The following is a 461,373-nucleotide window of genomic DNA, read 5'->3' as shown; positions in this document are numbered from 1 at the left end:
TGGTACGCTGACCAAGGAGACGGTGGAGGCCATGATTCTGGCTGGACAATCTGCAAATAAAAAGGGGATACCTGTTCTATTAGACCCTGTCGGTGTCGGTGCGACTGCGTTCCGAATGAAAGCGGCAAAACAGCTGTTAGAGCAAGTAAACATGACCGTTGTCAGAGGGAATGCTGCAGAAATTGCTCATTTACTTGAAGTAGATGGCTGGGAGTCAAAAGGCGTGGATGCGAAAGCAGCGAACGGAGATGTATCGGCACTAGTCAAACAAGCAGCAAGGACACTTCAAACCGTTGTGGTGATCACTGGGAAAGTCGATGTGGTGTCAGATGGAGAGGACGTGTTGTCTATTTATAATGGACATGAATGGCTCACCAAGGTGACGGGAACAGGCTGTTTACTGACGTCTGTCATCGGGGCATTTTGTGCAGCAGGTGAAAGGCCGCTTCACGCGTCGGCAGCTGCTCTATTGTTTTATGGTGTCGCAGCTGAAAAGGCAGCTCAGTATACCCAAAATAAAGGGCCAGGTACGTTTCAAATGGAATTGCTCAATGCACTCACACACACAACTGGCGATGATGTGTTAACGCTGGGGAAAATAGGGGGAATGTCACATGACAAAGGCTGATCAACAGCAAATCAAACAGCAATTATCGGTTTATTTTATTATGGGAACAGCGAATACAAGCCGGCAGCCGCTTGATGTGTTGAAAGAGGCGATTCAAGGCGGAATCACGATGTTTCAATTTCGAGAAAAGGGCGAGGGAGCCTTGCAAGGAGAAGAGAAGAAACAATTGGCTCGCCAGCTTCAAGTACTTTGCCAAGAAGCGAATGTTCCTTTTATTGTGAATGATGATGTGCAGCTAGCGATAGATCTTGATGCAGATGGCGTACATGTTGGCCAGGAGGATACAAATGCAGAAGACGTCAGACAAAAAATCGGGAATAAAATATTAGGTGTGTCTACGCATAACCTAGATGAAGTGAAACAAGCCATGAAGGACGGTGCAGATTATGTCGGCATGGGTCCAGTTTATCCAACAGAAACGAAAAAGGATACACGCAGTGTCCAAGGAGTATCATTGATCACTGAAGTACGTCATCATGGTCTTCATATTCCGATTGTTGGCATTGGGGGTATCACATATGGCAATGCAGCACCAGTCATACAAGCAGGGGCAGATGGTATCAGCATCATCAGCGCCATTAGCCAGAGCGCTGATCCTAAAAAAGCAGCAGAAGAATTGGAAGCACTTGTTGCATCAGAAAAAGCATCTTTTTAATTTGTAAGAGACATGGATTGATTCAATTCATGTCTTTTCTGATTTCGGTGAAAATAGACAGGTGAGAAACAATTGTGTACAATCAAATTGTTCGATTTTTATCGAAATGATAGGTAAATAAAGGAGAATGAACAATGGAAGTGCTCGATACGTATTTTCGCCGCTACGATGAAGCTGGAAAAGGGCAGGAGCAAATGGATGAATTGCTCGCATTGTTTTCTGACGATGTCATGATTGTCTTAAATGGTGCAGAGAAGCCTGGTATCCAAGCGTTTAAACAGTTTTTAAACACATTTTTCCACGTGCATGAAGACATCAAGCATATGTGGGATGGATGGAAAAAAAGAGAAGATGGCAAGTATGAAACCAACTGGGCCGTTTGTGGAAAACTTTCGAATGGTCGTGTGTATACAGCAGAAGGAATTGATATTGCAGAACTAGACGACAAAGGAAAGATCGTATATTTAGAAAACGTTCCGAAAAATCCAGAGTTATTTCAGCGCTATTAAAAAGCCGGCTCATCAGCCGGCTTCTTTTATTTGTCTAAAGAATAAGCCTCGATGGCTTCTTTCGCCGAAGTTTCTTTATCAAAAATAAGGTGGCGGCTGTACACCTCACTTAAATGCAGCGATTCTTGTTCTAAGTGATCTACAAGCTCAAAGACATCTAATATGGCTGCTAATTTTATGGTCGTTTGTCCACCTTCAGCATTATCAAAGGTTTCTTCTGGAAAGCTTTTTTGGACGATATCTTTTACTTTACGATGGTTTTTGGCTCGCACCAAAATGATTCGTTCTTCAAATATTTTATCGGGCATATTGCTTGGTGATGAGATGGATTCAAATAATAACTTGGCAGAATATATCTGAAGCATAAGTAATGTCACTTCTTTCTTGCAGCTTATCATTGTACAAATATGAGTGTCTCAACGTGTAAAATGATTTCCAGTATGTGTATAAAATGATAACATATGAATGACGTAGTGTAGGAGAAATAGATCAATAATGGGGGGATAGGCATGAAGAAAGTGATTGATAATAGAGGAGAAACGCATGAAATTTTGTTGATCATCGTCACCTTATGCTCTCTTATTACGTGTAGAAAATTTGCCAGGTTAGAAAAGTATAAAAATAAATTGAAGGGTCAATTTATACCTTACTAAGGAAAAGAAGAACACAAAAAAGCCGGCTCCAGCGTGTAGACAAACCCTCGCATTCGGTGTCAGTCCTGCGTGCTGGTGCTCACGAATGTCAAATTCGCTCCGCGCCAGTACTCGTCCTTCCTAGGGCTGCAAAGGTTTTCTTCACGCTGAAAAGAAGACAAAGGGCTAAAATCAAGATCATTTTTAGCCCTTTGTCAACAATCTGAGGCCGGCATTTCCTTATGAATCAGTGTCCATATGCATTCCTGTATGTGCCTTTACTTGAATTTCCGTAAAGGTGTCTTCATCAGCTTTTTCAGAGGAGAAGATCGTGCCTAAGTAAGCGGCAAGGAATCCGAGCGGGATCGAGATAATTCCAGGGTTCGACAGCGGGATGAGCGGGTCTCCTGTAAAGATGGCTGCTCCCGATGGGTCCCAGACGCTTGGGCTGAGCGAGACGATAATCAGTGCGCTCAAAAGTCCAACTAAGCTCCCAGCAATGGCACCCGTAGAATTAAATCGTTTCCAAAAGACAGTGAAGATAATCAATGGCAAATTTGCACTCGCTGCCACTGCGAAGGCAAGTGACACAAGGAAAGCAACGTTTAACGATTGGGCAAATAATGCGAGAATGATAGAAAGAATGGCCACGCCGATGGAAGCAAAGCGTGCCGCTTTCACCTGTTCCCGTTCGCTCGCTTTCCCTTTGCGGATGATCTGACTATAAAAGTCATGCGCAAAGGCAGACGCAGCGGATAGGACGAGACCAGTTACCACCGCCAAAATGGTCGCAAAGGCAATAGCGGAAACAAAGGCAAATAACAAATCTCCTCCAAGGGCTTGAGCGAGCAGGGGAGCGGCCATATTTCCTGCTGCATCTGCTGCGGTGATCGCGTCTGTTCCAACAAAGGCAGCAGCACCGAAGCCAAGGAATACCGTCATTAAATAGAAAATACCGATGATCCACGTAGCGGATAGAACCGATTTACGCGCAGAAATGGCATCCTTCACCGTATAAAACCGGATCAAAATGTGCGGCAAACCTGCTGTCCCAAGCACTAGAGCAAGGTTCAAAGACAAGGTCTCTAAAGGCACATCATATTTATTTCCCGGGTGAAGAAATGCCCCACCGAGCGGGGTCGCTGTTTTCATCTCTTCAAACATCTTCAGCAGACTAAAATCAAACTTCGCAAACACAAGCAGTGAAATAATCAGAGTCCCAAGCATGAGAAGCACAGCCTTTGTGATCTGTACCCAGCTGGTTGCAATCATGCCACCAAACACGACATAAATCGTCATCAAGACACCTACGATCAGCACCGCAATCCAGTAATCAATGCCAAGAAGCAGCTTGATTAATGCACCTGCCCCAACAAGCTGTGCAATCATATAAAAAGTAGAGACTGTGATTGTGTTAAACGCGGCTACCCCTCGAATGGCAGGACGCTTAAATCGTGCAGCAATCATATCGGCCATCGTATATTTTCCTAGATTTCGAAGCGGTTCGGCCACAACGTAAAGAACGACAAGATACGCCACTAGAAAGCCAATGCTATAGAAAAAGCCGTCAAATCCATTTAAAGCGATCATTCCAGCGATCCCTAAAAATGAAGCGGCAGACATATAGTCCCCAGCGATGGCAAGGCCGTTCTGAAACCCAGTCAGACCTCCGCCTGCTGTGTAAAAATCGCTCGCATTGCTCGTTTTTTTCGCAGCAAAATATGTGATGACCAATGTGAGCCCTACGATCGCTATGAATAAAATAAAAGCGGTCATGCTCATTCGTCATCACCTCTTGATTCAATTTTTAAAGCGCTTACATATTTGTCGAACTGAGCAGCTTTCCGCGCATAAAGTCCACATAATACCCAAGTCATCACAAATTGTGTGAGGGCGAATAACCACGCCCATGAAATCGCGCCAATTGCCGGCGTGTTCAAAAAGGTGAAGTAGGATGTAGCAACCGGAAGTGAAAAGTAAAAGAGAAAAAAGAAAATCGTCATCGGTACGATAAATCTGCGTTTTTCCTCAAGAAGTTTTCGAAAATCCTCTGAAGCGGCAACCTTCTTATAATGAACTTTTTTGTCTGCCATTGTTTCCTCCTTTGTACGAATTAGGGACAAGGTACTCCAATGCATATGAGACGATCTGGTTGTTTATGACAGTATATCATAAAAAAGGCACCCGAAAAGGGTGCTTTCTATCGATAATTTGCAAGAAATGTTTGTCTCGCTTTTTCATACGCTTCCGCATCAAAGTGATCTCCGCATTTGTGGATGCACCAAGGCTCTTCTTGCCTCACAATGCCAACCTCATAGCCCTGTTGTATGAATTCAAAGGATTGCGAAACATCATAAAAATGAAAGCCATCAAAGAGATCCTCACGCCACTTCACATCATACTGCGTCGCCATGAAAAGACCATCAATCGCCGAAGCGTTCATGTAATCTTGCGCGTCTGCCTGTTGACGGCCACTTTCAAATGAAAGCAGCTGATAGGTGTCGTGACGATATTCAATGACTTTCCCCCTGCAATCAGAACTTTCCCACCAGATCCCATTGTCAGGCACGCTTTCTGCACCTATGACCCCAATCATCCCAAGTGATGGATGCTGTAAAAAAAGCGGGATCAACTCAAGAAGCATATGCTGTTTGACAATCAATGTATCTTGATGAAGATAAATTTTAAACTGAGCTGGATGAGTGATGGCTTCATTATAAGCAGAGGTCATACTGGATGCATGTCTAATCGGCAAAACCTCCACATGATATCCATGGGGAGCGGGAAGTGAAGCGAGCTGCCGAAAGCAAGCCTGAAACATAGACTCATCATTTACACATAAAACAAACAGGATGGTGGGGTTACTCATGAAGCTGAACCGCCTCAACCACATATTGATAGGCGGTAGCGGCCTCATGAAAATCTGAACGAATGCCATGCTTCATGAGTAATTCATGTAAATCATTCATCACGCTCTCGTAGGAAGGGTGCTGTACGCGAATGGTTTCGAGTTCGCGAATACGAAAGCCTGCTGAATGAAAGAGTGCATGAATTTCATGAAGAGTGAAGAAACGTAAATGAGTTTGATCCATTAATCCTGCATCTGTATAAGTGAATCTGCCGGCTAATAATTCTAAAACGGTTGAAATGTGACCGATATTCGGAATGGATGACAAGATGGCTCCTTCTTTTTTAAGAAAGGGTTTGACCTTCTTTAAAACGGCCCACGGGTCCAATAAATGTTCAAGGACATCTCCGAATATGATGCAGTCAAATTGTTCCTGTTCGTAAGGGAGCGTCATCTGTTCAATATTTCCGCATAGCACATGATCTAGCTCCTGCTCAGCCTCTTTTGCTGCATCCTCAAACGATTCAATTCCATAAATGGTCCGGCCCTTTTGTTTCAGGACTTTTCCAAGCTTGCCTGTGCCGCATCCGATATCCAATAAAGACGTCCATTCCGCGCGGATACGGCTGACAATGACCGGGTTCACGCCATGATAATACTGATCCTTTTTTTGGTGATAATAGGAAAGGGAATCTGAACTCACGCTCTACCCACCTCTCTGCTTTCTCAATGCTTTCATGCTTAATATATGGGTGGGGAGCTTGGTTTTATAACGAGAGAAGGACAATTTTCATGAATAGTGGCTAAAAAGGGATCATATAAAGAACGGGAAACGGACTGTCCTCCTAATATAGAAAGACAGAACCCCATGAGTGGAAGGGATTGGTATGAAGGGGTGTTCTACTGTAGCGTATCGTCATGAAAGGATTTTCAAAAGGTCAATTGACAAGTCAGAACTTTTAGCCAAAGCAGTCTGAAAGACAAAGGATAACGGCGTTGATTTACGGTTTGTTTATCATCTTCTGATCACCGTTGGATGTTAAAAAAGCTTGTATTTCTTCGATGGCTAGTCCCATTTTTTTCGCTTCCTGAATCAAATAAACCCACTCTTCGTCAACTCTTCTTTTCACTTGCGTATCCATAATATCCTCCAGTTCAATAAGACATATTCATCTGCAACCAATGACTTGAACAAACCGTCTAGTAACTGTACGTGTGGATGAAAACAGCGCAAAATAGATTTTGTCGAAAAATGATGACATTTAACCTATTTTGTAAAATCTATCACCTACCACGTTCCTAAAAAAATGACTAAAAAACCCATAAATATTGATTTCTTACTTCTAATAATAAACAATTGTAAAGTCAGTTAAAAGATTATAAATTAAAATAATGAAAAAGACCTAAAACATTTGGCTTATATAAACCAATTAGGTTGACATTTGCCATCGAGTAGAACAAATTTCATCTGTGCAGGACGTACATATTGTTCGTTTGGGAAGTTCTTCTCAAGATGGTATTCTAAAAGAAACAGAAACCACCAAGAAGGAATGAAGAAAGACATGTATAGCCTTTTTCAAAAGTATCAAGAAGTTGTCATGTATCTTGTGATGGGTGTGTGTACAACCATCGTCAATATAGTCAGCTTCTACTTATTCGTTGAGATGTTTTCCATGGATTATAAAACAGCTACAGTTGTTTCATGGGTCTTTGCTGTTCTCTTTGCTTATATCACCAATAAGAAGTATGTCTTCAAGCAAAAGGCTCGTGATACGAAAAGCCTTATGCGTGAGCTTTCTTCATTTTTTAGTGTTCGTCTCATGTCTCTCGGTGTAGATCTAGGGCTGATGATTTTATTTGTGAGCCAAATGGCGCTCAATGAAACTGTCGCAAAAATTCTTGTCAACTTTGTGATTGTGGTCGTGAATTATGTCGCCAGTAAATGGTTCGTCTTCAAGAAAACAAAAGAAGATGCGATTTAACACATGAAAAAAGATAGGTGATGTGAAATGAGCAGCAGGCCAGACGAATTATATGATGTCATATATCAGCAAACAGAAAAGCAGCATGAACAAGTGCTGAGGCTAGTCAAAGAAATGACCGCACATCCAGAAGCGTTTTCGGAACAAGAAAAGGAAAAGATCAACCGAATGGACATTGCGCTTCAAACAGCAACGGACATTTTGGAAAACTTAATGACACCTGACACGCAAATGACCATTGTTTTAAGACAAGGGAGAATTCATGTTGATCTGACGAAAGCGTAAAAGAAGCAGCCAATTGTGAAAGCGGCTGCTTTTTATTATGCATCGCTTGTTTCCCGCAGTTGCTTTGGAGACATGCCGATTTTCTTTCGAAAGACTTTATTCAAGTAATTCGCATTTCTGTAGCCGCACTGTATGGCGATTTCTTCAATCGAGTATTTTGTTGTTTTCAATAACGTTTCCGCCTTTTCTAACCGAATATTGGTTAGATAGTGAATAGGTGTGAAGCCAGTGGCCTTTTTGAATTCCCTTGTAAAATGACTTTTGGATAAACGTGCCGCAGCTGCCATATCGTCTGGGCCAATTTCCTCGTGAAAATGATGGCTGGCAAACAAGGCAGCTTGAACGATGGGCTCGGGCCATTTCTCCATTTGTCCCTCAAGCTTTGGCAAATATGAATACAGTTCCATGACAAATTGATAAGCAAGGCTAGACCCCTCAAATGGATTGGTAATCCGTCTTTCACTGGCTTCATCATAAATGGTCTTGAGCAGGCGGATCGGTCTGGAATTCGGATGAAAACGCATGACCTGCTTTCCTTGGTCAATAAATTGGTCAAAGCAAAGATCGCAGGCTTCCCCGTAAAGCGTTAAATAGAGAAATTCCCAATGCTCACTGTCTTCTGGAAAATAATATTGGTAGGCACTTGGGCTTTTCACGAGAAAGGCCTGACCCGGCAATACTTTGAAACGTTTCTCTCCGATTTCAATCATGCCATGTCCAGACAGTGTGAGCTGAAAGATGCACTTGCCTTGATCCTTCCGCTCCACTCCATTCCAGCTATATAACGAAGAAGATTGAACTTCCCAGCCAACAGACCAGATTTGTGCCGGCAATGTCACATCAGAATGGTGAAAACGAAATGCAAATGCTTCTTTCTTCAAATTGGAAACCCTCCTTCACAGCAAAAAACAACCTTTTTCTATTTAGAATCATGTTACACCTCATATCACATCGTACCATTCACAGCAAAAAAAGGGTATTTTTTAACGATTTTTTTACCATTGAACTGATGCTCCTGGGACAACTAAAATAAAAGTATCAGAAGAGAAAAGGGGAATGGATATGATCGATACGTTACGCGCGGCATTTCACCAGCAATTTGGAGAAAGGGAAGAACTTCGCTATTTTTTTGCCCCAGGAAGAGTGAACTTGATTGGTGAACATACAGATTACAATGGAGGACATGTGTTTCCGTGCGCGCTTACTCTCGGAACGTATGCTGCCTGTGCAAAGCGTTCAGATGGCCGCGTGAGAATGTATTCCTTGAACTTTGATCGCGATGGTGTGAAAGAATTCAATCTTTTTGAAATCGCTTACGTAGAGTCGGACGGCTGGGCAAATTATCCGAAGGGTGTGTTCAAGCAGTTTATAGAAGCAGGAATGAAGATAGAAGATGGCTTTGACATTGTGTATAGCGGCAATATTCCAAATGGCGCAGGTCTGTCTTCCTCTGCCTCTATAGAGCTTGTCACCGCTGTTCTCATCAATGAATGGCATTCATTCAGCGTTTCAAATGTCGATCTTGCTCTTCTTTCACAGCGTGCAGAGAATGAATTTATTGGTGTCAATTGCGGGATCATGGATCAGTTTTCGATTGCCCTTGGAAAAGAAGATCACGCCATTTTGCTCAATTGTGACACCCTTGCCTTTGAATATAGTCCGTTTCGGCAAGAGGGACTGTCGCTTGTCATCGCCAACACAAACAAAAAACGGACACTGGCTGATTCCAAATACAATGAGCGCCGGGCAGAATGTCAATCCGCTTTACATGATCTTCAGAAAGAAATCGCCATTGCCCACTTATGTGAGCTCACTGCGAATGAATTTGCAGAGCTTGCCCACTTGATTGAAGATGACAACTGCCGCAAACGAGCAGGACATGTCGTGACGGAAAATGAGCGGACGATGAAAGCAGTAAATTTTTTGAAAGATGATAAAATGGAAGAACTAGGTGGGCTCATGAAGGCTTCTCATCTTTCTTTAAAGAATGATTATGAAGTAACAGGATTTGAACTAGATGCCCTAGCTGAAGCAGCTTGGCGGCACCCGGGGACGATTGGCTCTCGTATGACAGGTGCAGGCTTTGGCGGATGTACGATCAGCATAGTGAAAGAAGAGCTGCTAGATTCATTTATAGAAGAAACTGGTGCGATATATCAAGAGAAAACAGGTATTCAAGCCTCTTTTTACACAGCTGGAATTGGAGGCGGCGCAAGAGAGCTCACAAAGGGGGAAGTGTGATGACAATTTTAGTTTGTGGAGGAGCAGGTTACATAGGCAGTCATGCGGTAGCGGCTCTTTTAGCGAAAGGCGAACGAGTAGTGGTAGTGGATAATTTTCAGACAGGCCACAAAGAAGCTGTTTTGGAAGGAGCGGTCTTAGAGGAGGGAGATTTACGAGATCACGCCTTTTTAAGACAGGTGTTCAAAAGGCATCAAATAGAAGCGGTCATGCACTTTGCTGCAGATTCACTTGTTGGGGAGAGTGTAACAGACCCGCTTAAGTACTATGACAACAACGTCGGCGGAGCAACTGCTTTACTACAAGTCATGAATGAATTTGATGTGAAACACATCGTCTTTTCTTCAACTGCTGCTGCATACGGTGAACCGAAGCGGGTGCCGATCGTTGAAACGGATGAAACGAACCCAACGAATCCTTATGGAGAAACGAAACTAGCGATTGAAAAAATGCTGAAGTGGTCTGAAGAAGCGTATGGAATAGAATACGTGGTTCTTCGCTACTTTAATGTAGCTGGTGCCCATACAGAAGGACTTGTCGGAGAGGATCATCAGCCTGAGACGCATCTCATTCCAATTATTCTGCAAGTTGCTTTAGGAAAAAGAGATCAAATCATGATTTACGGTGATGATTATGAGACAGAGGATGGCACGTGTATTAGAGATTACATTCATGTGATGGACTTAGTAGAGGCACACATCTTAGCCGTTGACCGGCTGCGTGCTGGAAAAGGCAGTGCGACCTACAATTTAGGGAATGGAACAGGGTTCTCCGTGAAGCAGGTCGTAGAAGCTGTTAGAAAAGTCACGGGGCATGCTATCCCGGCACAAATGGCAAAAAGGCGTGCGGGAGATCCAGCAAAGCTGATTGCTTCTTCTGAAAAAGCGCTGCAAGAATTGGGATGGACACCTCAATATGCTGACCTTCACACGATCATTCAAAGTGCGTGGGATTGGTTTCAGAAGCATCCAGATGGCTATCAAAGTGAATAAAACGTAAAGGCAGGCAAGAGAGGGGACTGAGGGAATGGCGATTGATATTTTTGAAAAGCTGGAACAGCTGATTCAATACGGGATTAATAAAGAGCTGATAACATCACTAGATATCGAATATACGAGAAATCGACTGCTTGAGGTGCTCAGGCTCGATGAAGCGGAAGCAAGAACAGTTTCAGTCTCAGTAGAAGAAGACCTTGAAGACATCTTAATGCCGATGCTCGATTGGGCAGTAGAAACAGGACTTATCCCTGAGGGGACGGATACGTATCGTGATTTACTAGATGCGAAAATCATGGGCTGTTTGGTGGCACCTCCAAGTGTCATCTATGCGAAGTTTGAGGAAAAACGTCAGCAGGGAGGACCGAAGGCAGCTACGAGCTGGTTCTATGAAATGCAGCAGCATGCCCACTACATTCATACAGGCAGGATTGCCAAAAATGTACAGTGGTTTACACCAACAGACGATGGCGTGCTGGAGATCACCATTAATCTATCAAAGCCAGAAAAAGACCCTAAAGCCATCGCTCAAGCGAAGAAGCTCAGTCAAAAGCAATATCCTCTTTGTCTCCTTTGTAAAGAAAACGTAGGATTCGAGGGGCGGATTAACCATCCAGCGAGACAGAATCACCGGATTATTCCTGTGACACTCTCAGGTGAATCGTGGTTTCTGCAATTTTCACCTTATGTGTATTACAACGAGCACTGCATAGTGTTCAAAGGCAAACATGAGCCAATGAGCATCACCAAAGAGACCTTTGAACGACTGCTTTCCTTCATATCTATATACCCGCACTATTTCATCGGGTCGAACGCCGACCTTCCGATTGTCGGAGGCAGTATATTAAGTCATGACCATTTTCAGGGTGGTGCACATGAATTTCCGATGGCAAAAGCAGAGATGGAAGAGGTCTTTTCTCTCAACGCCTTCCCAGATGTGCAAGCTGGTATTGTGAAATGGCCGATGTCTGTGATCCGCCTTCGAAGCAGTGAGCGGCAGTCGCTCGCAGATGCAGCAGACTTTATCTTACATGAGTGGAAACTGTATTCAGATGAAGAGGTGGGGGTCATCGCTCATACAGGAGAGACTCCTCACAATACCGTTACACCTATTGCGCGGCGCCACGGGGATGCCTATGAATTAGATTTAGTGCTGCGTAATAACCGTACAGACAAGCAGCACCCGGACGGCATTTTCCATCCGCACGAAGAAGTCCACCATATTAAAAAAGAGAATATCGGATTAATTGAAGTCATGGGCCTTGCTGTGCTTCCCGGTAGATTAGCAGAGGAATTAAGCCAATTAAAAGAGGCTTTGCTATCTGAAAGCCCACTTGAAGAAATCAAAGCCCGGCCTGCGATCATGAAGCACGAGACTTGGGCAAAGCGGCTGCTTGAAGAGAACGCCTTTACAGAGGAGAATACCGAAACCATTTTACAAAAAGAAATCGGCATTATTTTTTCTCGAATTCTCTCCCAAGCAGGTGTGTTTAAAAGAACTGAGCAAGGGAAAACAGCTTTTAACCGTTTCATTCAAACACTTCAAACAGGCAGGTGATTAGATGATTGAACAAGTAAGAGAGCTAATGGAAGAAAAGCAGCTCGATGGTGTTTTGATTCAAAAGCGAAATAACTTCTCCTGGCTCACAGGCGGAAGAAGGAATCACATTGTGTTAAATACGCCAGAGGGCGTGTGTCAGCTGCTCGTCTTAAAAGACGACCTCGTTCTCATTGTGAATCAAATGGAAGAAAAGCGGATCATTGAAGAAGAAATGGCGCACGTCGATCATCCGTATCAAGTGGTCACAATGGATTGGTATGAGGATGAGGCCCCATACATTCAAGAACTCGCAAAAGGTAAACGAATTGGGACGGATATTCAAATGGATGGATTCGAATGGATTGAACCGAATTTGTCGCATGTCCGCTCGATCCTTACTGCCTCACAGCTCAGACAATATGAAACGCTTTGTCATGAAACAGCGGTCATTGTAGAAAGTGTCTGTCAAGAAATCGTTCCAGGGCAGACCGAGAACGAAATTGCTTCACTTGTTGCCCAAAGAGCTATTGCGCAAGGGATGACGATAGAGGTTCTGCTTGTGGCAACGGATGACCGGATCCATCAATACCGTCACCCGATTCCAACAGATAAATCTCTTCAAAAGCACGCGCTTGTTGTTCTCTGCGCGGAGCGGCACGGGCTCGTTGCAAATGTCACAAGGTCTGTTTACTTTGGTCAGCTTCCGAAGGAGCTTGAAGAGAACAAAGAGCGGCTAGCACGAATTGACACGGTCATGAATGCCGCCACACGTCCTGGGAAAACATTAGGTGATGTTCTGAAAGCAGGTATTGCTCAGTACGAAAAAGAGGGCTTCCCTGATAGCTGGAAAAAGCTTCATCAAGGGGGCAAGACGGGATTTGTATCTAGGGAAATCATTGCCGTTCCCTCATCGAAGGAAGAAATTCAGCTGCATCAAGTGTTTACATGGAACCCTTCGTTGCCTGGACTGAAATCAGAGGATACGATTGTTGTAGAAAAAGAGGGCAATCGCTTTTTAACGTATACAGGCAAGTGGACGTACATGGACATTGAACATGAAGGGAAGATCTATAGACGACCTGACATCTTAGTGAGAGATGAATAAATGCAGAGTGCCGGCGCTGAGCCGGTTTTTTGCTGGAAGTCTTTAGCGAGATTCCACTAATTCAGCATCATTACCAATTCTTACAGCGTATATACAGAGGATCGATACTTTCTTTTCTTGTGAACTTGCGTTAAAATGAGTAAGGTTTTTGTTAAATGTGGGGATGCCTATTTCAAAATTGTTTACCTAGATAAAATTTCATTAAGTTAAATTGAAATTTGACCAAACTTTTTTATTGTGGTAAACCTAAATTTGACAAAGTTCTTGATTGTTTGTCCTTTGCCTTCAACTCTCAATTTTTCAAAATCCTAGAAATTTATTGTGTGTGCAATAATATAAATTTATGTCGAATTTATGACATTTTAATAGAAATCTGTTGAAAAATAAATGAACTTTTGAAAAAAGGGAAGCTAACTCTAACAGATTTTGATAGCATTACAAAGGGAAGAAAAGTTTTCGAAGGCAGATGGCTTTTCACAATTATTCAGCAATTTATACATTATCTAAGGAAGGATGGTGATCTTCTTGTTCAGAGCCATTAAACCTATGCTTTTATTAGCGATGCTCGTGAGTGTTTTTTTATTAGGAGGTTGCAGCAATATCGCTGTTTTAGATCCTAAAGGACCTGTCGCAGCACAACAAAAAGACTTAATCCTTTTATCCATCGGATTCATGCTCTTTATCGTTGGTGCGGTATTTGTACTGTTTACCATCATTTTGGTTAAATACCGTGAGCGTAAGGACGTTGGAAACGCCTCTTATAACCCAGAACTACACGGGAATACGCTTCTAGAAGTTGTCTGGACAGTGATCCCAATATTAATCGTTGCTGCCCTTTCAGTTCCAACTGTAAAAACAATTTACTCTTTGGAAGAGGCACCTCAAGCAACAAGCCATAAAGATCCTCTTGTCGTTTATGCTACAGCTGTTGATTGGAAATGGATCTTCAGCTATCCAGAGGAAAATATTGAGACAGTGAACTACTTAAACATTCCAAAAGATCAGCCGGTTTTATTCAAAATCACTTCTGCTGATACAATGGCATCACTATGGATTCCTCAGCTAGGCGGGGAGAAGTATGCGATGGCTGGAATGGAGATGGAACAATATCTTCAAGCTGATCAAGTTGGCACATATGAAGGAAGAAACGCTAACTTCACAGGCGAAGGCTTTGCTCAGCAAAAATTCAAAGTCAATGCGATGACGCAGTCTGACTATGATAAATGGGTAAGCAAATCGAAAAAAGAAGCACCGAAGTTAACGAAGAAAACGTATGACTACTTGATGCTTCCTGATGCTGCAGATGTGCAGACATTCTCATCAACACATTTATCCTTTGCGAAGCATGGAGAGGATTCTGAATACGCACTCCAAGCACGCAAACGTTTAGGTTACCAATCAGTTTCTCCGCATTCCAAAACAGATCCTTTCGAGAATGTGAAGAACTATAAAAGAAAACTAGATAATGAATAAACTGACTAAGGAAAGGAGGAGGCCGTTATGCATTTGAAATGGGATGAGTTTTTTGTAACTGGAGACCCATTAATTCTTGGTGCGCAAATTTCTATCGCTCTTACTTCCATTGCTATCGTGTTTGTTTTAACCTACTTTAAAAAGTGGAAATGGCTCTGGAAAGAATGGCTAACATCAGTTGATCATAAAAAGCTTGGGATCATGTATATCCTTGCTGCTGTGATTATGTTCTTCCGCGGTGGGGTAGACGGACTGATGATGCGCGCACAGCTGGCGCTTCCTAATAATACGTTTTTAGATTCCAACCACTATAATGAAATATTCACAACGCATGGTACGATCATGATTCTATTCATGGCGATGCCATTTTTAATTGGTTTAATCAACGTCGTTGTTCCTCTTCAAATTGGTGCACGTGACGTTGCATTCCCTTATTTGAACAACCTGAGCTTCTGGACATTTATGGTCGGAGCGATGCTGTTCAACATTTCCTTCGTAATTGGAGGATCACCAAGTGCAGGCTGGACGAGTTACATGCCGCTCGCCGGAAATGATTTCTCACCAGGACCTGGACAGAACTATTACTTGCTCGGGCTCCAAATTGCAGGTATTGGTACACTTATGACTGGTATTAACTTCATGGTGACCATTTTAAAAATGCGTACAAAAGGTATGACGCTTATGCGTATGCCAATGTTTACATGGACAACATTGATCACGTCTGTCATCATCGTATTCGCATTCCCTGTACTAACAGTTGCTTTAGCACTTATGACATTTGATCGTTTATTCGGTTCTGCATTCTTTACACTCGAAGCAGGCGGTATGCCAATGCTTTGGGCGAACCTTTTCTGGATTTGGGGACATCCTGAGGTATATATCGTTATCCTGCCGGCTTTCGGTATTTTCTCAGAAATCTTTGCGACGTTCTCAAGAAAACAGTTGTTTGGTTACAAAGCGATGGTTGTATCGATTGTGGCAATCTCTGTTCTTAGTTTCCTTGTGTGGGTTCACCACTTCTTTACAATGGGGAACAGTGCAGCGGTTAACTCATTCTTCTCGATTACAACAATGGCGATTTCTGTACCAACAGGTGTGAAAATCTTTAACTGGCTCTTTACAATGTATCGAGGCCGTATCAGCTTTACTTCACCAATGCTTTGGGCACTTGGTTTCATCCCGAACTTCGTTATCGGTGGTGTCACTGGGGTTATGCTTGCGATGGCAGCTGCGGATTACCAGTACCATAATACGTACTTCCTTGTATCCCACTTCCACTATGTATTAATCGCAGGTACTGTCTTTGCTTGTTTTGCTGGTCTTGTTTTCTGGTATCCAAAAATGTTTGGTTACAAGTTAAACGAAAGAATCGGCAAATGGTTCTTCTGGGTATTCATGATCGGATTTAACATCTGTTTCTTCCCGCAGTACTTCTTAGGACTGCAAGGAATGCCAAGACGTATTTATACGTATGGACCAGAAGATGGCTGGACTGCACTAAACTTTATTTCAACAATTGGTGCATTTATGATGGGTGTCGGATTCATCATCCTTTGCTACAACATTTACTACAGCTGGAGACACGCGAAGCGTGAAGTGTCTGGAGACAGCTGGGGAGAAGGACGTACTCTTGACTGGGCAACATCTTCTGCAATTCCGCCGCATTATAACTTTGCAGCACTTCCAGAAGTGACAACACCAGATGCATTCCATCATTGGAAGCAAAACAATGTAGACGTTCATCCTGAAAAAGAATTCAAGAAAATTCACATGCCGCACAATTCAGGCAGACCGCTTATCATGTCTGCATTCTTCGGACTTGGTGCATTCGGTCTTGTATTTGAATGGTACTGGATTGGCGTTATTGGCTTAATCGGTGTATTCGCAACAATGATTTTACGTTCATTTGAATATGACGATGGCTACTATATTCCTGTTGAAGAAGTGATTGAAACAGAGAAAAAGAATAAGGAGGCGCAGAAGTAATGGGACATAATGATAGCAGCTATGCAAATGCACCGCTTGAATATCAGTCTGAAACGGGACGTTTAAACATCCTTGGTTTCTGGATATTCCTTGGCGCGGAAATCGTGTTATTCTCAACACTTTTTGCGACCTACTTTGTTCTTCATGGCAGAACAGCTGGCGGCGTTTTACCAGCTGAGCTGTTTGATATGAAGCTTGTATTGATCATGACATTCCTGCTATTGGTTAGTTCATTTACATGCGGGATTGCTGTTCATGAAATGCGCCGTGGAAGTACAAAAGGGGTTGTCATTTGGACGATTCTCACACTGCTTCTAGGTGCAGGCTTTGTTGGCTTTGAGATTTTCGAGTTCTTCCATTATGTACATGAGGGTGCGAGCATCCATACAAGTGCGTATTGGTCTGCATTCTTTGTACTCTTAGGAACTCACGGACTACACGTATCCATCGGTATATTCTGGATTACCGGGGTCTTGTTCCAAATTAAAAAACGTGGATTAACTCCACAAACAGCAGCGAAGATTTTTATCTCAAGTCTATACTGGCATTTCCTTGATGTTGTCTGGATTTTCATCTTCACAGCTGTTTACTTGATCGGATTAGGGGGGCTTTTGTGATATGGCTGGAAAAACACATTCCTCAGCAGAGCACGAACACTTCCCTTGGAAACACGTAGTTGGCTTCATTCTTTCTATCGTGCTAACTATTTTAGCATTCTGGATTGCCATTGGAGCTGAAATTGGCAGTTCTGCAAAACTATGGATTATCTTTGGTTTTGCTTTCATTCAAGCGTTCTTGCAGCTATTCATGTTTATGCATATGACAGAAAGCGAGAACGGAACTGTTCAAGTCGGAAATACATTGTTTGGTCTGTTTTGTGCGATTATTTTCGTTATCGGATCTGTTTGGATCTTTGCGGCTCACTACAGCCACGGAGAGAACAGCAAAGACGGTTATTCACCTTCTGCGCCAAAGCAATCTGAGCATTCAGAGAAATAATAAAAAAACCACTCATCTCTTAAAGGTGAGTGGTTTTTATCATGATGTTGATAACGCCTCCAATAAGTGGTGCGTTGTTTATCTGGTGCTGCTGAATCTTTTGCGAATGAATGGAAGTCCATAAATGAGGAACGCTGCAACGTGTGCCAAAATGACGTTAATGGCAAAGAATGCGATCATGAAGGTATGTCCTGCTGGAGATAAACTGCTTGTCATGTAAAGACCGAAGAAAATCCACATAATCATAATAGGTGGAATAGAAGCTAGTGCAATTTTTCTGTTTTCAAGCCATAAAAACAGGGGTGTAGCCGTTGCAATACATAGGTACGCAAAGAACATATCCATCGTATCCAACTCCTTTGTAAGTTGATGTTCAATTCAAATGAGAGGTCAGGATGCAATTGTGTCTGTTTTTAGGAGATATTGTGAACATTTTGTTACAAGTATTATACCACAATTGACTTTGAAGTAAACGCAATAATTGGAAAATGGGCCTTATTCCGTAGAAAGCGGCTTTTTCCTTTTCTCTCCGTACAGCTTATGCTGGCAAGATCATAGCTTGTTATATCATCACATAGGTCATTGAATTTTCCCCTTAATATCTGTAAAATAATCTTTTTAAAGGACTCATGATCGGTTGAATGGAAAGAGTATAGAGGAATTTTTTCCTATTGTTAGGATGAAAAGTATTTCATTTTTTGAAAAATGATTGGAACCTTTCGGATGTATCTTCCGTCATATTTAAGGTGAGTTGCTTTTGTGAAAATTTCAATCTAATATAAATAAGGGCTTTTATGTTTTGTAATAAGGGTGGTTAGTTCATGAACAAGCAGAATACATCTCCGTACTATCAAGGGGATTTAATTTTTATATTTTTAGCCTTCTTTGCCATTAGTGTCATTGCAATTTATGCTGCGGGTCAATTTGGGCAGTATGGATCTAATGCATGGACGAGGCAGATCATTTACTACATGGTCGGCGTTATATGTATTGTAGCCATAAATTACTTTGATTTGGAGCAATTAGAGAAGCTAAGTCTTTATATTTTTATAGGCGGCATCCTGTTGTTACTTTTTCTGAAAGTCGCTCCTGCACAAATCGGAGGTCATGATTTTGCTCCAATTAAAAACGGTGCAAAAAGCTGGTTTGTGATACCGGGGATTGGGACACTTCAGCCCTCAGAGTTCATGAAAATTGGTTTGATTATGATGCTTGCATCTGTCATCGGCAAATCAAGCCCTAGAGGAAAACGGACATTAGAAGACGATATCTTCCTACTATTAAAAATTGCCGGTGTAGCGGCTGTTCCAGTTGGACTGATTTTCTTACAGGATGCAGGTACGGCAGCTGTCTGTATGTTTATTGTCGTTGTGATGGTGTTTTTATCAGGGGTCAATTGGAAGCTGATTTCTCTCATCGGTTCTGTGGTTGTGCTTTTAGTTGCCGCTGTGTTAGCCGTGATCATCCTTTTCCCTGATGTTGCAAAAACAATCGGCATTCAGCAGTATCAGATCAACCGGATTACCGCTTGGCTGCCTGATAGCTCTACGTCAGCCAACCAAGCGCAGACTCAGGATGCGTCTGGGTCTGATAAATATCAAGTAGACCAGGCCATTATGGCTATTGGTGCTGGACAGATTTTTGGGAATGGAGTTAAAAACTTAAAAGTCTATGTCCCAGAAGCACAAACAGATATGATTTTCTCCATTATAGGAGAAGCGTTTGGCTTTATTGGCTGTGCGTTTGTTGTGATCATGTTCTTCTTCTTGATCTACCGGCTTGTCGTACTGATTGACCGTATCCATCCTTATAGCCGATTTGCGTCATTCTTCTGTGTAGGATATACAGCACTTATTGTGATCCATACGTTCCAGAACATTGGGATGAACATTGGTGTGATGCCTGTAACAGGAATTCCGCTTCTATTTATCAGCTTCGGAGGAAGCTCTGTCTTATCTGTTCTCATTGGATTTGGGATTGCTTATAATGCAAGTGTTCAATTAACGAAATACCAAAGTTATTTATTTAAATAAAACGGGTAAGGGCAGTCTAAGCATAGACTGTCTTTTTTCATTCGAGTTTTAATTTTTGAAAAGCCATATGTCTTTGTCTTATGATAGTAGAAGTGAAGGAGGTCTTCGAATTGAACAAAACGATAGAAACGATATTAAATCATCGGTCCATCCGTTCGTTTACAGACGAGCGTTTGTCCGAAGAAGAGGTGCTGACACTCATTAAAAGTGCACAGGCTGCTTCGACATCAAGCTATGTACAGGCGTACAGTATTATTGGTGTGACAAATCAAGAGAAGAAGGCCAAGCTTGCTGAACTGGCTGGGAATCAGCCATACGTTGAGAAGAATGGGCATTTCTTTGTCTTCTGTGCAGACTTGAAACGCCATGATGATATTGCAAAAAAAGCAGGGAAGAATCATCAGGAGGCGCTTGAGAATACAGAAGCCTTTCTCATTAGCGTCATTGATACGGCGCTCGCTGCGCAAAATATGAGTATAGCCGCAGAATCAATGGGACTTGGGATCTGCTATATTGGCGGTCTGCGCAATCAACTGAGAGAAGTCTCTGATTTGCTTGAAACACCATCATATGTGCTGCCGTTATTTGGTCTGGTTGTCGGACATCCAGCGAGTCAATCGTCACAAAAGGAACGGCTGCCAGTTGAACTCATTTATCATGAAAATTCATATCAGCAAGATGAAACGCATGTGGATCGTTATTTAAAAGAATACGATGACCGTATTTCATCATATTATGAAGAACGGACAAACGGAGAGAGAACCGATACTTGGTCTAAGCAGATGCTTCGCGGCTTTAGTCAGCCAAAGCGTGCCTTCCTTGGAGAATTTGTGAAAGAGAAGGGCTTTAATCGAAAATAAATAAGACATCCCCCTTTCGATGGAGAGAGGGGGATTTCTGTAAGAGGAGCAGTAAGATGAAATTAAGTATACTGGATCAATCTCCTTTGATTGGAGATGCAACACCTGCTGAAGCCTTGAAGCAAACGGTTGAATTGGCAAAGCAGGCAGAAAAGTGGGGCTATCACCGTTTTTGGGTATCAGAGCATCATTTTTCAAACCGGCTTGCAGGATCGAGCCCAGAGGTGCTCCTCGGTCATTTATCAGCCGTTACGTCACATATACGTATTGGGTCAGGCGGTGTGATGCTGCCTCACTATAGCGCCTATAAAGTAGCAGAGAACTTCAGGGTTCTCGAAGCCCTCGCTCCTGGCAGAATCGATCTTGGGATTGGACGTGCTCCTGGTGGTATGCCCATTTCCTCCATAGCTCTTCATCATGGTGAACGAAAACGTCTAGGTGATCAATATCCTGAGCAGGTAGAAGAGTTGAAGGTCTATTTACACGACCTAGCGGATGAATTTTATCCGCTCCCCCATTTAACCGCTTCTCCGAAAGTAGAGACTGCACCAGAGGTATGGATGCTTGGTTCCTCTGGAGGAAGTGCAAGACTTGCGGCAAAAGCAGGTGCAGGCTATACGTTTGCACTATTTATCAATGGTGAAGGCGGAGAAGATTCTGTGGAGCAATATATCAACCGGTTCGAACCTTCAGCATTCGGTGATGAGCCGCGCGTCAGTCTCGCGGTCTTCGTTTTATGTGCTGAAACAGAGGAGCAGGCAGAAAAACTGGCAGTCAGCTTAGATTTATCTTTACTCGCCAATGAACAGGGGCAAAACCTCGGAGGCTTTCCTTCATATGAAAGTGCACAAGCTTATTCCTATAGTCCATATGAACAAAAACGAGTGGCTGCCAATCGTCAAAGGATGGTGGTGGGGACGCCATCTTCTGTGAAAAAGCAGCTGACAGCACTAACGAAGGCTTATCGTACAAATGAAGTAATTGCCGTGACCATCACTCACCGCATGCAAGACCGGCTCACATCTTATCGTTTATTAAAAGAAGCCTTTGATGCATAACGTATGTATGTCTGTTTAACGTCCACGCAGCCAGTAGAGAGGGAAGAGGAGCATCATGATGAAAATAAACGAGGCTGTCACAAGCAAACTAAGCGGGTAAATGAAGGACACATAGACCGTCAGCTCGCATGCTTGATGAAAAGGACGAGGATGTTTCGCATATAAAAGGGTGAAAAAATACACCAAGGTGATCGTTAGAAAAAAAGCAGTAAAACAAGAAACGATCCATAGCAATATCAACATCAGTCTCTCTTTCCTCCATATATGATCGAAAAGCCTTGATGAGCTGATCCGCTCATACAAGGCTTTTCTTGTGATTCACATTTATTCAGGGTAAATATCGAAAGGTTCCTTCGTTTGAACAGTGTCGGATTTTCCTTTCAGACTTGCATACGCAAGCATTGTATACTCACCAGGTTCGAGCTTTTGACCTTGATTGATTGTGCCATTCCATTTTACGCGGTGTTCTCCTTTATCAACGTGTTGATAAACACCTGCTTCACCTAAATACTCTCCATCTGTCGAGTAGACGAGGAATGCAAGGTTTTCAGCTCCGCCAGGCAGATAGCTGCTAATGACATAGCTTCCAGCACGGTTATCCGGCTCTACAGAAACCGAAGTGACACGCGGATAATCAGGTTCTTTTACTATCAATAAAGTCGGAATCTCTGTGACCTTTCTGCCATTTTCGCGAAGGGTAATGCTGCCTTGGTACGTTCCTTTTTTGGTTTTACCGTAGTTCACTTGTACCGCGGAAGTAAAGGCCCCCGTGGAATTCCCTTTGACAGTGATTTTCTTCGTTCCGTTTGTGCTGATGCCGCTGCCATCAAATTTGTAATCAATGGTATACGTTTTCGGTGCTTTTGATAGGTTTTCTACCTTGAATTTCTTTGTTTTGATTTGAACGCCTTTTTCTTTCAAGAAAGTGCCGTAAGAATAACTCGCATCAGAAACGATAGATGACGCTTGGAGTGATTCGATGATTCGAACACTGCCTGTCCCTTGTGTGTTGTGAGGGAATGGGCTGCCGTTTACGTCGAATAGTTTTTCTGCTGTATTCATCAGCAATGCTTTAATTTGTTCTGTTGAGTAAGATGGTTTTGCTTGCTTCATGATCGCTGCAACTCCTGCCACATGCGGTGAAGCCATGCTTGTTCCTTGCTTTGAGCCATATCCGTAAGGCTGAGAAGGATCATGCGTTGGGATGGTACTTACAATGCTGACGCCTGGCGCTGATAAATCAGGCTTAATCATCCACGTATCCACAACTGGTCCGCGAGAGGAGAAGTCAGCGACTTGCTCACTAAGCTCTTTGACAAATTGAATGGAGAAAGTCGTTGTATTGTTTCCAGCCTCAATGGCTTTGACAAGCGCCGTTCCTTCAGCTTTTGATAGCTTAATCGTTGGAAGAGCGAGACCTGGTACATCGACTGGAATTTCTCCATCGGTGTTGTTATACATCACAACGCCGATTGCACCAGCAGCTTTTGCATTGTCGACTTTATCAACAAAGGCAATGGCTCCTCGTTCGATCACGGCAACCTTTCCTTTCACATCGATGTCTTCAAATGCTTTTTCGTCACCGATACCTGCATGGACGAGTGTGACTTGTTTTTGGTCAAGTGCTTTTAAATCACTCTCTTGGTAGTAGCCCATCACTTTTGCAGTAGAATAGTTCGGGAATTTCACATTGTAAAGGCTATACGGAAGCTGAGTTGCTCCGACTGAAATGGCATCTCTTGACGTGCCGGGAGATCCGACTGTCCAGCTGTTTGGACCGCTGTTTCCATTCGATGTGACAGCGACAACGCCTTCAGACATAGCCCAATCGAGTGCGATACTTGTGGCATAATCAGGGTTATTCACACTGTTTCCGAGAGAGAGGTTCATGACATCTGCTCCATCAGTAACAGCACGGTCGATGCCTGCAAGGACGTTTTCAGTTGTCCCAGAACCGCCTGGTCCAAGTACACGGTACGCAAGAAGTGTGGCATCCTTTGCGACACCTTTAATTTGTCCATTGGCAGCGATTGTTCCTGCGACGTGCGTGCCGTGATCTGTCGATTCACCTCTAGGGTCTCCTTTAGGTGTCTCTTGCGGAGAATAATCGTTATCAACAAAATCATAGCCTTTGTATAAACCGAAGTTTCCTTTTAAATCAGGGTGGGTATAGTCTACTCCAGTATCAATGACTGCAACTTTGACCCCTTTTCCAGAATAGCCGGCATCCCAAGCTTTTGGTGCACCGATAAATGGAGCGCTTTTATCCATAAGAGGTGAAACATCTTCATTTGGAAGCTGAATGCTTTCCTTTTTCACTTCATCTGTTTGATATGTAACATCCGGATAAACGGCTTTTACTCCGTCAACTGCGAGTAGCTTCGGAATTTCGTTTGCAGGAAGTTTCATAGAGAAACCAGAGAAGACTTTTTCATATTCTTGACGAACACTAGCTTTATCAACTTCTTTGAGTGCTGCATTTTTTATTTTTGTTCGAGATTTTTTGAGGGAGGCCTTTGTTTGAGCTTTGCCTTCTTGCTTTGCTTCAACTAAGGATTTTTCCTTTAATTCAACAATAACAGTGGTATGTTTTCTAGATTTGACATTGATTTCACCGAAGATTTCTGCTTTTTCCAGTTCCACCTGTTTGTTCGATGGAGCGGCACTAGCCTGTTGACCTGTAAAGAATGTGGATAAAATAAAAATAGTGGAGAACAATAGAATAGAAGAACGAGAGATAACCTTTTTCATTAATTTTCCCCTTTCTAGCTGTGTTTTTAGGGAGATAGCCTTTCTTTTTGTGGATAAATAGGAAAGATTCACTGCCCGTTATTAAGTATTCAATACGATGAAAACAATTCCTTTACTAAAATGGTCTTATTTTACATAGTCATAAAGAACTATTTTGTTTATAAAGTCTCACTTATGCACAAACTTCTGTTGATAACTCAATTATTTAGATATATATATGGAAAATAAAAAAATCCCATACACAAAATCTAGTAGTAGGGTGTTGATATGTGGATAAACCCTGTTGATAAGGTGTGCTTATCTTTTGGATATAGTGTGTATAAAATTTTTATTCAAACACCCTCATACATGATCATCTTCTCCACTTTTCAACAAAACTTCTGAAAACTAGTTTGTTTTTTCACCCAGATTGTGACAAACCTCTCTTTTTTCTCGGGATATGATAGGAGCAGTTGTTTTGCTAGAACTGCTAGATTCTAAGAAAAGCGGAGGGATGTTCAGTGAAGAAATTCAAAAACTGGTTGAGTGTATGGTTTGGTTTCGTGATGAATGTGCTTGTGAATCCTGGTGTGATGATGAAGCAGCAACGTTTTCAGGCGGCTGCTGCGGTGGATGATCGTTTCTTTCAAGTTGTGAACGAGGGAGAGCTAGAGAAGCTGGCAGAAGAAAAGAACAAGAAGCGCAGGTCAGAGAAACCGTTTAAGCAAAGTCTGATGATGCTTGATGAGAAGACGACGAGAGAGGCGCGTGCTGGTCCGCTCTTACCTTTACATGGGAGATGAAACAGGGTAAAATCCCACATAAGAAACGTTATCTGGTGGGAGAGGATACCCCTTGAAGATATATAAAATATTGAATAACAATGCAGTGGTTGTAAAGGAAGGTGATCAGGAGAAAATTGTGATGGGGCCCGGAATTGCTTTTCAGAAGGGGAAAAATGACGTCGTTCCCGTTCAAAAAATAGAGAAAATCTTTGTTGTGCGTGAAGAAAATGAGAAATTCAAACAAATTCTTGCGACATTGCCCGAAGCGCATATTGAGGTGGCAGAGCATATCATCAGTTATGCAGAGGGTGAACTGATGATGCCGCTTAGTGATCATATCCATATATCACTGACTGACCATTTATCCTTTGCTATAGAGCGTATTCAAAAGGGCATTGTGCTATATAATAAATTGCTTGGTGAGATCAAAGTCTTATATAAGCAGGAATATGATATTGGAAAGTATGCCATTCGTTATGTAAAGGATCGGCTTGGGGTTGAACTGCCGGACGATGAGGCAGGGTATGTGGCACTCCATATTCATACGGCCAAAATGAATACGGAGTCTATGAAAAAGACCGTGAAATATACAACGATGATCAAAGAAATGATCGAGCATATAGAAAGCTATTTTCAGCATTCAATTGATGAGGATAGTATTTCCTATCAGCGGCTTGTGACACATTTGAGGTATGCATTAAGCAGGTTGGAATCAAATGAGGCATTTCAAATCATGGACGATGACATGCTGAGTTTTATCCAAACAAAGTATGATTTGGCTTACCAGTGTGCACGTGGACTCGCTGATTTGTTGAAAAATGAATATGAACTTCATCTCCCTGAATCGGAGATCGGCTACATCACGCTGCATGTCCAGCGTCTGCAGGATGCCGAATTGGTTTAGTGGTTGTGCCTGCATGCAGGCTTTTTTTTGTGCACACTACTTTAAATAGTGTATATGGGTCAATAGATTCGAAAAAAGAGGTTGACGCATATCACGCTCTTATACTATGATGAAAGCGTAATCAAAATTTGATATCGCGGGATTGTGACTGTCAGGCAGGCAAGACCTAAAATTTGCGTAACGAGGGGACGTGTATGTCCTTTTATCGTTGGTGAATTTTAGGTCTTTTTTGCTTTAAAAAAGGAGGAGACAACATGGATTATCAAAAAACAGCTAAAGAATTAACAGAACGATTAGGCGGCAAGGAAAATGTCATCAGTGCCACGCATTGTGCAACAAGACTCAGATTGGTGATGAAAGATGAGGAACTGATTGACAAAGATGCCATTGAGGAACTTGAAGGGGTAAAGGGGGCTTTCTCAAGCTCGGGGCAATTCCAAATCATTTTTGGAACGGGTGCAGTCAACAAAGTATATGAACCATTTGCTCGTGAGACCGGCCTTGAGACAGACGACGAGAAACAAAAACCTGTCAGCCATGATGAAGCAGTGAAACAAAAAATGAATCCACTCGCACGTTTTGCAAAGACGTTATCAAATATTTTTGTGCCGATCATTCCAGCCATTGTTGCAAGCGGTTTATTAATGGGGCTTTTAGGCATGATGAAAGCCTTCAAATGGGCTGACCCAAGCTCCGCGATTTTTCAAATGCTTGATATGTTCTCAAGTGCAGCCTTTATCATTTTGCCGATTTTAATTGGGGTCAGTGCAGCGAAAGAGTTTGGTGGAAATCCGTATTTAGGAGCCGTTATTGGGGGGATTATGATTCACCCGAATCTTCTCAACCCGTGGGGACTGACGGATGCGAAACCAGAGTATATGCATTTATTCAATTTTGATATTGCTCTTCTTGGTTACCAAGGAACAGTCATTCCAGTGTTATTGACTGTGTACATCATGTGCCTTGTTGAAAAGAATTTAAGAAAAGTGGTTCCGAACAGTATTGATTTACTTGTGACTCCATTTGTGACGGTGATTGTGACGGGATTTGTGACGTTTATTGCTGTTGGACCACTTGGAAGAATGCTCGGTACAGGAATTTCGAATGCACTGACATTTATTTATGATCATGCAGGGTTCTTAGCAGGACTCATTTTCGGAGGAGCCTACTCTCTCATTGTGCTCACAGGGGTTCATCATAGCTTCCATGCGATTGAAGCAGGACTGCTGAATGATATTGGGCGTAACTATTTGCTGCCAATTTGGGCGATGTCCAACGTAGCGCAAGGCGGGGCAGGCTTGGCGGTCTTTTTCTTAGCGAAACGCGCGAAAACAAAAGAAATCGCACTTCCTGCAGCCTTCTCAGCTTTCCTAGGGATTACCGAGCCCGTCATATTCGGTGTCAATCTCCGCTATCGTAAGCCGTTTATCGCTGCGATGATTGGAGGCGCATTAGGCGGGGCATTTGTTGTCTTTACAAAGGTAGCAGCCAACGCATATGGTTTAACAGGTATTCCGATGATTGCGATTGCAGCGCCATTCGGTGTGCAAAATGTGGTAAATTATGTGATTGGTATGTTAATCGCTGTTGCAGTCTCATTTACTCTCACTATCATGTTTAAAGTAAAAGAAGTAGAAAAATAAGCAAGGAGTGGTCACAGTCATGACAACAACTGACGCAGCACTTCGTCAAAAGGTAGCAGAACGTATTCGAAACTATGAGCATTTGGTGAAAAAAGATGTGTATCGCCAGCATTTTCATTTAATGCCGCCAGTTGGTCTTTTAAATGACCCGAATGGGTTGATTCATTGGAAAGGGGTTTACCACGTTTTTTATCAGTGGCAGCCATTCAAAACGGGACACGGCGCAAAATTTTGGGGCCATTACACATCGACGGATTTAGTGAATTGGCAGCACGAGGAAGCCGCCCTTGCGCCAAGTGATTGGTTTGATCAAAACGGCTGTTATTCTGGCAGTGCAGTCATTGACGATGGACAGATGTATGTGATGTACACTGGCAACGTTCGAGATGAACAAGGAAACCGCGAGACGTATCAATGTTTAGCTGTTTCAGAGGATGGCATTCATTTTCAGAAAAAAGGTGTCGTGGCGACGCTGCCAGAAGGATTCACCGCCCATTTTCGTGATCCGAAAGTATGGAAGCGAAATGGTCAGTGGTACATGGTTCTAGGTGCACAAAGCCTGAATCTGAAAGGGAATCTCGTCCTGTTTACCTCTGATACTTTAGACAATTGGACGTTTCAAGGCATCATTGCAGGCAGTGGGAAAAATGGATTAGAGGATTTCGGCTACATGTGGGAATGTCCAGATCTATTTGAATTAGATGGCCGGGATGTCTTGATTGTGTCGCCGCAGGGATTAAAGCCAGATGGCTTAAAATATCATAATACACATCAATCAGGTTATTTTGTTGGAAAATTGGATGACCATACTTTTCAATATACGCACGGAGCGTTTGAGGAGCTGGACCGAGGCTTTGACTTCTATGCGCAGCAAACCTTTTTAGACGAATCAGGCAGACGACTTTTAATTGGATGGATGGGAGTGCCTGATCAAGGAGAAGAGCATCATCCAACAATTTCGTATCAATGGATACACTGCCTCACCATTCCGAGAGAGCTGCGTTTAGATGAAGATGGACATCTGATTCAAAGGCCAGTTACTGAGCTCCAGGCGATGAGAACCAACGAACAGGAGCATGTTTTCCATATTAAACGTTCCGTCCAATCGATTCCTGTAGATGATATTACGAGCGCAGAGTTATTCATTGATCAAATTGATACACAAAAAGGGTTTGAATGCTGTATTCGAGCGGCAGCCCGTATCATTTATGATAAAGATGAGGGCAAACTGACATTAGAGCGAGATCGATTTGAAGATCGAACAAAAGAAGTTCGAGAAGTGGCAATAGAGGAATTACACGACCTTCACATCTTCATCGATGCATCGTCAATTGAGATTTTTGTAAACGGAGGCAGAGAAGTATTGACTGCTCGTTATTTTCCTTCCCCGGGAAATAAATCAATCTCAATCAGTGGCAGAAATGAAACAAAGCTTAAACTAAAGACATGGCATTTACAAAGAAAAGCAGATCAATGATCTGCTTCAGCGTGTAGACAAACCCTCGCATTCGGTGTCAGTCCTGCGTGCTGGTGCTCACGAATGTCAAATTCGCTCCGCGCCAGTACTCGTCCTTCCTAGACTGCAAAGGTTTTCTATCACGCTGAAAAGACAAAGGGCTAAAATCAAGATCATTTTAGCCCTTTGTCAACAATCTGAAGCAGATCAATGATCTGCTTTTTTCTAGTGAATTCAACCTGTATCTTAGGGGCTATATCATGTATATACAAGGGTGGTCAGAAGCGGTTTGATGACGTTTTACATATATGATAACAGGTGGAATTATGGTATCATTTTAAAATATATACAGCTGAGGCTGACGTTTATCCAAATGCGGTAGGACAAAAAGGGGTTGTTTACTTGAATTCAAAACAGCAGCCGACGACTAGAAAACGCTTGGAGACAATGGCAGATCATGTTGAAGATAAACGTGAAGAATATAAAGAATTGCTCATTCAAGTCCAATCTATTCTCGGTGAACCTTCTCTAGAGCAGGAAGAATTAAAAGAGAAGCTGTCAGGTACGTATAAACAAATGAAAGAATATGCCTTATTTGTTGAATCTATTGAAGCCTTTATTCGAAAAATGGCCAAAGAATCTGATCAGCAAAAGTAGGTATTCTTTGTGGATAAAAGAGTGTACCCAGACGCGGGTATGCTTTTTTTCATGAAATGAAAGGTGACGTCAATTGAAGATAGAAACGTATATTTATTTGGAGAACAAGAAGAAGTTTGTACCCATTGATGATATTGAAAAGATCAAAATATTCGTTGTGGTTGACGTGATGAATTTGAGAGAATAGAGAAGGTATACAAGAGCTTGTAAGTACAAACAAAAACCGATTCGCCCATTAACAAGGCGAATCGGTTTTTTCTATTCTACTTATCAAAACGATGAGCAGAATGCTTTGTTGGTCCGATGTATTCATTTAGCTGGAAAGAGCCTTTGATGGCAGCTGTGATGAATTCTTTTGCTGCATAAATGGCTTCTTTCACGTCTGAGCCGTTTGCTAGTTCAGCTGTGACTGCTGCTGAGAATGTGCAGCCTGCGCCGTGTGTGTAATCTGTATCGATCTTATCTGTTTCAAGTCGTTCGAAGGTTTGTCCATCATAAAGCAAATCGATCGCTTTATCTGGGCTTAGCTTACCGCCTCCAGTGATGACCACATACTTGGCACCAAGTTCGTGAATGCGTTTTGCTGCTTCTTCCATTTGTTCGATCGTTTTGATCTCACCGATTCCGCTTAATTGACCTGCTTCGAAAAGGTTAGGCGTGATGACGGTTGCCAGTGGCGTAAGCTTTTCGCGCAGTGCTTCAGCGTGCTCCGGATATAGCACTTCGTTCGCACCCTTACAAACCATAACAGGATCAATGACGACATTTTTTAGGTCATATGTTTTGATGGTGTCCGCTGCCAGTTCGATCACGTCGACTGTTGGGAGCATACCCGTTTTCAGCGCATCTACCCCAATGCCTTCTACAATGGTAGAGAGCTGTGCACGAATTGTCGCCGTATCAATTGGAAACACCTGATGATCCCAATGGTTATGTGGGTCCATTGCAACGACAACGGTTAAAGCTGTCATCCCGTAGACGTTTTTTTCTTGAAACGTTTTTAAATCTGCTTGGATACCTGCACCGCCGCTTGAATCCGAGCCTGCGATGGTGAGTGCTTTATTCATAGACATAGTTGCTGAACCTCCAATGTGATGTGTAACAGTTACTGTTCTATCCCTTATTATAATCAGCTTTTCCATTTATCACAATGAAACGACATAAAAAAGCGTTCCACCCTAGGAAGAACGCCTTTCCCCTTACCTTTTACAAATCACCAATTTCCCCTTTTTCAGTTCGTCTAAAAGTGATAAAGCTAATTCCTGATCGGCGCCAACCGACATCAATTTGGCCATGAGCTCGTCATCCCGGGTGCGGATGACATTGGCAATTTGATCTAAAATCCCTTGATCGACCGCTGTCATGCTTTTGGCATTCGTATGCTCTGTGACGGTATCAGAGCGTTCTGGATCGTACGCAAAAACAAAAATATCATCCTTTGCTGAACGTATTTGTTCAATGGTCTGGTTGGCTTCTTTGCTATTTTCTACTGTGAAATATTCCATCATGATCACTCCTTTTCATCAAAAATTCCCATTTTCCCGTCATATCAAACCGCCTTTTATATCATGAGAAGAACGCCATTTTATGTTTTAATGGAAAAAGACGAATCTATTAAAGGAGTAAGCTGAATATGAAGATTTCCTTATTAATTGTGACACATAACCGGCTCAGCGCACTGTGTGAGCTGCTTGAATCTATTAAGAGACAAACCGTACAGCCTTTTGAAATTGTGGTTGTGAATGATGCAGGAGAGCGCGTCGAGATCATTCAGGAACTCTACCCCGAACTTCCGATCCGCTTGATCCATTTAGATGAGAATGTCCAGCATGTGAATGCTAGAAACGTGGGAGTGCGGGAGCTGACAGGCGATGTGATCATGCTGAGTGATGACGATGATTATTTTACACCTTGTCATATTGAACGTATGAGTAAGGCGCTGGAGGAGGCCGATTTTGTCTTTTCTGATGCAGAAATTGTATCATTTGAAGAAAAAGGTGCGACCCGCTTCCCTGTGTCAAGACGTCTGTTTGCGTATACAGCTGCTATTGAGGATATGCGTGTCTTTTCTACATACGTTCCTTCCGGCAGTATGTACAAACGCTGTATACACGATGAGATTGGCTATTTTGATCCAGCGATGCATCATTACTGGGATTGGGACTTTTTCTTACGTGTCACGCAGCATGCCCGGGTCAAACGAGTACCAGCTGCCAGTGTGATCTATGCGTTTTTTGACGGCGGCGGGAATCAGTCTAGTGATCTTGGTGAGACAAGGAAGAACTACTTAGATGATCTCAGTGAAAAGCACGGGCTGGGCGATTTGCCAACAGCGAACTTTGCTGTCTTATTAGAAGAACCAGCGATGAAAAAACGAGAATCAGAGAGTGAGATTGTGTGGGACGGAAAACCGATGATCTCAAGGCTTGCACAGCAGACACAAGGAGGAGAACCTCAATGAAGCCATTTTTAAATGATAGCTGGTGGGCTGTGATGAAAAGTGAATTTGAACAGCCATATTATCAAGAATTACGTGAATGGATGAAGGAGGAATACCGCACGCAGACCGTTTTTCCGAAACCGGATGACGTTTATCGTGCGCTTCATTTGACGTCTTATGAAGAAGTCAAAGTTGTGATTTTGGGACAAGACCCTTATCATGGCCTAGGTCAGGCACATGGATTAAGCTTTTCAGTTCAGCCTGGCGTGAAGCATCCGCCATCGTTGAGAAATATTTTTCAGGAGCTAAAGGATGATCTTGGCTGTCCTGTTCCAAATCACGGCTCACTTGTGAGCTGGGCAGAGCAAGGTGTGCTGCTCTTAAACACTGTGCTGACCGTGAGAAAGGGCGAGGCGAACTCTCATAAAGGCAAGGGCTGGGAACGTGTGACAGACCGCGTGATTGATGTGCTGAATGAACGTGATCAGCCCGTCGTTTTTGTGCTGTGGGGAAGACATGCTCAAAATAAGAAAGAACGCATTGATCAAAACAAGCATTACATCATTGAGTCACCTCATCCAAGTCCTTTTTCTGCAAGAAACGGCTTTTTTGGCAGTCGTCCGTTCTCAAAGGTAAACGCGTATTTAAATCAAATGGGGATTGAAGAAATCAATTGGTGTATCCAAGATATTGAATAAAAAGAGGACGAGGGGAGAGACCCTTCGTCCTGTTTATTTTAAAAATTTACGAACCAAGTCGAGTCCGTTTTTCGCATTTGGATAACGGAAGGAAAAATCGAAGCGATTGGTTTGGCGCAGGATGCTTTTTTCATGCGTAAACGTAAAGAAGCTTTCTTTCCCGTGATATCGTCCTATGCCGCTTTCACCCACGCCTCCGAATGGCAGGTAAGGAGTAGCGACATGCATGAGCGTGTCATTGATACATCCTCCGCCAAATGAGAGATGGTCTAGGATATAGGATTCTGTTTCCTTGCTTGTTGTAAATAAGTAAAGTGCAAGCGGCTTCGGTCTTGCTTTGATCATATGTGCTGCCTCTTGCAGAGATTCGAAGGTCATGACAGGCAGAATCGGTCCGAAAATTTCCTCCTGCATGACGGGATCTTCCCATGTGATGTGGTCTAAAATGGTCGGAGCGATTTTGAGCTCGTCTTCGTTGCGCTGTCCCCCCGTGACGATCGTTCCATTTGAGAGGAATTGTGAGAGCCTGTCAAAATGACGCTGGCTGACATTTTTCCCAAAGTGTGGATGTGTTTCCGGTTGTTCGCCGTAAAAGTCACGGATACAGGCTGTCATTTCCCGCAAAAGATCCTCTTTAATGGATTCATGAACAAGCAGATAGTCTGGTGCAATACACGTTTGACCAGCATTGGTAAATTTGCCGAACGTGATTCGCTTTGCCGCTAATTTGATATCTGCATCAGGCATGACGATGCAAGGGCTTTTTCCGCCAAGCTCAAGTGTGACTGGGGTCAAATGCTTTGCGGCGGCTTCCATGACGACTTTGCCGACTGCCACACTTCCTGTAAAGAAGATATAATCAAAGGGCAGTTTCAACAGCTCTGTACTCACATCTACTCCGCCTTCTACGACAGCTGCATGGTCTTCTTGAAATACACGTTCCACGATTGTACTGATTACTTCTGAAACTTGCGGCGTTAGCTCAGACGGTTTTAAAATAACGGCATTACCCGCAGCAATGGCACCAACTAATGGAGAAAGGGCCAATTGGAAAGGATAGTTCCAAGGAGCAATGATGAGCACACGGCCATAAGGTTCCTTCATAATCATGCTTTTCGACCCGATATGAGTGAGGGGCGTTTTCACGCGTGTTGGTTTTGCCCATTTGTGGAGGTGCTTGATGGTATGATTGATTTCTTCATACACCATCCCGATCTCAGTTGTGTAGGCTTCCTGTTCGGATTTATGTAAATCATGGGCCAAGGCTTGTAAAATATCCTTCTCATGCTGTTTGATGGATGCTTTTAAGTCTTTAAGAAGACGGATGCGTTCTTCAACCGGCGGCTTTTGAAAGACTTTTTGTTTCTGAAAAAGAGCAGTGAGTTTGTCCATTATTCAATCCTTTCATAAACGATGTTGTTTCTTTTATTATGTGTGAAGGGCTATGTCGGGTCAAATAAGAGAGGCGGGAGCAGACTGCTTTGAAAAAATGAACCCATTTCGTTTGTTCATTTGGTAAAATAATGTTGAAAAGAGACTTTTTTAGATTGGAGGGTCTACCCTTGAATATTCATATATCAAGCCTGCTTCAAAAAATGGAGGAAGCGGTTCAAAAGGCGAAACAAAGTGGAAATGATGAAGAGGTGAAACGTCAAGTGGCGGCGATTTCTTCACTATGTGATGTCATTCTCGATGCACCATCACAGGTGCAAATGCCGCAAACGCCGGTTATCTCGCCGCCTTCTTCGATACAGACACCGTCCGCGCCGCCCGTCTCCTCAGATCAAGCCATGCTTGAGAAACTGATGGGTGCGAGTGGTGCGAAGAAATTTCAGCATCAAGAAGAGGGGCAAAAAGAGAAGGACGGGAACGGCGACTCTATCTTTGATTTTTAATGGTCTTGTCACGACAAAGGGAAGGTGATCGGTTTGAAACTATTTTTGGGCGCCATTCAGTGGATGGCATTTTTTATCGCAGCTTCTATTGCTGTACCAATTGCGATTGCACAAGCATTTGAGTTGAACCAAGTGCAGTCAGCGGAGCTGATTCAAAGTACATTCTTTTCACTTGGTCTTGTGGCGATGGTGCAATGTTTATGCGGCCATATGCTGCCGATCAATGAAAGTCCAGCAGGGCTTTGGTGGGGTGTGTATACCCTTTATGCAGGTATGACAGGAACCATCTTTGCAACGTATCCTGAAACTCTGCAAGCACTACAAGGAGCTTTAATTTTTAGTGCCGCTTTCTTTTTTATTTTTAGTCTTTTTAAAATCATTAATTGGCTCGCGTCTTTATTTACGCCAGTCGTCACAGGTATTTACTTGCTATTATTAGTTGTGCAGTTAAGTCAGCCGATCATGAAAGGGCTGATGGGCATCGGCTATCGGGGAAATCAGGTGGACGGGCTTGTCTTTTGCCTATCGATCTTGATTATTGTTCTGACCTTCATGATCAGCCGCTCAAAATGGCATTACTTAAGACAGTTTTCTGTGTTGTTTGCCCTTGCAGGAGGCTGGTTGTTATTTGCTCTACTCGGGCTGGCAAAGCCGGTTCGAATTCCAGAAAAAATCATCGAGTTTCCGAAGCTGTTCCCATTTGGCATGCCGGTATTTGACAGCGGATTGCTTGTCACGTCCTTTTTCATTACGATATTACTCATTGTGAACATGCTGGCAAGTATTCGAATTGTGGAAAATTCAGTGAGGGCATTTGGTGAACTGCGTGAACGGAAGAGAGCTCGTCCGGCTGGTTTTGTCGCAGCATTTGGCCACTTACTGAGCGGATTGATCGGAGCGATTGCGCCTGTACCTATTTCCGGGGCAGCAGGATTTATCCAGACAACGAAAATTCCATCAAGAAAGCCATTTTTCATAGGAAGTCTGCTCATTGTACTCATTAGTTTATTCCCGCTGCTCATGAGCTTTTTCTCCGCATTGCCATCACCTGTGGGGCTTGCTGTAAACTTTGTGGTATTCTCCTCAATGATTGGAATTGCGATGTCTGAGTTCGATCAGTATGAGAAAGAAGAAATTCCGCGGATTCGCTTTGTCCTAGGAATTGCCGTTTTAGCAGGTGTAGGGGCGATGTTTGTACCGCAGGGAGCCTTGAAAGGCATGCATCCTGTGCTTATATCATTATTAAGCAATGGACTTGTACTAGGTACACTCATTGCGATCGCGGTTGATCAAGTTCTGTTACGAAAGAAAAAGAAATCCGACAATCTCGTGTCAACGTAAACGGAAAGTTGAATATCGTCTGTCACCCGCGCTATGATAAACATAATTGACGAGATAAGGAGAATGACGAATGAAACTATTTTTCATTTTAGGTGCGATTAATGCGATGCTAGCTGTTGGACTCGGAGCCTTCGGTGCGCACGGTCTTGAAGGGAAAATTCCTGAAAAGTATATAGAGATTTGGAACAAAGGGGTTCAATATCAAATGTTCCATGCGATAGGACTATTTATTGTCGCTTTTCTTGCTGATAAGCTGTCAGGTGTTTCTCTAGTTCCAACCGCTGGCTGGGTAATGCTTGCAGGCATCCTTTTCTTCTCAGGTAGCCTTTATGTTCTGGCATTAACTCAGGTGAAGATTCTAGGTGCCATTACCCCAATTGGCGGAGTAGCATTTATCGCTTCTTGGATCATGCTTGTCATTGCAGCAGCAAAAAATTTATAAGCCAAAAAAACCGATGCTCTGAGAGGGGCATCGGTTTTTTTCTTAATTCCAGTAAGGGGCGTAGTTTGGCGGTGCTTGATAATAAGGAATGTAGTGAGACGGAGGGACAGGGTTCGTTTGTGCTTCCTCTTCTCTGTGGCAAAATGGCGCGATAAACACACTTGGCTTCACAGGTTGAATCGCCTGTTTCCACTGTGTTTCGTTCATGCAATACGTATGTGCCATGATGTGAGCAGGGGTGAGGGTGAGAAGGTCTGAGCCCAGGATCACTTCTGGCGTAGATGCGTTAAAAATGGCTAACAAATGAGTCCTGTCTTGAAGGGCAACTTCGTAGTGCCACCAGCCTTGAGGTACGTTTGCTACCTGTCCAGGGGTGATGGTATAGGTGTGCAGTTTTTTTGTAAATGGATTCAGCATTGAGACGGCAGCAGAACCGGCTATACAATAAACAAGCTCTGCGGCATTTTGATGATAATGAGGCTCTACGACTTTGCTTTTACTCAAATATATATCCAGCAGGGATACTTGATCCAACGAGTTTAATTGCTTTTTTCCTAAAACGTTAATCAGGTTATGCTGATCGTATTTCACAAGTGGGCTTTGATTTAGATCGTATGAATATTTAACATTTGGTGATGTATAATCCAGCTCAACAGTCATGAATGTCACCTCTAGGTGTTTGATAAAAACTACTAGGCATCTTATGAGCAGCGCCTGAGAGGTGTGACAAAAACCTAGTCAAAAGAAAAAAGCAAGGGCGCCTGCTCCTTGCTTTTGCGATATGTGACATTGTCTACCTCGGAGAATACGTGGACATGGAGTATGGATAGTCGTATTGAATTTCCCCATCAAACGTAATGTAATCAAGATAGATCGTTAATAGTAAGTATCGTGTTCCTGTCTTGTTATCACTAATGATAATGTGGTCACGTCCTGCAGCTTCAATGACACCTCTGAAAATCTTCGAGTTCCATTCCTTACTTGCTTCAAACGTCATATAAATCGTGGCTACCTTGCCACGGTTCAAACGTAAAATATTTTCAATATAGGACTGCTCGATTGGCAGCTGACCAGTGACATTCTGCTGATAAATCGGTCCAGAAGGAATTTGATAAGGCTGCCCGCTGCTCTGCATGCCCTGCCCCCCTTGTGAAGAACCAGTAGACGGCATTGGTGAAAATCCCTGCTGCATTTGTCCTTGCATTTGACCCTGCGTTTGGGGAGGGACTGAATAACCCATCTGCTGCGCAGGATACGGATTTGCTCCATATTGTTGCTGGCGAAAATCTTGACCTTCGAAACCCGAACCTTGCCCAAATTGATTTTTCAATTTCATAACGTTCCTCCTCTTTCCTCATGGTGTTCTAAACAGAAGGCACTTAAGCACCTGTTGTTTCCATAGCATTCTTTCTCTCTTTCACACTATGAGACAGGAGGGCAGAATATGTACATTGAACGAAAAAAAGGAACTGCGGTGCAGTTCCTTAGGCGCGGGCTAACCCCGCATTCTTTGCCAGTTCTGCGCTTCGCTGCTTACGAATATGATGTGCAACCTTCCTTACATCATCCAATTTACAGCGCGCTGGACATCAAATGAAAGTGTCACGATGAGAAAACATGCCGCAAGCGGTGTGATCACAATGAGAAAGGCTTGCCATAATCTGAGCTTCATCACAGCGACAATACCTAAAACAGTCATTCCAAATATCCACGTCTTTGCATAAGCCTCAATCAGTGTCAAAAGATCAAGATAATACCAAACCTCATAATGCTGATCTAAATAGGGTGAGATTTTGACAAACGTATACGGACCAAGCATTCCAATCGTGAAAATCCAACTGAGTGCAAATAAAGCGGAAGGGAAAAAGGTCGACAGCGTGAAGGCTTTGAGTACATCTCGATATGCCGTTTGACTGCCGAAAAAAAGACGCCCTAACCACTTTAGGATGAGTACACCGAAAAATAGACCGAGATTGCCTGCTAGAATACCATATCCCGCACCTTGTAACAGAATAAAAGGGAATGGAATATGATTGCCCATATAATCGCTAAAATACCCTTCGTAGACCCAGCCTGTACCAGCGATACTTGCAAGGAGCATCATCAGCCAAATGGGAATAGAGGAATGTTGATATGAGCGAATAATTGTTTTTGTTGCGACGAAAATTTTGAAAAAACGAAAAAAACCTTTTGCTTCCTCTTCTTGGGAGTGATCATTCTTCATAGCTTCCAATGTTCTTTACTCCTTTAATACACACAAATGATTACTTATATTACCAAAAAGTTCACGTTTTTCAAAGATAAAACAATAAAAAAATACAATTTTATAAAAAATAGGTCACTCTACAGTCTCTTTAAGAGGAGACACATATGATAAACATAGTTTGAAAGAGACCGAGGTGAAAACTTTGACAAAAGTAACTGTCATTATGACGAGCTACAACAAGGCGGCTTACGTCGGCAGATCGATTGAAGCGGTTTTGCAGCAGACGCTGTCAGACTTTGAACTATTTATTATGGACGATGGTTCAAACGAAAAAACCCTTGCCGCGATTGAGCCCTTTCGCAAAGATCCCCGTGTTCATTTTATCCAAAGCGGTGTCAAATCGCTGGAGGAGAGAACAGCGAAAACCAGATACGCCGTCCTCATTAATCAAGCATTAGAACTAGCAAAGGGAGAGTATATTTCCTATGCCACAGATGACAATGTCTATGCCCCGGACCGTTTAGAGAAGCTCACACATTATCTAGATGCTCGACCAGGTGAAGATATTGTCTATTCTGCTTCAAAAGTAATCTATTTAAATAGTAAAAAAGAGCCAGTAAAGGAAACGATTCGACCTGCGCAAACGGTGCAATGGAATGCACCTTGTGCAATAGATCATTGTTCGGTCATTCATCGTGCTTCGATTTTAACAAAAATTCATGCTGAATTTGGGTCTTACTGGGACGAGAGTCCGCATTTTTATCGAATAGGGGATGCCCGTTTCTTTTTTCGATTAAATCATTTTTATCCGTTCTATCCCTATGATGAAGTGTTAGATACAAATTACATCACAGAACAGTCCATTCACTATCAGTTGGCGGAAGAAGAGAAAAATGCCTTTATTCAAGCACTTCCTGAGCAGTCTACCTGCTGGGAGCTCCGCCGCATATTAAAACAAAAACATGGGAGGTGACCTTAAGTGTCGCACTATCTTCATCATTATTGGCAGGTGTACTTTGAGTTTGTAAATCTCATGAAGGATTTGTCCTATCAACAAATTCCTCTTGGGTTGATCAGCAATTTCTATCAATATATCAGTCCTGAGGTAAGGGGACGTATGGAGGATGAAGCATTCGGTCAAGAATTGACAACCGATTGTCCGCTGCCGGAAGAGATTCAGCCATTTTTTGATCAACATAAGCAACAGATCAAGCGTATTGCGTATCGTCCGGCGAATGGAAAGGTCTTGCTTCACTTTGAACATCTGCGTTTTACTGAACAAAATTACACGCGGTTCCATCCGAGTCAAACCGTGGTGCTTGCTCGCTGGAAGAAGGCAGACTATTTCGGTTTACCTGTCATCAGCAAGCCTGAATTAGCTGGAGAGGTTAATAAAGAAGCCCATGCTGAATATATTGAGAAAGCAAATGCTCTCCTTAAACCTTACGCAAAGCACCCGGTCTTTGGCAATGTCTTTTTTAGAGAAAAGCTTCGGAAGGACATTGTGCAATTTATTGATGTGATAGACCAGACAGAAGTGCTTTTTCAGATGGAGCCAATTGCAGCTATCATTGTGGGGACAACGGAGGATGCATACAGCCGGGTACTTGCACTGCAAACTGTGAAACGCCAGCTCACGAGTATCTGTCTTCAGCACGGCGCACTGATGGGAGACGAAGCCTTTTTACCAATTTTCACGACGTGCCACGGGGTGTTTGGAAAGTATGAAAAAGACTGGTATGTAGACAAAGGCTGTCAGCCGGAACAGGTGGAGATCACGGGTCATCCGAGGTTTGATTTGGTGAAGGATCGAACGCCGCTTCAGCAGGAACTCATCTTTCGTAAATTGAACTTCAATCCTGCCAAAAAGACCGTACTTGTGGCGACGCAGCCGTTTTCAGAAGCTTTCTATGGTGATGTGCTTCAAACGATTGCAAAACGGAAAGACATTCAGTTGATCATGAAGCCGCATCCGTGGGAAATTGCCCGCAATCGATTAAATGAGTATATGTCCATTGAACGAGCAGGAAATCATGTGAGATTGATTAAAAAAGAAATCGACTTGTATGACCTATTGCCATATATGGATATGGTCATTACGCTCACATCAACCGTCGGTCTTGAAGCGATGCTCTTTGAAAAGAGTGTGCTGATCGGGAAAATGACAGAAGGCAGAAGATACCCTTATTACGAGTCGCTTGGCAGCTATCAGATGGAAAACCCTGTTGAACTGGCTGAGAAAGCCATTCGTATTTTGTCGGATGATCAAGAGATGGAGCTGGCAAAGCAGCAAGGAGCTAAGTTCATTAAAGAGCATTATCCGCATGCGCGATCGACCGATGTTCTGCTTTCTCTGCTTAAAACAAAAACAGGTGTAGATTTTCAGAGATGAAGATAGGGGTGTGCAAGCGATATGGAAAAAAAGAGAGAACAATTTCTTCCTTATGCCCTGCCGTTGATTGAGCAGGAAGAAATTGACGAAGTCATTGGAACATTAAAATCAGGCTGGCTGTCAACCGGGCCAAAAGTCAGACAGTTTGAAGAAGAGTTTCGACAGCTGACCGGTGCAAAACATGCGATCGCTGTCAATTCATGTACGGCTGCTTTATTTTTAGCCTTAAAAGCTAGAGGGATTGGGAATGGGGATGAGGTGATTACAACGCCTCTGACATTTTGCGCAACAGCCAATACGATCATTCATGCAGGGGCAGCTCCTGTATTTGTCGATATTGACCCAGCGACACTCAACCTCGATGCAGAGAGACTAGAAGCGGCGATTACACCACACACAAAAGCGATTGTCCCTGTTCATTTTGCTGGTCAATCGTGCGATATGGACCGGATTTTAGCCATTGCCAAAAAGTACGATCTATTTGTGCTCGAGGATGCCGCTCATGCTCTGCATACGACGTATCACGGGCAGCCGATTGGAGCGATTGGTGATGCGACTGCCTTTAGTTTTTATGCGACGAAAAATATAGCGACCGGGGAAGGTGGCATGCTGACGACAAATGATGATGCACTTGCCGCTCGGATCAGAAGACTAGCACTCCATGGGATGAGCAAAGGAGCATGGAATCGTTATGGAGAAAAAGGAACGTGGTACTACGAGGTCGAGGAACCTGGCTATAAAATGAACATGTTTGATGTGCAGGCATCGTTAGGGCTTGTCCAGCTAAGCCGTCTAGATGATATGCAGGCACGGAGAGAACACATTGCGAAAGCATACAATCAGGCATTTCAAAAGGAAGCAGGGCTAATTCTGCCGCCAGTGCATCATGAGGGAAGACATGCATGGCATTTATATGTACTGCAAGTGGACCCGAAAGAAGCATTCATCACACGCGATGAGCTAATTGATCAGCTGCAAAAAGACTATAAGATCGGCACGAGTGTTCACTTTATCCCTGTTCATATGCATCCATACTATCAACAAACCTACCACTATTCACCAGAGGATTTTCCTGAGTCACTTGCGTACTACAAGCGGACCCTCTCACTCCCCCTTTACCCCAGTATGACAGATGAAGATGTGCAGGATGTCATTACTGCGGTGCTGTCTATTTTAAAAGAACAGAAGGCATCTTCATGAAGGCTGTTCATGCAATAGACGATCAGGTGCTGTCCGCTTGGCTTGAGAATTACGGTCAACAAATTGAACAAATGAAAGGCTTTAAACAGTTTGGTCTTGTCAGTGGCGCCCAGCTCAAAGCGGTGCTGTTATACGACTGGTCAAAATGGGAAAGCGGCATATTTGATCAGCATATTTTTCATGTGAAGTTTGCAGAAGCTGAGTCAGCATCTGCTTTTCAGGAATTAATGGAGCGCTTTATCAATTGGATGAGATCAGAAAAATGCGATTTTTTCTTTTTGCGTCTTGAAGCGGCGGATGTTGAAAAAAACCGCATCGTCCAAAGGCTGTCACATGTGTACTATGTAGGCGGTCTTACTCGTCTTGAAGCGCCGCCTGTTCACATGGAAATGCCATCAACAGGTGAAGATGTGGTCATCAGTCTGCCGAATGAAAAGGAATACGATGAGGCGGTGTCACTCGCTTATCAGGCTTTTGTGAAAAGCAGGTATGCGCTTGATCCTTTTTTAGACCAGAGTGCCGTCCAGCATTTCTTTCAAGAATGGATGAAAAATAATTTGCTCGGACGTGCAGATATCAATATCGCGGCAAAGGTGAATGATGAAGTCGTTGGTTTGATCCAAGGGGTGATCAAGGACGATGAACTGGTGCTTGATTTACTCGCCATTAGACCGGATGCACAAGGAAAAGGGCTCGGAAAAAAGCTGGTGATTGCGATGGTGAAAGCCTCTTATGAGAGAGGGCATCGGTTTATGTCTGCAGGAACTCAGATGCATAACACAACCGCCATTCAGCTGTACGAAAAGCTGGGCTTTAGAACAAAAAATGCCTTTTTGTATTACCATGTATGGCCGAAAAAAGGAGAGAGGTAAGATGGCGCATTTCTACATTGGAGATCGCAAAGTGGGGGATGGTGCGCCTGTCTTTATCATTGCAGAGGCGGGCATTAACCATGATGGAAAGCTGGATCAGGCGCTTGCTTTAATTGATGTGGCAAAAGAAGCAGGTGCCGATGCAGTGAAGTTTCAAATGTTTCAAGCTGATCGGATGTATCAAAAGGAACCAGGTTTATACGAAACAGCCAAGGGAGAAAAGGTGTCCATTTTTTCCTTAGTCGAACAAATGGAGCTGCCGCCAGAATGGCTGCCGGTGTTATTAACCCGCTGTAAGGAAAAAGGGCTGATATTTTTAAGCACGGTGTGTGACGAGGAATCTGCGGATTTATTAAATCAAACCGATCCGCCAGCTTTCAAACTAGCATCCTATGAAATCAATCATTTGCCCCTTTTGCGACATACAGCTTCTTTTCAAAAGCCCATCATTTTCTCAACTGCCGGGGCCACTATTGCAGATGTTCATGAAGCATATGAGGCGATTACAAGCGAGCAAAACGACCAGGTCGCCATCATGCATTGCGTCGCAAAGTATCCGGCGCCCAGAGCTTACACGAATCTTCGTGTGATCCAAACCTTAGCCTCCGCTTTTCCTGAGGCAGTCATCGGCTTTTCCGATCATAGTGAGCATCCTACTGAAGCCCCTGTTGCCGCTGTGAAACTTGGGGCAGCCATGATTGAAAAGCATTTTACGATTGATAAGACGCTGCCTGGCGCCGATCATTCCTTTGCGCTCGATCCCGAAGAATTAAAGGAAATGGTTCAGTATATTCGAGCGGCGGAAAAGGACCGAAATCAATCAGAAACAGACGCTCATTCTGTGTCAGAGGAGCTCCTTGGCAGTTCTTTTAAAACGACAACTGCCATTGAAGGGCAGATTCGTGAATTTGCGTATCGAGGGATTTTTACGATAAAAGGGATTGCAAAGGGCGAGACTTTGACCGAAGAAAATCTAGCCGTATTACGTCCAGGACAAAAAAGCCAAGGTCTCCATCCGCGGTACATGGAGATTTTAATTGGTGCCAAGGCTGTCAGAGACATTCCAGCCCATACAGGGGTTTCGTGGAAAGATGTGCTCATGCAGGAGTCTACAAATGATCAATGATGTGCTCTTTGTCATACAGGCTAGAATGGGCTCAACAAGACTGCCAAAAAAGGTGATGAAGCCGATCGGTGGTATGGCATTGATCGATTTCATTGTTGAACGTGTAAAGCAATCAAATCATTACAATCACAAGACGCAGAACCTCATGATCGCCACAACAGTCGAAGCAGAAGATGATCTATTGGCTCATTATTGTTTATCAAAGGGCTATAAGGTATTTCGTGGCAGTGAGATGGATGTATTGCAGCGATTCGCAAAGATAGCTCAACATTTTGAACCACAAACCATTGTACGTTTAACGGGAGATAATCCATTTATAGATCCAGCGCTTTTGTCGAAAATGCTTGAAGAACATAGAAAGAAGAAGGCTGATTACACATATACGACTGGAACACCACTCGGTATTTCCGGGGAAATGATCAACGCAACTATTTTATGTGAAATCGACAATTTTCCCCTTACGCAGTCGGAGCGTGAGCATGTCACGCTGTATATCCGAAAGCACCCTGAGCAATTTCAACTGCAATTATTCACACCGCCCAAAGAACTCGCATATCCTGCTTATCGATTCACGGTTGATACAGAAGAAGATTACGTATTTGCCACCCGTTTACTTGAAAAAGCCGGCGGGTCTATTGCAGTGCCTACAGCTGAACTCATCACCATTTGTGAACAAGATCCTAATATGGTTCGGTTGAATCAATTTGTGAGACAGAAGGATGCTGAATGAACAAAAAAATCATGATTGTTGTGTACGGTGGTTTTTTGAGAGGCATGGGGCATGTCGCTAGAATGAAACGTCTGGCAAAGGAACTGGTTCAAGAAGGAAACGACTTATATTTCTATACAAATGAACAGATTTGTGTAGAAATGCTCTCGCATCCAGCATGGCACGTTCATTTGGTGCCGGAATCAAACGTATTTCTTCAAATGGAGCAGGACATAAAAGAGCTAAATCCTGATCTTCTGCTGATCGATGTCCTTGATTGTGACCTTCAGTTCCTTCAATCGATCAAAGCGTCCTTCAGAAATGCAAAACTGGTCTTATTTGAAGAAGAAAGAGCAGAAGCTTGCCAGCTTGCTGATGCTGTCATAAACGGCATTTATGGTGGACTGGATGAAAAGCACCTGCAAGTAAATGGAACGGACTACTTTTATGGAACACCTTATTTATTGTTAGATCACGAGATCAGCAAATTAAAAGACACATATGAGGTTCGCAAAGAATGTAAGAAGGTGGTGATCAGCCTTGGGGGAAGTGATCCAGGCGGATTATTAACAAAAGCTGTATCAGCACTTCTCGAAGCCGGCCATTTACACATTCTAGCGGTTACAGGAAAAGCCTCTCGCATCGAAGAAAAAATCGAGGCTGCACATATTCAATTCATTCGCTATACGGATCAATTACCTGCCCATCTTGCCGAAGCCGATCTAGCGATTGTTGCTGGCGGGATGACGTTATATGAGGCCGTTTGTATCGGGGTGCCCAGCATTGTCCTTTCACAAGTAGACCACCAAGCAGTAACAGCCACTCGTTTTGCACAAAAGGGAGCCTGTCATCATCTTGGATTGGGTAGCCTTGTGAATGAAAAGGATATATGGCGTGCTGTGCGAAGACTGTCCGGCAGCTACTTTCTTCGCAGGAGCATTCATCTCAATGGACGGTCACTCATTGATGGAAAAGGAACCGAACGAGTGAAAAACATTCTTATATACCTCATGAATCATCACCAAAAAGAACATAAGGATGTGTAGATGTGAAGGGAGTTATTTTAGCAGGAGGAAAGGGGTCACGACTGGCACCTTTAACGAAGATTTTCAATAAACATTTATTGCCGGTTGGTCCATATCCGATGATTTATTGGTCATTGTTCAAATTGAAAGAAGCGGGGATTTTAGAAGTAATGGTCATATCACAAGCAGAACAAATCCCGCTGTTTCAAAAGCTGCTTGAAGGCGATCAGGAACTGGGCATGAACATCGTGTATCAGGTACAGCCAGAAGCTTCTGGAATTTCAGACGGCTTATCCTACGCAAAGCCCTTTGTAGAAGGGGAAAAGTTTGTGCTAATGCTTGGTGATAATGTATTTGAGGATTCGCTAACTCCTTTTGTTGAAGCCTTTCAGCAGCAAGAAAGCGGTGCGAAGGTTCTATTGAAAGAAGTGACAGATCCAAAGAGGTTTGGCATTGCAGAAATTGATGCCGCCCACCAACGAATATTATCAATTGAGGAAAAACCGAAGCATCCGCGTTCATCCTACTGCGTCACGGGTATCTATTTTTATGATCAAGAAGTCTTTCAATATATTGAGAAAATCTCGCCATCAGATCGAGGCGAATTAGAGATTACAGATGTAAACAATCTCTATATCTCAAATAGCCAGCTGACCTATGATATGTTAAAAGGGTGGTGGATTGATGCAGGAACACATGAATCTCTCCACCAAGCATCGACGAAAATGTTTGAAACGATGAAGAAAAAAGAGGGATACGAATGACGAAGTCTTATTTAATTACAGGCGGAGCGGGATTTATTGGACTGAATTTTGTGAAACTGCTGCTTCAGGAAACAGATGTCCGGCTCACTGTTTTTGACAAGTTAACATATGCCAGTCATCCAGAGGAGATGGATGAATTATTAAAGCTGTCTCATTTTCGTTTTATTCAAGGGGATATCACCCTTCAACATGAGCTGGATCAAGCGTTTGATGAAGTCTATGATGCGATCATTCATTTTGCAGCAGAATCCCATGTTGATCGCAGTATTGAATCGGCAGAGCCCTTTATTCAAACAAATGTCCTCGGTACCTATCGTATGCTGGAGGCAGTTTTAAAGGGCAAGGCGAAAAAACTGATTCATATTTCAACAGACGAAGTATATGGAGATTTGGAACTGAATGATCCAGCTTTCACAGAACAAACACCGCTTTCACCGAATAATCCTTATTCAGCAAGCAAGGCAAGCTCAGACCTGCTTGTAAAATCTTATATCCACACTCACCAATTACCCGCAATGATCACACGATGCAGCAACAACTACGGACCGCATCAGCACGAAGAGAAATTAATACCGACGATTATTAGAAAAGCAATCAATGGAGAAAAAATCCCGATTTATGGAGATGGCCAGCAGATTCGCGATTGGCTGTATGTAGAGGATCATGCAAGAGCTGTAAAGCAGGTCCTTGAAAACGGAACAGCTGGGCAGGTGTACAATATCGGCGGTGGCAACGAGAAAACGAATCTCGATTTGACCAAAACCATTCTGACGCAGCTCGGGATGAGCCATGACCGTATTGCGTTTGTTGAAGACCGTAAAGGACATGACCGGCGGTATGCGATTGACGCCAGTAAGCTAAAACGGGAGCTTGGCTGGACGCAGGAGACGTCATTTGAAGCAGGTATTGAAAAAACGATCAATTGGTATCGTGCCAAATATGATCAGAGCGAAGAAGGGTGACGGATGAAAGTTTTAATCACCGGTGCAGGCGGGCAACTAGGGAAGGAATTGAGCAGACAGCTTAAGGAGAAAGACATCACCGTCATTGCCTTAACGAGGAGCATGCTCAATATCGCAGACCAGCAAGCAGTCAAACATGCGATGAGACACTTTCGTCCTAATATTGTTGTCAGTGCAGCAGCATATACCTCAGTAGATCAGTGTGAAACAGAAACGGAAAAGGCGTATCTTATTAATGGCATTGGCGCCTACTATACAGCGCTGGAGGCAAAGAACGTAGGGGCTGATGTGTTACATGTCAGTACAGATTATGTGTTTGACGGGCAAGCAGACACGCCTTACCAAGTGGATGCACAAGCAGATCCTCAAACCATTTATGGAAAAAGTAAAAAGCTTGGTGAGGAATTGATCCATCTTGTATCAGACGAAGTGAAAATCATCCGTACATCGTGGCTATACGGTCATGAGGGACATAATTTTGTGAATACCATCCTTCGGCTCGCAGAAACAAAGGATCATTTGCGCATCGTGAATGACCAAGTAGGCTCACCGACTTATACAAAGGATGTCGCAGAGGCCATCATTCATTTGTTTGATCAGCATGCAGGAATTTATCATGTCAGTAACCGAGAAAGCTGTTCCTGGTTTGACTTTGCGTCAGAAATTGTGGCAAAAAGCGGCCTGTCTACGACCATTGAGCCAATTTCCACGGAAGAGTACGGCTTCCAAACGCCTCGTCCAGCCTATTCTGTGTTAGACCTTCAAGCCATTGAAGCCACAGGCTGGCAGCCGAGACATTGGAAGGATGCGCTTCACGAATATTTGCAGAAAGAAGGGAGATGGCATCAGCATGATTGATGGTGTACAAACGAAAAAACTCATGAAACATTGTGATGATCGCGGCTTTTTTGCAGAGCTCATTCGAGATGATGAGCCGATGCTGCAACGTTTTGGGCAGGCATCGTGGTCGAAAAGCTTTCCAGGAGTAATCAAAGCCTTTCATTATCATGAAAAGCAAGATGACGTTTGGTTTTTCCCAGCAGGTCATGCTCAGGTCGTTTTATACGATTTGCGTGAGGGTTCTCCTACAAAGGGTCAAACTGATGTGTATTATATGGGGGAAGACAATCCAATGCTCCTCCTCATCCCAAAGGGTGTCGCACATGGCTACCGGGTACTAGGCGAGACACCTCTGCAAATTGTCTATTTCACGACAGAATCCTATGACCCGAAAAACCCAGATGAAAAGAGAATTGCATGGAATGACGAGACAATCGGATTTGATTGGGAAACGACTTTTAAATAAAGAACAGAGGCCTTTCGCAGGAGAAAGGTCTTTTTTTGTTGAAATACATTCTAAGTGTCATTTTATGTATTTTTTTAAGTTAAGCAGAAAAGGGATGTGGATGAGTTTGTCTAAAAGAATTGCATTTGTAACAGGGGCAAGTACAGGGATTGGAAAGGCAATCGCCATAAAGCTTGCCGCCCAGGATCATATAAAGGTCATCATCAATTCTAGAAATCAATCCTCACTAGAAGATGCGCGGCAGCACATTGAACGTATGGCAGAAACAAAGGAACCGGTGTCTCTTTTCTGTGGCGATATGTCGCATGAAGGAGTGCGGGCTGAGGCCTTTGCGGCAATAGATAAAGAGTTCGGCAGACTGGATGTGTTAATTAACAACATTCCAGGAGGGAAGCCAGATACTTTTGATTCATGTGAAAGCGAGCAGATGCTGGCAGCATTTTCACAGAAAGCTCTTGCGTATATTGATATGATGAAACGCGCGGCAGCAATGATGAAAAGGCATGAATATGGCCGAATCATTCAAATTGTCGGGAACCTTTGGAAGGAACCTGGTCATCAAATGTTTACGAACAGTATGATGAATGCAGCGATCATCAATGCTAGTAAAAATGCAGCCACACAGCTTGCGCCTTCTGGGATCACAGTGAATTGTTTAAACCCAGGATTTATTGCTACAGATCGGTATGAACAATTTATCGAAAACATGATGCGTGAGCAGTCATTATCACGCGAAGAAGCTGTACAGGCTGTTGCGTCAGGAATCCCGATGCAAAGAGTAGGTTCAGCGAGTGAAATGGCTTCATTGGCGGCATTTATCACATCAGAGGAAGCCTCCTATGTCACTGGACAGCAAATATCTGTCGATGGTGGTTCGATGAAAAGTATATAGATATGAAAAACCCGCTATATGCGGGTTTTTTGATGAAACCGAATCGGCAGTATGTGCAGCCGATCGATAAAAAGGGCAAGCTGTTCAATTGGCGTCACCATTGAGATACGGACATGACGTCTTCCGTGTGTTCCAAACACACCCCCAGGCGTCACGACGACATCTGCATGCTCGAGTAAATAGTCGGCAAATGCATGAGAATCCTCGAAATCATCAGGGATCGGTGCCCACAAATAAAAGGCGCCGGCTGGACGTTCAATGGTCCAGCCAAGCTGCTTCTCCGCTTGACGGATGAAGAAATTTATTCGTTCAAGGTAGACCTCTTTCAAAGATTGAATATGACAGTCATCACTTTGTAAAGCGACGGTGGCGGCATGCTGAAATCCACCATACATACTGACAAACACATGATCTTGGAAAGCGTTAATGGCATGAATGATGTCCTCATTGCCTACAGCAAAAGCGACTCTCCATCCTGCCATATTGAATGTTTTGGATAAAGAATATAATTCCACGCCTACGTTTTTTCCAAGAGGAGCCTTTAGAAAGCTCACTGGTTTTTGCTCATAATGAAATGAACCATAAGCAAAATCATGAATCACATGAAGTCCGTGAGTAGAGGCAAATGCCGCAGCCTCTTCAAAAAAAGCCTCATTTGCCACAGCACCTGTTGGGTTATTCGGATAATTTAAGAAAAGGACCTTTGCCTTTTTTAACACGTCTGGATCAATTGATGAGAAATTCGGCAAATAGCCATTTTCCTCTTCTAGCCGGATGCAGTATGGCTTTGCATCTGCCATCAAGATACCTGAATGATATTCTGGGTATCCAGGATCGGGGACGAGGGCAATGTCCCCTGGATCAAGCAGGCACTGACTCATCACATAAAGGCCTGTTTTTCCTCCATTGAAAAGGGCAATTTCCTTCTTCGGGTCAACCTCAATGGCGAATTCCTTTCTGTAGAAATCCGCAATGGCTTGCTTGAAAAAGTCAAAGCCTCTAAAAGGTGCATATTGCTGAAATTGCAAAGTGCCTGCTGCTTCTTGAAGGGCACGCACAATATGCGCAGGAGTAGGAAGATCGGGATTTCCCTGGCCAAGGTTAATGATGTTCGCTCCGTGCTTTGTTTTATGCGCAATTTTCTCAAATACGGTTCCGAATTTTTGTTCTGGCAGCCGTTCAATCATGTTAGAAGGTAAGATTTTCACCACGACATCCTCTCTTTCTTATCCCTTCACTAATTCATCCATTAACTGAATGGATGCCTGCTTTTGAATGTTACGGATGGAGGCGGCAACATCTTGAGAAGACGACCCTTTTAATTCAAGAGACACGATGCCATTAAATGCTTCAAATAAAGATAGATTTACAAAGGTTCCTTTAGGTGGGACGGATTCGCTGATGATGACAGTATCCCCAACTAAAGTGTCCTGCGGAATATGCACATGATCAATGGTGATGTGTGCGGCCTCAGGCGGAATGTGTCCGCTCTCTTTGAAATGCTGAGGGTATAAATGACAGTCTGCTACATAATGCGTATGTCCAGAAAGCAGTTTTTTTGGCAAATCAGCTTTTTTTCCATCGACCAATACATCAATCAGCAGCTTGGCCATATCTACCCCAAAGACCTTTTTGATATTCGGAATCATATTCCAGCCAGCAAATCTAGCTGCTGATTCGATCAGTCCAGTTTCCCGATGTTTCATCAGCTTGATCTCTGTATGAGTGGCACAGTTTTCGAGTCCTAACCCCTCATTTGCCTTTTTTGCTGCCTCAATGATGATGTGCTGAGCTTCATTGTCTAGGATCGACGGAGTGATATGAGCCGTTTCTGTAAAGCCGATTTGAGGGGTCTTATCATGAATGACAAAAGGGATATATTCACCCTCAACAACTAATCCTTCTACACTGACATAATCAGAATAGCCGTCGTCTTGATACCAATCCTCATAAGTGCCCTCCAAGTATGTCTCAGCGACAAAGGGTGATTCATACGTCACAGCGTTTGGAACGGGAATGGTTTGCAAATAGGATTGTACGTGTAAAAAGAGATCATCACTGCCGGCTCGGTCATGAAAAAGGGTCACGCCAATGGAGCTTGCTAAATATGTAGGCTTTAAAATAAGCGGTGTCCCGATATGCTCAATGGCTTGTTGAAAATCAGCTAAAGTCGTGACAGGCTGAGTTTTTACTGCTTTGACCCCAGCCGCGTTGAATGCAGCCCTCATTTGGCCTTTATCACGCGCTAATTCAGCTGCCTTTACCCCAGCGCCGCGCAGCCCAAGTCGCTCAGCGGCTTTTGCCATTGGTGCAATGAATAATTCATTATTGGTGGTGATCGCATCCGCTTTGAAAAAGGAAGCGACGCGGACGAGGTCATCCACCACCTCTTCCTCTGATTTCAGATAATCATCATGTGCCCAGTAAATCGAATCTGGGTGTTCAAAAGAAGGGTTTGTATCAAAATAATCTCGATCTTTGATGACCGAAATAGAGTATTTTTCGATTAGCTCAGCGTGTCCCTTTGTAATCGCAAAGGGTCTCGGGATATAAGAAACGATATGATACGATGCAGCCACGCTTTCATAAAACATATGGGGCGGGCATCCTCCCAGATCAGCAATGACAAGAACGGTTTTTTTACTCAATGAAAGCACTCCTTTTTATCTAGCGGTGTAACCGCCATCTGCTGTGACAACACTTCCAGTCATATAGCTGGATAGATCAGAGGCGAGAAACAGCATGACGCCTGCAATTTCTTCGGGTTTTCCGAGACGAAGTAATGGATTCACCTTTGCTTTTTCCTTTTTAACAACCTCAAGACTTTCTGAATGATTGTCTAAAAAGGATTTTTCATTTAATGGCGTATCAATAATGCCTGGGGCGATACAGTTTACCCTGATTTGATGGGCGGCATAGTCGACCGCCATCGATTTGGTCAGTTGGATGACACCGCCCTTTGTTGCATTATAGGCAGGGATGTCAGGCCAGCCGACAAGCCCTCCGACAGATCCGGTATTAATAATACTTCCGCTTTTCTTCTCAAGCATATGCGGCAAAGCATGCTTACTCATGAGAAATACACCCGTCAGGTTGACCTGCACAATGTGATTCCAATCCTCCAGTGTCATCTCGTGAACGGGAGAGACAATTTCAATGCCTGCATTGTTAATCAGCACATCGATTGTCCCAAACTGGTTCAGCACAGACTGAACGGTTATTTGACAGTCCGACTCATTCGTAATATCTGTTTTGAAAAACGCAAGATGCTCGTGCGCCAATGATTCGACGAGTTGTTTTCCGCTTTTTTCATTGATGTCAGCCACTGCGACTTTTGCTCCGTGCTCAAGGAAAAGCTTGACTGCGGCAAGCCCAATCCCCGATGCACCTCCTGTAATCAAGACGACTTTCCCGGTAAGGTTCATTTCTTCACCTTAGACGCTTTTGGCTTCAACCGATTATAGCGGGGAGGGAAGAAGAGATTAATAGACTTTGAGGCTTCCGGCTTTGGATTTATCGCCCCGTGGTCTTCCTTAGGTTCACAGAAGTAGGTAGTACCAAATTCCATTTTCTCTGTAAAGCCTTCAATGGTCATATCATAACCTCCGCTGATGCAAATGCCGATTTGTTCATTGCGGTGTTTATGAAAAGGCATTTCTCCGCCATTTCCAGGAATGTTGGCAATCATGAGCTCCATCCAGTCCTCAACAAAAAAGGTCACTTCCATGCCAGGGAGTAAATCCCGTGTTTTGAAAATGTCTAAGAAATAAGTAGGAGGCGCCGTATATTCCTCGCCATCTTTTAATCTCTTAATATCAATAGCAATCACTTCTTCATCTGTCAGGTTAGAAGCGCCGTGAGGGACAAAAGGTGGTGCGATATAGGCTGATTCTAAAGGGGTGAGTAATTGGATTGATGGACCGACTGTCATTTGAAGCTCACCTTTTAATACGATGCCGATTTGTGCTTCGGGATGCTCGTGAGGTTCAATGATCGTGTGAGGAGGGACGTATGAGATTAACACTTCCGTATCACCTCTGACCGTGGAATATTGTGTGACACCATTCTCCCATTCTATTTTTTTGGCTTGTGGAAAATATCGTTCTTGCGTCTTTTGTTCAGTTTGCATATTATATCTCTCCTTTTCCGAATATGGACCAGCTCATAGGGATGCTTTTAAACGTTCGAACGAAGGTGAGGCCATATGTGGCTCTGGCTACCTCATTGGTTAAAGCGAAATCAAATTCGCCGTCTCTTACTTTTTGTGCGGCAGTACTTGTTGAATTGACCAGCTCAAATTCAGCATTTTGGTGAATGAAATATTGAATCAAATTGACAGGTGCAGGATGAGAGACAATTTTTAAATGGTGGAGCATTTGTTCATGAAATGGAAAATCTGGTCTGACAGCCAAACCATACATGGGTGTGTCACATCTGAAAATTTGTAAGAGCTGCAGGTCAGGTCTCATGTAGAAGTGTTTGATTCCTTCGTATGCGTGTGGAACGAGAGTGTATTGGAGTGCGTGAGAGAGAGTATGTTCAATGCAAGTTTCGAACGTGTCGTAAAGGGATAGTTTCGTATGAGTGCCGAGTGTAGTGGTGGAATGAGAGATGAAATGTTTTGCTGCGTATTCACTGCTTGTCCCCTTAGGGCCTAGTGTATTGACTGTAAACATCTTAGGTGAAACGATGGGCTCTTCTTTGAAATGAAAAACATCATTCTTTAAGATCATGTTTACCATCCAATCTTTTTCAAATTTTTACTAGATTATAAAAAATATGTTTGTAAATTGTCAACAAAATTTATAAAAAATGTATTTTATGATGATATTAAAAATTGATCTAAAAAACTGCACATACCTAGATGTGCAGTGAATGGAGCTTACGTTTCAAATGTGTTTTTATGATTCTGCTGTAAGGTTCGTTCACGTTTATAGCTGGCGAAACTAACAAGAAAACCAACGAGCGTAATGAGAGCACATAGAAGCCCTACCGTATGATAGCCGAAATGGACATAGACAGGTCCCATAAGAGCGGAACCAAGCATAACGGCAAGGTTGGACGCAAGACTGTAAAAAGCCATCACTTTGCCTCGGTGGGTTTGGGAGCAGTCACTTAGAACAGTGCTCAAAAGCGTGACGGATAAACTTTGCATGGCACCCCAAATAAATAGGGCAAAAATCAGCAATGTCCATGAGAAAGGAGCATAAGGAAGTAAGGCCAGAACGAGTGTAATGCCGCCCAGCACAAAGAAAAGAGAACGAGTTTTGCCAAACCAGTCTGCTAATTTCCCTGTAAATACACTCATGGAAAAGCCGACGCCGTAAGCCATGATCAGTAGTCCTGCCGTCGATTGCCCTCCAGAAAATAAACTTTGCAGATACGCTCCTAAAAACGAGTACATGCCATAAAATCCTAGCATATTACAAAAAGTCACGGTCAAATAGGCGGGGACACGATCAATTTTCAAAGCTCCCCATAAAGAGTCAGCTTTCTCCCTAGCTTGAGGTGTTCCTGTATTCGCTGTGGCGGTTTGTTTACGAGATTCAATAATGACGAGCAGCAGGACAATGAGACTCATGATGGCGAAAATCCAAAAGGTCCATCGCCAGTTTAAACTCTGACCGATGAAGGCGCCAATTGGTACACCGAGGACAAGAGAAAGAGACCAGCTCGACACAATGAGCCCCATCACTTTGCCTCGATATTCATAAGGAACACGGTCGCCTACAAGCGCATAGGCTGTTGGCACAAATACACCGGTCGCCAGCCCAGAAAGAGCACGACCGGCAAAAAACACGGCCAAATTCGGGGCAGCCGCACACATCACGGTCCCAATCAAAAAGAAAGAAAGCCCGATGATCAGACATAGCTCCCTTGAATACCGGTCCCCTAAAGGAACAAGCAGCGGGGCTCCGATAAGCACTGCTAACCCATAAATGCTGATGGAAAGGGCGAGAATATCAAGAGAGTGCTGAAAGGAGTTTGATAAATCAGGCAGCAGTGGTGAAATCACCAGTTCTTCCGATCCCGCCGCAAAGACGCCAAGTGTCAGCGCGATGGCAAGTGTGATGGGAAATGTTTTAGAAGCCTGGCTGTCTAAAGATTCTTTCATCAAGTGATCCCTCCATACTTGCTTTTTCATTCAATTCCGTTAAAATAAATTCTACCATTATTTAGTTTTATTTTACATTTCGCATCATAAGTATTATCATAAAATACTTTTCAAATGGAACGATTTTTGGATAGGAGAGGTACGAATGAAAATCACCGATGTTGATGTGCATATTTTAAATGAATTGAAAAAAGATGCTCGCTTATCTATGAGGGAGTTGTCCAAACGAGTCAATTTATCCGCCCCTGCGGTAGCAGAAAGAGTGCGTAAATTAGAGGATGCAGGGGTTATCGAAGGGTATTCGGTTCAGGTCAACTATAAAAAATTAGGGCTTATGATTGACTGCTTACTGGAAGTCACAGTGCTAAACGGGGAGTATCAGCGTTTTGTGGCTTTTATGAATCAGCACCCACGCGCTTTTTTTGCGTATCGAGTGGCAGGACAGTCATGCTTTTTCATTAAGTTGTCAGTCGCTTCCCTTGAAGAAATTGAAGCCTTTATTCAGGCAGTGTCTGGGTTTACAAAAACCGTATCTCATATCGTCTTATCCGAGCACTCCTTTTCCCACCCAATTCAGGAACGTGTGAAACAAATAGAAGAGCCAGAAATGACCGTGATGAAATAAAAAAGGACCTGACTCAGGTCCTTTTTGTTCGTCTGTCTGACTGATAGCTCATGATCGTAATGATGAGTCCAATGAAAGTTAAAGCTGCAGCAAATAACGGTACAAGCTGTAAATGTGTAAGCTGGATGGCAAGACCGCCAAGCGCTGCACCGCCGGCATTCCCGATATTAAAGGCAGAATGGCTGAGCGTTGATGCGAGTGTCGGTGCTTCATGTGCCATGTTCATCGTGCGGTATTGCAAGGTAGGAACAAGAATAAATGAAATGATTCCCCACACAAAAATGGTCAGCACAGCAGGCACTTTGAATTCGGAAGTGATAGTAAACAATAACAGGACAGCCATCAGCAGGATCAAGGACACGATAATACTCGGCATCAGCTTCCAGTCGGCAAGCTTTCCGCCAACTAAATTCCCGATGGTGACCCCAAGTCCGAAGAGAACAAGGATGAGCGTCACCCCATTCTCTTGAAAACCAGTCACTTGCAGCAGGATCGGGCTGATATACGTAAAGGCGGTAAACACACCTGCAAAACCAAAGATCGTCATTGCAAAGGAGACGAGTACTTGTGGCTTTTTCAAAACAGACACTTCATTTCGAATATCCAGTACTTCTTCCTTCGATTGATTGGGTACTAAGCTGATGATACCGATTAAGGAAATGAGCCCAATGACAGCAATGACGAGAAACGACATACGCCAGCCGAATTGATTTCCAATGAAGGTACCGAACGGCACACCCAGTACGTTGGCGACCGTCAGTCCTGTAAACATGAAGCTGATCGCACTTGCACTTTTCTCCTTAGGCACAAGCCGTGCCGCCATGATCGCTCCGACGCCAAAGAAGGTCCCGTGAGCAAATGATGTCAAAATACGTGCAACCATTAATAGGCCATAAGAGGTTGATACAGCAGCAACAGCATTTCCCGCCACGAACAGGATCATTAATAAAATGAGAAGATGTTTCCTCGACATTTTTCCAGTCGATAACGTTAAAATAGGTCCGCCAACTGCCACACCAAGTGCATATCCAGTAATCAGCTGCCCTGAAGCAGAGATAGATACATGAAGGTCGTTAGCAACGTTTGGCAAAAGTCCCATAATGACAAATTCAGTCATACCAATCGAAAACGCACCGAGCGTTAAAGCAAAAATAGCGATGGGGAAGTTTTTCATGATGTGATCACCTTTCTAAAAAAATACATAAAAAGGCTTCGGAAAGATCCGAAGCCTTAAGAGTTTATCATACATGAAAATAAGACGCCAGCTGCTCGTTTGCTAAGCGGTTTCCGACAAAGAAGGAACCAAATTCGCCGTAGCGTGCACTGACTTCATCAAAGCGCATTTCATAAACCAATTTTTTGAATTGAAGCACATCGTCAGAGAAAAGAGTGACGCCCCACTCATAATCATCAAAACCGACGGAGCCTGTAATGATCTGCTTTACTTTTCCGGCATAACTGCGGCCAATTAAGCCGTGGCTTCTCATAAGAGATTTACGCTCATCCATAGAGAGCATATACCAGTTGTCGTTGCCGGAACGTCTTTTATCCATTGGATAGAAGCATACGTATTGAGAAGCAGGGAGCTCTGGGTATAGACGTGCACGTACATGCGGGTTCTCGTAAGGATCTCCGCCATCTCCGCCTCCTGCTAAGTAGTTGCTGAGTTCAACAACTGAAACGTACGAATAAGCTGGGATCGTAAACTCTGCTAGTCGTGTCTTGTTGAATTCAAGTTCAATTTCACCCAGTTCTTCCATGGTTGGACGCAAAATCATGAGCATAATATCTGCTTTTTGGCCGACAATACTATAGATTGTTTGGCTTCCAGCCTTATCGTGCTCAGCTGTTTTCCATTTTTCTAATAGACCTGTGAATTCATGAAGAATCGCTTGGCGCTCATCACTTGTCAGCAGCTTCCAAGCTGTCCAGTCAAAGGTTCTAAAATCATGCAGTGCATACCAGCCGTCTAGTGTTTGAGCTGCTTCATTGGTTGTATGTTGTTCGCTCATTTCTTTCACTCCTATTAACAGTTTTCCATCTGTTCCAACTATAACATAGTTTGTCCAAATGAAGATGTGATCAAAACTTGAACGACGAAGTCAGCTTTATGGAAATTGATTTAATTAGTTTGAAAAATAAGAATTTAATATGTAAGCGCTATAATGTAAGTTGGTAGTTTGAATTTATGTAGAAGAAGAGTATGCTTAAAAGAGAACGCTTTTTTTGTAAAATCAAGGAGGGTATATAAGTGGCAGATATTTTTTCAACAGTTCAGGAAAAGGTTGCAGGTAAAGGAGTAAAGATCGTTTTTCCTGAGGGAATGGACGAACGCATTCTAACAGCCGTTCAAAAACTAGCAGATGGCAAAGTCTTGCAGCCAATTGTTGTAGGTAAAACACAAGAAGTTGAAGCAAAAGCAAAAGAATTAGGTCTTACACTTGATGGTGTTGACGTGTATGATCCTCATACATATGAAGGTTTTGAAGAGCTTGTACAAGCTTTCGTAGAAAGACGTAAAGGCAAAGCAACCGAAGAGCAAGCAAGAAAAGCATTACTAGATGAAAACTACTTCGGTACGATGCTTGTGTACAAAGGTCTTGCAGACGGACTTGTGAGCGGTGCAGCACATTCAACTGCTGACACAGTACGCCCAGCACTTCAAATCATTAAAACAAAAGAAGGCGTAAAGAAAACATCTGGCGTCTTCATCATGGCTCGCGGCGAAGAGCAATATGTGTTTGCTGATTGTGCAATCAACATTGCACCAGACAGCCAAGATCTAGCTGAAATTGCAATTGAAAGTGCTAACACAGCCAAAATGTTCGACATCGAACCACGTGTGGCAATGCTTAGCTTCTCTACAAAAGGCTCAGCAAAATCAGACGAAACAGAAAAAGTATCTGAGGCAGTTCGTATTGCAAAAGAAAAGGCACCTGAGCTTGTACTTGATGGAGAATTCCAATTCGATGCAGCTTTCGTTCCTTCAGTAGCAGCGAAAAAAGCACCAGATTCCGTCATTAAAGGCGATGCTAGCGTATTTGTTTTCCCTAGCCTAGAAGCAGGAAACATCGGCTACAAAATTGCACAGCGCTTAGGTAACTTTGAAGCTGTAGGTCCAATCTTGCAAGGCTTAAATCAACCAGTAAACGACCTTTCAAGAGGCTGTAATGCCGAAGACGTTTACAACCTTGCGCTTATCACAGCAGCTCAAGCACTATAAACTAGCATCTCGGCTAAAGCAGTCAGCGCGATATTCGTGCTGGCTGTTTTTTTATTTTGGACAAATGTGTACAATATAGAGAGAACAAATCTGATCGTAGATAAAGCCGATAGGATGGGCGGGTGCTATAATGGAGGATTTAATACATAAGCTTCAGCATAAGGTCGCTTTTTTAACCGATGCACAGAGGAGAATTGCAGATTATATCGTACAACATCCAATGGAGGTCGCTTTTTTAACTGTTGATAAATTAGCGTCAAAAGTCGGGACGAGTACAGCAACCATCATGCGATTCTCTGCTGCTGTGGGGTATTCCGGTTTTTCGGAGTTTCAAAAAGAGCTCCAATCAGCTATGAAGCATAAAGCCGACCCTCAAACGAGACTTGAAGCGAATCTCAAGCATTCAAATAAGAGTAAGCTCCTGCATAACCATGTAGAACTGCAATTTCAAAATATCCAGTACGCATTGGACAATATCACGGAAGAAACCTTTCAGCAAATTGTTGGGAAAATAGCTAGCGCACGCCACGTTTTGTGTACAAGTGTCCGAAGTGGAAGACCTGTTGGCGAATACATGTCGTTAGGAATCAATCGGCTATTGGGGAATTGCCAGTATATTGATGCAGATCAAAGTGACTGGGTGGATGATTTGGTTCATTTCAACTCGGGTGATTTCATTATAGCTGTCAGCTATCCGCGCTATGCAAAGCGTATGAAGGATTTGATGGAAGCAGCGAAGTCTTATGGGGTGGAAGTCCTTTTAATTACAGACAGTTACAGCTCTCCACTAACCAAATATGCACAATATGTATTACCATGTTCCTCAGCAAGTGTAGGCTCTCATAACTCTGTCGTATCGGCTATCTTTATCGTCGATTTCATCTTAAGTGCATTAGCGATGGATGATCCTGAAAGAACCAAACCACGTTTAGATCAAATCAATCATATGTTAACGAAAATGAGTTATCACACAACACATTAGTCGTGTGGAACTCATTTTTTTATTTTTTTGAAAGCGCTTTACTATTTAAAAATGAGGTGGTATGATCATATCACGAAAGTAATATATATTACTTTAAATTAATTAAATGTAATGAATATAACTCAAAGGGGATGATGGAAACAATGAGTACTGTTCATTTCGTGTCAAATGATCTCATAGCTAGGGCAAAAAAGCTTAACTCGACCTTGCTGTCAGACGTGATGGGATGCACCGGCGCGATGGATCATCAAATCAAACCAGTTGTGAGAGGCATGAATGTAGTCGGCACAGCTTTTACCGTGAGCTTACGGCCAGGAGATAATCTGTTTCTTCACCAAGCGATTTATTCTGCGCAAGTAGGCGATGTACTCATCGTTGATGGGAAAGATCATAGGGGTCACGCATATTTAGGAGAATTGATGGCAGGTGCAGCAAAGGCTGTTGGAATAGAAGGAATCGTGATCGACGGTCTTGTCCGCGATAAAGTCGCTTTGGAGGAATTAGCTTTTCCAATCTATAGTAAGGGATTCACGCCGAATGGACCTTTTAAGGATGGTCCTGGTGAATTGAATGAAATCATCTCGTGTGGAGGGGTCAAAGTATCACCAGGTGACTTGGTCGTTGCAGATGATGATGGAGTAGTGATTGTCCCGAAGGAGAAAGCAGAAGAGATGCTGTCGCTGGCTGAGGAGAAACAAGCATATGAAAATCAAAGATTAAAAACCATTCAACATTATATGAGTGAAGAAAAGCAGGATATTAGTCTCCTAGCACCTGCATGGCTAGAGGGCAAAATGAAAAAATTTCAGGGATAGGGGAATCTGTGATGAAGATAGGCTTTATCGGTTATGGAGAAGCGGCATATGAGCTGTCAACGGGGTTGAAAACAGAAGGATTAGATCATTTTTATGCGTATGATGTACTATTACAAAATGAGAAACTGGCTGGAACAATGAAAGAAAAAGCAGCTCGTACAGGCGTCGAATTAATAAGTAATGTGAGTGAGGTCATTGAGAAATCTGACATTGTCATTGCGGCTGTGCCAGCGAATAAAACCTTAGAAGTGGCTCAATCTGTATTAGGAAGTTTGAAAAAAAATCAAGTATATGTGGATGTGTCGGCATCAACTCCAGACATCAAAAAACAAGTGGCAGACGAAATTAAAAAGCAAGAAGCTCTATTTGTAGATGCCGCCATGCTAGGATCTCTCCCTGTTAACAAACATAAGGTTCCAATCACGGCAAGCGGAAGTGGAACAGATCGATTCATTGAATTAACGAAAGAATACGGTATGAATATTACAAAAATCAGTGATCAGCCAGGAGATGCTTCAGCCTTAAAGCTAATAAGAAGCATTTATATGAAAGGAATCGTCGGTTTACTTATTGAATTTTTGGAAATTTCCAAAAAGTATAATGTAGAAGATCAAGTGATTTCTTCACTAAGCGAAACGATGGACAGCAAAAGTTTTGTAGAGACAATGAATCGTCTTGTGACAGGAAGTGCATTACATGCAAAAAGACGAGCGGTCGAACTACTTGGCTCTATTGAAATGCTGGATTCAGCTCATATTGATGCGAGCATGTCCCGGGCAGCACAACAGAAGCTAGAGAGATTAGCAGATTTTCAATTCGTTGAACGGTTTAATGGGGAAAAACCAGCCAGCTGGGAAGAAGTCATTGATGTGATGCAGCAAGGGTGATTTTTGTAAGCGCTTTATTAATTGAAAGGGAGGCGAAGAAACGACATGGGTTTTATTGCATTGATTGTATTCATAGCCGTCATCATTATATGGAATGTCATCGTGAAACGAAATATGGGAGAAGCCATGCTGTTAGGCTTTATTGCAACCACTTTGTTTGGCGGAATGGATGCGCTTAGACTGTTCTGGGATGGTTTAATATTTGCATCCACATATGAGGTGCTTTATGCAGCCGTTGCGTTTGTATTCATGGCTTATTTAATCGAGAAGCTGGAATTAATTCACGCACTCCTGCGCATCTTGAATTCGGTTGTCGGCAAGCTTCCTGGGGGAGCGGCTTATATGAGTACGTTAGGTTCAGCAGTCCTAGGCGCTCTATCAGGTTCGAATTCTGCAAACACAGCTGCCACTGGCTCTATTACGGCTTCTTGGATGATTAAATCAGGATGGAGCCGAACCCATACGGCCACGATTCTAGCCGGGAATGGCGGACTTGGAGCCGCGCTACCTCCGAACTCTTCCATGTTTATCATGCTCGGCTTTGCACCAGTTGCAGCCCTTGTCTCTGAAGGTGATTTATATATTGCTCTTTTAATAGGTGGACTGTATCAAGTCGTATACCGATTTATTCTTGTGTATATTCTGGTGAGAAAAAATAAAATTCAAGCGATGCCGCCAGATGATATTGTCCCCTTTAGAGAAGCTGTGAAACAAGGGTGGAAATCGATTTTTATTTTTTTCGGTGCCTTGATCCCTATCATGATCACAATTGGTCCGCTGGCAAACTACTTAAAAAGTAATCCAAACATTGGACCAGAGGCAATGGATCAAATTTCTTTAATTACGTGGATTCCGATTCTCATGATGCTGATTAGCTTAACAATTGGAAGAAAAAAGGCGTCTGCTTTAGATTGGTCTCAGTTTTTCAAGTCGGCCATTCCTAAGTTTACAACGATCGGTGCCTTGATGCTGTTTGCTGTTGCTGCTAGTCAGGTGCTTGCTGAATTAGGACTCGCAGAAGATTTGACACACATCACATCAATACTTGCCATTCCGAAGTGGCTCATGGTGCTCATTGTTGGTGTTCTTGTCACGCTGGTGGCCGGACCATTATCTTCAACTGCTACATTAACAGCTGTTGGGCTTGTCTCATTTTCAGCTTTAATCTCAGTCGGAGTAGATCCAGTTGCCGCTGTTGTCGCCATTCTTGCCTTTTCATCAACAGAAGGCGCTTCCCCGCCTGCATCAGGGTCAATTTTCATCGCTTCTGGTCTTGCAGGAGCCCGGCCGGAGAAAACATTTATACCGCTCATTCTTTACTATATGCTGCCGATTGTAGGAATTGGCTGGCTCATTGGAATGGGCATACTTCCAGTATAGAAAGGAGAAACACATGAGAGCATTGATGGAATTTTTATTTAAAGTGCTGCTTGTCCTTTTCTTAACGTCAGGTACCATGCTGGTATTCGGTCAAATTCTAGGGATTCTCTTACAAAATGGAGATTTGATCATAGCAAGTACGAACCTATTCAAAAATCCCACACTTGTGTTAAGCGCTTTTTTTAGTCTTATCGGTTTCTCTCTTCATTATATTCCTGACAAGAAAGACACGTCATTTAGCGATCAACCATCAGCATCAGCTGGTGATTCGGTCAAATAAGCGTCAAAAGCTGGATTCAGTTGGTGAATTCAGCTTTTTTTGTGCATGTGAAATAGGTATAAAAACCCAATACCTACGATTCATTTTTCGGTGAATTTGTTTTCAATCATATGCCTCTTGTGCTAGGAAATGGTAACATAACGGAGGACTATTTGAGGAATAGAGGTGTTTGACGATGTCTGGAGCTATCATCGGTTATACAACAGCCTTGTACTCGTTAAAGGCAGACATATCCATAAAAAAAGAACAAATCATAGAACTCAAGATGTGTCGAAAAGAAATAAAAGAAGCAAAATCGGCTCTGGCAGATGCTAACAAGAAAATGACTTATCCAGATCTGACATCACATACATGGTTTGGCCATCTTGCAGATACGTTTGATGACATTCGAGACGAGATGGCATCCGCCAGTCAAGAGATTAAAGGTGTACAGCTGACCAATCTAGTGAATCGAATTGATGAGAAAATCAGTGACTTAAAATCAGAAATTCATTCGTTAGAACATGAAATCCATTCTGTTGAAAGAAAAATAGAGAAAGAAAAGCAGAAACAACTGGAAGAAAAAAGAGGGAAGTCACATGAGTAGAGAAATCAAAATAGATGCCAGTGAAATCAAACAAGTGTTACAACATACTAAACAATCAGGCGCTCAAATGAATGCAAAACTTCCAACATCCATCAAAGGGAGAAACCAGCTCCTAGTAGCAGACACATTAGAAAAAATCAATCAACAATTGAACGAATTAAGTACATCCTATATAGGCATTCTTCAGAAACAGCTTGTACAAACAGAACAAGCGGTGAACACCATGATCGAAACGGACAAGGCGCTTGCCTCCAGCAGTAAAAGAAAATAAAGGAGAACGCAATGAAAACCCTTGACGCCTTTGCGCTAATAAACGGAATTGACCAAACGCTGAATACATTAAAGCAGCAATCACAACAAATCAGCTCCATAGAAAAACAAATTCATCACATCATCTCACTTGATGGCGCACTAAAGGGAGAGGCGGGACAAGCCATTCGCTCCTTTTATACAGAATGTCATATTCCCTTCCTGCAATTCTTTCAGGTCGTCATTGAGGAATACAGCACTGCGCTGAAAAACACAAAGCAGGCGCTTCATGCACTAGAATCAAACGGGCATGGCTTTATATCACAAGCATTTATTGAACACGAAGTTGATCAAGGTTTAAAAAAAGCTGAACGAATGATATCCGAGATTGTAACGGATGTAAGCCACGCCATTGGCAGAGTTGGTCATATTGTTCATTTACCAAATGTAGACGAATCAGTGTTTCAGCAGAACTATCAAAAGGCATGGCTTGAGACATCAAGAACCATTGGTCTGCTTCATGCATTTGACAGAGAGCAGACAAGCGCTTTACATGAAACCACAAGCTCTCTTCAAACAATGAAGCAATACATACATACCTTAAGTACCATGTTCACCGGCCCAAAAATCGACATCACCACCTATCAAAAAGGATCTATTTTCAAAAATGGAAAAGAAGAAAAAATAAGCAGCACCATCGGTGGATTGAATGACAAAATAGACGACCCGAAAGACAACCCGATGATGATCATGCTGAAGAGACTGAGAGAGAAAGAACGGACGAATGTGGAGACGGTTGTTCGGGATGAATCTCATAAAAACATCAGCCAACAAGTCACAGCAAACGATCCATCACTTACGACATTGCAAAGGGAAGCATTGAACGGGAAAAACAAGATTCATAGAGACATCAGGGTTATAAATGGTAAACTATACAACGTCAAAGGCATTAAAAAGTTAAAAGAATTCGATATCGCAGATGAAGTCGTCACCGACTCATCCGATATTGATTTTATTGGCGGCCGATACACCGTTTACGCCAATAAACAAATCATCCGAACGTATATTGCAAACGATGAAGTAAGAATAGAAGAAGTAGACAAAATTCCAGAAAGCCGTAGCCGAGGCAACGCGAAGCGCATATTAGACGGTGAAGTTGTCTCAACAACCGAAAACATCATCCTAGAATACAGCGGAATCTATGACGGTTATCGAGCCGTCACCGGCAAAGACCCTGAAACCAGCCAAAACATCAGCAACACAGAACAAGCTCTGTCCGCAGCTTCAATTATCCCATTTATGAAAATCATTAAGGGTGGGAAATATGTTTTTAAAATTGATCAAGGGGAGAAAGTGGTTAAAAGGGTTGAGAAGCCGAATAAGGTTACAGGTCAAGTTGGTTGGAGTTTGTCAAAGGGCGGAGGAATAATAAATCAAAGAAAATATTCTCAGCATGCTCTAGAAAGAATGGCACCAAATATTCCTGAAGTAAGGGCAACCTTAACAAAAAGAGCTTTAAAAAAAGCTGATGAATTAGGTTATCAGCCGCAAACAAAGGACTTCAATGATTTTATAAAAAAATATGTAGATCCAAGAGATATTCCGCCTTCTGTTATTGAGGACGCTATAAAGAATACCAATAAGATACCTGGCCATAGAAAAGGAACTTTTGTTCACGATACACTGGATGTAAGAGTTGTTATAAATGAATTTGGTGATGTTATTACAGTTATCCCTAAATAATGAGTAAAAGGGTGAATGAAAATGTTTATAAAATATGATGAATATGATTTGTTAGAGCTTTTTCAAAGTGAGCCAGTTAGTATTACGGGCAATTTAGATGATGGAGAATACATTTATTCTTATGAAGACGATCTGAATTTCAAATTAATTTTATCCCTTGATGTATATAAACAAACAATTAGTATAAGTATTACTTTTAATGATTTTGTAGTTTTTTCAGGTGAGTTCTCTCACGTAACTAGCATAAAAAGAAATGACAGGACTCTGATTGTGTATGTGAATGAGGAAGAAACTCTAAAAGTTAAATTTTACAATCAAGTGGGTGTCGAGTTAATTTAATTGATATTTAAATGTTTTTTAGATTTATCTACATCGCAGATTGTATAAAAACATGAACGAACTTGTTTACTCATTAAAGCCTTAAGACTAATCATGAGGTGCGGTTCTTTAATTGGAACATTTATTTTAATAGATGGTTAGAAAGTATTGAAAATTGATCTCATCATTTTCTATTAAAGGTGCTGCTGTGGATGTATAAAAGGATCATGACAAAATTAGCTGATTAAAAGCTTTTAGGAGGCTTTCCAAAATGATCAACTTCTCTCAAAATCCCAACAATCCTGAACCAGCAAGCGACAAACACATCAAAGAGGCAGAATCCCAACTAAACATGTTGTTACCTCATACTCTTAAGACCTTACTCAAACAGACAAATGGATGTTCCATTGGTGGCGATGTCCTACTATACGGCACTGAGGACATTGCGGAACGCAATGCAACGTGGGAGGTTCAGCGGTATGCAGGCGGCTATGTAGCGATTGGCGACGATGGTGGAGGGCAAGTATTTCTCATGCGTCAGACCGAAGAAGAGAAACGCGTGTGGGTTGTAGATGCTGGTGTAATGGACCCTCAGCATGCAGAGTTGGTCACTGAAGACTTGCTGGAGTGGGTGAGGGGGGGATGTATCATTGAATGATCACAGCATTGAAATGCATGAATCATTGAAAAGCAAAACTGAATCATCCAACTGAACGCTCTGTGACGTTAAATGTCATGGAGCTTTTTTGATGCTCTCTCCGATTCTCCCTCCATTCATCCCATGTTATAATAAACACAGTTTATGAACGAGAGGATATGCAGGACATGAAAAATGAACCTATTGAGTTACTGACACAGCCGAAATGGCGAATCATAGATCAATCGAGCCTCGGCCTTTATGTGGACCCAAAGCAATCCTTTGCGATGGATGATACGCTTTGTGCGTCGGTCGGGAAGGGACTCTCACCAGCGACAGCGCGTTCTTGGGTGCATCACAATACAATTGTGCTTGGGATTCAGGATACAAGACTTCCATTTCTCCAAGATGGCGTGAAACTGCTTGAGGAAGAGGGGTATCGCGTCATTGTACGTAACTCAGGCGGTCTTGCTGTGGTGCTGGATGAAGGTGTCTTAAATGTGTCTTTAATCTTTGCGGAACAAAAGAAGGGCATTGATATTGATCGCGGGTATGATGCGATGGTGGAATTGGTCCGCCGGATGCTGTCGATGTATGATGTGGACATTGAAGCCTATGAAATTGTCGGCTCTTATTGTCCGGGCAGTTATGATCTAAGCATCAATGGAAAGAAATTTGCAGGCATTTCTCAGCGTAGATTACGCGGTGGAGTCGCTGTGCAAATTTATTTGTGTGCAGATGGAAGCGGGCGTGAACGTGCCGACTTGATCCGCCGTTTTTATGATGCCGCCTTAAAGGATAAACGGCAAGAAGTGAAGGCAGTATTTCCTGATATACAGCCGGATACGATGGCATCCTTATCAGAATTAATTGGTGAACCGATTATTGATTGTACATTTCTCATGCGCCTATTACTAGAGGAGCTTCAAAAGCTCAGTGATCAGCTGACAGCATCAGGACTGAACGCAGAAGAACAGCTGGAATTTGAGAAAAACATGACGCGGATGATTGAGCGCAATGAAAAGGTGTTTTCGTAAACATCAGCCTTTTCATCTTGAAAAGAGTAGAGGTGGAGTGATGGAAACAAAGCTTGAAAAAGCCATTGAACTTCGAAAAAGTGGACATCTTCAAGAATCAAGAGAATTGCTGTCTCATCTTGTAGAGGAGTATCCAGACGATGCCTCTATTCATTATCAATGTGCCTGGAGTTATGACCTGTTAGGTGAGGAAAGGCAAGCTGTCTTTTTTTATGAGAGGGCCATTGAGTTAGGATTGTCTTCAGAAGAACTAGAAGATGCTTTACTAGGGTTAGGAAGTACATACAGAACTTTGGGAGAATATGAAAAGTCAAAACAAATATTCCTAAAAGGGATGGAAACTTATCCAGACAACAAAGCCATTCAAACGTTCTATGCCATGACTTTGTATAATTTAAAGGAACATAGCAAAGCGATGGAAATATTACTGAACTGTTTAACTGAAACGACAAAAGATCCTGCTATTTTAAGTTATCGAAAGGCGATTGATTTTTATTCAAATCAGTTAGATAGGTTATGGAAATAATAGTTGATTTGGCTACTTGAATAGAATTGGAGGGGCAATGTTATGAAAAAATCCCCTCCTTTGTTATGAAATTTTATATGTAATAGTCATTTATGGTATAAGAAAGAAGGTAAATTTGTTGTCATTATTCACCACGTATTACCCGCTGTTTATGCTTTGCGTTTTGTCTGTGTTGTATGTGATGTATCGTATTCAACCGGTGGCCTCTACTGTTAAAAAAATCATCATTGTGCTCTGTGTGTTAACAAATGCCGCCTATATTTGCTGGCGTCTTTTCTTTACACTGCCGCATGAAGGTACTTTTAATATTGTGATGGGTATTTTGCTTGTTGCTTGTGAATGCATTGGATTTTTACAGCTGCTTGTGTTTTATACACTTGTTTGGAAGCCTTCCAATCGGAAGCAAGTCACGATCAGTGATCTTGACAGGCTGCCAACAGTTGATATTTTCATAGCTACATATAATGAACCAATTGAAGTGCTGAAACGCACTGTTGCAGGTTGTGTGAATCTCTCTTATCCAAAGGACAAAGTCCACATCTATTTATGTGATGATGGCAAGCGGGAGTCTGTACAGCAGCTTGCTTCTGAGTTTGGTGTTCATTATCTGACAAGAACAGATAACAAGTTTGCGAAGGCGGGTAACTTAAACCATGCGATGTCTCAAACAAGTGGGGAGCTGATTCTCACACTTGATGCGGATATGGTCCCCCTTCCTTTATTTTTAGAAAAAACAGTGCCTTACTTTCATGATGGAGCGACGGCGTTTGTTCAAGTTCCACAGGCGTTTTATAACGAAGATCCTTTCCAATATAATATGTTCTCGAAGGATCGAATTCCAAATGAGCAGGACTTCTTCATGCAAACCCTCCAAGCTGGGAAGGATCGGTTTAATGCTGTGATGTATGTCGGTAGTAATACTGTCTTTAGAAGAATAGCTTTAGATGAAATTGGCGGATTTGCTACTGGGGTGATTACAGAAGACATGGCGACAGGCATGCTTCTCCAAGGAAAGTTCAAATCTGTGTCTGTCGGAGAAGTATTAGCCGTCGGGCTGGCACCTGAAAGCTGGCTTGATCTATTAAAGCAGAGAGATCGGTGGTCGAGAGGGAACATTCAGTGTGCCCGTAAGTTTAATCCTTTGAAGGTTCGCGGCTTAACGCTGATGCAGCGAGTTCTTTATTTAGATGGTATTGTGTATTGGTTTAACGGTTTGTTTAAAATGATTTACATTCTCACACCGATTTTGTTTTTATTGTTTGGTATTCAAAGTTTCTGGGCAGATTTCCAGTCTATTTTCATGTTCTGGCTGCCGGCGTTCTTTAGTTCCTATTTAGCATTTAAACTTGTGTCGAATCAAAAGAGAAGCATGTTCTGGAGTCATATTTATGAAAGCTCTATGGCGTTCCACCTAGCTGGTGTGGCTTTAAGTGAGCTGTTTTTCAAAAAGAGAGTTGAATTTCTTGTCACACCAAAGGGCATTCAAACGGACAAAAGACATTTTCATTTGAAAACGATGATTCCCCATTTGATCTTTTTGCTGCTCTCATTGCTTGTCCTAGTGAAAATAGGATACGATGTGAAGGTAAATGGGACGATGAATGCTGATCTCACGTTGATTAATATATTTTGGGTGATGTATAACGGTGCAGGCCTATTCATGGCACTACTTGTGGCGTTTGACCGTCCGCGTTATCGGAAATCAGAGCGATTTATCATTGAAAAAGAGGGGCATCTTCGTTCTGATCATCAAGATCAGTCGATTGCTTGTTTCCTGCAAGATATGAGTGATTCAGGTGCGCGTCTCTCCATTCCATTGGATCAAGCATCTTCTCTTTATCAAGGACAAACGCAATTATTCTTTACAGAGGATGAACGTGTGGCGTGTGACGTGGTCTGGAGCTATCCGGAGGAAGACAAGCTGATGGTAGGTGTTGCTTTTACTGACACACAAAAATCAGAGTATCTATCACTAATCCGCTTCCTATTCACACGAGAGCATGTAGCCATTACGGATTATGAGAAAAAATCCTATGCTGTTCGGACGTTTCTCCGCTTTGTAAGAGAGACAGAGAAAGTGCCAAAGGCTATACGGCGCAAATGGATGAGAAAACCTTTAAAAGGTGTGACAGGCACGTTGTCATATGAGGGCAGATTAGAAGAGAAGGTGCCGTTAGTCATACATGATATTAGTGTATCTGGGTGTAAAATCGAGTCTGAAGCTGGTATTGAATTACATGAGAAAGTGCGGATCACCATTGACGCAGAATCTCTGACAGATCAGCCGGCGATTGCCGTTTGGACTTCAAAAAGACGCGGACGTACAATGGTCGGACTCAAATTTGTTCAACCTGAAATCAAGCAGATAGAAGAAAGAGAGGGAGTGGTTTCTTGAAATCAAAAAACGGCGGTTACCTCTATTTACTATGGCTTCCTGTTATCATGGGAGCCGGCTATGGCATTTCGCTTTTGGTGCCGTTTCTTCAGCCTGTCCTGACACTTGGCATCGCAGGTCTTTATATTTTTATATTTGGTGATTTTCAGGTGAGACAAGTCAGGTATATTTTTATGTTTGTCTTTTTGATGAATGTCCTTTTTAGTGTGATGCTATTTTTGGGCATTTAAAAAAGTGCTTCCCGCAGATGGGGAGCACTTTTTGTTATTCTGCCATTTTTTCGAGGTTGCCGTTTCGGTCCATTTTAAAGGTTGGAGCGGCAGTGTCATCCTCTTCAAACAAAACTAGTTTTCTTGCACGGTTCATGATTTTGACAAGTGTTTCATAATCTTCTTGAATCGTGAGCTGATCCTTCTCAAGCTTTTTCACTTCTGCTTCTAGCTGCGTGACTTTATGTGAAAGTTCGTTATTTTCTTGTTTTAACCGGCTGTTTTCCATGCGTAATGCAGAGGATTGCTGTCCATCGCCTTCATAGCGGCGCAAGAAACGAATGACATCTTCAATGGTTAACTCCTGTTGCTGCCTAAAAGGATTGGCTTCTGGCTTTTTCTCTACGACATGTGAAGCCTGTGACAATAAATGTGATAAACTAGCTAACTCTTCATTGTAGCTTTGGTCTACAAACTGGAGCTGCTCGGCTGTTTCAGATGCTGGTGCAAACGTTTCTTCCTGCGCTGGTTCCAGCTCCTGTGAGAATTCCTCTTGCGTGACTGTTTCTTCTACTTGCGGCTGATAGAGTAATCGTTTCTTTGCAGGCTGGCCATTGCCAAGAGCACGCATCCGTTGTTTTCTTTGTTTTTTGGCAAGGGCTAGCGCTTTTTCATATTGATGCCTTACAACAGCATTCCATCTAAAACCGCATGCCGCTGAGGTGCGATTTAGCTTGTCTCCTACTTCTTCAAACGCATTCAGCTGTGTGCTGCCCTCTCTCACGTGACGTAAGACGGTTTCTGCCAAAAGAAGATCATCTTCCTCTGACCAAGCATCTTGTCTTTGTTTTGACATGTTTAAACCCCCATATGATTTGATGGTATTAGATTAGCCAAATTCAAGAAGGTTTATACAAGTTTGCTAAAAGGATAGTGGAAAATACTAGCTTTTATATGAGCGCGTCTCAGCGATTATCATGCGTCTTGCAAGTCCAGCCGCTTCGATGTACAATGTTGGGTGGTATATTATGACTCTTGGTTGTCCAACTGTTTTATATAAAATGAAGTTCATCATTGAAAGGAAGCGTAAGACCATGGCTAATGAGTTTCGCGTATGTGACGATTGCGATGCGACGAACCTAAAGACGTTGTTGCCTCGACTCAAATCGGTTGACCCTGATGCAAAAATTGAAATCGGCTGTCAATCCTATTGTGGTCCAGGACGAAAAAAGGCTTTTGCGTTTGTGAACAATCGCCCATTATCCGCACCAACAGAAGATGAGTTACTCGAAAAGGTTCAAAAAAAAGTCAAATAAATGTCACTGAATGTGTTCAGTCGACCTAAAAAGAGGTCCGTCCCTGTCAGGTCGGGCTTTTTACGTCCGTGCAATCTTTGAGAACACATTCACGAGCAAATTCAAGGATGCTTTCGGGAAAAGTTACCCGATATAATAGAAACACGTCTTAAAAAAAGAGGGACGAAACGATGGCGTATCCAAAAGGGAAATTATCTGAGGAAAAGGTATTTAAAGATCCTGTGCACCGTTATGTTCACGTACGGGACGCATTAATATGGGATTTAATAGGAACAAGAGAATTTCAGCGCCTGCGCCGAATTAAACAGCTAGGAACCACTTACTTAACGTTTCATGGTGCAGAACACAGCCGTTTCAATCATTCACTCGGTGTATACGAGATTGTGAGACGGATTGTAGATGATGTTTTCAAAGGACGGCCGGAATGGGATGAGGGAGAACGCGAGCTTGTCCTGAGTGCGGCCTTGCTTCATGACCTCGGACATGGACCATTTTCTCATTCCTTTGAAAAGGTCTTCCACTTAGATCATGAATCGTTTACAAGAGATATTATTTTAGGGCAAACCGAAGTCAATGAAGTGCTTCGCCGGGTGAGTGATGATTTCCCGAAGCATGTGGCAGAAGTTATTGCCAAAACGTATCAAAACAAACAGGTGGTCAGTTTGATCTCAAGTCAAATTGATGCCGACCGTATGGACTATTTGCAGCGTGATGCCTACTATACAGGCGTCAGCTATGGCCATTTTGATATGGAGCGTATTTTGCGCGTAATGCGTCCTAGAGAAGATCAGATTGTGATGAAGCAGAGCGGGATGCATGCGGTCGAGGATTATATTATGAGCCGCTATCAAATGTACTGGCAAGTCTATTTCCACCCAGTGACACGCAGTGCGGAAGTCATTTTAACGAAAATTCTCCATCGTGCAAAAGAGCTGCATGAAACGGGCTATATTTTCACACATGCCCCTGTTCATTTTTATTCGATTTTTGAGGGGAATGTCACCACAGAGGACTATATTAAACTGGATGAATCCATTGTCTTATTTTATTTTCAGGCGTGGGAAGATGAAGAAGATCACGTGCTGGCTGATTTGTGCCGCCGTTTTATGAACCGCCGATTGTTCCAATATACAGAGTTTAATCCGAATGAAGAAATGACGAAATATTTCAAGCTGACCGCCTTGTTCAAGGAGGCAGGCATTGATCCTGACTATTATTTAGTCGTCGACTCTTCTTCTGACTTGCCCTACGACTTCTACAGACCAGGGGAGGAAGAAGAGAGACTGCCGATCCATCTTTTGACGCAAAGTGGTCATATTAAAGAGCTGTCGAGACAGTCAGATATTGTTGATGCCATTTCCGGTAAACGAAGAACCGATCATAAACTTTATTTCCCGATGGACTTAATTGTAGATATGTCGGAAAAAGCTGAAGAAAAGAAGGCGATCATGAAGCTGCTTGGATTGGGATAAGGAAGTACTGAAAAAGGAGATGTCGGGAATTTGTTGAAAGAGCATGCAAAGTTGATGAAGGTATTCTCTGAATCTGGGGAAATCGTTGGACGGAAGAAGCTGCAAAAGATGATTTACATAGCAAAAAAGCTAGATTTGCCTTTTTACGAGAAATACGATTTTCACTTTTATGGCCCCTATTCAGAGGAGTTGACGCTCAGAATTGAAGAGCTGTGCAACCTTGGATTCTTGGACGAAATGAAGGAAAAAAAAGGCGGATACTATCAATATCGCTATTCGCTGACGGACAATGGGAAAGAGTTTCTCGATCAGTGTGAAGTGGACATGCCTGACCTCAAAGTGCTGACGCAGCAGATGAACGAGCAGTCGTCACGTTTTCTAGAGCTCGTCTCTACGATTTTATACTTTGATGATCTGCCAGAAGATGAGGTAAAGGAAAAGGTCTTCACCATTAAAAGCAAGCAGCGCTATACGGACGAAGAATTTGAGGATGCTCTTGCTTATATTGATCAATTGAAGAAATTGAACTAGTTTCACAAAAGCCCAGTATTTAGGGCTTTTTTTATTTTGTAAGACCTGGAACAAAAGCGCTAATTTTCAATGAAATGTGTACTGAACGATTCAGAAAATTAGTGAATATGACATATTCCGACTTTCTTCTCGTGCATCTAATTTCCTGTTTTTGACTGAATAGAAGGAAAATGGTGAATTTTCAGTGAATATATAACTTTGTGAAAATCAAAGGAGGGATAGGAATGAAAAAGCGTTCAGTCTTTTTGTCATTTTTATTGGTAGGTAGTTTGTTACCGGGAGTAAGTTCAGCTTCAGCACCAGTCGCGAGTGCTGGTCATGGGCATGATCATGGTCATGCGCCATTCGAAACACATATTAGTGAGGGGTTGCCAAAGGCAAACGATTTTAAAGATTTGACGAAAGCACCTCCAATTGAACGAGATGTGACAACAAAGGTATTAGATGAGTCTGGTAAGCAGGTGGGCTCTAGAACCTTTAAGGCGAATACAGGGGATTCTATTTCAACAAAGGCAAGTACAGGCAGTCAAAAAGTAACGGTCTATGCTGTAGCAGATGCACAGTATCGTGCGAAATATAGTGACTGGCAGACGCGAATTGTCAGCATCATCGAGCAAGCGGACGTGACCTTTAACCGTGATCATGATGTGGACTTTGTCGTACAAGCAGTAGGATCTTGGACATCTTCTGGATCAAATTCATCGCAAATTCTGTCCAACCTTCAGCGCAGCTTTGATGGCAGAGGATACGATTTTGTCACTGGATTTACAGCAAATCCAAACTTTGATGCAGGCGGAATCGCTTATGTATACAATAGTGCACCGAGCGGAAGTGCATTCGCCGTTAACCTTGATCAAGGAACAGCGAACACCGCAAAAGCGGCTACGCATGAATATGGTCATAACTTTGGCTTACCGCATGACCCTCAAGGCAGCGGCATTGTCTGCCTAATGAACTATGATTATTCCTACACAGTCGATTTCTTTGATGCGGCTCATAAAAATCAAGTGAACCGTAACAAAGCGTGGTACAGATAAAATAAGAGACAAAAGGACAAACACCTATGTGCTTGTCCTTTTTTTATGCTTACAGGTCGCTCATTCGTTTTCCTGCTACGGCATAGTGTTCTTTTTTCATTTCTTCAATAATGACAGAGACTTTTTCTGCACCTGCGCCTGTTGTTTCAACAACAGCATCAGTGACTTTCTCCACAAGAGCTCGTTTCTGCTCGTCTGTTCTTCCTTCAAGCATTTGTACGGTAACAATCGGCAATGCAAAAACCTCCTTTTTCCTTTAATGCTACGCTTCCCTTTAGTTTAAGGGACTTCTTATAGTATACTGAATGAAGTAAATCATTGTATAGAAAGAAAGAGGGATTCATGCCTTTGAACCAATTTCTTGTGTATCCATTAGAACTGATTCCATATGTCGCCATTACGCTTGTTGTTGCATTTACGATGCACGAGCTGGCGCATGCATATGTTGCGTATCGTTTCGGAGACCCGACAGCTAAGAACCAAGGGAGACTCACATTAAATCCACTGAAGCATCTTGATGTATTTGGGACGATTTTGATCTTTGTCGCTGGGTTTGGCTGGGCGAGACCTGTGCCGGTGAATCGATACCATTTTAAAAACCCGCGCTTAGCAGGAATCTGCGTCTCGATTGCTGGTCCTTTAAGTAACTTGGTGTTGGCGTTTCTAGGCTGTTTCGTGTACGTGCTTCTTCAGAAATTTGGCGGGGAGTCGCTCATGCGCTTTGAGCCTGGAATGGATTATTTCTTCCGAATCTTTATAAACTTGAACGTCATTTTGTTCCTATTTAATCTATTGCCACTTCCGCCACTGGATGGGTATCGTATTATTGAGGACGTCGTCAGTCCCCGTATCCGTGCGAAAATGACGCAATTCGAACAATATGGGATCATTATTTTTCTCATATTCGTGATTACGCCGCTAGGACAGTTTGTTTTTGGTCCATTGATCGGAATGCGGGATCAAATCATATACTGGTTTAATCTTATTTTGAAGCCGCTGCTTTAGGAGGTTTAATGAATGGAAGGTAAAAAGAAGAAACCAATTGGTTTTAATATCATTAAAAAAACAGACGCAACTGACGGACACGGAGGCTTTGGTGCGGGTGCACTCAGCCTAGATAACATTTCGCCAGTGATCATTGATGTAGAGGAAAAGGAAGCTGTCATTGATATTGGTGCAATGCATGCAAGAAGTGCCGTGGAAAAAGGGATTAAATTCTTGAAAAGTAAAGAAGAGGTACCGAACGGAAAGCCGTATTGGCTCGTATGGGTAACCATTGACCGCAGAGAAGTAGGTCCTTATTATGCTGGTGTGACGGCTTGCGAAATGACCGTCGACCGTTCAATCCGCCGCGGGTATAAGTCGCTTCCAGAGCATGTGAATTTAATGGATAAATCAATGAAGCGAAAAATCGTCGTCAGTCATATGGATGATGTATCGAAAAAGGTACTGGCTGATTTCTTGAAGAGTCATAATGAAGCACTATGGGAAGCATCTACAGAAGAATTAAAAGAAGGATTGGCTGTCCCTGAATAATTGTGAAATTTTTGTGAAGAATGGTGAATTGCTACCAATTCCAGCTGATTTTTGAGTAAACTGGTGTTAAAGCTAGGACATGGAGAATCCCGAGATGCAAATCTCGGGGTTTTTCATGTCTTTTTTTAACGTTTCAGCCACTTTTCCCACCATTTCTTTGGCCTTTGATCTTGAACCGGATCTTCATCAGAAGATTTATCCTCAGCACCGTAGCACATACCTGTCGGCTCCGTTCCTTCTATAAAATAGGTGAATACCTTTGATTCACATCCTGGACCCGCGAGATCGCCGGTTTTTGGATTGATATACACACCTTTTACACCGTCTGGCGGCATGAAGGAGGACGCTGGCTGTTTGGAGAGGGCTGATTCCATAAAGGATGCCCATATCTTTTTTGCATAGGCTGTTTCTTCGACCGAGTCAATGGTACGCCCTTTATCATAGCCCGTCCACACACCTGTGACGAGCTGGGGAGAGAAGCCGATCATCCAGCTATCGGCTCCTGTCGTTCCCGATTTCCCTCCGTATGTTCTTGTGAGATCCTTCATAATGGTGCGGCCAGTGACACTTGTATAGCCGTTTAACTGATCATTGAACATTCCTGACATCATGTCGGTGGTGACAAAGGCTGCCTTTTCATCTAAGACTTGCTCTCGTTTTTGTTTTTCTTCAAAAAGCACGTTACCTTTTGCATCCGTTACTTTTGTAATAAAGGTGGGTTTGACTCGTTTTCCGCCATTGACAAGCATTGCGTAAGCATTGGTCATTTCAATTGGTTTGACAGGGGACGTGCCTAGGGCAAGTGACGGCACTTGATCTAGTCTTTCGTTGATGCCGAATGTTTTGCCGGCACGTACGAGCTGCTCCATTCCTAAAAAAAGATGGGTTTTCACAGCATAAATATTATCAGACAGCGCCAAGGCTTGAAGCATGGTAATGCCGTCATTGGCGTAATAGCCATGATAATTGCTTGGTGAATAAGCAGCACCGCTTCCTTGATCATCGAGCTCAAAAACCGTTTCTTCACTTCGCATGACGGTTGCTGGTGTAAACCCATTTTGCAAGGCAATGTAATAGAGAAGAGGCTTCATTGTTGAACCGGGCTGTCTTTTCGCTTGTGTGACCCGGTTGAATGGACTTTTCTCATAATCTCTTCCTCCGATGAGGGCGAGTACATGACCTGTTTGGGGATGGATAGCAGTAAAGCCGATTTGGATGTCTGATTTCGAATAGATTGTGTTTTGTAACGTTTTCTCAGCCATTTTCTGTAACTCTGGATTTAAAGTCGTTTGGATATGAAGACCATAAGTTTCGATCTGTTCCTCAGTTAACCCCAAGCTTTGTTTCAACTCACGAATCACATCATCATAAAAATATGGTGCTTGCTTTGCTTGCAGCTGCTTCTTCTGCAAAGGGCGATAGGACAGTTTTTCTTTCGCGGCTTCAGCGGCTGCCTTTTTCGTAATCATGCCATCCTCTTGCATGTGCCTCAAAATCATATTCTTTCTTGCGCCGGCTTTCTCTTCATTCACATAAGGGGAGTAGAGAGAAGGGCCCTTTGGGATACCGGCAAGTAAGGCAGATTCAGCGAGTGTCAAATTCTTCGCTTTTTTTCCGAAATACAGACGGGACGCCGCTTCCACGCCGTAAGCTCCGTGACCATAATAAATGGTGTTCAAGTATCCTTCTAAAATCTCGTCTTTTGTATAGTTTTGCTCTAAGCGGATCGTGTAAAAGGCTTCATTCCACTTCCGCTTCCACGTTTTATCATGATCTAAATACAGATTTCGTGCATATTGCTGGGTGATCGTGCTGGCGCCTTGTACCTTAGCCATAGCACGAATATCCGCCACTGCAGCACCCGCCATCCGTTTCACATCAAAGCCATGATGCTCATAAAAGGTTTTATCCTCAACAGCTACAGCTGCCTGTCTGATATGAGGGGACATGTCCTTTAAGGGCACCCAATATCTCTTTTCTCCAAAGCTGGATTCTCCAAGCTTTGAACCATCGGCTGCATAAATCGTCGTAGATTGGGGAACTTGAACAGAGGGGGCACCTTGCCATTTGGCTATTAAAAGAATCGTCAAAAAGACAGTGCCTGCAAATAGAAAAGCGAGCAAGCCAATAAAAAAACAGGCTCGAATCGTTTTCACGGTCATGCGGATTTTTTTATTACTCATGATTGTGTCCATGCAAAGCCCCCATTTTGACGGTTTTTTATCAGTATGGAACAAAGAAAACCGTTTTAAACAAATGATTGCAAGAGTATGCATGAAAATTGAAGAGAACTCATGCGGTTCTTTACAATTTGATATGAATCCACTATACTTTTTTCTTGGACAATCGATATAGTCATAGCCGATAAAGGCGCTAACAATAGATGTTTGTTTATTATTGGATGAGAGGAAGATGGACAATGAGCGAACTTTGGTATACAGAGAAGCAAACGAAGAATTTTGGTATTACATTGAAGGTGAACAAAACCCTTCATACAGAACAAACAGATTTTCAGCATTTAGAAATGGTGGAAACAGAAGAGTTTGGCAATATGCTGTTTTTAGACGGTATGGTGATGACATCAGAGAAAGATGAGTTTGTATACCACGAAATGGTGGCACATGTTCCTCTTTTCACTCATCCAAACCCGGAAAATGTTCTTGTCGTAGGCGGAGGAGACGGCGGTGTCATTCGTGAAATCCTGAAGCATCCAAGTGTGAAAAAAGCGACACTTGTTGATATTGATGGCAAAGTCATCGAATACTCGAAGAAATTCCTTCCTTCGATTGCTGGAAAACTAGACGATCCTCGTGTAGATGTCAAAGTCGGAGATGGCTTTATGCACATTGCTGAAGCTGACGATGAGTATGATGTCATCATGGTGGATTCAACAGAACCAGTTGGGCCAGCTGTGAACCTGTTCTCTAAAGGTTTTTACGCAGGGATTTCAAAAGCACTCAAAGAAGACGGTATTTTCGTGGCACAAACGGACAACCCTTGGTTCACACCTGAGCTGATTACAAATGTACAGCGTGATGTGAAAGAGATTTTCCCAATCACGAAGCTTTACACAGCAAATATTCCAACGTATCCAAGTGGTCTTTGGACATTTACCATCGGTTCAAAAAAATATGACCCACTTGCTGTAGAAGACAGCCGTTTCTTTGATATTGACACGAAATATTACACAAAAGAATTGCACAAAGCGGCATTCGTTCTGCCGAAATTTGTAAGCGACTTAATCAAATAAATCAAGCGAAGTGGAAATGCGCAAATGACAGTTTGCGCATTTTTTGAAGCGTAAAAGGAGGAATCTTGCATGAGATTCGACGAGGCTTATTCAGGAAAAGTGTTTATTGGAAGTCATCCGACATGGGAAGATGCAAAAGTCATTTTATACGGGATGCCGATGGATTGGACCGTCAGTTATAGACCAGGCTCACGTTTTGGCCCAAACCGTATTCGTGAAGTGTCGATTGGATTAGAGGAATACAGCCCTTATTTAGATCGTGAGCTGCACGAGGTACCATTCTTTGATGCCGGTGACATACCGCTTCCTTTTGGAAATGCACAGAAAAGCTTAGACTTAATTGAAGAGTATGTCGACAGTATTTTAGAAAAAGGGAAGTTTCCATTAGGAATGGGAGGCGAGCATCTTGTGTCTTGGCCTGTTTTCCGCGCGATGCATAAGAAATATCCTGATTTGGCGATTATCCATATGGACGCACATACGGATCTTCGTGAGGAATACGAGGGTGAGCCGCTGTCTCATTCAACACCGATTCGTAAAGTAGCAGGACTCATTGGACCTGAAAATGTGTTCTCTTTTGGGATTCGTTCTGGTATGAAGGAAGAATTTGAATGGGCAAAAGAAGCGGGCATGCACATTTCTAAATTTGAAGTGCTGGAGCCGTTGAAGCAAGTATTGCCAAAGCTGAAGGGGCGTCCAGTTTATGTGACGATCGACATTGATGTACTCGACCCAGCTCATGCACCTGGTACAGGCACGGTGGATGCTGGCGGTATTACATCAAAAGAGCTGCTTGCTTCCATTCATGCCATTGCAGGATCTGAGGTTCAAGTAGTCGGTGCAGACCTTGTAGAGGTAGCACCTGTATACGATCATTCCGACCAAACAGCGAATACAGCGAGCAAGCTTTTACGCGAAATGCTGCTTGGATTTGTGAAATAATAACTTGATAGAGGAGCTTGTCATCTCATGTGGACAAGCTCTTTTTTTTACATTGGTCAAAAAATAAAGGAGGCAGCTCATGTTTTCGTCATTATTGATGGTGCTTCTCGCTTTATGTGTGTTAGGGGCAGGCTTTCTCACACTGAAACGAGAGCTCGCAGCTGAGCCGCCTGTTTTTGCTTCGAAAAAGGAAGCAAAGGAAGAGATGTTGGGGCTGTTTCAGGATCGAGGCTTTTTCTATCTGACAGCCATTGCGTTATTCATGCAGGTGGTATTTAAGCAGTCGCAGATCGTGCCATTTGATTTTTTTCAGGCATACAAGCTCTTTTTTATTTCATCAAAAGAAAAGACAGGGGCGTAAAGGCTGGATTGGTGGTATTAGTGAGTTTCCTGTTTCTTTTTTTCTAAAGGGATGGCGTAAGATCAAAAACGAAGTTTAATCACCGTGAAGAAGAGAAATGATGGGATGATAGGCGATCATGAATATGGTATACTATTTTAGTTAAACGGGTCTTAGCAAAGGAAGTGCAAAATGACACAAAACCAAATTTCAATTCATGTAAAGTCAGTGATGAAACCAGAGACGGAGCCGGCTGAAACGATCGAATTCCGCACGACTGGAACGTATCAAGAAAAGAATGACAAAACGTATCTCACTTACCATGAAGAACATGAAATGGGTCAAGTAAAAACCGTTGTGAAAATGAGTGAAAAAGAAATTTTTGTCATGAGATCAGGGGCCATTCAAATGAAGCAGCGCTTTCTCATCGGAGAAACGACCATTACACATTACACGATGCCATTCGGTACACTACAGCTTGATGTACACACACATGGCATTGATCTCGATGTGGACAAGGGACTGCTGCACATTACGTACGATATGCTGACAGGGGAAGATCAAAAGCATTTACATACATTATCGATTTCATATAAGGAGGATTTACGTTCATGAATATCGCAGAACAGGTCAAAGATGCGTTAAAAGAAGAAATTATCGCGGCAGTCGTCAAAGCAGGACTTGCTGATGAAAGCCAGGTACCAGATGTCCTTTTAGAAGTGCCGAAAGACAAAACTCACGGTGATTACTCCACCAACATGGCGATGCAGCTTGCCCGCATTGCAAAAAAAGCACCTCGTCAAATCGCAGAGGACATTGTCAAAGCGTTTGATAAAGGGAAAGCATCTATTGAAAAACTGGATATCGCAGGTCCAGGATTCATTAACTTTTATATGAACAATCAGTATTTAACAAAGCTAATCCCAGCTGTCCTTGAAGCAAAAGAGGCATATGGTGAAACGAATACAGGCGGCGGTCAAAAGGTGCAAGTTGAATTCGTCTCAGCCAACCCGACAGGTGACCTTCACCTTGGACATGCCCGCGGAGCAGCTGTAGGTGATTCTCTTTGCAACATCCTGGATAAAGCAGGGTTCGAGGTGAGCCGTGAATACTATATCAACGATGCTGGGAATCAGATCAATAACCTCGCTTTATCTGTAGAGGTACGTTACTTTGAGGCGCTCGGTCTTGAAAAAGAGATGCCTGAAGACGGCTATAGAGGAGAAGACATCAAAGGCATCGGGCAAAAGCTGGCAGATGAATTTGGTGACCGTTTCGTGCATGAGCCAGAAGAAGAGCGTATGAAGTTCTTCCGTGAATACGGCTTAAAATACGAATTAGAGAAATTACGCGTAGACCTTGAGAATTTCCGTGTCCCATTTGATGTATGGTATTCAGAAACCTCTTTATACGAAAACGGAAAAATCGAACCAGCGCTGGAAACCCTTCGCGCTAAAGGCTATGTCTTTGAAGAAGATGGAGCAACGTGGCTACGTTCAACTGATTTTGGTGATGACAAGGACCGCGTGCTCATTAAAAAAGACGGCAGCTTCACTTACTTGCTTCCAGATATCGCATATCATAAAGACAAATTAGACAGAGGCTTTGATCAGCTCATTAACATATGGGGAGCGGACCATCATGGCTATATCCCTCGAATGAAAGCGGCGATTCAAGCACTTGGATATCCTGCTGGCAAGCTTGAAGTAGAAATCATTCAGCTCGTTCACCTATACAAAAACGGTGAAAAGATGAAGATGAGTAAGCGTACAGGTAAAGCCGTCACGATGCGTGACTTGATTGAAGAAGTGGGCCTAGATGCCACTCGTTATTTCTTCGCGATGAGAAGTGCGGCGACACATATGGACTTTGACTTAGATTTAGCGATTTCTACGTCTAACGAAAACCCTGTGTACTACGCACAATATGCCCATGCGAGAATTTGCAGCATGCTGCGTCAAGGTGAAGAAAAAGGCTACGAGCCAAACCTTGAAAAAGCAGATTTCTCTCACATTCAATCGGAAAAAGAATACGATCTTCTCAAAATCATTGGCAGCTTCCCAGAAGTTGTAGCAGAAGCAGCTGAAAAGCGTATTCCGCACCGTGTGACGAACTATATCTATGACCTTGCATCAGCCCTTCACAGCTTCTACAATGCCGAAAAGGTCATTGATGTAGAAAACGAAACAAAAACAACAGCACGTCTTTCACTCATGAAAGCAACACAAATTACGCTGGCGAATGCATTGAAACTAATTGGTGTATCGGCTCCGGAAAAGATGTAATACAAAAAAGCCCCGCTCTACTATAGGAGTGGGGCTTTTTGATATAAAAAAACCCGCTATCTTTTAAGGACAGCGGATGTTGAACATTACCCAAGCGTATTAATCATGTTAGAAATAGAATCAAATAATTGGCTAAGTACATCAGAAAACATAGTTTGTATCCTCCCTTCGGCAAGCATGTAGTATGTGTGCGTTAATGGGATTATCCAAGTGTATTAATCATGTTAGAGATAGAATCGAATAATTGGCTTAGTACATCAGAGAACATGTTTTTGCCTCCTCTCTTTTCTTTTTACATCTACTTAACGAAGGGGATGGAGGATTGGATCACTTTTTCTAAAAAATTTTAAAAAAGATGGTGGCATTTAAAAAAGCACCACAATTCGGGTGCTTTTTTGCCTTTTTTAGTTATGAATGAATGCGCAGCTTCACGTCTCCATTTTCACACGCTAACTGAACGCTTCCGCCAATCGGTAAGGTGAAGACGGGCTGCGTATGTCCGATATCGACATCGTAGATCACGGGAATGTGTTTGAGCATTGGGTGTTTATCTAAAATGAACTTTAAATGTTCCTCTGTCATCTTGGATTTCTTCTGAAAGCGTCCGATGATCAACCCTTTAATGGATTCGGCATGCTGCAAAAGCGAGGCAAGGTCTCTGGCGAACATTTCAGGAAAGACCAAGTCATCATCCTCCACAAATAAAATGGCATCCTTGATGCGAGGCATAAACGTTGTCCCTTGCAGTAAGTTCAGTGTACAAAGGTTCCCTCCATACAAGGTGCCTTCGGCTGTTCCTTCCTGATATATTCCCCATTTCGTCGGATGAAACTGTCTGTTCGCTTGATCAAGATACCACGCATCATCACTCCACTTTGTCGAAGGGGTCACATCAAAACACTCACTGCCATTCATCAAGCAGGCTTGAAACATAGCGGTCTGCTCCTCTTGTCCCTGGTCCATTTGAAAGCTGGAGAAATGGGGTCCAGAGTATGTCACCATCTCACATTTGGCAGTAATAGCACTTGCGAGTGCGGTAATATCACTGTAGCCGCAAAGAACTTTAGGATGCTGACGAATCAAGTCGTAATCAATGTAAGGCAAAAGTTCATTGCAATTGAAGCCTCCAATGGCAGTCAAAATACCGTCGACTTCTTCATCTGTGAACGCCTTATGCAAATCAGACAAGCGGTGTTCAATAGATGAAGAGGAATGAAGATCACATTCAAATGCGTGCTGTCCAAAGGAAACAGTGAAACCTAACATCTCTAAACGCTTTTTTGCTTGAGCGATTCCTTCTTTTGATAAAATGCTGGCACTTCGGCTTGGAGCAATGACACGAAGATGGCTGCCTTTTTTTAAAGGAGAGGGTGTATGCATAAACAAATCTTCCTTTCCATCACATATTTCTCCATTATATCGGATCAAATAGCGCAAGTCTGTAAAGGCTAGGAAAAAGGAATGGATCGTGCGTTTCATACAAGCTGTGCAAAGGGTATGGAAGAGAAAAGACAGAAACGAATGAGGGCGGAGAATGTGAAAAAGAGGAGACTGGAATTTTTATTTTTATATTTTATGATATTCGGGGCATATGTGGTGTATTGGTGGCCGGTGCCAGCGTGGAGTGTTCAGCTGTACGCAGCAGTTTATATCGCCATTATTTTATTTAGTATCATCTCACTCATGCTAGAGAACCGTACATCACAGCACACACTTTTATGGATGTATGTGCTGATCTTTTTCCCGATCATTGGCTATATGTTTTATTTGTTCTCGGGACAGCTCTATGTGAAAGGTCATTTATTCAAATCAAAGAGAATGTACAACCGTGAAAAACTACGCAGAATATCAGAGCTTGAGAGCAAGCCGGATGAATCAAGTCTAACCGAAAATCAGCGGACTTTTTTTCATTACACAGAAAAAGCAACAGGCATGCATGTGAACACAAATAGTGACATGGACATTTTAAAAAATGGGGAGGAGACGTTTCCTCGTATTTTTGAAGAATTAAAAAAGGCAAAATCGTTCATCCATATAGAATACTACATGTTCAAATCAGATTTCCTCGGGCACCGGATGATGGAGATTCTGATAGAAAAAGTGAAAGAAGGGGTAGAGGTTCGCTTCATCTATGATGCGGCTGGCAGCATTCGCTTTTCTCGGAAAGATATTAAACGCTTGAAGCAGGCGGGTGTCAAGGTTGCTCCTTTTCTGCCTTTAAAATATGGTTTCTTTAATCAAAAATTCAATTTCCGTAATCACCGAAAAATTGTGATCATTGATGGGCAAACTGGATTTGTCGGAGGGTTAAATGTCGGAAAAGAATATGTCGGACGTGATGAAAATATCGGGTTTTGGCGTGATACGCATACGATGTTAAAGGGTGAGGCTGTCCAAACCCTTCACTCTGTTTTTATGCTTGACTGGGAGTATGTATCAGATGAAGTATTAATTGATGATCCGAAATATCATATGCCGCATCCTGTGACGGGAGAGGATGTCATTCAGGTTGTACCAACTGGACCCGATATGAAAGAAAGTATGAGTGATTTATATGATGCACTCATCTCAAATGCGAAACAATTTGTCTGGATTGCGACACCTTATTTTGTCCCAAATGAATCCATACGTACGGCGTTGAAAATTGCTGCGACAAGAGGGGTGGATGTCCGGGTGATGGTTCCGGAGATCAATGATGGCTTTCTCACACAATACGCCACACGATCGTATTTTTCTGAGCTCCTAAAAGAGGGCATCAAAGTGTATCACTATCAAAAAGGCTTCATGCATCAAAAAGTGATGATCGCAGATGGAGAACTTGCCTCTGTCGGTACCGCAAATGTGGATATGAGAAGCTTTCAGCTCAATTTTGAGGTCAATGTCTTTACGGCCGCGAAAAAGCCCATTGAGCAGCTAATGACCCATTATGAAGAGGATATGAAAGAATGTGAGCAAATGGGGCCTGTTCATTTTTATAAAAGAGGCTTAAAAGAGCGCTTAAAGGAATCATTTGCTCGGTTATTTTCTGGCGTGCTATGAGGATTTCCAGTCTAAGAAATCATTTCCTCATCTAGTATTTTGAAGAGGTTTCCTCTATAATTGAAAATGATTATCAATTATAGAGGAAATGAGGTTCTTTTACATATGCTAAAACGCTTTTTCGCCTATTACAGGCCTTATCGAGGTCTGTTCTTTTTAGATTTCTTTTGTGCTGTCGCCGTTGGATTGATGGAATTGGGTTTCCCGCTTATCGTGAACTACTTTATTGATACACTGCTGCCAACAGGGAACTGGACAGTCATTGTCTGGACAGCACTTGCGCTGTTTGTCATTTATGCCCTCAGCTCGGTGATGCAATTTATTGTGTCATATTGGGGGCACATGCTTGGCATCAATATTGAAACAGATATGAGGAAAAAGCTGTTTGATCACTTTCAGCGCCTATCCTTTAAATTTTTTGACAACAACAAAACGGGTAAGCTCATGTCACGGATGACAAACGACCTCATGTACATTGGAGAGGTGGCGCATCATGGTCCTGAAGATTTGTTTATAGCGATTATGACGATTCTTGGTGCCTTTGCAGTCATGCTGATGATTAACTGGCAGCTGGCTATTTTAACCTTCCTCATCATGCCTGTCATCATTTGGCTCGCCCTTCATTTTAATAAAAAGATGACGAAGGCGATTACACAGCTCAACAATGACATTGGAGACTTTCATGCAAGGGTTGAAAACAATATCGGCGGCATACGTCTTGTTCAAGCCTTTGCCAATGAACATTTTGAGAAAAAGCGTTTTGCTGAAAACAATAACCGTTTTCGGAAAGCGAAGCTTCTTTCCTATAAAATTATGTCGGTCAATGGATCGATCAGCTATATTCTGACACGTCTTGTGACACTGTTTGTCCTTCTCGCAGGTACATGGTTTGTCCTGCAAGGCCAATTAACGGCAGGTGGCTTTATCGCATTTGTTCTGATTACGAATGTTTTATTTAGACCAATTGATAAAATCAACACGGTCATTGAAATGTATCCAAAAGGCATTGCAGGCTTTAAAAGCTATGTGGATTTGCTAGAAACAGAGCCGGATGTGAAGGATACAGAGGAAGCACGTGATGTTTACGGATTGAAAGGTGAGATTGAATATCGAAACGTAACATTTGGCTACGATGAACACAGTCATGTGTTAAAGAATATCGATTTGAAGATCAAACAAGGAGAAACGGTTGCGTTTGTCGGGCCTTCAGGAGCGGGGAAATCGACGATTTGCAGTCTGCTGCCTCGTTTTTATGATGTGGATGAAGGGGAGATCACGATAGACGGTGTAAGCACAAAGTCTATGACATTGTCTTCTTTAAGGCAGCAGATCGGTATTGTGCAGCAGGATGTCTTTTTATTCTCAGGCACCATTCGTGAAAACATTGCGTACGGCAACCTAGAAGCCAGCGATGCAGAGGTTTGGGAGGCTGTCAGGCGTGCGCATTTAGAGGAACTTGTCCAGCGTTTCCCAGAAGGATTGAATACGGTGATAGGTGAGCGCGGCGTCAAACTGTCAGGCGGTCAAAAGCAGCGCTTGTCAATTGCACGAATGTTCCTGAAAAACCCTTCTATACTCATCCTAGATGAAGCCACATCAGCACTGGATACAGAAACAGAAAAAGCCATACAGGATGCGCTGAGTGAACTGGCAGTCGGCAGGACAACACTCGTCATCGCCCACCGCCTTGCAACAATTAAACACGCCGACCGTATCATTGTCGTGACAGAGGAAGGCATTGAAGAACAAGGCCGCCACCAAGATTTAATTCACATGGGCGGCGTATACAGCAGACTGCATGAAGCGCAGTTTGGTCATTAAAGAGAAAGCCCTTTTGATCAAGGGCTTTTTTTGTTAGGATAGAAAAAACTCGTGTAGGAAGGATCTGATGGAATGAAGGGGCTTCGGCGATTACAAAAGGGAGATAAGATCGGTATTTTTTCACCTTCAAGTCCTGCATCAGCGACCTCGCCACTTAGGTATGAGCGGGCGAAGAAGTGGCTTGAGCAAAAAGGATTCATTGTGGTACCAGGATCATTAACAGGGAAAGAGGATCACTACCGTTCAGGTACAATTCAAGAACGAGCCAATGAGTTGAATGAGCTAATGGCACGAGAAGACTTGGCGTGCGTCATGTCAATGATTGGCGGGACAAATTCAAATAGTTTGCTGCCTTATCTCGATTTTGAGCTGCTGAATCAACATCCGAAAATCATGATCGGTTATTCAGATGCAACAGCAATTCTTTTAGCCGCTTACGAAAAAACAGGACTGCCTGTATTCTACGGACCGGCGCTTGTCCCGTCCTTTGGCGAGTTTGAACCGTTCGTTGCTTATTCATATCAGTCGTTCGAAGACATCCTGATGCAGCCTCAACCCATTCCTTATCAGATTAAAAAACCACCTTTTTGGACGGATGAACGAATCAATTGGGAAGAAAAGACGCGTGATAAAAAGCAGCGTCCGAATGATTGGCTGTGCGTCCTAGAAGGACAGGCAGAAGGCAGGTTAATCGGCGGGAACCTGAATGCAATGTACGGCATATGGGGCAGTGAATTCATGCCTGCAATCCAAACAGGAGACATTCTCCTCATTGAAGATTGCATGAAAACTGCTTCAGTTGTAGAAAAAAACTTCTCTTTATTGAAAGTAAATGGAGTGTTTGAGCGGGTATCAGGAATTCTATTGGGGAAACATGAGCTGTTTGATGATGAGGGAACGGGCAAAGAACCTTACGAGATTTTACTTGAGGTGCTTGGAGAGACAAAGAGACCGCTTATCGCAGATTTTGACTGTGCTCATACACACCCGATGCTCACGATGCCGATCGGTGCACAAGTGAAAATGGATGCAGTTTCAAAACAAGTGTGGTTGACGAAAGAGTGGATCTAACAAAAAGAGCAGCCAGCAGCTGCTCTTTTTTAAGAAACCTTCTCTTTTTCAAATGGCTGCAAGAGGTCTTGTGCTTTTTTTCCCTCTACGACAATTAAGTAGTCAGATTCTAAATGAATGAGCCTGAAGGTTTCAAGCTCTACGATGTTCTTGATGTTACACATTGTTTTTTTAGAATACACATATAGACGATGTTGAGCTTGGTGGCATTTTTCATAAAGAGAAATAAGCTTATGTAAATTCAATGCTTTCGCAGCGATTTGGATTGAATAGATCTGAGACATCTTCATATCCTCCTGTTGATTACTTTCTCACAATAGCTTTGTTACCCCTGTTTGCACAGAGATAAACCTTTCTCTATGATTTCCACTCAATGGTTCCTCCGCCTGTTCGTTTGTTGCCTCTTATCGCAGACAGTTCTTCGACGAGTTTGAGCAGGGCCTGATCCTTTAACTTCGCCTCAATCATAAAATCTACATTACGCCCATACGGTTTTAATGCATGAAAAAGCGGTAAGACAAAGGACATATCTACACCATCTGCATGACTGCGTATGGCTTTTTCTGATTTCGGTGAGGATAAATGAATTTTAGGCGGAATGCCAGTGCTCGTCCAAGTGTCGAATACTCTTGGCAGGATGTCTTCAAGGGCGGCATCGTCATCTTTATTGGCTACGTGATGATGGTAATCAAAAACAAAGGGAATACCGTGCTTTTCACATACACCAAGCGTTTCTAACGACGTATACGTTTTGTCATCATTCTCAAGCGTCATCCTCGCCTTGATATGCGCCGGAAGCTGTTTGATATTTTCATCAAAACGGAGAAGTGCTGATTCTTTATCACCATATGCGCCGCCCACATGAATGTTCATATAGCCTTCCTTTTCGAGCTTCATCGCCTCAAGCATTTGATAATGGTACGTCATATCGATCACGGCATTTTCTGTGATTGAAGGCTTAAGGCTAGTAAACAAGGTGAATTGATTTGGGTGAAAGCTCACACGAAGCCCATGCCGTTTTACCAACTCGCCAATTTCAAGAAACTCCTTTTGAAATGGTGTCACAAAGTCCCAGCGTACCTCGGGGTGGGTCGCAAGCGGGACGATCGAACTCGAAAAACGGTAAAGCGGGATATCATGAGCAATGGCGAAATAAAGCGTTCTTAATGTATTCACGAGATTGGCCTTTGTTGTTCGTAATAACGCCTCTTTTCCTTCTTCCTTTGAGAGCTTGCTGTATCTTGCAAAGGACAGCGACTTGGCAGGAGAAGTCTCCCACAAGGTGACGGCATTGGATACATAACCAAATCGATAACGCATAGGTGATCTCCTTTATAAAAAATAAGAAAACATGGCGGCAGCCCATTCCAGCGGACGAGACAAAAGAGGACGCTGTGCCAATTTCTCTTCTGTCATAAGCTCAGACACTTCTATGTGCTCGCGGATTTTTTCCTCTACGTGTGCAGTAAAGTCGACATCGTCAATGGCGACATCAACTTCCTCGTTTAGAAACAAGCTGCGTTTATCAAAATTTGCCGTACTGATCATACAGCGTCTCTGGTCAATTAGAATGGCTTTCGCATGATAAAATCCTTTATAAAAACGATAAACAAGGCAGCCAGAGGCAATGAGGTCCTTCAAATAATGAAATCCAGCCTCTTTGACAAGTGGATGATCTGCTTTCATTGGGATGATGATTTCAACCGTGACGCCTCGCTTTCGTGCATCAAGCAATGCACTCAGAAGAGGAGCAGATGGAATAAAGTAAGGTGTACAGATGATGATCTGTTTCCTCGCCTGCTGAATATCTTTGAGGAACAAAGCTTCTAAAGAAAAACCAGCAGTCGCACGTGTTGTGCATTGTAGTGTACCGGGTTCCAAAGCAGGAAAAACTTCATATTGCAGCTGATGAATGCCAGATGTCCGGTATAAATCATTCAAAAACACATGCTGAAGATCTGCGACAACTTGCCCCGTCATGCGCAAATGATAATCCTTCCAAATGCCAAACCGACCCTTTTTCCCAACATATTCATCACCGACATTAAACCCGCCAATATAGCCAATCTTTCCATCAATCACTGTGATTTTACGATGATTTCTCATGTTTAACCGATAAATCAAAAAAGGGAAACGAGGCTTATTTAAAAAGTAAAATTGGATGCCGCTTTTTTCCAGCATATCAATGGAATTTTGATCAAACGGATAGGACCCTAGTCGATCGGTCAGCAAAAAGACTGAAACCCCTTGTTCCGCTTTGGCTTTCAGTGCTTGTAAGACCCTTTGACCAATCTTGTCGTTCTTTACAATAAAGAACATCATATGAATAGAAGAAGAGGCCTGTTGAATATCCGCGAGCAGCTGATCAAAAAATGGTTCGCCATCATGATAAAAGACGGCATCACCGCTTGTTTGGTCAAAAGATCGTTCAAAAGCGCGGGTAGAAAAATATTTATTTCCCATATAAAGGTCTAACAATATGAGACAAACGATGACAATGAGTACGAGTAGGATGATCAATGCGATCATGAATCTTCCTCCTTTTTTGCATATTTCAATAGTGTACCCAAACGTGTAAAAAATATTGACTGAACACTCATTCATTATTTATGATAGAGGTACAACATGGAAACGGAACAAAGTAGGTTTTGGGGAATGAAAGGGGGAGCAAGATGAATAGCCTTTTAATCATGAACATGATTGCATTTGCGGCGGTGACCGCTTACGCTGTGTATTTGTTTATTTATCTCATTCGAACACGAGCAGCTTATATTCGTCTTGGTAAAAAAGAAGAGTTTCAACAAGACATGAAAAAACGCTTAGAGCGTGTTTGGGTCAATGTATTTGGCCAAAAGAAGCTGTTAAAGGACAAGAAGAGCGGCATCATTCATGTGCTGTTTTTCTACGGATTTATCCTTGTACAGTTCGGAGCCCTTGATTTTATTATGAAGGGACTCGTTCCAGATAGCGGACTCCCTTTAGGTCCGCTTTATGGTGTCTTTACCTTTTTCCAAGAGGTGGTCACACTTCTCATTTTAGTAGCCGTTGTTTGGGCGTTCCATAGAAGGTATGTGGAGAAGCTTGTCCGTTTAAAGCGTGGCTTTAAATCAGGTCTAGTGCTTTTATTTATTGGCGGCTTGATGCTGACCGTTTTACTTGGGAACGGGATGAATATCATCTGGCATGGACACTCTTTATCACCAACTGAGCCAATCGCATCCAGTATTGCTTTCTTGCTGGGCGGTATTTCACCTCTTGCGGCAACAGTCGTTTTTTATGTCGCATGGTGGGTGCATCTTCTGATTTTGCTGACATTCTTAGTGTATGTCCCGCAGTCAAAGCATGCTCACCTCATTGCAGGACCAGTGAACGTATTTGCCAGCAGATTAGACCCGCCAGGCAAGCTGCAAAAAATTGATTTTGAAGATGAGACACAAGAGACCTTCGGTGTGGGGAAAATTGAAGACTTTCGTCAGTCACAGCTGATCGACCTTTACGCTTGTGTGGAATGCGGGCGCTGCACAAATATGTGCCCAGCCACAGGTACAGGGAAAATGCTGTCTCCTATGGATTTGATTTTAAGGCTAAGAGATCATTTAACCAATAAAGGGGCCGCCATTACATCGAAGACGCCTTGGGTTCCGCAGCTTGCCTTCAGGCAGACAACAGGAAATCAGCTGGCGCTTCAGGCGAGAGGAGCAGGTGCAGAGGAATCGGCTGCCAGCTCGATGTATCATCCTTCTCTTATTGGTGAAGTCATTACAGAGGAAGAAATTTGGGCATGTACGACGTGCCGAAACTGTGAAGACCAATGCCCTGTCATGAATGAACACGTCGACAAAATTATTGATATGCGCAGATATCTTGTGCTGACTGAAGGGAAAATGGATGCAGATGCACAGCGTGCCATGACAAGTATAGAGCGCCAAGGGAACCCGTGGGGATTGAACCGGAAAGAAAGAGAAAATTGGCGTGAACTGAGAGAAGATGTGCACGTGCCGACAGTAAAAGAGCTGAAAAAAGCAGACCAAACCTTCGAATATTTATTCTGGGTTGGTTCAATGGGGGCATATGACAATCGAAGTCAAAAAATTGCGCTTGCCTTTGCAAAGCTTCTCAACGAAGCAGGAGTCTCCTTTGCCATCCTAGGCAATAAGGAGAAAAACTCTGGTGATACACCAAGAAGGCTTGGAAACGAATTTTTATTCCAAGAGCTTGCTGCAAAAAACATTGAAGAATTCCAGAAAAACGATGTCACAAAGATCGTCACGATTGATCCGCACGCCTACAATTTGTTTAAAAATGAGTATCCAGACTTCGGACTTGAGGCAGAAGTGTATCATCATACAGAATTACTGGCAGAGCTAGTGAAAGAAGGGAAACTAACGCCTGTACATGAAGTGAACGAGATCATCACCTTCCACGACTCTTGCTACCTAGGCAGATATAACGAAGTATATGATCCGCCGAGAGACATTTTAAAAGCCATCCCTGGTGTGACGCTGAAAGAAATGGAACGTCATCGTGAAACCGGCATGTGCTGCGGTGCAGGCGGGGGCTTAATGTGGATGGAAGAAGAGACAGGTACCAGAATTAACACTGCCCGAACGGAGCAGGCGTTACAGGTGCAGCCGTCCATCATCAGCTCAGGATGTCCTTATTGCTTAACGATGCTGGGAGATGGGACGAAGGCGAAGGAAGTAGAGGAGCAGGTAGGTACATTTGATGTCGCAGAGCTTCTTGAAAAATCAGTGTTTGGCGAGGCTGGAAAGCAGGTTTCGTAAACAAAACAGGCCGATGAATAGAATGTTCATCGGCTTATACATGGCGCTGTACATCAGTTGATTAGATAATATGTAAGCGGTAACAAACAGGAGGGGACATACATGAGTAAGACGGTCATTGTATCTGGAGCAAGAACACCATTTGGAAAACTAGGCGGTGCTTTCAGTGGGCTGACTGCCGCAGAACTAGGCGGAGTGGCAATCAAGGCTGCGCTTGAAAGAGTGCCGGGTTCACATCATGTGGATGAGGTCATCATGGGAAGTGTTTTGCAGGGAGGACAAGGTCAGATTCCTTCAAGACAAGCAGCAAGACATGCTGATCTTCCGTGGTCCGTTCCGACGCAAACCATCAATAAAGTCTGTGCATCAGGAATGCGCAGTGTGAGCACAGCAGATCAAATCATCCGAGCTGGAGATGCTGAGGTCATCGTAGCGGGCGGTATGGAATCCATGTCACACGCCCCTTATTTGCTAAAAAAAGCGCGATGGGGCTACAAAATGGGAGATGGTGCGGTACAAGATGCGATGATTTTAGATGGATTAACCTGTTCATTTACAGGCGTTCATATGGGTGAGTATGGGAGCATGGCTGCGAAGGAGCTCGGTATCACGCGGGAAGAGCAAGACCTTTGGGCATTAAGAAGTCATGAACGGGCGATCGAAGCGCAGAAAAACGGCTTTTTCCAGCATGAAATCACCCCCGTTACCGTCAAGACGAAAACGGGAGAGCGGCTGATGACAGAAGATGAATCTCCGCGGCGTGATACGTCATATGAACGGCTGTCAAAACTCATACCTGTGTTTGATCAAACGGGTACCATTACTGCTGGGAATGCACCAGGTGTCAATGATGGAGCAAGTGCGCTTCTTTTAATGAAAGACACATATGCGGAGCAGCATGACGTCAAGCCATTGGCAGTCGTGCTTGGTCATACGCAGGTAGCTGTAGAGGCAAAGGATTTTCCGAAAACACCAGCCTTTGCTATCGAGAAAATTTTACAAAAAACAGGCAAGCGTCTAGAGGATATCGATCTATTTGAAATCAATGAAGCCTTCTCAGCAGTGGCGCTGGCATGTGAAAAAATAATTGGACTGGACCGGCGCAAAATGAATATCAACGGTGGGGCAGTGGCGCTTGGTCATCCCATTGGGGCAAGCGGAACACGTATCATATTGACCTTGATTCATGCATTGAAACAAAGAGGCGGCGGTATTGGCATTGCGGCGATTTGCAGTGGAGGCGGTCAAGGAGATGCCATCATGATAAAGGTAGATTAAAAGGGAGGCGTTCATCGTCATGAGTACAGAAGAAACCGTCATGGTCGTTGGAGCTGGTCAAATGGGATCAGGCATTGCCCAAGTTTTTGCTCAGTCTGGCTACACAGTCCTGCTGCATGATGCATCTGAAAAGCAGATTCATCGGGCCATTTCCTCCATGACCAAACAACTGACGAAACGGGCAGAAAAAGGAAAGCTAGCCCATCAGGCAGTCCGAGATATTACGCAGCGGCTTGCTGTATCTACAGATTTAAAGGACGTGCAGCAGGCTCACTTAGTGATTGAAGCTGCATCTGAACAAATGAGTGTAAAAAAACAAATCTTTGAAACACTTGATCAATTTGCAGAGGCGAAAACGATATTTGCAACAAACACATCTTCCTTGTCAATCACAGAATTAGCAGCAGTTACGGGGAGACCGGAGCAAGTGATTGGCATGCACTTTATGAATCCTGTCCCTGTTATGAAACTCGTTGAGGTCATTCGAGCGCTGCAAACGAGTGACGACACGTATCAAATCGTTTGTGAAACAGCAAAGAATTTAAACAAAACCCCAATTGAAGTGGAAGACTTCCCAGGGTTTGTATCAAACCGCATATTGATGCCAATGATCAATGAAGCCATTTACACCCTTTATGAAGGTGTGGCAGATGCAGAAAGCATTGATGGTGTTATGACGCTTGGAATGAATCACCCAATGGGGCCGCTTCGTCTCGCTGATTTCATCGGACTAGATACATGTTTATTTATTATGAATACCCTTCATGAGGGACTTGGGGATAGCAAATATCGGCCTTGTCCTCTTTTGAAAAAATACGTGAATGCAGGCTGGCTGGGCAAAAAGACAAAGAGAGGTTTTTACACATACCACGACCACTCATAGGGGGAGTCAAGATGGATGTTTTGCTTACGGATCAACAGCGTCTCTGGAGAGAACAGGCAGCAGAATTTGCAAGACAGCGTGTATTCCCTGAAGTGGAAGCCATGGAACAAGGTCAGTTCCCAAGAGCACTTTTAACTGAAATGGGACGACAAGGCTTTCTGGGGATTCCAATACCAGCTGCGTATCAAGGCTTAGGAGCAGATTTTACAACGTATATCATCACTATCCATGAGTTATCCAAAGTGAGTGCGACCATCGGTGTCATTGTGTCCGTTCATACATCTGTTGTGACGATGCCTATTTTGGCTTTTGGAACGAAAGAGCAAAAAGAGTCCTATGTTCCGCTGCTTGCATCCGGGCAGAAACTGGGAGCATTTTGCCTGACTGAACCGAAGGCAGGCTCAGATGCCTCCAGTATTCAGTTAAGGGCAAAGCGGGCAGACGACCATTATGTGTTAAATGGTACAAAAATGTTTATCACAAGCGGCGGGGAAGCAGAACTGTATCTTGTCTTTGCCGTGACAGATCCTGCTTCTGCGAAAAAAAATATATCGGCATTCATTGTTGAGAAAGGTACACCAGGATTTACGATCGGAAAAGATGAGAAAAAGATGGGACTGCACGGGTCAAAAACTGTCACGCTTCATTTTGATGCTGTACGGATTCCAAAACAGCAGCTGCTCGGTGCAGAAGGAGAGGGCTTTCACATAGCCATGTCTAGTTTAAATGCGGGGAGAATCGGTATCGCGGCTCAAAGTCTCGGTATAGCTGAAGCTGCTTTAACGGAGGCAGTGACGTATTTAAAGCAGCACCCGGCAGGTCTAGAAACGACCATTCGGCTGGGTGATTTGGCGGCGAAGCTTGAAGCTGCCAAGCTATTAGTCTATCAAGCGGCTTGTTATAAAGAGGCGAATCGTCCGGTGACAAAGGAAGCATCCATGGCAAAGCTATTTGCGTCAAAAACGGCGGTTGAGATCAGTACAGAAGCGATCCATTTACTCGGCATGGACGGTTATACGAATCGCTATCAAGCAGAACGTTACTTTCGTGATGCGAAAGTTTGTGAAATCTATGAAGGAACTAGTGAAATTCAAAGGCTGGTCATTTGTAAACAGCTAATATGAAACGAGGTGGCTCATGATGCAGTTTCAATTAAGTGATGAACATGAAATGATTCAAAAAATGGTGAGAGATTTTGCGAAAAATGAAGTAGAGCCAACAGCAGCAGAGCGGGACGAGACAGAAACGTATGATCCAGCTATTTTTCGCCAAATGGCGGAGCTCGGTTTAACGGGCATTCCTTGGCCGGAAGAGGTAGGCGGAATCGGTAGTGATTATTTAGCCTACGTCATCGCAGTGGAGGAGCTTTCAAGAGTGTGCGCCTCTACAGGCGTCACCCTCTCCGCCCACACCTCTCTCGCCTCGTGGCCCATCTATACCTTCGGAACAGATGAACAAAAGGAAACCTATTTAAAGCCACTTGCAGAAGGACAGAAGGTAGGGGCATATGCACTCACTGAGAGCGGTTCGGGTTCAGATGCCGGCGGAATGAAGACAACGGCAGTAAAGGCTGGCAGTGAATACGTCCTGAACGGTGCGAAAATCTTTATTACAAATGGAGGTATTGCGGATTATTATATTGTGTTTGCTGTGACAGACCAAGAAGCTGCATCTCGAAATACGACCGCCTTTATTGTAGAAAAAGAGACACCGGGATTCTTTGTTGGCAAAAAGGAAAGCAAACTGGGCATTCGCTCATCGCCAACGACTGAAATTCGATTTGAAGATTGCCGGATACATGAAAGGAACCGGCTCGGACAAGAAGGAGAAGGTTTTAAAATAGCGATGATGACCCTCGATGGCGGCAGAAACGGTATTGCTGCACAGGCTGTTGGGATTGCACAAGGCGCTCTTGATGCGGCAGTCGATTATGCGAAGGAGCGCAAGCAATTCGGCAAACCAATCATTCAGCAGCAAGGAATTGCTTTTAAGCTCGCAGATATGGCAACCGCAATTGAAGCATCCAGGCTGCTCACTTATCAGGCAGCATGGCTCGAAACGAAAGGGCTCCCGTATGGAAAGGAATCAGCTATGTCCAAGCTCTTTGCTGGAGATACAGCCATGAAAGTAACAACAGAAGCCGTCCAAATCTTCGGCGGCTACGGGTATACAAAGGATTACCCAGTCGAACGATACATGCGTGATGCGAAAATCACCCAAATTTATGAAGGCACACAGGAAATCCAGCGCCTAGTCATCTCGCGCAAACTGATAGATATGTAGAAACAAAGCAAAGACCACCTGATGTGAGGTGGTCTGTTTTGGTTTGGTTCTTGAAGCATTAATCATTAGCATCATCCAAAGTTTTTTTTATTTTAGGATTGTAAAAGGATAGTGTCGGCAACAGGAAACCGTTTTAACGTATGAGCGATTTGTAACTGGTGAAGTAGTGAGTATTGGTACATGTGAATTGGCAATATACCTACTAAAGAATTAGACCTCAAGAATGATATAGCGATAACCCACATACAAGGTAATAGTCAGGTTTTCCTGAATTTAAGATGATTTCCAGTATCGATCCATATTATATTAGCATTATGTTAAAATTAAGAAAATAAAAATATGGGAGGTTATTATGACCACAACTACTACTATCTTAGCGATTGTAACTTTGGTGATATGGATCATGGTTTCCGCAGAACTTTCGAAGTCTTCAAAGAAAGATCACAACGAAAAAGAAAATAGCCGTAGAAAATTAATTGTTTTAATGCTTGCAGGCATCATATTGACGTTAGCAGTAGTCATCTCATTACTTCAGAATCTCTAGCTTTAAAATAAACTGTAAAAGTGTATCGTTATGAGAGCATATTTCAATGCTTGAGAACTATATAACAAGTTCATCTCATTCACCAATGTGTTTAAACTTTGCAGAAATGTCAGGGCTCATCTTCATTTCTAACGTGATGGTTATGATTCTGCCTACATAAATATCTGGATCTAAAGAAAATAAAGAAATGACTATACAGACGATTCATGCAAAAAGCAGCCATTATTTTTCATCATACGTTCAAAGATTTGAATAATGGGTATCTATTTTGATATCAAATCGAAGTCGAGACAACTCAAATCTGAGTGTCTCGATTTTTTTGGATTTGAGGAAATTGATTCAATTTAACTAGGTAATTTAATCCATTCCCCCCTTTTTTGACTCCGATTTGCAGGGACTTATGTTGTGTTTTAGAGAATAGTATGTTTATCACATTTTCTAAATGTTACAATTTTTCAAAAGCTATGATAGGAACTGAAATGTATAAAGATACCTGAAATATTTCCAAAAATGAATCGCTTCCTAATACAGGATACGGTTCTTCTCTCCTTAGGGTCAATGTGTATAACTGTACTTCCCATTCCATCCATCATTTCTCTTGAATTCAAAATAAAATCCATTCTTTTTTCACATCCATAACATGATCATTCAGAGAATTTTTGATCTAGGGCTCTGTTTTTAACGAGATGATATCCGATTGTTGATGAATACCTCAGTAATAATTGAAGTACTACAAGCAGGAAACGAGCATCTCTTAAAAAATTCATCATAAAAGCTTGCCTGCTTTTTTGATAGTGTTTATCAGAAATTCTGACTAGATTTTAATGAATCAGAGCATTTTATGCTATTACATAAGTTCCCTGTAAAAATGGAAAATGAACGTAAATCCTGATAAAAACTGATTACAAATACCGTTAATTAAATAAATATTACAAATTTTCCAAAAAAATATTGAAATGTCATTTACTTCTTGCTAGACTAAAGAAGTAGTAAATAATCGAAGGAGGTCATATTATGACGAAAGCAACAGATTCTAAGTTTTATGCTTTATTATCGCTGTCACTTCTTGCGGTAACATTAGTAGCTTTAGTGATTGGTAATGGTTCTTTGATTGCAGCAAATCTGGGTGTTAGTACTGCAACTGCGGCAACAGTAGTGAATTTCTTAGATACTTGGTCCTCAGTAGCGACTGTCATTACAATTGTTGGTGTTTTCACTGGCGTAGGCACAATTAGTTCAGGTGTAGCTGCTGCTATCTTGGCTATTCTTAAAAAAGAAGGAAAAGCGAAAGCTGCTGCTTTTTAATCTAAAAAAAAATCATCTCAATCTTTATTGAGATGATTTTTTTTCAAAAAGTGTATTGATATCAGATGAAACAACTTTCTATAGACAGTGTCTTAAAAACTAATTTAACGTTTTATGCCCATGCGGCTTGTAATAAAACATTAATTAGGAGGAAATTTTATGTTAAAAGCAAAAAATATTGGATTATTCTCACTATTGTTATTTGCTATTACAATGGCATCTTTAATCGTTGGAAATGGTTCTTTGGCAGTAGCCAATCTATGTGTTAGTACTGGAGTTGCTGCTATTTTGTTTGTAATTAAAAAACAAGGAAAAGCCAAAGCAGCTGCTTTTTAAAATGACTTATGCATAAAACTAATAAACTATTTAAAATATATGATCAAAGTATAATGGGGTACCTCAATTATATTGGGATGATTCTTTTTTCTTTCATTGTAATGGTAGCGTTGATTTTCTATCGGGGTGAGATTCCCGGCACGTACCTAAACAGCTTTGTTTTTATTTCAATATACATTGTAGCTACAGCCAATATTAATCGTTGTGTATTACCGTATAGAAGACAGCAGCCAGGCGTGGTCTTTGTCTCCAAACAATTGTTGTTGAAACATTTATTCTTTACGATTAAAAAAGGATATTCAGTTCAATTACTTTTGGCTTGTTTCATTGCTTTAACCTTTTTGTTAGTAGAAAATCAATATGTCATTATGATACTAGCATTTATTGTCGTGATGCTTTCTTTTGCATCTCAATTATTGTCAGGTCTATTCAATATCATCAACAGAATACTCCTTTTGTTGCAATTTTGGTATATCATAACGTCTGTTTTTGAAGCAGTGATGATACTGCAAATAGTACAGTTTCTTCTTATTTACATTTACATAAGTAATTCTCATAGGATACCTTTGACAACTGGACTTTCCTTCCTAAAAAGTGCGAATAAGCAATATAGGTCTGGAAATATTCTGTATTTATTTTTATCTTATATCACTAGTAATAAAATATTAATCATTTTAATAGGCGCCTTAGTATCAGTACTTACTTATTTCGCCCAATCCTTTTTAACGAAAATAGAAAATCTGCCTGCGCTCATTTTAGTCTATATCAACTTTATTACGATCTTAGAAATCTTAATAGGGTCGAAGAAGGAAGAGATTGTGCTTGATAGGGCAAGAATCGAGACGTTGCAAGCCTCTTTGATTGTGAGTCCATACGAGAGGTTTAAATCCAGTACGATTTATTTACTATGTCTCGTACTGATTTTTGTCAGTGTGTGTGGAATAGTCGGAGTAATGATAAACACGTCCGATATCTCAATTATTCTTAAAAATACGTTATCGCTGCCTTTAATCATCTTTATTGGGGTCGTATATTTCAGAAAAACAGAACTATTAATCAACGATTATGAACATAAGTTACTGAAGCTGTCCTTGCCAATTTTATTACTCATATGCATTACAATTTTCACGATTACTTCATGAAAAGAGGAGGAAAATGATACATAAAAGATTGAAATATTTTCTGTGGTATTACGCTATCTACTGTATATTGCTGATAGGTACAGGGATTTATCTAGGGAATATCGTCAACAAAGATTTATTTGAAGCAGCACCACCAACATCGGGCCAGGAATTTATGTCTGTAGTCCTAACACATAACTTAACGAACTTTGCAATGTATTTACTAGGGTTCTTGTTGTCGCCTTTATTTCAAATAATGGATTTTGGAGGTTCGTCCTTCGTCATTACGATGGGTTTTAGAACGCTAGGAGCACAAGAAGCTTTAGGTAAACTAATTCCTCATGGGCTATTAGAATTTCCAAATATGTTGTTTTATCAAGGAATAAGCCAGTATGTGCTTTTTACACTAATTTATACGAAATCAATTAAAGCCGCTTTAGGTGTCATGAAAAAAATGATTCCTTATTATCTACTATCGTTAGTCATCCTAATAATCGCTGCTTTTATTGAAGGGTATGATTCTTTATTATTTTCTATCATGATCAATCATAGATGGTTTTATTGAAGACTCTATAAGACAGAGAAGGGGATTCAAGTGGGATTAGAATTTGTAGAATGTACGAAGAAGTTCAAAAACAATACCATACTAGATAAAGTGAATTTTTCAATTCCAACAGGTCTCTTTCATTTAGTGGGGAGAAATGGTGCAGGTAAAAGCACTCTCCTTAAAATGATAGCTGGTTTAGATAAGAGATACTCTGGAGATATTGAGGCAAACAAAGAATCGACTCTTTATTTAAATGTGGATCCTATTGGTATTCACCCATTTACAATTAGAGAAAATCTAGAGATTCTGTGGAATACGTTTAAAATTGTGCCGACTGAAGAACAAATGGGGAAAGTGAATGAATTTTTCGATGGTAACCTAGATGGTTCGTATAGCAGAGCATCTACGGGTATGAAAGCGAAGGTAGGATTATCTTTATTATTCGTAAAGGATTGGGAAACCATACTAATTGATGAAACCATGTCATCTCTAGATTCAGAGAGTATAGAGATGCTATCTGAGAGGCTAGTGAATCTCTCTATTAAAAAAATTTCAACCATCATATATGTATCCCATAGCATGGTGAATAAACGCTTAAACGATCATTCAAGCATTGTGAGTATAGGGGATGGGAGGCTATTATGGAACAACGTCCAAGAATAACATCATTGATATCATTGGTCATTTTTATTATGGCCAATTATTATTTCGTTACTTTTGCTATTGAGTTGAATGGCTACATTTCGCAACTAGATGATTTAAGAGCTTTGTTAGAGGATATGTCCTATGAAACGATGCTGAATCTAATTGTTGTCATTACAACAATTCTAACCACCATCAGCCTATTAGTTCAGTATCTTATCGCAAAATTCCTATTAATCATCTTTGCTCCAGAGGTTAAGGGTCATTTGTTTTATGCTCTAATTCCTAAGATTGTCATTATGTTTATTAATGTCATATGTATGGGGATCTTGCAAATACAAAGCTTGTGGCTGTATCTTTTCACGGCACTCATAGGAGCAGTGTTGATCTTGTTCTTTTTTCAATACAAAAAAGCGAACTGGAAAGCATCGATTCTCTTTGCGGCACCATTTATTATAGATGCTTTCATTTCCTTAGGAAAAGAAATAGTCGCTGTACTGTAATGAATAATAATAGAGCATGAACTCTTGCGAAAAGAAGTAACGGTATTCACATAAAAGTGAATTCAAGGTTACTTGAGAAAAAAGGTGTTATACAATTTATTTCATTATAAGTACACGTAAACCGAACCCGTTGACGTGTACCTTTTTATACGCTTTATAAAAAATGGACAATCACTTCGTTCGAATGATAGCCAAAATTTATTCATTCACCATTGCTGCCTCTGATTGTTCCCATTTTTCCGTTTGGAATAAATAAAACGGTTTACAAAATGCATGCCGGACACAAAAGCTAGACCTATTTCACCTAAATGATGAACCATTAGTTGCTCCCCTTGAGAAAAAATCAAAAATTAACATGATTAAAGGTGGCATAAACTCCCCTAATTTGTTTATAATGAGAGGTATGGTTTGTCGTAAAAATAAGGGATAAACACTTATTATTTCACTGATAAATGGATACATACATGTAATAGAAAGGGAGTGTCTGACCTTGAGTTTGAAAGAATACTCACAGGAGCAGCTCAAGCACATGTCTTTAGTTGAACTTGCTTATGAAATTTTCAGAGACAGCAAAACACCAATTACGTTTTCCGAGTTAATAGATGAAATGGTCCGTTTACAAGGAATACAAAAATCTGATCTTGATGATCGCCTTGCTCAATTTTATACAGACTTAAATATAGATGGCCGCTTTATTTCGTTAGGTGATCAGAGATGGGGACTTCGCAGCTGGTATCCAGTTGATCAAATCGAAGAAGAAGTTCAGCCAGCTGTGAAAACAAAAGCGAAAAAGAAAAAAACAAAAGCAGCTGTCGTTGAAGAAGACTTCGATGAAATTGAAGAGGAAGAGGAAATCGAAGAGCTTGAAGAAGAACTTGATCTTGTTGAAGACGACGATGATCTCGACCTAGACGATGATGAGGAAATCGAGGAAGATATAGAAGACTTCGACGAAGATGATGACGAAGATGATGACGGCTTAACAGAAATTGCCGAAGACGATTTAGACGATAATGAGGAAGAGAAATAACCCTCACAAACCGGTCCTCAAAACAGGACAAAACCGTCTTGACTTTCGAGAGCGAACTATGTAGTATGTATTTTGGGCTCTCTAAAAAGAGTACGTAAAGATACGTTCATTTACGCTCCCTTTCATTTATTTGAAAGGGAGCTTTCTTATTTTTCAAGAGATTTAGGGATACACTCTAAAAAGGATGAAGCTGTGCATGGCTAGACATGCAAGGGTAAAAAAGAGAGGAGCATACGAAATGACAAAGTATATTTTTGTAACAGGAGGAGTTGTTTCCTCACTTGGAAAAGGGATCACGGCTGCCTCGTTAGGCCGCCTTCTGAAAAATAGAGGGATGGATGTCACCATTCAAAAATTCGATCCATATATCAACGTAGACCCAGGGACGATGAGTCCATATCAGCACGGTGAGGTTTTCGTCACAGATGACGGTGCTGAAACAGACCTTGATTTAGGTCACTATGAGCGCTTCATTGATATTAACTTAAATAAGTACAGCAACGTTACAACAGGTAAAATCTACTCTACTGTTCTGAAGAAAGAGCGCCGCGGCGACTATTTAGGCGGAACTGTACAGGTTATTCCCCATATTACAAATGAAATTAAAGACCGCGTGTACCGTGCCGGAAAAGAAACAGGTGCAGATGTGGTCATCACAGAAATCGGCGGAACAGTAGGAGACATCGAATCCCTTCCATTCCTAGAAGCGATTCGTCAAATGAAGAGTGACATTGGCCGTGAAAACGTCATGTACATTCATTGTACCCTTGTTCCTTACATCCGAGCAGCAGGTGAACTGAAAACAAAACCAACACAGCATAGTGTAAAAGAACTTCGCAGCCTTGGTATTCAGCCAAACGTTATTGTGGTCAGAACTGAAATGCCAATGACCCAGGACATGAAGGACAAAATTGCGTTATTCTGTGATATTGATACAAAAGCTGTTATCGAATGTCAGGATGCAGACACGCTGTACTCTATTCCGCTTGATTTACAAAAACAAGGACTGGACAAGCTTGTATGTGAACATATGAAACTTGATTGCCAAGATGCAGACATGACAGAGTGGACAGCGCTAGTCGATAAAGTGCAAAACCTCTCAAAACAAGTCACAATTGGTCTAGTAGGAAAATATGTTGAATTGCAAGATGCATACATTTCTGTCGTTGAATCACTTCGCCATGCTGGTTATGCATTTGATGCAGACGTTCAAATCAAATGGATCAATGCAGAAGAAGTGACAGCAGAAAATATGGCTGATTTCGCGCAAGATGTCGATGGCATCATCGTTCCTGGAGGCTTCGGAGACCGCGGAGTGGAAGGGAAAATCATTGCTACACAATATGCCCGTGAAAACAAAGTGCCATTCTTCGGAATTTGCTTAGGAATGCAAGTTGCGTCAATCGAATATGCACGAAGCGTCCTAGGCCTTGAAGGAGCTCATTCAGCGGAAATTGATCCTGAAACAGCATTCCCAATTATTGACCTTCTTCCAGAACAGAAGGATGTAGATGATCTTGGCGGAACACTTCGTCTTGGTCTTTATCCATGTAAATTAAATGAAGACTCCAAAGCATTTGCTGCATACAACGATGAAGTGGTCTACGAACGCCACCGCCATCGCTATGAGTTTAATAATGAATTCAGACAGCAAATGGAAGCTGCAGGATTTGTCTTCTCTGGTACAAGCCCAGACGGACGTCTTGTTGAAATTATCGAGCTGAAGGATCATCCTTGGTTCCTTGCTTCTCAATTCCACCCAGAATTCGTCTCAAGACCGACAAGACCTCAGCCATTATTTAGAGATTTCGTTGGTGCTTCACTGCAAGCATCTGAATCAAAATAAAACAAAAAACTGCCGAGAATATCATCTTCTCGGCAGTTTTTTTATTCATATTCCTCAACGATTTCTTTCACCGTAAACGATAGAGCGTGGTAGACGTATAAGCATGTCATTAAAGCAGGATAACCGAACCTTGTTCCGTCATCAGCAGGCACAAGCGGTTTTTTGAGCTGAAAATCAATATGGACATCACAATGCTCTTCAATCATAGACGGCTCCTTTTGTGCCGGCCCGACACCTACAACGGGCGTCCCTTGCGCGTGCAGCTCTTTTACAAGAGATTGAATCTCCTCGTCTTCTGGGTCTGAATAAAATAGCAGCACTCTATCGCTTGGATGAAGCAAGCTGCGCTCCGTTTGATCAAGCGGCAGTACTTTCGAACCTGGAAATGGCTCCTTGCTTTCAGTTGCCTCTAAGGCTACAGCAGCCAGTTCATTCTTTCCGTGAAAATAAACACCATGTCCACTGACAACGGCTTGTGCAAGAAGGCGTGCACCATCTTCGATTGCTTCAGCCTGCTTTTCTCCAATACGTGAAAAAATACCTGATAACTGGGTCGTGAAAATTTTTAACAAGACGGATTTCCTCCTTCGGTCAGATCATTTTATAATAGAATATAAAGAGAATATTAGGAAAAATGCTCAGAAAATGTCGTAAAGTAAACTATTATAAATAAAGGAAATGTGAAAATCAAACAGAATTATTTAACAACAGCTCTTTTTATGGCGAAAAATGAAAGCAATGGGGTGTAACAGATGAATGAGAAAATATTAATTGTCGATGATCAATATGGTATTAGAATATTATTGAATGAAGTGTTTCATAAAGAAGGCTATCAAACCTTCCAAGCAGCCAATGGACTACAGGCGTTAGATATTGTGAAAAATCATAGACCAAACCTTGTGTTGCTTGATATGAAGATTCCCGGAATGGATGGAATTGAAATTTTAAAACGCATGAAATTAATTGATGAAGACATCCGTGTCATCATTATGACAGCCTATGGCGAATTAGACATGATTCAAGAATCCAAAGAACTCGGTGCTTTGACACACTTTGCAAAACCTTTTGATATTGATGAGATCCGAGATGCTGTCAAAGAATACTTACCGCTCGAAACAAACGGTTAGATGGAAATGATTGAATCGAGTCATTCTGTTGCCGATTTGTCGAATAATTGGTATCCTAGATAAGAAGAAGAAAGCGATCTGACTTTGAAAGTTTACATATGGCGAGAAATTCTGGTCATGCTAGGGTGGAGAGCTTTTTTTAGTAAGCAAATTAGCTACATAGGGAGGATTTTTCATCATGCCTTTAGTTTCAATGACAGAAATGTTGAAAGACGCAAAGGAAAAAGGTTACGCTGTTGGACAGTTTAACTTAAATAATTTAGAATTCACGCAAGCGATTTTACAAGCTGCTGAAGAAGAGAAATCTCCAGTTATCTTGGGAGTATCTGAAGGAGCAGGACGCTACATGGGCGGCTTCAAAACAGTTGTCGCAATGGTTAAAGCGTTAATCGAAGAATATAATGTAACAGTTCCTGTTGCGATTCATTTAGATCACGGTTCAAGCTTTGAATCTTGTGCAAAAGCAATCCATGCAGGATTTACTTCTGTCATGATCGACGCTTCTCACCATCCATTCGAAGAGAACGTAGCAACAACTGCGAAAGTAGTTGAGCTTGCACATTTCCACGGTGTATCTGTTGAAGCTGAGCTTGGAACTGTTGGCGGACAAGAAGATGACGTCATCGCTGAGGGCGTTATTTATGCTGATCCAAAAGAGTGCCAAGAGCTTGTAGAACGCACTGGTATTGACTGCCTTGCACCTGCATTAGGTTCAGTTCATGGTCCATACAAAGGTGAACCAAATCTTGGTTTCGCTGAAATGGAAGAAATTGGTAAAATGACAGGTCTTCCACTTGTTCTTCATGGCGGAACAGGTATCCCAACTGCTGACATCAAGCGCTCAATTTCACTTGGTACAGCAAAAATCAATGTAAACACTGAAAACCAAATTGCTTCTGCGAAAGCAGTACGCGAAACACTTGCTGCAAAAACAGAAGAGTATGATCCACGTAAATATCTTGGACCAGCTCGTGACGCAATTAAAGCGACTGTTATCGGCAAAATGCGTGAATTTGGTTCTTCTAACCAAGCATAATTTGATGAGAACCGAAAGCCGCCTGAGTCACAGGCGGTTTTCTCCATATCTTGAGAAAGCGCAATCAAATTTACATTTCAGACAATTTATTGATAGGAGAGTGGCACGATTATGTTATTTTTCGTAGATACAGCGAATATCGCAGACATCAAAGAGGCGCACGAGCTTGGCATTTTAGCAGGCGTCACAACAAACCCTAGTTTAGTAGCGAAAGAAAAGGACGTATCATTCCACGACCGTCTTCGCGAAATCACTGACGTGGTATCAGGTTCTGTCAGTGCAGAGGTCATTTCCCTCAAAGCTGAAGAAATGATTGAAGAAGGAAAAGAGCTTGCTGCTATTGCACCAAATATCACGGTTAAAATTCCAATGACAACAGATGGTCTTAAAGCTGTCAAAGCGTTAACAGACCTTGGAATTAAAACAAACGTTACTTTGATTTTTAGTGCAAACCAGGCATTGCTTGCAGCTAGAGCCGGTGCAACGTATGTTTCTCCATTCCTCGGCCGCTTAGATGACATTGGCCAAAATGGTCTCGATCTCATCAGCGAAGTCAAAACTATTTTTGATGTTCATGGCTTAGACACACAAATCATTGCTGCATCTATTCGCCATCCGCAGCACGTGACAGAAGCTGCGCTTAGAGGTGCTCATATCGGCACAATGCCGCTGAAAGTCATCAAGCAGCTGACGAAACACCCATTAACGGATGCGGGCATTGAGCAATTTTTAGCAGACTGGAATAAATAAGTGATTGTGGCAGGCGGGATTGTCTCCTGTTTGCCGCAGTTTTCCTTTAAAACGCTAAGAAATGTTTTGTGCAAAGAAGAGAACATCACAGCCTCGCAAAGCTTCGATTATTTTTCTTCCGACAAATTTCGTTTAACCTGTATTCTTTCTCTTGATATTGGCTAAATTTTGGACAAGACCTTTTAAAGCGCGACATCCACAAACAGTATAACTCCAACAGTGATCTTCTTTAAGAAGGGAGACAAATATGGAAAAGTTAAACATTGCCGGCGGTGACCCCTTACGCGGGACCGTACATATTAGTGGTGCGAAAAATAGTGCAGTGGCACTGATTCCTGCCACGATTCTCGCTGATTCTCCAGTAACGATTGAGGGCCTTCCGCATATTTCAGATATTGACACATTACGAGATCTGTTAGAAGAGATTGGCGGAAAGGTCACGTTTGAAAAAGGTGAAATGGTCGTCAATCCTGCTTCCATGATCAGTATGCCGCTTCCTAATGGAAAAGTGAAGAAACTGCGTGCGTCTTATTATTTAATGGGCGCTATGCTAGGAAGATTCAAGCAGGCTGTCATTGGGCTGCCAGGAGGATGCCACTTAGGACCTAGGCCGATCGATCAGCATATCAAAGGCTTTGAAGCACTCGGAGCCGAGGTGACAAACGAGCAGGGTGCCATTTATTTGCGCGCTGAAAAATTAGTCGGAGCCCGTATTTACCTTGACGTGGTCAGTGTAGGTGCGACCATCAATATCATGCTGGCAGCCGTACTGGCTGAAGGAAAAACGGTCATTGAAAATGCCGCAAAAGAACCCGAAATTATTGATGTAGCGACACTGCTTGCAAGCATGGGAGCCAAAATCAAAGGTGCGGGTACTGATGTGATTCGAATCGAAGGTGTAGAATCTCTTCATGGCTGTAAGCATTCCATCATCCCAGACCGTATAGAAGCAGGCACATTTTTAATTGCTGGTGCTGCGATGGGAGATGAAGTTGTACTTGATAATGTGATCCCAACTCATTTAGAATCAATTACGGCGAAACTTAGAGAGATGGGGTTCACCATTGAAACGAGCAACGATCAAATGCTGATCGTTGGCAGAAACGAAGGACTCAAGCCTGTCGATATCAAAACCCTTGTGTATCCGGGCTTTCCAACGGACCTTCAGCAGCCGATGACGGCGCTGTTAACAAAGGCGAAAGGCACGAGTGTGGTCACAGATACGATCTACTCTGCCCGCTTTAAGCACATTGACGAATTGCGTCGAATGGGTGCAAACATGAAGGTCGAAGGAAGATCTGCCATTATCACTGGACAAACGCGGCTTCAAGGAGCAAAGGTGAAAGCGAGTGACCTGCGTGCAGGTGCTTGTCTCGTTGTTGCAGGGCTAATGGCAGACGGTGTGACCGAAATCACAGGGCTTGAACATATAGACAGAGGATATAGTTTGCTTGAGAAGAAGCTTGAAGGCTTGGGTGCAACCATCTGGCGTGAAAAGCTGAGTGACCAAGAAATAGAAGAACTTCAAAATTCATAAGGCTTTGACTGTGAGAGGAGATTTGGACAAAAATGGAAAGAAGTTTATCGATGGAACTAGTACGGGTGACAGAAGCAGCCGCATTAAAATCTGCTCGTTGGATGGGAAGAGGACTAAAAGACGAAGCGGATGATGCTGCAACAAGTGCAATGCGTGATGTATTTGATACCATTCCGATGAAAGGAACAGTGGTCATTGGCGAGGGGGAAATGGACGAAGCACCAATGCTTTATATTGGGGAAAAGCTTGGGAATGGATACGGACCTCGCGTGGATGTAGCTGTTGATCCATTAGAAGGAACAAATATTGTGGCAAGCGGCGGCTGGAATGCCTTAGCTGTTATTGCGGTTGCAGATCATGGCAACTTGCTGAATGCACCTGATATGTACATGGATAAGATCGCAGTAGGTCCAGAAGCGGTAGGTTGCATCGACATTGAAGCGCCTGTCATTGACAATCTTCGCGCTGTAGCAAAAGCAAAAAACAAAGATATTGAAGATGTGGTTGCAACGATTTTAAACAGAGATCGACATGAGAAAATCATTGCTGAACTGAGAGCAGCAGGAGCAAGAATCAAACTGATCGATGATGGTGACGTTGCAGGAGCCATTAATACAGCATTTGATCATACAGGTGTTGATATTCTATTTGGTTCAGGCGGCGCGCCAGAAGGTGTCCTTTCTGCTGTTGCGTTAAAGGCACTTGGTGGTGAAATCCACGGAAAGCTTCTTCCTCAAAGTGAAGAAGAACTGAGACGCTGTGAGAAAATGGGGCTGGATGTTGGCAAAGTCTTAAGAATGGAAGACCTCGTGAAAGGCGACGACGCCATTTTTGCAGCGACTGGTGTAACAGACGGTGAACTATTAAAAGGTGTTCAATTCAAAGGCTCTGTTGGAACAACACATAGTGTTGTTATGCGTGCGAAATCAGGTACAGTTCGTTTCGTAGACGGCAGACACAGCTTAAAGAAAAAACCGAATCTTGTCATTCGTCCGTAATCTGAAAGCGGGTATTCATTACCCGCTTTTCATATAGGTGTCAAATGTATATCATTTTCTTTTTAAAGTTGAATATTCTCTGCAAATGAGGTAAAACTAAAGAGTGCTGCGAAATTTTCTGCGAATTTACTTCTTTTAAGCTTCAACAAGTTTAAATACTGCCGCATCATGACGATATACTCATTATCCTTCTCTATGTTGACAAAGCTCAATTTCACATTGTTCCTATCTTTACGATAAAACGAGTGGGAGCGTTACCATGAGAGCGAGGTCATTCCAACAAAAACGGAATTAAAAGCTAATCAAATACAATGGTCATGCATTTGTAATGAAAATACATTGACTAGAAAAGTGTGGTGTCCATATTGAAAGATGTTTCGATTTCATCTTTGGAAAATATGAAATTAAAAGAGCTGTATGAGTTAGCAAAAAAGTACAAAATCTCTTATTACAGCAAACTAACAAAAAAAGAATTAATTTTTGCCATCTTAAAGGCGAATGCTGAGCAAGAGGATCTCTTATTTATGGAAGGGGTTCTTGAAATAATTCAGTCTGAGGGATTTGGTTTCTTAAGACCAATTAACTACTCCCCAAGTTCTGAAGACATTTATATTTCAGCTTCACAAATCAGACGCTTTGATTTGCGAAACGGAGATAAGGTGTCTGGAAAGGTACGACCTCCAAAAGAGAATGAACGCTACTATGGCCTCCTTCATGTCGAAGCGGTAAATGGGGACGACCCAGAATCAGCTAAGGAACGTGTTCACTTTCCTGCACTCACGCCGCTATTCCCTGATCGTCAAATGATTCTTGAAACACAGCCTAATCACCTGTCTACTAGAATTATGGATATGATGGCGCCAGTTGGGTTTGGGCAGCGTGGTTTAATTGTTGCACCGCCTAAGGCTGGGAAAACCATTTTGCTCAAAGAAATTGCCAACAGCATCTCTGAAAATCACCCGGAGTCAGAGCTGATTGTCCTTTTAATTGACGAACGTCCAGAGGAAGTAACAGATATCGAACGTTCTGTTGCAGGGGATGTTGTTAGTTCAACCTTTGACGAAGTACCGGAAAACCACATTAAAGTAGCAGAGCTTGTATTAGAGCGTGCCATGCGTCTTGTTGAACATAAGAAAGATGTCATCATCTTAATGGACAGCATCACAAGGCTTGCTCGTGCATACAACCTTGTCATCCCGCCAAGCGGCCGAACGCTTTCTGGCGGTATTGATCCAGCGGCTTTCCACCGTCCAAAACGCTTCTTTGGTGCTGCGCGTAACATTGAAGAAGGCGGAAGCTTGACGATTTTGGCCACTGCGCTTGTTGATACGGGATCACGTATGGATGATGTGATTTATGAAGAATTTAAGGGAACGGGGAACATGGAGCTTCATTTGGACCGCTCTCTTGCAGAAAGAAGAATTTTCCCAGCAATCGACATTCGTCGTTCTGGTACGAGAAAAGAAGAATTGCTTGTACCAAAAGAGCATCTTGATCGTTTATGGGCGATGAGAAAATCGATGTCAGATACACCTGATTTTGCTGAGAAGTTCATGCGCAAAATGAGAAAAACAAAGACAAACCAAGAATTTTTCGATATTTTAACGCAAGAATGGAAACAAGCGAACATGTCTGCATCAAGAAGATAGCTTGTTGAAAAAATACATTTGCAATCATAGACTCACACTGTTATAATTTCATCATGTGCGTTTCAGAATTTATTCTGAGATATTAACTCTGTTTCCGAATTGGATTCAGGGCGGAAGGAGATGACAGTAGATGAAAACAGGAATTCATCCTAACTACAAAAAAGCTACAGTCAAATGCGCTTGTGGAAATGAGTTTGAAACTGGATCAGTAAAAGAAGAGGTACGCATCGAGATTTGCTCTGAGTGCCATCCTTTCTATACAGGCCGTCAAAAATTCGCTTCTGCTGATGGACGTGTTGACCGCTTTAACAAAAAATACGGTCTTAAGTAATAATAGATACAATAAACAGGCAGGAATCCGTTCTTGCCTGTTTTTTTACGTGGATTGATGGAACTTTAAAACGGGGGAGAAGACCTTATGTATGTGATGAAACAAAGCGGTTGGCTTGAAGTCATCTGCGGAAGTATGTTTTCTGGAAAGTCGGAAGAATTGATTCGGAGAGCCAAAAGGGCCACCTTTGCCAAACAAGAAGTAAAAATATTCAAACCAGCGATTGATAACCGATATCATACAAACTCAGTTGTTTCACATAACGGTTCATCGGTCGATGGGATTGCAGTAGCCTCACCAAAAGACATAATAACGCACATATCAGAAAGAACCGATGTCATTGGCATTGATGAGGTGCAATTTTTTGATGAGACAATCATTGACATTGTCACTCAATTGGCTGATAAAGGTTACCGAGTCATTGTTGCAGGCCTTGATCAAGACTTCAGAGGAGAGCCATTTGGTGTTGTTCCGCATTTAATGGCATGTGCAGAGCTTGTAACAAAACTTCAAGCAGTTTGTTCGGTATGCGGCTCCCCAGCGAGTAGAACACAACGCTTGATCGACGGTAAACCCGCCTCCTATGATGATCCCATTATTTTAGTAGGTGCGCAGGAATCATACGAAGCACGATGCAGACATCACCATGAAGTACCAAGACTTGACGTTGGTACAACACTTGACAATTAAAAAAATAGCAAATGCCGCTGTGTTTCGTTTTTCGAGATTTTGGCTGAACACCCATCATTTGTACTTAAATAAATTAAATAACGATACGAAAAAATTATCTAATTTTCAACGCTTGCGTTTTAGCATAAGCAGGCATAAAATGACTAACTGTAGTGTAAAGCATTTTTACGAAAAGTTCGATTTCTTGTCATAATTTTTTTGATTAAGGATTATTCTCCTTAATCGTTCTTTAAATTAATAGTTCACTTTATTTATATTTTAGAAAGAGGGTAGTTTTTGATGAACAACGTGAAGAAAACAAAAGAAGGGTACCTCGAAACCACTTTGACAGGTAAAGATGTATTATCGATTCCAACGTTGAACAAAGGCGTTGCTTTCTCTGAAGAAGAAAGACAAGAGCTTGGACTAGAAGGCTTACTTCCTCCAACTGTTCTCACTTTAGAACAACAAGCGGAGAGAGCGTACAAGCAGTTCCTAGCACAGCCAGATCGTCTTCGTCAAAACGTATACTTAAGTGATTTGCAAAACCGTAACGAAGTATTGTTCTATAAGCTTATATCAGACAAGCTTCGCGAAATGCTTCCTGTTGTGTACACACCAACTGTTGGTGAAGCGATTCAGGAATACAGCCATGAATACAGAAGACCTCATGGTGTCTATCTTTCAATCGACAACATTGACGGCATTGAGAAAGCATTTGAAAACTTACATGCAACAGCAGGAGATATTGATCTTATCGTAGCAACTGACTCTGAGAGCATTCTTGGAATTGGTGACTGGGGTGTCGGTGGTATCAACATCGCAATCGGTAAATTAGCTGTTTACACGGCTGCTGCAGGTATTGATCCAAGCCGCGTGATTCCAGTCGTATTAGATGTTGGAACAAACAATGAAAAATTATTGAATGATCCATTATACATCGGAAACCATCACAAACGTGTACAAGGTGAAAAATACGAGGAATTCATTGATGCTTATGTAAAAGCAGCGCTTAAATTCTTCCCTAAAGCATTGCTTCACTGGGAAGACCTTGGAAACAAAAACGCGCGTAACATCATGAAAAAATACAATGATAACATCTTAACATTCAATGATGATATCCAAGGTACTGGTGCCATTACTTTAGCGGGTGTTCTTGCAGCTGTCAAGAAAACGGGTACTCAATTGAAAGATCACCGTGTGATGATCTTCGGAGCTGGATCAGCTGGAATCGGAATCGCAGATCAAATGCGTGACACAATGGTTCTTGAAGGTCTAAGTGAAGAAGAAGCAAACAATGCTTTCTGGACATTAGACTACAGAGGCCTACTGACAGATCAATTTGAAGATGAAGTATTTGATTTCCAAAAACCATACCTTCGTTCTTCTGATGAAGTAGAAGGCTGGGCACGTGATGACAAAGGACAAATCTCATTTGCTGAAGCTGTTCGCAGGGTGAAGCCAACGATTCTGATTGGTACATCAGGTCAAGGCGGCGCATTCACTGAAGAAATCATTAAAGAAATCGCAGCTCATACAGAGCGTCCAGTGATCATGCCAATGTCTAACCCAACACCACTTGCGGAAGCAGTTCCAGAAGATCTATTCAAATGGACAGACGGCCGTGCACTTGTTGCAACAGGAAGCCCGTTCGAAAATGTTGAGTATAACGGAATTGAACATGAAATTGGACAATCAAACAATGCGTTCGTTTTCCCTGGACTTGGTCTTGGCTCAATCGTAACGGAATCAAAAATCATCACAAAAGGCATGTTCGTTGCTTCTGCAGATGCGATTGCTGAAATGGTTGATCATGATAAACCAGGTGCTGGTCTACTTCCAAGCATTGATAAGTTACAAGAAGTTTCTATCAAAGTGGCTATTGAAGTGGCTAAAGCAGCAATTAAAGATGGTGTCGCAAGAAAAACACCTGACGACATCGAACAAGCTGTGAAAGATGCAATGTGGATTCCTGAATATAAAAAAATTGTAAGAGCATAATAAAATGTGTAACGCGGCATTGTTTCGGGTAATCTAAGCAATGCCGCAATAAAATAAAGAAACATGTAAAGGATTCAAGGAGGAATAGTAAGATGGACTTTTTAAATATTTTGATCCTCCTAGCACCGATTTTTTTCGTTATCGCGCTGGGTTGGTTCGCAGGGAACTTCGGCAGCTATGACGCTAAATCTGCAAAAGGTGTAAGTACACTTGTTACAAAGTATGCTTTGCCAGCGCACTTTATCGCCAGCATTCTGTCAACACCAAAAGATAAATTCTATAGTCAAATTCCATTTTTCGTTGCATTGATTTTCGGAATCGTTGGTTTTTATATCATTATCCTTTTAGTTACGAAATTTGCTTTTAAATATGATTTAACAGATTCATCTGTTTTTTCATTAAACTCAGCACAACCGACCTTTGCATTTATGGGGATTCCGGTCTTGGGCAGTTTATTTGGGGCTCAAGAAGTTGCAATTCCGATTGCTATTACCGGAATAGTTGTAAATGCATTGCTTGATCCAATTGCTATAATTGTGTCAACTGTCGGTGAAAAAACAAAAGGAAAAGCCAAAGACGGCGAAAGTTTCCTAAAAATGACGACAAAAGCAATTTTGCACGGTTTATCAGAGCCGCTTGCACTTGCACCGCTAGCAAGTATCATTCTTGTTCTTTTAGGATTTAAACTTCCTGCAATTGGACATGAAATGCTAGAGGAAATCGGAAGTGTGACGTCAGGGGTTGCATTATTCGCAGTCGGTGTCACTGTAGGTATTCGAAAAATTAAACTGAGCTTACCAGCTTTCAGTATTGCACTATTAAAAGTAGCTGTTCAACCGTTGCTTATGTATCTTATCGCCATTCTTATGGGTCTTTCGGCGGATGAAATTACAAAAGCTGTATTACTTGTTGCCTTCCCAGGTTCAGCTGTTGCAGCGATGATCGCCACACGATTTGAGAAACAAGAGGCAGAAACTGCATCAGCATTTGTGATCAGTGCCATCATGTCACTCATTACATTACCGATCATTATTGCGCTTACCGTATAATATAGTAGAAGGCTGCCTCATGAGGCAGCCTTTCTTAACGAAATGAATGAAATAGAGGAAAGAGCGCACGCTTTTTTTTGATGTCAGTGTGCGTGATTTCCTTTTTTTCTTCTATTTGAGAGGGTTGTTTTAATCTTTCGGTAAGACGCTCAAGTTTAGTGTTGAGATCTTCAATTTCTCTGCGGTGCTGGAGCAGCTGGTATGATACACCTTCATCTGCTTTTTTAGCCAGTTTCCGTTCGAGTTCTTGCAGTCGTTTTTCTACATCAGTGCTGTGCAATTGCTGCTGAATGAGCTGATTCACTTGCTCTTCTAATGCTTCAATCCGCTTTGTGGAGGCATCAGTTTCTGCAGCAGGCGATAACTGTTGAACGGTTTCTGCGTGGATTGGCAGTCGAATGTCTTGAAGGATCACACCCTCACTCATTTGGTGTTTGACTTCTTTGAGCAGCTGTACAATATCTTCATGAAATTCATAATGTCCAAGTTCATTCCGGGCGACAGGGATGTTGAGCTGTTTGACCCAACGCTGAATCGTTTTTGAAGAAACGCCAATTTCTTTTGCAACCTCATTTGTATTCAAATCAAATGCCCTCCCTTTTTTCAATTATAAGTACCATTCTCTTCAAGGAGGAACTGTTCCTTCACGTTAGACAAAACAAGTAATCAATCGCCAAAGATCGTGTTTTCTAGCGAAAAATTGCAGAAAATCAATTGTTTTGGAAATTTTTTTGACTGTCATACCACGCTATACTATAATTAGACTGTTACGCACAAAACAGAGGTGAAGACCATGTTAGACCGTTTAAAATCAATTGAAGAACGCTATGAAAAGCTAAATGAATATTTAAGTGACCCTGAAGTGGTGAACGACCCTACGAAGCTTCGTGAATATTCGAAGGAACAATCTGATATTCAAGAAACTGTTGAGGTATATAGACAATATCGTGCGGCATACGACCAGTTAAGCGAAGCGAAAGCAATGCTGGAAGATAAGCTGGATGCCGAGATGCGCGACATGGTCAAAGAAGAAATTTCAGAGCTCACAGAGGAAACAGAACGTTTAGAAGACGAGCTGAAAATCTTGCTGATCCCGAAAGATCCGAATGACAACAAAAACGTTATTGTGGAGGTTCGTGGTGCAGCAGGAGGAGAAGAGGCCGCGCTTTTTGCTGGAAACCTTTACCGTATGTACAGCCGTTATGCTGAAATGCAGGGCTGGAAAACAGAAGTAATGGAAGCGAGTGTGACTGGAACTGGCGGTTATAAAGAGATTATCTTTATGATCAGCGGGAAAGGCGCATATTCCAAACTAAAGTTTGAAAACGGTGCACACCGCGTGCAGCGTGTTCCAGAAACGGAATCAGGCGGACGGATTCATACATCAACAGCGACAGTTGCTGTCTTGCCTGAGGCTGAAGAAGTTGAAATTGATATCCACGAAAAAGATATTCGTGTAGATACTTTCACATCGAGCGGACCTGGTGGACAAAGTGTTAACACAACCATGTCTGCTGTTCGATTAACTCACCTTCCAACAGGGGTGGTTGTTTCCTGTCAGGATGAGAAATCACAAATCAAAAACAAAGAAAAAGCCATGAAAGTATTACGTGCGAGAATTTATGATAAATTCCAGCGTGAAGCACAGGCTGAGTATGATCAAACGCGTAAATCTGCTGTTGGAACAGGGGATCGTTCAGAGCGTATCCGTACGTACAACTTCCCACAAAACCGTGTAACAGACCACCGCATCGGATTAACGATTCAAAAGCTTGATCAAATTTTAGAAGGAAAACTTGACGAGGTCATTGATGCATTAATTATGGAAGACCAAGCAAGAAAGCTTCAAAATGCAAAATAATCAGCGAACCATCTTTGAAGCCCTTAAATGGGCTTCTTCTTTGTTAACAGAAGCCGGTAGAGACCAAAACGCAGCAGAGCTCCTTTTGATGCATGTACTGGACCTAAGCAGAAGTGAACTTCTTGCACGTTTTCATGATCAGCTGCCAGAGGAGAAAGATCGGTTATTCAGCGAGTTTGTCACGCAGCACAAGAAAGGCGTGCCTGTTCAACATCTAACAGGTATTGAATTCTTTTACGGCCGTCCCTTCGAGGTGAACAAACATGTTCTCATCCCTCGCCCTGAAACGGAAGAAGTCGTTTTGGCGGCGCTGAATTTGATGAGTGACATCTTCCCGCACGATCCGCCGCTCAAAGCAGTGGACGTTGGCACCGGAAGCGGGGCAATTGCGATTACGCTCGCTCTTGAAAAAGAAACACTATCTGTCACAGCAACGGATATTTCACATGAAGCACTTGAGGTAGCAAAGCGGAATCAACAAGCGCTAGGTGCAGATGTCCATTTTTTACAAGGGGACTTACTCGAACCTATCAAGGATCAAGGCATCAAAGTGGATCTGTTTATTTCCAATCCGCCTTATATTGCGGCAGAAGAAATGGACAGTTTGTCAGAGGTGGTTACGAAGCATGAGCCAGTCAATGCACTGACAGATGGACGTGATGGCCTGTGGTTTTATAAGCGCCTCATTCGTGATCTTCACCATGTACTTCATGAGCAGGCGGTCGTTGTCTTTGAAATTGGACATACGCAAGGGCAAGATGTAAAAGCACTTCTCTTGCAGTCATTTCCCGCGGCAGATGTCCGCATCGTCAAGGATATTAACGGGAAAGACCGAGCTGTTTGCGCACACATTCAAAACGGAAAGTCCGGCTGAATAAAGTCGGACTATTTTATTATGTAAAGATGAAACTTATGGTAAAAGAGAAACGTATATATAGAAGAATGAACATTCTGATCATGATTTTTTTACATAAATTTGTTTTGAAGGAGCGAATGGTGTGAACAGAAGGTATGCGATGGTGTTGGTCATCGTCAGTGTACTATTGATTGTGAGTGCTTGTGGCAAACCGAGCTTTAAAAAAGAAGCAGCAGCATTTGGAGAAAGCTATAAAAAAGCACAATACACAGTGAATCGAACAGATGACCTAACTGATATGAAGGAGAAGCTGAAGTCTTATTTAACCGAGCATGAATATCAAGAATATACACAAGACAGCATGTTCCCGAGCGTGTTAGAAGCAGCAAAGGACCAAGATTGTCAAATTAAGCTGAAGAAAATTACATTTACGCCTTCAGATGAAAGCGATGACAGAATTGAATTTAATTATGAAATGGTGATTCAATTTATTAATCAAAAAGGAAAAGTCAAAAAAGAAATCGAGAAAAAAGGAGCAATGACTGTCATCAAAACAGATGCAGGGTTAAAAATCAGCCGAGATTGGGATGGAAGACTGTACCCTTCCGATTACCAATCCTCACTCCAAAGCCGTTCTTAATAGAACGGCTTTTTTTATTTGACTCATAATCTATTAAAAAAATCATTTTTCCTGTTTATGAGATGGGTTTTCTGGACACAATGTTTGTAGCGAAGAGAAAAAGTGGGGGGAACACATCATGTTTAAAAGTAAAATGATGATTTGTCTTTATATGTTTCTATTATTATGCGGTGCTTTTGCAAACCTTGGCAAGGAGGAGACAGCGGCTGCTTCTGCAAATCAGCCTGTTGTGATACCCGATGAAGCCATTCGATTACGCATTTTAGCAAATAGTGATCGTTCAGCAGATCAGGATGTGAAAAGAAGCATCCGTGACGAAGTCAATGCTAATATGACGGAATGGGTCAAAGACCTTACATCCATTGAAGAAGCAAGACGTGTGATTCGTTCCAAGTTACCAGAAATCAATCGTATTGCCAAAGCGAAATTGAAAGAGCAGCACATTGATCAATCCGTATCAGTCAGCTTCCAAAAAGCTTCATTTCCAACAAAGCTCTATGGAAATTTCGTTTATCCTGCTGGGAAATATGAAGCCATTTTAATTACGCTTGGAGAAGGGGATGGAGCCAATTGGTGGTGTGTGTTATTCCCGCCGCTCTGCTTTATCGATTTTTCAAATGGAGAAGCCATTGCATCGCCAGAGGGTGATGAAGATAACGAAGTGACAGCCCAGCAAACAGATGAGTCTGTGAATGAAGTGGTCAAAGAAGAGAAAGAAGAGACGGGGGAAGTGAAATTCTTTTTATTCGAATGGGTCTCTAGTCTTTTCTCCTAAAAAAGGTATAAATCTGTTTTTGCCTCATAGAGTTGAAGTAAGAGATCAAAAAGAGGTGAAAGCATGTATTATCAGTTAAGAATAGCCACAGAAGAAGATGCTCCAGCGATCAATGCTTTTCTTGAAAAAGGACAAGCGAAAGGCGGCGTCACACTTGCAGAGCATACGACATTTGTTGTCATGGAAGATGCGGACGGTCAGCTGGCAGGGTGTTTAGGTCTTGAACAGCTTAGTGAACAAGAGGGCCTGCTGCGGTCTCTTGTCATATCAGATAAATTAGGTCAGGGACATATCGTGTCTTTGTTCCAAAGTGTTCAAACGCTCGGAGGGAAAATAGGTGTGGATACGTTTTATGTCGTTGCCAACCACTCCTCCTCGTATGATTTTTTGACATTGATGGGCTTCACGGCCTTAGAGGATATTCCAGAAAGCATGTGGGGATCTGCACATGCAAAAGAGTTCTTGGCGAAAGAACAGGCTGTGGTTCTTCAAAAAAAAGCCAGTTAATCACAATATATTGAACTTATACACATACTTATCCACCGTTAAACAAGCGTTATCCACAAATTGTGGACAACGCTTGTTTTATTGACCAGCATCTTTTATACTTTCAAAAGGATAATTGAGATATATCAACAGTTTTATCTTTTTTAAAAGGAGTTTGTATGATGTTAAATACAAAAAGATGGTCTGTGGATTTAGAAAAGGATTTGTCCACATTCTATCCACAAATTGAACAGGCAGCGTTGTTATTGCAGCAAAACGAAGTGGTCGCTTTTCCGACAGAAACGGTGTATGGACTAGGGGCTAATGCGAAAGAGACAGAAGCTGTCATGAAAATTTATGAAGCGAAAGGGCGTCCAAGTGATAATCCATTGATTGTCCACATTGCGGAGGTTGAGCAGCTTCATGAATTTGCACAAATAGAAAGCGAAAAAGCAAAGGCATTGATGGAAGCCTTTTGGCCGGGTGCTTTAACCATTGTTCTTTCGTGTAAGCCTGGCACTTTATCAAAGCAGGTCACGGCAGGTTTATCCACGGTCGGTGTGAGAATGCCTGACCATCCGATTGCGCTTGAGCTTATCCGAACGGCTGGTCTGCCAATTGCTGCACCAAGTGCCAACCGTTCAGGCAAACCATCTCCGACACAAGCTGACCATGTAGCGAGTGATCTCGATGGAAGAATCGCTGGGATTATCGATGGTGGTTCAACGGGTATTGGCGTTGAGTCAACGGTTGTCTCCTGTGTCGATGAGATTCCAGTCATCCTAAGGCCTGGCGGAATTACAAAAGAAGCATTAGAAGAGGTAGTAGGAACGGTCAGTATTGACCCAGGGCTGACAAAAAAGGACGAAGCGCCTGTATCGCCAGGGATGAAATACACACACTATGCCCCTGAAGCTAAGATGTATCTCTTTTTTGGAAGTGATGAAGAGATGCAGCGTCATATTCAAACATACCAGGCAGAAGGTTTAAAAGTTGGTGTGCTGACAACAGAAGAAAAGAAATCGTTGTTTGCAGCAGATGTTGTCTTCAGCTGTGGATGGAGAGAAAAACCTGAAACGATAGCGGCAAACTTATATCGTGTATTGAGACAATTTGATGAGACAGATGTAGATGTCATTATTTCAGAAGCCTTTTCAGAGCAGGGGGTTGGTTCAGCAATTATGAACCGTCTGCAAAAAGCGGCAGGAGGGCGCACTCTCTCTTCATTCAAATAGTTCTAACCCTTCTTGGACAAACATAGGTTAAAGGAGAATGCGTGTCCAAGGGGGATTTACATGTACGAACTAGCTGGCGAATTGCTGACGCTCAGCATCATGGCTTTTGCACTGGGGATGGATGCTTTTTCGGTTGGACTTGGCATGGGAATGATTCAGCTGAGGTTCCGCCAGATCATTTATATTGGACTTGTCATTGGTATCTTTCATATGTTTATGCCGCTTTTTGGTATGCTAACAGGTCAGCTCCTATCAGGCTGGCTCGGTCTCCTTGCTACCTATATAGGCGGGGCGCTGCTTTTGGTGCTCGGGCTGCAAATGATCATTGCGTCTATTCGAAAAGAAGATAAACCATTTATCGCACCTGTTGGCGCTGGTCTTGTTCTTTTCGCAACAAGTGTCAGCTTAGATAGTTTTTCCGTTGGCTTAAGCCTCGGAATTTACGGTTCTCACGTATGGATGACCATTTTATTGTTTGGTTTTTTTAGTATGATCCTCACATGGCTTGGGTTATTACTCGGTAAACAGGTTCGATCATGGGTGGGATCATATAGCGGGGCGCTTGGCGGAATCATTTTACTAGCCTTTGGTATCAAATTATTATTTCCGCTCTAGTCAGTCTCCTTACATAACATGTAGAATGAAATGCTATATAATAGAAGAAAAGGAGGGCGAAAGATGAAAATCTTATTTGTTTGTACGGGAAATACATGCAGAAGTCCGATGGCTCAAGCCCTTTTTGCTTCAATTGCACAAGATAAAGGTTTAGAGGTCACTGTTAAATCAGCGGGCATTTTTGCCTCAGATGCTGGGAAGGCTTCTCCTCAAGCGGTCGAAGCATTATTTGAGAAAAGTATTCCACTGAATCACTCTTCAGCAAAACTAACAGAGGATCTTCTGCGAGAAGCTGATTACGTCTTCACCATGACCATGCAGCATAAACAGTTGATTGTGGAGCAATATGCACATGCAAAAGACAAGATCTTCACTCTAAAGGAATTTGCGACAGGGGCAGAAGGCGATGTATCCGATCCATTTGGAGGAAGCCTGTCTGTTTATCAGGAAACACGTGATGAACTTGGTGCATTGCTTCAGCAGCTGGCTGAGAAATTGAAAAAGGATCAGACATCCTCATAATGGACAACCTGTAAAACCGTTGCATCAACGGTTTTTCTGCTTTTGTTTGCAAATGACTAAGCAGAGGTTAAAATATAACTGTAAATAAAGAATAAATGTAAGGCATAACAGATCAACTCACCCTTAGGAGGAATTGCCCGATGAAAGTAGCTATTGCATCCGATCACGGCGGAACGAATATTCGTGAAGAAATCAAACAACTGATGGATGAATTGAAGATTGAATACATTGATATGGGTTGTGAATGTGGATCAGGTTCTGTAGACTACCCAGATTATGCTTTTCCTGTAGCTAACATGGTGGCTAACGGAGAAGTGGACCGCGGCATTTTAATTTGCGGGACAGGCATTGGTATGAGTATCTCAGCAAACAAAGTAAAAGGAATTCGCTGTGCGCTGGCGCATGATACATTTAGTGCGAAAGCAACTAGAGAACATAATGATACAAACGTCCTTGCAATGGGAGAACGAGTTATTGGACCTGGATTAGCACGTGAAATTGCGCATATTTGGCTGACAACAGAATTTACGGCAGGACGACATGCTGTACGGATTGGTAAGATTGCTGATTACGAAGAAAAGCACCTATAAGGAGCGCTTAACATGAACATTGGTCAAGATTGGCTTGAAATGTTAAAAGAGTTTCATCAAATGGTTGAACTGCGTGCTGGGCAGATTTTAGTGATCGGCTGCAGTACATCAGAAGTGGCTGGTGAGCATATTGGGACAGCAGGAAGTGAGCAAATAGCTGCGTCCATTTATCAAGAATTGGATCAGTTAAGACGAGAGACCGGCATTGAGCTGGCTTTCCAGTGCTGTGAGCATTTGAATCGTGCTCTTGTTGTGGAAGAAGAAGTGGCTTTCCGGCTTAACCTAGAGATTGTGGCGGCAGTACCTGTCCGAAAGGCGGGTGGTTCGATGGCAGCTCATGCGTATCAGCATATGGAACATCCTGTGTTAGTTGAATCCATCGAGGCGCATGCTGGAATTGATATCGGTGATACATTGATTGGGATGCATCTAAAGAGAGTCGCTGTACCTGTTCGCCTCAGTCGCCATCAATTAGGGCATGCACATGTGACGTTTGCGAAAACGCGTCCGAAGCTGATTGGCGGAGAACGAGCGGTTTATACAAGATCATAGCTTAGATATATTTCTAATATAATGTTGAATGATGAAGGCGCTTTACCACTTGAATATTCGGTTTTTCGTAAAAAAAGAAGTCGATTTCCCAAAAAAACTTTTACATTTCACTTAAAAACCGTGTACAATGAGATGGTGAAAACATCGAATGGAAATAGATTGGAGAGGATTTCGCTGATGAAACATTTACCTGAGCAAGACGCACAAGTATTCAAGGCAATTCAACTAGAGCGGAAACGCCAGCAGGACAAAATTGAATTAATTGCATCAGAAAACTTTGTAAGCGAAGCAGTCATGGAAGCACAAGGCTCTGTATTAACAAACAAATATGCAGAAGGTTACCCTGGTAAACGCTACTATGGCGGCTGTGAACATGTAGACGTTGTAGAAGATATCGCACGTGACCGCGCAAAAGAAATTTTTGGTGCTGAGTATGTGAACGTACAGCCTCACTCAGGTGCTCAAGCGAATATGGCCGTATACTTTACCATTCTTGAGCATGGCGATACAGTGCTAGGTATGAACTTGTCACATGGCGGGCATTTAACACACGGAAGCCCTGTTAACTTTAGTGGTGTACAGTACAACTTTGTAGAATATGGTGTTGATAAAGAAACGCAGCATATCGACTATCAAGATGTACTTGAAAAAGCACGTGAACATAAGCCGAAGCTAATTGTTGCGGGTGCAAGTGCATACCCACGTCAAATTGATTTCAAAAAGTTCCGTGAGATTGCGGATGAAGTCGGTGCTTACTTTATGGTCGACATGGCTCACATTGCAGGTCTTGTTGCAGTAGGTCTTCATCCAAATCCAGTTCCTTATGCAGATTTTGTGACAACGACGACTCATAAAACATTGCGTGGACCTCGCGGCGGAATGATTCTATGCCGTGAAGAGTTTGGGAAAAAGATCGACAAATCGATCTTCCCTGGTATTCAAGGTGGACCGCTGATGCATGTCATCTCTGCAAAAGCTGTTTCTTTCGGTGAAGTATTGAACGGAGATTTTAAAACATATGCACAAAACGTCATTGACAATGCAAAGCAGCTAGCTGAAACCCTTTTATCTGAAGATATTCAGCTTGTGTCTGGTGGAACGGATAACCATCTTGTTCTTATCGACTTACGTTCTCTTGGCATCACAGGGAAAATTGCAGAAAATGTTCTTGATGAAATTGGTATTACAGTGAACAAAAATGCGATTCCTTATGATCCAGAAAAACCTTTTGTCACAAGTGGTGTACGTGTTGGTACAGCAGCAGTGACAAGCCGCGGTTTCGATCAAGAAGCAATGAAAGAAGTCGGTTCCATTATTGCGCTTGCTCTCAAACATCATGAAGATGAAGCGAAATTAGAAGAAGCGAAAAAGCGTGTATCTGATCTAACTGCCCGCTTCCCTCTATATAACGAATTAGATTATTAAAAAGCAGACCCATTTGCCTATTTTTGGCATGTGGGTTTTTTTTGTAGGATTTGCGAATCATATTGAAAGATGATGTCTTTTTATGTAGAATTGTAGGAAGTGTGCAAAGTTCACCGGAAGATGACAGAAAAGGAGTTGTAGCAAGCTATGGCAAAGGTTTATGTATTTGATCACCCGCTTATTCAACACAAACTTACATATATTCGTGACGTTCATACAGGAACAAAAGAATTTAGAGAGCTAGTGGATGAAGTCGCAACATTAATGGCATTTGAAATCACAAGAGACTTACCGCTTGAAGAGGTAGATGTAGAAACACCTGTACAAGTAGCGAAATCAAACGTGATCTCAGGGAAGAAACTCGGTGTTGTGCCAATTTTAAGAGCTGGTCTTGGAATGGTGGACGGGATTTTAAAACTCATTCCAGCTGCTAAAGTGGGACATGTCGGTTTATACCGTGATCCGAAAACATTAAAGCCTGTTGAATATTATGTGAAGCTTCCATCTGATGTGGAAGAGCGTGAATTTATCGTAGTAGATCCAATGCTTGCAACTGGAGGTTCAGCAGTCGAAGCATTGAACAGCTTGAAAAAACGCGGGGCGAAAAACATTCGCTTCATGTGTCTGATTGCTGCTCCTGAAGGTGTAGAAGAAATGCAAAAGCATCATCCTGACGTTGATATCTACATTGCAGCATTAGATGAGAAATTAAACGAAAAAGGTTACATTATTCCAGGTCTTGGTGATGCCGGTGACCGTATGTATGGAACGAAATAACATGTTTTAATAAAAGCCCACATGCAAACGTGCATGTGGGCTTTTTGAAATATATGACAAACGGTTGATATCGTTCTTAGAAAAATCAATGTATACTGAACATTAGCTGTTTTTTTCAATGAATGTCACGTGTCTCCTAAAGTTTGATGAAATTGTGAACATTTTGTGTGCTCTATCATTATAGAAAAGTTTTTTAACTTTCAACGGATTGACACATCATAGACGCTATTGTATGCTAAACGAGGGTATTATGGTAAGGTTTTCATAGCCTATAGCACTCTACTAATCCTCATTGTGAACCCTTTAATTATCAGGGTTTGTATCAGCGAATGAAGCAACATCCCATAGATCTTTAGATTTCAAGTCTGATTGTGCAATTAGACCGATGGGTGATTGATTTTTTTCGAACAGGACTGCTTATCATAAGCGTCTTCTACGCAGTTTTCATCACCATTTATCACCTTTTTTACAATATTTTTCATCGGGAGTCAGATGAATGAACGATCCAAACGCGATTTTCCGCAGACAGAGTAAATACATGTTCTATCTATTGGCAATTTTTGTGTTTGGCTATGCCATGCCTGGTTTTAAACCACTGTTTCTTGGTTTGATTATCGGCACAATTTTTGCTTTCTTTAATTTATTCCTTCTTATACGGAGAATGCATGCTTTTGATCGAGCGGTTAAAAAAGGAAAATCCATTCGTTCAATGGGAAGTACAGCCAGGTGGGCCAACGCAATTCTCGCAGTAGCGATTGCTTGGCGTTACCCTAATGAAGTTCATCTGGCAGGTGTTGTTATAGGATTAATGACAATATATCCTGTCATTATGATAGATTCCTTCATTCAACTTAAACGTTCTACTATGGAAGAGAGGTGAATACTCTTTGGGTCACAGTTCAAAAACGACAGAATTTTTAGGGTTAACGTTCAACTTATCCAATGTTCTCATGATTACGATTGCTAGTATCATCGTTCTTCTCATAGCGGTGCTGACTACTCGTGTTCTGTCTATACGTCCGACAAAGGCGCAGAACTTCATGGAATGGATTGTTGATTTTGTTCGAAATATCATAGGTAGTTCGATGGACATGAAAACAGGAGCCCCATTTCTAGCGCTAGGCGTTACATTACTCATGTACATATTTGTTTCAAACATGCTTGGACTGCCATTTTCGATTACGGTCGATCACAACTTGTGGTGGAAATCACCAACAGCAGACCCTGCAATCACAATGACACTAGCGATTATGGTCATGGGCTTGACACATTATTACGGTGTCAAGGCAAAAGGAGTCAAGGAATATACGAAAGACTACTTTAGACCAATTCCGCTTTTAGTACCATTGAAACTAATTGAAGAATTTGCAAACACGCTAACACTTGGTTTGCGTCTTTATGGAAACATTTTTGCTGGAGAGATTCTTCTTGGTTTGCTTGCAGGACTAGCGACCAATTTCTACACGCAAAACATTGCGCTTGGTATCGTTGGTACATTAGGTGCCATCGTGCCAATGATTGTATGGCAGGCATTCAGTTTGTTTGTCGGAACAATCCAAGCATTTATCTTCACCATGCTGACAATGGTGTACATTTCTCATAAAGTCAGCGACGAACACTAAAAAATTGAGAGTCCAAAAAGGACGTTATTTTAAAGGAGGAGCTTTTTAATGAATTTAATAGCAGCAGCAATTGCAATCGGTTTGGGAGCACTAGGAGCAGGTATTGGTAACGGTCTAATCGTATCTAAAACAGTTGAAGGAATCGCTCGTCAGCCAGAAGCTGGTAGAGAACTAAGAACTCTTATGTTCATCGGGGTAGCTTTAGTTGAGGCACTTCCAATTATCGCTGTCGTTATCGCATTCTTGGCATTCTTTGGTTAATATGTGAGAAGCGTTCTAATATGAATTTTAATGGCGAAGATCAGATTAGTTCGAAACTTCGCCATTCCTTTATGTTTTGTTTCTTAACATATTATTTAAAGAAGGGAGTTGCCGTACTAAATGTCTCAGTTACCAGTGGTTTTAGGAGCAGGTGGCTTAAGTTTCAATGCCGGGGATATGATATTCCAGCTGATCGCTATGCTCATCTTGCTTGCACTTTTAAAGAAATTTGCGCTTAAGCCTTTATTAGGGATTATGAAACAGCGTGAAGATTATATAGGAAATGAAATTTCAAGTGCTGAACAAAAGCACGTTCAAGCTGAAAAGCTTCTTGAAGAACAACGTGTCTTATTGAAAGAAGCACGCGAAGAATCACATACACTCATCGAAAATGCGAAAAAGATTGGTGAGAAACAAAAAGAAGAGATCATTCAAGCAGCACGTCAAGAGTCAGAACGCTTGAAAGAGTCTGCTAGAACTGAAATCGTGAAAGAAAAAGAACAAGCTGTGGCAGCACTGCGCGAGCAGGTTGCATCACTATCTGTACTTATTGCATCTAAAGTGATTGAAAGAGAACTTGATGAGCAAGCACAAGAGAAATTGATTCAAGAGTATCTTAAAGAGGCAGGCGAAAGCCGATGAGCGTGACTATTGTCTCTAAGCGTTACGCTTCTGCTCTTTTTGACATCGTTCTTGCTTCTTCGGCAGTAGACGAAACTGAAAAAGAGCTGAATGAGATCAAAAAAGTTCTAAAGGCTGACCAAGAGTTGAATGACTTTCTTGTTCATCCAAAGATTACGGCAGACAAAAAGAAACATTTGATTGCAGAAGCTTTCAAAGGTGTTTCCACACATGTATTGCACACAATGTATTTATTGATTGACCGCGGACGCACGAATATTTTCTCTGAAATGACGTCTGAGTTTGTGAAACTGGCAAACCGCACGAAACAAATAGACGATGCGATCGTGTATTCAGTGAAACCGCTGAGCGGTGCTGAAATTCAATCTTTATCTGAAGTATTTGCCAAAAAAGCCGGAGTCACATCACTGCGTGTTGAAAATGTGATTGACAAGGATCTAATAGGCGGAGTGAAAATCCGTATCGGAAACCGCATTTATGACGGCAGTGTCAGCGGAAAGCTTTCCCGCATTGAACGTCAGCTTGCAGGCGAAAATCGTTAGAAGGGGTGAAACCTTAGTGAGTATCAAAGCTGAAGAGATTAGCGCGCTGATAAAGCAGCAAATCCAAAACTATCAATCTGAAATTGAAGTAAAAGATGTCGGTACAGTCATCCAAGTAGGGGACGGTATCGCGCGTGTACATGGCCTTGACAACATTATGGCAGGAGAGCTGGTTGAGTTCTCTAACGGTGTAATGGGTATGGCTCAAAACCTTGAGGAGTCTAACGTAGGTATCGTTATTTTAGGACCTTACAAAGATATCCGCGAAGGTGACGATGTAAAACGTACAGGTCGTATCATGGAGGTTCCAGTAGGTGAAGAGTTAATCGGACGTATTGTGAACCCACTTGGTCAGCCTGTTGATGGACTAGGTCCAATTTTAACAAGCAAAACTCGTCCAATCGAAAGTGAAGCGCCAGGCGTTATGGATCGTAAATCTGTACATGAGCCGCTTCAAACAGGGATTAAAGCAATTGATGCCTTGATTCCAATCGGACGCGGACAGCGTGAATTGATCATTGGTGACCGTCAAACAGGTAAAACATCTGTTGCAATTGATACGATCCTTAACCAAAAAGATCAAGACATGATCTGTATTTATGTAGCGATCGGACAAAAGGAATCAACGGTTCGTGGTGTTGTTGAAACACTTCGTAAGCATGGTGCGCTTGATTACACAATTGTAGTCACAGCTTCTGCATCACAGCCAGCTCCACTTCTTTACCTTGCTCCTTATGCAGGTGTAACGATGGGTGAGGAATTCATGTATAACGGCAAGCACGTTCTTGTTGTATATGATGACCTTTCTAAACAAGCGGCAGCTTACCGTGAGCTTTCATTATTGCTTCGTCGTCCTCCAGGTCGTGAGGCATTCCCTGGTGATGTTTTCTATCTTCACTCTCGTTTATTAGAGCGTGCAGCGAAGCTTAGTGACGCAAAGGGTGGCGGTTCTATCACAGCATTGCCTTTCGTAGAAACGCAAGCTGGCGATATCTCTGCATATATCCCAACAAACGTTATTTCAATCACAGATGGACAGATCTTCTTACAATCTGACCTCTTCTTCTCAGGCGTACGTCCAGCAGTAAACGCAGGATTGTCTGTATCCCGTGTAGGTGGTTCTGCACAAATCAAAGCGATGAAAAAGGTAGCAGGTACACTTCGTCTGGATCTTGCTTCTTATCGTGAGCTTGAAGCATTCGCTCAATTTGGATCTGATCTAGACCAAGCGACTCAAGCAAAATTAAACCGTGGTGCTAGAACTGTTGAAGTCTTAAAACAAGACTTGAACAAACCGCTTAAAGTTGAAAAACAAGTAGCGATTCTTTATGCACTCACAAGAGGATACTTAGACGATGTGGCGGTTGCTGATGTCAAACGTTTCGAAGCTGAGTTATTCATGTACATTGAAGAAAACCATAAAGGCTTGTTTGACACGATCTCTCAAACAGGAAACATGCCTGCTGATGAAGAGTGGAATACAGCCATCGAAGGCTTTAAACGTACGTTTGCACCAAGCAACTAATTAGTAATCTTTCCGAGAGAAAAAGATTCTCTTTTTCTCTCTTTTCACGTAAATGAACACGGATTCCTGAAAAAAGGTGGTGAAATCTTTGGCCTCATTACGCGATATAAAGTCAAGGATCACGTCAACGAAAAAATCGAGTCAGATCACAAAAGCGATGCAAATGGTATCAGCTGCGAAACTGAATCGTGCTGAAAACAATGCGAAGTCTTTTGTTCCTTACATGGAGAAAATCCAGGAAGTGGTTGCTGCAATCGCAACTGGAACAAGTGCTAAGCACCCAATGCTTCTTTCAAGACCTGTCAAGAAAACAGGATATCTCGTCATTACATCTGATCGAGGACTTGCAGGACCTTTTAACAGCTCGATTTTGCGTGCCGCTTACCAAACCATTCAATCTCGTCATCAGTCAGCTGATGAATATGCGGTAATTGTGATTGGTAAAATCGGACGCGACTTCTTCAAAAAGCGCGGTATTCCAGTTATTTCTGAAGTAACAGGGCTTGGAGACGAAGTAGCGTTTGCTGATATTAAAGAATTAGCAAGCAGTACAGTTCAAATGTTCTCTGATGAAGCGTTTGACGAACTTTACATGTTCTATAACCACTTTGTCAGTGCCATTTCACAAGAAGTAACAGAGAAGAAATTATTGCCGCTAACGGACATTTCGGCCGCAGCGACACCTAATAAACGTTCCGCATCTTATGAGTTTGAGCCTTCTGAAGAAGAAATTCTTGAAGTTCTCCTTCCTCAATATGCAGAGAGTTTGATTTTCGGTGCGCTTCTTGACAGTAAAGCAAGTGAACATGCTGCAAGGATGACAGCAATGAAGAGTGCAACAGACAACGCAAAGGAATTGATCGACAGCCTGACACTCTCTTACAACCGTGCTCGTCAAGCAGCAATTACACAAGAGATTACAGAAATTGTCGGCGGAGCAGCTGCCTTAGAATAGAAATAATTGTCAGGAGGGAATGCAATGAAAACAGGACGCATCAGTCAGATCATGGGACCAGTCGTAGACGTTCGTTTTGAAGATGGTCACTTGCCTGAGATTTATAATGCGATCAGAGTTTCGCATAAAGCGGAAAGTGAAAGTGAAGTTGATATCGACTTAACTTTAGAAGTAGCACTACATTTAGGTGACGATACAGTGAGAACCATCGCAATGGCTTCAACAGATGGTGTGAAGCGTGGTATGGAAGCTGTAGACCTTGGAAAACCAATTTCAGTACCAGTTGGTAACGTAACACTTGGACGTGTATTCAACGTACTGGGAGATAACATTGACTTAGATGAGCCACTTGGTGTGGAAGCTCAAAGAGATCCAATCCACAGACAAGCGCCTTCTTTTGATCAACTTTCTACAGAAGTTGAAATTCTTGAAACGGGTATTAAAGTTGTTGATCTTCTTGCTCCTTACATCAAGGGCGGAAAGATCGGTCTATTCGGTGGAGCCGGTGTAGGTAAAACCGTTCTGATTCAAGAATTGATCAACAACATCGCACAAGAACACGGCGGTATTTCTGTATTCGCTGGTGTTGGAGAGCGTACACGTGAAGGAAACGACCTTTACTACGAAATGAAAGATTCTGGTGTTATTGAAAAAACAGCCATGGTCTTCGGACAAATGAACGAGCCACCAGGTGCACGTATGCGTGTTGCCCTAACTGGTTTGACAATGGCAGAGCATTTCCGTGATGAACTAGGTCAAGACGTATTGTTCTTCATCGATAACATCTATCGTTTTACACAAGCAGGTTCTGAAGTATCAGCCCTTCTTGGACGTATGCCTTCAGCGGTAGGTTATCAGCCGACACTTGCAACAGAAATGGGTCAGCTGCAAGAGCGTATCACGTCTACAAACGTAGGATCGGTTACATCGATTCAAGCGATCTATGTACCTGCGGATGACTACACGGATCCAGCTCCAGCAACAACGTTCGCTCACCTTGATGCAACGACAAACCTTGAGCGTAAGCTGACTGAAATGGGTATTTACCCAGCGGTTGATCCTCTTGCTTCAACATCTCGTGCACTTGCACCTGAGATCGTTGGCGAAGAGCACTATGCCATTGCGCGTGAAGTGCAGCAAACATTGCAGCGTTATAAAGAACTACAAGATATCATTGCCATTTTAGGTATGGATGAATTATCAGAGGACGATAAGCTTGTTGTACATAGAGCGCGTCGTGTTCAATTCTTCCTATCTCAAAACTTCCACGTAGCAGAGCAGTTCACTGGCCAAAAAGGTTCTTACGTGCCATTGAAAGAAACTGTTAAAGGCTTCAAGGAAATCTTATCTGGTAAATACGATCACCTTCCAGAAGATGCATTCCGCTTAGTTGGACGCATTGAAGAAGTGGTTGAAAAAGCCAAAGAGATGGGTGTAGAGGCCTAATCTGGTCCTTAGGAGGGTAAAAGCATGAAGACCGTTCAAGTCAATATCGTTACTCCCGACGGCCCAGTGTATCAAGCGGATGTGGAAATGGTCAGTGTGAGAGCAGAAAGCGGTGAGCTTGGTATTTTAGCTGGCCACGTTCCAATGGTTGCTCCGCTAAAAATCGGTGCAGTTCGCTTAAAACATAGTGGATCAACTGAATTGGTTGCAGTAAGTGGCGGATTTGTTGAAGTTCGCCCTGAACAAGTAACCATTCTTGCTCAGGCCGCTGAAACATCAGATAAAGTTGATGTCGATCGTGCGAAATCAGCGAAACAGCGTGCTGAAGAGCATTTGAACCACCCGAATGAAAGTGATGTACGCCGGGCGGAACTCGCATTAAAACGGGCGTTAAACCGTTTAAATGTAGCAGGGAAATAAAACAGAAAATCCTTCTTATCACAATGATAAGAAGGATTTTTTTTAGAATGACATGAGGGATTGGTACATTGACACATACGGGTGAGAATCCTGTTTTTCAAGATATAAGTGCTCGCAAAACTGCGTACTATGCCACGTTTTATTGTGCCGGCGCAAACCCAGCGTATATTGATGCGGAGAGTCCATATAAGGACGTACCACCCAGTCAGCATCTGAATGATGACGGAGGACAACCTCTCCCATATATACACTCATCATCGCTTCTAATGCATCTATTGGCATTTTCCACTCAGCAAACAACTGCTTGGTAAATGCATCAAAGTAAAGTGTTTCTAACTGATACAGGCTCTCCTCAGAATAATCCAAAGAAATGTTATGAAAATGACACAATTGCGCTAATTCTTCTAGCTGTGTCTGTCTATAATCAAAGTAGAAAGCAATGGCCTCCCATTCATGATCAAATGAGGGAACCAGTTCTCCGTACAAATCAACAAAGTCAGGAAAAGAATCTTTCAATGTGTACAGCTCCTTCCACACGCAGTATATCATCTCCTTGGCACCAGGATAAGAGGGGATTTACTCTAAATGTAGCTCTTTTTTCCAAATGATTCATCTTTCCGATTTTCGCGGATATAATGAAAGGGAGTTTTCCTTTACAGAAATAAATAAAAGGAGGATTCAACTGTATGGAAGACGTAGGACAACACGCAATCGTGAGTATTGTGATCCACCTGTTTTTTATTGCGATTACATGGTGGGCATTGCTTGCCGTAAATATTGACCCACTAATTAAAAAAGGGAAAATCATTCAGGCAAGATTGCTGATGATGCTCATTACCATTGCTATTGCATCTGCAGTCAGCAATTTCTTCCTTGATTACTTAAATTTCTCCAGACAAATCCCTTATATGTTCTAACATAAAAGGTTTGGTCACTGCCTTATGCGGGAACGTAAAAAGAAGTGTCAAAAGTATGGCCTTTGATGACTTTTCCACGTATGCATAGACCTCCTTGCGGCAACACTTGTAGCAAGGGGGAATGAGAAGTGAGAAAGTATATAAAAGGTTGGCCATTATTTGCGTTTATTCTTTTTTTTGTTCTGATGATTCAAGGTGTTCGTGCGGAAGAATCTTCTCCGCTCGCCCAAATAGCAGAAGGTCTGAACAACCAGCAAATTGAAGTAGATGCATGGACTCTTCACGCCAAAACAAATGTAAACATTTCATCCGAACAATTTTCAAAAAAAGTGAAACGTTTCAAAGACGAACTACGACAGTATGAGTGGACCGAAAAAGAAGAACAACATGTCACCAAAGTCACAGGAATTTACAAAGATGAAAAAAATGATACATTATCGAAAATTTTACTCGTGAAGACCGACACAAAATCCAATCAAAAGTCGTATTTATTATATGAGCAAAAAGGTGCTCGCCCACTGAATACCTGGAAGCATACATATGATCAGTTCGTACGTCATGCAAAAAGCATATTACAAGAGAAATTTGTAATTTTTACTTGTCTCGATGGTCATGTAAATGGTATGATGGATGTTGTTTTGCAAAAAAAAGCTGAAATGTTAGGAAATGAATTTCAAGCAAAACCAGTTGAGTATCTCGTTGAGTCTAATTTTGTGTCGCTTTCCGCTTACACAGATAAGTGGGAACAGTTCATTATGACTTCAAATGATAAAATGAATGTTCAAATTGCCATCAGAAGTTCGGAAATGAACGAAAATCATACGATTACGGTTGGCACACCAATCGTAACGACTGAATATTAATATAGAGAATTTGGGACGCGGAGGGGAAGACCTTGGAAAAAATCATCGTCCGCGGCGGTCAAAAGTTAAACGGCACAGTTAAAGTAGAAGGAGCAAAAAATGCCGTTTTACCAGTTATCGCTGCATCTTTGTTAGCAAGTACAGAAAAAAGCGTAATTTGTGATGTACCTACGCTCTCCGATGTATATACAATCAATGAAGTGTTACGTCATTTAGGAGCAGAAGTACATTTTGAAAATAACGAAGTATCAGTGGATGCATCTCATGCACTAGAAACTGAGGCTCCGTTTGAGTATGTCCGTAAAATGCGAGCGTCTGTGCTCGTCATGGGACCACTTTTAGCAAGAACAGGTCATGCAAGAGTTGCATTACCTGGAGGCTGTGCGATTGGTTCAAGACCAATTGACCAGCATTTAAAAGGCTTTGAAGCAATGGGAGCTAAAATTCAAGTAGGAAATGGTTTCATCGAGGCTGAAGTCAAAGGCCGTTTAAAAGGTGCGAAAATCTATTTGGATTTCCCAAGTGTTGGCGCAACTGAAAACATCATTATGGCAGCAGCATTAGCTGAAGGAACAACGATTTTAGAAAACGTAGCAAAAGAACCTGAAATTGTTGATTTGGCAAACTACATCAATGCCATGGGCGGTAAAGTTCGCGGAGCTGGTACTGGTACAATCAAAATCGAAGGTGTGGAAACACTTCACGGTGCAAAACACAACATCATCCCTGACAGAATTGAAGCAGGTACTTTCATGGTGGCAGCAGCCATTACAGAAGGAAATGTTCTTGTGAAAGGCGCAGTGCCAGAGCACATGACATCACTTGTAGCAAAAATGGAAGAAATGGGTATTCAGATCATTGAAGAAGAAGAAGGTTTAAGAGTCATTGGACCATCTGAGCTCAAGCCAATTGATCTAAAAACAATGCCACATCCTGGTTTCCCAACGGATATGCAATCTCAGATGATGGCGCTATTGCTTCGTGCGAACGGAACAAGCATGATTACAGAAACGGTATTTGAAAACCGCTTTATGCATGCAGAAGAATTCCGCCGTATGAATGGTGATATTAAAATTGAGGGTCGCTCTGTCATTATCAATGGGCCGGTTCAACTTCAAGGTGCTGAAGTGTCAGCGACTGATTTAAGAGCTGGAGCAGCACTTGTACTTGCTGGATTAGTAGCAGAAGGTCATACACGTGTCACTGAGTTGAAGCATATCGATCGTGGATATGTGAACTTCCACCAGAAGCTTGCAGCAATCGGTGCAGATATTGAAAGAGTAAACGATGAAACAGCAGATGTGACACAAGAACAAGTTGTATCAGATCTGAACGCGTAATCATAAAGAAATCAGTGTGTCCATGGGGCATGCTGATTTTTTTTAGAATCATAGATTGCTTTATTTTTAAAGCTTATCATTAGTGTATCCAATCATCTTAAATTTTATTCATACAGACGAACAGTAAAATCAGTTGATAAACAGCCTCTTATCTTCATCAAAAGACTTGTCCACTGAATGAAAGAAGCTGTCATATTAGCTTGTCCCTCCCCATAGGATAAAAGAGATTCAATGAAAATGGGGGCAGCCAAATATGAAACCAATGATATGGACAATCGCAGGAATATGCATCATTATTTTAATGATTCCAACTTTACTTGTGTTGCCGACGTTTCAAGGGAAACCGGAGGCAAACCAGCATGTATCAGCGGAGCCATCAGTTAAAAAAGAAGTGAAGGGTACAGTCAAATTGAAGCAATCACCCGTCGCTATCCCCGTTTATCGTTCTGCTCATCAGCAGGTAGAAAACATCCCCTTAGAAGAGTATGTGATCGGTGTCGTAGCGTCTGAAATGCCAGCTGATTTTGAGATGGAAGCACTCAAGGCACAGGCACTCGCCGCAAGAACGTATATCGTCAGACAAATGATTATCGATAAGACCGTCAAATCACCAAAAGGCTCTCTTGTAGATGATACCCAAATGTTCCAGGTGTATAAAAACAAGCAGGAACTCAAGAAAATTTGGGGGAAGGCGTACAATTGGAAGTTGAAAAAAGTTACAGAAGCTGTTGCCAGCACACAAGGAAAAGTGCTGACTTATGACGAGAAGCCAATTGATGCTTCATTCTTTTCAACAAGTAACGGGAAAACGGAAAATGCCGAAGCTTATTGGAAAAATGAAATCCCATATTTGAAAAGTGTCTCAAGTAAATGGGACGAAAAATCGCCAAAATTTCAAAACAAGAAAACCATCCCAGTTAGTGAATTTCAGCAAAAATTAGGTGTGACGCTCACTCAGCAGGCTCAGGTAGGGCAGATAGTAGAACGGACACCAGGAAATCAAGTAGCAAAAGCCGTAATAAACGGTAAAACACTGACAGGCAGAGACATTCGAGAGTCATTAGGACTTCATTCAGCGGACTTTACTTGGGAACGCCAAGGCCAGCAAATCATCATCACGACAAAAGGGTATGGCCATGGTGTTGGAATGAGTCAGTACGGTGCGCATTATATGGCACAGTCAGGCAAAAAAGTGGATGCTATCGTGAAACATTATTATAAAGGGATTCAAATTGAACCAGCTGATCGTTTTCTTAACACGTATATGGCTAAAAAATAAAGCAAAGGTGCCTCAGAATGGGGCATCTTTTTTGTGTGTTTCAAGAGTTTTGAACAGAATGTGTCAATTTGCGACTTAAGACGCACCTCAGGAAATCTTAAACATTTACGTCCCGACAAGCACCGATGGCCGATACAAAGCCCCTCGAAAGAAGGAGAAAACAAGAGAAAAAATGATGTGTTGGGTGAATGTATCTAGACAACTGACAGATTTTTAGTGATTTTGATGAAAGAGAAAAAGGGACCGAGTCCTATACCATTCCAAGACAGAATCTTTTACGATTAAGATGTTTCAATTTAATACATAGGGAGGAAGGAAAAATGATGTTGAAAAAAGTATTTACACTCGTAACCTTAGCTGTATTGACATTATCTATGTCAATCTCTTCACCAGTATTTGCAAAAGCATCTACAGTCAAAAAACATAACAAAGATGTAAGAGTCACCATTTTACTTGATGCAAGTGGAAGCATGGCAAGAAAAGTAGAGGGAGAACGCAAATTTGACCTCGCTAAACAAGAGGTATTTAAATTTGCTCAGTCACTTCCAAAAGACGCTAAAATTCGTATGAGTTTGTTTGGCTCTGAAGGAAACAACAAAAATTCAGGTAAAGCTCAATCATGTGAAGTCATTAGAGGCGTTTATGGCGTACAGCCTTACGAAAAAGACAGCTTCGAAAACTCATTAAACGGACTTGGACCAAATGGCTGGACACCGATTGCTCGTGCTCTTGAAGATGCAAAGCAAACGGATGAACAGCTTAATAATGGTACAAAACATATTGTGTACCTCATCACTGATGGCGAAGAAACTTGTGGCGGAGATCCAGTAAAAGTAGCAAAAGAATTGCATAACTCTAAAGGGTCGACTGTTGTTAATGTCATTGGATTAGACTTTAACGATGGCTATGAAGGTCAATTAAAGCAAGTAGCCAAAGCTGGTAAGGGCCATTACTACCAAGCAAGCACTGGTAAAGAAATGGGTTCTATCCTGTCAGCAGAATCATTAAAATTACACGAATAACTTGCTGAACAAAAGGGAAACGATTGATGTATGCTTTCGTTTCTCTTTTTCTGTACAAATGTAAAAAGGGAGGTTTTTATAAATGAAACGCAATATTGTATTAACTATTTTGGCTAGCCTTGTCCTGCTTCTTTCTTCACCAGCTCATGCTGTGACAAAAAAACAGGAGCCAGCTCATGTGGTGATATTACTTGATTTAAGCGGCAGCATGGCACAATCAGTTGAAGGCGAAAAGAAAATCGATATCGCCAAACGTTCTATTCAAAGCTTCGCAAGTATTTTATCAGATGATACACAAGTCCTTCTTCGTGTGTTTGGTCATGAAGGAACCAATAAAAATGCTGGAAAAGAACTTTCTTGTGGAAGCTCTGAAGCCGTTTATGGATTTGGATCATATGAATCATCAACATTTCAGCAAGCTCTGAATGTGTATAAACCAACTGGCTGGACACCACTTGCAAAAGCATTAACAGATACGAAGCAAGATTTTGAAGATCACCAGGCTGATGGGAAAAATATTGTCTATGTCGTCAGCGATGGTAAAGAAACTTGTGGAGGAAGCCCTTCACAAGCAGCAAAGGAACTACATGAAGGCGGAATTGACACCATTGTTAATATCATCGGCTTTGACGTGAATGAAAAAGAAGCAAAAAGTCTAAAGTCTGTTGCAAAAGCGGGCGGTGGACAATATCAACCGGCTGCAAATGCCGAAGAATTGAATCACATTCTACAAAGTGAAGCGAGTACTTTTGGTCAGTAGGATATGAATGGGGGCTGGGGATTTGTTTTCCCCAGCTGTTTTTTTAGGTGAAGATCAATTCAAAGTGGTTTCTAATTCATCAATTCGTTTCTCCACGTAGTGCTGGTCTTTTCTTGCATGAAAGGTTTCAGCTTTTTCTAATATGGCCGCCGTATTATATTCGGGAATCTGTGAGTAGCTCTCATACACACCCTTTGGAATTAAAACGTTCCCTTCAGGCCAGTAAACAGCGATATTGCCACGTTTCAACTCCCCAAATTGAGCGACTCCTTGGTAGGATCCATATTGATTAAACAAAACAACTGGATCACCTTCTTTGACATAAAGTTCTTTAGCATCATCTTCATTCATCAAGATAGAATGACGCTTCCCACCATTAAAGGCATCCTTTTCACTATAGATCATGGAGTTGAATTGCTTTCCTCTTCTTGTCGTAATATGAAAATGACCCTCGGTTTTTCGGTATTGAGGCAGTTGGGCAGGAAGAAGATGTCCTTTGCCGTCCGGTGTTGGACACTCTCCGTCTTCACATAGCCAGGCACCTCCCCATTGAAAAACGTCTCCTTTATGACGTAAATGCTGGATGCCATCATAGTTTCGATTTGCGATCGCAATCTCACGGCGAATGTCTTCAGCCGTTTCGAAATGAATCAGTTCAGCATCTTCTGGCCGTACTCTTTTTGCAAGATCAATATAAATATCCCATTCTGCTCTGGCTTCCTCAATCCGAGGACCTTCAATTTCTGGACTGAAATATACCATGCGTTCCGTACTAGTGGATGTACCGCCGCCTGGCTGTTCATATCTTGTCATAGCAGGCAGAACAATTACTGTCTCCTCTGCCTCTACAAGTGTAGAGGTATTCAAAATGATATCTTGATGGACACGAAGTTCAAGCTCAGATAAAGCTTTTTCTATCGCATCTGGATTTGGCATCGTTTCTAAAAAGTTCCCGCCGCTCGTAAACAGCATTTTGAGTTTTTGCGGATGTTCTTTTGGGAGAGCCATTTTCTCAAATGATTGCCCAATAGTGTCACCATGCCACTTCGGAATGTCAAAACCCCAAATTTTTCCGATTCTTTCAATATTCTCCTCATCAAAATCACTGCCCGGCAAAACAAATGGGTCAGCACCCATTTCACCAGAACCTTGAACACCGCTATGCCCGCGAATTGGCATGACACCACAATGTTTCCTGCCAATAAATCCACGTAACATAGCAAGGTTGGCAACCTGTGATATATTATCAGTTGCAAAGCGGTGCTGAGTAAGACCCATGCTCCAAATGAAAACGCCTGAATTGGCATTGGCAAGAAGGATGGCAAATTCCTTCATTCTTTCTTTTGATAAGCCTGATGATGTCTCTAGGTCTTCCCATTTTAATTGTGCGACATGCTGCTGTAAATCCTGTATGCCGGTAGTATGAGCTTGAATAAATTCATGATCAAGAGCGGAATGGGGTGCGTGCTGCTCCATGTCAAACCAATGTTTGATGACACCGTTCATAAACGCAATATCGCCGCCTATATTGACTTGATAGAAATCATCCGCGATTTTTGTGCCGAATAAAGCACTTTCTGGAATAGAGGGAACCCAGTACTTTTCCATGGCAGGCTCTTTGTACGGATTGATGACAATAATTTTGGTTCCTTTCTTTTTCGCCGCATACATATATTTAGTTGAAACGGGCTGATTGTTTGCTGCGACAGATCCCCAAAAAATTAAGACATCTGTTCCGATCCAATCGTTGTAATTACAGCTGGAAGCTCCTATCCCAAGGGACCGCTTAAGAGCGGTTTTGCTCGGTGAATGACAAATGCGAGACGCATTATCAATATGATTTGTCCCGATAAAGCGAGCTGCCTTCGCCGCAGTATAATAGACTTCATTTGTAATTCCTCTAGCTGTTAAATAGAAAGCGAGCTGCCGTTTATCAATTGATTTGATTTTAGCTGCGATTTGATCTAATGCATCATCCCAAGAAATACGCGTAAAGGCATTGTCACCTTTTTTTCGAATGAGTGGATAAGGGATACGGCCAAGTTTGCGAAGAGTGGTGCTGTCCATGTGTTTGAGCTGTTGAATGTCTTCAAACCATTTTGGATCAATAGCTGGCATTGTATTAAGACGAAGTACATTTAGTCTTGTGGTGCATATATGAGGTCCTGCGAGCGTTTGGTCATATAACCCTGAAACACCAAGGGCGCAGCCGTCACACACGCCTTGCGTTAAAATACGATATGCATAGGGGAGATTATCCTTGTTCTCCCAAGCCACTTTCATCGTATCTCGAATGTGTTTCGGCTTTACTTTTCCAAGTCCCATAGGCGCAAAAGAAGCCCATAGCTTTGGTGAGGGTTTTTTATTAAGCTTAATAGGCCCCTTATGTTTTGTTTTCCCCATGATATCATCACCCTCCTATTACTTTATAAAGCGTTTCCATATCTAAAAATTACCTTTAGATTGTGATTCTGTCAAATTCAAATTAAGGTCGGGATGAGATAGAAGAAGTAGCAGTAAGGTTTGTTTCTCTAAGCTGCTGAATATCCTTCCGGATGAGAAGAGATATGATAAAAGCGATGAAAAATAAGCCAGAGAACACCATCAGACTCTGCGTGTAGTTACCTGTTATATCCCGGATAAAGGATGAAAATAAAGGTCCTGCTAAACCAGCAGCTGCCCAAGCTGTCAGAATATAACCGTGTATGGCACCAAGTTGTTTCGTGCCAAATAAATCCCCAATATAGGCTGGAATTGAGGCAAACCCTCCTCCATAGCACGTATAAATGATCGCCATCACGATTGAAAAGACGAGTGGTTCTTTTAAGTAGGGAAGTAAAGGAAAGGCAATGAGCTGGATACTAAAGAAGATTGTATACGTATTCGGCCTTCCGATATAATCTGAGAAGGAAGCCCAGCCAATCCGTCCTAAACCATTAAAAGCACCTAAAATGCCAACAAGGGTAGCTGCAGCACCTGCAGTGAATCCAACACTTTCTTGAGCAAGAGGCGATGCTACTGAAATAATGGCAATTCCGCATGTGATATTAATAAAGAGCATGAGCCACAAATAATAAAAACGTCGTGTTTTGATCGCTTCATTTGCTGTAAGCTGTGATAAATCCTGAGGGATTTTTCTTTGATTTGTTTTTAACACGTCAAATTGTTTGACGTCATCAGGTGTTGGTGGTGATAAATAAAGAGATGAAATCACCATGATCATAAAATAGGAAATTCCAAGAATGTAAAAGGTATTTGCGATATCTACTTTTTCAATGAGATATTGGATAATTGGGCTGCAAATAAGAGACGCAAATCCAAAACCCATAATAGCTAAGCCAGTTGCAAGTCCTCTTCGGTCCGGAAACCATTTCACTAAAGTTGATACAGGTGCAATATAACCTACCCCTAATCCTATCCCAGCGAGTACACCATAAAATAAATAGAGGAGAGGGAGTGAGGACATGTGCACAGCGAATCCTGACCCTGTCATTCCGATGCCGAAGAAAATGGCTGAGAAGAGCCCTGATGCCCTTGGACCATACCTTTCAACGAAATGTCCCATGAAAGCAGCAGATAATCCTAAAAATAAAATAGCAATACTGAAGGTCAGGCTTATTTCTGTCAATGACCACTGAAAGGCTTGATGTAAAGGATTCGTAAAAACACTCCAAGCATAAACAGACCCAATAGATAAATGAATCCCCACAGCACTTGTTGCGATGAGCCAGCGATTTTTCGATTTGTTCATTTTGTTCCCCCTCATATAAAGCAATCAAAAAGTTTGATAAGATAGAAATATGTTACATTTTTATGACTTTTTAAAATAATATCACAATTTGATTGGTTCATATAACTAAATTTGTGCTGAAAGGAAGATCATACAATGAATCCTTCTGTTAAAAAGAAACGAGTCATACACCAATACCGTGAAGGTCAATTTACTTGCAAAACAGATGAAGTTGTAGAAGAATTTCCTTTAACTGTGATCGTGAATGGAGAGGAATTTGTAACACTTGTTTGTTCACCAGATCATTTGAAAGAGTTGGTGATCGGTTTTTTAGCTTCAGAAGGAGTCATTCGATTTGAAAATGAGATTAAAAGGTTTACAATAGATGAAAGTATGGGCTTTGCCTATGTTGAATTAGTTCACTCAAGCGGATTTCAATCATCAGATTTTACAAAGCGGGTGATTGGTTCTTGCTGTGGGAAAGGAAGACACTTTTATTTTCTCCAAGATGTGAAAACAGCAAAAACAGCCATTGATCGAATCAGCATTTCTGCTGAAACCTGTATGCGTCTAATGAAATGTTTACAAGAAGAAAGTCAATTGTTTCAACATACTGGTGGTGTGCATAATGCTGGACTGTGTGATACAGAAAAGCTATTCATCACTAGAACTGATATAGGAAGACATAATGCATTAGATAAAATCTATGGATACTGTTTACTTCATCAGATTCCGCTTAGAGATAAAATTCTTGTGTTTAGCGGCCGGATATCGTCTGAAGTTCTATTGAAGGCAGCAAAACTAGGAGTGTCAATCGTCATCTCAAAATCAGCACCTACTGAACTGGCGCTTAATATGGCAGAAGAATTAAATATCACGACAGTTGGATTTGTCAGAGGAGAATCTTTTAATATATACACTCACCATCAGCGTATAACAGAATAGGAGGCAAAGTATGGACAGTATATTGGATAAGAGACATCGACCATTGCGCGATTTAAGAATATCAGTAACAGATCGCTGTAACTTTAGATGTACGTACTGTATGCCTGCTGAAATTTTTGGACCAGATTATCCTTTTTTGAATAAAGAAGAACTGCTTAGTTTCGAAGAAATTGAACAGCTTGCTACTCTTTTTGCAAAGGACCTAGGTGTGGTGAAAATACGCATCACGGGTGGCGAACCCTTAATGCGAAAAGATTTGCCTCTCTTAATAGAAAAGCTCTCAAAAACTCCAGGAATCGAAGACATTGCTATGACAACCAATGGAACGCTTTTACCTGTATATGCCGAAAAGTTAAAGAAAGCAGGTCTTCAAAGAGTCACCATTAGTTTGGATTCATTAAATCCTGACCGTTTTAAGCAAATGAACGGAAGGAATATTTCTATCCAAAAAGTGTTTGATGGGATTGAGGCTGCAAAAAAAGCTGGACTTGCTATTAAGATCAATATGGTTGTTCAAAAAGGTGTGAATGATCAGGATGTTTTGCCAATGGCAGCTTACTTTAAAAAAGAAGGACATATTCTCAGATTTATCGAGTTTATGGATGTCGGAAATACGAACAAATGGAATCTAGAGCATGTCATGACAAAGAAAGAGATCATTGGTCTAATTGATTCAACATTTCCCATCAAACCAGAACCTCCCCAATATCCAGGTGAAGTAGCCAACCGATTCTTTTACCAAGATGGATCAGGAGAGATAGGCATTATTTCTTCTGTTTCAGATGCTTTTTGTGGAACATGTAATAGAGCGAGACTTTCTGCTCGCGGTGAATTGTTTACATGTCTTTTTGCATCATCGGGTTTTGATCTGAAACGGGTGATTCGCTCGACAAAAGATAATGAAGATATAAAGAACATATTGAAGGAAATATGGTCGAATAGACATGATCAATATTCAGCCGAGAGAGAGAATAAGAAAGATCAGAAAAAAGTTGAAATGTCATACATCGGTGGGTAGTGACAACAAAGTATCATGATCATGATTTTTTGAAAAGTAGAGAAAATATCCTAATCATTGTTGAAAATCTGTTTTTGGAAATAGGTCTATTCATCTGAAGAATCCTGTCATGATCAAAAACCAGCAGATTTTCTGCTGGTTTTTAAAATGTTATTTTGTGTCTCAAAAAAGTGGAGATAAGCTTAGAAAATAGATTTTTCAACATTTTTTACTGCTTTACTTTTATTGAAGCTGTGATAAGATCAACTCAATCTTTACCAGCTTGATTTTTTCACTCCTGGAATGTGGCCCTTATAGGCAAGCTCACGAAAAGCAATTCTAGACATTTTAAATTTTCGTAAGTAACCTCTAGGGCGACCGGTTAATTCACAGCGGTTTTTTAAGCGGGTAGGGGAAGAGTCTCTAGGTAATTTCCGCAAAGCTTCATAGTCACCTTGTTCTTTTAACTCTTTTCTTAATTCTGCATATTTCAATACAAGCTGCTGCCGCTTTTTTTCTTTAGCAATTTTAGATTTCTTTGCCACTTAAAACCCTCCTGGCTTAATGTTGGATGTTCCATTGAAAGGAGTCTTCAAACGTTTTCCAATCTTGATCAAATTCCTCAGGTGTGAGTAAGCATTGATCAAGTGTGCGAATGATATCTGCTTTAGGTAAATCTACGCCAATAAACACAAGTTTTGTATGCCTGTCACCAAATTCTGCGTCCCACTCATCAAGAAGCTCTGGTTCTTGCTTTAATATCTGTGCTTTTTCTTGCTCAGGCAAGGCAGCAATCCAGTAGGCAATTGGTTCAATCTGAACAGATTTTCCAGCCTGTGAAATTAATATGGTTAAATCATGATGTGTGGCAAGCCATGTAAATCCTTTAGCGCGAACTATTTGCTCTGGCATCTGATCTAACCAATTATTTAACCTGCCAGTATGGAAGGGGAGTCTTCTTTCATAAACAAAGGATGAGATTTGGTATTCTTCAGTTTCCGGCGTATGCTGAGAATGCCCTGCGTTGATTTCTTTAATCCAGCCAGCAGAAGCACTGGACTTTTCAAAGTCGAATAAACCAGTATTTAAAATGTCACTGGGCTTTACTTGCCCTTTTGAGGTTCTGATGATAGATGCTTCTGGTTGAAGTGTTGTCAGCACGTGCTCAAGTCGGTCTAATTCTGAGTTTGATACTAGATCACACTTATTGATAATCAGGACGTCACAAAATTCAATTTGATCAATCAGTAAATCGGAAATTTCTCGTTCGTCATCATCGGAAACGGCTTGTTTACGGTCTAATAGACTTTCTCCTGACTGGAAGTCGGTCCAGAAACGATTCGCATCTACAACAGTGACCATCGTGTCTAACCGGCAAAAGCGTGTCAAATCTATCCCCATTTCTTCATCAATATAAGAGAAAGTTTGCGCGACTGGAATTGGTTCACTAATACCTGTTGACTCAATGACAATATAATCAATATGACCAGTCTTACATAGGCGCTCTACTTCAATTAACAAATCTTCTCTTAATGTGCAGCAAATACAACCATTAGATAATTCAACTAGCTTCTCATCTGATCGGGAGAGCTCACCGCCTTGTTTGACTAGTTCTGCATCAATATTAATTTCGCTCATGTCATTAACAATCACAGCTACTTTTAACCCTTTACGATTTTGTAGTACATGATTTAATATTGTTGTTTTTCCAGCTCCTAAAAAACCGCTTAATACTGTAACGGGTATTCGCTTATTCATTTCCTTCTGTCCCTTTGCCAACGATCATGTTCATTTCCGCCTCTCTTAAAAAGTAATGATTACGATTTAAAACCTAAAAAATTATTTTGTTTCTCTATGAAGGGTATATTTCTTTAACCGAGGAGAATATTTTTTTAACTCAAGTCGGTCCGGATTCGTTCTTTTATTCTTTGTTATGATATAGTTTCTGTCACCTGTTTCAGTACAGGCTAAGGTAATTTTTACGCGCATCAGTAATAGGCCCCTCCTTTAATTCGTAATAGTTACGATTTGTATTTTAAAATGATCAAGAGGGAATGTCAAGCTTAGTAGGGTGACCAATGCAAAATGATCAAACAAAAGGGGGTATCGAATATTCATTGATACCCCCCTCCATTAATAAAAGTCACCAAGCTCTTCTTCGTATTCACCTTCGTATTGCTGAATGTCACTAGGAATTTCTTGAAGAAATGCTAGACCGCCTAATATCAGCATCAGGATAATGGCGATGAATGAGAGAATGGCTGTGACAATACTTGATATGGCAAATAGCGTCTGCATTTTCATCATCTTAGCATATTGTTCTAATAACTCTTCATAAGAAGTATCAGGAGTTTGAATTAATTTTTCAGCTGCGTTTACAGATTTTTGTACATGGATTCCCATCATAATGAGGAAGACGCCAAGGGCAGCAGGAAGAACAAGCCAAAAACCAATAAGAATAGCTAAGCCCCCTGAAATATAGAGAAATATACTACCAACTTTTCCCCACTTTGTGATCGAATGAAGAGATTGAATGATTTTCTCAGTTTGTTGCAATGGTGTTCACTCCTTTATGTATTCACTCTTTATCATACTTGAGCAGGTAGTACTTTAGGAAGAGTGAATGTAGAACAAATAAAAAATATTTCTATCTTCACTTTACTATTTATAGATAAATAAATTATCTTCGAATAAGAAAAAAGTAACATTTACTAATTAATTTTAACGACAATTTATGTCATAAATAAGATTAGTAGTTAAAATTAATTAGTAAAATTATCAAAATATGTTGTTAGTTGTCTTGTAATTGGTTATTATTGTGTTGTATTACCATAAAATTTGGAAGGTGGAATTCATATGTTAGATCGTTTCTTAAACAAAATGACCAATGTTCAACCTGCAGCTTCAAGATGTATTTTGCAAAAATTAGTCACTTCATGCAAATCAGCGCCAACTTGTTTCCTTCAAGGTGTTGGAACTTTCCGTTACTACGTGGATCGTGATACAGGTGAGATTTGTACTAGCCAAGAACGCATTAGATGTGGCTGCTAAATTCAAGGATTTTATTTAATAGGATGTGAACGCATGAGCATATCTTCAATTTCATTCTTAACAAATGCTATGCAGACGTCAAACAGTCGTCAAGCGGGTCAAACATCCAATTCTTTTTTAAACCAGGCAGCGAAAATTGTTCAAGGCGACCATTCTCCAGAAGAGAGAAAGGCATTATTTCAACAATTGACTCTGGTTCAGCGAGGAAAAGATTTAGAGCTACATGTGTCTAAATTAAAGGAACTAGAGAAAGAGGTTGAAAAAGAATTGTCTTCTTCGTCCGTTACTGTGAATCAGCATGGTGACCAAGTAGATATTTCAAATGAGGCTCGCAGTGAGTTTGAACAAGCTGAGGAACAAGCCGCAGCTTCAAGTGAAGCGAGTGAGATCGCCGCAAGGGAAAAGGATCAGGATGTTCAGACAGATCCAAACCAATAAAAAAAGAGGCGTGTGTTTTTTATCTTCACATGCCTCATTTATGTTTATTTTGCAGAGAACCTTGAATAAAGACCATCGGGAAAAGGGGCTGCATATGAGATTGTTTCATCTTCTTCTACCATGATGTAATATGGAAACTCTTCAATATGAAAGGCGCCTATCATTTGTTCGTCTACTGAGATAATTCGCATGCTGGTTTGGTTATCACGATATAATTCTTGATCCTCTTCTTTCCCATTCTTTAACAAAATACTAAAAGAAATGTCTAATTGACGCTGCTTTTTCGTTTCTAGGAATTGTTCCAGTGATGGAATGCAGTGCGGACATGCTCTGTCAGTGAATATAAGCAGCTGTTGCTTGTGATTGTTTTGCAGTAAATCATTTATTTGAATAGGTGATGGTTTTTCGAGTAGCGGATGAACAAGTTTTTGTCCAACATGCTGGATTGGTAAGATGATTAATGCCATCTGGTGTTTTAAATAGATCATGATTCCGATCGTCAATAAAAGGCTGCAAAGAATAAGAGTTAGCTGTAAAAGTAAGATTGAAGTCATTTTATATCGTCCTCTCAGAATGAAGTTACGCAGAGCTATCATAATATAAATATCAAAATTATGTCAATTATACTAAATGGTGTAAGGTGGAGCGTTTGATGAGTACAGTGAACCATTGTTTATATGCAATCTCTTATACTTGGAAAAGAAGTCGATCATATCTTCTGTTAACTCTATTCATCCAAGTGATCGTTGGATTTATGCCTTTGGCTAGTGTCTGGATTATTCAAACATTGATTAATGAAATTATTTTATTTATGACTTCTTCAGGTGATATTCAAAAGGTTTTAAGGTTATTTGGGTTGCAAATGGTCATTGTGGTTTTAGGGTATGGGCTTCAATTGATTCTTCAGCTTAGTCAACAGAAAGCGACAAATTTGATTGGTTTGCATTTGAAGGGTGAATTGCTTCAAAAGGCGATCAGGCTTCCATATATTACATTTGAACACCCGTCTTTTTATAATGAAAGTCAACGTGTGATGAACAGTCATCAGCATGTTCTGAGTATGGTTAGAAGTATTTTTACAATCATGAGCGCATTGATTACTGTTGTATCACTTCTCATTTATATGATTGGTATCCATTGGGGCTTGGCGGTCATTCTGATCTTATGTACACTGCCTGTCTTGTGGATTGAGCTTTTCTTTGGAGGCGCACGGTATCAATTAAACCGGATGTTAACGGCCAATGATCGAAGAGAAATGTATGTGTCCGACCTTGTTGCACAGCGAGATTCATTGAAGGAAATCCGTTTATATGGAATTGGAGATTACCTTCTGCAAAAATGGCAAGGTCATTATGTAAAAAGTGCAGATGAAAAATATAAATTACTAAAACGTCAGGTTCGCTGGGAGATGGCAGGCGGATTGCTTATGACATTTGCCTATGTGTGCTGTGGTCTTTTTATTGTCTTTCTTATCTTTCAAAAGAAATTAGCTGCGGGTACGTTTGTCGCTGTGCTCCAAGCTGTGCAAAATATTCAAAGTGGTTTTCAGGATTTGACGAGGGAATGTTCTAGTTTATATGAAACGAGTCTCTATATTGATGAAATGAGAACTTTTCAAAAGAGAGAAGAAGAAATTGATGAGCAGACAGAGGAAGGGGCATCGCTTCTGAGGATTGAATGTATTCAGTCCATTACGCTAGAAAATCTCTCTTTTACCTATCCGAATATGAAAACACCTGCTATTGAACATATACATTTTCATATCAATAAAGGTGAACGCATTGCATTGGTGGGGGATAATGGATCAGGTAAGACGACCTTAATTAAATGTTTGACCGGTTTATATGATCCAGACAAGCCGAATATGCAAAAGGTCAATGGTGAGTCTATTTCAACCATTTATAAAAAATCCTATCATGCGAGAATGGCTGTTCTTTTTCAAGATTTTATGAAGTACGAATTCACTGTGAAAGAAAATATTGGATTTGGCCGTATCGACGAAATAGATAAGGAAGAGCGCATGATCTCAGCTGCACGGCAAGCAGGCATAGAGAAAAGAATTCATCAAATGGAAGAAACATACGATGCGCAGCTTGGCCGTTTTTTTGAAGAAGGTCATGAACTGTCTGGCGGACAATGGCAAAAGCTTGCGATGGCGAGAACCTTTTTTAGAGAAAGTGATTTTATCATTTTAGATGAACCGACTTCTGCTCTCGATCCACTATCGGAGATTTCACTCATTCGAAAGCTATTCGATCATACGCAGGATCAAGGGGTCTTGTTTATCACACATCGTATGGGAGCAGCCCGCTTAGCAGATCGGATTATCGTGATGAAGGATGGTGCTTTCGTTGAAGAGGGGAACCATGAAGAGCTAATGGCGCTAGATGGAGAGTACAAAAGGCTTTACGAGGCACAATCCCAACTATTTCAACAAAAGGAGATGGCGTAAGGTGAGTGTCTTTTATTTTATAGGTGTCTATTTGTTAGGAATGATCTTTGCAGGTGCATGGCTTGATAAAGTGAGAAAACAAACGGCGCATATTCAGCAGATGAATGCTTATCGACTGCTGCCTCCTGCGCTCACGGCGCCAATGTTTTATTTGTTTTTGACTGTTGAATTGGTTTGTACGGGTTTATTGTTCGTGTGGAACATGTCTCTTGTACCTGCGATTGGCCTTACAGCACTTTTATGTATCTATACTGGAGCGGTCACCTTCAATTTATTGAGAGGACATCGTAACATTTCATGCGGCTGTGGAGGTTTGCTTGAAAATGATCATCTTCACTGGGGAATTGTGATTCGTAATGTGTCGATGCTGGCTCTTGTGATTGGGTTGTTTTATGCACATTCCTATGTAGAAACAATTCCATGGCCGTTTCATATGATCTGTTTTCTGATTGCAGTGGCTGTCTATTTGATTATAGCGGTGGGGAAAACCATTATGATGTTCAAAAGAAAATGGATGAATCAATTTGAATCGTATATAGAAGGAGACCAAGTGAAATGACTGATATTCTACTAATTATTGTGTTATTCATTGTCATTGCTCAGCTGGCTGTCGTGTTTTTGCTTGCCCGCTTTATCGGAAAATTTATGAGTAAAATTAAATCCCTTGATGGGATTGAATTAAAGGAAGCGGATGTTGGTGATGCTGCGCCGTTATTTCGAAGCTATACACATTTAGGAGATAAGGTCATTTTAAAGGAGTATTTACAGAGTGGAAGAGCTGTGATGCTGTTATTTGTAAATACCACTTGTATGACATGCAAAAGCATTTTATCTGATATGCGTCAGCACATTTCTAGTGATGATACTCAATTTATTTTCATCAATGGAGATGAACAAGGAGATGATGCATTGCTCCTTCAATTGCTGCCTGATCAAGCTGTGTATATGCGCTCTTCGCAAATCATGGAGCTGTATGGGGTAACTGTCGTTCCGCAAGCGATTCTGATAGATGAACATGGCATCATCCTCCAAAGAAAAGCTGTTCAAAATGCGAAACAGTTTGAACAGTTGTTACACGCATCATAAAAAAGCGTCTCTTTGTTTGAGAGACGCTCGTTTTATAATTCTTTTCCTAGAATGTCTAAATCGTACCTGCTGCCGTCCATTTCTGCGATGCGTGGCAGGTGACCCCATGTCTCAAAGCCGTGCTTTTTAAATAATCGAATGCTGGCTTCGTTGTGCCCGAAAATAAAGGCAAGTAACGTTCGAATGCCTAGTGGAGGTGCCAGCTCAATGGCTTCTTGTAAAAAAAGTGACCCTAAGCCTTTCCCTCGATAGTCTAGGTTTAAGTAAATACTCATTTCAACGGTTCCGTTGTATGCAGGTCTTCCATAAAAGGTTTCAAAGCTGAGCCAGCCGTAAATATGTCCATCCTTATCTGTTTTCACATAGAGAGGTCTTTTCTCTGAATGATTTAAAAACCATTGTCGGCGGTCTTCAACTGAAACTGGTTCTGTATCGGCGGTTACTTCTCTTGAAGCAATGGTCGAATTGTAAATATCAACGATTGCTTTGAGGTCATCTTCTGTTGCTATTCGGTTGAAAGTTTTCACAATAAAGTCCCCCATCTTTTTTCATTCATCATACATATTATTGATGCGATTGCGCAAAATAAAAAGAAAAATGATTTCGTGTGTATATATTTTTTGAAAAGTGTTCAGAATGTTGCTGAGGTGATGAAAAATGAGAGAGGAAGAAAAGAAACGTACTTCCAAAATCACAAAAGTTCAGCAATTTTTCCGTAAGCGCTGGGTATTCCCTGCAATTTACTTGGTCAGCGCAGCGGTCGTGTTAACAGCCGTTCTTTGGTATCAAGCTGTATCAAAAGATGTGAAAGACCAACTATCTGATGGAAATCAAACAGGGCAAGAACAGCGTGATGATGCCGTTGAAGTTGGAAAGCCAATTGAAAATGTTGCCATGCCAGTCCAGAATTCTGATAATGTTTCTGTCGTGAAAAAGTTCTATGAAGCAGATGCTGATCAAAAAGAAAAAGAAGCAGCACTTGTAAACTATAATAACACCTATACCTTGAGCAAAGGTATTGATCTTGCAGATAAAGATGGCAAAGTGTTTGACGTCACAGCTGCTCTTAGTGGAACAGTGGTTCAAGCGAAAAAAGATCCAGTTCTCGGTCACGTCGTTGAAATTGAACATGAAGATGGATTATCGACTGTTTATCAATCGTTGTCACAAGTGAGTGTTAAAGAAGGCGATGAAGTGAAGCAGAATGATGTCATCGGTGCTTCTGGTAAAAATCTTTATGGTGCTGAAAGCGGCAACCATGTGCATTTTGAAATTCGTATGGAAGGTTTAGCGCTTAATCCACTTAGCTTTATTGACAAGCCTGTTTCAACTATTGAAAAGGCCGCGCAAGAAGTGACGGAAGAAGCAAAAGAACCTGCTCAGCCAAAAGCTGATGAAAAAACGAAGGAACCTGCTGCTGAAGATAAGGCCAAAGAGCCTGCTGGAGAAAAATCTGAAGAAAAGTCTGATGAGAAGGGGAAATCCTCTGATCAAGAAAAGTCTTCTGATTCCTCTAAAGACAGCAGTCAAACTGAAGAAACAAAACAATCTTAAGTCTTGAAACCTCTGTATATGAATCATGCAGAGGTTTTTTTCTGTCTTTAAAAAATCCCCCGCACTCAGCGGAGGATGGTTTAAAGGGCGGCAGGTCCTTCTTCACCTGTCCGAATGTTGATTGTATTTTCTATCTCATATATAAAAATTTTCCCATCCCCTGGTTCGCCTGTACGAAGTACCTTTTGAGCTGTTTCAACAACCTGTTCGACCGGTACTTTGCTTAGGACGATTTCAATCTTTAATCGTTCGTACACATTGCTTTCCTTTTTGACGCCGCGGTATAACTCTGTATGTCCCTTTTGTAAACCGCAGCCGTGTACATTCGAAAAGGTAATGGAAGTGACACCAATCTTTCCGAGCTCCACCTTTAATGTTTCAAAATTGGCTGGACGTGTGACAATCTCCACTTTATACATTTTGCTCATAGAGACACCCCTTTTTCTTTAATCTTGATAAGCTTTTTCCCCATGCATGGTTAAATCAAGACCCACTGATTCTTCTTCTACGGTTGCGCGAATCTTAAAGAAGAGATTGACCACTTTGATGATCACGTATGTCACAACAGCTACAAAGGCATAGGTGGCTACAATAGCGACGACTTGCTTCCAAAGTAAGCTGGGATCTCCGTAAAATAAGCCATTGGCTCCACCGTCATTGACAGAGGTTGTTGCGAAAAGCCCTGTTGCAATTCCTCCCCAAGTCCCGCCAATTCCGTGAAGACCGAATGCATCTAGTGCATCGTCATAGCCAAATTTGGCTTTGAGTGAGAAGACTCCCCAGAAGCACACGGTGCCGCCGATGAATCCGATGATAATAGAAGCAAAAGGTGTGACAAAACCTGCGGCAGGTGTAATCGCGACAAGACCTGCGATGGCTCCAGAAATCGCGCCGAGCATGGTCGGCTTTTTGTTGATCATCCACTCGACTAACAGCCAGCCGATGATTCCCGCAGCAGCTGCTGTATTGGTGTTAATGAAGGCATACATTGCGACACTGTCTAAGGTAAGGGCACTTCCAACGTTAAAGCCAAACCATCCAAACCAAATGACAGCTCCGCCAAGAAGAGTATAAATCAAATTGTGAGGAGAAGAGCTTGCTGCTTCTTTACGCTTCCCGAGCACAATCGCTACGACTAGACCTGCCACACCTGATGAAATGTGAACAACGTTTCCTCCAGCGAAGTCGAGCGCACCCATTTCGCCAATCCAACCGCCGCCCCATACCCAGTGTGCGACTGGCGCGTATACAAATGTGACCCAAAGGAGTGTAAACACGACGACCGCTGAGTAACGAATTCGTTCAGCAAAGGCACCTGAGATGATGGCTGTTGTTAAGACGGCAAAGGTCATTTGGAACATCATGAACAATGAATGTGGAATGGTCTCACTGTAGGAACCAGGCTCAAAGCCAACGTCTTTTAGTCCAATCCAGTCTAAGCCTCCAATCCATGCATTTCCTGGCGCAAAAGCCAAGGAATAGCCAAACATGATCCATACGATAGAGACGATCGCTAGTGAAGTTAAGCTGTGCATGGTTGTACTTAAGACGTTTTTACTTCTCACGAGTCCTCCATAGAATAAGGCTAAACCCGGTGTCATTAACCACACGAGTAGTGCGCAGAAGAACATAAATACTGTATCACCCATTTGCATGCTGCATTCCCCCTGAATCATTCAGAATTAATTGATTTCTTAATTCTTCATTATAGAGAGAAAAGTCATATATAACATATTCATGTAAGTTAATCTTACATGGTTTTTGGTTATATTCAATATAAATGGATGAAAAGTTCGTGAAAAATGAGAAAAAACGTGCATTAAGCACGAAAAATAAAGGGCGTTTGACCTATAAAATGGAGCTGAGAAAGACTTTGGTTCGTTCCTCTTGAGGTGAATCGAACAATTTTGATGGTGTGCCTTCTTCGACGATACGACCTTCGTGCATATAGACGACGCGATCGGCGACTTCTTTCGCAAAGCCCATTTCATGTGTGACGATGACCATCGTCATGCCTTCTTTTGCGAGACTTTTCATTGTTTGCAGCACCTCGCCTACAAGCTCTGGATCGAGGGCAGACGTAGGTTCGTCAAATAACATGACATCTGGTTTCATGGCGAGAGCTCTTGCAATAGCCACACGCTGCTTTTGACCGCCTGATAGTTTAGAAGGATATACGTTGGCTTTATCCGCAAGTCCGACCTTTTCTAACAGGACGTTGGCTTCTGATACAGCTTGAGTCTTTTTTGTTTTTTTCACCATAACAGGCGCCTCGATGATGTTTTCAAGCACAGTTTTATGCGGAAAGAGGTTAAAATGCTGAAACACCATGCCTATTTTTTGCCGCATCTCGTTTAATTGATCGCGTTTTGGGTGAACAGGGCTGCCATCAATGATGATTTCTCCATCATTTTTGATTTCTAAAAAGTTCATACAGCGGAGCAAGGTGCTTTTTCCAGAGCCGCTGGCTCCAATTAAGACGACTACATCATTTTCATAAACAGTGAGGTCGATATCCTTTAAAACATGCAGTTCTCCGAAGTGTTTGTTTAGTTTTTCAACACGAATGAGTTCCTTTGATTCTGTCATGTTTCTCCTCCTAATGGTCACTGACTGATAGTTTCTTCTCAAAGGTTTGGACAGCGAACGTTAACAGCAGGACAAGAATTAAGTAATAGACGGCTACAACAAGTAAATAGGTCATATTGTCAAAGCTGTTTGAACCTTGGGTCGTGGCGACGTTAAATAGTTCATTGACGCTAATAAAAGCGGCGAGTGATGAATCTTTTAAGCCAATAATGAACTGGTTGCCAAGAGGGGGGAGGGCACGCCGCATCGCTTGCGGGAGAATAATGCGCCTCATTGTTAGGAAACGTCCCATACCAAGAGAGCGTCCTGCCTCTTTTTGCCCCTGATCAATTGATTGGATGGCGCCTCTGAATATTTCTGCTATATACGCTCCATTATGAAAGGCGAGCGCAATGGAAGCGGCCCAGAAGTCGGGGATATTTAATTCTGTCAGTCCAAAATATAGGATGAAAATTTGAACAATCAGTGGTGTGCCGCGTACAAGGAAGATATAGGCATTGGCGATATAACCGAAGACAGCCACGCGTGATATTTTCAATAAAGCAAAGAAGAGCCCGATGAACATGCCGATGAAGATGCTGATCACAGTGAGCTGTAAGGTGAGCAGCATACCTTCTAAAAAAATACCTCTTGAATCAATCAGCGTCTGAAAAAAATGTGATAGGGTAGGCAAAACAATCATCTCCATTTGAAGAAAGTGCGCCTAAAAAAGGCGCACAATCGTGGTTTTAATTTTGTTTGACCGTGATGTCTTCATTAAAATATTTCTCGCTAATTTGTTTTAATGTTCCGTCTTTTTTTAGTGCGTCAATCGCATCGTTGATCTCTTTAATGAGCTGTTCATTTTCTTTTGAAACAGCGATTGCCTGCTCACTTTGTCCGAGTCTTTCCTGAGCCTCGATCTTTAATTTTTTCTTCATGGCTTCTGCGCCTGTCGCGAAATCCGTCACGACTGCATCGTGTTTTCCGTTGGCTAGTGCTTCTAAAGCGACGACATCACTGTCGTAATATTTTGGTTCCTGTCCGCTATGTTCCTTTGCGATATCAGCGTAGGACGAGCCTTTAGATACAGCGATTTCTTTGTCTTTTAAATCATCAGCATGTTGAATGTCTGCTCCAGGTCTTGTGAAAATTTGTGGGCCAGAGTAATAGTAGGGCTTAGAAAGAAGGACGTGTTTTTTTCGTTCCTCATTGATGGTATGACTTGCAACTGCCGCATCGAATTTTCCTGATTTCACACCTTCAACAATGCCTGCGAATTTATATTTCTTCTGTATAGGCTCGAGGCCTAGTTTGTCACTAATCGCATTGCCTACATCGATATCAAAGCCTGACATCTGATTTCCATCCATGTAACTGAACGGGTGAAATTCACCTGATGCTGCAAATATAAATTTTCCATCCTCCAAAATTGGCGACCCTTTCGCTGTAGAATTACGTTTATCTCCGTTCCCATTTGTTTCATTTGAACCACACGAAGACAGAAGTAATACTGCAACCGAGAAAAGGGCTGGGACCCAAAACCGTCTTTTCTTAATAATAAGCTTCTCCTCCTTTTCAGCCGTTCTCCATATAAGGAGAAAGTAGGCTTTTCAATATGTGTAGCATCTTACCATTTGTACCTCATATTCTCAATTTTATATGTGTTTTTCCAACACTCGCCCTTTTTAAAATGTATGTCTTGCTTTTCCAAGAGAGAACTTGAATTGATCAGGGTAAAAAAGGGAAATGAATCTCATAATAACGGAAGGGTTAGCAAGCCAGAACACAAAGAGGGGGGCTGTAAATGAAGAAGTGGAGGGACAACCGAAAAGTCTTTTTAACTGCGATTGCCTTTGGGACGATGTTAAATCCGTTGAATTCCTCAATGATTTCTTTGGCCCTGCATCAAATTCAGCATGAATTCGGTTTGTCATTTACGACTGTATCTTGGCTTATTTCGTCTTTTTATTTAGCTAGTGCGGTGACGCAGCCGGTGAGCGGCCGGATTGGGGATCATGTGATGAGCCGGAGAACATTATTTTTATTCGGACTGGGCCTGGTAGCAGTCTCAGCCATCTGTGCACCGTTTGCCCCGACGTTTGCGGTGCTGATTGTGATTCGGTTGTTGCAAGCAATTGGGAGCAGTGCCATTTATCCTTCTGGTGTCGGACTCATTCGGGATCATATTCAGGAAAAGCAGGCATCGGCATTAGCGGTATTGTCCATTTTTGCTTCTGCGATGACGGCGCTTGGACCTACACTTGGCGGCTTTTTGATGACAATCGGCGGTTGGCCGGCTATCTTTTTAGTGAATCTGCCTTTTATTTTGATCAGCTTCTTTCTTGGACTATCTTTGTTTCCAAAGGAGCAGAAAAAGAGAAAGCTACGTATAGGTGAAACGGTACGGAGGCTCGATTTGCCAGGAATGCTTCTTTTTACAGTTTGTATTGTCCTTCTGCTTTCGTTTTTATTATCACTAGGTCATGGCATTCAATATGTACAGGGAATTCTTTGTCTCTTGAGTGCAGGCGCTTTTATTTGGTGGGAGTATCAGGTGGATGAACCATTTATTCAAATTCGGATGTTCAGACAGGAGCAGCGGCTTTCACTTGTGTATGTGCAATTTATCATTTTAAATATCTTTTTCTATTGTCTTTTCTTTGGTTTGCCGAGCTATTTCCAAGATGAATTAGGCTGGCGTGTGGAAATGACGGGTCTTTTTATGCTTTGCATGTCTGGGGTGAGCATCATTGTGTCTCCGCTGACGGGAAAGTGGGTGGACCGCGGGGATGAACGCCATCCGGTATTAGCCAGTGCGGTATTGATGCTGGCTGGAGCGTCTGCGATGACCTTCTTTTTTATTCCGGCACCATTATGGGGGAAAGGGCTGGTTCTAGCGCTGCTTGGACTTAGTTACGGGATTGGCAATGTTGCGCTGCAAGCTGCGATGCTCAAGGCAAGCCCTCAGCATATGATTGGCACGTCCTCTGGGCTTTTTCAAACATGCCGCTACCTTGGTTCCATTCTATCGTCTGCCGTTCTCGGTATGTTGTTTGGGGATGAAATTGCTGGTCCTCATTTTGAGCAGTTAGGGTGGACGTTGATCATGATTTCTCTTATTGGTATTGGTGTCAGTCTTTATTTTTCGAACAAGGTCAGAGGAGGACAGTCAATAAAAAAAGCGGCGCGATAAGTGGAAGAAGATTCTTCATCACATTATCGCAAGCCGCTTAAGAGTTAGACAGGTCAGAACCCTGATCCTTTTGCTTCCTTCTGAATATTTTCCCTACAATTGTCTCATAGAAAGTGACGATGCGATCAATTGGAGAGTCAAAGAATTTCCATAATTTATTCATGATAAAGACGACCACAATTGATACGACCAGGCTGCCTAAGACATCTAATGGATAATGGTGACCAACCCAGATGCGGGAGAATCCTGTGAGTAATCCAAAGACGAGCAAGATGTTGCCAAGCTTTTTATTGCGAGATCGAATGGCAAGTGAAAGAGCCAGTGCACCTGTTGTATGGTCACTTGGGAAGGAAGCGTCTGCTGAGTGCGGAATGAGTGTGTCGACTTTATGCGCCACAAACGGCCGCTCTTCATAATGAAACAGTGTAATGGCAAAATTGACGATAAGTGCCGCGATGCCTGTTACACCGGAAAAGAAGACATGCTTCTTAAATTTGTGATTACCTAAAAACCAGCAAATCAATAAGACAAGGGCATACACAAGAATGGCCTTTTTCGTAATGAAAATCATGGCCTGATCTAAAAACTCAGAATGATGAGCCATCCCGTGTATCACTTTAAACAGTTCGTAATTCAAAACATCACCTATACCTTCGCTTAATGCCAACTATTTTTCAAATAATCGTCTATTTGAAACATCCTATATTTTAGCATGTTTCCGTTGAAGTTTAAAATAGAATCCTATTCTGATAGGGAGACCTTCTGTGCTTTTGCTTCTTGGGGCTTTCGTTCGCTCCAATAAAAAACAATCATACTGAGCAAGACAACAATACCTGCAATGAGATATACATTTGAAAAGTCTGTGAAGCTGACAAGGAGACCAAATACAAAAGAGCCAGCAGCAATACCCATATCATATAAAGTGAAGAAAGTAGCCGTCGCATAGCCTGTACGGTGGGCTGGTGAGTGCTGAATGGCAAGTGTTTGTAAACATGGCACTAGCGATCCGTAGCCAAGTCCAATGACACCACCTGATAGCAGAAGCATTGTAGCTGAATGTGTAGCTGTCAGCATCCATAAACCAATCGCAAAAAGAGCAATCGAAGGATAGATCACAATGTGAGGTCCTACTCGGTCAAAAAGTCTGCCTGTAAATGGACGTGATCCAAGCATCGCTGCCGCAAACACAATAAAGAAATAACTGCTTGCCCCCATCAAGTCAAGGGAATTGGCATAGACTGAAATAAATGAAATGATCGGCGAATAACAGAAGGAAATAATGATGCCGACTGCCGCTGTTTTTAAGGCACCTTTTTCAAACAAGTGAGAAAAAGTAAATCGGAAGACAACACTTCCTCCATCTTCAAGCTCTGGTTGTCTGATGAGCATCGTAAAAGCGGCACCAATGGTAACGATAATGGAAAAAAGAAGGAATAAGGAATGGAATCCTACTTTTCCTACTTGATTTAGTGCAATAAATGGACCGATGACAACAGCAAGGTTCATGGACATGACAAAGTAGCCAAGTCCCTCCCCGCGTTTATGTTTTGGAATCATATCTGCTGCAATGGCACTGGTTACTGTCGTCAAAATGCTAAAAAAGATGCCCTGCACGAAACGCAGTAAGAGAAGCGTTTGGAATTGATCAATTGGGATGTATAAATAAGTGAGTAAGGCAAATGCCGTTGATGAGAAAATCGCCATCCGTTTTTTACCGAATTTCTCAATAATCGCTCCAGAAAATGGTCTTGTCACAATGGCGGACAATAAGAAGACCGTCACAAGAAGACCGCCCTGTGATTCTGTTCCATTTAGTTCATCCATTGTGTAAATAGGCAGCAAGGTTAAAAGGGCATAAAAAGAGGTGAACGTAAATAAATTCACCAGGACAATCATGATAAAGTCTCTTGTCCAAATGCGTTCGTTCATGATGTATGTCACTTCCTATTCAGTTGATAATTTGTGTAAAAGTGTATGCAGGAGTTGTTTTTCTTCGTGGGTGAAATCTGAAAGACATTCTTCTTCAAATTGTTCCATCGTACGTTTGATTTCTTCAAATCGGGCCTTAGCATCATCTGTCATGACGATCAGGTTTTCACGTTTATCTTTTCCTTGTACACGTTGCACCCAGCCATTTGCTTCTAGACGGGTTACGGTTCGGGTAATGGTTGGGGCTTCGACGTTCAAATATGTCCAAATGTCTTTTTGGGTTTTCGGGCCGAATGTGTCCAAACAAAAAAGTACAGTCCATTGGGACATGTACAAGTCATAAGCAGCAAGCGCTTCGTTCGCCTTTTTAGACAGCAACCTGGCGCTTTGGTGTATTTGATGTAAACACTCTCTATTTAACGTATCCATATGCTCACCTTTATTAAATATTTAGCTAGGTAAATAAAATCACCTTTTCTATTTTACGTGCTCGACCCATTCTTGTAAAGTGAAAATTTTCGCCACTCGAAATGATTGCATTTTCTGATAAATCCCTTGTCCCATCTTCATTTTTAGCATATTCCCTATGCAATGCTAATACACTGTTACAAACCTGACAAAGAGAGTGTTTGAGGTGAGGGATCGTTTTTGGCATTTACTACCTAATGGATGAGAAATTAAGACGAACAAGCGCCGCTAAAAATGGACACTATTGATACGGATCTCATTTCACACTTCTCACATCCATTTTAGGGAGGTCGAGTGGTGTGCACGATTACATCAAAGAGCGAACAATCAAGATAGGAAAGTATATCGTGGAGACAAAGAAAACCGTTCGTGTAATTGCGAAAGAATTTGGAGTCTCTAAAAGTACTGTACACAAGGATCTAACAGAAAGACTGCCAGAAATTAATCCAGATCTGGCTAATGAAGTGAAGGAGATACTGGATTATCATAAATCAATCCGCCACTTGCGAGGGGGAGAAGCCACTAAATTAAAGTATAAAAAAGAAGAAATTTTAGAAGGCGAGCCTGTGAAACAGTAAGCTTAGTTCTTTGTTCATAAACATGATATATATATCTTCCTCATATCGGTAGTTTCTAACCACAAATTTTGTAAAGACTTTTGTAAAGAAATATCTTTTTTTCTGCAAATTATGATAGAATATATAATTAGGGCAGAATGTGGTATTTGCTATGGAAACAGATTTTCAAGGAGGATATATATAGATGTTTGCTAGGGATATTGGAATTGATCTTGGTACTGCCAATGTACTGATTCATGTCAAAGGAAAAGGAATTGTGTTAAATGAACCATCTGTGGTAGCTCTTGACAAAAACAGCGGAAAAGTTTTGGCTGTTGGAGAAGAGGCGAGACGTATGGTTGGACGTACGCCTGGGAATATTGTTGCGATTCGTCCATTAAAAGATGGCGTAATTGCTGATTTTGAAGTAACTGAAGCGATGCTCAAGCATTTTATTAACTCATTAAATGTGAAAGGGCTATTCTCTAAGCCGCGTATGCTCATCTGCTGCCCGACAAACATTACATCTGTTGAGCAGAAGGCGATCAAAGAAGCTGCTGAAAAAAGCGGCGGTAAGCATGTATTTCTTGAAGAAGAGCCAAAAGTAGCAGCTATTGGTGCTGGTATGGATATTTTTCAGCCAAGTGGAAACATGGTCGTAGATATTGGAGGCGGAACGACAGATATCGCTGTCATCTCAATGGGTGACATTGTAACCGCCTCTTCTATTAAAATGGCTGGAGACAAATTTGATCTGGAAATTCTCAACTACATTAAAAAAGAGTACAAGCTGTTGATCGGTGAACGCACGGCTGAGGATATTAAGATCCAAGTTGCAACGGTATTCCCAGACGCACGTCACGAAGAGATTTCAATTCGTGGACGAGACATGGTGACAGGATTACCAAGAACGATTACCGTCACAAGCAAAGAAGTAGAAGAAGCATTGCGTGAATCTGTATCTGCGATTGTTCAGGCTGCAAAGCAAGTTCTTGAGAGAACACCGCCTGAATTATCAGCTGATATTATTGATCGCGGCGTCATCATTACAGGTGGCGGAGCTCTTCTAAACGGGCTTGATCAATTGCTTGCAGAAGAGCTGAAAGTACCAGTTTTCGTTGCTGAGAATCCGATGGATTGTGTAGCTGTTGGTACTGGCGTCATGCTTGATAATATGGACAAGCTGCCAAAGCGTAAACTCAGCTAATGATGTCCCTCATTCTTTTTCGAAAGAATGGGGGATTTTTATTAAAGAACCCTGCAAATATGCCGATATATTTCATAGAAGATTGTGTTTAGGTCATGTGAAAGAATTTTAATGAGGTGAGCACGTGTTAAAAGGACTATACACCGCAACATCTGCCATGATCGCTCAAGAGCGGCGGACAGAAATGCTTTCAAATAATATCGCAAATGCGAATACGCCAGGATATAAAGCGGATGAGGGGGCCATGCGGGCATTTCCAGAAATGCTGCTTAGCCGAATGGAGTCAGGACGTTTCCAAACTTCTTCAGGCAAAGGGTTTAGTGTTCCTCAGCAAACACCGATTGGCGGCATTAATACGGGGACATATATGCAGGAACTGATTCCTCAATTTACCCAAGGAACTTTAAAAACAACAGATCAAACAACGGATATCGCACTAGTCGAAAATAATGTGCCGATCAACCCTGAGACCAATCAGAAATCAGCGCTCTTTTATGCGGTCAATACCCCAGAAGGCGTTCGTTATACGAAAAGTAGCTCGATTACATTGAACGCACAAAATCAGTTGACGATCAATGGGCGTGCTCTTCTTTCTGTGACAGGTCAGCCAATCACGGTTCAGAGTGAGAATTTCAAAGTGAATGCAGATGGAACTGTGAGTGAAAATGGACAAAATCTTGGACAAATTGATGTACGTGTTGCGATGGATACAAGAAACTTAGCGAGAGAAGGAAATGATTTATACCGTACAGCTGATAACCAGCCCCTGCCAAGTGCAGTCAATAACGGTCAAATGTCCTATACGTTAAGTCAAGGTGTATCGGAGCTGTCGAACGTGGATGTGACGAAATCATATACAGAAATGACAACCGCTTATCGAGCATTTGAAACAAACCAAAAAGTGGTTCAAGCGTATGATAAAAGCTTAGAAAAAGCAGTGAATGAAATTGGCAGAGTGTATTAATCAAGAAATGAAAAAGAAAGGAGGATTCTCATGCTTAGAACGATGATCAATGCAGCTGTATCAATGAACGAAGTACAAAAGCAGCTTGATATTATCAGTAATAACATCGCGAACAGTGAAACAACAGGATACCGTGCGAAAAATACCCGTTTCTCAGAGCTGATCAGGCAACAGTTCAACCAAGTGGATGAAAAAAATGCGCAGGTGGCAAACAGTCGTCTGACACCTGATGGGTTAAGGCTTGGTACGGGTACGATGGTCAATGCGTCCATTAACTCACTGCAAGGCTCTATTAAAGAAACAGGCCGTGATCTAGATGTTGCATTTGGAGCGCCTTCTCAGTATATGCAGGTCAATGCCGGCGGTAATATTCGTTATACAAGAGACGGTTCTCTCTACTTACAGCCAGGCAATAATCGTAATCAAGTGCAGCTTGTCACTAGCGAAGGCCATCCGATTCTTGATGAAAACGGAAATGAAATCGTCTTAAATGCGAATTTTCGTGATATTTCAATTGATAAAAATGGACGTCTGACAGCCATTTCAAGAGATAATCAACCGAATCAGCAAGTGAATCTAGGTGTTGTGCAAGTCAATAACTCTTCAGCACTTGTCTCTGAAGGAGATAATTTATTCTCAGTTGACGGTACTTATCAAGGTGCATTAACAGCACTAAATGGAGCAAACCGCCAAGCGATTCAGCTTCAGCAAGGTGCACTTGAAACGTCGAATGTGGACATGTCTAAAGAATTAACAGATCTCATGACAACACAGCGCTCCTATCAGATGAACTCAAGAACGATTACGATGGGTGATCAGATGCTTGGATTAGTGAATACAATTCGATAATGAGCAGGCTGACATCAGCCTCTCATGATAAAAAAGGCGGCTCGCTCAAAGTCGCCCTTTTTTTTATAAAAATCTGAGACATCGGCAAGCAAATCCTCAAGATCAATCCAAGCTTCTTTTCGTTCAAGGCATGTGACGAGCCTTGCAATCTGCTCATCTGCCTTTGGCGTTTGGCTGTAGAGAAGAAATAAAATTTGGAACTTGATTCTTAATATATCAAATTGTGAAGCAACGGCTTCTTTTAATCCTTTTTGAATATACTTCATACCTTCATCGGTTAAATTTTCTTTATAACAGGAACGCACTGTTTCGTAGAGGCACGATACATAAGAGTGTGCGGACTTTCGGTATGCTGGCAGACGAAGTGCTTTTTTAAAGTATTCCAGCGCTTTCTTGTGACGGTTTTGTCTCGACTGAATAAAGCCAGCGTCATAATAAACGATACCGAGCAGTTCTTGATCATCAATGATTTTCACGTATTCGATGATCTCAATAAAAAGAGCTTCTGCTTCTTCATACTTTTTTTGATCACTAAAGTTAAGTGCGAGGACAATTTTGCACCGATAAATGCTATGGATATCCCCGTGCTTTGCAAAGATATCCATGGCTTTTTCAACATGACGAATCGATAACAACGAATAGCGCTTGTTATAATAAACACCACTTGTACGAAAATGGAACTCGGCTTCTTCTAGCTCATCGTCTAGCAGCGGCAGTTTTTCTTCTGCTTTTTCAAGATAATGAATGGCATCATTTTGATCACTTTTTAAAGATTCGTATAAACCGAGAAAGAAGTTAAAATAATAATGCAGTTGATCGTTCATTTGGTCTTTGTACTGCATCAGTTCATGTTTCATTTTTTCTAAGTCCTCTGTCTGATTCATCCAGAGCTGATGCCGAAAAAGCATCAGCTGATAATGTAAATAGAGTTCCTGTTTTTTTGATATTTTACGTTGATGTTTTAATAGAGTTGTTTTGATTTCTTCAGCCTTCGAAAAATGTCGATGCTTTAGCATTGTATACCACGAATGGAGAAGTTTTTTAATGGATTTATCACTCATAAAATTCATTTTTACCCTCTTATTCAATCAATGATGTAATATATATTACCATATTTGTGAAAAAACAATGAGTGTAGTGTGGATTATATTTGATGACAATAGGCAATAGTAGATTCTATTTTTTGCCATATGTGTGGAGCGGACGTTGAAAAATACGAGCATTCATAATATACTTCTATAGGAATCAAATGAAGATCAGCGATATAGAAAAGAAGGAGAGATCAAGACATGCTTGATGCTCAGCAAATTCAAGACATTATTCCACACCGTTATCCATTTTTATTGGTTGACCGTATTTTAGAAGTCGATGGTGACAAAAGAGCGGTTGGAATCAAAAATGTAACAGTAAATGAAGAATTTTTTAACGGTCATTTCCCAGGATACCCAGTCATGCCGGGTGTGCTTATTGTAGAAGCGCTTGCTCAGGTTTTTGGGGTCATCATTTTAGGTAAAGAAGAGAACCAAGGGAGAATCGGTTTGTTTGCTGGAATTGACAGTTGCCGATTCAAAAGACAGGTCAAGCCTGGCGATCAGCTTCGTTTAGAGGTTGAAGTGACACGTCTTCGCGGTCCAGTTGCCAAAGGGAAAGCAGTAGCCACAGTAGATGGCGAAGTGGCATGTGAAGCAGAACTCACATTTTCTATCGGTCCTAAAGTATCATGATTTGCCTGGCGGTTCATCAAGAATGAATCGCTTTTTATATGGAAACAACTAGTCTGAACGGATCAGGACTTGCATTTTTGACAAAAAAACGTCATATTAGACAAAAAAAGATGAAGGTGATAAAAGATGCTGAAAGAATTTAGAGAATTTGCAGTCAAGGGAAATGTCATTGACTTGGCTGTAGGTGTCATCATTGGGGGAGCATTTGGCAAAATTGTCACTTCTCTTGTAAATGATTTGATCATGCCGCTTGTCGGCATTATTATTGGCGGACATGATTTTAGCGGTCTATCTATTAAGATCGGATCTGCGCAAATTTTATATGGAAGCTTCATTCAAACAGTGATTGATTTCTTGATTATCTCGTTTTCCATTTTTATCTTTATTCGTTATTTGAATAAATTAAAACGGAAAAAGGTAGAGGAAGAAGAGGTTGTAGAAACGCCGGATCAAACGGAAGTTTTACTAACTGAAATTAGAGATCTCTTGAAAAATCAAAGCCAATCGAAAGATGTGCAATAAAAAAAAGAGCGGCTAACTCCGCTCTTTTTTATGTGTTTTGTTTAAATGCATCCAGTAGTTTTTCTCCGGAAAGCCCCTCTTTGACGAGGTCTTTTAGTACTTCTTCTGTTTCTGTTCTATAACGATTTGTAATCATCTTACCATCGAGCAGCACAGAAATGTTTTCTTCTAAAGCAACAATGTTTTTGACTTGGACAGATAGATGAACAGGGCGGTTGTTTTCTTTTGTGATCGTCACAAGAATCTTCACTTCAGTGTGCTGCTGAAAGAGCACCTCAAACACCTGTCTATGTTTTTTTGGAATGAGTGCCTCGATCATCCAGTGATTTTCACCATCTTCTTTATTAATGATTAAACCGTCACGAAGGGGAATGCTGGACATTTTATCTTGCTTTGGATCAAGTTCGATTTTTAAATCAATCAGCCTAAAGGTTTTCATATTTTTCACCTCACAAGCGTTCATTATTCGTAAGTAATATTATAGCATACAACATCTGTATAAATGAAACCGCTGCCTGCTTAAAGCGAGCTGCATATGAGTGAAAGGAGATGTTTTATGGAGTCTTATCAATTACGAAACATACATATTGGCGAAGAGAAGGCAAAGAGCACAATGCGCGTTTATTCGTGGGGAGACATTCTTTCATTTTGTGATGTGTACATGGAAGAAGGCGAGTCACTCACGTTTCAATACGTCACCGAGGATCAAATGGACTACTTTGAATTTCAATTGTCGATTCATGACGGGCAGCTTTGTTTTTATTGGTTTGCGTGGGATGGATCTGATTATATTCACATGCCTTCTAGTAATTGGATTCATTCAGACGTTTTTTATCAATTTATGAAAAATAAGTTTTTCGTCAAACAAAACAAGATGATGTTTTATACTCAAGCGGTAAAAAGCAGAAATTAAAGAGGAAAGAGAGAATTTGAGGGGGCATTCTTTCATTTTCATGTTTTGTCACATACAACCTTTCTCGGTAGACTAAGGGCAGCTAGAAGGAAAGGAGGTACGGTCTGAATCAAAAGGTAACGTCTAGCATCTGACAGCCCCCCTCTAGCTAAAGCTGATAGACGCTGCCTTGAGCATAAGAACACTGCGTAATAGAACCATCGTTTCTTTGTATAGGTCATGTGTCCCCTTAAATCCCCTTGTGTGTATCCGGTCATGTAGCGTGGCCGGGTACTCTTTTATTCAATGATAAACCGATCACCTCTTGATGAAGGATTTTATCAGCGGTATGATAGCCAAAATGGAGACAAAAGGAGAGAACGATGACAAACATTCAATTGATCGCAACGGATTTAGACGGAACGTTATTGAATAGTGAACACAAAGTGAGTCAGGAAAATGAGCAGGCGTTAAAGGAAGCAGCGGCGAATGGATTGGAAGTTGTCGTGTCAACAGGAAGAGCATATTTTGATGTGAGGTCTATTTTTGATGAGCTTGGGATGAATACATGGGTGATTAGTGCCAATGGAGCTGTGATTCATGATCCGGCTGGACAAGTATATCATTCAGCTGCTTTACAAGAAGAAAAGGCCAAACGCATATTGAAATGGCTTGAAGAACGTGAGTATTATTATGAAGTTTTTACAAACGAAGCCATTTTCACACCGAATCGTGGCAGAGAGCTTCTCGCGATTGAAATGGATCGTTTAAAAAGTGCAAATCCAGAAACGGACCTGAGTGTTTTAAAACAAGCGGCAGAAGTGCAATACAGTCAGTCAGGTTTTTCTTATATTGATACATATAAAGAGTTGTTTCGTGAGGATCGAAAGCTTTCATTCTACAACATTTTAGGTTTCTCTTTCTTTGAAGACAGATTGAAGAAAGGATGGAATATGTTTGGTGATGATTCAGATGTCACAATGGTCAGTTCAGCCGATCATAACTTTGAAATTGGTTCAAAGGATGCATCTAAAGGCCAGGCATTAACAAGACTAGCAGAACGACTTGGTATTCCTTTAGACCAGACAGCGGCTGTAGGAGACAGTTTAAATGACGAATCGATGCTTCTAGCAGCTGGTGTTGGGGTTGCGATGGGCAATGCGAGACAGGATATGAAAGAAATCGCTGATCATGTCACGTTAACAAATGATGAACATGGTGTGGCGTATATGATTCGACACCTTTTGAAGTAGATGCATCAGATGTCGTTGTATAAATCACATAGGATAAAGCGCATTCTACAAAAGAGGAAGTCAGAACTACTTCTATTTACACATGATGTGGAACATCATATAATTTAATTATGAACATAACCCGCTTGTAAGGAAATTAAGGAGAGTAAACGAATGGCGCTGGAATCTTATAAGTCCGAAAATCTGCATTTAATCAAGGAAGCCTTAGACTATACTCAGGTTGGCCTGACGGTGACGGACCCGTCTTTACCTGATAATCCTTTAATATATGTGAACAAGGGCTTTTTAGATATGACAGGCTATCAAGAACCCGAAGTATTGGGGAAGAATTGTCGTTTCCTTCAAGGGAATGAAACAGAGCAAAACGCTCTCCAACAAATTAGAACAGCAATTGAGAACAAAGAGGCTGTCACTGTTCAGCTAAAAAATTATAAAAAATCTGGACAGATGTTTTGGAATGAGTTAAGTGTAGCTCCTCTTTGGATTGACGAAAATGAAGGGAAACGTCTTTATTTCGTTGGTCTGCAAAAGGATGTCACGAAAGAGAAGGAACAGCAGGAGCTTCTTGAGCAATCAATTGATGAAGTGCTGAACATTTCTGTTCCCATTGTTCCTGTGAAAGATGGTATTTCTGTGTTACCGATCATTGGTACGTTAACAGCGCCAAGATTTGATAAGATTATCTCCACAGTCTCCACCTATATCTCTCAATCCAAGGACGATTATTTTATTGTCGATCTGTCTGGTTTATTAGAAGTCGATTCATTTGTGGCAGATGCGATCTTTAAGCTGAACGATTTGATTTTAATGACTGGTACGGAACTCATCGTGACAGGAATTAAACCGAACCTTGCGATGAAAATGGGAGAAATGAGAGAAGACTTCCGTGAATTGAATACGTATATGAACGTGAAATCTGCATTGAAAAAACTGCACATTTAACCTATGTTCATATGAAATGAAAAAAGAGGACTTTTCATCATGTTTGAGAAAAGTCCTCTTTTTGCTTGGATTAAGATGATTGAGCGGCGGCGCTTAATGTGAATAAATCTTCTAGTTCGTTTGTCGATAGCTCTGTAATCCAGCTTTCACTTTGGATAATTTGATCATTTAACGTTTGTTTTGTTTCGAGCATTTGATCGATTTTTTCCTCGATCGTGCCCGTTGTGATCATCTTATGGACGTGAACAAATCGTTTTTGTCCGATCCGATAAGCACGGTCGGTCGCTTGGTTTTCCACAGCAGGATTCCACCATCTGTCGTAGTGAATGACATGGTTTGCGGCGGTTAGGTTAAGTCCTGTTCCTCCTGCTTTTAAAGAGAGAATTAAGATGTTGAAATCTTTCTTCTGGAAGCGGTCCACCATTTTATCCCGCTCCTGTTTGGACAGACTGCCATTTAAAAATTGAACGGGTTCTCCAAACATCTTTTCCGCCAGCTGCTTGATCATGTTCCCCATTCCAATATACTGCGTAAAGATGAGGCAGCTTTCTCCTTGTTCATGTATTGCTTTTAACAGCTCTGCGAGTTTATCCATTTTTAATGAACGTTTCAGCAGTTTCACATCGGTTCCACTCTCTTTTAAATAGAGAGCCGGGTGATCGCAAATCTGTTTGAGTCTGCCGAGCATACTTAAAATAATGGCTTTCCGCTGCATTCCTGTTAACGAAGCCATGTGTTCGAAAGTATCTTTCACGAGCTGTTCATATAAAGAAGCCTGCTCAGCGGATAGCGGAATGTATTCTTTTTCTTCGAGTTTCTCAGGCAGGTTCAGGGCGACCTCTTCATCTTGCTTTGTTCGTCTTAAAAGGAAAGGCTTAATCAGCTGCTGCAGCTGTTCAATTCTTTTTTCATCACGGTCTTTTTCAATCGGCAGAACGAATTTCTTATGAAAGCTCGTCAAGCTGCCGAGATATCCTTTGTTGACGAAGTCAAAAATGGACCAAAGCTCTGTTAAACGGTTTTCCATAGGTGTCCCGCTAAGGGCAATATGATGCTGCCCTTTGAGCTGTCTGATCGCTCTCGATTGTTTTGTATGGGCATTCTTAATGTTTTGGGCTTCGTCTAAACAAATCGTATCCCACTTTGCTGACGTTAATTCATCACGATCAGAATGTGAGAGTCCATAAGATGTCAGGACAATATCTGTTGACTCGTATGCCTTTGTAAAGTGTTCCCCTTGAGGACGCGATGGCCCATAATGCAAGGCAACATTCAAATGTGGCGCGAAGGTTTCAAGCTCTCGCTGCCAGTTTCCTAAGACAGAGGTCGGAGCAATGATGAGAGATGGAGCGGCATTTTGCTCCTGCTCTTTCAAATATGTGAAATATGCAATCATTTGAATTGTTTTTCCGAGACCCATATCATCTGCTAAACAAGCCCCAAATCCATGAGATCTTAAGAATAACAGCCAGTTGACACCATGCTGCTGATACGGTCTGAGTGTGCCTTTGAAGGACTCACTCATTTCGTATGAAGGCAGCTCCTGCGTATCATTTAACTGATGGACAAGCCCTCTTAATTGCGACGAGAGTTCAAATTGAATATGTGCAAATGCTGAGCTGTCTAGCAGCTCTGGAACCGATTCAGAGGATGCTTCTTGATCTGCCAGTTCACGTGACAAAATATCAGACATGTGCAGCCCTTCATTTTCGGCGCGCTCCATCCATTTTTTCATTTGCTGGATGAAGATTGGATCGATTTTGATCCATTGTCCACGAATATTGACAAGGCGCCGTTTACTTTGGACAAGCTCGTTGAACTCATCTTCTGTGAGCTCGATGCCGTTTGTAGCAAAGCGCCAATTAAAGTCCATCAAGGCATCCATTCCGACATGCGACTCGCCTCTTGGAGTAGAGGAAATCCTTGCTTTTAGCATCATGGTGCTTTCTTTGACAATTTGCCACCACGATGGGAGCAGGATCTCAATGCCCATATTCACAAGTGTTTCACTTGCTTCAGATAGGAAGAGCCATGCTTCGTCTTCTGACATGAGCGTGGTGCCAGATGTGAAAGAGAGCCAAGGGACAATTTGACCGAATCGCTCCAGCTCTCTGGAGATTTTATCTTGATACGGATGCCAAGATCTTTTCAATGAACGGATGCCTTCAAAAAAGTGAAGATCGCTGTTTTTCTTATCACGCAAAAATAATTCGATTTTCCAATCGTCTCCGTCGAAATCCGGTTCATTTAGACGCAAGCCGACAGTGAAAGGTGTGTCGTCATCAATCCAGCCAATCGTTTCCAAAAAATCCTGCTCATCTAAAAAATGTCCTTGGAAGGATGAGAGCGCAGGCGATTGTTCTGTCATGCGGTTCCATTTCTGCTGTAAGGCATCATCATATTGAATGTAATCCTGTACGGCAAAGGAGAACCACTCAGCCGTATAGCCATCTAATAGTCCTTCTTTGTCTTTAAAACGAAGGACACCTTTTGTCCAAGCCTCGTAATCGGGAATAAAATCTTCATCCTCAATGAATTCATAAATGGTGGAGGCTGTCTTCATCAGTGGTTCCGTTTCATCGGTTAGTGTCACATGACTAAAGGTATTAAATGAATTTTTCCCTAGCAGTTCAACGGCCATCCAAGGGCTTAGCAGGAAGGCAGGTGTGCCAATAAAGCTCACATCTTCTAAAAATGTTCCGTAAAAAGACGATTCGTGCCATTGGAAAAGCTGCCTCTTCATTTCATTAAGCGGAACAGGGTGTCCGTCCTCTGCTTGCGCTGAAATGGTGAAAGAGAAATCTTCTGTTTGTTCTGCATGAATGACAATTTGTTTATGGCGTGTCATCAATTAATTTTCCTTTCTTCATTTCCTCTTGGAACGCACGCAGCCGTTTCGTTGAATCCTGTAGCTGCTTTACATATCTTTCCCAAATCGCAGTTTGTTTCGTTTTATGATAAAGCGTGCGCAGTTTTTTTAGCATTTTCACAGATTCCCGGTAAGCACTTCGATTCTTTTGATCGAGAAGCTGTGAGATTTCACGGTGATACGACGGAATGAGCGCTTCAGGCTCCTCTTTTGCAATTTGTTTGATCAGGTCCTTCTCCAGTTCACTGATGGAGAAACCAACAAGGCTGTGAATTTCAATCCATTCTGCATAACGCTCTTGTGCATATAAGAGCTGACTATATTCAGTAAACGCATAGGGCATGCAGATCTGGAGGTAGCGTTCATATAGATGATGATCATTCGTCTGCTTAAAGTATGCATCTAAATAGAAGAAGAAATCACTGACAGCTCCTCGCAGTTCTCTGTAGGAAAGGTCGAGCTGGCAATATTCCTCTAAAATATAGGTGATCTCATGATACCAGAGCTTGAGCCGCTTCCAGTCCTTGCGGTTTGTCAGATCCTTCAGCCAGTTGAGCACATTTGGCAGCATATCTGCATTGAGCAGCTTTAATTGCTGAAAAAGGCTATCGTCTTCTTTCAGTAAATAATCCATGTGCATCAATCCGATGGTACGCTCAACCGTTTGTTTTTGCTGCTGAGCGTTCTTTAGTAATTCTGTTTCTTTTTTAACCCATTTCCCTCTATTTAATATGGTGCCCCAAATCTCCATAAAGACCGCTACTCGTTCATGTTGAAAAGGTCCGTTTATTTGAAGAAGTGTCCGAACGGCAGTTGGTGTGTTTTCAAGAAACGGATCGAGGGAAAAGGAAAGGGCGTATGTTTTTAAGTGATCCACTGAATCAAAAATGGTGTTCATGAGCTGTTCTACATATGGATTCATGGAATAAAAGTCCTTCTCGGCATCAAGCTGGCCAAGGTCGATTAATTCATAAATCCTTAACCACACATCGATTGACGTATGAATCGCATACAAACTCTTGAATTCAGGTGAATGAGGTGCGTGTTTTTTTAAGATCGATAAATAGCCGTAATACAAATGCTGCGGTGTTTGCTGGTGCTTTGGTGTCCGTTTCAGCCAGAGGTTAAATTCCTCTTGGAAAAAATTCAACCAGCTTTGGAGTGATTGTTCGTCTGGGCGCTTCACTTGGAAGTGCTGGCGAATTAATTCTTTGCTGCGTTGTAATTCATCCTTTTCTGACCAATTTTCTGTAAATCCGGTCACACTCTCCACTTGAGCGTATAGCGAAAAGAAGACAGCGAGAATGTGTTTACAAAGTCCATCTGCCGGACATGAGCAGCTGCTTCTCACAGGAAACAGCACATGAAGGTGGACTCTTGCTGCCACGACATCATGTACATAAGCTGACCATTCCGTATCAGATTCTTGCTTGAGACGATATACACTGTCCTGTCTATAAGTAATCAATGCTTTTTTGATGAGTTGTTTGTTTTCATCTGTTGCAGGAAGAAGTTCTTTGATTTGTTCGGCTGTTTGCTTGAGTTCTTCTTCATTGATGTTGTGCTGAAGCATTTGATCCGCTCCTAACCAAGTAAAAGATTCCAATTCTTTTATTATAGCTCAATGGTGATTTATAAAAAAGTTTTTCATGAAAATGGTCATAAATTTCAAAAGCTGTCGAATGATGTATTAGAGTATTGCATAAACCAACCTTACAGCATATAATAATGAAATTAGTGGAATCGAAAGGATACAGACATGGATAATAAGGGTTTGAATCAAGAAGAGTTTTTAAAAATTTTGATGTACGCTCATGATATTGGTGAGAATTCAAATGATGTCACAACAAAAGAAATGCTTGAAAATCTGATTGCTCATATTCGAAATGGTCTTGTTTCATAAAAGTGACCCCCTGCTAGTGATGGCAGGGGGTTTTTGTATGCTTTTATGAATGGAAAGAAAGCTCCCAGCATACGATGTCTTTACAAGCATAAGGCGTATGGGGAGCTGATGGTGTCATGAATATTGCAATTGCAGGCTGTGGATATGTGGGACTGGTCACAGGTGTGTGTTTAGCGGAGGCAGGGCACAATGTGGCATGTATTGATATAGACCGGAGAAAGGTCATGCAGCTGAAACAGGGGCATCCACCAATGTATGAGCCAGGATTAAAAGAACTGCTGAAACGCAATCTTGAGCAAGGACGAATTCAATTTCACATAAATGGGGAGGTAGCCTACCCGCGGGCTGATGTGTTAATGATTGCGGTTGGCACCCCGCAGCAGGCAGATGGTCAAGCTGATTTACAATATGTGTTTCAAGCCGCAAAGGAGATCGGTACAAAAGCGAAATCAGGTGCGGTTCTTGTGGTGAAAAGTACGGTGCCTGTTGGAACGGGTGATCAAATCGAACAGATGATACATCAAGAATTAGGACGGAATGAGCCATTATCGATTGCATCTAACCCAGAGTTTTTACGAGAAGGCTCTGCCATTTCAGATACATTGAGGGCAGATCGGCTTGTCATTGGGGCTGAAACAAAAGCTGTATTAGACCGGCTCGAGGAGGTGTATGCTGATTTCCACCTGCCAGTGGTTAAGACAGACCGAAAAAGTGCAGAAATGATCAAGTATGCATCTAATGCTTTTCTTGCGACCAAAATCAGCTTTATGAATGAGATTGCCTCCATTTGTGAAAAAACAGGTGCTGATGTTGAATGGGTGGCGCAGGGAATGGGGCTCGATGAGCGGATCGGTTCTTCATTTCTCAAGGCGGGGATTGGCTACGGAGGTTCTTGTTTTCCAAAGGATACAAATGCACTTGTCCAAATCGCAGGGCATGTGTCGCATGATTTTGAGCTGTTAAAGGCTGTTATCAAAGTAAACAATGAGCAGAGAGCGGGTTTTATCCGAAGTATTCAGGAGAGACTGGGATCAAATCTTGAAGGAAAGCGAATTGCACTTCTTGGCCTTGCTTTTAAACCGAATACAGACGATATGAGGGAGGCGCCATCGGTACCCATCGCTCATGAACTCCATCAATTAGGCGCGGAGCTTGTGGCGTATGATCCTGTTGCCTCACGCCATGCCGCTCGTGAACTGCCAGATCAAGTCAAGTTTGCTCATACGATGGAAGAAGCGATAAAGGATGTCCATGCAGTTTGTATATTAACAGAGTGGACAGAAATTCAGACGTTTCCGCTCACATCCTACAAGGAATGGATGAGACAGCCGCTTATTTTCGATGGACGAAACTGCCATACGCTTGAAGCAGCAGAACAAGCAGGAGTCGAATATCATTCGATTGGGCGCAGACCGATTTCTCCAATCTATATGTAAAAGAAAACCGATAACACAGGCCATGTTATCGGTTTTCTTAATGCGGCAGAATCAATCCGCCATATAAAAAGGCAGCCACAATGAGAAAGGCGGGGTGCATTTTGAATTTAGTCATAAAGAAAAAGGAGATCGCGGCAATAGCGAGCGATTGCGTCCAGCCAATGGCTTTTACTGCATCTCCGCCAATTTCCCATGTTAATAAAAGCATCATCATTGCAATGACAGGCTGGACGGACAAGGTCATGCCTTTGACGACAGGAGATTGGCGAAAGCGGTCAATCAGCTTGAGCAGTAAAATCAATCCAATGGCTGATGGCAGAACAGTTGCAAGCAGTGCCACAATAAAGCCTGGCCAGCCCATGACGTCATAGCCAACATATGCTGCGATTTTCGTCGCAATTGGTCCTGGCAGTGCATTGGCTAAAGCAAGCATATTGGAGAACCCTTCGTTCGTCATCCAATGAAAATGGTTGACGATTTCTTCATAATTCAGCGGAATGGATGCAGGTCCTCCGCCATATCCTAATAGATTGGACAAGAAGAATGCCCAGAATAAAAAGAGAATCAGCATCATGAAGACACCCCTTTCTCTTTTTTTGATCGATTCCAGCGTTGTTTCAGTTTGAAATGAAAAGCGCCATAGCATAAAAAGATGATGACAATGATTCCTGGATGAATGGCCAGCACCTGCAGCCCGATAAAGGCAAGAAGGAACAGAGCAATCCCGAAGATCATTCCGAACCCTTTCAGCGTTTTTTGTCCAAACTCGTATGCCATAATCCCAAGCAGGACGGCAATGACTGGTGTCACGGCGCCAATCATATTTTGAATGATTTGTGAGGAGCTTAAGACGCTGACAAGTGTAACGAGTGCCACCATGGCGAGACATGTCGGTAAAATATGGGCAGCTGTTGCGATAATCGCGCCGGATACGCCCTTCAATCGATAGCCGAGATATGCTGACATTTTGGTCGCGATCGGACCTGGTAATGCGTTGGCGATGGCGAGTGTTTCCCCAAATTCGTCATCGTTGACCCATTGATATTTCACTACCGCTTCATGGCGAATGAGTGGTATGACGGAAGGACCTCCGCCAAAACCGAGAATGCCGGTTCGCACCATAGCGATGATGAGTTCGATATATGATTGCAAGTGCTCCAACTCCTGTCTACAATTTCATGCCCATTCGGCTTTTGTACCGTTTAATGAGCATTTGGCAGTCCACACTCACAACGCCTTCCAGCGGGTACAGTTTTTTTGTTAGGAATGTCTCCATTTCCTGTTCGTTCTGAAAAATGCCATGCATATGCAGCTTGCTTGGCCCTGTCATGTGATAAAGGCTTGTGACAGCTGTTTCCTGTTCGAGCTGAAGGGCGACTGCTTCTAAAAATTTCGGCTCAACCTCTACATTAAAGAAGACAGAAACATGAATGCCGATCTTAGCAGGGTTGATGACAGCTGTGAATCGTTCAATGACACCTGCTTCAATTAGCTGCTGAATACGGGCTTGTACAGCAACACGTGAAAGACCGACTTGTTTTCCAAGATCTGTATAGGACATACGCCCGTCCTCATGTAATAGGGATAAAATTTGTTTATCTCGTTCGTCTAATGTTAAGTTCGGGATGCTAAAGTCGTTTGCCACCATATAACCACCTTTCTTCTGTTGATATTTTAACATGTTTCATTACGAATGGAATGGGTGAATTTCAATTTACTAACGAAATGAAATGTAATGAAGTGATAAAAATTCCTTTTGCATAAAAAACACCCCGGAATCACCGGGGTGTCTTTATTTTATTGATCTGGGCTGCTTTCTGCACTCGCAATTTGCTGTGCGAGGTCAGCTCGATCAATGTCTGCTTGGAAGAATTCCTGCGTATTTGGCAAGTGTAAGTTCATATGGCGTTTTTGAGAAATTCGGATGGTCACTTGATCAACAGTGTAATCAAAAACGTGTCCGCCGACACTTCGATCGTCGTCAATGAAATGAAGATGATATCCACTTACCGCAATACCATGTGCGTACTGCGGTGTACGGAAACCAGCGATCGTTCCATGAATATCCTCGAAATCGAAGATGGGCTGTGACTTGACTGCTTCCACCATCGGAACGTAAGGTTTTTCCTGTTTTTCGACCGTACGTGTTTGCACCTTTTTGAATGATCCATCAATGCGGATCGCATAAAACACATTCTTACTCGGTAAAATGCGGTCGATTTCTTCTTCTAGCTCTTTGCTTGTCATGGCTGCATCAATTCGATGAACGATATCAGTTTCAAAGAATGCTAGAGAGCAGAAGGGTGAATAGTCTTGATCGGTAACCGGTGTCGCTGTTCCATCCGAGCGCAGCCGGTAGAATGCGCCGTCAAAGCCGATCAGCTCTCCATCTAATTGATTGAATGTACCAATGCCGAAATCACCGTGCTCGGGAATTTGTGAAAGGGAGAAATCTCCATCATATACGGCTTCCAGCAAAGAGGTCATCGTCGATACTTGATAGACCTCTTGCTGTTTGTCATGTTGTCTTGTGTCGTTCTGTTGATTCATTGGGTGCATCATACCCATATCCGCTCACTCCTTTGGTGTAATGTATGGACATCTTATCTGACGTTCAATGTGTGTGTTTCACGAAAGACTTCTGGCCATTTTTGACTGGCGAGGTCTGGGTTGTCTTGATAGTCAATCGGAATATCAATAATAACGGGTCCTTCTATGTTTATACCCTTTTGTAGGACAGTTGAAAGCTCTTCAGGTGAGTTAACCCGTAATCCAGTCGCTCCAAAGCTTTCCGCATATTTCACTAAGTCGATCTGTCCGAATTCAACGCAGGATGTGCGGTCATATTTCATTTCCTGCTGAAACGCCACCATGTCGTATGTGCTGTCATTCCAAACAAGGTGAACGAGATTTGTTTTCATGCGGACGGCTGTTTCTAGCTCCATAGCAGAGAAGAGAAAACCGCCATCACCAGAGACCGAAATGATCTTTTCATCTGGGTTCAGTATGGAGGCCGCAATGGCCCATGGTAAGGCGACGCCTAATGTTTGCATGCCGTTGCTCACAAGGAATGTGTTCGGCTCATAGACGCGGAAGTGACGCGACATCCAAATCGCGTGAGACCCGATATCACACGTGACCTTCGTGTCATCAGGAATCAGGCGTCTTAATGTATGAATGACATCCAGCGGGTGAGATAGATGACTTTCTCTTTCTGGTGCTTTTTCAATGTCGCTTAACAGCTCCTGCAATTCAGTGACGAATTCAATTTGTTCTTTGCATAGAGAAAGTGGAACACTGTCATGGGCTAGATGTTTAACGGTTTCAGCTATATTGCCGACAAGCTCAAGCGCCGGCTCATAAAAATGATCAATATCTGCCTGCATGTCATCGACATGGATGATCTGTCGCTGCTTCGGCTGAATATTCCAATGCTTCGGATCATATTCAATTGGATCAAAGCCGATGGTCAAAAGGACATCTGCTTGTTCAATGAGAAGATCGCCCGGCTGATTTCGGAATAAACCGATTCTGCCTACATATTGAGACTCAAGCTCTCTTGAGAGAACGCCAGCTCCTTGGTACGTTTCGACAAATGGAATTCCAAGTGTTTTCAATAATGTTCTAGTAGCCTTTGCAGCAGCTGGACGACTTGCTTTCATTCCCACAATGGCAACAGGTAAGTGTGCATTTTGAATTTTGGCGATAGCCGAGCTGATGAGAGCATCCGGTGCAGGACCTAGTTCTGGAGAAGGGTGAGCAGACACTGGTGTTTGTGTAGTGTGTTCTGTCACGACATCTTGTGGAAAGCTGATAAATGCTGCTCCAGCCTGCCCCTTTTGTGCCGCGCGAAAAGCATTTGTTAAGGCTTCAGGTATATTATGAACGTCTTGTACTTCAACACTGTATTTTGTGACTGGTTTGAATAATGCCGCATTGTCGAGTGATTGATGTGTTCGTTTCAGCCGATCTGCACGAATGACGTTTCCAGCGATTGCGACAACAGGGTCACCTTCTGTATTGGCTGTTAATAGACCTGTTGCTAAATTAGATGCGCCGGGACCTGATGTCACGAGACAAACACCTGGTTTGCCGGTTAAGCGGCCGACAGCAGCTGCCATAAAGGCGGCATTTTGTTCGTGTCTGCATAGGACAAGCTCTGGACCTCTGTCTTTTAATACATCAAATACGGCGTCAATTTTGGCACCTGGAATTGCAAAAACATGGGTCACACCTTGAGCAATCAGCGTATCAACAATCAATTCTGCTCCTCGTCTTGTTAGGGGTTGTGCTTGAGAATTCATTTACCCCGCACTCCTTTCGGCAAGTAAAATTTTTTATGAAAATATATTTTCATGATATGATTTACTATACATTTCAAAATGGAAAATTTCCAATATATGTTTAACGTGGTTTTAATATGTTTCACGAATAAGTGTGCGAGGGGTGAAAGGATGGAACTGAGACATTTGCAATACTTTGTCACAGTAGCGGAGGAGCTGCATTTTGGCAGAGCAGCCGCACGGTTGAATATGACACAGCCTCCACTTAGTCAGCAAATTAAACAGTTTGAAGAAGAATTGGGGTTTCCTTTGTTTCACCGGTCAAAGCGAGTGGTGGAGCTAACAGCTGCTGGAAAGGTCTTTTTACATGAGGTGCGAGGTGTGCTGCATCAGCTTAATAAAGCCGTTGATCATGCCCGGCATACAGCAAGAGGAGAGCTGGGGAAAATCATCATAGGGTTTGTTGGAACAGCGACGTATGATATTCTGCCGCCAGTTGTACGCGAATTCAGAGAGCTGTATCCCTCTGTCAGTATTGAGCTGAAACAGCTTTCTGTTCCACAGCAGCTAGGAGCGCTTTTAAATGGGGAGATTGATATCGGTTTTTTACATCCTACATCGCCTCATGAAGAACTGGTCAGCCGTTTGATGAAGCAAAGTGAATGTATTTTTGCGATTCCGAAAAATCATCCGCTGGCGAAAAAAGAGGCAGTCACGATCGAAGATATTCGTCATGAACCGATTATTTCTTTATCACAGGAATCATGGCCGTCCCTTTATCAACACTTTGTCCTGCTATGTGAAAAGTACGGTTTTTCTCCGAATATTGTGCAGGAAGCGGCGGAATATCAAATGGTGATTGGTCTTGTCACAGCTGGTATCGGCATTGCGGTCATTCCGAAATCAGCCCGGCGTTTATTTAATCTAGATGTTGTGTATCGGTCCATTGAGGGTGAACAGCTTTTGGCAGAATGGACGATTTCTTATAGACGAGAAAATCATAATCCTGCTTTATTTCATCTTGTCCACCATATCCTGCATCGCACCGAGCCTGAATCAGAGGCATAGAAAAAGGGGTATGGTATGATGTCGATACACCAAAAGGAGGCGTGCTGAATTGATTACGTTGCAAATGGATCAGCTTTCACGAAAAGAAGCATATAAATTATTATCGGGCTCTATTGTTCCACGACCGATTGCGTTTATTACAAGTCTGTCTAAAGACGATGTGGTCAATGCCGCACCATTTAGTTTCTTTAATGTCATTAGCGGACACCCGCCGCTCCTCGCAGTTTCTATCGGACGACGTGAAGGTCAGATGAAGGACACAGCGCAGCATATGATTGACAGGGGAGAATTTGTGGTCCATGTGAGTGATGAAACGATAATAGAAGATATTAACGAAACAGCTGCTACGCTGCCACAGGAAGAGAGTGAGCTGGATCGAACCGGTCTTCATCAAGTAAAGAGCCATGTCGTGTCAGTGCCGGGCATTCAGGAAGCACGTATTCGCTTTGAATGTCAACTTGAAAAGCATCTTACCTTTCAAAATGATGAAGGGGAGATCACGGTCGATCATATCATTGGCCGGGTTGTGTGTGCGCATTTAGATGAGGCTGTGTATGATGCGGAAAAAGGTTATGTTTCGACTCATGAACTAAAGCCAGTCGCACGTTTAGCGGGAAATGATTACGCCCATTTAGGGACGTCATTTGTGCTAAAAAGACCGGAATAATAGGAAAACCCCCGAGAGAAATCGGGGGTTTTGTGTTTATTTTTTCTGTTCTAGTTTCAGTGGAGCTGCGATGTTCTTTTCTACTTTTTTCCCTTTTAAGACGTCGCTTGCAGCGCCGACTGCCAGTTTCCCGATCAGCTCTGGCTGCTGGGCGACTGTGGCAGATAGTTTTCCTGCTTTGATCGAGTTGAGTGCATCTTCGTTTCCGTCAAAGCCAACGACGAGAATGTCTTTTCCAGAGCTTTGAATCGCTTCTAAAGCGCCAAGTGCCATTTCATCATTGTGGGCAAAAACGGCTTTGATGTCAGGGTTTCCTTGAAGGAGGTTTTCCATGACGTTCAATCCTTTTGTTCGGTCGAAGTCAGCCGCTTGTTTTGCTGTCACTTTTAGATCTTTATCTGCTATTTGATGGAATCCTTTTCCGCGCTCACGTGTAGCAGAGGCGCCTGGTACACCTTCTAATTCAGCGACTTTTGCTCCTTTACCGACCTTGTCGATGATAAAGTTGGCTGCCATTTCGCCGCCTTTGACGTTATCTGAGGCAACAAGTGCTTCTACTTTTCCGCTTTCAGCTGAACGGTCTAATGTGATGACAGGGATATCTGAAGCATTCGCTGATTCAACAGCAGTTGAGATAGCAGATGAATCAGCTGGGTTGATGAGTAATGCGTCGACCCCTTGTTGAATTAAATCTTCTACGTCACTTGTTTGTTTCGCTGAATCATTTTGTGCATCTGCAATGACGACTTCGATGCCAAGCTTTTTCGCTTCTTTCGTCACCCCGTTTTTGAGAGAAACGAAGAATGGGTTATTTAAGGTCGAGATCGAGAGACCGATTTTAATGTCTTTTTTCTTCCCATCTTTTGTTGATTTGGCCCACTCTGGCGGTTCTAGCGAGCAGGCAGAAAGCATGAACAATGAGAGAGTCAGAATGAGAATGAGATATTTTTTCATAGCAGCTGCCTCCTTAAGCAGATTTCTTTCTGTCTAGTAGGACTGCAATCAAGATGACAATCCCTTTCACAACAGATTGATAGAATGATGATACACCAAGTAAGTTCATACCGTTGTTCAGGACACCGATGATAAGCACCCCGATCAGTGTGCCGACAATTCGTCCTCTTCCGCCAGACAGGCTTGTCCCGCCAAGTACAACAGCAGCAATTGCATCAAGCTCATAGGATGTACCAGCTGTTGGCTGAGCTGAATTTAGCCTGGATGTTAAAATGGCACCTGCTAGAGCAGACATGAACCCAGCTAATGAATAAATCATGATTTTGACGCGTGGTACTTTAATGCCTGAGATGAGGGCTGCTTTTTCATTTCCACCGATGGCATATGTTCTTCTGCCGAAAGGTGTTTTATGAAGCAGCACCCAAAGTACGATAAAGGTGAGAAGCATCGTGATCGCTGGAACAGGAATGCCTAAGAAATACCCGCGTCCGAATAACTGAAATGCATAGTTAGAACCGAGTCCTGTAATCGGGTTTCCGTCTGTATAAACAAGTGTTAACCCTCTGAAAATCGTCATCGTGGCAAGTGTTGCGATAAAAGGAGCCATTTTTCCTTTTGTGATTAAAAGACCGTTGACCATTCCAAGAATAGCGCCGATGATACAGCCAACGATAATAGCCAAAATCGGGTCCATACCAGACACGATAAATCCGGCAGTCAGCGCACTAGAAAGTGCTAAAATGGCACCGACCGACAAATCAATTCCTCCGGTTAAAATAACAAATGTCATACCAAAGGCAATGAGGGCATTAATGGAAATTTGTCTCAGTAAGTTTAAGATGTTTAATGGCTCTAAAAAGGCCGGGTTTAATATAGAAACAATGGCGACAAGGATGATGAGTCCTAAGAATGGCCCAAGCTTTTGCATGATGTGATCAAATCGTCCATTTGAAGTAAGTGGTTTCATGTTACTTCCCTCCTGTAGCTAGTGTCATAATTCGTTCTTGTGTTGCGTCTGCTTTATTTAACTCTCCGCTGATGGTTCCTTCATGAATGACAAGCACTCGATCGCTCATCCCTAGAATTTCTGGGAGCTCAGAGGAGACCATTAAAATGGCAACACCTCGATCAGTCAGTTCATTCATTAACTGGTAGATTTCTCGTTTCGCTCCGACATCGACACCTCTTGTCGGTTCATCTAAAATCAAGACTTTCGGCTGGATACCGATCCATTTGGCGATGACGACTTTTTGCTGATTTCCACCAGAGAGACTTCGAGCAGAGATTTCAGAGGAAGCCGTTTTAATCGTCAATCTTTTGATGAGCAGGTCAACAAAATCCTGTTCGTTTTTCTTATCGATCAGTCCCTTTGGAGAGAAGCTTTCTAAGTTTGGCAGACCAATGTTTTCTCGAATGGATGCATCCAGCATGAGTCCTTCATCTTTGCGATCCTCTGTAATAAAACCGATGCCAAGCTTAACGGCATCACTTGGTTTTTTAATGACAGCTTTTTTTCCATGAACCCAGATTTCCCCTTGATCAAGAGGATCAAGACCAAACAGCGACCGCATCATTTCAGTCCTGCCAGCGCCCATTAAGCCTGCAACACCGACGATTTCTCCAGCTTTAACGGAGAAGCTGATATCTTGAAATTGTCCTTTTCTTGTCGCTTGCTTCACCTCAAGGATCGTATCTCCTAGAGAAGGCGTTCTCTCAGGGTATCGATCTGTTAATTCGCGGCCGACCATTTTTTTGACGACCTCATGGAAATTCGTTTCAGGTATGGCTTTCGTATCGACCGTTTTCCCATCGCGCATGATTGTAATCCGATCACAGATCGCAAAGATTTCCTCCATACGGTGAGAAATATACACGATGGATACGCCTTCTTTTTTGAGAGATTCAATGACCTGAAAGAGCTTTTCAATCTCACGGTCTGTAAGAGCTGCCGTTGGTTCATCCATGATGATGACCTTCGCATCCGTCATTAATGCCTTTGCAATCTCAATCATTTGCTTTTGTCCAACAGAACAGCTGCCAGCCTCTTGATCAAGCGAGAGGTTCACAGACAATCGATCCAGCTGCCTTTGGGCAAGAACCTTCATTTTCTTTGTGTCTAGCAATCCAAACTTCGTATAGATTTCTTTCCCGATGAATAGGTTTTCCAAGACGGTCATATCCGGCCATATGTTGAGCTCTTGATGAATAAAGGCGATACCGTGTTGTTCCGCTTCCTTCGGATTTTTGAAAGCGGTTTCTTTCCCGTCGATAAGAATCGTTCCCTGGTCTAATGAATAAAGACCTGTGAGCAGGTTCATTAAAGTTGATTTTCCTGCGCCATTTTCACCCATGAGCGCGTGAACCTCACCTGTGACGAGGTCAAAGGAGACCCCGGAAAGAACGGTGTTTTTTCCAAAGGCCTTATGGATGTTATGCATCTCAATGTTCATATCTGGCTCCTCCTTTTAAAAGATGACACCGGCATGAAGAATGCAGTTTGCGTATGGGGTGGCTTCACCCGTGCGAATGACTGCTTTTGCCTGTTTGGTCATGTCTTTGAACGTCTCGTGGTCTACATCATGTAATGATTTTGAGAACGCTTTCTTTAGAAATAGATGATCTCGCTCATTGGCTTCTTTGATTTCACTAGCCACAGTAATATGTTCAACCTCCATTTCTTGAAGAAGGAGGGAGGTGACCTCCTGAAAGGACGGTGTGCCGATCGATAATGCCAGGTCGATTTTGACTGGACCTTCTGGAATAGGCAGGCCGCAGTCTGCGATGACGATTGTATCTGTATGACCAAGGTCAGCAAGTACCTTGGCGATATGACTGTTTAAGATGCCGTTTTTTTTCATTTCTTTCTCTCCAGTTCTTCTCTTGTTGGCATGCCGCCTTGTGCGCCAAACTTTGTAACAGAGATAGATGCGGCTAAGTTGGCAAAGGCAAGTGCGTCGTATAGGGATTTTCCCTCTGTTAGTGCTACAGCTAGAGCACCGTTAAAAGTATCACCAGCGCCTGTAGTGTCGACGGCTTTCACAGGGTAGCCCGGCACCAACACTTCTTTTATTCCGTCAAAGTAACGAACACCATTTTTTCCTTCTGTAATGAGTAATTTGTTTGGATATTGGCGCAAAGCTTCTGCTATGGTGAGTCCATCAAACATAAGAGCTGCTTCGTGTTCGTTTGGAGTAATATAGGCAGCTTGATCTAATATTTGCTGAGAAACTTGACGAGCTGGTGCGGGATTTAAGATGACCGGAATCCCTTTCTCGCTGCAAATGGTGCAGACGGCTTCGACTGTTTCTTCAGGAATTTCTTGCTGAATGAGGACCATTCCAATATCTTCAATAGAAGAAAGAGCATCTGTTACATAGTGAGGTGTCACCTCATTGTTTGCCCCTTTGACCACAACAATGCTGTTATCACCTTCTGCTAAAATGATATGAGCCGTTCCGCTTTCCATTTCGGTAACCGGTTTCATATATGAGGTGCGAACCCCTTGACCTTGCAGATTGCTGAGAATATCTTGACCATAAGCGTCATCACCGACCCGGCCGACCATGTATACATCAGCACCGAGTCTGGCACTGGCGACTGCTTGATTGGCGCCTTTTCCGCCTGGTACGGTTTTAAATGATTCGCCTAATACTGTTTCACCGGCATTTGGTCGTTTGTTCGAAGTGACGACTAAATCCATAGAACAGCTTCCTACTACAACAATATGACTCATTGTGAATCCACCTTTCTTGTGGTCTCTCGTTCAATAAAAGAGACGGGCATTTGGATAACTGGTTGATCTATAGGCTGTTTCTGAATCGCTTTGATTAACAGCTGTGCCGCTTCTTTTCCCATCTCATAGGCTGGCTGCCTAATTGTCGATAGGGAAGGGAAGAGCAGCTCGCTTTGCGGAATATCGTCAAACCCAATGATTTGAACATCCTCTGGAACGGCTTTTCCAATCCGAAGTGCTTCGTGTATGACCGCTGTTGCGACAATGTCATTACTCGCAATGATGCCATCTGTTTCAGGGTACAGCTGGAATAGAGCCTTGGCACTTTTACGGGCTTCTTGAAAAGAAAACGAAGCGTTAGACATCACATGGAAGTCGACGCCTTTTTCGGTTAGTACATCGAGTGCACCCTTGAATCGCTGCCGCGCTGTTTGAAGGTGGGCAGGTCCTTTCAGCAGTGTGATCTGCCGGCTGCCGCGCCTGATTAATTCCATTGCGGCCATTTTCCCGCCAGTTGCAGCATCTGCAGATACAGAAGGTGCATGTGGAACGGTTCGATCTAAGAACACAACCGGCAATTCATCATCATTGTATATATCTGATTCGGGTTCGTTTGTGACAGCGATGACACCGACCACTTGATTTTGTTTAAAGGTTTGTAAATAAGCCAATTCCTTTTCTCGATCTTCATCACTGTTTCCGAATAACAACCGAAAACCTTGCGCATGAATCTCATCCTCTACGCCTCTAGCAAGCTGAGGAAAGAAGGGATTTGTGATATCAGGCAAGATCAAACCGATTAAGCGGGATTCTCTTTTGAAAAGGGATCTAGCCACTTCATTGGGAAAGTAGTTCAGCTCCTGCATCGCTTGTGTCACGCGGGTTTTCGTATCTGAATGGACATATCCAGTATCGTTCAGTACGCGCGAAACAGTGGCAACAGATACTTGTGCAGCTTTTGCAACATCTTTAATTGTAGCCAATGGAGTGCCTCCCTTCGTGAATGTGTAACCGTTTACACAAATAGATTATCACGAAAGCTTTTAAATGACAATCTTAAAAAAATAAAAAAAGAAAAGAAAGGTGCACTCTTCCTTTTCTTAACTAATAATCCCAGTTTGGGTAATATTGACTTTGACTTTTGGGATGATTTTTACATTTGGATAATCAGTGACCCAATTCATTTTCATATATTCATCATAGTGTTTTACCCGATATTTTCTCCCTAGGCTGAGTACATCAGAGTTAGCTTCTTGCAGAACAGATAACACTTTTTCTGCTTCTTTTGTAAAAATTTCAGAAAGCCTTTTGTTGAGCATTTCAATTTTTTTATCTGTGTCTAGATTATCTTTCGGGTATTCAAGGACAGAGGTCGTAAATTCATACTCAAGAGAAAAGGTTAAGTTTCGATGGTCAGGATTGACAATGTTGATGTCTCTATTTGAATCTGTCACTTGAATGGTGATGTAATTGTTCTCCTTTGATTTCATATCACTTCTTACTTTTTTAGTGAAGTTTGCATAATTGCCCATTTTCTCGTCCATGACAGTGAGAAGAGTGGCATCTTGTCCGTACAGCTCACCTTTCTTTTTCTCATTATTGAATAGGGCGACGCCTTTTACACTCGTTAGTTTTTTCTCTTGATCATAGTGAAGTAACGGCAGTGTGAAATCCTCTCCAGTTTGCAGCATTTTGGAACGAATGCTTTGAATGTTTTTCGGTGCTACTTGGGAGGACCGAGATGCAGTGGTGATGAGGTTGTTTAAATAATCGCTCACAATGAGCTTCTCCTTGAGGAGCTGATTGATTAATTCCACACAGCTTCCCCCTTGTACCACTGCAAGATTTGCGAGCAAAGGACTTTTTGGATCTCGATAAAACATATCTAAGTAAGGAAGAATCTGATTTTGAGCAAATTCATCACCAATGAGCATGACCCGCATTTTTGACATATCAATTTTTTGATCGACAATTCGGCTGAAGTTGGTTCTTGCTTTTCTTAATGTAGGAGCTTCCGTTGTGAGAACAGTGGTTAAATAGCTGCCTGAATTTCCTTGCTCCATGCTTTGAGACTGCTGGACTTTACGATAGGTGATGGAGAATTTCGCATTGTCGTCCTCACCTTGATCAACCGCAGACGTTAGCACAAGTGAAATGTTTTTTAATAAGTTTTGATCCCAGCAGCCAGGCATGAAGATCAGAGACATACACATGAGGAGCGTCAGCAAAAACTTATGACGCATGTGATTTCACCTTCCCTTTGCGATGTTTGATAAAGATGATGATGGCCATAATGATCGGAAGTGTGTAAATTACTGAGATCTGAGCAATGGTCGTAAAGTCGTTAAAGCGCTGTATTCTAAAGTTATCGTTTGCGAGGAAACAGCAAGCCGCGTAAATAAAAATAGCAAAATAATAGACATATTTTTTATGCTCTTTTTTCTTAAGAAGGCTCGCTAGGCCATTGGCACAGAAGTAAAGGTAATTGCTGAGTGTGGCAAGAATAACAAACACCCAGAAACTAAGAAAAATTAAATCTGTTCGTTCAATTATTCCGAATGTAACGGTCTTTAATAGATAAAGCACAGGATTTGGAATAATATCAAGCTCAATCGGGCTGAAGAACATAAAACAAATCAATGTAATAAATAGGTAGAAAAGTGTCGTGCATATATTTGAAATGGTCATGACTTTATACCGTTCTTTGATGGTGCCTTTCATGAAAGGAGAGATGATGAGAATCATCTCAAAGCCATTCATTGAGAGTACCACATCTTTCAATCCAAGCTGAAACTGAGACAGGTCCGTCTGGAAGAAAGGCATGAGGTAGTCAATATTGGTTCCTTTTAATGAATAGAACATGAGTAAAGACAGCATGAGCAAAAAGGGAGTCAAGATAAAGTTAAATCTGACGATCGCTGTGATTTTTTCTTTTGCAATATAGATAATAGAGATCATCAGCAATAAATTAATGACCCAGTTTGGCGTAAGTGGCAGTACCCATATTCCAAGTATTCTGGTGAAAATCGACAGAACCACAATACAGACCGAGGCAAAATATATAGTATACAGCCCGATCAAAATTCGTCCTATCCATTTCCCATAGACTTTGGTTAATGCTTGGAAGAACGATATGTCAGGATATTTCTGAATGATGTAAATGAATATGGTGTTGATGATTTGAATAAATACGCCGGCTAAGATGATGGCCATCCACCCATCGTGCCCCATATCCTTCATCAGCAGATGAGGAAGCCCTAAAATCCCTACACCAATTTGAGATTGAATGAGAAAAAAGACCGCTTGAGATGGAGATATTTTATTTTTCATTTTTCTTTTCCCATCCTCTCAATTGTTCAATTTGTTTTTTCTTTTGCGGATTTAAATAAACAGGGCGCTGTTTGTACATCCACATAGGTAGTCGAATGACGGTGTCCTTTAAATCCTGCCAGTTAAAAGGTGTAACAGGTGATAAGTACGGTACACCTAATGATTCTAGGCGGCATAAATTCATAAGGACGATGGCAAGGCCAAATGAAATGCCGATAAATCCAAACATTGAAGCCATGAACATGAGCGGAAAACGCAGCATCCTGATGGTAGATGTCATTTCAAATGAAGGGAGGACAAAGGAAGCAACGGCAGTCACGGCAACGACAACGATAAGAACATTCGAAATGAGCCCAGCTTTTACTACCGCATCTCCAATGACCAAACCGCCTACGATCCCAATGGTCTGTCCAATTGGTTTTGGCAGACGCACCCCAGCTTCCCGTATGAGTTCAATGGTAATTTCCATCAGCATGGCTTCTATTAAAGGAGGGAAGGGAATCCCAATAATAGAGTTCTTCATCGTAATAGCGAGTTCATCAGGAACCACCTCATAATGAAACCCAATCACGGCGATATAAAAAGATGGCAGTATGACTGCGATGATACAGGCGAGATAACGCAAAACACGGATAAATGTAGCTGGAATCCAGCGGCTATTATAATCATCTGGCGACTGGAAAAAACTAAAGAATGTGATAGGAAGAATAATGGCCATCGGACTGCCATCCATCAATACAACAATTCTGCCTTCAAGGATGGCAGATCTGACTTTGTCAGGACGTTCTGTATCAATCAGCTGCGGAAAAATAGAAAATGAATCATCCTCAATTGCTTCAACGACAGACCCAGGACTGAGCAGTGTGTCTACTTTAATAGAAGATATCCGTCTATTCACTTCATCTACCTTCTCTGGATTGGCAATATCAGAAATATAAATTGTAGCAAGCTTAGTTTCTGATTTTGTACCGACCTTATGGTACTGGATGGCGAGCTTCCGATCATTTAAGTGAGAACGCAGCAAATATAAATTCATATCTAAGCTTTCCACAAATCCATCATGAGCACCCGCGATGATGCTTTCTGAAGAAGGCTCAGAAATAGAGCGCAGCGGAGGCTGCCCAACGGTAAATAATTTGATCTGTGAGGCATTTTCTTCAAGAAAGGCAATGCTTCCTGCAATGATACTGTCTGTAATCAGCGTCAAGTCACCAGTTTCGAGTGTGCTAAGAGACTTTGTATAATCCTGCTTTCCAGGAGGGCCTAACAAGTTCCCGATAATGAAATTATTTAATTTACCTTCATCTACCCTTGTTTTAACAAAAAACAAGACAGATTTCGTTTCATTCACCATTAACTCTCGGTATTCAAAATCCCCGCTTTGCTGAAATGTCTTTTTCAGAATCCGGATTTTTTCCTCGAAGCTACCTGATAAAAAATGCAAGCGTGTTTGCTCATTGGCGTTTGGCATCTTTAGCCTCCTCTCACAGTTTTTTAACCATAGTGTGAGCGGACAGGCTTATTTTATTCGTCACCTTAGTTGAAAGCATGACATAAGATGACAACTTTCAACTAAAATCATATTAAAAATGTTAAGAAATGATGAATCTTGATAAAAACAAATGAATAATGTTTCATTGTTTAGGTCATAAGGAGCGAATATCGTAATGAGAAGGCATTTCGAAATGATCAATAGTTTACATCTTATCCCAATTTTTTGTGACCTGAAAATAAGCATATGACTTGATTTTTTTAGAGATGACCTTTGTCATAGGTCAACACGTAGCATTCTGAGCGATGAGGATGACTTTCTAACCTGTTCCTTCAAAAATCGAAAACATTCCAAAACACGCACTATTCATTTAAAGCGCTGATATGACTGATGTTATAGAGTTTGAAAGGCTTTAAAACATTGATTCAAAATACATCTTAATAATTGTCAAAAAATTTAGGGAGAAAAGGACAAAAGATTTTTCGATGCTTGATGGTAACGCTTACTCTTGATTGAAGGCGAAATTCAGGCTGATTTTTGTCCGCCTTTAGGCCTTTTCATTTAAAGAGGAGCTAGGTCAATACACCTTCTGATTAGAGGAATTTGGCATACGAGGAAGTGAAAGATTATGTTACATAATACCGATTGTGATTTTATGCTGAACCTATATACTGATGATTGAATTTACATATCACACTCATAAAAAAAGGAGATGTAGATAAGCGATGTGGTTAATCGTTATAGCCTGTGTCATCATGTTAGGGATTGGCTTTATTGAAAAGAAGCGTCACCAGAAAAATATCGATGCCCTACCGGTGCGCGTCAATATTAATGGTATTCGCGGAAAGTCTACCGTTACAAGATTGACAACCGGTATCTTAATGGAGGCAGGTTATAAAACTGTCGGCAAAACAACGGGAACAGATGCAAGAATGATTTATTGGGATACGCCAGAGGAGAAACCGATTAAAAGGAAACCGCAAGGACCGAATATCGGTGAGCAGAAGGAAGTTATGAGAGAAACCGTTGAAAGAGGAGCAAATGCCATCGTCAGTGAATGTATGGCGGTAAATCCAGATTACCAAATAATCTTTCAAGAAGAGCTGCTTCAAGCGAATATTGGCGTGATCGTAAACGTTCTTGAAGATCATATGGACGTCATGGGGCCGACACTTGATGAAATAGCAGAAGCCTTTACAGCGACAATTCCTTACAATGGACACTTGGTTATTACGGATAGTGAATATACGGATTTCTTTAAAGAGATTGCGAAAAAACGCAATACAGAAGTCATTGTTGCAGATAATTCCAAGATTTCTGATGAGTATTTACGGAAATTTGAGTACATGGTCTTCCCAGATAATGCCTCACTTGCACTTGGTGTTGCACAGGCATTGGGAATTGATGAAGATACGGCATTCCGAGGAATGTTAAATGCGCCGCCTGATCCAGGAGCGATGAGAATTCTTCCATTAATGGATGCGAAAACGCCTGGACACTTTGTAAATGGTTTTGCGGCAAATGACGCATCATCTACATTGAACATTTGGAAGCGTGTGAAAGAAATTGGATATCCAACAGATGAACCGATTATTATCATGAACTGCCGTGCGGATCGTGTAGATCGAACGATCCAGTTTGCGGAGGATGTACTTCCTTATATTGAAGCAAGTGATCTCGTCTTAATTGGTGAAACAACAGATCCAATTGTAAAAGCATATGAGGATGGAAAAATTCCGGCTGACCACTTACACAACCTTGAATATCAATCTACAGAAGAAATTATGAACATGCTTGAGAAAAAGCTTCATAATCGAGTGGTTTATGGAGTCGGCAATATTCATGGTGCCGCTGAACCGTTAATCGAAAAAATTCAAGAATACAAAATTAAGCAGCTTGTCAGCTAGGAGGAAATATAGAAAATGTTCGGATCAGATCTTTATATCTCGTTAATTTTAGGTGTTCTACTTAGTTTAATCTTTGCAGAAAAAACAGGAATCGTACCAGCTGGACTTGTTGTACCAGGTTATCTAGCGCTTGTATTTAACCAGCCAGTTTTCATTTTAGTTGTCTTATCTGTCAGTTTGCTTACGTATGTCATCGTTCGCTTTGGTCTTTCGAAATTTATGATTTTATACGGACGCAGAAAGTTTGCTGCGATGCTGATTACAGGGATTGCCTTAAAGCTGGTCTTTGATTTCTTCTATCCAGTGGTTCCATTTGAAATAGCAGAATTCCGCGGAATTGGTATTATCGTTCCTGGATTGATTGCAAATACGATTCAAAAGCAAGGTCTTACAATTACCCTTGGAAGCACGTTACTTCTAAGTGGTGCAACATTTGCCATCATGTATGTTTACTATCTATTTTAAGATAAGGTGTGTCCAATGATGAATAAAAAATTGAGCTTTCAGGAAAAGCTGCTGAAAATCACAAAGAGCCAAAAGAAAAAAACGAATAAACACGTGCTGATTGCTTTACCGATCGTCATTGCTTGTACATTTCTATTTACGTTTATCGGGCAAGCAAAAGTGCCAACTGTACAAAAGAACCCAGAAAACATCCTGACCGCTTCGTTTGTCGGTGACATTATGTTTGGAAGAAACGTAGAGAAAGTAACAGACCGTTATGGAAAACAGCATCTCTTCCGCTATGCCAAACCATACTTTGATGTGTCAGATTATGTGACTGGTAACTTTGAGCATCCAGTCGCATCAGATCAAGAACAAGCGGCGCAAAAGAATATTCATTTAAAAACAGATGAGGATTCTGTCAAAGCGTTGAAAGATTTGAATTTCTCTGTATTAAACTTTGCGAATAACCATGCGGCTGACTATGGTGAAAAAGGGCTAAACAAAACGATTGATGCCTTTGATCAAGCTGGCATGGATTATACAGGCGCAGGCCGTAACCTTCAGGATGCGAAGCAGAACATTTCGTATAAAGAAGTAAATGGTGTCAAAATCGCTACACTTGGTTTTACTGATGTGTATGGGAAAGATTTTAAAGCAACGAATCGCCAGGCAGGTATCTTGCCAGCCGATCCATCTATCTTTATTCCGATGATTTCGCAGGCTGCTGAAAAGGCAGATATCGTCGTTGTTCATGCTCACTGGGGACAGGAGTACAACAATGAGGTAAACGATAGACAAAGAGAATTGGCAAGAGCGATGTCAAAGGCTGGTGCTGATGTCATTATCGGTGCTCATCCGCACGTTCTTGAGCCAATGGAAGTCTATAACGGCACGGCGATCTTCTATAGCTTAGGAAACTTTATTTTTGACCAAGGCTGGTCAAGAACACGTGATTCTGCACTTGTTCAGTATCATCTGAATGAAGATGGAAAAGCGACATTTGAAGTTGTCCCAATGTACATCAAAGAAGCAACACCTGCTCCGGTTAAAGCAGGATCATTTGAATCAAAATCCATTATCCGTATGCTGACAAATGGTACGAATGCGGATTGGAAAGAAAAAGACGGACACATTTTCTTTGAAGTAGATCACGCTGATAAAGTTAAACACTTAAAAGAAAACGGAGGGAAAGAGAAGAAATGAAAATTCTAAAAGCAAGCTGGCCGTTTGTTGCGTTAATTTTAGTCTTTGTCTTTATGTCTGCTTTTAAATTTAGTGACAGCCTCACAGATCATGAAAAACAAAAGATCTCGGTTGAAATGCAGAAAATTGAACAACAAAAACAGTCAAAAACGGAAGCAAGTAAATAACTCTAACGAGCATAGAGGGCACGCATTGCGTGCTCTTTTTTGTCGAAAAAAGGTGTAAAATGTTAGGTGTCATGCCGAAACTATAGAAGAAAGGAGGGGAAAGATCATGAAATGGAAAGAAATATTGATTGGTGGATGCGCGCTCGCAGGGCTGATGTTCATGGCTCAATCAGAAGTATCTGCTCAAACAGTGTCTTCTTTGCAGCAAGCGGAAAAGTTGATTGGAACACCTTATCATAAAGGAGGAACCGATCCAAAAACGGGCTTTGACGCATCAGGGTTTACGCAATATGTGTACAAGACATCAGGCGCATTTGATTTGCCGCGGAAGGTGATTGACCAGTATCAGATTGGAAAAAAGGTATCATGGGATAAAGCCCAGCCTGGTGACCTTGTATATTTTCGCAGCCTTGAAGAAACAAAGGATATCCCGACACATGTAGCGTTGTACGCTGGTAACGATCAGGTCATCCACATCACGCTTAGTCAAGGTGTAGTGAAAACAGACGTCAGCAAAAGCAAGTACTGGACGAACCGATTTTATGCAGTCAAACGACTGCCCGGCACACCGGAAATCTCGGATGATCGTCTTGTGCAAGATGCGATGAAATATTTAGGTATTCCTTATGTATTTGGTGCAGCAGACCCTAAGATTGGCTTTGATTGTTCAGGCTTTTTACAATATATATTTGAAAAATCAATAGGGATTTATTTGCCTCGAAGTGCTGAACAGCAGTGGATGGTTGGAGAAAAAGTGGCATTAGATGATATACGTCCTGGGGATTTTGTCTTTTTTAGCAACACATATAAGCCAGGTATTTCTCATGTAGGGATGTATATTGGGGGCGACCGTTTTATTCATGCGAGCCGTTCGGAAAGTGTGACGATTTCTTATTTGTCTGAGTCGTATTGGCGCGAAAAATGGACAGGTGCGAAACGATTAACGGAGCTGAAGTTAGCAAAAGAAGACCCGATTGTCTCAAAAGCCGCTACGTATATTGGTGAAGTTCCTTATGTTAAAGGTGGGATGAATCCAAAGCAAGGCTTTGACACAGCAGGGTTCACACAGTATGTGTATCGTGAAGTGCTTGGTATGGAGCTGCCTCGCTATGCGTCAGGTCAAGTCAAGGCAGGTACCCCTGTGAAGCGGTCGGAGCTGAAGCCGGGAGATCTCGTTTTCTTTAGTGGAACGTCATTGATGCCGGCGATTTATGCAGGGTCAAATCAAGTCATTCATGTGACCGTCTCAAATGGTGTCGTGCTTACGAATATGAAAACAAGTACGTACTGGAAGGATAAGTATGAGACGGCAGTTCGAATTAAAAAATAAAGAAAAAGCCCGATTAATGCTCGTATCGGACTTTTAGACTTCTCTCTAGGCGCTGATCAGACAAGCGTCTTTTTTTCGTGGAATTGATTTTGTAAAAGCAAATCAATAAAGTAAGCAACACCGTCTTCATGATTGCCTTTTGTCATATAAGTGCTCTTTTCTTTAATGACATCGACTGCATTCCCCATAGCAATGCGGTGGCCTGCTTCCTCAAACATGGATAGATCGTTGGGGCTGTCACCGATCGCATAAATATGTGAGCGGTCTACGCCATAATGAGCTGCGAGTTTTTTGAGAGCATGTCCTTTCCCAGACTCTTTTGGAAGTACCTCAATGATATGTTTTCCAGAAGAGGTCAATGAAAGCTCAGGCATTTCCGCGAGGAGATTTCGTGCTTCCTGTAGTTTGTTCATATCAAATGAGAAGCAGAGTAATTTATAGGTTGCTTCATTCGACTCAAAAATCTGGCGGATATCATCCACTGGTTTGATGCCAAATTGTTTGAATTGAGTCATTGCCCCTTCCCATAAATCAGCTATATCCTCATTTGGATTCGCACTTTTGATCACATCAAATTCTGCTTTCAGCTTCTCTTTTCCATCAAAAGGAGAGAGGAGCGCATCGTCCGTGTAGACCTCAAAATAAATGTTTCGTTCTACTAATGCCCTAGCCGCTTGTTTTCCTGCTTCTTGGTCGAGTGTGATGCGGCTGAAAAGTTTGTAGCCTTCTGTATGAACGGTTCCGCCGTTTGCTGCAATAATAGGAATGTCCAAATCGCCAAGCAGTTCCTTCACATCAAAAGTCGCCCGCCCTGTACAGATGGTGACAATATATCCCGCTTCCTTCGCACGAATCAATGCTTCCCGGTTTTGAGCAGATATTTCACTTTTTGTATTTAAAAGTGTACCGTCTAAATCAATCGCAATCATTTTTTTCATCGCTGTCAAATCCTCCTTCATGCATGCATTCGCCTCTTCAAAGTATGTACGATTTCCTTCATTCTCATGAGCAATACGATGCTTGATCCTCTCTACAAGGCTAAACAAAAATGAACGAATGATCAAGGAAATAAGCCAAAGGGGGAAAATCTGCATCATTGTCAATAAGAAAAAGCGCCCCCTAGGGACGCTTTCTGTTTATGATAATTCAAGCTGCTTTTTCAATTCAGTCTTCACTTCGTTTAGCTGGTTTTGATCTAATTGGTAATAATAAACTCCGTTTGGCTGGTAATCAGAGCCTTTCAGCTGGATGGTATCTACCGATTTCAATGACGTCAGAAGCGGGAAAAGCCCGACTAGCTCTTTCATTGAAAGGTTGGTCGCGACATTATCACCAAGTGTATCAATGATATTGTCATATGACGGAATAGATGTTAACGATTTTGATTTATCAAAAATGGCTTTTAATACTTCCATTTGACGCTGTCCGCGCATTAAATCACTATCTGCTTTTCTTGTTCTCACATATGCGAGTGCTTGATCACCGTCTAGCGTATGAGTACCTGTTTGAAGCTGTACCTTGCCCTTTGTATCTTTTAGAACCTGTTTAACCACATATTCATCCTTGACGTTAATAGAGACCCCGTTTAGTTCATTGACGATCTCTTTAAATGCTTTGAAATTACTTTGGATCACAAAATCAACCGGAATATCTAGTAAATCTTCGACTGTACTTAAGGTTAAATCTGCACCGCCAAATGCGTGTGCATGTGTAATTTTGTCATAGCCATGCCCTGGAATATTCACGTATGAGTCCCTTGGAATGCTTAATAATTTCACGGTTTTATTTGTACGATTGACGGTTGCTAAGACCATCGCATCGCTTCGTGCTTGTTTCACTGTTTCACCCGGTCTGCTGTCAATGCCAAGCAGCAAGACAGAAAAGCTGTCTTTCCCAGGATCAAAAGCTTCAATCCGTTTGACAGATTGTGCGCCGCGATCTAAAGATACTTGTGCTTTTTTTGCAGCGCTTGTCACTTTATAGTAGGCATAGCCTGTGACAGAAGCGGTTGTCAGTAAAAGAATACCGACTATAAATAGAGTGACTTTCACCCATGGTTTTAAACGCTTTTTTCCTTTGCGTTTGCTTCTTGATTGATCCATATATTTTAAACCCTCGCTATGATTTTTATAGTAAAGATGTCCTTCTTTTTGCTTACAAACTAAAACAAATATACCTTAAAACGGGATATAGTGCGACATTTTTTTCACTAACGCTTAATTGACGTTTTCTTATCGTAAAAAGTTTCAATGATACGCAAATGAAATATATTTGTCATAAAACATCGAAATGTTTGAAGTGACAGAAAGTGAGGAAAATGATTTTCCATAGAGAAACATCCAGTACATACAGAACAAAAGAGGGGTTATGAACATGAAAAATCGGAATGGCTGGCTTTATTTCTTCGGCGCACTTGGCGGCGCCTTATATGGCTATGATACAGGTGTCATTTCTGGCGCCATCTTATTTATGAAAGAGGATTTAGGGTTAAACGCATTTACAGAGGGACTTGTTGTCAGCTCGATTCTAATCGGAGCGATGCTCGGTTCCTCTTTATCTGGAAAGCTGACAGATCAATTTGGGCGGAAAAAAGCCATCATCGCCGCAGCGATTTTGTTTATTATCGGCGGATTTGGTACAGCTCTTGCCCCGAATACGGAAGTGATGGTCTTATTCCGAATTGTGCTAGGGCTTGCTGTCGGGTGCTCGACAACGATTGTTCCATTATATCTATCTGAACTTGCTCCAAAGGAATCGCGAGGAGCACTGTCCTCATTAAACCAACTCATGATCACATTTGGTATTCTACTCGCCTATATTGTGAATTACGCTTTAGCAGATGCAGAAGCATGGCGCCTCATGCTTGGAATTGCGGTTGTTCCTTCTGTGCTTTTATTATGTGGGATTCTATTTATGCCGGAAAGCCCCCGCTGGCTGTTTGTCCATGGACAGGCAGACCGTGCAAAAGAGATATTATCTAAACTGAGAAAGAGTAAGCAAGAAGTGGAAGAAGAAATTTCTGATATTCAGCAGGCGGAAAGTGAAGAAAAAGGCGGTTTTAAGGAATTATTTGAGCCATGGGTACGCCCAGCATTAATCGCTGGGGTCGGTCTTGCCTTTTTGCAGCAGTTTATCGGTACCAATACGATTATTTACTATGCACCAAAAACATTCACAAGCGTTGGCTTTGGTAATTCAGCGGCCATTTTAGGAACCGTTGGAATTGGGGCAGTGAATGTCGTCATGACGTTTGTGGCGATTAAAATCATTGACCGTGTAGGGCGCAAAGCGCTGCTCTTATTTGGGAATGCTGGCATGGTCTTAAGCTTAATTGTCCTGTCAGTGGTCAATCGATTTTTCGAGGGGTCAACAGCTGCAGGATGGACGACTATTATTTGTTTAGGGCTCTTTATCGTCATCTTTGCTGTCAGCTGGGGTCCTGTCGTTTGGGTCATGCTTCCTGAGCTGTTTCCGGTACATGTCCGAGGAATTGGTACAGGTGTCTCTACCTTCCTCCTTCATACAGGAAATTTAATCATCTCGCTTACATTCCCAACTTTACTAAGCGCGATGGGTATCAGTAATCTTTTCCTTATTTACGCGGTCATCGGCGTAGGCGCCTTCTTGTTTGTGAAATATATGGTGACTGAAACGAAAGGGAAAAGTCTTGAAGAAATTGAAGAAGATTTAAAAAAGAGAAACCGTGCCGTCGCAGGTGACGAAGGAAAAACGGTGTGAACAATGACCAGCTGCCCGTATGCAGCTGGTTTTTCTTTGTTAAACAAACGTTTAATCAAGAAAGGACAATCTCTCATCTTCTGAACGTGCTGCATACGACATACATATGGAACAGGCGGGCGAAAGGTGGAAATGAGATGAAAGGGAAAACGAGCATTGTCATCCTGACATACAATGAACTGCATTTAACGAAAAAATGTATCGACAGCATCAAGCAGCACACCCGAAGTGACCAATATGAACTCATCATCGTTGATAATGCGTCAACCGACGGGACAAAGGAATATGTGAGAGAGCTGAACGATGTGATTTTCATAGAAAATGAAGAAAATCGAGGCTTTGCAAAAGGCTGTAATCAAGGAGCAAAAATAGCGGCAGGAGATAGCATTCTTTTTTTAAATAACGACACGATCGTCACGGAAAATTGGCTTTCTCCATTAAGAGAGGCGTTATTTGCATCAGAACGCATTGGGATGGTAGGACCAGTCTCCAACTATGTGAGCGGTCCTCAAATGGTCGAGCCAGCGTATACAGATGTGAAGGAACTGCCAGCCTTTGCGAAGAATTATACGGCTGTGAAAAAAGGTCAGAGAACTTATGTACATCGGCTTGTGGGGTTTTGTCTGCTTGTGAAAAAAGAGCTCATTGAAAAGGTGGGTTTATTTGATGAGCGGTTCGTGTATGGATCATTTGAGGATGACGACCTTTGTTTGAGATCCTTACTGAAGGGATATCAGCTTCAAATCGTTCACGATTCATTTGTGCATCATCACGGTCATGCAACCTTTCGAGCGAATCAAGAAACGAACATCTCTACATTGTTTGCAGAGAACAGGCTGCGGTTTTTAGATAAATGGGGCATTGACCTCAATCTGATGACCCCTCATCCATACTTTGCGGCTCTGCTGCCTGAAGATGCTGCCTGTGTACTGGATGTGGGATGCGGCGCAGGGGCAACAGGGCTTGAACTAATGAATCGGCAGACTGTTGACATGTACGGCGTAGACGCTGATCCATTAAGAGCAGCTATCGCAAAGGCATATTACAAAGAAGTCATTGAGGCAAAAGCAGATGAGTACCCGTGGTTAGAGAAAGAGGCTTTTTTTGATGCGGTCATTTTTTCGGATGTTTTAGAGCATGTGTCAGATCCTTGGCACATGATTGAACAAGCGCACGCATCTTTAAAGCCAGGCGGCGTGATCATTTGCTGTCTGCCAAATATGATGCATGCGGAGGTGCTTCTCCCGTTAATGACCGGTGATTTTACGTATCAAGATGTAGGAATTTTAGACCGAGGTCACCTGAGGTTCTTCACACCAAACACCATGCGTGCGCTTTTCCCAGATCATTTGTTTGAACGGGTGATCGAGAAGAGGATCAATGTTCCGATTGATCAAAACGTCGAATTGTTTTTTGATGAGGTGGCAAGAGTAGGAGCGTCACTTGGCTTTCAAACAAAAGCGTTGACTGATCAAGTGACCTTGTATCAGCTTCTCATCGTCGTGCGCAAAAAAGGCGGCTCCCCTTCGGGATAACCGCCTTTTTGCTTTACCATTTAAAGCTTTTTGTTGCACCTTCTGCCCCAAAGTTCAAAATACTGACTTTGACTTCATATTCGATATCCGCTTCTTGAAAGAGCGCATCCCATTCGTCTCGATGCTTTTCCCAATAGTCAGGATATTTAATACGAAACTGCCGGCTTAAAAATATGGGATCAACGCCCACCTCTTTTTGTACATGATGAACCGCTTTTTGAATTCTTTGTTTAATTTTATTTGCAAAAAGACGCTCAAATCTTTGGATGTACTGTTCATCGTATGAATTTTCTGGAGGATACTGATCTTCAGAAAGCTTTCCGTTTGTGTTGACAATGATTTTAAAGGAAATATGCCCATCTTTCAGAGAAGGTTCAATCTTAGTTTTGGATTTCTTAATTTCGTATGTGATCGGAAAGCCTTTGTAGGTGGCAGGTACAACGCCGCCTGAAATTCGGTCCATCACCCAATTTAAAGATTGAACATCCTTTGCAGGGATGAAACCGATCAGCTTTCGGTTTTTTCCGTGAATGATTCCTGCCCCATCATAGATAAGTTCGCCGTCTATCGCATCTACACTTTGGACAAGGAAGCTAACGCCCATCTGGAAGTAATCAGATGCCCGGCCAATACGGGTTGGCAGCAAAATCTTTCCGTTAAAGTTTCGGTTTTTGGATGTTTCAAAGATATGTTCAACTGGAACCTTTTGCTGTGATTTCAATTTTTGATTGATCACTTTTGATGCATCATCACGTGATACGAGGAGGTAGCTGCTTCGCCGAACTTCATCATCTCGAATAAAATGATTGAGCGTTCCTTGAATATCGTGATGCTCCGCCTGATTTTTGCCGAAGAGGAAGATTTTTAGATGATCACTATAGATTGGCGGATCCTTTAAGGCGACATTACTGACAGCCTCCAGTACATTTTTCCCCTTCGAGACGACGTTTACATAGCCAGGAGAATCAGCCTCTTGTGTCCCGCCCATCTTCGGTACTAGGTTTTGGTAAGTGAGCTTGACTCCTTGCTGATCTTCTTCATCAATTCCAACGCCGCGCACAAATGATAATTTTTCAATATCCTTTAAGTCCCAGCATCCTGCTGATAGAAGGAAAAGACAGCAGGACAAAAAGATATACAGTACACGTCTTCCTCTCATGCAGAACGACCTCCCCATTTTTTGCGTATCATCAACAGAATGGCTGTAATAAAAGGAATGGCTAAAACCGCGAACAATGCGTAGCCGAGTAAAGTAGAGTAGTAAAAGACTTCATTGATATTTCTCGGAAATAAAGAGAGCGCAGAGGTAATCAAAAACAGCAGCCATAGCAGTCTCGTTACATTGGTCGTCTTAAAGACTGTGTGGCATCCTTTAATGGCAAATTGGAAAAAGCCAAGCATGCAAATAAACTGCTGGCACGTCCAGATCGTCAGTAAAAAAATATCAAATCGTTCAATGAAGACCCCTTCAAGCTCTAGTGCTTGAATGAGTGAGACAGTGGGCCAGGTGAGGGATTTCGTTTCTCCAACGGTCATGGAACCAATCACAATAAAGAGCGTGAGAGAATAGATAAGAGAAGTCATTCCAACCCCGATCGCAGCAGCCCACTTTGCTTTCGACCATTTGTCTTTATAAATGAGCGGTACAACAAACAAAATGACCTCAAAGCCTGTAAATTGAATAAATGTTTGAGAGAACAAATTACTGAAATCTTTAAACCCGTGCGCCATCACTGGGCGTAAGTAATCAAAGTCGAATATTTTCAAACTAAACAGCATGAGCCCAATATAAATAATCATCGTCATCGGATATATGTATGTCACCATTTTGACTATTGGAAAAATACCACTTTTCAAATGATAGATCGCCACGAGAAGAAAAATCATCACAATCACTGCCATGGGAGTCGATTGCAGCAGGAAAAATTGGACGACTTCCCCGAGAACACGTGCTTCAAAGCCGACGATGCCTAGTAAATAGACAATCAGTATTAAATTGAAGAATGTGCCAAAGATTGCACCGGCTCCTTTTCTATTTGACTCAAAAATGGTATCCGGCGCATTTTTTTCAGCAATCCATCCTAACAAAAAAGCAACGAAAGCAAAGATGACTCCCTGTAGTAATACAATGATCCAGCCATCAGGGAATCCTGAATTGGCAGAACTGCGAGGAATGGTTAAAATTCCAGCGCCTATCATTGTAGAGCTGCACAGAATGGTGACTTGTAACAATGATAGCTTCTCAGCTCTGTACATCGGTTAATCTCCTTGTCTTTTGAGATTTTTTATTTTTGCTGTTTTCGGTCTCGATTTAAATAGCCCAATTGGTAAACGTACGTACGTATCCTTTAAATCTGAAAACGGTGAAGACAAAACAGGTGTGAAATAGTCAAAACCAAAGGTCTTTAATTGCATCAGGTGACAAAGCACAAATAAATAACACATGATTAAGCCATATAACCCAAACATCGCTGAACTGAAAATGGCCATAAACCGCAAAATGCGCAGCGGGAAACTAAAGTCATAGGACGGTGCCGTAAAGTCAGCTAGTGCCGTCAGCGACACAATAATCACCATTAAGGCACTGACGATATTGGCTTGGACAGCCGCCTGACCAATGATGACGCCGCCAATGAGCCCAATTGTCTGCCCGATGGCTCTAGGAAGCCGAAGTCCAGCCTCCCGCAGCAGCTCTATCGTAAAAGACATGAGAATCGCCTCAACAACAGGAGGGAACGGAACATTCTGCCGACTGCCTGCGATGGTGAGTGCCATTCGTGTGGGTAATAAGCCTGGGTGATAAGAGACAAGTGCAATGTAAAGTCCGGGTAAAAAAATCGTGAGCAAAACAGCAATATAACGGAGTAAACGTAAAAGTGTAGCGCTAGTCCATCTTTGATAATAATCTTCAGGTGATTGCATCAAGGCTGTAAAGGTCATCGGTAAAATGAGCGCAAAAGGAGTGCCATCGAGTAAAATCGATACTTTCCCTTCAAGCACAGATGCAATCACCCGGTCTGGACGTTCTGTATTTTGAATCTGTGGAAAAATGGAGATGTGACTGTCCTCAATCAGCTGTTCAATATAGCCGGTTTCAGGGATGTCATCCATTTTGATTTCGGCCATGCGTGCTAAAACATCTTCTACTAATTTGGGATCAACAATATCACGAACGTACACAAGGGCTGCGGACTTTTTATTGCGAGTACCTACATTCACCTTTTGAATGACAAGGTTTGGGTCGTTTGCCCGCTCACGGATTAAAGCCGTGTTTTTTTCAAGATTTTCAATAAAACCGATCCGAGGCCCTCTTACAAGGACTTCCGATTGTGGCTCTTCTACTTCTCTAAATTGAAAAAGGTTCGTTTGGAGTGCAAGTGCTTGAGCCGCGCCATCTACAAATAAAATAGCCCTGCCGCTATATAACTGCTCGATGGCAAGGTTCATATCCTCCAGCACGTCATTTTGGATGCCAAAGAACGTTTTAGACAGCGCTGGAAGCGTACTAGAATCAACTTCGGTGATATCCAGCTCCTTTTGCATAGGTGAAATGATTTGTTTGGAAAGCATCTCAAATTCTGTGAGTCCTTCAATGTACATGAGACATGCAGAGATAGCAGAAGGGCCAAATGAAAATGAGTGGAACACGATATCATCACTTTTCCCGGCAAAGCTTTTGACGCGCTTGATGATGGACGCTATATCTTGTTCAATACGACTTTTCATAATACCTCACCCTCATGTCATGTTTTCTATAGAGTGACTCGGATGGTGGAGAATTATGCAAATAGAAAAAAGAGAATCCCTGCAAATAGGAATTCTCTCGTCTGTTTTATCTCGCAAGCCAGCCGCCATCAACAGCTAAAATATGACCGTTCATATAATCAGAGGCTGGTGAGCTAAGGAAAACAGCAGCACCGGCTAGATCCTCAGGCTTTCCCCAGCGACCGGCAGGGATTCGTTTGAGAATCTCATCATTTCGATTCTCATCGTCCCGAATGGCTTGCGTGTTATTGGTCGCAATGTAACCAGGAGCGATCGCATTCACTTGTATTTGCTCGTTCGCCCATTCGTTTGCAAATGCCTTCGTCAGCCCTGCGACTGCGTGTTTACTTGCTGTATAAGCGGGGACAAAGACGCCGCCTTGAAATGATAGAAGGGAGGCAATATTAACAATTTTCCCTTGACCAGTTTTCAGCATCTGCCGCCCAACCCTTTGGGTGAGGAAAAAGAGACTATTGATATTCACATCCATGACCGTATGCCAGTCTTCCTCTGAATAATGAGCAGCCTGCTCTCTTTTAATGGTGCCAGCATTATTGATTAAGATATCGATCGTATGCTTTTGTAACATGGCATCGACAGCCTGTTTTGCAGTTTGAGGGTCGGAAAAATCAATCTGAACCGCATGAAACGAGCGGCCCGCCTGTTCGACGAGCGCTTTCGTTTCCTCTAGCGGTGTGTGGTGGTATGTGCCGATAATATCTGCGCCTGACCTGGCAAGCGCCACAGCAATGCCCTGCCCAATGCCGGTTCCAGGACCTGTCACAAGGGCTGTTTTGCCTTCAAGAGAAAAGAGGGACGTTACATAGGATGCTGTCGTCATCACATTACCTCATCTGGTCCATTGGGACAAAGTCCATATCTTTGAACGTATAGTTCTCGCCCGCCATCGCCCAAATAAATGAATAATTCGCTGTACCCGAACCTGAATGAATGGACCAGGCAGGAGAAATAACCGCTTCCTCATTGGCCACAACGAGATGTCTTGTTTCAGATGGCTCCCCCATAAAATGAAAGACACGAGCATCTTCTTCGATATCAAGATATAAGTACACTTCCATACGCCGATCATGAATATGAGCGGGCATCGTATTCCACGTGTTATTGGTTTCCAGTTGAGTGATTCCCATCATGAGCTGACAGCTTTGAATACCGTTTGCGTGGATGACTTGATACAAGTTTCGTACGTTTGAAGCAGACGCTTCCCCTAAGTGATTCGGTGTTAATTCAGCGATGGCAGCTTTTTGCGTAGGGTACGCTTTGTGAGCGGTGGCTGATACAAGATAGAACTTTGCTTCTTCGCCTGATGAACTAGCAAACTGTACATCTTCGTGTCCAAGCCCAATATATAAGAAATCTTTGTGCTCCAGTACAAAGGCTTCACCATTGACAGTGACCGTTCCTTGACCGCCGACATTTACAATGCCGATCTCGCGTCTTTCAAGGAAATACTCCGTACGTAGAAAGTCGCCGGCATCTAATTTGAGCGGTTCTGCAGACGGCATGACCCCGCCAATCACCACACGGTCCTCATGCGAATAGTAGAGCTTCAATTCACCGCTGACGAATAGTGTAGGAATATGAAAATGACGACGAAGTTCCTCTGTTGTAAAACGCTTGACCTGCTCAGGATGTACAGCATAACGATTTTCCATTTGAAATAAGCCTCCCTTTCCATCTGAAACAAAATGTAGGTATTTTATTTGGTATCGGTTTCAAGAAAAATTTTAGAGGAAAAAGAGAGTATCGTCAACCGTTATTTTGAAATCGCTTTCTTTTTGTTTATTTAAATGCTTATTTGCCATCTTCAAGCAAAAAAAATCTTCTGGAATACAAGAAATTATGATATGCTCTTTTTAAGTTATTTGAAATCGGTTTCGAAACAAATGAGAAGACATTGATTGTGGGAGTTTTTTGAATGAAAGAGAAAAAGCAAACGAAAGTGACCATCAACGAAGTGGCCGCTTATGCAGGTGTTTCAAAATCAACTGTATCCAGATATATTAATGGCAGAACAAATGAAATTTCTATTGAAAAGGTCAAAAAAATTAAAAAAGCCATTGAAGAACTGCATTATCGTCCGAGTCAGCTCGCTCAAGGATTGAAAGTAAGAAAAAGCAAGGTCATTGGGTTTATTGTAGCCGACATTACAAATCCATTCTCTGTTGCCACACTTCGCGGAGTCGAAGAAATTTGTGATGAATATGGATACAGCATTATGGTATGCAATACAGATAACCGGCCAGAAAAAGAAAGAGAAATGCTCCTCAAGCTGAATGCGCATTATATTGAAGGGCTCATCATCAATACGACAGGCCAGAACAATGACATTCTGCAGGATTTTAAGAAAAACGGTGTGCCGATTGTCCTTGTTGACCGGAAATTACCTGAACTAAAAGTCGACACAGTGACAACGAATAACCGTGATATCACAATCCAGCTGCTTCAACAAATGTATGAGAGAGGCTATGAGCACATCGCCTTCTTTACTGAGCCGGTCGATGGGATCAGTCCTCGTGAAGAAAGAAAAGAAGCATATGAACAGACAGCCATGAGTAAACATAAGAAGCCACTCATTGTAGAAATTGATTTGAAACAAAAGGAACAACTGCGAGAAGAACTTGTCCATTTTGTCCAATCAAACCAGCAGAAAAAAGCGATTTTAGCAGCCAATGGATTACTTATGCTCAAGCTGATTAGTGAGCTTGTAGACCTCGGATTAAAGATTCCAGAAGATATAGGCATTGCAGGTTTTGATGATACAGAATGGTATAAGCTGATTGGGCCTGGAATCACAACGGTTGCCCAGCCATCTCATGAAATGGGGAAAGCCGCCATGCAAAAAATCAAGACTCGGCTTGAAGGGGATGAAAGTGCGCCCCAAACCATTCAGCTTGATGGAGAAATCATCGCAAGAAATTCCTTATAAACAAAAGACAGAGAAGAGTATACATACGTGCATGCTCTCTCTTTTTCAACTAATTTGAAACCGGTACCATGAAAGGGGAGAAATGAGTGAAAGCATTGAATGCGGTCACATTTGGGGAATCAATGGCGATGTTTTACGCAAAAGAAGCCGGGGAGCTTCATCAAGTGCATACATTTCAAAAGGCGCTTGCTGGTGCCGAAAGTAACGTAGCAGTCGGTTTAGCGAGGCTAGGTTTTGATGTGGGATGGATGAGCAAAGTAGGAGCAGATCCACTTGGCACATTTATTTTAGAAGAGCTTCAAAAAGAAGGAGTCGATACAAGTGCAGTGATCCGATCAAATGATGGGGCTCAAACAGGGATCTTACTTAAATCCAAAGTGATAGATGGAGATCCTGATGTCACGTATTATCGTAAAGGCTCTGCTGCGAGCACGATGAGTCCAAGCGACTTTCCCGTGAATTATTTCAAGCAGGCAGGACATCTCCATATGACAGGTATTCCACCTGCGTTATCTAATGAAATGAGAGCGTTTTCTTTTCATGCTCTTCAAAAGATGAAAGAGGCAGGCAAAACCATTTCATTTGATCCAAACCTTCGGCTGCAGCTATGGGAAGAGGAAGAAGATATGATCCATACAGTGAATCAGATGGCTTTTCAAGTGGATTGGTTTTTTCCGGGGCTTGCAGAAGGGCAAAGGCTCACAGGCTGTCACGAGCCGGAAGAGATTGCAGATGTTTATTTGCAAAAAGGCGTCAAGCTTGTGGTCATTAAGCTCGGTGCAGAAGGTGCCTTTTATAAAAGTGCAGTCAGTCAGGGGATTGTGAGCGGCTTTTATGTGCCCAATGTCGTGGATACAGTCGGTGCCGGTGATGGATTTGCCGTGGGGGTCATCAGTGGTTTACTGGACGGTTTATCATATGAAAAATCTGTGACAAGAGGCAATGCTGTAGGGGCTCTTGCGGTGATGTCTCCAGGCGATAAGGACGGTCTGCCTACTCGGGAAGAGCTTCAGGCTTTTATGAAGGGAGCCAAACGATATCACAGACGGGAATATATGAAGGGGGACGAAGGATATGGGAAAGTCAGCAAGTTTGAGCGTTAAAGAGCGGATCGCGGCTTGTAAGCTGATCGCAGTGGTAAGAGCGGGGAGCGAAGCAGAAGGCATTGAGATCATTGAGCGTTTAAAGAAAAAAGGCGTTCGAGCCATTGAAGTGACGTATACCACGCCCAATGCGGAACGCATCATTGCATCTTTTCAGCATGAGCAAGATCTAATTGTAGGAGCAGGCACAATCACCACTCTTCAGCAGGCGCAGTCAGCCATTGGCGCAGGCTCACAATTTATTGTCAGTCCAGGATATCTTCCTGTCATTGGAGAGCATCTCTCGTTTCACGACACACTCTATGTACCAGGTGTCCTCACCCCAAGTGAAATCATGCAGGCAAAAGCAGCTGGATACTGCTTGCTCAAGCTTTTTCCAAGTGGCTCCTTCGGTTTATCCTATATGAAAAACTTACAAGGCCCATTTCCAGACATTGAATTTATTCCAACGGGAGGTATTCATCCAGCCGATGTGCCAAACTGGCTGAAAGCAGGCGCAGTGGCAGTAGGGGTCGGAAGTCAGCTTGAAAGCAGTACGGCAGAAGAATTACAAGCGGTTCTTTCTTCATAAATAGGTGCTATTCAATTGAACAACTGGCAGGTGAATGCTGGTTGTTTGTTCGTTTATCTGACATAACAGCTGGTGAATACTGACTCTTCACGTACAATGATCGTGAAGGAGTGATAGATGTGTACATTCAACAAGATACACTCACGGATGGACAAATAGAACAGCTAATTACCGCTCATATAGAAGAAATGAAAGAGCATTCCCCGCCAGAAAGTATTCATGCCCTTCCGTTAGCTGATTTGAAAAAGCAAGATGTCACAGTGTGGAGTGTACGGGATGGAGAGGAGCTTCTTGGCTGCGGAGCGTTAAAGAAGCTGTCAAGAGAGCACGGTGAAATCAAATCCATGAGAACCACGGCTCTCCATCTGCGAAAAGGTGTAGCGAGGTATATGCTGAACCATCTTCTCCAAGAGGCAAAAAGGCGCGGTTATTCACGTGTCAGCTTAGAAACAGGTGCGATGTCTTTCTTTGAGCCGGCAAGAAAACTATATGAGAGTGTTGGGTTTTATATTTGTCCGCCTTTCGGTTCATATCAAGAAGATCCAAACAGTTTATTTATGACAAAGGAATTATAGAGGTCGAGAGAGTATGCTTATAAGCAGCTCTTTTTTTATGCGCAATTTTTGAAAGGGGGAGGATGTGGTGAAAGTATCAAAGTGGATCGGGGTGGGCGCCTTTCTCACTTTTTGTGTCGTATCTGTCATTTTTTTAACATCATTAGGTCAAGATTTATTTAAAATTGAAAGCGTTTCCGAAAAAGCGTCATCAACTTATCAATATCACTTTGTCCTTGTACCGGAGGAACTTGATAATGAATATTGGCAGCTGGTCCAAAAGGGAGCTGCTGATGCGGCAGCTGCTCATCGCGTGTATTTAGAATATTTAGGTCCGAAGCAAGCCGATATAGATGATCATTTGAAAACCATTGATATGGCAATCGCAGGGCATGTTGATGGCATTATGACACAGGGACTTGATGCGAAAAAATACAAACCGCTTTTTCAGAAGGCGAGGGAAAAGGGCATTGATGTTGTCACCGTTGATACAGATGCAGAGGGGAGCATGCGTCAAGTGTATGTAGGCACGGACAATTATTATTCAGGCTTTATCGCAGGACAGGCACTCATCGCAGATACAAAAGGCGAACAGTACGTAGGAATTGTCACAGGCAGGCTTGATGCCGTTCATCAAAAGCAGCGCGTCAAAGGATTTCGAGATGCCGTCGCCGCTGAAAAACGCATTCATATTGCTGGAATAGAAGAATCAGCCATTACAAAATCAGGGGCCTCCGGTGCCGCATATAAACTATTAAACGATCATGCAAAGCTCACTGCATTTTACGGCACGAGTGCATTAGATGGTGCAGGTATCATTCAAGCAACAGCGCAATATCGATCGTCCACAGATGTCTATGTACTCGCATTTGATACATTGCCAGATACGATTCAGGCGCTCGATGATGGAAAGATTGATGCCGTCGTTGTTCAGCATCCTTATGAAATGGGCTATCAAGCAGTGGAATCGCTTGTGCGTTTGCAGAAAGGTGAAAAAGAAGAGCCGCTACAGTACACAGGAACGAGTGTGATTCGGCAAGAGGATCTGCCGCTACAGCAAACAGACAGAAGGCAGGGGGTGCAGCCGTGAGAAGGATTCGAAGTAAGTTGTTACTGGCATTTTTAACCCTTGTATTCCTTGGCAACGTGGCCGCTTTTTTCGTCTATTGGAGCAGCTCGAATATCGTATCAGAATATAGCAGAAGCTTTCGTTCTTTTCTCCTGCTTAATGATATATCGACAGAGGCAAAAACGATGTATGAAAAGGTCAATGCGTATGCGATTGAAAAGGATCAGCAGTTTGCCAAAGAATATCTAGCTTCAAAACAAAAAATGAAATCCTACGACCAGGCATTGCGAAAAGATGCCGGGCTTCATGCGGCAATTCCTTCTATTGAAAAATATCAATATATGATGCGGACGCTCATCAATGAGAGTGATGCGACCATGACACATGTAAAAGAAGGAAAAATCAAAGAATATGCAGCAAGTGTGAAGGAAGTAAGAACCGTCTCCTCCTACATACAAGAGCAAACAATGACCTTGCTTGATGATGAATTGTCTGAGTATCAAGTACTCTATCAATCTCTGCAAAAAAGACACCAAACCTATGCGCTCTTTACCCTATGTTTGTTTACACTGTCCATTGGAGTCGCATTATGGATGGCGTATATGATTGCTGGCGGGATATCAAGACCGATCGTCCATCTCTCTCGAAGCGTAAAGGAAGTATCAGAAGGAAACTTTGATGGAGCGGACTTGCATGTCACCTCAAAGGATGAAATTTCTGTATTAAATGAGGCCTTCCAGCGAATGCGTCAAGAGATGAAAATGATGATTGAAGAGATGAAACAAAAGGCAGCTTTAGATCAAAAAATCAAAGACATGAAGCTGAAAACGCTGCAAAACCAAATGAACCCACATTTTTTATTTAATACCTTAAACATCGTCTCACGCATGGCTTACTTAGAATCAGCGGATGCCACATCGAGGTTGATCCAATCTGTTTCCACTCTCATGCGTTATTCGCTGTCAGCTCTCAGTGCATCCGTTACGCTCGAACAAGAAGTAAAAGTGGTCAAAGAATATTTTCATATACAAGAAACAAGATTTGCCGATCGTATCACATGCAAAACGACCATAGATGAATCGTGTTTATCTGTACGTATCCCAAGTCTCACCTTACAGCCGCTTGTTGAAAATGCCTTTATTCATGGCGTAGAACCAAAGGAGGAAGATGGACTTGTCGAGCTCTCGATCTATCAAGAAGGCGGCTATGTGATGATTCGGATTCGGGACAATGGGATGGGAATTAATGAACAAGAGAAAAGAAGATTGCTATCAGCAAAAGAAGAGGAAGATCCAAACATGTTGAGTAAAGGGCATTCAACGGGAATCGGTCTTCGAAATGTGATGTCAAGGCTGCGTTTGTTTTATGGGGTACAAGATGCCCTTCAAATTGACTCAAATCCAAACGAAGGCACCACTATTCAATTGGCTATTCCGATGAAGGAGGGACCGGCATGCTGAACGTGCTGATTGTAGATGATGAAAAGATAGAACGGCTAGCGATGCGGAAGTTCATGACCGATTGGCTTCCAGAGTGTCATATCGCAGGAGAAGCTGAAAATGGAAAAAAGGCGGTTGAATTCGTGCGGACTGAGCCCGTTCATCTTGTGCTCATGGATATTCAGATGCCTGGAATGGATGGATTGACAGCGATCAAGCAAATCAAAGCGATCAGTCCTCATACAAAATTTATTATGCTGACAGCCTACGATACGTTCGATTATGCCAAGCAAGCGATGCAGGAAGGAGTGAAACAATATCTCGTCAAACCGGCTGACAAAGATGAAACCATCGCCGCCATTCGAACGGTTGCGGCAGAGATTCAGCAGGAGGCGTCTCAGCGGCAGGCGCTGGCGGCCGGTCAGCAGTCAAAGTGGCTTGAAGCTCATGTCATAAACGGACAATCCTATACTTCCGCGGAGTTTCGACAACTGTTTCATGAATTCGAAGCAGGTCTTGTCATCGCTGTACAGCGGACAATCGGGAATCAGTTGTTGATTCATTTACAGACATCTCCCCTTTTTCATACGGTGCCGATTCAGGTGAGTGGTGAGCTGTTTACATGTCTCATTTATCGTCACCAAGCGCCTGGTCAGTTAAAGGCAGATGTCTTGCAGGCGATTCGAACTGCCACAACCAACGATCAGCCTTCACCTGTCGTTGGCATGGGACACCCGGTCTCAAATCCGCTTTATCTTCAGAAAAGTGCAGCAGAGGCGAAGCTTTCCTATTATCAGCGGAAAAAGAGTCCTGGCGTTGTTCGTTATGGCTTTTACCAAACAGAAGAACATTCCCATCCATTGATCCATCTGCCTGAGCTTGCAGACGATATGATGCAGGCAATGGAAGAAGGGAGAAGAGAGGAGGCGCTCGCTTTATTCGATGCTTTTGAACTAGAGGGGGCGACCCTGTCTCAACTAAAAGAGCTGCTGATCTTATTTAAATCACGACTCCGAACAGACTGGCCTATATTAACGATCAACACCGCAGCAGAATGCCGCCAGTGCTGTGAATATTTATTTGACGTGTATGAAGCAAGAAACCAGACTGTGAATGATATTGAGCGGGCAAAGCGCTACATCAAAACGCATTTTTGTGAACAGATCACGCTGGAACAGACTGCGGCCTATGTTGATTTAAGTCCGACCTATTTCACAAAAAGGTTTAAAGACGAGACAGGGCTGACATTTAAAGAGTATGTGACTGCCTGCCGGCTGGATAAAATCAAAAGGCTTCTCAAAGACAGCTCGCTTAGTTTAAAAGAAATTACCTATCAGGCAGGATATACAGACCCTAATTATGTCAGCCGTGTGTTTAAGAAGATGGTTGGCTGTTCACCGAAGGAATATCGAAAACAGACCGTAAAAAAATGAAGAATTTCATAAAAAAGTGAAGAAGTTTGCCTGAAAAAAAGCAAGGATCTGCCATTATACTTATGATGATAACGCTTACAAAATAGGGATGGGGGATCAATCATGAAGGTTAAATTAGGCTTTACGCTGTTAGTGCTCTGTATGCTTATCGTCACTGCCTGTAGTTCATCGACGAGCTCAGATGCAAAAAAAGAGGGCGGAGCAGAGAAGCTCGACATTTTTTCTTGGTGGACTGGAGCAGGTGAGGAGGACGGACTGAAAGCACTCATTCAATTGTTTGAAGAGAAAAATAAAGATATTCCAATTGAAAATGCAGCTGTCGCAGGTGGTGCTGGTACAAATGCAAAGGCTGTTCTGACTAGCCGGATGCAAGGAAATGACCCGCCAGCTACATTCCAAGTACATGGCGGAGCGGAGCTGAATGAGAGCTGGGTCGCAGCAGGTAAAATGGAGCCGCTGGATGATCTATATGAAAAAGAAGGCTGGAAGGACAAATTTCCGGAATCACTCATCGACCTTGTCAGCAAAGATGGGAAAATCTATTCAGTACCGGTGAATATTCACAGAGGCAATGTGCTTTGGTATAACAAGAAGGTATTTGATGATGCAGGTTTAGAGCCCCCAACGACCTTTGATGAATTTTTCAAAACAGCAGATGCTTTAAAGAAAAAAGGCATTACACCTCTTGCGCTTGGGGATAAAGAGCCTTGGGCAGCAACACATTTGTTTGAGAGTGTACTGCTCGGCGTTTTAGGCGCTGATGGATATCAAAAACTTTGGGCTGGCGACATGAAAATGGATGACGCAAAAGTGAAGGAAGCGGCAGACATCTTTGGACGTATGCTTGAATATGTCAATGATGACCACAGCTCACGTAACTGGCAGGATGCCTCGCAGCTCGTAGCAAAAGGGGAAGCTGCAATGAACGTCATGGGCGACTGGGCGAAGGGGTACTTTGTGAATGATCTGGATCTGAAGGTGAATAAAGACTTCGGATACGTGGCGACTCCTGATACAGAGGGAAGCTTTATGGTGATCACCGATACATTTGGACTGCCAAAGGGCGTGAAACAGCCAGAAAACGTGAAGAAATTCTTATCTGTCTTAGGATCTGTGGAAGGACAGGATGCATTTAACCCGCTGAAGGGATCGATTCCGGCACGTGTGGATGCAGATATGTCTAAATATGATGAATACGGAAAATCGGCGATGAAGGCATTTAAAGAATCAAAGCTGGCGCCGTCTCTCGCGCATGGTTCAGCTGCTGAAGAAGGGTTTGTGACAAAAGCGAATCAAGCCGTCAATATCTTTGTCACACAAAAAGACAGCAGCCAGTTTGTTTCATCTTTAAAAGATTCAATGAAATAAAGACGAGGAGGCGGCGACTAAGCACCGCCTCTTTTTTAAAAAGGAGTGTAGCTTCATGCGCATGGATACATCGCCGATCACAAAAGCATCAACACCCAAAGTCAAACGTGTTCGGAAAAAATGGAGTGGGGATCAGCTGCTTGCGCTTCTATTTTTAGCCCCGTCGGCTGTGTTATTATTCATCTTTGTTTACGGCTTTATTGGCTGGACAGGGTATGTGTCATTATCAAATTGGACCTCTCTTGTTCCTGATTTCTCTTTCGCAGGGCTTCAAAACTATATGATGCTGTTTCAAGATTTCCGCTTTCAGTCAGATCTTCGGAACACGGTCTTTTTTACTCTATTCTTTATTGGAGCCGTTATTGCCTCTGGGCTTGCACTTGCAATTTTACTAGATCAAAAGATCAAGGGTGAATCTCTATTTCGGAATTTATTTTTCTTTCCAATGGCCCTTTCCTTCGTTGTGACAGGGGTCGTCTGGCAATGGATTTTAAACCCGTCCACTGGGGTGAATCTGTTTTTAAAGACGCTTGGTATCCAGCCTAAGTGGTACACGGATACGAATATTTTAGCTGGATTTGTCTGGGGGAAAATTGAGTTTGGTGTCCCTGCGGCAATCATTGCAGTCGTAATTGCAGCTGTTTGGCAGATGACTGGATTTTCTCTAGCGATGTATTTGGCGGGTTTGAGAGGCATTCCAGAGGAAGTAAGAGAGGCTGCTAGAATGGATGGCGCAACCGAATGGCAGATTTACCGGAAGATTATTTTTCCTTTATTAAAACCGATAACTGCAAGTGTCATTATCATCATGGCTCATATTTCATTAAAGATTTTCGATTTGATTTACTCGATGACAGGACCGGGTGCAAACTTTGTCACAGATGTTCCGGGCGTGTACATGTTTGAAATGACCTTTAGAGGAAACCATTATGCGGGCGGTGCCGCTATCGCGATTGTGATGCTGATCTCAGTTGCGGTCTTTATTGTGCCATATCTCCTGTCGAGCCGGAAGGGGGCGTCATCATGACAGCTAGATGGTTTGTCCGTCCAGTTCTTTATGCTTTATTGATTTTGTGCAGTCTCTTTTTTCTCATGCCAGTTTATGTCATGCTCGTCACAAGTTTGAAGCCATTAGGTGAAGTGACCCTTGAGAAAATGTGGGCACTGCCGTCAACACTTGATTTTTCAAGCTATCAAATCGCATTTGAAAAGCTAGCGCCCAATTTAATGAATTCTCTTTATCTAGTCATTCCGGCTACCTTATTGTCTGCTGTCTTAGGGGCGATGAATGGCTATGTCCTATCAAAATGGCGTTTCAAAGGATCAGAAGTAGTCTTTACTCTAATGCTGTTTGGGATGTTTATTCCATATCAAAGTATCCTCATCCCACTCATTCAATTTTTGCGTGAAGTCGGATTATACAATTCGATTCCGGGTTTGGTGCTAGTCCATGTCGTATATGGACTTCCAATCACAACACTCATGTTTCGAAACTTCTATGTGAGCATTCCTGATGAAATGATTGAATCGGCAAAAATGGACGGCGCAGGGTTTATCGGGATTTTCAGACATATGATTCTTCCGCTTTCAATCACAGGATTTGTGGTGGTCGCGATTTGGCAGTTCACAAATGTGTGGAATGAGTTCTTATTTGCAGTCACGATGACCACTGCAGAGCATCAGCCGGTGATGGTTGCCTTGCAAAATCTATCAGGCAGTCAAATTGTGCAATGGAACGTCCAAATGGCAGGGGCAATATTGGCCGCACTGCCGACACTTTTGGTCTATATACTGCTCGGAAAATACTTTGTCAAAGGGCTTCTCGCAGGCTCTGTCAAAGGATGAAATCTTTTCGTGTTATCGTTTTCATTTGGTGTACTGAAAGGATTGACTTCTCTTTAGATAGCGTCATAATAAAAGTTGAGACTTGCTAGTTTTCATCAAGCCTTACAAGGATTATCAAAGGGTAGCAAAGGGAGGAGTCATCCTGAATGAAGCAGTCACCAATTTTTTTACTGCCTGAATTGAAGGAGAGAATATGGGGAGGTACAGCCTTAAGAGATCAATTTGGCTATGATATTCCTTCTGATCAAACGGGAGAATGCTGGGCAATTTCTGCTCATCCAAACGGACCAAGTGTCGTGCAAGACGGTCCATATAAAGGGAAAACGCTGATCGAACTATGGGACAATCACAGAGAATTGTTCGGGGGAATAGAAGGCGATCGATTCCCGCTGTTAACTAAAATTTTAGATGCAAACCAGGACTTGTCCGTTCAAGTTCATCCAGATGATGATTACGCGGAAAGACATGAAAATGGCGAGCTTGGAAAAACAGAGTGCTGGTATATCATTGACTGCAAAGAAGGAGCAGAAATGATCTATGGGCACAGCGCAAGAACAAGAACTGAGCTTGTGACCATGATGAACAGTGGAGATTGGGAAGGACTTTTGCGTCGTGTGAAGATTAAGCCTGGTGATTTTTATTATGTGCCAAGCGGTACCATTCATGCGCTTTGCGAAGGAACGCTTGTCCTCGAAACGCAGCAAAGCTCAGATACCACCTATCGGGTATATGATTATGAACGAAAAGATCAGAATGGCCATGAACGTGAACTTCATTTTGCGCAAGCCATTGATGTCACAACGGTCCCCCATGTAGATGGTTATGCAGATGAATCAGTTGAAACACGCCGTGGGCTGACCATTCGAACTTTTGTTGAAGCAGAGTATTTCTCTGTGTATAAATGGGAAATTGATCAAGCAGTAGAGCTTTCGCAAGATTATCCGTTTTTGCTGTGCAGTGTAATTAGCGGGGAAGGGGCTCTAACGCATGATGGGCATACATATCCACTGCCTAAAGGAGCTCATTTTATCCTGCCGGCTGAAACAGGGAACTTCTCAATTGAAGGAACTTGTGAACTGATTGTATCGCATATATAAAGGAAAAGAGGACTTCAAAGGGGTCCTCTATTTTTCTATTGCATAAATAACTTGAAAGAGTACTTGTTTTTGTCGATAAAGAGATTAGTAGACAATTATGCAAAGTTAAGAGAGGGACAGTGAACGTGAAAAAAACCATCAAGATTATGTTACTCGCAGCTGCCTTTGGTATGACAGTACAGACGGGCAATGAAGCGCAAGCAGCCTCCTATGTCGATCAATCCATTTATACGATGAACACCTCAAAAGTATTTACAACAGAGTCAGAAGTGAAAAAAGCAGTGGAAACATTGAAGAAGGACAAAAAGTGGACAGCCACTTATCAAACCTCAGGAAACACATCGACCTATCAGCTCACTGCCTCAGGATATGAGTCACAAGCAGCAGCGAGTGCAAGTGCAGCTGCATTAAAAAAAGAGACGGGCATGAGCGGTACGGTGTCTCCAGTAGGTGACCGCCTTCCATTACAAAAGGTCGTATCTGACCCCGTCAATGATGAAGTTCAGGCGAAAAAGCTCTCACTCGAGCTAACGAAAACCTCAGGACTCAATAGCACCTATGAAGTGATCAATGAAAGCAGACCTTCTTATCAGGTCATTTCAGGAACCATTGATTCTGAAACGAAAGTCAAAAATATTCAAACCGAATTACAAAAGCAGGCCGGTGTCACTAGTACATACCAAACTGAAAACAAAGCAGGCACTGTGTATCAGCTGATTTCAGGCGGTATCGTTGGGCAAAGTAAGGCGAATACGATCTTGCAAGGCTTTCAAAAAGAGTCTGGTTTAAAAGCGGTGCTTCAAACGGTGACAGCAGGCAAGCCATATTACATCGTCACATCAGCTGCACAAGCGAACCAGTCAAAAGCACAGACGCTTCTTACCCAGCTTCAAAGAGAAGCAAAGATCAGCGGGAAGATTCAAAAGACAGGCGCTTTAAAAAATGTTTATCGCTTGGAATCAGGCTATTTCAAAGACAACAAACAGGCATCCTCAGCTGCGGCCCAGATTAAGAAACAAACCGGCGCTACAGGGACTGTACAGCGAGTGGGAAAAACAAAAAATTATATCGTGAAGCTCAATCAACTGAACGATACAGCATACGGAAAAACGGTGGCCTTTTTCAAGAAAAAGAAATGGCGCTACACTTCGCAAAAGATCTCTTCTACACAGCCATATCAAGTAGTGACTGGAAACCTTTTAGGAGATGACCAAGCGAAAAAAGCAGCAGCTTTCTTCCAAAAGAAAAAGGTATCAGCAACAACGAAAAAAACAGGTAAAGCATCTGACAGCACGTATCGACTTGTCGTCAATCAATCGGCGGAGCAAGCCAAAATCAATAAAGGTGCCGCATATTTAAAAACGCAGAAGGTGACAAGCAGCATTACAACTGGTAAGGGCCAAGCTGTCAGCAAAACGTATAGTCTCAAGACAACACCTGTATATGAGCAAAATAAAGTCAAGCAGGCTCAAGAGATTATCAAGAAAAATGGCGTTGCCAGCAGTACAAAAACGTTGACTGAAGCGGTTAAACAATACCGGATCACAACAGAGCCGACGGTGAATCAGACAAAACTGAATCAAGCGTTAAGTTATTTAACGAAACAAAAAATGAAAGCAGCTGCTCAAAAAACAGGTGCAGCTGATTATGGTCAATATCAGATCAAAACAGGTGCCATCTCAACAACTGCATTGCGCGATCAAGGTATGGCATTTTTCAAAAAACGGAATGAACCAGCAGCCTACCAAACAACAACGAAACCAACCTACAAAATCAACATTACGCAGCAATTCACAGGGTTACCAACTGTAAATGCAGCCATTGCTTTTGTGAAAAGTCAATATGGCTGGACAGCTACAGCCGTAAAAATCAAAAATGGCCCAATGGTCATGCAAACGAACTACAACCTTACTGTCAATGAGATGGTCAACAAACAAATGAAGGTATCACCACAGACAGATGGTGCGGCTTATGTCTATGCACCATATGTAGACCAAGCAACATCAACAGTGAATACGGACGGTTTAAATGTCCGTTCGACACCAGATTCGAGCTCTGCAAGCAACATCGTGGCGCAGCTGAACAAAGGAGCAAAAGTGAAACAGCTTGGGAAAGAAGGAAACTGGATCAAGATCAGCCTTGGCTGGAGAAATGCAAGTGCAGCAGAGGTGCAAAAATATGTTGACCCAGCTAATATTGCAGAAGGCACGCAATCTTATTTTCAATTCCTGAAACTCTCTGAAGCTGCGAATCTCAATCCTGCAGAAGTCAATTCGAAGATTCTAGCAGGCAAAGGGATTCTTGCAGGTAAAGGACAAGCCTTTATTACGGCAGCGAAAACGTATCATATCAACGAAATTTATCTTATTTCTCATGCGCTGCTTGAAACGGGTAACGGAAGTTCCATTTTAGCGAATGGTACAATGTTTAATGGAAAGAAAGTATATAACATGTATGGCATTGGCGCATATGACAGCAATCCGAATTATCTTGGTGCAAAGTATGCGTATGAACAGCAATGGTTCACGCCAGAGGCTGCCATTATTGGCGGAGCAAAATTCATTGGCAACAGCTATATCAATCATGCCACATACAAACAAGATACAATTTATAAAATGCGCTGGTCTAGTGCAGCGACTCATCAATATGCAACAGATATAGGCTGGGCTTATAAGCAAGTCACTCGTATGTATAGTTTGTATAACCTGCTTGATGACTATACGCTGTATTACGATATCCCGGTGTATAACAAATAAAAAAACGTCCGTGCTTCCTATTGAGAAGCCGGACGTTTTTTGTGTAAGAGCTGTTGTTCAATAAAGGATAAGAGCTGCTCACTGGACCTTCCCTTTGAATATTGATTCCATTCCTCGGCGAAGGTTTTGATTTGGTCTTGATTATCTGATTCGGTTAGTTGAAGCAGCTCCATCAAGAGCATGTCTTGAGTGATACAAGCTTTCCCAGGAATGATGTCCTCATATCGATCGACTAAACCGCGCTTCTTGCGATAAGTGTCTAAGTCATAAGTGAAGAACAAAACAGGCTTTTCAAGCAGTGCATATTCAAACACGATCGACGAGTAATCTGTGATCAGTACATCGCATGCGCAAAGCAATGGATAAAGCGGCTGATCGGATACATCAAATATCCATTCATCGTCTGTTTCCGCCTTCGCTAAATGTTTGACCGCAGGATGAAGCTTGACGAGCAGAATATAATCACCGTTTAGCTCTGTTTGCAATTGTTCTTTTGAAAAAGGCAGGACAAGACCGTCCATTGCAAAGTCTCGATAGGTCGGTGCATAAAGCAGGATCTTTTTCCCTTTAGGAAAATCATTCGGCTTCAAGGAAGGCTGATGCTGTTCATAGTACACATCCGTCATCGGTACACCTGTTGGTAAAAAACGTTCATCATTCACCCCAAACGAAGATTTAAAAATCTCGCGCATATGATCTGAGCCTGTAACGATATAATCGAAAGACGCATAGACTCGTTTGAACCGTTTAATATCACGAGGACTTCGTTCCGAATTTGAAGCATCTTCAAGCCCGAACTTTTTCAACGCCCCATTGGCATGCCATACTTGAATACAGGTGGTAGAAGGACGTTTTCTGAGTACACTTGTCATAAGAAAGTAATTATCTGTCACGACAACCTTGCTTTTAAACATCGTATAAATACATCGAATAAGATGGAGAGGATTTTTTTCATGAAAATAGCGAAATGACAGATGAGACTCGTCCTTTTCTATCGCAGAAGCATGCTTCGTATAGAGGACAGTAAGCTTCATCGTCATGTTCGCCTGTTGTTGATAAGCATCAATAAGAGCAGCTGTATTCTCTTGAAATGAAACAAGCAGCGTCACCTGGTTTTCTCGTGGTTTCACGCCGCTCATCAGCCATCCAATGAAAGAAATGAAAGCTGCATAGCATGAAATGATCATTGAGCGTATATTCATCATTGGTCAGTCTCTCACAGCTGTTTCGTCTGATCCTTTGCTTGCTCAGGATAGTAACGTTTTTTCCCTTTGTTTTCTTTCAATACGGCAAAAGCGTATTTAGGAATATTCAGCATTCGTTTCCATCTCCATGGATTCACAATAAGTCGGTACAGCCATTCTGTATTTGTTTTAATCATCCATCGTGGTGCGCGCTTCACCGTTCCGCTAAATACATCAAAGCTTCCGCCTAAACCGATGCAAACAGCCTGCGGGAATAAATGACGGTATTCATAAATAAAGTTCTCTTGATTTGGATAACCTAAAGCAACGAACACCATATCTGCTTTCGAGCGAGCGATTTGTTTTGCTACGAAACGTTTATCTGCTTGATAACCGTCACAGCTGCCTGCGATGACCACATTTGGATATTCCGTATCAATTCGCTGTTTAACAGCCTCAAGCACTTCTTTTTTCGCCCCATATAAAAAGATACTTTTAGACTGCTTGTTTGCTAGATCAAGCATAGACATGAAGACATCAAAGCCAGCAATTCTTGACTTCAGCGGACTTTGTGTCAAACGTGACATCAAGACGACGCCAACACCATCCGGCAGAACATAATCCGCAGAAGAAACAACTTGATGATATGCATGATCCTTCATAACAGCATAGCCAATCTCTGGATTGACAGTCGCAATCATGGCGCCTCTTCTTTGAGAAATATGATGGTGATTCATATAGCTAATAAATTCATCTAGGTCGCCGTTTACATAAGAAAGGTTAGAGACCACTTCTGTTTGCATTGTTTAGACCTCCTTTTTTATCTTGTTATCTATGAACGTTCATTGTAAATTCGTTTTTCGTCTACACATCATTTTATCACAGATGCTCCATGAAATATTAACAATAACTTTACAAACCTTTAAATTTCATGACATTTTCATCAATTCATAAGGAGGATGCTGCAAGAAACATTGATTCTTCGGACTTTCCCTTCTCCGCCCAATAAATTGGAAATAGTTTGTCTTTACATATTCTTAACCTTTCATAGGCATTGTGATATAATGAGGTTCCGAAGAGCGAAAAAAATGATTGATGATTATAGGATTACGGATAAACATTACTGCATGAAAGCAGTCAAATAAGGAACGAAGAAAGGAGTTTATGTTTGCAATGAAGAAAGTTATTACTTACGGTACATTTGATTTATTACACTGGGGGCACATTAAGCTGCTCGAACGTGCAAAGCAGCTTGGAGATTACTTAGTGGTGGCCATTTCGACAGATGAGTTTAACTTACAGAAATCAAAAAAGGCTTATCATAGCTACGAACATCGAAAGCTGATTCTTGAAACGATTCGTTATGTAGACGAAGTGATTCCAGAAAACAGCTGGGATCAAAAAGTCCGTGACGTGCAAGAGCACGATATTGATGTGTTTGTCATGGGAGATGACTGGGAAGGTAAATTCGATTTCTTGAAAGAGCATTGCGAAGTCGTGTACTTGAAAAGAACAGAAGGCATCTCGACAACACAAATTAAGGAAGAAATTGCTGGACTTTAATAGATCGAAAAAAAGTACTTCTTATCTTTTGGTGAGAAGTACTTTTTCATGTAAAATACAATAGCAAGTGATCATTTTTATAAGGAGAGCTTCCTGTGTTTCAAAATTGGATGAAGAAAAAAAATGAACTCACATTGGATCAACCTGAACAACATGAAACAATGACATCAGTTGACATGCCTGATATGGACTACTACTTTATCATGGGTGATGTACCAAAACAGGATGAGCCCTTAACAAAGTCTTTAAAAGCGAGATTAAAGCCATTGGCTGACAAACATAAACGTAATGCCATTTTAACTTTGAATTATGATGCAAATGTGAAAGAACATATTCATAGCTTGGAGGAGACCTTTCTTCACCAAGTTGACATCTTGAATGTATTTGAGCACTATATTCTACCGGAAAGTGGAAGTAAAAGGCGTTACTCGGAATTTATCATTGGTACATCTTTTCAATCGATCAATGAAGCAGTGATGCCAGCAGAAGAATCAACAGTGCAGGTGACGAGATATGAACTGCCATCTTCCCCTATTTGTTTTATTGATCAATATAATAAAGAGCTGCAATTAGTAAAGAGGGAAGAGTACAATTGGCAGGGCGTTTTGTGCAGAGTACAAAGCTTTGTTCCTCATACAGGTGCTTTATACTTGGAAGAACTAATCAATGACGATGGCAATATCTATATGGAGATCATCTACCCTGGAGATACAAAAAAGAATCCAGTCCGGCATATTAATTGGTATAAAAAAACAGGAATTCAAACTTTTACAAAGAAGACGGATATAAAGCAAATATGGTTATCTAGTATTCAAACACAAAATGACCGTTTGAAACTGATGATTACAGAAGACCGGGATCAAGACCGTCACCTGTTTAAAGTCGAACAGCCCGAAACAACGTATTATGCTGCATTTGTACATGACGCACATTATGAAGAAGATCCGCATCAACTTTATTCTCATTACGGAGAATTATTTAAACAAATAAGAAAACAGCAAGTGGATGCCGTCTTCTTTGGAGATACTAAGCATAAGTTAGATGTTGAGAAGGTATTGGGAGAACAAGCCTATTTTTATCTTGTGCCTTCTGATGAAATGTCTCTTTGGAATACAGCGCTTCATCAAATGCTCGAAAACCGTGAGCGTAAAGATGAACTGAGAAGGATCGTGGACCGCATGAAATGGGTTTTGCGTGATCTGAGCGCTGAACATCATGTTCTTCATCTTCATCTTGAGCTGAAGGACGAAATGAGTCATGCGGATCATGTGCAAATTGATTTCGCAGGATATGATCGAGTAAATGGAGCTGAAATCATATCTCAGACAATCGATGAAAACCATCAAGTCAGCTTCCCAATTGGCCATTTTCAAACAAAGAAAAACATTGAAACGAATCAAACAAAATACGTTGATTTTTACATTCGTTTTAAAACAGAAGAACTTCAGGAAGTTTTGCAGCGTCTAGAAGTAGAGGAAGAGCTGCTCACCAATAAACCATCGTCAATCGATGGATGGTCGTATCAAACGAAACAAGGAAACTATTCTTGGAAAGTAAAATAATGTGACAACACAACGGTAAGATTTCTGAACAGAGGAGATTAACGATTAATGATTGAAGAGGGAATTCATAAGAAGAGTGTCGTTGAAGGGTTAAAAAATCATCATGAGAAACTAGAAATGCTTATTCGTATCGACGATGACATGCCATTAACAGATAGAGAATTTTATTTATTTATGAGGGAAAGAGTATCAAAACAAGAGCTTTTCCTGCCGCTTGTTCATCAAGAAGACAATCTATTCAAATTGGTATTGAGTGAATCATCGCTTCCGCTTGCATTAGAGCAGGGTCAGACATACAACCTGTATGTGACGGACTATTTGAGTGCAGACAAAGAAGAGGATGAGGACGAGCTTGAGGACTCGGCCTATGATTCTGATTCGGAAGAAGAGGAAGAAGAACTAAAAGAAACGGATCATGCCGAAGTAGAAGAAAAGACGTCATACTATAAACGCCGTTTAAAAATGGAAATAGAAAAACCTGAGATGACTTTTTTAGAAAATAAAGACGCCATGCTGTATATCATTCCATACCGCACAGACAAAGGAAATGCATCTTTGAAAATCAAACGTGAGCTGAAGGTTGTGAAATTCAATCATATCGAGCTCAACAAAGGATGCATGTTATCTTTGTCCGGTTATGCAGGCGTTCTAAGTGCAGAACATCCGTATGAGATCATAGAAGCAAAGCTTCTATTGAAGAAAAATGGTGAAGAACCAATTGAGCATCGTTTTCCGGTAAATATCACCCATATAAAAGATGAAGTGATCGAATACCGTGATGATCAACATGTACCACAGCTTTATCAATTTTCAGCAGAAATTCCTTTAGAGGAATTGACCTATTCATTAAACAAACGCTTTGTATATCGTTTTTATCTTGAATTTATCTGCGGTGTGAACGGAGCAGAGGAAACATTAACAACCACTTCTTTAGTGCTTGGAGATCGCTCGAACAAACTCAAAGGACTTGTCCAAATTCATAAAAGAAATGATGTACCGATTCGATATGAGGTGTATCGAAAGAAAAAAAGACAAACGCTTGGCATCCGAATCAATGATTATACAATGAAAACACGTGCGAAGTACTACGTCAAAAGCAAGTGGAAGAAGTTCAAAAAGCAAATCGGTAAAATAAAGAAAGTTCGTAACCGCCTTGTGACAAGAACTTTCCAAACGACCTTTAAGCTGGCAAGTAAGTTGTCTGTGAAGAAGAAAACCGTTATTTTTGAAAGCTTTAATGGAAAACAATTCAGTTGTAACCCGCGTGGTATTTATGAATATATGAAAGAAAATCACCCTGAATATACGCTGATCTGGAGCGTGAAAAAAGGGCATGAAGCACCGTTTAAGGAAAAGGGCATCTACTATATCAATCGTCTGTCATTGAAATGGATTTTTGCAATGGCGAGAGCGGAGTATTGGGTTGTAAACAGCCGTTTGCCGCTATGGGTTCCAAAGCCAGATCACACAACATACTTGCAGACTTGGCATGGTACGCCGTTAAAACGACTGGCGATGGATATGGATGAGGTGCATATGCCTGGAACAAACACGAAAAAATACAAAAAGAATTTCACGAAGGAAGCGTCAAATTGGGACTACCTCATTTCTCCAAATGCTTACTCGACTGAAATCTTTACACGTGCCTTCCAATTTCAAAAGACTATGATTGAGTCAGGATATCCGAGAAATGACTTCCTTCACAATCAAAACAATGAAGAAACGATGAGAGCACTCAAACAAAAGATGAACCTGCCGCTTGATAAAAAATTGATCTTATACGCACCAACATGGAGAGACGATCAATTTTATAAAAAGGGGCAGTACAAATTTGATTTAGACCTTGATCTGCATGAGCTGAGAGCCGCTATCGGAGACGAATATATCATCATTCTGCGTATGCACTATTTAGTCGCTGAAAACTTTGATTTAGGGCCATATGAAGGCTTTGCCTATGACCTCTCTCATTACGAAGACATTAGAGACCTTTATATGATTTCTGATCTGCTCATCACAGATTACTCATCTGTGTTCTTTGATTATGCAAACCTTAAGCGTCCGATGCTGTTCTATGTGTCAGACATTGAAACATATCGTGATAAATTGAGAGGCTTCTACTTCGACTTTGAACAAGAAGCACCAGGACCGCTTGTGAAAGAGACATCAAGCGTGATTGAATGGGTAAGAGAAACAGAACAACCGACCTTTACACTACCAGAATCATTCGCACCGTTTTATGAGAAATTCTGTTACTTAGAGAGCGGGGAGTCGTCGAAGCGGGTGGTTGAAGCAGTTTTTAATTCGCAACGCTTTTGATTGTTTTCTTATAGATGGAAAAACACCTTTGGAAGGTATCAAGTTCAATACTTGACCATTATCCAAAGGTGTTTTTAAAATACATATAATTTTATTCTGTATATAAGTGGTTAATTAGCTTTTGTACAGACATTTTTGTAGAAGAGGTCTAGTGCCTCGCTATTATACTTTTCGTAATCAAAGGATTTTTGTTCCATACTATTCTGGATAAAATCAGACATACCATTAAATAGCGCAGTTTCATTATTATCAACTAATAATCCATATCCACCCTCTAAGACGGAATGTACTCCAGTTACATCGGTAGCTATAATTGGTTTTTTTAGAATCATTGCTTCCATGAGAACCAAGCCTTGCCCTTCATAATCTGAAGATAATACAAAACAATCACATTCATCTAGTAAAGAAAATGGATTTTCGAGTTGTCCAACAAAAAACACACAATGTTCTAGATGTAATTTTTTTGTGTGGTCCTTTAGTTCTCTTTTTAAAGGCCCTTCACCCACAATATACAATACAGCTTTTGGGTATTGCTTGTGTAATTGTGAAAAAGCAGAAATTAATTTCTTTTGCCCTTTTTCAGGAGATAATCTTCCTATAGTTATAAAGTTGATATACTCCTTATTTGGAAGTGGTATCCCAGATAGATTAAGACCGATGGATTCGTTTTTATCATTTTGATAAGTAATTAAATATCTCTCATTATTAAATTCTATAATCTCTTTATCTTCTTTCATTTGAAGTACTTTGTTAGGCGAGATTACATTATTAACAAAAACCATTTTCTCTAAAGCATTAGGAATATAAGGGCTTAAGTTCAAGTGATTTTCTATGTTAGTCGATTCGGCAACTGAAACAATTCTATCGAAGAACTTGTACAGTGAGAAAATTACTTTTAGGTTACCACGATGTTTATATTTGTGATTCACTTTCTTGTTATACTCTTTCATCATGTCAGCATGCAGGAAAATACTTTTGACTTTAAAATCTCCGAATGCGAAAAGAAGAGTCCAAAATTTGTTATATCCTCCAAAATCTATTCCTACATCAAACTTCGTATTACCAATAATTCTCTTTAATTCTCTCTTGTATGAGTTTACCGGAGTGTATTTTAACATTTTGTTATTGTATATACCACGGCGGAAAATTAGGTTCTGTTTATATGTTTCTATTAATGTTCTATTAACAAAACCAGGTCTATAAATAATATGAACATTAGGATGTAGCTTTTGTATGTTCATCCATTTATCTTTATGATAATTTGAGTTATCAATGACAACAACTTCATATTTGTTGTAATCAATCTGATCAAATAAATTAGTCGCTGAAACGGTTATACCATTATTGTAGAAGCCTCCACAATAAAGAAGTAATTTTTGTTTATTGCTTTCAACGCTGATTAAATCATCTTGATTTTTCTTTTTGAATATTATGTCAATAAGTCGATCAGTAGCATTTCCGTCATCATAAGAGCAGTATTCATCTAAAAACTCTTTGTATTGTTTTTCAAATTGTTTATTGAAGTTATTTAAACTGTTTAGTTGGCCTAAGCTGTCAATTAAATCAACTATACTTTCACAGATAGGTCCAGGAAGTTTTGTTATATCTAAATAAAAACCTCTCTCTGATTCGTATTCACGTAAGTCAGGCATATAGAAAAAGACAGGTCTTTTTAAAGGTAGGAAATCGAAAAAGATACTTGAATAATCTGTAATTAAAATGTCTATAGCAGATAAAAGTTCATTTGTATCAATCCAGTTTGGAACACAAAGATGTTCAAGACCGCTCTGTTTAAAAAATTTATAAGAAAAGTAATGAGATTTTAAAAGTACTAAGTAATCATCACCAAGCGCCTGCTGAATTTTTACAACTTCACTATGCAATGTATAGCAAGTATCCTCTTCGGCACCTATTGTTCCTCTCCATGTTGGAGCATAAAGTACAATTTTTTTATTAAAAGGTAGGTCTAATCTTTCTTTCACACTTTCACTGCTAGTGCTTAATGTTAAATCTACTCTAGGATAACCGATATTTGCAATTTTCCCAGTAAATATCCCAAATACATCATTTGATTTTAGTAACTTTTCATACGTAAAAGTATTCGGGCTAATAAGGTAATCACAATGAAGCAAATTTCTTTGGATATTTTTATGACCAGACATTGATCTTTTATTAATATCCTTCCCTAAAGTTTTTAAAGGAGTTCCATGCCAAGTATTGATATAAACTTGTTCTTCTCTTTTAATAAAATAAAAAGGAAATGACGTATCATTAACTAAATATTTAGAAGTTGCTAAATATTTTAGATATTCGTTGCTATCAACTTTAACAAAGGAAATATTAGAAGTTTTCTGCTTTAATTCTGCAATCATTGGATCAGTAATATCATTAATGACCCAAACATGATGTAAATCTTTAAAAGTACTATCTTTCATCAAGCCTAGAAAAATTGCGTAACAATTTCCAGAAATACTTTTGCCATGATAAGCTTCATATAGAATATAATTACTTCTAACCGGATTTTTCTCTAAATAGGAGGTGTATTTACTTCTAATACGAAGTCGTGAATCTCTGGAAAACTCAATTAGTGGATTTAAAATAAATTTAATCTTTCTTGTAACGATTTTTTTGAATTGCTTGATTCTCATTAATGTTAAGCCCCTTCATTTATATATATAATAGGAAAATGATATTTATTTTGGAAATGCAATTATCCTGATAATTATATTCTAATGGCAATTATAAAGCAATGATATAATAAGGTAATTAGTAACCTAGAATTGCTGAAAATACTAGCGTTTATTTTGATCTAATATCCCTACTATTTAATATACTCATTAGATTTGAAAAGTGAAATATTTCTCAACATCTGTTACAATTATGAGCGGTGATTTTTTTAAAAGTGGCAATCCCAAAAACTTATATCTAAGGAAGATTAGAATGAACGCATTGTTTACAATATTAAGAGAGCAAATCAGCTCACTTCCGCTGATTATGCGACTTGCTGTTTATGAAACAAAATCAAAATATCAGATGAATTATTTGGGTGTTTTGTGGCAGTTTTTAAATCCATTAATGCAGATGCTGGCTTACTGGTTTGTTTTTGGTATGGGCATTCGCGGAGGACAGCCAATTGCCATTGGAGACATGGAGGTTCCATTTATCATCTGGATGCTTGCCGGTTTAATCCCTTGGTTCTTCATTAGTCCGACGATTCTTGATGGATCAAACAGTGTGTTTAAACGCATTAATATGGTATCGAAAATGAATTTTCCGATTAGTGCGCTGCCGTCTGTGGTCATTATGTCAAACTTGTTCAGCTACTTTGTTATGATGGGTGTCTATCTCATTGTGCTGATTTCTTATGGCATATATCCTGACGCGCATTGGCTACAATATATTTACTACCTTATATGTATGATCGCGTTTATGTTTTCGTTTAGTTTGTTTAATTCAACAATTAGTGTACTCGTAAGAGACTATCAATTTCTTTTACAATCAGTGACACGTTTACTTTTCTTTTTGCTGCCGATTTTTTGGAATATCTCGGAGAAGCTTACTGGAGATAAGGCGTGGATTGGAGATATTTTAAGGCTGAATCCCCTTTTCTACATTATTGATGGCTTCAGAAATAGCTTATTAAAGGGAGAGTGGTTCTTCCATGATGTCAAATACACACTTTATTTCTGGCTGATTACGCTTCTTCTTTTAACAGTCGGTTCATTGCTGCATATGAAATTTAGGGATAAATTTGTCGATTTTCTTTAAAAAGTAAGGAGATTATACGATGAAACTAAAGGTTTCGTTTCGAAACGTATCCAAGCAATACGTCTTATATAAAAAACAGTCGGACAAGATCAAAGGGCTGTTTTTACCTAATAAAAATGAAAAAGGTTTCTTTGCTGTTCGTGATGTGTCCTTTGATGTCTATGAAGGAGAGACGATTGGTTTCGTGGGGATCAACGGGTCTGGTAAATCCACGATGTCGAACCTTCTGGCGAAAATCATTCCACCGACAAGCGGTGAAATTGATATGGACGGCCAGCCTTCGTTAATTGCCATTGCGGCAGGGCTGAACAACCAATTAAGCGGGAAAGATAATATTCGCTTAAAGTGCTTAATGATGGGGCTTACGAATAAAGAGATAGACGAGCTTTATGAAAAAATCGTAGAGTTTGCGGATATTGGCGACTTTATTGACCAGCCAGTTAAGAGCTATTCAAGCGGAATGAAATCACGTCTTGGCTTTGCCATTTCAGCGCATATTGATCCAGATATCCTCATTATTGATGAAGCGCTGTCTGTTGGAGACCAAACCTTCTATCAAAAATGTGTGGACCGCATTACAGAATTCAAAGAAAAAGGAAAGACGATCTTTTTTGTCAGTCACTCTATTAGCCAAATCCAAAAAATATGTGATCGTGTGGCTTGGATGCATTATGGTGAACTTCGTATGTTTGATGATACGAAAATGGTTGTGAAAGAGTACAAAGAGTTTGTTGATTGGTTTAACAAGCTTTCCAAGAAAGAGAAACAAAAATATCAGTTAGAACACAAGGAAGGTCGAAAAGGCGTACAAAAGATAGAGAAAGTCACGAGGTATAATGACACTGGGAAACGACGTTCATTTTTTGGACCGGCGTTTCAAGTCACCATTTTAGCTGTTTTAACCATCTTGCTTGCCCTTTCTATGTTTTCGGATCGTCCGCTTCGTACATTGGCGACATTTGGTGCAATTCCTTCAGGTAAAACAGAGGCTCCTCAGTCAACGAATCAAGAGACGAAAGGTGCCCCTGATGATATGAAAAAGATTGATCAAAAGGCCATAGTCACAGCTGATCCAATGACGGTTTATACAGACAAAGCCATGAACAAAAAGGCAGACGTCACATTATCGTTTGGACAAGAAGTAAAGGCTGTGGCTAAAAATAAACAAGCCGTTCAAATCAAAACAGCATCAGAGACCTATTATGTGAAACTTGATACGCTGCAAAACGCAGATGAATTGAAGCCATTATCCATCGGGCCAGCACAGTTCAATTCCCACGTATCACCTGCATCTGCAGGTTCGTATGAGTATTTACTTTCTTTTCTTGGTAAAGAAGAGTCTGTGCTGAAGCAAAGAATGCAAACACTTAGCTCGGTCAAAAGTGAACAAGGCGATACCATTGAGCGGCTGACCACTGAGAAAACCGATTATGTGATTGAAAATGGTCAGGCGCATACGATGGTATTCCGTGAGATCATGCCGATCTCTCCTTCAACACTTGGGCTGACAGAACAGAATATCTGGATGAATAAGAAACAAACGAAATTCGCAGTGAAGGGCGAAAATAACCTGTTTGTCATTGATAATGAACAGCATACACTGACGATTTCAGTGATTGATTAAATAAAAAGCTGCCGATCCCGGCAGCTTTTTTTAATTCACTTCTTCTTTTTCGAGTAGCTGTTTCATAAATGGAATGAGTTTCTTTTTCAGATCCTCATCTTGAAGGGCAAACTCGAGAGTTGTCTCGATGAAGCCTTGCTTTTCACCGACATCGTATCGTTTTCCTTCGAAATCATAGGCGAATACACGCTGGATGTCATTCAGCTTTTGGATGGCATCTGTCAGTTGAATTTCCCCGCCTGCACCAATTTCTTGCTGATCAAGGTACATAAAGATCTCTGGCGTGAAAATGTAACGTCCTAATATGGCTAGATTGGATGGTGCGGTACCTTGCGGTGGCTTTTCCACAAAGTTTTTCACTTGGTAGCGGCGTCCTTCTTGTGTAAGAGGGTCGATGATTCCGTAGCGATGTGTATCGCTGTCTGCCACCTGCTGAACTCCGATCACAGATGAAAGGGTCTTTTCGTATTCATCCATCAGCTGGCGAAGCCCAGGTGTTTCAGCTTGAACAATATCATCACCTAATAAAACGGCGAAAGGTTCATCACCGATAAAATTGCGTGCGCACCAAACGGCGTGTCCAAGTCCTTTAGGTTCTTTTTGGCGTATGTAATGAATGTCAGCAATGTTAGAGGATTTTCTCACCTTCTCTAAAAGCTCGCTCTTCCCTTTTTCCTCCAGGTTGCGCTCTAGCTCTGGTGCAAAATCAAAGTGATCCTCAATGGCTCTTTTTCCTTTTCCGGTGACAATAATAATGTCTTCAATTCCTGATTCAACAGCTTCTTCAATAATATATTGAATGGTTGGTTTATCAACGATTGGCAGCATTTCTTTAGGCATTGCCTTTGTGGCAGGGAGGAAACGTGTCCCAAGACCTGCAGCTGGTATAATGGCTTTACGTACTTTTTTCAATGAACTTTGCACCTTCCTTACATATTGAAAAAATGATTTGACTTCATTTTTCATCTTTCATAAAGTGTAACTTACAAATGATAGAAATGACAAATGATTTAAGATAAATGTATAAACTGATACAACATCTATTGTAAAGAGTTCGTGTAAATTTTTATGTTGAAAAGGGTAAAGGTGATGTAAAGATTGAACAATGAATGATTAGGATTCGTTTCTATTCTTTTGTATAATAAACATATGATAAATGAGAAGGAAAGAGGCATCGACTATTGAAAACATTACATGTAATGACTGTATTCGGGACGAGACCTGAAGCGATCAAAATGGCCCCTCTCGTCCTTGAACTTAAAAAGCATCCGCAAATCAAATCCTCTGTCACTGTGACTGCTCAGCATAGGCAAATGCTTGATCAAGTGCTGAAAGCCTTTGACATTCAACCGGATCATGATTTAAATATTATGAAAGAACGGCAGACATTATCTGAAATCACATCAAATGCACTGTTAAAGCTAGATCAATTATTCCAAAAAGAAAAACCTGATATTGTCCTTGTTCATGGAGACACAACAACAACCTTTGCAGGAAGCTTGGCCGCATTCTACCACCAAATTTCAGTCGGTCACGTTGAAGCGGGTTTAAGAACACACAATAAATATTCGCCGTTCCCAGAGGAATTGAACCGTCAAATGACAGGTACTATTGCCGATATTCATTTCTCCCCTACAGAGGAAGCGAAGCAGAATCTTTTAATAGAAAATAAAAAAGAAGAGACCATTTGTGTGACAGGGAATACAGCGATTGACGCCCTGCAAACAACAGTTACTGAGCATTATCAGCACCCTATTTTAGAGAGAATAGGGACGGATAAAATGATTTTGTTAACGGCTCATCGCAGAGAAAATCTCGGTCAGCCGATGAAAAACATGTTTAGAGCGATTAGACGTGTTGTAGAAGAGTTTGAAGATGTTCAGGTCGTTTATCCTGTTCATCTAAACCCTGCCGTACGTGATGCAGCTCAGACAGAATTTAGCGGTCTCGATCGTGTACACTTAATTGAACCGCTTGAAGTCGTTGATTTCCATAACTTTGCTGCCGCTTCGCACTTTATCTTAACGGATTCTGGCGGTGTACAAGAGGAGGCTCCTTCTCTAGGGAAGCCAGTATTAGTGCTCCGTGATACAACAGAACGTCCAGAAGGCGTGAAAGCCGGCACACTTAAGCTTGCAGGTACGGATGAAGAGACCATTTACAAAATGGCAAAAGAGCTGCTAGTAGATCAGAAGGAATATGACAGCATGTCGAAGGCGTCTAACCCTTATGGTGATGGACAAGCATCGAAACGAATCGTCCAAGAACTTCTTCATCGATTTGGATTAAGTGAAGAAAAACCGGCCCCATTTAAATCATAAAAAAAGAAGACTACAATCATGTAGTCTTCTTTTTTTACTGCACCAAACTGTCCTTCAATTCCTTCTTCACTTTAGCTAGGCTGCTATCATCAAGCTGATAATAATAAATATTATTGATGCGTGCTCCCGTACCTTTCAGCTCGTGCTGCTTCACACGCTGCCTTGCGTCACGATAGTCATTCATCATCGTCCACATATCATCAAATGACATGTTGGTCTTCATATTGTTTTCCACGACTTTGAACATATCGCCGAACTTCGTAATAGATGAAATGTTTGCCCCTTTAGCAATGATGCCTTCAATGACTTGGCGCTGCCTTTGCTGGCGTCCGAAGTCACCCTTTGGATCTTGCTTTCTCATTCTTGTGTAGGCAAGGGCTTGATCGCCATTTAGATTAATTTCTCCTGTACCAAATGAGTGGCCATCATAGCTGAAAGCAAATGTGCTGTTCACTGTAATGCCGCCAAGTGTATCGACAATATCCTTAAAGCTCTCCATATTGACTTTCACGAAGTAATCAACAGGTACATCAAGCAATTCCTCTACAGTATCAGCTGCCATTTGTGTGCCGCCGAATGCATAGGAGTGGTTGATTTTATCCATTGTGCCTTTTCCGACAATTTTCGTATACGTATCACGCGGGATACTCACCATCTCAGTCGTTTTGGTTTTTGGATTGACGGTCATGTATATTAATGTATCTGCACGACCTCGGTCATTTTTTCTTTCATCAACGCCCATGACTAAAATAGAAATCGGGTCTTTCTTATTTAAATCGACATCTTTGTCACGCTTATCTGACTTCTTTAAATTCTCCTGAATGCCTGCCACGGTTGAAGCTGCTGTATTCCAAAGATGATATGCATATCCGCCAGTTGCTAATACGAATAAGCCAATAATCGATAAAACAATCCAAAGAACTTTTTTCTTCTTTCGTTTTCTTTCAGCTCTCATAATGTCCCTCACCTTTTCTATGATTCTTCCATGATTATAGGTTTACGAATCTTGATAAACAAGTTATTTTTTTACTCTGAACCTAGATATAGACGGTGTAACAAAAAAAAGGTTTCAAAAAACCTTAAATTTACCTTAAAATATTAAGTTATAAGACGATACAAAGACATGAGGTGAAAAAAATGAAGAAAATCGTCGTTTTACCGTTCTTAATACTACTACTTGGTATCGTGCTCACAGCATGTGGAACGGCTGAGCAGTCCTCGGGAGAAAACAAGACAAGCAGTTCAACTCCTCAGGTGCTGGAAGAAAAAGCTGAATTTATTGGAATGGCTGATGCACATACAGTCGAAGTGAAAAAAGTGAATACGACCTTAAGCTATGAATTTACGGATAATTTTAAAGATGTTTTAAATGAATTCAAACCAGGAGACAAAGTAGAAATCTCTTACTTTATCAATGACAGTGGTCAAAAGGAAATTCAAAAGATCGAAAAACAGAAGTAAAAAAGATGGGCGGGATGAACAAAATTGAAGAAAACAGGCGTTACACTTATTGTTCTCATGACAATGACTCTATTAATTGCACCCTTTCAGTCTGCCATGGCTAGCTCGACAATTTCAGTGAAATTGTCTAATTATATCGGAAATAAACAAACGATGGACTTATCCACAGCTGGAGAATACAAGCTGTCAGGGTCGAATGTGGCTGTTACGAAAAGATATGATGGCAAAAATCGATACGAAGTTGCCAATAGCATCGCGTCTGCCGGCTGGAAGAATCCATCAACAGTTGTCATTGTGAGCCGTGATGCATTTGATCATGCTATTTCTGTATCACCGTTAGCTTACAAACTAGGCGCACCCATTTTGTATACAAACATTGAAAAACTGACAAAAACAACTGAAAATCAGCTGAAGAAAATGAAGCCGGATAACATCCTGATCGTTGGTAACACGAAAAGTATTTCAACAGCTGCTGAGAAATCTATTAAAAAGTATGGGAAAGTCAGACGTATTAGTGGAAAAGACAAGTTTGAAATCTCCCAAAAAATCGCTAAAGAAATGGGTAACTATAAGCAAGCTGTCGTTGTCGGAGGAAACTCATTTATGAATGGGATTGCGATTGCATCCTATGCATCGAGAAAGGGTTACCCAATCCTGTTAACAAAAAAAGATTCCATTCCGTCTTACAAGCTGCCAAGCAAAGTCATCATCATCGGCAGTACGAAAAGTACGGGACAAAAAGTAGAAAATCAAATTAAAAAAACGTCACAGGTGACAAGAATCAGTGGTGCCAATCGCTATGAACTCTCTGTGAATATAATGAAGAAATTAAATATCAATGCAGATAAAGTTTATTTGGCAAAAGCCGCTAGCTATATTTATGCTATGCCGCTGTCTCAATTGGCTGCAAAGTCTAATAGTACTGTTGTGTATGTGAAACCGGATTCTGTCACAGCGTCACTAAAAAAACTGCTGAAAGAAAAGGGTACATATGCTTATCACCTTGCTGGTAGCACAAGTGCGATTAAAGATAGCTTGAAGAACTCATTAGCCAAACAAGTCTATCTGAAAAAAAATCAAAACTACCAATTGAATATTTCTAACGGAAAAATTTCATTAAAAGGTATAAAGACGTATAACAATGTAAGAGTTGTTCCTGAGAAATATTCAACGAAAAATATCCTTCAGATTGCCGGGAAGCCTTACCTAGGCAGCGTCAACTTTGCAATTGAATCAGGTTATATCAGGCCGACTCTTGAAAATATTCCATTTGAAGACTATCTAAAAGGCGTAGTACCAAATGAAATGCCTGCAAGCTGGCATGTTGAAGCGCTAAAAGCACAGGCAGTGGCCGCTAGAACGTATTCAGTGAAAAGTATTGGAAAAGTCGTACCTGATACAACTGCCTTCCAAGTATATGGAGGATATAACTGGTACACGAATTCGACAAAAGCTGTCGATGCCACAAAAGGGAAAGTACTGAAATACAACAATCAGCTCATTTCAGCCACCTATTATTCTAGTAATGGCGGCTATACAGAGGCAAGTGAAGAAGTGTGGGCAAATGCATTGCCGTACTTAGTGGCCAAAAAGGATACAAAAGATCCAGTCAATGCATGGACACTAAAACTCTCTAAAAAGCAGCTAGGCACTACATTGACTGCTAGCGCAGCAGCATCTCAGTGGTCTAAGGCAAAAGAGACAAATGCAGCGGATCTTGCTGGTCTCAAATCATGGCTGCTCAAAAATAAAGAAACAGCTGCATCTGATATGAAGATTGCATCCATCTCAAGCTTGACGTTCTCAGGAAAAACAAAAGGACAACGTGCGAAGACGGTATCAATCAAGCTGACATATCATCTGAAAAATAAAACAGGCACATATGCAGTAAACAAAAGTACAACGGCAAGTATGAAGATGACCGAGTTTAGATCCATCATGGGCGCAACAAAGGTGAAAAGTACATTTGCGTCAGTCAAAAACAATACAAATGACTTTACGATTTCAGGAAAAGGATATGGCCACGGCATTGGCATGAGCCAATACGGAGCCAAAGCTAGAGCAGAATCTGGAAACTCATATTCTTCTATACTTTCGTTCTACTATCCGGGTACAAAACTAACAAACTATTAAAGGATTAAAGGAGGACATAGACGATGCGCTCAATCATGAAAACAGCCATCCTCAGCCTCATTGCTATTTTCGTTATCGTTCCAACAGCTTTGGCAGACAATTCAGTCTCACGAATTGATGGCGGGAGCAGATATGCTGTAGCGGCAAACGTAGCGAAAAAAGGATGGGGAACTGCAAGTACGGTCGTTTTAGTAGGGAAAACTGCGTATGCAGATGCAACAGCAGGAATTCCACTTGCATACCAAAAAAATGGACCAGTTCTTTACACAAACAGTAAAAGCCTTTCGGGTGATACAAAAAAAGCCTTAACTTCATTAAAAACAAAGACGGTGATCGTTTTAGGCAGTACATCAAGCGTGTCAAACAACGTGGTCAACCAAGTGAAAAAAATGGGCATCTCCACACAGCGTATTTCAGGAAAAAACCGATATGAGCTATCTGCCAATATCGCGAAAAAAATGAAAAAGCCAGCAGGCGTCGTTGTCGTTGAGGGTTCTTTCTATGCACATGGGATTGCAATTGCACCTGTAGCAGCTCAAAAAGGATTCCCAATTCTATACACAGATAAAAAGGGACTTCGTTCTGAAATCGCTTCTGTTGCAAAAGCAAGCAACGTGAAACAAACAATTGTAGTCGGTGGAGAGAATTACGTCACAAAAGCAGCTTATAACCAATTAAAGTCTCCAACGCGAATCAAAGGCTCGACTCGTTATGATGTCGCGGCAAATATTGTGAAAAAGTACAATATGAGCGTCAATAATACCTATGTAGGAAGAGGATTTGGTTATGCCACTTCATCTTCTGCTGCAGGAATTGCAGCGAAGCAAAACAAAGCATTGCTTCTAACGAATGAAAAGACGCTGCCAAAAGTAACAAGAGCAACAGTGAGCAGCAAGAAAATCACCAAATTTACTGTCGTAGGCAGTACAAATACAGTGACTCCGACTGTTGTGAACCAGTTGAAGAACCCGGCTGTTGGTAAAAAAGTATTCATTGATCCAGGTCATGGCGCACATGATTCAGGAGCTGTAGGCTACGGGTTATATGAAAAGAACTTGAATTTAGATGTAGCCAAGCGTTTAAATACGAAATTAAACAACGCGGGTGCACTTGTTACGATGTCAAGAACATCAGACACATTTGACAGTCTTCAAACACGAGTGAGTAAAGGTGCGTCAGCAAATGCAGATATCTTCATTAGTGTCCATGCGAACTCAAATGATAACAGCAGTGCAAACGGAACAGAAACGTATTATGACAAAACATATGCGTCTGCAAACAGCTTGAAGCTTGCGCAAAACATTCAGCCGAAAATGGTCAGTGCACTTGGTACTAGAGACCGTGGTGTGAAAACAGCTGGATTCTACGTAATTAAATATTCTAAAATGCCGAGTGTTCTTTTAGAAACTGGTTTTGTGTCAAGTCCAGTTGACTCAAATATCTTGAAATCTGCTACGTATAAAGATCGTTTAGCGTCAGGCATTTCAAGCGGTGTGTCTGGTTACTTTAGATAAGAAAATACAAACATGAGGGGTGCCTCAGATACTCCTCTTAGGCTGCTCGAGAACGTCTCTCGGCAGCCTTTTTTCAAAAGTCTATGAAATAATCGAGTCATCAATATTGTGTCAAGTTAAAAATACATTTCATTTCTAGTTATCTTTGTTATAATTGAAACATAAAAGGTGAATGGTTTACGCATGAATCTTCAAGCGATAGCCAATCGACAAATCATGAAGAGGTGACGATCTTGAAAAAATTAATCACAATGCCGTTTCTAGTATTGCTTCTAGGTGTATTACTCACAGCATGCGGCACAACAAATCAATCAAACGACAACAGTAAGGATGACAGCAAAAAAGAAACAACTGAAGCAGCTGATCAAAAGAAAGAAAATGCTTCAGAGGAAAAAACAGAAGATCAGTCATCAAATGAAAAAGCAGATGATCAAAGCAAAGAAACAGTTGCTCAAAAAGAAGAGCAATCTGGTCAATCTGATGAAGAGGCAAAAGACAGCTCAAGTAAAGAAATCACAAAAGAAGAACCTGCTAAGGAACAATCAAAAACTGATTCTAAAACAAAGAAAGAATCAACAACAAATAATAAAAATGAAGTCACCAAGGAAGGCACATATGTCGGCTTGGCTGATGGACATACCATTGCTGTGAACATTGATGGCAAAGAAGTCGCTATTCAATTTGGAAATACGTTTTCTAAACAAGTGAACAGCTTAAAAGAAGAATCAAAAGTGAAGGTAACTTATACAAAAGATGCAAACGGAACCCTTCGATTAAAAACAATCGAATCCGTTAAAGCAAAATAAAGAAAAGACACGGAGACCCGCAGAATTGCGGGTCTTTTTTACGTTGAAAAGGGCATAACTTGATATAAGTGCACATTCTTAACACAGTTTTACAAGACTTAACAGCGCATTTACATTTGCTTAATGTTGCTCTGCTAAACTGACTTTCATAGAACATCTCTTTACACAACAACTAATTTGAATGGTGAGGTGCAGGTCAGTGAGTGCAGAGAAAGCGATGAATCTTTATAGAGAATATGAAGTGAGACGAAACCACTCTTTTGCCTTAACAGAACATATGGTTCGTTATTTATTTGCAAAACGTTTCATAGATTTAATGTTCTCGTTCATCGGATTGATGTTGAGTACGCCAATCATTTTGCTGTTTGCTCTTTTGATTAAGCTGGAAACACCGGGACCAGCCTTTTATATGCAGGAGAGGGTCGGTAAAGACGGTGTTTATTTTAAATTATGGAAGCTCAGATCGATGAGAACCGATGCTGAGAGCGGAGGAGCGAAATGGGCACAAAAAAACGACCCGCGTATCACCAAAGTGGGAGCCTTCATTCGTAAAACAAGAATCGATGAACTCCCTCAATTCATCAACGTGTTAAAAGGAGAAATGAGTATCGTAGGTCCGCGGCCGGAAAGACCGATGTTTACCGCAGAATTTAATCGGACGATTCCAGGTTTTACGAAAAGATTAACGGTCAAGCCGGGACTGACAGGTCTTGCTCAAGTAAATGGAGGATATGAAATGAGCCCAAGTGAAAAATTAACACATGACTTACAGTATATTCAAAACTTGACATTTTCTCTCGACACGAAGATTATGATAAAAACGTTAAAAGTCATCATGACGGGTGACGGAGCCAGATAAGTAAAGTAGGGAAGAGAAATGGCAAGTATGAAAAAACGAATGTTAGGTGGGGCAAAATGGACAAGCTTGTCCGCATTCATCATTACGATCATCCAAATTGCACAGTTCGCCTTTTTAGGGAACGTAATGTCACTGAAGGAGTTTGGCCTCGTTGGCATGATCACAACTGTCACCATATTTACGCAGATTTTACTTGATCTAGGGATCGGGGCAGCGATCATCCAAAAGGAACAAACAACAGAACGTCAATTATCTACATTATATTGGATCAACTTACTCACTGGAGTTGTCTTATTCTGTTTACTCATTCTAGTAAGCCCAATGATTGCCGCCTTTTATAACCGGCCAGAGCTGGAGGGGTTGCTGAAACTATTATCGATTATGTTTCTGGTTGCTCCTATTGGCCAGCAATACCAATACATGATGCAAAAAGACCTAGCCTTTAAAACATTAAGTGCCATTGAAGCCATTACAACCATGATATCGCTGATTGTTTTACTCGCTTTGGCCTTCTTCATCAATCCGATTGTTGCCTATGTCATTTCTCAAGTGCTGCTGCAATCAGGAAAAGGGCTTATGTATGCCGCAGCTTATTGGAAGAAGTGGCGCCCAGCACCTGTTTTTGCATTAGGAGAAGTGAAAGAATTTTTCTCATTCGGCGCATTCCAGCTCGCATCGAGACTGGTCAATCGAGCGGGATCGAACATAGACATGATTTTAATCGGCCGGTTTCTGGGAGCGGAAGCGTTAGGCATTTATAGCTTGGCGTATCAAATCGTGACGATCCCCGTGTTGAAAATTAACCCAATCGTGACGAGAGTGGCCTTCCCTGTTTTCGCAAAAAGCCAGCGTGATCACTCCATGCTGCGAGAGGGCTTCCTCAGTATGACGAATATGCTCGCATTGATTAGCTTTCCACTATTAATCGGTCTTGCTGCCGTATCAGATAGCTTTATAGAAGTAGTGTTTGGAGAGAAATGGCTCGTAGCTGTTCCGGTTCTTAATATATTGTGCATTGTCGGCCTTCTGCGTGTGCTGATGAATCCAAACGGGTCAATACTCCTTGCAAAGGGGAGAGCGGACTTAGCCTTTTATTGGGATACGGGGATGCTTCTTGTGTATGGATGCGCCTTATATGCAGGTGTCAGCACAGGCAGTCTGCTCACAGTAGCTTGGGTTTACTCAGGTGTCAGCCTGCTCAACTTTATTGTTGGCAGATGGCTCATGGCGTATGTCATACAGCTTGATATGAAGGTGTATTTAAAATCACTTAGCAAACCTGCTGTTATGACGCTATTGATGGCCGCCTGTGCGGTAACCCTGCATCAAGGGATGAAGCTGACATCAGCAGACATTTTACTTCAATTAGGACTGACGATTTGTGTCAGTGCAGCGTTGTATGGCTTGCTGCTCATCAAAATGTATCCGCAGGTAGCAGGCAAATTATTGAGAAGAGGTCGTTCGTCATGAAGGTGCTATGGCTGACAAGTGTATATCCTAGTGAAAAACATCCAAGTGAAGGCGTATTCCATGAAACGCAAGTGCAGGAACTGCTCAAACAAGGAATACAAGTGACCGTCATTTGTCCCAACCCGGTCAACCCACCGGTTTTACGGATGCTGAAGGCGTCCTATCGGCAGAAAATAGATCTGCCCGAACAGGAAGTGAGAAACGGAGTGACCGTATACAGGCCGCACTATACAGCGCTCCCTGGACAGCTAAAATGGGCACAGCCGAGTAAACGAATAGCGGCTGCTGTTCTCGGCGCTATGAAGCGTTACCAGCTGTCACCAGATTTTATCCATGCGCACTTTGCGATGCCATCTGGCGGAGCGGCGGCTGTGATTCAGAAAGAAACGCAAATTCCTTATCTTTTGACCTTACATGGCAGTGATGTGAACGTGTATCCGGGCTATAGCAAAGGGGCACATGCAGCCTTTGAAACGGCGGTGAAACAGGCAACTGCTGTTCTGACGGTAAGTGAGGAGCTTGCTAAAAAGACAAATGAAATGACTAAAGTAGAAGCAAAATGCCTCCCGCTCGGTATTCCACTTCAGTCATTTTCTAAAACGGAAGAAGATCAACAAGGCATCAGGGAAAAGTTAGGCTTACCCCTTCACGACAAGCTCGTTGTCTTCGTCGGGCGATTAGTCAAAGAGAAGGGCTTACTTGAATTAGCTGATGCTGTCAGCGGCATGGATGGTGTGAAAGCAGTTTTTGTCGGAAAAGGCCCCCTTGCAAAGGAGCTCACAGAACGGGCTGGAGCATCCATTATACTCCCAGGGCAGGTGCCGAATGATCAGGTGAAAGACTTTTTAGTGGCAGCCGATCTGTTTGCACTCCCATCCTATAGTGAAGGAATGCCAACCGTCGTTCTGGAGGCGCTCGCTTTAAAAGTGCCTGTCATTGCGACAAGAGTCGGTGGTCTCCCAACCTTATTTTCTAGCTATCAACACTTGCTTGTTGATCCGCATTCGGTAAATCAGTTAAAAGAGGCCATTCACGCCTATCTTTATGAAAACAGATGGAATGAGCAAGTGAAAAGCGATCTGTATCAAATCGTTCATTCAGAATATTCATCAGTAAATAATACGAAGCAGCTCATACAGCAGTATGAAAAGGTACTTCATCAATCAAGATCCATCGTTTAAACAAGATGAAATGTGCAAAGAATGATAGATAGATAAACAGCTTGGAACGGACAATATGCTTTTACTGAGAGGATGAAAAATGTTGAAGAAAATTGCTGTGATTGGAACAGGGTATGTCGGGTTAGTATCGGGTACTTGTTTTGCTGATATCGGAAATCGTGTCATCTGCTGTGACATTGATGAATCAAAAATCAACAGCTTAAAAAGTGGTGTCGTTCCCATTTATGAACCGGGTTTAAAGGAATTGATTGAAAAGAATACGGAAGAAGGAAGACTGCTTTTTACAACCAATATTCCTGCTGCTATCCGGGAATCAGAGATTATCTATATTGCTGTAGGGACACCGATGACAGCACAGGGGGAAGCTGATTTAACGTACGTGAAAGCTGTCGCTCAAACAATTGGTGAACATCTAAATGGCTATAAAATCATCGTTAATAAAAGCACAGTTCCCGTTGGAACAGGCCGGCTCGTTCAAGCCATTGTCGAAAAAGCATCGCGCAGTAAATATCCTTTTGATGTCGTATCCAATCCAGAGTTCCTCAGAGAAGGCTCTGCCATCCAAGATACGATGAATATGGAGCGGGCAGTAATAGGCTCGACAAGCACCCATGCGTCAACCATCATCAAAAAATTGCATGATCCGTTTCAAACAGAGGTTGTAGAGACCAACTTAGAAAGTGCTGAAATGATTAAATATGCTGCAAATGCCATGCTTGCCACAAAAATCTCATTCATCAATGACATTGCAAATATTTGCGAGCGGGTGGGTGCTGATGTTGAAAAAGTTAGTGAAGGAGTTGGATTAGACAGCCGCATCGGGCATAAATTTTTAAAAGCGGGCATTGGATTTGGTGGGTCTTGTTTTCCGAAAGACACGATGGCTCTTCTCAAAATTGCCGAAACAGCAGGCTACCGGTTCAAGCTGATCGAGTCCGTGATTGAAACGAACAATCACCAAAGAGCACACCTTGTCAGCAAACTGATGAGTGTATTCGGTGATATTAGAGGAAAAACCATCTCTGTTTTAGGTCTCGCATTCAAACCGAATACAAATGATATGCGTTCTGCGCCTGCATTAGATATTATCCCAATGCTGAGAGAGCTGGGTGCCTTTGTGAAGGCCTATGATCCGATTGCTTATGTAGAAGCAGAACGAGAGCTTGGCCCGCAGGCTGTCTTCAGTAATGACCTGTATGAAACAGTAAAAGATACGGATGCTTGTCTCATCTTAACAGAATGGGATGACGTACAGAAGATGGATAAAGATCAAATCAAGCAGCTGCTTCGTTCACCGATTGTAATTGATGGAAGGAATTTGTTTGATCCAGCAGAAATGAAAGAGAGAGGATTTATTTACCAGTCTATCGGCCGCACAGGCGTATGGGAAGCAGAATTGGTATCAAAGGCACAATAACAGGGGGAGCTTGGATGAAGAAAGTATTGGTTACTGGGGGAAGCGGATTTATTGGATCACACACGGTAGAGGCTTTACTAGAAAAAGGTTACGAGCCCATCGTTTTGGATAACTTTTCAACTGGATCTCGGGAAAATATTGCCCACCTATCCGTTCAATGCATTGAGGCAGATGTCACAAAATCAGAAACGGTCGGTTTGATCAAACAAATAAGACCGGATTATATCATTCACCTTGCAGCACAGGTGAGTGTCGCCGTGTCTGTTCAGAATTTCATTTATGACGAAGAGGTCAATATCAAAGGGTCCCTACACGTCATGAAAGCAGCGGCTGAAACAGGTGTCAAGAAAGTGGTATTTGCCTCATCGGCAGCTGTCTATGGAGATCCTGTGTATCTGCCAGTAGACACCGCGCACCAGTTAAAGCCTGGTTCGCCGTATGGTTTATCAAAGCTCACAGTAGAGCGGTACTTAGAAATGGCAAAAACATTGTATGATGTGGACTATTGTATTCTTCGGTATAGCAATGTTTATGGTCCGCGACAAGACGCACTTGGCGAAGGCGGGGTTGTCTCTATTTTCTCTGATAAGTTTGCAAAGGATGAGTCTCCTTTCATTTTTGGAGACGGGGAACAAACAAGAGATTTCATCTATGTAGGTGATCTAGCAGCAGCGAATGTTGCGGCTTTAACAGCTCAATCAAACGTTTGTTTAAATATTTCATGTGGGGATTCGATCACTGTGAATGAGCTGTTCCAAACGATGAAGCGAGTGACGAGGTCGCATCTTGAACCAATTTACAAGCCGCAGCGTGCAGGAGATATTGTGCATAGTACATTGGCAAATGAGGAAACGAAACAAGTCTTATCATGGGAGCCTGTTGTGAGTTTACAGGAAGGTTTGGCTCGTACCATTTCCTACTATGAACAGGAGGTCAAGGCTTAATCGCTCAAATCGGATGGGTTGCTTAGGAGGATAATGGGTATGAGTGTGAAACAAACAGCATGGCAAATCATGATTGGTTGTATTTTGTTTGCAGCAGGGATCGGGCTTGTACAATTGGCATCCTCGCAGCCCGTCGGGTTAAAGAAGATGGTGGCTGTTCCGGTTATACTTCTGATCCTGTCGGCTGCTCTCGTGTTGATGAAGCTGTACATGAATGGTGAGCAACTCTTCATGTCAGTCATCTATCTATTGATTACATTGACCTTTCTCAACAACGCTTTCTTTTCTATTAGTGCAGGATTCTTTAGTCTTTTTCTCTACCGTATCATGCTCATCGCCGCTTTTGCTTTATTCATATGGCGGATGAGAGATAAGGGGACGTACATATCTCAGTGGCAGCAGATTCGTGTCAAAGGTATGCTTGGTTTTTTCGCTGCATGGTTTCTTTACGGGCTTATCTCACTGCTTTGGGCTCATTCAGTCACAGACGGCCTGAAGTATATGTCCCTTCTTGCAATGGGGATGGGATTTGTCTTTCTTGTCGTCATGTATATTCAGCGAATGGACCAAGTAGTGACCTTTTATAGCATTTGGCTTGTCATGACTGTGTTTGTGATGGGGATTGGGTTCTATAACCACTTTACATTGAACCATTTACCGAATACCTCATTGTATCTAGGGCCAGCGTATAAACAGCACTATCCTACATCTGTCTTTTTTAATCAGAATGACTTTGCAACGTTTTTATCGATTAGTTTCTTCTTATACCTAGCATGCATGCGTCAAATGAAAAACGGTTATATCAAAGCGTTTGGATTATTAGGTGCAATTGCCGCGCTGTATCTCATTTTGTTAACCGAATCCCGCGCTAGTCTGCTTGGGATATTAGCAGGAGTGGCGATCTATGTGTGGCTGCTGCTCCCGCGTTTTCTCAAAAAGTGGTCAATCATTGCAGCAAGCGGACTTGTCGTCATCGGTATCGCAGTCTTTTCAGCTAAGATTTATTCAGTTTTTTATGACTTGTTTCTCGCTTCTCAGGTCGCGCATTCTTTTAGTGAACCCCTCCCGTCTAACATTGCGAGAGCGAATTTAATCAAAAATGCTTGGCACTTCTTTACGAATTCATACGGATTCGGAGTTGGAGCGGGGAATGTGTCTTACTACTTAGCTCACTTTTCGATCTTTGATACAGATCAGGTCGTAGAAGTGCACAATTGGCTGCTGGAATTGATGACGAACTTTGGGTTTGCAGTCATGGTGGGCTATATCTCACTATACGCCTATCTCATGTTCACACTGTACAAACAATACCAATGGGCTGACACAAGATCGGCAAAAATGATCATTGAGGGGTTGTTTGCAGCCATGCTGAGCTTTCTCGTTTCAAGTATCAGTCCTAGCTCCGTCTCGAATTTATATTTCCACTGGGTATTTTTAGGACTGGTGATCGCAGCGGTGAATATGCTGAAAAACAAACAACGACTCAAGCTGTGGTAAACCGTGTGTGATGCTCTGTTTGTATGGCTACACTAGTGAAAGAGCAAATACGTCAATGTTGGGAGAATGAACATGTCTGGTTTCATATCTAGGATAGGGAAGCGAATCAAAAGGTACATCGTATGGCTCATACTGCTGCCAGTCGTATTAGGCGCCTTTGGTTTCTTTTTTGCTAAAGGAACGACGCAGCAGTCTAGTTATACAGCTGCTGTTACCCTCACTCTCGGTAAATATGATGATGGGGTGTATAACAATATGGCAGAAGTGACATCTCTATTAAAAAGCGATGCATTTCTAAATGAAGCACTAAGTGATGTGAAAGAAGAAGAAAGACAGGATGTGAAAACGCGTCTTATTCTTACCAATCAATCGGATACACAATTACAGCTTTCTTTCACGGATGCCGATAAGGATCGTGCTTTGGCTGTTGTGAAGCAGGTGTCGGATACATTTCTCAAGCAAGACAAAGCATTATTCACAAAAAGGCAGCGGGTCATCGAAAATAGATTAGCTGCTCTTGAAGACGAAGCGGTCAGCAATGATTCCAAAGTCGATAAAGAACGATTCTTATATGAATTGGAGTCAACAAAGCTTGGAATGAAGCAGGCAAAGATTGTCGATCCTGCCCAAGTACTTGATGAGGGCAATAAAGGCATGTCAGCCAAAAAACGGGCACTGCTTGGGCTTGTCATTGGCTTTAGCATCTCGCTCATGTTTGTGGTCTTACCCGAAGTGTTCAAAGAATCTTAATAATGAACTGGAGATGAGTCTTAGGTGAACAATCAACCGTTAGTATCCATCATTACACCGGCGTATAATGCGGAACGTTATTTAACGGATACAGTTCATTCCGTCCTTGCCCAAACCTATTCCAATTGGGAGCTGATCATTGCAGATGATTGTTCTACAGATGGAACTAGAAAGCTATTAGGGGATTTAAGTCAAGCGGACGACAGAATCAACGTCATTTATTTAGAGGAAAATGGGGGAGCCGCCATTGCTAGAAACGCAGCCATCAAACAGGCAAAGGGACGCTTTATCGCTTTTTTAGACAGCGATGATATGTGGAAAGAGACGAAGCTTGAAAAACAGGTAGACTTCATGCTGACAAATGATTATGCCTTTACATTTACGGCATATGACATCATTGCAGAAAACGGAGAACCATTAGAGAAAACCGTCACTGCGCCAGCGAGATTAGACTATAATGAAGCCCTGAAAAACACCATTATCGGCTGTTTAACGGTCATGCTTGATCTTCAAAAGGTAGGACATGTGGAGATGCCGAACATTCGTACAAGGCAGGATTTAGCTACATGGCTGTCTATACTAAAAAGAGGATTTACAGCCTATGGTATGAGTGAACCGCTCAGTGAATATCGCATCGTTGGGAACTCCATCTCTAGTAACAAGTGGAAAGCAGCGAAAAAAACGTGGTTTGTCTACAGAGAAATTGAGCAACTTCATTTTGTCAAAGCGTCTTGGTGTTTTATGCACTATGCGACAAATGCTGTGAAGAAGCGTTTATAAACAGAAGGGAAAAAAGGTGATAAAGGTGAAAGCAGACTCGATCATACATGTTGTCGTAGCGACGGGGGAATGGGGACAGGACGGACTGAGGTACAGACGGCATCGGCTGGCCGAATTTCTAGCATCTGATCCAGAAACAAAAGAGGTCATCTGGCTATGCCCGTCATCATCTCGTCATACAGCTCCCTTTCAGCCCATAACAGATCGAATGAAGCAATTGACCATTCCTGATGTGCTCAAGAGCAAATTATTTCGCTTTGGCCGATATCAAGACATGTTCTATATTCATAAATTATCCCCTCTTCTTGAACATTTGCGGCAGGAGGAAAAGAAGGGGATCGCCGTTTGTTTGTGGTATACGTTTCCGGGCTTTCCGCTCTTATCTTCTTTATTTGAATGGAAACATATTGTCTATGATTGCAGTGACCTGTGGGGAGAGCCAATAAGCGGCAATCATAACATTCTTTCTTATATGAGGCAGCGTGTCATTGTCAAAGCAGAAAATCGAATCATTAAATATGCACACAGCATTACATGCTCTTCTCAATATTTACACGATCAAATCAAAAAACGTCTTATGGGAGAACCAAAAGATGTGTTTACGGTGGAAAATGGCGTCGAATATGATGTGTTTGCGAAAAGCAATCTTCCTTGTAAAGAAGATGTGCTGGAAGGAAGAGAAGGGACCGTGCTTGGTTTTATCGGAGGAATTAAGCCAAAGCTCGATTTTGACATGATGGCTGAAGCTGCTCGTATGCGGCCTGATTGGACATTTTTATTTGTCGGTCCGGATGGAACGAATGGAGATCCATCTTTTCAGCATGCACTCAAACTGCCTAATGTGATTTGGACAGGTGCTGTTGCTCCAGAAGAAGTGCCTGCTTATATGAAGCTGATTGATGTAGGGATGATGCCATACAAACAATCCCCTTACAATCAAGCGGTGTTCCCTCTCAAGCTTTATGAATTTTTAGCCGCTGGAATACCGGTTGTCGGTTTAAATCTCCCATCAACGGAAAGGCTAAAAGAGAAGGATGTGTATGAATATTTAGAGGGCGATGATCCTGCGCTCTTCGTAGAAGCCTGCCTAAAAGTGATCAGCAAAAAAGATGACACAAGCTATAGACATCTAAGACAAAGCCGAGCGAAGAAAAAAGATTGGCACGCGCTGTTCACAAACATGGTAGAACTAACGAATATTAAAGAAAACGCATAATTCATTCGGGATTGTGCGTTTTTATTTGTTTCATCACCGGGGGAGGTTGTGATCATCCTCTATTCAATTGTATAATGGAAAGAGCGGCCAATATACAAAATACAGATTTCAATTTAGAAGGAGACTGACCTATGGATTACGAACGCGCCTTATTAGCGTTTTTTGTCTCTCTGGCTACAGTTTTAATTGTGACACCAATCGTCAAAAAGTTTGCAATTAAGATTGGTGCAGTGGACCAGCCGAATAAACGAAAAGTTCATGATAAAGTAATGCCTCGAATGGGTGGTTTGGCAATTTTTATTGGAGTAGCGGCTGGAGCATTAGCAGGCGGGCTGTTTCTACATAATAAAATTACAGCAATTTCAGTTGGTGCCGTACTCATCGTCATTTTAGGTATATTTGATGATAAATATAATTTAAGTGCAAAATTTAAATTTCTCGTACAAGTTCTTGTTGCTTGTTTGATTGTGAGCACGGGCTTAAAAATGGACTTCTTCTCTGTTCCTTTTTTAACAGATCGAATTGAGTTAGGTTGGATGGCATATCCCCTCACCGTGCTATGGATTGTGGGCATCACAAATGCCATTAATTTAATTGACGGCCTTGATGGACTAGCTGCCGGTATTTCTGTCATCGGTTTAACAACGATTGCAGTGATGGCATTTTCCGCTGATAAGATTCTGATTCTTTCTTTATCTCTTGTCGTCATTGGCAGTACGATCGGCTTTCTCTTTTACAACTTTCATCCGGCGAAGATTTTTATGGGAGATACCGGTTCGCTATTTTTAGGCTATATGATCTCGGTGCTGTCACTTTTAGGGCTATACAAAAGTGTCACTTTGTTTAGTGTTGTCGTTCCTGTGATCATTCTAGGTGTTCCTATATTTGATACGACCTTTGCAATCATTAGACGCATATTAAACAAACAGCCGATTTCATCACCGGACAAATCTCATATTCATCACAGACTAATGGCCTTTGGCTTGTCCCATCGCATGGCTGTCATCGTGATTTACATGATTGGGTTAGTCTTTAGCTTAAGTGCGATTTTGCTGACAAGCGCGACCCTTTGGTTATCGCTCATCATTATCTTTTTACTGGTGATGTTTATGCAAGTGATTGCGGAAGTCACGGGTTTGGTCAACGAAGAGTTCAAACCATTTACGAAATTCTATAAACGAATGGTCAAAAGACAATAAAAAACAGCCCGTTCCTAGGAACTGGGCTGTTTTTATTATTGGCCTGTTGTGCTGGAAGGATTAGTTGTATCACTTGATCCTGTTTCAGTCGAAGATTCAGCAGGAAGCTTTAAATGCGTCCGTAATTCATTTTGTACGTTAGCTAGATTGGTTTGATCTGGCTCAAAGTAATACGTTCGATTTGGTCCTAAATAAAGATCTGACCCTTTAATAGAAAGTGTTTCTGTGTCGTCTCCCTTAAACCCGCCGTAGATTTGCTGAAGCGCTAGACCTTCTGTGATACGGAAGTTGGTTGAAATGTGATCACTGACTTCTTTGGCGATATTATCGACGTTCGCAATGTTATTTGGCTTCGACATTTGATCAATCATTGCACGTAAAATTTGTTTCTGACGATCATTACGTCCAAAATCACCGCGTGGATCTTGTTTTCTCATCCGTGCGTAAGCAAGTGCTTCTTCCCCGTTTAAATGCATATTGCCTTTTTTGAAATAAATCTTTTTCGATTTTTTCACATCACTTTTTTCATTGAAGTCAAATGGAACATCGATATCAATTCCACCGACTTCATCAATGACATCCTTGAATCCGTCAAAATCAACGGTCGCATATTTATCAATCGGAATATTCAAGAATTGTTCGACAGTTTCGATCGTTTCGTCTTTACCGCCTTTAGCATATGCTGCATTGATCTTTTCTTTACTTCCTGTCGTGTCACTTGCAAGCTGTACGCGTGTGTCACGAGGGATACTAACCATTTTCATCGTTTTGTCTTGAGGGTTAATTGTTGCGACAATAAGTGAATCTGAACGGCCATGATCACCATCTGTGGCATAATCCTCAATTCCGACAAATAGCACAGAGAAGGGCTTCTTTTTAATATCAATGACCGCATCACGAAGCTTCGATTTCTCTCCGCGGTCTAGTTCATCATATGTTTTGTCAGCGGCTTGAAGTGTATTGACTATTTTATAGACTGCAAATCCGCCCATGCAGATGATAAGAAGCAAAAATAAGACCAGGATACGTTTGAAAATTCTCTTCTTCTTACTCTTTTTCTTTCGTACACGCACTTTTACTCGTTGTGCCATTCATCTGTCTCCTTTATCGGACCAATGTCCTTTTCTAAATAAATCAGTTCGCCTTCTTTTGTAACACTTTTTCCATTTGTCAGCTCAGTCATCCATTCGATGAACTGCTCTGTTTGTGTTTCTTCTACATACGTCTCAAAAATAACATCTTCTGTATAATGAATTTCTTTTAGCTGAAAAGATGAGGCTCTAAGCTCATTCTCTACCTTTCCAAGCCATGTATAATCTATTGTTGTGTGCATCGTACGCATTAAACAGCGCTCTACCATTCCAACATGGTTGATGGCTTCTGATACAGATTTTCCGTAGGCACGAATCAAACCACCGGCGCCTAGCTTAATACCGCCGAAATAACGAGTGACTACTACGACTGTATCTTTCAGCTTCCGTTTTTTTAACACTTCAAGCATTGGCACACCTGCTGTACCACTTGGTTCACCATCATCATTCGCTTTTTGAATCAGGTCATGTTCTCCAATGAGATAGGCAGAACAATTATGTGTGGCATTCCAATGTTGTTTTTTAATGGATTGTATAAATGCTTGTGCTTCTTCTTCTGAGACAGCACGCTGTATATGACAAATAAAACGTGATTTTTCAATGACGATCTCATGCTCGCCACGGCTTTTTACTGTAAGATAGCGATTCAGCAAAAGACATACCCTCCTGAAAAGCAAATTGTAAGACTAGAGAAAATTTGCATTGGTTTTAGAATTTTACAGCGTATTTTGTTATGATGATAGGGGTAGAAAAAGGGTCGTCATAAAAACTTCATGATTTATACGCATTCTTTCATTATAATTCGACATAAAATGCAGATCAATGACATTTATAATAAAAAAAGATGACATCACTGTTACGGGAGGGAAAAGCCATGACAACACCTAAAATGGATCCGAAATTATTGGATTCAATCATCATGAAAATGCTAAGTACAGTTGATGGCAGCAAGGACGAAGTATTTAGGATAGGCGAACAGTCCCGTCAACAATATGAAAGCCTTGTAGAAGAGCTGAAGCAAATCAAACAGCAAGTAAACGAAGTAATTGATTTTGGGGATAAACTAGAAGTCCATACGAGACATGCTAGAAATCGTTTATCTGAGGTCAGCAGAAACTTCAACAAATTTAGCGAAGAAGAAATACGGGAGGCCTACGAAAAAGCACATAATCTGCAAGTGGAACTCACCATGATCCAGCAGCGCGAAAAGCAGCTGAGAGAAAGAAGAGACGATCTGGAAAGACGATTGTTAAGCCTGCAAGACGTCATTGAACGCTCTGAAACGCTTGTGAGCCAGATCACAGTGGTTCTCAACTATCTCAACCAGGACTTACGCCAAGTTGGCGTGTTACTTGAAGATGCTCAAGCAAAACAAGATTTTGGACTTAGAATTATTGAAGCCCAAGAAGAAGAACGTAAAAGGGTATCCCGTGAAATTCATGACGGTCCCGCCCAGATGCTGGCAAACGTGATGATGCGTTCTGAATTAATTGAACGGATTTTCAGAGATCGTGGGACAGAAGAAGGCTTTAAAGAAATTAGAAGTCTCAGACAGAATGTGCGAAATGCTCTGTACGAAGTGAGAAGAATCATTTATGATTTAAGACCAATGGCTTTAGATGATTTGGGTCTCATTCCGACGCTAAGAAAATATTTAAACACAATCGAAGAGTATGATGGAAAAACCAAGATCACGTTCCAATGCCTAGGGGATACAGAAAATGAAAGAATTGCTTCTCAATTCGAAGTGGCACTGTTTAGACTAGCCCAAGAAGCTGTCACAAATTCATTGAAGCATTCCGAAGCTGAAGAAATCTCTGTAAAAGTAGAAGTGACGAAAGACTTTGTCACGTTAATTATCAAAGACGATGGAAAAGGCTTTGATATGAAAGATGTGAAAACAAACAAAAACAAATCCTTCGGTTTACTTGGCATGAAAGAACGCGTAGACTTACTTGAAGGTAAAATGACCATAGACTCAAAAATAGGTCTAGGGACATTCATCATGATTCGCGTGCCATTAACATTGCAAAATAAAATTGTAAAATAGAGACAAAAGACATATTGACCATAAAGTTCAGGTGTAGAACAATAAACATGGGGAGGCGTAGCTTGTGACTAAAGTAAATATTGTAATTATTGATGATCACCAATTATTCCGTGAAGGTGTCAAACGGATTTTAGATTTTGAACCTACTTTTGAAGTAGTTGCAGAAGGAGACGACGGTGACGAAGCTGCACGTATTGTAGAACACTATCATCCGGATGTTGTCATTATGGACATTAATATGCCGAATGTAAATGGTGTAGAGGCTACAAAGCAGCTAGTTGAGCTTTATCCCGAATCAAAAGTCATTATTCTATCTATTCATGACGATGAAAACTATGTGACACATGCATTAAAAACAGGAGCAAGAGGTTACCTGTTAAAAGAAATGGATGCAGACACGCTCATTGAAGCAGTGAAAGTCGTAGCTGACGGAGGATCTTATTTACATCCGAAAGTTACTCATAACTTAGTAAATGAATTCCGGCGCCTAGCGACTAGCGGCGTTTCAGCACATCCGCAGCATGAAGTATATCCTGAAATTCGGAGACCACTTCATATCTTAACGAGACGTGAGTGCGAAGTACTTCAAATGTTAGCTGACGGAAAGAGCAATAGAGGAATTGGTGAGTCGCTCTTTATTAGTGAGAAAACAGTCAAAAACCACGTGAGTAACATTTTACAAAAAATGAATGTAAACGACCGTACACAAGCTGTTGTTGTAGCAATTAAGAACGGCTGGGTAGAAATGAGATAATATTCCGGACAAGTACTCCTTTTTCGCCTGTTTTTGATTCTCTCACATGTTAATTGGAGAGAAATGATAGGTAGATAAGGAGTCTTTTTCGGATATAACGGGCTTGCCTATTGATTAGGCAGGCTTTTTTGATTACTATTATAAATCTAATGAAACACAATGAATATTCTTTAAAAATAAAAAAGAGCAACTTAACGGATAAGGAAGGTATTTAAGAATGAAAATAGCCGTTGTAACAGACAGTACTGCTTATATACCACAAGAGCTGCGTGATAAACATCATATTCATATGATCCCTCTTAATGTCATTTTTGGCAACGAATCATACCGTGAAGAAATAGAAATGGATTGGAAAACATATTATGAAGAAGTCAAAAAGCATAAAGACCTTCCAACCACCTCTCAGCCTGCTTTCGGTGAACTAATAGAATTATATGAAAAACTAAGTGAAACATACGATGCCGTGATTAGTATTCACCTTTCTAGCGGAATTAGTGGAACATATAATAGTGCAGCCTCAGCAAATGACCTAGTTGACGGAATTGATATTTATCCGTTTGATACAGAAACTAGCTGTATGGCGCAAGGTTTTTATGTGATAGAAGCTGCTGAAAAAATCCAAGCTGGTGCTTCTCTAGAAGAAGTGTTAGCCCATCTCAATTACCTGAAAGAGCATCAGAGAGCTTATTTTATGGTAGACGATTTAACTCATTTACAAAGAGGCGGCAGATTAAATGGTGCTCAGGCTTTTATTGGGAGCCTCTTAAAGGTAAAGCCTATACTGCATTTTGACAACAAGCTAATTGTCCCTTTTGAGAAGATTCGTACACGGAAAAAAGCCATTTCACGTATGTTTGAATTATTTGACGAAGATGCATCACGCGGTGTCCCGATGAGAGCAACAGTGATACATGGTAATAGAGAAGAAGAAGTAGACGATTTAATTGCGCACTTATCAGAAAAATATCCTCATGTTGAATTTTATAAAAGCTATTTTGGTGCTGTTATCGGCACTCATCTAGGCGAAGGCTCCTTAGCTCTTGGCTGGGTGATGAGATAAATCCTAAAAACCCCTTTTCTCTTAGAAAAGGGGTTTTGTTTTTCTTTTTTAGCTATTGGACGAAAGATCATGTCTTTGCGCATAATAGGCAAACATCAGTTGAAAGGTGTTTGTTGAAATTGAACATGGACAAAGCAATGGAACTAGGGCAGCACTTGCAGTCACGCCACCTGCTTACTGCTGAAACAAGATGCTCACAGTCTGATTTGGATTGGTTGGAGGAGAAAGGGTTAGTTATGCGAACACCTGCTATTGAGAGGAAAGCAAATGGTCTAATTTGCTGCAGATGTGGTGTATCAAAAAATCGGTACTTTGCCCACTCTCCGTGTGACAAGTGTCAAAAAGATTGTGTGTATTGTAGATCATGCATCATGATGGGGAAAACAAAGGAATGTGGCTTTCTTTATGAATGGACGGGTCCGCAAATGGAAGAAACATGTCACACGGAATTAACATGGCAGGGAAACCTGTCTAAAGGACAAAAAAGAGCATCAGAAAAATTGATCAAAGCGATAAAAAGCAAATCTGATTTACTCATCTGGGCAGTTTGCGGGGCAGGGAAAACAGAGGTGCTTTTTCACGGAATAGAATATGCCTTACATCAAGGAATGAGTGTCTGCATTGCGACACCTAGAACTGATGTTGTCCTTGAACTAGAGCCGCGGCTTAAGAAAGCATTTCAAGGACTGAACATAGCTGTTCTTTATGGAGGAAGTCCTCAAAGGTTCCAAATAGCACCGCTAGTCATCGCTACAACTCACCAGTTGATGAGATATAAACATGCATTTGATGTGCTCATTATTGATGAAGTGGACGCCTTTCCTTATTCAATCGATGAACGTCTCCAATTTGCTGTTTTAAAGGCAATGAGAAAGAAAGGGGTTAGGGTTTATTTAAGTGCGACGCCGTCTAAGAAAATGATAAAAGATGTATTTCGTGGACAACTAGAAGCCATTAAAATTCCTCTGCGCTTTCACCAACAACCTTTACCCGTCCCATCCTTTCATTGGGTTGGAAATTGGAAGAAGAAATTAAAGAAGAATCAGCTCCCATCTAAAGTAATGAATTGGATGCAGAATCATATTACAAAAAAGAGAAGGACTTTATTTTTTGTTCCTTCTATTTCTACTATGAAGAAGGTAACAAAGGTTCTTAGAAAGCACCACTTAAATGTAGAAGGGGTGTCTGCTGAAGATCCAGACAGGAAACAAAAGGTCCAGCAATTCAGAGATGATAAATACGATGTACTAGTTACAACCACAATTCTAGAAAGAGGCGTAACGATTCCAAATGTACAAGTGGGGGTACTAGGTGCAGAATCTACTATCTTTACAGAAAGTGCACTTGTTCAGATTTCTGGTAGAGCAGGTAGACATCCTGATTTTTTTAAAGGAGATGTTTTCTTTTTTTATTTTGGTTTAACGAGAAATATGAAACAAGCAAAAAAGCATATTGTAAAAATGAATGATACAGCTGAAAAAGAGTTCTCTGAAAAATAATGTGGGTTCAACTAAATTTCATGGTACATTTATATTCACAATACACAAATGGCAGGAGAGACAATTATGCTACTCAATGCAAAAGAAACACTTCTCAAGGAAATCCTCTATCAATATCTCAACCAATTAAACATGATTTGTCACTGTGAAAAGTGTATAGAAGATGTATTAGCGATTTCACTGAATCAAGTGAAACCTCAATATATAACAGACATCGATAAAATATCTTACAGTAAATCGGAGATGGTAGACAAACAGAAGAATACGGCCATGCTGGTCATCCTGACAGAAGCCGCTTCAAAGGTCTCCACATTTCCAAGATGCGAACATCGTCTGCCAATGAATAAGGATAACAATTGATCTGCCTAATTTGTGAGGGGCATTTTGTCGCTTCTTTTACATGGAAATCATTACTTCTATTAAATGATAATCGTCTATGTATAGCATGTAAGCATCGCCTAGAAAAAATTCAACGCCCGATTTGTCCAGCCTGTGGGAGAGCGCAGTCGAATGATCAATTATGTCAAGACTGTTCCAGGTGGAAAGAACGCCTTGATTCTACTACAGTACTTGTGAAAAATAGGTCTGTCTATGCTTACAACGATTTGATGAAAGATGTCCTTTCCCGCTTTAAATTTCGAGGTGATACAGCATTAGCTGAGCTTTTTAAACAAGATGTCCAAGCGATATTTAAGCGTTCCTTTTCAATTAAAGAACCTGTACTAATCCCGATTCCTTTAAGTAAAGAAAGACTAAATGAAAGAGGGTTTAATCAGTCCGTTATACTTGCTTCCTTGATTGGTCAGCCGATCCAGCAGCCTCTTGTGAAAATACATCAAAGCAAACAGTCCAAGAAAAAGAAAAATGAACGTTTAGATCAAAAAGGAATGTTTCAAATCAATCAGACAGATGTGATCGTTCAAAGGGATGTTATCTTAATTGACGATATTTATACAACAGGGGCCACCATTTATGATGCGGCGAGAATTTTAAAAGAAGCAGGTGCCAAAAGTGTTTCCTCATTTACGTTGATCCGTAGTTAAAATTCAGGATAATTAACCGATAATAAGAAGAGAAAATAACGTAAGGGGTTTTGGTTATGAATCAATTGGCAAACTGTCCACAATGTAATCAGCTGTTTTTAAAAACGACCATCCAAACGGTTTGTAACAAATGCTTTGAAGAAGAAGAACGTTCTTTTGATATCGTTTATAAATTCTTGCGAAAGCAAAGTAATAGACAATCAACCATTGCTGAAATAGTAGATGCAACAGAAGTTGATGAAGAATTAATCTTGAAATTTATCCGTTTGAAAAGACTTCAAATTAGCCAATTTCCGAATATCAACTATCCTTGTGAAAGATGTGGCCAACCGATCAGAAAAAACAAGCTCTGCAGCCAATGTGAACAGGACATTCATTCGCAAATGAGTCAAATGAACCAAGAAGAAGAGCGTAAAAGGGAGATTGAATCTAGGAAAAAAGACACCTATTATGCCATTAATCCTAAAAACGATTGATTCCCTAAACTAAGTTGCAGTTTGGTCGATAAAATGGATAGAATCAAGACAGACTGTAACGGAAAGCGAGAGGAATCCCGTGAAAATTAATCGATATGGAACACAGCCAGTAAATCCTTACAAGAAAACATATGAGAAACAAACGTTGCAATCAAATCAAGCAAAATCAACTGATAAAGTCGAAATTTCTAAAAAGGCAATCGAAATGCAAAAGGTGCCGAATATCATGAAAGAACGCCAAGATAAAATAGACCAAATTAAAAAAAGCATTGAAGCCGGAACATATCAAGTAGATACAAAGGGCATTGCTGATAAAATGCTGAATTTTTATAAACAACAATAACAAAAGGGAGTAGCGTGAATGTCAGTTAAAATAATCATTGAAGAGCTGCATCGTCTCTATGGATTGCATGAACAGCTTTTGAAGCTGTCGAAGGATAAAACAGAAATGCTGAAAAGCAATGAGATTGATGCTCTTTCAGAGGTTCTGAATTTAGAACAAAAATATATTCAGGCCATTTCTCAATTAGAAGAAAAACGAATTGAAGCGACAGTTCAATTTTTACAAAGTGATGAACCGCCAACCATCACCGCGTGTATCGAAAAGGCTGAAGGTTCGGATCAAGAAGAGCTCATTTCGTTATATGACAAATTAAATGACATCATGGTGGAACTGAAAGATGTAAATGAACTGAACAAACAGCTCATTCAGCAGTCGCTTCAATTTATTTCACTGACATTCGATCTCGTTAACCCTAATAAAGAGAATATGAATTACGGACAAAATGGTCTTGAGAGTTCAAAGCCTAAACAGCAGAGGGCTTTGTTTGATTCAAAGGCGTAAACAAGGAGGATACCAATGGGTTCTACATTCATGGGACTAGAAACGGCAAAAAGAGGAATCACAGCCCAGCGTGCAGGGCTTTATGTCACATCAAACAACGTCTCCAATGCAAATACGGATGGCTACTCAAGACAAAGAGTTACCTTTAAAGCAGATAATCCTTATCCAGTCATTTCAGTTTATGACGGCAAGACGTATGGCCAAATGGGGACAGGTGTTCAAGTTGGAACCGTTGAAAGAATTCGAGACAGCTTTTTAGATTTGCAATTCAGAGATCATAACAATAATTTGTCTTACTACTCAACAAAATCTGACGCCCTTTCACAAATGGAGGGAGTTATGAATGATTTGACGGATGAAGGCTTAAATAGAGCCTTTGATAACCTTTGGAAATCATTACAGGTCCTATCCGAAACAAAAAATGCCGATACAGCGTCTGCGCGTACAGTTGTTAAAACAAGTGCACAGGCTTTAGTAGATCAATTCCGTCTACTTAATTCTTCTTTAACAACGATACAAAAGAATTTAAAAACAGAACTCGATTCAACAGCCAAAAATGTGAACACGATTTTATCTCAAATAGATGAAGTGAACAAACAGATTGCAGCAGTTGAGCCAAACGGATATCTTCCAAATGATCTATATGATACGCGTGATGCGTTGGTAGATCAATTATCTTCACTTGTTGATATTAAAGTGAGCTATAATCCATCTGGCGGGAATGCACTCAAAATTGCAGAAGGAACTGTCAACATCGACATTATCGGTGCAAATGGACAATCTGCTGGAACGATTTTGAATGGCATTACGAACGAAAAATCTGAACTGCAAATCTCCTATGATAATACAACGGGACTTGTTAACTCACTTCAATTCGGAACAACAACCATTGCAGCAGATCAGCTTCAAGTGAATGGTAAAGTAAAAGCACTTGTTGAGGCTTATGGCTACATGTCAAATGGCGCTGAAAAAGGCATGTATCCAGATATGCTTGCAGAGCTGGATGAAGTAGCACAAGTATTTATGGATACATTTAACGATGTGCATAAGCAGGGGTACACGTTAAATGGCACAAGTGGACAAGACTTCTTTGATATTGAGAATAACAATGAATTGAATAAAGGCTTAGCTGCTCGTATCAAAGTGAGTGATGTCATTTTAGCATCAACAGATAATATTGCAGCATCTCTCAATCAAACACAAGGTGACGGTTCGAATGCTACTAAATTAGCAAATATACAAGACTTAAAGTTACCAATCGGTGGCAATACAACAACGATCCAGGATTACTACCAAAATGTCATTGCTGAGATGGGGATTCAAGGGAAAAAGAACATGACGCTAGAAAGCAGTTCAGCCGCTCTTGTCAATTCAGCCAATGAACGTAGAATGTCCACGAGTGCTGTTTCCATTGATGAAGAAATGACGAATATGATCCAATTTCAGCATGCGTATAATGCAGCTGCGAGAGTTGTGACATTACAAGATGAAATATTGGATAAAGTAATAAACGGCATGGGTGTCGTAGGAAGGTAGGTATAACTGATGCGAGTCACACAAGGTATGATTTCTCAAAACTCACTTCGTAATATTAGTAAAAGTTATGAAAAACTTTCTAAAATAAATGAGCAGGCACAAACAGGGAGACGTTTCACAAAAACGTCTGATGATCCTGTTGCAGCAGTAAAAAGCCTTCAATATAGCACAGCAATGTTTCGAAATGAACAATATCAAAAAAACTTAAATGAAGCACAGAACTGGATTGATACATCTGAAACAAGTGTCACTGAAATCATTGATATTATGTCAAATGTACGAGATAAAGTGCTTGATGCGGCTAATGGAACAAAGCAGCCAGAAGATTTAGCAGCTATCGGAGTGGAAATTGGTCAAATGAAGAAACAAATCATTGACGCGATGAACACTCAGATGTTAGGTAAATTCGTATTTAATGGTACGAATACAAATGTCAAACCAGTTGTTGAGAACGCAGATGGTACGTTTACGTTTAACTTTGAAAACTATACAGATGCAAATTCAGTTAAGTCGAACATTTCTGATGGTATCACTTTAAATGTGAACTCAAATCCAATTTCAGCGTTTGGTGGACAGTCTGCCAGCGGTCAAAACGTCATTGAAATGCTGACGGATTTAGAAAACTCATTGAAAAATGGAACGTTCGCAAATTCTGATGATGCGTTAGGAAGTATCGATCAGTTTAAAGAAGTGATGAGTGCTGAGCGCTCGGACTTAGGAGCCCGTTCAAATCGTGTTGACTTAGTAGGCAGCCGTTTGACTTCACAATTCCAAGTGCTGAAAGATGCTAAATCCGATAATGAAGATGTAGAAAGTGAAAAAGCGATTCTTGATCTTCTTCAACAAGAGACTGTGAATAGAGCAGCTTTAGCAACGACGGCTAAAGTTATTCAGCCATCCCTAGTCGATTTCTTAAGATAATAAAAAGCATCCGTTGGGTGCTTTTTTGCTTCATGGAGGTGTACCAATATGCAAATCCCTAGATTGTTAATGCAACAAACCTATGCAAAGCTGCAAATGTCGACAACTCCATCCCGGCAAGAAGTAGAGCAGCCCAGAGCGGACCTTGAAATTCAGCAGCCCAAAGCTGTTATGAATATCAAAAGGACACCGTCAAAATTAACTATAGATCAAACCGAGGCATTTGCCGATATGGATATCAAGTCGATTTTTAGACGTTCTGAGGAATGGGCAGCTGAAGGGAAACGTGCTGTTGGAGAAGGAATGGGCAGAAGAGCGGAAGAAGGTAGTGAGCTCATCAAGATTGAGAATGGTGGGAATGCAATTGCTGAGTTTGCCAAAATCAATGGCGCTCCTCCAGCCAAACAATTCACCATTGGTGTGATCCCTTCATTCTTTAGTGTGAAAATTCACTATCAGCCATCTGAGCTTCAAATTGATGTGGAGCCTCAAAAAGCTATCATAGAGGCAACGCCTCATAAACCAATCGTTAACTACCAGCCAGGTAAGGTCAATATCGATATGTTACAATACCCAGATTTAAAAATAGAAGTTGACGAAACGGGCCAAAATGGTGATAAGGTATAGTTAAGAAAAAGAAAAAGGTCGTGAATTATGATCATTCAAACAAAATACCATGGTGAAGTGACAATCAAAGAGGAGCAAATTATCAACTTCTCTAATGGAATACCAGGATTTCTGGATCAAAAACAGTTTGTCATTTTACCTTTATCAGACGAGTCTCCATTTTTAGTTCTTCAATCATTGAAAAACGCAGAGTTAGGCTTTATTGTCAGCAGTCCGTTTTTATTTTTCAATCAATATGAATTCGACCTAGACGAAACGGTCGTAGGTATTCTAGAAGTAGAAGATGCGAATGAAGTGGAAGTCATGGTGATCTTAACAATGGAATCTTCTATTGAAAAAACGACAGCCAATTTAAGAGCGCCTATTATTGTGAACCGCAAAAACATGAAAGCCAAGCAGGTGATTTTGCATGATTCAGCCTATCATACAAAACATTTGTTAGAGGTGGCATCCTCATGTTAGTTCTATCTCGTAAATTAAACCAGTCGATTCAAATAGGCGATGATATTGAAGTTAAGATTATTTCAATCGAAGGTGATCAAGTGAAAATCGGGATTGAAGCTCCTAAGCACATTGATATTCACAGGAAAGAAGTGTACCTGTCTATTCAAGAAGAGAACAGTCGTGCTGCGAGTTTATCTTTAGATCTCCTCTCTCAATTATCCTCACAAAAAAAGTGAGGATTTTTTTATCGCATTCAGTTGCCCTTCTCCGTGTGAAAGCGTATCAATACAGATGTTCATGATCTATAGGAAACTTTAACAAATCGGTCCATCTATATTTAATTTGCAAATTCAAAGCCGATATAAAAGATAGATTAAAGCACAGGAGCTGAATAACTATGTCTGTTGGTAAATTGACATCGCTAGAGCCAATTATTGATGCATTTCAAACCCGTGTTTCTAATAAACAGAATGACAATGTAAACTCTGACTCACAAGCAAATGGCAAGGTCGTTTCAAAAGAAGAAATTGAAAAAACGCTTCAAGGGGCAAACAAGCTCATTGAGCCTACGCAATTTCATCTGCAATTTGAATTACATGAAAAACTCAATGAATATTATGTCAAAGTCGTAGATAACCAAACAGAAGAAGTCATTAGAGAGATTCCTTCCAAGGAATGGCTTGATTTCTATGCGGCGATGACAGAAATTGTCGGTTTATTTGTAGATAAAAGAATGTAAGTGAAGGGAGAACATAAACAATGGTTAATCGAATTACGGGATTTTCGAATGTGTTTGATATTGATGAAATCGTATCAAAACTCATGAAAACAGAACAAGCACCACTTGATAAAATGACACGCCAGAAACAAACACTTGAATGGCAAAGAGACAGTTATCGTGAGGTTACCTCAAAAGTCAAAGAATTAGATGATTTAATCAACAGCTTAAACTTAACGCGTCCAAGTACATATGGAGCAAAAAAAGTGACAAGCTCTAATGAATCTGCTGTCACAGCAACTGGATCAACAAATGCTGCCTCTGGCTCAATCAATGTTACCCAACTAGCGACAGCTTCTGTCTTCAAATCGTCTGGTACTTCTGGTTTTACACCTGCAAATGGCACGTTTACATTCGAGGTGACGACACCAGATTCGACAAAACCGAAAACGGTGACGATCAATACTACTGATACCGATACAATTGATGACATCGTGAAAAAACTGAACAACTCACAATTAGGTGTGACAGCTTACAAAGGACAGATCTTTGACGGATCTAACTATGTCGATACGATCGCTCTTACTTCTCGGACAACGGGGGAAGGTGTCAGTATTAAAGCAGCTGATGGTAATTCAGCTTCATTCTTCACTCAATTAGGCTTCCAAGTGGATGGAGATAACAAATTAGTTGCGACCACTCAAGGGCAAAAAGCACAATACGAGATTAATGGTCTGAAAATGGAAAATAACAGCAATACCTTTGAGCAAGCTGGTATTACGTACGAGCTTAAAGGGACAACCGATAAGCCTGTCAGCTTAAATGTTTCGACAGATGTGGATGCAATCTTTGATAAAATTAAACAATTTGTTGATAAATACAATGAGCTCGTTGAGCAGATTAATGGTAAAGTCAATGAAAAGAAAAACAGAGACTATCATCCATTAACGGCTGAAGAGAAAAAAGCGATGTCTGAAAAAGAAGTGGAGCTATGGGAAACGACCGCGAAGTCTGGCTTGCTGAGAAGTGATTCCATTTTACGAGCTGGTGCTTCTAAAATAAGAAGTGATTTTTATGCAGATATTACGACTAGTGATGCGAATAAAATTCACCTCACACAAATCGGTATTACGACATCATCCAAGTATAAAGATGGCGGCAAGCTGGAATTTAGTAAGGATATTAATGGTGTAGAGAAATTAAGAAAAGCCATTGAAGAAGACCCAGAGAAGGTCAGTCAAATGTTTATCTCAGGTTCTTTAAACGTGGATTCAAAAGATAAAGACAAAGCGCAACAGCAATATAAAGAACAAGGAATCATCTATCGTGTCAAAAATTCCTTATCAGAACTTTCGAAAAGTATTCAAAAAAAGGCTGGTAGCACAACAATGGAATTAAAGGAATACGGACTGGGTAAGGACCTTGATTCTTTAACAAAACGAATGGATACATTCCAAGACCGTTTGAAACTTGTTGAAGCCCGTTACTACAAAAAGTTTAACGCCATGGATAGCGCGATTCAAAAGCTAAACAACCAATCTGGCTATCTTTCTCAACTGCTTGGACAATAATTGGAGGTTTATAACATATGGCAATTCAGAACCCTTATGCCGCCTATCAGAAAAATTCTATTGAGACAGCAACACCTGCCGAGTTGACGCTTATGCTTTATGAAGGCTGCTTAAAGTTCATTAGATTAGCGAAGTATGCCATTCAAAAAGAGGATGCAGAAACGAGAAATGTGAACCTGAAGAAGGCTCAAAACATCATTCAAGAATTAAATGTCACCTTAAATCGTTCTTATGACGTATCAAAGAGTATGGCAAGTATGTATGATTACATTTATCGCAGACTGATTGAAGCCAATCTTCAAAATGACGAAGAGATGTTGAATGAAGTAGAGCAATACGTAACTGATTTTCGTGATGCGTGGAAGGAAGTTATTCAAACCGATCGAAAAGGGCGCCACCACTCTATTGGAGGATCTCTATGAGTATTGTGGACCAGCTGCATGACCAAACATTAAAAATGGCAGCCGAAATAACGTCAAATCCGCAAAGTGACACCTTAGTTGAGGACTTTGATGCCTTTTTAATTGAGAGAGACGAATTGATGAGAGAGATTCAGCATGAGCTGACAGATCAAGAAAAAGAAAAAATCAAAGAAATTATCCAAACAGATCAACAGATGGCAAAGCAATTAACTGTGATCCAAAATGGGATCAAAGCAGATATTCAAGCCATTCAAAAAAAGAAAACGAAACAGCTTAATTATCAAAATCCATACCAGCCTATGACGAGTGACGGCGTATATTACGATAAACGGAAATAATTAGGTGAGACCTGTGGCGTATCGTTCAGATGACTATATTTTATTAACCACATATTATGAACTTCTATTTACGATAGAAGAGAGTCTAAAATATTTAGATGAAATTGAGAAGGATTTTGCTAAAACTGAAGGGGATCGGATCTTTAATGATCTGATCCATGCCTTCTTTCATTTAGAGACAACTCATCCCCTTCTGCTTTCAATTATAGAAAATGAGCACTTTGCCAAAACGATTCGTTCGTTTGATCAAATTTTTTTAAGTTTTGATATACTAGCTTTCTATACATTCCCTTCAATACACTTCCAATCATTCCTTACATCATATTTTATACCTGAATATAGAAAGTGGATGGATGAAATACATGCCTGTATGAGGCCGTATGTCATTCATTAATTTTTGTTCAATTCAGACTTTCGGAGGAAATTATGAGACTAAAAAATCAATTTTTATTTGGGCTTATTGTCATATGTGTATTGTTTGTCAGTATTTTAGGATTCTCAAGCTTTATCTATTACAAAACTGATCAATCCTACAAGACGCTTCTCAATAAAGAAGTGAAGCTTTATCAGACCTCACTGGAATTAGAGGCGCTTTTGCAAAAACAGGAAGCACAAATCAAAACCTATGTTGTCGTGCAAGATGCTGAAAATTTACAGAAAATTGAGCAAACATATGAAGAGATTAATAAGAAAACAACGGAAGCTGCAAACATGAGCACTGTCAAACAAGCAAAAAATCTATTAGATCAAATCTCAGAAAAGAATTATCTCTACTACACCTCAACGAACCGACTATTTAATTCATTGAATATGCAAAATCAAAAAGAATTCAACACACGCCTCAATCAAGAATTACAACCTATCGAACAAGAAATACATACCTTTACAAAAGAATTTGCTCAAACCCAGTTAAAGCAGCGTGACCAAAAAATCAATCAGCTCAACCAAGACAGTAATCAATTACTATTTACTCTCATTCTAGTTAGTGCGGTCATTATTGTTGGCTTTTTGTTGATTGGGACAAGATTCGTTTATCGTATGACAAAGCCGATTGTGTCTGTCACAAATGCTGCAAGAAGGATGGCAGATGGTGACCTTACACTTGAAGAGATTGAAGTGACCTCTAAAAATGAGATTGGGCAGCTCGGTACCGCTTTTAATCAAATGACAAAGCATTTGCGTCAGCTCATTTTACAGGTGCAACAAGGATCAAGACAATTAGCTGATTCTGCTGCTCAGTTTGAGGAAACGATTCATCAAACCATATTGGCCAGTGAGCAGACATCTAGCTCGATTGAACAGGTTAGTGAAGCTTCACGTGAACAATCAGAGGCGGTCGGAAAAGTAGCTTCTGCCATTCAAGAAGTCTCGACTGGTATGCAAAATGCAGCTGAGCACACATCCGATGTTTCGGGTCACTCAATTTCAGTGACTGAAAAGGCTGAAGAGGGTGCAGCGCTTATTCAGCAATTCGTAAAACAAATGAGCTCTATCAAAGCGTCTGTGAACGAGCACCATTCCACAATGGCTCATGTACAAGCCCAGTTTACTGGCATTGAAGATTTGTTAAGTCATATCCATGCAATCGCTGATCAAACGAATTTGCTTGCTTTAAATGCTGCTATTGAAGCGGCAAGAGCGGGAGAGAATGGGAGAGGCTTTGCGGTAGTAGCAGATGAAGTGAGGAAACTGGCGGAAGAATCTAGTCAGCTGACAGATCAAATTAGTCAATTGCTCGCGAACGTGAACAAAGATACTGAAAAATCATCACATACGATGACAAAGGTTGAGCAGGATGTAGCAGAAGGTGTGAAAGTATCGCAATTGTCAGAACAGAGTTTTCATGAAATCCTGGAATCTATTCGTGATATTTCGATGAAAGCAGAGGAACTTTCAGCCACTGCTGAGGAGATTTCAGCTAGTACAGAGGAAATATCTCAGACGGTTGGGGTCATTGAAGAAGGAGCCAAACGCAATTCAGAAGAGACGGAGTACATGTCTGCGGCTGTTGAAGAATCATTGGCAGCTAATGAAGAAATGAAAGCAGCGGCAGAAGACTTAAAAACCTTATCTCAATCGCTGAAAACATCAATATCATCGTTCACCATTTAAATGTGTGTTGGTCTTTTTCAAGAATGAGCCGAATATATATTCATCACCTATCAAGCAACAGTTGAAGCACCGCAAAATTCGACAAATTTCAATAAATATTCACATTTTTTTTACGTTTGAGCAGGAGAAAAGGAGGGAAAAGTAGAAATAGGTTTACATATCCTTAATTTTAAAGGAGGCGTTCTTTACATGAATTACAATGTCAGAGGAGAAAACATCGATGTAACACCTGCACTAAGAGATCATGTCGAGAAAAAAATTGGAAAGCTGGAGCGTTATTTTGAGACAGACGTAGATGCTTCAGTCAACGTGAACTTGAAGTTTTACAATGATCAAGAATCTAAAGTTGAGGTTACCATTCCAATGACTGATCTAGCACTTCGAGCTGAGGTGCATAATGAAGATATGTACAATGCAGTAGACCTAGCAGCCAGTAAATTAGAACGTCAAATTCGTAAGCACAAAACAAAAGTAAACCGTAAATTCCGCGAACAAGGTGCCAAAAAGCACTTATTTGCTGGAGGAAATGGGACGGCTGATGTAGCTGTTCAAGATGACGAAGAAATTGATGAAACAGAAATCGTCAGACAAAAACGTTTCAATTTAAAACCGATGGATAGCGAAGAGGCCATTCTTCAAATGAACATGTTAGGTCATAGTTTCTTCGTCTTCACAAATGCTGAGACAAATTTGACCAATGTGGTCTATCGCCGAAATGATGGAAAATATGGACTCATTGAGCCAAACGCTTAATCTGATCTAAAAATAACCTAAAAAAAGTAAATCCGTTCCCTCTATGAGGGGCGGGTTTTTTGTGCGAAATCATTGCAAATTCTTTGGAAATGAAGGAAGGTATGGTATGATAAATGCAGGTAAATATGGACCTGTCAATCTTTTGGACATGCCGAAAAATTGCATGAAATAGAGGAGCGTTATTATATGCTTGGAATCTTAAACAAAGTGTTTGATCCTACGAAACGTACGATCAGCAAATATGAAAAAAAAGCAAATGAAATTGAAGCTCTCGCTCAAGATTTCGAGAAATTATCTGACGAGGCTTTACGAAATAAAACGATCGAATTTAAAGAAAAACTTGAAAAAGGACAATCCGTGGATGACCTGTTGGTTGAAGCATTTGCAACGGTTCGCGAGGCATCACGCCGCGTGACAGGAATGTTCCCATTTAAGGTGCAGCTCATGGGGGGGATCGCGCTTCATGAAGGCAACATCTCTGAGATGAAAACAGGTGAAGGTAAAACGTTGACTTCAACAATGCCTGTTTATTTAAATGCTCTTTCTGGAAAAGGCGTCCACATTGTGACAGTCAACGAATATTTGGCAAGTCGTGATGCAGAGGAAATGGGCAAGATTTTTGAATTTCTTGGCTTAACGGTTGGCTTAAACTTAAACAGCTTAGACAAAGATGAAAAAAGAGAAGCGTATGCCGCTGATATTACGTATTCCACAAACAACGAACTTGGCTTTGACTATTTACGGGATAACATGGTTCTTTACAAAGAGCAAATGGTTCAAAGACCGCTTCATTATGCCGTGATTGATGAGGTTGACTCCATCTTAATTGATGAAGCGAGAACACCTCTTATTATTTCTGGACAAGCTGCGAAATCTACAAAGCTTTACGTACAAGCGAATGCATTTGTTCGTACACTAAAAATAGAAGATGATTTCACATACGATATTAAAACAAAAAGTGTTCAGCTGACAGAAAGCGGAATGACGAAAGCAGAAAAAGCATTCGGCATCGAAAACTTATTCGATGTTAAACATGTCGCATTGAACCATCACATCGCCCAGGCGCTAAAGGCACATGTTGCGATGCAAAAAGATGTGGATTATGTCGTTGAAGAAGGTCAAGTCGTTATTGTTGACTCTTTCACAGGACGTCTCATGAAAGGACGCCGTTATAGTGAAGGTCTGCATCAAGCCATTGAGGCAAAAGAAGGTCTCGAAGTGCAGAACGAAAGTATGACCCTTGCAACGATTACATTCCAGAACTACTTCCGCATGTATGAAAAGCTTTCTGGTATGACCGGTACAGCGAAAACGGAAGAAGAAGAATTCCGTAACATTTACAACATGCAGGTTGTGACAATCCCGACCAATCAACCAGTGGTTCGTGATGACAGACCTGATTTAATTTACCGCACAATGGAAGGTAAATTTAAAGCAGTGGCTGAAGATGTTGCGCAGCGCTATATGACAGGGCAGCCAGTGCTTGTCGGAACAGTAGCGGTTGAGACGTCTGAGCTTATTTCTAAGCTGCTTAAAAATAAAGGGATTCCTCATCAAGTGTTAAATGCGAAAAACCATGAGCGTGAGGCACAAATTATTGAAGAGGCTGGTCAAAAGGGTGCCGTCACCATTGCAACCAACATGGCAGGACGTGGTACGGACATCAAGCTTGGCAAAGGCGTCAAAGAGCTTGGCGGTCTAGCTGTAATTGGGACAGAGCGTCATGAATCACGACGTATTGATAACCAGCTGCGTGGACGTTCTGGTCGTCAAGGAGACCCAGGGATTACCCAATTCTATCTCTCTATGGAAGATGAATTGATGCGCCGATTTGGTGCAGAGCGCACGATGGCAATGCTTGACCGCTTTGGCATGGATGACACTACACCTATCCAAAGTAAAATGGTGTCTAAAGCCGTTGAATCATCTCAAAAACGCGTTGAGGGGAACAACTTTGATTCACGTAAACAGCTTCTGCAATATGACGATGTACTTCGTCAGCAGCGTGAAGTGATTTACAAGCAGCGCTTTGAAGTCATTGATTCTGATAACTTAAAATCGATTGTGATCAATATGATTCAGTCTTCAATTGAGCGCGCTGTTGGTTCTTATACGCCGAAAGAAGAGCTTCCTGAAGAATGGAAACTAGATGGGCTTGTTGAATTAATCAACACGAACTATTTAGATGAAGGAGCCATTTCGGTTAAGGACATTTACGGTAAAGAAGCAGATGAAATCACCTCCTTCATTATGGATCGTATTAAAGAAAAATACGATGCAAAAGAAGAAACATATGGCGATGAACAAATGCGAGAATTTGAAAAAGTCATCGTTCTTCGTGCGGTGGATTCAAAGTGGATGGATCATATCGATGCAATGGATCAACTGCGTCAAGGGATTCATTTACGTGCGTATGCACAAACAAATCCGCTTCGTGAGTATCAAATGGAAGGATTTGCGATGTTTGAGCATATGGTCGCTTCAATCGAAGATGATGTGGCCAAATATGTCTTGAAATCAGAAATCCAAAACAACTTAGAACGCGAAGAAGTCGTTCAAGGTCAAACAACAGCTCATCAGCCTCAAGAGGGTGATGAGGAGAAGACAGTGAAAAAGAAGCCGGTACGTAAAGTCGTAGACATTGGTCGAAACTCACCATGTCACTGCGGAAGCGGCAAGAAATATAAAAATTGTCATGGGAAGACAGAATAAGTAATAGAAAGAGGTGAAAACCTCTTTCTATTCATGTCAGCCCCCATACATCTATGAGGTGAAGGATATGGAATTAGTAGAAATTAGACAAGAGCTTGAAAATATGGCTAGCAGGCTAGCTGATTTTAGGGGGTCTCTTTGACCTCGAAACAAAAGAAGCCAAAATTGCAGAACTCGAAGCGACAATGTCAGAGGCTGATTTTTGGAATGATCAGCAAAAGGCACAAGGCGTCATCAATGAAGCCAATGCACTAAAGGATAATGTGAATTCATACCATGAGCTCAGTGAATCTCATGAAGAGCTGCAAATGACACATGACCTATTAAAGGAAGATTATGACGAGGAGCTTCATGTAGAGCTTGAGAAAGAGCTGAAGAATTTAACCAAGCAATTTAACGAGTTTGAACTGCAGCTTCTCTTAAGTGAACCATATGATAAAAACAATGCCATCCTCGAGCTTCACCCAGGCGCAGGCGGTACTGAATCACAGGACTGGGGTTCTATGCTTCTGAGAATGTATACTCGCTGGGCAGAGCGCAGAGGCTTTAAGGTTGAAACACTCGATTATCTTCCTGGTGATGAAGCAGGAATTAAGTCTGTGACATTGCTCATCAAAGGGCATAACGCATACGGGTACTTAAAAGCAGAAAAAGGCGTCCATCGTTTGGTTCGTATTTCTCCTTTTGATTCATCTGGCCGCAGGCATACGTCTTTCGTTTCCTGTGATGTCATGCCTGAGTTCAATGAAGAAATCGATATTGATATTCGAACAGAAGATATCAAAGTAGATACGTATCGTGCAAGCGGCGCCGGTGGACAGCACGTCAATACGACTGACTCTGCCGTTCGTATTACACACATTCCAACCAATGTCGTGGTGACATGTCAAACAGAAAGATCACAAATCAAAAACAGAGATCGTGCGATGAAAATGCTGAAATCGAAACTTTATCAAAGACGGATCGAAGAACAGCAGGCTGAATTGGATGAAATTAGAGGAGAGCAGAAAGAAATTGGCTGGGGAAGCCAAATTCGCTCTTATGTATTCCATCCGTATTCTCTTGTGAAAGACCATCGAACCAATACGGAGATGGGAAATGTTCAAGCGGTCATGGATGGAGATGTAGATTCATTTATCGACGCTTACTTACGTTCGAAATTATCATAAAGACTCGGCTTCTTGCCGGGTTTTTTTTATTGTGAGAAAATATAATGAATATAAAGGAATACATACGCCATACTGACTCTATATCCTTTGTATGATGAAATTAGCAAATAAAGGGGGAAATATTTTGGGATTAACACGATTACAAGAGACGTGGGATTTAGATGCCTTTTTTAAAGGAGGCAGCTCTTCACCAGAATTTAAAACATACTTGCAACACATTGAGCAGCTATTAGATGAATTACGACAAAAGGTCGATGCCTTTTCAAATGAAGATACACACATTGAAAATAGGTTAACGTCTGTCCTTGACACGTATGAAACCACATATAAAAAACTGTCTCAAGCAGGTTCATTTGTATCCTGTCTTCAATCGCAAAATACAAAGGATATGAAAGCTGGTAGTCTTCGAAGTACGATTGCTAAGCTGGAAGCTGATTTAGGTACCATTCTTGCGCTGTTTGATCAGGCGCTCGCGGCCATCTCTCCTGGAAAATGGGAAGATCTCATGAATTCAGAGGCCTTTTCAGATGTTCGCTACATATTAAATGAACGCAGAGAGCGCGTGAAGGATCAATTGCCTGTTGAGCAAGAAACATTGATTCAAAAGCTAGCCGTAGATGGCTACCATGCGTGGGATGAGCTTTATTCTAGCTTGGTAAATAAGATTACGATTCCGTTTGAACAACATGGTGAAACGCAGATGATCTCTGTTGGCCAAGCGGAAAATGCGATGGATGATTCAGACCGTGAAGTCAGAAAGGCTGTTTACCATAACCTAGAGCATGCATGGACGCAGGACGAACATCTATTTGCAAGCACGCTCAATCATCTGGCAGGTTTTCGTTTGCAAGTATATGAAGCAAGAGGCTGGGATCATATTTTAAAAGAGCCGCTTGATATTTGCCGGATGAAACAAGAAACCCTTGATGCTATGTGGTCTGTGATTGATGAACATAAACAGCCATTCATTGATTACTTACATCGAAAGGCTGACATGCTTGGAGTGGATAAGCTAAGCTGGTTTGATGTTGGGGCTCCTATTGGCAGTGAGACCAAGATCTATCCGTACCAGGAAGCAGCTGCTTTTATTGTGAAACATTTCGCTGGCTTTGGAGAAGAGCTTGCTGCCTTTACAGAAAAGGCCTTTAATGAGCGCTGGGTAGAAGCTGAGGATCGCCCGAACAAACGAGTAGGCGGTTTTTGTACAAATTTCCCTGACAGCGGAGAGTCACGCATTTTTATGACCTTCTCAGGCAGTCCATCCAATGTGGCGACACTTGCGCATGAGCTTGGTCATTCGTTCCATCAGGAAGTGATGCAGGATGTTCGTATTCTTAATCGCAAATATGCGATGAATGTAGCTGAAACGGCGTCGACATTCGCAGAAATGATTGTGGCTGATGCTTCTTTAAAAGAAGCGGCAAATGAAGAGGAGCGCCTCAGCTTGTTAGAGGATAAGCTGCAGCGGAGTGTCGCATTTTTCATGAACATTCAATCTCGTTTCTTGTTTGAACAGCGCTTTTATGAAGAGCGTAAACAAGGAGAAGTGCCGGCGGACCGGTTGAATGAGCTGATGGTAGAAGCGCAGAAAGAAGCCTTTGGCGACTCATTAGATGAATACCATCCGCATTTCTGGGCGTCTAAGCTGCATTTCCATATCACGGGTGTACCGTTTTATAATTTCCCATACACATTTGGCTACATGTTCTCACTAGGGATTTATGCAAAAGCCTTGCAGGCTGGTACTTCATTTGAAGAAAAATATATTGCATTACTAAAGGACACAGCTTCAATGACAGTAGAAGATTTGGCCTTTAAGCACTTAGGTGTCGATCTTACCCAAAAAGACTTTTGGGAGGAAGCCATTAGCCTCGCTGTAGCAGACGCTGAAGAGTTTTTAGAAGCGACGAAAAAGTAAAAATGAAAAGCTCCCATTACGGGAGCTTTTTTGCTGGTTTTAGCCATTCAAGCATCGTTTGAATGATCTCCTTTTGCTGTGTGAGGACTTGAATGTCCGCTGGCTGATCACCTTTTTGTTTACCGTACATGCCAAACTGAGCATGGTTCCCGCCTTTTATTTCATGATAAACAGTTTGAGACGGCAGGTTTGTTTTCGACTTCATGATTTTCTCTTGTGTCGCAAGTCCATCCTTTTCACCTGATATAGAGAGGATATTCAAGGACGATGATTCCAGCTCATCTGATGCTGGATAAGATGCAAGGAAAAAAAGACCGTCGAGCTTGCGCTGGTTTTTTTCTGCAAACATAGCGGCAGCTGTTCCACCAAGTGAATGTCCGCCAATATACCAGTGTTTGATCGTTTGATGATCCTTCATGATATCTTGTGCTTTATTTGTATGAAAAATCGCAAACGAAAATGGCATGTCAGGGATAAAGACAGAATAGCCTTTTTTCATCAATTCATTCCCGATATAGGCGTACGAAAGTGGTTCTACCTTTGCTCCTGGATAGAAAATGATGCCTGTATCGCTTTTTGTTGAAGCAAATGTATATACGTCGTTTTTAAGTTCTACTTGCTCGATGTTTACTTGCTTTTTTAATGCGGCAGATGGTCCGTATGTAAAGCGGCTCCATGTATAGAAAGCACCAAAAGCCAAAATGATCAGTGCAAGTAATGTAATGCCTGTGATCTTCAGTATTTTCTTCATCGCATGTCCCTTCTTTCTCATGTACATATTAAATATACCATCATTTGCTCCTATACCAAACGGCAAGTACGCTGGTCCGTTTGTGTGATAAAGTATTAATCCATTAGCACTGCATTTGGCTGTTATTTACATTCGTAATAGGAGGGCTTAAAATAGGTGTGCATTCAGAAGTAACGGAGGAAGAAAGACATGAAGCAGGGACATTCACAATTATGGATTGAAGCGAAAAATTACTTGTTCATTTTAATTGGATCAGCCATTGTGGCGATTGGATTTAATACGTTATTATTACCGAATCAGATTGCCGCAGGTGGTGTGAGCGGTATTAGTACGATTATGCAGTCATTCGGCTTTGAGGCGGCATATGTGCAGTGGGGGCTCAATATTCCGCTGTTTATCGCTGGTTTTTATTTATTAGGCGGTACATTCGGAGTGAAAACGCTCGTTGGCTCTATTTTCTTACCTTTGATGGTGTTTGTCACAAGACATATTGCACCAGTGACACATGAAGCGCTCTTAGCAGCCATTTTTGGCGGAGTAGTGATTGGGATCGGAATAGGGCTCGTGTTCCTTGGAAATGGGTCAACAGGTGGAACGGCACTCGCTGCCAAAATCATCAATAAATATACAGGCCTCACGCTTGGCACTTGTCTAGCGATGATGGATGGCCTAATTGTATTGGCTGCGATGACTGTTTTCGGGATTGAAGAGGGACTGTACGCTGTCATTGGTGTATTTATTTCAAGTAAAACGATTGATGTCGTACAGGCCGGATTCAGTCATTCGAAAATGGCGATGATCATTACAGGGCATGAGGATGAAGTTAGACAGGCAGTGTTTGATCAAATTGACCGTGGTGTCACAAAAATCTCAGCAGTCGGAGGATATACTGACCATGACCGTCCAATTTTGATGTGTGTCGTTGGGCAGTCACAATTCACAAAGTTGAAACAAGTGGTGAAAGCAATCGATGCATCAGCATTTGTCATCGTAATGGATGCAAAAGAGGTGCTTGGTGAGGGTTTTAAAAGGGCGTAAACAAGGATATAATAGCGTTGACCAAATGATTGTAGGGGAGGGAAATTGATGCAAAAGAGCGGATTAATGATGCTGTTTGCAGCGATGCTTCTTGTTCTTGCGGCTTGTGGAGGAAATTCAAGCAGCAGTGACAGTAAAAAAGAAGGCAGCAAAAGTGCTTCAACTGTGAGCAGTGGTGAGGAAATTTATCAGCAAAACTGTATTGGCTGTCATGGGAAAGACCTATCTGGCGGAGGCGGACCAAGCCTGAAAGAAGTAGGGAAGAAATATAATGAAAGCCAAATTGCAGATATTGCACAGAATGGTAAAGGCTCTATGCCAAGCGGAATGGTAGATGAGAAGCAAGCAAAAGAAGTAGCAAAGTGGCTTGCAGAGAAAAAATAAAACCTTTGTCTAATCGACAAGGTTTTTTTTGTTTTTATATGTAGAAAAAGACTTTTGAATAGTATGAAAACGTATTATATTAAAATTTATTTAAAAAATAAGGGTAAAAAGACATGTTTTTCGGTTTTAAATGTTGTTTTTACCTTTTAACTATAAGTTTTGAAACATAAATGTAATACCATTGCGTCGATTCATGACGTATAATTGGAGTTGTTGAAATTTAGACGATTCAATTTTTTCATCTTTTTGGATGAAAAGGACATAAATTGCTTGTGCGTATCGAAGGGTATGTGCGTGACCATACATAACGTGTTTTGACGATTACTGTCAAAACATCATGATAAGCTGTTAGTCAGAAATAAGAAAAGATTAGGTGATTACATGATTGAAATGAAGGAAGTCTACAAGATCTATCCTAACGGTGTAAAGGCGATCAATGGAATCAATGTCTCTATCCACCCAGGAGAGTTTGTGTATGTTGTTGGTCCCAGTGGTGCTGGTAAATCCACTTTCATCAAAATGATGTATCGTGAAGAGAAGCCAACCAAAGGGAAAATCTTAATTAATAGCAAAGATTTAGGCTCGATTAAGGAAAAAGAAATACCTTACTTAAGAAGAGAAATTGGCGTAGTATTCCAAGATTTCAAACTACTCCCAACTCTCACTGTGTTTGAGAACGTGGCATTTGCTCTCGAAGTCATTGGGGAACAGCCTCAAATCATTAAGAAAAAAGTGCTGGATGTACTTGATTTGGTACAGCTCAAGCACAAAGCGCGACAATTTCCTGACCAGCTGTCTGGCGGTGAGCAGCAGCGTGTATCCATCGCTCGTTCGATCGTGAATAGTCCTGAGGTAGTCATTGCAGACGAGCCGACAGGAAACCTTGATCCAGACACATCTTGGGAAATCATGAAGACACTCGAAGAGATTAATAACCGAGGAACAACAGTCGTTATGGCAACACATAACAAAGAGATTGTAAACAGCATGAAGAAACGCGTCATCGCAATCGAAGATGGAATGATTGTGCGTGACGAAGCAAGAGGGGAGTACGGCATTTATGATTAAAACTCTCTCGCGGCATTTACGTGAGAGCTTCCGTTCACTTGGAAGAAACACGTGGATGACATTTGCATCAATTAGTGCGGTCACTGTCACATTGATTTTAGTTGGGGTTTTTCTTGTGATTATGCTCAACTTGAATAACATGGCATCGAACGCTGAGAAAGAAGTAGAAGTAAAAGTTCTAATCGATTTAACCGCGAATCAAAAGCAGCAGGATGAATTAAAAGCAGAAATTGAGAAGATTCCTGAAATCAGTGATGTGAAATACTCATCCAAGGATGATGAACTAAAAGCACTGATTAAAAGCTTTGGTGAAAATGGACAATCCATGGGACTTGTTGATCAAGAAAACCCATTAAACGATGCGTTTATTGTGAAAACATCAGATCCACACGATACACCAAAAGTTGCGAAGAAATTAGAAAACCTAAAAGGTACGTATAAAGTAACCTATGGTAAAGAAGAAGTCAGCCGACTCTTTAATGTGGTCGGAGTGGCGCGAAATGTAGGGATTGCGCTTATTATTGGGCTTTTATTTACAGCCATGTTCTTGATCTCAAATACGATCAAAATTACGATTTTTGCTAGACGTAAAGAAATCGAGATTATGAAGCTTGTAGGTGCAACGAACTGGTTTATCCGCTGGCCATTCTTTATTGAAGGATTACTGCTCGGTGTATTTGGTTCCATTATACCAATTGCTCTATTACTTGGCACATATCAATATGCAGTGGGCTGGGTGGCACCGAGAGTACAAGGCTCATTTATTTCCATGCTTCCATATAACCCGTTTGTTTATCAAGTGTCACTGGTCCTTCTTTTGATCGGTGCAATCATTGGTGTATGGGGAAGCTTGACGTCCATCCGTAAATTCTTAAAAGTATAAATCTATTTTTGATGGCAGCACTCGAGAATTTGATAGAAGGTGTGACCGGTTGAACCAGTTCATCCGGTCGACTCTTCATGCAGGCAGTTGTCATAGGAGGGGAATATCGTTTTGAAAAGAAAGCTGATGATGGCTGGAATGGCAGCGTTTATTGGAACAACGTGGCTATATATTCCAGGGAATGAGAATCGTGCATTCGCATACGAAGACCTAGATCAAAAGCGTCAACAAATCGAAGAGAAAACATCAAAGACTGAATCAACTTTGAAGAAAAAGAAATCAGAGCTGGCTAAGCTTGAAAAGAAAGAATCAAAGCTCAAAAAAGAAATTGAAAAGATTGATCATAAGGTAAGTGCTGCAACTGAAAAAGTGGCAGAAAAAGAAAAAGAAGTCAAACAAACGAAGCAAGAGATCAAGAAACTAAAAAAGGACATTCAAGTCATCAATGATCGAATTGAAAAAAGAAAAGCTATTTTCAAAGATCGAATTCGTTCGATGCAAAAAAGCGGCGGTACGATCAACTATTTAGATGTGCTGCTGGGTGCTCGCAGCTTTAGTGATTTTGTCGGTCGTGTTGGAGCTGTCACAACCATTGTCGAAGCAGACAAAGACATGATTACAGAACATGAAAATGATTTAAAGCTGGTGGAGCAAAAAGAAGCAGAGCTAAATAATCAGCTAAGTGGACTTGAAACATCTCTGAAAGAGCTAGAAGAGTTGAAAAAGGATTTGTCTAAACAGCAAAAAGAAAAAGAGAAAATCTTAGGGGATGTAACAGATAAAAAGAACCATGCCCATGATGAATTAGGCAAACTCGAAAATGAACAAGAAATTCTAACGAACCAACAAGCGGCTGTGAAGTCTGAGGAAGCACGCCGACAAAAGGAAGAAGCAAAGAAAGCAGAACAAGCAGCTGCTGAAAAAAGTGCACCTGCACCTCAAAGTGGCGGCTCAGATCAAGTATCTGATACACCATCAAGCAGCTCAGGTTTTATTAAACCAGCTGCAGGACGCTTCTCATCTGGCTTTGGCGGGCGTTCTGGCGGAAACCACTTTGGATTAGATATTGCAGCAAAAGGCACAGTATCTGTCGTCGCAGCAGCATCTGGAACAGTCACGAACTCAAGCTACTCATCAAGCTACGGGAACGTGATATTCATTACGCATAATATCAATGGACAGACTTATCAAACGGTATATGCCCACCTATCTACAAGAAGTGTGTCCACAGGGCAGAGAGTCGAGCAAGGACAATTCCTTGGATATATGGGGAATACAGGCCAGTCACATGGTCAGCATCTCCATTTTGAAATTCATAAAGGATTATGGAATGGTGCTAAATCAAATGCAGTCAACCCAGCGCAATATATCCGCTAATCAAAAAGCCGATAACATCATGTTATCGGCTTTTTTTATTCTAAATAAAATTAAAATAACAGCAGTATACCGGCAATAATAGGTGTTAGCAGTACAGCCGATTTTAATAAAAGCTTCGGTGCAAGACGTGTGAATTTTGCGCCAATATAAGCCCCTAATACTGTTCCGATTAAAATTTGAATGAGTAAGATAAAATCAACATAGCCCTCTGTAATATATCCAATTCCACCACCGATGGAAATCGGAATAATGACAAGCATCGTCGTGCCAACTGCCTGCCGAATGGAAAGTCTCAGTAAAATCAAAAGTCCTACTTGGATAAATGGTGCGGACCCGATACCAAACATACCTGACAGCAATCCAGATACAAGTCCTAAAATAATACCCCTTATAAGCAGCTGACGTGAAGAAAGCGGCTGCTGCTCAGCTTCTTCCTTCAGAACAAATAATTTGATCATCATAAACACAGCGGATAAAAAGAGCATTCCGGCTGTTAAATAGTGCAGATTTCCTTCTGGAATAAAAGGAGCAATCTTAGCTCCTGCAAAGGAAGCCACACAAGCCAAAGCTCCGACAATCAAACCAGATTTCAGCTGAATATTCCCTTCCCTGTAGTGGCTGTATGCACCTGATAACGTCGTAAATGCCATTGCGGCTAAAGACGTCCCAAGTGCGGTATGGATAGGGATATCAAAAATTAACGTAAGCAATGCGATGACAAAACCAGCCCCGCCTGCTCCTACAAATCCTAATAAAATTCCTAATAATAGCATCGTCAATATAATATACATAGCGAAGACTCCTTCTCGATCATAACAAAATAAAAATTACACCTAATAAAATAATTAGTCAAGCCTTCGCGGCAGAATGTCTTTACATGAAATCCCTTCTTCTGGCATATAATAACTCAGGTCATCAGGAAGAGTTGAAGAAGGAGGCCAAATATGAAAAAACAAATCGCATCTATTATGGCAAGTGTCGTTCTATTAATTAGTGCAGGGGTGATGACGCATAAAGAGGGAACTCATGCGGAGTCACCGCAAGCAGCTGCTGCAATGGCTGGACAAGCTCAATCAAGTGATAAGGCGAAAGAGAATGGGATGGAGAAAATTGAGAAAGCCTATGACCTTATTTCGAATGAATATGTAGAGGAAGTGGATCGCCAAAAGCTGCTTGAAGGCGCTATTCAAGGAATGCTTTCAACTTTAAATGATCCATATTCAGTATACATGGACAAGCAAACTGCCAAGCAATTTTCTGATTCGCTTGATTCTTCTTTTGAGGGAATTGGGGCAGAAGTGGGGATGGATGAAGGAAAAATCATTATCGTCTCTGCCTTTAAAAAATCCCCCGCAGCAAAAGCAGGCCTAAAGCCGAAAGATGAAATCATCAGCATTGATGGTGAGTCGATGAAAGAAAAAAGCTTAAACGATGCTGTACTAAAAATAAGAGGGAAAAAAGGAACATCCGTCGCTCTGAAAATCAGACGAAATGGGATTGAAAAAGAGTTAACCTTCCAAATCAAACGAGAAGAAATCCCGCTTGAAACCGTGACTTCCTCTGTGAAAGAGGTAAATGGACATAAAACAGGCTATATCGCGATCTCAAGCTTTTCAGAAGATACTGCGAAGGATTTCACGTCAAGCCTGAAACAGCTCGAGAAAAAGGGCATAGAAGGCCTTGTGCTTGATGTGAGAGGAAACCCTGGCGGCTATCTGCAAAGTGTAGAAGACATTTTAAAGCACTTTATTACAAAGGATCAGCCATATATTCAAATTGCAGAACGGAACGGCGACAGGAAACGATATTTTTCAAAGCGGAAGGAACAGAAGTCTTACCCAGTTAATGTCTTAATTGATAAAGGCAGTGCATCCGCTTCTGAAATACTTGCAGGTGCTATGAAAGAAGCCGGAAAATATGAAGTTGTCGGTGATGTCTCCTTTGGCAAAGGCACTGTGCAGCAGGCGGTTCCAATGGGTGACGGCAGTAACATTAAATTAACGTTGTATAAATGGCTCACGCCAAAAGGGAATTGGATTCACAAAAAAGGTGTCGTACCGACCATTGCGATTCATCAGCCAGATTACTTTACTGTAGGTCCGCTTCAGCTGAAAGAACCTCTTCAGCTTGATATGAACAATGAAGAAGTGAGACAAGCACAGACGCTATTAAAGGGCTTGTCATTCGACCCCGGCAGAGTAGATGGCTACTTTGATGAAGAAACGAAAAAGGCGGTATTAGCCTTCCAAAGCACATACAATCTTAATAAATCAGGTGTAATTGATCTGAAGACAGCGAAAATGATGAACAAAATGGTGGATGAAGTGAAATCCTATGAAAAAAATGATCTTCAACTGCAGACTGCACTAAAAGCACTATATCTTAAAAAATAAAGAGGCGAATAAATGCCTCTTTTTTTTGGTTCATAAGTGTCACAAACATGTAATAGTTTATTCTTAAAAATAAATTATATCGAGAAATATATTCATTTATTTTACAAAAAACATAACATTCCTCCGATTTTACCCGATAACATATTTATATAAGAGACTTTCTGTTGATTTAAACATGTCATGAAAATGAAACTTTTGAAAGTTGTATGTTACATAAATAATTCTTACAATATAAAGTAGCACTCATTTTAAATATTTTATTTTTTGCGGATATTCAGCTTGAGCATTAAGCTGTACCGAGGTTTGCGCTTTTCTTAAAAGAACTAGTAAATGGGGGTACACAATTGAAAAGGGCAAGTATTGTGAGAGAGAAAAAATATTACGAGTTGGTAGAGGAGCTTAAGAGTCGTACGAAAGATGTGACGTTTTCCGCTACAAAGGCATTAAGTCTGCTCATGCTGTTGAGCAGGTACTTGGTCAATTACACAACGGTAGAATCAGTCGACGAAATCGATGAAGACTGTGCTGAGATATACTTCAATTATTTAATGGATAATCATAAGAGACTTGGTATAAACTTAACCGACATCAAGAGGTCGATGCAGCTGCTCGGCGGCATACTAGATGTAGATGTCAATCACTACTTAAAAGATTTTTCACTGTCGAATGTCACACTTTGGATGAATCAGGAGAAATAAACCTGGTGTCAAGCATCGATTTATTTGATAGAATAAGAGAAAATGCTTGACTTGGGCGGTGAACGATAATGAGCTCGGAGTGGATGGGAGCTGGATTAAAAGCGGTCGGTCTGTTTTTAATCCACCCTCTTTTTTATTTCATGATATTAATCAGCCTGTTACATGGCTACATCCGCGTAAAGCGGGAGAGAAAAGCGTTTCAAACAAGAATAGAAGATGTATACGATGAACTTAAATTTACATATTCAAAGGGATGGATTCTAGGAATTTGCCTATCCATTATTTCAGTAGGCTTAGGGATTGCCCTCCCGCCTGGATTCATCGTGCTGATTGCAGCGATGACCATCGTTTGCTCTTTATTCTTTAAGGCGAGTGCGCTTTCGTCTGCATACACACTCGGTTTCAGTTTTATTGCGGCACTTGGACTATTGTATGTCCAAGTGAGCCATTCATGGCTGCCGCAGCTCTCAATGATGAATGCATCAGCCGTTGTCATTCTGCTAGGTCTTTTATTAATGACCGAGGGGATTCTAGCCTATCGAACGGCGCATTTACGAACATCGCCTGCAATGGTGATGAGTGCGAGAGGACTTTTGATTGGCCAGCAGCGGGCAAACCGTCTGTGGCTTTTACCGCTTGTTTTGCTGATGCCGGCAGGTGAATTTACTTCTTCTCTGCCATGGTGGCCGGTGCTTCAAGTACACGATCAAAGCTTTTCTTTTATTTTGATTCCATACATCATCGGTTTCGGGCAGCGGATTCAAGGATCGCTGCCAATTGTGAGCATTCAAATTACAGCTCGGCGTATTCTCATGCTAGGACTTGCTGTTGCTTTACTAGGTGCTGCAAGTATTTGGTTTGAGCCGATTGCATGGGGTGCTGTATTAATAGCGATTGCCGGTAGAGCTTTCCTTTCATGGAAACAGCGAGTCAACGACAATGCGGCTCCATTCTACTTCTCTAAGCGTAATCAGGGGCTAATGGTGCTAGGAATCATTCCGAATACCCCTGCAGCTGATTTAAAGCTTGAGATCGGAGAAGTCATTACAAAGGTGAATGGAATTGAAGTCAAAACCGTTTCGGAATTTTACGAAGCCCTTCAAACCAATCGTGCTCTGACAAAGCTTGAGATCATTGGCTTGAATGGTCAGACAAGGTTTGAGAAACGCGCTTCTTACGAAGGGGAGCATCATCAGCTTGGCATCCTGTTTGTAAAGGATGATCCACAGCAAGAATCAACGGCGATTTCATCATAAAAAAAGCTGCTAGAGATGGCAGCTTTTTTCTTTTGGGCGCGCTTCTTTTCCATAGGATTCGCCCCATTCACGCATAGCGAAGATAATAGGCTTTAACGTATCTCCTAGAGAAGTGAGTGAATATTCGACACGAGGAGGGACCTCCTCATAGACTTCTCTGTGAACAATGCCGTCTTGTTCTAGTTCACGCAATTGCAGCGTAAGAACACGCTGAGAAATTCTTGGCAGAAGCCGGCGTAATTCATTGTATCGTTTTGGACCGCAAGTCAAATGATAAAGGATCACTCCTTTCCATTTTCCTCCTATTACACTCGAGGTGGTTGAAACGGGACAGCCATGATTGACAATACTGACTGGATTGGATGGTGCACTCATCTTTACGCTCCTTTCTAAGACGAAATGGGTGATAAACGAACATGATTGTACCTAACGAACAAAAATGTGCGTACTTGAATCAAAGGAAGCTTTTCTTTTACCATAGAGATATCACATCACACATCGGGTTGTTTGTTTTCTTATCATAACAATTTCTATATGGGAATGGAAAGAAATTGGATTGGTGAAACTTCACACCCTAACCGTTCACTAGAAAGGATGAATACCATGCGAGACAAAGAGCGATTAAAAAAAGAAATCATTGAGGCGTATGAATTCCGTCATGCGACAAAAGAGTTTGACCCGGCGAAAAAGATTCCAGAAGATGATTTTGCGTTCATTTTAGAGACAGGAAGACTTTCCCCAAGCTCTGTCGGATTTGAGCCTTGGAAGTTCCTCGTCGTTCAAAATGAAGCATTTAGAGAGAAATTAAAAGAATATACATGGGGTGCGCAAAAGCAGCTGCCAACTGCCAGCCATTTTGTGATCATTTTGGCAAGACCAGACGCCCGGTATGATTCACCATATGCAGAATACATCAATAAGGAAATCAAAGGAATGACAGACGAAACGTTTGAGATGGTAAAAGAACGCTACAAACAATTCCAAGAGAATGATCTTCATTTGATGGAAACTGACCGTACGCTCTTCGATTGGGCTTCCAAACAAACGTATATTGCCCTTGGAAATATGATGACAGCTGCGGCACAAATCGGCATTGATTCATGCCCTGTTGAGGGATTCAGCTACGATGAAATTCATCGTATGCTTGAGGAAGAAGGATTACTTGAAGATGGTCAGTACGACATCTCTGTCATGGCTGCCTTTGGGTATCGAGTCGTTGAGCCAAGGCGCGGAAAAACGCGTCGTCCAATGGATGAAGTAGCCGTTTGGATTCGTTAAAAGGAAATGTCGGAAAAAGGCTGTTGACAATTGCGTGGTTAGTCAGTATATTTAAAAAATAAAATCTTTGATAAATAGACAAATTGACTATAAACGCTTTGACTTGAGAATAGTAAATGAATATCCGTTTTCTAAGAGAGCTGCGGGTTGGTGCAACGCAGTAAAACGAATCATTGAACTCGCTCAAGGAGCGGTAAGACTGAATGAATAGTAAGTCTTTACGTGTGACCTCCGTTATCGGGTTTCAAGTTGGATTCAGCTATGTCTGAGTCAATAAGAGTGGTAACGCGGTTGAAAGGTCAGTCGTCTCTTCAAGGAGATGACTGGCCTTTTTTATATGCTTTTATCTTATATTTGTCTGAAGATTCAAATTTAAAGGAGCTATAGAAAATGGAAAAGGAACATGTACAGTTAAAACGAACAATGACGTCAAGGCATATCATGATGCTCGCACTTGGAGGAGCCATCGGTGCTGGTCTGTTTAAAGGAAGCAGTTCTGCCATTGATATCGCAGGTCCTGCTGTCATTTTGGCATATATGATTGGTGGTCTTATTTTATTATTTATTATGCAAGGACTTGCCGAAATGACAGTTGCACGACCTGGCGCTAGAACATTCCGTGATTTAATTGAACCTGTGTTAGGCAAATACCCCGCCTATTTCTTAGACTGGATCTATTGGAAAATGTGGGTGTTGAACATTGCAGCAGAAGCGATCGTGTCTGCCATCTTTATTCAGTACTGGTTCCCACAAGTACCGATTTGGACACTTGTGTTAATCATTTCACTTGTTGTGACATTGATCAATGTTTGTTCAGTCAAAATGTTTGCTGAGACAGAGTACTGGTTAGCTTCTATTAAAATTGCTGTCATTCTTTTATTTATTATCATCGGGTTAACGATGCTGTTTGTCTCATTCGGACAGCATGCAGCACCGGGATTATCCAACTTAACCGACCACGGAGGATTTTTCCCAAATGGAACGGGCGGCTTAATTGCGGCAATGCTGGTGGTCGTGTATTCATATGGCGGAACTGAAATGATTGGGGTTACATTAGCAGAAACGAAAAACCCTGAAAAAGTCATCCCAAAAGCCATTCAAAGTACATTTGTACGAATCATCGGTTTTTATGTACTTCCGTTCTTCATCATCGTCAGCTTAATTCCTTGGAATCAAGTAAACAATGAACAAGTGAGCCCATTCGTCACAGTGTTTGCAACGATTGGTGTGCCATATGCAAGTGATATCATGAACGGGATTATTTTATTAGCGATCTTGTCTTCTATGAACTCTGGTCTGTATGCTTCTTCAAGGGTACTATTTACACAGGCAATGGATGGCCGTGTATGGAAGGGCTTTTCGAAGCTGTCGAAACAGCAGGTGCCAGTCAGAGCGATTCTAGTATGTACATCTACTTTGTATGCAGCTGTATTAATCTCTCTTTTTGTAGGAAGTCAAACCTTTAATTATTTAATGGGATCTTTAAGTTATACAGTCCTATTCATCTGGTTTATTATTGCTGTCGGGCATTTAAAGTCTCGAAGTGTAGCAGCACCAGAAGGATATCGGGTCAAACTGTATCCTTTCACGACATGGTTTTCTGTCATTGCGATCATTGCCATTTTTATCGGTGTAGTATCAACGACTCCAATTGTCCAAACCATGGTCACAATGGGTATCTATCTCATCATCACGCTTTCTTTCTTCATCAATAGAAAGCGGTTTGAAACAGCTGTTTAATTTAAAAGCGTGCAGGACTTTTGAAGAAGGTCTCGCACGCTTTTTTAATGTAGTTTTATTGTTTGAACTAAAGTACCGAGTCACCTTTTGAAAGAAATTGATACATAAAAGCAGATGATCAAAAAGGGGCTGAAAATAGCTGTTCAAATTTAGGCGACTGATGCGTATATATGGATTAAACGGATGACCTTACTTACAAAGTCTATTTGGTTATATCGTAGGCAGGTCTTCATCGATTGGAGTATGTGGCAGCTGGATGATGGCTGTCGAACCGCATCCTGTCTCAGATTGAATATCGAACGTGCCATGATGTTTTTTCATGATTTGATAGACAATAGCTAGTCCAAGGCCTGAGCCGCCATCTTTTCTCGTACGCGCCTTATTTACTCGGTAAAACCGCTCAGAAACATGTGGAAGGTCTTCTTTTGGAATACCGTTGCCCTCATCTGTCACTCTCAACTCAGCTTTATGTTGGTGAACTAGTAATTCAATCGAGACCGATTTTCCAGAGGGAGTGTAATGAATGGCGTTATCCAGTAAATTACGAATCACTTGTTGCAGCCGATCGCTATCGCCATACACAATACAATCTTCATCAAGTGTCCGTTTCAGATAAATGCCCTTTTGATTAGCGATAAATGCCATTTGATCAAGAACGTCATGAATCAGCTGAGCAAAGACGATTGGCTCCATCGTTAGTGGATAAGAATCTCCTTCTAGCTGCGCAAGGTCTAAAAGATCATGCACAAGCCGGCTTAAACGTGCGGCCTCATCCTGGATGATGTGCATTCCCTTTTTTTGATCAATGATCCCTTCTTCAATACCTTCAGCATATCCTTTCATATAACTTAGCGGAGTCCGAAGTTCGTGAGAGACATTCGCAAGAAATTCCCTGCGGTGCTGCTCAACTTTTTCAAGGGTAGAAGACAGTTTGTTAAAAGAGCGGCTCAATTGGTTTAACTCATCTCCGTTTTTGGTCACAGCCATCCGTTTTGAAAAATCACCAGATTCCATTTCCATAGCAATTTCTTTCATCTGATTAATTGTCAGAACGACTTTATTGGAGCTTTTATATCCGATAAAGAAAATCAGGAGCAGGATTAATAAAATAGATATGCCAAGTGTCAATCTGATTTGGACAAAGGGTTCATATACATCCGATAAGGGCATGGATAGAAAAATTGTCCCTGATAGCTCATCTTTGTTTGAGAAAACAGGGATGGCGATGCCAAGAATATCTTGATGAAACTGAGAGTGTTCTCTAATCAACACGACAGTATCCCCTTGAAGGAGCTTTTGGCGTTCCTTGAACGTGATGAGGTTATCATTTGTGTTCGTATCAAAAGGAAGACCACTGGAAAGCTCCATTGGATCATCTGTAAAAATAATGTTCGCCTGACTCGAGTCGTTAGCCCATTTTATTCTATCGGTAAAATACGTATCTTTCCCGTGTTTATGATAGATTTGTGCCAGCTTTTTACCTTGTAAACTTAAGGAATCAATCTGTTTATCAACATATAAGTGCTGGTATAAGTAATAGGTGAGGGCAAGAGCTGAGGCAGCAACGATTCCGGTCACTACAAGGATTAAGAAGAGCACCTTCTTTTTAATAGATAAGGGCTTCATTCTTCCTCCTCAAACTTATAGCCGACACCCCAAACGGTTTTTATATGCCGTTCCGCTCCCTTTAATTTCATTCTCAGCGTTTTGATATGTGTATCGACTGTTCGTAAAGATCCGCTCGTAGAATGTGATTCCCACAGTTTTTGATAGAGCTGTTCTCGTGAAAACACTTGGCCTTGATTGAGTAAAAGAAACATGAGCAAATCGAATTCTCTTCTAGTTAAATTAATGGGCTCCTGATGGATATAGACTTGTCTACCATCCTGATCAATCTCCATGTCATCAAACTGTATGCGGCTGCGCTTTAGCGAAAGACCTCTAATTCGTCTCAAAGTTGTTTCAATTCTTGCTGCAAGCTCACGTAGACTGAAAGGCTTCATGATGTAGTCATCCGCACCAATTTCTAAACCTCTAATTCGATCCTCCTCATAACTTCTAGCTGTTAAGAATAAGATGGGGATTTGAGATGTTTGCCGAATACGCTGGCAGACTTCAAATCCATCCATGTCAGGCATCATGATATCTAGTACTACAAGGTCAACGGGTTCCTTTTCAAGCTGACGTAAGGCATCCATTCCATTATTAGCTGTGATGATGTGAAAGCCTTGTCTTTTTAAGAAGGATCCGATTAACTCAAGCATATCGAACTCATCGTCTACGATTAAAATATGCATTTGTTCTTTCATTTCTTTTCCTCCAACACGATAGCATAAGGTCCTGATGAGACATTCAGTCGATTTTTCATCATGAATGTATGTTTATCGATAATTGATACTGAATTGTCATCTAAGTTACTCACATATATTGATGTGGTATCAGCGGTGATATAATTCGGATTTTGACCAGTTTCAACAGAAGCAAGCTGCTTATTCGTCTCTGTATCTACTTTGTATAGCGTATGATCTCCATGACAAAGAACATATAAAGTAGAAGAGTTTTTCTCTGAAAAGAATGCAACAGGCATAACGCCTAGTTTTATTTCTCGCTGCTTTTTACCTGTTTTAGGGTCGTAAGCAAAAATGCTTTTATTTAAGGTGCCTGGTTTACCGTGACCACCGATCCAAATGGATTGTCCATCAAAATGAATACCAGAAGGTCGTTCAAGTACAGAGAACGTACGTATATGTTTTTCCTTCTCAACATCTATGACAGAGACAGTATGACTTTCTGCATTTAAAACAAATAAAGTACCTGACGGAGAAAGTGTCATAGAAGAAGGTAACTTTCCGGTCTTTACAGTTGCTTTTATTTTTTTACGCTGCGTATCAATAAAATAAACGACACTTTTCTGTGAATCCGCTGCAATTAAGGTGTGAGAAGCTGCATCATATGTAAGGGAAGTCAGACCTTTATTCACATCCATATAATCTGTTGCTGTACCTTTTTTTAAATTAATTTCGATCAGCGATTCTCCTTCTTTACTAGTTGCGATGATGACGTCTTTGTTGATTTGGATAAGATCAGTGAGCGGATGTTTTAAATCAACGGAAGAGATCATTTTATTCTTTTGTAAATCAACTATTGAAAAGGAGGCTTTTTTTAATTGAGAGATGACCGCGATCGATTGAGAGCTGCCAGGTGGAGTAAATTGCTGGTCTTTTCCACAGCCTGACAGGAATAACAATAGAGCTGATAAATAGATCAAAACATATTTTACACGTTCCATTCTTCCGCTCCTTTGTGTCCTCTATTTTCAAAAAGCATACCACAAAAATTGTGAAAAAAAATCGAAGTTATCAATACTGAAAGAGATGAAAAACAGATTTTAGGTGGATGAATGAGGACAATTCGATTTAAAGTTCCTTTTTTGTCTAGTCATATGGTTTTTTTTCATCTTTAAAAAAGGATTTTCAATATTTGATTCCTGTGCCTGTTATAGCTTACAGTGATAAAAATAATAAAAACTCCCCCGCTCTAAATCGACATAGAGCGCAGGGAGTCATTAGGCAGAATGCCCAGATGATGGGGAGGTAGATTTCGTTTTGACGCGTTGGGATAAAAGGAAGCCAAGGATTCCTGCGCCCATTAATACAATAAATAAAGATTGGAAACCACTCATGATCCCAATCAATGTCGACGAAATGATACTGCCAAAGTATCGAAAGGTTGAGAAAATACCAGAGGCCGAACCAGATAAACTTTGATCAACAGCTGTTAAAGAAGCCATCTGCATACTTGTCATACCAATCCCTGATGAAATTCCACCTGCGACTAGTGTCACGATAAGCAGAGGTAAGGTTGGGTACTGACTCAGTGCAATTAACATGATGCCTGATAAAGTAAGGCAGAGAAATGAAAAGCGAATCATTTTTTTCGCGCCCTTTTTTGGATGGAGTCTTGCGCCTAATAAACCGCTAAGAGACATACAAAGAGAAAATACCGATAGAATCATACCGCTTTGTGTATGAGAAAGGGCAAGTTGTTGTTCCATAAACAGTGGCATGATGAGAAGGATGGCATACATCACAAAATTACTTAGCATGATCGACAGATTCGCATTTGTAAATGAACTGTTTTTAAATAGGGACAAATCGATGATCGGATTCTTTACTTTCCGTACATGTCTAAAAAATAAAGGAATGACAATCAATGCTAGAATGCCATAAATTAAATATTCATTTAGTAGCTGGCTTTTTGAGCATAGAATGACTGTGGCAATTCCGATGGTTAAATACAATGAACCTATCATATCTACTTTTGCATGTATACGTGTATGCTTTATCTTTGGAATAAGTAAAACACCGGTGACTAGTGTAAGAAATAGGAATGGGATATTCACTAAGAATATGGAATGCCAATCAAAACTCTGAATGAGAATTGATCCAATAAAAGGCCCAAGTGCGGCACCAATACCAGCACCAAATCCAAAGTAACCCATTGTTTTAGATAGCTTTTCTGATGAGACTGTTGCACGAATCAAAGCAATGCTATTCGGTGTTAATATGGCCCCACCAGCTGCTTGAATGGAGCGAAAGATGATGAGAAATGCTAGATTAGGTGCTAAAGCACAGCCAATCGAGCCGATTAAAAAGAGTGTCACTCCGGTTAAATACATACGGCGGTGTCCATATATATCTCCCAACTTACCAGCGATAGGCTGGGTGACCGCCATGACAATAAGATAAATCGTGACAACCCAAGTAATGTTTGAAATGGATTGATCATAATAAGTTGATATGGATGATAAAGCGACTGCGATCATCGTTGAGTTGACCGGAACTAGTATAGCTCCTAGTAACAAAGAATAGATGATCAAACTCTCTTTTTGCAATTTCAATGTGTATACCACCTTTTGTAAAAAGAAGAATTCCACCCTTTAAGCGGGAGAAATTCCTCTCATGAAAATGTGTGTGTATGTCTCAATAAAATCATCTTTTTGTGTTAATACGAGCTGGAAGTCTTGCTCTAGCTGCTGAATAAAAAAACCAAAATACGTACTAATGAAAATGTCTGCATAAATGTCTTCTTTTCCTTTTAAGACATGATGCTGAGCGCTCATCTTTTTGAAGTATTGTATCAGCATTTCTCTTAGTTCTTGAGGATAAACTTTTTCATGACTAGTCAGATCTTTAAACATAGCCGGTTCTCGCATGCTGATATAAATGAATTCTTTTTTTGAAGTTAAATCCTCAAGGAAATAGGAACCGAGAAACTTTAAATCGGTGTATAAATCGCCTTTGAATTCTGCTTCTAAGGTTTTCGTCGGTGTTGATTTCATTTTCATAATGGCAGCAATAACTCCGCGTTTGTTTTTAAAGTTGCGGAAAATTGTTGCTTCACTGACATTCGCTTTTGCGGCTATTTCTTTGGTTGTGGTTTTTTGATAGCCCTTTTCAGTCAATAAATCCATTGTTGCGCGAATGATTCGTTGATTTGTAGATTTTAACAAGCATACTCACCTCAGGTTATGAATGTGTTTGCAACAAAGTAAGTATACCGATAAAACCTATGACCGCCAATATGATCCAAAACGATAAAGTTAGACACGTGCATGCTGTTTTAATATCTGAATGCGTCCATTGCTCCCATCTACTGTCACAAGGTCACCGGATTGAAGTGTTTCAGTCGCTATTCGGGTTCCTAGGACAGCTGGCATCATATATTCTCTAGCGATAATAGCCGAATGAGACAAAATGCCCCCAGCATCGGTGATGACTGCTTTTGCATCTCTAAATAAGCTCGTCCATAAAGGTGTGGTTGTTTTGCAAACTAAAATATCATCCTTTTGGAATTGTGAGAATTCCTCAGCACATGTAATGACCTTTACTCTTCCAGAAACAATACCGCTAGATGCACCAATTCCATAGATCACATCGCTTGTGTTGTTTTCATTTTCTCTTAATGAACCGAGCATTCTTTCTACTTGCTGCAATTCAGCTTCAGTTGGGGTGCCCATATAAGCTGGTGGTTGGATGGCTTCATTATCTTTCATGTCAATTTTTCTTTGTGTGATGACTGTATTAAATGTTGTAGACGTTGTGAGAGCTGTGTGTACTTCCTCATCGTAGAGATACCATAGATCTTCTTGATGAGGAATCGCTCCTTTTTGTACAAGAAGTTCACCAATCTTCAATAGGTATACCCTGGCTTTAGCATCTAACATGGCATCAATGTAGAAGTGATGATCGTCACGAATATTAGCAGCCTGTAGAGCAAATTGGTAAAGTGTCTCAAATTTCGTTTTAAACGCTTCATCCTTCACTTGGCTCATAAAATGTTCATATGTCTCTTGTCTTTTGATGACGGCTTGTGCAAATTCTTCATCAAAATCACTTTGGTGTTGAATGTTGTTTCTAATGATATCTAGTATAAACTCAGGGTTTTCCATCCATGTCTCTTCCGTAAGGTCATGACTTTTAACAGATCTCCAGCCATAGACTTGAAGAAATTCCTTTATTGTCGAAATGAAGTGTCTGCCTTTTTCCGATTGAGTGAGTGCATCAAGCAGCTCTGGATTCTTTTCATGGTTCATAAATGCTTGATGAAGTTCATTATCTTGAAGGACACTCTTTGCAAAATCAGATAGCTTTTTGTCTGTTTCAAGAGATTTGTTCATCACGCCTATCATCATCTCATGCAGCAGGATCACTTGTGATTGATCACCAGTATACGTCACAAGCATGTCTTCAATCATAGCCGATAAAATGACTTGAGGTATGACAATATCAAAATGATCATCATATGCTTGTATATAAAAAGTCTTTAATTCTTCAAATCCGATGATGGCTTCTTCAATGGTCAGCGGTTCCTTCATTTTATGATCGAGTTTTTCGTAAAAGGGAAAGAAATTTTCCTCTAAAATCTCATACATACGTTCACTTAAATGCGGAAATAACTCAAATATACTCTCATCGAATACTGGTGCAGCTTCTGCACTCGCTTCAGGCAGTGACGGTGATGAATACAGGTGACCTCTATAAAGCTTGATATCTTTAATATTCAGATCAGGCACTTGATATTTTTCACCGTTTTTCTTCATACCGCTTTTTAATGCTGGGATGATCAGACTTGAAAAGAGAGGACTTGTTGGGCCCGGCATATGATCGTCCATTGAGATCCAGAAATCCTGCAGCTCGTCTGGCTGCATTTGAAAAGAAGCACCCGCTGTTTCATCTGCTGCTTTTGAGAGGGCTGCGGTAATCGGTCTGGCTTGGAGTAAATAAAATGTGCCATTTGCTATTCCAAATTCGATATCCACGCTATGGCCATAAAGTGCTTCTACTTGTTTGGTGATTTGCGTGATTTCTACTAATTGGTCATCATTCAGGCAAAACTGACCAGCCATTTCCTCCGTCACTGCTTGTTCAATGACACCTTCTTGATAAGGAATAATTTGCAGCTCTTTCATTCCAAGTGATTTTTCAATAGAAAGTGTCTCTTTGTCTATAACAAATGTGTCTGGTGTCACAAGCCCAGAGACGATTGCTTCTCCTAGTCCGTAGCTTGCTGTCAGCATCATTTCATTGGTTTTTCCTGTTACGGGATTCTCGCTAAAGATGACACCGGAGACGTCAGAATGAATCAACCCTTGAACGACAACAGCCATGAGCGGCATCTCTTCCTCGTTTTCATCCATCTCTTCCTTATATTCTGTCACTCTCGCTCCAAAATAAGAAGACCAGCATTCTTTGACAGCCTGAAAGAATTCCTCATTTGTTTTGATATTTAAATAAGTTTCGTACTGTCCTGCAAATGAGGCGCCTTCGAGATCTTCTGCAACAGAAGAGGACCTGACTGCAACTGAGGGATAAGTCTTCCGCAATGATTGAAAGGACGAAAGGAGTTCTGCTTCCATTTGAGAAGGAAACGATGCTTCTTTGATTTTGTCAGCAAGGTTTTGTTCAGTTGGATGCAGGTTGTGATATGAAAGAAAGCTTGAAAAGCTGTTGGTTTTGATAATAAATCCATCTGGGACTGGTAGGCCGTGATTGTTTAATTTGATTAAATTTAGGCCCTTTGCCCCTGCGAGTGCTGCGGATTCTTCAGCCGCATGAAATAAAACTGAATACATGGGAATGCCCCCTTATCCAAATAGCCAATGGTTTGTCTGTCTCTCTATCGTTTCTAAAATGATAGTGCGCACTATCATTTTAATCATAGGATTTATTGGATGTTACTGTCAAAGACGGAAAGACCTATCTTTTCAAAGGGGACATTCTCACTAATTTCCTTCTATATCTATAATAAAAGTCTCCGAGCAGAAAGAAAAATAGGTGAAATTGAAAACTGTGAATTGTTCAATATGCCAAACTTTACTATAATCAAGGGAGTAGACCATGAAGAGGGAGGGTTTTTGTGATTACAAAAGCCATTTTTGCACTTGTTTTTCCTTTCCTGCTCGTTATTTTATTTTCAAAGGTTACTTATAATCATTATGTGGGCATTGCATTAACAGCAGCGCTTTTATTTGCTTCGTACATGAAGGGCTATACAGAAACCTACTTTATTGTGGGATTAGATATCATTTCTTTAGTAGCTGGTGCATTATATATGGCTAAAAAAGAAATTGAAAAGAGAGAAAAGGCTGAAAAACATCATTGATGTCATCATCAAGAGCGTGTTAGGCCGAAAGATGACGTTTTTTAAGCTGTGCTTACGAATTCTAGTGAGTGCAGCTTTCTTTTTTTTCTCTTTTTCTGCTCATCGAATATCTCTCACCAAAATGTTCCATACTGAAAGGAAGGTTTTCGTAAGAGGGTTATTTGCCATTGAAGAGAGGGTATGACTGTATTGGAAATAAAAATCAAGTAAGAGCCGAACTTTAGTTCGTATTTTTGTGTTCTTTTATGATAATATATTCATTAGATAGATTTCGTAACGAAACGGAGGCTTTGATGTGAGTGACCGCTTTGAATTAGTTTCTAACTATCAGCCCCAAGGAGATCAGCCGAAGGCAATCGAAAAGCTTGTCGAGGGCATCCATCAGGGGAAACAGCATCAAACGCTGTTAGGTGCTACAGGTACGGGAAAGACCTTTACTGTATCCAACCTGATCAAAGAAGTGAACAAACCGACACTTGTCATTGCACATAACAAGACACTTGCCGGCCAGCTATACAGCGAGTTCAAGGAATTTTTTCCGAATAATGCTGTCGAATATTTTGTGAGTTATTATGATTATTACCAACCAGAGGCGTATGTGCCTCAGACTGATACATTTATTGAAAAGGATGCCAGCATCAATGATGAGATTGATAAGCTGAGACACTCCGCTACGTCCTCGTTATTTGAGCGGAGAGATGTCATCATCATTGCCAGTGTCTCCTGTATTTATGGCTTAGGTTCGCCAGAGGAATACCGAGAGCTTGTGCTGTCTTTACGTACTGAAATGGAGATTGAACGTAATCAGCTTCTTCGTAAGCTTGTGGACATTCAGTATTCTCGTAATGATATAGATTTTCAGCGTGGAACCTTCCGAGTACGAGGAGACGTCGTTGAAATTTTCCCTGCTTCACGTGATGAGCATTGTATCAGAGTGGAGTTTTTCGGTGATGAAATTGAACGTATTCGTGAAGTGGATGCACTCACTGGAGAAATACTCGGTGATCGTGAACATGTGGCTATTTTCCCAGCATCTCACTTCGTCACAAGAGAAGAAAAAATGGAAAAAGCGATTATTAATATTGAGCAAGAGCTTGAGGAGCAGCTCGAAAAGCTTCGAGATAATGGGAAATTGCTAGAAGCGCAGCGCCTTGAGCAGCGGACAAGATATGACCTTGAGATGATGAGAGAAATGGGCTTTTGTTCAGGAATCGAGAACTACTCAAGGCACCTGACCTTGCGTCCTCCTGGTTCAACACCTTACACATTGCTTGATTATTTCCCGGATGATTTTATGATTGTTGTCGATGAGTCACATGTGACGATCCCGCAAATCCGCGCGATGTACAACGGGGACCAAGCAAGAAAGCAAGTGTTGGTTGATCACGGATTCCGTCTGCCTTCAGCACTTGATAACAGACCGCTCACCTTTGATGAGTTTGAAAAGCATATTAACCATATTGTGCATGTATCTGCCACTCCGGGTCCTTATGAGCTTGAGAAAACCCCAGAGGTTGTGGAACAAATTATTCGTCCAACAGGTTTACTTGATCCGATTATTGAAGTGCGTCCAATTGAAGGTCAAATTGATGACTTAATTGGAGAAATTCATGCGCGGGTTGAGAAAAATGAGCGTGTGCTCGTGACGACGCTGACGAAGAAAATGTCTGAGGATCTTACAGATTATTTAAAAGAGATCGGAATCAAGGTCAATTATCTTCATTCAGAAATTAAGACCCTTGAGCGGATTGAGATTATTCGCGATTTACGTCTCGGAAAATATGATGTGCTTGTGGGAATCAACCTTCTTCGTGAAGGACTGGATATTCCAGAGGTGTCGCTCGTGACGATTTTAGATGCAGATAAAGAAGGCTTTTTACGCTCTGAAAGATCCCTTATCCAGACGATTGGCCGGGCAGCGAGAAATTCAGAAGGCCGGGTCATTATGTATGCAGATAAAATGACCAAATCAATGGATATTGCGATTCAAGAAACGAAGCGAAGACGAGAGCAGCAAGAGGCGTATAATGAGAAATATGGAATTACTCCGCAAACCATCCATAAGAAAATTAGAGATGCCATTAAAGCAACAAAGATACATGAGGAATCGGAAGAATATGAAACAAATGCAGCACCAAAGCTGTCAAAAATGAGCAAAAAAGAGCGAGAAAAAGTGATCGAAAAGGTCGAGATGGAAATGAAAGATGCAGCAAAAGCGCTTGATTTTGAAAAAGCAGCAGAATTAAGAGATCTATTGCTAGAGCTAAAAGCGGAAGGATGATTGCCTGATGGCTATGGAACGAATAGAGGTGAAAGGTGCTAGAGCCCACAACCTTAAAAATATTGATGTGAATATCCCGCGTGACCAGCTAGTGGTCATCACGGGTTTATCTGGTTCAGGAAAATCGTCTCTTGCCTTTGATACCATTTATGCAGAGGGGCAGCGCAGGTACGTTGAATCTCTTTCAGCGTATGCGCGTCAATTTCTCGGTCAAATGGATAAACCGGATGTAGATGCCATTGAAGGTCTTTCTCCGGCGATTAGTATTGATCAGAAGACGACGAGCCGGAACCCTAGATCAACAGTGGGAACCGTTACAGAAATCTATGATTATTTACGTCTTTTGTATGCTCGAGTTGGGAAACCGATTTGCCCAATACATGGGATTGAAATTACGTCCCAAACGATTGAGCAGATGACAGATCGTATTTTAGAATATCCAGAAAGAACGAAATTGCAAGTGCTTGCGCCGGTCGTATCTGGCCGCAAAGGGACACATGTCAAAGTACTTGATCAAATTCGAAAGCAAGGCTATGTGCGAGTAAGAGTCGACGGAGAGATGGGAGATCTGTCAGAAGAGATCGAGCTTGAAAAGAACAAGAAGCATTCCATTGAAGTCGTGATCGACCGAATCGTGGTGAAGGAAGGCGTTGCGGCTCGGCTGTCTGACTCCCTTGAAGCGGCGCTGCGACTAGGTGAAGGCCGTGTGATGATTGACGTGATTGGACAAGAAGAGCTGTTATTCAGTGAACATCATGCTTGTCCGCACTGCGGATTTTCTATTGGTGAGCTTGAGCCGAGAATGTTTTCATTTAATAGTCCTTTTGGTGCCTGTCCGAGCTGTGATGGGCTTGGCTCTAAACTAGAAGTTGACCCTGAGCTTGTCATTCCTAATAAGGATTTGACGTTACGACAGCATGCCATTGCCCCTTGGGAGCCGCAGAGCTCACAATACTATCCTCAGCTTCTTGAGGCAGTATGTACCCATTACGGCATTGACATGGACATTCCAGTGAAAGATATACCGTCGCATTTATTCGATAAAATTTTATATGGCAGCGGCTCTGAACGGATTTATTTCAAATATGAAAATGATTTTGGTCAGGTACGTGAAAATGAAATTGAATTTGAAGGTGTTCTTCGTAACATTGAACGACGCTATAAGGAAACCAGCTCTGATTATATTCGTGAGCAAATGGAAAAATATATGGCGAACCAGCCATGTCCGACATGTAAAGGTTATCGTCTGAAAAAAGAGACGCTTGCGGTTCTGATCAATGGCAAACATATTGGGGAAATCACTGATTTGTCTGTTTCTGATGCCCTTGATTTATATGGTGAAATCGAGTTGTCTGAGAAAGATTTGCAGATAGCTCAGCTCATTTTACGTGAAATCAATGAGCGCTTGTCCTTCTTAAATAATGTGGGATTAGATTACCTTACATTGAGCCGATCGGCTGGCACACTATCCGGAGGAGAGGCCCAGCGGATTCGTCTGGCGACTCAAATCGGGTCAAGGCTGACAGGTGTTCTTTATATATTAGATGAACCATCTATTGGTCTGCATCAGCGTGATAATGACCGATTGATCGGGACATTGAAAAACATGCGCGACATCGGGAATACCCTCATTGTCGTAGAGCATGATGAAGATACGATGTTAGCCGCTGATTATTTGATTGATATTGGACCTGGAGCAGGAGTTCATGGAGGAGAAGTGATTTCAGCTGGAACGCCGGAAGAAGTCATGAAGGACAAGAAATCTTTAACAGGACAATATTTATCTGGAGAGAAATTTATCCCGTTGCCGATCGAAAGAAGAAAGCCTGACGGCCGCTATATTGAGATCAAAGGTGCAAAAGAAAACAACCTGAAAAACGTCAATGCGAAGTTCCCACTAGGTGTCTTTACAGCTGTGACTGGGGTGTCTGGTTCAGGGAAAAGTACGCTTGTGAATGAAATTCTATTAAAATCACTTGCGCAAAAACTGCACAGAGCAAAAGCGAAGCCAGGACAGCACAAAGAAATCAAAGGAATGGATCAATTAGATAAGGTGATTGATATTGACCAATCTCCAATCGGTCGTACGCCGAGATCTAACCCTGCCACGTATACAGGTGTATTTGACGATGTGCGGGATGTGTTTGCACAAACGAATGAAGCAAAGGTACGAGGGTATAAAAAAGGAAGATTCAGCTTTAACGTCAAAGGTGGCCGCTGTGAGGCGTGTCGCGGAGATGGCATCATTAAAATCGAAATGCACTTTTTACCGGATGTGTATGTGCCTTGTGAGGTATGCCACGGGAAACGGTATAACCGCGAAACACTTGAGGTCACATATAAAGGGAAAAACATTGCTGATGTGCTTGAAATGACCGTGGAGGACGCACTCCAATTTTTCGAGAACATCCCGAAAATTAAGCGGAAGCTTCAAACGATTTTTGATGTTGGACTAGGGTACATTACACTTGGACAGCCTGCGACGACATTGTCTGGAGGAGAGGCACAGCGTGTGAAATTGGCATCTGAGCTTCACCGCCGTTCAAACGGAAGGTCTCTTTATATTTTAGACGAGCCGACAACAGGTTTGCATGTGGATGATATTGCCCGTTTATTAAAAGTACTTCAGCGTTTGGTCGAAAACGGAGATACGGTACTAGTGATTGAGCATAACCTTGATATTATCAAGGCTGCTGATTACCTCGTTGATCTCGGACCAGAGGGCGGTGCAGGCGGCGGAACGATCATTGCCTCTGGAACTCCTGAGCAGATTGCAAAAGAAAAAGCTTCTTACACTGGTCAATACTTAAAGCCTGTTTTAGAGCGTGACCGTAAACGAATGAAACAGTTGGTCAAAGAAACAGAAAGTGTGACTTCATCATAAAAAACCCCCTCTTTTAAGAGGGGGCTTTGTTTTATTGCGCATCTTCCTTTGGCACTAAATGACTGATTTGCGTTAAATCCTTTAAAATATGCGTGCTGCTGCTGTCGAGCAGTACTTTTAAATAACGGATATCACCATACTTTGGATGAGACGGATGAATGGTCTCAAGCTCCCTGATCATATCGCTGTTCATGCTTTTTTGTTTCTGTATAAGGTCTAAAAGCGTTTGAGCCGTGTGGTTAGTATTATGATGATCTGTCAAAATAATTACCCCCTATAATGATAATCACCATCTTTTCAACATATTTTAAAGGGTAATCCGTGAAGAATCTACACTTAGGTGCAAAAAGATGTAATTTGTGTCTAAGGTCATATGTAAATCGAATGATTTTGAAACTTTTGATACGCAATAAACGTATGAGTTAGAAAGGAATTTTCATCATGAAGGAGCGAATATATATGAATAGAGATCAGTCGATCATTGCATCAATTTGTTATTTTAGTGTCTTTTTTATGCCGTTTATTGTACCGATTGTGGCATATTTTGTAGTCGACCAAAAGGAACCGAAACGGCACGCGTTGCGGGCATTATGGTCACATGTTTTGCCAGTCGCAGCGTGCGTGTTGCTGGTTTTTGGGTCTATCCCTTTTTTATTGTCGACACAGGCAAGTGACTCACTCATGCCAGTGATCACGATGCTCATCTTGTCCTTTTTAGTCGCTATTGGCTTTTTGATCTCTGTCATTTGGAATATCATTCAAGGTATTAAAGTACTTCAATCCATCAAATCGTAGGAGGGCTTTGTATGAATGAAAAAGAACGCATTTTAAAATTAGTAGAAGACGGGACATTATCGGCAAAAGAAGCGATTACGCTGCTTGAAAAACTGGAGGAAAGCCCGTCTGTTTCATTAGAAAAATCAACGACTGATCACACCTTTCATGAAGAAAAAGCTGGCGCAGAGAGCAAAGGAACTGGTACCGAAAATCTTGGTGCAAAGCTGTTTGGCTGGTTAGATTCTGCGGTGAAAAAGGTGAAAGACGTAGATCTTGATTTGAACTTTGGACAGTCGGTCGACGTTGAGCACATTTTTCAGTTCAAAGACGCCTCACTCACTCACTTAGATATTCAATTGGCGAATGGCAGTCTCAATCTGATGCCTTGGGATGATGGCGATATTCGAGCAGAGTGCCATGCGAAAATCTACCGTGCAGAAGACGGAGAGCAGGCAAGACAGCAATTTCTCAATCAATTGGACTGCGGCCTCGAAGGGGATAAATTTTTTATCCGGACCGAAAAGAAGACAATGAAAGTCAATGTTACTTTATATGTACCGCGTATCCAATACGATAAAATCAAGGTTAAGCTGTTTAATGGTCCGATTCGCGGGGAAAAGCTAAAGACAAAAGAACTTGCTGCGAAAACCACCAATGGTGTTGTCTCTTTTGCCTCTTTACAGGCGGAAAAGGTTGGAATTGAAACAGCAAACGGACAAATTAAACTGGCGGATCACGAGTGTGGTATGATTGAAGTAGAAACCATTAATGGGCTTATTGACCTGCGCGGGAAAAGTGAATCAATTGATGCCCAAAGCTTTAACGGAAATATTGCTGTTCAGCTGTCGGATGAGAAGTGCCGTTCCATCTATGCGAAAACGACAACAGGCAGTGTGGACGTCCAGATCCCGCGTGCGTGTGCAGTGACCGCTGAGCTGAAAAGCAATCTTGGGTCTATTTCTCACGATTTGCTTGATGCAGAGATGATTAAAGAGAAAAATGAGACATTACAAAAAGAGAAAATGATCAAAGCCAATCAACAGGCAGTGAACAGTATATCCATTTTTGCAGAAACAAAAACAGGTTCAATACAAGTGAAGCACCAATCAGACAAGGAGTGATTCTACATGAAGAAGCTTTATCGTTCAGCAACAGATAAAAAAATAGCGGGTGTTGTTGGTGGACTTGCCGAATACTTAAGTGTCGATGCATCCTTGCTTCGCATTTTAACGGTCATCATCGGATTTATGACAGCATTTATGCCAATTTTCCTAGTCTACTTCATCTGGTATTTTGTTGTTCCGGAAGAAGGCACTAACTAAATGTTTAGATGGATCGTCAGTATTTTAGTAAATGCATTACTTTTAATCGTCATTGCTGGATATTTTGATTCAGGCATTCTGCCAGGGCTTGGGAGCGTATATATTGAAGGGTTTGGCGCAGCCATTGTGGCAAGTATCATTTTATCCTTGCTCAATATTTTAGTGAAGCCGTTTTTGATCATTTTAACGCTTCCAGTAACCGTCCTTACACTAGGATTGTTCTTATTTGTGATTAATGCTATCACACTTATGATGACATCAAGTTTTATGGGCGACAGTTTTAACATTGATGGGTTTGGAACGGCCATTTGGATGGCTGTCATATTATCCATTTTCCATCTGTTAATACAAAAAGGAATTGTGGAGCCGTTAGCGAAAAAAAGCTAACGGTTTTTTTGACCCATTTTGTATCGTTTCTCCGTTTCATCTGACATAAAAACTTCCTTCAGGAGACACAATATCCGAAGGGAGGCGGTGCACGATGGTGAACGTGAGCAGACAAATCATGCTTTTATGTTTTTTTATCATTCTTTTTTGTTTCAATCAGCCTGCTTCAGCAGGGCCTTTTATTCAAACACAAGTTAATATACAGGACAAGCCTTTTTCTCCTTTTATCTTTGATCCCTTTCATGTGGATGTCCGTCCAGTTCTAGGGGAAAAAAGTCGTGATCTCCAGTTTCGTGCGTCTATTACGGATGCGGAACAAATTTTGTCTGCGAACTTGTATTATAAACAAAGTGATGAGCTAGGGTACCGTTTGATCCCAATGGAACGGCTGCCAGGTATGAAGCCAGAATTTACAGCGAAAATTCCACCAGATCAATTATGGAATTCAACCGTTCGTTACTATACAGAGTTTCTTACGCAAAAGTCCGTGATCAAAACGGCAGAACAATCTGTCCACTTAAATGGATTTGAAGAGGATCTTTCACGCATTCCGGACTTAGTCATCACAGAAATTGTGGTCAATTCAAAAAATCGCAAAGGCAAAGATGCATTTGAATTTATTGAGGTATATAACACAACACATGAGCCGATCTCTCTTAAACATTATCAGCTTCGCTATCGCAATCCTGCACAAGGAACCGACATGGATGATGTGTATTCCTTTCACACACATCCAGTTACTCTTTCGCCTGGAAAACCGTATGTTTTCTGGCTGAGGAAAAAAGGGCAGGAGCATTTAACTATAGCGGACTTCAATGCCATGTACAAAAGTGAATTAAAAGAGGGAGAGGATGTATCTGTCATCGAAAGCAAAGGGCTGTCCAACTCTAAATCTCGTCTTGTTTCCATCACAACAAATATAGGGGAGGAGATTTCTTCAGCAGCATTTCGCTTGAAACCTTCATGGTTTAGTGAGCATAAATCTTTGCTGTTCAAATATCCAATGGACGGTACTTCGCAAATGAAGCTGATCTCGAAAATTGAAGAAGAGCCTACGCCTGGAAAAGTGCTAAAAGCACAAATTCCATCTGAGAAAAAAGAAATGTCTCAGGATATCCATAAACCTGTGATTGAAGATATGACAGTGAAAAAACCAGTAAAACCAACTGAAAGCATAGAGATTAAAGCAGATGTACAGGATGATCAGGTCGTCAAAACCGTCAAGCTTCGCTATCGAACAAATCGGAAAGATGATTTCAAGGAAATACTGCTTCAAAAAGATCATAACGACCGGTTATTTCATCACATTATTTACTCACCTGAGTTGATTGGTAAAGAACAATTGGAATATCAGCTTGAAGCGTCAGACGGTGAAAATACAGCAATGACGATGAAAAAAATGATTGATGTGGAGCAAGTTAGCAAAGCTCATGGCCTTCGATTCAATGTAGAAGAAGGAGATACGGTTTCAGGATTATTTCCATTAAAGGCGACGTCTGATCAGAAAAAAAGCATTGAATTATTGATAGATGGAAAGCGGAATCAGCAAGTATTTTCCGCCCTTGAAGCAGATCCATATATTGCATTTGATGTCAAAGGGACAAATTTATATTTTAAAAATGGTGTGTCCATAGGTAAGCACTTACTTTCTATTTTTGATGATTCGACAAAAGTGTATCGTACCTATACAATGCCAATACCAGAAGCAGAGATGAAAAAAGCAGGTCTCCAATCGATCTCCTTCTATGCTGGAACGAAGACTTCTCCAGTAGACCGGCTGCCTGGCGAGAATCACGATGATTTTGAACTAAAAAACGTTCGGATGATTCTGTCGAATGGAACTCAGATTCCTCCAATCAATGCAAAGCCGCAAAAAGAATGGAGAATGGGAGACAGCGGTAACGCCAAAAAGGTCAGAACATTTCAATTTGACATACCAAAAGAAGCTTATGTTTCAACGTATATGAAGTGGGATACAAGAAGGTTGAAAGAGGGACCGCACCTGATTGAGGCCAAAACCTCAGACGAGCATGCATCTGTACGTGTGATGGTCGATAATACGGGGCCAAAAATTAAAACCAACGTCCAAACAAAGGATCCATATAAAGGAGCCTTTACGTTAAAAGCAAAGGTAACGGATCGTTGGAGTGACATAGAAGAGATGAAAGCATATGTAGATGGCAAGCCAATTTCGTTGCCATACCAGACGTCCTCTAGCGAATTAAACCCAGGGGAGCACACGTTGATAATTAAAGCAAAAGATGCCGCAGGAAACATGTCAACGTTGAAAAAGGAATTCAAGACGGTACATGAGCACCCTGAGCCACCAGAACGTGTAGCAGATAAGACAAAAATGAAATCGTCTAAGCAAACTGTGCTCACCAAGGATCCAACGAATGATAAGCTGGATTATTCCTTTTACCGTGCCTATCAATATACATCACTCCATCCATCAATGAAGATTTTGAAATATGCAGCGGAGACAGAACCGCCAAAGAGCTTTATTGAAAAAGGAGAAGTGATTTTTTCTAATCAAGAACGAAATCGCATTGCATTTGCTGATGGTAAGTCAGTTGAAACGAAGGATTTACATCGTTTTCCCTATCATCGTTTTCAAATCAAGGTTGATCAAGATGTACGTGAAAAGGATGTCGTCGAGGCGATGTGGAAAGGGAGTTCATTATCAGGTAGAAAGGTAACCATGTATGCATGGAATCATCAGCAAGAAAAGTGGGATAAAATCACTCATCATTTTGCTAAGGATCAGAAGGAATTTTACCTGAAAGGACTGCTGTCAGTCAGACAGTACATGAAGAATCATACGTTTGATTTGCTTGTACAGGATGAAATCAGTAAAGCGCAAAAGCCATATAAGATGGTTTGGATGTCTGACACACAATATTATGCAAAGAGCTATCCTCATATCTTTAAACAAATGGTCGAGTGGATCAGAGACCAGAGAGAAAAGTTAAACATTCAATATGTGTTCCATACAGGTGACATTGTGGATGATTCAAAAGATAAACAATGGCATCGTGCTGATACCTTTATGCGCGTGTTAGATGAGCATCAGATTCCTTATGGCGTTTTAGCAGGAAATCATGATGTTCGACATAAGGACGGTTTTTATGCGGAATATGGGAAATATTTCGGTGAGAAACGTTTTGCAAATAAACCGTATTATGGTGAATCCTATCAAAACAATCGAGGTCATTATGATCTCATTTCTGCCGGTGGCAATGATTATATGATGGTATACATGGGCTGGGGGATTAAGCAAGATGAAATTGATTGGTTGAACCGTGTGATTTCTGAGCATCCAGACCGTATTGTCATTTTAAATTTCCATGAGTATTTGTTGGTCAGTGGAAACCGCAGTCCGATTGGTGACCTCATCTTTCATCAGGTGGTGAAGCGCCATCCCAATATAGTGGCGGTATTTAGCGGACACTATCACGGAGCGAGCAGGAAAGTAGATGAGCTTGACGATGACAAGGATGGTAAAGTAGACCGGAAAGTATATCAAATACTCGCTGATTATCAGTCAGGACCTGAAGGGGGACAAGGGTTTATGCGATTGATAACAGCCGATCAAGAAAAAAACCAGCTTCATTTTACGACATACTCACCTTACATGAATCAAGAGCATTTCTACGATCCTAAAACGTATGGAGATCAAGATGAATTTTCAATCGATGTGGATTTGACGCCGAAAATGAAATCTGTCAAAACCAACTATTTTGAACTCAATGTGTACACAAATGTTTTGATAGGAGAGGCGCGTGGCGTAAGAAGCGGCAAAAAAGCAAGCTTTGAGTGGAAAGGCTTAAAGCCAAACGAAGATTATTATTGGTACACCGTAGCAAAAGATCGTTTTCAAGGAAAAGCGATTTCGCCGATATGGAAAATTCATACAAAAGATGATCGTGAAGCAACATTTCTTAGGAAATAAAAACAGTGCTCCTTTTATAAGGGCACTGTTTATCTTTCCATTGTATGAATCAGCTTGTAACGATCTCCTCTATAAACGGAAAGGACATATTCAAATGGAATATCATTCTGAAAATAAGTCGTTCTTGCGATTGAGAGCACGGGATCGCCTATTGAAATAGACAGCACATGTGCTTCTTCATTTGAAGCAACATTCGCTTCAAGCTCTTGTTTTGCATGAGCAATTGTAAGGCCTGTTTGAGTCTCTATATATTCATATATAGAGCCAGTTAAATGTTCCCTTGTTAAATCTCCGGCAAATGCTTCAGGGATATAGCTCGTTTCAATCGCCATCGGTTCATCATTTGCGAGGCGTATCCGTTTGAGTTCAAATATAGCATCGCCATTTGAGAGTTGTAAGACAGGCAGCAAGTGATCTGGACAGATGGTTTTTTTGAAATCAATCAGCTGGCTTGAAGCTTTAAGACCACGCTGACGCATATCCTCTGTAAAGCTTGTTAAACCTTGAAGCGGCTGTTCAAATTTTTTTCGACTCACAAAGGTGCCTTTTCCTTTTTGTCGATACAAATATCCTTCGTTCACAAGGTTCGATAAGGCTTGTCTGACAGTCATTCGACTTATACCAAAGCGTTCGGCATATTCTCTTTCAGAAGGAATGAGTGTATCAGGTGCTAATGTTCCATCCTCAATCTGTTTTTTCAAGTTCTCCATAATCTGATGGTACATCGGAATAGGTGACTGCTTATCAATAAACATGTGAAAATCCTCTCGTGTTTAGCTTTAGCGTAGTGAACCAGCTTCTCGATCAATCAAAATCGTCACATCTTCATGAAGTTTCAGAGCAGATGCTGGGAAGTCTGGATGTATCTCAGTCTGTTCTAAATATTGTATCACTTTCGCTTTTGATTTTCCTGATGCAAGAAGGAGAATCTTTTTACTAGAAAGAATGCTTGCAATGCCCATGGTGATGGCATGTGTAGGCACTTCATCAATAGAAGAAAAGTATCTTGCATTGGCCTGCCGTGTGTTTTCATCTAGTTGCACGACATGAGTCTTTGAGTTAAATGGGGTACCAGGCTCGTTAAACCCAATATGTCCATTTTGACCAATTCCAAGAAGCTGAAGGTCGATGCCGCCTATATCTTGAATAAGCTGATCATATCTTAAGCATTCTTTTTCTAAATCAGGTGCAGCGCCATTTGGAAGAAAATACTGATCCTGTGGAAGATCAATATGATCAAATAAATGACGTTTCATGTAGGTCATATAACTATTTTCATGATCTGGCTCAAGTCCTGCATATTCATCTAAATTGACTGTTTTTGTTTGTTTGAATGACAATTGTTGTGATTGATGAAGGTGAATTAACTCTTGATACGTATCAAGAGGTGTACCGCCCGTTGCCAGGCTGAGCACGGCATCTGGTTTAGAAGCGATTGTGTGCGCGATCAGGGCTGCTGCTTCTTTCCCTAATTGTTTTTTATCTTCAAATTCAATGATGTTCATTAGTGGTTGGCCTCCTTATTCTCAAAGACGATTTGTCCATGACAGATCGTCATCATTAGTTCGCCAGACTCATCCCAGATCACAAGGTCTGCTTGTTTTCCAACTTCGATCGAACCAAGCTGCTGATCCAGTCCTAGCTGAATGGCTGCATTAGTTGAAGTCATCTTTGCGATCTCTGTCCATTCGCAATGTGTGATCTGTTTCATCCGTTTGACGCCATCTTTCATGCGCAGAATCGATCCTGCTAGTGTACCGTCTGCCAGTAAAGCTTTTTCGCCGCTGACTGTGACTGTTTGGCCCCCAAACTCATACGTGCCATTCCCGAGTCCTTTTGCGCGCATCGAGTCAGTGATCATTATTAAACGATCACTTCCTTTTGCTAAATAGGCAAGCTTGATGGAAAGTGGGTGAGAGTGTATCCCATCCGTAATCAGCTCAGTATGAAGATCCTCGTTCGTAAGAGCAGCTCCTACAGCGTTTGGTTCACGATGCTGAAACGAACTCAGTGCATTATAAAGATGTGTGACATGGCGTGCACCATGCTTTGCTGCTAATTCAATCATGTCATGATGGGCATTCGTATGTCCAATAGAAGGAATAATATTTTTTTCTTGCAACAAGGAAAGAAAAGCAAAGTCAGGGTCTTCCTCAGGTGCGAACGTGACAATTCGAATAAGCTGTTCAGAATCATCCAGCCATTTTTCAAAAAGAGGGTGATCGGGCTGCTTGATCCATTGAACAGGCTGTGCCCCTGCTTTATCTTTAGAAATAAAAGGACCTTCAAGATGGATACCTAAACATTGTGCCTGAACGCCTGCTTGTTCTTCATTGTATTGTTTCCACTGGGCGACATTTTTAAGTGCTTGCTCTATTTCCTGATGGTTTTGAGTGATAGTTGTGGCTAAAAAACTTGTCGTTCCTTCTGATGGTAAGTTAGCAGCGAGTGTATTCATGGCTTCTGATGTCGCATCCATCATATCTGCTCCATATCCACCATGGATGTGAATATCAATCATTCCGGGAAGTAAATAAAAGTTTTCCCGGGAAATATATACTTTTTCATAATTTCCTGTCGGTGGTGATGTTGAAATATAGTCAATCTTGCCGTCGCGTAAACCGACAAAACCGTTTGTCATCATTTCAGTCTTTGTCACAATATGAATATTGGAGAGCAATAAAGAGCTGCTCATGATTGTGCCCCCTTTAGTCATTGTCTTTGACTTAGTTTACCCTTTTTAAGTATAGTTGTCTATACCAGTTGATGAACGGAAAACAGGATCAGGATAAAATACTGTTTTGGGATCATCATTGAAAGTGATAAAATAGAGCTGTATTTCTGAATCGCCTGTGATAAAAGGAGGAAGAAGCGTGCCGAAAGTTCGTACGAAGGACATAATGGAACAATTTCATCTTGAACTGGTAAGTGGGGAAGAAGGGATTAATCGTCCCATTACAATCAGTGATCTTTCCAGACCAGGTATTGAAATGGCTGGTTATTTTACATATTACCCAAAAGAAAGAGTTCAACTTTTAGGGAAAACAGAGCTTTCTTTTTTTGAACAGCTCCCAGAACGCGAACGAAAGCAGAGAATGATGTCTCTTTGTACTGATATTACCCCTGCAATTATTTTGTCACGAGATCGTGAAGTGCCGAAGGAATTAATTGCAGCTTCAAATGAAAATGGTGTACCTGTGTTACGTTCAAGCCTAAAAACGACAAGACTTTCGAGTCGTTTGACCAACTTTTTAGAAAGCAAGCTTGCACCTACAACCGCGATTCATGGCGTGCTCGTAGATGTATATGGTGTAGGTGTATTGTTAATTGGAAAAAGCGGAGTAGGAAAAAGTGAAACAGCCTTAGAATTAGTAAAGAGAGGACACAGGCTGGTCGCAGATGATTGCGTGGAAATCCGTCAAGAGGATCAGGATACGTTAGTCGGAAGCGCACCAGAGCTGATTGAACATCTTTTAGAGATCCGTGGATTAGGCATCATTAATGTGATGACCTTATTTGGAGCTGGGGCTGTCAGAAGCTATAAGAGAATTACAATTGTGATGAACCTTGAGCTTTGGGAACAAGGCAAACAGTACGATCGTTTAGGACTTGAAGAAGAGAAGATGCGAATCATCGATACAGATGTACCGAAGCTGACCATTCCTGTCCGCCCTGGTCGAAACTTAGCGGTTATCATTGAGGTGGCTGCGATGAACTTCAGGTTAAAACGCATGGGACATAATGCGGCGGAACAATTTACAAGTAAACTAGCCGATGTCATTGAAGACAATGGCCAAGATGAATAGGAGTTGTCTATATGAACGAAGCGATTCAGCCAATTGATCCGATTGCTTTTCAGCTCGGACCTCTTTCGGTTCATTGGTATGGTGTGATCATTGGGGTCGGAGCCTTACTAGGACTCTGGCTCGCACTAAGAGAATGTGAGAAAAGAGGAATCAATAAAGATACGTTTATTGATTTAATCTTATTTGCCATTCCAATAGCGATTATTTGTGCACGAATTTATTATGTATCCTTCGAATGGGATTACTATCAGCAGCACCCAAATGAAATCATTAAGATTTGGCATGGCGGAATTGCTATTCATGGCGGGCTGATAGGTGCTGTGCTGACAGCGATCGTCTTCACAAAAGTGAAAAAGGTGTCCTTCTGGAAAATAGCCGATGTAGCAGCACCTAGTATTTTACTAGCGCAGGCCATTGGACGATGGGGGAACTTTATTAATCAGGAAGCGCATGGTGAGGCTGTTTCAAGAGCCTTTTTAGAGAATTTGCATTTGCCTGAGTTTATCATTAATCAAATGTATATTGATGGGACGTATTATCACCCAACGTTCTTATATGAATCATTATGGAATCTTGCCGGTGTTGTGATCTTGATTTTATTACGTAGAACATTGATGCGCAGAGGCGAAATCTTCTTGTCTTATTTAATTTGGTATTCAATCGGTCGTTTCTTCATAGAAGGTATGAGAACGGACAGTTTGATGCTGACAGAACATCTTCGGATCGCTCAAATGATTTCGATTGCCATTTTTGCAGTGGCTGTTCTGCTGATCATCTTTAGAAGAATAAAAGGTCACGCATCGATTCCGTATAAAGAGAACAACTCATCGAATTAAAGCAGGGGGGATCAGAAGGATGCGGGAGACATGGAAAAACGGCTTAAAAGCAGGGCTATCGACAACTTGGACACTTGGAAAAGTCATCTTTCCGGTTACCATTCTCGTCAGTATCTTGCAGCATACGCCTGTTATGGATTGGATCATTCAATTCATACGGCCATTTATGGGATTGTTTGGTCTTTCAGGAGAAGCAGCCATTCCGCTTGTGTTAGGAAATGTGCTGAACTTGTATGCGGGCATAGCCGCCATTTTGACACTAGATCTTCCTGTGAAGGAAGTGTTCATATTGGCCGTGATGCTGTCCTTTTGTCATAACCTGATCATCGAATCGACAGTGGCAGCAAAGGTTGGACTGAGAGTGTCTGTCATTTTGCTGGTCAGAATCAGTCTTGCTGTTGTTTCGGCTATTGTCATTCATCTCGTTTGGCAGGGAGGCCAGGAGCCGGCACAATATGGACTGCTGACGGCTGCCCAAACGGCTGATGTGCCTTCCAGCTGGTACATGATTGTCCTTGTCGCTTTACAAAAAGCCGTACTCGGTGTGCTCCAGCTCGCCTGTATCGTCATCCCTCTCATGATCATCATTCAATTCATGAGAGATTTAGGATGGCTCCATACGCTGTCTAAGTGGCTGTCTCCATTTACGAGAATGCTTGGAATGAAAGAAAATACGTCGATGACGATGGTCGCTGGATTAACCATTGGTCTGGCATACGGAGCTGGCGTGATGATGAAGGCAGTGGAAGAGGACGGCGTGAGTAAAAAGGATTTAACTCTTGCTTTCATTTTCCTCGTTGCCTGCCATGCAGTGGTCGAAGATACGTTGATATTTATTCCACTTGGGATTCCTGTGTGGCCGCTTCTTGTCATCCGTTTGATATCTGCTATTTTATTAACAGCTGCCATTAGCTATATTTGGCGAAAGCGCGATCTCGCAGCTGTTAGAAAGGAAGCCATATGAACGAATCAACTATTAACACCGTGCTATTTGATTTAGATGGCACATTAATCAATACGAATGAATTAATTATTGCTTCATTTCAACATACGCTTGATCATTATTACCCTGGTCAGTACAGCCGTGAAGAGATCCTTCATTTCATTGGTCCGTCATTATTTGATACATTCTCTGCGATGGACCCTGATCTAACGGATGACATGATTCAGATGTACCGTACGTTTAATCATGAACAGCATGATCTGCTCGTGACTGAATATGAGACTGTTTTAGATACATTGAAAGTCTTGCAGGATCGAGGATTTAAGCTTGGAATTGTCACAACAAAGATACGTGACACAGTGTTAATGGGATTGAAGCTGACCGGTTTAGAGCCATTTTTTGAAGTGATTGTGACGCTCGATGATGTCCAAAATGAGAAGCCGCATCCGGAGCCTGTCCAGCTGGCATTATCCAAGCTTGGCAGTGATCCACATGAAGCGGTCATGGTCGGCGATAATTATCACGATATTTTGTCTGGTCAAGCAGCAGGGACAAAAACAGCAGGTGTTGCTTGGTCAATTAAGGGAGAAGAAGCCCTTTTAAAGCATCGCCCTGATTTTATGCTAAAGAAAATGAGTGATCTTCTGGCGATTGTTGGAGCTGATTGAGTTGAGAAAAACAGATCGTTATCCTGTAAAAGGGGTCAATTCGTTAAGACAAGTCTATCGGACAGTCCCTTTTTTCAAAGTGGTGAAAAACTTTATTTTCATTCAAATCGCACGGTACACGCCTTTTATGGGAATGAAAAATTGGATATACCGAACCTTTCTTCGTATGAAGGTCGGCGAAGATACAGCGTTTGCCTTAATGGTCATGGTTGACCTCATGTTTCCTGAGAAAATCACAGTCGGTCGAAATACTATCATTGGCTATAATACGACCATTTTGTCCCATGAGTATTTGATTAAAGAATACAGACTTGGGGAAGTCTATATTGGTGATGAAGTCTTAATTGGAGCCAATTCCACCATTTTACCTGGTGTGACTATTGGGGATGGAGCGATCGTTTCGGCTGGTACACTTGTACATAAGGATGTTCCAGCAGGCTCATTTGTTGGAGGAAATCCAATGCGCATGATTTATACGAAAGAAGAAATGAAAGCACGTCAATCTAAGTCTGCTGAGTAGCTCGGCAGATTTTTTTGTTGACAATATGTTGTGGTGTAACTATAATGATTACAACAGAGGTGAGAAAACATGAAAATCAGCAGCAGATTTACTGTCGCTGTCCATATTCTGGCCTTGCTATCACTTGAAAAAGGATCATTACAGACATCGGAGGATATCGCAGGAAGTGTGAATACCAACCCAGTGGTCATCCGCCGTATTATGAGTAAATTAAAAAAAGCAGGCCTAATCTCAACGAGTCTTGGCAAAGGCGGTTCTCAGCTGAACCGCAGTGAAGACGATATCACGCTGCTTGATGTGTATAAAGCGGTTGAAGTGGTGGATGAGGGAGAATTGTTTCAAATCCATGAAAGCCCAAATCCTGACTGTCCGATTGGTGCAAATATCCAAGCTGTGCTTGAGTTAATCTTGTGCCGCGCTCAAAGTGCGATGGAGCAAGTGCTTGCTGAGATCAAATTAAGTGAACTAACGCAGGTGTTAATCAAAAAAATTGGATGATCTATTCAATTTTTTTTACCTCTGTTGTAACTGGATTGGTTACACATTTGTTTATCGAATAACATCATTTTACAGGAGGAATTCATATGAAAATCGGTATTATTGGCGCTACAGGTAAAGCAGGACAGGAAATTGTAAAAGAGGTTCTATCAAGAGGACATGAGGTAACAGCCATCGTTCGAGATGCGAAAAAAGTGACAGATTCATCGGTAGCTGTTATCGAGAAGGATGTGTTTCATTTACAAGCAGAAGACATTAAAGGGTTTGATATCATCGTCAATGCATTTGGCGCACCTGCTGGACAAGAACACCTTCACGTAGAGGCAGGGAAAAAGCTGATTGATATTTTGAAAGAAGTACCCGATACGCGTTTAATCGTTGTGGGCGGAGCGGGCAGTCTTTTTGTTGATGAAGCCAAAACAACAAGACTTGTCGATACACCAGAATTTCCAAAGGAGTATATGGCGACTGCTTCACAGCAAGGTGAAAACCTCAAAGACCTTCAACAAACCGAAGGGTTAAAATGGACTTTTCTCAGCCCTGCTGCATTCTTTGATCCAGCAGGCAAACGCACAGGTTCTTATGTGAAAGGGAAAGACCAGCTGATTGTCAATTCTAAAGGTGACAGCTATGTGAGCTATGCTGACTACGCTATTGCGCTTGTCGATGAAATGGAGCAGGCTGCCCATGTTGGAGAACGTTTTACTGTTGTATCTGAAGCAGAATAAATCAATTCGTTGCCGCTAAAAAACGAGGAGTAAGGAGTTTAACGTATGAATGATCAAGAATTGTCTCTCATTTATGTATGGGATGCGTATTGTGGCTGGTGTTATGGATTTTCCAACAGTATCCGTACTTTGCATGAGAATCATCCTGAAATGTCACTGACGCTAGTATCTGGCGGCTTATTTGTAGGAGAAAGAAGTCTTCCAATAAAGGAATATCCACATATATCAGAAGCGAATCAGCGGATCAGTCAGCTAACTGGCGTTGAGTTTGGTGAACGTTATCAGAAGCTGCTAGCAAACGGGACATTTGTCTTAGACTCTGAGGCTGCAGCCATTGGGTTTTCAGCATTAAGATCCGTTGCTCCAGATCGTGCATTGTACTTGGCTGCATCGATGCAAAAGGCTTTTTATCAAGACGGAAAAAGCCTGAGCGATGATGAAACGTATCAGGAAATCGCTCTGGCACATCATCTTGATCCTAATATCGTCATTGAACGAATGAAAACAAATGAAGTCATCAATGATGCGTATGCCGACTTTGAGAAGGTTCATCAACTTCAAGTGAATGGCTACCCTACCCTTATATTAAAAAAAGGGGATGAATACTTCAATGTAGGCGGAGGAGCGATGACAGCTGAAAAGCTTGAGGAGCGCCTGAAGGAAATCATAGAAGCATCACCATGAAAAAAACCATCCTCTATTCGGATAGAGGATGGTTTTTCATGTTTTCAAAGAAAAATTGTTCTATGCTTTAATGATAATCGCCTGACTGCCCATCTGTTCCCAAGAATCTTCAAACTGGTCGCGATCGACTTTTTGATTCTTTTCTCCGTATGGGTTATTTAAGTAGACATGTTCCTTGTCATAGCCTGTGATGACCACGCTATGCATATTAAAGCTTACATCTATTTTGCCATTTGGTGTATTCCATGTTTCGATGTTATCTGTTTTGTCAAAGGTGGATGTGGTAATCACCCAAACAGGATACCCTTTTTCAAGTGATTGATAGATGGCCTTTTTGACAGGTTTTCCGCTTAAATCGACGACTTGAGCGCCCGCATATTTTTTCGCAAGCTGATAAATAGGTTCATGGTATACACCAAGACCTGGTCCATTCTCCATATCGCCTACAAATCCGTCATGTGGGTCTCCTTTTAAGCCATTTTCATAATTGAGTGGAACACGTTTAATTTCATTTGCCAAAGCGTCTTTCGTCACTTGCTCGTAGCCGCTGTAATGAAGAAGCATCGCTAAGCTTGTAACTTCGCATCCATTATAAAGCTTTGGGGCATCCATTTGATTGTAAAGGATGACGTCCATGGCTTTTTTGCTTCCTTTTAAGGAAGAATAGGTGGTGTCTGTTTTTTTCGTTGATCGTGTTTCTTCAGCTGCGAGTGCTGTATCGTTTTCTTTGGCTGCTTCGTGTGGTGAAGCTGTCTTTTTGACTTGGTCGATTTGTGTCACGTATATAAAGCCGAAATAAACAAGGCATGCGCACAACAAAGTTAAGATTAATGTCTGGATGAACTTCACTGTAATCTCCTGTTTTATTCAATATTTTTATGTATTATAGCACGTTCTTTCATCGAACATATAGAAAAGGGACAGGTGTCACTTGAATGTAATAATTCCACAAATTTTTCATGAAAATAGAGAGAAAATAAAAATGATTGATTTAATCACTTTATTTTGTTAGCATATTATCATATTAGCGAACTAAAGGATTCGGAATTTTTCGTTTTAATGTGTTGGAGGTGCAGAAGAACATGTTTATGTTTGAGAAACCATATGGTATGCGGGATTCATTACCAGGATTGTATGAGACGAAGAAAAAAGTGAGACATTCCTTAACAGAGGTTATGAATGGTTGGGGTTACCGATTGATGGAGACACCAACGCTTGAATTTTACGATACAGTCGGTGTTCAATCGGCGATTACAGATACACAGCTCTTTAAGCTTTTAGATCAGAACGGGCAAACCCTTGTACTCAGACCTGATATGACGGGGCCCATTGCGAGAGTGGCAGCATCAAAGCTTCATGAACAGGCATATCCGCTTCGCGTTGGGTATGCGGCCAATGTGTTCCGGGCGCAGGAAAGAGAAGGCGGAAGACCATCAGAATTTGAGCAGGTCGGAATTGAGTTGATTGGTGACGGTTCGATTAGTGCAGATGCTGAAGTGATCGCGCTTGTCGTATTCGCATTAAAGAATGCTGGGCTCAAGTCCTTCAAAATCGCGATTGGGCATGTCGCTTTAGCAGAGACGTTATTTGTAGATGTACTGGGAAATACAGAGCGTGCAAACGTTCTTCGCCGATTCTTATATGAAAAGAATTATGTAGGATACCGTCAGCATGTGAAGCAATTACCACTCTCCTCTATCGATAAAACGAGGCTGTTACAGCTCTTAGAGTTAAGAGGCGGCCAGGAAGTCACAGAGCGGGCAGAGGAAATCGTCGTTTCACAAGAAGGAAAAGAGGTGCTCACGCAGTTAAAGTCGCTTTGGGAGACACTTGAAGATTACGGCTGTACAGAATATATCCGTCTAGATTTAAGCATGGTGAGTCATATGAGCTACTACACGGGTATTTTGTTTGAAGTATTTGCAGATCATGTTGGGTCAGTCATCGGAAGTGGCGGCAGATATGACCAATTGCTTGCTCATTTCGATGCACCTGCACCAGCTACAGGATTCGGACTTCGATTAGACCGTCTGCTTGAAGCACTTGATGCAAAAGAAATCAATGAGCCGCAGGAGGCAGTGATTTTTAGTAAAGAACAACGGCTGGAGGCTTTTGCTTTTGCAGAAAAGGAGCGGTCAAAAGGGAAAAAGATCGTGCTGCAAGACTTAGCAGGGATTGAAAATATTGACGCGATGACCAAGGCATTTGAGCAGGTGACTTATTTTATCGGCGCTAGAAAGGGAGAGCAAAATGGGTAAAGTGTTGACGATGGCGATGCCGAAGGGCCGGATATTTGAAGAAGCCGCAGGGCTGTTAAGGCAGGCGGGATATCAACTGCCAGAGGAATTCGAGGATTCAAGAAAGTTAATCATTGATGTACCGGAAGAAAACCTCCGCTTTATTTTAGCGAAGCCAATGGATGTGACGACTTATGTAGAGCACGGTGTAGCAGATGTTGGCATTGCAGGGAAGGATGTCATGCTCGAAGAAGCTCGTGATGTGTACGAGGTGCTTGATTTAAACATCAGTAAATGCCATTTAGCGGTTGCCGGATTGCCGGGAGCCAGCTGGGGCGGTGTCGCGCCGCGTGTGGCAACAAAGTACCCAAATGTCGCATCTTCCTATTTTAGAGAACAAGGGGAGCAAGTAGAGATCATTAAGCTGAATGGTTCCATTGAATTAGCACCGCTCATCGGACTCGCCGATCGTATTGTTGACATTGTCTCTACAGGTCAAACACTGAAGGAAAACGGACTTGTTGAAACGGAGCATATTTGTGATATTACGTCACGCTTTATTGTCAATCCTGTGAGCTATCGGATGAAGGATGCGGTGATCGATGAAATGGCGCAGCGCCTTGCAAGAATCATTGAAGGGGAGGAAACATCATGAACATCACCTACATAAAAGAAGGTGAGACAGAGACACTCTCACTCAAGCGGACTTTAGATACAGGCACGGAAGAGCAGCGCCTGGCTGTTCAGCGGATTATACAAGAAGTGAGGAAAAATGGTGATCAAGCGGTACAGTCTTTTACGAAGCAATTTGATGGGGTGCAGCTTGAAGACTCGCTTGTCACAGAGGAAGAAATGACAAAAGCCTTCGAACGCTTGGACCCAGCCATGATTCAGGTGATCCAAACGGCTATCCGTCATATTCGCACATACCATGAGCGTCAGCTGGCATCCTCTTGGTTTTATCACCAGCAAGATGGCTCTATGCTTGGACAAAAGGTGACACCGCTTGATGCAGTTGGTGTGTATGTCCCCGGCGGAACAGCTGCTTATCCATCATCTGTTTTAATGAATGTGATTCCGGCGCTTGTCGCTGGTGTTCAGCGAATTGTCCTTGTGACACCCCCAGGGAAAGACGGCTACCTCTCTGACGCTGTACTCGTTGCTGCGAAGGAGCTCGGTATTACAGAGATGTATAAAATGGGCGGTGCACAGGCGATCGCGGCACTTGCCTATGGAACAGAAAGTATCCAGCCTGTTGATAAAATCACAGGTCCAGGCAACATATATGTCGCACTGGCAAAGCGTGAAGTATTTGGGCAGGTAGATATTGATATGATTGCCGGTCCAAGTGAAATTGCGGTTCTAGCAGACGACACGGCCATAGCACATGAAGTGGCGGCCGATTTACTTTCTCAAGCAGAGCATGATGCGCTGGCATCTAGTATTTTGGTGACTCCGTCTAAGACACTTGCGGAAAACGTGCAAGCCGAGGTGCAAACGCAGCTGAATACCTTGCCAAGAAAATCAATCGCCGCACAATCCATACAACATCATGGCCGTATATACGTGACAGATTCTATGGATCGTGCAGTAGACGTCGTCAATCAGTTAGCGCCAGAGCATTTAGAGGTGCTGACAGCATATCCAGAATCATTTCTTGGTCAAATCAAGCACGCAGGGGCGATTTTTTTAGGGCGTTATAGCCCTGAGCCGGTGGGCGATTATTTTGCAGGACCGAATCACGTGCTGCCAACCAACGGAACAGCTAGATTTTCTAGCCCGCTTGGTGTGACCGATTTTCAAAAGAAAACGAGCATTATTTCATATAGTCAAGAAGCCTTTGAGACACACAGGGATAGCATTGCGGCTTTTGCCAGGTTAGAAGGGCTCGAGGCACATGCAAGGTCGATTGAATCGAGAAAGCGGGAGGAATCGTCATGAGACAGGCGGAAACAGCGAGACAAACAAATGAAACGAATATTTCGTTATCGTTAGAGATTGATGGGGAAGGAAAAGCGGATATACAAACAGATGTCCCTTTTATGACACACATGCTCGATCTATTTACGAAGCATGGACACTTTAATTTGACCGTCGATGCGAAAGGAGATACGGATGTTGATGATCACCACACAACAGAAGATATCGGCATCGTGCTGGGGCAAATGTTTAAGGAAGCGTTAGGTGATAAAAAGGGGATTAAGCGGTATGGCTCCAGCTTTGTTCCTATGGATGAAACGCTTGCTCAGGTTGTGGTCGATTTAAGCAATCGTCCTCATTTGGAAATGAGAGCGGCCTTTCCAAGTCAAAAGGTCGGTACCTTTGATACAGAGCTCGTACATGAGTTTCTTTGGAAGTTTGCGTTAGAAGCTCGTATAAATCTTCATGTAATTGTTCACTATGGAACCAATACGCACCATATGATTGAAGCTATTTTTAAAGCAATGGCACGTGCTTTAGATGAAGCAACAACCATTGATCCACGTGTGAAAGGGATTCCTTCGACAAAGGGGATGCTCTAATGATCGGCGTCATTGATTACGGAATGGGAAATTTGTTCAGCGTATCAAAAGCACTGGAACGAGCAGGCGCCAGTTATATCGTCTCCTCTGATGTGGAGGAGCTCAAAAAGGCAGATGCTTATATTTTGCCTGGGGTTGGTTCGTTTCGTGATGCGATGCAGCTGTTAAAACAGACAGGGCTTGAGGCGTTTATCCACCAAGTAGTGCAGGAAGGAAAGCTGCTCTTTGGCATTTGTCTTGGGATGCAGCTGTTATTTGAAGAGAGTGAAGAGGCAGGGCGTACAAAAGGATTGGGGCTGCTAAAAGGGCGTGTCGTTCTTTTAAAGGATCGTGACCAGGATGGGCAAAGGCTGAAGGTGCCTCATATGGGCTGGAATGAGCTTACATTTCATCAGCCCTCCCCATTGTTTGACGGGGTACCGGAAGGATTTGCGTACTTTGTTCACTCTTATTATGTGAGGGATATGAATGCAGAAGAGCAATTAGCAAGCGCAGACTATGGCGTTCAAGTACCAGCAATTGTCGGCAAGGGGAATGTGCTAGGTGCACAGTTTCACCCTGAAAAAAGCAGTACAACGGGCATGGCGCTGCTCAAACAATTTATTCAATTAGCAAACGAACAGAGGGTGAACAGATGAGTGAATTTACATTGTATCCAGCGATTGATTTGAGAAATGGCAAATGTGTACGGCTTGTGCAAGGAGATTATGATCAAGAAACCATTTATGGAGATTCGCCGCTCGATATGGCGACGCGATTTGCAAATGAAGGAGCAAAGTGGATTCATCTCGTTGACTTAGATGGTGCGAAAGCGGGGAATCGCGTCAATCATGAGCATGTGCTGGCGATTGCTTCATCCTTAGATATAAATGTACAAATAGGCGGAGGCATTCGGACAGAAGAAGACGTTGCTTTTTATATAAACAATGGTGTAGCTAGAGTCATCCTTGGCAGCTCGGCTGTTTCTAACCCTGCATTTGTGAAAAAAATGCTTGCGCAATATGGGGAGAAAATAGCGATTGGCATTGATGCGCGAAATGGATTCGTATCGACTGAGGGGTGGCTTGAAACATCGAAAGTGAAGGCAGAGGATCTCGGCAAAGAATTGGCAAAGGAAGGCGCGGAGGTCTTTATTTTCACAGATATTCAAATGGATGGCATGCTGGCTGGTCCTAATGTGGAAAGTACAGTTCGCTTAGCAGAAGCTACTGGCAAACAAGTCATTGCTTCAGGCGGTATCAGTTCGGTAGCCGATCTTCGAAAGCTGTCAGCACAAAAACAGTCAGGCGTTTCTGGTGCGATCATTGGAAAGGCACTTTATACGGAGCGGTTTACTTTAGCTGAAGCAATTGAAGGGCTTGACAGCGTATGATGACAAAACGAATCATCCCATGTCTCGATGTGAAGGAAGGGCGTGTGGTCAAAGGGGTGCAATTCCTCGGCTTAAAGGATGCTGGTGATCCGGTAGAATTAGCGCAGATATATGATGAGGAAGGGGCGGATGAACTCGTCTTTCTTGATATTTCTGCCTCTCATGAAGGCCGGAAAACGATGGTGGATGTGGTCAAGCAAGTAGCATCAACCCTTGCCATCCCTTTTACGGTAGGCGGCGGAATTAACCACCTTGATGACATGAAGCGCATACTAAGAGCGGGTGCAGACAAAGTATCTGTGAACACAGCGGCAGTTTTAAGACCAGAACTGATTTCAGAAGGCGCTGATTTTTTTGGTTCTCAGTGCATCGTCGTCGCAATAGATGCAAAGTACGACGAAGAGAAAAAAGCGTACATGGTTTATACACACGGAGGGCGCCGTCAAACGGATATAGAGGTTAGCGATTGGGCAAAAGAAGCCGTGCTGAGGGGAGCAGGAGAGATATTGCTGACAAGTATGGATGCTGACGGCGAGAAAAAGGGCTTTGATCATCGATTAACAAAGCTTGTGTCAGAAGCTGTCACCGTACCTGTCATTGCTTCAGGAGGCGCTGGCAATGCTCAGCATATGCTGGAGGCATTTACAAGAGGAGAAGCGGATGCAGCTTTAGCAGCTTCCATTTTTCATTATAAAGAGACTTCAATTCAAGAAGTAAAGACATACTTGAGAGAACACGGGGTGAAGGTCAGATGAAACAGGCAAACGAATTATCCTTTAATGAGGCAGGCCTGATACCTGCGATTGTACAGGATGCTCAAAGTAAAGAAGTATTGACATTGGCGTATATGAATCAAGAATCCTATGAAAAAACACTAGAAACAGGAGAAACATGGTTTTACAGCCGGTCAAGAAACGAACTTTGGCACAAAGGCGCCACATCTGGACATACTCAGCGAGTCACATCCATTCGATATGACTGTGACAAAGATGCTCTGCTTGTTCTTGTCACACCAAGTGGACCAGCCTGCCACACTGGCAGCTATAGCTGCTTTTCGGAAGAAGGCGTGAAGCGTCAAACGGAAGAGCAGGATCGTTTTGCCATTTTCAATGAACTTGAACAGGTGATTGCGAAACGTCAGGCAGAAATGCCAGAAGGCGCTTATACAACCTATCTTTTTGAAAAAGGGGTCGATAAAATCCTGAAAAAGGTAGGGGAAGAAGCGTCAGAGGTCATCATTGCCGCTAAAAACAGGGATCAAGAAGAATTGAAATGGGAAACAGCCGATCTTCTGTATCACCTGCTTGTGTTATTACGTGAACAGCAATTGCCGCTTGATGATGTATTAAAAGTATTAAAAAAACGTCATCAAGGTGAGTGAAAAGCCGGAGACACCTCTGGCTTTTTATTTTCCAAGTGTAAAACAAATCCTTCCTTTTCTTTTGTTCTATGTGACGACTCTTGAAGTATGTTATACTACACACGGTACACTGTTCGAAATGGAGGGTATCAGTGAGTAAATACACTTCTCAAAATAATCACACACAAGTCGTCCAGCTCTTCCAAGATGGGCATTACTTTTTTCATAAAGGTCTAAAAGCTTATAGAGAAAGAAATCTATCTAGAGCAAGTAAGCTCATACAGCGGGCTATCGTACTCGAGCCTGAAAATGTAGAAATGCTGTCACAGCTTGCTATTATTTATACTGAAATGGGTCATTACCAACAATCAAATGAACTGCTTGATTTCATCCTTGAGCATATTGATGAAAATATGTCTGAGTGTCACTATTTTAAAGCCAATAATTATGCGAATTTAGGACTCTTTCAAGAGGCATATAGGTCAGCGACTGCCTATGCTTCATTAGAAGAGAACGGAGAATTTGCAGATGAAAATGATGACCTTCTCGACTTGCTCGATATGAGTGACGAAGAGGACGAAGATTTTCCTTACGATCAGGATGACCTGATTGTGAAGCAGGATCAAGCAAATCACTTACTGGAAAGCGGCAGGCTTGATGAAGCCATTGAGATGCTGGAACAGATGATTGTTGAGTATCCAGAATTTTGGTCAGCGTATAATAATCTCGCATTGGCCTATTTTTATTCTGGTCAAATCCATCAGGCAAAAGAGATGCTGAACCGGGTTTTACATGAAAATCCGGGTAATCTGCATGCCCTTTGCAACCAGCTAGTCTTCTATCATTATGAAAAAGAAGAAGAGAAGGTCAAGACGTTAGCAAAGCAATTAACGCACGTGTATCCAATATTAAGTGAACAGCGTTATAAGCTTGGCGCAACATTTGCCCTAGTTGGAGAATTTGAATGGGCCTTTAAATGGCTTTATTCTTTATACAAAACAGGCTTTCAAGGAGATAGTACATTTTTATATTGGCTTGCAAGCGCAGCTTATTATACAGGTCATAAAACGCTTGCGCAGACGGTTTGGGATAAGATGGTCGAAGAAGATATCGATGCAGATGAAATCAAGCCATGGCAGGATAAACCTGAGGAGACTGAGCCAATGGTCTCCATTGAGGAGCGGCTGACGGCGTACTATGTAAGCAAACAAAAAGGGGAACGTGACGTTCTTCAATCTGTCCTTGACGCACGCGCAGCGAAAACAGCCTTTGAACAGCAATTCATTGAGCTGCTCTTATACGAAGATGAAATGAAAGAACGGTCTTTTTCAGAAGATGCGGTTTTCACAAAACAGGCGGCATCCAGCTTGGAAGAAGCTGTTCAGCCTGACAGCCATATGCCTTATTTTTGGTTATTCCATATTATTCAGCAGGCACGTGCTTCTGGCATAGATAAGAAAAATGCGCCTGCATGGGCAGCAGCATCTTATTATTTATGGATGCAGGAGCAAGAAGAATCTATGAGCAAAAAAGAGATTGCATCCTCTTTTCAAATCAGTGTTCAAACACTGTCTAAATATGAACAAGTCATTTGTACATTAATTGATTAAATAGGTAAATAGATTTAGAAGATTGCAGCATGGCCAAAAAGGTCATGCTTTTTTCTTGGATAAAAAGGTGGGATTTGCAAGGATTTGGCGAAGTATGACAATCACGACATGTTTTTGAAACATAAATGTAATAAAAATATTAGCTCATTTTGTCGATGTCTCATGTATAATGAAAATCGTGGATTAAAACAAAGACATATATTTAGATATTTTACTATACATAATGAAACACCTAGTGATAGAAACAATCTGGTCAACATCTGACTGATCAATCAGGAAGAAAGACATAGATAGCACAGATTGGTCGCAGAGAATTTGCTGCTTTCTAATGTCGCTTGGAAATTGTCAAAGGAGGAACTATTCGTGAAAAAGTTTATTACTTTCGGTTTAGCTTCGGTCATCGGAGCGAGCGGTTTATTTATCCCATTTACTCATGAAGCAAACGCACAGAACTTTGAACAAAAGAAACAAGAGCTGGACAGCAAGCAATCTGAGGTCAACAAAAACCTTCAAAAGAAAAAAGATGAGCTTTCAAAGCTTGAAGCAAAACAAGAGGCACTTGCACTAAAGCTAAAGGAAATTGACGAGAAAGCTTTAAAAACAAGTGATCAAATCGAAGAAAAACAAAAAGAAAATGAACAAACGAAAAAAGAAATCAATGCACTGAAAAAAGACATTGCTGATACTGAAAAACGTATTGAAGATCGAAACAAATTCTTGAAAAAGCGTGTACGTGCGCTTCAAGAAAGCGGCGGTTCTACGAAATACATAGATGTGTTACTAGGAGCGAAAAGCTTTAGCGATTTCATCAGCCGTGCAGGTGCAGTATCTACACTCATCAACGCAGACAGCGAAATCATTAAAGAGCAAGAAAAAGACAAAGCTGAGCTTCAAAAGTCTGAAAACGAATTAAACACAAAGCTTGAAGATGTTCAAAAGACACTTGCAAAGCTTGAAACACTTCAAACTGACTTGAATAAACAGCTTGATGAAAAAGACAAGCTATTCAAGCAAGTGAAAAAGCAAAAAGGAAGTGCTTCTTCTCAAATCAGCGAATTAAACAGTGAGGCTAACAGCATTGCATCTGAAAAAGATGCAACAATCGCTGCTCAAAAACAAGCTGAAAAAGAAGCAAGAGAAGCAGCTCAAAAAGCAAAGGAAGAAAAAGTACAAAGACAACAGCAGCGTCAAGCTAGTGTTCAAGCAGAAGACAACAGCTCAACTAACGACAGCAGCCCGTCTTCAAATAACAGTAACAGTGGATCTTCAAACAACAACGATAATAATAATAACAACAACAGCAGTTCACCAAGCAAGAAGCCATCTACTGGCGGTGGATCACCTGTCAGCAGTAACGTAGGCGGAATCGAAGGTGCGATCAGCACAGGTTCTTCCATTGTTGGACAATCTCCATATAAATGGGCTGGCGGCAGATCACAAGCTGATATTAACGCACGTCGTTTTGACTGTTCTTCATTCGTTCGCTGGGCATTTGCATCAGCAGGCATCAACCTTGGACCAGTTGGCGGTACAACAACAGATACGCTTGTAGGTAAAGGAAGAGCTGTAAGTGCATCTGACATGAAACGCGGAGACCTTGTGTTCTTTGATACGTATAAAGTAAATGGACACGTTGGTATTTACTTAGGAAACGGTACATTCTTGAACGATAACAGCTCTCGCGGTGTTTCAGTTGACTCTATGAGCAATGTTTACTGGAAAAAAGCATTCAATGGCGTTGTAAGAAGAGTCGTTGAATAAATCATTACTTACTATATAACCGTAAACAGGCTTCCTTAAACAGCAGTTTAAGGAAGCTTTTTCTTTTTTTGAAGATATGAGCAAATGATTCGCTTATTATCCGCAGATTTAATAGGATATGGGTAAGGAATAAAAGTAAGAGTGGAATTGATGCTTTCTGTCATGAATGGAAGCATCACCCAAGGGCATTCTAATAAGAAATGCTAGCAGCAATTGAAGAGGGAGTGACAGTTGTGTCAGAAGAAAAAATCTACGATACGATCATCATTGGAGCGGGACCTGCCGGAATGACAGCCGCTGTTTATACATCACGTGGAAATCTTTCAACATTGATGATTGAAAGAGGGATTCCAGGCGGTCAAATGGCTAATACAGAAGATGTCGAGAACTATCCTGGCTTTGAAAGCATTTTAGGGCCAGAACTTTCAAATAAAATGTTTGACCATGCGAAGAAATTCGGTGCTGAGTATGCATATGGCGATATCAAAGAAATCGTTGACGGTGAAGAGTACAAAATCGTCAAAGCCGGTTCAAAAGAATACAAAGGACGCTCTGTCATTATTTCAGCAGGTGCGGAATACAAAAAAATCGGTGCACCAGGTGAAAAAGAACTTGGCGGCCGAGGTGTCTCTTACTGTGCAGTATGTGATGGTGCTTTCTTTAAAAACAAAGAGCTCGTCGTCATTGGTGGAGGAGACTCTGCGGTAGAAGAGGGCGTATACCTCACCCGCTTTGCGTCAAAAGTAACAATCGTTCATAGACGCGATAAACTTCGTGCCCAAAGCATTTTACAAGCGCGTGCTTTTGATAATGAAAAAATCGACTTCATGTGGAACAAAACCGTTAAACAAATCAATGAAGAAAACGGTAAAGTCGGCAGTGTGACCCTGATTGATACGGTGACTGGTGAAGAAGAAGATTTTAAAACAGACGGCGTCTTTATCTATATCGGGATGCTCCCACTATCTAAACCATTCGAAAATCTTGGCATTACAAATGAAGAAGGATATATCGAGACAAACGAAAGAATGGAAACAAGAGTGGAAGGCATTTTCGCCGCTGGTGACATTCGTGAAAAAACACTCCGCCAAATTGTGACAGCAACAGGTGACGGAAGTATTGCCGCACAAAGCGCACAGCATTATGTAGAAGAACTTGCTGAAAAGCTGAAAGCAGCGAAATAAAAGGCTGTCGTAAATCCTTAATATAGCGTCATGGGCTTTTAACTGGAATGTAACACGGGTGAAACAATTTTCCGTTATGATAAAACTAGTAATTGACCCCCTTTTATAAGGAATACATGTTTGGCACGGATGAGAATCCGTGTCCTTTTTTTTGTTTAAAATCAGAAATTCATGAGATGTTCACAAATGACGCATGGAGAACCATTAGATGCTGTAAAATAAAGAGTAGAGAAATTGCCCGCCACTCCTTTCAGACGAAATTCGGTCTGATTTCGGTGAAGAAGGGGCATGTTCATTGTGGGAGTCAGGATGAACCTGTATAATAAGTTAAAGACATAAAAGAGTAGGTGACAGCTGATGCAACGAGTAACCAATTGTGTGCTGCATCACGAAGATCAAGTTCTCTTGCTGCAAAAGCCAAGACGGGGCTGGTGGGTAGCGCCGGGCGGCAAAATGGAAAGCGGAGAATCGGTTAAGGATTCAGTCGTTCGAGAATATAGGGAAGAAACAGGAATTTATATTTTAAATCCACAGTTAAAAGGTGTTTTTACCTTTATCATAAAAGAAGGCGATCAAATCGTTCAAGAGTGGATGATGTTTACCTTTATGGCAGATTCATTTACTGGAAAAAACGTGACAGAGTCAGAGGAAGGCATTTTAAAGTGGCATGAAGTAAAGGATGTGCCGCATTTACCGATGGCACCAGGAGATTCTCATATTCTTGATTTCATGCTAAAGGGAAAAGGACTTCTGCACGGTACTTTTACGTATACACCTGATTTTGAATTGATTGCTTATCGGTTAGATCCTCAAGGAGACTAATATATGAACCGTTTTTATAAAGAAGGAGAGGAAGCAGGCATGAATACGCACAAACAAGAAGATATTCAGCTTGTGATTATTACAGGAATGTCAGGTGCGGGGAAAACCGTTGCCATTCAAAGCTTTGAAGATTTAGGTTACTTCTGTGTAGATAACTTGCCGCCATCACTTTTACCAAAGTTTCTAGAACTCATGAAGGAATCGAATTCTAAGATGAGCAAGGTTGCCCTTGTGATGGATTTGCGCGGACGAGAATTCTTTGACAGCTTAATTGCAGCCTTAGATGAAATGAGTGATCTTGGCTGGATCACACCAAGAATATTATTTCTAGATGCAAACGATAAGGTGCTTGTCTCAAGATACAAAGAAACGAGACGTTCGCACCCTCTTGCGACTACAGGTTTGCCGCTCGAAGGAATCGAGATGGAACGCGATCTGTTAGAAGAGTTAAAAGGCCGGGCTCAAATGATTTTTGATACATCGGATTTAAAACCCAAACAGCTTCGAGAAAAAATTGTCGCACACTTTGCCACGAGCCAAGGGCAGGTGTTTACAGTGAATGTGATGTCCTTCGGTTTTAAATACGGTCTGCCGATTGATGCTGATCTTGTATTTGATGTGAGATTTCTGCCGAATCCTTACTATATTGAGAGCATGCGTCCACAGACTGGAAACGATGAAGAAGTGCGCTCCTATGTAATGAAATGGAGCGAGACACAAAAATTCACAGAGAAATTAATTGACCTTCTCAGCTTTATGCTTCCGGCCTATAAACGAGAAGGGAAAAGTCAGCTTGTGATCGCTATTGGCTGTACAGGCGGACAGCACCGATCAGTGACGCTAGCGAACTACTTATCGGAGTATTTTAAAAATGACTACTATACTCATGTCACTCACCGGGACATTGAAAAGAGAAGCAGAAAATAGATGACGACACTTCCAAAGGTGGTCATTCTTGGCGGGGGCACTGGCTTATCTGTTTTGCTCAGAGGGCTAAAAACAAAGCCAGTGGATATTACCGCTATTGTAACGGTTGCTGATGACGGAGGAAGCTCAGGCAGATTGCGGCATGATTTGAATATTCCGCCTCCAGGGGATATTCGGAATGTCCTTGCAGCTCTCTCTGATGTTGAACCGCTTGTAGAAGACTTATTTCAGCACCGTTTTAACAAAGGAAATGACTTAACAGGCCACTCTCTTGGCAACCTCATTCTTGCGGCCATGACAAATATAACCGGTGATTTTTTTCATGCCGTCACAGAAATGAGCAAGGTCTTAAATGTGAGAGGAAAAGTCTTGCCAGCAGCGAATTCAAGTGTTGTTCTTCATGCTGAATTAGAAAATGGGCAAGTGGTAACAGGAGAATCAAAAATCCCAACCTATGGTGAGCGAATTAAACGAGTGTTCCTCACACCCGATACGATTGAGCCGCTCCCAGAATCGATTCAAGTCATTCGTGAAGCCGACTTGATCGTCCTTGGACCTGGCAGCTTGTATACAAGTATTTTGCCAAACTTGCTTGTACCGCATATTGGCGAAGAAGTGATTCGTTCTAAGGCGAAAAAAGTGTATATTTGCAATGTCATGACGCAGCCAGGGGAAACGCTTTCCTACAGTGCAGCTGATCATGTGCAGGCATTAAACGATCATATGGTTCGTCCATTTATTGATACCATTTTTGTGAACAATAAAGAAATTCCAGAAGAGATCAAAGCAAAATATGCAGAAGAACAGGCACAGCCTGTACAGTTCGACACAGATGTACTCAAGGCAATGGGACTGGAAGTCATTCCTGGAGAAATCATTACATACGACCAGCATGTGATTCGTCACGACACGCTGAAAGTAGCTGCGCTGCTTGTCGACCTGCTGCATAAGAAAAAATAGGAATGGGGGTGGCAAGGATGTCATTTGCATCCGAAACAAAAAAAGAGCTGACTAATCTGGACGTGAAGGACTGCTGCACAAAAGCAGAGCTTTCTGCCCTCATCCGTATGAACGGTTCATTATCTTTCTCTAATCGAAAATTGATTCTAGATATACAGACAGAGAACGCAGCCATCGCAAGACGGATTTATACGCTGCTGAAAAAGAAATATGATGTTACAGTCGAGCTGCTCGTTCGTAAGAAAATGAGATTAAAAAAGAATAATGTGTATATTGTCAGACTGGTAGAACGAGCGAAAACCATTTTAGAGGATTTGAAAATATTAGGTGAGCAATTTGTATTTGAGCGCAATATTTCAGAAGAGCTTGTAAAGAAAAGATGCTGTAAGCGCTCCTATATGAGAGGTGCTTTTTTAGCAGGTGGTTCTGTAAATAATCCAGAAACGTCTTCCTATCACCTTGAGATTTTTTCACTATATAAAGAACACAATGATGCCCTTTGTGAGCTGATGAATCAATTTCATCTCAACAGTAAAACACTTGAGCGTAAAAAAGGCTACATCACATATATGAAAGAAGCCGAAAAAATTACCGAATTCTTAAGTGTTGTAGGTGCACATAATTCACTTCTTCGCTTCGAAGACGTTCGGATCGTCCGTGATATGCGGAATTCCGTGAACCGGCTCGTCAATTGTGAAACAGCCAACTTGAATAAAACGATTGGTGCATCGCTGCGCCAGGTCGAGAACATTCAATTCATTGATGAAAAAATTGGACTTGATGCCCTGCCAGATAAGCTGCGTGAAATTGCAAAACTGAGAGTCGACTATCAAGAGGTCACGCTAAAGGAACTGGGAGAAATGGTGGAAAGCGGCAAGATCAGCAAATCAGGCATTAATCACCGCTTAAGAAAGCTAGATCAAATTGCAGAACAATTACGAAACGGACAAGCTGTTACACTCAAATAGGAGAATGAAAAAGGGAGGCAGATCATATGGTGGAAAAAACGGTCACCATCCAGTTGAAAACAGGCTTGCAGGCACGTCCCGCTGCTTTGTTCGTACAGGAAGCGAATCGCTTTGGGGCTGAAATTTTTCTAGAGAAGGACGGAAAAAGAGTCAATGCGAAGAGCATTATGGGTCTCATGAGCCTTGCGATCAGCTCTGGGGTCACTGTCAAACTGATAGCAGATGGTGCGGATGAACAAGAAGCTATTGATGCGTTAACGGATTTTATCAATCAAGAAAACTGAGTCTCTTCACAGACTCAGTTTTTTTAGAAGGGAATGAACATGATGCAATCAGCATTTTTGCAGAAGATCGGATATGAAGGACAGTCCATCACCTTTGATGACCTGCCTGCATTATTAAAAAAGATGGCCTACACCTTTCCATTTGAAAATAGATCTGTGCTGAACAAACAATCCTATGCCTTGAATCAAGAAGGGTTGAAGCAGCATCTTCTTGAAAGCAACAGAGGAGGTCTTTGTTACGATCTCAATCCTCTTTTATATTATGTGTTAAAAGAGGCAGGACTCGCTGTACAGCTCGTTCAAGGGACCGTGTATAACAAGGAAGCTGGCACATGGGCAATTGATGGTACGCACGTAGCCATGACATTGAATCATCACAGCGAACGGTATCTGATTGATGCGGGTTTTGGTGTGAATTTACCTCTCCAGCCTGTACCCTTTACTGAGGAATGGGTGGAAGGAGCGTCTATTCGGTTTCGAGTCAAAGAAGAGAAAACTGAAAAAGGTACGCATCTTCTCCAATTGGATAGAGGAGAAGGCGCTGAAACAGGCTATGCATTCACATTGGAAGAGGTGAGTGAGCCTACATTGGTCCAAATGAGAAAGCAGATTTATGAAAATGAAGCTTCTCCTTTTAACAAAAGGCCGCTTGCATCCAAACTAACACCAACAGGCCGTGTTGTCGTGACAGAGGATCATGTTACGATACATGAACAGGAAGAAGTATCGAAAAAACCGCTTCTGCAACCTTTTGAAGCATACGTACAAACACATCTTGCGCCTAAATCATGATAGTGTAGAGACAGTCCGTTTGATCGGGCTGTCTCCCCGCTGTCGTACTCACGAAAGTTTCATCCTCGGCCGGCTATTCAATCCCCTTTTTATGCGTATGACTCACCGCTCATAATTGCTGTAAAAATGTGCATTACATTAAAATCCATCTATCATCTCAATTGAGATTTAGTATCGTGCTTTATCATGAAATTGAGAACTTCTTATAAAAATACTTAGTGCTTTTAATCATTCTATTCCCCTAATATAATGAATCAATATAAGGGAACATGGAGGGATGTCAAATGGATTTATCGCAAAAGTCGTTGAAAACAATGATAAGTAACACTAAACTAACAAAAAAGGAAGAAGAAATAGCAGAATACATTTTAAATAATATAAGAGAAGCATGTCTTGTGACTTCAACAGAATTAGCTCATAGATTAAAAGTGAGTAATGCTACGATTATTCGATTTCCGAAAAAGTTAGGCTTTTCAGGATATAGTGATTTTCAAAAATATCTTAGAGAGCAGTACTATGACAAAAGCTTAGCAATTTCTGATGATGTGACCATCCCTTCTGAAAGATTAAAATTAAGTTATGATAAAGTGATACAGTCAGATTTACTGAATAACAATTTGAAAATTCTTGAAAAAAATATATATTCTATTTCAGAGAAAAATTCATCTGAAGAGTTCAACAAAGCAATCAATTATATCGTTGGCGCTAGAAGAGTTTATATTTTAGGCAGTAGAGCTAGAACTGGTTTGACAGAAATAATGGGAGTTTTCCTCAATCAGATTATTGATAATGTAGTAGTTAATAGTAATCATTCATTTACCCCGTTTGATTCCTTAGCTTCATGTAGTAAGGATGATTGTGTCCTTATTTTTTCATTCCCAAGATACTCTGAGCTGGACTTTGCAGCAGCCAAAATGGCAAAAGAAATCAATGCAAAAGTTGTTATTATTACTGATAAAGCCACAGCACCTATAGCACATTTTGCTGATGTCCTACTTTTAGTCTCAGTGGATAGTAATGCATTCTTCAATTCTTACACACCTGTATTATTTTTAGCTGAGTTAATATGTACACATGTAAGTCGAGCGACAGTCACTCATAGTGAGGAAAAATTAGAAAGAATTAATAAACATATAAGCCTTTTCGGTATGTATTAATGAAAAGAATATTTGAAATAAATATGATGTTTAAATGTCAGGAGTGCACTTGGTATTATGAATTCTTTGGGGTCTGAAAGAAGGGGGAAGTAAAGGCTGTATTACAATCATGCATCACTCAAAGAAATAGTAAATTTACATAGAATGTGACTTCCATTAACCCACCAATTTTCTAATTGGTGGGTTATTATTTGTTTACCTTAAATTACTGTTGATCAATTTTAGAAAAACATCTTAGATGCAAAGATCTATAATGGAACAGGAAATCTAAAATAATTTTCTAATATTTCGAAAAATATTGTTAAAAACAAATTGTGTATGATAAAATCAAAATGAAATAAATTCTTCATTTTTTTTAAAAAATGAATAAATGTAAACGCTTGCTTGTATGGTTGACTATTAATGCTAATTTCTATGAAGTGTATTAAATCAGAATTTTGGAAGGGGTATATATTTTAAAAAATCTGTCATGTTTTTTTACAAAAAAACTGACGAAAAAAGAACCTTTAATAATAATAGTATTGAAGAAAATTATTCAAGTTTCATTTTTTGAGAATGATTAAAAACATTTTTGTTTTGTTGAGGGGGAAATATGTTGAAAGATAATAAAATAGGGAAATTAATGGATCAGCATCTGTTAAAGAAATTGCGTGAAAAATTCTCGTTTCTATCTTTCGATCCTGACTATGGGGAAAGACTTTTTTTTGATAATTCAGGAGGCTCTTTAAGACTAAAGGAAGCTATTATGGTGAAAGAAAAGATTGATTTGTTACCGGATTGTCCAGAAAGGTACCATCAAAGGGCAGCAGATCTGAATGACATTATGGACAAATGTAAGAATGATGTGTTGAGTGTCATGTTCGGGGCTGAGTCCGGTTCTTTGATAACAGATTTAACAGCATCTCAAGCAATGTTTAAAATGGTATCAACTATTATTGAAAATGTTGAAGGAACGAATGCAGTCACGACTAATATTGAACATCCATCTGCTTATGATTCATTAGAATTTTACTGTCAAAAGAACAATAAAGAATTTAGAATTGCTAAAGCAAATGTGAATACAGGCTTTGTTGATCCCGAAGCGATCGCTGATAAAATTGACGAGAATACGATTTTGTTAAGCGTCATTGCTTCCAGTAATATTTCAGGAAATATCATGGATCTTGAAGGAATGATAAAAGCTGCTAGAAAGAAAAAACCAGATTTATATATTATTGTTGATGCAGTCCAGCATATGCCGCATGGAACTCTTAATGTAGAAAAGCTTGGTATAGATGGAGCAAACTTTGCACCATATAAGTTTATGGCGTCAAGAGGTATTGGATTAGCCTATGTTTCAGAAAGATTATCGAAACTTCCACATCAAAAATTAATAGCAAAAGATGATAGTGAATGGGAACTTGGTTCACCAACACCTTCGCTCTTTGCGTCCATTTCAGCTGTTGTCGACTATGTATGCTGGCTGGGTTCATACGACTGTATTGAAGAAATGTCTAGAAGAGATAGGTATCTAAAGGGTATGGAAAAAATAGTTCTTCACGAAAGAGCACTACTCCATAGACTTCTTGAAGGTAGTGAAAAGATCGAGGGATTGAGATATATGGAGAACGTAAAAGTTTTTGCGGATTATCCTGATTTAACGAAAAGAGATCTCATTGTTGCGATGGGAATTGAGGGGAGAGATGATGAACAACTGAGAAAGGAATATCAAGATAGAGGAATTACCGTTTATGAAAGAGTGAATACTAGTGTCTACTCAAAACGTATACTCGAAGCCATTGGACTAACGGGTGCGATAAGGGTTTCGCCGTTCCATTGTCATACAGAAGAGGATATTGATCAATTTTTATGTATAACAAAAGAGTTATCTAACACTAAGAGAATAAGCAAACTCATTAAATAGGGGGAACTACTAATGAAGAAATTAGGTCTCGGTACAAAAGTATTTATTGGGTTTGTCATCGGAATAGTGTTAGGTTTAATCTTTAAAGAAAAAATATTAATCATTAAACCTATTGGGGATATATTCTTAACTCTCATTAAAATGATAGTTGTTCCACTCATTTTTTTCTCCATCACCTCTGGAATTTTTAGTATTGGTGATGTTCAAAAGTTAAAGAAAATTGGAACAAAGACTTTGATTTATTATATCGGAACGACTTTAATAGCAGGTGGAATAGGTCTTTTGGTTGCGCATTTATTCAAACCAGGGAATGGAATAGATATTGATAGTATCAAGACCTCATCTGAATATAAAGCTGCAAATATTCCTACTTTTGGAGAGACGATATTAGGTCTATTTCCATCAAATCCTGTTCAGGCTCTAGCAGAAGGAAATCTCATGCAAATTATCATCTTTTCTATTTTCTTGGGGATATCCATCGTTTTAATAGGAAACAAATCAGTCACCCTTAGACATTTTTTTGAAGAAGGTACACAGGTAATGTATAAAATGACAGGAATCATCATGTCGTTTTCACCAATAGGTGTGGCTGCATTAATGGCTTGTACGATTGGGGAATATGGTTTGAAAATATTTGGACCTTTGGGCAAATTTATTTTAGTTGATTATATAGGTTTGATTTCTGTCATCATTTTTATGTACTTGTTTATGTTAAAATTCATAGCGAAAATTCCATTATCTAAGTTCTTTAAATCGATCGGTAAAATTTGGGTGGTCACTGCGAGTACGACAAGCAGTTCTGGAACTTTACCTGTTACTATTTCTGTGACGAAAGAAGATTTTAAGGTGAAAGAGGAACTAGCACAATTTACTCTTCCTATTGGAGCAACGATGAATATGAATGGTGCCGTTGTTTATTACTCTGCTGCCATCATATTTGTATCCCAAATATATGGAATTGAAATGCCAATTAGCCAGCAATTACTAGTCATATTAATGACAACTTTAATATCAGTTGGATCGCCCGGCATTCCTGGAGGCGGTATTGTTATGACGATTATGCTGTTAACTACATTGGGACTCCCTATGGAGATAGTTGGAATGATTGCTGGGATATATAGAATCATCGATATGGGGCACACCTCACTTAACGTTACAGGTGACGTAGTAAGTACACTCTGTATTGCACGAAGTGAAAATATGATTGAAGATGAACAACTAAAGGTGAACAAAATAAACGATATAAAATATTAAAACTAATTGATTTAAAGGAATAATTAACATAATATTCTGTTTATTTTATGTTGAAAATAACACGAATACGAAGGTTATAGCGATATATTTCGTTGATCATGATCAATTTGTTTTGAAACGAACTCTCAATCCAGTCTGCAAGCAAATATCATAAAAAAGACAGCTCATCGAATTGGGCTGTCTTTTTTGATTGATCATCTAATACGCGTGAATGTCGCGTAATGGTCTGTTGTTTTATAAATGAGCCAGTCGCTTGAATACACGAGGCGGTCAGCATTGCGGAAGCCTGAGACGTAGTTGATATCGGCCTCGCGCCATGTTCTGCCGCTTGCTGAAGGAAGACGTCCCTCCCGGTTAGAAAATATATCTCCACCGATGCTTTTGCCTGGGGCAACCTCTGCTAGATTTCCCTTTGATGCTACCCATCCAAGCGCACTTGCTTGTGATTTTGTGATGTAGTTATCGGGAAGTCGTTTGTAGCGAATCAAATAATCTGCTACACCATCAAACGTATTAATGACGGCAAGGGTATGAACATCTGATGTCAGTTGAATAGAAGCTGTTTCATTTGTGGCGGTCGGTGTAAGTGGTGTTTCAGCATAGGCTTGCTGCGGAATAAAACCAGAAAACAGAATAGCAGCGATCAGAGCAAACATAGTAAAAACCGAACTGATTTTTTTCATCTTCATCCTCCTATTAAGGAAATCGGAAGCTGTCCTCTTGATGCTTGTCTACCTCATATTATAGCACCCGAACATGAAGGAAATGTAAAGAAACAGGATCTTTGCTAAAATGAGGCTTTTCTCCTGATACCCTTCAGATGAAATAAATAAAAAGACGCAGCTCTGAATCCTGCGTCTTTGCCGATTAAGATGAAGCAAGCTCTTTTACAATATCTACAGGAGCTTTGCCATCAATTCCATGAATCACATTATGAATGGCTCGTTTCAGCATAAGATCCCGCGTTGTTTCAGTAGCGGAACCGATGTGAGGAACAAGGGTGACATTGTTCATTTCTTTGAAAGGATGATTCTCCTGAAGCGGTTCCTGTTCAAATACATCAAGACCTGCGCCTTTGATCCATCCCTCTTGAAGCGCTTGAAAGAGGCTTTTTTCGTCCACTGTTTTCCCGCGGGAGATGTTTACGAATAAAGCCGATTGCTTCATTAACTTCAATTCTCGTTCACCAATCATATGATACGTTTCATCGGTCAGCGGTGTAATCAACACAATGATATCAGCTTGCTTTAGCAGGTCATCAAGTGTGCAATATAAAGCGCCATATGCTGATTCAGCCTTTTCATTCCGGCTGCGGTTATGGTACAGGACATTCATATCAAAACCATGTGAAGCTCGTTTGGCGACTTGCTCTCCGATTCGTCCCATGCCAATAATGCCAAGCGTTTGATGATGGACATCGATGCCAAAGATATCCTCTTCCTGTACAAATTTCGTCCATTTCCCCTCACGGATAAAACGATCAAGCTCGGCAATTCTTCGCGCAGAGGAAAGAATGAGTGAAAATGCAAGGTCAGCCACAGTATGGTCGAGTGTATGAGGCGTGTGTGTTCCAATTACGCCTCTTTGCCTCATCACTTCTATATCGAAGTTGTCATAGCCAACGGAGTTGTTGCTCACTACTTTGAGTTTTGGTGCATGATCTAATAGCTCTTGATCGATTTTCGTCCCAGACGTTAAAAGACCATCAGCATGCTGCAGTTTTTGAAATAAAATATTTTTTGGAATGGGGTCTTTTGATTGCCACACCTCGTATGTACAATGTTCCTTTAGTATTTCCTCAAATGAGGCAGGTAATGGTTTGGCGACAAAAATGTGTGGTTTCACTGTCAACTCGCTCCTCTCACATGATCATCTTGCTCCTTTTATTATAAAGCAACTATTTAGGCTAAACACGTCTGAAGGTTATCTGCTCAATATTTAATATACTAAAATAACGGAAAAGAGAGACATTTTCTTAGTGAAAAAGGTTATTCATATGCCATCTGATGCATTTTTTACTTAGAGGGAAATCAGCTAATGGGAGATGTGACATATGAAAAAGCCGGTTTTTCTGAGAGATTATCTGACAAACTGGAAAAAAGATCGAGATTTTTTGATAGAAAAATGATTATATTTGAAACATATTAAACGGGAAGGTCATTTTCTACTAAACCATTTCATCGTCTTTTGCCGAGCAGAGAACGATAGATTGAAAGGAAGACCGCGTCCCCCTTGCGATGAAGCGTAAATGAGAGAAAATGATACCATTTCTTCTCATCGTTTTCTCATTTTTTTCTTTTTTTTCTATCATTTTTCATCTTTATGCTTGAGAACACACGAAAGAAAAGGAGGACGGGCAGTAGCTTACGTGATTTATAAAAAGATGGGAGATGGCAAGATGGGATCAAAATTAGAACAGATTCTTCAGCACAATTCAGAGTTCGTACATGAGAGACATTATGAGCCTTACAAAGCGGGGAAATTTCCTGAAAAGAAACTCGTTATATTAACTTGTATGGATACACGTCTTTTGGAATTATTGCCGCAATCCATGGGGCTGCGCAACGGTGATGCAAAGATCATTAAAAATGCGGGCGCCATCGTCACACATCCTTTTGGCAGTGTGATGAGGAGTATTCTATTAGCTATCTATGAGCTAAAGGTAGAAGAGGTATGCATTGTAGGACATCATGAATGCGGAATGGCAGGTCTTGCGGCAGAGCCTTTACTTGAAAAGGCGAAAGCACGCGGCATTGAAGAGAAATGTTTGAGCATCGTGAAAAACTCAGGAGTTGATTTAAAGGGATGGCTGACAGGCTTTGATTCGGTTGAAGAGAGCGTGTCTCAAAGTGTGAAATTGGTCAAAGAGCATCCATTGATGCCAAGTGATGTGTCTGTTCATGGACTTGTCATTCATCCAGCAACGGGAAAACTGGATGTCGTTGTGAAAGATAAACAGATTGACGCGCAGTATACCTAAATCATCTACACATACTTGAAGGAGGCCAACACATACCATGCGTTTTTATGGAAGATTTGAAGGATATGATTCATCAAAGTTTAGACGTGATTTAATCGCTGGGCTTGTCGTGGGCGTTGTGGCAATTCCTTTAGGCATGGCTTTTGCCATTGCATCTGGTGTCGGACCAGAATATGGATTATACACAGTCATCGTTGCCGGCATTTTGATTTCATTGTTTGGTGGTTCAAAGTATCAGATCGGCGGGCCGACTGGGGCGTTTGTTCCGATTTTATTTGGTATCGTCAGCCAATACGGTATCGAAAACTTACTCATTGCCGGTTTTATGGCAGGGTGTATGCTTGTATTATTCGGGATATTCAAGCTAGGGAAGCTCATGAAATTTATTCCTCGTCCGGTTATCATCGGCTTTACTGCTGGCATTGCTGTCATTATTTTTTCAGGGCAGATTGCCAACTTCCTCGGATTAAAAGGTGTTGAAAAGCATGAAAGCTTTTTCCTCAATATGAGAGAAATTGTGGTCCATCTCGGTACCACAAACAGTCTTGCCATCATTACAGCTGTGATTGGGCTTATTGTGATTTTGGCGGCACAAAAATACATTCCTAAAATACCTGGTGCTCTATTAGGTCTATTGGCTTCAACGTTTCTAGCTGTTCTCTTTTTTCAAGGACAAGTTGAAACGATCGGCTCGGCATATGGGGAAATTCCTCGTCAGTTGCCAAGCTTTGCTTTTCCTGAAGTAACGATTGAAAAAATGATATACCTTCTCCCTCCAGCGATTGTCATTGCGCTTTTAGGCGGCGTGGAATCAATTTTATCCGCAATGGTCGCAGACAATATGAAAGGCTCAAAGCATGACAGCAATAAGGAGCTTGTCGGGCAAGGAATTGCCAATATGGCGGCACCGCTGTTCGGAGGAATTCCGGCGACTGGGGCGATTGCCCGTACGGCAACAAATATTAAAAATGGCGGAGTAAGCCCGATTTCAGGTGTCGTGCATGGTGTCGTCGTCTTGCTCATCTTAATGCTGTTTGCACCATATGCGTCGATGATTCCACTTGCTGCGATGGCACCGATTTTGATGTTTGTGGCTTGGAATATGAGTGAGAAAAAAGAGTTTATCAATATTGTAAAAGTGAAAAATGCGGATTCACTTGTACTTGTTGTGACCTTCCTGCTGACGGTCATCGGTGATTTGATTATTGGCGTCACCGCTGGGCTCATTTTAGCCTTTATCGCTTTTATCAAGAAAATGAGCCAGACAACGAGCATTCATCCAAACATTGCGGTTCCCCAAATGGAAACAGCAGCTGCTTTAGAAAAACAGACAGACCAGCAAGGCATCAGTATGTACGCCATTGAAGGGCCATTGTTTTTCGGAACAACAGATTCACTCGAAAACTCGATTCTGGACCATGTTCAGACAAAGCCGAAAACGCTCATTCTGCTCATGAATAAAGTTAATTACATGGACACATCGGCAGAAGCGGTGCTGATGAATATCTCCAATCGGTTAAAGCACCATAATGGTAAGCTGATGATTGTCGGACTTCAATCACAGCCGAAAGAGCTTTTGCGTCGGACAGGTCTTTTCCATCATATTGGAAAACAGCATTTCTTTGAACGAACAGATGATATTTCACCACAGCATCTATAAAAGTGGAAAAAAGCACGTGACGATGTGGTCACGTGCTTTTCAGTTCTGAAAAACGCTTTGTGAGTTTCTGTTGATGAGAGGAGAAAATCTCTTCTACTGTGACATCATAGAGATCGGCTAAAATGAGTAGATTTCCTAATACATCTCCCATTTCTTCAACGAGTTCTTTCTTCAACTCAGCTGAGTTTTGTTTTTGCTCGTCAGGCCGGTCACGTCCGATTTCGATGGCTCTAACAGCGCGAGCGAGTTCGCCTGTTTCTTCCATCAGGAACCCTAATCGGATAAACGGTCCGTATTCTGTCCAATTTCTCTTTTTGTAAAAATCCTTGATCCATTTCTCCATCTCATTTGTTTGCATTCTCTTTATACAGCTCCTTATATGGTGTGCACCTTTTGATTTTACACTATATATAGATGAAGCGGCTGTTTTTTTAAAAAAAATTATAGTAGAATGAGTGGGTGAAGTAATCATAGAGAGAGATGGAGCTGTTTTGATGAAAACGATTTGTGTGTTTGCTGGTTCGAATCCAGGCGTGAAGGACGTCTACAAAGAAAAGGCTGTAGAGCTGGGAACTTATATGGCAGAGCAAGACATCCGTCTTGTATATGGCGGTTCACGAATTGGATTGATGGGTGCCATTGCAGATGAGGTCTTAAGACATGGCGGGCAAGTCATTGGGGTTATGCCTAAAGGGCTTTTTAGAGGAGAAGTTGTGCATCAAGAGCTGACAGAGTTAATCGAAGTAACAGGAATGCATGAACGAAAGGCGAAAATGAGTGAGCTGGCTGATGGATTTATTGCGATGCCAGGCGGCTTTGGTACATATGAAGAATTATTTGAGGTGCTATGCTGGGCACAAATCGGTATTCACCAAAAGCCAATCGGCTTATATCAAGTGAATGACTATTTCAATCCGCTCATAGACATGGTGAAGTTTAGTATACAGGAAGGTTTTTCGAATGAATCACATCTCCAATTGTTACATGCCTCCAGCGAACCGGAGGAATTAATCACGCAGATGTCTTCTTATCGAACACCAACTCTTCAGCAGAAATGGACGGAGCTGTCGTAAAGCGTGTTTTCAACACAAAAAACCGTCTGTTCAAGGAGCAGACGGTTTGTTTTGTCATATTATTTTTGTTCTTCTGAATTACGGGTCAAGACTTTGTCAATGAGTCCGTATTGAAGTGCTTCTTCCGCTGTTTTGAAGTTGTCACGATCTGTATCGCGTTCAATGACTTCAATTGGCTGACCAGTACGTTCAGCAAGTACTTGGTTCAGTTTATCACGTAAAGAAAGGATTCGTTTTGCCGCAATTTCAATTTCTGTTGCTTGACCTTGGGCACCACCTAGTGGTTGGTGAATCATGACTTCACTGTTTGGAAGGGCATAACGCTTACCTTTTTCACCAGCAGCAAGCAGGAACGCACCCATAGATGCAGCCATACCAATACAAATGGTTGATACCTTTGGTTTAATAAATTGCATCGTATCGTAAATGGCCATACCAGCTGTAATTGAACCGCCAGGGCTGTTAATGTAGATAGAAATATCTTTTTCTGGATCTTCAGCTTCTAAGAAAAGCAGCTGTGACACGATGGAGTTGGCAACATTGTCATCGATCGCAGAACCAAGCATGATAATACGGTCTTTTAAAAGACGAGAATAAATGTCGTAAGCTCTTTCCCCACGATTTGTTTGCTCAATGACTGTAGGTATTAAATTCATAATGTTCCTCCTTCACCTTTTAGGTAAGTATGTAATTCAATGATACATTTTTGGTCAATAAAGGTCAAACAAAACGCAATCAAAAAATTCGACAGGCACATGTTATTTTTCCCAAAAATTTATTTTCTTAAACCATGGAAAAGTTTTAAGAAAATATGGTAAAACTTTCTGTTATGAGGTAATATTACCTATGTTATTATTATATATAGTCAGAAAGAAGGAAAAAGAGTGGATAATCTTTTGGAGAAAAGTAGTTTGACTGATCAACAGCGTATTGTTGTATCAACTGAACTTCAAGCCAAAAAAAAGTCGAAATTAGTTGTATTTATTTTGTGGTGGTTCCTTGGAGCGATTGCCGTTCATCGTTTTTATCTTGATGAAAAGAAAGGCTATGCAGTGACCATGCTTCTACTAGGATGGTTGACATTGTTCATTTGGCCATTTATTGATGGGATTATTTGTCTTGTCAAAACAGTGGATGAAGTAAATGAAAACATGGAACGAAAAATTATTGCATCTGTTAAAAGTGCATAAGTAGACATGTCTGCATCTTTTCGGTGCAGGCTTCTTCTTTGAAGTCATCAGAATATCATTGCTTTCTTGCAGCATTTCCCTTATAATTTGATATGCTGACGTTCAAAAACATATCATGCGCTCGTAGCTCAGTTGGATAGAGCGGTGGTTTCCGGTACCACGTCTGCCGGGGGTTCGAATCCCTCCGAGCGCGTACTTGACCTTGTCTAAGATTGATAAAGGTCCTTTAAAACCCCCTCTTCAGATGGAGAGGGGGTTTTTGTGTTCAATCGTAATTTATCGTTCACTTCCAATAAGGATAGGGTAAGTAAGTGAAAAATGATCATGTTGATCATTGCTAATGATATTTGAGCAGAAAGAGAATGAAAGTGCAAAACGCGAATAGAGAACACTTGCGGTTACAAAGCACCCTAAAAGGTTCTTTTTTCATTACTGGTCACTAAAGAGTGAATTTTTATTGGGAAAATTAGAAGGAATGGGCTGCTGTTATCTACGAGTTATCAAGGTGTTAAATCGAGTAGATACTGGAATAGTAGAGTCAACAGAATCAACTCGATTATAATAAAAATAAACCCCTTTTTACTTTAAGAGAGGGGTTTATTGCTTGTTTTTGAATAGAAAATTAATTCAATCCATACTCGCAGTTGTCTCCATCTACTGAAGAATAAAGCGGGCATACCTACCTTTTTTGATTCTTCTTGTAAATAGCCACAGGTATAATTGTAAGAAGAACAATGATAAATCCTATAATTGATACACTATTTTTTATTGTATTATCATCTACGGTGAAGTTTGTCACTACCATTGCTAATAAGCAAAGAATGATGATTAAATAACTGTATTTCTCTAAAACTTTCACAAAATATCCCTCCAATATGAATCTATAAATTGAAACAATTAGTATAATATGATATTTTTACCGCGTATGCAAAAATAAACAAGAAAGGGGTATATTGGATGCAAGTTGTTTTTCGAAAGAAGGGCGCTATATGCTTAATAACAGCTCTTTTTCTGTTATTTTCAACGATTTTCACAGCAAATTCAACAGCAATTAGTCCTAGTTCAGAGGTGGATGAAGAGTATCAAGAGTTGCTAGAAGTTTTATTGGCGATTGAAGCTTTACCTGACAGCGTTATTGCGGAAGGAGATGGAGCGGTCGTTAAATGGTTGCAAGAGAACTCAAATATCCCTGTTCAACGACATAGTGAAATTGTAACTTTGGGTGTAGTGGGGTGTATATCTGCGGTTGGAACAGCCATTATAACCAATGTTATACCGATAGCAAAAATCGCAAAAGTTAAGTCAGCCATAAAAGCTGCAGGAGGCGCAACAAAATTTGTTAAAACATTGATTCCAGCTTATAAAGCCGCCAGACAGTCTGGAAAGAGTAAGCGGAACGCAGTAAAAATAGCAGTAAATAAAGCCGCGAAAAAAGCTAGCCCTGAAGCAAAAAGAGCACTGCTTGAATTTTTCAATATAGGAAATGTGTATTCAGCGTGCTTTGAATAAATCCTAAAGTATTAAGTTAAAGGTTCTATGACAATAGATGTCTCAGAACCTTTAAAGTTAATAAAGATCTTGGTATCACAATATAGGGTAGTATCAAAGAAAAATAAAGCAGTAAAACAAGAATTTATCTATGCAATCCGATTACTATGGAAAGGCAATCTGCAGAATTTAAAGAAATACTACTTAAAAAATAACAAAGCACATAACTGCATGCTTTGTTATTTTTTCTGTTAACCTCTTAAATTACTAGCCATAAGACTCATTTCTTCCCTTTACAGGCGTATTTGTTGAGCCTGCTGGCTGTATATGATTAACATGGAAGAGAATTGACAATGAGGAGGGGTTTCTTGTGGCGAAGATTTTATTGATTACATTTCCTGCTGAAGGGCATGTGAATCCTATGTTAGGGATTATCAAAGCTTGGGCGGATCGTGGAGATGAAGTGCATGCGGTCACAACTGTACATTATGAGGAACGAATCAAACGCTTAGGCGCTCACGTACATAAACATCCAGACTATATTCGGACATTACATGTGGATGAAGGAAATCTCAATTCCATGCAGCCGTTCTTTCATGCCATGCTACAAACATCATTTGATATTTTAGAGGTGGTGGAAACACTTTCTCAGCAGCATTCATTTGATTTTGTCTATTTTGATATGTTTGGGGCAGGAGAGCTTGTCCGAGATTACTTACAAATTCCAGGGATCGGTTCAAACCCATCTTTTGTGCTGCAAGAGGCGCATTTTGATACACCACTATACAGAAAGGATGAGAAAGCCGATCATCTGTTAGAAAGCATACAAGAGCGCTTTGGCGTTCAGCCAACGCGTTTGATGCAATTCATGAAAAATCGCGGAGAACTGAATATCGTGTATACAAGTGAATATTTTCAGCCGTCTGTTGATGCAGTAAACGACTCATTTGTTTTCATTGGACCGAGCTTTCTAAAAAGGGCAGATCAGCATGATTTCCCGCTGGAAGCACTTGAGCAAGAAAAAGTCGTCTTTATTTCGATGGGCACCGTTCTTGGGGATACAGAAGCATTTTTTAATATGTGTATTGATGCCTTTGCCGATTTTGATGGAAAAGTGGTGCTCGCAACAGGTGAAAAAGTAGATCGATCTCTCTTGAAAGAAGCACCTTCTCATTTTCTGATCGAGCCTTATGTGCCGCAGCTTGAAGTGCTTGAGCTGACAGATGTGTTTGTGACGCATGGCGGAATGAACAGTGTCAATGAAGGCATTCATTATCACGTTCCGATGGTCGTCATTCCGATCGACAAAGATCAGCCGATGGTCGCACAAAGACTGACCGAGCTATCTGCTGCCCGTGCACTTGATAAAGATCAACTGACAGCAAAGCAGCTAAGAGAAACCGTGGAATCTGTTCTGGAAAGTAATACGTACCGTGCTGGAATCGAAAAAATTGAAGAAAGCTTCCAAACAGCAGGTGGAACCGATAAAGCATTGCGGTCGATTGATCAATGGATGAAGACGAAACAGACTCAATCATGAGTCTGTCAGCGTGTAGGCAAACCCTCGCATTTGGTGTCAGTCCTGCGCGCTGGTGCTCACGAATGTCAAATTCGCTCCGCGCCAGTGCTCGTCCTTCCTAGACTTCAAAGGTTTTCTATCACGCTGAAAAGAAGACAAAGGGCTAAAATCAAGATCATTTTAGCCCTTTGTCAACAATCTAACAGACTCAATCATGAGTCTGTTTTTTTGATGAAAAAAGTGATTGTATTCCCCAGTTCTGTATGCTATTATTCAATTCGTAATCATTTCGATTAATAATCGTAATGATTACGATAATATAAAATTGGGGGGACGTACATATGAGTGATCAGCCTGTTTACATAAAGAAAAAGCAATCCTATGTGACATACACCTTGATGCTGTTTTCAGTCATGGCTTGTTTTTTATTAGCCTCATGCTCTGAAAATAAAGCATCTTCCAGCATGAATGACAGAGAAGAAGATGAGCTGGTGTATGCAAGTACAAAAGATATAAGGGATATCAATCCTCATTTATATAGCGGAGAGATGGCCGCTCAAAATATGGCGTTTGAATCACTTGTCGTCAATACAGAGAAAGGTGTTCAGCCTGCCTTAGCAAAAAGCTGGGACATTTCAAAGGATGGAAGGACCTACACCTTTCACCTTCGAAAAGGCGTAACTTTTTCAGATGGCGAGCCTTTTAATGCAAAGGCAGTGAAAATGAACGTGGATGCTGTCGTTAAAAATATTGAAAAGAATGCTTGGCTTAATCTCGTATCTGAAATCAAATCCACAAAGGCAGTGGATGATGATACATTTGTTCTCACGTTAAAAGAGCCTTATTATCCTACGTTAGAAGAACTGGGCTTAACACGTCCCTTCCGTTTTATTTCTCCAAAAAGCTTCATTGATGGAACGACTGCAAAAGGAGTACAAAGCTATGCAGGCACAGGTCCTTATGTGCTAAAGGAACATAAAAAAAATCAATATGCCGTTTTTAAAGCGAATGATCAGTACTGGGGGAAAAAGCCAAACATTTCGACAGTGAAATGGAAAGTCATGCCGGATCATCAAACGATTTTACTTGCCCTGCAAAAAGGAGAAATAGATCTCTTATTTGGAGCAGATGGTGACATGATCGACGGAGACTCATTTCAGGCTTTAAAGGAGGCAGGTCAATACGGTGTGACCGTGAGTCCACCTGTTGGTTCAAGGTCGATCGTCATCAATTCAAACCAGCCAATGACAAAAGATCCGAAAGTCAGAGAAGCGTTTCAATATGCCATTCAAAAAGAAATGATTACAAAAGGCATTTTAAATGGAACGGAACAGGTGGCACATACGCTGCTTGCCCCGTCAGTCCCTTACGCAGATATCCCGCTGAAAAGGAAAACCTATCAAAAAGAGAAAGCAGAAGCATTACTGGATGAGGCAGGCTGGAAGCTGAAAGAAGACGGCTACCGCTATCAAAATGGCAAAAGGCTGAGTGTCGCCATTTACTATAATTCCGATAATGCAGGCGAAAGAACGATAAGTGAATCGATTCAACAAGATTTCAAGCAGGTTGGAGTCAAGCTAGATATTAGAGGAGAAGAAAAACAGGCATTTTTAGATCGCCAAAAAACAGGGAAATTCGACCTGATGTACTCACTGTCGTGGGGACTTCCTTATGATCCTCAAACCTATGTTTCTTCGTTCCGCGTAGCATCGCATGCTGATTACCAAGCCCAATTAGGGTTGAAGAAGAAAAAGTGGCTGGATGAGACGATTACGAAAGTATTGGTAGAACCAGATGAGCAAAAGCGGAAACAAATGTATCGAGACATCTTGACGTATATTCATGATGAAAATGTCTACATCCCAATCTCTTATTCTGTGACAAAGGCCGTTTATAATAAGCGCCTGAAAGGTATTGGTTTTCATGTGTCACAGTATGAAATTCCCTTTGACCGTATGTATTTTTCGTCATAAAGAGGGGGCGGAGACATGACACGCTATCTCTTAAAACGAATATTGCTGCTTATCCCGCTTATGATGTTCATCACCTTCTTTGCCTTTGTCCTGCTGACGATGCGGGCAAGTGATCCAGCTGAAGTCGCTTTGCGGGTGAATCAAGTCACTCCAACAGAAGACATGATTGAATCGATGCGGCAGGAGCTAGGCTTAGATCAGCCATTTCTTATACGATATGCTACATGGCTTAAAGCTAGTTTAACAGGTGATTTTGGCAGGAGCTATGTTACACAGGAGCCGGTTTTTGATCTTATTATGGAGGCGCTGCCTGCCACATTGCAGCTTGCAGGAGCAGCGCTCTTTTTCATCATTGTGCTGAGTTTGTTATTCGGAGTGGTCTGTGCATATGCTGCGCATACCTGGGTGGACCGAGTACTGCGAGCCTTTGTGTTTATCGCTGCTTCAATGCCTAGTTTTTGGTTAGGGATTTTGTTTATTTGGCTTTTTTCTGTCAAATTCAATTGGGTTAATACGAGTGGTATGGAAGGGTTCAAATCGATTCTTCTCCCAGCTGTCACACTATCACTTGGCTATTTATCCACCTATGTGAGACTGATCCGCAATCAGATCCTGAAATTTCAGCACGAGCCCTTTGTTTTTTATGCGAGAGCTCGCGGATTAAAGGAACGAGCTGTTCAATTGAAAGTGATGAGACATGCGCTTCAATTAGCGGTGACAGCACTTGGTATGTCTATTCCAAAGCTTATAGCAGGCACGGTTATTATTGAAAATCTTTTTGCTTGGCCAGGGGTTGGCCGGTTGTGTGTAACAGCTATTTTTCACGCTGATTTTCCCATTATACAAGCCTATTTATTTGTGATGGGGTTCCTTTTTGTTGTGTGCAACCTCATCGCTGATGTTGTGCAAATGACCATGAACCCTCAGCTGCGAAAGGAGGCGTGAGACGGGTGATAGGTTGGCAACAATTAAAAAAAGACCGTATGGCTGTTCTTTCTATCTGGCTGTTAGTACTTGTCGCTTTAGCAGGGCTGCTGGCACCAGTGTTCGCACCACATGATCCAACAGAAACGAACATTCTTCAAAAATATGCCGGCATCAGCCTGACTTATCCGCTCGGAACGGATCAGCTCGGGAGGTGCGTATTGTCACGACTTTTATATGGGATTCGCACCACAATGCTTGCGGCGATACTGACGATGTGCATAACGATGCTCATTGGCAGCACACTTGGACTCATGGCAGGCTTTTTTCGAGGAAAAGTGGACGGCTTGTTGATGAGACTGTGTGATGTCATGCTCTCCTTCCCGGCAGAAGTGATGATTCTAGCGGTTGTCGGGATACTGGGGCCTGGACTGTTCAATATTATTTTGGCAAATGTCCTAGCGAAATGGGCTTGGTATACAAGGATGATTCGTTCGTCCGTTCTGCAATATGCGAATGAACCATCTGTTCAGTTTGCAAAAGTGTCTGGCGGCGCCCCATTTTACATCCTGAGGAAGCATTTATTCCCGCGCATTTCAGGAGAAATTGCTGTCTTTGCGACACTTGATGCGGGCTGGGTCATTTTAAATATATCTGCTCTGTCTTTTCTTGGATTAGGTGTGAGCGCACCTACCCCGGAATGGGGGATGATGCTCAACGAAGCGAAAAATGTCATGGTGACCCATCCAGCCCATATGCTTGTCCCTGGACTTGCCATCTTATTTGTGGTCATGGCGCTGAACTTTTTAGGAGACAGCCTGCAGCAGGCTACGACCCCTGCGATGTATCATCACAATAAGAAGGGAGCGAGACCATTTGCCTTTCATCGACGTAAAAAACCTATCCGTACATGATCCAGTTCAACAAAAGAGTATCGTGGCGAACATGACGTTCTCCCTACAGCAACAACTCTGTTTAGCTGTGATTGGAGAAAGTGGAAGCGGAAAATCAACCGTCGCAACAGCGTTAATTGGCTTGATTCCACCTTCGCTAGAAGTGGAGGGAGCGATTCTATTTGACGGCGAAACATTGACAACACAGGCAGCTGAGCAGTGGCGTGGCAAGCGAATTGGCTTCATCTCACAGGATGCGATGAATGCGTTCAATCCCATTGAAACCATTGGTCATCAAATGATGGAAACGTTCCAACGGCATTTGGGCTTACACGGAAAAGAAGGGAAAGCACTTGCCATCGCGGGACTGGAGCGAGTTCATTTAAAAAATCCAAAAGAATTGTTGAAGCAATATCCTTATGAATTATCTGGCGGTATGCTTCAGCGAGTGATGATTGCGATCACGATGATGCTTTCTCCTGATGTGATTATTGCCGATGAGCCAACTGCTTCGCTTGATGCATATAATCGGCGTGAAGTCATCATGCAATTACAGAGGCTGAAAGAAGAAACCGGTGCAGCCTTGATCATCATTTCGCATGATTTAGGCGTCGTTCAGGCGATTGCTGACGAGGTGTTGGTGATGCATCAAGGGGAGATGCTTGAGCATCGCCCAGCTGAGAAGGTATTCACAGCGCCTGAGCATCCCCAAACGAAGCATTTACTTGAGACGAGGCACCGATTATCTGAGCCCCTTGAAACGCTGCGGCAGCAGCAGAGAGTGAGGGCATTTCCATGCTGATCACAGCTGATAGCCTCATTAAATATGGAGAGAAGAAAGGTTTCTTTTCTCGGCAAATGCAGTCAAAACCACGCATATCAAACGTCTCGTTTCAAATCGAAAAAGGACAATGTGCAGGGTTGGTCGGTGAAAGCGGCAGCGGTAAAAGTACATTGGCACGAATCCTGCTCGGTTTAGAAAAAATAGATGGCGGCAAGGTGCAGATTGAGGGGAAGTCAGCTGACACATGGCGGAAGGTGAATCGAGGGAAAATGAGTGTTGTCTTTCAGGATTATCGATCTTCAGTTCACCCTTCCTTTACGGTGAAAGAGATCGTTGCTGAGCCTATGCGATTGTTAAAGCAGGAAAAAAATGTGGATCAGAAGATTTTATTGTTGCTTGAACAAGTCAGACTACCCTCTTCTTTACTAAATCAGTATGCTCATCAGCTAAGCGGCGGTCAGCTCCAGCGAGTGTGCATCGCGCGAGCCATATCAACGCATCCATCCATTCTCATACTAGACGAAGTCCTGAGCTCACTAGATGTCTCTGTTCAGGTGCAAATATTGGAGCTGCTCGAGACATTAAAACAAGAGCTAGACATGACCATCATTATGATTAATCATGATATAGAAGCGGCAGTGTATTTATGTGATCGTCTCCTATTTTTACATGAAGGAAGCATAGTGGAAGAATGCAAAAAGGATGAACTGCTTGATGCGGTCCATCCATTTACGCTGAAATTAATGGACTCACTTATGCCATATCAGCTTGACAAAAAATAACCAATCTTTTATTGTAAACGTAACAAACGACGGAAGGGTGACCCAATGCAATGAAGTACTAATCCTATGACCTGTAAGCAAAATGAAAAAACGAAGGCAGTGAGCAAACGATTGGTTTGCCATGTTTGCTGCGTTTTCATTTTTTAGCTTCGGAATAGGATGGTACAGCTTGGGAATCAAAGAATGAGGAGATTGATACGGGGGATGTGTGTGTTCAGATAGGAACGGCACGTCATCCGGAATTGATCCGCTTATTTTTGTACACCATTTTGCCTCCTATTCTGAGAATGGGAGGCTTTTTCATGTCTCCTGATACGAAAGGAGAGGGTTGGATGTTAGTAAAAGCCAATCAGTTAAAGATGTTTCGAAAAGATCGATTGTTATTTGATATTGAGGAACTGACCATCCATCAAAGTGACCGCATTGGACTTGTCGGGGCAAATGGAAGCGGGAAAACGACATTATTACACGTGCTCACGGGGCAAGAGACACCAGACAGTGGCACGTTTGCTGCTACAACGACCTGCACACTGCTTCCTCAGTTAAAACAAGCGGATGGCACACAGAGTGGTGGTGAGATGACCCAGTCTTATATTGAAAGCGCGTTAAACCGTCCTTCTGCCCTTTTGTTAGCAGATGAACCAACGACTCATTTAGATACAGAGCACATTGAGTGGCTGGAAGAGAAGTTGAACAATTATCAAGGAGCCCTTATTGTCGTTTCACATGATCGTGCTTTTTTAGATGCGGTATGTACGGAGATTTGGGAGCTGGATCATGGACGGCTCAATCAATACAAAGGCAACTACACGCAGTTTGCACAGCAAAAAGAGTTAGCGCATCGTCAACAGGTGGAAGCGTACGAAGCTTATACCCAAAAGAAAAAACAGTTAGAGCATGCGCTGGAAAAGAAAAAGAAAAAAGCCGACAAAGCGACAAAGCCATCCCAAAAGCTGAAATCCTCAGGGCCAAAAATTGCAAAGCCCTACTATGCAAATAAGCAAAAAAAGCTGCAAAAAACAGCCAAATCGATTGAAACAAGAATGGAGAAATTAGAAAAGGTTGAGAAAGTAAAAGACATTCAGCCCATTCAAATGACGCAGCATTCAATGAAAGAAGTAGCGAGCCGTACCATTTTGCGAGTGAAAAATGTAGATGGCAAGGCGGGCGATCAATTGCTTTGGAAACAGGCGAATGTGGAAGTGAGAGGCGGGGACAAGGTCGCCATCATTGGCAAGAATGGGAGCGGAAAAACGACATTTCTCCGAATGCTGGTGAATGGACATCCCGGAGTTTCTCGCTCAGAAGCTGTCAAGCTCGGCTATTTTCGTCAGGATCTTTCAGGATTAAAGGTAGATGAATCGATTTTACAAAATGCGCTGAAAGAGGCAGTTCAAGATGAGACAGTAGTACGAACGGTTTTAGCGAGACTTGGATTTCGAGGAGATGACGTGCATAAACCTGATGGGGTATTAAGCGGGGGAGAACGGGTGAAGACCATGCTGGCGTCCTTGCTTGTCAGCGATGCCAATGTCCTCATGCTGGATGAACCGACGAACTTTCTAGATCTGGCGGCAGTTGAAGCGCTTGAAGGTCTATTAAAGGATTACCCTGGTACTGTTGTGTTCGTTTCCCATGATCGCAGACTGGTTGAGAAGGTGGCGACTCGCATTTTTCATGTTCATGAAAAGCGTATTGAAGCATTTGATGGGACATATGAAGCGTATAAACAAAAAGACGACAAACCAGCTGTTACCCAAAGAGAAGAGGAGCTGCTGTTAATTGATTTACAGCTGTCTGAAGTGCTCAGCCGGTTAAGTATTGAGCCGTCTCAGGAGCTGGAGGAGACATTTCAAGCATTATTGAAACAAAAGAAATCTTTGGAGTCATAAAGAACACCCCTGTGTTATTGCACAGGGGCTTGTTCATTCCGTTCTTTTTTTAATTGTTCAAGTTCACTGACCGTGACGAGCTGATAGCCTTGTTTGGTGAGTTCTTGAATGATCTTCACTGCTGCTTGAGCTGAGCTGTCATAAATATCGTGCATCAACACCGTTCTGCCATCTGCTGCATGTGAGAGAACGTGGTTTGTGATCTGCTGGCTGTTGCGAATTTTCCAATCCTCAGGATCAACATCCCATAAAGAGACCTTCATCTCAACCGCTTGATTGATGTCTTGATTTGTTCCACCATATGGCGGTCTAAAGTGCGTAGGTAAATACCCGCTCGCTTTCTCAATCAGCTTCTGAGTGTCCTTCACTTGTTTTACCGCCTCCTTTAAAGGCAGTCTTGTTAATAAAGGATGACTGTAAGAATGGTTTCCGATTTCATTCCCGCCTTTTAGAATATCGGCAAGCATACTAGGATAATACTGCACCCTGCTGCCTAATACGAAAAAGGTCGCATGTCCTTTATTTTCCTTCAGTGCTTCTAAAATTTTTGAGGTGGTCGCTGGGTTCGGACCATCATCAAATGTAAGGGCAATGGCTTTTTTATTTGGATCAAGCTTTGATTTTTGCGGCAGCTTGACGGCTTTTCTTTTCGGATTTGGTTCTTTCATTTCATTTTGATTTTTGGTTTTATTCATATATTCTGGCTTCAATATATCTTTTAGCAGCGTCTTTTTAATTGCGAGTGTTTGCGGACCAAGATCTTCGCCGGCTACTTGAGATGCTGGGAAATAAAATTCTACATATTTCTCTTTCAAGGCAAATTGACTGAAGTTTTGAGCAGTAGGGGCAGTTCCTTTCTGAAGGAGCGTCTGATCCTTAGATAACGTTTTGTCCTTTTGAAGCTCCGAATATGTAATGTAGGATAATTTCTTCAAAAAGTTGGTTTTAGGCAGAAATAAATCTTTTGTGTCAAGAAAGGTTTTTTTCTGAAAATCATAGTTGATCGTGAGATGATTGGTGGTCCCATTTTGCTGACCTGTATAGGTATAAGTCGTAAAGCGAATCGCAGCAGACTGCTTCGCATAATGCACCATATCATAATCAATATTCAGTTCAAAGCGTTTGTTTTCATCGACGTCTTTGGCTTCACTAAACGTCTTTTTGAAATGCTCTAAAGCTGAATTGGCGTAGCTTTGAATCTTGTCATCTAGCTCTTTTTGATGAAAAAGAGGATAGTTGACTGCATATCTCATAAATTTCCCGTCATTTACGAGAGTAACGATTTCGACGTTTTTATAGTTCGTATCCTGCTTTACATTTTTCTTCTCGGTCCCACTTGCTTGTTGATTCTGAAAGAAAGCGACGATTCCAATGACGATCGCAAGTGCAAATAGGCCGATACTCCATTTTCCCTTTAGTGACACAACGTTCAAATCTCCTCTCAAGACGGGCCATTCTTTATCGGTTTGACATCTGTTTGTAATATTTTTATAACATTTGACTTACTTTTGTAATTTTAGAGGATATTCAGGCGGAATGTCAACTATTTTCCTATTAAACTATGAGAAAAAGTGATAGGCCGTTTCAAACGAGCAAACACACTGTATGACACGGTCATCTGAATACCTTCATTAATTAAAAAATAAGGCGTACATTGATTTTTGAGAGGCAGGCAGATATAATTTTGATGATTATGATTCTCATTTTCAAACAGACTTTTAATGAAGAAAAGGATGACACCGATTTTGCAGGATAAGCGAACACCTCAACAAAAACGATCATCATATATTTTGTTCTTTTTGATATTTTTTCTCGCCGTCATTGGTTTGGCGGCTGCCATGTTTTTGGCTGTGTCATATGGTGCCAAAACATTGTCTCTGCAAACGGTTTGGACAGCTGTATTTGACTATCAGCCAGATGTCACAGAGCAGCAGATCATCCATGAATTGAGACTTCCACGTGTTTTAGGAGCGGCTCTTGTTGGAGCGGCATTTGCCGTAGCGGGTGCGCTCATGCAGGGGATCACAAGAAACCCTCTGGCCGATGCGGGGATTTTGGGCATCAATGGCGGTGCGATGTTCGTGGTCGCTCTCTGTTTTGCTTTTTTCCCAGGCATCCCTTATTCGGCACTGATGTTGTTTTCCTTTATTGGTGCAGTGCTCAGTACGCTGCTGATCTTTGCGATTGGTGCGGCTGGCGGCGTTTTGACACCGCTGCGCTTAACTGTAGCAGGGGCCGTTGTGGCTGCATTGCTTCATGCACTTAGCTCTGGAATCGCGATTTATTTTGACTTAAGTCAGGACCTTGCGTTTTGGTATGCAGGCGGAGTGGCTGGTGTGAAATGGCCGCAGCTGACAATTCTTGCTCCGGTCATTCTCATAGTGATCGTCTGGGCGATGCTATTAGGACGGTCACTGTCGCTACTGTCGCTTGGTGAAGATGTAGCGGCAAATTTAGGGGTGAAAACGCGACAAGTGCGAATACTAGGAATGGCAGCTGCTGTATTATTAGCAGGGGTTTCTGTGTCAGCAGTCGGCTCCATTGGGTTTGTCGGTCTTGTTATCCCGCATATCGCACGAAAGCTGGTTGGTGTAAACTATCGTTTCGTCATTCCGATGTCAGCGATATTAGGCGCGGTGCTGCTTGTCTTTGCTGACCTTGCCAGCCGCACCGTTAATCCACCGCGAGAGCTTGCCATTGGCGTGATGGTGGCACTTGTCGGTGTTCCTTTCTTCTTGTATATTGCCAGAAAAGAAGGGAGGAACCTGTCATGAGAGAGAAACAGCGGGCTCTTGTTGTGACGGTCGTTTTGCTTTGTTTAAGTGTGGCTGTTGTGCTTTATAGCTTAAATACCGGTACGCTGAAACTAAATCCTCTTGTGGTCGTCAAAACGTTATTCGGCTTTGGAGATTTTCAAAGTGAAACCGTGCTGTTTGACTATCGTCTGCCTCGAATCGTGGTAACGATGCTAGCGGGAATTGGGCTTGGTATTGCGGGAGGCATTTTGCAAAGTCTATCTCGAAACCCGCTGGCTGATCCAGGGATTATTGGACTGAATGCAGGCGCCGCATTTGGCTTAATCGTGTTTGTAACGTATTTCCACGCTCTAGAAGGCAATCCCTCTCTTCTTATTCCGCTCTTTACATTTGGCGGAGGGCTTCTTGCGGCAGCGGTCATCGTGCTTCTGGCGTATGACCGGCAGGAAGGGCTCGTTCCCATCCGGCTGATCCTAGTAGGAATTGCAGTTGCAGCGGGATTTAGTGCTTTGACGTTATTTTTGTCATTGAAGCTGGATGAAGATACTTACACATTTGCTTCAAGATGGCTTGTCGGCAATGTCTGGGGGAGAGACTGGATTCATGTGTTAGCGCTTCTGCCTTGGATTGTATGCCTTGTGCCGTTTACGCTGATGCAGTCAAGCACGCTCAATGCGTTGACATTAGGAGATGCTGTCGCCTCAAGTGTAGGTGTTCGTGTCCAGCGTCAGCGTCTCCTTTTACTGACCTTAGCTGTTGGTTTGGCGAGTGCAAGTGTTTCAATGACAGGCGGTATTGGTTTTATTGGACTTGTCGCCCCGCATTTGGCAAGGCGGCTTGTCGGCTCACTCCATCAATATTTTTTACCAGTTAGTGCGCTGATTGGCTTGTTGATTTTGGTCAGTGCCGATACAATCGGACGTTCCATCTTTGCCCCAAATGCCATTCCAGCGGGTGTCGTTGTGGCTTTTATCGGCGCTCCTTATTTTCTCTATTTATTAGTAAAAACGAAATAAAACAAGAAAGAGGAACTCATCATGAAAAAATTACTTGTGCTTGGTTTAACACTCTGTTTTATCTTGCTTGCCGCTTGTGGTCAACAGGAAACAAAGAATAAAGCAACTCAAAATGAGCATGGAACACCGAAAATTGCTTCCTTGTCTATTCATTTAACGAATGACCTATTAGCTCTCGGCATCAAGCCGGCAGGCTCTGTTGTAGGAGGGGATTTAAAAGATTTCCTTCCGCATGCGAAAAAGCAGTTGAGTGGTACGAAGAAGCTGGGCATCGCAGCCGATCCCGATATGGAGTCGCTGCTTGCATTACAACCAGATGTTATTTACATTGATGAAGAACTAGCTGGACAAGACTTATCGAAATATAAAAAAATTGCCAAAACAGAAGTGTTTAATTTAAATAACGGCACTTGGCGCGATCATTTGAAAAAAATCGGCAAGCTCGTCAATAAAGAGAAAGAAGCCGATCAATATATTCAGGATTACAATCAAGAAGCAAAAGAAGTCAAATCGCTCATCAAGCAAAAGATTGGAAACGGAAAAGTAATGGCGATCCGTGTGACGGCAAAGGAGCTTCGAGTATTTAGCATGAAGCGCCCAATGGGTCCAATTTTGTATGAGGATTTAGGCCTCACACCTGTCGATGGTGTGAAGAAACTGGACAGCAAGCGGCCATTTGAAGTGATTTCTCAAGAGGTTCTTCCTGACTATGATGCAGATGCTATCTTTGTTGTCGTGAACCGTGATGATAAAGCCCAGCAAGCATTCAAGCAATTAGAAAAGACGCCGATTTGGAAGGGTCTAAAAGCCGTGAAGAACAACCAAGTTTATCCGATTGCCGATCAGCCATGGCTCGATTACTCAGCACTAGGCAATAAAATGGCATTGGATGAAGCGAAAGAGATGTTTTCAACATCAAAATAAGATGAAATCAGGCATCATTCCTTATATAGGTATGATGTCTCTTTTTTTGATCCGGTCTTCTATTCTTTCGGCTTTTGCATACATATGAGAGAGAACGAGCCGTACCGCCCGTGAAGGGGAAGAAAGGGAGGGGTTACAGTTGGAGGTTCAAAAAATTAGTGCAGGTACAATTGCAAGGTTTGTGCTGCTTTTGCTCGCACTTGTCAACAGTGCGCTAACCGCTGCGGGAAAAAGCCCAATACCTATTGATGAAGAAGGTATTCAGCAATTCATCACGTTAGCCTTTCTTGGGATTACATCTCTCTGGGCCTATTGGAAAAACAATGATATAACGAAAAAAGCACGAACGAAAAAAGCAGAATAAGAGAAAAAAGAGCCTTTTCATGATAAAAGGCTCTTTTTCAGCGAAGCGTCAAACGCCTCTCCCCGCAATTTGACTCTTCCTGAAAGGCTTACGCCCGTCGTTCTCCCATGTTGGCGAGGAATGCTTTTACTTCCTCAATGCTTAAGCCGATGGCCTTCGCTTCACTCATCAGACGCTTCCACTCTGATATATTTGAATCCGTCAACCTTCTATGAGTGACATGTAACGTCCTTTCTTCCTGCTCTTTTCGATACGTTTGGAGCAGCTGATAGAGTTCTTCTTTTGGCATACCGGATTGAACGGCATTGACGATATGCTCCCGCCATTCATGTTCACCACTCTCAGACTCATGAAACATCAACGTCTCTGCATCAAATAGCTCTTGTAAATCAATCTCTAGCGAAGAGGATACCTTTTTTAAAAACTGGACAGATGGATTTCTGTGGACACCACGCTCAATCTTACTCAAATAAGATTTAGAAACATGGGCATCTTCAGCCAGCTGCTGAATGGAGTATCCTTTCCTCTTTCGGTAAATGCGTATCACCTTTCCTATCATTCGATCAATGATCTCCCTTCTCCCTGGCGAATCGTAGTGCGACCTTTTCGTTCATTATAAGAAATAAATTGTTCTTTATAAAATTCAAAAACGTAAGAATCAGGAAGTAAACAAAAGAAAACGAACGATTTTGTTCTTTAAAAAGAACTATAAGACCTATTATGACATTTTTCTTTGCGGGTATTATCTTTTATAATCCAATCATTAACAAAAAGAAACCATATATAACCTTTTTATGATGAAATCGGGAGGTATCTATGAATGAGAATATAGGTTTTAAGCAGCTGTTTTCTGTCATTAAAGAGAAAATGGCCCTTCTGATCCTGATTGTCCTGATCGTAACGGGCATTTCAGCCTACTATCAGTTCTATGTCTCGACTCCTGTATATCAGGCAACCACTCAAATTCTTGTTCATAAACGCAGCAATGACGCACAAGCAAACTTAAACGATATTCAGATGAACCTTCAATATACACGTACCTTTCAAGTTTTATTAAAAAGTCCAATCGTCATTGAAAAAGTAAAAGAAACACTCAACCTCACAGAATCAGCTGAAGGATTAAAACACAAAATTGCCACAAGTACAGAAAATGAGTCTGAGGTCATTAATATTTCTGTACAAGATGAGGATCGCGCAAAGGCAGTCGCCATCGCAAATACTGCAACAGAGGTGCTGCAAGAAGAAATCAAAAAAACCATGAATATGGATCGCATTAATGTTTTGTCTGAAGCCAAGCTGTCCAATACGATTCTCATGAATTCAAGAAAATTCGTTCATATCGTACTGGCACTAGGCGCCTCTTTATTAGGGGGGATAACACTCATTTTCTTAATGAACCTACTCGATGATACTGTAAAACGAACACATCAAATAAGAGAAGAGATCGGATTGCCGTCGCTCGGCAGCGTCTATCAGATGCAGGCAGACAGGAGGGCAAAAAAAGACAAGCAGTCCGTCATAACGGGAGGACAGAACATTGATCTTTAAGAGAAAGAAAAGAGAAAAGAGAGATTTAACCTGTATTTCTGTATTAAATCCTCACTCTGTCATAGCAGAACAATTCCGTACGATCCGAACGAACATCGAATTCACATCAATCCAAACAAGGCTGAAATCCATATTGGTGACATCCTCCTTGCCGAAGGAAGGGAAATCATTTACGGCTGCAAATCTAGCAGCTGTTTTTGCACAGCAGAAAAAGCGTGTGCTGCTGATGGATGCTGATTTGCGAAAGCCGGCTCTTCATGAATATTTTGACCTGAGCCATCACACGGGCTTGACCAATGTGCTATTAAATAATTGCAGCTTGGAGGAAGCCATTTTACCCACACCTATTGAGCATTTAGAGCTGCTTCCGAGCGGAACCATTCCGCCGAATCCAGCTGAGCTGCTCTCCTCTTCTGTCATGAAGCAGCTGTTTTATGAAATTGAACAGCAATATGACATGGTGATTGTTGATTCTGCGCCGCTTCTGCCAGTAGCCGATGCAAAGATCCTAGCGAACCGGACAGATGGGAGCATTCTTGTTGTCTTAAGCGGCAAAACCAAGATAGCTGCAGTGAAGAAATCAAAAGAAGTGTTAGACGGGACAACAGGTAAACTGCTTGGGGCTATGCTAAATGGCAAGAAAGAGAAAAAGGGAAGGCTGTATATGTATTAACAAGATTGATAGGTGATGTCTCCTAATCTTTAACAATGGAGGCACTCGATCCTGCTGTGGGCATGACCAATGCCTTAGATGCTCGTCATCAATAGTGGGATGTGAGGACGGGTTTGATGCCCATTTTACGTAAGAATAGTGATGTTTTAAAAAGGGGGAGGAGCGTTGACTTACGCCCAAAGATTATCAATCATCGTGGCACTAGATTCATATCTCATCTTAGTGGCTGTCTTTTTTGGTTTTCAATTTGTCCAAGAAGCGGCGTTAACTGTTTATACATTTGAAATGCTCGTCATTTCTTCGCTCAGTCTACTCATTGGGCACCATTTGTTTTCGTATATTTTTCACGTGTACAAGCAAGTATGGGCTTATACAGGGGTAAGAGAGCTATTTTCTTTAATGAAGACCTTTGCATGTTCTTTTTTATTTTCAATGGCAATGCTGTACCTTTTCGTGCAGACATGGCCCTTTCGTTTTTTATTCATCGTGTGGCTTTTTCACGTATTATTCATCGGTGCATCTCGAATGGCATCCCGGCTATTTCATGATGGGGCAAAGCGGCTGCAGGTAGAAAAGGAGCGGGCCTTAATCATTGGCGCCGGATCAGCTGGGACCATCATCGTTCGTCAGCTTCAGCAATCGAGTGATGTACATATTGAACCAGTCGCCTTCATAGATGATGACAAGAGGAAACATAAGCTTGAAATCATGGGACTGCCTGTTTTAGGGGGAAAAGAACAGATTCAAACAGCTGTTGTGATGATGGATATTCAAAAGATCATCATCGCCATTCCGTCCAAAAGCAGCCATACGTTAAAAGGGCTGTATAAGGAATGCGTAGCGACTGGGGTCAAAACGCAGATCATGCCGGAGATGGAGCAGATTCTAAAAGGAACCCATGCGCTGAATCAATTACGAGATGTACAGCCAGAGGATTTACTAGGTAGAGAACCGATTCAATTAGATTCAAGCCGTCTATCTGTCCATTTAAAGGGGAAAACGATCATGGTCACAGGGGCAGGTGGATCGATTGGGTCCGAAATCTGTCGTCAAATTTGTGTGTTTGCTCCTCAAGCGATTGTGCTTGTGGGACATGGAGAATTTAGCATTCATTCTATTTTACTAGAGCTGAAAGAAATTTATGGGGACACCATCAGCCTCTATCCGCAAATTGCGGATATCCAAGATAAACAGAAAATGAGTGAAATCGTTGGTCAGTTTCAGCCGGATATGATTTATCATGCCGCGGCACATAAGCACGTCCCGCTCATGGAGATCAGTCCAAAAGAAGCAGTGAAAAACAATATTATCGGGACAAAAAATGTCGCAGAAGCTGCACATGAGCATGGCATTGAAACATTCGTCCTCATTTCCTCTGACAAAGCGGTCAATCCTGCCAATGTCATGGGCGCCACAAAACGATTTGCTGAAATGTTGATCATGCACATGGGGGCAAGCAGTGGCACAAAATTTGTCGCGGTTCGATTTGGAAATGTACTCGGAAGCAGGGGAAGCGTCATACCAATTTTTAAGAAACAGATTGAACAAGGCGGGCCGGTCACGGTCACACACCCAGCCATGACAAGATATTTTATGACCATTCCAGAAGCATCGAGGCTTGTCATTCAGGCGGGTGCCTTGGCAGAAGGAAGACAGATTTTCGTATTAGACATGGGGGAGCCAGTGAAAATTGTTGACCTCGCAGAAAACCTCATTCACCTCTCAGGTTACACCACAGACCAGATTCCGATTACGTTCACAGGCATTCGCCCTGGGGAGAAAATGTATGAGGAACTACTCAACCAGCATGAAAAAGCACAGGAACAAATTTTCCCGAAAATTCATATCGGCCATGCGCTGGATGGAGACCCATATGTGCTGAACCGCTTTATTCATGAATTTGACATGATGAATGAAGAGCAAATGAGAGAAGCGTTGTTTGCTGCCATAGAATCGCGTGATTTGTTGTCTGAACAAATGACAAGAGAGGGGGAAGCGCTTGCCGATGAAGAAAAAAGTCTTGTTTTGCGCAACGGTTGACTATCATTTTAAGGCATTTCACCTTCCGTATTTCCGGTGGTTTCAGGAACAAGGATGGGAAGTGCATACAGCGGCAAATGGTCAGCTGGAGCTTCCCTATGTGGATCAAGCGCACTCGATTCCGATTCAGCGCTCTCCGTTTCATGTGCACAACCGGTTTGCGTATGTGGAGCTAAAGAAGCTGTTAGCGAAAGAGCACTATGACTTCATCCATTGCCACACACCAATGGGAAGTGTAATTGGCAGACTTGCAGCCAAAAGCGCGCGCAAAAAAGGGGCGAAGGTTCTTTACACAGCACATGGCTTTCACTTTTGGCAAGGAGCGCCGCTTCAAAACTGGCTGCTCTATTATCCGATTGAGCGATGGCTCGCCCGCCATACAGACGCTTTGATCACCATTAATGGAGAAGATTTTAAAAGAGCAGATCGTCTATCAAAAGAACGGGCATCTGTTTATTATGTTCCTGGTATGGGTGTGGATATGAAACGATTTGCACCAGTTCATGAAAAAGAGAAGCAGCGTCTTCGTGCAGTCCATGGCTTTTCTTCAGAAGATTTTATTGTACTGTGCGCTGGCGAATTAAATGCGAATAAAAACCAAGGAATGCTCATTAAAGCATGTGCCCAGCTATATAGGAAAATACCAAATGTGAAGATCGTGTTTGCCGGGGAAGGGGCCATGCGGCCGATGTATGAAAAGCTGGTTCATGAGCTCCATCTTGAAAAGCATGTCCACTTTGCTGGTTTTTGCAAACACATTGAAGAATGGATGCACTTGAGTGATGTATGTGTGTCGACTAGTTTGAGAGAAGGGCTTGGCATGAATCTGCTTGAAGCAATGTCTGCGGAAAAGCCGGTCATTGCAACTGAGAATAGAGGACACTGTGAGCTGATCAGACATGGCGTGAATGGTTTTTTAGTCAAACCGCATGATGTGAATGACTTGGCTGAATATTTGCGGCAGCTTTATCACAAAAGGGATCAGCTGTACCTCATGGGAAAAGCAGGGCGCTCCTTAGCACATGCATTTGCACAGGAGCAGACGGTGAGTGCGATGGAAGAAATTTATACAGCTTATATGGATCAAGCAGAGAAGGTGATGTGAGCATGCGTAAGCCAAAGGTGTCTATCATCATGGGCGTCTACAATTGCCAAGACACAGTAGAAGAAAGTATTGAATCCATTCTTCATCAAACATATGACAACTGGGAGCTCATCATATGTGATGACGCATCAACAGACGGCACCTATGAAATAGTGCTGTCCTATACAAAACGAGACCCTGAAAGAATTCGCCTTATCCGCAATGAGCATAATCAAAGGCTCGCTGCCAGTCTGAATCGCTGTCTAGCTGAAGCGAGGGGAGACTTGATTGCAAGGCAGGATGGCGACGATATATCAGTACCTGATCGTTTAGAAAAACAGGTGCATTTCCTTGAATCACATCCTGAATATGATGTGGTCGGGACGGCGATGACCGTGTTTGATGAATCGGGTACTAAAGGTGTACGTGCACTGATTTCAGCGCCTGATCGAAAAGTGCTGGCAAGAGGGACGCCTTTTTGTCATGGAACCATTATGATGAGGGCTGCTGCGTACAAGGCTTTAAATGGATATCGCTCTGTGAAAACAACGAGGCGGATGGAAGATATCGATCTGTGGATCCGTTTTTTTGCTGCGGGGAGAAAAGGCTTTAATTTACAAGAGCCGTTATACCTTGTGAGAGAGGATGAAGCGGCTTTTCAGCGCCGTAAGTTTCAATACTCGATAGATAATGCTTGGCTCGTTTTAAAAGCATGCTGGTTATTAAAATTGTCGCCAGTTCATTATTTGTTTGCGCTAAAGCCTGTGGTCCGCGCCTGTTTATCACCGAAGATCATGAAATTTTATCATCAGCGGAAGCTGGCGGCGTCTTTGTTGAAAAGGAGGACGATTCGGGATGAGTGAGCCAAAGCGTGTCCTTCATATTGTGGGCGGGATGAACCGGGGCGGAGCTGAAACGATGATCATGAACATCTATCGTGCACTCGATAGAAATGTCCTTCAATTTGACTTTATTACCCACCGGAAGGATGTCTGTGATTATGATGAGGAAATTCAGAGACTCGGCGGGCGTATCTTTTATGTCCCGAGTATTGGGGCGTCCTCTCCTTTGGCATTTGTCAGAACATTGACAAAGACAATCAAGCGAACAGGACCGTATCAAGCAGTGCATGCACATACAGATTTTCAAACAGGCTTCTCTGCCCTTGCTGCGAAATTGGCGGGTGTGAAGGTGCGCATTTGTCATTCGCATAATACTGCTTGGAAACAGTCGCCAAATTGGGTAGACCATATGATGCTCAAAGGATTTCGTCAGCTGATTTTTGCATTTTCTACAAAGCTTGTTGCATGCGGTGAGGATGCCGGTTCCTTTTTATTTGGTCAGAAAAAAATGAAGAATAGACAGGTTGAGGTGCTGCCGAATGGGATTGATTTATCCCTTTTCTTTCAACCTGATCCAGAAGAAAAGGTGAAGATCAAAAAGCAGCTAGGTCTTCATGAAAAGAGCATGGTGATAGGTCATATTGGGCGTTTTCATGAACAAAAAAATCACGTTTTTTTTATGGAACTGGCACAGACCTTAAAGAAGCAGGGGGTCTCATTTCAGCTTGTCCTTGTAGGGGATGGACCGCTGAAGCAGGTGGTTGAATCATATGCGGAAAAGGCCGGCTTGTTAGACGACATTGTCTTTACAGGCGTCGTATCAGACGTTCCAGAATATATGAAAGCATTTGATGTATTTGTGATGCCTTCCTTGTTTGAAGGACTTCCGCTTGTTTTAGTGGAAGCACAGGCATCTGGATTGCCTTGTGTGATTTCAGATCATATTACAGTGGAAGTAGATTTAGGCTGCGGTCTTGTGAAAAGAATGTCGCTGCGGGATTCCGCGCATGAATGGATGAAGGTGGTGCTTGAAGCGTACCATGCAGAGCCTCCTCTTCAAGAGACCATTACGTCCCAGCTTGAACAAAGAGGATTTGATGTCAAACAGAACATCACACGTGTGATGAATGGATATGGACTGTAAGGAAGGAATGGCAGATGGCGGTATATTTGGTGAACATGATCATGGTCTATTTATGGTCGAGCTTTGCCGCATTTTACGGCAGGCGTGATGATACCATTCAAAGCGGATGGCGGCCTAACAAAATTCTCGTGTTATTTCCGTTTTTGTTTCTTTGTATTGTCGCTGGTATTCGGTACAAAGTAGGAACCGATTTTGTCACATATGGACAGATGTATGAGTTCTCCATCAATTATGAAAAGCCTTGGCATATCTTCGGATTTGGTGTGGACAAGGCGGCCACTGACCCGGGATTTACGTTTATTTTATGGATGCTCAATCAAATGTCCCATGATCCGCAAATCATGTATATCTCGGTTGGGGCGATCACCTATTTTTTTATCATCAAGACGCTCATTCAATATGGCCGTCCCTTTGAGCTGAGTATGTTGCTTTTTCTCGGCACCTTTCATTATTACGCTTCGTTTAATGGCATGCGTCAGTATATGGTGGCTGCGGTTCTTTTTTATGCCATCCGTCTTGTGATCAATGGTCAGTGGAAATTGTATTTTCCGCTTGTCCTCGTATGTTCATTGTTTCATTCATCGGCTCTCATCATGATTCCTGTGTATTTTATCGTGAGAACAAGATCGTGGTCATGGATGATGCTGCTCTTATGCATGATTTTCTTAGGGTTAACCGCTCTTTATGACCGCTTTGTTTCCGTGTTTGTCGTGATGCTGCAAGGCAGTTCATATGGACATTACGAGGAATGGCTCACAACGAATACAAATGGAATGAATGTGACAAAAATCGGTGTATTGATTTTGCCGCTTTTGCTCGCGTTCTTTTATCGAAAACGGCTTCGTGAGCTGACGCCTGAGAGTGATTACGTTGTGAATTTTTGTTTGCTCGGTTTCTTGTTTGGCATCCTTGCCACAAAGGATGTCATTTATGCAAGATTTCATATTTACTTTGGCTTGTATCAGCTTATCTTACTGCCATACTTCACACGTATTTTTGATCAGCGGTCTAATGTCTTTATCTATGTAGGGATTGCTGTTTGCTATATTCTGTACAGCATCATGCTGATGCCGTTCGATTCATCTGTGTTGCCGTACAGGACGATATTTACAAAGTAGATTTTGAGAAAGGTGGAGCATGTTGTAATGCCAGCTATCAGTCTATTGGTCGCAGTCTACAATACGAGTCAATATGTGGAGCAATGCCTTCAATCAATTGCAGATCAAAGTTTTTCAGATATAGAGGTCATTCTTGTGAATGATGGATCTACAGATCACAGCGGAGAATATCTTGAAGCATTTGCTGAGCAAGATCAGCGCTTTCGGGTCATTCATCAAACCAATCAAGGGTTAGGCGCTGTGAGGAATCGGGGCATCGAAGAAGCAAAGGGCACGTATATTGCCTTTATTGATTCAGATGATATTCTCGCGCCTCATTACTGCGAAGCCTTGTATGAAAAAGCTGAAATGACCGGCGCAGATCTAGTAATCAGTGAGTACTGGATTCAATTTGAACAGTCAAAGCGAACCATACCAACTACGCTGTTAGCCGAGCGGTCTTCCGAAAAAACGAGTTTAATTGAAGCGTTATTGCACGGAGACATGACGGGGTTCTCATGGAATAAGCTGTATCGGCGTGCCTTTATTGAAGAACATCACATTCGATTTCCGCTTCGGGGAGAACTTGAGAACATAGAAGATCAATATGTGACGCTGCGCTGTTTTTCTTTAGCTCGCGGCATTGCCTTTGTCCATGAACCACTTTATTACTACCGGGTTCATCTGTCTTCTATTGTGCAGCGATATCAAAAGCAGTATTTTCATCATGGTCTAACCTTTTATCATGCGCAGCGCTTGTTTTTGACAGAATATGATGACATCTCTCTGTATGAGAAGGCACTTGATTTTTTTATTGTCAATCACACCCTTCATTGTATGCTCAACGAATGGAAGAGCCAAAATGCACTCTCTCTTCGGGAAAAGCTTGATCACATGCGGGAAATGGTGACACACGAAGCTTTTCAGCATGCCGTCAAACAAGTGGAACCATCGAAGCTCACTGCTCGAAAGCGAATGATTTTATTCCTTGCGAAGTGCCGGCTGGTCTATCCGCTTTCTGCCGCCGCTTCTAGCTATCAAAAATGGATCGAATATCAAACAAGGAAATAGGGGTGATGAGATTGACATTGCAGCAATTGAAGGCACACGCCGCAGAGTGGCTACTCTTAAAGGTGAAATATCCACTTGAATATCGACTGAGCCGCCAAAGCCTGCCAGAGCGAAGTCATCAGAAGAAAATCATTCTCACGCTGCTGCCAGGACATGATAATTTAGGGGATCATGCGATTGCCTATGCGAGTTATTGTTTTTTAAAAGAGCACTTTCCCGCCTATGACATCATGGAAGTGGACATGAAAGAGATCTATCGCCTCGCCCGTCCGTTAAAGCGTATGCGGCATCCGGAAGACATCGTCTGTATCATCGGTGGGGGCAATATGGGGGACTTATACCGTTATGAAGAATGGACGAGACAATTTATTATGAAAACCTTCAAGTCCTATCCGGTGATTCAATTGCCGGCCACTGCCCATTTTACAGAAACAAAGAGAGGAAAAAGAGAGGAACGCCGCGCCATTCAAACATACAAACACCATCCAAGACTGCTTCTCATGGCAAGAGATCAAACAACCTACAATTGGATGAAGCAGCACTTCCCTGCTCAAGATGTGTGGAAACAGCCTGATATGGTGCTCACATTAGATGAATCGTCTAAGGAACAAAAACGTGAAGGGGTTCTCCTTTGTTTGCGAGAAGATAAGGAAGCGTATCTCACTGAAAAGGAGCGGCGGCAGCTAAAGCAGCATATTCAAGAGACGTATGATCAAGTCGGTTTGATCACTACGACAATTGGCAAACGAGTTGATCGAACGACGCGCTTAGATGAATTATCTGCCTTATGGACAGAGTTAAGTAAGGCACAGGTCGTCGTGACAGACCGGCTTCACGGCATGATTTTTTGTGCGATTACGCAAACACCGTGTGTTGTCCTCAGGTCATTTGATCATAAGGTGATGGAAGGGTATGAATGGGTGGCCCATCTTCCGTTTTTGACGCTATTGAAAGAACCGAATGAGGCGTCTGTGAAAGAGGCGATTCATCAGATGATGAAAACGAGCGGACAAAAGGGAGAGGAAGCTGGATGAAGGATTTTACACGCTGCGTGAAATCAAAATGAATCGAGCGTTTCTTTACAATGCCAGTGCAAACATCATGACGTTTGTCTTGATGATGCTTATGTCTGTATGTTTAACACCGTATATCGTTCATACACTTGGAGTGGAAGCATTCGGCTTAATCCATCTGACGCAAAATATGATCAACTATTTATCGGTTATTACGGCTTCATTAAGTGCTGTGGTGGTGCGTTTTTTTTCTGTTGCGGCTCATAAAGGGGAAATGGAGAAGGCGCAGCGCTATCTCTCATCTTATTTCGTCAGTTCCATTTTTTTATCAATCAGTCTTTTTCTGTTTTGTCTCTTCATGTCCCGCCAGCTGGTAGAGTGGCTTCATGTGCCTGATGATCTCGCAAAGGACACACAGACCGCCTTTATATTAGGGGGTCTTTTATTTATGCTCAATTTTGTCATGTCCGGCATTGGGGCTGCGCCGTTTTATGCGAATAAGTTATATGTCTCAAGTATTGGTCAGGCCATTCAGATGTTTTTGAGGGCACTGATGATTGTGCTGCTGTTTACATGGACGGCACCCGCCATCTGGCATATTCCACTTGCGGCTGTGATAGGAAGCTTGGCGGCTATGGGAATTGGTATCTATTATTTTAAAAAACTCATCCCTTGGTTTTCGTTTAAGTGGCGGCACGTTTCACTATCTTCTAGTCTCACACTTGTTCGATCAGGGGTCTGGCATTCTTTTGAGCAAATGGGGATTTTGCTATTTTTACAAATTGATTTATTGATGACGAATCTGCTCATTGGAGCGGAAGCGACGGGACAGTATGCGGCGATATTACAATTTCCATTATTATTACGCACACTAGCAGGAACATTGGCGGTTGTGTTTGCCCCAACGATTACGAAATTTTACTCAAATCAAGATGAAGAGGGTCTCATCCGATATGCAGCAAGTGCCATTAAGTGGAGCGGGTTATTTGTCGCGTTTCCAGCGGCTCTGCTAGGAGGACTTGCCGGTCCGCTCATGCTTTTGTGGCTTGGACCTGCCTTTGAAGAGCTGAAATGGCTCCTCATGATTCATGCTGCTTATTTATGCTTAACCTTGATGTTTTTACCGCTGACATATGTCCCGACCGCTTTTAATCGATTGAAGGTTCCGGCAGTGGTCACGCTCATATTAGGTGTATCCAATGTGCTTTTTGCCTATGGATTGACGCATACGCTTCAGCTTGGTTTATACGGCATTGCATCAGCAGGAGCGATTGTTTTATTGATCAAAAATATCGTGTTTCTGCCATTTTATACGGCCCGCATCACGAATCAGAAACGCACCATCTTTTACAAACATACGATGGTTCCACTTGCAGGAGCGCTCATGATTTGGGGCGTCTGTGCAGGAATTCAAGCGATTTATGACGTGACGTCCTGGTGGGAGCTGTTTTGTATTGGGGGTCTATGTTTCTTTCTCTATATGGGCTACTTGTATCAATTTGCAGGAACAAAACGAGAGCGGCAGCAGCTGGTGCGTAAGGTAAAACAAGCTGTTTCCCGCTAGTGAGAAAAGGAGATTTCATGATGAAAAGAATGTTAGATGTGGTGGTGGCATTGACGCTGCTCATCGCAGGCAGTCTTCTTTTTCTTGTGCTTTATGGACTGATTCGGTGGAAAATTGGGACGCCTGTGTTGTTTCGGCAGAAGCGGCCTGGTCTGTACGGCCGGCCATTTATGCTATATAAATTTCGGACGATGAACGATGAACGCGACGAGCACGGGGTGCTCCTGCCAGATCATCTACGATTAACTAAGACGGGCGCATTGATTCGCAAGCTCAGTCTTGATGAATTGCCGCAGCTAGTCAATGTTCTAAAAGGAGAGCTCAGTCTCGTTGGACCAAGGCCGCTTCTGATGGAATATTTGCCGATGTATACAGAGGAGCAAGCAAGGCGCCATCTTGTCAAGCCTGGCATTACTGGATGGGCACAGGTGAATGGAAGGAACACGATCTCCTGGGAGGAAAAATTCACCTATGATCTCTGGTATGTCGAGCATCAATCATTTTGGCTTGATATGAAAATTTTATGGATGACCTTGCTGAAAGTCATCAAAACAGAGGGGGTGCAGCAGCCGCATCATGCCACAGCTGAAAAATTCAAAGGAACCGATATATAAAGAGCAACCAATTGGTTTAATTGGGGCTGGTGGGCATAGCAAAGTCATTCAAGACATGATTGCTGCCCATCCCGATTACTCATTATGTGCTGTATTAGATGATCAATTTGAAGAGGCAGTCACTCAAAGCAGTATCTTGTATGGACCGATCTCCATGAGTCAAAAGCTGAGAGAGGCAATGCCACATATGAAATGGCTGATTGCGATCGGACAAAATGAGAGCAGACAGTTAGTAAAGGAACGCCTCTCTTTTGAAAACACGGCATTTGCCACACTCATCCATCCACGGGCGGTCGTAAGTCCATCAGCGGTCATTGGAAGGGGGAGTGTCGTGATGGCAACGGCAGTAGTTCAAGCAGATGCAGCAATCGGTGAACATGCGATTATCAACACAGGATCTATCATAGAGCATGACTGTATACTCGAATCGTTTGTCCATCTATCACCGGGAGCAGTGTTAACTGGCTGTGTGTCGGTACGAATGGGTACACATATTGGGGCAGGTGCTGTTGTGATACCCGGGACATCGATCGGAAGCTGGACAATCATTGGCGCAGGAGCCGCAGTAACAAGAGATATTGACGATCAGAAAGTCGCTGTAGGCATTCCTGCAATAGAAATCAAAGATCGGAGAGAGGGCGGGAGATGATGCAAGAAAGGAAACGAATTTACTTATCACCACCGCATATGAGCGGAAAAGAGTATTTGAAAATAGAGGAAGCTTTCAAAAGTAACTGGATTGCACCGCTTGGACCTCTTGTGAATGAATTTGAGCAGGCAGTTGCGCGCTATGCAGGAGTGAATGCAGGAGCGGCTCTATCTTCTGGAACAGCAGCCATTCACCTCGCATTAAAGCTGATTGGCGTTGAAAAAGGGGACATTGTCTTTTGTTCCACCCTCACATTTGTGGCAACTGCAAATCCGATTTTATACGAACAAGCCACACCCGTTTTTATTGATTCTGAAAGGGATACATGGAATATGTGTCCGCTTGCTTTAGAGAAAGCCTTTGTGGAATCAAAACGACTTGGAAAAATGCCCCGTGCTGTCATTGTCGTGCATTTATATGGACAAAGCGCAAAAATGGACGAGATCTTGGCGTTATGTGAAGCATATGATGTACCAGTCATTGAGGATGCGGCTGAATCGTTAGGCGCTCTTTATAAAGGAAAAAAAAGCGGCTCAATGGGCAGGTTCGGTGTCTATTCGTTTAATGGAAATAAAATCATTACAACATCAGGCGGCGGAATGCTTGTGAGTGATGATGAAGCTGCGATCGAACGCTGCCGCTTTCTCGCTTCACAGGCTAGAGAACGCGCGATGCATTATGAGCATCAAGAGATAGGATACAACTATCGCATGAGCAACCTGCTAGCAGGCGTCGGGATCGCTCAAATGGAAATACTGGACGAGCGTGTTGAACAAAAGCGCCGCATTTTCAGGCGTTATCAGGATGCGTTATCTCATGTTGAGGGGCTTTATTTCATGCCAGAATATCAAAACACCAAGTCCAACCGCTGGCTGACGACATTGACGATTGATTGTGATAAGCAAACGTCTCCAGTGGACATCATTGCTGCACTAGAAAAAGAACAGATTGAAGCAAGGCGTGTATGGAAGCCGCTGCACCAGCAGCCGCTCTTTCGTGATTGTCCATTTTATTCAGCGGCGAAAGGCATCCCCGTATCTGAGTTGTTATTTGAATCAGGGCTTTGTCTCCCCTCTGGAACAAGTATGACAGAAGCTGAACAGGATCGTATCATTGACATAATTCGTCATGCCCTGAGAGACAAAACATTCACCTCTTCACAGGCTGCTCACTCGTAAGCAGCCTGCCTCTCTTTTTTATCAAATTCATCAATTAGTGGAATAAATAGGAATGAGTATTGCCAATTCGATTTAAATATGATATTGACAACGAGGACCTTCCTCCTTAAAATGAAAATGATTATCAGCATCAATTAGGAGGAACATCTTATGTCGATTTGCATCCATTTTTTTCCGAAAATTAAAATAAATACAGTCATCCCTTTCCTGCTTATCTTTTTATTAGTAGGCTGCTCTCAAGCAAACAATGGAGCAGGTGGAGATAAGGATCATCCTGACATGATCACGATGGCCTGGCCGAGAGATATTGGCGAAATGAATCCGCACGTATACAACCCATCACAACTGTTCGCGCAATCAATGATTTATGAGCCATTGGTCAGCTATCAAAAGAATGGAAAGCTAAAACCTGAATTAGCGAAATCATGGGATGTGTCAAAGGATGGCAAGGTGTACACGTTCCATCTAAGAGACAATGTGACATTTTCAGATGGATCTGAGTTTAATGCAAACATTGTGAAAAAGAACTTTGATTCCATCTTAAAAAACAAGGACATACATAGCTGGTTAGGTGTGATAAAAAAAATCAAAAAGACAGAAGCAGTAGACAAGAAAACGTTTCAACTCACATTAACAGAGCCATATTATCCAACTGTTCAAGAATTAGCCGTTGTCCGCCCGGTTCGTTTCTTAGGCGAAGCAGGCTTCCCTAAAAACGGAGATACGTCAAAAGGAATTGAAAAACCAGTGGGGACAGGCCCTTGGGTATTAAAAACATATCAAAAAGATGACTATGCCATTTTCGAACGAAATGAACATTATTGGGGAGAAAAGCCAAAGGTCAAAGAAATCAAAGTCAAGGTCATCCCAGATGCGGAAACGAGAGTCATGGCATTTGAAAAAGGTGATGTAGATGTCCTTTACGGAGAAGGTACCATTAGCCTAGATGCCTACAAACAGTTAGAGGCGAGCGGTAAGTATGAAACAAAAATGTCAGAGCCTGTAGCAACGAGACAGCTTGTCATGAATACAAAAGTCGATCAGCTGTCAGATGAGAAAGTGCGACATGCCCTTCAATATGCGATCAATAAGAAATCAATGGTAGAGGGTGTCACCTCTGGCTTAGAGGATGAAGCAGATCACATATTGCCGACCAACATGCCTTACACATCTGATATTCATGTGAAGCCGTTCCAATATGATGTAGACAAAGCGAAAGCATTACTGGATGAAGCAGGCTGGACACTTCCAAAAGGAAAAACCGTTCGTGAAAAAGATGGAAAAACGCTTGAATTTAGTATGATGTATGATTCAGCAGAATCGATTCAAAAAGCGATGGCTGAGACGCTTCAAGCAGAATGGGGTGCCATTGGCGTTGGCGTCAAACTTGAAGGTGTAGAGCTGGCAACACAGGTGCAGCGCTTTAAAGCCAACAAGTTTGATATGAACTTCTTTAGCAACTACGGAGCACCATATGATCCGCATACATTTATGAACGTCGTCTCATCAGATGGTTTTGGATTCAAAGAAGCCATCTCAGCCTATCCAAATAAGGACAAGCTGATCAAAGAAATGAGCGAAATTCCATCAACAACCAATGAAAACAAACGAAAAGCACTTTATTCGTCTGTCTTATCTTCATTACAGGATCAAGGCGCAATTGTGCCAATCTCTTATTTTAAAAAGACAGCCGTTTATCAAAAAAATGTGAAGGACTTTGAGTTCCCAGCAAATCGCGATGAACATCCATTCACAGGTATTAAGCTGAAGTAATAGAAGGAAGGTTAGGAAATGGGCCGCTATATCGTCAAACGCATGCTATCAATCATCCCTGTATTTTTATTAGCCACTCTTTTCACGACTGGTATGATTCACCTTTCGCCAGTTGACCCGGCTGAGGCATATTTAGCAGCGGCTCATATCCAGCCAACGGATGAAATATTAGCGCAAAAACGAAGTGAATTTGGTTTAGACCAACCGTTTTATATGCAGTATCTTCACACCATTGAAAAAGTCATTCATCTTGATTTTGGCAAGTCATATATGTCTAACCAGCCTGTGCTCAATGAGGTGATGTATAGAATACCAGCGACGATTCAATTGGCGCTGACTAGCCTGCTGATTGCTATCTGTGTCAGCATTCCACTCGGCTTTTTCAGCGGTATGAGGAAAAATGGCATCGTTGATCATGTGAGCCGGCTCATTTCTTTCTTAGGAGCATCGATCCCGACATTTGTCTTGGGGTATTTGCTCATCTACTTTTTTTCAGTGAAGCTCGATCTTCTACCGGTTGAAGGGGTGGGAACTTGGGAGCATCTCATTCTGCCATCGGTCACACTGGCCGTCCCTTTAATTGCAATGTATACAAGGCTATTACGCTCAAGTGTGAGTGAGGTGCTTCAAGAGCCGTTTGTTCAATATGCGAGAATTAGAGGATTAAAGGAACGGTCAATCATGTTCAAGCATGTATTGAGAATCGCGATATCGCCAATGCTGACAGGGCTTGGGGTGAATCTTGGCAAGCTGCTGACAGGAACTATTATCGTAGAGGCTGTTTTTTCATGGCCAGGGTTTGGGCGCTTCTTTATTGAAGCAATCTTTAACCGGGATCTGCCGGTCATTCAATTCTATGTCCTCATGGCAGCAGGTATCTTTATCTTGAGCAGCTTGATTGTGGACTTACTTCAGCTGATCATTGACCCCCGTATTTCCAGAAAGGAAGGCCGCCAGTCATGATGACAAAAGGAAAATATCTCTTCTCTCATCAAAAGATGATCTCGATCTGCGTGGTGCTCCTTGGTCTATTGCTGATTGTGACAATATGTGCACCGTGGATCGCTCCACATGATCCGGCGGCTGTCAATCTAGCGATGAAGCTAAAGGGGTCTTCGTGGGAATATCCTCTTGGGACAGATCAATTAGGCCGATGCAATTTATCCCGAATTTTATATGGGGCACGTGTTTCGCTAGGCTGTGCGTTATTAATCTTTCTCTCTTCTTTATTGATTGGGTTAATCGTTGGTTTGTTGTCAGGTTACAAAGGCGGCTGGGTCGATCACGTCTTAATGAGATTCTGCGACGGAATCATGGCATTCCCGAACCTGGTGCTGATCCTTGGATTAGTCGGCATCTTCGGTCCTGGACTTTCTCAAGTCGTGCTGGCCTTGATGCTTGTGCAATGGGTATACTATGCTCGCGTCTTCCGAGGAATGGTGCTGAGTTTAAAAGAACAGAACTTTATTGCCGCTGCGAAAATTAGCGGGACATCCCACTGGAACATCATGAAAAAGCATATGATTCCAAATGTCCTGCCGCCACTCGTGGTCATTGGCACACTTGAAATGGGCTGGGCGATTATGGACATTTCAGCAATGTCCTTTCTCGGATTAGGCGTTCAGCCTCCTATGCCTGAATGGGGAGCGATGATCCATGAAGGGAAGTCGTATATTCAAACGAATCCTCAGTTGATGCTCTATCCAGGTCTTGTCATCATGGCTGTCGTTGTCCTCTTTAATTTACTAGGAGAAGCCCTTTCAGAGAAATATGGTATCAAACGCCGTGTGTAAAGGAATGATCAATGTGCAAGAGTCCATTTTACAAATAGAGAACCTGCATGTGCAGTCGAAAACGCCTCATGGGACAACCTCTCTTATTCAGGACGTATCGTTTGAAGTAGGGCGAGGTCAAATCGTTGGATTAATAGGTGAGAGCGGCTGCGGGAAAACGGTGACAAATATGTCAATCTTACATATGCTTGACCGGAAAACAACGGATGTTACTGGCAGCATCACATTAAAAGGACGAGAATTGATCGGTCTGAGTGAAAGGGATATGCGGTCTATTCGGGGCAAGGACATCTCATATATTATGCAAAATCCAATGAACAGCTTTACGCCAGTATGGACGATCGGTCATCAGCTGATTGAAACCATCCGCCAGCACACCTCTGTCAGTAAAAGGCAGGCAAAAGCGAAGGCAATGGATGCGCTAGCGCAAATGAATCTGCCGCAGCCAGACAAGTTGTTAAACAAGTATCCCTTTGAACTAAGCGGCGGCATGCTGCAGCGTGTCATGATTGCCATGGCTGCCTGTATGCACCCGCCTCTCCTCATAGCAGATGAACCAACAACTGCTTTAGATGTACACACGCAGAAGCTGGTGCTTGAGCATCTGAACCACATTCGTCATGAGTATGGAACCGCCATTTTGCTCATTACTCACGACCTTGGCGTCATTGCAGAAATGGCAGATCAGGTTGTTGTCATGAGGCAGGGAGAAATAGTAGAAAAAGCAGAAGTGCTTGAGCTTTTTGAAAACCCAAAGCATGATTATACAAAGAAACTATTAGCAGCTCGTCCATCCATCCCAGCTGTTTGTCCGATTTGAGGTGAGAAGGCCATTGCATTTATTAGAAGTGAAAGCAGTTAGTCATTCATACAACAGCCGGTCGTTTCTGATGAGAAAAAAAGGCGCAGACCAAGTCTTAAACGGCGTCAATTTGCTCGTTGAAGAAGGCACGTGCGTCGGATTGCTAGGGCAAAGCGGCGCAGGGAAAAGCACGCTAGGCCGTATCATACTTGGTCTAGAGAAGCCAAAAGCCGGTCAGGTTTTTTTTGAAGGCCAGGATATATGTTGTGCAGACCAAAGAACACGCAAACATTATCGCCGGCATGTGCAAGCGGTGTTTCAAGATTCATACTCGGCGGTGAATCCAAGGTGGACCGTCGAACAAATTTTATCCGAACCGCTTGAAAACTATGAAACGATGAGCCGAAAAGAACGCAAAAGCGTGCTGATCCATTGGCTGGAAAGAGTCGGGCTCAGTGAAAAGGACTTGTCTAAATATCCGCATCAATTCAGCGGCGGCCAGCTGCAAAGGATCAACATTGCAAGAGCCTTATTGCTGCAGCCAAAGCTCGTCGTACTGGATGAATCCGTCAGCAGCTTAGATATGGTCACACAGGGTGTCATTTTAGATTTATTAGTAGAATTAAAGAAGGAACTGGGTGTCGCTTACTTATTTATTACACATGATATGACGGCAGCCTATCACTTAAGTGATCAATTGGCGATATTAGATCAAGGTGAACTTGTTGCACAATTTCGATCAAAGGATGATTTCTTTTCATCAGAAGAGAAAGCGGTGCAAAAGATGAGAGAGGCAATGCTCGCAGACCATCCTTTGTCCCGAACGATTGGCAGACCAGTTCGATAAATCGTCATTTCATCAATGCCTCTTTTAGAAGAGGCTATTTTTCATGAAAGGCAGGTAGCATCGTGAACCATCGAGCGTATTTAGCTTTAGCCATTCCTTTAACCATCTCAACGATGACGACACCATTACTTGGAGCTGTTGATACAGCCGTTGTCGGTCAGCTTGCCAATCCCGCGTATATTGGAGGCGTCGCAGTTGGCAGTCTCATTTTCAGTACACTCTATTGGCTCTTTGGTTTTTTGCGGGTGAGTACATCTGCTTTTGCTGCTCAGGCAAACGGGGCGCAGAGTGAAGAGCAGGGTGTACTTGCTTTTCTGAGACCATTTTTAATCGCCATCATTGTCGGTCTTTGTTTTATTGCCCTGCAATGGCCCATTATTCAATCTGCTTTTCTCGTGATCTCTCCCGCTGCGGATGTTCGGCAATTTGCAGCAGATTACTTTCATATTCGGATTTGGGGTGCACCGTTTACCTTGATGAATTATGTGATATTAGGCTGGCTGATGGGAATGGCAAAAATGAAGGAAGCCCTCTCTTTACAAATCTTGATCAATGTCATGAATATGGTCCTTGCTCTTCTGCTTGTTCATGTGTTTTCGTTTGCAGTTAAAGGGGTGGCGGCCGCGACATTGATCTCTGAATTAACTGCTTTTGTACTAGGCGCATGGATCATCATGAAGCATTCAAAAAACGGGTTCCAGATGCCGTCTATTAAGAAAATCATGGATACACGGGCAGTGCAGAAAATGTTTCATGTGAATAAAGATTTGTTTATTCGGACGATTTGTCTGCTTGTCGTGATTAACATGTTTACAGCAAAAGGCGCTTCTTTTGGAACAGAAATGCTGGCAGCCAATGCCATCTTATTTCAAATTCACTACATCATGGCTTATTTGTTCGATGGTTTTGCCAATGCATCCAGCATCCTTGTGGGCAGGTCAGTTGGTGCAAATGACCGCACCCTTTATGAGAGAACGTTAACCCTTTCGAGGCAGTGGGCGCTTGTCATGGCATGCCTCATTGCGTCGGTGTATTTTCTCTTAAAAGAGCCGATCTTGGGCTTGTTTACAAATCTCCCGCGTCTTCTAGATGTGACATTGGGCTATGCAGACTGGCTCGTTCTCTATCCGTTTGCCGCTTGTTTCGGTTTGGTCATATACGGCGTATTTACAGGTGCGACAGAAATTGCCCCTGTCAGAAATTCGATGCTGTTTGCGATGATCTTGTTTATCGTTGTTCAAGCAGCAGTTACGCCTATTTGGCACAATCACGGACTATGGTTTGCTTTTATCATCTATACTACCGGACGGTCTGGCTTTTTGATGATGTACAAATCAAGGCTCGATCAGAAGCTTTTCGCAAATGAAAAACACCCTTTGCCATCATGACAAAGGGTGTTCTTGTTCGTTCATTCGCTTTCTTTTTTCACCTTTTGATACGCCTCATCAAGGTGTTGAATTCGCTTCAAAACCACAGCATTTTTGGTCAGCTGATCTTGTACAAGCGTTGACACCACTGAGCGGTAATAGGCATTCATCGCATGAATCTTGTCTTCATTTTGATTCATGGTGATGTGCTGTTTCAAGTTGTCAACAAAGTATGGAACGGAAAAAAGTTCAGACATGGGAATCACTCCTATTTCGTATATACGGTCCGTCAATCTTCATGTAAAATGATGAGAGGGAGGGGAGACAATGAGCCTTAATCTGCAACAAGAACAAGTATTAAAGCAGGTGCTCACACAAGAACTCAGGCAGGCCATTACATTGCTCCAGCTGAATAGCACTGAGCTTGGCGAGTATCTTGACCAGTTAGCGCTTGAGAACCCTCTGATTGAGCGGAAAGACACGGACAGCTATCAACCAGTTTATCATAAAAAATCTCAAGACCGAATGACAGAGCCGTATCGAACGCATCAAAAAGAAAGCCTGCAAATGTATTTAAAGAAACAAGCCATTGATTTGAATCTAAGTGAAAAAAATCAAAGGATCTTTCACTTTATGATCGAGTCCATTGATTCCAATGGCTATTTAAATGAACCGGTTGACGAGATGGCAGCTGTCTTAAAGGTGTCAGCTGAAGAAGTAGAAGCCGTCCTTCATCAGCTTCAATCGCTAGAGCCTGCCGGTATAGGTGCAAGATCTTTACAAGAATGCATCCTGCTTCAGCTGAGAAGAAAAAAGGAGCGCTGGTATGAAGCCGAGCTGATCATCGATGAGCACTTCTTTCTCTTTGCAAGAAAGGCATGGAAGGAAATTGCGGCGAAAACAGGCATTTCTATGAAAACACTTCAAGCGGTACAAGATGAGGTGTCGCAGCTTGAACCAAGACCAGGTATCCATTTCTCATACGAAGAAGACCATGTGTATATAGAGCCGGATGTGACGATTACTGTCGTGCAGGACCACATCACATTTGAGCTGAATCAGCGCGCTTTCCCAGATGTTGAAATGAATGAAGGATACTTCGCCATGATGCAAGACCAAAAGCGGCATGAAGCATATGTGTATTTAAAGGAAAAAGAGCAGCAGTATAATTGGCTAGTCCAAGCGTTGAAGCAAAGAAAACAAACGATGACTTATGTCGTTCGTGAGATTATCTTACATCAGACAGATTTTTTCCTTACAGGGAAACATAAAATGAAACCGCTTACGATGAAGCGTATCGCAGATATATTGCAAGTGCATGAGTCCACAGTCAGCCGAACGGTGAAAGGGAAAATGGTGCAAACCCCTTATGGGCTCATGGAAATGAAACAATTTTTCCAAGCAAAGCTAGAAGGACCCTCGCTGGAAGAGGCGTCCAGCTATACAGTCAAGACGTACATCGCAGAGCTGATCCAAACAGAAAATAAGAAAAAACCGTATTCAGATCAGCAAATGATGACGCAGCTTCAGCAAACCTTTGGCATCCGAGTGTCGCGCAGAACCATTGCGAAATATCGTGAACAAATGAATCTTCCATCATCTACACTGCGGAAGCGCTATGATTAAAAAGAAGTACTTGCCAGAAACATGGCAGGTGCTTTTTTTAATTGGAAGCAAGGCACACAGAAGATTTTTTGAAAATTAAATCGGGGAGACGTGTGAACGGAAATTTTGGGGTAAAGTATAAGATAGGGCATGAGCCGATAAGGGTAGACAACAGTGATGAGGTGAGACCAATTGAAATATAAACAAATCAAAACCAAAAAAATATATGAAGAAATTGCGGATGCATTAATTGAATCCATTCGCACTGGTGAGCTTCTTCCGGGAGAAAAATTAGATTCGGTTCAAGCGCTCTCAGAAAGCTTTCAAGTCAGCCGTTCCGCTGTGAGAGAGGCGCTGTCTGCTCTCAAAGCGATCGGATTAATAGAGATGAAACAAGGGGAAGGCACATATGTGAAGCAGTTCGATCCTGAACAGCTCGCATTTTCTTTATCTCCTGCATTTTTAATGAAGCAGCATGATGTCAGGCAGCTCCTTGAAGTGAGAACCATTATTGAAATAGGCGCTGTCAAAAAGGCGGCGCTGTTTCGGACGGACGATGACCTTCATCAGCTGCGTGAAGCACTCGAACAAATGAGGCAGGCAGAAGCCCATGAAGAAATTGGTGAAGAGGCAGATCTTACCTTCCATCTTGCATTAGCCAAAGCCTCGAAGAATGACGTATTAAAGGTGTTAATGAATCAAGTCTCAACCTTGTTAGTAGAAACGATGCGGGAAACGAGAAAAGTCGTGTTATTCTCAACGAAAGCCTCCATTCGGAAGCTTTACGAAGAACATGAACAAATTTACAAAGCCGTCATGGCAAGGCAGCCAGAAGAAGCAGAGAAAGCGATGCTTACGCATTTAAAAAATGTAGAAAATCTGCTCGGTGATGTGCTGCAAAACCCAGCAGAACAGTCAGATACACAATAAGCTGTGCCGAATGATGGCACAGCTCTATTATTGAAGAGAAATATGTAGCTTTTTCATTCGATATTGCAGACTTTGCCTGCTCATGCCCAATAACTTTGCAGTCTGTGAAATATTATCGTCCATTTTTTCTAAGTAATGGACGATGTATTGTTTTTCGAACCGCTCCATTTGGGTTTGGAAATCAGTCGTCTGTTCAGGGCTTGTATACACAAAGGTGTCAGCAGCTGCGGTTTGCTGCAGAGAATTTGTTTGCAATTGCGCCTTAGGACGGCCTTCCCCGTGCTTAAATCTAAAATGATAGGGAAGGTGATGCATGCCTAAGTCGTCTTCATCCATCATCATATTCATCCCCGCCTCAATCACATGCTCCAGTTCTCTTACATTGCCTGGCCAATCATACGCCTTAAAAAGGGTAAGTACCTCTTCATCAGCCGCCTTTACCTTCATTTGAAACAGCTCATTATATTTTTGAATAAAATGATTCACAAACGTAGGAATGTCCTCTTTTCGCTCAGAAAGCGGCGGAATAAATAAGGTGACAATACCGAGACGATAAAATAAATCCTTGCGCATGCGTCCACCTGCGATTGCATCCACAGGGTCCTCATTCATATTGGCAATCACTCTTACATCAACAGCGATTTCCTTTGTGCTGCCCAGCCTTCTCACGCGTTTCTCCTGTAAGACGCGCAGTAGTTTTGCTTGAAGATGAGGATTCAGTGAATTGATCTCATCTAAAAGCAAGGTTCCTCCTTGTGCCTGCTCAAATAAGCCAGGCTGATCAGCTGCCCCCGTAAAAGCCCCTTTTTGTGTACCAAAGAGCAGGCTTTCAATCAGATTATCAGGCAGTGCCGCACAATTTTGGGTAATAAATGGTCCAGATGCCCGGCTGCTGCCGTTATGAATGCTTTGAGCAAACAGTTCTTTCCCAGTCCCAGTTTCGCCAACAATGAGCACATAAGAAGAGGTGCGTGTCGCTCGTTTCGCATGCTCAATCACCTCTAAAAATGCAGGGCTTTGTCCAATAATAGAGTCGAAGGTAAAGCGAGTGCTTCCTTTCTTCTTCATATTGTGATGAATCAGCCGTTCCAGCTTGGTCACATCATTCGAAATTTCAACAGCCCCTTGAATGAGACCGTCTCGAACAAGCGGGTATGTATGGTTAATCGTTGTGATTTCTTTTCCATTGTAATTATGATACGTCTGCTTGGCATGTACGGTTTGTTTCCCGGTACGCAGCGCTTGGACAAGTGTACTGTGCATCTCATCTTGAAAGGCGAAGAAATCGAGCACATTTTTATGGAGAACATCAGAGCGTTTTAAAGACTCGATCTCCATCATTTTTTTATTATAAACAACCGTATGTCCATTCTCATCAATTGCATGAACCCCGACATCAATTAAATCGAGCATTTGTTTATATAAATCAATCTCATTTTCAAGCTTTGCGGTATGCAGATCTTTTTGCACTTGCGCCACCTCCTGACGTTACCTCTATTTTACATGAAAAATTTTGCGGTTTCCTCTAAAAAATTTGGCATATGCAAATAAATTTTGCGGAATGAATGAGGTAGACCCTTATGATCAAGCGGTCAGAAAGTTGGCACGATCCTTGCATAACATATGGATGAAGATCAACCCAATTGAAAAAAGCGACCTTACAGAAGGAGGAATAGATGATGACACAGACAAATGAATTGATTCAACAAACAGAGCAATATGGAGCGGCAAACTATCATCCGCTGCCAATTGTGATTTCAGAGGCTGAGGGGGTGTGGGTGACAGACCCTGAAGGTAATCGATATATGGATATGCTGAGTGCGTATTCCGCAGTGAACCAAGGACATCGCCATCCCCGTATTATTGAAGCGCTCAAAAAACAGGCAGACCGCGTGACACTCACGTCGAGAGCCTTTCATAATGATCAGCTTGGTCCTTGGTATGAAAAAATTTGCAAACTGACGAATAAAGACATGGCACTCCCAATGAATACAGGTGCTGAGGCTGTAGAAACCGCTGTAAAAGCCGCAAGACGCTGGGGCTATGATGTGAAAGGAATCCAAGAGAATCGTGCTGAAATCATTGCATGTGTTGGCAATTTCCATGGGAGAACGATGACGGCTGTGTCTCTTTCCTCAGAAGCAGAATACCAGAGAGGTTTCGGTCCAATGCTTCCTGGAATTAAGCTGATTCCTTACGGAGATATTGAAGCATTACGTGAAGCGATCACACCACAGACAGCGGCTTTCCTCATTGAACCGATTCAAGGTGAAGCGGGTATTGTTATGCCGCCAGAAGGTTTCTTGAAAGATGCCAAAGCGCTTTGTGAACAAGAACATGTGCTGTTCATTGCGGATGAGATTCAAGTGGGGTTAGCACGAACAGGTAAGATGTTTGCGTGTGATTGGGAAGACATTGAGCCAGATATGCTGATTCTTGGGAAAGCTTTAGGCGGCGGAGTATTCCCAATCTCGTGTGTTGTAGCAAACCGCGATATTTTAGGCGTGTTTAACCCTGGTTCTCATGGGTCTACCTTCGGAGGAAATCCTCTTGCGTGTGCGGTGTCGCTTGCAGCACTGGATGTTTTAATTGACGAAAAGCTTGCAGCACGCTCGATGGAACTTGGCGAATACTTCAAAGACAAATTGTCACGCATTCAAAGTCCTGTGATTAAAGAAGTGCGCGGCCGCGGACTATTTATAGGCATGGAGCTGACAGAGGCAGCTAGACCTTATTGTGAAAAGCTGAAGCAAGCAGGATTGTTATGTAAGGAAACCCATGAAACAGTCATCCGTTTTGCACCACCACTGACCATTTCAAAAGAAGATTTAGACTGGGCGATTGGTCATATTGAAGCACTATTTCAAGCTTAAATGACAAAGGGGGAGGAAGCTTCACTTTCTCCCTTTCTTTTTCAATGAACAGCGAATTTTGTCAAAGGATGATGAATAGAAGAGGGAAAGTGGGGAAGTGGATTTGATGCAAGAACAGCATAATGAACTAGAGCGTTCCATGAAAAGCAGACATCTCTTTATGATTGCCTTAGGCGGCGTCATCGGTACGGGCCTTTTCCTTGGATCAGGATTGATTATTCATCAGGCAGGACCAGGGGGAGCCATTCTATCGTTTATCATTGGCGGATTTTTAATGTATTTGGTCATGCTGTGTCTTGGAGAATTAGCAGTGGCAATGCCGACAGCGGGTTCCTTTCAGGAATATGCAACCAAATATATCGGCCCGTCCACAGGCTTTATGATCGGCTGGCTGTATTGGTTTAGCTGGGCGTGTACGATTGGACTGGAGTTTACATCAGCAGGCATATTGCTCCAAAGGTGGTTTCCAGATATCCCGGTTTGGCTCTGGTGTCTAGCATTTAGTGTCATATTATTTGCCGTGAATGCCATCTCTGCTCGCAGCTTCGCTGAAACGGAGTTTTGGTTTTCAGCCATCAAGGTTGCGGCCATCCTATTGTTTATTATCATCGGAATTGGCGCAATTTTCGGAATGATCCATTTAAAAGGCGGAGAACCAGCCCCTTTATTTCGTCATTTGACGGATCATGGCGGACTATTTCCTAATGGTGTTTTTGCTATTTTATTAACCATGGTCACCGTCAATTTCTCCTTCCAAGGAACAGAACTTGTAGGGATCGCAGCAGGTGAGAGTGAAAGCCCTGAAAAAACATTGCCTCGATCAATACGAAATATTATTTGGAGAACAATGGTCTTTTTCGTTTTATCCATTGCGGTTTTAGCCGCACTTCTTCCATGGCAGACAGCAGGCGCTGTCGACAGTCCGTTTGTGGTCGTGCTGGACAAGGTCGGCATCCCATATGCTGCAGATATCATGAATTTTATTATTATCACAGCTGTCTTATCTGTAGCAAACTCTGGATTGTATGCGTCATCACGTATGCTTTGGTCGCTTTCAAAGGACGGGAAAGGACCTGACTTTACGAAAAAGCTGTCCAAGCGTAAAATCCCAATCAATGCATTATTGGTGACAATGGGTGTATCCGCTCTATCTTTGCTCACAAGTGTTGTGGCACCAAAAACGGTGTATGTGTGGCTTATTTCAATTTCTGGAATGGTTCTTGTTGTGGTGTGGATGTCCATTTGTTTGTCTCAATATTTCTTTAGAAAGCAATTCATAAAAGACGGTGGAGATGTAAAGGATCTTGTTTTCCGTACACCACTTTATCCATTTGTCCCACTAGCAGGCTTCATCGCATTTGGCATCGTGCTCATCAGCCTATTCTTTATTGAGGATCAGCGGATTGGCCTTTATTGCGGTGTTCCGTTCATGGCGGCCTGCTACATCATTTATTATCTCAAAATCAAACCGAAGGAAGAGGCAAAGCGTTTCGCCGAAGAGGAAGGAATCCCAAAAACATAAAAGACCGACTAGACCAAAAAATGTGCATGCGGACCTCTTACGCATGCACATTTTCATGGATGAATTCATTTAATATAGAAGAAAATAAAATATTTTGAAAAGAAATATCATAGCAAGAACCTTGATGACAAGCAGGTTATCGGTGAAAATGTGTCTATTTTTTGTCTGAATGTGTTTGTAAGAGTTGAAAATGCAAGATTATCCTGTTAAAATAATTAAAGAAAGCAGGGATTGATTTTTTTTGGCTGTGGCGGGACGTTTTTTGTCACAGTGGGACGTTTTTAGTCCAACGTGAAAAGAAAGGGTCGTTAGCCATGAATCGTTTATTGGAAGCTCAAAAAAAATTATTGCCAGATCTTCTCACAGTTATGCAAAAACGCTACGATATTTTGCAATACATCAGGCTAGCTGAACCAATCGGCCGCAGAAGCCTTGCGACGAGTCTAGGTCTCAGTGAACGCATCTTAAGAGCTGAAGTTCAGTTCTTAAAAGAACAAAATCTGCTGGATGTCAAAACGAGCGGTATGATGCTGACGACTGAAGGTCATGCTTTGCTTGAAATGCTTGAAGGAATGATGAAGGACGTTTTAGGCTTAACCTTTTTGGAAAATACATTAAAGAGGAAGTTAGGCCTAGAAGAAGTCATGATCGTTTCTGGTGACAGTGACGAATCCCCGTGGGTAAAGCAAGAAATGGGAAGAGCTGCTGTCCAGTGTATGAAAAAAAGGTTTACTGGAAATAATATCGTCGCCGTCACTGGCGGAACGACGATGGAAGCCGTTGCCGAAATGATGACCCCTGATGCCAAAAACAGAGACATGATGTTTGTTCCTGCAAGAGGCGGTCTTGGGGAGAATGTAAAAAATCAGGCAAACACCATTTGTGCCCACATGGCTGAAAAAGCTTCCGGTACTTACAAACTGCTGTTTGTTCCAGGACAGCTGTCAGAAGGTGCTTACTCTTCCATTATTGAAGAGCCATCAGTCAAAGAAGTGCTTCAAACGATTAAATCATCCACGATGCTCATTCATGGAATCGGTGAAGCAAAAACAATGGCGATGAGACGAAACACACCAGCTGAAGATTTAAAAAAGATTGATGAGCATGACGCAGTGACAGAGGCGTTTGGCTATTACTTTAACCGTGATGGTGAGGTCGTCCACAAAGTGCACTCCGTCGGCATGCAGCTAGATGATTTAGAAAGCATTCCACACATCATTGCTGTTGCAGGTGGATCATCAAAGGCAGGGGCCATTGAAGCTTATTTCAAAAAACCCCGCCGAACGGTTCTCGTCACAGACGAAGGAGCCGCAAAAGAGTTATTAAGGGAGTCAATTGATCCCTCAATATAAAACATTGTGACCTATAAAAGGAGGAAACATCATGGCAGTAAAAGTCGGTATTAACGGATTTGGACGTATTGGACGTAACGTATTTCGTGCAGCATTAAACAATCCTGAAGTTGAGGTAGTAGCGGTTAACGATCTAACAGACGCTAACATGCTTGCACACCTTTTACAATATGACTCTGTTCACGGAAAACTAGATGCAGAGGTTTCTGTAGACGGTACGAACTTAGTAGTGAACGGTAAAACAATCGAAGTATCAGCTGAACGTGACCCTGCAAAATTAAGCTGGGGTAAACAAGGCGTAGAAATCGTTGTTGAATCTACTGGATTCTTCACAAAACGTGCAGACGCTGCAAAACACTTAGAAGCTGGCGCTAAAAAAGTCATCATCTCTGCTCCTGCTAACGAAGAAGATATCACAATCGTTATGGGTGTAAACGAAGACAAATACGATGCAGCTAGCCACGATGTCATCTCTAATGCATCTTGTACAACAAACTGCTTAGCTCCATTTGCAAAAGTACTTAACGATAAATTTGGCATTAAACGCGGTATGATGACAACTGTTCACTCATACACAAATGACCAACAAATTCTTGATCTTCCGCACAAAGACTACCGTCGTGCTCGTGCAGCTGCGGAAAACATCATCCCAACTTCTACAGGTGCTGCAAAAGCTGTTTCACTTGTATTGCCTGAACTTAAAGGTAAATTAAACGGTGGCGCTATGCGTGTTCCAACACCTAACGTTTCTTTAGTTGACCTTGTAGCTGAATTAAACCAAGATGTAACGGCTGAAGATGTAAATGCAGCACTTAAAGAAGCAGCTGAAGGAGAACTTAATGGAATCCTTGGCTACAGCGAAGAGCCATTAGTATCTGGTGACTACAATGGTAATGCAAACTCTTCAACAATCGATGCTCTTTCTACAATGGTAATGGAAGGCAGCATGGTGAAAGTCATTTCTTGGTACGATAACGAGAGTGGATATTCTCACCGCGTTGTTGACCTTGCAGCTTACATTGCAAAACAAGGTCTTTAATTTGTCACACTGAAGGAACTCACTTGGTTCTTTCCTAGAGACACGATATAATGAAGACGGACAAGGGAAGGGGAAGCATCCCTTTCCCTTTTTCTCTGTTTTTATCCGTTCTGCACGATTTCTCGTTTTGATGAGGGCAAAATGGGAAAAGGATAAAGAGAGACTTGTCCAATGCGTAAGGAAACCAGAATAAAGGAGGATCTCCTGACGAGCATGAATAAGAAATCAGTAAAAGACATTGACGTAAAAGGTAAAGTTGTGTTCTGCCGCGTAGATTTTAACGTTCCAATGAAAGACGGAAAAGTGACGGATGATACTCGTATTCGCGCAGCATTACCAACGATTGAGTATTTAACAGGACAAGGCGCAAAGGTACTGCTAGCTAGTCATTTGGGTCGTCCGAAGGGTCAAGTTACTGAAGAATTGCGTCTGACACCTGTAGCGAAACGTCTGCAAGAGCTTCTTGGACAAGAAGTGAAAAAAGCGGATGAAGCTTATGGCGACAACGTGAAAAAGCAAATCTCTGACTTAAAAGAAGGAGATGTGCTAGTGCTTGAAAACGTTCGTTTCTATCCTGGTGAAGAAAAGAACGATCCTGAACTATCAAAAGCATTTGCTGATTTAGCTGATGTGTATGTCAATGATGCGTTCGGTGCTGCACACCGTGCACATGCATCCACTGCTGGTATTGCAGCATATCTTCCGGCTGTTTCGGGCTTCCTCATGCAAAAAGAGCTTGAGGTTCTAGGAAAAGCCATTTCAAACCCTGATCGCCCATTTACAGCGATTATTGGTGGCGCAAAAGTAAAGGATAAAATCGGTGTCATTGAAAGTCTTCTTGATAAAGTGGACAACCTCATCATCGGCGGCGGACTTGCTTACACATTTGTGAAAGCACTAGGCCACGAAGTAGGAAAATCTTTATTAGAAGAAGACAAAGTTGATTTAGCAAAATCCTTTATGGACCGTGCAAAAGAAAAAGGCGTGAACTTCCTGATTCCAACAGATGTTCTGGTAGCCGACGACTTTTCAAATGATGCAAATACGAGCATTGTGCCAATCTCTGAAATTCCAAGTGATCTAGAAGCACTTGATATTGGAACAGAGACAATAGGCAAGTACGCTGATGTCATTAAAAACAGCAAACTTGTTGTTTGGAATGGACCAATGGGTGTATTTGAAATCGACGCATTCGCTAAAGGAACAAAAGCAATCGCAGAAGCACTGGCAGAAGCAAAAGATACATATTCTGTCATTGGTGGTGGAGACTCAGCAGCAGCTGTTGAGAAATTTGGTCTTGCTGATCAGATGAGCCATATTTCTACAGGCGGCGGCGCTTCACTTGAATTTATGGAAGGCAAAGAGCTTCCAGGTGTTACTGCATTAAACGATAAATAAGACCAAAACTGCTATAAGGAAGTGTCAATCATGAGAAAACCAATTATAGCTGGGAACTGGAAAATGAACAAAACACTTGGCGAAGCGGTTAGCTTCGTTGAAGAAGTCAAGTCATCCATTCCATCTCCTGACAAAGTGGAAGCAATTGTCTGTGCGCCAGCCCTTTTCCTTGAAAAGCTAAACAGCCTTTCTAACGGAACAGACCTTAAAATTGGTGCACAAAACATGCACTTTGAAGAAAATGGTGCATTCACTGGTGAAATCAGCCCTGCTGCGCTAAAAGATCTTGGCATTGGCTACTCAGTGATCGGTCATTCAGAGCGCCGTGAATTCTTTGCTGAAACAGATGAAACAGTGAACAAAAAAGCACATGCTGCATTCAAGCATGGCATCGTTCCAATTATCTGTGTAGGTGAAACGCTTGAAGAGCGTGAAGCTGGCAAAACAAATGAACTTGTTGCTGATCAAGTGAAGAAAGCACTAGCTGGTTTAACAACTCAGCAAGTCGCTGAATCTGTCATTGCATATGAGCCAATTTGGGCGATCGGTACAGGGAAATCTTCTACAGCGAAAGATGCAAACGACGTTTGTGCGCATATCCGTCAAACGGTTGCAAGTGAATATGGTCAAGAAGCGGCAGACAGCCTTCGCATTCAATATGGCGGAAGCGTGAAACCTGCGAATATTAAAGAATATATGGCAGAATCCGATATTGACGGTGCTTTGGTAGGCGGCGCAAGCTTAGAACCTCAGTCTTTCGTTCAATTATTGGAGGAAGGTCAATATGAGTAAGAAACCAGCTGCATTAATCATCTTAGATGGATTCGGTTTAAGAGGCGAAACAGTCGGTAACGCTGTTGCCCAAGCAAAGAAACCGAACTTCGACCGCTACTGGAACGAATTCCCGCATCAAACCTTAACGGCTTCAGGTGAGGCAGTAGGCCTCCCGCAAGGTCAAATGGGGAACTCAGAGGTTGGGCATTTGAACATCGGTGCAGGACGCATTGTGTATCAAAGCTTAACAAGAGTGAATGTTGCCATTCGTGATGGGGAATTTGAGAAAAACGAAACGTTCCTAGAGGCAATGACTTATGCAAAAGAGAATGACAAGGCCCTTCATTTATTCGGTCTCTTGTCAGACGGCGGTGTGCACAGCCACATCCAGCATCTTTTTGCCTTGCTGAAACTAGCGAAAAAAGAAGGCTTAACAAAAGTATACATTCATGGCTTCTTGGATGGACGTGATGTTGGTCAGAAGACAGCCAAAGTGTACTTAAAACAGCTTGAAGAACAAATCAAAGAAATCGGTGTCGGAGAAGTAGCAACACTTTCTGGACGCTATTACTCAATGGACCGTGACAAACGCTGGGATCGTGTGGAGAAAGCATATCGCGCGATGGCGTATGGTGAAGGCCCAAGTTATCAAAACATCTATGATGTCGTTGATGACTCCTATGAAAATGGAATCTACGATGAATTCGTTATTCCATCTGTCATCACGAGAGAAAACGGTGAGCCAGTTGCTAAAGTAAACGACGGCGATTCTGTGATTTTCTATAACTTCCGCCCAGACCGTGCGATCCAAATTTCGAACACCTTCACAAATGAAGATTTCCGCTCATTTGACCGCGGGGAAGCACATCCGAAGAATTTACACTTCGTCTGCTTCACACACTTCAGTGAAACGGTTGATGGCTATGTTGCTTTCAAACCAGTGAATTTGGATAACACAGTAGGAGAAGTGCTAGCGCAAAATGGATTGAAACAGCTGCGGATTGCTGAAACAGAGAAATATCCTCACGTGACGTTCTTTATGAGCGGTGGACGTGAAGAAGAATTTCCTGGTGAAGACCGCATCTTGATCAATTCGCCAGATGTGGCAACCTATGACCTCAAGCCAGAAATGAGCGCTTATGAGGTAAAGGATGCACTTGTTGCAGACATCAATGCTGACAAGCATGATGCGATCATCCTGAACTTTGCTAACCCGGATATGGTTGGTCACTCAGGTATGCTCGAGCCAACAATCAAAGCCATTGAAGCAGTAGATGAGTGCTTAGGAGCTGTTGTCGACGCAATCCTAGCAAAAGGCGGACATGCCATCATCACGGCAGACCACGGTAACGCAGACGTGCTGATTACCGAAGAAGGAAAGCCGCATACTGCACATACGACAAACCCTGTTCCAGTCATCGTAACGAAAAAAGGTGCAACGCTTAGAGAAGGCGGCATTCTAGCCGATCTATCTCCAACCCTTTTAGACTTACTTGGTGTTGAAAAACCAAAAGAGATGACAGGAACATCATTGATTCAGAAATAACAAATTGATTCAAAAGGAGAGAAATAACAATGCCATACATTGTTGACGTATATGCACGCGAAGTATTAGACTCTCGCGGTAACCCAACAGTTGAAGTAGAAGTTTACACAGAATCTGGCGGCTTTGGCCGTGCACTAGTACCAAGTGGTGCTTCTACAGGTGAATATGAAGCAGTAGAACTACGTGACGGAGACAAAGACCGTTACCTTGGAAAAGGTGTTCTGACAGCTGTAAACAACGTAAACGAAATCATTGCACCAGAGCTTTTAGGCTTTGATGTCACTGAACAAGTAGCAATTGACAAAATGTTAATCGAACTTGACGGAACAGAAAACAAAGGGAAATTAGGCGCAAACGCAATCCTTGGCGTATCTATCGCTGTAGCACGTGCGGCTGCTGATTTCTTACAAATTCCACTTTACCAATACCTTGGTGGATTCAACTCCAAAACGCTTCCAGTGCCAATGATGAACATCGTCAACGGCGGAGAGCATGCGGATAACAACGTAGACATTCAAGAGTTCATGATTATGCCTGTAGGTGCCCCAAACTTCCGTGAAGCACTTCGCATGGGCGCACAAATCTTCCATAGCCTGAAATCTGTATTAAGTGCAAAAGGCTTAAACACAGCTGTAGGTGACGAAGGTGGATTCGCACCAAACCTTGGTTCTAACGAAGAAGCACTTCAAACAATCGTAGAAGCGATTGAAAAAGCTGGTTTCAAACCAGGTGAAGAAGTGAAACTTGCAATGGATGCTGCATCTTCTGAGTTCTACAACAAAGAAGACGGTAAATATCATTTATCAGGTGAAGGTGTTGTGAAAACATCTGCTGAAATGGTTGACTGGTATGAAGATATGGTATCGAAATACCCAATCATCTCGATCGAAGACGGCCTTGATGAAAACGACTGGGAAGGTCACAAACTATTAACTGAGCGCCTTGGCAGCAAGGTTCAGCTAGTAGGAGATGACTTATTCGTGACAAACACGAAGAAGCTTTCTGAAGGAATCAAAAACGGCGTTGGTAACTCAATCCTAATCAAAGTAAACCAAATCGGTACATTAACTGAAACATTTGATGCAATCGAAATGGCAAAACGTGCAGGATACACAGCTGTGATCTCTCACCGCTCTGGTGAAACAGAAGACAGCACAATTGCAGACATCGCTGTTGCAACAAACGCTGGACAAATCAAAACAGGTGCTCCGTCTCGTACGGACCGTGTGGCGAAATACAACCAATTACTTCGCATCGAAGATCAATTGGCTGAAACAGCTCAATACCACGGCATTGAAACATTCTATAACTTGAATAAATAATGTAATGCCACGCGCTGCGTTCCGCTCTTATATAAGAGTGGGCGCAGCGTTTTTTTGTTGAATGAGATCCCGCAGCTGTTTCAATAGTCGCATCCTATTTTTGTAAAAAGTCGTCCTTCGGTCAGAGGGAAAGCGCGCAGCTCGACTATTTATAAGCAATAGATCATGAAAAATCGACTAAAAATATGATCTGAAATGAACTTATGTTTTCTGTATGGGGGATGGTATCATTTTACATATATTAGGGGGTGATGAGATGCTGAATCCTTTTAGCCTTCGTTTTCCAGTAGGAGTGTATATGTATGTCCTTCACCTACTGGCGGCCTATGATGAAAGGAAGCAACGAATTCTAACTTCTAAGAACGTACAGAAAAATGCATTTTGGATTTATGTCCTTGCCGCTATTTTAGGTATTGTGACAGTCGCAGCATTGATTTGGGCATGCAAGACTTTTGGAAAAGGCTCTAAATTTCTAGGCGAATTCAAGTTCTTAGGCATGTACGTGAAAATCAAATGCGGTTTCTAACAGGGATGAGAACAGATGCGAGGCCATCTGTTCCATCTGAAACAAACGGAGGATTATGATGCTGACATTACAATTACAAGAAAAAACGTATAGCCGCACCTTCTCTCTCCGCCATATACAAATGAACGTGGAGAAAGGCCGGACGATGCTTCTTTTAGGACACAATGGGGCAGGAAAGACAACAATGATCCAAGCTATGTTTGGTCTGACGCCATTTACTGGCTGCGTTTCCTTACATGGTGAACAGCTGAACCTTCAATCCTCAGCACATATTTCCCTTTTGAAAAAACATGTTTCCTATATTCCTGATGATCATGCGTTGTTCGATTATTTAACACCGAGGGAATACTTTCAATTACTTCAGCTGCCACATGAGCAAGATGTCACACGGGAAGAGACATTCATCGATTTGTTTGAGCTGAATCCGTATATGGATCAGCCAATCGCTCAGCTGTCGCATGGCAATCAAAAGAAAACACAGATCATTTCGCAGCTCCTCAGACCGTGTGATTATTATGTGTTCGACGAGCCAACGAACGGACTTGATCCAGATATGATGATCATCTTAAAAAAGGTGCTCATGAAGCTGAGAGATCAAGGTGCTGGCATTCTGATTTCAACTCATCATTTGAGCTTTGGTGATACATTATATGATCATCTCATGATCTTAAGAAATGGTGACGTCAAGCTGAATATGTCCCGCCAAGAAACGAATCAGACATATCCTCATCAGGCACTTGAAGAGATTTATAAAGAAGTAAATCGAGATTACTATATGCAGGTGGAGAGGTTACTCAATGATTTGGACACGACACGTTCTTCATAAAATCGAATGGGGTATGCTGACAACGAAAGGAAAGCAGCTTGGAAAAAAGTATCCTTTGCAGCTTCTCGCAGCCGCCGTTTTTCTCTTGCTCATCTATGCGATATACGTTGTCATCAGCCTGCGCTTTTACATGCAGGCAGGTGAAAGTGAGCCGGCTGCGCTATACATCCAATTTGTCAAAATATCGCTCTTACTATTAGGAGCAGGGATTGTGTTATCCCGAAATAAACTGAAGCGCCAAGAATATCAATTCTACTTTTTGAACAGTGCGATACAAAGTGTACCCTTTGTCCTTTGTGCATATTTCTTTCCAATGCTTTTTTGCTTCCTCATGGCTGGACTGCTTTTTTTACCGATTGTATTAGGTCTTTTAATCACGGGTGTCATCCCATCTTTGTATTGGATCATCGTTGTCTGCATCACATGCGGCATCTTGGCACTTTATACGCTCTCTTCATGGATGCTGTTGCGGATCGGTGTAAGTCATTTCGTATCAAAAACAAAGGAGCATTTACTGCTGCAAACGATCGGCTTTGCGGCACTTCAAGTACTCATATTTCTTCTTTTTCAAAAAGCGGTGGAGATGATCCGTGTATGGCCGGCTGTCTATCTGACGTTGCTGGTGATCCTTCTAAGCGCTGGATGGCCATGGGTAAAAGGTTTAGCAGCTTGCTATGTTCATCAAATGTTTTTGCAGCTGAAAACAGAGATAAAGTCGTTTTCTTACCAGAAAATCAGGACGTATTCTTCCTTTCTGACGCACCTGCGGCAGGAAATGGTCTATTTCATTCGCTCAGCTGTTTTTAAAGAACAAGGCATTTTGTTCCTCTTTCTCGTTTGTTTGACGGCTATGCTCCCATTTGTTTTTACACCTGAAGAAACTGGATGGCTGTATGCCTTTATTGTGCAGTTTGCGTTAAAGGAAATATTGATCATGCTTCCACTGATGATTGGCAGAGAATATCATCTCAATCAACGGGCCATCTTTATGTTAAATACATCAAAGGGCGCGTATATATTGTCGAGAATTTTATTTTATTACACAATCAATTTACTCATTTATTTTGTCTATATTAGCCTTGCTTATTTGGTGATTGGAATTGAAAGTGAAGGTCATGGCTTGGCGAGTTTGTCCATTTTATTCATGACCGTCATGGCAGCCTGTACAGGGTTTGTCGTGAAAATCAGTGATTTTAATAAACTATTTGTCATCGTGATGATGATAGCTGTATTCAGCTTCATCGATATGCTTTTATTAGAGTGGCTGTCAGCTAATATGTTTCTTCTTGCCACCGCTTATCTGCTTGGTTCACTTGTCTTTTTCAGTTGTATATATGCAGTGATGTTAAAAAGGCCGATATTGCGATGATGGGGCTTGTCATTAGCTTACTAGCGGTTGTGCTCATACATGAACTCGGTCATATGCTGATGATCATGGTATGTAACAAAGTCGAAAAAAGGCCGCTCTTTGATTTTGTGGTAACGATTGATTGGAAGCATGTGGCGATCATTCATGAGACATTTGCCCGGCCGAGCTTTAATTTGATGGTGGCACTTGCAGGTCCACTGTTTCCGGTACTCTGCTCGATTGTGCTTTTTTTGATGTGGAAGCATCCGGTGAGTCATCAGCTGCTGTTTTTTTCTTTACTGAACACTGTGATGCTGCATCCAGCTTGCCCAGACGGGAAAAATATCACAGCCAGTTTAAAAGAGATGAAGGAGAGAAAGAGATGATCAAAGTATTCCATTCGTTTTCTAGCGGCTTAACACTTGCGATGCTGTATATATTTGCTGTGTTTATGACCCCTGTCTTTTTACTACTGTTAGAGGTTAATCATATCGAGTCAAGTCCAACGCTGTTTGGCATGCCATTTTATATCATGAAAATTGAAGAGTATCAATTCAGCTCTGAGGCGACGCTTTTTGGATGCGTTGTCTGCTTTTTAGCTGGCGCTGTGCTTTACTTATTCATTCAATATGTGATTCATGCTGTGAAAAAGCGAAGAGCATAAAAAAAGCAGGCTGAACAAAAAGTCAGTCTGCTTGAAATGTGAGTGACAGCCGTACCATATCTATACACTGAATCCCGTTTTCATAAATTGGTTCATCATAATGCTTAAGGAAGAAATCTCGATCGATCGACGTTAGACGAAAACCGCATTTTTGATAAAGTGCGAGCTGCTGAATACTCGAGTTGCCTGTGCCGATTTCAATCGTATGAAAACCAGCGACTTTCGCTTCAGCGATTGCATGGCGGACCAGCTGCTTCCCAATTCCCCTTCCTTGCCATGACTCCTTCACAGACACATTCATGATTTCCACTGTATGCTGAGAGAGCGATGTCAGTACGTAGACACCAATCACATCCTCTTCATGAAAGGCGGCATAACAAGAGCCGGATTGTACATAAGTGAGAACCTTTTCCTTTGAAGGATCAGCTAATAGTAAAAGATCCATTGGCAGAGGTTGATCATGAGATAATTGCCGAATCTGTATCACATTTTTTCGTCCTTTCTATTCTTTAATATACCCTTGTTTCACGCCCCAATCGTATTGGTCCTGTACCCACTGTGAGGGAGGATGATGAGTGACATTCGGGTCTTTTTTGACAGTTGGTTTCCTTGTAGACTGAGTGGTCTGCTTATTTGCTTGAGCAGTAGCTTTTGCTGCCGTCAGCTCTTTTTGAAGCTGGTCGACTTTTACCTCAAGCGCTTTACGCTGTTTGACCTCTTTTTCATAGGCTTTCTTTTCTTTTTTGAGCTTTTTTGTGACGGTGGCTATTTGCTTTTTTTGTTCATCATTTTTATGCTTCATATCTGTTTGATCTGATGTTAACTGCGAGAGCTTCAGATCGCTCGTTTTGCTTTCTTGCTGATGAGTTTTCTCTGCTTCTTCGATGGTCTGCTGCTGCCAAACAATCCAGCCACCTGAGGCTATAACTGCTACAGAAAGAAGAATGATCGTTATTGTTTTCTTCATGTGTGAACCCCTTTCTTTAAACCTCTATTATCATCGGTTAAAGATATACAGGTTTTAACATCATAAGGGAATATTCACATCAGAATGGCAGACACTATGAAAAAAGGAGGGTGTCTGTTGATTTCCTTTATGATTCATGTGGTCGTCTCATTATTTGCTGTATCAAACCCCATAGGAAACGTACCTCTTTTCATCACCTTAACAGAGGGCTATACAGAGAAAGAGCGCTCCCAGACAGCCAAAAAAGCCGTCGTGGTCTCTTTTATTATTTTGATCGCCTTTTTATTGGCAGGCAGGCTTATTTTCAAATTGTTTGGGATCGATATTCATGCACTCCGCATCGCTGGCGGTATTTTTATTTTTGGTATCGCTTATAATTTGCTGAATGCAAAAGAATCACACGTCCAAAATCCTCATTCGGAGGAGAAGGCAGAAAGCAAAGAGAAGGCAGATATCTCCGTTACGCCGCTCGCCATTCCGATCATCGCTGGTCCCGGTACAATCGCTACAGTCATGAGTTTAACCCCTGGAAGTCAAGGGATGCTCCACATGTTTTCGATTCTAATTGGCATTGTCATCGTTCTTGCTATGACGTATTATGCGTTTCATTATTCAAGTTTTATTATGCGAAAAATGGGGAAAACAGAGATGAATGTTGTGACGCGTTTGATGGGATTAATTCTGGCTGTAGTGGCAGTTGAAATGATCGGCGCAGGCTTAAAAGGGATGTTTCCGATGTTTATGTCATAAGTGTATATAAAAAAGCTGTTTTTTTCTACAAAGATGTAAAATAAAACAGCTTTTTTTAAGGTTTCGGCACATGCTTAAATACTTCTTCACTTTCAAAGAACTCAATTAAGCGGCTAATCCAATCATAGTAATCAAGACTTTCCTTGATTTCTGAAAGAAGCAGATTGATTTTATCCTCTGTTTCTTCTGGTAAATCTTCCTGTTCAAGCAGCTCTTGCAATTCCTTGCACGTTTTCTTATGTGCTTTACGGTTTTTACTGACAACACGGGTCCAATTGGCTGCAAACAATGAAATAAACGTTTGGTATTGATCTTGCTCAACGTCATAAAGATCTTTACGTATTCCTTTTTCATAAACCTTTTCCGCAATATTTAAATCGAGCATTTCTCGAACGACTTGACTCATCCTCGTTTTGCTCATGCCGGTCGCCTCTGATAGCTCTTCCAGCGTCATTGGTTTACGGTTCATGTGAATGATACCAAGCACTCTACCCACTGTAGAAGAAAGACCAAAGGCATTCATGTTCTCTGCAGCTTTTTCAATATAATGATCCTGTGCTTTTTGAATGGCGCCTAGCGCTTGCTTGTCCACTCCCCGCTTCATCCCTTCACGACTGACAATTTGTAACACAATATATCATATACCTGTTTGTTGATGAAAACAATAAATATTGAGTAATTGCTAGTAATTTGGAGGAAAAAGGAGAGATCTCTAGATATTACAGCGTTAACTGAAAATTTTATATAAATGTTATGCAATACAAACACATCATAAACTTTTTATTTTATAAAGTTTGCACTATAATTAATAAGGTGTAAATTTTCTGAATATATAGATCCAACTAATTGGAGGTGTCTCATTTGCTGAAACTAGAGAATGTATCTAAGACGTATAAAGGCGGAAAAAAAGCTGTCAAAAATATTGATTTAGACATAGCAAAAGGAGAATTTATTTGTTTTATTGGACCGAGTGGCTGTGGTAAGACCACAACCATGAAGATGATCAACCGACTCATCGAACCTTCCTCAGGAAACATTTTTATCGAGGGAGAAAATATCATGAAAAAAGATCCAGTTCAATTAAGAAGAGAAATCGGTTATGTGATTCAGCAAATTGGACTGTTCCCCCATATGACCATCGCGCAAAACATCTCACTTGTGCCGAAGCTGTTAAAATGGCCGGAAGAAAAACGGAAAGAGCGAGCACGTGAACTGCTGAAGCTCGTCGACATGGGCCCGGAATTTTTAGAGCGCTATCCTCATGAACTTAGTGGAGGACAGCAGCAGCGTATCGGAGTTCTTCGCGCACTAGCAGCAGAACCCCCTCTGATCCTCATGGACGAACCATTTGGTGCACTTGATCCAATTACACGAGATACTCTGCAGGAAGAATTTAAGAAGCTGCAAAAAACGTTAAATAAAACCATCGTATTCGTCACACATGACATGGATGAAGCAATTAAACTGGCTGACCGAATTGTGATTTTAAAAGATGGAGAGATTGTTCAAGTAGGCACACCAGAAGATATTTTGCGTAACCCTGCCAACGAGTTCGTTGAAGAATTCATTGGAAAAGAACGCCTGCTTCAGTCAAATCCGAATATGGAACGTGTAGAACAAATGATGAACACGTCACCAGTTACCATTACAGTCGAACAAACGTTGACTGATGCCATTTACATCATGAGAGAAAAGCGGGTCGATTCCTTGCTTGTAGTAGATGAACATGATGTGTTAAAAGGCTATATCGATATTGAAACTATTGATGCGAACCGCAGAAAAGCGGCTTTCGTTGGTGAGATCTTAAATACAGAGTTCTATACTGTACAAGAAGGCGCACTTCTCAGAGACACCGTTCGGAAAATCTTAATACGCGGTATTAAATATGTACCAGTTGTCGATGCCAAAGGGCATTTAAAAGGCATTGTGACACGGGCAAGTCTTGTAGATGTTGTGTACGACTCCATTTGGGGAGACGATACGCCAGCGTCTGCCATTGAAATGAACTAAGGGAGGTGGACACATGGATCAAATCATCGATTTTCTAGAGAAAAATGGTGGGGAACTCCTCACAAAAATGTGGGAGCATTTATATATTTCCTTAATTGCTGTCGTGCTAGGAATTATCGTTGCCGTTCCTTTAGGCGTCGTTCTCACGCGAATGAAACGAGGCGCAGGCTTTGTCATCGGTGTCGTAAATATCTTTCAAACACTCCCTAGTTTAGCGATTCTTGCATTTTTTATTCCTATTTTGGGAGTTGGGAAAATACCTGCAATCGTTGCTCTCTTTTTCTATTCGGTATTGCCTATTTTGAGAAATACGTATGCTGGCGTCCAAGGGGTGAACAAAAACCTTCTTGAATCCGGTAAAGGGATCGGCATGACGACATGGGAGCAAATTCGACTTGTGGAACTTCCGCTTGCTGTACCGATCATTATGGCAGGTGTCCGTACGTCAACGATTTATTTAATTGGCTGGACAACACTTGCTGCTTTTATTGGTGGAGGCGGTCTTGGTGACTACATTTTGATTGGACTTCAGCTATACCAGCCGGAATACATTATTGCAGGTGCCATCCCAGTCACTATTTTAGCAGTCATCATCGACTTTACATTGATGAAGCTGGAGAAAAAAGTAACACCAGAAGCCTTAAAAGGATTGAAGGAAGTTTCATAAGGAGTTGGCTTATGTGAAGAATCGAAAAACAAAATGGATCAGTGCACTGCTTGCCGGTTGCTTGTTATTGATAAGCGGCTGTTCACTTCCTGGACTAGCCGGCTCCTCAGGCAATACGCTACGGGTGGGAGCACAAAACTTTACCGAATCAGAAATAATGGCCTATATGGTGAGCGAGATCATCGAACATTACACAGATAAAAAGACAACCATTGTGAAAAACCTAGGCTCTAATACCGTACAGCAGAAAGCAATGGAAAATGGAGATATCGACATTTCTGCGACAAGATATACAGGGACAGATTTGACGAGTACGCTTGGAATGGATGCGGAAAAAGATCCGGAGCGTGCAATGGAAATCGTTCAAAAAGAATTTAAGAAACGCTATGATTACAAATGGTTTGATTCCTATGGCTTTGATAATACGTATGCCTTTGCCGTGACGCAAAAGATGGCGAAGGAAAACAAGTTAGAAACGGTCTCTGACTTGAAAAAGAATGCGAAGAATTACCGGTTCGGTGTCGATAATATTTGGCTTAAAAAGAAAGGCGACGGTTATGAAGGATTCGTGAAAACATACGGAATTGAATTTGGAAGCACGTATCCAATGCAGATTGGTTTAGTCTACGATGCATTAAAAAATGAAAAAATGGATATTGTGCTTGCCTATTCAACAGATGGACGAATCAAAGCCTATGACCTCAAAATTTTAAAAGATGATAAGCGGTTTTTCCCGCCATATGACGCATCGCCTGTTGTCCCGGAAAAAGTCTTAAAAGAGAATCCAGGGCTAGATAAGGTGATCAACAGACTGATCGGAAAAATCGATACAGAGCAAATGCAAGAGCTGAACTATCAAGTCGACGGGGAGCTTCAAGAACCAGCCACCGTTGCGAAGAATTTCCTGAAAAAGAACAATTACTTTGAGTAAGATGGGGAGGTGTCACGTCTGATGGACACACTGCAGCAATTATGGACGTATTATCAGCAGAACGGTTCATATGTGTTAGAAGAATTTTATCGGCATTTTCTCATGTCAGCGTATGGGGTGCTGTTTGCGGCAATAGTCGGAATTCCAGTAGGCATCTTTGTGGCGCATTACCGTAAGCTAAGCAATTGGATATTCGCCATTACCAACGTCATTCAAACCATACCGGCGTTGGCGATGCTTTCCGTGTTAATGCTTGTGTTAGGACTTGGCGCCAATACAGTCATCTTATCACTCTTTCTGTATTCGCTTCTGCCGATCATCCGCAACACGTATACAGGGATTGTCAGCATTGAACATGCTTATTTAGAATCGGGTAAAGCGATGGGCATGACGAAATGGCAAGTGCTGAGAATGGTTGAATTACCGCTTGCTTTATCGGTCATTATGGCTGGTTTAAGAACGGCACTGGTCATCGCCATCGGCATTACAGCGATTGGGACATTTGTTGGTGCAGGAGGTCTAGGTGATATCATCATCAGAGGATCAAACGCCACAAACGGAACAGCCATCATTTTAGCAGGTGCTATTCCAACTGCACTCATGGCCATTATCGCTGACCTAGTCATGGGCTGGCTCGAACGCTATTTAAGCCCAACGAACAAGAAAAAAGAAAGAAAAGCATTAGCTGAAAAAAACATGACATCTGCTTAAGTGGTTGAAATGACAAAACCTCCCTTACGTCTGTAAGGGAGGTTTTTTTATGATGATCAGGCAGTTCACATGCGGGGATTTTATGATTCAAGCGTGATCCATTCAGTAGACCACTTCGAAATTTCCTCAAAAACGGGTGCAAGGGAACGCCCCATATCAGTTAAAGAATACTCAATACGCACGGGTGTTTCAGCAAAAACCTCCCGTTTTACAATGCCTGCTGCTTCTAGCTCTTTTAATCTCTCAGATAATACTCTTCCGCTTAAATTTGTCAGAGCGGCCTCAATTTCACTAAAACGCTGCGGACCTGAGAGAAGCTGAAAAACAATCAGTGCAACCCAGCGTTTACTCAATAACTCAACTGCTTTTTCAAACCGCGGGCACATATCAGATTGATTCATCTTTCTTCACTCCAATCTGAACCCATTATACCGTAAATTTGTCATAAATCAGCTCAAAAAGCTTGTCAATGATCAAAACATTCTATGACGAACGGCTGTTTATTATAAATAACAGATAGCGGTTGAGGTCTTCTATTTCTTTTTTCGAAAGAGTTGACCAAATGTCTCCATCAAATAGTTCGAGATCGCCAAGTTCGTATTGCGCTGCGGCTTCCTTTATTTTGGATAGTGCCATTTCCTCTTCCTTCAACTGATGGACAGAAGAGACTTCCTCAATATAGCCCGCAGCCTGCATCATTTCCTCATAGGGAACCTTTAATGCACCGGCTAGTTTTTTTATCGTAGGAGGCTTCGGAATGCCGCGTTTCCCATTTTCAATACGAGAAATACCAGCAGCACTGACCTCTGAATACATCGCTAATTGGTTCACTGACAGCTTCTTTTCCTCACGTAATGCTCTTAAATATGCACCAAATTTCATCAAGGCAAAACCTCACATGGTTATAGATTAGATATATCTATTTTACTTGATTTGTTGACTATTGGCAACAAGTATACCATGAAAATATTGACATTAGTTAATAGTGAATGTATCTTAAGGTTATGCCCCGCTATTTGTTCGTCTTTTTTTGGTTGATGAGCGTGAGAAAGTATTCATTCAGCTGGCTGATGTCTTGTGCGGATAGCCTTTCCCATAGGTCACCGTCAAAAATGGGAAGATGTTCTACATCCTTTTGAAGCGCCGTTTGATAGATTTTCAACACGGATTCATATTTTGGTTTCATTTCATGAACTTGTTCCTGTTCAATATGACCGGCAAGCAGCATTAAATCCTCATAAGGCACCTTCAAAGCGTGTGCTAATTTTTTTATGGTTAAAGGCTTCGGCACACCACGCTTTCCATTTTCAATACGAGAAATACCAGCAGCGCTTACACCTGAATACATGGCGAGTTGATTGACAGACATTTTTCTATTTTCTCTTAAAATGCGTAATTGTTCACCAAAGTGATTCATGACATCGAACCTCACATTTCAGTATATGACTTATTTTAGTATGATCATTGACCAAAGGAAATAGCAGAGGGGTAAAAGTGTTGACTTAAGTTAATAGATCTGGTTCATATGAGCACCTACACGTTGTACATATTGATTCCATAGGAGGTTGTAATGATGGTCGAAAAGATTCAGATCAGGCGGACTTTTGTCATGCAGTATATGATCGAAAACGATATGTCTTTAAATCAGCTCGCTGATGAAATTGGCATTTCTCCTGCTACACTTAGCAGGGTATTAAATGGTCACCGGAAACCAGGCCAGCTTGTCATTGGCAAAATGATTCATTACTTTGATAAAAAATTTGAAGATCTATTTTACTATGAAAATGTTGACAAAAGTCAATGAATGAAATGATCAAGGAGGCAATGTCGTTGAAAAGAACTGGGATGGTCAGACATATTGATTCACTAGGCAGAATTGTTCTGCCTTCAGAAATGCGCAAGGTGCTCAATATTAAAGAAGAGCAGCTGTTAGAAATTTTCATTGAAGATCAAACCATCATGCTGAAAAAATATGATGCTGATAAGAGCTGCCTGTTAACTGGACAAGTGACGAAGTATAACAAAAGCTATGGAAATGGGAAAGTGATGCTGAGTCCTGAAGGAGCTGAACGTTTGTTAGTAGAATTAAAACAGCTATTGAAAGAAGAAGCAACCCGTTAAAAACGTGTTTTTAACCGAAAATTGCATATGAAAAATGCTGCATACTACTCTTTGGAATGAAATTGAATCAAAATAACGAATAAAGTCGAGAATATAGAGGGAATCTTTATTTTGATGTTTCGTGACATGCACCTTGTTTTCATGTAAAATAAAGTTATGTGTACCAGTTTGTCTGGAGGTGTTTTCATGCACGCATTTGTTATTACATTACTCGTAATTGTCAGTATCGCACTTATCATCGTTGTATTGTTACAATCTAGTAAAAGTGCTGGACTGTCAGGCGCTATTTCAGGTGGAGCCGAGCAGCTTTTCGGTAAGCAAAAAGCGAGAGGTCTTGACTTGATACTTCACCGTTTAACGGTTATTTTGTCAGTGCTTTTCTTCATTTTAACACTTGCATTGGCATATTTAGGCGTGTAAAGCGCGAGTAACAGAAGGTCTGATCTTTTTTCAGACCTTTTTTTATTATCAGCACTCTTTAGTGTTTGTTTCATACATACAAGTGGAAAATATAAACCATATCAGAAGGAAAGGAAGTCACATCATGAAAGTTGTTACACCAAAACCATTTACGTTTAAAGGTGGAGAAAAGGCAGTGCTTCTTCTTCACGGTTTTACTGGGAATACAGCCGATGTTCGAATGCTGGGCCGTTATTTGAACGAAAGAGGCTATACGTGTCATGCACCACAATATAAAGGACACGGTGTGCCGCCAGAAGAGCTTGTCCATTTTGGACCGGATGACTGGTGGAAGGATGTACAAGAAGGCTATCAATTCTTAAAGGATGAAGGCTATGAGGAAATCGCGGTTTGCGGCCTATCCCTCGGAGGAGTTTTTTCATTGAAATTAGGTTACACTGTACCTGTAAAGGGAATTGTACCTATGTGTGCACCTATGTACATAAAAAGTGAAGAAGTCATGTACCAGGGTGTACTAGAATATGCCCGTAACTATAAGAAATTCGAGGGTAAGACAGAGGACCAAATTGAACAGGAAATGGAAGAGTTCAAGAAAACGCCAATGGATACACTTAAGAGCCTGCAAGAACTCATTGCAGATGTTAGAAACAATGTCGACATGATTTATTCACCTACTTTTGTTGTTCAGGCACGTCACGATCATATGATTAATACAGACAGTGCGAATATCATTTACAACGAAGTAGAGACAGATCAAAAGCATTTGACATGGTATGAAGAATCAGGCCATGCGATCACGCTTGATAAAGAGCGCGAGAAGGTTCATCAGGATGTATATGCATTCCTAGAATCACTTGATTGGTCAATTTAAATATATAGGGGGTTAGAGTGTGCAAAAAGAAGAATTTATGAATGAACTACTCGCTTTTATGAAAGATGAAGCGTATAAACCGTTAACCGTTCAAGAGCTGGAAGTGATGATGGAGATTACCAATCCAGATGATTATAAAGAGCTCGTCAAAGCGCTTGTGATTCTGGAAGATCAAGGACTCATCGTTCGCACGCGCAGCGATCGCTACGGTGTACCAGAAAAAATGAACTTGGTAAAAGGAAAGCTGTCTGCTCATGCAAAAGGCTTTGCATTTGTGACACCAGAAGAGTTTGGACAGGATGATATTTTCATTCCGCCTAATGAGCTAGGCACAGCGATGAATGGTGATACGGTCATGGTTCGTGTCAGCCACAAATCAAACGGCACAAAAAAAGAAGGAACGGTCATCCGAATTCTGGAGCGTAATACTCAGACGGTTGTCGGTACCTACACAGAAACGAAAAGCTTTGGCTTTGTCATTCCTGATGATAAAAAAATCACAACCGATATCTTCATTCCGAAATCCGCTAAAAATGGAGCGGTCGAAGGGCATAAAGTGGTCGTGACGCTGACTAGCTACCCAGAAGGAAGAATGAGTGCAGAGGGCGAAGTGACTGAAATCCTCGGTCATAAAAATGACCCTGGCATTGATATACTATCAATCATTCATAAACACGGCCTGCCAGGGGAGTTCCCAGAAGAAGCGCTCCAGCAGGCAGTAGACACACCTGAAACGATTGATGAAAAAGACCTCGAAGGCAGGCGAGATCTGCGCAACGAAACGATTGTCACCATTGACGGAGCAGATGCGAAGGACTTAGATGATGCCGTTACGGTGCAAAAGCTGGATGATGGCAAATATAAGCTAGGGGTGCATATTGCAGATGTCTCTCATTATGTCACTGAGAACTCCCCGATTGATCAGGAAGCTTATGAGCGTGGAACGAGTGTGTATCTCGTAGACCGCGTCATTCCGATGATCCCGCACCGCCTGTCAAACGGTATTTGCTCATTGAATCCGAAGGTCGATCGTCTCACACTGTCTTGTGAAATGGTCATTGATCGAAATGGGAAGGTCGTGAAACACGAGATTTTCCAAAGTGTGATCAAAACGACGGAAAGAATGACCTATACTGATGTGAATAAGATTTTAGTCGATGAAGACGAAGAGCTTATTGACAAATACGAGCCGCTCGTCCCAATGTTCCAAGAGATGGAGAAGCTTGCAGAGATCCTTCGCGAAAAACGGATGGAGCGCGGGGCAGTAGACTTTGACTTCAAGGAAGCAAAAGTGCTTGTAGATGATGAAGGCGCAGCAAAAGATGTTGTCGTTCGCGAGCGTTCAGTCGCAGAGAAATTAATTGAAGAATTCATGCTTGTTGCTAACGAAACAGTTGCAGAGCATTTCCACTGGTTGAATGTACCTTTCATCTATCGAATTCACGAAGAACCAAATCCTGAAAAGCTTCAGCGCTTTTTAGAGTTCGTGACAACGTTTGGTTACATTGTGAAAGGAACGTCGACAAACATCCATCCACGTGCACTTCAAAGTGTACTTGATGCTGTGAGGGATCAACCAGAAGAAGTTGTGATACAAACCGTGATGCTTCGTTCGATGAAACAGGCGAAATATGATCCGGAAAGCATCGGCCATTTTGGTTTATCAACGGAATTCTATACACATTTCACATCACCGATCCGCCGTTATCCGGATTTAATCGTGCATAGACTGATTAGAACCTATTTGATTCAGAAAAAGACAGACGAAGCAACCCTAGAAAAGTGGGGCCAGCTGCTTCCTGAAATTGCAGATCATGCGTCTACAATGGAGCGCCGCTCAGTTGATGCAGAACGTGAAACAGATGATCTCAAGAAGGCAGAATTTATGCTTGATAAAATCGGTGAAGAATTTGATGGCATGATTAGTTCCGTGACGAACTTCGGACTATTCGTTGAACTGCCGAATACAATTGAAGGCCTTGTCCATGTCAGCTATATGACAGACGACTACTATCGCTTTGATGAGCAGCACTTTGCCATGATCGGTGAACGCACAGGAAATGTCTACCGTATCGGTGATGAAATCACAGTCAAAGTGGTGAATGTCAATAAAGATGAGCACTCGATTGATTTTGAAATCGTCGGCATGAAAGGCACCCGCCGAAAATCGCCAAAAGATTTTAAGTTTAAAAAACGAACAGATTCACCAGCGAAAAAAGGGCGCGGAGGTCAAAATGCCTCTGGTGATAAAGCCAAAGAGGATAAAGGCGGAAGTGACTGGTTCACAGGCCGTAAAAAGAAGAAAAAGAAAAAACGTGTATTTGATAACGCGCCAAAACAAAAGCGTAAAAAGAAAAAGTAACGTGACAAAAAGCAAATAGGGCATCACGCTCTATTTGCTTTTTGACCACATAGCGTCATCATTGTCGAAAGCTGGATTGTTTGATAAAATAATCCGTACGATTTGGACCGTGTTTGTGTCAAAAGGAGGGTGTACGCCAATGCCAAAGGGAGAGGGAAAGGTTGTTTCCCAAAACAAAAAAGCAAATCATGACTATTTTATAGAAGAAACATATGAAGCCGGCCTTGTGTTACAAGGAACTGAAATCAAATCGATTCGTGCAGGAAAAGTGAATTTAAAAGATTCCTTTGCCAAAATCGAGCGGGGAGAAGTGTTTCTTCATAACATGCACGTGAGCCCATACGAGCAGGGGAACCGTTATAACCATGATCCGCTGAGAACGAGAAAGCTGCTGCTTCATCGCAAGCAAATCAGCAAATTGATTGGTGTGACAAAGGAAGAAGGCTACTCACTCGTACCGCTGAAACTCTATTTAAAAAATGGCTTCGCCAAAGTGTTGATCGGAATTGGTAAAGGGAAAAAGAAATACGATAAACGTGAAGATCTAAAGAAAAAAGATGCAAAACGCGAAATCGACCGTGCCTTCCGTGATCGTCAAAAGCAATTCTAGCCTGATGCAGATGGCTTGCTGAGAGCGGAAGCATTATGCTACAATATGTTATGCAGTAAACAATCATCGCTTTTCTTACAGAAAACACCAGTTGTTTCAAGCGATGAGATTGTTATAATAGTTATATACGGAAGCAGTTAAGCTGAACTTCCATCCCGTATATCCCTTTTACAAGGGGACGTTACGGATTCGACAGGGGCGGTTCGAGCTTGAGCTGCGAGCCGAGAGGCGATCTCGTTAACACGCACTAAATGTAACTGGCAAAACTAAAAGTTTTAACCAAAACTTAGCACTAGCTGCCTAATAAGTGCAGCGAGCTCTTCCTGACATCGCCTATGTGTCTGTGAGGAGCCCAATGAAGTAGGCTACGCTTACGTTTTCGTCTGAGGACGTAAGAAGAGATCCATCAGACTAGCTCTCCAAGCGCCCGTCAGCAGGCATGAGGATGAGTGAACACCAAATATGTTGACTACGCTCGTAGACGCTTAAGTAATCGATGTCTCTGGACGTGGGTTCGACTCCCACCGTCTCCATACATATGATTTCGGAGGAAATCAATAAGGTCAAAGTCCTTTCATATTAAGGGTTTTGGCTTTTTTCTATTGTCGGTGATTTAAATTTACCAGCTACCTGAAGAGTTACCAACTCCAATGTCTTTGGTTAAAGTTTCTATTTTTTGCAGTTACGTTTTGTTGTTGGAACATTTATAATTGAATGTAATATTGCATTATATTTACAAGGTTATTGTCGAGAAAATAAATTTAGAATGAGGTACATAACATGATCAACTTCCAAGATAAAGTCAGCTTCATTTGGTCAATTGCAGAGATTTTACGTGGACCATATAAGCCAGAAGACTACGGTGAAATTATTTTACCATTAGCTGTATTACGCCGTTTTGACTGCGTATTAGAAAGCACAAAAGAAGAAGTGTTAGTGAAAGCAGAGCAGTATCCAAATATGACAGATGAAGCACGTGAGCAGATTTTAAATCGTGTTTCTAAGCAAAACTTTCACAACATAAGTAAGTATGATTTTAACAAACTATTAACAGACGCTGATAATATCGCTGATAACTTACGTGACTATATAAATGGTTTCTCGAAAGTGGCTCGTGATATCATGGAGCACTTCGACTTTGATCGCCAAATCGATAAGCTTGATCAAAATGACTTATTATACTTAACGATTAAACGTTTTAGTGAAATCGATTTACATCCAGAAACAGTTTCAAACATTGAGATGGGCTATGTATTTGAGGAACTAATTCGTCGTTTCAATGAGTATTCAGAAGCAGGGGATCATTACACGCCACGTGAAGTTATTCGTTTAATGACACATTTGTTATTTTTACATGATGATGCGAGTATTTTAACGAAACCAGGTTTAACACAAACGTTGTATGACTGTGCAGCTGGTACAGGTGGTATGGGTTCAGTTGCGCAAGAATATTTACTTAATCAAAATCCAACAGCACATTTAGAATTCTTCGGCCAAGAAATTAACCCTGAATCCTATGCAATTTGTAAAGCAGACCTACTTATTAAAGGTGAAGATGCACGTAACATTCGTTTAGGAAACACGTTATCAAACGATCAATTCCCACATGATACATTTGATTACTTAATTTCAAATCCACCGTACGGAGTGGACTGGAAATCATATGAGAAGGCGATTAAAAATGAACATGAGAAACAAGGTTTTGATGGTCGATTTGGCCCTGGTACGCCTCGTACAAGTGACGGGCAACTATTATTCCTCATGCACTTAATCTCAAAAATGAAGCCAGTCACAGCAGAAATTCCTCAAGGCTCTCGATTAGCCATTATTATGAATGGCTCGCCGTTATTTACAGGTGATGCAGGTTCTGGTGAAAGTGAGATTCGAAAGTATGTGCTTGAAAACGACTTAGTAGAAGGTATTGTCGCATTGCCGAATGATCTCTTCTACAACACAGGCATTGCAACGTACATTTGGATTTTAACAAACAATAAAGCACCTCTTCATAAAGGGAAAGTGCGGTTAGTCAATGCTGTAGACTTCTCGAAAAAAATGAAAAAGTCGATGGGTAGCAAACGTAACGAAATTACGGAAGAGCAAATGAATGAGATTGTTCGTTTATACGGCGATGCACAGCCAAACGAGTACGTGAAGATTTTTGAGAATGAAGACTTTGGTTATTCGAAAATTACAGTAGAACGTCCATTACGTTTAAACTTCCAAGTAAATGAAGAGCGCTTGGCATGTGTTGTAGCGCAAAAAGGCTTTGAGAACTTAGCGATATCGAAGAAAAAAGGCGATGCAGGTCATTTTGAAATCGAAGAAGGGAAAAAGCTGCAAACACAAATTTTATATGTGTTACGCACGTTAGAAAGCGATACAGTATATAAAAATCGTGACGAGTTTAAGAAAGTACTAAAAGATGCATTAAAACAAGCGGGCATTACTATCGGAGCACCTGTATTAAAAGCAATTTTAGCTGGTCTATCTGAAAAAGATGAAACAGCTGACGTATGTATGAAAAATAAAACAGACATCGAACCTGATCCTGATTTGCGTGATACTGAAAATGTACCGTTAAAAGATAACATTCATGATTATTTTGCAAGTGAAGTATTACCACATGTACCAGATGCATGGATTGATGAAACAAAAACAAAAATCGGCTACGAAATTCCTTTTACTCGCCATTTTTACAAATACACTGAATTACGTAGCTCAGCAGAAATTATGGAAGAGATTCGTGCATTAGAAGCGGAGATTACTGACCAGTTAAAGAAGGTGATGGTATGACTGTAGTTTTAAAGAAAAGTAAATTGAAATATCATTTAAAAGTTAAGAATGGTCGAGAAGTAACAAATGAAGTGGATTATGGTAAAAATGTTATTGACGTATATGGTTCGGGTGGAGTTTTTAAATATACTAATAAAAAACTATTTACTGGGCCTTCAGTATTATTTGGTCGAAAAGGAACGATAGGTAAACCTTTATATGTTGAAGGTGATTTTTGGGCTGTAGATACTATGTATTACACTGAGGTTTATTCAGGTAATTCTCCGAGATATTTTTATTATCTGTTAAAGGTATTTCCCTGGGAAAAAATTGTAACTCAAACAGCTTTGCCTAGCATTGTAGGGTCAGAGCTAGAAAATTGTGAAGTAAATATCCCATCTGAAGAAGTCCAAAAAATCATAGCAAAATTTTTAGATCGTAAATGTATTGAAATTGAGACTTTATTGAAGCATAAAGAACGTCTGTTAATATTATTGGAACAACAACGCCAATCAATCATCATAGAAGCTGTTACGAAAGGTTTAAATCCGAATGTGAAAATGAAAGATTCGGGTGTTGAGTGGATTGGTGAGGTTCCAGAGCATTGGGAGATAAAAAAGATTAAGCACATTACACAAGTAAAAAGAGGAGCGTCGCCTAGACCTATTGATGATCCAAAGTATTTTGATGATGATGGAGAATATGCATGGGTACGAATAGCTGATGTTTCAAGAGCAGGAATGTATTTAAATGAAACATCACAAATAATGTCTGAATTAGGTGCTTCTTTAAGCATCAAACAATACCCAGGTGATTTATTTGTTAGTATTGCAGGTACTGTAGGAAAACCATGTATATCCAATATAAAATGTTGTATTCACGATGGATTTGTCTATTTCCCAAATTATAAGTATAATAAGAAATTTTTATACTATATATTTGCGTGTGGTCAGTCATATAAAGGTTTAGGGAAAATGGGGACTCAATTAAATCTAAATACAGACACAATTGGTGAGATAAAAATACCCTGGCCATCCGTAAAAGAGCAAGAGGATATTTTAAATAGACTTGAAGAAGATGTAAATAAACTTGATAAATTGATAGGGTTGGTGAACTTTCAAATTAAAAAACTAACTGAATACCGTCAATCCCTAATCTACGAAGCAGTAACAGGCAAAATCGACGTACGTGTTATGGAACTTGATGAAGTGAGGTGAATGGTAATGGCGATCGATACGACAGAAACAGGTTTTGAGACAAATATCGAATTAGCATTAATCGCGAATGGCTATAAAAAGCGTGTGTTAGAAGGTGAGGCAAGTAGCTCTTTCAAGCAGCATGCAATCGACGTAGAAGAGCTATTTGCTTTTTTAGAAGATACGCAGGAAAAGCGGATGCGTACGTTAGAAAAATCGTATGGTCCTACTTATCAAGAACAAGTGTTAAAGCGCATTAAAGGTCAGCTACATAAACAAGGTTTGATTGAATGTTTACGTAAAGGGATTAAAGACCGTGGTGTCACATTACAACTTGCGTATAACCAGCCACCCACCGATATGAATAAAACATTAAATGAGCAGTACAGGAAAAATCGTTTTAATGTTGCTCGCCAAGTGTTTTACAGTGATAAGCATAACAATAGCTTAGATATGGTGCTGTTTTTAAACGGTTTACCACTTGTAGTGATGGAGCTGAAAAATCCATTAACAAACCAAACAGTTGAAGATGCGATGAAACAATTAAAGAATGATCGGGATCCACGTGAGCAGCTATTTAAATTTAATGAGCGTGTTGCTGTTTACTTTGCCGTTGACCCAGATGAAGTGTTTATGACAACAAAGCTTGATAAGAGCAAAACGTACTTCCTCCCATTTAACAAAGGCAATAATGGCGGGAAAGGCAATCCGTTAACTTACGGTGACAACTATCGAACGCATTATTTATGGGAAGACATTTTAGCACCTGATAGCTTGCTCGATATTATATATCGCTTCATCTTTATTAAGAAAGACGACATTAAAGATTCAAACGGTGAAACAATAGGTGAGCGTCAAATGCTCATTTTTCCTCGTTTCCATCAGCTTGATGTTGTACGTAAGTTAGAAGCAGATGTTGCACAAAAACTTGTCGGTCATAATTATTTAATTCAGCACTCTGCGGGATCTGGTAAGACGAATTCAATTTCATGGCTTGCACATCGTTTAGCTAAGCTACATAACGAGGAAAATGAATCGATCTTTAGTAGTGTGATTGTGATTACCGATCGCCGAGTATTAGATAAGCAATTGCAAGACGCAGTGTATCAATTAGAGCATAAAGCAGGAATGGTCGAGCCAGTCGATAAAAACTCAGAGCAATTAGCACGTGCTATTAATAGTGAAACACGCATTATTATTACAACGCTCCAAAAGTTCCCATTTATTTTGGAGAAAGTAGCGGGTTTAGAGCGAAAAAAATATGCAGTTATTATCGACGAAGCGCACTCATCTCAAGGTGGTAAAGCATCTACTGCCTTAACAAATGTTCTATCAGATAAGACATTAGAAGCAGCATATGAGGAAGACCGCATTGCCGAAGAAAACTTAGCTGATGTAGACGAGAAAATTGTGGAAGCCATTTTGAAAAGTGGGAAACAGGATAACGTATCGTTCTTTGCTTTTACAGCGACTCCAAAGCCCAAGACATTAGAGAAGTTTGGTACGGTTGGTATTGATGGTAAGCCAGAGGCCTTTCATCAATACACAATGCGCCAAGCAATTGAAGAAGGGTTTATTTTAGATGTACTTGAAAACTACACAACATATAAAACGTTCTGGAAAATTGCCAAGACTGTCGATGATGATCCGGAGGTATCGAAGAAGCAAGCCACCAAAAAGCTTGCTCAATACGTTTCATTGCATCCGCACAGCATTGAACAAAAAACAGAAATTATCATTGAACATTATCGGAATTTTGTACAGCGGAAAATTGGTGGACGTGCCAAGGCAATGGTCGTGACAGCAAGCCGTTTACATGCAGTACGTTATAAAATTGCTTTTGATAAGTATATCCATGAAAAGGGATATAACGATTTAAAAACAGTTGTGGCATTTTCAGGTACTGTAAAAGACGGTGGAATAGATTACACGGAGCCGGACATGAACAATTTCTCTGAAAAAGAGCTACCTGATAAATTCAATTCAGATGAATTTAAGGTATTGCTTGTAGCTGAGAAATATCAAACGGGATTTGATGAACCACTGTTGCATACGATGTATGTAGATAAGCCATTAAGTGGTATTAAAGCGGTGCAAACTCTATCTCGTTTAAATCGTACTTGCCCAGGTAAAGAGGACACATTCGTACTCGATTTTGTAAATGAACCAGAGATTATGAAAGCTTCGTTCCAACCATATTACGAATCAACAAGTCTATCTGAAATTACGGACCCAAATATCCTTTATGATATGCAGGCTGACATCGAGCCTCATCAAGTATTTAAAGAAGATGAGGTGCAAAGGGTTAATGAACTTGAAGTAACAGACGGTGTGAAAAAGTCAACTAGGGCGCAAACAGAGTTAAATGCAATTCTTGACAAAGGTGTAGAGCGATATAAAAAGCTTTCAGAAGAAGAACAGGTTGATTTTAAACAAGCTGCAACAAAATTTATTCGTACGTATAGTTTCGTGCTACAAGTTATAACGTTTATTGATCTAAGCTTACACAAACAATATATTTATTTAACATACTTGTTGCGCAAACTACCTCGTACAACTGGTGATAAGGACGTTTATTTAGCTGATGATATCGCACTTGAATACTATCGAAATCAAAAGGTATTCGAAGGAAGCATCGAGTTGGAAAAAACGGGTGGCATTGAACTTGATCCACAGAAGCATGGTGCTGGTGGTGTAGCTGAAGATGAGAAGGTGCGATTATCAAGCGTGTTAGAAAAGTTAAATGAGCGCTTTGGTACAACATTTACAGAAACAGATTTTCTTTCTCGTGAACAAGTGAAAGAGGACATGTTGAATGATGATGATCTTCGTCAGAAAGCGAAAAACAATACAAAAGAAAACTTCAAATTCGCTTTTGAAAAAACATTTATGAATTTTGTTATCGACCGAATGAGTAGCAATCAGGAATTCTTTATGAAAATTTTAGAGAACGATGAATTTAAGTCGTACATTATGGAAGATATGTTGAATGAGGTATATGGAGAAGTGAATCGATGATGATTCTATCGAAATATCAGTCTAAGTTCTATAAGAAAAAAAGATGACAGTCCGTCATCTTTTTTTCTTGTAGTAATCACTGTTCAGTTTTTTGAGAAGGTTTAAGGAATCGAATAAACAAAGGGCTAACTACAAAAATAGCTATAATGAGTAAAAGTTTATTTGATACAAATTTCATAAACGTTGTATTAATGATATACAATGAAATGAGTAATAAATAACATACTAAGAATAATAAACCAGACTTTCTTTTCTGAAATGGTTTATCTAAAAGAATGAGCATAAATAAACCTGCCATGATAATGATGAAGGTCATTTTTTTACCTCCTTAGTTATTGTGGAAATACACCAGATGGAACTGCTGCATAACCTAATCCAGTAAATCTTATTCTTACGCCATGTCCTTCATGTTCATCTTGAATCATTTGACCAAAGCCTACAAGCCCTCCACCTATTACTCCAGCAATAGCACTAGCTAGTTGAGTAGGAGGAACGGGTATGAATCTAGAAATGGCTGCGATTCCACTAGTAGCGCCCCCTCCAGCTTTGAAAGACTGATATAAAGATCTGGTCTCATTGCAATCAAAGTATAAGTTATATCCCCACCAATAAACATTATGACCGTTCTTCCCGCATCCTTTAGATAATGTTGATATCTTATGATCAAGTGAATTAGTGTTAGATTCATCTAGCATTTTAATACTAAAATCAGGTTGAATAACAGCTTTTTTATCAAGTACTAATTGGTTGCTATACTTCAGCCATGTCTTTACTTCTTTAATTATTGTATGATCTAGATTCAAATCAGTATAATCTGGTTTTAAAATAAGTGTTCCTTTTTTAGATAAATATAGATATGACTCTATTTTCTTTATGTCCTTCATACTGACTTTTGTCTTTTTAACATCTTTTTGTTCAGAATGAAGTGATTGATTTTTTTCAGAGTTGTTATCATCTGTTTTTTTCACTTCCGCAGAGCTTACATTGGAAAAAAATGTTGTGGATATGATAATTGTTAACAAGCCTATAAATAGTTTAAAAATCTTACTTCGATTGTTTTTATTCATTAAGTTTTCCCCTTCCATTTAATGTTGTCATCATTGTACTGTAAAAAAAATATGATGTGGTAATTATGATAAAAAAGGGTAAAAAAGTAGGTTTTATATTGAGCTGGAAGTTAATTTTCGGCGGATTTTTAATTAGTTAAAAAGGTGTCTTAAGACCCTTGTGGGGTGTGTTGTAAAAACAGAAGAATAAACAATTGTCATAAAGATTTTAAAAAACCCCCAACCAATTCAAAATCACATCTTCCCATTTGTGACTTCCTCATATATAGTAAGATTAGACTAGTTCTAAATAACTGAAATTGGGGCGTTTACATGGATTCGATTGTTTTACATTTTATTGTGATCATGAGTGTTTCTGGCATTCTGTCCGTGATATTATCAATCATTGCTCATGCGAACCGCTACCGGTATATTGGCTGTCAATTGTTTATGTACATGTCTGGAGCAACTGCGATTTATATCTTTGGGCACACGTTTGAATTATTGGCAAGTACACCTAGGGAGATTATGTTCTGGGTTTGTTTTCAATACATAGGTCTTCCGTTCATCGCGCCATTCAGTCTGATGATTGTGCTGCAATTTACGGGATTCCATCAATATTTCACAAAGCGCCGCGTGCTTCTCATCTTACTGATTCCAACTCTCACCACCATTATGGTGTTCACCAACTCTTTTCATTCACTCTTTTATCGAAGCATTACGATGAATCTAGTAGACGGATTTTTATTGGCTGACTTTACGATTGGCTATTGGTATATCATTCATGGCGTCTATACATTTGGCTGTTCGATGCTCGCTATTTTTATGCTGGTTTGGTTTTTGCATGTCACAAAAAAGGAATATCTAAAGCAGATCCTTATTTTGCTAGTGGGCATGTTACTGCCAATTACGACATCTTTTATCTATTTATTAGGTGTGACACCTCTTCATATTGACCCGGTCCCTGTGGTGATGTTTTTAACCAATGCGCTCTATTTATGGGCGATTATGTCGTTCCAGCTCTTTAAGCTCTCTCCCATTGCGATGGAGCGTGTGTTTGAGCATATGTCTGAAGGGGTTCTCATTTTAGATCGGTACCGAACACTCATCGATTACAACCCCGCTGCTGCATCGATCATTCCAGCCCTTTCTAATAAAAAGGGGATTGGTTTTAAAATAGACGATATATTCTCAGGGATCATCAAAGATACTGACTTCATTCAATGGCTGCGTTCTCCGCAGGATCATTCGCAATATGATCTAATGTTGAAAAAGGAAAAAGATCATTCCAGCTATTATCACTTGACCGCATCGTCCCTATTTAATAGAAGAGGAGAGATTGAGGGCAGGCAAATTGTGATCAGTGATGTAACAGAGCAGCGTTTATTGCAGGAAGAGCTGGAGCGCCGTGCATATATTGATGGGTTGACGAATATCTTCAATCGGTCTTCATTCATTGAACGAACGCAGATGATCCTAGAAGAGGATGCGCAGGATACGGCTGTTATGCTGTTTGATATTGATTTCTTTAAACAAATCAATGACACGCACGGACATCATATTGGTGACGAGGCACTGCGTCATGTTGTCACCATTTGTCAGCAGCATTTACAAATGGACGATTTATTCGGACGATATGGCGGAGAAGAGTTTGCTATTTGTCTGCCGCATCATTCTTTTGAAGAGGCATGTCATATTGCGGAGCGAATTAGACATTCGTTTGAGATGAGTTTCTTTGAGAATGATGAGGAAAAAGTGCGAGTGACAGCGAGCTTTGGAATTGCTCACACAGCTTATGATCCAAATGTATTAGAAACTCTTCTATTTGAAGCGGACCAAGCCTTGTATATGTCAAAACGCCAAGGACGCAACCGGATTTATGCGTCAACTGGAGCAGACTATATGCTTTATGAAGAGAAGAATTGACATGCCGCTAGCTTCTCATTGACGGTTGTCCTGACATTCGATATGATAAACATAACATTTGAACGGTTTCCTAAAAGGGGAGTAGCTTTTACGGTTTGGTCGTCATTACAGAAACATCCGTTGTTTCTCGGCCATTCCGGCATGAACAATGTTAGCCAGACCTTTGCCTATCACACATGAGGCAAAGGTCTGGCTATTTTTAAGATCTTTTTAAGTCTGTGTGATAGGGAAGCAGAACAAATGATGCGTTTAATCCCACAGATGAAAGGATGATCGATCTTGAAAAAATATGCGATAGCTTTCCTATTTTCCGGAACACTTGTATTAAGCGGGTGCTCCAGCTTACTTGATCAAGTCAACGATACAACGACATATGTCACTGAGGCCAATGACTATGTCACAGACATTCAGCAATTTACAGAGGACTTTCCAAAACTTGCTGAAGAAGCTGTGAAAAACGCTGCCAAAAAAGCAGAATTAACCAAGCAGTTAGAATCATTGAAGGCAGACATTCAGGCATTTAATGAAGTCAAAGCACCCCAAATAGCAGAAGACCTGCATGCACAGATCATTGAAAAAAATAAGGTGCTGTCAGAGGAAATTCAAACGTATTTACAGCAATTGAAAGCAGATAACATCGACGTTGCCGCCATGCTTGAGGACCAGCAAGGGTTGATCAAGCAGCTTCAGCAGTCCGTGAATCTATTGCAGGACATTGAACAATTAACAAACTAAAGCAAACACTATAAAGTGAATTCAGCATATCTTTGCCTTTTCCGGTGAAGATATGCTTTAATTTAAGGAAAGACAAGTCATAATGGAAAAAAGGTGATCACATGACAGAACATGAAGAAAGACATATGGCTTCGCCTAGAGCCGAGAAGGAAAAAGATCAATTGATTAATCGGCTGAAACGAGTGGAAGGACAAGTGCGCGGAATTCAGCAAATGATTGAAAACGATCGTTACTGTATAGATGTTGTCAATCAAATCTCCGCAATCAATGCGGCTTTGAAAAAGGTCAGCCTTCATTTGATGGAAAAGCATACACATCACTGCGTAACAGATGCGATTAAGAGCGGCAATGGAGATGAAGCCATTGAAGAGCTAATGACGGTTTTTACGAAATTGACAAAATCGTAGCATTTATATGTTTACAATGATACCCTACTAGGGTATAGTAAGTGTAGAAAATGATTGATGGAGGCGATGAGAAGTGGAACAAGCAACACTTCAAGTGCAGGGCATGTCTTGCGGACATTGCGTAAAAGCAGTCGAAGGAAATGTAGGAGAACTAGCAGGTGTTGATTCTGTGAAAGTCCATTTAGACAAAGGAGAGGTGGAAGTTTCATTTCACCCAGATCAAGTCACGTTGCACCGTATCTCTGATGTAATTGAAGAACAGGGATATGATGTCGTATAAATGAACATACGTGCTGCATAACAGCACGTATTTTTTTCAAAATATAATACCCCCATGGTGTATATGGAGAGGTGAGGTCAATGAAGAAGGAAATCGACTTTCAAATTACGGGAATGACCTGTGCTGCCTGTGCAGGACGAATTGAAAAGGGATTGAACAGGCTGGAAGGTGTGGAGGATGCCAATGTGAATTTGGCGCTGGAAACATCTCATATTGTGTATGAAGCAGAACAACTCACACCAGATGATCTCAAGCAAAAAATTCAATCCCTCGGCTACGATGTGGTGATGGAGCAAGCAGAATTTGATATAGAGGGAATGACGTGTGCAGCGTGTGCCAACCGAATTGAGAAAAAAATCAATCGGATGGATGGTGTTGATCACGGATCTGTAAACTTTGCGCTGGAGACCCTTCAGGTCACATATCACCCAGGGCAAACGTCTACAAGTGATATAAAGGAAGCGGTTCAGTCTATTGGGTATTCTTTAATTGAACCAGCTGTAGATGATGCAGAGGAAGGAAAGAAAGATCATCGCCAAGCAGCAATAGAGAAGCAGACGGCACGCTTTTTATTTTCAATGATTCTGTCACTTCCGCTTCTTTGGGCAATGGTCAGTCATTTTTCTTTCACGTCTTTTATTTGGCTGCCTGAAGCGTTCATGAATCCTTGGGTTCAGCTGGCGTTAGCAGCACCCGTTCAGTTCATTGTCGGCTGGCCCTTCTATGTAGGTGCGTATAAAGCGTTACGTAATAAAAGTGCCAACATGGATGTTCTTGTCGCACTTGGGACATCAGCTGCGTTTTTCTATAGTTTATATGAAAGCATTCAGTCAGCGGTTCAAGGCACACATGAGGCAGCCCTCTATTACGAAACAAGTGCTGTACTCATTACGTTGATCGTTCTCGGAAAATTAATGGAAGCAAGAGCAAAAGGGAGATCATCAGAAGCGATTCAAAAGCTGATGGGTCTACAAGCGAAAGAAGCGGTCATCGAGCGAGATGGGAAAGAGATGACAGTCTCTATTTCCGAAGTGAAAGTGAATGATCTTGTGTTTGTCAAACCGGGAGAGAAAGTGCCGGTAGATGGAGAAATTGTGGAGGGAACAACCGCAATTGATGAGTCCATGATTACGGGCGAAAGTCTGCCTGTTGATAAAACGGCTGGTGATGCGGTCATCGGGGCAACCATCAATAAAAATGGGTTTGTGAAAGTGAAAGCGACAAAGGTTGGGAAAGAGACCGCCCTTTCACAGATTATTAAAGTCGTAGAACAAGCACAGGGCTCAAAAGCGCCGATTCAAAGGATGGCAGATCAAATTTCAGGGATATTCGTTCCCATTGTTGTAGGAATTGCAGTGCTCACCTTCCTGATCTGGTTTTTCTTTGTTGATCCAGGAAATGTGACAGCAGCACTTGAAACCTTTATAGCGGTCATCGTCATCGCATGTCCGTGTGCGCTTGGCCTTGCTACACCAACCTCAATTATGGCTGGGAGCGGCCGTGCAGCTGAATCAGGCATCCTGTTTAAAGGCGGGGAGCATTTAGAGGTGACTCAATCACTCGACACGGTGGTGTTAGATAAAACAGGAACTGTGACAAAAGGGGAACCGAGTCTGACAGATGTGCAGGCATATGCTAATTGGACAGAAGATGTTTTGCTTCAGTTAGTAGGATCAGCTGAACAGCAGTCGGAACACCCGCTTGCTAGAGCGATCACAGATGGAATGAAGGAACAAGGTCTTGAAGCGGTCGAGATTGAAGCCTTCCAAGCTGACCCAGGTCATGGGATTGAAGCAAAGGCAGCAGGACACAAGCTTTTGGTTGGAACGCGTAAGCTATTACAGAAACATCAAATCCCATATGATCAAGTCGAAGCATCCGTCACAACACTGGAGCAGCAAGGAAAAACGGCTATGCTTGTCGCAATTGACGGCGAATTCGCTGGTATTGTTGCGGTCGCAGATACGATCAAATCATCCTCTCCTCAAGCAATCAAGCGTCTGAAGGAGCAAGGGATTCACGTCGTGATGATGACAGGTGATAACAAGCTGACAGCAGAGGCGATTGCGAAACAGGCGGGCATTGATCATGTCATTGCTGAAGTCCTGCCTGAGGAAAAGGCTGCTCACATTGCGGCGCTTCAGGAACAAGGAAAGAAAGTCGCCATGGTCGGAGATGGTATTAATGATGCCCCAGCTCTTGCGACAGCGAATATTGGGATGGCAGTTGGAACTGGGACAGATGTCGCCATGGAAGCAGCAGATATCACACTCATGACAGGAGACCTCCATGCCATTGCTGATGCGCTTGTATTTAGTCAAAAAACGATGAGAAACATCAAGCAAAATCTATTTTGGGCGCTTGCTTATAATTGTATTGGGATACCGATAGCAGCTTTAGGACTTCTTGCGCCATGGCTTGCAGGAGCAGCAATGGCCTTTAGCTCCGTGTCGGTTGTATTGAATGCGCTCAGATTGCAGCGATTGAAACCGGTGAGAGAGGGAGTGGCACAATGAAACTGAATGTCAAATGGATTTGGACGATTAGTGCATTGTTCTATGTTGCTCTTGTCCTCATTGGATATGCGATGTACGATCAATTTTATCCACAACAAGATACACCAAGTGAACAAATGCAAAATCATTAGGACTTCGCCCAAAAGCGAAGTCTTTTTTTAACAATTTTGTGGAAAAACCCACCTTTTAAAAGATTTTTCATAAAAAATTCACTTCTTTTTGTTCCTTTTTGTCGTTTTTTGTAGGTTCATCGTTAAGATGCGATTAAGCAACAAAGAAAGCGTTATCAAAAAAAGGGGGTTCACGTATGAAAAAGTTAGGGTTAGCTTCTCAAATACTCATTGCACTTGTTCTGGGTGTTATCGTGGGAGCGCTGTTTTATCAAAATGAAACCGTTATTAATGTGTTAACGCCGATTGGCGATATATTCATCCATTTAATTAAAATGATTGTCCTGCCAATTGTTATTGCTGCGTTGATTGTAGCAGTGGCTGGAGTAGGGGATATGAAAACTATCGGAAGACTCGGTGGGAAAACGATTCTTTACTTCGAAATTGTGACAACGATTGCATTAGCAGTAGGACTGCTTGCAGCAAACGTTTTCCATCCTGGTACAGGAATTGACATGAGCAACATGGAAAAGGGCGATATCTCTAAATATGAAGAGACATCGAAAGCTTCTTCCGAAAAAGCAAGTTTCTCTGAAACGATTGTGCATCTAGTGCCAACAAACGTTTTCCAATCCATTGCAGAAGGTGATCTATTACCAACGATCTTCTTTACCGTCTTATTCGGATTAGGAATTGCCGCAGTAGGAGACAAAGGGAAACCAGTGTTAGGGTTCTTTGAGGGGATACTCGAAGCCATGTTCTGGGTGACCAATAAAGTGATGAAGTTTGCACCATTTGGTGTATTCGCGCTCATCAGTGTGACGGTGATCAAATTCGGGGTCGGAGCGCTTCTCCCGCTAGGTAAACTGGTACTTGTCGTTTACGGCACAATGGCATTCTTCGTGATTGTCGTACTTGGCATTATCGCAAAATTAGCTGGAACAAGCGTCTTTACACTATTTAGAGTGCTAAAAGAAGAAATCATTCTTGCATTCTCAACAGCAAGTTCAGAAGCTGTATTGCCTAGACTAATGGATAAAATGGAGAAGTTCGGCTGCCCGAAAGCGATCACGTCGTTCGTTATCCCAACAGGCTACACCTTTAACTTAGATGGAAGTGCCATCTATCAATCCATTGCCGCCATATTTGTTGCACAAATGTACGGCATGCCACTTTCCATCTATGAGCAAATTACGTTACTATTAATCTTGATGCTGACATCAAAAGGAATGGCTGGTGTACCAGGTGCATCAATCGTTGTTGTTATCACAACACTTGGTGCAATGGGACTGCCGCTTGAAGGACTTGCCTTCATCGTTGGGATCGACCGTATTCTTGACATGGTTCGTACAACTGTTAACGTATTTGGTAACTCACTTGCAGCCATTGTCATGTCTAAGTGGGAAAAAGTTTTTGATCAAGAGAAATCGAAGAAGTATATTGAGGAATTAAAACAACAAACAAAAGCAGCGTAAAAGGAGATCTTTTCAAATGACGAAGCTACAGGACAAGCAAGTTCGAATCGAACGAGACTTTCTAGGTGAAAAGGAAGTAGACACTCAAGCGTATTATGGAATTCAAACATTACGTGCAGTAGAGAACTTTCCAATTACTGGCTACCATGTTCATGAGGAACTCATCAAAGCATTAGGGATTGTCAAAAAGGCAGCCGCACTTGCAAATATGGATACAAAGCGACTATATTCTGGTCTTGGAGAAAAAATTGTTCAAGCCGCAGATGAGGTTATTGAAGGAAAATGGAACAATCAATTTATTGTCGATCCAATTCAAGGCGGGGCTGGCACTTCAATGAATATGAATGCCAATGAAGTCATTGCAAACAGAGCGCTTGAACTACTAGGAAAGGAAAAAGGCGCTTATACTGAGCTAAGTCCAAACACGCATGTGAACATGTCGCAGTCAACAAACGACGTTTTCCCAACAGCGATTCATATTTCTACATTGAATATGATTGAAAAACTACTTTATACGATGGAAAACATGCATCAAGTCATGACAGAAAAAGCACAAGAATTTGATCATGTCATCAAAATGGGACGTACGCATCTTCAGGACGCTGTTCCAATCAGACTTGGTCAAGAGTTTAATGCTTATGCAAAGGTTCTTGCTCGTGATATTAAACGTATCAAGCAGTCTAGACAGCATTTATATGAAGTCAATATGGGAGCAACAGCAGTCGGAACTGGCTTGAATGCTGATCCTAAATATATTCGCCAGGTGGTTGGCTATCTATCTGATATTAGCGGATTACCTTTAGTTGGAGCAGAAGACTTAGTCGATGCTACGCAAAATACGGATGCTTATACAGAAGTATCAGCTGCACTGAAAGTATGTATGATGAATATGTCCAAAATGGCGAACGATATTCGCTTAATGGCATCAGGTCCAAGAGCAGGCTTTGGTGAGCTTCACTTGCCGCCGAGACAGCCAGGTTCATCTATCATGCCAGGGAAAGTCAACCCAGTGATGCCTGAGGTCATGAACCAAGTGGCATTCCAAGTCATCGGAAATGACCACACGATCTGTCTTGCATCAGAGGCTGGTCAGCTTGAGCTGAACGTGATGGAGCCGGTGCTTGTGTTCAACCTGCTTCAATCTCTCAGCATTATGAAGAATGTATTTGAGTCCTTCGTAGACAACTGCTTGCGTGACCTAAAAGCAGATGAATCTAGATTAAAAGAATATGTAGAAAAGAGTGCTGGTGTCATGACGGCGGTCAATCCGCATATTGGTTATGAAGCTGCTGCACGAATTGCAAGAGAAGCGATTCTTACAGGCGTATCTGTACGTGAGCTTTGTCTGCAAAATGATGTGTTATCAGAGGAAGAGCTTGATATTATCTTAAATCCTTTTGAAATGACGAAACCAGGTATTGCTGGCGCATCACTTTTAGAAAAGGATCGTTTAGAAGATTAAGCGGCATCATGAGAAGCGCACACCGACAAATGTTCGGTGTGCGTTTTTTCATGGACTGTTTGTTTTTCTGAAGCTCACATAGTATACTATCGTCAATTATTAGGGATGTGACTGCGCTTGAATCTACTGAAAAAATGGTTGAATACAGAGCCTTATTTAATTGTGATGCTCATTGTACTGACACCGATTGGCGGAGAGTTTAAATTTTATCCATTTGAGGACAGCTTTCGGGTCAGCTTTGGAACCGTTGTCTTTTTCTTTATCCTGCTTCAAATGAAAAAATTCCCGGCATGGGCAAGCGGTATCATTGCAGGGGTTTCTGTTTTTGTATTTCGCGTGCTTCTTGATACAGCCGTCACAGGTCATCTTCCGCTGGAAGAGGCGGTTTCATTAAGGTTTCCTCCCCTGCTTTATTATGTCGTCTACGGAACGCTCTTTTATTTATTAAAGGTCAGACGTTTCCGCGATCAGCCTTGGCTGATTGGAGCGACAGGTATCATCATGGAGCTGTGTGCAAGCGTTGTTGAAATGATTGCACTTCGTGGTACCATCGATGAAATTTTAACGATGCGGACGCTGTTTCAACTTTTCGTTTTAGCTATTTTCAGAAGCTTTTTCGTGTTGGCTTGTTATACAATGATTCGTTTATATGAAGAGCAGGCGAGAGAGCGTCAGATGAAAAAGGAAAAGGAACATCTGCTCATGCTCCTGTCTAACCTTTATACGGAATCTACATACTTTCATAAAACACTTGCACATGCTGAACACATTACAGCGACATCCTATCAATTGTATCAATCTTTGCATCACGCAAAGGATGCGGAATCTTTGGATTTGAAAAAGCTCGGAAAAACAGCCCTGCAAATCGCTGGAGAGGTGCATGAGATCAAAAAGGATAACCAGCGGATTTTTTCTGCCTTATCAAAGCTGATACATGAAGAAAATTTTCAGGCTTATGCAAGTCCTGCGCATATTGCTGGGCTCGTGATTCGTATTCATGAAAATTACGCAGAATCTCTTAAAAAAAACATTGTCTTTCATTATGATGAAGATGGGCAGCATCCCGTCTATCATGTGTATACCATTCTATCTTTGTTAAATAATATCGTTTCCAATGCTGTCGAAGCCATTCCGGTGGATGGAGAGGTGTCACTCTCTATTTCCCAGAAAGAGAACCATGTGATCTTTCAAATTAGTGACAACGGGCCTGGCATTAAAGAGCGTAATCATCATGTGATTTTTAAACCCGGTTTTACTTTAAAATATGATCAGGCTGGAAATCCATCAAGCGGTATCGGGCTTTCCTATGTGAAGGATACAGCGGAGAAGCTTGGCGGAAGTGTTGAGATGAAGAGTATCCCAAATAAACAAACGATTTTCACGTTAACGATACCAATGGATCAAGTCAGTAGAAAAGAGGGGATTGGGAGATGAGATTTTTTATTGTGGATGACGATGAAGCCGTGCGTTCTTCACTCGCTCAGCTCATTGAAGATGAAGAGCTTGGCATTGTCGCAGGGGAAGCAGAGGATGGCGCAGAGTTAACAGCAAGCTACTTAAATGATTTGCACATTGATATCTTATGTATTGATCTATTGATGCCGGAAAGAGATGGTCTTGAAACGATTCGAGCCATTAAGGATGAGTTTCATGGGAAATACTTAATGCTGTCACAGGTAGAAACAAAGGAATTAATCGGCCAGGCGTATACGCTTGGTGTCGAGTATTATGTGACAAAGCCAATCAATCGTGTAGAGGTGTTAAGTGTGCTCCACCTCATGATTGAGCGGCTTCATTTGGAGCATTCAATTGAAAATATTCAGCACTCACTCAAATCTGTCATGCAGTTTCAGCAGCGAGGTCAGACCAAAACGAAGCAGCGTGGGAAAACTCTTGCAGAGGCAGGTCAGTTCTTGCTGGCAGAGCTTGGGATTGTGGGAGAAAAGGGGTCTAAAGATTTATTAGATATGATCCTCTTCACAGATCAGTATTTAGCGCTGCATACTGAACATCATGATTCCTTTCCTTCTTTAAAGGTCATTTTCAATGGTGTCACGGAGGATAAATTAAATGAGCCTTACACATCTGCAGACATTGCAAGAGAAGCGAAGGCAGCGGAACAGCGGGTGAGGCGTGCAATCAACCAATCCTTGAAACACATCGCATCACTTGGGTTAACTGATTTTTCTCATCCGACTTTTGAAAATTACGCTTCTAAATTCTTTGATTTCACCATCGTGCGAAAGAAAATGAGTGAATTAACAAAAGAGACGAACGGTAGAGAAGAACATACCCGTATCAATGTGAAGAAATTTGTGCAGGTGCTCTACTACGAAGCAAAACGTATTTTTATGGAAGATTAAAAAAAGGCATGCTCCCTCATGAGGGAGACATGTCTTTTTTGGTGATGGATTGCAGGTGCATCTGCAGCACGGAGCGTATGAGCTGAGGCGGTAAACGATGAGGCTGCAAGATTCCATTCAATGCAAGCCCATTGATGACCGCATAAAGGCGCTCAGTTTCGACTAAAAGATCGATATGATCGAGCAAAAGCCCATCTTCTTTTAATTTCATTAAACAATATTGGGTCATTTGGAAAAGCTCGTCATACATCTTTGCATTGAGCGGCTGTAAATCAGGTTCAGTCATCGACTTGACTGTAAAAGCCTGCCACACCTCCATTTCAAATCTTCGTTCTTCATCAAGTGGAAGAACCTGCTCCAATAACGTGAGAACATTTTCTTCCGTTGAACCGTTCAGCTCAAGTGCTGTCAACCGCTCTTTGACTCTTTCCTGAATCAATGTCATAGAGAAAAGAAATAGCTCCTGCTGTGTGGAGAAATAATGACGCATAGAGCCCGCTGAAATGCCAGCTTCTACCGCTACTTTTCGGACAGAAGCGTTTTCCAATCCATCCTGTTTAATCACTCTCATAGCAGCTTGAGCGACTTTTTGTTTTTGTTTATGGTGATCGACGATTTTTGGCATACATTGATTTTAGCACAGCTATTGTTTTTTTAACACAGTTGTGTTATTTTTTATTTAATACAATTGTGTTAAAAAGGATGTGGGGAATATTGGTTGGGTTATTGATTGTCGCATGTGAAATTGGCTTTTGGCTGTTTATTCTGGTGGGGTTAACACTGCGTTATGTGTTTAAACAGAAAAAGTGGGGCGCCTTCTTTCTCATTTGTACACCGATTTTGGATCTCATTCTTCTGGCAGCGACGTATTTGGATTTAAGACAGGGGGCTGTGGCGAGTGTCATTCATGGGCTCGCGGCTGTTTATATTGGGGTGAGTCTCGCTTTTGGTCATCAAATGGTGAAATGGGCAGATGTCCGGTTTGCTTATCGATTTGCAGGAGGTCCGAGGCCAAAAGGAAAACCCAAGTACGGTAAAGAGCGTTCTGTATATGAACTGGTCGGCTGGACGCGGCATTTAATCTCTTATGTCATCGGAGCGGGACTGTTATATGGATTGACCTATCTCATCCAAGCACCAGAACGAACGGAAGCGTTGGTACAGCTTGTCAGTATGTGGGGGATGGTCTTAGCCATTGATTTCGTCATTAGCATCAGCTACGTCATTTGGCCGAAAAAACACCCAGAAAATATAGCAGGCTAACAAAAAAGACAGGCGGGTTCACTCCACCTGTCTTTTCTTATGATGACAATCCCTTGTAAATGGTGTCAATATTCCATTTCATCATCTTATAGTAGCTGTCCCCATCTTCACCTTTCTTTCCAATGGAGTCAGTAAATACTTTTCCTTTAATCGGAACCCCAGTTTCTTCAGATAGGCTTTCAAGGCTGCGTTGATCGACACTTGTTTCAAGAAAGAGCGCAGGCACTTGATGATCTTTGACAAAATGAATGATGCGCTTCATTTGTCCAGGTGTACCTTCATTTTCTGTGTTGATCTCCCAAATGTAGCCTGCCTCTAGTCCATAGGCATCTGCAAAATACTTGAAGGCTCCCTCACTTGTGACAAGACGCTTTTTATCTTTTGGCAGCTGGTCGAACTTGTCTTTTGCATCATCGTGAAGGGCTTGAAGCTTTTTAATATAAGCTTCCGCATTTTTCTCATAATCCTCTCTGTGCTCAGCGTCCGCTTGAATAAGTGCATCTCTGGCATTTTTAGCATAGAGAATCCCATTTTCAACATTTAGCCAAGCATGGGGGTCCTGCTGGCTTTCGAGGCCTTTTGAAGATAAATGTTTTACTTTGACGCCTTTACTCATTTCGGCTACAGGTGCATCATCCCCGTCCTTGCCACTCGATTCGAGCAGCTTTTGAAACCAGCCATTCCCTGTTTCAAGGTTTAAACCATTATATAGAACAAGGTCTGCATCCGTTGTATGCTGAACATCCTTTGGCAGTGGATCAAATTCATGCGGGTCTGTACCAATGGGAACAATGCTGTGAATAGAGACGTGCTCTCCGCCTACTTCCTTCACAATGTCATAAAGAATGGAGTAGGTCGTGACGACTTTTAATGTGCCGTCATCTTTGCCGGAATTATTTTGCTTAGTAGAACAGCCTGTGATGATCATAAGGGCAATGAATACTGCGGTCAAACGGATTGCAAATACCTTCTTCATATATGTCCTCCTTTTACATAGACGCTTCCTTTTTTAGCTGCGTTCGTTTTCGTTTAGATTTTAATGATCTCCATAGAATTCCTTGCTTTGGTGAAAGGATAAAGGCACTCCCGAATAAAATGGTCGCGACCAGTACGATAGAAGCACCAGACGACAAGTTATACGTAAAACTAAGCCCAAGACCGGCAACGGCAGAAACTGCCCCGAAAAAAGCAGATAAATAGATCATGATCCATAACCGGTCTGTTAAGAGATACGCAGTGGCTGCCGGTGTAATAAGCATGGCAACGACAAGAATAATCCCAACAGTTTGCAGTGAAGCAACGGTCACAAGGGTCAACAGCGTCATGAGAAAATAATGGATCATTCGATTCGGTAAACCGTAAACCGAAGAAATGACCGGATCAAATGAACTAATGAGTAATTCCTTGTAGAAAACGATGACGGCCAGCAGGATAAAAATGCCGATGCCAAACGTAATCCACATATCAGATGATCGAACAGCTAGAACGTTTCCAAACAAGATATGATATAAATCACTGGAACTTTTCAAAAATGTGATCAAAATGATCCCGATTGAAAAAAAAGCGGTGAAGACAATGCCAATCGCAGAGTCATTTTTGATTCGGCTGTTTTGACTCACATATCCAATGCCAATCGCTGTTAATACACCAGTTAAGACGGCACCGAAGAAAAAGTTAATTCCCAGCATATAAGAGATGGCGACACCTGGCAGCACAGCATGCGATATGGCGTCTCCCATCAAGGCCATGCCCCGTAAAATGATAAAGCAGCCAATGACCCCGCAAATAATGCCTACCATCACGGACGTAAATAACGCTTTTTGTAAAAATGCATATTCAAAGAGTCCGGTTAAAAATTCCATTACGCGTCTCCTCCTGCTGATTTTAAGAATGGCAGCTGCGTTTCATATGCCTCCAGCATGACCTCTGGGCGAAGGATGTCGTGTACAGGTCCAGCTTTGATGAGTTTTTTATTTAACAAAACGAGATGGCTGAAGTAATCATCGGCTTTACTTAAATCATGATGGACCACTAAAATGGTTTTTCCTTCATCCCGTAATTCCTTCAAAATGCGAACCATCGTCTCTTCACTTGCCATATCAATCCCAACAAACGGTTCATCCAAACAGAAGAGCTGTGCATTTTGCGCAAGTGCTCTTGCAAGGAAGACACGCTGCTGCTGACCTCCGGATAACTCACCAATCTGTCTTTTAGTAAAGTCCTGCATGCCGACCTTTTCTAAACAGTGGTACGCATATGCCCGGTCTTCTTTTTTCGGACGTTTGATCAGGCCAAGCTTCGGATATGTTCCAAGTAGGACGGTATCCAGCACATGAATAGGAAACGTCCAGTCTAGATCATTTCTCTGGGGTACATAGGCGATCTGTTTTCTAACTTGTTTAAAGGGCTGGTCAAAAAAGCGAATATCCCCTTGGTCTTTTTCAATTAAATCCAAGCATGCCTTGAGTAAAGTTGATTTACCGGCACCATTTGGACCTATGATTCCTGTCATCGTTCCTTTCTGTATGGAAAGAGAGATGTTTTCTAAAGCATCCTGTCCATGATATGAGACATGAAGACGGTCAATTGTTAAAGCATTTGGCATCTCTTGCGGCCCCTTTCAATCATCATTGCACTTCCTAAAGATATATGCATACATTAAATAATTTTGACTAAAGGATGAAATGATTCTCTAATGCTAATTTGTTTCCTTAGGGAAACTTTTATTTTATTCTAAGCGTATGTCCTTCTTTTGTAAAGAGAAAAACTGTACTTATTCTGTCGGAGGGCAAACGATCGTTTTTATGTTATGCGCAGAGCGGGGGACATGAGCTTGGTTTATTGAAAATCCGTGTGACAGAATGGGATATAAAAAACCAATTATTTCTTCATAAATGATTGACAGAAGATAAGAAATCCTCATATAATAAGGATAATCTAATATATGAATATATGCTCATATATAAAGTTTTTAATTTTTAATAGGTTGAATCGATCCAGGGAACGTTACTTATCATATAGAAAAAGGTGAGAACATGAAAAAGATGAAGGATGAATACGTATTAAGCGGTCTTGATTGCGGCAACTGTGCACGTAAAATAGAAACAGGTGTCAGCAAAATGGATGGAGTGGAAGCTTGCTCTGTTAACTTTGCGACAGGCACCTTGACTGTGACGCATGCAGATAAGCAAGAATCGATGTCGAAGCGAATTGAAAAAACTGTTCAGTCCATTGAACCTCATGTGAGTGTATCACCGAAAGAAGATGGTCATCATCACGATCATGATCATGGGACGAAAAATTTAAAAACGATCGTGCTGAAATTAATTGGCGGTGCAGTCATTGGAACAGCCGCTTTCTTTATACCTGAAGATGGTGTATTAAAGTTCCTTATGTTCTTCGCAGCATATTTACTAGTCGGCGGTGATGTGGTTTTTAAAGCCCTGAAAAATATCGTGCGCGGCCAAGTGTTTGATGAGAACTTTTTAATGACCATTGCAACAGTTGGCGCTTTTGTTATTCAGCAATATCCAGAGGCACTGGCAGTGATGCTCTTTTACCAAATTGGAGAGCTCTTCCAAGGGGCGGCAGTGAACCGTTCAAGACGTTCAATTAGTGAATTAATGAATATACGTCCAGAATACGCGAATCTAAAAGTCGGAAATGAAACGAAAAAAGTAAATCCAGAAGAAGTAAAAGCCGGTGACCGTATTGTCGTGAAGCCTGGTGAAAAAATTCCGCTGGATGGGCTCGTTACTGAAGGCTTCTCGCTTGTTGATACATCCGCATTAACAGGGGAGTCGGTGCCGCGGGATGTAGAAGCGGGAAAAGAAGTTCTTGCAGGATTTGTGAATCAAAACGGTATACTTGAAATTGAAGTGCAAAAAGAGTTAAGCGAATCGGCAGTGACGAAAATTTTAGATTTGGTTGAGAATGCAAGCAGCCGAAAAGCACAGACAGAAAATTTCATCACAAAGTTTGCAAAATATTATACACCGGCTGTCGTCGTGCTCGCCTTATTGCTTGCCTTTGTGCCGCCGCTTCTTATTCCATCAGCACAATTGTCTGATTGGGTATACCGGGCACTTGTCTTTCTCGTGATCTCTTGTCCTTGTGCTCTTGTTGTATCCATTCCATTAGGATTTTTCGGGGGAATTGGGGCAGCGTCTAAGCGAGGCATCCTTGTCAAAGGCAGTAACTATTTAGAAGCATTGAATGCTGTGAAATATGCGGTATTTGATAAGACGGGCACGCTTACAAAAGGAAACTTTACAGTGACCAATATTGCCACAGCCAGTGACAAGTGGTCAGAAGAAGAGCTGCTTTCTTTTGCAGCACTAGCAGAAGCCCATTCCTCTCACCCTATTGCAGAATCAATTAATGCGGCATACAGCTCACCGCTTGATGAAAGTCAGATCGAAGCATACGAGGATATCGCGGGACATGGAATTAAAGCGACCATCAGCGGTTCTCACGTCTTAGCGGGAAATCATCGCTTGATGGAGCGAGAAGGCATTGCGTATGAAAAAGAAAAAAGAAGCGGAACCGTTGTGTACATGGCGATTAACGGTGAGTTTGCCGGTTCAATCTTGATCGCAGATGAATTAAAGGACGATGCCATTGAAGCCGTATCTGCTCTAAAAGCGTCTGGAATTCAAACCGTCATGCTCACTGGTGATGCTAAGCAAGTTGGAACTGCGGTCGCTAAGCAAATTGGCATTGATGAAGTACATGCAGAATTATTACCGCAGGATAAAGTAACGAAATTAGAAGAAATTGATCAGAAAAAATCGCCTCAAGAAAAGCTATTATTTGTTGGGGACGGCATTAATGATACACCGGTATTAGCAAGAGCGGACATAGGAATTGCAATGGGCGGACTTGGTTCAGATGCAGCTGTTGAAGCGGCAGATATCGTCATCATGACGGATCAGCCATCAAAGGTAGCAGAGGCTATTGCTGTCGCAAAACGAACAAGAAGGATTGTCTGGCAGAATATCGCATTTGCTCTTGGTGTCAAAGGCATTTTCCTATTACTCGGTGCATTCGGTATTGCGACGATGTGGGAAGCCGTCTTCTCAGATGTCGGTGTCACCGTGCTCGCTGTTTTAAATGCGATGAGGGTCATGAAATAAAATTGTAAGGAAAATTTCATGAATACCATCTTTCATAATGGGTCCCCTCTTGTTAAAATAGAAGAAGTTGGATAATGGCATTTTCCTGAGCTATTATCCTTTTTCTTTTTTTAAGGAATGAAAAAGATAAGGTAGGTGCTCATGTGAGTAAGAAAAATAATCAATCTTCATCCATTAAATTTGCTGTCATTTTAACCATCATCGCAGCTCTTCTCATTGGTTTATTTGTTGTGATTGGAAACAAGAACAGCCAAGAAGCACAAACAGTTGACAGTAAGCCTTCGATGAAAGGACAGCCTGTCTTAGGAGACAAAAACGCAGCGGTGCAAATTGTCGAGTTTGGGGACTACAAATGTCCGTCATGTAAATCATTCGAAACAGACATTTTCCCAAAACTGAAAGCAGACTACATAGATAAAGGCGATGTATCATTTTCATTTATTAACTTGCCACTTCCTGTTCATGGAGATGGCGCAGTGTTAGCAGCACTAGCTTCTGAAGAAGTATGGAAAGAAGATCCAAAAAACTTCTGGGCATTCCATGAAGCTGTCTATCAAGCACAGCCAGATAGTGAAGCAGAATGGGTGACGCCTGCTAAGCTGACTGAACTGGCGAAAAAGACAACAAAAATCGATACGGACAAACTCAAAGATAACTTATCAAAGAAAACGTATCAGCCGCAGCTGAACACAGACGATCAGCTTGTGAACAAATACAAAGTGAATTCAACACCAACGATTTTCATTAACAATAAACAAGTTCAAAACTTCTATGACTATGATGAAATCAAAGAATTAATTGATCAAGAGCTGAAAGGGAAGAAATCATGAAGAATAAGCTTATTTACTTGTACAGTGCTTGGATTGTCTCGATCGTTGCAACGATGAGCAGCCTGTATTTAAGTGAAATTAAAAAGTTTATTCCATGCGATATGTGCTGGTTTCAGCGCATTTTCATGTACCCGCTCGTGCTTTTACTTGGAATTGCTACGTTCCGGGGTGATGTCAAAGTGAAGTATTACGTACTGCCTTTGGCTGTGATCGGTGCTTGCTTTTCCATCTATCATTATATGGAACAAAAGATTCCAGGCTTTGCGTCGATTCGCCCTTGCCTGAGCGGTATTCCTTGTTCTGTTGATTATTTGAACTGGTTTGGTTTTATCACCATTCCGCTGTTAGCACTTATTGCATTTATTCTGATTATCATCAGTATGCTGCTCTTAAATGCAAAAGAAAATTGAGAGATAGCCTGCTTTTAAGCAGGCTATTTTTTATTTTTGCAAAAAGATAAAATTTAAAGAAAATTTGTATTGCTTTTCGCTTATGTCAGATATACATTAAGGGAGTAGTATGAGATGATCAGATCATGTAAGGAGATAAGCGGAAAATGGCATGGGAAGTCTTAAGTATCATTGGTATTATCGCATTCGCCATTAGTGGTGCGATAGTGGCAATGGAGGAAGAGTACGATATTCTTGGTGTGTACATTTTAGGGATTGTGACAGCATTTGGCGGTGGAGCGATTCGGAATCTATTAATTGGTCTTCCGGTGTCTGCTTTATGGTCACAGGGCAAGATGTTTACCATTGCTCTTGTATCCATTACGATTGTGTTTCTTTTTCCAAAGCTTTTGCTCAAGCACTGGAGCACATGGGGGAATTTCTCGGATGCGATTGGCTTAGCAGCGTTTGCGATCCAAGGTGCATTATTTGCTGTGCAAAGAGAGCTCCCGCTCAGTGCGGTCATTGTGGCAGCCATTTTGACTGGAAGCGGAGGCGGAATTGTGCGTGATTTATTGGCAGGGCGAAAGCCGCTTGTGCTAAAAGCGGAGATTTACGCAGTCTGGGCAGCACTTGGCGGCTTACTCGTAGGACTCGGTTTAGCACAAGGAGAGATTGCTTTGTATTTGCTGTTTCTCATCCTCGTCGTATGCAGAGTGTGTTCCTACCTATTCAAATGGCGGCTTCCCGCTAGGTCTTATTTTTTAAATAAAGGGTAAAACGAGAAAAGAGCGATTTCGCTCTTTTTTTGTGTTTGATACGAGCTGGATGTCAGCAGGTAAGAGAGTTTTCGTGTAAAATAAAAACAGGATCTTTTTGTTCATCATTAGAACAATGCATGTGATGAAAATTTTGTCAGCTGGCTGAATATGTGGATTCAGTCTTTTTTTGCCTAGATGGATTGTTATGTGTTGGTTTCTCTTTTTGCGGAATACTAAGAAGGCATATATCTTTTGAACGGATGAATTCTTGAAATGAACACATCACTGCATGTAAGCAAAACTTGACAAAAACATGAATGAAGGAGGGACACGTATTAGTGGAGATTTTTTTAGCAGTGCTCGTACTACTAGCACTCATTGCATCATCTAATATTATCAATCGTTTTGTCCCCTTTATTCCAGTCCCGTTAATTCAAGTGGGCTTAGGAATACTGGTGGCAGCTTTTCCTTCAGGTTTACATATTTCTTTAAATCCTGAATTATTCTTCGTTTTATTCATTGCGCCGCTGTTATTTAATGACGGGAAGCGTACCCCAAGGGACGAGCTGTGGAAATTAAGAGCGCCGATTCTTCTGTTAGCCCTAGGGTTAGTCTTTGCGACAGTCATTGTCGCGGGATATACCATCCATTGGATGATCCCAAGCATACCGCTTCCAGCCGCATTTGCACTTGCAGCAATTTTATCACCGACAGATGTGGTAGCAGTCAGTGCTCTTTCCAGCCGTGTGAATATGCCAAAGGGCATCATGAGACTTTTGGAAGGCGAGGGATTGATGAACGATGCATCAGGACTTGTTGCTTTTAAATTTGCCATTGCAGCAACAGTGACTGGCGCTTTTTCAATTGCTGAGGCATCCTTTAGCTTTGTCCTGATTGCCGCAGGTGGTCTATTGACTGGATTTATTCTATCCTTTTTTATCATTCGTTTTCGCTATTTTCTCCGCCGTTTAGGAATGGACGATGTCACGATGCACATCATCCTGCAAATCCTTACACCATTTGTTATCTATTTAGCAGCTGAAGAAATTGGTGTATCCGGCATTTTAGCCGTTGTTGCTGGTGGTGTGACACATGCCATTGAGCAGGATCGAATGGAAGCAAATTTAGCCAAACTGCAAATTGCTTCATCAAACACATGGAATATTATTTTATTTATTTTAAACGGACTTGTTTTCGTTATTCTAGGATTGCAGATTCCTGATGTATCGACAGTTATTTTCCAGGATGAAGCGTTTAATAATATGCAGGTCATCAGTTACATCTTAATCATCACGCTATGTCTCATGATTCTGAGATTTTTATGGGTATGGCTTTTCTGGGCAGGGAAATGGAGCGCAACAAAAAAGCAAAACGTGAAAAAACCGAAGCTTCGTGCCTCAATGCTCATGACATTCTCTGGTGTACGCGGGGCCGTGACATTAGCCGGTGCCTTCTCCATCCCATTTACACTTGCGGACGGTTCACCGTTTCCTGAACGGCATTTGATTATCTTCCTCGCAGCAGGCGTCATTTTATGTACACTCATTTTAGCTAGTGTGCTACTGCCTCTTCTATCTGAGAAAAAAGACAAACAAATCGCTGTGGATTTGGATACAAAGATTCAGCATGCGAAACGGAAGCTGCTGAGAAGTGCCATTAAAACGCTAAGAGAAGGAATGAATGAAGACAACAGAGAAGTGTCTCTTGCGCTCATCAATGATTACCGAATGAAGCTGCGTAATATCCAGCGTGAGCCGTACCAATTCGGGATGAGAAGACAAGAGAAAAAGATCAGGCTGCATGGAATAAAAGCGGAGCAGATGAAGCTCCAACAGCTCATTGAGGAAGAGAAAATCGATAAACATGAAGCCTATGAGCTGCAAGAAAGATTTCATGAGCTCGAAATGCTGTATTCAAACTCCTTCAAAATTCGTTTCTCAAAAGTGAAGTTTCTACGCTTGCTTCAATGGCTCCAATTATGGCGGCCGAATCAGCTCGTTTCCAGCGGTATTTTAGAAAACGAGGACTCGTACAAGCAAATCCGTAAGAAAACGGCAGAGGCTGCTGTGGACTCGATCAAACAGCATATGACCGATGAAAATAAACAAACGTGTCATCAAGTAATTGGTTTTTACAATCAAGTCATTTATCGCTGTGAACACGGTCCAAGCTTCTTTCAGCAAAAAGACCGTTCGTTTGACCGGAAGAAAAAAGAGCTTAACTTCCAAGCTGTACAGACGATTCGAAATGAAATTCAAACTTTGTATGAAAATGGTGAAATCAATCGTGATATTGCCCATCATCTAAGGGAGTATATCAATGATATGGAAGCTGTTCTTCTGACCAATACGTAATGTTGTCATCTCCTCCCCTATGTTTTATGATGAGGAAAGAGAACAAGCAGGGGGAGATAATGATGGCGTATTATGGAGCAATTGAAGCTGGTGGTACAAAGTTTTGTTGTGCAATCGGCAATGAGCACGGGGACATTCTAGAAGAAATGACGATACCTACAGAGCACCCAGAAAAAACATTACAAAAGCTCATCCCATTTTTCAAGCAGCATGACATTGAAGCTTTAGGGGTCGGCTCCTTTGGACCGATTTGTGTCCAAAAGGACGACCCTTCCTATGGTTATATCATGAACACGCCGAAAGTAGAGTGGAAGCATTACCCGTTCATCCCAGAGCTAGAGAAGCAAATAGAAGTTCCAGTATCTTTTACAACAGATGTAAATGCGGCAGCTTTAGGTGAATTAACAAAAGGAGCAGCCAAAGGGCTGAATAGCTGTATGTATATCACGGTCGGTACGGGTATCGGTGCTGGCGCTGTTGTAAAAAACGAGCTTCTTCACGGTCATTCACATCCAGAAATGGGGCACATCCTTGTCAGGCAGCATGAATCAGACGTGTTTGAAGGAGTCTGCCCAGCGCATGGGACGTGTTTAGAAGGACTGGCCGCTGGACCAGCGATTGAGAAAAGATGGGGGAAATCTGCTAAAGAGCTCACAGAGGAAGAATCAGTTTGGACACTTGAAGCCGACTATTTGGCGCAGGCGCTGATGCAGTACTCGCTTATTTTAAGCCCAGAGCGCATCATTATGGGCGGGGGCGTCATGAAGCAAAAACAACTGTTTCCACTAATTCGAGAGAAGCTTGCTGCTTATCTCAATGATTATGTAGACCTGCCGCCGCTTGATTCATATATTGTCTCTCCTGGACTTGAAGACAAGGCCGGCATGACAGGTGCTTTGCTGTTAGCCATCGAAGCGAAGAAAAACGTCTGATAATAGAGTTTTAATGGACAACGTGAGATAATGAAAAAGATGGAATCTATGAAAAAGGTGGTTGTTAAAATGGTTAAAAGCTTGAATGATACCGTAACACTGAATAACGGAGTGGAAATGCCTTGGTTTGGTTTAGGTGTATTCAAAGTGGAGGACGGCAATCAAGTGGTAGATGCCGTAAAAGCAGCCATACGAAACGGATACCGCAGTATTGATACGGCTGCCGTTTATAAAAATGAGACAGGCGTAGGCAAAGCAATTAAAGAATCTGGCGTGAAACGAGAAGATTTGTTCATTACGTCTAAAGTATGGAATACGGATCAAGGCTATGACAAAGCGCTGGCTGCATTTGACGCAAGCTTAAATCGATTGGGCCTTGATTACTTAGACCTCTATTTGATTCATTGGCCTGGCCCAAATGCAGAAACATTTAAAGACACATGGCGTGCGCTTGAGAAGCTTTACAAGGATGGGAAAGTGAGAGCCATTGGCGTCAGCAACTTCTACATTCAGCATTTAGAAGAGCTATTAAAAGATGCTGAAGTTGTTCCAGCCGTGAACCAAGTTGAATTTCATCCGAAACTGACACTTGTCGAACTACGTCAATACGCAAAAGAAAAAGGTATTCAAATTGAAGCGTGGTCTCCGCTTATGCAAGGAAAGCTATTAGATCATGACGTATTAAAGGACATTGCTGCACGCTACAACAAATCCGTTGCACAAGTTATCTTGCGCTGGGATCTGCAAAGCGGCGTCGTGACGATTCCTAAATCAATCAACGAAGAACGTATCAAACAAAATGCAGATATTTTTGATTTCGAACTTTCAAAAGAAGACATGGAAAAAATCGATGCATTAAACAATAACGAGCGCGTCGGCTCGAATCCAGAGACGATGACGGTTGGGTTTGAATAAATAAAAAAATCCTCTTTCTCATGTGAGAAAGGGGTTTTTTATTTACTGCTTCTACGAACAGCCAAAAGCATCATAAAAGATAAGATCACAATACAGATCGTCCATGCCCAAGCAAGTTCCATACGCCCAGAATCAATCGCCACATAGATAGCGGTTGGGAGTGTTTGGGTTTTTCCTGGGATGTTGCCGGCAAACATTAAAGTCGCTCCGAATTCTCCAAGGGCTCTTGCAAAGCTAAGGATGCTGCCTGACAAGAGGGACGGCAGGGCAAGAGGTACAGTAATATAGGCAAAGACTTGGAATGAATGAGCACCATCTACTTTTGCAGCCCCTTCAATATCTGACTCAATTGTAGAAAAGCCCGCCTTTGCTGATTGATACATGAGCGGAAATGCCACGACAGTCGATGCAATGACCGCCGCCCACCATGTGAAGATTACCGGCTGATGGAAGATCCATTCAATCGCGCCCCCTATTACACTATGTTTTCCGAATACGACGAGCAATAAAAAGCCAACGACTGTTGGCGGGAGAACGAGCGGCATCATCAGGAGCGTTTCCACAATCATTTTCCCTTTAAAAGTAGTTCGCGCCATCCAAAAGCCAATCGTTGTGCCAAAGACAGTGGCCAACAGTCCGCTAACGATGGCCACTTGAACGGATAGCCAAATGGGTGATAGAAAGTCTTCAGTCAGCATAGGCATTACGACACTTGAAAGCCGTATTTCTTAAAAATTGATTTGGCTTTATCAGATTGAAGAAATTCAAAAAAGGCCTTGGCTTCTGTTAGATGTTTTGTCCCTTTGACAATCCCTACTGGATATATAACCGGGGAGTGCATGTCCGAATGTGCCTCAGCTGCAATCTTTACCTTTTTGGAGACGAGGGCGTCTGTTTTATACACAACACCAGCGTCAACATTTCCTGTTTCGACGTAGCTTAGAACTTGCCGCACATCCTTGCCGTAGACTGCATTCTTTTTCACTTGGTCCCATATGTTCAGTTTTGTGAAGATCTCTTTGCCATATGTACCTGCAGGAACCGATTCAGGTGTGCCAAGAGCAATCTTTCCTTTTATGTGCTGGACGTCTTGAAAGCTTTTAATAGAGGAAGAGCCATCTTTTGGCACAATAAGGACTAGCTCGTTTTGTATGGCGTCCTTGATATAATCTTGATCAATGTCTCCGGATTGAACAAGTTCATCAAAGGGCTCCTCAGCTGCTGAGAAAAAGAGATCCGCTTTTGCTCCTTGAGCGATTTGCTGCTTCAATGCGCCGGATGACCCGAAGTTATTCGTTAATGTCACATGTGGATGCTGTTTGTGAAAGGAGGCTTCAATTTCCTTTAGTGCATCCTGAAGACTTGCCGCTGCTGAAATCACAAGCTCTGTTTCTTTATTCGAATTAGATCGCTTCATCTCTGTTTGGCATCCACTCAGGAGCAAACATAGGGAGATGAGGGCTAAGAATGTATACTTCATGTTCACACCTCTTATCATTCAATATCATGTAGTTCCCTTTATTATAAGCAAACTTATTTGAGCATTCATAGGCTTTCAGCAAAAAGAGAAAAGAAAAAGCCGCCTAATGGCGACTTTTAGCGTGACGACAAAGGAGATCGTTTTATCCTGTTTACTGCTGATAAAAACGCAGCAAATTCCCATTGATCACCTTGTCTGATAAGGAGAGCTCTTTATTGGCTTTTTCTATATAGGGCTGACATACCTCATCCTGCTTCACGGGTTCTTTTGTTTTTTGATCATAGCAGGTGTTTTTTGTATAGAGATAATCATCTGTAATAAAGTTCCCGTTTCTCAATACAGCGAAAGGCGTCCGTTCATTTGAAAATAAATCATTGCCAAATTGAATGGAATCCTTCGTTTCAATCCCTAGTAAGTGAAGAAGTGTCGGCTTCACGTCCATTTGACCAGCTGTTTCAGAAATCGTCTGCGGTACTTGATCCGTGACACCAGGAATGTAAATCAAAAAGGGAACACGCTGCAGTTTGACTGCATCAAACGGTGTGATTTCCTCTTGATTGAGCAGCTTAGCCATTGCCTCATGATGTGCCTCGGAGATGCCATAATGGTCACCCATGAGGACAAACATCGTATTGTGAGACAATCCTTCTTCTTTCATACGGTCAAAAAACAACTTAATCGCTTCATCTTGATAGCGGACGGTTGTCACATAGCGGTTTAAAATGGTGCTGGACGAATCATATTCATCAATAAACTGATCCTTCGGGTCAATTTCAAATGGAAAATGATTGGTCAAAGTAATGAACGTACTGTAATAAGGCTGCTTCAACTTTTTTAAATGATCAACGGATTGATCAAAGAAGTCGATATCCTTTAAACCCCAGCCAGTGGAATTCCGTTCATTGACATCATATGAATCGACATCGTAAAAACGATCAATTCCTAGAGATTCATACATCACATCACGATTCCAAAACGTTTTATTATTCGCATGAAATTGGACGGATTGATAGTTTTCTTTTTTCAACTGCTTGTATAATGTGTCATATTCATTGTCACTCGCTGTGAAAAATACAGCGCCGCTACTAGAAGGATAGAGAGAATTAGCGACAATAAACTCTGAATCGGACGTCTTCCCCTGCTCTGTCTGCTGATAAAATTCATCAAAATAAAAACTCTTTTTAGCCAATTGATTTAAAAAGGGAGTGATATATTGTCCATTTACCTTTTGATTCATGACAAATTGCTGCGTCGATTCAAGTGAAATGAACACAACGTTCTTGCCTTTAGCAAGTCCGAAGTACTCTTCGTTTGGTGCGCTGTAATCAGCCTTTGTGTAGTTTGCTACAGTAGAAAGCGTATCTTCATCTGCAAAAGCCTTTTGTCCAATGCGTGCCGTTTGGGCAGCACCGTCGTACAGATGAAATTGGAACAGCCCGAGGTTTCTAACAATGACTTCACGATCATAAGAGCTTGTCAGAAATCGAGGGTGATCCATCATAGCTGAGCTGACATGAAACAATAGGAAGCTGCAGCAGATCGCATAATATGTTTTGATCGTCTTGTATGACGCTTTTGGGGCTAATGGTCTGCGCTTGAGCAGCCAAGCAAGTACGACAAAATCAACGAGCATCAGCACAAAAAGCGGGTGGAATAATTCCGTCATACTGCTGCCCATATCTCCCATGTTCTTCGCTTGGAATAGCACGGGAATGGTAATGAAATCAATATAAAAACCGTAAAAGATCGTATTCGATATAAGAATCGCCGTGAGAATAAAATTTGCAGTCAATAAAAAAACCTTTTGTTTGGTTTCATTTAAAAAAAGAGCTATCCCAAACAAAGGGAGTAGAAAGCTAAGTGGATTGATCAAAATCAGCCATTCATGAAACAGATTGGCTGTTCGTATGTGAAAACCTAGTTGATAAATGATGTATGTTTTCATCCACATGAAGAGGATGGAATACACTAAAAACCAGTGATTTTTGAAAAACGCTTTCATCTATGTATCTCCTCACCATTCTGTATTCAGCTGCAAGGCAAAAACACTTATCTTAAACCTACTAAAAAAATGAGGAATGATCAATTCATATCTTATCTTTTTCGCAAAACTCTTTTTTATTCTGTTAGAACTGGATGGGGATAGACATGCCGCAGATGACTGCGATGTAATAGCAGGTGACGACAGTGAGAGCAGCTAGTACAACTTGTTCTCCTGTGCTGCCTGTTTTGACATAGAAGGGGAGACGCACTTTAATGGAAGCTGGAAATAAAAATTTAATGCCGTTTACTGTTCCAGCATCAAGGATAAGATGGCTCGTCATTCCAACTAATAAACCAATACTTAGGCTGTCATTTGGAATGTATGTTGTTGCGAGAAAATAAATGATCAGCAGAAATAATAAACTGTGAGTAAACGTGCGATGACCGAACACGCTGCTGATCAGGGCCGAGAGCAGCGGAAATTTTCTACCGATTTTACTTTTTGTATGGCAAAGATCGGGGATCAAAGCACCTGCTGATCCAGCTGCAGCCATGATGACTGGGTCAAATCCGTAGTAGTAGGCGACGGCCGTTGAGGCGGCGATTCCGCCCATAATGTGTGTTTTTCCTGTCATGATGCGTACTCCTGTTCTATTTTTTGTTCAAGTATTCACTATATCAAGGGTGAATTCATTCAGCAAGGCTTATTTCTAAAGAAAAAAAGGACAAAAGGGTTGGCTGATTGGTAAAACATTCTATAATAAGGAGGAAGTCAAGTTGATACTAACGATAAGGGATGCGATTCGGATGGGTAATGCAGACATTTTAAAAGAAATTGTTCTTGTACATTATGAAGTCAGCCGTAAATTAAACCGCAAGTTACTTGAGTTAGAAAAAGACATCACGCCTCCGCAGATATATGCTCTTACTATTTTGATACAAGGCAAAGTATCACATGCCGAAGAGCTGAAACAAAGGCTCTCTTTAAACCCAGGTGCAGCCTCCATTGCACTCAATAAATTATGTGAGCAGGGCTATATTCAGAGAGAGCGGGACAAAGACGACCCCTCGCTCGTCCGATTAGAAGTCACCGAAAAAGGGCAGGCGATTTATGAAAAGCATACACGTCTTTTCGGAAAGGTGATTCAGCATATGATGTCAGACTTCACAAAGGAAGACTTAAAGACCTTTTTGACATATCTGCAAAAAATGAGACAGACCTTTCATGATGATTGAGTCTTTCCACTTTGTATAATGCGGCGCACTGTAGCACAAATTAAACAGGCAACCGCATTTTATGAAAAGGGAGGAAACAGCGATGTCATTTTTCCAAAAGGATAAAAAGGCGAAAAGCGAGAAAGACCACAAGCAAGTAGATCAACTGTTAGAAGAAGCAAGCAAAGAGCTAGCAGGCGATCCGCTTCAGGAAGCTGTACAAAAGAAGAAAAACAACGATCAATAAGCAGGTATAGGGCAGAGAAAAAGATCTCTGCCCTTTTTCTATGTTTTTCCCTTTGACAGAAGTGAGAATGTTTGATAACCTTCGTGTAGTAAAAATGAATAGAAATCCTCACGCTATGTCTCAGTGAGGTAGAGGTTGCGCGGATGATGAGTCACTCATGGGAGAGATGGAATCGAAGATCATGAGAAAAAAGGCATCAGCGCCGAAGTGTAGAGAGAGCTCCAACTTTCTTTATGCTGGGTCTGCATTGAATAAATGCAGGACTGCCACGTCTTTGAAGCGTGGAGGGCTATCCGGAGATCAAGGTGTATGTTTTGAAAAGCATGGACTGTTGTTCAGGCTTTTTTTTATGTTCTGAGTACCGAAGATAAGGGTATGCTGTTAAGAAAGTGACCCATAATGAACATAAAGAATACAAGTCATTGCTTCACAAATATATCAATGAAGATACTGCCGGGTCTGGTCCGAAGTGAATATAACGGAGGTACGGAAATGGAACAGACAAAAAAATGGGGTTTTTGGTTATTGACGGCTTTTGTCGTCGGAAATATGGTAGGTTCAGGCATCTTTATGCTGCCAAGTACGCTTGCCCAGCATGCGAGTCCTTTAGGTGTGACGATGGCATGGCTTGTCACAGGTGGCGGTGTGCTGATGATTGCGCTTGTTTTTGGGCATTTGTCCATTCATAAGCCGCAGCTGACGGCTGGACCACAAAGTTATGCAAGAGCGCTTTTTAACGATCCGAAAAAAGGGAAAGCGGCTGGTTTTACAATGGTTTGGGGATATTGGGTAGCAAGCTGGATTAGTAATGTCGCGATTATTACGAGTCTTGCCGGTTATTTAACGACATTTTTCCCAATTCTCACCGTGAAGACGGAAATTTTCACCTTTGGTAAAGAAGCGATCACACTAGGTCAGCTGACAACGTTTATTGTATGTACCATTCTTCTTTGGGGAACACATACGATCTTAATTACAAGCTTAAGTGCTGCAAGTAAATTAAACTTTATTACGACCTTTTCAAAGGTACTTGGATTTGTCCTTTTTATTGTTGCAGGGTTATTTGCATTCCAAACGGCATTATTTGAACATTATTACTTCCCAGTTGCAGCAGAGGGCGAAGGAATGCTCGGACTTGGGGGCCAAATTCATCATGCGGCCATTTCCACACTATGGGCATTTATTGGCATCGAGTCTGCTGTCATTTTATCAGGAAGAGCGTCCTCGCAGCGCGATGTGAAACGTGCAACGATTACAGGACTTTTAATTGCACTTTCTATCTACATGATTATTACTTTGATTACAATGGGCGTCCTGCCGCACGATCAGTTGCAAGGCTCAGATAAACCATTCGTTGACGTGCTTCAGCTTATTATTGGGCCGGCTGGCGGAATTGTAATGGCATTGCTTGCGATTATTTGTTTATTTGGCTCGATGCTTGGCTGGATCTTACTTGGTTCAGAAGTACCGTATCAAGCAGCAAAGGCTGGCGATTTCCCGGCAGTATTTGCAAAAACAAACAAAAAAGGCAGTCCTGTTTTTGCTTTAACGGTTACAAACATTATGTCACAGCTGTTTATTTTCTCAGTGATGTCTCGTACGATTAATGAAGCTTTTACCTTTTTAACGACATCAGCGACACTTGCGTATCTCATTCCGTATATTGTGTCTTCGATCTATAGCTTTAAAGTCATCATGCAAGGTGACACGTATGATCTTCAAAAAGGGAAGCGAACAAGAGACGGAATCATTGCGCTTGTTGCGATGGGGTATTCCGCTTGGGTCATTATTTCAGGAACAGCTGATTTTAAAACATTTGGACTTGGCATCGGTCTGTTCTTAGTAGGTATTTTGCTTTATCCATTGATGTCAAAAGGATTTGCCAAAGGAACGGTATAAGGGAAACGTTTCTCCGTATATGGAGAAACGTTTTTTTATGATTCAGATGTTAAACGGTCCACAATAAACTCAAGCTGTCCTTCTAGTGACACTGGGTCATTAAAGAAGTAACCGACAGGATCGATTTCAAATACGTGTTTATTTTGTACAGCAGGAAGTGATGCCCAAATGCTGCTTTCATACACCTGGTCTCCTTTACTTTTTGAACCGCTCCATGGACTAGTGAAAATATAGTCGCCTGCGTATTCTGGCAGCTTTTCAAGGGAAATGTTTGCATAGCCGACTCCGCTGTCGATGGCATCTTTTTTAACTGCCTTTGGCGCACGTAATTTCAGCTCGTCATAAATAATTTCGCCTCCGCGTGCAAAGGTGTTTCCAAAGATATAGATACCTTTATCAAAGGGTGACACGATTGAAACGGTTTTGCTACCGACCGCTTTTGTTACTTTAGGCTTTACCTCAGCTATTTTTGTATCCCATTTTGTGATCCATTCTGCTGCTTTTTTCGGTGTACCTGTCATTTTACCGAATTCTTTCAGCTGATCTTTAAAGGAATATTGATTGTATTTAATGGCAACGGTTGGCGCAATTTTTTTGTATTGATCAAATTTCTCGTCTTCTCCCCAAGCAATAATCATATCTGGCTTCAAAGCGGCGACCTTTTCGACAGAAGGGGATGTTCCAAGGTTTTTGACACCATCTGTTTTGCCTTTATAGAAAGGGTTTTTAAAGATGGGGGCAGTTGTAGCAATCGGCGTCTTGCCAAGTGTCACGAGGTCACCGTAGTAGCTTTCTGCCAAAAGCACAATTCGTTTTGGATCTTTAGGGAGTTTGACTTCGCCTTTCACGTCCTGATAGGTGATTGTGTCATCCTGGTTGGCGCCAGATTTTTTATTTGAAGTGCCGCTGCAAGCAGCTGTAAAAAGCATGAGAAAGGCTAAGGATATCAAAAGAAATCCAGATCGTTTTTTCACAAAGATTCTCTCCTATTCACGTTCTTATGATAATGATTCTCAATTTCAATTATATCGTAACACGATGGAATGAAAAATGCATCGGCTATGTTAGGACCTAAAGAAAAATGGTGAATTTCTCCCGGTTTTTTGATGAAAATAAAGAAAATGTTCAGAACAATGATTTCAAAAAGGAAAGAAAATGATATACTAGACTTCGAGATTGATAATCATTATCACTGATAAGGAATAGATATGAACGGAAAGGAAGAGACTGGTTTTGGGCTCACAATCGAATAAGCAGCTGCCAGCCAAGGACGATGCAATGGATATTGTCACGAAGCCTTTTGGAACAGCAGCTGTTGTCATCATAGGAATCATCGCTTTAGCATTTGGTCTTTTTTTATCGGTATCATTAGGAGCAGCAAATATTCATCTACACACGGTATGGGAAGCCATTTTTCATTTTGATCCACAACAAACTTCACATCAAATCATTCGGGAATTGAGGCTGCCGCGTACAGTTGGGGCTGCACTCGTCGGTGCCTTTTTAGCTGTATCTGGTGCCATTATGCAAGGGATGACAAGAAATGCGCTTGCGTCTCCTGAAATTATGGGTGTGACAAATGGCTCTGCATTTGCGATTGCGATAGCATTTGCATTTTTCCCAGGCCAATCATCTTTCACATTAATTCTTTGGTCATTTGCTGGAGCCGCACTCGGTGCATCTATTGTGTTTGGTGTCGGTACCCTGTCTAAGGGAGGACTAACTCCAGTGAAGCTCGCACTAGCGGGTACGGCGGTTGGAGCTCTTTTAAGCTCGATCTCTTCAGCAATTGCCATTCGGTTTGACGTCGCTCAAGACATGAGTTTTTGGTACGCAGGCGGCGTGGCAGGCTTGAATTGGAGCAACATTCAGGTCGTTATTCCAGTCGCCATCGTAGGGCTTGTGATTGCGATGATCCTTGCTCGCTCGATCACTGTACTGAGCTTAGGTGATGAATTGGCTAAAGGGCTCGGGCAGTATACGAAAACGGTCAAGGTGCTAGGAATATTGGTCGTGATTCTTTTAACCGGTGCTGCTGTGTCAGTGGCAGGCTCAATTGGCTTTATCGGGCTTGTCATTCCCCATGTCACTCGATTCTTGGTCGGAGTGGACTACCGGTGGATCATCCCTTGCTCAGCTATTTTAGGGGCCATCTTGTTAATTTATGCAGACGTTGCTGCAAGACTGGTCAATGCTCCATTTGAAACACCAGTTGGTGCCATTACTGCGATTATAGGCGTTCCTTTCTTCTTATACTTAGCTAGACGTGAAAGGAGCGGAATTTAAATGGAAATGGTGCAGCTGGCAAAGAGAAAGAAATATAAACGAACGATGCTGATGATCTTTTTAGCCATCGTCGTCGTATTTTTGATTAGTTTAAATACCGGAGAAATTCGTATTTCTCCGATAGATACATTGAAAACATTTTTTGGACTCGGAAGTGAAATGGATGAGCTGGTGCTGTTCGAATTTAGACTTCCAAGAATGATCATCGCTTTACTTGTTGGTGCTTCTATTGCTGTTTCAGGAGCTATCTGGCAAGGTGTTTCTCAAAACGGCTTAGCTGATCCTGGTATTCTTGGTGTAAATGCGGGCGCAGGGTTTGCTGTTGTGCTTTTTATCTTTGCATTTCAAGGCACGATGTCGAACTTAGGTCATTTGACGATTTTTGTACTGCCGCTTTTCGCATTTGCAGGTGCAGCCTTTGCTGCATTTCTCATCTATGTGTTAGCGTGGAAAAAAGGCATCACACCTGTTCGCTTGATTTTAACGGGTATTGGCGTCAATGCTGCGTTTTCAGCAGCAATTGTGGTCATTCAATTAAAAATGAGCCCAAATGATTTTAACCAAGCCATTATTTGGTTATCAGGAAGCATTTGGGGCTCAAGCTGGACGTATGTCCTATCAGTTCTGCCATGGATGCTTATTTTCCTTGTGTTAGCGCTTGTGAGAGCACGCTACTTAAATATCATGAATTTAGGTGACCAGCTGTCCTATGGATTAGGGATTTCAGTTCATAAAGAAAGAAGCTTTATGATGCTGATTGCCGTTGCATTAGCAGGTGCAAGTGTCGCTGTTGCAGGTAGTATCTCTTTCTTAGGGTTAGCCGCACCGCACTTGGCGAGAAAGCTTGTTGGACCAAAGCACCAAGGAATGATACCAGCCTCCGCGTTGATTGGCGCACTGTTATTATTACTGGCAGATACACTCGGCCGTGTCATACTTGCACCATCAGAGGTGCCAGTTGGTCTAGTTGTTTCTGCTTTAGGTGCACCTTACTTCATTTACTTATTGATGAAAACGAACTAATGAGGGAGGAGAAAAACATATGAAATCGCTTGAAACAGAAAAGCTATGTATCGGTTATCAGGACCGTTTGATTGTAGAGGATTTAAATATCAGTATCCCAAAAGGCAAGGTGACAACATTGATCGGACCGAATGGGTGCGGGAAATCAACGATTTTAAAAACAATGTCCCGTATCATGAAGTCCAATCAAGGCGCTGTTTACTTAAATGGTCAGGCTATTCATCAAACGCCTACAAAAGAAATTTCAAAACAAATGGCGATTTTACCGCAAACACCCGAAGCACCAAGCGGACTGACAGTGTATGAGCTGGTGTCATATGGACGTTTCCCACATCAAAATGGATTTGGTCGCTTATCAAATGAAGATAAACGAATCATCAGATGGGCACTTGAGGAAACGGGCATGATTGCTTTTCATGACAGACCAATTGAAGCACTTTCTGGTGGACAGCGTCAGCGTGTATGGATTGCAATGGCACTTGCCCAGGAAACAGAACTGCTTCTATTGGATGAGCCGACGACGTATTTGGACCTGGCACATCAGCTCGAGATTCTTCAGCTGCTAGAACGGTTAAACAGAGAACAGGGACGAACTGTGTTGATGGTCATTCATGATTTGAATCATGCGGCACGTTTTTCTCATTACATGATTGCTCTCAATCAAGGAAAAGTCATCAAAGATGGGACGCCTCATGAGGTCATGACCAAAGAGGTGCTTGGTCAGGTATTCCACATTGATGCAGAAATCGTACTTGATCCTAGAACGAATAAGCCGATCTGTTTAACATATGATTTGGTGAACCATGAAAGAAAGCTAGAAGCTGTGAATGGATAATAGAAGTAAAAGGAACTCGGTGGAATAGCCGAGTTTTTTTTGCGTCTCTGAAACTTCCTAGTACCACCATTTTTC

Annotated in this window: 455 protein-coding genes, 1 tRNA gene, 1 other RNA gene, 1 pseudogene, 1 riboswitch and 1 other annotated feature (1 of these 460 cut by a window edge); of the genes and pseudogenes, 338 read left to right on the top strand and 120 right to left on the bottom strand. The window is 41.7% G+C overall.

Annotation, left to right across the window (positions count from 1 at the left end):
* From thiM to MHI16_RS17715, 3 genes are all read left to right on the top strand, one after another.
* On the top strand, positions 1–628 hold the 3' portion of the coding sequence (gene thiM / locus MHI16_RS17725) for a hydroxyethylthiazole kinase (RefSeq protein WP_058013376.1). 197 nt of this gene lie to the left of the window's left edge; 628 of the gene's 825 nt are visible here — the last part of the coding sequence; the start codon falls outside the window, past its left edge; it ends in the stop codon at positions 626–628.
* Positions 615–1,283, top strand: coding sequence for a thiamine phosphate synthase (gene thiE, locus MHI16_RS17720; protein ID WP_144461528.1), 669 nt, complete (start codon positions 615–617; stop codon positions 1,281–1,283). Before thiM ends, thiE begins: the two co-directional genes overlap by 14 nt.
* Positions 1,284–1,417: 134 nt before the next feature.
* A complete protein-coding gene (locus MHI16_RS17715) occupies positions 1,418–1,792 on the top strand; it encodes a nuclear transport factor 2 family protein (RefSeq protein ID WP_058013377.1) in 375 nt (124 codons plus the stop codon).
* A gap of 26 nt (positions 1,793–1,818) precedes the next feature.
* Here MHI16_RS17715 and MHI16_RS17710 read toward each other — a convergent pair whose 3' ends face one another.
* The 6 genes from MHI16_RS17710 to MHI16_RS17685 all read right to left on the bottom strand — a co-directional run bounded on the left by MHI16_RS17710 (position 1,819) and on the right by MHI16_RS17685 (position 6,414).
* On the bottom strand, positions 1,819–2,157 hold the full coding sequence (locus tag MHI16_RS17710; RefSeq protein ID WP_058013378.1) for a DUF4288 domain-containing protein: 339 nt from the start codon (positions 2,155–2,157) through the stop codon (positions 1,819–1,821).
* A 507-nt stretch (positions 2,158–2,664) separates the two neighbouring features.
* Positions 2,665–4,206 carry a cation acetate symporter gene (locus tag MHI16_RS17705; protein WP_058013379.1) on the bottom strand — a complete coding sequence of 514 codons (1,542 nt, stop codon included), beginning with the start codon at positions 4,204–4,206 and terminating at the stop codon, positions 2,665–2,667.
* Positions 4,203–4,517 (bottom strand): DUF485 domain-containing protein, encoded by a 315-nt coding sequence (locus MHI16_RS17700; protein WP_003215154.1) that lies wholly within the window; start codon positions 4,515–4,517, stop codon positions 4,203–4,205. Before MHI16_RS17700 ends, MHI16_RS17705 begins: the two co-directional genes overlap by 4 nt.
* Positions 4,518–4,624: 107 nt before the next feature.
* Positions 4,625–5,293 carry a glycosyltransferase family protein gene (locus MHI16_RS17695; RefSeq protein ID WP_058013380.1) on the bottom strand — a complete coding sequence of 223 codons (669 nt, stop codon included), beginning with the start codon at positions 5,291–5,293 and terminating at the stop codon, positions 4,625–4,627.
* Positions 5,286–5,975, bottom strand: a complete 690-nt coding sequence (locus tag MHI16_RS17690; protein WP_058013381.1) for a class I SAM-dependent methyltransferase — start codon at positions 5,973–5,975, stop codon at positions 5,286–5,288. The genes MHI16_RS17695 and MHI16_RS17690 overlap by 8 nt, the downstream gene beginning before the upstream one ends.
* A 298-nt stretch (positions 5,976–6,273) precedes the next feature.
* Positions 6,274–6,414, bottom strand: coding sequence for an anti-repressor SinI family protein (locus MHI16_RS17685; RefSeq protein ID WP_058013382.1), 141 nt, complete (start codon positions 6,412–6,414; stop codon positions 6,274–6,276).
* A gap of 456 nt (positions 6,415–6,870) precedes the next feature.
* On the opposite strand from MHI16_RS17685, the gene MHI16_RS17680 reads away from it, so the two are divergent.
* Complete coding sequence (locus MHI16_RS17680) at positions 6,871–7,254, top strand: GtrA family protein (protein WP_012011676.1); 384 nt, start codon at positions 6,871–6,873, stop codon at positions 7,252–7,254.
* Positions 7,255–7,281: 27 nt separating this feature from the next.
* Positions 7,282–7,539, top strand: coding sequence for a hypothetical protein (locus MHI16_RS17675; RefSeq protein WP_003215318.1), 258 nt, complete (start codon positions 7,282–7,284; stop codon positions 7,537–7,539).
* A 35-nt stretch (positions 7,540–7,574) separates the two neighbouring features.
* Here MHI16_RS17675 and MHI16_RS17670 read toward each other — a convergent pair whose 3' ends face one another.
* Complete coding sequence (locus MHI16_RS17670) at positions 7,575–8,420, bottom strand: AraC family transcriptional regulator (RefSeq protein WP_003214606.1); 846 nt, start codon at positions 8,418–8,420, stop codon at positions 7,575–7,577.
* Between the two features lie 175 nt (positions 8,421–8,595).
* Here MHI16_RS17670 and MHI16_RS17665 point away from each other — a divergent pair, with 175 nt between their 5' ends.
* The 8 genes from MHI16_RS17665 to qoxD all read left to right on the top strand — a co-directional run bounded on the left by MHI16_RS17665 (position 8,596) and on the right by qoxD (position 17,878).
* Positions 8,596–9,780: a galactokinase gene (locus MHI16_RS17665; RefSeq protein ID WP_268466900.1), complete on the top strand. Its 1,185-nt coding sequence runs from the start codon at positions 8,596–8,598 to the stop codon at positions 9,778–9,780.
* On the top strand, positions 9,780–10,772 hold the full coding sequence (gene galE / locus MHI16_RS17660) for a UDP-glucose 4-epimerase GalE (protein ID WP_268466899.1): 993 nt from the start codon (positions 9,780–9,782) through the stop codon (positions 10,770–10,772). The genes MHI16_RS17665 and galE overlap by 1 nt, the downstream gene beginning before the upstream one ends.
* A gap of 34 nt (positions 10,773–10,806) precedes the next feature.
* Entirely contained in the window at positions 10,807–12,333 is a 1,527-nt protein-coding gene (gene galT, locus MHI16_RS17655; RefSeq protein WP_058013384.1) for a UDP-glucose--hexose-1-phosphate uridylyltransferase, read from the top strand.
* Between the two features lie 4 nt (positions 12,334–12,337).
* Positions 12,338–13,420 (top strand): aminopeptidase P family N-terminal domain-containing protein, encoded by a 1,083-nt coding sequence (locus tag MHI16_RS17650; protein ID WP_058013385.1) that lies wholly within the window; start codon positions 12,338–12,340, stop codon positions 13,418–13,420.
* Between the two features lie 516 nt (positions 13,421–13,936).
* On the top strand, positions 13,937–14,893 hold the full coding sequence (gene qoxA, locus MHI16_RS17645) for a cytochrome aa3 quinol oxidase subunit II (protein ID WP_144461925.1): 957 nt from the start codon (positions 13,937–13,939) through the stop codon (positions 14,891–14,893).
* Between the two features lie 27 nt (positions 14,894–14,920).
* On the top strand, positions 14,921–16,879 hold the full coding sequence (gene qoxB / locus MHI16_RS17640; protein WP_003215069.1) for a cytochrome aa3 quinol oxidase subunit I: 1,959 nt from the start codon (positions 14,921–14,923) through the stop codon (positions 16,877–16,879).
* Positions 16,879–17,496, top strand: coding sequence for a cytochrome aa3 quinol oxidase subunit III (gene qoxC / locus MHI16_RS17635; protein WP_007497820.1), 618 nt, complete (start codon positions 16,879–16,881; stop codon positions 17,494–17,496). The genes qoxB and qoxC overlap by 1 nt, the downstream gene beginning before the upstream one ends.
* 1 nt (position 17,497) lies before the next feature.
* Positions 17,498–17,878, top strand: a complete 381-nt coding sequence (gene qoxD, locus MHI16_RS17630) for a cytochrome aa3 quinol oxidase subunit IV (protein WP_007497818.1) — start codon at positions 17,498–17,500, stop codon at positions 17,876–17,878.
* A gap of 78 nt (positions 17,879–17,956) precedes the next feature.
* On the opposite strand, the gene MHI16_RS17625 is transcribed toward qoxD, so the two are convergent.
* Positions 17,957–18,223: a spore morphogenesis/germination protein YwcE gene (locus MHI16_RS17625; RefSeq protein ID WP_058013387.1), complete on the bottom strand. Its 267-nt coding sequence runs from the start codon at positions 18,221–18,223 to the stop codon at positions 17,957–17,959.
* A gap of 476 nt (positions 18,224–18,699) precedes the next feature.
* Between MHI16_RS17625 and MHI16_RS17620 the strand changes: the two genes are divergently transcribed.
* The 3 genes from MHI16_RS17620 (at position 18,700) to MHI16_RS17610 (ending at position 21,829) form a co-directional block, all read left to right on the top strand.
* Positions 18,700–19,911 (top strand): FtsW/RodA/SpoVE family cell cycle protein, encoded by a 1,212-nt coding sequence (locus MHI16_RS17620; protein ID WP_058013388.1) that lies wholly within the window; start codon positions 18,700–18,702, stop codon positions 19,909–19,911.
* A gap of 110 nt (positions 19,912–20,021) precedes the next feature.
* Positions 20,022–20,771: an oxygen-insensitive NADPH nitroreductase gene (nfsA, locus tag MHI16_RS17615; RefSeq protein WP_058013389.1), complete on the top strand. Its 750-nt coding sequence runs from the start codon at positions 20,022–20,024 to the stop codon at positions 20,769–20,771.
* Between the two features lie 56 nt (positions 20,772–20,827).
* On the top strand, positions 20,828–21,829 hold the full coding sequence (locus MHI16_RS17610; RefSeq protein ID WP_061409953.1) for an LLM class flavin-dependent oxidoreductase: 1,002 nt from the start codon (positions 20,828–20,830) through the stop codon (positions 21,827–21,829).
* Between the two features lie 15 nt (positions 21,830–21,844).
* Here the strand turns inward: MHI16_RS17610 and MHI16_RS17605 are convergent, their stop codons facing one another.
* Both MHI16_RS17605 and MHI16_RS17600 read right to left on the bottom strand, forming a co-directional pair.
* Complete coding sequence (locus MHI16_RS17605) at positions 21,845–22,072, bottom strand: hypothetical protein (RefSeq protein ID WP_058013391.1); 228 nt, start codon at positions 22,070–22,072, stop codon at positions 21,845–21,847.
* 81 nt (positions 22,073–22,153) lie between these two features.
* Positions 22,154–24,580 carry a S8 family serine peptidase gene (locus tag MHI16_RS17600; RefSeq protein ID WP_058013392.1) on the bottom strand — a complete coding sequence of 809 codons (2,427 nt, stop codon included), beginning with the start codon at positions 24,578–24,580 and terminating at the stop codon, positions 22,154–22,156.
* 500 nt (positions 24,581–25,080) lie between these two features.
* On the opposite strand from MHI16_RS17600, the gene MHI16_RS17595 reads away from it, so the two are divergent.
* From MHI16_RS17595 to MHI16_RS17575, 5 genes are all read left to right on the top strand, one after another.
* Positions 25,081–25,362: a hypothetical protein gene (locus tag MHI16_RS17595; protein ID WP_058013393.1), complete on the top strand. Its 282-nt coding sequence runs from the start codon at positions 25,081–25,083 to the stop codon at positions 25,360–25,362.
* Positions 25,363–25,414: 52 nt separating this feature from the next.
* The gene (locus MHI16_RS17590; RefSeq protein WP_058013394.1) at positions 25,415–26,248 is read left to right on the top strand and encodes a PRD domain-containing protein; all 834 of its coding nucleotides are present in this window, start codon (positions 25,415–25,417) and stop codon (positions 26,246–26,248) included.
* A gap of 254 nt (positions 26,249–26,502) precedes the next feature.
* On the top strand, positions 26,503–27,891 hold the full coding sequence (locus MHI16_RS17585) for a sucrose-specific PTS transporter subunit IIBC (protein WP_058013395.1): 1,389 nt from the start codon (positions 26,503–26,505) through the stop codon (positions 27,889–27,891).
* 19 nt (positions 27,892–27,910) lie between these two features.
* A complete protein-coding gene (locus MHI16_RS17580) occupies positions 27,911–29,368 on the top strand; it encodes a sucrose-6-phosphate hydrolase (RefSeq protein WP_058013396.1) in 1,458 nt (485 codons plus the stop codon).
* Positions 29,369–29,749: 381 nt separating this feature from the next.
* Positions 29,750–30,004 carry a hypothetical protein gene (locus MHI16_RS17575; protein WP_058013397.1) on the top strand — a complete coding sequence of 85 codons (255 nt, stop codon included), beginning with the start codon at positions 29,750–29,752 and terminating at the stop codon, positions 30,002–30,004.
* Between the two features lie 263 nt (positions 30,005–30,267).
* Here MHI16_RS17575 and MHI16_RS17570 read toward each other — a convergent pair whose 3' ends face one another.
* Both MHI16_RS17570 and MHI16_RS17565 read right to left on the bottom strand, forming a co-directional pair.
* On the bottom strand, positions 30,268–31,077 hold the full coding sequence (locus tag MHI16_RS17570) for a bifunctional hydroxymethylpyrimidine kinase/phosphomethylpyrimidine kinase (protein WP_058013398.1): 810 nt from the start codon (positions 31,075–31,077) through the stop codon (positions 30,268–30,270).
* A 126-nt stretch (positions 31,078–31,203) separates the two neighbouring features.
* Positions 31,204–31,509 carry a general stress protein gene (locus MHI16_RS17565; protein WP_058013399.1) on the bottom strand — a complete coding sequence of 102 codons (306 nt, stop codon included), beginning with the start codon at positions 31,507–31,509 and terminating at the stop codon, positions 31,204–31,206.
* A 128-nt stretch (positions 31,510–31,637) separates the two neighbouring features.
* On the opposite strand from MHI16_RS17565, the gene MHI16_RS17560 reads away from it, so the two are divergent.
* Positions 31,638–32,465, top strand: a complete 828-nt coding sequence (locus MHI16_RS17560; protein WP_058013400.1) for a glycosyltransferase family 2 protein — start codon at positions 31,638–31,640, stop codon at positions 32,463–32,465.
* Positions 32,462–33,142: a uracil-DNA glycosylase gene (locus tag MHI16_RS17555; protein WP_061409946.1), complete on the top strand. Its 681-nt coding sequence runs from the start codon at positions 32,462–32,464 to the stop codon at positions 33,140–33,142. The genes MHI16_RS17560 and MHI16_RS17555 overlap by 4 nt, the downstream gene beginning before the upstream one ends.
* Positions 33,143–33,175: 33 nt before the next feature.
* Here the strand turns inward: MHI16_RS17555 and MHI16_RS17550 are convergent, their stop codons facing one another.
* Positions 33,176–34,534, bottom strand: coding sequence for an aldehyde dehydrogenase (locus MHI16_RS17550; protein WP_268466898.1), 1,359 nt, complete (start codon positions 34,532–34,534; stop codon positions 33,176–33,178).
* A gap of 170 nt (positions 34,535–34,704) precedes the next feature.
* Here MHI16_RS17550 and MHI16_RS17545 point away from each other — a divergent pair, with 170 nt between their 5' ends.
* From MHI16_RS17545 to MHI16_RS17535, 3 genes are all read left to right on the top strand, one after another.
* On the top strand, positions 34,705–35,037 hold the full coding sequence (locus tag MHI16_RS17545; RefSeq protein ID WP_058013403.1) for a YwdI family protein: 333 nt from the start codon (positions 34,705–34,707) through the stop codon (positions 35,035–35,037).
* Between the two features lie 33 nt (positions 35,038–35,070).
* Positions 35,071–36,378, top strand: a complete 1,308-nt coding sequence (locus tag MHI16_RS17540) for a purine/pyrimidine permease (protein ID WP_268466897.1) — start codon at positions 35,071–35,073, stop codon at positions 36,376–36,378.
* Between the two features lie 70 nt (positions 36,379–36,448).
* The gene (locus MHI16_RS17535) at positions 36,449–36,820 is read left to right on the top strand and encodes a DUF423 domain-containing protein (RefSeq protein WP_003215282.1); all 372 of its coding nucleotides are present in this window, start codon (positions 36,449–36,451) and stop codon (positions 36,818–36,820) included.
* Between the two features lie 42 nt (positions 36,821–36,862).
* Here the strand turns inward: MHI16_RS17535 and MHI16_RS17530 are convergent, their stop codons facing one another.
* The 3 genes from MHI16_RS17530 to MHI16_RS17520 form a co-directional block, all read right to left on the bottom strand.
* On the bottom strand, positions 36,863–37,480 hold the full coding sequence (locus MHI16_RS17530) for a cupin domain-containing protein (RefSeq protein WP_061409937.1): 618 nt from the start codon (positions 37,478–37,480) through the stop codon (positions 36,863–36,865).
* 133 nt (positions 37,481–37,613) lie between these two features.
* Positions 37,614–38,156: a spore coat protein GerQ gene (gene gerQ / locus MHI16_RS17525; protein WP_012011646.1), complete on the bottom strand. Its 543-nt coding sequence runs from the start codon at positions 38,154–38,156 to the stop codon at positions 37,614–37,616.
* A gap of 222 nt (positions 38,157–38,378) precedes the next feature.
* Complete coding sequence (locus MHI16_RS17520) at positions 38,379–39,044, bottom strand: YIP1 family protein (protein WP_244270812.1); 666 nt, start codon at positions 39,042–39,044, stop codon at positions 38,379–38,381.
* A gap of 184 nt (positions 39,045–39,228) precedes the next feature.
* On the opposite strand from MHI16_RS17520, the gene MHI16_RS17515 reads away from it, so the two are divergent.
* The 12 genes from MHI16_RS17515 to MHI16_RS17460 all read left to right on the top strand — a co-directional run bounded on the left by MHI16_RS17515 (position 39,229) and on the right by MHI16_RS17460 (position 50,274).
* Positions 39,229–39,999 (top strand): glycosyltransferase family 2 protein, encoded by a 771-nt coding sequence (locus tag MHI16_RS17515; RefSeq protein WP_342498176.1) that lies wholly within the window; start codon positions 39,229–39,231, stop codon positions 39,997–39,999.
* 6 nt (positions 40,000–40,005) lie between these two features.
* Positions 40,006–41,418: a CDP-glycerol glycerophosphotransferase family protein gene (locus MHI16_RS17510; protein ID WP_342498028.1), complete on the top strand. Its 1,413-nt coding sequence runs from the start codon at positions 40,006–40,008 to the stop codon at positions 41,416–41,418.
* Between the two features lie 21 nt (positions 41,419–41,439).
* Positions 41,440–42,618: a DegT/DnrJ/EryC1/StrS family aminotransferase gene (locus MHI16_RS17505; protein ID WP_058013409.1), complete on the top strand. Its 1,179-nt coding sequence runs from the start codon at positions 41,440–41,442 to the stop codon at positions 42,616–42,618.
* The gene (locus tag MHI16_RS17500; protein WP_061409929.1) at positions 42,615–43,490 is read left to right on the top strand and encodes a GNAT family N-acetyltransferase; all 876 of its coding nucleotides are present in this window, start codon (positions 42,615–42,617) and stop codon (positions 43,488–43,490) included. The genes MHI16_RS17505 and MHI16_RS17500 overlap by 4 nt, the downstream gene beginning before the upstream one ends.
* 1 nt (position 43,491) lies before the next feature.
* A complete protein-coding gene (locus tag MHI16_RS17495) occupies positions 43,492–44,616 on the top strand; it encodes an N-acetylneuraminate synthase family protein (RefSeq protein WP_061409927.1) in 1,125 nt (374 codons plus the stop codon).
* A complete protein-coding gene (locus MHI16_RS17490; protein WP_061409925.1) occupies positions 44,606–45,346 on the top strand; it encodes a glycosyltransferase family protein in 741 nt (246 codons plus the stop codon). The genes MHI16_RS17495 and MHI16_RS17490 overlap by 11 nt, the downstream gene beginning before the upstream one ends.
* The gene (locus MHI16_RS17485) at positions 45,343–46,371 is read left to right on the top strand and encodes a glycosyltransferase (RefSeq protein WP_061409923.1); all 1,029 of its coding nucleotides are present in this window, start codon (positions 45,343–45,345) and stop codon (positions 46,369–46,371) included. Before MHI16_RS17490 ends, MHI16_RS17485 begins: the two co-directional genes overlap by 4 nt.
* Positions 46,372–46,373: 2 nt before the next feature.
* Complete coding sequence (locus tag MHI16_RS17480; protein ID WP_268466895.1) at positions 46,374–47,114, top strand: sugar phosphate nucleotidyltransferase; 741 nt, start codon at positions 46,374–46,376, stop codon at positions 47,112–47,114.
* Positions 47,111–48,076, top strand: a complete 966-nt coding sequence (gene rfbB, locus MHI16_RS17475) for a dTDP-glucose 4,6-dehydratase (protein ID WP_058013415.1) — start codon at positions 47,111–47,113, stop codon at positions 48,074–48,076. Before MHI16_RS17480 ends, rfbB begins: the two co-directional genes overlap by 4 nt.
* 3 nt (positions 48,077–48,079) lie before the next feature.
* Positions 48,080–48,934: a dTDP-4-dehydrorhamnose reductase gene (gene rfbD / locus MHI16_RS17470; RefSeq protein ID WP_058013416.1), complete on the top strand. Its 855-nt coding sequence runs from the start codon at positions 48,080–48,082 to the stop codon at positions 48,932–48,934.
* Positions 48,927–49,382: a dTDP-4-dehydrorhamnose 3,5-epimerase family protein gene (locus MHI16_RS17465; RefSeq protein WP_058013417.1), complete on the top strand. Its 456-nt coding sequence runs from the start codon at positions 48,927–48,929 to the stop codon at positions 49,380–49,382. Before rfbD ends, MHI16_RS17465 begins: the two co-directional genes overlap by 8 nt.
* Before the next feature lie 100 nt (positions 49,383–49,482).
* Positions 49,483–50,274, top strand: coding sequence for an SDR family oxidoreductase (locus tag MHI16_RS17460; protein ID WP_321165902.1), 792 nt, complete (start codon positions 49,483–49,485; stop codon positions 50,272–50,274).
* A gap of 14 nt (positions 50,275–50,288) precedes the next feature.
* On the opposite strand, the gene MHI16_RS17455 is transcribed toward MHI16_RS17460, so the two are convergent.
* From MHI16_RS17455 to MHI16_RS17430, 6 genes are all read right to left on the bottom strand, one after another.
* A complete protein-coding gene (locus tag MHI16_RS17455) occupies positions 50,289–51,485 on the bottom strand; it encodes an aminotransferase class I/II-fold pyridoxal phosphate-dependent enzyme (RefSeq protein ID WP_058013418.1) in 1,197 nt (398 codons plus the stop codon).
* A 15-nt stretch (positions 51,486–51,500) separates the two neighbouring features.
* The gene (locus tag MHI16_RS17450; protein WP_058013419.1) at positions 51,501–52,922 is read right to left on the bottom strand and encodes an ATP-grasp domain-containing protein; all 1,422 of its coding nucleotides are present in this window, start codon (positions 52,920–52,922) and stop codon (positions 51,501–51,503) included.
* Positions 52,923–52,937: 15 nt separating this feature from the next.
* Positions 52,938–53,699, bottom strand: coding sequence for an SDR family NAD(P)-dependent oxidoreductase (locus MHI16_RS17445; protein WP_058013420.1), 762 nt, complete (start codon positions 53,697–53,699; stop codon positions 52,938–52,940).
* Positions 53,696–54,403: a cupin domain-containing protein gene (locus tag MHI16_RS17440; protein WP_058013421.1), complete on the bottom strand. Its 708-nt coding sequence runs from the start codon at positions 54,401–54,403 to the stop codon at positions 53,696–53,698. Before MHI16_RS17440 ends, MHI16_RS17445 begins: the two co-directional genes overlap by 4 nt.
* Before the next feature lies 1 nt (position 54,404).
* Positions 54,405–55,007: a bacilysin biosynthesis protein BacA gene (locus tag MHI16_RS17435; protein ID WP_058013422.1), complete on the bottom strand. Its 603-nt coding sequence runs from the start codon at positions 55,005–55,007 to the stop codon at positions 54,405–54,407.
* A gap of 149 nt (positions 55,008–55,156) precedes the next feature.
* On the bottom strand, positions 55,157–56,389 hold the full coding sequence (locus tag MHI16_RS17430; protein WP_058013423.1) for an MFS transporter: 1,233 nt from the start codon (positions 56,387–56,389) through the stop codon (positions 55,157–55,159).
* Between the two features lie 145 nt (positions 56,390–56,534).
* Here MHI16_RS17430 and MHI16_RS17425 point away from each other — a divergent pair, with 145 nt between their 5' ends.
* Positions 56,535–57,014: an Lrp/AsnC family transcriptional regulator gene (locus MHI16_RS17425; protein ID WP_058013424.1), complete on the top strand. Its 480-nt coding sequence runs from the start codon at positions 56,535–56,537 to the stop codon at positions 57,012–57,014.
* A gap of 13 nt (positions 57,015–57,027) precedes the next feature.
* Here MHI16_RS17425 and MHI16_RS17420 read toward each other — a convergent pair whose 3' ends face one another.
* Positions 57,028–58,188 carry an MFS transporter gene (locus MHI16_RS17420; protein WP_058013425.1) on the bottom strand — a complete coding sequence of 387 codons (1,161 nt, stop codon included), beginning with the start codon at positions 58,186–58,188 and terminating at the stop codon, positions 57,028–57,030.
* Between the two features lie 67 nt (positions 58,189–58,255).
* Positions 58,256–59,026, bottom strand: a complete 771-nt coding sequence (hemQ, locus tag MHI16_RS17415; RefSeq protein ID WP_058013426.1) for a hydrogen peroxide-dependent heme synthase — start codon at positions 59,024–59,026, stop codon at positions 58,256–58,258.
* A 239-nt stretch (positions 59,027–59,265) separates the two neighbouring features.
* Here hemQ and pta point away from each other — a divergent pair, with 239 nt between their 5' ends.
* From pta to MHI16_RS17340, 15 genes are all read left to right on the top strand, one after another.
* Positions 59,266–60,237, top strand: a complete 972-nt coding sequence (gene pta / locus MHI16_RS17410) for a phosphate acetyltransferase (RefSeq protein ID WP_003215086.1) — start codon at positions 59,266–59,268, stop codon at positions 60,235–60,237.
* Between the two features lie 130 nt (positions 60,238–60,367).
* On the top strand, positions 60,368–61,219 hold the full coding sequence (locus tag MHI16_RS17405; RefSeq protein WP_058013427.1) for a MurR/RpiR family transcriptional regulator: 852 nt from the start codon (positions 60,368–60,370) through the stop codon (positions 61,217–61,219).
* Between the two features lie 143 nt (positions 61,220–61,362).
* A complete protein-coding gene (locus MHI16_RS17400; protein WP_081042254.1) occupies positions 61,363–62,034 on the top strand; it encodes an RraA family protein in 672 nt (223 codons plus the stop codon).
* 11 nt (positions 62,035–62,045) lie between these two features.
* Positions 62,046–62,921, top strand: a complete 876-nt coding sequence (locus MHI16_RS17395) for a prephenate dehydrogenase/arogenate dehydrogenase family protein (protein ID WP_058013429.1) — start codon at positions 62,046–62,048, stop codon at positions 62,919–62,921.
* Between the two features lie 45 nt (positions 62,922–62,966).
* Complete coding sequence (locus tag MHI16_RS17390; RefSeq protein ID WP_058013430.1) at positions 62,967–64,301, top strand: TRAP transporter large permease subunit; 1,335 nt, start codon at positions 62,967–62,969, stop codon at positions 64,299–64,301.
* 13 nt (positions 64,302–64,314) lie between these two features.
* Complete coding sequence (locus tag MHI16_RS17385; protein WP_058013431.1) at positions 64,315–64,581, top strand: hypothetical protein; 267 nt, start codon at positions 64,315–64,317, stop codon at positions 64,579–64,581.
* A gap of 175 nt (positions 64,582–64,756) precedes the next feature.
* Positions 64,757–65,167: a DUF5082 family protein gene (locus tag MHI16_RS17380; protein WP_058013432.1), complete on the top strand. Its 411-nt coding sequence runs from the start codon at positions 64,757–64,759 to the stop codon at positions 65,165–65,167.
* A complete protein-coding gene (locus tag MHI16_RS17375; protein WP_058013433.1) occupies positions 65,160–65,438 on the top strand; it encodes a YwqI/YxiC family protein in 279 nt (92 codons plus the stop codon). The genes MHI16_RS17380 and MHI16_RS17375 overlap by 8 nt, the downstream gene beginning before the upstream one ends.
* Before the next feature lie 11 nt (positions 65,439–65,449).
* Complete coding sequence (locus MHI16_RS17370; protein ID WP_081042255.1) at positions 65,450–67,159, top strand: T7SS effector LXG polymorphic toxin; 1,710 nt, start codon at positions 65,450–65,452, stop codon at positions 67,157–67,159.
* Positions 67,160–67,180: 21 nt separating this feature from the next.
* The gene (locus tag MHI16_RS17365; protein ID WP_044140199.1) at positions 67,181–67,498 is read left to right on the top strand and encodes a hypothetical protein; all 318 of its coding nucleotides are present in this window, start codon (positions 67,181–67,183) and stop codon (positions 67,496–67,498) included.
* Between the two features lie 250 nt (positions 67,499–67,748).
* Positions 67,749–68,135 carry an SMI1/KNR4 family protein gene (locus MHI16_RS17360; protein ID WP_268466894.1) on the top strand — a complete coding sequence of 129 codons (387 nt, stop codon included), beginning with the start codon at positions 67,749–67,751 and terminating at the stop codon, positions 68,133–68,135.
* A gap of 167 nt (positions 68,136–68,302) precedes the next feature.
* Positions 68,303–69,151: a biotin/lipoate A/B protein ligase family protein gene (locus tag MHI16_RS17355; RefSeq protein WP_061409898.1), complete on the top strand. Its 849-nt coding sequence runs from the start codon at positions 68,303–68,305 to the stop codon at positions 69,149–69,151.
* A 40-nt stretch (positions 69,152–69,191) separates the two neighbouring features.
* Positions 69,192–69,677, top strand: a complete 486-nt coding sequence (locus MHI16_RS17350; RefSeq protein ID WP_058013435.1) for a tetratricopeptide repeat protein — start codon at positions 69,192–69,194, stop codon at positions 69,675–69,677.
* Positions 69,678–69,795: 118 nt separating this feature from the next.
* A complete protein-coding gene (locus MHI16_RS17345) occupies positions 69,796–72,072 on the top strand; it encodes a glycosyltransferase (RefSeq protein WP_268466893.1) in 2,277 nt (758 codons plus the stop codon).
* Entirely contained in the window at positions 72,069–72,302 is a 234-nt protein-coding gene (locus MHI16_RS17340; protein WP_061409894.1) for a DUF5970 family protein, read from the top strand. Before MHI16_RS17345 ends, MHI16_RS17340 begins: the two co-directional genes overlap by 4 nt.
* A 34-nt stretch (positions 72,303–72,336) precedes the next feature.
* On the opposite strand, the gene MHI16_RS17335 is transcribed toward MHI16_RS17340, so the two are convergent.
* Positions 72,337–73,137, bottom strand: a complete 801-nt coding sequence (locus tag MHI16_RS17335) for an RsfA family transcriptional regulator (RefSeq protein ID WP_061409893.1) — start codon at positions 73,135–73,137, stop codon at positions 72,337–72,339.
* A gap of 238 nt (positions 73,138–73,375) precedes the next feature.
* On the opposite strand from MHI16_RS17335, the gene MHI16_RS17330 reads away from it, so the two are divergent.
* The 4 genes from MHI16_RS17330 (at position 73,376) to MHI16_RS17315 (ending at position 76,637) form a co-directional block, all read left to right on the top strand.
* The gene (locus MHI16_RS17330; RefSeq protein ID WP_003215259.1) at positions 73,376–73,597 is read left to right on the top strand and encodes a DUF1450 domain-containing protein; all 222 of its coding nucleotides are present in this window, start codon (positions 73,376–73,378) and stop codon (positions 73,595–73,597) included.
* Between the two features lie 170 nt (positions 73,598–73,767).
* On the top strand, positions 73,768–75,069 hold the full coding sequence (locus tag MHI16_RS17325) for an HD domain-containing protein (RefSeq protein ID WP_007497716.1): 1,302 nt from the start codon (positions 73,768–73,770) through the stop codon (positions 75,067–75,069).
* A gap of 30 nt (positions 75,070–75,099) precedes the next feature.
* Positions 75,100–75,600: a YwgA family protein gene (locus tag MHI16_RS17320; RefSeq protein ID WP_058013439.1), complete on the top strand. Its 501-nt coding sequence runs from the start codon at positions 75,100–75,102 to the stop codon at positions 75,598–75,600.
* Between the two features lie 224 nt (positions 75,601–75,824).
* On the top strand, positions 75,825–76,637 hold the full coding sequence (locus tag MHI16_RS17315) for a zinc-dependent metalloprotease (protein ID WP_061409891.1): 813 nt from the start codon (positions 75,825–75,827) through the stop codon (positions 76,635–76,637).
* 49 nt (positions 76,638–76,686) lie between these two features.
* On the opposite strand, the gene MHI16_RS17310 is transcribed toward MHI16_RS17315, so the two are convergent.
* Complete coding sequence (locus MHI16_RS17310) at positions 76,687–76,872, bottom strand: 2-hydroxymuconate tautomerase (protein ID WP_003214939.1); 186 nt, start codon at positions 76,870–76,872, stop codon at positions 76,687–76,689.
* A gap of 107 nt (positions 76,873–76,979) precedes the next feature.
* On the opposite strand from MHI16_RS17310, the gene MHI16_RS17305 reads away from it, so the two are divergent.
* Both MHI16_RS17305 and MHI16_RS17300 read left to right on the top strand, forming a co-directional pair.
* Complete coding sequence (locus MHI16_RS17305) at positions 76,980–77,642, top strand: site-2 protease family protein (RefSeq protein ID WP_061409889.1); 663 nt, start codon at positions 76,980–76,982, stop codon at positions 77,640–77,642.
* A gap of 12 nt (positions 77,643–77,654) precedes the next feature.
* Entirely contained in the window at positions 77,655–78,173 is a 519-nt protein-coding gene (locus MHI16_RS17300; RefSeq protein ID WP_058013442.1) for a YwhD family protein, read from the top strand.
* Positions 78,174–78,298: 125 nt separating this feature from the next.
* On the opposite strand, the gene MHI16_RS17295 is transcribed toward MHI16_RS17300, so the two are convergent.
* Positions 78,299–80,368, bottom strand: a complete 2,070-nt coding sequence (locus MHI16_RS17295; RefSeq protein ID WP_342498027.1) for a transglycosylase domain-containing protein — start codon at positions 80,366–80,368, stop codon at positions 78,299–78,301.
* 224 nt (positions 80,369–80,592) lie between these two features.
* Here MHI16_RS17295 and speE point away from each other — a divergent pair, with 224 nt between their 5' ends.
* The 5 genes from speE (at position 80,593) to argS (ending at position 84,990) form a co-directional block, all read left to right on the top strand.
* Positions 80,593–81,423 (top strand): spermidine synthase, encoded by an 831-nt coding sequence (gene speE, locus MHI16_RS17290; RefSeq protein WP_339164288.1) that lies wholly within the window; start codon positions 80,593–80,595, stop codon positions 81,421–81,423.
* 69 nt (positions 81,424–81,492) lie between these two features.
* Entirely contained in the window at positions 81,493–82,365 is an 873-nt protein-coding gene (speB, locus tag MHI16_RS17285; RefSeq protein WP_003214818.1) for an agmatinase, read from the top strand.
* A 79-nt stretch (positions 82,366–82,444) separates the two neighbouring features.
* A complete protein-coding gene (locus tag MHI16_RS17280) occupies positions 82,445–82,726 on the top strand; it encodes a hypothetical protein (RefSeq protein ID WP_342498026.1) in 282 nt (93 codons plus the stop codon).
* Positions 82,727–82,897: 171 nt separating this feature from the next.
* Positions 82,898–83,320 (top strand): DUF1934 family protein, encoded by a 423-nt coding sequence (locus tag MHI16_RS17275; RefSeq protein WP_058013446.1) that lies wholly within the window; start codon positions 82,898–82,900, stop codon positions 83,318–83,320.
* Positions 83,317–84,990, top strand: a complete 1,674-nt coding sequence (gene argS / locus MHI16_RS17270) for an arginine--tRNA ligase (protein WP_058013447.1) — start codon at positions 83,317–83,319, stop codon at positions 84,988–84,990. The genes MHI16_RS17275 and argS overlap by 4 nt, the downstream gene beginning before the upstream one ends.
* 408 nt (positions 84,991–85,398) lie before the next feature.
* Here argS and MHI16_RS17265 read toward each other — a convergent pair whose 3' ends face one another.
* Positions 85,399–86,370, bottom strand: a complete 972-nt coding sequence (locus tag MHI16_RS17265) for a S66 peptidase family protein (protein WP_058013448.1) — start codon at positions 86,368–86,370, stop codon at positions 85,399–85,401.
* A 156-nt stretch (positions 86,371–86,526) separates the two neighbouring features.
* Between MHI16_RS17265 and cls (MHI16_RS17260) the strand changes: the two genes are divergently transcribed.
* From cls (MHI16_RS17260) to MHI16_RS17250, 3 genes are all read left to right on the top strand, one after another.
* On the top strand, positions 86,527–88,029 hold the full coding sequence (gene cls / locus MHI16_RS17260) for a cardiolipin synthase (RefSeq protein WP_058013878.1): 1,503 nt from the start codon (positions 86,527–86,529) through the stop codon (positions 88,027–88,029).
* A gap of 105 nt (positions 88,030–88,134) precedes the next feature.
* Positions 88,135–89,850, top strand: a complete 1,716-nt coding sequence (locus tag MHI16_RS17255) for an ABC transporter ATP-binding protein (protein WP_058013879.1) — start codon at positions 88,135–88,137, stop codon at positions 89,848–89,850.
* Between the two features lie 72 nt (positions 89,851–89,922).
* Entirely contained in the window at positions 89,923–90,921 is a 999-nt protein-coding gene (locus tag MHI16_RS17250) for a S66 peptidase family protein (RefSeq protein ID WP_058013449.1), read from the top strand.
* Positions 90,922–90,950: 29 nt separating this feature from the next.
* Here the strand turns inward: MHI16_RS17250 and MHI16_RS17245 are convergent, their stop codons facing one another.
* The 3 genes from MHI16_RS17245 to cls (MHI16_RS17235) form a co-directional block, all read right to left on the bottom strand.
* Positions 90,951–91,205, bottom strand: coding sequence for a hypothetical protein (locus tag MHI16_RS17245; RefSeq protein WP_058013450.1), 255 nt, complete (start codon positions 91,203–91,205; stop codon positions 90,951–90,953).
* A gap of 73 nt (positions 91,206–91,278) precedes the next feature.
* Entirely contained in the window at positions 91,279–92,241 is a 963-nt protein-coding gene (gene uvsE, locus MHI16_RS17240; protein ID WP_061409883.1) for a UV DNA damage repair endonuclease UvsE, read from the bottom strand.
* A 12-nt stretch (positions 92,242–92,253) separates the two neighbouring features.
* On the bottom strand, positions 92,254–93,450 hold the full coding sequence (gene cls, locus MHI16_RS17235; RefSeq protein WP_268466890.1) for a cardiolipin synthase: 1,197 nt from the start codon (positions 93,448–93,450) through the stop codon (positions 92,254–92,256).
* Positions 93,451–93,593: 143 nt separating this feature from the next.
* Between cls (MHI16_RS17235) and MHI16_RS17230 the strand changes: the two genes are divergently transcribed.
* From MHI16_RS17230 to pyrG, 13 genes are all read left to right on the top strand, one after another.
* Positions 93,594–95,705, top strand: coding sequence for a heterodisulfide reductase-related iron-sulfur binding cluster (locus MHI16_RS17230; protein ID WP_058013453.1), 2,112 nt, complete (start codon positions 93,594–93,596; stop codon positions 95,703–95,705).
* A gap of 102 nt (positions 95,706–95,807) precedes the next feature.
* Positions 95,808–96,983 carry an acetyl-CoA C-acetyltransferase gene (locus MHI16_RS17225; protein WP_268466889.1) on the top strand — a complete coding sequence of 392 codons (1,176 nt, stop codon included), beginning with the start codon at positions 95,808–95,810 and terminating at the stop codon, positions 96,981–96,983.
* A gap of 19 nt (positions 96,984–97,002) precedes the next feature.
* Positions 97,003–97,866 carry a 3-hydroxybutyryl-CoA dehydrogenase gene (locus tag MHI16_RS17220; RefSeq protein WP_061409875.1) on the top strand — a complete coding sequence of 288 codons (864 nt, stop codon included), beginning with the start codon at positions 97,003–97,005 and terminating at the stop codon, positions 97,864–97,866.
* An 11-nt stretch (positions 97,867–97,877) separates the two neighbouring features.
* Positions 97,878–98,990, top strand: coding sequence for an acyl-CoA dehydrogenase family protein (locus tag MHI16_RS17215; RefSeq protein WP_268466888.1), 1,113 nt, complete (start codon positions 97,878–97,880; stop codon positions 98,988–98,990).
* 16 nt (positions 98,991–99,006) lie between these two features.
* Positions 99,007–100,149 (top strand): acyl-CoA dehydrogenase, encoded by a 1,143-nt coding sequence (locus MHI16_RS17210; protein WP_268466887.1) that lies wholly within the window; start codon positions 99,007–99,009, stop codon positions 100,147–100,149.
* Between the two features lie 1,558 nt (positions 100,150–101,707).
* On the top strand, positions 101,708–101,998 hold the full coding sequence (locus MHI16_RS17205) for an uberolysin/carnocyclin family circular bacteriocin (RefSeq protein WP_003214902.1): 291 nt from the start codon (positions 101,708–101,710) through the stop codon (positions 101,996–101,998).
* Between the two features lie 159 nt (positions 101,999–102,157).
* Positions 102,158–102,334 (top strand): hypothetical protein, encoded by a 177-nt coding sequence (locus MHI16_RS17200; RefSeq protein WP_268466885.1) that lies wholly within the window; start codon positions 102,158–102,160, stop codon positions 102,332–102,334.
* 566 nt (positions 102,335–102,900) lie between these two features.
* On the top strand, positions 102,901–103,476 hold the full coding sequence (locus MHI16_RS17195; RefSeq protein WP_235567004.1) for a hypothetical protein: 576 nt from the start codon (positions 102,901–102,903) through the stop codon (positions 103,474–103,476).
* 13 nt (positions 103,477–103,489) lie between these two features.
* The gene (locus MHI16_RS17190) at positions 103,490–104,020 is read left to right on the top strand and encodes a stage II sporulation protein M (protein WP_144461644.1); all 531 of its coding nucleotides are present in this window, start codon (positions 103,490–103,492) and stop codon (positions 104,018–104,020) included.
* A 30-nt stretch (positions 104,021–104,050) separates the two neighbouring features.
* Entirely contained in the window at positions 104,051–104,665 is a 615-nt protein-coding gene (locus MHI16_RS17185; RefSeq protein WP_058013461.1) for an ATP-binding cassette domain-containing protein, read from the top strand.
* Complete coding sequence (locus MHI16_RS17180) at positions 104,644–105,147, top strand: hypothetical protein (protein WP_058013462.1); 504 nt, start codon at positions 104,644–104,646, stop codon at positions 105,145–105,147. Before MHI16_RS17185 ends, MHI16_RS17180 begins: the two co-directional genes overlap by 22 nt.
* Before the next feature lie 490 nt (positions 105,148–105,637).
* On the top strand, positions 105,638–106,177 hold the full coding sequence (gene rpoE, locus MHI16_RS17175; RefSeq protein ID WP_144461647.1) for a DNA-directed RNA polymerase subunit delta: 540 nt from the start codon (positions 105,638–105,640) through the stop codon (positions 106,175–106,177).
* Between the two features lie 238 nt (positions 106,178–106,415).
* On the top strand, positions 106,416–108,023 hold the full coding sequence (gene pyrG / locus MHI16_RS17170; RefSeq protein WP_268466884.1) for a CTP synthase (glutamine hydrolyzing): 1,608 nt from the start codon (positions 106,416–106,418) through the stop codon (positions 108,021–108,023).
* Positions 108,024–108,064: 41 nt separating this feature from the next.
* On the opposite strand, the gene MHI16_RS17165 is transcribed toward pyrG, so the two are convergent.
* Positions 108,065–108,595, bottom strand: a complete 531-nt coding sequence (locus MHI16_RS17165; RefSeq protein WP_268466883.1) for a DUF2529 domain-containing protein — start codon at positions 108,593–108,595, stop codon at positions 108,065–108,067.
* A 180-nt stretch (positions 108,596–108,775) separates the two neighbouring features.
* Here MHI16_RS17165 and MHI16_RS17160 point away from each other — a divergent pair, with 180 nt between their 5' ends.
* The 10 genes from MHI16_RS17160 (at position 108,776) to MHI16_RS17115 (ending at position 119,170) form a co-directional block, all read left to right on the top strand.
* Positions 108,776–109,150, top strand: coding sequence for a response regulator (locus MHI16_RS17160; protein ID WP_003214681.1), 375 nt, complete (start codon positions 108,776–108,778; stop codon positions 109,148–109,150).
* Positions 109,151–109,328: 178 nt separating this feature from the next.
* The gene (locus tag MHI16_RS17155) at positions 109,329–110,186 is read left to right on the top strand and encodes a class II fructose-bisphosphate aldolase (protein ID WP_061409865.1); all 858 of its coding nucleotides are present in this window, start codon (positions 109,329–109,331) and stop codon (positions 110,184–110,186) included.
* A 111-nt stretch (positions 110,187–110,297) separates the two neighbouring features.
* Positions 110,298–110,936: a fructose-6-phosphate aldolase gene (fsa, locus tag MHI16_RS17150; RefSeq protein WP_003215343.1), complete on the top strand. Its 639-nt coding sequence runs from the start codon at positions 110,298–110,300 to the stop codon at positions 110,934–110,936.
* 247 nt (positions 110,937–111,183) lie between these two features.
* Positions 111,184–112,473, top strand: a complete 1,290-nt coding sequence (locus tag MHI16_RS17145) for a UDP-N-acetylglucosamine 1-carboxyvinyltransferase (RefSeq protein WP_061409863.1) — start codon at positions 111,184–111,186, stop codon at positions 112,471–112,473.
* A 32-nt stretch (positions 112,474–112,505) separates the two neighbouring features.
* On the top strand, positions 112,506–113,471 hold the full coding sequence (gene glpX / locus MHI16_RS17140) for a class II fructose-bisphosphatase (protein WP_058013466.1): 966 nt from the start codon (positions 112,506–112,508) through the stop codon (positions 113,469–113,471).
* A gap of 365 nt (positions 113,472–113,836) precedes the next feature.
* Positions 113,837–115,120 carry a transcription termination factor Rho gene (gene rho, locus MHI16_RS17135; protein ID WP_003215202.1) on the top strand — a complete coding sequence of 428 codons (1,284 nt, stop codon included), beginning with the start codon at positions 113,837–113,839 and terminating at the stop codon, positions 115,118–115,120.
* A 130-nt stretch (positions 115,121–115,250) separates the two neighbouring features.
* The gene (gene rpmE / locus MHI16_RS17130) at positions 115,251–115,451 is read left to right on the top strand and encodes a 50S ribosomal protein L31 (RefSeq protein WP_003215407.1); all 201 of its coding nucleotides are present in this window, start codon (positions 115,251–115,253) and stop codon (positions 115,449–115,451) included.
* A gap of 87 nt (positions 115,452–115,538) precedes the next feature.
* Positions 115,539–116,141, top strand: a complete 603-nt coding sequence (locus MHI16_RS17125) for a thymidine kinase (protein ID WP_058013467.1) — start codon at positions 115,539–115,541, stop codon at positions 116,139–116,141.
* 279 nt (positions 116,142–116,420) lie between these two features.
* The gene (gene malS / locus MHI16_RS17120) at positions 116,421–118,121 is read left to right on the top strand and encodes an oxaloacetate-decarboxylating malate dehydrogenase (protein WP_058013468.1); all 1,701 of its coding nucleotides are present in this window, start codon (positions 116,421–116,423) and stop codon (positions 118,119–118,121) included.
* A 92-nt stretch (positions 118,122–118,213) separates the two neighbouring features.
* The gene (locus MHI16_RS17115) at positions 118,214–119,170 is read left to right on the top strand and encodes an AEC family transporter (protein WP_058013469.1); all 957 of its coding nucleotides are present in this window, start codon (positions 118,214–118,216) and stop codon (positions 119,168–119,170) included.
* A 34-nt stretch (positions 119,171–119,204) separates the two neighbouring features.
* Here the strand turns inward: MHI16_RS17115 and racA are convergent, their stop codons facing one another.
* A complete protein-coding gene (gene racA / locus MHI16_RS17110) occupies positions 119,205–119,753 on the bottom strand; it encodes a chromosome-anchoring protein RacA (RefSeq protein WP_061409860.1) in 549 nt (182 codons plus the stop codon).
* Positions 119,754–119,963: 210 nt separating this feature from the next.
* Between racA and prfA the strand changes: the two genes are divergently transcribed.
* From prfA to MHI16_RS17005, 21 genes are all read left to right on the top strand, one after another.
* On the top strand, positions 119,964–121,031 hold the full coding sequence (gene prfA, locus MHI16_RS17105; protein WP_012011562.1) for a peptide chain release factor 1: 1,068 nt from the start codon (positions 119,964–119,966) through the stop codon (positions 121,029–121,031).
* The gene (gene prmC / locus MHI16_RS17100) at positions 121,021–121,905 is read left to right on the top strand and encodes a peptide chain release factor N(5)-glutamine methyltransferase (protein WP_058013471.1); all 885 of its coding nucleotides are present in this window, start codon (positions 121,021–121,023) and stop codon (positions 121,903–121,905) included. Before prfA ends, prmC begins: the two co-directional genes overlap by 11 nt.
* A 142-nt stretch (positions 121,906–122,047) precedes the next feature.
* On the top strand, positions 122,048–122,527 hold the full coding sequence (locus tag MHI16_RS17095) for a hypothetical protein (protein ID WP_058013472.1): 480 nt from the start codon (positions 122,048–122,050) through the stop codon (positions 122,525–122,527).
* Between the two features lie 118 nt (positions 122,528–122,645).
* A complete protein-coding gene (gene spoIIR / locus MHI16_RS17090; protein ID WP_058013473.1) occupies positions 122,646–123,302 on the top strand; it encodes a stage II sporulation protein R in 657 nt (218 codons plus the stop codon).
* Between the two features lie 63 nt (positions 123,303–123,365).
* Positions 123,366–123,809, top strand: coding sequence for a hypothetical protein (locus tag MHI16_RS17085; RefSeq protein WP_061409858.1), 444 nt, complete (start codon positions 123,366–123,368; stop codon positions 123,807–123,809).
* A 161-nt stretch (positions 123,810–123,970) separates the two neighbouring features.
* Positions 123,971–125,023, top strand: coding sequence for an L-threonylcarbamoyladenylate synthase (locus tag MHI16_RS17080; RefSeq protein WP_081042257.1), 1,053 nt, complete (start codon positions 123,971–123,973; stop codon positions 125,021–125,023).
* Between the two features lie 60 nt (positions 125,024–125,083).
* Positions 125,084–125,638 (top strand): manganese efflux pump MntP family protein, encoded by a 555-nt coding sequence (locus tag MHI16_RS17075; RefSeq protein WP_012011556.1) that lies wholly within the window; start codon positions 125,084–125,086, stop codon positions 125,636–125,638.
* 63 nt (positions 125,639–125,701) lie between these two features.
* Positions 125,702–126,160 carry a low molecular weight protein arginine phosphatase gene (locus tag MHI16_RS17070; RefSeq protein ID WP_058013476.1) on the top strand — a complete coding sequence of 153 codons (459 nt, stop codon included), beginning with the start codon at positions 125,702–125,704 and terminating at the stop codon, positions 126,158–126,160.
* 140 nt (positions 126,161–126,300) lie between these two features.
* Positions 126,301–126,750: a ribose 5-phosphate isomerase B gene (rpiB, locus tag MHI16_RS17065; protein ID WP_003214714.1), complete on the top strand. Its 450-nt coding sequence runs from the start codon at positions 126,301–126,303 to the stop codon at positions 126,748–126,750.
* Between the two features lie 12 nt (positions 126,751–126,762).
* Positions 126,763–127,302, top strand: a complete 540-nt coding sequence (locus MHI16_RS17060; protein WP_058013477.1) for a TIGR01440 family protein — start codon at positions 126,763–126,765, stop codon at positions 127,300–127,302.
* A gap of 177 nt (positions 127,303–127,479) precedes the next feature.
* The gene (gene glyA / locus MHI16_RS17055; RefSeq protein WP_012011552.1) at positions 127,480–128,727 is read left to right on the top strand and encodes a serine hydroxymethyltransferase; all 1,248 of its coding nucleotides are present in this window, start codon (positions 127,480–127,482) and stop codon (positions 128,725–128,727) included.
* Between the two features lie 147 nt (positions 128,728–128,874).
* The gene (upp, locus tag MHI16_RS17050; RefSeq protein WP_003214553.1) at positions 128,875–129,504 is read left to right on the top strand and encodes a uracil phosphoribosyltransferase; all 630 of its coding nucleotides are present in this window, start codon (positions 128,875–128,877) and stop codon (positions 129,502–129,504) included.
* Between the two features lie 496 nt (positions 129,505–130,000).
* A complete protein-coding gene (locus MHI16_RS17045) occupies positions 130,001–130,384 on the top strand; it encodes an ATP synthase subunit I (protein ID WP_003215321.1) in 384 nt (127 codons plus the stop codon).
* A gap of 7 nt (positions 130,385–130,391) precedes the next feature.
* Complete coding sequence (gene atpB, locus MHI16_RS17040; protein WP_003215198.1) at positions 130,392–131,126, top strand: F0F1 ATP synthase subunit A; 735 nt, start codon at positions 130,392–130,394, stop codon at positions 131,124–131,126.
* A gap of 48 nt (positions 131,127–131,174) precedes the next feature.
* Entirely contained in the window at positions 131,175–131,387 is a 213-nt protein-coding gene (atpE, locus tag MHI16_RS17035; RefSeq protein WP_003214968.1) for a F0F1 ATP synthase subunit C, read from the top strand.
* A gap of 120 nt (positions 131,388–131,507) precedes the next feature.
* Positions 131,508–132,029 (top strand): F0F1 ATP synthase subunit B, encoded by a 522-nt coding sequence (gene atpF / locus MHI16_RS17030; protein WP_003214532.1) that lies wholly within the window; start codon positions 131,508–131,510, stop codon positions 132,027–132,029.
* Entirely contained in the window at positions 132,026–132,571 is a 546-nt protein-coding gene (locus MHI16_RS17025) for a F0F1 ATP synthase subunit delta (RefSeq protein WP_012011549.1), read from the top strand. Before atpF ends, MHI16_RS17025 begins: the two co-directional genes overlap by 4 nt.
* Before the next feature lie 16 nt (positions 132,572–132,587).
* Positions 132,588–134,096: a F0F1 ATP synthase subunit alpha gene (gene atpA, locus MHI16_RS17020; RefSeq protein ID WP_012011548.1), complete on the top strand. Its 1,509-nt coding sequence runs from the start codon at positions 132,588–132,590 to the stop codon at positions 134,094–134,096.
* Between the two features lie 88 nt (positions 134,097–134,184).
* Entirely contained in the window at positions 134,185–135,051 is an 867-nt protein-coding gene (locus MHI16_RS17015; protein WP_012011547.1) for a F0F1 ATP synthase subunit gamma, read from the top strand.
* Positions 135,052–135,075: 24 nt separating this feature from the next.
* Positions 135,076–136,497, top strand: coding sequence for a F0F1 ATP synthase subunit beta (gene atpD / locus MHI16_RS17010; RefSeq protein ID WP_012011546.1), 1,422 nt, complete (start codon positions 135,076–135,078; stop codon positions 136,495–136,497).
* 24 nt (positions 136,498–136,521) lie between these two features.
* The gene (locus MHI16_RS17005) at positions 136,522–136,917 is read left to right on the top strand and encodes a F0F1 ATP synthase subunit epsilon (protein ID WP_003214592.1); all 396 of its coding nucleotides are present in this window, start codon (positions 136,522–136,524) and stop codon (positions 136,915–136,917) included.
* A 42-nt stretch (positions 136,918–136,959) separates the two neighbouring features.
* Here the strand turns inward: MHI16_RS17005 and MHI16_RS17000 are convergent, their stop codons facing one another.
* Positions 136,960–137,433 (bottom strand): hypothetical protein, encoded by a 474-nt coding sequence (locus MHI16_RS17000; RefSeq protein WP_034620330.1) that lies wholly within the window; start codon positions 137,431–137,433, stop codon positions 136,960–136,962.
* A gap of 170 nt (positions 137,434–137,603) precedes the next feature.
* Here MHI16_RS17000 and MHI16_RS16995 point away from each other — a divergent pair, with 170 nt between their 5' ends.
* From MHI16_RS16995 to MHI16_RS16970, 6 genes are all read left to right on the top strand, one after another.
* Positions 137,604–137,834: a DUF1146 family protein gene (locus MHI16_RS16995; protein WP_342498025.1), complete on the top strand. Its 231-nt coding sequence runs from the start codon at positions 137,604–137,606 to the stop codon at positions 137,832–137,834.
* A 128-nt stretch (positions 137,835–137,962) separates the two neighbouring features.
* A complete protein-coding gene (locus MHI16_RS16990) occupies positions 137,963–138,697 on the top strand; it encodes a YwmB family TATA-box binding protein (RefSeq protein WP_342498024.1) in 735 nt (244 codons plus the stop codon).
* Positions 138,698–138,729: 32 nt separating this feature from the next.
* Positions 138,730–140,037, top strand: a complete 1,308-nt coding sequence (murA, locus tag MHI16_RS16985; RefSeq protein WP_034660278.1) for a UDP-N-acetylglucosamine 1-carboxyvinyltransferase — start codon at positions 138,730–138,732, stop codon at positions 140,035–140,037.
* Positions 140,038–140,290: 253 nt separating this feature from the next.
* Complete coding sequence (gene spoIID, locus MHI16_RS16980; protein ID WP_058013480.1) at positions 140,291–141,316, top strand: stage II sporulation protein D; 1,026 nt, start codon at positions 140,291–140,293, stop codon at positions 141,314–141,316.
* A 323-nt stretch (positions 141,317–141,639) separates the two neighbouring features.
* Entirely contained in the window at positions 141,640–142,338 is a 699-nt protein-coding gene (locus tag MHI16_RS16975) for a VWA domain-containing protein (protein ID WP_081042276.1), read from the top strand.
* 82 nt (positions 142,339–142,420) lie between these two features.
* Entirely contained in the window at positions 142,421–143,098 is a 678-nt protein-coding gene (locus MHI16_RS16970; protein WP_268497450.1) for a VWA domain-containing protein, read from the top strand.
* A gap of 54 nt (positions 143,099–143,152) precedes the next feature.
* Here the strand turns inward: MHI16_RS16970 and MHI16_RS16965 are convergent, their stop codons facing one another.
* Together MHI16_RS16965 and MHI16_RS16960 are read right to left on the bottom strand one after the other, a co-directional pair.
* Positions 143,153–145,501 carry an FdhF/YdeP family oxidoreductase gene (locus MHI16_RS16965; protein WP_342498023.1) on the bottom strand — a complete coding sequence of 783 codons (2,349 nt, stop codon included), beginning with the start codon at positions 145,499–145,501 and terminating at the stop codon, positions 143,153–143,155.
* An 82-nt stretch (positions 145,502–145,583) separates the two neighbouring features.
* Positions 145,584–146,849, bottom strand: a complete 1,266-nt coding sequence (locus MHI16_RS16960) for an OFA family MFS transporter (RefSeq protein WP_058013483.1) — start codon at positions 146,847–146,849, stop codon at positions 145,584–145,586.
* A 135-nt stretch (positions 146,850–146,984) separates the two neighbouring features.
* Between MHI16_RS16960 and fdhD the strand changes: the two genes are divergently transcribed.
* On the top strand, positions 146,985–147,773 hold the full coding sequence (gene fdhD / locus MHI16_RS16955) for a formate dehydrogenase accessory sulfurtransferase FdhD (protein WP_058013484.1): 789 nt from the start codon (positions 146,985–146,987) through the stop codon (positions 147,771–147,773).
* Positions 147,774–147,783: 10 nt separating this feature from the next.
* Positions 147,784–148,791, top strand: coding sequence for a GTP 3',8-cyclase MoaA (moaA, locus tag MHI16_RS16950; RefSeq protein WP_268497456.1), 1,008 nt, complete (start codon positions 147,784–147,786; stop codon positions 148,789–148,791).
* Positions 148,792–149,045: 254 nt separating this feature from the next.
* Here the strand turns inward: moaA and rpsN are convergent, their stop codons facing one another.
* The 4 genes from rpsN to MHI16_RS16930 form a co-directional block, all read right to left on the bottom strand.
* On the bottom strand, positions 149,046–149,315 hold the full coding sequence (rpsN, locus tag MHI16_RS16945) for a 30S ribosomal protein S14 (protein WP_012011533.1): 270 nt from the start codon (positions 149,313–149,315) through the stop codon (positions 149,046–149,048).
* Between the two features lie 16 nt (positions 149,316–149,331).
* Positions 149,332–150,528 carry a GTP-binding protein gene (locus tag MHI16_RS16940; RefSeq protein WP_268497459.1) on the bottom strand — a complete coding sequence of 399 codons (1,197 nt, stop codon included), beginning with the start codon at positions 150,526–150,528 and terminating at the stop codon, positions 149,332–149,334.
* An 81-nt stretch (positions 150,529–150,609) separates the two neighbouring features.
* Positions 150,610–150,759 (bottom strand): 50S ribosomal protein L33, encoded by a 150-nt coding sequence (rpmG, locus tag MHI16_RS16935; RefSeq protein ID WP_342498022.1) that lies wholly within the window; start codon positions 150,757–150,759, stop codon positions 150,610–150,612.
* 144 nt (positions 150,760–150,903) lie between these two features.
* Positions 150,904–151,326, bottom strand: coding sequence for a DUF5362 family protein (locus MHI16_RS16930; RefSeq protein ID WP_342498021.1), 423 nt, complete (start codon positions 151,324–151,326; stop codon positions 150,904–150,906).
* A 528-nt stretch (positions 151,327–151,854) separates the two neighbouring features.
* Here MHI16_RS16930 and MHI16_RS16925 point away from each other — a divergent pair.
* Positions 151,855–152,259 carry a hypothetical protein gene (locus tag MHI16_RS16925; RefSeq protein WP_342498020.1) on the top strand — a complete coding sequence of 135 codons (405 nt, stop codon included), beginning with the start codon at positions 151,855–151,857 and terminating at the stop codon, positions 152,257–152,259.
* A 44-nt stretch (positions 152,260–152,303) separates the two neighbouring features.
* Here the strand turns inward: MHI16_RS16925 and MHI16_RS16920 are convergent, their stop codons facing one another.
* Positions 152,304–152,813, bottom strand: a complete 510-nt coding sequence (locus MHI16_RS16920; RefSeq protein ID WP_061409838.1) for a hypothetical protein — start codon at positions 152,811–152,813, stop codon at positions 152,304–152,306.
* A gap of 98 nt (positions 152,814–152,911) precedes the next feature.
* Between MHI16_RS16920 and MHI16_RS16915 the strand changes: the two genes are divergently transcribed.
* Genes MHI16_RS16915 through MHI16_RS16905 form a run of 3 tightly spaced genes read left to right on the top strand, consistent with a single transcriptional unit; the run spans position 152,912 to position 155,797 of the window.
* Positions 152,912–154,711, top strand: a complete 1,800-nt coding sequence (locus MHI16_RS16915) for an ABC transporter ATP-binding protein (protein ID WP_342498019.1) — start codon at positions 152,912–152,914, stop codon at positions 154,709–154,711.
* Position 154,712: 1 nt separating this feature from the next.
* Positions 154,713–155,270 carry a MauE/DoxX family redox-associated membrane protein gene (locus MHI16_RS16910; protein WP_058013491.1) on the top strand — a complete coding sequence of 186 codons (558 nt, stop codon included), beginning with the start codon at positions 154,713–154,715 and terminating at the stop codon, positions 155,268–155,270.
* Complete coding sequence (locus MHI16_RS16905; protein ID WP_061409833.1) at positions 155,267–155,797, top strand: thioredoxin fold domain-containing protein; 531 nt, start codon at positions 155,267–155,269, stop codon at positions 155,795–155,797. Before MHI16_RS16910 ends, MHI16_RS16905 begins: the two co-directional genes overlap by 4 nt.
* A 32-nt stretch (positions 155,798–155,829) precedes the next feature.
* Here MHI16_RS16905 and MHI16_RS16900 read toward each other — a convergent pair whose 3' ends face one another.
* Complete coding sequence (locus MHI16_RS16900; RefSeq protein ID WP_268497463.1) at positions 155,830–156,339, bottom strand: GNAT family N-acetyltransferase; 510 nt, start codon at positions 156,337–156,339, stop codon at positions 155,830–155,832.
* A gap of 115 nt (positions 156,340–156,454) precedes the next feature.
* Between MHI16_RS16900 and MHI16_RS16895 the strand changes: the two genes are divergently transcribed.
* The gene (locus MHI16_RS16895) at positions 156,455–157,351 is read left to right on the top strand and encodes a peptidoglycan DD-metalloendopeptidase family protein (RefSeq protein ID WP_058013494.1); all 897 of its coding nucleotides are present in this window, start codon (positions 156,455–156,457) and stop codon (positions 157,349–157,351) included.
* 80 nt (positions 157,352–157,431) lie between these two features.
* On the opposite strand, the gene MHI16_RS16890 is transcribed toward MHI16_RS16895, so the two are convergent.
* From MHI16_RS16890 to MHI16_RS16870, 5 genes are all read right to left on the bottom strand, one after another.
* Positions 157,432–157,779, bottom strand: coding sequence for a P-II family nitrogen regulator (locus tag MHI16_RS16890; RefSeq protein WP_007497589.1), 348 nt, complete (start codon positions 157,777–157,779; stop codon positions 157,432–157,434).
* A gap of 18 nt (positions 157,780–157,797) precedes the next feature.
* Positions 157,798–159,006, bottom strand: a complete 1,209-nt coding sequence (locus MHI16_RS16885; RefSeq protein WP_342498018.1) for an ammonium transporter — start codon at positions 159,004–159,006, stop codon at positions 157,798–157,800.
* A 193-nt stretch (positions 159,007–159,199) separates the two neighbouring features.
* Positions 159,200–159,940: an amino acid ABC transporter ATP-binding protein gene (locus MHI16_RS16880; RefSeq protein ID WP_044140122.1), complete on the bottom strand. Its 741-nt coding sequence runs from the start codon at positions 159,938–159,940 to the stop codon at positions 159,200–159,202.
* 10 nt (positions 159,941–159,950) lie between these two features.
* Positions 159,951–160,628, bottom strand: coding sequence for an amino acid ABC transporter permease (locus MHI16_RS16875; RefSeq protein ID WP_081042259.1), 678 nt, complete (start codon positions 160,626–160,628; stop codon positions 159,951–159,953).
* A gap of 40 nt (positions 160,629–160,668) precedes the next feature.
* The gene (locus MHI16_RS16870) at positions 160,669–161,514 is read right to left on the bottom strand and encodes a transporter substrate-binding domain-containing protein (protein ID WP_235567013.1); all 846 of its coding nucleotides are present in this window, start codon (positions 161,512–161,514) and stop codon (positions 160,669–160,671) included.
* Positions 161,515–161,726: 212 nt separating this feature from the next.
* Here MHI16_RS16870 and MHI16_RS16865 point away from each other — a divergent pair, with 212 nt between their 5' ends.
* Positions 161,727–163,115: an MFS transporter gene (locus MHI16_RS16865; RefSeq protein WP_169055855.1), complete on the top strand. Its 1,389-nt coding sequence runs from the start codon at positions 161,727–161,729 to the stop codon at positions 163,113–163,115.
* A 37-nt stretch (positions 163,116–163,152) separates the two neighbouring features.
* Here MHI16_RS16865 and MHI16_RS16860 read toward each other — a convergent pair whose 3' ends face one another.
* The 3 genes from MHI16_RS16860 to MHI16_RS16850 form a co-directional block, all read right to left on the bottom strand.
* Entirely contained in the window at positions 163,153–163,752 is a 600-nt protein-coding gene (locus MHI16_RS16860; RefSeq protein WP_034660243.1) for an undecaprenyl-diphosphatase, read from the bottom strand.
* 104 nt (positions 163,753–163,856) lie between these two features.
* Positions 163,857–165,044: an MFS transporter gene (locus tag MHI16_RS16855; protein ID WP_342498017.1), complete on the bottom strand. Its 1,188-nt coding sequence runs from the start codon at positions 165,042–165,044 to the stop codon at positions 163,857–163,859.
* A 15-nt stretch (positions 165,045–165,059) separates the two neighbouring features.
* Entirely contained in the window at positions 165,060–165,473 is a 414-nt protein-coding gene (locus MHI16_RS16850) for a MarR family transcriptional regulator (protein ID WP_044140115.1), read from the bottom strand.
* A gap of 338 nt (positions 165,474–165,811) precedes the next feature.
* On the opposite strand from MHI16_RS16850, the gene spoIIID reads away from it, so the two are divergent.
* The 4 genes from spoIIID to MHI16_RS16830 all read left to right on the top strand — a co-directional run bounded on the left by spoIIID (position 165,812) and on the right by MHI16_RS16830 (position 169,089).
* Positions 165,812–166,090 (top strand): sporulation transcriptional regulator SpoIIID, encoded by a 279-nt coding sequence (spoIIID, locus tag MHI16_RS16845; protein WP_008343327.1) that lies wholly within the window; start codon positions 165,812–165,814, stop codon positions 166,088–166,090.
* 184 nt (positions 166,091–166,274) lie between these two features.
* Positions 166,275–167,276: a cell shape-determining protein Mbl gene (gene mbl, locus MHI16_RS16840; protein ID WP_012011515.1), complete on the top strand. Its 1,002-nt coding sequence runs from the start codon at positions 166,275–166,277 to the stop codon at positions 167,274–167,276.
* A 124-nt stretch (positions 167,277–167,400) separates the two neighbouring features.
* Complete coding sequence (locus tag MHI16_RS16835) at positions 167,401–168,240, top strand: flagellar hook-basal body protein (protein ID WP_058013501.1); 840 nt, start codon at positions 167,401–167,403, stop codon at positions 168,238–168,240.
* 30 nt (positions 168,241–168,270) lie between these two features.
* Complete coding sequence (locus MHI16_RS16830) at positions 168,271–169,089, top strand: flagellar hook-basal body protein (RefSeq protein WP_106071348.1); 819 nt, start codon at positions 168,271–168,273, stop codon at positions 169,087–169,089.
* A 14-nt stretch (positions 169,090–169,103) separates the two neighbouring features.
* On the opposite strand, the gene MHI16_RS16825 is transcribed toward MHI16_RS16830, so the two are convergent.
* Positions 169,104–170,159 (bottom strand): tetratricopeptide repeat protein, encoded by a 1,056-nt coding sequence (locus MHI16_RS16825; protein WP_058013503.1) that lies wholly within the window; start codon positions 170,157–170,159, stop codon positions 169,104–169,106.
* Positions 170,160–170,378: 219 nt separating this feature from the next.
* Between MHI16_RS16825 and fabZ the strand changes: the two genes are divergently transcribed.
* Together fabZ and mscL are read left to right on the top strand one after the other, a co-directional pair.
* Positions 170,379–170,813: a 3-hydroxyacyl-ACP dehydratase FabZ gene (gene fabZ / locus MHI16_RS16820; RefSeq protein ID WP_041108123.1), complete on the top strand. Its 435-nt coding sequence runs from the start codon at positions 170,379–170,381 to the stop codon at positions 170,811–170,813.
* A 126-nt stretch (positions 170,814–170,939) separates the two neighbouring features.
* Positions 170,940–171,335, top strand: a complete 396-nt coding sequence (gene mscL / locus MHI16_RS16815) for a large conductance mechanosensitive channel protein MscL (protein WP_044140111.1) — start codon at positions 170,940–170,942, stop codon at positions 171,333–171,335.
* Between the two features lie 28 nt (positions 171,336–171,363).
* On the opposite strand, the gene MHI16_RS16810 is transcribed toward mscL, so the two are convergent.
* Positions 171,364–171,774 carry a YwpF-like family protein gene (locus MHI16_RS16810; RefSeq protein ID WP_003215215.1) on the bottom strand — a complete coding sequence of 137 codons (411 nt, stop codon included), beginning with the start codon at positions 171,772–171,774 and terminating at the stop codon, positions 171,364–171,366.
* A 117-nt stretch (positions 171,775–171,891) separates the two neighbouring features.
* On the opposite strand from MHI16_RS16810, the gene MHI16_RS16805 reads away from it, so the two are divergent.
* The 3 genes from MHI16_RS16805 to MHI16_RS16795 all read left to right on the top strand — a co-directional run bounded on the left by MHI16_RS16805 (position 171,892) and on the right by MHI16_RS16795 (position 174,422).
* Complete coding sequence (locus tag MHI16_RS16805; protein ID WP_058013504.1) at positions 171,892–172,248, top strand: hypothetical protein; 357 nt, start codon at positions 171,892–171,894, stop codon at positions 172,246–172,248.
* A gap of 371 nt (positions 172,249–172,619) precedes the next feature.
* The gene (locus MHI16_RS16800) at positions 172,620–173,480 is read left to right on the top strand and encodes a Cof-type HAD-IIB family hydrolase (RefSeq protein WP_208856858.1); all 861 of its coding nucleotides are present in this window, start codon (positions 172,620–172,622) and stop codon (positions 173,478–173,480) included.
* A 153-nt stretch (positions 173,481–173,633) separates the two neighbouring features.
* A complete protein-coding gene (locus MHI16_RS16795) occupies positions 173,634–174,422 on the top strand; it encodes an STAS domain-containing protein (protein ID WP_058013506.1) in 789 nt (262 codons plus the stop codon).
* A 70-nt stretch (positions 174,423–174,492) separates the two neighbouring features.
* Here MHI16_RS16795 and MHI16_RS16790 read toward each other — a convergent pair whose 3' ends face one another.
* Positions 174,493–177,270 carry a DEAD/DEAH box helicase gene (locus tag MHI16_RS16790; protein ID WP_058013507.1) on the bottom strand — a complete coding sequence of 926 codons (2,778 nt, stop codon included), beginning with the start codon at positions 177,268–177,270 and terminating at the stop codon, positions 174,493–174,495.
* A complete protein-coding gene (locus tag MHI16_RS16785) occupies positions 177,257–178,864 on the bottom strand; it encodes an SWIM zinc finger family protein (protein ID WP_061409813.1) in 1,608 nt (535 codons plus the stop codon). The genes MHI16_RS16790 and MHI16_RS16785 overlap by 14 nt, the downstream gene beginning before the upstream one ends.
* Positions 178,865–179,050: 186 nt before the next feature.
* On the opposite strand from MHI16_RS16785, the gene MHI16_RS16780 reads away from it, so the two are divergent.
* Together MHI16_RS16780 and MHI16_RS16775 are read left to right on the top strand one after the other, a co-directional pair.
* Positions 179,051–179,194 carry a hypothetical protein gene (locus MHI16_RS16780; protein WP_003214884.1) on the top strand — a complete coding sequence of 48 codons (144 nt, stop codon included), beginning with the start codon at positions 179,051–179,053 and terminating at the stop codon, positions 179,192–179,194.
* A 116-nt stretch (positions 179,195–179,310) separates the two neighbouring features.
* Positions 179,311–180,630 carry a UDP-glucose/GDP-mannose dehydrogenase family protein gene (locus MHI16_RS16775; RefSeq protein ID WP_144461670.1) on the top strand — a complete coding sequence of 440 codons (1,320 nt, stop codon included), beginning with the start codon at positions 179,311–179,313 and terminating at the stop codon, positions 180,628–180,630.
* 37 nt (positions 180,631–180,667) lie between these two features.
* Here the strand turns inward: MHI16_RS16775 and MHI16_RS16770 are convergent, their stop codons facing one another.
* From MHI16_RS16770 to alsS, 5 genes are all read right to left on the bottom strand, one after another.
* Positions 180,668–181,201 (bottom strand): chromate transporter, encoded by a 534-nt coding sequence (locus MHI16_RS16770; protein ID WP_058013882.1) that lies wholly within the window; start codon positions 181,199–181,201, stop codon positions 180,668–180,670.
* Positions 181,201–181,782: a chromate transporter gene (locus tag MHI16_RS16765; RefSeq protein WP_342498016.1), complete on the bottom strand. Its 582-nt coding sequence runs from the start codon at positions 181,780–181,782 to the stop codon at positions 181,201–181,203. The genes MHI16_RS16770 and MHI16_RS16765 overlap by 1 nt, the downstream gene beginning before the upstream one ends.
* Positions 181,783–181,798: 16 nt before the next feature.
* Positions 181,799–182,275, bottom strand: a complete 477-nt coding sequence (locus MHI16_RS16760; RefSeq protein WP_058013883.1) for an Lrp/AsnC family transcriptional regulator — start codon at positions 182,273–182,275, stop codon at positions 181,799–181,801.
* A gap of 152 nt (positions 182,276–182,427) precedes the next feature.
* Positions 182,428–183,198 (bottom strand): acetolactate decarboxylase, encoded by a 771-nt coding sequence (budA, locus tag MHI16_RS16755; protein ID WP_058013511.1) that lies wholly within the window; start codon positions 183,196–183,198, stop codon positions 182,428–182,430.
* A gap of 35 nt (positions 183,199–183,233) precedes the next feature.
* On the bottom strand, positions 183,234–184,934 hold the full coding sequence (gene alsS, locus MHI16_RS16750) for an acetolactate synthase AlsS (RefSeq protein ID WP_058013512.1): 1,701 nt from the start codon (positions 184,932–184,934) through the stop codon (positions 183,234–183,236).
* Between the two features lie 150 nt (positions 184,935–185,084).
* Between alsS and alsR the strand changes: the two genes are divergently transcribed.
* Together alsR and MHI16_RS16740 are read left to right on the top strand one after the other, a co-directional pair.
* Positions 185,085–185,981 carry an acetoin biosynthesis transcriptional regulator AlsR gene (gene alsR / locus MHI16_RS16745; protein WP_061409806.1) on the top strand — a complete coding sequence of 299 codons (897 nt, stop codon included), beginning with the start codon at positions 185,085–185,087 and terminating at the stop codon, positions 185,979–185,981.
* A 49-nt stretch (positions 185,982–186,030) separates the two neighbouring features.
* Entirely contained in the window at positions 186,031–186,648 is a 618-nt protein-coding gene (locus tag MHI16_RS16740) for a flavin reductase family protein (RefSeq protein WP_081042261.1), read from the top strand.
* A 36-nt stretch (positions 186,649–186,684) separates the two neighbouring features.
* On the opposite strand, the gene rbsB is transcribed toward MHI16_RS16740, so the two are convergent.
* The 9 genes from rbsB to MHI16_RS16695 form a co-directional block, all read right to left on the bottom strand.
* Positions 186,685–187,602, bottom strand: a complete 918-nt coding sequence (rbsB, locus tag MHI16_RS16735) for a ribose ABC transporter substrate-binding protein RbsB (RefSeq protein ID WP_012011498.1) — start codon at positions 187,600–187,602, stop codon at positions 186,685–186,687.
* 13 nt (positions 187,603–187,615) lie between these two features.
* Positions 187,616–188,569, bottom strand: a complete 954-nt coding sequence (gene rbsC / locus MHI16_RS16730) for a ribose ABC transporter permease RbsC (protein ID WP_071168464.1) — start codon at positions 188,567–188,569, stop codon at positions 187,616–187,618.
* A gap of 1 nt (position 188,570) precedes the next feature.
* A complete protein-coding gene (locus MHI16_RS16725; RefSeq protein ID WP_061420419.1) occupies positions 188,571–190,052 on the bottom strand; it encodes a sugar ABC transporter ATP-binding protein in 1,482 nt (493 codons plus the stop codon).
* A 15-nt stretch (positions 190,053–190,067) separates the two neighbouring features.
* A complete protein-coding gene (rbsD, locus tag MHI16_RS16720; protein WP_061420416.1) occupies positions 190,068–190,460 on the bottom strand; it encodes a D-ribose pyranase in 393 nt (130 codons plus the stop codon).
* Positions 190,457–191,335: a ribokinase gene (gene rbsK / locus MHI16_RS16715; protein ID WP_058013517.1), complete on the bottom strand. Its 879-nt coding sequence runs from the start codon at positions 191,333–191,335 to the stop codon at positions 190,457–190,459. Before rbsK ends, rbsD begins: the two co-directional genes overlap by 4 nt.
* A complete protein-coding gene (locus MHI16_RS16710) occupies positions 191,332–192,318 on the bottom strand; it encodes a LacI family DNA-binding transcriptional regulator (protein ID WP_058013518.1) in 987 nt (328 codons plus the stop codon). Before MHI16_RS16710 ends, rbsK begins: the two co-directional genes overlap by 4 nt.
* Before the next feature lie 117 nt (positions 192,319–192,435).
* Positions 192,436–193,578, bottom strand: coding sequence for a Ger(x)C family spore germination protein (locus tag MHI16_RS16705; protein WP_058013519.1), 1,143 nt, complete (start codon positions 193,576–193,578; stop codon positions 192,436–192,438).
* On the bottom strand, positions 193,568–194,665 hold the full coding sequence (locus MHI16_RS16700) for an endospore germination permease (RefSeq protein ID WP_058013520.1): 1,098 nt from the start codon (positions 194,663–194,665) through the stop codon (positions 193,568–193,570). The genes MHI16_RS16705 and MHI16_RS16700 overlap by 11 nt, the downstream gene beginning before the upstream one ends.
* On the bottom strand, positions 194,655–196,136 hold the full coding sequence (locus tag MHI16_RS16695; protein WP_061409796.1) for a spore germination protein: 1,482 nt from the start codon (positions 196,134–196,136) through the stop codon (positions 194,655–194,657). Before MHI16_RS16695 ends, MHI16_RS16700 begins: the two co-directional genes overlap by 11 nt.
* A gap of 746 nt (positions 196,137–196,882) precedes the next feature.
* On the opposite strand from MHI16_RS16695, the gene pgsB reads away from it, so the two are divergent.
* The 5 genes from pgsB (at position 196,883) to MHI16_RS16670 (ending at position 201,211) form a co-directional block, all read left to right on the top strand.
* A complete protein-coding gene (pgsB, locus tag MHI16_RS16690; RefSeq protein ID WP_012011489.1) occupies positions 196,883–198,064 on the top strand; it encodes a poly-gamma-glutamate synthase PgsB in 1,182 nt (393 codons plus the stop codon).
* A 15-nt stretch (positions 198,065–198,079) separates the two neighbouring features.
* On the top strand, positions 198,080–198,529 hold the full coding sequence (gene pgsC, locus MHI16_RS16685; protein WP_012011488.1) for a poly-gamma-glutamate biosynthesis protein PgsC: 450 nt from the start codon (positions 198,080–198,082) through the stop codon (positions 198,527–198,529).
* Positions 198,530–198,547: 18 nt separating this feature from the next.
* On the top strand, positions 198,548–199,714 hold the full coding sequence (locus MHI16_RS16680; protein ID WP_061409794.1) for a CapA family protein: 1,167 nt from the start codon (positions 198,548–198,550) through the stop codon (positions 199,712–199,714).
* Positions 199,711–199,881 (top strand): hypothetical protein, encoded by a 171-nt coding sequence (locus MHI16_RS16675; protein WP_167550616.1) that lies wholly within the window; start codon positions 199,711–199,713, stop codon positions 199,879–199,881. The genes MHI16_RS16680 and MHI16_RS16675 overlap by 4 nt, the downstream gene beginning before the upstream one ends.
* Before the next feature lie 106 nt (positions 199,882–199,987).
* The gene (locus MHI16_RS16670) at positions 199,988–201,211 is read left to right on the top strand and encodes an NlpC/P60 family protein (protein ID WP_268466859.1); all 1,224 of its coding nucleotides are present in this window, start codon (positions 199,988–199,990) and stop codon (positions 201,209–201,211) included.
* Positions 201,212–201,267: 56 nt separating this feature from the next.
* On the opposite strand, the gene MHI16_RS16665 is transcribed toward MHI16_RS16670, so the two are convergent.
* Together MHI16_RS16665 and MHI16_RS16660 are read right to left on the bottom strand one after the other, a co-directional pair.
* A complete protein-coding gene (locus MHI16_RS16665) occupies positions 201,268–202,149 on the bottom strand; it encodes a Cof-type HAD-IIB family hydrolase (RefSeq protein ID WP_180309974.1) in 882 nt (293 codons plus the stop codon).
* Positions 202,150–202,347: 198 nt separating this feature from the next.
* Positions 202,348–203,313, bottom strand: coding sequence for an LCP family protein (locus MHI16_RS16660; RefSeq protein WP_003212964.1), 966 nt, complete (start codon positions 203,311–203,313; stop codon positions 202,348–202,350).
* Positions 203,314–203,584: 271 nt separating this feature from the next.
* Here MHI16_RS16660 and MHI16_RS16655 point away from each other — a divergent pair, with 271 nt between their 5' ends.
* Both MHI16_RS16655 and MHI16_RS16650 read left to right on the top strand, forming a co-directional pair.
* On the top strand, positions 203,585–204,949 hold the full coding sequence (locus MHI16_RS16655) for a sugar porter family MFS transporter (RefSeq protein WP_144461686.1): 1,365 nt from the start codon (positions 203,585–203,587) through the stop codon (positions 204,947–204,949).
* A gap of 137 nt (positions 204,950–205,086) precedes the next feature.
* Complete coding sequence (locus MHI16_RS16650; protein WP_058013525.1) at positions 205,087–206,484, top strand: bifunctional glycosyltransferase family 2 protein/class I SAM-dependent methyltransferase; 1,398 nt, start codon at positions 205,087–205,089, stop codon at positions 206,482–206,484.
* A gap of 13 nt (positions 206,485–206,497) precedes the next feature.
* On the opposite strand, the gene MHI16_RS16645 is transcribed toward MHI16_RS16650, so the two are convergent.
* The 5 genes from MHI16_RS16645 to kduI all read right to left on the bottom strand — a co-directional run bounded on the left by MHI16_RS16645 (position 206,498) and on the right by kduI (position 211,922).
* Positions 206,498–207,643: a Ger(x)C family spore germination protein gene (locus tag MHI16_RS16645; RefSeq protein ID WP_058013526.1), complete on the bottom strand. Its 1,146-nt coding sequence runs from the start codon at positions 207,641–207,643 to the stop codon at positions 206,498–206,500.
* Positions 207,640–208,740 carry a GerAB/ArcD/ProY family transporter gene (locus tag MHI16_RS16640; protein WP_058013527.1) on the bottom strand — a complete coding sequence of 367 codons (1,101 nt, stop codon included), beginning with the start codon at positions 208,738–208,740 and terminating at the stop codon, positions 207,640–207,642. The genes MHI16_RS16645 and MHI16_RS16640 overlap by 4 nt, the downstream gene beginning before the upstream one ends.
* A gap of 3 nt (positions 208,741–208,743) precedes the next feature.
* Positions 208,744–210,210: a spore germination protein gene (locus MHI16_RS16635; RefSeq protein WP_058013528.1), complete on the bottom strand. Its 1,467-nt coding sequence runs from the start codon at positions 210,208–210,210 to the stop codon at positions 208,744–208,746.
* 106 nt (positions 210,211–210,316) lie between these two features.
* Complete coding sequence (gene kduD, locus MHI16_RS16630) at positions 210,317–211,090, bottom strand: 2-dehydro-3-deoxy-D-gluconate 5-dehydrogenase KduD (protein WP_058013529.1); 774 nt, start codon at positions 211,088–211,090, stop codon at positions 210,317–210,319.
* Positions 211,091–211,094: 4 nt separating this feature from the next.
* Positions 211,095–211,922 (bottom strand): 5-dehydro-4-deoxy-D-glucuronate isomerase, encoded by an 828-nt coding sequence (kduI, locus tag MHI16_RS16625; RefSeq protein ID WP_342498015.1) that lies wholly within the window; start codon positions 211,920–211,922, stop codon positions 211,095–211,097.
* 263 nt (positions 211,923–212,185) lie between these two features.
* Here kduI and MHI16_RS16620 point away from each other — a divergent pair, with 263 nt between their 5' ends.
* The 12 genes from MHI16_RS16620 to MHI16_RS16565 all read left to right on the top strand — a co-directional run bounded on the left by MHI16_RS16620 (position 212,186) and on the right by MHI16_RS16565 (position 226,431).
* Positions 212,186–213,196 (top strand): LacI family DNA-binding transcriptional regulator, encoded by a 1,011-nt coding sequence (locus MHI16_RS16620; RefSeq protein WP_058013531.1) that lies wholly within the window; start codon positions 212,186–212,188, stop codon positions 213,194–213,196.
* A gap of 86 nt (positions 213,197–213,282) precedes the next feature.
* A complete protein-coding gene (locus MHI16_RS16615) occupies positions 213,283–214,299 on the top strand; it encodes a sugar kinase (protein ID WP_081042262.1) in 1,017 nt (338 codons plus the stop codon).
* The gene (locus MHI16_RS16610; protein WP_058013532.1) at positions 214,271–214,870 is read left to right on the top strand and encodes a bifunctional 4-hydroxy-2-oxoglutarate aldolase/2-dehydro-3-deoxy-phosphogluconate aldolase; all 600 of its coding nucleotides are present in this window, start codon (positions 214,271–214,273) and stop codon (positions 214,868–214,870) included. Before MHI16_RS16615 ends, MHI16_RS16610 begins: the two co-directional genes overlap by 29 nt.
* A 119-nt stretch (positions 214,871–214,989) precedes the next feature.
* Positions 214,990–215,445, top strand: a complete 456-nt coding sequence (locus MHI16_RS16605; RefSeq protein WP_058013533.1) for a GNAT family N-acetyltransferase — start codon at positions 214,990–214,992, stop codon at positions 215,443–215,445.
* Positions 215,446–215,512: 67 nt separating this feature from the next.
* Positions 215,513–216,514, top strand: coding sequence for a substrate-binding domain-containing protein (locus tag MHI16_RS16600; protein ID WP_058013534.1), 1,002 nt, complete (start codon positions 215,513–215,515; stop codon positions 216,512–216,514).
* Entirely contained in the window at positions 216,511–217,953 is a 1,443-nt protein-coding gene (locus tag MHI16_RS16595) for a histidine kinase (protein WP_058013535.1), read from the top strand. Before MHI16_RS16600 ends, MHI16_RS16595 begins: the two co-directional genes overlap by 4 nt.
* A complete protein-coding gene (locus tag MHI16_RS16590) occupies positions 217,947–219,365 on the top strand; it encodes a response regulator (protein ID WP_058013536.1) in 1,419 nt (472 codons plus the stop codon). The genes MHI16_RS16595 and MHI16_RS16590 overlap by 7 nt, the downstream gene beginning before the upstream one ends.
* A gap of 102 nt (positions 219,366–219,467) precedes the next feature.
* Complete coding sequence (locus MHI16_RS16585) at positions 219,468–220,733, top strand: ABC transporter substrate-binding protein (RefSeq protein ID WP_058013537.1); 1,266 nt, start codon at positions 219,468–219,470, stop codon at positions 220,731–220,733.
* 61 nt (positions 220,734–220,794) lie between these two features.
* Positions 220,795–221,760: a sugar ABC transporter permease gene (locus tag MHI16_RS16580; protein ID WP_058013887.1), complete on the top strand. Its 966-nt coding sequence runs from the start codon at positions 220,795–220,797 to the stop codon at positions 221,758–221,760.
* Entirely contained in the window at positions 221,757–222,578 is an 822-nt protein-coding gene (locus MHI16_RS16575) for a carbohydrate ABC transporter permease (protein ID WP_050944374.1), read from the top strand. Before MHI16_RS16580 ends, MHI16_RS16575 begins: the two co-directional genes overlap by 4 nt.
* 146 nt (positions 222,579–222,724) lie before the next feature.
* Entirely contained in the window at positions 222,725–223,675 is a 951-nt protein-coding gene (gene manA / locus MHI16_RS16570; RefSeq protein WP_058013538.1) for a mannose-6-phosphate isomerase, class I, read from the top strand.
* A gap of 125 nt (positions 223,676–223,800) precedes the next feature.
* A complete protein-coding gene (locus tag MHI16_RS16565; RefSeq protein ID WP_058013888.1) occupies positions 223,801–226,431 on the top strand; it encodes a glucosaminidase domain-containing protein in 2,631 nt (876 codons plus the stop codon).
* Between the two features lie 17 nt (positions 226,432–226,448).
* Here MHI16_RS16565 and MHI16_RS16560 read toward each other — a convergent pair whose 3' ends face one another.
* Together MHI16_RS16560 and MHI16_RS16555 are read right to left on the bottom strand one after the other, a co-directional pair.
* Entirely contained in the window at positions 226,449–227,636 is a 1,188-nt protein-coding gene (locus MHI16_RS16560; RefSeq protein ID WP_081042263.1) for a CDP-glycerol glycerophosphotransferase family protein, read from the bottom strand.
* Between the two features lie 11 nt (positions 227,637–227,647).
* Positions 227,648–228,418 carry a WecB/TagA/CpsF family glycosyltransferase gene (locus MHI16_RS16555; RefSeq protein WP_058013539.1) on the bottom strand — a complete coding sequence of 257 codons (771 nt, stop codon included), beginning with the start codon at positions 228,416–228,418 and terminating at the stop codon, positions 227,648–227,650.
* A gap of 370 nt (positions 228,419–228,788) precedes the next feature.
* Here MHI16_RS16555 and tagD point away from each other — a divergent pair, with 370 nt between their 5' ends.
* From tagD to MHI16_RS16540, 3 genes are all read left to right on the top strand, one after another.
* Positions 228,789–229,178, top strand: coding sequence for a glycerol-3-phosphate cytidylyltransferase (gene tagD / locus MHI16_RS16550; protein WP_008343212.1), 390 nt, complete (start codon positions 228,789–228,791; stop codon positions 229,176–229,178).
* 95 nt (positions 229,179–229,273) lie between these two features.
* Positions 229,274–230,740: an alpha-glucosyltransferase N-terminal domain-containing protein gene (locus tag MHI16_RS16545; RefSeq protein ID WP_058013540.1), complete on the top strand. Its 1,467-nt coding sequence runs from the start codon at positions 229,274–229,276 to the stop codon at positions 230,738–230,740.
* A 48-nt stretch (positions 230,741–230,788) separates the two neighbouring features.
* Positions 230,789–233,056, top strand: a complete 2,268-nt coding sequence (locus MHI16_RS16540; RefSeq protein ID WP_144461700.1) for a CDP-glycerol glycerophosphotransferase family protein — start codon at positions 230,789–230,791, stop codon at positions 233,054–233,056.
* A 110-nt stretch (positions 233,057–233,166) separates the two neighbouring features.
* On the opposite strand, the gene MHI16_RS16535 is transcribed toward MHI16_RS16540, so the two are convergent.
* A complete protein-coding gene (locus tag MHI16_RS16535; protein ID WP_058013541.1) occupies positions 233,167–235,704 on the bottom strand; it encodes a glycosyltransferase in 2,538 nt (845 codons plus the stop codon).
* Positions 235,705–235,996: 292 nt separating this feature from the next.
* On the opposite strand from MHI16_RS16535, the gene MHI16_RS16530 reads away from it, so the two are divergent.
* Both MHI16_RS16530 and tagH read left to right on the top strand, forming a co-directional pair.
* A complete protein-coding gene (locus tag MHI16_RS16530; RefSeq protein WP_034281130.1) occupies positions 235,997–236,824 on the top strand; it encodes an ABC transporter permease in 828 nt (275 codons plus the stop codon).
* Between the two features lie 19 nt (positions 236,825–236,843).
* Positions 236,844–238,448 (top strand): teichoic acids export ABC transporter ATP-binding subunit TagH, encoded by a 1,605-nt coding sequence (gene tagH, locus MHI16_RS16525; protein ID WP_058013542.1) that lies wholly within the window; start codon positions 236,844–236,846, stop codon positions 238,446–238,448.
* Positions 238,449–238,478: 30 nt separating this feature from the next.
* Here tagH and galU read toward each other — a convergent pair whose 3' ends face one another.
* On the bottom strand, positions 238,479–239,360 hold the full coding sequence (galU, locus tag MHI16_RS16520; protein WP_034660174.1) for a UTP--glucose-1-phosphate uridylyltransferase GalU: 882 nt from the start codon (positions 239,358–239,360) through the stop codon (positions 238,479–238,481).
* A 269-nt stretch (positions 239,361–239,629) separates the two neighbouring features.
* Between galU and wecB the strand changes: the two genes are divergently transcribed.
* A complete protein-coding gene (gene wecB, locus MHI16_RS16515) occupies positions 239,630–240,769 on the top strand; it encodes a UDP-N-acetylglucosamine 2-epimerase (non-hydrolyzing) (RefSeq protein ID WP_058013543.1) in 1,140 nt (379 codons plus the stop codon).
* Positions 240,770–240,803: 34 nt separating this feature from the next.
* Here wecB and MHI16_RS16510 read toward each other — a convergent pair whose 3' ends face one another.
* The gene (locus tag MHI16_RS16510) at positions 240,804–241,724 is read right to left on the bottom strand and encodes a LytR family transcriptional regulator (RefSeq protein ID WP_061409776.1); all 921 of its coding nucleotides are present in this window, start codon (positions 241,722–241,724) and stop codon (positions 240,804–240,806) included.
* Between the two features lie 182 nt (positions 241,725–241,906).
* Between MHI16_RS16510 and MHI16_RS16505 the strand changes: the two genes are divergently transcribed.
* From MHI16_RS16505 to MHI16_RS16440, 14 genes are all read left to right on the top strand, one after another.
* Positions 241,907–242,230 (top strand): hypothetical protein, encoded by a 324-nt coding sequence (locus tag MHI16_RS16505; protein WP_035701604.1) that lies wholly within the window; start codon positions 241,907–241,909, stop codon positions 242,228–242,230.
* Positions 242,231–242,254: 24 nt separating this feature from the next.
* Positions 242,255–244,363 carry a SpoIID/LytB domain-containing protein gene (locus tag MHI16_RS16500; protein WP_061409774.1) on the top strand — a complete coding sequence of 703 codons (2,109 nt, stop codon included), beginning with the start codon at positions 242,255–242,257 and terminating at the stop codon, positions 244,361–244,363.
* A gap of 23 nt (positions 244,364–244,386) precedes the next feature.
* Entirely contained in the window at positions 244,387–245,877 is a 1,491-nt protein-coding gene (locus MHI16_RS16495; protein ID WP_058013545.1) for an N-acetylmuramoyl-L-alanine amidase, read from the top strand.
* 233 nt (positions 245,878–246,110) lie between these two features.
* Positions 246,111–246,683: a hypothetical protein gene (locus MHI16_RS16490; RefSeq protein ID WP_061409772.1), complete on the top strand. Its 573-nt coding sequence runs from the start codon at positions 246,111–246,113 to the stop codon at positions 246,681–246,683.
* 199 nt (positions 246,684–246,882) lie between these two features.
* Positions 246,883–247,542 carry an exopolysaccharide biosynthesis polyprenyl glycosylphosphotransferase gene (locus MHI16_RS16485; RefSeq protein ID WP_061409770.1) on the top strand — a complete coding sequence of 220 codons (660 nt, stop codon included), beginning with the start codon at positions 246,883–246,885 and terminating at the stop codon, positions 247,540–247,542.
* An 18-nt stretch (positions 247,543–247,560) separates the two neighbouring features.
* Entirely contained in the window at positions 247,561–249,012 is a 1,452-nt protein-coding gene (locus MHI16_RS16480) for an MOP flippase family protein (RefSeq protein WP_061409768.1), read from the top strand.
* A complete protein-coding gene (locus MHI16_RS16475; RefSeq protein ID WP_061409766.1) occupies positions 249,009–250,193 on the top strand; it encodes a glycosyltransferase in 1,185 nt (394 codons plus the stop codon). Before MHI16_RS16480 ends, MHI16_RS16475 begins: the two co-directional genes overlap by 4 nt.
* A 79-nt stretch (positions 250,194–250,272) precedes the next feature.
* A complete protein-coding gene (locus MHI16_RS16470; RefSeq protein ID WP_058013550.1) occupies positions 250,273–251,610 on the top strand; it encodes a UDP-glucose/GDP-mannose dehydrogenase family protein in 1,338 nt (445 codons plus the stop codon).
* Between the two features lie 14 nt (positions 251,611–251,624).
* Positions 251,625–252,554, top strand: a complete 930-nt coding sequence (locus tag MHI16_RS16465; RefSeq protein ID WP_058013551.1) for an NAD-dependent epimerase/dehydratase family protein — start codon at positions 251,625–251,627, stop codon at positions 252,552–252,554.
* A 39-nt stretch (positions 252,555–252,593) separates the two neighbouring features.
* Entirely contained in the window at positions 252,594–254,051 is a 1,458-nt protein-coding gene (locus MHI16_RS16460) for an O-antigen ligase family protein (protein ID WP_061409764.1), read from the top strand.
* Positions 254,052–254,123: 72 nt separating this feature from the next.
* On the top strand, positions 254,124–254,801 hold the full coding sequence (locus tag MHI16_RS16455; protein ID WP_058013553.1) for a hypothetical protein: 678 nt from the start codon (positions 254,124–254,126) through the stop codon (positions 254,799–254,801).
* 24 nt (positions 254,802–254,825) lie between these two features.
* Positions 254,826–255,581: a glycosyltransferase family 2 protein gene (locus tag MHI16_RS16450; protein WP_050944347.1), complete on the top strand. Its 756-nt coding sequence runs from the start codon at positions 254,826–254,828 to the stop codon at positions 255,579–255,581.
* Positions 255,582–255,606: 25 nt separating this feature from the next.
* Positions 255,607–256,797, top strand: a complete 1,191-nt coding sequence (locus MHI16_RS16445; protein WP_058013890.1) for a glycosyltransferase — start codon at positions 255,607–255,609, stop codon at positions 256,795–256,797.
* Positions 256,798–256,928: 131 nt separating this feature from the next.
* Positions 256,929–257,996 (top strand): MraY family glycosyltransferase, encoded by a 1,068-nt coding sequence (locus MHI16_RS16440; protein WP_058013554.1) that lies wholly within the window; start codon positions 256,929–256,931, stop codon positions 257,994–257,996.
* Positions 257,997–258,031: 35 nt separating this feature from the next.
* Here the strand turns inward: MHI16_RS16440 and MHI16_RS16435 are convergent, their stop codons facing one another.
* Positions 258,032–259,087, bottom strand: coding sequence for an LCP family protein (locus MHI16_RS16435; RefSeq protein WP_061409762.1), 1,056 nt, complete (start codon positions 259,085–259,087; stop codon positions 258,032–258,034).
* Positions 259,072–259,740, bottom strand: a complete 669-nt coding sequence (locus tag MHI16_RS16430; protein ID WP_058013556.1) for a YigZ family protein — start codon at positions 259,738–259,740, stop codon at positions 259,072–259,074. Before MHI16_RS16430 ends, MHI16_RS16435 begins: the two co-directional genes overlap by 16 nt.
* A gap of 221 nt (positions 259,741–259,961) precedes the next feature.
* On the opposite strand from MHI16_RS16430, the gene MHI16_RS16425 reads away from it, so the two are divergent.
* The 24 genes from MHI16_RS16425 to MHI16_RS16310 all read left to right on the top strand — a co-directional run bounded on the left by MHI16_RS16425 (position 259,962) and on the right by MHI16_RS16310 (position 282,054).
* Positions 259,962–261,137, top strand: a complete 1,176-nt coding sequence (locus tag MHI16_RS16425) for a sensor histidine kinase (protein WP_024719243.1) — start codon at positions 259,962–259,964, stop codon at positions 261,135–261,137.
* A gap of 64 nt (positions 261,138–261,201) precedes the next feature.
* Positions 261,202–261,891 (top strand): two-component system response regulator DegU, encoded by a 690-nt coding sequence (gene degU, locus MHI16_RS16420; RefSeq protein ID WP_008348273.1) that lies wholly within the window; start codon positions 261,202–261,204, stop codon positions 261,889–261,891.
* Positions 261,892–262,108: 217 nt separating this feature from the next.
* A complete protein-coding gene (locus MHI16_RS16415) occupies positions 262,109–262,951 on the top strand; it encodes a DegV family protein (RefSeq protein ID WP_058013557.1) in 843 nt (280 codons plus the stop codon).
* Positions 262,952–263,070: 119 nt separating this feature from the next.
* The gene (locus MHI16_RS16410) at positions 263,071–264,450 is read left to right on the top strand and encodes a DEAD/DEAH box helicase (protein ID WP_342498014.1); all 1,380 of its coding nucleotides are present in this window, start codon (positions 263,071–263,073) and stop codon (positions 264,448–264,450) included.
* Between the two features lie 66 nt (positions 264,451–264,516).
* Complete coding sequence (locus tag MHI16_RS16405; RefSeq protein WP_061409760.1) at positions 264,517–264,810, top strand: competence protein ComFB; 294 nt, start codon at positions 264,517–264,519, stop codon at positions 264,808–264,810.
* Positions 264,807–265,493 (top strand): ComF family protein, encoded by a 687-nt coding sequence (locus MHI16_RS16400; protein WP_208856849.1) that lies wholly within the window; start codon positions 264,807–264,809, stop codon positions 265,491–265,493. Before MHI16_RS16405 ends, MHI16_RS16400 begins: the two co-directional genes overlap by 4 nt.
* Positions 265,494–265,549: 56 nt before the next feature.
* Positions 265,550–265,969 (top strand): TIGR03826 family flagellar region protein, encoded by a 420-nt coding sequence (locus MHI16_RS16395; protein ID WP_034660147.1) that lies wholly within the window; start codon positions 265,550–265,552, stop codon positions 265,967–265,969.
* Positions 265,970–266,048: 79 nt separating this feature from the next.
* On the top strand, positions 266,049–266,312 hold the full coding sequence (gene flgM / locus MHI16_RS16390; RefSeq protein ID WP_003213252.1) for a flagellar biosynthesis anti-sigma factor FlgM: 264 nt from the start codon (positions 266,049–266,051) through the stop codon (positions 266,310–266,312).
* 18 nt (positions 266,313–266,330) lie between these two features.
* On the top strand, positions 266,331–266,813 hold the full coding sequence (locus MHI16_RS16385) for a flagellar protein FlgN (protein WP_034660146.1): 483 nt from the start codon (positions 266,331–266,333) through the stop codon (positions 266,811–266,813).
* A 15-nt stretch (positions 266,814–266,828) separates the two neighbouring features.
* Positions 266,829–268,349, top strand: coding sequence for a flagellar hook-associated protein FlgK (gene flgK / locus MHI16_RS16380; protein ID WP_061409758.1), 1,521 nt, complete (start codon positions 266,829–266,831; stop codon positions 268,347–268,349).
* A gap of 9 nt (positions 268,350–268,358) precedes the next feature.
* Positions 268,359–269,270, top strand: a complete 912-nt coding sequence (gene flgL, locus MHI16_RS16375; RefSeq protein ID WP_061409756.1) for a flagellar hook-associated protein FlgL — start codon at positions 268,359–268,361, stop codon at positions 269,268–269,270.
* 48 nt (positions 269,271–269,318) lie between these two features.
* Positions 269,319–269,897 (top strand): DUF6470 family protein, encoded by a 579-nt coding sequence (locus MHI16_RS16370; protein ID WP_012011425.1) that lies wholly within the window; start codon positions 269,319–269,321, stop codon positions 269,895–269,897.
* Between the two features lie 27 nt (positions 269,898–269,924).
* Entirely contained in the window at positions 269,925–270,359 is a 435-nt protein-coding gene (fliW, locus tag MHI16_RS16365; RefSeq protein WP_342498013.1) for a flagellar assembly protein FliW, read from the top strand.
* Positions 270,353–270,577, top strand: coding sequence for a carbon storage regulator CsrA (gene csrA, locus MHI16_RS16360; protein WP_058013564.1), 225 nt, complete (start codon positions 270,353–270,355; stop codon positions 270,575–270,577). Before fliW ends, csrA begins: the two co-directional genes overlap by 7 nt.
* A gap of 161 nt (positions 270,578–270,738) precedes the next feature.
* Entirely contained in the window at positions 270,739–271,080 is a 342-nt protein-coding gene (gene flaG, locus MHI16_RS16355) for a flagellar protein FlaG (protein WP_058013565.1), read from the top strand.
* A gap of 20 nt (positions 271,081–271,100) precedes the next feature.
* Complete coding sequence (locus tag MHI16_RS16350; RefSeq protein WP_058013566.1) at positions 271,101–272,630, top strand: flagellar hook-associated protein 2; 1,530 nt, start codon at positions 271,101–271,103, stop codon at positions 272,628–272,630.
* A gap of 17 nt (positions 272,631–272,647) precedes the next feature.
* On the top strand, positions 272,648–273,052 hold the full coding sequence (fliS, locus tag MHI16_RS16345; RefSeq protein WP_058013567.1) for a flagellar export chaperone FliS: 405 nt from the start codon (positions 272,648–272,650) through the stop codon (positions 273,050–273,052).
* On the top strand, positions 273,049–273,390 hold the full coding sequence (gene fliT, locus MHI16_RS16340; RefSeq protein WP_058013568.1) for a flagella biosynthesis regulatory protein FliT: 342 nt from the start codon (positions 273,049–273,051) through the stop codon (positions 273,388–273,390). Before fliS ends, fliT begins: the two co-directional genes overlap by 4 nt.
* 13 nt (positions 273,391–273,403) lie before the next feature.
* Positions 273,404–273,784 (top strand): hypothetical protein, encoded by a 381-nt coding sequence (locus tag MHI16_RS16335; RefSeq protein WP_058013569.1) that lies wholly within the window; start codon positions 273,404–273,406, stop codon positions 273,782–273,784.
* Positions 273,785–273,816: 32 nt separating this feature from the next.
* Complete coding sequence (locus MHI16_RS16330; RefSeq protein ID WP_058013570.1) at positions 273,817–275,502, top strand: methyl-accepting chemotaxis protein; 1,686 nt, start codon at positions 273,817–273,819, stop codon at positions 275,500–275,502.
* Between the two features lie 189 nt (positions 275,503–275,691).
* Entirely contained in the window at positions 275,692–276,255 is a 564-nt protein-coding gene (raiA, locus tag MHI16_RS16325) for a ribosome-associated translation inhibitor RaiA (protein ID WP_003213481.1), read from the top strand.
* Positions 276,256–276,441: 186 nt separating this feature from the next.
* Complete coding sequence (gene secA / locus MHI16_RS16320; protein WP_058013571.1) at positions 276,442–278,967, top strand: preprotein translocase subunit SecA; 2,526 nt, start codon at positions 276,442–276,444, stop codon at positions 278,965–278,967.
* 67 nt (positions 278,968–279,034) lie between these two features.
* Positions 279,035–280,136, top strand: a protein-coding gene (gene prfB, locus MHI16_RS16315; protein WP_151282354.1) for a peptide chain release factor 2 whose coding sequence is annotated in 2 segments (ribosomal slippage) — positions 279,035–279,106 and positions 279,108–280,136 — 1,101 coding nt in all. Because the reading frame shifts where the segments join, the coding sequence is not laid out codon by codon here.
* A gap of 124 nt (positions 280,137–280,260) precedes the next feature.
* Positions 280,261–282,054: a M3 family oligoendopeptidase gene (locus MHI16_RS16310; protein WP_058013573.1), complete on the top strand. Its 1,794-nt coding sequence runs from the start codon at positions 280,261–280,263 to the stop codon at positions 282,052–282,054.
* A gap of 16 nt (positions 282,055–282,070) precedes the next feature.
* Here the strand turns inward: MHI16_RS16310 and MHI16_RS16305 are convergent, their stop codons facing one another.
* The gene (locus tag MHI16_RS16305; protein ID WP_058013574.1) at positions 282,071–282,805 is read right to left on the bottom strand and encodes an alpha/beta family hydrolase; all 735 of its coding nucleotides are present in this window, start codon (positions 282,803–282,805) and stop codon (positions 282,071–282,073) included.
* A 189-nt stretch (positions 282,806–282,994) separates the two neighbouring features.
* On the opposite strand from MHI16_RS16305, the gene MHI16_RS16300 reads away from it, so the two are divergent.
* The 5 genes from MHI16_RS16300 (at position 282,995) to MHI16_RS16280 (ending at position 287,555) form a co-directional block, all read left to right on the top strand.
* Positions 282,995–283,843, top strand: coding sequence for a YitT family protein (locus MHI16_RS16300; protein ID WP_003212797.1), 849 nt, complete (start codon positions 282,995–282,997; stop codon positions 283,841–283,843).
* A gap of 48 nt (positions 283,844–283,891) precedes the next feature.
* Positions 283,892–284,227, top strand: coding sequence for a cytochrome c551 (cccB, locus tag MHI16_RS16295; RefSeq protein ID WP_058013575.1), 336 nt, complete (start codon positions 283,892–283,894; stop codon positions 284,225–284,227).
* A gap of 381 nt (positions 284,228–284,608) precedes the next feature.
* A complete protein-coding gene (gene ftsE, locus MHI16_RS16290; RefSeq protein WP_058013576.1) occupies positions 284,609–285,295 on the top strand; it encodes a cell division ATP-binding protein FtsE in 687 nt (228 codons plus the stop codon).
* A complete protein-coding gene (ftsX, locus tag MHI16_RS16285; protein WP_012011409.1) occupies positions 285,288–286,178 on the top strand; it encodes a permease-like cell division protein FtsX in 891 nt (296 codons plus the stop codon). The genes ftsE and ftsX overlap by 8 nt, the downstream gene beginning before the upstream one ends.
* A gap of 111 nt (positions 286,179–286,289) precedes the next feature.
* Entirely contained in the window at positions 286,290–287,555 is a 1,266-nt protein-coding gene (locus MHI16_RS16280; protein ID WP_268466835.1) for a M23 family metallopeptidase, read from the top strand.
* A 50-nt stretch (positions 287,556–287,605) separates the two neighbouring features.
* On the opposite strand, the gene MHI16_RS16275 is transcribed toward MHI16_RS16280, so the two are convergent.
* A complete protein-coding gene (locus MHI16_RS16275) occupies positions 287,606–288,346 on the bottom strand; it encodes a sulfite exporter TauE/SafE family protein (RefSeq protein ID WP_058013578.1) in 741 nt (246 codons plus the stop codon).
* Between the two features lie 153 nt (positions 288,347–288,499).
* Here MHI16_RS16275 and MHI16_RS16270 point away from each other — a divergent pair, with 153 nt between their 5' ends.
* From MHI16_RS16270 to MHI16_RS16260, 3 genes are all read left to right on the top strand, one after another.
* On the top strand, positions 288,500–289,948 hold the full coding sequence (locus MHI16_RS16270; protein ID WP_058013579.1) for a S41 family peptidase: 1,449 nt from the start codon (positions 288,500–288,502) through the stop codon (positions 289,946–289,948).
* Positions 289,949–290,292: 344 nt separating this feature from the next.
* Positions 290,293–290,646, top strand: coding sequence for a swarming motility protein SwrAA (locus tag MHI16_RS16265; RefSeq protein ID WP_007500014.1), 354 nt, complete (start codon positions 290,293–290,295; stop codon positions 290,644–290,646).
* A 68-nt stretch (positions 290,647–290,714) separates the two neighbouring features.
* Positions 290,715–291,902 carry a PDZ domain-containing protein gene (locus MHI16_RS16260; RefSeq protein ID WP_058013580.1) on the top strand — a complete coding sequence of 396 codons (1,188 nt, stop codon included), beginning with the start codon at positions 290,715–290,717 and terminating at the stop codon, positions 291,900–291,902.
* A 9-nt stretch (positions 291,903–291,911) separates the two neighbouring features.
* On the opposite strand, the gene MHI16_RS16255 is transcribed toward MHI16_RS16260, so the two are convergent.
* A complete protein-coding gene (locus MHI16_RS16255) occupies positions 291,912–292,277 on the bottom strand; it encodes a winged helix-turn-helix transcriptional regulator (protein WP_058013581.1) in 366 nt (121 codons plus the stop codon).
* 228 nt (positions 292,278–292,505) lie between these two features.
* Here MHI16_RS16255 and MHI16_RS16250 point away from each other — a divergent pair, with 228 nt between their 5' ends.
* Positions 292,506–293,180 (top strand): NAD(P)H-dependent oxidoreductase, encoded by a 675-nt coding sequence (locus MHI16_RS16250; protein ID WP_058013582.1) that lies wholly within the window; start codon positions 292,506–292,508, stop codon positions 293,178–293,180.
* 89 nt (positions 293,181–293,269) lie between these two features.
* Positions 293,270–293,494 (top strand) — a binding site (T-box leader).
* A 76-nt stretch (positions 293,495–293,570) separates the two neighbouring features.
* Complete coding sequence (locus MHI16_RS16245; protein ID WP_058013583.1) at positions 293,571–294,920, top strand: amino acid permease; 1,350 nt, start codon at positions 293,571–293,573, stop codon at positions 294,918–294,920.
* Positions 294,921–295,130: 210 nt separating this feature from the next.
* Here the strand turns inward: MHI16_RS16245 and MHI16_RS16240 are convergent, their stop codons facing one another.
* The 6 genes from MHI16_RS16240 to MHI16_RS16215 form a co-directional block, all read right to left on the bottom strand.
* Positions 295,131–296,546: an ATP-binding protein gene (locus MHI16_RS16240; protein ID WP_058013584.1), complete on the bottom strand. Its 1,416-nt coding sequence runs from the start codon at positions 296,544–296,546 to the stop codon at positions 295,131–295,133.
* The gene (locus MHI16_RS16235) at positions 296,543–297,229 is read right to left on the bottom strand and encodes a response regulator transcription factor (protein WP_058013585.1); all 687 of its coding nucleotides are present in this window, start codon (positions 297,227–297,229) and stop codon (positions 296,543–296,545) included. Before MHI16_RS16235 ends, MHI16_RS16240 begins: the two co-directional genes overlap by 4 nt.
* Positions 297,226–298,209 (bottom strand): hypothetical protein, encoded by a 984-nt coding sequence (locus MHI16_RS16230; RefSeq protein ID WP_058013586.1) that lies wholly within the window; start codon positions 298,207–298,209, stop codon positions 297,226–297,228. The genes MHI16_RS16235 and MHI16_RS16230 overlap by 4 nt, the downstream gene beginning before the upstream one ends.
* A gap of 276 nt (positions 298,210–298,485) precedes the next feature.
* On the bottom strand, positions 298,486–299,820 hold the full coding sequence (locus tag MHI16_RS16225; RefSeq protein WP_058013587.1) for an MFS transporter: 1,335 nt from the start codon (positions 299,818–299,820) through the stop codon (positions 298,486–298,488).
* Positions 299,821–299,859: 39 nt separating this feature from the next.
* A complete protein-coding gene (locus MHI16_RS16220) occupies positions 299,860–300,432 on the bottom strand; it encodes a TetR/AcrR family transcriptional regulator (RefSeq protein ID WP_058013588.1) in 573 nt (190 codons plus the stop codon).
* A 90-nt stretch (positions 300,433–300,522) separates the two neighbouring features.
* Positions 300,523–303,054 carry a PEP/pyruvate-binding domain-containing protein gene (locus tag MHI16_RS16215; RefSeq protein ID WP_058013589.1) on the bottom strand — a complete coding sequence of 844 codons (2,532 nt, stop codon included), beginning with the start codon at positions 303,052–303,054 and terminating at the stop codon, positions 300,523–300,525.
* Between the two features lie 284 nt (positions 303,055–303,338).
* On the opposite strand from MHI16_RS16215, the gene MHI16_RS16210 reads away from it, so the two are divergent.
* The 3 genes from MHI16_RS16210 (at position 303,339) to uvrA (ending at position 308,749) form a co-directional block, all read left to right on the top strand.
* Positions 303,339–303,584 (top strand): CsbA family protein, encoded by a 246-nt coding sequence (locus MHI16_RS16210; RefSeq protein ID WP_012011392.1) that lies wholly within the window; start codon positions 303,339–303,341, stop codon positions 303,582–303,584.
* 295 nt (positions 303,585–303,879) lie between these two features.
* Positions 303,880–305,865, top strand: coding sequence for an excinuclease ABC subunit UvrB (gene uvrB / locus MHI16_RS16205; RefSeq protein ID WP_050944300.1), 1,986 nt, complete (start codon positions 303,880–303,882; stop codon positions 305,863–305,865).
* A 7-nt stretch (positions 305,866–305,872) separates the two neighbouring features.
* Complete coding sequence (uvrA, locus tag MHI16_RS16200) at positions 305,873–308,749, top strand: excinuclease ABC subunit UvrA (protein WP_058013591.1); 2,877 nt, start codon at positions 305,873–305,875, stop codon at positions 308,747–308,749.
* 31 nt (positions 308,750–308,780) lie between these two features.
* On the opposite strand, the gene MHI16_RS16195 is transcribed toward uvrA, so the two are convergent.
* Positions 308,781–309,011, bottom strand: coding sequence for a hypothetical protein (locus MHI16_RS16195; RefSeq protein ID WP_058013592.1), 231 nt, complete (start codon positions 309,009–309,011; stop codon positions 308,781–308,783).
* Between the two features lie 197 nt (positions 309,012–309,208).
* Between MHI16_RS16195 and MHI16_RS16190 the strand changes: the two genes are divergently transcribed.
* The 5 genes from MHI16_RS16190 to MHI16_RS16170 all read left to right on the top strand — a co-directional run bounded on the left by MHI16_RS16190 (position 309,209) and on the right by MHI16_RS16170 (position 315,187).
* Positions 309,209–309,544, top strand: coding sequence for a hypothetical protein (locus tag MHI16_RS16190; RefSeq protein WP_012011387.1), 336 nt, complete (start codon positions 309,209–309,211; stop codon positions 309,542–309,544).
* Between the two features lie 11 nt (positions 309,545–309,555).
* Positions 309,556–310,647 carry a DUF4097 domain-containing protein gene (locus MHI16_RS16185; protein ID WP_058013593.1) on the top strand — a complete coding sequence of 364 codons (1,092 nt, stop codon included), beginning with the start codon at positions 309,556–309,558 and terminating at the stop codon, positions 310,645–310,647.
* A 6-nt stretch (positions 310,648–310,653) separates the two neighbouring features.
* The gene (locus MHI16_RS16180; protein ID WP_044139369.1) at positions 310,654–310,848 is read left to right on the top strand and encodes a PspC domain-containing protein; all 195 of its coding nucleotides are present in this window, start codon (positions 310,654–310,656) and stop codon (positions 310,846–310,848) included.
* A complete protein-coding gene (locus tag MHI16_RS16175) occupies positions 310,849–311,235 on the top strand; it encodes a phage holin family protein (protein WP_012011384.1) in 387 nt (128 codons plus the stop codon). It abuts the gene before it with no gap.
* Between the two features lie 94 nt (positions 311,236–311,329).
* Positions 311,330–315,187, top strand: a complete 3,858-nt coding sequence (locus MHI16_RS16170; RefSeq protein WP_268466827.1) for a metallophosphoesterase — start codon at positions 311,330–311,332, stop codon at positions 315,185–315,187.
* Positions 315,188–315,216: 29 nt separating this feature from the next.
* Here MHI16_RS16170 and MHI16_RS16165 read toward each other — a convergent pair whose 3' ends face one another.
* The 3 genes from MHI16_RS16165 to nagA are packed head-to-tail and all read right to left on the bottom strand — an operon-like array spanning position 315,217 to position 317,882.
* Positions 315,217–315,942: a GntR family transcriptional regulator gene (locus MHI16_RS16165; RefSeq protein ID WP_268466825.1), complete on the bottom strand. Its 726-nt coding sequence runs from the start codon at positions 315,940–315,942 to the stop codon at positions 315,217–315,219.
* A gap of 24 nt (positions 315,943–315,966) precedes the next feature.
* Positions 315,967–316,692 (bottom strand): glucosamine-6-phosphate deaminase, encoded by a 726-nt coding sequence (gene nagB, locus MHI16_RS16160; protein WP_268466823.1) that lies wholly within the window; start codon positions 316,690–316,692, stop codon positions 315,967–315,969.
* Positions 316,692–317,882: an N-acetylglucosamine-6-phosphate deacetylase gene (gene nagA, locus MHI16_RS16155; protein WP_268466821.1), complete on the bottom strand. Its 1,191-nt coding sequence runs from the start codon at positions 317,880–317,882 to the stop codon at positions 316,692–316,694. The genes nagB and nagA overlap by 1 nt, the downstream gene beginning before the upstream one ends.
* Before the next feature lie 178 nt (positions 317,883–318,060).
* Between nagA and hprK the strand changes: the two genes are divergently transcribed.
* The 8 genes from hprK (at position 318,061) to MHI16_RS16115 (ending at position 323,870) form a co-directional block, all read left to right on the top strand.
* Positions 318,061–318,993, top strand: coding sequence for an HPr(Ser) kinase/phosphatase (hprK, locus tag MHI16_RS16150; RefSeq protein WP_058013598.1), 933 nt, complete (start codon positions 318,061–318,063; stop codon positions 318,991–318,993).
* A gap of 11 nt (positions 318,994–319,004) precedes the next feature.
* Positions 319,005–319,829, top strand: a complete 825-nt coding sequence (lgt, locus tag MHI16_RS16145) for a prolipoprotein diacylglyceryl transferase (RefSeq protein WP_058013599.1) — start codon at positions 319,005–319,007, stop codon at positions 319,827–319,829.
* A gap of 19 nt (positions 319,830–319,848) precedes the next feature.
* Positions 319,849–320,793, top strand: a complete 945-nt coding sequence (locus MHI16_RS16140; RefSeq protein ID WP_058013600.1) for a nucleoside recognition domain-containing protein — start codon at positions 319,849–319,851, stop codon at positions 320,791–320,793.
* Complete coding sequence (gene ppaX / locus MHI16_RS16135; RefSeq protein ID WP_058013601.1) at positions 320,790–321,440, top strand: pyrophosphatase PpaX; 651 nt, start codon at positions 320,790–320,792, stop codon at positions 321,438–321,440. The genes MHI16_RS16140 and ppaX overlap by 4 nt, the downstream gene beginning before the upstream one ends.
* Before the next feature lies 1 nt (position 321,441).
* Positions 321,442–321,960 (top strand): acyltransferase, encoded by a 519-nt coding sequence (locus tag MHI16_RS16130; RefSeq protein WP_058013602.1) that lies wholly within the window; start codon positions 321,442–321,444, stop codon positions 321,958–321,960.
* Positions 321,961–322,029: 69 nt separating this feature from the next.
* Positions 322,030–322,458, top strand: coding sequence for an Rrf2 family transcriptional regulator (locus MHI16_RS16125; RefSeq protein WP_003213266.1), 429 nt, complete (start codon positions 322,030–322,032; stop codon positions 322,456–322,458).
* Positions 322,459–322,544: 86 nt separating this feature from the next.
* Positions 322,545–323,186, top strand: coding sequence for an NAD(P)-dependent oxidoreductase (locus MHI16_RS16120; protein WP_058013603.1), 642 nt, complete (start codon positions 322,545–322,547; stop codon positions 323,184–323,186).
* A 45-nt stretch (positions 323,187–323,231) separates the two neighbouring features.
* Positions 323,232–323,870 carry a DsbA family protein gene (locus tag MHI16_RS16115; protein ID WP_058013604.1) on the top strand — a complete coding sequence of 213 codons (639 nt, stop codon included), beginning with the start codon at positions 323,232–323,234 and terminating at the stop codon, positions 323,868–323,870.
* A gap of 60 nt (positions 323,871–323,930) precedes the next feature.
* Here MHI16_RS16115 and MHI16_RS16110 read toward each other — a convergent pair whose 3' ends face one another.
* Positions 323,931–324,719, bottom strand: coding sequence for a C39 family peptidase (locus MHI16_RS16110; RefSeq protein WP_268466817.1), 789 nt, complete (start codon positions 324,717–324,719; stop codon positions 323,931–323,933).
* Positions 324,720–324,952: 233 nt separating this feature from the next.
* On the opposite strand from MHI16_RS16110, the gene MHI16_RS16105 reads away from it, so the two are divergent.
* The 20 genes from MHI16_RS16105 (at position 324,953) to MHI16_RS16010 (ending at position 344,983) form a co-directional block, all read left to right on the top strand.
* A complete protein-coding gene (locus tag MHI16_RS16105; protein ID WP_106029371.1) occupies positions 324,953–326,128 on the top strand; it encodes an ATP phosphoribosyltransferase regulatory subunit in 1,176 nt (391 codons plus the stop codon).
* Positions 326,121–326,762: an ATP phosphoribosyltransferase gene (hisG, locus tag MHI16_RS16100; RefSeq protein ID WP_003213329.1), complete on the top strand. Its 642-nt coding sequence runs from the start codon at positions 326,121–326,123 to the stop codon at positions 326,760–326,762. Before MHI16_RS16105 ends, hisG begins: the two co-directional genes overlap by 8 nt.
* A complete protein-coding gene (gene hisD / locus MHI16_RS16095) occupies positions 326,759–328,048 on the top strand; it encodes a histidinol dehydrogenase (RefSeq protein WP_268466814.1) in 1,290 nt (429 codons plus the stop codon). Before hisG ends, hisD begins: the two co-directional genes overlap by 4 nt.
* The gene (gene hisB, locus MHI16_RS16090) at positions 328,045–328,629 is read left to right on the top strand and encodes an imidazoleglycerol-phosphate dehydratase HisB (protein ID WP_058013608.1); all 585 of its coding nucleotides are present in this window, start codon (positions 328,045–328,047) and stop codon (positions 328,627–328,629) included. The genes hisD and hisB overlap by 4 nt, the downstream gene beginning before the upstream one ends.
* On the top strand, positions 328,629–329,267 hold the full coding sequence (gene hisH / locus MHI16_RS16085; RefSeq protein WP_058013609.1) for an imidazole glycerol phosphate synthase subunit HisH: 639 nt from the start codon (positions 328,629–328,631) through the stop codon (positions 329,265–329,267). The genes hisB and hisH overlap by 1 nt, the downstream gene beginning before the upstream one ends.
* Positions 329,264–330,001, top strand: coding sequence for a 1-(5-phosphoribosyl)-5-[(5-phosphoribosylamino)methylideneamino]imidazole-4-carboxamide isomerase (gene hisA / locus MHI16_RS16080; protein WP_061409714.1), 738 nt, complete (start codon positions 329,264–329,266; stop codon positions 329,999–330,001). Before hisH ends, hisA begins: the two co-directional genes overlap by 4 nt.
* Positions 329,998–330,756, top strand: coding sequence for an imidazole glycerol phosphate synthase subunit HisF (gene hisF, locus MHI16_RS16075; RefSeq protein ID WP_058013611.1), 759 nt, complete (start codon positions 329,998–330,000; stop codon positions 330,754–330,756). Before hisA ends, hisF begins: the two co-directional genes overlap by 4 nt.
* Positions 330,753–331,382, top strand: a complete 630-nt coding sequence (gene hisIE / locus MHI16_RS16070; RefSeq protein ID WP_144461768.1) for a bifunctional phosphoribosyl-AMP cyclohydrolase/phosphoribosyl-ATP diphosphatase HisIE — start codon at positions 330,753–330,755, stop codon at positions 331,380–331,382. Before hisF ends, hisIE begins: the two co-directional genes overlap by 4 nt.
* Positions 331,383–331,513: 131 nt before the next feature.
* Positions 331,514–332,971, top strand: coding sequence for a tetratricopeptide repeat protein (locus MHI16_RS16065; RefSeq protein ID WP_144461771.1), 1,458 nt, complete (start codon positions 331,514–331,516; stop codon positions 332,969–332,971).
* Between the two features lie 363 nt (positions 332,972–333,334).
* Entirely contained in the window at positions 333,335–334,732 is a 1,398-nt protein-coding gene (locus MHI16_RS16060; protein ID WP_058013614.1) for a C40 family peptidase, read from the top strand.
* A 233-nt stretch (positions 334,733–334,965) separates the two neighbouring features.
* A complete protein-coding gene (gene trxB / locus MHI16_RS16055) occupies positions 334,966–335,916 on the top strand; it encodes a thioredoxin-disulfide reductase (protein ID WP_088001298.1) in 951 nt (316 codons plus the stop codon).
* A gap of 357 nt (positions 335,917–336,273) precedes the next feature.
* Positions 336,274–336,738 carry an 8-oxo-dGTP diphosphatase gene (locus tag MHI16_RS16050; protein WP_003213484.1) on the top strand — a complete coding sequence of 155 codons (465 nt, stop codon included), beginning with the start codon at positions 336,274–336,276 and terminating at the stop codon, positions 336,736–336,738.
* A 39-nt stretch (positions 336,739–336,777) separates the two neighbouring features.
* Positions 336,778–337,665, top strand: coding sequence for an RNase adapter RapZ (rapZ, locus tag MHI16_RS16045; RefSeq protein ID WP_058013892.1), 888 nt, complete (start codon positions 336,778–336,780; stop codon positions 337,663–337,665).
* On the top strand, positions 337,666–338,625 hold the full coding sequence (locus MHI16_RS16040; RefSeq protein ID WP_058013616.1) for a YvcK family protein: 960 nt from the start codon (positions 337,666–337,668) through the stop codon (positions 338,623–338,625). It abuts the gene before it with no gap.
* Positions 338,626–338,642: 17 nt separating this feature from the next.
* Positions 338,643–339,593, top strand: a complete 951-nt coding sequence (gene whiA, locus MHI16_RS16035) for a DNA-binding protein WhiA (protein WP_003213321.1) — start codon at positions 338,643–338,645, stop codon at positions 339,591–339,593.
* A gap of 26 nt (positions 339,594–339,619) precedes the next feature.
* The gene (locus tag MHI16_RS16030; protein ID WP_044139392.1) at positions 339,620–339,877 is read left to right on the top strand and encodes an HPr family phosphocarrier protein; all 258 of its coding nucleotides are present in this window, start codon (positions 339,620–339,622) and stop codon (positions 339,875–339,877) included.
* A 39-nt stretch (positions 339,878–339,916) separates the two neighbouring features.
* Positions 339,917–340,669, top strand: a complete 753-nt coding sequence (locus tag MHI16_RS16025) for an arylamine N-acetyltransferase (RefSeq protein ID WP_061409712.1) — start codon at positions 339,917–339,919, stop codon at positions 340,667–340,669.
* Positions 340,670–340,953: 284 nt separating this feature from the next.
* Positions 340,954–341,826 (top strand): MurR/RpiR family transcriptional regulator, encoded by an 873-nt coding sequence (locus MHI16_RS16020; protein WP_058013618.1) that lies wholly within the window; start codon positions 340,954–340,956, stop codon positions 341,824–341,826.
* 595 nt (positions 341,827–342,421) lie between these two features.
* A complete protein-coding gene (locus MHI16_RS16015) occupies positions 342,422–343,729 on the top strand; it encodes an aminotransferase class V-fold PLP-dependent enzyme (RefSeq protein ID WP_235567007.1) in 1,308 nt (435 codons plus the stop codon).
* Positions 343,730–343,741: 12 nt separating this feature from the next.
* Entirely contained in the window at positions 343,742–344,983 is a 1,242-nt protein-coding gene (locus tag MHI16_RS16010; RefSeq protein ID WP_058013620.1) for a dicarboxylate/amino acid:cation symporter, read from the top strand.
* Between the two features lie 194 nt (positions 344,984–345,177).
* Here the strand turns inward: MHI16_RS16010 and MHI16_RS16005 are convergent.
* Positions 345,178–345,516 (bottom strand): annotated as a pseudogene (locus MHI16_RS16005) (ribonuclease); the annotation flags it as partial.
* Between the two features lie 334 nt (positions 345,517–345,850).
* A complete protein-coding gene (locus MHI16_RS16000; RefSeq protein ID WP_058013622.1) occupies positions 345,851–346,828 on the bottom strand; it encodes a D-glycerate dehydrogenase in 978 nt (325 codons plus the stop codon).
* Between the two features lie 553 nt (positions 346,829–347,381).
* Between MHI16_RS16000 and MHI16_RS15995 the strand changes: the two genes are divergently transcribed.
* Positions 347,382–347,963, top strand: coding sequence for a carbonic anhydrase (locus tag MHI16_RS15995; protein ID WP_058013893.1), 582 nt, complete (start codon positions 347,382–347,384; stop codon positions 347,961–347,963).
* 37 nt (positions 347,964–348,000) lie between these two features.
* Positions 348,001–349,623, top strand: a complete 1,623-nt coding sequence (locus tag MHI16_RS15990; RefSeq protein WP_058013623.1) for a SulP family inorganic anion transporter — start codon at positions 348,001–348,003, stop codon at positions 349,621–349,623.
* Between the two features lie 28 nt (positions 349,624–349,651).
* Here the strand turns inward: MHI16_RS15990 and MHI16_RS15985 are convergent, their stop codons facing one another.
* Positions 349,652–349,981, bottom strand: a complete 330-nt coding sequence (locus MHI16_RS15985) for a MazG-like family protein (protein WP_058013624.1) — start codon at positions 349,979–349,981, stop codon at positions 349,652–349,654.
* Between the two features lie 136 nt (positions 349,982–350,117).
* Between MHI16_RS15985 and MHI16_RS15980 the strand changes: the two genes are divergently transcribed.
* Positions 350,118–350,696, top strand: coding sequence for a TIGR00730 family Rossman fold protein (locus tag MHI16_RS15980; protein ID WP_058013625.1), 579 nt, complete (start codon positions 350,118–350,120; stop codon positions 350,694–350,696).
* A 59-nt stretch (positions 350,697–350,755) separates the two neighbouring features.
* Here the strand turns inward: MHI16_RS15980 and clpP are convergent, their stop codons facing one another.
* Positions 350,756–351,352, bottom strand: coding sequence for an ATP-dependent Clp endopeptidase proteolytic subunit ClpP (gene clpP / locus MHI16_RS15975; protein WP_024719872.1), 597 nt, complete (start codon positions 351,350–351,352; stop codon positions 350,756–350,758).
* A gap of 228 nt (positions 351,353–351,580) precedes the next feature.
* On the opposite strand from clpP, the gene MHI16_RS15970 reads away from it, so the two are divergent.
* The 10 genes from MHI16_RS15970 to abc-f all read left to right on the top strand — a co-directional run bounded on the left by MHI16_RS15970 (position 351,581) and on the right by abc-f (position 362,141).
* Positions 351,581–351,886: a TM2 domain-containing protein gene (locus MHI16_RS15970; protein ID WP_050944247.1), complete on the top strand. Its 306-nt coding sequence runs from the start codon at positions 351,581–351,583 to the stop codon at positions 351,884–351,886.
* Between the two features lie 117 nt (positions 351,887–352,003).
* Positions 352,004–352,079, top strand: a tRNA-Arg gene (locus tag MHI16_RS15965).
* Positions 352,080–352,843: 764 nt separating this feature from the next.
* Complete coding sequence (locus MHI16_RS15960; RefSeq protein WP_058013627.1) at positions 352,844–353,395, top strand: hypothetical protein; 552 nt, start codon at positions 352,844–352,846, stop codon at positions 353,393–353,395.
* Positions 353,396–353,744: 349 nt separating this feature from the next.
* Positions 353,745–354,914, top strand: a complete 1,170-nt coding sequence (locus MHI16_RS15955; RefSeq protein WP_061409706.1) for a macrolide family glycosyltransferase — start codon at positions 353,745–353,747, stop codon at positions 354,912–354,914.
* A 320-nt stretch (positions 354,915–355,234) separates the two neighbouring features.
* Positions 355,235–356,866, top strand: coding sequence for a nickel ABC transporter substrate-binding protein (gene nikA, locus MHI16_RS15950; RefSeq protein WP_058013629.1), 1,632 nt, complete (start codon positions 355,235–355,237; stop codon positions 356,864–356,866).
* A gap of 15 nt (positions 356,867–356,881) precedes the next feature.
* Positions 356,882–357,811, top strand: coding sequence for a nickel/cobalt ABC transporter permease (gene opp1B / locus MHI16_RS15945; protein ID WP_058013630.1), 930 nt, complete (start codon positions 356,882–356,884; stop codon positions 357,809–357,811).
* Between the two features lie 5 nt (positions 357,812–357,816).
* Entirely contained in the window at positions 357,817–358,704 is an 888-nt protein-coding gene (gene opp1C / locus MHI16_RS15940) for a nickel/cobalt ABC transporter permease (RefSeq protein WP_061409703.1), read from the top strand.
* The gene (locus MHI16_RS15935) at positions 358,667–359,485 is read left to right on the top strand and encodes an ABC transporter ATP-binding protein (protein ID WP_058013632.1); all 819 of its coding nucleotides are present in this window, start codon (positions 358,667–358,669) and stop codon (positions 359,483–359,485) included. The genes opp1C and MHI16_RS15935 overlap by 38 nt, the downstream gene beginning before the upstream one ends.
* Positions 359,479–360,249, top strand: coding sequence for a dipeptide/oligopeptide/nickel ABC transporter ATP-binding protein (locus MHI16_RS15930; RefSeq protein ID WP_058013633.1), 771 nt, complete (start codon positions 359,479–359,481; stop codon positions 360,247–360,249). Before MHI16_RS15935 ends, MHI16_RS15930 begins: the two co-directional genes overlap by 7 nt.
* A gap of 332 nt (positions 360,250–360,581) precedes the next feature.
* Positions 360,582–362,141, top strand: coding sequence for an ABC-F type ribosomal protection protein (gene abc-f, locus MHI16_RS15925; protein ID WP_200964038.1), 1,560 nt, complete (start codon positions 360,582–360,584; stop codon positions 362,139–362,141).
* A gap of 14 nt (positions 362,142–362,155) precedes the next feature.
* Here the strand turns inward: abc-f and MHI16_RS15920 are convergent, their stop codons facing one another.
* Complete coding sequence (locus MHI16_RS15920; protein ID WP_058013635.1) at positions 362,156–363,565, bottom strand: polysaccharide deacetylase family protein; 1,410 nt, start codon at positions 363,563–363,565, stop codon at positions 362,156–362,158.
* Positions 363,566–363,886: 321 nt separating this feature from the next.
* Between MHI16_RS15920 and MHI16_RS15915 the strand changes: the two genes are divergently transcribed.
* The 4 genes from MHI16_RS15915 to MHI16_RS15900 all read left to right on the top strand — a co-directional run bounded on the left by MHI16_RS15915 (position 363,887) and on the right by MHI16_RS15900 (position 367,201).
* Positions 363,887–364,915, top strand: a complete 1,029-nt coding sequence (locus MHI16_RS15915) for an iron ABC transporter permease (RefSeq protein ID WP_199800820.1) — start codon at positions 363,887–363,889, stop codon at positions 364,913–364,915.
* A complete protein-coding gene (locus MHI16_RS15910; RefSeq protein WP_058013636.1) occupies positions 364,912–365,913 on the top strand; it encodes an iron ABC transporter permease in 1,002 nt (333 codons plus the stop codon). The genes MHI16_RS15915 and MHI16_RS15910 overlap by 4 nt, the downstream gene beginning before the upstream one ends.
* A gap of 18 nt (positions 365,914–365,931) precedes the next feature.
* On the top strand, positions 365,932–366,837 hold the full coding sequence (locus MHI16_RS15905; RefSeq protein WP_058013637.1) for an iron-hydroxamate ABC transporter substrate-binding protein: 906 nt from the start codon (positions 365,932–365,934) through the stop codon (positions 366,835–366,837).
* Positions 366,838–366,976: 139 nt separating this feature from the next.
* Entirely contained in the window at positions 366,977–367,201 is a 225-nt protein-coding gene (locus MHI16_RS15900; protein ID WP_058013638.1) for a phage holin, read from the top strand.
* An 88-nt stretch (positions 367,202–367,289) separates the two neighbouring features.
* Here the strand turns inward: MHI16_RS15900 and MHI16_RS15895 are convergent, their stop codons facing one another.
* Positions 367,290–367,760, bottom strand: a complete 471-nt coding sequence (locus tag MHI16_RS15895) for a helix-turn-helix domain-containing protein (RefSeq protein WP_058013639.1) — start codon at positions 367,758–367,760, stop codon at positions 367,290–367,292.
* Between the two features lie 257 nt (positions 367,761–368,017).
* Here MHI16_RS15895 and MHI16_RS15890 point away from each other — a divergent pair, with 257 nt between their 5' ends.
* The 19 genes from MHI16_RS15890 to MHI16_RS15800 all read left to right on the top strand — a co-directional run bounded on the left by MHI16_RS15890 (position 368,018) and on the right by MHI16_RS15800 (position 388,321).
* Entirely contained in the window at positions 368,018–368,749 is a 732-nt protein-coding gene (locus tag MHI16_RS15890) for a Wzz/FepE/Etk N-terminal domain-containing protein (protein ID WP_044138999.1), read from the top strand.
* The gene (locus MHI16_RS15885; protein WP_058013640.1) at positions 368,739–369,422 is read left to right on the top strand and encodes a CpsD/CapB family tyrosine-protein kinase; all 684 of its coding nucleotides are present in this window, start codon (positions 368,739–368,741) and stop codon (positions 369,420–369,422) included. The genes MHI16_RS15890 and MHI16_RS15885 overlap by 11 nt, the downstream gene beginning before the upstream one ends.
* Positions 369,423–369,587: 165 nt before the next feature.
* A complete protein-coding gene (locus tag MHI16_RS15880; RefSeq protein ID WP_342498012.1) occupies positions 369,588–371,462 on the top strand; it encodes a nucleoside-diphosphate sugar epimerase/dehydratase in 1,875 nt (624 codons plus the stop codon).
* Positions 371,428–372,567: a glycosyltransferase family 4 protein gene (locus MHI16_RS15875; protein WP_342498011.1), complete on the top strand. Its 1,140-nt coding sequence runs from the start codon at positions 371,428–371,430 to the stop codon at positions 372,565–372,567. Before MHI16_RS15880 ends, MHI16_RS15875 begins: the two co-directional genes overlap by 35 nt.
* 2 nt (positions 372,568–372,569) lie before the next feature.
* Positions 372,570–373,409 (top strand): glycosyltransferase, encoded by an 840-nt coding sequence (locus tag MHI16_RS15870; RefSeq protein WP_342498010.1) that lies wholly within the window; start codon positions 372,570–372,572, stop codon positions 373,407–373,409.
* The gene (locus MHI16_RS15865; RefSeq protein WP_342498009.1) at positions 373,402–374,532 is read left to right on the top strand and encodes a glycosyltransferase family 1 protein; all 1,131 of its coding nucleotides are present in this window, start codon (positions 373,402–373,404) and stop codon (positions 374,530–374,532) included. Before MHI16_RS15870 ends, MHI16_RS15865 begins: the two co-directional genes overlap by 8 nt.
* A gap of 14 nt (positions 374,533–374,546) precedes the next feature.
* Positions 374,547–375,650: an EpsG family protein gene (locus MHI16_RS15860; protein ID WP_342498008.1), complete on the top strand. Its 1,104-nt coding sequence runs from the start codon at positions 374,547–374,549 to the stop codon at positions 375,648–375,650.
* Positions 375,651–375,677: 27 nt separating this feature from the next.
* On the top strand, positions 375,678–376,700 hold the full coding sequence (locus tag MHI16_RS15855; protein ID WP_058013646.1) for a glycosyltransferase: 1,023 nt from the start codon (positions 375,678–375,680) through the stop codon (positions 376,698–376,700).
* 5 nt (positions 376,701–376,705) lie between these two features.
* Positions 376,706–377,734 (top strand): polysaccharide pyruvyl transferase family protein, encoded by a 1,029-nt coding sequence (locus MHI16_RS15850; RefSeq protein WP_061409685.1) that lies wholly within the window; start codon positions 376,706–376,708, stop codon positions 377,732–377,734.
* Positions 377,735–377,762: 28 nt separating this feature from the next.
* Entirely contained in the window at positions 377,763–379,277 is a 1,515-nt protein-coding gene (locus MHI16_RS15845) for an MATE family efflux transporter (protein ID WP_323639389.1), read from the top strand.
* A 20-nt stretch (positions 379,278–379,297) separates the two neighbouring features.
* Positions 379,298–379,891 carry a sugar transferase gene (locus MHI16_RS15840; protein ID WP_342498007.1) on the top strand — a complete coding sequence of 198 codons (594 nt, stop codon included), beginning with the start codon at positions 379,298–379,300 and terminating at the stop codon, positions 379,889–379,891.
* Entirely contained in the window at positions 379,854–380,540 is a 687-nt protein-coding gene (locus MHI16_RS15835; RefSeq protein ID WP_342498006.1) for an acetyltransferase, read from the top strand. The genes MHI16_RS15840 and MHI16_RS15835 overlap by 38 nt, the downstream gene beginning before the upstream one ends.
* Positions 380,540–381,718 (top strand): aminotransferase class I/II-fold pyridoxal phosphate-dependent enzyme, encoded by a 1,179-nt coding sequence (locus MHI16_RS15830; RefSeq protein WP_342498175.1) that lies wholly within the window; start codon positions 380,540–380,542, stop codon positions 381,716–381,718. Before MHI16_RS15835 ends, MHI16_RS15830 begins: the two co-directional genes overlap by 1 nt.
* Positions 381,719–381,868: 150 nt before the next feature.
* Entirely contained in the window at positions 381,869–383,491 is a 1,623-nt protein-coding gene (gene nikA, locus MHI16_RS15825) for a nickel ABC transporter substrate-binding protein (protein ID WP_058013650.1), read from the top strand.
* 18 nt (positions 383,492–383,509) lie between these two features.
* A complete protein-coding gene (gene nikB / locus MHI16_RS15820; protein ID WP_058013651.1) occupies positions 383,510–384,454 on the top strand; it encodes a nickel ABC transporter permease subunit NikB in 945 nt (314 codons plus the stop codon).
* Entirely contained in the window at positions 384,451–385,284 is an 834-nt protein-coding gene (gene nikC / locus MHI16_RS15815) for a nickel ABC transporter permease subunit NikC (RefSeq protein WP_058013652.1), read from the top strand. The genes nikB and nikC overlap by 4 nt, the downstream gene beginning before the upstream one ends.
* 4 nt (positions 385,285–385,288) lie before the next feature.
* Positions 385,289–386,104 carry a nickel import ATP-binding protein NikD gene (gene nikD / locus MHI16_RS15810; RefSeq protein ID WP_200964034.1) on the top strand — a complete coding sequence of 272 codons (816 nt, stop codon included), beginning with the start codon at positions 385,289–385,291 and terminating at the stop codon, positions 386,102–386,104.
* A 13-nt stretch (positions 386,105–386,117) separates the two neighbouring features.
* On the top strand, positions 386,118–386,933 hold the full coding sequence (gene nikE, locus MHI16_RS15805) for a nickel import ATP-binding protein NikE (RefSeq protein WP_058013653.1): 816 nt from the start codon (positions 386,118–386,120) through the stop codon (positions 386,931–386,933).
* A 62-nt stretch (positions 386,934–386,995) separates the two neighbouring features.
* A complete protein-coding gene (locus MHI16_RS15800) occupies positions 386,996–388,321 on the top strand; it encodes an MATE family efflux transporter (RefSeq protein WP_058013654.1) in 1,326 nt (441 codons plus the stop codon).
* Between the two features lie 20 nt (positions 388,322–388,341).
* Here MHI16_RS15800 and yvfG read toward each other — a convergent pair whose 3' ends face one another.
* A complete protein-coding gene (gene yvfG, locus MHI16_RS15795) occupies positions 388,342–388,557 on the bottom strand; it encodes a protein YvfG (protein ID WP_058013655.1) in 216 nt (71 codons plus the stop codon).
* A 70-nt stretch (positions 388,558–388,627) separates the two neighbouring features.
* Here yvfG and rpoN point away from each other — a divergent pair, with 70 nt between their 5' ends.
* On the top strand, positions 388,628–389,926 hold the full coding sequence (rpoN, locus tag MHI16_RS15790) for an RNA polymerase factor sigma-54 (protein ID WP_058013656.1): 1,299 nt from the start codon (positions 388,628–388,630) through the stop codon (positions 389,924–389,926).
* Positions 389,927–390,097: 171 nt separating this feature from the next.
* Positions 390,098–390,835, top strand: coding sequence for a FadR/GntR family transcriptional regulator (locus MHI16_RS15785; protein ID WP_058013657.1), 738 nt, complete (start codon positions 390,098–390,100; stop codon positions 390,833–390,835).
* Between the two features lie 27 nt (positions 390,836–390,862).
* Here MHI16_RS15785 and MHI16_RS15780 read toward each other — a convergent pair whose 3' ends face one another.
* Positions 390,863–392,305 (bottom strand): sigma 54-interacting transcriptional regulator, encoded by a 1,443-nt coding sequence (locus MHI16_RS15780; RefSeq protein ID WP_081042269.1) that lies wholly within the window; start codon positions 392,303–392,305, stop codon positions 390,863–390,865.
* A gap of 209 nt (positions 392,306–392,514) precedes the next feature.
* Between MHI16_RS15780 and MHI16_RS15775 the strand changes: the two genes are divergently transcribed.
* The 13 genes from MHI16_RS15775 (at position 392,515) to MHI16_RS15715 (ending at position 406,025) form a co-directional block, all read left to right on the top strand.
* Positions 392,515–393,708 carry an ornithine--oxo-acid transaminase gene (locus tag MHI16_RS15775; RefSeq protein ID WP_058013658.1) on the top strand — a complete coding sequence of 398 codons (1,194 nt, stop codon included), beginning with the start codon at positions 392,515–392,517 and terminating at the stop codon, positions 393,706–393,708.
* A 106-nt stretch (positions 393,709–393,814) separates the two neighbouring features.
* Complete coding sequence (locus MHI16_RS15770; protein ID WP_058013659.1) at positions 393,815–395,230, top strand: amino acid permease; 1,416 nt, start codon at positions 393,815–393,817, stop codon at positions 395,228–395,230.
* Between the two features lie 314 nt (positions 395,231–395,544).
* The gene (locus MHI16_RS15765) at positions 395,545–396,582 is read left to right on the top strand and encodes a sugar-binding transcriptional regulator (protein ID WP_058013660.1); all 1,038 of its coding nucleotides are present in this window, start codon (positions 395,545–395,547) and stop codon (positions 396,580–396,582) included.
* A gap of 31 nt (positions 396,583–396,613) precedes the next feature.
* On the top strand, positions 396,614–397,621 hold the full coding sequence (gap, locus tag MHI16_RS15760) for a type I glyceraldehyde-3-phosphate dehydrogenase (protein WP_012011304.1): 1,008 nt from the start codon (positions 396,614–396,616) through the stop codon (positions 397,619–397,621).
* 213 nt (positions 397,622–397,834) lie between these two features.
* Positions 397,835–399,019, top strand: a complete 1,185-nt coding sequence (locus MHI16_RS15755) for a phosphoglycerate kinase (protein ID WP_003213359.1) — start codon at positions 397,835–397,837, stop codon at positions 399,017–399,019.
* 30 nt (positions 399,020–399,049) lie between these two features.
* Positions 399,050–399,811 (top strand): triose-phosphate isomerase, encoded by a 762-nt coding sequence (gene tpiA / locus MHI16_RS15750; RefSeq protein ID WP_034660024.1) that lies wholly within the window; start codon positions 399,050–399,052, stop codon positions 399,809–399,811.
* Positions 399,804–401,339 (top strand): 2,3-bisphosphoglycerate-independent phosphoglycerate mutase, encoded by a 1,536-nt coding sequence (gene gpmI, locus MHI16_RS15745; protein WP_012011301.1) that lies wholly within the window; start codon positions 399,804–399,806, stop codon positions 401,337–401,339. The genes tpiA and gpmI overlap by 8 nt, the downstream gene beginning before the upstream one ends.
* Before the next feature lie 29 nt (positions 401,340–401,368).
* Positions 401,369–402,661 carry a phosphopyruvate hydratase gene (gene eno, locus MHI16_RS15740; RefSeq protein ID WP_012011300.1) on the top strand — a complete coding sequence of 431 codons (1,293 nt, stop codon included), beginning with the start codon at positions 401,369–401,371 and terminating at the stop codon, positions 402,659–402,661.
* A gap of 256 nt (positions 402,662–402,917) precedes the next feature.
* Positions 402,918–403,187 (top strand): hypothetical protein, encoded by a 270-nt coding sequence (locus MHI16_RS15735; protein WP_012011299.1) that lies wholly within the window; start codon positions 402,918–402,920, stop codon positions 403,185–403,187.
* A gap of 58 nt (positions 403,188–403,245) precedes the next feature.
* Positions 403,246–404,013 carry an ABC transporter ATP-binding protein gene (locus tag MHI16_RS15730; protein WP_058013661.1) on the top strand — a complete coding sequence of 256 codons (768 nt, stop codon included), beginning with the start codon at positions 403,246–403,248 and terminating at the stop codon, positions 404,011–404,013.
* Complete coding sequence (locus MHI16_RS15725) at positions 403,985–405,382, top strand: hypothetical protein (RefSeq protein ID WP_058013662.1); 1,398 nt, start codon at positions 403,985–403,987, stop codon at positions 405,380–405,382. Before MHI16_RS15730 ends, MHI16_RS15725 begins: the two co-directional genes overlap by 29 nt.
* Positions 405,379–405,747, top strand: a complete 369-nt coding sequence (locus tag MHI16_RS15720; RefSeq protein WP_058013663.1) for a hypothetical protein — start codon at positions 405,379–405,381, stop codon at positions 405,745–405,747. The genes MHI16_RS15725 and MHI16_RS15720 overlap by 4 nt, the downstream gene beginning before the upstream one ends.
* A complete protein-coding gene (locus tag MHI16_RS15715; RefSeq protein ID WP_180310076.1) occupies positions 405,744–406,025 on the top strand; it encodes a hypothetical protein in 282 nt (93 codons plus the stop codon). The genes MHI16_RS15720 and MHI16_RS15715 overlap by 4 nt, the downstream gene beginning before the upstream one ends.
* Positions 406,026–406,047: 22 nt before the next feature.
* On the opposite strand, the gene MHI16_RS15710 is transcribed toward MHI16_RS15715, so the two are convergent.
* Together MHI16_RS15710 and MHI16_RS15705 are read right to left on the bottom strand one after the other, a co-directional pair.
* Positions 406,048–406,512: a GNAT family N-acetyltransferase gene (locus MHI16_RS15710; RefSeq protein WP_081042270.1), complete on the bottom strand. Its 465-nt coding sequence runs from the start codon at positions 406,510–406,512 to the stop codon at positions 406,048–406,050.
* 15 nt (positions 406,513–406,527) lie between these two features.
* On the bottom strand, positions 406,528–406,992 hold the full coding sequence (locus MHI16_RS15705; RefSeq protein ID WP_058013665.1) for a hypothetical protein: 465 nt from the start codon (positions 406,990–406,992) through the stop codon (positions 406,528–406,530).
* A gap of 117 nt (positions 406,993–407,109) precedes the next feature.
* Between MHI16_RS15705 and MHI16_RS15700 the strand changes: the two genes are divergently transcribed.
* A complete protein-coding gene (locus MHI16_RS15700; RefSeq protein ID WP_058013666.1) occupies positions 407,110–407,742 on the top strand; it encodes an NAAT family transporter in 633 nt (210 codons plus the stop codon).
* Between the two features lie 55 nt (positions 407,743–407,797).
* Here the strand turns inward: MHI16_RS15700 and MHI16_RS15695 are convergent, their stop codons facing one another.
* Entirely contained in the window at positions 407,798–408,334 is a 537-nt protein-coding gene (locus tag MHI16_RS15695) for a GbsR/MarR family transcriptional regulator (protein ID WP_012011291.1), read from the bottom strand.
* Positions 408,335–408,603: 269 nt separating this feature from the next.
* Here MHI16_RS15695 and MHI16_RS15690 point away from each other — a divergent pair, with 269 nt between their 5' ends.
* The 4 genes from MHI16_RS15690 to MHI16_RS15675 are packed head-to-tail and all read left to right on the top strand — an operon-like array spanning position 408,604 to position 412,061.
* Positions 408,604–409,752, top strand: coding sequence for a betaine/proline/choline family ABC transporter ATP-binding protein (locus tag MHI16_RS15690; RefSeq protein WP_003212926.1), 1,149 nt, complete (start codon positions 408,604–408,606; stop codon positions 409,750–409,752).
* A gap of 13 nt (positions 409,753–409,765) precedes the next feature.
* The gene (locus MHI16_RS15685) at positions 409,766–410,419 is read left to right on the top strand and encodes an ABC transporter permease (protein WP_058013667.1); all 654 of its coding nucleotides are present in this window, start codon (positions 409,766–409,768) and stop codon (positions 410,417–410,419) included.
* A gap of 13 nt (positions 410,420–410,432) precedes the next feature.
* Entirely contained in the window at positions 410,433–411,350 is a 918-nt protein-coding gene (locus tag MHI16_RS15680; protein WP_058013668.1) for an osmoprotectant ABC transporter substrate-binding protein, read from the top strand.
* 21 nt (positions 411,351–411,371) lie between these two features.
* Positions 411,372–412,061, top strand: a complete 690-nt coding sequence (locus MHI16_RS15675; protein ID WP_044138966.1) for an ABC transporter permease — start codon at positions 411,372–411,374, stop codon at positions 412,059–412,061.
* Positions 412,062–412,141: 80 nt separating this feature from the next.
* On the opposite strand, the gene MHI16_RS15670 is transcribed toward MHI16_RS15675, so the two are convergent.
* From MHI16_RS15670 to MHI16_RS15660, 3 genes are all read right to left on the bottom strand, one after another.
* Complete coding sequence (locus MHI16_RS15670) at positions 412,142–412,462, bottom strand: helix-turn-helix domain-containing protein (protein WP_058013669.1); 321 nt, start codon at positions 412,460–412,462, stop codon at positions 412,142–412,144.
* Between the two features lie 82 nt (positions 412,463–412,544).
* Positions 412,545–412,943 carry a helix-turn-helix transcriptional regulator gene (locus MHI16_RS15665; protein WP_058013670.1) on the bottom strand — a complete coding sequence of 133 codons (399 nt, stop codon included), beginning with the start codon at positions 412,941–412,943 and terminating at the stop codon, positions 412,545–412,547.
* 130 nt (positions 412,944–413,073) lie between these two features.
* Complete coding sequence (locus MHI16_RS15660) at positions 413,074–413,478, bottom strand: helix-turn-helix transcriptional regulator (protein WP_044138963.1); 405 nt, start codon at positions 413,476–413,478, stop codon at positions 413,074–413,076.
* A gap of 153 nt (positions 413,479–413,631) precedes the next feature.
* Between MHI16_RS15660 and MHI16_RS15655 the strand changes: the two genes are divergently transcribed.
* From MHI16_RS15655 to MHI16_RS15610, 10 genes are all read left to right on the top strand, one after another.
* A complete protein-coding gene (locus MHI16_RS15655) occupies positions 413,632–413,865 on the top strand; it encodes a helix-turn-helix transcriptional regulator (protein ID WP_099681964.1) in 234 nt (77 codons plus the stop codon).
* Positions 413,866–413,891: 26 nt separating this feature from the next.
* Positions 413,892–414,182: an AbrB/MazE/SpoVT family DNA-binding domain-containing protein gene (locus MHI16_RS15650; RefSeq protein WP_003213714.1), complete on the top strand. Its 291-nt coding sequence runs from the start codon at positions 413,892–413,894 to the stop codon at positions 414,180–414,182.
* A gap of 186 nt (positions 414,183–414,368) precedes the next feature.
* On the top strand, positions 414,369–414,602 hold the full coding sequence (gene secG / locus MHI16_RS15645) for a preprotein translocase subunit SecG (protein ID WP_003212746.1): 234 nt from the start codon (positions 414,369–414,371) through the stop codon (positions 414,600–414,602).
* Positions 414,603–414,726: 124 nt separating this feature from the next.
* Complete coding sequence (locus MHI16_RS15640) at positions 414,727–415,473, top strand: carboxylesterase (RefSeq protein ID WP_058013671.1); 747 nt, start codon at positions 414,727–414,729, stop codon at positions 415,471–415,473.
* A gap of 19 nt (positions 415,474–415,492) precedes the next feature.
* Complete coding sequence (gene rnr, locus MHI16_RS15635; RefSeq protein WP_058013672.1) at positions 415,493–417,835, top strand: ribonuclease R; 2,343 nt, start codon at positions 415,493–415,495, stop codon at positions 417,833–417,835.
* 139 nt (positions 417,836–417,974) lie between these two features.
* On the top strand, positions 417,975–418,445 hold the full coding sequence (gene smpB / locus MHI16_RS15630; RefSeq protein WP_058013673.1) for an SsrA-binding protein SmpB: 471 nt from the start codon (positions 417,975–417,977) through the stop codon (positions 418,443–418,445).
* Positions 418,446–418,619: 174 nt separating this feature from the next.
* Positions 418,620–418,981, top strand: a transfer-messenger RNA (tmRNA) gene (gene ssrA, locus MHI16_RS15625).
* Positions 418,982–419,225: 244 nt separating this feature from the next.
* Positions 419,226–421,238, top strand: coding sequence for a class I SAM-dependent DNA methyltransferase (locus tag MHI16_RS15620; RefSeq protein ID WP_058013674.1), 2,013 nt, complete (start codon positions 419,226–419,228; stop codon positions 421,236–421,238).
* Entirely contained in the window at positions 421,235–422,434 is a 1,200-nt protein-coding gene (locus MHI16_RS15615; RefSeq protein ID WP_058013675.1) for a restriction endonuclease subunit S, read from the top strand. The genes MHI16_RS15620 and MHI16_RS15615 overlap by 4 nt, the downstream gene beginning before the upstream one ends.
* Positions 422,435–422,440: 6 nt before the next feature.
* A complete protein-coding gene (locus tag MHI16_RS15610; protein ID WP_268466734.1) occupies positions 422,441–425,431 on the top strand; it encodes a type I restriction endonuclease in 2,991 nt (996 codons plus the stop codon).
* A gap of 332 nt (positions 425,432–425,763) precedes the next feature.
* On the opposite strand, the gene MHI16_RS15605 is transcribed toward MHI16_RS15610, so the two are convergent.
* A complete protein-coding gene (locus MHI16_RS15605; RefSeq protein ID WP_235567008.1) occupies positions 425,764–426,498 on the bottom strand; it encodes a hypothetical protein in 735 nt (244 codons plus the stop codon).
* 312 nt (positions 426,499–426,810) lie between these two features.
* On the opposite strand from MHI16_RS15605, the gene MHI16_RS15600 reads away from it, so the two are divergent.
* The 10 genes from MHI16_RS15600 to MHI16_RS15555 all read left to right on the top strand — a co-directional run bounded on the left by MHI16_RS15600 (position 426,811) and on the right by MHI16_RS15555 (position 437,751).
* A complete protein-coding gene (locus MHI16_RS15600) occupies positions 426,811–428,403 on the top strand; it encodes a histidine kinase N-terminal 7TM domain-containing protein (protein ID WP_058013677.1) in 1,593 nt (530 codons plus the stop codon).
* A gap of 279 nt (positions 428,404–428,682) precedes the next feature.
* Positions 428,683–429,138 (top strand): DUF6376 family protein, encoded by a 456-nt coding sequence (locus tag MHI16_RS15595; RefSeq protein ID WP_061409637.1) that lies wholly within the window; start codon positions 428,683–428,685, stop codon positions 429,136–429,138.
* 101 nt (positions 429,139–429,239) lie between these two features.
* Positions 429,240–429,545: a metal-sensing transcriptional repressor gene (locus MHI16_RS15590; RefSeq protein WP_058013679.1), complete on the top strand. Its 306-nt coding sequence runs from the start codon at positions 429,240–429,242 to the stop codon at positions 429,543–429,545.
* Positions 429,546–429,618: 73 nt separating this feature from the next.
* On the top strand, positions 429,619–429,825 hold the full coding sequence (gene copZ, locus MHI16_RS15585; RefSeq protein WP_058013680.1) for a copper chaperone CopZ: 207 nt from the start codon (positions 429,619–429,621) through the stop codon (positions 429,823–429,825).
* A gap of 80 nt (positions 429,826–429,905) precedes the next feature.
* Positions 429,906–432,341 (top strand): heavy metal translocating P-type ATPase, encoded by a 2,436-nt coding sequence (locus MHI16_RS15580; RefSeq protein ID WP_058013681.1) that lies wholly within the window; start codon positions 429,906–429,908, stop codon positions 432,339–432,341.
* A complete protein-coding gene (locus MHI16_RS15575; RefSeq protein ID WP_257474600.1) occupies positions 432,338–432,472 on the top strand; it encodes a hypothetical protein in 135 nt (44 codons plus the stop codon). Before MHI16_RS15580 ends, MHI16_RS15575 begins: the two co-directional genes overlap by 4 nt.
* A gap of 176 nt (positions 432,473–432,648) precedes the next feature.
* A complete protein-coding gene (locus MHI16_RS15570; RefSeq protein WP_003213370.1) occupies positions 432,649–433,926 on the top strand; it encodes a cation:dicarboxylase symporter family transporter in 1,278 nt (425 codons plus the stop codon).
* 16 nt (positions 433,927–433,942) lie between these two features.
* Positions 433,943–435,388: an aspartate ammonia-lyase gene (gene aspA / locus MHI16_RS15565; RefSeq protein WP_061409631.1), complete on the top strand. Its 1,446-nt coding sequence runs from the start codon at positions 433,943–433,945 to the stop codon at positions 435,386–435,388.
* Between the two features lie 117 nt (positions 435,389–435,505).
* A complete protein-coding gene (locus tag MHI16_RS15560) occupies positions 435,506–436,822 on the top strand; it encodes a sensor histidine kinase (RefSeq protein WP_061409628.1) in 1,317 nt (438 codons plus the stop codon).
* Positions 436,819–437,751, top strand: coding sequence for a response regulator (locus MHI16_RS15555; RefSeq protein ID WP_061409626.1), 933 nt, complete (start codon positions 436,819–436,821; stop codon positions 437,749–437,751). Before MHI16_RS15560 ends, MHI16_RS15555 begins: the two co-directional genes overlap by 4 nt.
* A gap of 16 nt (positions 437,752–437,767) precedes the next feature.
* Here the strand turns inward: MHI16_RS15555 and MHI16_RS15550 are convergent, their stop codons facing one another.
* Positions 437,768–438,376 (bottom strand): TetR/AcrR family transcriptional regulator, encoded by a 609-nt coding sequence (locus tag MHI16_RS15550; RefSeq protein ID WP_061409624.1) that lies wholly within the window; start codon positions 438,374–438,376, stop codon positions 437,768–437,770.
* 89 nt (positions 438,377–438,465) lie between these two features.
* On the opposite strand from MHI16_RS15550, the gene MHI16_RS15545 reads away from it, so the two are divergent.
* Entirely contained in the window at positions 438,466–439,014 is a 549-nt protein-coding gene (locus tag MHI16_RS15545) for a hypothetical protein (RefSeq protein ID WP_061409622.1), read from the top strand.
* A 37-nt stretch (positions 439,015–439,051) separates the two neighbouring features.
* Here MHI16_RS15545 and MHI16_RS15540 read toward each other — a convergent pair whose 3' ends face one another.
* Genes MHI16_RS15540 through MHI16_RS15530 form a run of 3 tightly spaced genes read right to left on the bottom strand, consistent with a single transcriptional unit; the run spans position 439,052 to position 441,619 of the window.
* Positions 439,052–439,990, bottom strand: a complete 939-nt coding sequence (locus MHI16_RS15540; RefSeq protein ID WP_268466721.1) for a metal ABC transporter substrate-binding protein — start codon at positions 439,988–439,990, stop codon at positions 439,052–439,054.
* 13 nt (positions 439,991–440,003) lie between these two features.
* Positions 440,004–440,876 (bottom strand): metal ABC transporter permease, encoded by an 873-nt coding sequence (locus MHI16_RS15535; RefSeq protein ID WP_061409618.1) that lies wholly within the window; start codon positions 440,874–440,876, stop codon positions 440,004–440,006.
* Positions 440,876–441,619: a metal ABC transporter ATP-binding protein gene (locus MHI16_RS15530; RefSeq protein ID WP_268466717.1), complete on the bottom strand. Its 744-nt coding sequence runs from the start codon at positions 441,617–441,619 to the stop codon at positions 440,876–440,878. The genes MHI16_RS15535 and MHI16_RS15530 overlap by 1 nt, the downstream gene beginning before the upstream one ends.
* Positions 441,620–442,049: 430 nt before the next feature.
* Here MHI16_RS15530 and MHI16_RS15525 point away from each other — a divergent pair, with 430 nt between their 5' ends.
* From MHI16_RS15525 to MHI16_RS15495, 7 genes are all read left to right on the top strand, one after another.
* Positions 442,050–444,149: a heavy metal translocating P-type ATPase gene (locus tag MHI16_RS15525; RefSeq protein ID WP_326848465.1), complete on the top strand. Its 2,100-nt coding sequence runs from the start codon at positions 442,050–442,052 to the stop codon at positions 444,147–444,149.
* A 143-nt stretch (positions 444,150–444,292) separates the two neighbouring features.
* The gene (locus tag MHI16_RS15520) at positions 444,293–444,979 is read left to right on the top strand and encodes a DsbA family protein (protein ID WP_268466715.1); all 687 of its coding nucleotides are present in this window, start codon (positions 444,293–444,295) and stop codon (positions 444,977–444,979) included.
* Complete coding sequence (locus MHI16_RS15515; RefSeq protein ID WP_144461813.1) at positions 444,976–445,389, top strand: disulfide oxidoreductase; 414 nt, start codon at positions 444,976–444,978, stop codon at positions 445,387–445,389. Before MHI16_RS15520 ends, MHI16_RS15515 begins: the two co-directional genes overlap by 4 nt.
* A gap of 146 nt (positions 445,390–445,535) precedes the next feature.
* Entirely contained in the window at positions 445,536–446,147 is a 612-nt protein-coding gene (locus MHI16_RS15510; protein ID WP_003212961.1) for a trimeric intracellular cation channel family protein, read from the top strand.
* A 320-nt stretch (positions 446,148–446,467) separates the two neighbouring features.
* On the top strand, positions 446,468–448,483 hold the full coding sequence (locus tag MHI16_RS15505) for a Na+/H+ antiporter (protein WP_061409610.1): 2,016 nt from the start codon (positions 446,468–446,470) through the stop codon (positions 448,481–448,483).
* Between the two features lie 62 nt (positions 448,484–448,545).
* A complete protein-coding gene (locus MHI16_RS15500) occupies positions 448,546–449,415 on the top strand; it encodes an ROK family protein (protein ID WP_268466709.1) in 870 nt (289 codons plus the stop codon).
* Between the two features lie 69 nt (positions 449,416–449,484).
* A complete protein-coding gene (locus MHI16_RS15495; RefSeq protein WP_268466706.1) occupies positions 449,485–450,330 on the top strand; it encodes an aldo/keto reductase in 846 nt (281 codons plus the stop codon).
* Between the two features lie 38 nt (positions 450,331–450,368).
* On the opposite strand, the gene modB is transcribed toward MHI16_RS15495, so the two are convergent.
* The 4 genes from modB to MHI16_RS15475 all read right to left on the bottom strand — a co-directional run bounded on the left by modB (position 450,369) and on the right by MHI16_RS15475 (position 454,428).
* Positions 450,369–451,034: a molybdate ABC transporter permease subunit gene (gene modB / locus MHI16_RS15490; RefSeq protein ID WP_268466704.1), complete on the bottom strand. Its 666-nt coding sequence runs from the start codon at positions 451,032–451,034 to the stop codon at positions 450,369–450,371.
* Positions 451,034–451,810, bottom strand: a complete 777-nt coding sequence (gene modA / locus MHI16_RS15485; RefSeq protein ID WP_268466702.1) for a molybdate ABC transporter substrate-binding protein — start codon at positions 451,808–451,810, stop codon at positions 451,034–451,036. The genes modB and modA overlap by 1 nt, the downstream gene beginning before the upstream one ends.
* A 151-nt stretch (positions 451,811–451,961) precedes the next feature.
* Complete coding sequence (locus tag MHI16_RS15480) at positions 451,962–453,812, bottom strand: LTA synthase family protein (protein ID WP_268466700.1); 1,851 nt, start codon at positions 453,810–453,812, stop codon at positions 451,962–451,964.
* A 124-nt stretch (positions 453,813–453,936) separates the two neighbouring features.
* Complete coding sequence (locus tag MHI16_RS15475) at positions 453,937–454,428, bottom strand: metal-dependent hydrolase (protein WP_058013692.1); 492 nt, start codon at positions 454,426–454,428, stop codon at positions 453,937–453,939.
* A 142-nt stretch (positions 454,429–454,570) separates the two neighbouring features.
* Here MHI16_RS15475 and MHI16_RS15470 point away from each other — a divergent pair, with 142 nt between their 5' ends.
* From MHI16_RS15470 to MHI16_RS15460, 3 genes are all read left to right on the top strand, one after another.
* A complete protein-coding gene (locus MHI16_RS15470; protein ID WP_342498005.1) occupies positions 454,571–455,029 on the top strand; it encodes a MarR family transcriptional regulator in 459 nt (152 codons plus the stop codon).
* A gap of 82 nt (positions 455,030–455,111) precedes the next feature.
* Entirely contained in the window at positions 455,112–455,255 is a 144-nt protein-coding gene (gene sspJ, locus MHI16_RS15465; protein WP_003213383.1) for a small acid-soluble spore protein SspJ, read from the top strand.
* Positions 455,256–455,376: 121 nt separating this feature from the next.
* A riboswitch (Lysine riboswitch) is annotated at positions 455,377–455,555 on the top strand.
* 192 nt (positions 455,556–455,747) lie between these two features.
* A complete protein-coding gene (locus MHI16_RS15460) occupies positions 455,748–457,154 on the top strand; it encodes an amino acid permease (RefSeq protein ID WP_058013694.1) in 1,407 nt (468 codons plus the stop codon).
* 35 nt (positions 457,155–457,189) lie between these two features.
* Here MHI16_RS15460 and MHI16_RS15455 read toward each other — a convergent pair whose 3' ends face one another.
* Positions 457,190–458,128 carry an iron-hydroxamate ABC transporter substrate-binding protein gene (locus MHI16_RS15455; RefSeq protein ID WP_268466693.1) on the bottom strand — a complete coding sequence of 313 codons (939 nt, stop codon included), beginning with the start codon at positions 458,126–458,128 and terminating at the stop codon, positions 457,190–457,192.
* 259 nt (positions 458,129–458,387) lie between these two features.
* Between MHI16_RS15455 and MHI16_RS15450 the strand changes: the two genes are divergently transcribed.
* The 3 genes from MHI16_RS15450 to MHI16_RS15440 are packed head-to-tail and all read left to right on the top strand — an operon-like array spanning position 458,388 to position 461,298.
* Complete coding sequence (locus MHI16_RS15450; RefSeq protein ID WP_058013696.1) at positions 458,388–459,440, top strand: iron ABC transporter permease; 1,053 nt, start codon at positions 458,388–458,390, stop codon at positions 459,438–459,440.
* Positions 459,441–460,463: an iron ABC transporter permease gene (locus MHI16_RS15445; RefSeq protein WP_342498004.1), complete on the top strand. Its 1,023-nt coding sequence runs from the start codon at positions 459,441–459,443 to the stop codon at positions 460,461–460,463.
* Between the two features lie 19 nt (positions 460,464–460,482).
* Entirely contained in the window at positions 460,483–461,298 is an 816-nt protein-coding gene (locus MHI16_RS15440; protein ID WP_058013698.1) for an ABC transporter ATP-binding protein, read from the top strand.
* Positions 461,299–461,373: the final 75 nt, after the last annotated feature.

The sequence above is a fragment of the Bacillus sp. FSL K6-0923 genome, from assembly GCF_038630825.1.
GTDB lineage: Bacteria > Bacillota > Bacilli > Bacillales > Bacillaceae > Bacillus > Bacillus pumilus.
Note: the sequence above shows the minus strand (reverse complement) of the source record. Positions and strands in the feature narration are given on the sequence as shown.

Excerpts from the sequence above, each read along its gene's own strand:
- thiE (WP_144461528.1), top strand. The coding sequence starts at position 615 with ATGACAAAGGCTGATCAACAGCAAATCAAACAGCAATTATCGGTTTAT.
- MHI16_RS17715 (WP_058013377.1), top strand. The coding sequence starts at position 1,418 with ATGGAAGTGCTCGATACGTATTTTCGCCGCTACGATGAAGCTGGAAAA.
- MHI16_RS17710 (WP_058013378.1), bottom strand. The coding sequence starts at position 2,157 with ATGCTTCAGATATATTCTGCCAAGTTATTATTTGAATCCATCTCATCA.
- MHI16_RS17705 (WP_058013379.1), bottom strand. The coding sequence starts at position 4,206 with ATGAGCATGACCGCTTTTATTTTATTCATAGCGATCGTAGGGCTCACA.
- MHI16_RS17700 (WP_003215154.1), bottom strand. The coding sequence starts at position 4,517 with ATGGCAGACAAAAAAGTTCATTATAAGAAGGTTGCCGCTTCAGAGGAT.
- MHI16_RS17695 (WP_058013380.1), bottom strand. The coding sequence starts at position 5,293 with ATGAGTAACCCCACCATCCTGTTTGTTTTATGTGTAAATGATGAGTCT.
- MHI16_RS17685 (WP_058013382.1), bottom strand. The coding sequence starts at position 6,414 with ATGGATACGCAAGTGAAAAGAAGAGTTGACGAAGAGTGGGTTTATTTG.
- MHI16_RS17680 (WP_012011676.1), top strand. The coding sequence starts at position 6,871 with ATGTATCTTGTGATGGGTGTGTGTACAACCATCGTCAATATAGTCAGC.
- MHI16_RS17675 (WP_003215318.1), top strand. The coding sequence starts at position 7,282 with ATGAGCAGCAGGCCAGACGAATTATATGATGTCATATATCAGCAAACA.
- MHI16_RS17665 (WP_268466900.1), top strand. The coding sequence starts at position 8,596 with ATGGATATGATCGATACGTTACGCGCGGCATTTCACCAGCAATTTGGA.
- galE (WP_268466899.1), top strand. The coding sequence starts at position 9,780 with ATGACAATTTTAGTTTGTGGAGGAGCAGGTTACATAGGCAGTCATGCG.
- galT (WP_058013384.1), top strand. The coding sequence starts at position 10,807 with ATGGCGATTGATATTTTTGAAAAGCTGGAACAGCTGATTCAATACGGG.
- MHI16_RS17650 (WP_058013385.1), top strand. The coding sequence starts at position 12,338 with ATGATTGAACAAGTAAGAGAGCTAATGGAAGAAAAGCAGCTCGATGGT.
- qoxB (WP_003215069.1), top strand. The coding sequence starts at position 14,921 with ATGCATTTGAAATGGGATGAGTTTTTTGTAACTGGAGACCCATTAATT.
- qoxC (WP_007497820.1), top strand. The coding sequence starts at position 16,879 with ATGGGACATAATGATAGCAGCTATGCAAATGCACCGCTTGAATATCAG.
- qoxD (WP_007497818.1), top strand. The coding sequence starts at position 17,498 with ATGGCTGGAAAAACACATTCCTCAGCAGAGCACGAACACTTCCCTTGG.
- MHI16_RS17625 (WP_058013387.1), bottom strand. The coding sequence starts at position 18,223 with ATGGATATGTTCTTTGCGTACCTATGTATTGCAACGGCTACACCCCTG.
- MHI16_RS17620 (WP_058013388.1), top strand. The coding sequence starts at position 18,700 with ATGAACAAGCAGAATACATCTCCGTACTATCAAGGGGATTTAATTTTT.
- MHI16_RS17610 (WP_061409953.1), top strand. The coding sequence starts at position 20,828 with ATGAAATTAAGTATACTGGATCAATCTCCTTTGATTGGAGATGCAACA.
- MHI16_RS17605 (WP_058013391.1), bottom strand. The coding sequence starts at position 22,072 with ATGTTGATATTGCTATGGATCGTTTCTTGTTTTACTGCTTTTTTTCTA.
- MHI16_RS17600 (WP_058013392.1), bottom strand. The coding sequence starts at position 24,580 with ATGAAAAAGGTTATCTCTCGTTCTTCTATTCTATTGTTCTCCACTATT.
- MHI16_RS17585 (WP_058013395.1), top strand. The coding sequence starts at position 26,503 with ATGGATTATCAAAAAACAGCTAAAGAATTAACAGAACGATTAGGCGGC.
- MHI16_RS17580 (WP_058013396.1), top strand. The coding sequence starts at position 27,911 with ATGACAACAACTGACGCAGCACTTCGTCAAAAGGTAGCAGAACGTATT.
- MHI16_RS17570 (WP_058013398.1), bottom strand. The coding sequence starts at position 31,077 with ATGTCTATGAATAAAGCACTCACCATCGCAGGCTCGGATTCAAGCGGC.
- MHI16_RS17565 (WP_058013399.1), bottom strand. The coding sequence starts at position 31,509 with ATGGAATATTTCACAGTAGAAAATAGCAAAGAAGCCAACCAGACCATT.
- MHI16_RS17560 (WP_058013400.1), top strand. The coding sequence starts at position 31,638 with ATGAAGATTTCCTTATTAATTGTGACACATAACCGGCTCAGCGCACTG.
- MHI16_RS17555 (WP_061409946.1), top strand. The coding sequence starts at position 32,462 with ATGAAGCCATTTTTAAATGATAGCTGGTGGGCTGTGATGAAAAGTGAA.
- MHI16_RS17550 (WP_268466898.1), bottom strand. The coding sequence starts at position 34,534 with ATGGACAAACTCACTGCTCTTTTTCAGAAACAAAAAGTCTTTCAAAAG.
- MHI16_RS17535 (WP_003215282.1), top strand. The coding sequence starts at position 36,449 with ATGAAACTATTTTTCATTTTAGGTGCGATTAATGCGATGCTAGCTGTT.
- MHI16_RS17530 (WP_061409937.1), bottom strand. The coding sequence starts at position 37,480 with ATGACTGTTGAGCTGGATTATACATCACCAAATGTTAAATATTCATAC.
- gerQ (WP_012011646.1), bottom strand. The coding sequence starts at position 38,156 with ATGAAATTGAAAAATCAATTTGGGCAAGGTTCGGGTTTCGAAGGTCAA.
- MHI16_RS17520 (WP_244270812.1), bottom strand. The coding sequence starts at position 39,044 with ATGAAGAATGATCACTCCCAAGAAGAGGAAGCAAAAGGTTTTTTTCGT.
- MHI16_RS17505 (WP_058013409.1), top strand. The coding sequence starts at position 41,440 with ATGGAAAAAAAGAGAGAACAATTTCTTCCTTATGCCCTGCCGTTGATT.
- MHI16_RS17500 (WP_061409929.1), top strand. The coding sequence starts at position 42,615 with ATGAAGGCTGTTCATGCAATAGACGATCAGGTGCTGTCCGCTTGGCTT.
- MHI16_RS17495 (WP_061409927.1), top strand. The coding sequence starts at position 43,492 with ATGGCGCATTTCTACATTGGAGATCGCAAAGTGGGGGATGGTGCGCCT.
- MHI16_RS17490 (WP_061409925.1), top strand. The coding sequence starts at position 44,606 with ATGATCAATGATGTGCTCTTTGTCATACAGGCTAGAATGGGCTCAACA.
- MHI16_RS17485 (WP_061409923.1), top strand. The coding sequence starts at position 45,343 with ATGAACAAAAAAATCATGATTGTTGTGTACGGTGGTTTTTTGAGAGGC.
- rfbB (WP_058013415.1), top strand. The coding sequence starts at position 47,111 with ATGACGAAGTCTTATTTAATTACAGGCGGAGCGGGATTTATTGGACTG.
- rfbD (WP_058013416.1), top strand. The coding sequence starts at position 48,080 with ATGAAAGTTTTAATCACCGGTGCAGGCGGGCAACTAGGGAAGGAATTG.
- MHI16_RS17465 (WP_058013417.1), top strand. The coding sequence starts at position 48,927 with ATGATTGATGGTGTACAAACGAAAAAACTCATGAAACATTGTGATGAT.
- MHI16_RS17460 (WP_321165902.1), top strand. The coding sequence starts at position 49,483 with ATGAGTTTGTCTAAAAGAATTGCATTTGTAACAGGGGCAAGTACAGGG.
- MHI16_RS17445 (WP_058013420.1), bottom strand. The coding sequence starts at position 53,699 with ATGAACCTTACCGGGAAAGTCGTCTTGATTACAGGAGGTGCATCGGGG.
- MHI16_RS17440 (WP_058013421.1), bottom strand. The coding sequence starts at position 54,403 with ATGCAAACTGAACAAAAGACGCAAGAACGATATTTTCCACAAGCCAAA.
- MHI16_RS17435 (WP_058013422.1), bottom strand. The coding sequence starts at position 55,007 with ATGATCTTAAAGAATGATGTTTTTCATTTCAAAGAAGAGCCCATCGTT.
- MHI16_RS17430 (WP_058013423.1), bottom strand. The coding sequence starts at position 56,389 with ATGAAAGAATCTTTAGACAGCCAGGCTTCTAAAACATTTCCCATCACA.
- MHI16_RS17425 (WP_058013424.1), top strand. The coding sequence starts at position 56,535 with ATGAAAATCACCGATGTTGATGTGCATATTTTAAATGAATTGAAAAAA.
- MHI16_RS17420 (WP_058013425.1), bottom strand. The coding sequence starts at position 58,188 with ATGAAAAACTTCCCCATCGCTATTTTTGCTTTAACGCTCGGTGCGTTT.
- hemQ (WP_058013426.1), bottom strand. The coding sequence starts at position 59,026 with ATGAGCGAACAACATACAACCAATGAAGCAGCTCAAACACTAGACGGC.
- MHI16_RS17405 (WP_058013427.1), top strand. The coding sequence starts at position 60,368 with ATGGAGGATTTAATACATAAGCTTCAGCATAAGGTCGCTTTTTTAACC.
- MHI16_RS17400 (WP_081042254.1), top strand. The coding sequence starts at position 61,363 with ATGAGTACTGTTCATTTCGTGTCAAATGATCTCATAGCTAGGGCAAAA.
- MHI16_RS17395 (WP_058013429.1), top strand. The coding sequence starts at position 62,046 with ATGAAGATAGGCTTTATCGGTTATGGAGAAGCGGCATATGAGCTGTCA.
- MHI16_RS17390 (WP_058013430.1), top strand. The coding sequence starts at position 62,967 with ATGGGTTTTATTGCATTGATTGTATTCATAGCCGTCATCATTATATGG.
- MHI16_RS17385 (WP_058013431.1), top strand. The coding sequence starts at position 64,315 with ATGAGAGCATTGATGGAATTTTTATTTAAAGTGCTGCTTGTCCTTTTC.
- MHI16_RS17380 (WP_058013432.1), top strand. The coding sequence starts at position 64,757 with ATGTCTGGAGCTATCATCGGTTATACAACAGCCTTGTACTCGTTAAAG.
- MHI16_RS17375 (WP_058013433.1), top strand. The coding sequence starts at position 65,160 with ATGAGTAGAGAAATCAAAATAGATGCCAGTGAAATCAAACAAGTGTTA.
- MHI16_RS17370 (WP_081042255.1), top strand. The coding sequence starts at position 65,450 with ATGAAAACCCTTGACGCCTTTGCGCTAATAAACGGAATTGACCAAACG.
- MHI16_RS17365 (WP_044140199.1), top strand. The coding sequence starts at position 67,181 with ATGTTTATAAAATATGATGAATATGATTTGTTAGAGCTTTTTCAAAGT.
- MHI16_RS17360 (WP_268466894.1), top strand. The coding sequence starts at position 67,749 with ATGATCAACTTCTCTCAAAATCCCAACAATCCTGAACCAGCAAGCGAC.
- MHI16_RS17355 (WP_061409898.1), top strand. The coding sequence starts at position 68,303 with ATGAAAAATGAACCTATTGAGTTACTGACACAGCCGAAATGGCGAATC.
- MHI16_RS17350 (WP_058013435.1), top strand. The coding sequence starts at position 69,192 with ATGGAAACAAAGCTTGAAAAAGCCATTGAACTTCGAAAAAGTGGACAT.
- MHI16_RS17335 (WP_061409893.1), bottom strand. The coding sequence starts at position 73,137 with ATGTCAAAACAAAGACAAGATGCTTGGTCAGAGGAAGATGATCTTCTT.
- MHI16_RS17330 (WP_003215259.1), top strand. The coding sequence starts at position 73,376 with ATGGCTAATGAGTTTCGCGTATGTGACGATTGCGATGCGACGAACCTA.
- MHI16_RS17325 (WP_007497716.1), top strand. The coding sequence starts at position 73,768 with ATGGCGTATCCAAAAGGGAAATTATCTGAGGAAAAGGTATTTAAAGAT.
- MHI16_RS17315 (WP_061409891.1), top strand. The coding sequence starts at position 75,825 with ATGAAAAAGCGTTCAGTCTTTTTGTCATTTTTATTGGTAGGTAGTTTG.
- MHI16_RS17305 (WP_061409889.1), top strand. The coding sequence starts at position 76,980 with ATGCCTTTGAACCAATTTCTTGTGTATCCATTAGAACTGATTCCATAT.
- MHI16_RS17300 (WP_058013442.1), top strand. The coding sequence starts at position 77,655 with ATGGAAGGTAAAAAGAAGAAACCAATTGGTTTTAATATCATTAAAAAA.
- MHI16_RS17295 (WP_342498027.1), bottom strand. The coding sequence starts at position 80,368 with ATGGACACAATCATGAGTAATAAAAAAATCCGCATGACCGTGAAAACG.
- speE (WP_339164288.1), top strand. The coding sequence starts at position 80,593 with ATGAGCGAACTTTGGTATACAGAGAAGCAAACGAAGAATTTTGGTATT.
- speB (WP_003214818.1), top strand. The coding sequence starts at position 81,493 with ATGAGATTCGACGAGGCTTATTCAGGAAAAGTGTTTATTGGAAGTCAT.
- MHI16_RS17280 (WP_342498026.1), top strand. The coding sequence starts at position 82,445 with ATGTTTTCGTCATTATTGATGGTGCTTCTCGCTTTATGTGTGTTAGGG.
- MHI16_RS17275 (WP_058013446.1), top strand. The coding sequence starts at position 82,898 with ATGACACAAAACCAAATTTCAATTCATGTAAAGTCAGTGATGAAACCA.
- argS (WP_058013447.1), top strand. The coding sequence starts at position 83,317 with ATGAATATCGCAGAACAGGTCAAAGATGCGTTAAAAGAAGAAATTATC.
- MHI16_RS17265 (WP_058013448.1), bottom strand. The coding sequence starts at position 86,370 with ATGCATACACCCTCTCCTTTAAAAAAAGGCAGCCATCTTCGTGTCATT.
- MHI16_RS17255 (WP_058013879.1), top strand. The coding sequence starts at position 88,135 with ATGCTAAAACGCTTTTTCGCCTATTACAGGCCTTATCGAGGTCTGTTC.
- MHI16_RS17250 (WP_058013449.1), top strand. The coding sequence starts at position 89,923 with ATGAAGGGGCTTCGGCGATTACAAAAGGGAGATAAGATCGGTATTTTT.
- MHI16_RS17245 (WP_058013450.1), bottom strand. The coding sequence starts at position 91,205 with ATGTCTCAGATCTATTCAATCCAAATCGCTGCGAAAGCATTGAATTTA.
- uvsE (WP_061409883.1), bottom strand. The coding sequence starts at position 92,241 with ATGCGTTATCGATTTGGTTATGTATCCAATGCCGTCACCTTGTGGGAG.
- cls (WP_268466890.1), bottom strand. The coding sequence starts at position 93,450 with ATGATCGCATTGATCATCCTACTCGTACTCATTGTCATCGTTTGTCTC.
- MHI16_RS17230 (WP_058013453.1), top strand. The coding sequence starts at position 93,594 with ATGAATAGCCTTTTAATCATGAACATGATTGCATTTGCGGCGGTGACC.
- MHI16_RS17225 (WP_268466889.1), top strand. The coding sequence starts at position 95,808 with ATGAGTAAGACGGTCATTGTATCTGGAGCAAGAACACCATTTGGAAAA.
- MHI16_RS17220 (WP_061409875.1), top strand. The coding sequence starts at position 97,003 with ATGAGTACAGAAGAAACCGTCATGGTCGTTGGAGCTGGTCAAATGGGA.
- MHI16_RS17215 (WP_268466888.1), top strand. The coding sequence starts at position 97,878 with ATGGATGTTTTGCTTACGGATCAACAGCGTCTCTGGAGAGAACAGGCA.
- MHI16_RS17210 (WP_268466887.1), top strand. The coding sequence starts at position 99,007 with ATGCAGTTTCAATTAAGTGATGAACATGAAATGATTCAAAAAATGGTG.
- MHI16_RS17205 (WP_003214902.1), top strand. The coding sequence starts at position 101,708 with ATGACGAAAGCAACAGATTCTAAGTTTTATGCTTTATTATCGCTGTCA.
- MHI16_RS17200 (WP_268466885.1), top strand. The coding sequence starts at position 102,158 with ATGTTAAAAGCAAAAAATATTGGATTATTCTCACTATTGTTATTTGCT.
- MHI16_RS17190 (WP_144461644.1), top strand. The coding sequence starts at position 103,490 with ATGATACATAAAAGATTGAAATATTTTCTGTGGTATTACGCTATCTAC.
- MHI16_RS17180 (WP_058013462.1), top strand. The coding sequence starts at position 104,644 with ATGGAACAACGTCCAAGAATAACATCATTGATATCATTGGTCATTTTT.
- pyrG (WP_268466884.1), top strand. The coding sequence starts at position 106,416 with ATGACAAAGTATATTTTTGTAACAGGAGGAGTTGTTTCCTCACTTGGA.
- MHI16_RS17160 (WP_003214681.1), top strand. The coding sequence starts at position 108,776 with ATGAATGAGAAAATATTAATTGTCGATGATCAATATGGTATTAGAATA.
- MHI16_RS17155 (WP_061409865.1), top strand. The coding sequence starts at position 109,329 with ATGCCTTTAGTTTCAATGACAGAAATGTTGAAAGACGCAAAGGAAAAA.
- fsa (WP_003215343.1), top strand. The coding sequence starts at position 110,298 with ATGTTATTTTTCGTAGATACAGCGAATATCGCAGACATCAAAGAGGCG.
- MHI16_RS17145 (WP_061409863.1), top strand. The coding sequence starts at position 111,184 with ATGGAAAAGTTAAACATTGCCGGCGGTGACCCCTTACGCGGGACCGTA.
- glpX (WP_058013466.1), top strand. The coding sequence starts at position 112,506 with ATGGAAAGAAGTTTATCGATGGAACTAGTACGGGTGACAGAAGCAGCC.
- rpmE (WP_003215407.1), top strand. The coding sequence starts at position 115,251 with ATGAAAACAGGAATTCATCCTAACTACAAAAAAGCTACAGTCAAATGC.
- MHI16_RS17125 (WP_058013467.1), top strand. The coding sequence starts at position 115,539 with ATGTATGTGATGAAACAAAGCGGTTGGCTTGAAGTCATCTGCGGAAGT.
- malS (WP_058013468.1), top strand. The coding sequence starts at position 116,421 with ATGAACAACGTGAAGAAAACAAAAGAAGGGTACCTCGAAACCACTTTG.
- MHI16_RS17115 (WP_058013469.1), top strand. The coding sequence starts at position 118,214 with ATGGACTTTTTAAATATTTTGATCCTCCTAGCACCGATTTTTTTCGTT.
- prfA (WP_012011562.1), top strand. The coding sequence starts at position 119,964 with ATGTTAGACCGTTTAAAATCAATTGAAGAACGCTATGAAAAGCTAAAT.
- prmC (WP_058013471.1), top strand. The coding sequence starts at position 121,021 with ATGCAAAATAATCAGCGAACCATCTTTGAAGCCCTTAAATGGGCTTCT.
- MHI16_RS17095 (WP_058013472.1), top strand. The coding sequence starts at position 122,048 with ATGGTGTTGGTCATCGTCAGTGTACTATTGATTGTGAGTGCTTGTGGC.
- spoIIR (WP_058013473.1), top strand. The coding sequence starts at position 122,646 with ATGTTTAAAAGTAAAATGATGATTTGTCTTTATATGTTTCTATTATTA.
- MHI16_RS17085 (WP_061409858.1), top strand. The coding sequence starts at position 123,366 with ATGTATTATCAGTTAAGAATAGCCACAGAAGAAGATGCTCCAGCGATC.
- MHI16_RS17080 (WP_081042257.1), top strand. The coding sequence starts at position 123,971 with ATGTTAAATACAAAAAGATGGTCTGTGGATTTAGAAAAGGATTTGTCC.
- MHI16_RS17075 (WP_012011556.1), top strand. The coding sequence starts at position 125,084 with ATGTACGAACTAGCTGGCGAATTGCTGACGCTCAGCATCATGGCTTTT.
- MHI16_RS17070 (WP_058013476.1), top strand. The coding sequence starts at position 125,702 with ATGAAAATCTTATTTGTTTGTACGGGAAATACATGCAGAAGTCCGATG.
- rpiB (WP_003214714.1), top strand. The coding sequence starts at position 126,301 with ATGAAAGTAGCTATTGCATCCGATCACGGCGGAACGAATATTCGTGAA.
- MHI16_RS17060 (WP_058013477.1), top strand. The coding sequence starts at position 126,763 with ATGAACATTGGTCAAGATTGGCTTGAAATGTTAAAAGAGTTTCATCAA.
- glyA (WP_012011552.1), top strand. The coding sequence starts at position 127,480 with ATGAAACATTTACCTGAGCAAGACGCACAAGTATTCAAGGCAATTCAA.
- upp (WP_003214553.1), top strand. The coding sequence starts at position 128,875 with ATGGCAAAGGTTTATGTATTTGATCACCCGCTTATTCAACACAAACTT.
- MHI16_RS17045 (WP_003215321.1), top strand. The coding sequence starts at position 130,001 with ATGAACGATCCAAACGCGATTTTCCGCAGACAGAGTAAATACATGTTC.
- atpE (WP_003214968.1), top strand. The coding sequence starts at position 131,175 with ATGAATTTAATAGCAGCAGCAATTGCAATCGGTTTGGGAGCACTAGGA.
- atpF (WP_003214532.1), top strand. The coding sequence starts at position 131,508 with ATGTCTCAGTTACCAGTGGTTTTAGGAGCAGGTGGCTTAAGTTTCAAT.
- MHI16_RS17025 (WP_012011549.1), top strand. The coding sequence starts at position 132,026 with ATGAGCGTGACTATTGTCTCTAAGCGTTACGCTTCTGCTCTTTTTGAC.
- atpD (WP_012011546.1), top strand. The coding sequence starts at position 135,076 with ATGAAAACAGGACGCATCAGTCAGATCATGGGACCAGTCGTAGACGTT.
- MHI16_RS17005 (WP_003214592.1), top strand. The coding sequence starts at position 136,522 with ATGAAGACCGTTCAAGTCAATATCGTTACTCCCGACGGCCCAGTGTAT.
- MHI16_RS16995 (WP_342498025.1), top strand. The coding sequence starts at position 137,604 with ATGGAAGACGTAGGACAACACGCAATCGTGAGTATTGTGATCCACCTG.
- spoIID (WP_058013480.1), top strand. The coding sequence starts at position 140,291 with ATGAAACCAATGATATGGACAATCGCAGGAATATGCATCATTATTTTA.
- MHI16_RS16975 (WP_081042276.1), top strand. The coding sequence starts at position 141,640 with ATGTTGAAAAAAGTATTTACACTCGTAACCTTAGCTGTATTGACATTA.
- MHI16_RS16970 (WP_268497450.1), top strand. The coding sequence starts at position 142,421 with ATGAAACGCAATATTGTATTAACTATTTTGGCTAGCCTTGTCCTGCTT.
- MHI16_RS16965 (WP_342498023.1), bottom strand. The coding sequence starts at position 145,501 with ATGGGGAAAACAAAACATAAGGGGCCTATTAAGCTTAATAAAAAACCC.
- MHI16_RS16960 (WP_058013483.1), bottom strand. The coding sequence starts at position 146,849 with ATGAACAAATCGAAAAATCGCTGGCTCATCGCAACAAGTGCTGTGGGG.
- fdhD (WP_058013484.1), top strand. The coding sequence starts at position 146,985 with ATGAATCCTTCTGTTAAAAAGAAACGAGTCATACACCAATACCGTGAA.
- moaA (WP_268497456.1), top strand. The coding sequence starts at position 147,784 with ATGGACAGTATATTGGATAAGAGACATCGACCATTGCGCGATTTAAGA.
- MHI16_RS16940 (WP_268497459.1), bottom strand. The coding sequence starts at position 150,528 with ATGAATAAGCGAATACCCGTTACAGTATTAAGCGGTTTTTTAGGAGCT.
- rpmG (WP_342498022.1), bottom strand. The coding sequence starts at position 150,759 with ATGCGCGTAAAAATTACCTTAGCCTGTACTGAAACAGGTGACAGAAAC.
- MHI16_RS16925 (WP_342498020.1), top strand. The coding sequence starts at position 151,855 with ATGAGCATATCTTCAATTTCATTCTTAACAAATGCTATGCAGACGTCA.
- MHI16_RS16920 (WP_061409838.1), bottom strand. The coding sequence starts at position 152,813 with ATGACTTCAATCTTACTTTTACAGCTAACTCTTATTCTTTGCAGCCTT.
- MHI16_RS16915 (WP_342498019.1), top strand. The coding sequence starts at position 152,912 with ATGAGTACAGTGAACCATTGTTTATATGCAATCTCTTATACTTGGAAA.
- MHI16_RS16905 (WP_061409833.1), top strand. The coding sequence starts at position 155,267 with ATGACTGATATTCTACTAATTATTGTGTTATTCATTGTCATTGCTCAG.
- MHI16_RS16900 (WP_268497463.1), bottom strand. The coding sequence starts at position 156,339 with ATGGGGGACTTTATTGTGAAAACTTTCAACCGAATAGCAACAGAAGAT.
- MHI16_RS16895 (WP_058013494.1), top strand. The coding sequence starts at position 156,455 with ATGAGAGAGGAAGAAAAGAAACGTACTTCCAAAATCACAAAAGTTCAG.
- MHI16_RS16890 (WP_007497589.1), bottom strand. The coding sequence starts at position 157,779 with ATGAGCAAAATGTATAAAGTGGAGATTGTCACACGTCCAGCCAATTTT.
- MHI16_RS16885 (WP_342498018.1), bottom strand. The coding sequence starts at position 159,006 with ATGCAAATGGGTGATACAGTATTTATGTTCTTCTGCGCACTACTCGTG.
- MHI16_RS16880 (WP_044140122.1), bottom strand. The coding sequence starts at position 159,940 with ATGACAGAATCAAAGGAACTCATTCGTGTTGAAAAACTAAACAAACAC.
- MHI16_RS16875 (WP_081042259.1), bottom strand. The coding sequence starts at position 160,628 with ATGGAGATGATTGTTTTGCCTACCCTATCACATTTTTTTCAGACGCTG.
- MHI16_RS16865 (WP_169055855.1), top strand. The coding sequence starts at position 161,727 with ATGAAGAAGTGGAGGGACAACCGAAAAGTCTTTTTAACTGCGATTGCC.
- MHI16_RS16855 (WP_342498017.1), bottom strand. The coding sequence starts at position 165,044 with ATGAACGAACGCATTTGGACAAGAGACTTTATCATGATTGTCCTGGTG.
- MHI16_RS16850 (WP_044140115.1), bottom strand. The coding sequence starts at position 165,473 with ATGGATACGTTAAATAGAGAGTGTTTACATCAAATACACCAAAGCGCC.
- mbl (WP_012011515.1), top strand. The coding sequence starts at position 166,275 with ATGTTTGCTAGGGATATTGGAATTGATCTTGGTACTGCCAATGTACTG.
- MHI16_RS16830 (WP_106071348.1), top strand. The coding sequence starts at position 168,271 with ATGCTTAGAACGATGATCAATGCAGCTGTATCAATGAACGAAGTACAA.
- MHI16_RS16825 (WP_058013503.1), bottom strand. The coding sequence starts at position 170,159 with ATGAATTTTATGAGTGATAAATCCATTAAAAAACTTCTCCATTCGTGG.
- fabZ (WP_041108123.1), top strand. The coding sequence starts at position 170,379 with ATGCTTGATGCTCAGCAAATTCAAGACATTATTCCACACCGTTATCCA.
- mscL (WP_044140111.1), top strand. The coding sequence starts at position 170,940 with ATGCTGAAAGAATTTAGAGAATTTGCAGTCAAGGGAAATGTCATTGAC.
- MHI16_RS16810 (WP_003215215.1), bottom strand. The coding sequence starts at position 171,774 with ATGAAAACCTTTAGGCTGATTGATTTAAAAATCGAACTTGATCCAAAG.
- MHI16_RS16805 (WP_058013504.1), top strand. The coding sequence starts at position 171,892 with ATGGAGTCTTATCAATTACGAAACATACATATTGGCGAAGAGAAGGCA.
- MHI16_RS16795 (WP_058013506.1), top strand. The coding sequence starts at position 173,634 with ATGGCGCTGGAATCTTATAAGTCCGAAAATCTGCATTTAATCAAGGAA.
- MHI16_RS16790 (WP_058013507.1), bottom strand. The coding sequence starts at position 177,270 with ATGACACGCCATAAACAAATTGTCATTCATGCAGAACAAACAGAAGAT.
- MHI16_RS16785 (WP_061409813.1), bottom strand. The coding sequence starts at position 178,864 with ATGCTTCAGCACAACATCAATGAAGAAGAACTCAAGCAAACAGCCGAA.
- MHI16_RS16780 (WP_003214884.1), top strand. The coding sequence starts at position 179,051 with ATGGATAATAAGGGTTTGAATCAAGAAGAGTTTTTAAAAATTTTGATG.
- MHI16_RS16775 (WP_144461670.1), top strand. The coding sequence starts at position 179,311 with ATGAATATTGCAATTGCAGGCTGTGGATATGTGGGACTGGTCACAGGT.
- MHI16_RS16770 (WP_058013882.1), bottom strand. The coding sequence starts at position 181,201 with ATGCTGATTCTCTTTTTATTCTGGGCATTCTTCTTGTCCAATCTATTA.
- budA (WP_058013511.1), bottom strand. The coding sequence starts at position 183,198 with ATGGGTATGATGCACCCAATGAATCAACAGAACGACACAAGACAACAT.
- alsS (WP_058013512.1), bottom strand. The coding sequence starts at position 184,934 with ATGAATTCTCAAGCACAACCCCTAACAAGACGAGGAGCAGAATTGATT.
- alsR (WP_061409806.1), top strand. The coding sequence starts at position 185,085 with ATGGAACTGAGACATTTGCAATACTTTGTCACAGTAGCGGAGGAGCTG.
- rbsB (WP_012011498.1), bottom strand. The coding sequence starts at position 187,602 with ATGAAAAAATATCTCATTCTCATTCTGACTCTCTCATTGTTCATGCTT.
- rbsC (WP_071168464.1), bottom strand. The coding sequence starts at position 188,569 with ATGAAACCACTTACTTCAAATGGACGATTTGATCACATCATGCAAAAG.
- MHI16_RS16725 (WP_061420419.1), bottom strand. The coding sequence starts at position 190,052 with ATGAACATTGAGATGCATAACATCCATAAGGCCTTTGGAAAAAACACC.
- rbsD (WP_061420416.1), bottom strand. The coding sequence starts at position 190,460 with ATGAAAAAAAACGGCATCTTAAACAGTCATATCGCCAAGGTACTTGCT.
- rbsK (WP_058013517.1), bottom strand. The coding sequence starts at position 191,335 with ATGAGTCATATTGTTGTAGTAGGAAGCTGTTCTATGGATTTAGTCGTC.
- MHI16_RS16705 (WP_058013519.1), bottom strand. The coding sequence starts at position 193,578 with ATGCGTCATAAGTTTTTGCTGACGCTCCTCATGTGTATGTCTCTGATC.
- MHI16_RS16700 (WP_058013520.1), bottom strand. The coding sequence starts at position 194,665 with ATGAAAAATAAAATATCTCCATCTCAAGCGGTCTTTTTTCTCATTCAA.
- MHI16_RS16695 (WP_061409796.1), bottom strand. The coding sequence starts at position 196,136 with ATGCCAAACGCCAATGAGCAAACACGCTTGCATTTTTTATCAGGTAGC.
- pgsB (WP_012011489.1), top strand. The coding sequence starts at position 196,883 with ATGTGGTTAATCGTTATAGCCTGTGTCATCATGTTAGGGATTGGCTTT.
- pgsC (WP_012011488.1), top strand. The coding sequence starts at position 198,080 with ATGTTCGGATCAGATCTTTATATCTCGTTAATTTTAGGTGTTCTACTT.
- MHI16_RS16680 (WP_061409794.1), top strand. The coding sequence starts at position 198,548 with ATGAATAAAAAATTGAGCTTTCAGGAAAAGCTGCTGAAAATCACAAAG.
- MHI16_RS16675 (WP_167550616.1), top strand. The coding sequence starts at position 199,711 with ATGAAAATTCTAAAAGCAAGCTGGCCGTTTGTTGCGTTAATTTTAGTC.
- MHI16_RS16670 (WP_268466859.1), top strand. The coding sequence starts at position 199,988 with ATGAAATGGAAAGAAATATTGATTGGTGGATGCGCGCTCGCAGGGCTG.
- MHI16_RS16665 (WP_180309974.1), bottom strand. The coding sequence starts at position 202,149 with ATGAAAAAAATGATTGCGATTGATTTAGACGGTACACTTTTAAATACA.
- MHI16_RS16660 (WP_003212964.1), bottom strand. The coding sequence starts at position 203,313 with ATGGATCAATCAAGAAGCAAACGCAAAGGAAAAAAGCGTTTAAAACCA.
- MHI16_RS16655 (WP_144461686.1), top strand. The coding sequence starts at position 203,585 with ATGAAAAATCGGAATGGCTGGCTTTATTTCTTCGGCGCACTTGGCGGC.
- MHI16_RS16650 (WP_058013525.1), top strand. The coding sequence starts at position 205,087 with ATGAAAGGGAAAACGAGCATTGTCATCCTGACATACAATGAACTGCAT.
- MHI16_RS16645 (WP_058013526.1), bottom strand. The coding sequence starts at position 207,643 with ATGAGAGGAAGACGTGTACTGTATATCTTTTTGTCCTGCTGTCTTTTC.
- MHI16_RS16640 (WP_058013527.1), bottom strand. The coding sequence starts at position 208,740 with ATGTACAGAGCTGAGAAGCTATCATTGTTACAAGTCACCATTCTGTGC.
- MHI16_RS16635 (WP_058013528.1), bottom strand. The coding sequence starts at position 210,210 with ATGAAAAGTCGTATTGAACAAGATATAGCGTCCATCATCAAGCGCGTC.
- kduD (WP_058013529.1), bottom strand. The coding sequence starts at position 211,090 with ATGACGACAGCATCCTATGTAACGTCCCTCTTTTCTCTTGAAGGCAAA.
- kduI (WP_342498015.1), bottom strand. The coding sequence starts at position 211,922 with ATGGAAAATCGTTATGCTGTACATCCTGAGCAGGTCAAGCGTTTTACA.
- MHI16_RS16620 (WP_058013531.1), top strand. The coding sequence starts at position 212,186 with ATGAAAGAGAAAAAGCAAACGAAAGTGACCATCAACGAAGTGGCCGCT.
- MHI16_RS16610 (WP_058013532.1), top strand. The coding sequence starts at position 214,271 with ATGGGAAAGTCAGCAAGTTTGAGCGTTAAAGAGCGGATCGCGGCTTGT.
- MHI16_RS16590 (WP_058013536.1), top strand. The coding sequence starts at position 217,947 with ATGCTGAACGTGCTGATTGTAGATGATGAAAAGATAGAACGGCTAGCG.
- MHI16_RS16585 (WP_058013537.1), top strand. The coding sequence starts at position 219,468 with ATGAAGGTTAAATTAGGCTTTACGCTGTTAGTGCTCTGTATGCTTATC.
- MHI16_RS16580 (WP_058013887.1), top strand. The coding sequence starts at position 220,795 with ATGGATACATCGCCGATCACAAAAGCATCAACACCCAAAGTCAAACGT.
- MHI16_RS16575 (WP_050944374.1), top strand. The coding sequence starts at position 221,757 with ATGACAGCTAGATGGTTTGTCCGTCCAGTTCTTTATGCTTTATTGATT.
- manA (WP_058013538.1), top strand. The coding sequence starts at position 222,725 with ATGAAGCAGTCACCAATTTTTTTACTGCCTGAATTGAAGGAGAGAATA.
- MHI16_RS16560 (WP_081042263.1), bottom strand. The coding sequence starts at position 227,636 with ATGATGAATATACGCTCAATGATCATTTCATGCTATGCAGCTTTCATT.
- MHI16_RS16555 (WP_058013539.1), bottom strand. The coding sequence starts at position 228,418 with ATGCAAACAGAAGTGGTCTCTAACCTTTCTTATGTAAACGGCGACCTA.
- tagD (WP_008343212.1), top strand. The coding sequence starts at position 228,789 with ATGAAGAAAGTTATTACTTACGGTACATTTGATTTATTACACTGGGGG.
- MHI16_RS16540 (WP_144461700.1), top strand. The coding sequence starts at position 230,789 with ATGATTGAAGAGGGAATTCATAAGAAGAGTGTCGTTGAAGGGTTAAAA.
- MHI16_RS16535 (WP_058013541.1), bottom strand. The coding sequence starts at position 235,704 with ATGAGAATCAAGCAATTCAAAAAAATCGTTACAAGAAAGATTAAATTT.
- MHI16_RS16530 (WP_034281130.1), top strand. The coding sequence starts at position 235,997 with ATGAACGCATTGTTTACAATATTAAGAGAGCAAATCAGCTCACTTCCG.
- tagH (WP_058013542.1), top strand. The coding sequence starts at position 236,844 with ATGAAACTAAAGGTTTCGTTTCGAAACGTATCCAAGCAATACGTCTTA.
- MHI16_RS16510 (WP_061409776.1), bottom strand. The coding sequence starts at position 241,724 with ATGAGAGCTGAAAGAAAACGAAAGAAGAAAAAAGTTCTTTGGATTGTT.
- MHI16_RS16505 (WP_035701604.1), top strand. The coding sequence starts at position 241,907 with ATGAAGAAAATCGTCGTTTTACCGTTCTTAATACTACTACTTGGTATC.
- MHI16_RS16495 (WP_058013545.1), top strand. The coding sequence starts at position 244,387 with ATGCGCTCAATCATGAAAACAGCCATCCTCAGCCTCATTGCTATTTTC.
- MHI16_RS16480 (WP_061409768.1), top strand. The coding sequence starts at position 247,561 with ATGGCAAGTATGAAAAAACGAATGTTAGGTGGGGCAAAATGGACAAGC.
- MHI16_RS16475 (WP_061409766.1), top strand. The coding sequence starts at position 249,009 with ATGAAGGTGCTATGGCTGACAAGTGTATATCCTAGTGAAAAACATCCA.
- MHI16_RS16470 (WP_058013550.1), top strand. The coding sequence starts at position 250,273 with ATGTTGAAGAAAATTGCTGTGATTGGAACAGGGTATGTCGGGTTAGTA.
- MHI16_RS16465 (WP_058013551.1), top strand. The coding sequence starts at position 251,625 with ATGAAGAAAGTATTGGTTACTGGGGGAAGCGGATTTATTGGATCACAC.
- MHI16_RS16460 (WP_061409764.1), top strand. The coding sequence starts at position 252,594 with ATGAGTGTGAAACAAACAGCATGGCAAATCATGATTGGTTGTATTTTG.
- MHI16_RS16455 (WP_058013553.1), top strand. The coding sequence starts at position 254,124 with ATGTCTGGTTTCATATCTAGGATAGGGAAGCGAATCAAAAGGTACATC.
- MHI16_RS16440 (WP_058013554.1), top strand. The coding sequence starts at position 256,929 with ATGGATTACGAACGCGCCTTATTAGCGTTTTTTGTCTCTCTGGCTACA.
- MHI16_RS16435 (WP_061409762.1), bottom strand. The coding sequence starts at position 259,087 with ATGGCACAACGAGTAAAAGTGCGTGTACGAAAGAAAAAGAGTAAGAAG.
- MHI16_RS16425 (WP_024719243.1), top strand. The coding sequence starts at position 259,962 with ATGACAACACCTAAAATGGATCCGAAATTATTGGATTCAATCATCATG.
- MHI16_RS16415 (WP_058013557.1), top strand. The coding sequence starts at position 262,109 with ATGAAAATAGCCGTTGTAACAGACAGTACTGCTTATATACCACAAGAG.
- MHI16_RS16405 (WP_061409760.1), top strand. The coding sequence starts at position 264,517 with ATGCTACTCAATGCAAAAGAAACACTTCTCAAGGAAATCCTCTATCAA.
- MHI16_RS16395 (WP_034660147.1), top strand. The coding sequence starts at position 265,550 with ATGAATCAATTGGCAAACTGTCCACAATGTAATCAGCTGTTTTTAAAA.
- MHI16_RS16385 (WP_034660146.1), top strand. The coding sequence starts at position 266,331 with ATGTCAGTTAAAATAATCATTGAAGAGCTGCATCGTCTCTATGGATTG.
- flgK (WP_061409758.1), top strand. The coding sequence starts at position 266,829 with ATGGGTTCTACATTCATGGGACTAGAAACGGCAAAAAGAGGAATCACA.
- flgL (WP_061409756.1), top strand. The coding sequence starts at position 268,359 with ATGCGAGTCACACAAGGTATGATTTCTCAAAACTCACTTCGTAATATT.
- MHI16_RS16370 (WP_012011425.1), top strand. The coding sequence starts at position 269,319 with ATGCAAATCCCTAGATTGTTAATGCAACAAACCTATGCAAAGCTGCAA.
- fliW (WP_342498013.1), top strand. The coding sequence starts at position 269,925 with ATGATCATTCAAACAAAATACCATGGTGAAGTGACAATCAAAGAGGAG.
- csrA (WP_058013564.1), top strand. The coding sequence starts at position 270,353 with ATGTTAGTTCTATCTCGTAAATTAAACCAGTCGATTCAAATAGGCGAT.
- flaG (WP_058013565.1), top strand. The coding sequence starts at position 270,739 with ATGTCTGTTGGTAAATTGACATCGCTAGAGCCAATTATTGATGCATTT.
- MHI16_RS16350 (WP_058013566.1), top strand. The coding sequence starts at position 271,101 with ATGGTTAATCGAATTACGGGATTTTCGAATGTGTTTGATATTGATGAA.
- fliS (WP_058013567.1), top strand. The coding sequence starts at position 272,648 with ATGGCAATTCAGAACCCTTATGCCGCCTATCAGAAAAATTCTATTGAG.
- fliT (WP_058013568.1), top strand. The coding sequence starts at position 273,049 with ATGAGTATTGTGGACCAGCTGCATGACCAAACATTAAAAATGGCAGCC.
- MHI16_RS16330 (WP_058013570.1), top strand. The coding sequence starts at position 273,817 with ATGAGACTAAAAAATCAATTTTTATTTGGGCTTATTGTCATATGTGTA.
- raiA (WP_003213481.1), top strand. The coding sequence starts at position 275,692 with ATGAATTACAATGTCAGAGGAGAAAACATCGATGTAACACCTGCACTA.
- secA (WP_058013571.1), top strand. The coding sequence starts at position 276,442 with ATGCTTGGAATCTTAAACAAAGTGTTTGATCCTACGAAACGTACGATC.
- MHI16_RS16305 (WP_058013574.1), bottom strand. The coding sequence starts at position 282,805 with ATGAAGAAAATACTGAAGATCACAGGCATTACATTACTTGCACTGATC.
- MHI16_RS16300 (WP_003212797.1), top strand. The coding sequence starts at position 282,995 with ATGAAGCAGGGACATTCACAATTATGGATTGAAGCGAAAAATTACTTG.
- cccB (WP_058013575.1), top strand. The coding sequence starts at position 283,892 with ATGCAAAAGAGCGGATTAATGATGCTGTTTGCAGCGATGCTTCTTGTT.
- ftsE (WP_058013576.1), top strand. The coding sequence starts at position 284,609 with ATGATTGAAATGAAGGAAGTCTACAAGATCTATCCTAACGGTGTAAAG.
- ftsX (WP_012011409.1), top strand. The coding sequence starts at position 285,288 with ATGATTAAAACTCTCTCGCGGCATTTACGTGAGAGCTTCCGTTCACTT.
- MHI16_RS16275 (WP_058013578.1), bottom strand. The coding sequence starts at position 288,346 with ATGTATATTATATTGACGATGCTATTATTAGGAATTTTATTAGGATTT.
- MHI16_RS16270 (WP_058013579.1), top strand. The coding sequence starts at position 288,500 with ATGAAAAAACAAATCGCATCTATTATGGCAAGTGTCGTTCTATTAATT.
- MHI16_RS16260 (WP_058013580.1), top strand. The coding sequence starts at position 290,715 with ATGAGCTCGGAGTGGATGGGAGCTGGATTAAAAGCGGTCGGTCTGTTT.
- MHI16_RS16255 (WP_058013581.1), bottom strand. The coding sequence starts at position 292,277 with ATGAGTGCACCATCCAATCCAGTCAGTATTGTCAATCATGGCTGTCCC.
- MHI16_RS16250 (WP_058013582.1), top strand. The coding sequence starts at position 292,506 with ATGCGAGACAAAGAGCGATTAAAAAAAGAAATCATTGAGGCGTATGAA.
- MHI16_RS16245 (WP_058013583.1), top strand. The coding sequence starts at position 293,571 with ATGGAAAAGGAACATGTACAGTTAAAACGAACAATGACGTCAAGGCAT.
- MHI16_RS16240 (WP_058013584.1), bottom strand. The coding sequence starts at position 296,546 with ATGAAGCCCTTATCTATTAAAAAGAAGGTGCTCTTCTTAATCCTTGTA.
- MHI16_RS16235 (WP_058013585.1), bottom strand. The coding sequence starts at position 297,229 with ATGAAAGAACAAATGCATATTTTAATCGTAGACGATGAGTTCGATATG.
- MHI16_RS16230 (WP_058013586.1), bottom strand. The coding sequence starts at position 298,209 with ATGGAACGTGTAAAATATGTTTTGATCTATTTATCAGCTCTATTGTTA.
- MHI16_RS16215 (WP_058013589.1), bottom strand. The coding sequence starts at position 303,054 with ATGTATTCAGTTTTATTTCATGCGGCTGAAGAATCCGCAGCACTCGCA.
- uvrA (WP_058013591.1), top strand. The coding sequence starts at position 305,873 with ATGGCTATGGAACGAATAGAGGTGAAAGGTGCTAGAGCCCACAACCTT.
- MHI16_RS16190 (WP_012011387.1), top strand. The coding sequence starts at position 309,209 with ATGAATAGAGATCAGTCGATCATTGCATCAATTTGTTATTTTAGTGTC.
- MHI16_RS16185 (WP_058013593.1), top strand. The coding sequence starts at position 309,556 with ATGAATGAAAAAGAACGCATTTTAAAATTAGTAGAAGACGGGACATTA.
- MHI16_RS16180 (WP_044139369.1), top strand. The coding sequence starts at position 310,654 with ATGAAGAAGCTTTATCGTTCAGCAACAGATAAAAAAATAGCGGGTGTT.
- MHI16_RS16175 (WP_012011384.1), top strand. The coding sequence starts at position 310,849 with ATGTTTAGATGGATCGTCAGTATTTTAGTAAATGCATTACTTTTAATC.
- MHI16_RS16170 (WP_268466827.1), top strand. The coding sequence starts at position 311,330 with ATGGTGAACGTGAGCAGACAAATCATGCTTTTATGTTTTTTTATCATT.
- MHI16_RS16165 (WP_268466825.1), bottom strand. The coding sequence starts at position 315,942 with ATGTTTATTGATAAGCAGTCACCTATTCCGATGTACCATCAGATTATG.
- nagB (WP_268466823.1), bottom strand. The coding sequence starts at position 316,692 with ATGAACATCATTGAATTTGAAGATAAAAAACAATTAGGGAAAGAAGCA.
- nagA (WP_268466821.1), bottom strand. The coding sequence starts at position 317,882 with ATGAGCAGCTCTTTATTGCTCTCCAATATTCATATTGTGACAAAGACT.
- lgt (WP_058013599.1), top strand. The coding sequence starts at position 319,005 with ATGAACGAAGCGATTCAGCCAATTGATCCGATTGCTTTTCAGCTCGGA.
- MHI16_RS16140 (WP_058013600.1), top strand. The coding sequence starts at position 319,849 with ATGCGGGAGACATGGAAAAACGGCTTAAAAGCAGGGCTATCGACAACT.
- ppaX (WP_058013601.1), top strand. The coding sequence starts at position 320,790 with ATGAACGAATCAACTATTAACACCGTGCTATTTGATTTAGATGGCACA.
- MHI16_RS16125 (WP_003213266.1), top strand. The coding sequence starts at position 322,030 with ATGAAAATCAGCAGCAGATTTACTGTCGCTGTCCATATTCTGGCCTTG.
- MHI16_RS16120 (WP_058013603.1), top strand. The coding sequence starts at position 322,545 with ATGAAAATCGGTATTATTGGCGCTACAGGTAAAGCAGGACAGGAAATT.
- MHI16_RS16115 (WP_058013604.1), top strand. The coding sequence starts at position 323,232 with ATGAATGATCAAGAATTGTCTCTCATTTATGTATGGGATGCGTATTGT.
- MHI16_RS16105 (WP_106029371.1), top strand. The coding sequence starts at position 324,953 with ATGTTTATGTTTGAGAAACCATATGGTATGCGGGATTCATTACCAGGA.
- hisG (WP_003213329.1), top strand. The coding sequence starts at position 326,121 with ATGGGTAAAGTGTTGACGATGGCGATGCCGAAGGGCCGGATATTTGAA.
- hisD (WP_268466814.1), top strand. The coding sequence starts at position 326,759 with ATGAACATCACCTACATAAAAGAAGGTGAGACAGAGACACTCTCACTC.
- hisB (WP_058013608.1), top strand. The coding sequence starts at position 328,045 with ATGAGACAGGCGGAAACAGCGAGACAAACAAATGAAACGAATATTTCG.
- hisH (WP_058013609.1), top strand. The coding sequence starts at position 328,629 with ATGATCGGCGTCATTGATTACGGAATGGGAAATTTGTTCAGCGTATCA.
- hisA (WP_061409714.1), top strand. The coding sequence starts at position 329,264 with ATGAGTGAATTTACATTGTATCCAGCGATTGATTTGAGAAATGGCAAA.
- hisF (WP_058013611.1), top strand. The coding sequence starts at position 329,998 with ATGATGACAAAACGAATCATCCCATGTCTCGATGTGAAGGAAGGGCGT.
- hisIE (WP_144461768.1), top strand. The coding sequence starts at position 330,753 with ATGAAACAGGCAAACGAATTATCCTTTAATGAGGCAGGCCTGATACCT.
- MHI16_RS16050 (WP_003213484.1), top strand. The coding sequence starts at position 336,274 with ATGCAACGAGTAACCAATTGTGTGCTGCATCACGAAGATCAAGTTCTC.
- rapZ (WP_058013892.1), top strand. The coding sequence starts at position 336,778 with ATGAATACGCACAAACAAGAAGATATTCAGCTTGTGATTATTACAGGA.
- MHI16_RS16040 (WP_058013616.1), top strand. The coding sequence starts at position 337,666 with ATGACGACACTTCCAAAGGTGGTCATTCTTGGCGGGGGCACTGGCTTA.
- whiA (WP_003213321.1), top strand. The coding sequence starts at position 338,643 with ATGTCATTTGCATCCGAAACAAAAAAAGAGCTGACTAATCTGGACGTG.
- MHI16_RS16030 (WP_044139392.1), top strand. The coding sequence starts at position 339,620 with ATGGTGGAAAAAACGGTCACCATCCAGTTGAAAACAGGCTTGCAGGCA.
- MHI16_RS16025 (WP_061409712.1), top strand. The coding sequence starts at position 339,917 with ATGATGCAATCAGCATTTTTGCAGAAGATCGGATATGAAGGACAGTCC.
- MHI16_RS16020 (WP_058013618.1), top strand. The coding sequence starts at position 340,954 with ATGGATTTATCGCAAAAGTCGTTGAAAACAATGATAAGTAACACTAAA.
- MHI16_RS16010 (WP_058013620.1), top strand. The coding sequence starts at position 343,742 with ATGAAGAAATTAGGTCTCGGTACAAAAGTATTTATTGGGTTTGTCATC.
- MHI16_RS15995 (WP_058013893.1), top strand. The coding sequence starts at position 347,382 with ATGGGATCAAAATTAGAACAGATTCTTCAGCACAATTCAGAGTTCGTA.
- MHI16_RS15990 (WP_058013623.1), top strand. The coding sequence starts at position 348,001 with ATGCGTTTTTATGGAAGATTTGAAGGATATGATTCATCAAAGTTTAGA.
- MHI16_RS15985 (WP_058013624.1), bottom strand. The coding sequence starts at position 349,981 with ATGCAAACAAATGAGATGGAGAAATGGATCAAGGATTTTTACAAAAAG.
- MHI16_RS15980 (WP_058013625.1), top strand. The coding sequence starts at position 350,118 with ATGAAAACGATTTGTGTGTTTGCTGGTTCGAATCCAGGCGTGAAGGAC.
- clpP (WP_024719872.1), bottom strand. The coding sequence starts at position 351,352 with ATGAATTTAATACCTACAGTCATTGAGCAAACAAATCGTGGGGAAAGA.
- MHI16_RS15960 (WP_058013627.1), top strand. The coding sequence starts at position 352,844 with ATGCAAGTTGTTTTTCGAAAGAAGGGCGCTATATGCTTAATAACAGCT.
- nikA (WP_058013629.1), top strand. The coding sequence starts at position 355,235 with ATGAGTGATCAGCCTGTTTACATAAAGAAAAAGCAATCCTATGTGACA.
- opp1B (WP_058013630.1), top strand. The coding sequence starts at position 356,882 with ATGACACGCTATCTCTTAAAACGAATATTGCTGCTTATCCCGCTTATG.
- MHI16_RS15930 (WP_058013633.1), top strand. The coding sequence starts at position 359,479 with ATGCTGATCACAGCTGATAGCCTCATTAAATATGGAGAGAAGAAAGGT.
- abc-f (WP_200964038.1), top strand. The coding sequence starts at position 360,582 with ATGTTAGTAAAAGCCAATCAGTTAAAGATGTTTCGAAAAGATCGATTG.
- MHI16_RS15910 (WP_058013636.1), top strand. The coding sequence starts at position 364,912 with ATGAGAGAGAAACAGCGGGCTCTTGTTGTGACGGTCGTTTTGCTTTGT.
- MHI16_RS15895 (WP_058013639.1), bottom strand. The coding sequence starts at position 367,760 with ATGATAGGAAAGGTGATACGCATTTACCGAAAGAGGAAAGGATACTCC.
- MHI16_RS15890 (WP_044138999.1), top strand. The coding sequence starts at position 368,018 with ATGAATGAGAATATAGGTTTTAAGCAGCTGTTTTCTGTCATTAAAGAG.
- MHI16_RS15875 (WP_342498011.1), top strand. The coding sequence starts at position 371,428 with ATGAAGAAAAAAGTCTTGTTTTGCGCAACGGTTGACTATCATTTTAAG.
- MHI16_RS15870 (WP_342498010.1), top strand. The coding sequence starts at position 372,570 with ATGCGTAAGCCAAAGGTGTCTATCATCATGGGCGTCTACAATTGCCAA.
- MHI16_RS15865 (WP_342498009.1), top strand. The coding sequence starts at position 373,402 with ATGAGTGAGCCAAAGCGTGTCCTTCATATTGTGGGCGGGATGAACCGG.
- MHI16_RS15860 (WP_342498008.1), top strand. The coding sequence starts at position 374,547 with ATGGCGGTATATTTGGTGAACATGATCATGGTCTATTTATGGTCGAGC.
- MHI16_RS15855 (WP_058013646.1), top strand. The coding sequence starts at position 375,678 with ATGCCAGCTATCAGTCTATTGGTCGCAGTCTACAATACGAGTCAATAT.
- MHI16_RS15850 (WP_061409685.1), top strand. The coding sequence starts at position 376,706 with ATGAGATTGACATTGCAGCAATTGAAGGCACACGCCGCAGAGTGGCTA.
- MHI16_RS15845 (WP_323639389.1), top strand. The coding sequence starts at position 377,763 with ATGAATCGAGCGTTTCTTTACAATGCCAGTGCAAACATCATGACGTTT.
- MHI16_RS15840 (WP_342498007.1), top strand. The coding sequence starts at position 379,298 with ATGAAAAGAATGTTAGATGTGGTGGTGGCATTGACGCTGCTCATCGCA.
- MHI16_RS15835 (WP_342498006.1), top strand. The coding sequence starts at position 379,854 with ATGCCACAGCTGAAAAATTCAAAGGAACCGATATATAAAGAGCAACCA.
- MHI16_RS15830 (WP_342498175.1), top strand. The coding sequence starts at position 380,540 with ATGCAAGAAAGGAAACGAATTTACTTATCACCACCGCATATGAGCGGA.
- nikA (WP_058013650.1), top strand. The coding sequence starts at position 381,869 with ATGTCGATTTGCATCCATTTTTTTCCGAAAATTAAAATAAATACAGTC.
- nikB (WP_058013651.1), top strand. The coding sequence starts at position 383,510 with ATGGGCCGCTATATCGTCAAACGCATGCTATCAATCATCCCTGTATTT.
- nikC (WP_058013652.1), top strand. The coding sequence starts at position 384,451 with ATGATGACAAAAGGAAAATATCTCTTCTCTCATCAAAAGATGATCTCG.
- nikD (WP_200964034.1), top strand. The coding sequence starts at position 385,289 with ATGATCAATGTGCAAGAGTCCATTTTACAAATAGAGAACCTGCATGTG.
- yvfG (WP_058013655.1), bottom strand. The coding sequence starts at position 388,557 with ATGTCTGAACTTTTTTCCGTTCCATACTTTGTTGACAACTTGAAACAG.
- rpoN (WP_058013656.1), top strand. The coding sequence starts at position 388,628 with ATGAGCCTTAATCTGCAACAAGAACAAGTATTAAAGCAGGTGCTCACA.
- MHI16_RS15775 (WP_058013658.1), top strand. The coding sequence starts at position 392,515 with ATGACACAGACAAATGAATTGATTCAACAAACAGAGCAATATGGAGCG.
- MHI16_RS15770 (WP_058013659.1), top strand. The coding sequence starts at position 393,815 with ATGCAAGAACAGCATAATGAACTAGAGCGTTCCATGAAAAGCAGACAT.
- MHI16_RS15765 (WP_058013660.1), top strand. The coding sequence starts at position 395,545 with ATGAATCGTTTATTGGAAGCTCAAAAAAAATTATTGCCAGATCTTCTC.
- gap (WP_012011304.1), top strand. The coding sequence starts at position 396,614 with ATGGCAGTAAAAGTCGGTATTAACGGATTTGGACGTATTGGACGTAAC.
- MHI16_RS15755 (WP_003213359.1), top strand. The coding sequence starts at position 397,835 with ATGAATAAGAAATCAGTAAAAGACATTGACGTAAAAGGTAAAGTTGTG.
- tpiA (WP_034660024.1), top strand. The coding sequence starts at position 399,050 with ATGAGAAAACCAATTATAGCTGGGAACTGGAAAATGAACAAAACACTT.
- gpmI (WP_012011301.1), top strand. The coding sequence starts at position 399,804 with ATGAGTAAGAAACCAGCTGCATTAATCATCTTAGATGGATTCGGTTTA.
- eno (WP_012011300.1), top strand. The coding sequence starts at position 401,369 with ATGCCATACATTGTTGACGTATATGCACGCGAAGTATTAGACTCTCGC.
- MHI16_RS15735 (WP_012011299.1), top strand. The coding sequence starts at position 402,918 with ATGCTGAATCCTTTTAGCCTTCGTTTTCCAGTAGGAGTGTATATGTAT.
- MHI16_RS15730 (WP_058013661.1), top strand. The coding sequence starts at position 403,246 with ATGCTGACATTACAATTACAAGAAAAAACGTATAGCCGCACCTTCTCT.
- MHI16_RS15725 (WP_058013662.1), top strand. The coding sequence starts at position 403,985 with ATGATTTGGACACGACACGTTCTTCATAAAATCGAATGGGGTATGCTG.
- MHI16_RS15720 (WP_058013663.1), top strand. The coding sequence starts at position 405,379 with ATGATGGGGCTTGTCATTAGCTTACTAGCGGTTGTGCTCATACATGAA.
- MHI16_RS15715 (WP_180310076.1), top strand. The coding sequence starts at position 405,744 with ATGATCAAAGTATTCCATTCGTTTTCTAGCGGCTTAACACTTGCGATG.
- MHI16_RS15705 (WP_058013665.1), bottom strand. The coding sequence starts at position 406,992 with ATGAAGAAAACAATAACGATCATTCTTCTTTCTGTAGCAGTTATAGCC.
- MHI16_RS15685 (WP_058013667.1), top strand. The coding sequence starts at position 409,766 with ATGGATCAAATCATCGATTTTCTAGAGAAAAATGGTGGGGAACTCCTC.
- MHI16_RS15675 (WP_044138966.1), top strand. The coding sequence starts at position 411,372 with ATGGACACACTGCAGCAATTATGGACGTATTATCAGCAGAACGGTTCA.
- MHI16_RS15670 (WP_058013669.1), bottom strand. The coding sequence starts at position 412,462 with ATGAATCAATCTGATATGTGCCCGCGGTTTGAAAAAGCAGTTGAGTTA.
- MHI16_RS15665 (WP_058013670.1), bottom strand. The coding sequence starts at position 412,943 with ATGAAATTTGGTGCATATTTAAGAGCATTACGTGAGGAAAAGAAGCTG.
- MHI16_RS15660 (WP_044138963.1), bottom strand. The coding sequence starts at position 413,478 with ATGAATCACTTTGGTGAACAATTACGCATTTTAAGAGAAAATAGAAAA.
- MHI16_RS15655 (WP_099681964.1), top strand. The coding sequence starts at position 413,632 with ATGATGGTCGAAAAGATTCAGATCAGGCGGACTTTTGTCATGCAGTAT.
- secG (WP_003212746.1), top strand. The coding sequence starts at position 414,369 with ATGCACGCATTTGTTATTACATTACTCGTAATTGTCAGTATCGCACTT.
- MHI16_RS15640 (WP_058013671.1), top strand. The coding sequence starts at position 414,727 with ATGAAAGTTGTTACACCAAAACCATTTACGTTTAAAGGTGGAGAAAAG.
- smpB (WP_058013673.1), top strand. The coding sequence starts at position 417,975 with ATGCCAAAGGGAGAGGGAAAGGTTGTTTCCCAAAACAAAAAAGCAAAT.
- MHI16_RS15620 (WP_058013674.1), top strand. The coding sequence starts at position 419,226 with ATGATCAACTTCCAAGATAAAGTCAGCTTCATTTGGTCAATTGCAGAG.
- MHI16_RS15615 (WP_058013675.1), top strand. The coding sequence starts at position 421,235 with ATGACTGTAGTTTTAAAGAAAAGTAAATTGAAATATCATTTAAAAGTT.
- MHI16_RS15610 (WP_268466734.1), top strand. The coding sequence starts at position 422,441 with ATGGCGATCGATACGACAGAAACAGGTTTTGAGACAAATATCGAATTA.
- MHI16_RS15605 (WP_235567008.1), bottom strand. The coding sequence starts at position 426,498 with ATGAATAAAAACAATCGAAGTAAGATTTTTAAACTATTTATAGGCTTG.
- MHI16_RS15600 (WP_058013677.1), top strand. The coding sequence starts at position 426,811 with ATGGATTCGATTGTTTTACATTTTATTGTGATCATGAGTGTTTCTGGC.
- MHI16_RS15590 (WP_058013679.1), top strand. The coding sequence starts at position 429,240 with ATGACAGAACATGAAGAAAGACATATGGCTTCGCCTAGAGCCGAGAAG.
- MHI16_RS15580 (WP_058013681.1), top strand. The coding sequence starts at position 429,906 with ATGAAGAAGGAAATCGACTTTCAAATTACGGGAATGACCTGTGCTGCC.
- MHI16_RS15575 (WP_257474600.1), top strand. The coding sequence starts at position 432,338 with ATGAAACTGAATGTCAAATGGATTTGGACGATTAGTGCATTGTTCTAT.
- MHI16_RS15570 (WP_003213370.1), top strand. The coding sequence starts at position 432,649 with ATGAAAAAGTTAGGGTTAGCTTCTCAAATACTCATTGCACTTGTTCTG.
- aspA (WP_061409631.1), top strand. The coding sequence starts at position 433,943 with ATGACGAAGCTACAGGACAAGCAAGTTCGAATCGAACGAGACTTTCTA.
- MHI16_RS15555 (WP_061409626.1), top strand. The coding sequence starts at position 436,819 with ATGAGATTTTTTATTGTGGATGACGATGAAGCCGTGCGTTCTTCACTC.
- MHI16_RS15550 (WP_061409624.1), bottom strand. The coding sequence starts at position 438,376 with ATGCCAAAAATCGTCGATCACCATAAACAAAAACAAAAAGTCGCTCAA.
- MHI16_RS15540 (WP_268466721.1), bottom strand. The coding sequence starts at position 439,990 with ATGAAGAAGGTATTTGCAATCCGTTTGACCGCAGTATTCATTGCCCTT.
- MHI16_RS15535 (WP_061409618.1), bottom strand. The coding sequence starts at position 440,876 with ATGGAATTTTTAACCGGACTCTTTGAATATGCATTTTTACAAAAAGCG.
- MHI16_RS15530 (WP_268466717.1), bottom strand. The coding sequence starts at position 441,619 with ATGCCAAATGCTTTAACAATTGACCGTCTTCATGTCTCATATCATGGA.
- MHI16_RS15525 (WP_326848465.1), top strand. The coding sequence starts at position 442,050 with ATGAAAAAGATGAAGGATGAATACGTATTAAGCGGTCTTGATTGCGGC.
- MHI16_RS15515 (WP_144461813.1), top strand. The coding sequence starts at position 444,976 with ATGAAGAATAAGCTTATTTACTTGTACAGTGCTTGGATTGTCTCGATC.
- MHI16_RS15510 (WP_003212961.1), top strand. The coding sequence starts at position 445,536 with ATGGCATGGGAAGTCTTAAGTATCATTGGTATTATCGCATTCGCCATT.
- MHI16_RS15500 (WP_268466709.1), top strand. The coding sequence starts at position 448,546 with ATGGCGTATTATGGAGCAATTGAAGCTGGTGGTACAAAGTTTTGTTGT.
- MHI16_RS15495 (WP_268466706.1), top strand. The coding sequence starts at position 449,485 with ATGGTTAAAAGCTTGAATGATACCGTAACACTGAATAACGGAGTGGAA.
- modB (WP_268466704.1), bottom strand. The coding sequence starts at position 451,034 with ATGCCTATGCTGACTGAAGACTTTCTATCACCCATTTGGCTATCCGTT.
- modA (WP_268466702.1), bottom strand. The coding sequence starts at position 451,810 with ATGAAGTATACATTCTTAGCCCTCATCTCCCTATGTTTGCTCCTGAGT.
- MHI16_RS15480 (WP_268466700.1), bottom strand. The coding sequence starts at position 453,812 with ATGAAAGCGTTTTTCAAAAATCACTGGTTTTTAGTGTATTCCATCCTC.
- MHI16_RS15475 (WP_058013692.1), bottom strand. The coding sequence starts at position 454,428 with ATGACAGGAAAAACACACATTATGGGCGGAATCGCCGCCTCAACGGCC.
- sspJ (WP_003213383.1), top strand. The coding sequence starts at position 455,112 with ATGTCATTTTTCCAAAAGGATAAAAAGGCGAAAAGCGAGAAAGACCAC.
- MHI16_RS15460 (WP_058013694.1), top strand. The coding sequence starts at position 455,748 with ATGGAACAGACAAAAAAATGGGGTTTTTGGTTATTGACGGCTTTTGTC.
- MHI16_RS15445 (WP_342498004.1), top strand. The coding sequence starts at position 459,441 with ATGGAAATGGTGCAGCTGGCAAAGAGAAAGAAATATAAACGAACGATG.
- MHI16_RS15440 (WP_058013698.1), top strand. The coding sequence starts at position 460,483 with ATGAAATCGCTTGAAACAGAAAAGCTATGTATCGGTTATCAGGACCGT.